Source organism: Nocardia asteroides, assembly GCF_021183625.1.
GTDB lineage: Bacteria > Actinomycetota > Actinomycetes > Mycobacteriales > Mycobacteriaceae > Nocardia > Nocardia asteroides_A.
Window position 1 is genome coordinate 672288 of the sequence record NZ_CP089214.1, and the last position, 453332, is coordinate 1125619.

A 453332-nucleotide genomic window follows, 5' to 3' on the forward strand; every position below is an offset into this window, starting at 1 on the left:
ATCCAGCACCAGCGCAGCCCGCGCGGGCTCACCGCCGCCTACCTGGCCGGGGTGCAAGAGGCCGGGTACCCGGTGGAGCCGGCGAACCGGCCGGACCCGCAGGGCTTCACGCAGACCATGGTGACCCAGCGCGCCGGCCGCCGGTGGAGCACCGCCGACGGCTACCTGCGCCCGGCGCTGCGCAGGCCGAACCTGCGGGTGCGCACCGAGGCGCAGGCCACCCGGGTGCTCTTCGACGGCACCCGCGCGGTCGGCGTCGAGTACCGCCACGGTGGGGCGACGAAGGTGGTGCGGGCGCGGCGCGAGGTGGTGCTCAGCGGCGGGGCGATCAACAGCCCGCAGCTGTTGCTGCTCTCCGGCATCGGCGACGCCGATCAGCTGGCCGCGCACGGTATTCCGGTGGTGCGGCACGCCCCCGAGGTCGGCGCGGGGCTGCAGGACCACCTGGTGGCCGCGCTCGGGTACGGGGTGCGCGGCGATTCGCTCTTCGCCGCGGAGAAGCCGCGCGAGCTCCTCGGCTACCTGCTGCGCCACCGCGGGATGCTCACCTCGAATGTCGGCGAGGCGTACGGCTTCGTGCGCAGCCGCGGTGATCTGGAGCAGCCCGATCTCGAGCTGCTCTTCGCGCCGGCGCCCTTCTTCCACGAGGGGCTGCGCGACGCCGAGGAGCACGGCGTCGTGCTGGCGACGGTGCTGCTGCGCCCGTTCAGCCGCGGCGCCATCACCCTGGCCTCCGCCGACCCGCTGGCCAAGCCGCTCATCGACCCCCGCTACCTGACCGACAGCGACGGCGCCGACCGCGCCGCCATCCTCGCCGGGCTGCGCGCCTGCGCCGAGATCGCGCAGACCCCGGCGATGAAGGCGGTGCTCGGCGACCTCATCTACCCGCCGGAGGCACCGCCGGAGCTGGCCGCCGCCGCGGAGCTCAGCCTCGAGGGGTACTCGCACACGCTGTACCACCCGGTCGGCACCTGCCGGATGGGCACCGACGCGGCCAGCGTCGTCACCCCGCGGCTGGAGGTGCGCGGGGTGCAGGGCCTGCGGGTGGCGGACGCCTCGGTCATGCCGCTGCTGGTACGCGGGCACACGCACGCGCCCGCCGTGTTCATCGGCGAGCAGGCGGCGACGTTCCTGCAGACCTCCTGAACCGGATCGCCGCGCAGCACGTGGAGTAGGTCATGAACGGGCTTCCGCTGCATCCCCTGGTCGTACACGCGGTCGTCGTGCTGGTTCCGCTGGCCGCGCTCGGGGTGGTCGCGATCGCGCTCCGGCCCGCCGCACGGGCGCGGTTCGGGTGGCTGGTGGTCGCGGTCGCGGGGGTGGCCGCGGGGCTCACCCCGATCGCCACCGACAGCGGCGAGGAGCTGGAGCACGCGCTGCCGGCCAACGAGCTGATCGAGCGGCACGCCGTACTCGGCGAATGGCTGCTCTACCTGGTGGTTCCGCTCTTCCTGGTGGCGCTGGCGCTCGTGCTGGTGGATCGGGCGGCGGGCGCCTGGACCCAACCGGTGCTGATCGTGCTCGCGGTGCTCGGCATCGCCCTCGCGGTGGGTGCGACGGCGCACGTGTACCGCGTCGGTGAGTCCGGCGCGCGGGCGGTCTGGGACGGGGTGGGCGCGCTCACGGCACCGCGGTGACCAGGGCCGCGACCGCCGCGGCGAGGTACGGCAGCGGATAGCCGATATCGCGGTAGGCGCGGGCGGCGAGCACGGTCGCGGCGGCGCCGAGGAAGTAGATGACCAGGCCGAGCGCGGCGGCGGCGCCGACCGCCGGGACCGCGAACCCGGCGAGCAGCCCGGCCGCGCCGAGCGCCTTCACCCCGCCGAGCCAGGGCAGGGCGCGGTCCGGGATGCCGTAGCGGCGCATGTTGCCGCGCACCCAGTCGGCGCGGACGAGATCGATCAGGGCGGCGATGGCGGCCAGGGCGGCGGCGAGCAGGGTGGTGACGATACGGGCGGTGGACACGGGTCTCCTTCGGGGCACGGGCGGCGTCGACTACGTGACGACCGACCGCGACGAAAGGTGACCGGTGCGCACTGCGGAGAAGCTGTTCCTGGCCGAGCGACCCCGGCTGCTCGCACTCGGCTGCCGGATGCTCGGGTCGGCCGCCGACGCCGAGGACGTGGTGCAGGAGGCGTGGATCCGGCTGTGCGGGGCGGGCGCGCCGGACAATCCGGCGGCCTGGCTGACCACGGTGACGACCCGGCTCTGCCTGGACCGGCTGCGGGCGAGGGCGCGGCGGCCCGAGCAACTCGGGGCGTTCACCCCCGAGATAGCGGGCGGGATCGATCCGGTCGAGGAGACGGTGCTGGTCGAGGAGGTGGGGCGGGCGCTGCTGGTGCTGCTGGATCGGCTGGGGCCGGAGGAGCGGGTGGCCTTCGTGCTGCACGATCTGTTCGCGGTGCCCTTCGCCGAGATCGCGCCGATGGTGCGGCGGACGCCCGCGACGGCCAAGAGGCTGGCGAGCCGGGCCAGGGCGAAGGTGCGCGGGGCGGAGGCGCCGGAGGGCGCGGCCCGGGATCGGGTGGTGGCGGAGCGGTTCCTCGCGGCGGCGCGGAGCGGGGACATCGGCGCGCTGCTCACCGTGCTGGCACCGGACGTGGTGCGCACCGCCGACCCGGCGGCGCTGCCCGCGGGTGCGCAGCCGGTGGTGCGCGGTGCGGATGCCGTCGCCAGGGAGACGGTGCTGCTGCGCGCCCGCGCCCGCGCCCGCTACGCCGCGGTACTGCTGATCGACGGCGCACCGGGGCTGGTCGTCGCGCCCGGCGGGCGGCTGCGCGCGGCCCTGCGGCTCACCGTGCGCGACGGCCGGATCGCCTGCTACGAGGTGATCGCCGATCCACCCCGGCTGGCGCCCCTGACGCTCGCGCTCCCTGGCGCGACGCCCGCGCGGCGCGGCGGAACAGCCGATCCCGAGCGACTCCCGCCCGCATCGGCACCCGGCCCCTGACCGCACGCGGACGATCGAGCGCGGGCGGCGCCGACCTCCCCGCTTCAGTGCGCCGGGACGCGGGCGAAGCCGAGGGGCGGGGTGGGGTACGGGTTGCTCCGCAGCACCGGGCGGAAATCGGCGAGTGCGGGCAATACATCGGTGTTACGCGCGGCGTAGCACCGGACCAGCGGCAGCCGCCCGGCTACCTCGGCGCGCTCCAGCGGCTCGGGGTCGACGAAGCCGATCACGTCCAGCCCGACGCCGAGCGTGCGAGCGATCCGCAGCAGCGCGCCGGACTTGCGGCCCCACCCCACCTCGACGGCGGAGAAGTACTCGAGCACGCCGTGGCCGCGCAGCGCCGCGATGGTGCGGTCGGGGTGGCCGCGGCCCGCGACGGCGTGCAGCACGCCGCGATCACGGAGCAGCCGCAGGGTGCGCAGCGCGGCGGGGCGCAGCGCGCCGCCGGAGCCGTCGCTGACGGTGCCGTTCCACAGCGTGTGGTCCGGTTCCCAGACCAGGCAGTGCAGAGCCGGTCTCATCGGCCCGCTCCTATCGGTTGTCGACGCGCGTGTCACGCCGATCGCGCCGCACCTTCCGCGGCGCGACACGAACCGGGCAAGCCCCCGTTTTCCGGTGCTGACCGGCCGGGGGCGGCACGACTCTACAATCCGCGGCCGCCGTAGGCGCCGCGTTCCGGCCGGACCGATTCGGACGTGACGCGACTCACGCCCGCTTTCGGCTACGCTTTCCGGACCGGCTGTGATCGGTCACAGTGGTATTTCGGGCGATGACGCCGGGATTCACAGAAGCACGGGATTCGTTCCCCGGACAGCGTGCTGCGATTACTGTGATCAACCTGCACAGCTAGTAAACCCGGGGGCAGAAGGAGTCGCCTATGTCCGTCGACAGTTCGACCAGAGCGGGCCTGACCCTGTCCGGAAAACCGATGTCGTCGTCCCTTCAGGACGTGCGGTCGCTATCCCGGCAGATGGTGGGGCATTTCGTCGCGAACGTCGCGCCCTGCGGGACCCTACCCGGCGACGCCATCTCCGGCGATGTCACCACGATCACTCGGGTCTGCCTCGAATTCGCGGTCAGCATGCTCGACGGCAAGGACATTCCGGAGAAGTTGCAGCGGCTGCAGGACGCCGCGGCGGGCTGGGCGCGCGAGGGCGTGCCCATCGACACCATCCACCACTCCATCCACGAGGGCTTCAAGATGGGGCTCGATCTCGTGGTCTCGCAGGCCAGCATCAAGGACTACGAGAACCTGGTCGACGGCGCCAAGACCGTCGTCGAGATGCTCGACATGATCACCACCACCATCTCCATGGCCTACGTGCGCGAACTGCGCTCGGTGGTGAGCGAGCACCACACCGCGGTGCACACGCTCACCTCCGCGCTGCTGGGCGGGCACAGCACCTCGACCATGGCCCGCGAGTGCGGGATCGCCATCGCGACGTCGTACGCGGTGCTCGCGGTCGCCATCCCGCCGCACCGGGACGAGGCCAACCCCACCCTGGACGGCCTGGTGGTGGCCAGGCGCAAGCTGCGCCGGGTGCAGGCCGAGCTGGCCACCCGCTGCGGGGAGAGCGCGCTCTCGCTGCTGAGCGTGGACGGCGGCACCGTGCTCATCCCGGCGACCCGGTTCGACCGCGAGGGCTTCGACGCCCTGGTCGAGCAGCTGTCCCGGGCGGCGCAGGTCGGCATCACCGCGACCGTGGTCGAGGCGACCCCGGAGCAGATCCCGGACGCCGCCGACCAGGCGCACGAGCTGCTGGACATGGTGCAGCGGCTGCAGGCCGTCGCCGGGCTCTACCGCTTCGACGAGCTGGCGCTGGAGTACCAGCTCACCCGCCCCGGCCCGGGCCGGGAGTACCTCGGCTCGCTGCTCGACCCGCTCGACGAGCACCCGGAGCTGCTGGAGACCCTGCAGCGGCACATCGCCAACAACCTGAACCGGCAGCGCACCGCGCGCGTCCTGCACGTGCACACCAACACGGTGGACTACCGGCTCAAGCGGATCGGCCAGCTCACCGGCTTCGACCCGTCCCAGCCGTCCGGGCTGTGGTATCTGCGCTCGGCCCTGGTCGCGCGCACCTATCGCGCGTCCTGACCCCCGCGTCCGTACGGCCCCCGGCAGCCCGCCGGGGGCCCGTTCGGCGTCACGGGCGGCGGATCATGGTCCAGAAGCGCGGCATGCCGTCGGGCTGGTGGGTGGAGGCGACGTCGAAGCCGTGCCGCTCGTAGAACGGCACGTTCGCCTCGTTCACCGTCTCCAGGTAGGTGGGGTGGGCGGAGTCGGCGAGCACCGGGTCGATCAGCGCGGCGCCGTGCCCGCGGCCCTGCTCGTCCGGGTCGACGCCGAGGATGAACAGGTGCAGGAAGGGCTGCTCGAGCACCGCGCGCTGGGCCCGCTCCAGCTCGGAGGTGAAGGCGCCGAAGCGGCGGAAGGCGCCGATACCGAGCCGGACCGGCGCGCTCAGGAAGCCTGCGCCCGCCAGTTGGCGCAGCCCGAGCCCGCGGCCGGGCAGCAGCCAGATCGCCGCGCCCGCGCCGGGCCGCTCGTCCAGCCTCCCGTACTTCCGGCCCAGCCGGGCCGAGGTGTCGAAGAACCAGGGCAGCACCGCCGCGCGGCGCGCCGGGTCGGGCTGGATGTAGGTGAACATGGGATCGTCGTGGAAGGCGCGGGCCAAGATCCTGCCGGGTCCGGTCATGCCGGGATCGTAGAGCGCGAAGCCGTCCGTGGCATGGGGTACAGCGCTGCGCGCAGCGAGATTCCGATCTTCGATCGGGTCTTCCGATCGGCACCGATCAGTATCGGCGGAACCTGAATTCGGTTGTGCGCCAATCGTTGACCTGGTCCGATGGGCCGTGCTGGAGTCGATCCCATGTCTGCAGAGCACGAAGAGGTCCGGCGTTCCGGGAACAGATTGGGCCGCAGCCGGGCGTGGCCGATCGCGGCGGTGATCGCGGTCGTCGCGGTGGTGGTGGCGGGGGTCCTACTCGCCACCCGGTCGGGCTCGGACGCCGCGGCGGACTCGCCCGCCCGCAGCGGGACGCTGACCTACGCGGTGGCGGGCACCCAGGTCTCGCTCGACCCCGCCGTCGCGGCCACCGCGGTGACCAGCGTGATCAACCGCAACATCTTCGACTCGCTGGTGGTGCAGACCGGCCCGGAGAGCTTCGGCCCGTGGCTGGCCAGCGAGTGGAGCGTCGCCCCCGACGGCCGCACCTACACCTTCACGCTGCGCGCGGGGGTCACCTTCCACGACGGCACCCCGCTGGACGCCGCCGCGGTGCGCGCCACCCTCGACCACGTGGTCGACCCGCAGACCAAGTCCGCCTACGCGGCCTCGCTGATCACGCCGTACCAGGAGACCAGGGTGCTCGACGCCCGACGGCTCGAGGTGGTGCTGAAGCAGCCGTTCACCCCGTTCCTGCAGGCGCTCTCCACCCCGAGCCTCGGCATCCAGAGCCCGCAGGCGCTCGCCGCGCCGGAGTACCGCCCGGTGGGCACCGGCCCGTTCGCCTTCGAGCGGTGGGAGCAGGGCAAGCGCGAGACGCTGGTGCGCAACGAGGGCTACACCTCGCCGCCGACCGGCGCGGAGAACCGGGGCGCTGCCTACCTGGACCGGCTGGTGTTCGAGTTCGTCCCGGAGGACGCCACCCGCTACGGCGCGCTGATCAGCGGCCAGGTGCAGGGCATCGCCGGGGTGCCACCGGTCTCCGCCGGTGACCTGTCGGAGCTGGACGGCTTCGAACTGCACAGCACCGAGACGCCGGGGCTGAACTACAACGTCTACCTCAACCGCTCCCGCGGCGCGCTGCGGGATCCGCTGGTGCGCCGCGCGCTGAGCTCGGCGGTCGACGTCGAGGCGCTGGTGCGCAGCGTCTACTTCGGCCGCTACCCCGTGGCGGACAACGCGCTGAGCCCGACCACGGCCGGCTACGACGGGGGCGCGAACAGCGAACTGGCGAAGCACGATCCGGACGCGGCGCGCAGGCTCCTCGACCAGGCCGGGTGGACCGGGACCGACGCCGACGGATACCGGGTCAAGGACGGCAGGCGGCTCACCCTGGTCTGGCCGTACTGGCCCGAGGGCACCAAGGACCAGCGCGAGGTCATCGCCGAGGGCTTCAAGGCGCAGGCGCGCACGGTCGGCATCGAGATCGCCAGACCGACCGTCGACACCGGCACCTACGTCGACCGCTACCTGATCGGCGGCGAGTACGACCTGGTCGACGTGAGCTTCGCCCGCCCGACCCCGGACGTGCTGCGCTTCGCCTTCTTCTCCGCCAACACCTACGCGAAGGCGGGCGGCAACGTGGCGCTGGTGGACTCGCCCGAGATCGACGCCTGGGTCACCGAGGCGGCGGCCGACCCGGCCAGGGCGGGCACGGCCTACTCGGCGGTGCAGCGCGAGGTGCTGAAGCAGTCCTACATCGTGCCGGTCTACACCCCGGTGAGCCTGACCGGGTTCGCGGATTCGGTCCGCGGGCTGGTCTTCGACGCGCAGACCTACCCGCGCTTCGCCGACGTCTGGCTCGCCTCCTGAGCGGGGTGCCGGAGCCGCTGCGCTGGCTGGCCGGGCGGCTGGCGCTGGCGCTGCTGGTGATGTGGGGCGCGGCCACGGTGACCTTCGCCGGGCTGCTGCTCATCCCCGGCGACCCGGCGCGGGCGGTGGCGGGCGGGGTCGCGGCCACCGCCGCGCCGGAGGTGCTGGCCCGGATCCGCGCCGACTACGGCTTCGACGACCCGGTGCTGCTCCAGTACCTGCGCTTTCTCGGCCGGTTGTGCCGCGGCGACCTGGGCCGCTCGTACCAGCTGAACCAGCCGGTGCTGACGGTGGTGGCCGAGCAGGCGGGCGCCACGCTGGCACTCGCGCTCGGCGGGATGGTGCTCGGGTTGCTGCTCGCGCTCGCGGTCGCGGTCGCCACGGCGGGCAGGCCGCGGCCGCGCGCGGTGGCGCGGGTGGCGGAGTTCGGGGCGCTCTCGATGCCGACGTTCTGGATCGGGTTCCTGCTGCTGGCGCTCTTCTCCTTCCGCTGGCACGTGTTCCCGGTTCTGGGCAACGGCGGCCCGGCCGCGCTGGTGCTGCCCTGGATCACCCTCGCCATCGCCGTCGCCGGGGTGCTCTCCCAGGTGGCGCGGGACGGGATCGAGCAGGCGCTGGCGCAGCCGTTCGCGCTGACGGTGCGGGCGCGCGGCGCCACCGAGACCAGGGTGCGGCTGCACCACGCGCTGCGGCACGCGGCGCTGCCGGTGCTCACCATCTCGGGCTGGATGTTCGGCAACCTGCTCGGCGGGGTGGTGGTCGTCGAGACCGTCTTCGCCCGGCAGGGATTGGGCCAGGTGCTGGTGACGGCGGTGCGCGGCCGCGACTACCCGGTGGTGACCGGGCTGGTGGTGCTCACCGCCGCCGCCTTCTCGCTGATCGGGATCGCGCTGGACCAGCTGTACCGGATCGTCGACCCCCGGGTCGGGGCGGTGGTGCGGTGAGTACCGCGAGCGCGCTCGGCCGCGGCTCGGCGCGGCTGCCCGGTGCGGGGGTGCTGCTCGCCGGGGTGGTGCTGCTGCTGATCCTGCTGGCGGCGATGGCGCCGGGGCTGCTGGCCGGGTCACCGGAGGCCATCGACCCGGCGGTCACGCTGCGGCCGCCGAGCCTCGCGCACCCGTTCGGCACCGACTGGCTCGGCCGCGACGTCTACGCCAGGGTGGTGCACGGCACCGCGGCCACGCTGCTGGTCGGGGTCGGCTCGACGCTGGCGGCGAGCCTGGCCGGCGCGGTGTGGGGGCTGTTGGCGGCGCTGGGCGGCCCGGTGGCGGACCAGGTCGGCATGCGGCTCGCCGACGTCTTCCTCGCGTTCCCCGCGGTGCTGATGGCGCTGCTGGTGGTGGCCGTGCTCGGGCCGGGCACCGGGAATGTCGCGATCGCGGTGACGGTGGCGCTGGCCCCCGGCTTCGCCCGGATCGTGCGGATCCGGACGCACCTGGTGCGGCAGTTCGCGTACGTGCGGGCGGCGCTCGACCTCGGCATCGCGCCGGTCCGGGTGGTGCTGCGGCACGTGGCGCCGAATGTGCTGATCCCGCTCGGGGTGCTGGTGGTGATCAATATCGGCACCGCGATCATCATCGGCGCCTCGCTCAGCTTCCTCGGTCTCGGCGCGGAGTCGTCGGTGCCGGAGTGGGGCGCGCTGCTCGCGCAGTCCCGCAACTATCTCTCCGCGCAGTGGACGCTCGCGGTATTCCCCGGGCTCGCGGTGACGGTGACGGTGCTGGCCGTGAGCGTGCTCGGCCGTGCCCTGCGGGCCCGATCGGAGGGGGAATCGTGACCGAGCCGCTGCTCGAGGTGCGGAATCTGTCGGTGCGGTTCGGGGCGGGCGCGCCCGCGGTGCGCGACGTGGGGTTCGAGCTGGTGGCTGGGCGCTGCCTGGCGCTGGTCGGCGAGTCCGGGTCGGGCAAGAGCGTGGTGGCCCGCACCCTGCTCGGGCTGGCCGGCGACACCGCCGAGGTGCGCGCGGACGACCTGCGCTTCGACGGGATCGACCTGCGCGCGCTGCCGGGCAGGCAGTGGCGCCGGATCCGGGGCAGGCGCATCGGTTTCGTCCTGCAGGACGCGCTGACCTCGCTGGATCCGCTGCGCCGGATCGGGCACGAGGTGGCCGAGCCGCTGCTGATCCACGGGCTGGCGAAACCGGACGAGCTCGACGACGCGGTGCTCGATCTGCTGGCCGCCGCGGGCATCCCGGACCCGGACGACCGGCTGCTGCAGTACCCGCACGAGCTCTCCGGCGGGCTGCGGCAGCGGGTGCTCATCGCCTCCGCCGTCGCTGCCCGCCCGGAGCTGATCATCGCCGACGAGCCGACCACGGCGCTCGACGTCGGGGTGCAGGCGCAGATCCTGCGGCTGCTGGACGAGCGCAGGGCCGCGGGCAGCGCCGTGCTGCTGATCAGCCACGACCTCGCGGTGGTCGCGGGCAACGCCGACGAGGTGGCGGTGCTCTACGCCGGGGTGGTGGTGGAGCGCGGGCGCACCGCGGAGCTCTTCGCCGCGCCCGCGCACCCCTACACCGTCGAGCTGCTCGCCGCCGCGCCCCGGGTGGACGGCCCGGCCGAGCACCCCGCGCTCGCGCCGTGGGCGCCGCCCGCGACCTCGGGCTGCCCGTTCGCCACCCGCTGCCCGCTGGCCGAGGAGCGCTGCCGGACCGCGCTGCCCGCGCTCACCGAACTCGGCGACGGCCACGCCGCGCGCTGCCTGCACCCCGGCGAGCACCGGCCGCGCGCCCGGCTCGCTCCCCCGGCGGAGCCGGCCGCGCCGGACGGCCCGCCGCTGCTGGAGTTCCGGGCGGTGGGGCACGAGTACACGCTGCCCGGCGGCGCCGGGCGGCGCACGGTCGAGGACGTCTCGTTCACCCTCGCGCGCGGCGAAACCCTCGGGGTGGTCGGCGAATCCGGCTCCGGCAAGTCCACGATCGCCCGGCTCGCGCTGGCCCACCTGGCCCCGCGCGCGGGCACCGTGCACTTCGGCGGCGAGCCGTGGAGCGAGCGCACCGAACGCGCCCGCAGGCCGCTGCGGCCGCGAATCCAGCTCATCGACCAGGACCCGCTCAGCGCCTTCGACCCGCGCTGGAACGTCGGCCGGATCGTGGCCGAGGCGCTGCACCGGGAACGCTCCCCCGCGGCCCGGGTGGCGGCGCTGCTGGTGTCGGTGGGGCTGGATCCGGAGCTGGTGCGACGACGTCCGGCGCAGCTCTCCGGCGGGCAGCGGCAGCGGGTGGCGATCGCGCGGGCGCTGGCCGGCGAGCCGGAGCTGATCGTCGCCGACGAGCCGGTCTCCGCGCTCGACGTCACCATCCAGGCGCAGATCCTGGAGCTGTTCGACCGGATCCGGCGGGAGACCGGCACCGCGCTGCTCTTCATCTCGCACGATCTCGCGGTGGTGCGCAGGCTCTGCGGGCGGGTGCTGGTCACCCGGGACGGCCGGGTCGTCGAGGCCGGGCCGACCGAGCAGCTCTTCGCCGATCCGCGGCACCCCTACACCCGCCAGTTGCTGGCCGCCGTCCCGCGGGCGGCCGTTCCCCTCTCGAAAGGATTGTTGTGAGCGAACCATCGACCCCGCGCGTCGTCCTCGTGACCGGCGCGGCCTCCGGTATCGGCCGGGCCACCGCCGAGCTCTTCGCCGAGCGCGGCGAGCACGTCGTCGCCGTCGACGTCTCCGCGCGCGGGCTGGAATCGCTCGGCGACGGCATCGTCACCGTCGCCGGTGACGTCTCCGCCGAGGAGGTCAACCGGACGGCCGTGCAGACCGCGCTGGAGCGGTTCGGCAGGCTGGACACCGTCGTCCTGAACGCGGGCACCGGCGGCACCCCGCCGCTGGAGACCCCCGGCTCGGTGGAGTCGGCCGACCGGATCTTCGGCGTGAACCTGCGCGGCCCCATCCACGGCCTCAAGGCCGCGATCCCGGCGCTGCGCGAGACCCGCGGCTCGGCGATCTTCACCTCCTCGGTGGCCGGGCTGCGCGGCGACCCGGGCAACTGGGCCTACAACGCCTCCAAGGGCGCGCTGATCAACCTGGTGCGCGCCTTCGCCATCGACTACGCCGCGCAGGGCGTGCGGATCAACGCGCTCGCCCCCGGCCTCACCCGCACCGGCATCACCGCCAACGTGCACCGGGATCCGGCGCTGCTCGCCGTCATCGAGCGCCGGATCCCGCTCGGCCGCTTCGCCGAACCGAGCGAACAGGCCGAGGCCATCTGGTTCCTCGCCTCCCCCGCCGCCGGGTACATCACCGGCACCACGCTGGTCGTCGACGGCGGGCTGGACGCCAACCTCGGCATCCTGCCGCTGCCCGGCCAGGGTTTCTGAATTCCGCACCGCACGAGAAGGAGAGACGATTGAGCACCATCGCACAGACCAACAAGGATGTCGCGCGCCGCTTCTACCACGAGGTGATCACCGAGGGGCAGCTGCACCTGCTGGACGAGATCGTCGCCGACGACGGCACCGACAGCGCCGTCCCGGCCGGGAGCGTCAAGGGCCGCGGCGGCTTCGTCGAGCACATCACCTGGCTGCGCGCCAACGTCGAGAACGTCACCGCGACCGTCGTCGACACCGTGGCCGAGGACGACCGCGTCGTCGTCTACTGGACCATCGAGGGCACGCAGCGCGGTGAACTCTTCGGCGTGCCGGACACCGGGCGGCACTTCACCGGGTTCAGCATCAGCACCATCCGGTTCCGGGACGGGCGGATCGTGGAGTACTCGGTGCTGCCGGACCGGGCCGGGATCATCGCCCAGCTCGCGGGCTGAGCACCGACGGCGAGGGGCCTCCCGATTCGATCGGGAGGCCCCTCGCCGTGCGTCAGGACTCCAGCCGCAGCAGCCACTCCCGCACCGCGGCGGCGGTCGTCGGGCCGTGCTCCTCCAGCGCGGTGAAGTGGTCGCCGGGGATGTCGGCGGTGCCGTGCGGGACGGGCCAGTAGGCACGCCAGTCGCGGTCGCCGCCGACGGTGGTGCCCGGCAGCGCGTTCTCCGCGCGCAGCAGGTGGATCGGGGTCGCGATCGGGCCGGGGCGCCAGTCGGCGAAGATGCGGTTGTAGCTGCCCATGGTGGTGAGCCGGTCGTCCTGCACCGCGAGGTCGAAGCGGTCGACCCGCTCCAGCATCCCGCCGATCATCGAGCCGACCCACCACTCCATGCCCGGCTGGGTGGCGGCGTCGATCGGGTAGCTGTCCACCAGCACCAGCCCGCTCGGCGGCAGCCCCTCCGCCTCGAGCGCGGCGGCGACGGCGTGCGCGGCGCAGCCGCCCATCGAGCGGCCGAGCACGACGAAGGGCCGGTCCGGCGGGAGCGCGGCGCGCAGCCCGTCGACGCCGAGCCGGACCAGGGTCGCGATGGAGTCCGGCAGATCGTCGCTGCCGGCGGTGAAGCCGGGCCACGGGACCACGAAGAAGTCGCGCTCGCCGCGGAACTCCTGCGCCACCCGCGAGTACTCGTGCGGGCCGGAGATCGCGCTCAGCGCCGGGAAGGCGACGACGGCGGTCGGGGCGGGGCCGGTGGCGAGCCGGATCGGCGCCAGGGCGTGGCGTTCCCGCTCATCCGCAGGGAAGGTGGTGCGGGCGTGCGAGGCCGCGATCAGCAGCTGCGCGGCCTCGGCGTACTTGCCGCTCTCGTGGATGCGGCGGTGCAGGGCGGCGAGGCCCGTCGCGGCCGGTTTCTCCGGTGCCGTCGGAGCGTCGATCCGGGTGCCGAGGAAGGTGGCGACGGCCTCCGGGGTGGGGTGGTCGAAGGTGAGCGTGGCGGGCAGGCGCAGGCCGGTGGCCCTGGCCAGGCCGTTGCGGAGTTCGACGGCGCTCAGCGAGTCGAGGCCGAGTTCGACGAGGGCGCGGGCGGGTTCGATGGCGGCGGGGTCGGGGTGGGCCAGTGCGGCGCCGGTCTCGGCGCGGACCAGGTCGAGCAGGGCGCGCTGCCTGGCCTCGGGGTCGAGGCCAGCGAGTTCGGTGAGCGCCGAGTTCCGGTTGGGGCGGCGGGTGCCGGTCAGGGTGCGCAGTATCGGTGGGGTGGCGTCGGTTTCGGCGCGCCTGGTGAGCGCGGCGGTGTCGAAGCGGGCGGCGACCACGACCGGGAGGTCGCCGGCGAGGGCGGCGTCGAACAGAGTGGTCGCGAGGTCGGTGGGGAGCGAGCGGAGGCCGCCGCGGGCGATGCGGGCGCGGTCGGCGGGGGTGAGGTGGGCGGTGGTGCCGCTCGGCTGCTCCCACAGGCCCCAGGAGATCGAGGTCGCGGGGAGGCCGGTGGCGCGGCGGGCGGTGGCGATGGCGTCGAGTTCGGCGTTCGCCGCCGTGTAGGCGCTCTGGCCGGGGCCGCCGAGCAGGGCGGAGACCGAGGAGAAGAGGACGAATCGGGTGAGGGTCGGAAGCTCCGCGGTGAGTTCGTGCAGGTGCCTGGCTCCTTCGGCCTTCGGGGCGCGGACGGTGGTCAGCCGCTCCGGGGTGAGGTCGGCGAAGAGGGCGTCGTCGACCACGCCCGCGGCGTGCACCACCGTGGTGAGCGGGTGCGTCCGGGGGATCTCGGCGAGGGCGGCGGTGAGTTCGTCGCGGTTCGCGATGTCGGTGGCGCGCACCTGGACGGTGGCGCCTGCCGCCTCCAGCTCGGCGACGAGTTCGGGGGCGCCCGGGGTGGCGGCGCCGCGGCGGCCGAGCAGCAGCAGGTGCCGTACCCCGTGCGTGGTGACCAGGTGTTTGGTGATTTCGGCGCCGACGCCGCCCAGGGCACCGGTGATCAGTACGGTGCCCGCTGCGTCCCACTCCCCGGGTTCGGCGTCCGGGGCCCAGCGGTGCAGGCGGGGTACCAGGATCTCGCCGGTGCGGAGGGCGGTCTGCGGGTCCTCCGCGGTGGCGAGCGGGGGTAGTGCGGCGAGGGCGGCGAGGGATTCGTCGGTGCCGTCGAGGTCGGTGAGGATCAGGCGGCCGGGCTGTTCGGCCTGGATGGAGCGGACGAGGCCCCAGATCGCGGCCGCGGCGGGGTCGGGCCCGATGGCGGCGGGGTGCGGTGGGTCGGTCGCGGTGGGATCTGCCTGCTGCGTTGCGATCGCGGCATGGGTGGCGACGATCAGGGGCAGCGCTTCGAGGGCGGGGTCGGCGAGCCATTCGCGCAGGACGGGGATGGTCTGGTCGAGTGCGGTCGCGGTGAGGACGGCGGCGGTGGCGGCGGGGTGTTCGGTGGCGGTGGCCGGGCCGGACACCTCCTCGGCGCGGTGGCCGAGGGCGCGGAGCCGGGTGGCCGTCTCGTCGTCGTTCAGCACCAGGAAGGTGCCGGGGGCGGCGGCGGTCAGCGGGGCCGGGACCCAGACCGGCTCGTGGAGGGCGTCGCGCAGCTCCGAACGGGCGGAGCGCAGCTGGGCTGCGGAGACGCGGCGCGCGACCAGGCTGTCGATGGCCAGGACCGGGGTGCCGGTGGGGTCGGTGGCGTGCAGGGCGACGGTGTCCGGCGCGGTCTCGGCGATCCGCACGCGCAGGGCGGCGGCGCCTGCGCTGTGCATGCGAACCCCGTTCCAGGCGAACGGGAGCCGGTTCGTCCCCGCCGGGATGTCGGCGAGCGCGCGCAGGGCGGGCAGGTGCACGGCGGCGTCGAGCAGCGCGGGGTGCACGCCGAAGGCGGCGGCGCGGGCGCGCTCCGGCTCGGGGAGCTCGACCTCGACGAAGAGTTCGCCCGCCCGCTCCCAGGCCCGGCGCAGCCCCTGGAAGGCGGGGCCGTAGGCGAGGCCGGTGCCGAGCAGCTCCGGGTAGATGCCGGTGACGTCGACCTCGGTGGCGTCGGCGGGCGGCCAGGTGCGCAGGTCGGGGAAGGGATCGCCGGGCTCGGCGCCGAGCAGGGCGGTGGCGTGCCGGATCCACTCGCCGCCGGACGGGCGGGAGTGGATCCGCACCTCGGCGCCGGTCACGGTGACCTGGAGGTCGACCGGGTCGTCGCCGAGCACCAGCGGCGCCTCCACCAGGAGCTCGGCCACCCCCTCGGCACCGGTCTCGGTGGCTGCCCGGGCCGCCAGGTCGAGCAGCGCCGTGCCCGGCACGATGACGGTGCCGAGCACCGCGTGGTCGGCCAGCCACGGGTGGCTGCGCAGCGAGACCTGCCCGGTGAGCAGCGCGCCGTCACCGGATGCGAGGGTGACCGCGCCGGTGAGCAGCGGGTGGTCGATACCGGGGACGGTCCCGTGCGCCCGGCCCGCCTCCCGCTCCGCCCAGAAGCGGGTGCGCTGGAAGGCATAGGTGGGCAGCGGGATCCGCGGGGTCTCCGGGACGAGCCCGGTCCAGTCGACCGGGTGCCCCTGGGCGAAGGCGGTCGCGGCGGCGGTGAGCACGGTGCCGATCTCGTCGCGGCCGCGGCGCAGGACCGGCGCGACGACGGTGCCGGCACCGCGCAGCAGCGGGGTGAGGACGGCGTCGGCGCCGAGCTCGAGCACGGTGCCCGCGCCCTGTTCGCGCAGGGTGGCGACGGCGTCGGCGAAGCGGACGGTGCCGCGCAGGTGCCGCACCCAGTAGCCGGGGCCGGCCAGATCGGCGGCGGTGAGCACGGCGCCGGTGGCGTCCGAGACCAGGGTCGCCTCGGTGGGTTCGGTGCAGACCAGCTCGGCCACGACCTTCTCGAAGTCGGCGAGCACCGGCTCCATGAGCGGGGAGTGGAAGGCGTGCGAGACGGTGAGCCGCCTGGTGCGGCGGCCACGCTCGGCCAATCCGGCGGCGATGGCGAGCACCGGGGCCTCGGCGCCGGAGAGCACGACCGCGCGCGGGCCGTTCACCGCGGCCAGCGCGACCTCGGCGCGGTCCGGGTGCTGCTCCATGGCCCGGAGCAGCTCGGCCTCGGTGGCCTCGATCGCGACCATGGCGCCGCCGGGCGGTTGCTCGCCCATGAGCCTGCCGCGGGCGGCGACCAGGCGGGCGGCGTCGGCGAGCGAGAGCGCGCCCGCGACGTGCGCGGCGACGATGCCGCCGATGGAGTGGCCGGCGACGGTGTGGAAGTGGAGGCCCCGGGAGCGCAGGAGCCGGTACAGCGCGGTCTCGACCGCGAAGATCACGGCCTGGGTGTAGACCGTGGAGTCGATCAGCCCCTCGGTGCCCGGTGCGCCGAACGCCACGTCGCGGACCGAGTGCCCGGCCACCGGAGCGAGGTGCCGGTCCAGCAGCGCGACGGCTTCGTCGAACGGGGCGCGGAACTCAGGGAAGCGTTCGTACAGTGCGCTGCCCGCGCCCGCGCGCTGGCTGCCCTGTCCGGCGAAGACCGCCGCAAGGCCGCTGCCCGAGCGCGGGGCCGGGGTGATCACGCCCGGTGCGGGGCGGTCCTCCGCGACGGCGGTGAGGCCGGCGATCAGGGTTTCCCGGTCGGCGGCGAGCACGACGGCCCTGGTGTCGAACTCGACCCGGTGCCGGAGCAGGGTCGATGCCGTGGCATCGAGATCGGCTCCCGCCGAGACGAACTCGGCCAGCCGCGCCGCTTGAGCCGCCAGCCCGGCCCGGCCGACGCCGGACACCACGAACGGCCGTTCGCCGACCGGCGCCACCCCGTCAGAGCCCGGCGCCACCCCGTCGGTGCCCGGCACGACCCCGTGGGAACCCGGCGCGAACTCGCCATCGGGCGCGACGGGATCGAGCCCGATGGCGGGCGGGGCCTGTTCCAGGACGACGTGGGCATTGGTCCCCGACACCCCGAAGGCGGAGATCCCGGCGCGCCGGGGGCGCCCGGTCTCCGGCCAGGAGCGCCCCTCGGTGAGCAGCGCGACATGCCCGCTCGCCCAGTCGACCAGCGGGGACGGTGCCTCCAGGTGCAGCGAGGCAGGCAGCCACCCGCGCTCGAGCGCCTCCACCAGCTTCACCACCCCGGCGACGCCCGCGGCGGCCTGCGCGTGCCCGATATTCGACTTCAGCGACCCCAGGTACAGCGGCTCACCCCCGTCGCGCGATCCGTAGGTGGCGAGCAGCGCCTGCGCCTCGATGGGGTCGCCGAGCACGGTGCCGGTGCCGTGCGCCTCCACCGCGTCCACCTCGCCGACGCCGAGCCCGGCATCGCCGAGCGCCGCCAGGATCACCCGCTGCTGGGCGGGCCCGTTCGGCGCGGTGAGCCCGTTGGAGGCCCCGTCCTGGTTCACCGCGCTCCCCCTGATCACCGCGAGCACCGGGTGCCCCAGCCGCTGCGCATCCGAGAGGCGTTCCAGCAGAACGGCTCCCACACCCTCGGCCCATCCGGTGCCGTCCGCGCCCGCGGCGAAGGCCTTGCACCGGCCGTCGGTGGCGAGCCCGCGCTGCCGGGAGAACTCGGTGAACCCGATCGGCGTCGACATCACCGACGCCCCGCCCGCCACCCCGAGGTCGATCTCGCCCGAGCGCAGCGCCCGCACCGCCAGGTGCACGGCGACCAGCGACGACGAGCACGCCGTGTCCACGGTGACCGCGGGCCCCTCGAACCCGAAGGTGTAGGCGATCCGCCCGGAGACGACGCTGCCCAGGTTGTTGATGGCCAGGTACCCCTCCAGATCGTCGGGGATCGGGTCGAGCCGGGAGCCGTAGTCGTGCCCGGCCAGCCCGGCGTAGACGCCGGTCCGGCTGCCGCCGAACGCGTGCGGGTCGAGCCCGGCGCGTTCGAACGCCTCCCAGGTGGTGCGCAGCAGCAGCCGCTGCTGCGGGTCCATCGCGAGCGCCTCGCGGTGCGAGATGCCGAAGAAGTCCGGGTCGAAGTCGGCGACGCCGTCCAGGAAGCCGCCGTGCCTGGTGTAGGAGGTGCCGGGGCGGTCCGGGTCGGGGTCGTAGAGCGCGGCCAGATCCCAGCCGCGGTCGGCCGGGAACTCGCCGACGGCGTCGCCGCCCGCGGCCACCAGCTCCCACAGCTGCTCCGGGGATTCGATGCCGCCGGGCAGCAGGCAGGCGGTGCCGACGATCGCGATCGGCTCCCGCGTCTTGGCCTGCAGGTCGTCGAGGCGCTGCTGCAGCTTCTGCTCCTTGGCGATGGAGCGCTTGAGGTAATCGCGGAGTTTGGCTTCGGTTGCCATGCGTCAGGTCCTGTCTACCAGGTCGAACAGTTCGTCGTCGGTGGCGGAGTCGAGGTCGGCGGCCGGTCCGGCGGCGCCGTCGAGCCGGTCGGCGATGGCGCGCAGCCGCTCCGCGAGCGCGCCCGCCTCGCCGTTCACCTCGGTCAGCGCGGATTCCAGGGTGCGCAGCGCCGATTCGGCGTCGCGCGGTTCGGGTTCCCGGCCGTCCGGCAGGGCGGAGACCACGAATTCGGCGACCGCCTCCGGGGAGGGGTGGTCGAAGATGAGCGTGGCGGGCAACGCGAGGCCGGTGGCCGCGCGCAGCCGGTTGCGCAGGTCGACCGCGGTGAGCGAGTCGAGGCCGAGATCGCGGAAGGCGCGGGAGACCGCGACCTCGTCGCCGCTCGGGTGTTTGAGGACCGCCGCGGTCTCGTCCCGGACCAGCGAGAGCACGGCGGCGCGCCGGGCCGGGGTGTCCAGCCCGGTGAAGCGGTCGAGCGCGACCGGGGCGGCCGGTTCCGGGGTTACCGCGCGGGGTACGCGCTCGTCGCGGCGGGCGGCGGAGCGGTCGGCGTCGATCCAGTAGCGGGTGCGCTGGAATGCGTAGGTGGGCAGCTCGATCCGGTTGCCCCGCGCAGCATTCCACTCCACCGGGATGCCCCTGGTGTGCGCGGCGGCGAGCGAGGTGGTGAAGCGGGCGAGGCCGCCGTCGTCGCGGCGCAGGGTGCCGACGACGGCGGTGGCGGGAGCACCGGCCGCCTCCAGCGTCTCCTCGACGGTGGTCGCGAGCACCGGGTGCGGCCCGATCTCCACGAAGGCCCGGTAGCCCGCCTCGGCAAGGGCGCGGGTCGCCTGCTCGAAGCGGACCGTGCCGCGCAGGTTGTCGAACCAGTAGCCGCCGGTGAGCGCGGTGCCGTCGATCCAGTCGGCGGTCACCGTGGAGAGCAGCGGGATCGCCGACTCCCGCGGCCGCACCGGGGCGAGCGCGGTGGCCAGCTCGGCGCGCAGCGGCTCCACCGTCGGGGAGTGCGAGGCGTAGTCGACGGCGACCCTGCGGCTGCGCACGCCGTCGGCCGCCAGCCGGGCCAGGATCTCCTCCACGGCCGCGATCTCGCCGGAGAGCACCACCGAGCTCGGTGCGTTGACCACGGCGACCGCGACCCGGTCGGCCCACGGCTCGATCAGCTCGGCGGCCGCGGCGGCGGACAGCTGCACCGCGGCCATCGCGCCGGGACCGGCGGCCGCGGCGATGGCGCGGCTGCGCAGCGCGACCACGCGGGCGCCGTCCGCGATCGAGAGCGCGCCCGCGACGACGGCCGCGGCGATCTCGCCCTGCGAGTGCCCGACGACGGCATCCGGTTCGACGCCGTGCGCGCGCCACAGCGCGGCCAGCGCCACCATGACCGACCACAGCGCGGGCTGCACCACGTCGACCCGCTCGTCGTCGATCTCGGCCGTGCCGAGCAGCACCGGGAGCGGATCCCAGTCCACGTGCGGGGCGAGCGCCTCGGCGCACTCGGTGAGCCGGTCGGCGAAGACCGGGGCGGTACGGTACAGCTCGGCGGCCATGCCGCGCCACTGGCCGCCCTGGCCGGGGAAGACGAAGACGGTGCGCCCGGCCACGTCGGCGCTGCCGCGCGCGGCGTGCTCGGGGAGCGCGCCGCCCGCGGCGAGCGCCTCCAGTCCGGCGCGCAGTGCGGTGTCGTCGCCGACCAGCACCGCCCGCTCGGTCAGCGCGGCCCTGCCCTCGAGCAGGGTGCGCGCCACGTCGGCGGCGTTCACCTCGGGCCGGGAGCGCAGGTAGGTGGCGAGCGCCACCGCCTGGCCGCGCAGCGCTGCCGGGGTGTGCGCGGAGAGCACCCAGGGCAGCGGCCGCTCCTCCGGCAGCGGGCTCACGACACCGCCGCCGGGCGCGGCCGGCACCGAATCGGCGTCGGTCATCGTGCGCGCGGCTCCGCCGGTGGCCGTTCCCTGCCCGCTCCGGGCGGGCAGCTCCGGCGCCTGGGGCGGCTCCTCGATGATGACGTGCGCGTTCGTGCCGCTGACGCCGAAGGAGGAGATGCCCGCGCGGCGCGGGCGGGCACCCGGCTCCCACGGGACGGCGGCGGTGAGCAGCCGGACTCCCCCGTCCGACCAGTCCACGTGCGGCGTCGGCGCGTCGACGTGCAGGGTGCGCGGCAGGGTCCGATTCCGCAGCGCCAGGATCATCTTCGCGATCCCGGCGCCGCCCGCGGCCGCCTGGGTGTGCCCGACGTTGGACTTCAGCGACCCCAGCCACAGCGGCCGCTCCGGGTCCCGCCCGGCGCCGTAGGTGGCGATCACCGCCTGCGCCTCGATCGGGTCGCCGAGCGTGGTGCCGGTGCCGTGCGCCTCGACCGCGTCCACGTCGGCGGCGGTGAGCCCGGCATTGGCCAGCGCCTGCCGGATCACCCGCTGCTGCGCGGGGCCGTTCGGCGCGGTCAGCCCGCTGGAGGCGCCGTCCTGGTTCACCGCGGAGCCGCGGACCAGCGCGAGCACCGGATGCCCGGCGCGCCGCGCGGCGGAGAGCCGCTCGAGTACCAGGATGCTCACCCCCTCGGCCCAGCCGGTGCCGTCCGCGGCCGCCGCGAACGCCTTGCACCGCCCGTCGGGGGCGAGCGCCCGCTGCCGGGAGAACTCGACGAAGGTGGCCGGGCTCGACATCACCGCGACCCCGCCCGCCAGCGCCAGCTCGCTCTCCCCCGAGCGCAGCGACTGCGCGGCCAGGTGCAGCGCGACCAGCGAGGACGAGCAGGCGGTGTCCACGCTGATGGCGGGCCCCTCGAACCCGAACGTGTAGGAGATGCGGCCGCTGGCGATGCTGCCCGCGCTGCCGTTCACCAGGTACCCCTCCAGGTCGGGCGGCGCGTCCTGGAGGTGCGGGGCGTAGTCGTGGTACATGGTGCCCGCGAAGACGCCGGTCCGGCTGCCGCGCAGCGAGGTCGGGTCGATCCCGGCCCGTTCCAGCGCCTCCCAGGCGGTCTCCAGCAGCAGCCGCTGCTGCGGGTCGGTGGCGAGCGCCTCGCGCGGCGACATGCCGAAGGCGGCGGCGTCGAAATCGGCGGCGTCGGTGAGGAATCCGCCGTGCCTGGTGTACGAGGTGCCCGGGGTGGCCGGGTCGTCGTCGAAGAGCGCGGCCAGATCCCAGCCGCGGTCGTCCGGGAATTCGGCGACCGCGTCGCCGCCGGATTCCAGCAGCCGCCAGAGCGCCTCCGGGCTCGCGATCCCGCCGGGCAGCCGCAGCGCGACCCCGACGATGGCGATCGGGTCGTCGTCCCCGCTGCCGCGCTGCGCGGCGACCGCCCGCTCGCCGGTCCCGCCGCCGAGCAGTTGGTCGAGGAAGGCGGCGATGGCGTCCGGGGTGGGGTGGTCGAAGGTGAGCGTGGCCGGGAGTTTCAGCCCGGTGGCGGCGGCCAGGCGGTTGCGCAGCTCGACGGCGGTGAGCGAGTCGATGCCGAGCTCGGCGAGCCCGCGGTCGCCGCGGATGCCAGCGGGGTCCGGGTGGTCGAGCGCGGCGGCGGCCTCCCGGCGCACCAGCTCGAGCAGGGTCGTGCGGCGCTCGGCGGCGGGCAGCGCGGCCAGCCCCGAATCGTGCTGCGCCGCCGCTGCCTTCGCCCGGGTCCGGCGGACGAGGCCACGCAGGACCGGGGTGTCGGCGGTGCCGGTGAGCGCGAGCGGGGCCGGGATCAGCAGGGCCCGGTCCCGGTGGAAGACGGCGGCGTCGAAGAGCGCGAGCCCCTCCTCGGTGGCCAGCGCCCGGACGCCCTGGCGGGCCAGCCGGGCCCGGTCGGCGTCGGTGAGGTGCGCGGTGACGCCGGTCGTCTCGGCCCACAGCCCCCAGGCGAGCGAGGTGGCGGGCAGGCCGTCGGCGCGGCGCCGCGCGGCCAGCGCGTCCAGGCCGGTGTTGGCGGCGGCGTAGGCGGCCTGGCCCGCGGTGCCGAGGATGCCCGCGACGGAGGAGTAGAGGACGAAGGCGGCCAGGTCGTGGTCGCGGGTGAGCTCGTCGAGGTGCCCGGCGGCGGTGAGCTTGGGGGCGAGGACGGCGGCCAGCCGCTCCGGGGTCACCGCGTCGAGCACGCCGTCGTCGACGATGCCCGCGGTGTGCACGACCGCGGTGAGCGGGTGCTCCGGCGCGACGGCCGCGAGCAGCCTTGTGACGGCGTCCCGGTCGGTGACGTCGGCCGAGACCACCAGCACGGTCGCGCCGGCGGCGCGCAGCTCGGCCGCGAGTTCGGTGGCGCCGGGTGCTGCCGTTCCGCGGCGTCCGGCCAGCAGGAGGTGCCCGACGCCGTGCTCGGCGACCAGGTGCCTGGCGAGTGCCGCGCCGAGTCCGCCGGTACCGCCGGTGATCAACACGGTGCCGTCCGGGTTCCAGGCCCTGCCGTCGGCGGCAGCGGTGGAGCGGGCCAGGCGGGGCAGGTGGGCGGTGCCCGCGCGCAGCGCGAGTTGCGGCTCGCCGTCGAGCGCGGCGGCGATGGCGTGGTTCAGGACGGCGGCCGACGCGGCGGTGTCGTCGGTGTCGAGCAGGATGACCGCGCCCGGCCGCTCGGTCTGCGCGCTGCGGGCCAGCCCCCAGATCGGGGCGGCTTCCGGGTCCGGCCGGTCGTCGTCGAGCACGGCGACGGCGCCGTGCGTGAGCACGACCAGCGGGTGCTCGGGCTCGGCCTGCTGCAGGGCGGCGAGGGTCTCCGGCAGCGCCGCGTCCCAGATCCGGTGCCCGAGCGGGGTGACCGCGGGCAGCGGATGCTCCACCCAGCCGAGCTCGTACAGATCTGCCACCGCGGGTGCGGAGCCGGTGGCGGCGCGCAGGGTGAGCGCGTCGACGGTGAGCACCGGGCGGCCCGCGGTGTCGGTGGCGCGCAGCGCGGTGAGGCCGTCCGGGGCGGCGGTGAAGGTGACGCGCAGCGCGGTGGCGCCACCGGCGTGCACCCGGACGCCGGTCCAGGCGAACGGGATGCGCGGCGCGGTGAAGTCGCCGGTGAGCAGCGCGACCGGGTGCAGCGCGGCGTCGAAGAGCGCCGGGTGCACGGTGTAGCCGCCCGGCTCGCCGCCGGGCAGCGTGATCTCGGCGAAGATCGTGTCGCCGCGCTGCCACACGGCGGTGAGGCCGCGGAAGAGCGGGCCGTAGTCCAGCCCCGCGGCGCGCAGCCGGGCGTAGACCTCGGCCGGGTCGAGCGCGGAGGCGTCGGCGGGCGGCCAGGATTCCACGGTGGCCGACGATTCCGGCGGGGTGGGCGCGGAAACCCCCGGTGCCGGCGCGGAAGAGGCGGCGATCGACCGGGATTCGGTATTGCCGGTACCGCGCAGGGTGCCGGTGGCGTGCCGGGTCCACGGAACCTCCGGCCGGTCGGCCGGGCGGGAGTGGATCTCGACGGTGAACGCGTCGCCGGTGCGGCGGGCCTGCGCCTGCAGCTCCACCGCCGCCTCCGGCCGCAGTACCAGCGGCGCCTCGATGACGAGTTCGTCCACGGTGTCGGCGCCGACGGTGTCGGCCAGGTGCACCGCCAGCTCCACCAGCGCGGTGCCCGGCACGAACACCGCGCCCGCGACCACGTGCTCGGCCAGCCACGGGTGGCCGCGCAGCGAGAGCTGTCCGGTGGCGACCGCGCCGTCCCCGCCCGCCAGCGCGACGACCGCGCCGAGCAGCGGGTGCCCGCCGGCCACGCGCTGCCCGGATTCCACGGTGGCCCAGAACCGTTCCGCCCGGAAGGCGTAGGTGGGCAGCGGGGTGCGTGGGGCCTCGGGCACCACCGCGGCCCAGTCCACCCGGTGCCCGTGCGCGAAGACCGTCGCGGCCGCCCCCAGCACGGTCGTGACCTCGTCCCTTCCCTTGCGCGCGGTCGGCACCGCGGCGACCTCGTCCCCGAGCGTGGCCGCGACCAGCGGGGTCAGCACCGCACCGGCGCCTACCTCGACGAAGACCCCGGCCCCGGCCGCACGCGCGGTGCGCACGGCGTCGGCGAAGCGGACGGTGCCGCGCAGGTGCCCGGTCCAGTAGGCCGGATCGGCGAGCTCGGCCGCGGTGACCACCGCGCCGGTCGCGTCGGAGACCAGCACCGGCCCGGTCGGCTCGGCGAAGGTCAGCCCGGCGACGACCGCCGCGAACTCGGGCAGAACCGGATCCATCAGCGGCGAGTGGAAGCCGTGCGAGACGGCGAGACGGCGGGTCCGCCTGCCCGCCGCGGTGAATTCCGCGGCCAGCGCGAGCACCGGTTCCTCGGCGCCGGAGAGCACCACCGCGTGCGGGCCGTTCACCGCGGCCACCGCGACCCGCGCCTCACCGGCCAGCCGTTCCCGCACCTCGGCCTCGGTGGCCCGCACGGCCACCATCGCCCCGCCCGCGGGCAGCGCGCCCATGAGCCGGGCCCGCGCCGCGACCAGCCGGGCCGCATCGGGCAGCGTCAGCACCCCGGTGACATGCGCGGCGACGATCCCGCCGATGGAGTGCCCGGCCACCACGCCGATCTCGATCCCCCACGACTCCAGCAGCCGGTACAGCGCGGTCTCCACCGCGAAGATCACCGGCTGGGTGTACTCGGTGGCGTCGATCAGCCCCTCGGTCCCCGGCGCGCCGAAGGCGACAGCGCGAATGGAGTGCGCTGCGGCCAGTTCGGCGTCCAGCGGGGCGACGGCGGCGTCGAAGGCATCGCGGAACACCGGGAACCGCGCGTACAGCTCCGCGCCCGCCCCGGCGCGCTGGCTGCCCTGCCCGCCGAAGACCACCGCCACCGAGCCCGCGGCCGGCTGTGCGGGGCCGGTCACGACGCTCGCGGCCGAGGTCCCGCCGGACACCGCGGCCAGCCCAGCCCGCAGCCCGCCGTGATCGGCGGCAAGCACGACGGCCCGCGCCCGGAACCGCACCCGATCCCGGATGAGCGACGACGCCACCGAACCGAGCGGTGCGGCCTCGTCCAGGTGCGCGGCGAGCCGCGCGGCCTGCCCGCGCAGCGCCTCCGGAGTGGCGGCGGAGAGCACGAACGGGGCGACCCCCGTGAGTGGAACCGGTTCGGCTTCCGCGTTTTCCGGCGCCTGCTCGAGCACGACGTGCGCATTGGTCCCGGAGACCCCGAAGGCCGAGACCCCCGCCCGCCGCGGCCTGCCGGTCTCCGGCCAGTCCCTGATCTCGGTGAGCAGCCCGACCTGCCCGGACTCCCAGTCCACCAGCGGCGACGGCTCGTCCACGTGCAGCGTCGGCGGCAGCACGCCGCGCTCCAGCGCCAGCACCGCCTTGATCACCCCCGCCACCCCGGCGGCGGCCTGGGTGTGGCCGATATTGGACTTCACCGAGCCCAGCCACACCGGCGTCGCCCGGTCCCGGCCGTAGGTGGCGAGCAGCGCCTGCGCCTCGATCGGGTCGCCGAGCGCGGTTCCGGTGCCGTGCGCCTCGATCAGGTCGACGTCGCCGGTGGTCAGCCCGGCGTCGGCGAGCGCCTCCCGGATCACCCGCTGCTGGGCCGGGCCGTTGGGCGCGGTGAGGCCGTTGGAGGCGCCGTCCTGGTTCACCGCCGAGCCGCGCAGCACGGCGAGCACCCGGTGGCCGTGCCGCTGCGCGTCGGAGAGCCGCTCGACCAGCAGCACCCCGACACCCTCGGCCCAGCCGGTGCCGTCGGCGCCCGCCGCGAACGCCTTGCAGCGCCCGTCCACAGCGAGCCCGCGCTGCCGGGAGAACTCCACGAAGATGTCCGGCGCGGCGAGCACGGTCGCGCCGCCCGCCACCGCGAAGTCGATCTCGCCTGCCCGCAGCGCCCGCACCGCGAGGTGCAGCGCCACCAGTGAGGACGAGCAGGCGGTGTCGACGGTGAGCGCGGGCCCCTCGAAGCCGAAGGTGTAGGCGATCCGGCCGGAGAGCACGCTGGCCGCGGTCCCGGTGACCAGGTACCCCTCGACCGCGGCGGGCACCGGGCCCGGTCCGGTGACGTAGCTCTGGCCGTTGGTGCCGGTGTAGACGCCGGTGCGGCTGCCGCGCAGGGTGCGCGGGTCGATCCCGGCCCGCTCGAACGCCTCCCAGGTGGTGTGCAGCAGCAGCCGCTGCTGCGGGTCCATGGCGAGCGCCTCGCGGCGGGAGATGCCGAAGAAGTCCGGGTCGAAGTCGGCGACGCCGTCCAGGAAGCCGCCGCGGGTGGTGTAGGTGGTCCCGGTGTGCGCGGGGTCCGGGTGGTAGAGCGCGGCGGTGTCCCAGCCGCGGTCGGCCGGGAAGTCGCGCAGCGCGTCCCTGCCCTCGGCCAGCAGCTCCCAGAACTGCTCGGGGGTGTCGGCGCCGGGCAGGCGGAGCCCGGTCGCCACGATGGCGATGGGTTCACGGGCGGCGTCGGTGACCTCGCGCAGTTCCTCGCGGGTCTTGTAGAGTTCCGCGCTCACCCGCCGGAGCAGGTGCCGCATCGTGTCGTCGGAGGCGACGTCGTTCACAGCGTGACCTTTCGGGTGTCAGGAGATACCGAGTTCGGAGCCGATGAAATCGATGAGGTCGTCGTCGGAGGCGCTCGCCAGGGCCGCGGCCGGATCGGTGCCTGGCGCGGTGGCCTCGGTGGCCTCGGTGAGCCGGCGCAGCCGGTCCAGCGCGACGGCGCGGTCGGCGTCCGGGATGGCGCTGCCCGCCAGCACGTCGGCGATCCGCTCCAGGTCGGCGAGCACGGTGTCGAGCAGCGGCGGCGGGGCCGGGGCCAGCCGGTGCAGCAGCAGCTCGGTGAGCGCGGCGACGGTGGGGTGGTCGAAGACCAGGGTGGCGGGGAGTTCGAGCCCGGTGCGGGTGCCAAGCCGGTTGCGCAGCTCGACCGAGGTGAGCGAGGTGAAGCCCTGGTCGCGCAGGCCGCGTTCGTCGTCGATGGCGGCGGTGCCGGGGTGGCCGAGTGCGGCGGCGACCTCGGTGCGCACCAGGTTTTCCAGGTGCGCGCGGAGTTCGATCGGGTCGAGTTCGGCGAGGTCAGGGCCTGCGGTCTGCTCGGGTTCGGGGAGGAGCTCGGCGAGCAGCCCCGGTCTGGCGTGCGTGGCGGTCCAGTCGATGTCGGCGACGATCACGCGGGGTTCGCCGTCCGCGACCGCTCGTTCCAGCGCGTCCAGGGCGGTCTCCGGGGTCATCGGGCGCAGGCCGTTGCGGCGCAGCTGTTCCGCCGCGTCGGCGCCCGCGATGCCGTCGCCGTCCCAGTGGCCCCAGGCGATGGCGGTGGCGGGCAGGCCGAGCGCGTGCCGGTGCTCGGCGAGCGCGTCGAGCACCGCATTGCCCGGCGCGTAGTTGCCCTGGCCGGGGCCTGCGACCGTGCCGGTGACGGAGGAGAAGAGGACGAACGAGCGCAGCGGCAGCTCGCGGGTGAGTTCGTGCAGGTGCAGTGCCCCGGCGACCTTCACCCGGTGCACCCGCTCGATCCGCTCGGGATCCAGGCCGGTGACGAGGGCGTCGTCGAGGACCGCGGCGGTGTGCACCACGTCGGTGAGCGGGCGGTCGGGCGGGATGGCCGCGAGGACGGCGGCGAGGGCGGCGCGGTCGCCGATATCGCAGGCGACGACGGTGGCGCCGAGTTCGGCGGCCAGCGCGGCGGCGCCGGGGGCGTCCGGGCCGCGGCGGCTGAGCAGGAGCAGGTCGGTGGCGCCGTTGGCCGCCAGGCGGCGGGCGACGTGGGCGCCGAGTGCGCCGGTGCCGCCGGTGATGAGGACGGTGCCGGTGGGGCGCCACGGTATCGGTGGCCCGGCGGGGGCGGCGGGGACGATGCGGCGGGTGCGGGTGGCGTGGGCGGTGACGGCGAGGTTGGGTTCGTCGGCGGCGAGTGCGGCGACGACTCGGGGGGCGTTCGACGGATCGTCCGGAAGTTCGAGAACCGCCGGGGTCGAGCCGGTTTCGATGGCCAGTACGTCGAGGAACGAGCGGTGCCAGGCGGCGAGCGGGGTGTGCACCGGGTCCGGAATGAGTACCCGCAGGGTGTCCGGGCGCGGGATCGCGCGGGCCAGGGCCGCGCTCTCCGCGAGCGTGCCGTCCGGGGACAGCGGGAGCAGGGAGACGATCCGGTCCGCGGCACCGAGGCCCGGCGCGAGTCGGAGGCCGGGTGCCGAGCCGGTTCCCTCCGCGCCGCTCGGCGCGACTCGATCCAGGGCGGCATCGGGCGCCGGGGCGGTCCTGCCAGCGCGGTCGGCGAACTCCCGCGCTGTCCCCGGCTCGAGCCGCAGGGTGCGCACGGTGACGCCGTGCGCGGAGAGCGCGGTGGTGAGCGCTGCCGCCCACGGATCGGCGGCGCCGTCGGCGGGGGTGACCAGCAGCCAGGTCCCGCGCGGGACGGCGGCGGGGTCGGGGATGTCGCGCCACTCGACCCGGTAGGTCCAGGAGTCGACGGCCCCGGCCCCGGCGCGGCGGGTGCGCCAGGTGTCCAGGGCGGGGAGCAGCGCGGACAGTGGCGCCGCGGCAACGCCGATGGCGGCGGCGAGCGCGGTGCCGTCGCGCTCCCTGACCCGCTCCCAGAACCAGCGGTCGGCGGCGGATTCGGTGCCCGCGGGCTCCTCGATCCAGTAGCGGGTGCGCTGGAAGGCATAGGTGGGCAGCGTGATCCGCGGTGCCGGGGGGACGATGGCGGCCCAGTCCACCGGGTGCCCGGCGGTGAAGACCGTGGCGGCTGCGGTGTGCAAGCCGCGCACCTCGTCCCGGCCCGCGCGCAGCGTCCCGGTGGCGACCGCGGCGTCCAGGGTGTGCAGCACCTGCGGGGTGAGCACCGGTTCGGCGCCGAGCTCGAGGAAGATCCCGGCCCCCGCCGTGTGGGCGGCGCGCACGGCGTCGGCGAAGCGGACGGTGCCGCGCAGGTGCCGCACCCAGTAGCCGGGGTCGGCGAGCTCGGCCGGGTCGATGATCGCGCCGGTGCTGTCGGAGACGATGGTGCGGTCGGCGGCGCGGAAGGTCAGCCCGGCCACCACCTGCTCGAACTCGGCGAGCACCGGGTCCATGAGCGCGGAGTGGAAGGCGTGCGAGACGGTCAGCCGCTTGGTGCGATGGCCCGCTGCTCGGAGCGCGTCCGCGAGGTCGAGGACCGCCTCCTCGGCCCCGGAGACGACGACGGCGCGCGGCCCGTTCACCGCCGCCACCGAGTACTCGCCGCGCGCCACGGCCGCGACCTCCTCCTCGGTCGCCTCCACCGCGACCATGGCGCCGCCGCGCGGCAGCGCACCCATGAGCCGCCCGCGCGCCGTGACCAGCCGCGCGGCGTCCGGCAGCGCGAGCACCCCGGCGACGTGCGCGGCGACGACCCCGCCGATGGAGTGCCCGGCCACGAACTCCGGCTCGATCCCCCAGGATTCGAGCAGCCGGAAGAGCGCGGTCGCCACGGCGAAGACGACCGGCTGGGTGTACTCGGTGTCGTCGATCGGCCCGTCCGCGCCGAAGGCCACCGCACGGATGGGATGGGCAAGGGCGCCCGCCCGATCCAGGGCGTCGGCCGCGGCGTCGAAGGCCGCGCGGAAGGCCGGGAAGTGGTCGTACAGCTCGCGGCCCGCTCCCGCCCGCTGGCTGCCCTGGCCGCTGAACAGGACGGCGAGGCCGCCGGTGACCGGGGTTCCGGTGATGACGCCGGGGGTGGGTTCGCCCGCGGCGAAGGTGGCGAGGGAGCCGGGATCGAGCGCTACCGCCCGGGTGTCGAAGACGGTCCGCTGCCGGACCAGGGCCGAGGCGATCGCGCCCAGATCCGCGGTGCTCGTGGCGAGCTTCGCCGCCTGGCCGCGCAGCCCCGCCTCGGAGCGCGCGGACAGCACGAAGGGCGCGGGGTGGTGGGCGCCGACCGGTCGCGCCGCGGACGCGACGGCACCCGGGGGCGCCTCCTCGATGACGACGTGCGCATTGGTGCCGCTGATCCCGAACGACGAGATCCCGGCCCTTCGGGGGCGAGCCCCGGCCGCCCACGGCTGCCGCTCGGTGAGCAGCCGCACCGCACCGGACTCCCAGTCCACGTGCGGCGACGGCGCGTCGACGTGCAGCGTCGCCGGCAGCACCCCGTTCCGCAGCGCGAGCACCATCTTGGTCACCCCGACCGTCCCCGCCGCGGCCTGGCTGTGCCCGATATTCGACTTCACCGACCCCAGCCACAGCGGCGTCGCCCGATCCCGCCCGTAGGTGGCGAGCAGCGCCTGCGCCTCGATCGGATCACCGAGCGCGGTCCCGGTGCCGTGCGCCTCCACGGCATCCACCTCGGCCGCGTCGAGCCCGGCGTCGGCGAGCGCCGCGCGGATCACCCGCTGCTGCGCCGGGCCGCTCGGCGCGGTGAGCCCGTTCGACGCGCCGTCCTGGTTCACGGCGGTGCCGCGCACGACGGCGAGCACCTCGTGGCCGTTCCGCCTGGCATCCGAGAGCCGCTCCACCAGCAGCAGACTCACCGCCTCGGCCCACCCGGTCCCGTCGGCGCCCGCCGCGAACGCCTTGCACCGGCCGTCCGCCGCCAGCCCGCGCTGCCGGGAGAACTCGGTGAACATGCCGGGGTTCGCCATGACGGTCACCCCGCCCGCGACCGCGAGCTCCGCCTCCCCCGCGCGCAGCGCCCGCACCGCGAGATGCAGCGCGACCAGCGACGACGAGCACGCGGTGTCCACGGTGAGCGCGGGCCCCTCCAGCCCGAAGGTGTAGGCGACGCGCCCGGAGAGCACGCTCGGCGAGACCCCCGTCAGCCCGAACCCCTCCGCCGCGCCCGGCATCCGGTGCAGCCGCGGGCCGTACTCCTGCGGGGTCGCGCCCAGGTAGACGGCGGTCCGCGAGCCCGCGAGCGTCGCCGGGACGATGCCTGCCCGCTCGAACAGCTCCCAGGTGGCCTCCAGCACCAACCGCTGCTGCGGGTCCATGGCGGTGGCCTCGCGGGGGGAGATGCCGAAGAAGGCGGCGTCGAAATCGCCTGCCGCGTCGAGGAAGCCGCCGCGGTGGGCGTAGCTCGAGCCGGGGCGGTCGCCGGCCGGGTCGTACAGGTCGGCGAGGTCCCAGCCGCGGTCGCGGGGGAAGTCGGTGATGGCCTCGCCCTCGGCGGCGAGCAGGTCCCAGAGCTGCTCCGGGGTGTCGAGGCCGCCCGGGTAGCGGCCGCTCACCGCGACGATCGCGAGCGGTTCCGCCGGGTCGGCGGCCGCGGTGGCCGTGGTCTCCCGCCGCTCGCCGGCGAGGTGCGCGGCGAGCGCTGCCGGGGTCGGGTGGTCGTAGACGGCGGTCGGGTCGATCCTGGTGCCGAGCGCGCGGGTGAGCGCGGTGGCGAGTTCGGTGGCGCCGAGGGAGTCGAGGCCGAGTTCGCGGTAGGTGCTGCGGGGGTCGATGCGGGTGGGGTCGGCGTGGCCGAGGACCGCCGCGGTGGTCGCGAGGACCACGGTCGCGGGGTCCGGCCGGGGCGATTCCGCCGGGCGTGGACCCCGGTCGGAGCTCGTCCCGGCTGTCCCGGCTGTCTCGGCCGTCTCGGTTGTCTCGGCCGTCTCGGCTGTCTCGGTTGTCTCGGCTGTCCCGGCCGTTCCGGTTGTCCCGGTTGTCCCGGAGGGATCGGAGGGATCGGAGGCTGCCGCCACCTCGGCGGCATCGCGCCCGCCGGCAACTGCGGGCGCCTCGGAAAGGGGCGTGAGCCCGGCGCCCGGGGTGACGGTGTCCAACCAGTACCGCTCGCGCTGGAAGGCGTACGTCGGCAGCGACACCGGCTCGGCAGCCGGAACGACGGCCGTCCACTCCACCGCGTGCCCGTGCGCGAACACCGTCGCGGCGGCGGTGAGCACCGTCTGCGCCTCGTCCCGCCCACGGCGCAGCGTCCCGACGGCCACCGGCAGCTCGGACAGCTGCGGAGTCAGCACCGGCGCGGCCCCGACCTCGACGAACACCTCCGCGCCGAGCCCGCGCAGGGTGCGCGCGGCATCGGCGAAGCGGACGGTGCCGCGCAGGTGCGCCACCCAGTACGCCGGGTCGGAGACGTCGGTGAGCACCGCGCCGGTCGAGTCCGAGACCAGCACCGGGCCGGTCGGCGCCAGGAAGGTGAGCCCCGCGACCACCTCCGCGAACTCGGCGAGGATCGGCTCCATGGCCGCCGAGTGGAAGGCGTGCGACACCGCGAGCCGCTTGGTCCGGCGCCCGCCGGCCGCGAGCCGCCCGGCCACCTCGGCCACGGCCCCCTCCGCGCCGGAGACGACCACCGCCCGCTCCCCGTTCACCGCCGCGATCGACACACCGTCGATCAGCGCGGCCCCGACCTCGGCCTCCGTCGCCTCGACCGCGACCATGGCGCCGCCGCGCGGCAGCGAACCCATGAGCCGACCGCGCGCAGCCACCAGCCGGGCGGCGGCGTCGAGCGGCAGCGCCCCCGCCACGTGCGCGGCGACGATGCCGCCGATCGAGTGCCCGGCGACCGCGGCGATCTCGATTCCCCAGGATTCGAGCAGCCGGTACAGCGCGGTTTCGACGGCGAAGATCACCGGCTGGGTGTACTCGGTGGCGTCGATCGGGCCGTCCACGCCGAAGGCGACATCGCGGATCGAATGCTGCGCCGCGAGTTCGCGATCCAGCAGCGTGACAGCGGAATCGAAGGCCGCGCGGAACACCGGGAACCGCGCGTACAGCTCCGCGCCCGCTCCGGCGCGCTGGCTCCCCTGCCCGCCGAAGAGCACCGCCACCGAGCCGTCCACCCGCGTGCCGGTCACGATCCCCGGCCCGCCGGTGCCCGCCGCGAGCGCCGTCAGCCCGGAGCTCAGCGTTGCCCGATCAGCGGCCAGGACGACGGCCCGCGCACCGAGCACCGCCCGATCCCGCACCAGCGCCGACGCGACGGCGGTCGGATCGGCGCCATCGACGAACGCGGCCAGCCGCGCCGCCTGCGCGGGCAGCGCCCCGGCCGACGCCGCCGTCACCACGAACGGCAGCACCGCCGCTCGCTCGCCCCCCGACGCCGCCGGCTCGGCTCCACGCGCACTGCCCGGCGCTCCCGCCACGGGCCCGCCGCCCGGCTCCACCGGCCCGTCCGCCGCACCCACTCCGAATGTCCCGGCCGGCTCGACCGAGCCCCCGCGCAGCACCGGCCGCCGCGAACTCCCCTCCGGCGCCGAGGCCACGATCACGTGCACATTCGTCCCGCCCATCCCGAACGAACTCACCCCCGCCACCGCGGGTCCATCGACCTCCGGCCACGGCTCGCGCACCGTCACCACCCGCACCGCGGCCGAATCCAGCCCCGGGTGCGCCGTGACATGCCCGAGCGTCGCCGGAATCTCCCGATTCCGCACCGCCAGAATCACCTTCAACAGACCGACCAGACCGGCGGCACCCTCCAGATGCCCGACATTCGGCTTCACCGACCCCACCGCGACCGGCTCACCGACGCCCCCGAACACCGCGGCGAGCGCGGCCGCCTCCACCGGATCCCCCACCGGCGTCCCGGTCCCGTGCAGCTCGACGTACCGCACCTCCCCCGCCCGCACCCCGCCCCTTGCCTGCGCCCGCCGGATGACAGCGGCCTGCGCCGCCGCCACCGGCACGGTCAGCGCCGCCGCGTCCCCGTCGTGCGCGAGCGCGGTGGAGCGGATCACCGCGTGCACCCGATCCCCGTCGGCCACCGCCCGCTCCAGCGACTTCAGCAGCAGCACCACCCCGCCCTCGCCGCGCACGTACCCGTCCCCGTCCGCGTCGAGAACGGTCGCCCGCCCACTCGGCGACACCCCGCCGAACCGCTCGGCCACCAGCGCCGCGCCCGCGGTCAGATTCAGATTCACCGCCCCGGCGAAGGCCGCCGACGACTCTCCGCTGCCGATACTCGCGCACGCCGCGTGCACCGCCGCCAATCCCGACGACTGCGCGGAATCCACCGAGAGACTGGCCCCCCGCAAGCCGAGAACATGCGAAAGCCGATTGGCGAGCACCCCGCGGCTCAACCCGGTCAGCGTGTACCGCGTGACCGCGGAATCCCCGGCCTCCTGCGTCAACGCGGCATAGTCGCTCGCGATGGCACCGACGAAAACCCCGGTCTCGGTCCCGCGCAGCGCCGTCGCCGGGACGCGTGCGTCTTCGGTTGCCTCCCAGGCGAGTTCGAGCAGCAGCCGCTGCTGCGGATCCATGGCCGCGGCCTCGCGCGGGGCGATGCCGAAGAAGGCGGCGTCGAAGCGGTCGACCTCGTCCAGGAAGCCGCCGGTCAGCCCGGCGATCCGGGGATCGGCGGCGGCTCGGCGCGGCGACGGGTGCCCGATCGAATTCTCCGCATCGCGCAGGAGCCTCCAGAACCGGTCGGGATCCTTCGCGCCCGGCAGCCGGCAGGCCACACCGACAACCGCTATCGGACGAAAATCAACCACCTGAATAATCTCCCTCTGATCCGGGGGAATTGCCGCCGATTCGACCGGCACTTTTCGCAATTGTGCGGCTCCCGGAATATCCCGGCAACCCGACATGAGTTGCCCCACAGCACGGCCGGACACCACCGAAACCACTGCTGGACAGGGCTTTCGGCGCCCATTGATCGGCAGCCCCGATACCAGCGGATAAGAAACTCCGATCAGAGGCTATTTACGATCGCCCCCGGAGAAATTACGCGCAGCAACTCTCTTAACAATACCGGAGTGAAACCGGAGCCCTTGTGATCGCCACGATTCAAAGGGTGCGCTACGCCCGAGATGTGTAGTTCGCTTGTCGCCAAGGGATTCTCGACGAGGGGTGAAGTGACGGCTATGGCGGACCCGCTGGATCTGGTGCATCTGAGAACACTCGTCGCGATCGCCGACACCGGAGGATTCCGGCGAGCGGCGGACGCACTGCACCTGAGCCAGCCGACGGTCAGCCAGCACGTCCGGCTGCTGGAGCGCAGGCTCAAGCGCAGGCTCGTGCAGAAGGAGGGGCGCGGCTCCCGGTTCACCACCGACGGTGAGCGTTTCGTCGGCGAGGCGCGCGCGCTGCTGGCCGCGCACGACCGGCTGCTCGACCGGTTCGTCCCGGCGGATCCGGACCGGATCACCATCGGCTCCACCGAGCACGCGGGCGACGGCCTGCTGCCGGAGCTGCTCGGTGTGCTGCGCGCCGCGTACCCCGGTGTCTACCTGCGCTTCCGCATCGACCGCTCGACCAGCCTCACCGATTCGGTGACCAAGGGCGCGCTGGACCTGGCGGTGGTGCTCGGCGGCAACAGCGAGCCGACCGGCGCCGAGGTGGGCGAGCTGGCGCTGCGCTGGGTGGCGGCGCCGGGCTGGCAGGCCGCGGCGAGCGGCGGGCAGATTCCGCTGGTGGCGTTCGAGGAGCCGTGCGGGCTGCGCAGGCGCGCAGTGCACCGGCTGGCCGAGCAGGGGCACAGCGTGAGCGTGACGGCCGAGTCGGGCACGCTGGACGGGGTGCTCGCCGCCGCGCAGGCCGGGCTCGGCGTCGCGCTGCTCCCCTTCCACGGCGCGGTGCCACACGGGCTGGCCGAGGTGACCGGGTTCCCGGCCATGGGCACCATCGACGTCCGGCTGGTCACCCGCCGCGGCCTCGGCCCCGATATCGAGCTGACCGCGATCGAGACCATCACCGCGCACTACCGCTCGATCACCGGCCGGCGGCTGCGGGGTGCGGCGTGAGCGCACCGGACTGGCGGAACGACGGGGTCCGCGTGATCAAGGCGGACCAGCTCGACACGAACACCCCGCAGACGCCGGGGATGAGCCGGGCCGCGGCCATCGACGCGGCCAGGGCGGGGGCGCAACGGATCTGGGCGGGAACGGTGGTGATCCACCCGGACGCCAAGACCGGCGCGCACCACCACGGCGAGCTGGAGAGCGTGATCTACGTGCTGCGCGGGCGAGCCCGGATGCGCTGGGGCGAGCGGCTGGAGTTCGTGGCCGAGGCCGGTGCAGGCGATTTCATCTTCGTGCCGCCGTTCGTGCCGCACCAGGAGATCAACGCAAGCACCGACGAGCCGCTGGAGTGCGTGCTCGTCCGCAGCGGCGGCGCGGCGGTGGTGGTGAACCTGGACATCGAGCCGGTGGAGAAGCCGGACACGGTGCACTGGGTCGACCCCATCCACCGCCACCCCTGACCGCTACTCCGGCACGCCCATCCCGCGCGCCAGCACCGGCCAGGATGCCTTCAGCGCGTCCTGCCAGTAGCCCCAGGAGTGGGTGCCGGTGGGCTGGAAGTCGTAGGTGGCCGGGATGCCGAGCCCGTCCAGGCGCTGGCGCAGGTTCTGCGTGCAGACGTTCACCGCCGCCTCGATGACGCCGCCGAGCACCAGCTGGTTCAGGTAGCCGCGCGGGCCGGGCTGCATGTGCGCGCCGTTGAAGACGTCGTAATGCCCCGGCACGCCGCTGCCGGTGGAGACGAAGAGCTCGAGCCCGCGCAGCCGGTCGGCGTGCACGTACGGGTCGTTGGCCGCCCAGGCGGGGTCGCCGGCCGGGCCGTACATGTTGTCGGTGTCGCCGCCGCCCCAGGTCTCCACCGCGAGTTTGACGAACTCCTGCCCGAGCGGGTCGCTGATCTGCGCGCACCCGCTGTACGCGGCGACCGCGCCGTAGAGCCCGGGCGCGGCGATCGGCAGCTGCAGCACCGAGGTGCCGGAGGTGGAGAGCCCGGCGAGGGCGTTGGCGCCGGTGGTGGCGAACTCGGCGTCGACGAGCGGCGGCAGCTCCTCGGTCAGGAAGGTCTTCCACCGGTTGAGCCCCAGTTTCGGGTCGGGGGCGCGCCAGTCGGTGTAGTAGCTCCAGCGGCCACCGACCGGCTGCACCACGTAGACGTCCTTGGTGGCGAGGAAGCCGGAGACGACGTCGGTCTGGCGCTGCCAGGTGGCCGAGTCCTGGCCGCCGCCACCGCCGTTGAGCAGGTACAGCACCGGGCGAGGTGTTTCGGGGGCGGCCGGGCGGAGCACGTCGACCATGATGTCCTGGCGCATGGCGGCCGAGTAGACGCGCAGCTGCACCGTGCGGTCGTCCTTGGCCCAGCGGCCGGTGATCGCGGGGGCGTCCGGTGTGGCGCCCGCGGGCACCGGCGGCCCCGCGGTGAGCGCGGCGGCGACAACGGCGACCGCGAGGGCGCGCAGGGCGCGGGCTCCGGTGGTGCGGCGGGGTCGGCTCGGGCCGAACATGGGCGGTTCCGTTTCTCTTCGGGGCTCCCGGTGGCGGCCGAGGCCCACCGGGCCGGGTGGCCCGGTGGGTTCGGTCACCCGCGCGCTGCGGGCGGGGCGGTCGGCGGGGTCGTGCGGTTCCGCCCCGCCCGCGGGTTGCGCGGGTGCAAGCGCATCCGCGGAGCGGATCGGGGAGCCGGTCGGCCCGCCCGCGGATGCACGCCGGGGGTGCGGCTGACGCTACGACCCGGGCCGCCCGGTTCCACTCCGCTCCGGAGCGTTCCTGGACGACTCACGAACACCGCTTCGGCGGTCCGGTGACGGACCACAGGAAGTCTCGTCGCCGAGGTCGCGTGGTGCCGCCCCAAACGGCGCGGCCGCTTTCGGTGACATCTCCAGACAATGCCCGGCGGCGGCCGGTGCCGGGGGTGCCGGATTGATCATGTGGGAATCGGTCCACGAATGGGGGAACGGCGACAGGAGTTCGAATGCGCAACACCGCTACCCGCCGGGTTCCCGCGCCGGAGCACCGGATCGACGGGCACCGCTACCGGGCGACGGCCCAGGTCGAGGTCACCGCGCACGCCGTCCGGCAATTCGCCCGCGCGGTCCGCGATTTCCATCCGGCGCACTCCAGCGCGGCGGCCGCCGCCGAACTCGGGTATCCGGCGCTCATCGCACCGCCCACCTTCAGTTCGATCGTGCTCGGGCGGGTGCAGCGGGAAATCCTCGACATCGTCGGCTCCGGTTCGGAGAGCGCCCGCATTCTGCACGCCGACCAGGTGATCGATATCGGACGGCCGCTCTTCGCCGGTGATCTGCTCGGCTGCGACATCTACTTCGAATCGTTCCGGCAGTTCGCCGACTACGACGTCATGGCGATTCGCAGTGCGCTCACCGCCGCCGACGGGACCGTGGTGCAGACCGGGTCGGCGGCGCTACTCGCGCGCACCGGTGAGCGGGAGTCGGTGCTCGGCGAGGTCGCGCGGCGCATCACGCGGCGCGGTTACGCGGCGGTCGACGGGCCTGCTCCGGAGGCCCCGCTCCCCGCGCGGGCGCCGTGGCCGACCGTGCGCTTCGATGAGCTCGCGGTCGGTACCGAGATTCCGCCCGGCTCGCTGCTGCTCGCGCACGAGGATCTGGCTCGGTTCGCCGCCGCCACCGGCGAGCCGGTTCGGGCCGATGCGGGCGGTACCGCTCCCGGCATGCTGCAGCTCGGGCTGGCGTCCGGGTACGTGAGCAATTGGCTCGGTGACCCGGGTGCCGTCACCCGGATCCATGCCCAGTTCGGCAGTGTCACGCACTATCTGCGCATCCCCGCCGCGGGCGCGGTGGCGGTGACGCTGCGCGCCCGGGTCGACCAGCTGGATCCGCGCGAGCGCCGCGCCACGCTCGCCATCGACCTGCGCTCCGGCGGGCGGCCCCTCTTCGGCTACGCCGCCGCCGAGGTCCGCTTTCCCTGAATCGTTTCGCCGCGCGACGGGATGAGAGCTGAACTGCCCGCGCCGATCTCAGGAAGGGCCGGTCACCGCGAGGGCGGGCTCGAGCGCGGCCCAGGTGCGGGGCAACTGGGCGGCGAAGTCGGGCCAGGTGTGCATGCCGTCGGGGGCGTACTCCACCGTGGCGGGGATGCCGAGCTGGGCCAGCCGGCCGGCGAAGAGCTCGGTGCAGGCGCGCGACCCCGCTTCGAGCGCGGCACCGCCGCCCGCCTCGGCGAGCGCCTCCGGCACCGAGGGCGCCTGGGCGATGGCGACGAGGTCGGCGGGGGTCGGCAGCCCGGGCGAGGCGGAGAGGTAGACGGCGGTGCCACGCAGCGTCTCGGCGCCGAGCACGCTGTCGTGCGCCGCCCACTCCGGTGAGGTCGGCGGGCCCCACAGGTTCTGCACGTCACCGCCGCGGGAGGCGACGGTGATGGTGGTGACGGCGCGGCCGAGCGGGTCGGCGGTGGAGTAGCACCCGCTCATCCCGGCGACCGCCAGGTACATGCCCGGGTGCCGCTGGGCCAGCATGATGGCGGCTTGCGCCCCCATCGAGACCCCGGCGACCGCGCGCCTGCCGTCCGAGCGCAGCAGCGACTCCACGATCGGCGGCAGCTCCTCGGTGAGGAAGGTCTCCCAGCGGTTCAGCCCGAGCGCGGCGTCGGTGCGCTCCCAGTCGCTGTACATGCTGCCGGTGCCACCGCCGGGGACGACGACATCGACCGGCTTGTCGGCGAAGAACTCGGCGGCCCTGCCCTTGGTGAGCCAGGCCGAGGTGTCGTCGCCGTCCACGCCGTCGAGCAGGTAGAGCACCGGGCGCGGCCCGGAGCCGGAGCCGTGCAGCACGTCGACGGAGATGATCCGCCGCATCCCGGCCGAGGCGATGCGCAGCGTCTCCCTGCCGTCGCTCCGCACGATCCGCTCGACCAGCCCGGACCTGGTCATCGCCGGGTCGATCGGCGGCGGGGTGGCCGGGGTCGCCGCGGGGTCGGCGGGGCCGAGCGCGGGCGGGGCGGGCGCGGGCGGCGGCAGCGGGCTGCCGGACGGCGCCGCCACCACCCCGGTGCCGGAGGCGATGGCGAGCGTGAGCGCCGCCGCGGCGGCGACGCCGAGCGGGACGCGGCGGCGGGTCGCGCGGTTCATCCGGCCGCCGCCAGCGGTAACGCGGAGCCGGCGCGGCACCGGGCGGCCTGCTCGCCGAGGTAGGCGTTCAGCGCGGCGCGGGCCCGCTCGCCGTCGGGGCCGAGTTCCCGCTCCGGCACGCGCCACATCCGCAGCGTGGGAAGCAGGACCTCGGTCAGGTGCACAGTGGAGTCGTACCCACCGTAGGCCGCGAAAATCGCCGCTTCCCTGCCGAATCCGGGCAGCGCGGCGTGCGGTGGCCGGAAGCCGGCGACCACCTCGGCCACCGCGCGCATGCCCGCGTCCGGGGCCAGCGCGAGCGCGGCGGCGGTGAGATCGCGGAAGAAGATCAGGTGCAGGTTCTCGTCGGCGGCCACCCGGCGCAGCATTCGCTCGGTGGCGGGCTGGGTGCTGCGCGCGCCGACCCGCCGGTACGCGGTGCGGATGGCGGCGTGCGCGAGCGTCGCGTAGACCAGCGCCGGCAACGGCCCGGCATCCGCCGCCGGCCAGCGCACCCCGGCGTCGGCGCGGGCCAGCCTGGCCGCCTCGAACTCGGCCGGGCCGGCGATGCCGGTGCCGATCAGGTAGTCGCGGAGCACGATCGCGTGCCTGCCCTGCTCGGCCGTCCAGCGCCCGATCCAGGCGCCCCACGCGCCATCCCGGCCGAAGGCCGCGCACAGCGCGCGGTGCCAGGCGGGCAGGTCGTGCTCGAGCAGCGCGAGCGCGGTCAGCATGCGCCCGGTGCCCGCGTCGGATTCCGGAATCGGGGCAACGAGGTGAATTCCGTGGCGGTCGGCGATATTTCGGCCGCGCGGGCGGTGCTCGTCGGGATCCCATTTCCGCGCCTTACGCAGATGATCGCGCAGTGCGCGTCCGGCCACCGGTTCGAGATCACGCGCGATTGCCCGGTCGGTCGGCATTGCAGAACTCCTCACCGGCCCGGAAACGCCGGGCCCACCTGCCACGATAGGCAACGGCGCTCAGGCGGAGCGACCGATCCGCGCGGCGTTGGGCGGAGTGACGACTCCCCTGCGCGCCTGCTGGGGCGCATCACAAGCGCGGCCGTCGGCGATGTCCGGAATGGAGTACAGCCCGGGGCCGCGGCCGGACTCGCGGATATCGTCGAGCATGTCGTGCGCGCGCGCGGCCAATTCCGGAATGCGCCCGGTGGCGCCCGCGGTGACGGCGGCGGTGAGCGGCACCTCGGCGGCCTCGCTGAGCACCGCGAGCGTCTCGGTGCGCATGGTCGCCGCGGTCAGCGCGGCATCGGCGTCCAGCGGGACGAGCACGGTGCCGCCGTGGGTGCCGAGCAGCGCGAGCGCCCTGGAGCCGAAGGGGTTGGCGAGCGCCGCCTGCACCCGGCGCAGCTTGCGCCGCGCCACCGAGGCGGCGCCGAAGCCGCGCTCCTCGTCCGGATGCGGGGGAATAGCCAGTGCGACCACCTGGTAGGAATCGGCCACCCGGATCCCGCTCTGCCGCGCCATCCGGTGCACCCCGTGCCCGCCGAGGAGCGCGGCGACCATGGTCTGCGCGGCGGTCTGATGCTCGCGAGCGACCGCCCGGTGCTCGTCGGCGTAGGCCGCGGAGGCGAGCACGGTGACCCGCTCCAGCGCGCGCAGCAGCAGCTCGGCGCCCTCGACCACCGGCAGCGCCTCGGGCCCCGACTCCTCGGCCAGCAGCGCCAGCCCGGCCCGCACGCCGTCGTGGCAGGCCTCCAGCACCGCCTCGAGCGGGACGCCCTCGCGTGCCCAGCGCGCCGCCGACCCGCCCGGATCGGTCGCGGCGGCGGTGCTGCGCGGGCGCAGCGACCGCGCCGTCTCGGCGAGCAGGGTGCGGGCGGCGTCGGCGACGTCCCCGCCGGGCAGCGTCCGCCCGCGGGTGAGATGTTCGACGAGTTTCGATTCCAGGCTCGCCGCGCTGGTTCCGTGTGTGCCCACCATGACTACCGAAGGCTAGCGATCCGGAGCCGGAATGCACCCGCTCCGACCCCTTGTTGCACCCAAGTCATCAGCCCGCCGCCGAGCCCTTGGGGGGAATCACAAGCAGATCACGATGCCCGCCGGAATATGGGCCGAGGATACGCGGTGCCGTGCGGTAATCCACCGGGGACCAGGGGTCCAGCCGGGTAACGAAAATTCGGAATGGCGCGGCCGCGAAAGGGATCCGGCCGGTCGACATTCGCCGCATTGTTGCCGAAGCGTGACGGAGACGCAGCGCCGGCCGCGCATTCCCGGCGCTGCGCCGCGCCTACGATAAACCCGCAGGAGACCGGAGCGCGGCAGCGGCGGGCATTTGTGGATACCTTCATGACGCGGCGCCGCGGCGCACAGGGGCCGCACACAACGCGCGACGCCGCCCCGGCTGTGAAGTGTCAAGGAATCACCCCGGCCCCTGCCCCGCGGGGCGCTGACCGCTAGCATCGGGCCTTCGCCCGCCGACGGGCACGGGCGACGCCGAGAGTTCGAAGAAGGTAGACGAGTAGACGATGAGCGGTACCCGAGAGAAGCTGGAACAGCTGCAGGCCGTCCTCGAGCTGGCCGGGGAGCCGGCGGGCGAGGCGGGGATCGCCAAACGCAAGGCCAAGGAGATCCCGAGTGCCCGCGAGCGGGTCCGGATGCTGCTCGACCCGGGCACCTTCGTCGAGATCGGCGCGCTCGCGCGTCAGCCCTACACCGACAACGCCATGTACGGCGACGGCGTCGTCACCGGCCGCGGCTACATCGACGGCCGCCCGGTCGTCGTCGTCGCGCACGACCAGACCGTGTTCGGCGGGTCGGTCGGCGAGATGTTCGGCCGCAAGGTGGCGGCCGCGCTCGACTTCGCGCTGCAGAACGGCTGCCCGGTGGTGGCGATCAACGACTCCGGCGGCGCCCGGATCCAGGACGCGGTCACCTCGCTGGCCTGGTACGCCCGGATGAGCAGGCGGCAGGAGGAGCTCTCCGGCTTCGTGCCGCAGGTCTCGATCATGCTCGGCAAGTGCGCGGCGGGCTCGGTGTACGGCCCGGTGAACACCGACATCCTGGTCGCCACCGAGAACTCCTACATGTTCGTCACCGGCCCCGAGGTCATCAAGGCGGTCACCGGCGAGGAGGTGACGATGGAGGAGCTCGGCGGCGCCCGGGTGCAGGCCGACAACGGCACCATCCACCACGTCGCCACCACCGAGCGCCAGGCGTTCGACTGGGCGCGCAAGTACCTCAGCTACATGCCGACCAACTGCCTGGAGGCCCCGCCGCTGGTCAACCCCGGTCTGGAGCCGGAGCTCACCGACTCCGACCGCGAGCTGGACACGATCATCCCGGACTCGGACCGCGCGGGCTACGACATGCACGAGATCATCCTGCGCTGCTTCGACGACGGTGACTTCCACGAGATCGCCGAGGACAGCGCGCGCAACCTGATCGTCGGCTTCGCCCGGGTCGACGGCCGCGCGATCGGCGTCGTCGCGAACCAGCCGATGCAGCTCGGCGGCGCCATCGACGCGGCGGCCTCGGACAAGGCCACGCACTTCATCCGGCTCTGCGACGCCTTCAGCCTGCCGCTGGTCTTCCTGGTCGACAACCCGGGCGTGCTGCCCGGCGTCGAGGAGGAGCGCAACGGCGTCATCAAGCGCGGCGGCCGGTTCTTCCGCGCGGTGATCGAGGCGACGGTCCCGATGGTCACCGTCGTCATCCGCAAGGCCTACGGCGGCGGCTACGCGGTGATGGGGTGCAAGCAGCTCGGCGCCGACATCAGCCTGGCCTGGCCGACCGCGCGGATCGCGGTCATGGGCGCGGAGAGCGCGGTCGGCATCGTCGGCAAGCGGCAGCTCATGAAGGTGCCCGAGGAGCAGCGGGCCGCGGTCCGCGATTTCATGATCGACCAGTACAACACCACCACCGCCACCCCGTGGATCGCCGCCGAGCGCGGCTACATCGACGCGGTGATCGAGCCGTCGTCCACCCGGCTGGAGATCCGGCGCGCGCTGCGGCTGCTGCGCGAGAAGGAGCTCACGAAGCGGCACAACCCGCGCAAGCACTCGCTCTTCCCGGTGTAGGCGGGGTCAGGCGCCCGCGCCGCCCGCCCAGGGCGCGCAGGCCCATTCGCGATCCCAGGCGCGCGAGCGTTTGCGGTCGAGCGCGACGCGCAGCGCGAGGTAGCCGCCGCCGCAGAGCAGCAGCGCGGCGAGCAGCACCCCGGCGGTGAGCAGGACCGCGCGGCCGAGCGGCCTGGCCGCGGGCGGCGGCTCGACCGGCTCGCCCGCGGCGTTCAGCCAGACGGTCACCTCGCCGCCGGGCGTCAGCAGCCCGGTGGCGCGGTGCACCGAGGTCCGCTCGGCGCCGTCGAGCCCGGTGAAGCGCACGGTCGCGCTGGAGACCGGGGCGTAGAGCGGTGCGTGCTCGGCGGTGAGCACGGTGGCCCGCACCGGGTGCAGCTTCGCCTGCTCGGCCGCGGCCGCGCGCACCTCCGCCCGGTACACCGGCCCGGCGACCAGCAGCGCGGCCAGCGGCAGCGAGGCGAGGAAGGCCAGCAGCAGCAGCGCGGCGAGCACCGTCTGCATGCGGTCCTCCGGGCGGCGCATGGGGTTGCGGTCCAGCCCGGCGCGCCTGCAGGTGCGGCGCAGCGGGCCCGTCTGCCGGACGCTCATGTCAGGGACTCCTCGGGAAGACGGCCCGCCGCATCGGCGACGAGCAGCAGGTGCGCGTCGAAGAACTCGCCGACCAGCCGCGGCAGCGCGTCCGGGTCGTCCCCGGTCGCCCAGGTCTGGAAGGCGGCGAGCAGTACTCCGGAGCCGGCCGCGACGGCGGCGGCCGGGCGCCGGTCGACGGCGGGGTCGACGCCGAGCCGCGCGGCCAGGATCTCGACGGCCGCGCGCTGCCCGGACAGCCGGATGCGCTGGTAGCCGGTGAAGAGCCGCGGCTCGCTGTCGAAGCGGCGGAAGACCACCCAGCGTCTGGTCCACAGCGGGACGTCGCCGTCGCCCTGCCCGGCGGCGGCCAGCCAGACGTCGACCGCGCTGCGGTAGGCGAGCAGCGGGGGTTCGGGGAGGGGCCGGTCGCGCAGCGCCGCGTTGAAGACATCGACGTCGCGGTCGATATCGCCGAGCACCGCGTCCTCGATGGAGGCGAAGTGCCTGCTGAAGGTGCGCCGGGTGACCCCGGCCCTGCCCGCGATGTCCTCCACCGCCACCCCGGCCAGCCCCCGCTCGACCAGCAGGTCGAAAGCGGCACGCGAGAGCGCGGTCCGGCTGCGCCGGGTGCGCTGTCTGCGGCCGTCGAGGTCGACATCGTCGTCGCCACTCATGCCCGGAGTGTAGCGCGCTATTGTCCCGCGGAGACATAACTTCGCCGAACCGGCCCGGCAGTGCTATTTCACAACGAAACACGATCCGCTGCGGTATATTTCACGAATTTTGCGGAATCGGCCCGGCTTCCCCTCGGGCAAATTATGCGCCGCTTTCTCCGTCCGAGACGGCGAAACGACGTTCCTGCCCGTGAATTTCACTCTCTCCGCCAGCCTGACCAGGGATGACGGGACGGCACTTGACCAAGTGTGTGTCCACGGTTACAAATAAAATTCCCGCCGACCCGAGCTCTTCGAACCGGCCGACGAGAAGTGCAAGCGCTTGGTTACCGACGTAATAGACGTGGTCGCGGAGTTCCCGGTCGACCGCAAGGCAGTATCGGATCTGCTGCGGATCCCGGATACCTACCCGCGGCTGTTCCCCGGCATCGGCGCGTGCGACCCGCTGGAGACGGTCGAGGGCGACCCGGTGGTCCGCTTCCGGGTCGGCACCCCCGCGACCGAGATCCGCACGCACGTGGTGCGGATGACCTCCGCGCGCGACGGCGACAGCATCGAGCTGCACTGCCCCGCGCAGGGCAGCTTCACCTCCATCCGGCTGGAGGGCGACCAGCACCGGACCCGGGTGACGGTCACCTTCTTCGCGCCCGCGCGCATGCACCCCGGCCTGGCCGAGCTGCCCAACTCCGCGGTGGCCGACTGGGCCGTCCGCGGGTTGAAGCGGGTGGCCGACCTGCTGCTCGGCGCTCCCACCTCGGTGGCGGTCAACGGCGAGGATGCCCCGCTGCGCAGGCGCGCCGACATCGCCAGGCAGGTGGTGGCCGGCGGCGTCCTGCGCACCTACCGCCCGGACTCCGCGCTGCGGCAGTGGCGCAGGCTCGCCGAGTACGGCTTCAACCTGGCGGGCGGGTACGCCTCCGGCGCGGTCCGGGTGCCGAACCGGCCCGCCGTCGTCGACGCCTGGGGCTCGCGGACCTTCGCCGAGATGCACCGGCGCACCGAGCTACTCGCCGCCGCCATGGCCGAGGCCGGGCTCGGCGCCGGTGACGCCGTCGGCATCCTGGCCCGCAACCACGGCGCCATGGTGGAGACCATGGTCGCCGCGGGCAAGCTCGGGGTGGACGCGGTGCTGCTGAACACCGGGCTGCCCGCGCGCCGGATCGAGGAGATCGTGCAGCGCGACCGGCTGGAGGCGCTCTTCGTCGACGCCGAGTACGACCACCTGGTGCAGTACCTGCACACCGACCTGCCCCGGTTCCGCACCGAGAACGTGCCCGGCGACGACCGGAACGTCACCACCGAGGACCTGATCGGCGACGGGCACCGCGAGTACCGCAAGCCGGTGCAGCCGGGCAGGCTCGTCGTGCTCACCTCCGGCACCTCGGGCACCCCGAAGGGCGCGCGCCGCCCGCACCCGAAGGGGTTCGCGACGGTCGCCGCGCTGATGTCCCGGATTCCGCTGCGCAGCGACGAGAACATGCTGATCCCGGCGCCGCTCTTCCACACCTGGGGGCTGGCCGCGCTGCAGCTGAGCACCGCGATCCGGGCTACCGTGGTGCTGCCGGACCGGTTCGACGCGCAGGAGTGCCTGCGGCTGGTGCACGAACACCGGATCACCACGCTGATCGTCGTGCCGATCATGGTGAACCGCATCCTGGACCTGCCCGCCGGCGTGCGCGACCGCTACGACACCTCCAGCCTGCGCATCGTCGCGAGCTGCGGCGCCCCGCTGGCCGGGGCCACCGTGCTCGACTTCATGGACACCTACGGCGACATCCTCTACAACGTCTACGGCTCCACCGAGGTCTCCTGGGCGACCATCGCCGACCCGGACGACCTGCGCACCTCCCCCACCACCGCGGGCCGCCCGCCGCTCGGCACCAGGCTGGGGGTGCTCGGCCCGGACCGCAAGCCGCTGCCGGTCGGCCGGATCGGGCGGGTCTTCGTCGGCAACCACATGCTCTTCGACGGCTACGTGAACTCCGCGCCGCCGGACGAGGCGGACGGCATGCTCGACACCGGCGACCTCGGCTACCTGGACGCCACCGGCAAGTTGTTCATCGCGGGCCGCGACGACGAGATGATCATCTCCGGCGGCGAGAACGTCTTCCCGCGCCCGGTCGAGGAGGCGCTGGCGCATCTGCCGCAGGTGAGCGAGGTGGCGGTGGTCGGCGTCCCGGATCGGGAGTACGGCCAGCGGCTCGCCGCCTTCGTGGTGAAACGGGAGGGCGCGGGGCTGGATTCGGACATGGTGCGCAACTACGTGCGGCACCGGCTGAGCCGCTTCTCGGTGCCGCGCGACGTCACCTTCCTGAGCGCGCTGCCGCGCGGCGAGACCGGCAAGATCCTCAAGCGGATGCTGGTCGGGGCCGGGGGTGACCCGCCCCTCCCTCCCCCGGCCCTGGGGACGGCGATGCCCTGATCGATCAGGGCAGCTGAGCGCGCCCGACCCGGAGGTCGGGAACCGGCAGTGCGGACCCGGGGCACAACACCAGCGAATCGCCGGGGGCGGCCGGGAGCGCGCCCCGGCGGGGCGGCTCCTCGGCGGCGGCGAGGACCGGGAGCCCGTGCCACGGGCGGCCGCACCAGCCGTGCGGGCAGCGCGGAAAACCGGCGCCGGCTAGGGGTTCCGGCGCGAGCCTGCCCAGTGCCTCCAGGAAAGTTCCCGACCTGCCCATGGTCATCACCCCGTCTTCGCCGGTCGCGGCCTTGCACCCGATGGAGTGTCATTCTGCGGGTTCGGCAACCGATCCGCAACCATGTCGGGTCAGTCCCACCAGAGCCGCCAGATCGGCCGGAGCAGCCGCTCGGCCACCCCGTCCAGGGAACCGTAGTCCTGGTGCACCGCGTCCGGGCAGTAGGCGAACGCCTCGCGCGCGCCGCGGTCGTAGCGGCCCGGGTCGTCGGCGTCGCTCAGGTCGATGTCCGCGCGCACGGGGTCGCCGCCGTCGCGGGTGGTGAGCACGGCGGCGCCGTTCAGGGGGCCTGCCACGGCTTCCGGCTCGCCGGGGTGGTCGAGCGTGGAGCGCTCGATGAGGATCGGCCGGAAGCCGGTCTGCTCGAAGCGGTCGCGGAAGGCGCGCCACAGGTCGCAGGCCGGGTAGCCCGACGCCACCTCGGCCACCCACACGCTGCCGCCGTCGAGTTCGGTGCCGGGGACCGGGGTGAAGCCGGCGGCGCCGAGTTCGGTGTCGGCGGTGAGTAGTTCGCGCAGTGCGGCGTCGCGGCCGGGTGGGCCGGCGTCGGCCGGGACAGGGGGGTCGGGGATGAAGCGCGGTGCGGTGGTGTCGATGGTCATGGGGCCTCCGGTCGGCGATGTGCGGCGACCGTAGCGGGCGGGGGTGACAGCCACGGAAATGCCCGCGGGTGCGCGGTGCGGCCCCGGTAGGCTCGATAGCACCGCGCGCGGGCGCGGAGCGGGGAGGGATCACATGCTGTACGTACTGGCGGCGTTCGTTCTGGTGTTCGGGATCGGGCTGGGGAGCGCGGTCCATCCGTTGCTCGGGATCGTGCTGATCGTGCTGGCGGCGCTGCTGGTCGCGCTCGCGGTGGTGCGGTCGCAGCGGGGGCAGGCGCACAGCCGGTCGGCGTCCCGGCGCCGGGCCGGGCGGGACAGCGCCTGGGGTGCCGGCTTCCTCATCGACGGCGGCCATCAGGGGCACGGCGGCCACGGTCCCCACGACGGCGGCGGCTCGAGCTGTGGTGGTGGCTCGAGTTGCGGCGGTGGCTCGAGTTGCGGCGGTGGTGGCGGTGGCTGCGGTGGCGGCGGCGGTGGCTGAGCCGCCGCACACGCGGCCCGCGCGGTAGGTTCCCGGTGAACTCACCGACGAGGAGCCGCGCATGACCGATGCCGATCTGCGGGAGCGGGTCGCCGCCACCGCCCGCCTCCTGGCCGCGGAGGGGCTGCTGATCGGCACCGCGGGCAATGTCTCGGCGCGCTCGGGCGATCGGATCGCGGTCACCGGAACCGGGGTCGTGCTCGCCGAGTGCACCGCCGACGCCGTCACCGAGGTCGCCCCGGACGGCGCGCTCCTGGCCGGTCGGCTGCGCCCGACCTCCGAGCTCGACCTGCACCTCGGCATCTACCGCGACACGCAGGCGGGCGCCGTCGTGCACACGCACGCCCCCGACTCCACCGCCGTCGCCTGCCTGGCCGGGCTGACCGCGCTCCCCGTGCTGCACTACCAGCAGCTGCTGCTCGGCGGCGCGACCCCGATCGCGCCGTTCGCCCCCTTCGGCACCCCGGAGCTGGCCGCGCACGTCCGCGCCGCGCTCGCGGGCAAGCAGGCGGCGCTGCTGGCCAACCACGGCGCGGTCGCGCTCGGCGACACCCTGGAGAAGGCGCTCGACAACGCGCTGCTGCTGGAGTGGGCGGCGGCGCTGTTCGCCAGGACCACCGCGATGGGCAGCCCGCGGGTGCTCACCGCGGCCGAGCAGGCCGCCGTCGTCGAGCAGGCCGTCCGCCTGCGCTACGGCACGATCCAGGAGAACCCGGATGACTGAGCTCAGCATCGCCACCGTCGGCATCCACGTGCTCGACGTGCACGTCGTGGGGATCGAGTCGATTCCGCGAGGGTCGGACGGCGCGCTGGTCGAGTCCATCGGCTTCTCCCCCGCGGGCACCGCGGGCGGCACCGCGGTGGTGCTGTCCCGGCTCGGCGCGCGGGTGCGCACGCACGGCGCGGTCGGCGCCGACCCGCTCGGCCGGACGCTCACCGCGCTGCTCGGCGGCTACGGCGTCGACACCGGCGGGCTGATCACCGCGGCCGCCGCGCAGACCTCCGGCTCGGTCATCCCGGTGCGTCCCAACGGGGACCGCCCGGCCTGGCACTGCGTCGGCGCCAATGCCGCCTTCACCCCCGCCGACCTCGCCCCCGACGCGCTCGACGGCATCGACCACCTGCACCTCGGCGGCCCCGAGTTCCTCGGCGGGGAGGCGGCCGGGCAACTGCTCTCCGAGGCTCGCGAGCGGGGCATCGGCACCTCGGTCGACATCCTCGCCCCCGGCGATCCCGGGCTGCTGCGGTGGATCGCGGGCGCGTTGCCGCACACCGATTTCCTGCTGCCCAACGACGAGCAGGTGCGCGGCTTCACCGGCACCGATGATCTCGAGGCGGGGGCAAGGGCGCTGCTCGAGCACGGGGTCGGGTGTGTCGCGCTGACCCGTGGTGCGGCGGGCGCGCTGGTCGTCACGCCGGAGGCCACGGTCGAGGTGCCCGCGTTCGCCGTCGACGTCGTCGACACCACCGGGTGCGGGGACGCCTTCTCCGCCGGGTTCGTCACCGGCTGGCTGAGGTATCGGGATCTCGGCCGGGCGGCGCGGCTCGGGTGCGCGGTGGCGGCGCAGGTCGCCCAGGGGGTCGGCACCGGAGCCGGGGAGTACGACCTCGCCCGGGTCGAGGAGTTCGCCGTGGCGGCCCCGACGCGGTAGGTCACTTCGGGGCGGTGAGGTCGTACAGGGTGACGTCGCCGAGCTGGATCGGGGTGAAGGTGTCCCGCACCCACTCGGTGATCCGGGTGCCCTCCGAATCCCGGTTCCGCCCGGGGCCGGTGGCGAGGAACCAGTGGATGTCGCCGTCGGCGACGTACGCCTGGAAGGCGGCCAGGGTGGGCGAGGGGTCGCCGCCGGAGAAGCCGCCGATCGGCATGACCGGGACGTCGGCGGCGAGCTGGTAGTCGGCGGCGGTCATCGAGGCGACGGTCGCCGCGGGCCAGCGGAAGTTGCCCGCGTCCGCACGGAGTTTCGCGATCACGAGCGGGTCGGGCGGGGCGCCCATCGGACCGCGACGTCCCGGATCATGCTGCGCAGCCTGGTTCGGAGCCGCTCCGCTCGCCGGACCGCCCGCGTCCGGGCCCGGCGCTCCGCCGGGCGCTCCGGTCCACTCCGGTCCACCGCCGGGCCCACCGGTCCACTCCGGTCCACCGGAGGGCGCTCCGGGCCCGCCGAAGGGCACGCCCGCGCTGCCCGGCATGCCGAGCGGCGCACCATCCGGCCCGCCACCGGACGGCGGGCCCGGGAACCCGCCCCCGGTGTTCGGCCCGGCCAGGACGATGCCGCCCCGGTGCGGACTCGACACCGTCTGCAGCACATACGCGACCGGCCCGGCCAGCCCCCCGACCGCGACGGCTGCCACCGTCGCGACTACGGCAGCCCGCCGCCGGAACCCGCCGAGCACGCCGACAACCCCGAGCACCGTCGCCGCGACGACCACCCATCGCAACCAGGGCACGAACCCCTCGGCCCGCCCGAGCAGCACGAACGCGGTCACCCCGGTCGACAGCACCGCCACCCCCAGCGCGACCCGCACCCACACCACGTCCCGCGAACGCCACCCCAGCACCCCGCCCGCACCGATCGCCCCGGCGAGCGCGGGCGCGAGCGCGACGGTGTAGTACTCGTGGAAGATCCCGTGCATGAAGCTGAACACCACCCCGGTGACCAGCCCCCACACCCCGAACAGCACCAGCGCCGCGCGCCGCGGATCCCCCCGCTCGGCCCGCCCGCACAGCACGATCCCCACGACCACCAGCACCACCGCGGCCGGAACGAACCACGCGATCTGCCCGCCCACGGAGGCGTCGAACAACCGCCCGATCCCCGGCGCCCGCCCGAACGGCCCGCCACCGGGCGGCCTTCCGGGTTCGACCGTGCCGAAGTTCCCCAGCCGATCCAGCCCGTTGTACCCGAGCGCCAGCTCGATGGTCGAATTATGTTGCGAGCCGCCGAAATACGGTCGGCTTCCGGCGGGCCGGAGCACCGCGATCAGCAACCACCACCCGGCACCGAGCACCAGTCCGCCCGCGGCCGCGAAGAGCCGCGCGACCCGCCGCGGAATCCCGCCGCGCGCCGCCATCAGGTAGGTCACCACCAGCGCGGGCAGCACCAGCATCACCTGCAACTGCTTGGCCAGGAACCCCAGCCCGACCAGCACTCCGCAGAGCACCAACCACCGCACCCGGTCGTCCGCCACCGCCCGCAGCAGCGCCCAGCAGGCGGCGAGCATGAGGAACACCAGCAGCGCGTCCGGATTGTTGAACCGGAACATGAGCGCCGCCACCGGCGTCACCGCAAGCACCAGCCCCGCCACGAACCCGGCCGCCGGGCCGAACCGCCCGCGCACGATCACCCACAGCAGCGCCACCGACCCGACCCCGAGCAGCACCTGCGGCAGCAGCATGCTCCAGCCGGAGAAGCCGAAGAGCCGGGCGGAGAGCTCCATCGGCCAGAGCGCGGCCGGTGTCTTGTCGACGGTGATCGAGTTGCCCCAGTCCGAGGAGCCGAAGAGGAACGCGGTCCACGACTTCGTGCCGGACTGCACCGCGGCGGCGTAGAAGCTGTTCGCCCAGCCGTTGGCGCTCAGATTCCACAGGTAGACCAGTGCGGTCCCGGCGAGCAGGGCCGCGAGCGCGAGCCGTTCGCTCCGGCGGGCGGGCGCGGGCACGGTGGATGGCATTCGTGGATTCTGCTGGCGGAGCTTGGCAACGACCTCCCGGTTCCCTGGGAGTTTCCTGGCAATGCCGGTTCAGCGGTCGAGCGCGGCCCCGCTGTCGAGGTACAGCACGCCGTCGGCCGCGTCGACGAGGGGTTGGTCGAGCGGGGCGTAGCCCTGGTCGGGCCTGGTATCGGTGCGGGTCAGGGCGGGCGCGACCGTCGCGGTCAGCCCCCACGCCGGGAACTCCCGCCGCAGGGTTCCCTCGTACGTGCCCGGCTCGGGCGCGCCGAGCCGGAGCGCGTCGCTGCTCCCGAGACTGCCGAGCAGCACCCGGTACCGCGCGCCGAGCAGCGCATCGGCGATAGCGCCCGCCGACCACCAGCCGAGCTCCATCCCGGCCATGCGCATGCTGCTCGGATTGCGTTGCAGGTGCGCGTTGTTCGCGAAGACCAGGGTGGGCCCGCGGTCCGCTTCCAGGTCGCGGATGTCGAGCAGGTTCCGGGCCATGACCTCGTCCCTGGTGGCGAGCAACCCGGAGATCCGAGCGCCCTCCCCGACCCGCCGCGCGGCTTGCCGGTGGTAGCGCAGCAGCCCGATCCCGGCGGTGAGGTGGGTGCGGGCCCGGTGCCAGGCGGCACGGGAGGTCGCCGCGATCAACTCGGGGGCGCGGGCGTGCAGGGTGCCGAGCAGGTCGTCGGCCAGGGCGCGCAGCCGGGCGGCCTCCGCGCTGTCGCCGATCGACCGGGTGGCGTCCAGGATCGCCTCCGGCCGGTCCCAGCGCTCGTCGGGACCGAAATCGGTTCCGGCCAGGTCGATGTCGAGGTATCCGGCGGCGTACTCGAGGTACCGGCGCGGGCTGGGCGCGGTGGTGTTCTCGGTCGGGGCGTCGAAGCCGTGGAAGGAGAGGCGATCCCCGGCGGGGCGGCCCTCGTTGTAGGCACGCATCCGGGCGACCAGCTCCCGGTTCGGTTCCAGTGCCCCGAAGCCGTGCGAGAAGCCGGCGCGCAGGACGTCGGCCGGCGTCCCGGTGCCGTCGCGCACGAAGTCGTCGACCGCGAGCGCGGCCACCCGGTCGGTCTCCAGCGCGATGGAGCGGAACCCCAGCCGCACGAGGGTGGCGAACAGGTCGTTGCGGAGATGTCCGAAGACGGGCTCCTGATGGGTCGGCTCGCCCAGTCCGAGCAGCGTGCACGACGGGGTGAGGAAATCTCGGATGTCCTGACTCATGCCACTGAATCGTATCCTTGAACGAGCGGGTGAAGGTTCGTCTATGAACACCGATGATCTGGGAGGTAAAGTCTCCAATCGGTGACAACACTGCGCCCCTCCAACCTGGCCCGCGAGCACGGCATCTCCACCCAGGCCGTCCGCAACTACGAGCGCGACGGCTTCCTCCCGCCTGCCGAGCGCACCCCCAGCGGCTACCGCATCTACACCCAGCGCCACGCCGCCGCGCTGCGCGCCTACCTCGCCCTCGTCGCCGCCACCGGCCACGAACCCGCGGGCAGGATCATGACGGCACTGCACGCGGGCGACGTGGAGCTGGCACTGGCCGTGCTCGCCGACGGGCACACCCGCTTCCTCCGCGACCGCGACACCCTGGACCAGGTGCGCCGGGCGATCGGCCACCTCACGGCGCAACGCGAACACCAGGGAATCTCCGGCATCCGCAGTATCGGCGAACTCGCCCACCGGCTCCGGCTCAGCCCCGCCACGCTCCGCACCTGGGAGCGTGCGGGCATTCTCGTCCCGGGCCGGGATCGGGCGACCGGGCACCGGATCTTCCGCGCGGCCGATGTCCGCGATGCCGAACTCGCGCACCTGCTGCGCCGCGGCGGCTACCCGCTGCGGCACATCGCCACGGTGGTGGACCAGGTCCGCACGGCGGGCGGCACCGGGGAACTCGCCGCCGCGCTCGACGGCTGGCAGCGGGCACTCACGGCACGCGGACGCGCCCTGCTGCGCGCGGCGGCCAGGCTGGACGCCTACCTCGAAGGGTGAGCGGGCGTGTGCGTCCCGACCGGGCCGGGAGTCGAACCCGAGAGACCAGATAACCGGCCGGCTCCGGCCCGCTCGCAGTCGACTGTAGAGCACGCGGCGCGGCGGTGACCACGCCTTTTCTCGGAAACCTGGGATCGGTAGGGCGCGCAACCCTCCTACCTTCATCTCAACGGCCGAACCGGAAGCCGGACAACCCGAGAACGAAGGAACGAAAACCCATGCGCATCAACCGCCTCGCCGCCACCACCGCCGCCGCGGCCGCCGCCCTCGCCCTGCTCGTCACCGGCTGCAGCGACAACAGCACCGACAACCCGGCCCCCACCAGCAAGGCCGCGCCCGCCGCCCCCTCCGCGGGCAACTCCACCGCCAAGGTCGACGGCACGACCGTCGACGCCCGCTTCGACACCACCTGCGCCAAGCAGGGCGGCACCCTCGCCCTGGCCCTCACCGACCTGAACAACACCACCTACGGCAACTTCAGCGTCTCGGCCACCCTCCAGGGCGAGGACACCGTCCAGGCCGTCGCCATCGCCGGAACCAAGGGCGGCAACAGCGGCACCCCCTACGCCGTCGGCTACGGCGCAGGCGCCCCCGGCGGCTCGGCCAAGGTCACCAAGAACGGCACCACCTACACCGTCACCGGCGAAGGCGTCGGCGGGGTCGACCTCACCAACCCCCTCGCAGGCCCGAAGAACATCCCCTTCGAGATCACCTTCGCCTGCACCACCGTCGTCAACGGCTGAACCGCCGATCCCGGTGTCCCCCTTGGGCACCGGGGTCGTCGCGGTTCCGGGGCCCGCGGCGGGCCACGCTGCTATCCTGGCTGCTCGCCGGTCGGCTGCCCGCCCGGCGGGGAACGCCATCGGCCGCAGCGCGGCGGCACCTTCGATGGTGTGCTCGTGCGATGCTCGAGGGGTCTGGTTGATGTGACGCGCGGCGAACGTTCCATCTTCGCTCGGTCGTGGCGGGAGGCAGTGAGCACCACCGGGGTCGCGCTCCCCGAGGTCGTGTTCGAGGCGCTGACCGGCCACGCCATCCGCGATCTCACCGCCGAGCCGTTCGCGCCCGCCGCAGGCGCCGGGCTGGGCGCGGCGCTCGTCGACGCCGGGCTCACCGATCCGGCCGCGCCGATCGCCTCCGCGCCGGTGCTGCTCGCCATCGCGGGCAGCGTGGGCCGGGCCGAGGTCGCGGCGGGGTATCTGGTGGCGCTGGGTCAGGGGCATCAGGCGCGGCGCACCGAATCGGTACTCCCGGACGAGCGGGCGCGCCGGCTCCGCATCCTCTTCGACAACTCGGCCGCCGCCATCGCCATCGGCGACACCGAGGGCCGCATCCTCGAGGCCAACCGCAGCCTCGCCGACATGATCGGCATCGCCCCCGACGCGCTGGACGGCATCTCGGTCTACGACTTCGCGCACCCCGACGACCACGAACACATCCGCACCCTGCTCTACGAGCAGCTGATCCCGGCCGGAAAGGGCACGGTCTCGCTCAAGCAGCGGCTGGTGCGCGCGGACGGCTCGATCGGCTGGATGAACATCGGCATCACCTTCGCCAAGGGCACCGCCGACGGCGACCCGGACTACCTGGTCGCCGTCGGCGCCGACGTCACAGACCAGTACCGGCACCAGGCCGAGCTGCACCACCAGGCCAGGCACGACCCGCTCACCGGCCTGCCCAACCGCAGGCACCTCATGGAGACTGTCAACCGCTACAGCGCCACCGCCGACGACGGCGCGCTGGCCGGGCTCTGCTTCCTCGACCTCGACCGCTTCAAGCAGATCAACGACCGGTTCGGGCACACCGTCGGCGACAAGGTACTCTCCGCGGTCGCCGCCCGCCTGCACGCCGACACCCGCGAGCACGGCGACCACCTGATCGCCCGGATCGGCGGTGACGAGTTCGTCGCGCTCATCACCCCGCCCACCACCGCCGACCGCGTCGCCGCCATTTCCCGGCGGCTCGCCGCGGTCTTCCGCGAACCGGTGCTCGCCGACGGCCACCGGCTGCCGGTGACCGCGAGCATCGGCACGATCACCACCCGGATCGCCCGCAACGGCGCCGAATCGCTGCTCGCCGCCGCCGATGCCGGGCTCTACTACGCCAAGCGCAATCGTTCGTCCGAACCGGTCCCCGCGCCGGACCCGAACGCCTTCGATGCCGCCGCGGCGTTCGAGCTGGCGCAGGCCGTCACCCGGCCCCTGCGCTGATGACCGATCCCCGGCTGCTCGACCACGCGGCGCTCGAGCAGTCGTCGGTGGTGGCGAACAACGCGATGAATCGCGGACGGGGGCTGTCCGGGGTGAACAGCTACACCCGCGACCTCGGCTTCGACCCGTTCGCCCTGCTCGGCTCGCGGCTGCCCGCCACGGTGAGCTGGATCGACGTGTGCTGCGGTTCGGGTCGAGCGCTACTCGAAGCGGAAGCCCGGTTCGCCGCGGAGTTGCCGGACGCCGACGTCACGCTGCTCGGCATCGACCTGGTCGGCTACTTCCAGAGTTCACCGCGAACCTCTCGGCTGCGACTCCACACCGCCAGCGCGCACGACCGGCACCCCGCACCCCCCGCCGACCTCGTGACCTGCGTACACGGACTGCACTACATCGGCGACAAACTAGCCCTCCTGACCACCATGGCCGGCTGGCTCACCCCCGGCGGAACCCTCGCCGCCCACTTCGACCCCGGCAGTATCCGGCACCGCGACGGCTCCTCGGCGGCACGCCACGTGCTCGCCGAATTCCGCAGCGCCGGAATCGACTACGACAACCGCAAACACCTCGTCACCGCGCGCGGCCCGGCTACACCGCACTTCCCGGCAACCTACCTCGGTGCCGACGACAAAGCGGGCCCCGGCTACACCGGCCAGCCCGCCGTCACCTCGTACTACGACTGGTGATCGCGCGGCCCGATCCGTGCGGGCAGCCGTTGCCGCCTTCCGCTTCGGCATCCTGGCGGACGGCGGGACCGTCCCGGTCGTCGGTGGACGATACTCGGGGCATGAAGCGACTGCTGCTGACCGGTCCCGGGGCGCTCACCTGGGACGAGACCCCGGAACCCGTTCTGACCGAACCGGATCAGGCGTTGGTCCGGCCGATAGCGGTGGCGACCTGCGATATCGATCCGGCGGTCCTGCGCGGCGCCCTCCCGCTGCCCGGCCCGTACCCGTTCGGGCACGAGGGGGTCGCCGAGGTGGTCGCGGTGGGCGACGAGGTGCGCTCGGTCGCCCCCGGCGATCGGGTGGTCGTGCCGTTCCAGATCTCCTGCGGCACGTGCGAACCGTGCACCCGGGGCCGCACCGGCAACTGCGCGAGCCACCCACCGCTCTCCACCTTCGGCCTCGGCACGCTCGGCGGGCTCGGCTGGGGCGGGCTCTGGGCCGACCTCGCGCTGATCCCGCACGCCGACGCCATGCTGGTGCCGCTGCCTGCGGGGATCGACCCCGCCGCCGTGGCCAGTGCCAGCGACAACATCCCGGACGCGTATCGCGCGGTCGGCCCGCAGCTGGCGGATCGACCGGGTGCGGAGGTGCTGGTGGTCGGCGGCGGCGCGGCGCCGTCGATCGGGTTGTACGCGGCCGGGCTCGCGGTCGCGCTCGGCTCGGAGCGGGTCGTCTACACCGACAGGTCGCCGGAGCGGCTCGCGATCGCGGCTGCGCTCGGCGCCGAGGCCGTGGAGGGGGATCCGGGAAAGGAGCTGGGCCGGTTCCCGATCACGGTGGAGGCACGCGGCGGCGGGCAGGCGCTGCGGGCGGCGATCGAGGCGACCGGGTACGACGGCTGGTGCACCAGCGTCAGCGTGCAGTTCGAGGACGTCGCGCTGCCGGTGTTCGGCATGTACAACCGCTGCTGCACCTTCCACACCGGCCGCGCGCACGCCCGCCCGGCCATCCCGCTGGTACTCGACCTGGTCGCCGCGGGCCGCTTCGATCCCGCGCTCGTCACCACCGCCACCGTGCCCTGGGACGGGTCCGCCGAGGCGCTTCTCGACACCCCGCTGAAACTCGTCGCCGTGCGCTGACCGGCTTTCCTCGGCAACACGCGGACCTTCGTCAGCTCGCGAGCCGCTCGAATCGCGCGGTCCGCACCCTGGGTGAGAGCCCCCGCACCTGGAGGAACAGCGCCGCCCGGGCCCGGACCTGCGCGATGCTGTCGATCACCAGGCTCTGTCCGCCACCGGCGACGAGCGCGGCGGTGGTCGCGCGCACCGCGAGCTGATCGAGTTGCGCCCGCCAGTACGGCTCCGGAAGCGGCGTCACCGCCGCCTTCTCGACCGCCGACGCCAGGGCCAGCAGCGACGGCTCGTCCGGATGCGCGACCAGCGCGTCCCGCAGCGCCGCCCGCGCCAATCCGACCGGCCCGGCGGCCGGATACTTCGCCGCCTCCGGCTTCCTGTGCCGCTCGTTCGGGTGCACGGTGCCGTCGGTGGCGTCCCAGGCGTCGATATCGACGACCTCGGTGATGAATTCGTCCGGCAGGAAGTAGCCGTGCAGCCGCAGCGAGACCGTCCGCGATCCCTGCACCGCCGCCAGCCGCAGCGGCTCGGGGGTGATCCCGGGCTGTGTCAGGTCGCCGACGCCGAACACGTAGGTGTGGTTCGCCTCGTCCACCGCCCCGAGCCAGGCGGTGTCCACCAGCCCCCAGCCGGAGAGCCAGCGCACGATCCCGTCGATCCGATACCCGCCCGCCACCTCGGTCGCCGTCGTACTCGACCTGCTCGGCCAGTGCCTGATCTGCGCGAACCCCGCGCCGCCGATCCGCTCCCCCTTCGCCAGCGCGGGCAGCAGCGCGAGCGCCGCCGGCGTCTTCGAGGTGAGGATCTGCCCGATCGGGCCCGCGTGCTGGCTCAGCCCGAGCGCCGTCGACGGGTCGGTCCCGAACAGCAGATCGTCCGCCGCATTCTGCACCGCCGCGGGCAGCCCGGCACCGCCGTGCTCGACCGGCACCGGCCACGAGAAGTACCCGACCTCCCGCAGCGCCTCCAGGTGCGAGCGCGGGATCGCGCTCCCGTCCACCTCGACCGCGCGCGGCGCGATCACCCTCGCGACCACCTCCGCGAAATCCTTGTACGCGGGATGCTCGGTCGGTGCTGTCAACTGCTCGACGCTCATCGTTGCTTTCCTCTCATTCCGGCTGCACGGGCCAGCGACACCGGAACGGCGCCGGGCAACCGCCGCTCGTCGGCCTCGCCCTCCCGCCGGATCGCGAGGATCACCCCCGGCCGTTCGGCCTCGAGTTCCGCACGCACCTGCTCGGCGCTGATCACGACATCACCGGTCCCGACAGCCATGCGATTCCCCTTCCGGGTGACAGCGCGGGCCACCGCCTCGCGTGAAAGCCACGGTAGGCTTTCGCGCTCCGCTGATCACGAGTTGTGTTCGGCGCGAATCGAACCCGGAGGAGTTGGATGCGGGAAGTTCGGATCGACTGTGTAGTAATCGCCGCCCGAGATCCCGCCCGCCTCGCCGAGTTCTGGAGTGCGCTCCTCGGCCGCGCTACCCCGGTCGACCGGGGTCGGGTGATCACCGGTTGGGCCGTGCTCGCCGATCCGGAGGGCACGAGGCAGCGCATCGTCAACCCTCTCCGTCCCGTTCAGGCTCAACACCGCTACCCGCCGCAATCGTCCGCCCAGGGATGGCCGGGGTGCACCCGAGACAGCCAATCGGACAGCCGCGTTCGCCGTGCTTCGTTCAGTGCGGGAAGAGCGCGGAGAAAGTCCGCCTCGTCTTTCGCTCGCCGGTATTTCGCCTTGAACAGGAGCACGACCTCGGGGATCACGTAGGGAATGCCGTCGACGGTCCGCAATATCAGCTCGTCGTAGGGCAGGGTGATCGAGCCGTCGCGGCGGCACACCCAGCGATCGCCGTCCTGCGGCTCGCGGAACACGTCGAGGTGATAGCGCCCGGTCGCCGGGTCGCGCAGCCAGGTCTGATGGTGGTTGTCCGCCGCATCGGGGAAGGTCCAGACCTGCCCGTCGCCGACGACGTCCCATATGTACCCGGGAAACGCACCGACGATCTCGCCGAATCGATCGCGGGGAACGCCGATTTCGAGATCGGAGTGCTCCCGCCCGAGGCCACCGAGGAAAAGGTCGAGCGCCCACCCGGCCGCGACGTACCAGCACGGCGACCTCGGCGGGCGTCCAGGCCCGCCAGAGCCGGTCGCATTCCTCCGCGGACAGCGGGCGTCCGGCCATGGGTGGCCTCCCTACGTCGAATCTGACGAGATGAACTCCGATACAACGTATTCCATCCGAGGCCGAGTGCCCCGTGTCGCGACCAGCGGTAACTCGCACCCACTGCGGAAGAACTGCGACTTGCACCGGGATTGCTGACCGGGGGCGCGCCCGCGCGCCCCCGGGACAGCGCCGGACAGATCACTTTCCACACATAAGGGCGATATGTCCAGTAAGGACGACACTCCGCCCGTTCCACTGGCACCCGGACGAGCGCAATGAGAGCATTCCGATAACCGTGCGCCCGCCGATAGCCAGGAGCAACCATGACCGTCGCCGAACCACCGCGTCCGCAACGCGGCAGCACCGCCGCCGAGCGCGGGCCGGACGTCAGCGCCGCCCAGCAGGCGGTGGTGGACGAGCGCAGCTGGGCCGGCAGGGCCGCGGCGGCGGCGAACCCGAAGTTCCTGCTCTCCCAGGCCGAGGGGTATCCGGTCGGGATCAAGCAGTTCCTGCAGTTCTGCCTGATCCTGGTCTACCCGGCGTGGCTGTTCGTGCTGGTGCTGTTCTGGCCGCTGTGGGCGGTCGGGAAGCTCTTCGAGGGCATCCTCTACGTGCTGTTCTGGCCGGTGCGGGCGATGCACAGGCGGAACAATCCGGAGGAGTACGCCGCGTTCCAGGCCGAGCTGGCGGCGCGCAAGGCGGCCGGTGGGCAGCGATGATGGGGCTGTTCAGCCGCAGGAAGGGCGCGAGCATCACCCTTGCCCCGGACGGCCCGTACCGTGCCACGGACACCATCACCGCGACGGTCACCGTGGACGCGGCGCTGGACAAGGTGTCGGCGGCCTCGGTGCAGCTCGGCTATCGCAACGGCTTCCGGTACCGGTGGGCCGGGCGAGCGGATGCCGCGCTCAACCACGACAACGACTCGCTGCTCCTGATGGGGCAGGTCGGCACCGACTACGGCTCGGAGAAGGACACCGAGGAGTGGGTGCCGGTCCTGGCCGAGCAGCTGCCGGTGGTCGAGGGCATCCTGGCCGCCGGGCAGCATCGGGTGCAACTCCGGCTGCCGTCGTGGTCGCCGGGCTCGTCGAAGGACGTGGTCCGCTGGGAGATCCGGCTCGCGGTCGAGCGCTCGGGCCGGGATCTGGAGACCGCGGTGCCGCTGACCGTGCTGATCGGCCCCCCTGACCCGCTGCCCGCATCGGCCGAGCTGCCGCTGATCCAGAAGACCAGGGCGCTGGCGAGCACCCTCGACTTCGAGATCGTCACCGAACGGGGTGCGTACCGGCGCGGTGACGAGGTGCGCGGGGTGGTCGCGGTGACCGCGCCGGAGACGCCGGACCGCACCGCGTCGATCGCGGGCTGGTTCCAGCGCATTCAGGAATCGCATCCGGTGGAGAAGACTCCGGGCAGTGCTACCGATTCCTACGTGCGGCCGATGACGACCTTCGCCAAGGAAGTCCGCTTCATCGGGGGGCAGCGCCAGGAATTCCCCTTCGCCATGACCCTGCCGAAGGATGTCGACCCGACCACCGAGGCGGTGCATTCCTCGATCGATTGGTTCGTGCAGATCAAAGTCGAGTTCTCCGGAGCCACCGGGGCGATCGAGCGGGCCGAGCGCGGGATCGTGGTCTACACGGGATAGCCGCTCACGGCGCCAGCACGAGCAGCCCGTGCTGCTCGGCGAAGGCGCGGCAGTCGGCGGCGTCCGCCAGCAATGCCGGGTGCCCGGGTGAGACGAGCGCGGCGAAGGCGGCGATCGGGCGGGCACCGGCATCGGCTGCCAGCTCGACGACGAGATCGGCGAGCGCGCCGGTGCCGTGGGCGCGGACCGGGGCGACGTGGCCGGGGCGGGTGAAATCGGCGGGGCCGGTCGCCGGGTCGGCCATGGCGCGGATGGTGCGGGCGCGGTCCGCGGCGGAGATGCCGGTGGTGATGCCGTCGACGGCGTCCAGGGTGACGGTGTGATCGCGGGCGGTGCCCGCCGCGCCGGGCAGGCTCCACATCGACGGCAGATGCAGCCGGGCGCAGTCGGCGTCGCCGAGCGCGACCTCCACGAAACCCGACGTGTGGCGGATCAGGAAGGCAAGGGCAGCGGTGGTGGCGTGCTCGGCGGCGAGCACCAGGTGCCCCTCGCCGGTGTGCGGGTCGAGCAGCACGACGGTGTGGCCGGAGGCGAGCTCGGCGCCGGGGCGAACGGCGGTGATCGCGGTCATGTCGGGGGTCCTGTTCAGGCGGGTCGATGGAAAAGCGCGGGACGTTTGGCGGCGAAGGCGGTGACGGCCTGCCGGAAGTCGGGGCCGCCCGCGAGGGCGAGCTGGCCTTCCCGTTCGCGGGCGAAAGCGGCCTCCAGGTGCGGGAGGGTGGCGGCGTGCACGGCGTGTTTGGTGCGCGCGAAGGCGTCGAGCGAGCTGTCACGCAGGGTGGCGACGACGGCGGCGAACTCGGCGTCGAAGGTGTCGACGGCGAAGGCGGCGGCGATGAGGCCGTGGCGTTCGGCCTCGTGCGCGCCGATCTTCGCGCCGAGCGCGAACAGGCGCATGGCGACGGTGCGGCCCGCCGCCGCGGCGACCAGGGCGGTGGCGCCGCCGTCGGGCATGAGGCCGACCGCGGTGAAGGGGGTGCGCAGGTAGCTGTCGGCGCGGGCGACGGCGATATCGGCGGCCAGTGCGAGGGAGACGCCGACGCCGATGGCCGGGCCGCGGAGTTCGGCGACCACCGGACGCGGGGCCGCGCGGATGGCGGTGACGAGGCCGGTGGCGGCGTCGAGGGTGCGGGCGGTGGCGTCGGTGTCGAAGGGGTCGTCGGCGCCGAGGTCGCCGCCGGAGCAGAAGGTCCGGCCTTCGCCGGCGAGGACGATGACGCGCACCGCCGGGTCCGCAGCGGCCGCTTCGACGGCTTCACGCAGCAGAATCAACGTCTTCGCGTCGACGGCGTTGCGGCGGTCGGGGCGGTCGAGTGCGATGCGGCGGACAGCGTTCTCTTTGGTCACCCGGATGGTCACGGCAGGGCTCCGTTCACGAAGTCGGTCATCTCGGCCAGGGCCCGGCGGGCCTGGGGCAGGCCGGCGAAGAGGGTCCAGGCGTGGCAGGCATCGGGGCGGATCGAGAGCGCGCCCCGGTTGCCCCCGGCGCGGGCGGTGGCGTGCATGCGGACGGCGTCGTCGCGCAGGGCCTCGCGGTCGCCGGCCAGGAACAGGATCGGGGGCAGGTCGTGGAAGGCGCCGAAGAGCGGGGAGACGCGGGGGTCGCGGGGGTCGTGGCCCCGGAGGTAGCTCGCGGCGAGGCCGCGCAGGGCTCGGGCGCTGATGACCGGGTCGGTGGCGGCGTTGGTGGTGAAGCTGTCGCCGGAGGCGGTGAAGTCGGCCAGGGGGGAGACGGCGATGACGGCGCTCGGCACGGCAGCGCCGCGGTCGCGGGCGGCGACGGTGGCGGCGAGGACCAGGCCGCCGCCCGCCGAGTCCCCGCCCGCGATCAGGTTGTCGCCGGAGCTCAGGGCGGTGAGGACGGCGGTGGCGTCGTCGAAGGCGGCCGGGAAGGGGTGCTCCGGGGCCAGCCGGTAGTCCGGGAGGAGTACCTGGGCGTCGAGCGCGGCGGAGAGGGTCGCGGCGGCGGCGCGGTAGCCGTGCGGACTGCCCATGACGTAGCCGCCGCCGTGGAACCAGACCAGGGTCCGGGTGCCGGTGCCGACCCGCAGGCACGGCACGGCGGCGACGGTGTCGCTCGTGACCGGGACATCCGGTGGCACGGGGGTTTCGGACATCATGGCGTCGAGGTTGCGCCGGAGCTGGTCCAGGGGAAGGCGTCCGTCGCCGAAGACCGAGGTCCAGGCGGTTTCGGCTTCCTCGAGGGTGGTCGGCGTCATCGGGGGTCTCCGGTCGGGGCGAAGGCGCCACGGAGGGCGCCGGTGATCTGGTCGGCGACGTCGTCGGCGGTGAAGGCGGCGACGGCGGCCGCGATGGTGGCGGTGTCCGCGTGGCTCGACGCGGGGGCGACAGCGGTGCCGGAAGTGCTGGGGCTACGGTCCGGGTCGTATGCCACCGCGAGCACGTCGGCGATCTCCGCGCGCCGCTCGCGCAGCGCCGCCACCGTCGGCGGCAGCTCGGCGCTCGGCAACCCCACCTCCCGGGCCAGCTGCTCGGTGCGAGCACACACCGCACCGAGCCGGGCACCGTCCCACCCCACTCGCCCGACGAGATTCCCGAGCACCTCCAGCACGGCGCCGAGCTCGAGCCGGGCCGGTCCGTCCGGCACCTCGGGCAGCACCCGGTTCGTCAGAGCCTCGACGACGCTGCCGAGCACCTGCGCGGGATCACTGCTGTATCCGGTCATCTCACTTCCCCCATTCGCCGTCGCGCAGCATCTGCCCGAGCCAGCCGAGGCTGTAGTACACGCTGTTCGCCATGGCGGCGTAGCGAAGGTCGTCGCGCTCCCCGCGGTTGTAGACGCGCACCGCCTGCAGGCAGCCGATGGCCGTCTTGGTCAGCGACTGCACCGCCCACCAGGTGAGCGTCTCCGCCGATGGCCGCCAGCCCGCCGCCGCCTCGTACTCGTCGAGGAACGGCTCGAGCGCGATGAGCTTGCACAGCAGCGGCGAGCGGCCGCGGCTGGTGCGCTGGGCGAACCAGGCGATATCGGCGGCCGGATCGGAGAAGTGCGCGGTCTCCCAGTCCAGTACGGCGGCGAGCCCGTCGTCGCGGACCACGAGGTTGCCGATGCGGAAGTCGTTGTGCACCAGCGCTACCCGGCCGGAGACCCGATCGGCTCGGTGCTCGAGCCAGGCCAGGGCAAGATCCAGAATCGGGGTCCGGATGTCGGCGACCTCGCGGTAGTGCCCCGCCCACTCCGCGCTCTCCCGCGCACCGGTGCGGTCGGCGGCGGGGACCGGGCCGAGGCGCTCGAGCCCGAGCGCTGCCGGGTCGGCGGCGTGCAGCAGCGCCATGGCGCGGGCGATCTGCCTGCCGAGCGGTTCCCTGCGCTCGGCGGGCACGAGCCGGGTCACGGTGCCGGGCAGCGGGATCGCGCCGGTCACCTTCGCCATGACGAAGAAGCCGCGGGCGAGCTCCGGGTCGTGGGTGATCACCGCGGGCACCGGCAGCCCGAGCGAGGCGGCGGCGCCGAGCAGCGCGACCTCGCGTTCGACGTCGTACTCGGCGACGATGCCGCTGAGCGGCCTGCGCTTGACGGCGTAATCGGCCTCGCCGCCGTCCCATTTCACACCGACCAGGTAGGTCTCCCACGAGTTGCCCTCGCCGCGCCGGTCCACCTCGGTGAGGCGGAGGGTGCCCGCGGCGCCGAGCGCGGTGTCGAGGGTGGTGGTCAGGTCGTCCAGGAAGGTGTCCATCAGAAGAGCTCCGCGTCGGGGCCGCCGCCGTCGACGGTGAGGCGCTGGCCGGTGAGGTAGCCGGCGTCGCCGGAGACCAGGAAGGCGACGGTGCCCGCGACGTCCTCGGGGGCGCAGACGCGGCCGAAGGGCGAGGTCGCGGCCAGGTCGGCGAGGTCGGTGCCGCGCGCGGCGGAGACCAGGCGCTTGCCCATCTCGGTGGCGACCAGGCCGGGGGCAACGATGTTGGCGTGGATGCCGCGCGGGCGTTCCTCGCGGGCGAGGGTGCGGACGCAGGTCTCCATGGCGGCTTTCGCCATCGTGTAGGGGGCGGCGCCGGCCGGGGTGGTCGTGGTGGAGTTGCTGGAGATCATGACGATGTCGCCACGGCCGATCGGGCCCGCCGCGGCTTTGCGCATGCCGGGCAGCAACGCCTGGATCAGCCCGATCGGGCCGAAGGCGTGCACGCGCATGAGCGCGGCGAAGTCGGCCTGCGCGGTGTTCTCGACGGTGGCGCCCTTGCTCGCCGAGCCGGCATTGCTGACCAGCAGGTCGACCGGGCCGAGATCGCCGGTGATCCCCGTGACCATCTCGGCGACCGCGTCGTCGTCGCCGATGGCGGCCCGGTAGCTCGCCGCGCGGCCACCGGATTGCCGGATCAACGCGACCACCTCGTCCGCGGCGGCGGAATCGCGGCGGTAGTTCACCGCGACCGCGGCGCCCTCGCGGGCCAGCCGCAGCGCGACCGCTCGCCCCACCCCGCGCGATCCGCCGGTGACCAGCGCGATCCGCCCGGCCAGCGGCGCTCCCGGCCGGGCGGGAATCGGCGCCGCGCCCGTGCCCGGGTCGGCGGACTCGAGCAGCGCATCTCCCTGACCGCGCGCCCTTTCCGGCCCGCTCATCCGCGCACCACCGCGCGCCCGACGAGATCCTTCATCACTTCGTTCGCCCCTCCGTAGATGCGCTGGATGCGGGCATCGCGCCAGATCCGCGCGATCGGGTACTCCTCCATGTAGCCGTAGCCGCCGAAGAGTTGCAGGCAGCGGTCGACCACGTCCCACTGCAGTTCGGTGGCGCGGTACTTCGCGCCCGCCGCGTCCTCGGCGCTCAACTCCCCCGCGTTCAGGGCGAGCACACAGCGGTCGACATAGTGCCGGACCAGCTCGATCTCGGTGTGCAGCTCGGCGATCGTCATGCGCACCGACTGCAACTCCGCGAGCGGGGCGCCGAAGGCGACCCGGGCGCGCACGTGCTCCAGCGCCAGCCCGAGGGCGTGCGCGGCGGAGGCGGCCGCGGAGACCGCGATGGAGAGCCGCTCGCGCGGCAGGTTCCCGATGGCCGAGCCCAGCCCGCGGCCGGGTTCGCCGACGATATTGCCGATCGGCACCCGGCAGCCGGTGAAGGTCAGCTCCGCGGTGTCCTGGGCGCGGCGGCCGATCTTGTGCAGCGGCCTGCCCCGCTCGAAGCCGGGCGTTCCCGCCTCGACGGCGACGAAGGATGTTCCGCGGCCGTTCCGTTCGCCGGTGCGCGCGAGTACCAGGGCGAGGTCGCAGCTCGCCCCGGAGGTGATGAAGGTCTTGGCGCCGTCGAGGACGAGGAAGTCGCCGTCGTGGCGGGCGGTGGTGCGGAGTGCGGCCAGGTCCGAACCGGCGCCGGGTTCGGTGAGCGCCAGCGCGGTGACGCAACCGCCCGCGGTGAAGCGCGGGAGCCAGCGGTCGCGCTGCGCGGGGGTGGTGAGGTCGCGCAGATACGGGACGATGATGTCGTTCTGCATGGAGAAGGTGTCGCCTGCCGTGCCGGAGGCGACGACCTCCTCCGCCATGACCGCGTTGTAGCGGAAGTCGGCGATGCCGAGCCCGCCGTACTCGGCGTCGAATTCGAAGCCGAGGAAGCCGTTCTCGGCGGCCGCGCGGATGAACGCGCGGTCCACCGTGCCCGCTTCCTCCCAGGCATCGGCGTGCGGCACCGCTTCCTTGTCCAAGAAGGCACGGAAGGCACCGCGGAATGCCTCGTGCTCGGCGGTGTAGAGCTCCCTACGCATCGATCGACTCCGGCGGCTCGAAGCGGGAACCGTAGCGCTGCGCCAGTTCTCGCGCCCGCGCGGCGAAGGCCGCCGGTCCACCGGGGTAGCCGGTGACGAACTGGGCGGTGCCGCCGGTCCAGGTCGGATAGCCGATGCCGAGCAGCGAGCCGACATTGGCGTCGGCGGCCGAGCGCAGCACCCCGCTCTCCCGGCACCGCGCGGTCTCCAGCGCCTCGGCGAAGAGGAGCCGGTCGCGTAGTTCACCCAGCTCCGCAGGCTCGGCGGCGACCGGGAAGAGCTCCGCGAGCCCCGGCCACAACCGCTGCCTGCGCCCGTCGGCGTACTCGTAGAACCCGGCGCCGGCGACCCGGCCGCGGCGGTCGAGCGCGGTGAGCGTGGTGAGCACCGCGTCACCGGGATGCTCGGGCAGGAACCCCGTCTCGCGGAACTGGCCGCGAATGGTGAGCGGCAGCGAGAGCGTCACCTCGTCCAGCAGCGCCAGCGTGCCGAGCGGGTACCCGGCCTGCAGCGACGCCTGCTCGATGGAGTGCGGCGAGACGCCCTCGCCGATCATCGCGGCGGCCTCGGTCAGCCGCTGCAGGATGACCCGGCTGGTGAAGAAGCCGCGGCCGTCGCCGACCACGATCGGCGTCTTGCCCAGCTGCCCGGCGATGTCGAAGGCGGCGGCGAGGGTGGCGTCGGAGGTCTTGTCGCCGACCACGATCTCGATCAGCTCCATCCGCTCGACCGGGGAGAAGAAGTGCAGGCCGATGAAGTCCTCCGGGCGCGGCACGCCGTCGGCGAGGCCGGTGATCGGCAGGGTGGAGGTGTTGGAGGCGAGCAGGGCGTCCGGGGCGATCACGTCGAGCACCTCGCCGAAGACGCGGTGCTTGAGCCCGGGGTCCTCGAAGACGGCTTCGATCACCAGGTCGGCGCCTGCCAGGTCGGCCACGTCGGCGGTCGGGGTGATGAGCGCGAGCACGGCATCCGCGCTCTCCCGCGTGCGCTTGCCTGCCGCGACCTCTTTGCCGAGCACCTTGCGCGCATGATCCCTGCCGCGCTCGGCGGCCGCCGCGTCGATGTCCTTCAGCGCGACCTGGATTCCGGCGACGGCGCAGGCCAGCGCGATGCCCGCGCCCATCATGCCCGCGCCGAGCACCGCGGCGAACCGGGCTTCGTGCGGGTCGAAGCCCGGGGGACGGCTCGCGCCGGAGCGCACGGTGCGCCGGTCCAGGAAGGTGCCCTGGATGATGTTGGTGGCGATCCGGCCGGTCGCCAGCTCCACGAAGTAGCGGGTCTCGACGGCGGAGGCGGTGTCGAAGTCGACCTGGGTGCTCTCCACCGCCGCGCTGAGGATGTTCCGCGCGGCGGGCGCGGGAGCGTCGCGGTCGGCCGCGCGCAGCCGGGCAGTGTAGCCGGGAAGGTCCGCTTCGCCGGAGACCGCGACCGCGGCGGCGGCCGCCGGGGTGCGATCCCACGGCTGGGTGGCGTCCGGGTTGGCGCGGATCCAGGCCAACGCTGCGGGGAGCAGCGCGTCCGCGTCGGGCACGAGTTCGTCGAGGAGGCCGAGCTCGACGGCGTCCCGAACCGGGAAGGTCCGGCCGGACAACAGGACTCGATGCAGTGCGGTGTCCAGCCCGAGCAGCCGGACGGTCCGCACGACTCCCCCACCCCCGGGCAGCAGCCCCAGCGTGACCTCCGGCAGCCCGACCCGCAGCGCGGGATCATCCACCGCGATCCGGCGGTGCGCGGCCAGCGCGATCTCCAGCCCGCCGCCGAGCGCACTGCCCGCCAGCGCGGCGACCACCGGCACGCCCAGCCTCTCCAGCCTGCGCAGCAGCGCCTTCACCCGGTCGGCGAACGAGGTGAGCCGCTCGGCATCCGCCGGGCCAGCGGCGTGCAGGTCGTGCAGGTCGCCACCGGCGAAGAAGGTGCGCTTGGCGGAGGTGAGCACGACGCCGGTGAGGCCGTCGGGAAGCCGATTCAGCTCGGCCTCGAGCGCGTCCGCCCACGCGGCGGTCACGGTGTTCGCGCTCCGGCGCGGATCGTCGAAGGTGACGACGGCGACGCCGTTCTCCTCGTGGTGGACGGTCAGTGGTGCGTTCACGGTGGAATCCCCTTCGGTCATGGCGTCACACCCGCTCGACGATGGTGGCGATGCCCATGCCGCCGCCGACGCAGAGCGTCACCAGCCCGCGGCGCAGGTCACGGCGCTCGAGCTCGTCGACCACGGTGCCGACGAGCATGGCGCCGGTGGCGCCGAGCGGGTGCCCGAGCGCGATGGCGCCGCCGTTGACGTTGACCTTCTCGTGCGGCAGGTCCAGGTCGCGCAGGAAACGGAGCGCGACCGCGGAGAATGCCTCGTTGATCTCGAACAGGTCGATGTCGTCCACGGTGAGCCCGGCGGTGGCCAGCGCCTTGCGGGTGGCGGGGGCGGGGCCGGTGAGCATGATGGTCGGGTCCGAGCCGCTCACCGCGCCCGCCACGATCCGGGCGCGCGGGCGCAGCCCGAGATCCGTTCCGACAGCGGCATTTCCGAGCACCACCAGCGCGGCGCCGTCCACGATGCCGGAGGAGTTGCCGCCGGTGTGCACGTGCTCGATCCGCTCGACCCAGTGGTACTTCTGCAGCGCGACGGCGTCGAAGTCCGCCATCCCGGCGAAGGCCGGTTTCAGCGCGGCCAGCGTCTCCACGCTGGTGCCGCGGCGCGGGTGCTCGTCGCGGGCGAGGAGTTCGACGCCGTTGCGATCCCGCACCGGGACGACCGAGCCGGTGAACCAGCCGTTGTCCCAGGCGGCCGCGGCCCGGCGCTGCGATTCCGCGGCGAAGGCGTCGACGTCGGTGCGGGTGAAGTTCTCCAGGGTGGCGATGAGGTCGGCGCCGATGCCCTGCGGGACGAAGCGGGTGGTGAGCGCGGTCTCCGGGTCGTTGGCCCAGGCCCCGCCGTCGGCGGCCATCGGCACCCGGCTCATGCTCTCCACCCCGCCCGCAAGCACCAGCGACTCCCAGCCGGAGGCGATCTTCTGCGCGGCGGTGTTCACCGCCTCCAGCCCGGAGGCGCAGAACCGGTTGAGCTGCATTCCGGCGACGGTGTCCGGGAGCCCGGCCGCGACCGCGGCGATCCGCGCGATATCGGCGCCCTGGTCGCGCAGCGGGCTCACGCAGCCGAGCACCAGGTCGTCGATGCGGGCCGGGTCGAGGCCCGGGTTGCGGTCGCGCAGCGCGGTGAGCAGCCCGGTCACCAGGGTGATCGGCTTGACCCCGTGCAGCGCACCGCCCCGGCCGCGGCCGCGCGGGGTGCGGAAGGCGTCGTAGACGAAGACGTCGTGCGGCACGGCGCTCAGCCCCGGATCGGGCGCAGGAACTCGGCGATGCCCCAGCCGCCGAGCCCGCCCGCGAAGTCGACGGTCATCTGGCCCATCCGCAGCGCGCGGTCGCCGGTGCGCTGGGTGACCGGGACGAAGTGCCGGATACTGCCGTCGAGGACGAGCAGCGGCAGCCCCTCGGCCCGCACCAGCGCGACGTGGCGGCCCGCGTAGGTGGGCTCGCCCGCGTAGTCGGTGTGCACGGTGTAGTCGAGGATCTTGTGGAAGCTGCCGTCCGGGGTGATCACGGCCCCACCGGAGGCCCGCACCCCGGAGGGCTCGAACTCGCCGTAGGCGGTGATGGCGGTGCCGTCGGCCAGCCAGGCGGCGAGCCACTCACCGGTGTAGGAGGCCCATTCGCGCGGGCCCCAGGAGTGGTCACGGAAGGCGGTGGCCTGCTCCAGGGTCCAGGTGCGGCCACCGACCCGGATCGTGCCGCTGACGTGACCGAACTGCTCGTAATGGTCGCTGGCGATGGTGGACGAGCCCGGCGTGCAGTCGCCGTCGTCGTCGGTGGTGACGAAGAGCGGGGTGCCCGCGGTGAAGGTCAGCGCGATCTCGCACTCCTCCGACGGCGCGTTCTTCAGCGCCTGCCTGCCGCGGTCGGCGAGCAGCGCCGGGATCGGGAGGCGGGCCACGGTGTTCCGGTAGCTCAGCTGCACCGTGCGGGTCGGCTCCTTGACCACGATCTCCAGCCCCGCGCTCGCGAAGCCCTCGTTGGTCTCGCTCGGCTCGCGCCCCGCCCGGAAGGCGATGGCGGCGCCGGGCAGGGTGAGCTGCACCGACGCCTCGGAGTAGCCGAGCGTGGGCCGGTTGCCGATCCGGAGCAGCCCGCCGAGCTGGGAGACCGGGTCGAGGAAGTTGACGTAGACGCTCTCGTTGTAGTTCTCGATGCCGGTGAAGTCGTGGGTCTGCTCGGCGTCGGCGCCGTACTGGCAGTTCGTGAAGCTCATGGGCCCTTCTCTGTCTCGGGTGCGGTCTAGAACCGCTGGGCGGGGCTCGGGTCGAGCGGCGGGAAGACGGCGCGGCGGCGCTCCAGGAAGGAGTTGATGCCCTCGCGGGCGTCGGGCGACCCGACCCGGGACGCGTAGGTGCGCGATTCCTCGGCGGCGGCGAGCCCGGGCAGCGGCGTGGACCAGCTCGCGGCGAGCAGCCGCTTGGCCAGCGCCACCGAGGTGGGCGAGGTGTCGCGGGCGAACTGCGCCGCGTACTCGTGCGCGACGGTGAGCACGTCGGCGGCGGGCACGATCCGGGTCAGGTAGCCGGCCGCGTACCCCTCGGCGGCGTCGAAGACCCGCCCGGAGAGGATCCAGTCGGTGGCCCGGCCGATGCCGACCAGCCGGGGCAGGAACCAGGACGACCCGCCCTCCGGCACCACCCCGCGCCGGGTGAAGACGAACCCGAAGCGGGCGGCATCGCTGGCGATCCGGACGTCGGCGGCGGCGATCAGCGAGGCGCCGCCACCTACGGCGTCGCCGTTCACGGCGGCGATCACCGGCTTCTGCATGCTGAACATGCGCTCGGTGATCCGGCCGGCGGGCTCGCGGTAGCCGGTCGGGGTGTGGCCCTCGACGTCGGCGTTCAGCGCCCGGACCAGGGTGTCCGGCCCGTCGAGCTCGGCGCCGACGGAGAAGGCCGGGCCCGCGCCGGTGAGGATCACCGCGCGCACCGCCGGGTCGCGGTCGGCGCGGTCGAGTGCGTGCCGGACGTCGACGAGCATCTGGACCCGCATGGCATTGCGCCGGGCCGGGGCGTCCAGGGTCAGCACCGCGACCCCGTCCGCGACCTCCAGCCGGACCTCCTCGTACTCGCGGTCGGCCGCGACCGTCACAGCCCGCCCCCGCAGACCAGGATCTCGCCGGTGATGTAGCTCGACTCCGGGCTGCACAGCAGGTACACCGCGCCCGCGGCCTCCTTGGCGGAGCCGGCCCGGCCGAGCGCGATCTGCTTGGTCGCGGCCTCCATGACCGCCGGGTTCACCCCGACCCGGATATCCCGGTCGGCGACCTTGATGGTCTTCTCCTCGGTGGTCACCGAGGTGAGCCGGGTGTTGATCACGCCGTAGGCCACGGCGTTCACGGTGACGTTGTAGCGGCCCCACTCCTTGGCGATCGCCTTGGTCAGCCCGACCAGCCCGGCCTTGGCCGAGGAGTAGTTCGCCTGCCCGGCGTTGCCCTGCAACCCCGAGGTCGAGGAGATGTTCACGACCTTGCGGCAGGGCACCGCGAGCCCATCGGCGCGCTCGCGCTTGACCGTCGCGCTGATCACCGGCTGCGCCGCGCGCAGGATCCGGAAGGGCGCGGTCAGGTGCACGTCGATGATGTCGTCCCACTGCTGGTCGGTCATCTTCTGGACGACGTTGTCCCAGGTGTAGCCGGCGTTGTTGACGATGATGTCGAGCCCGCCGAACTGGTCCACCGCGGTGGCGACGAAGCGGTCGGCGAACTCCGGGTCGGTGACGCTGCCGACGCAGGCCACCGCCTGCCCGCCCGCCGCCTCGATCGCGGCCACCGCCTCCTTGGCCGGCTCCGGATCCAGGTCGTTGACAGCCACCTTGGCGCCCTCGGACGCGAGCTTCTCGGCGACCGCGCGGCCGATGCCGCGGCCCGACCCCGAAACCAGCGCGACCCTGCCCTGCAGCCTCTGTGCGTTCACCTGACGTCTCCTTCCTGACCGGTTCGTGACCCCAGTCACGAATGTGAATACTAACTACAGCGCTTGAGGTCGTCAATGTGCATGTCATTGCAGTTGGTTCGACGTAATGTTAATTTCGAATTCGATCCAATGATGGGAGAGCGCATGAGCACCGTGTGCATCAGCGGCGTCGGCATGGTGCCGTTCGCCAAACCGGGCAAGAGCGAGACCTACGAGCGGATGGCGGCGGGCGCCGTCGCGGCCGCGCTGGCCGATGCCGGGGTGAGCTACACCGACGTCCAGCAGGCGTACGCCGGTTACGTGTACGGCGATTCGACGTCCGGGCAGAACGCGCTCTACGACGTCGGGCTGACCGGCATTCCGATCGTGAACGTGAACAACAACTGCTCCACCGGCTCCTCGGCGCTGTGGCTGGCCAGGCAGGCGGTCGCTTCCGGCGCCGCGGACTGCGTGCTGGCGCTCGGCTTCGAGCAGATGCGGCCGGGCGCGCTGGTGAACGCCTTCGACGACCGGCCGAGCCCGACCGCGCGCGGCGAGCAGATCGCGCAGGCCCGTCCGGGCGGGGAGGTGCCCGCGCCCATGGCCGCGAAGCTGTTCGGCGGCGCGGGCGTCACCTACATGGAGCGCTACGACGTCGGCCCCGAGGTGTTCGGGCGGGTGTCGGTGAAGGCGCGCGCGCACGCCGGGCGCAATCCGCTGGCGGTGTTCCGCGACCCGATCGACCTGGAGCAGGTGATGTCCGCCCCGCGGATCTGGGGCCCGCTCACCCGGCTCATGTGCTGCCCGCCCACCAACGGCGCGGCCGCGGCCATCGTGTGCAGCGAGCGCTTCGCGAAGGCGCGCGGGCTGGACGCGAGCATCCGGCTGCGGGCGCAGTCGCTGGTCACCGACGGTGCGGGCACCTTCGAGGGCACCGACATGATGACCGTGGTCGGCTACGACATGACCAAGCGCGCCGCCGCCGAGGTCTACGCCGAGGCCGGGGTCGACCCGCTCGACATCCCGGTGGTGGAGCTGCACGACTGCTTCAGCACCAACGAGCTCATTACCTACGAGGCGCTCGGGCTCACCCCCGAGGGCACGGCGGAGAAGTTCGTGCTCGACGGCGACAACACCTACGGCGGCCGGGTGGTGACCAACCCCTCCGGCGGGCTGCTCTCCAAGGGGCACCCGCTCGGCGCGACCGGGCTGGCGCAGTGCGCCGAGCTGGTCTGGCAGCTGCGCGGCAGCGCCGGTGACCGGCAGGTCGACGGCGCGCGAATCGCGTTGCAGCACAACCTCGGCCTCGGCGGGGCCTGCGTCGTCTCGCTCTACGAGAAGGTGACGGCATGAGCGAGTCAGGCCCGGAGGCGGGAGCGGAGCGTAGCCACGGAGGGCCCTCGCTCGTGCCGGGTCGACACGGCATGAGCCTCGATCAGGGGATTCTCGATGTGGTTCCGGAGCCGCTGGAGCTGACCGTGGAGCGCGGCAGGCTGCGCCAGTTCGCCGACGCCATCGGCGAGACCGACCCCGTCTACCGGGAACGCGACGCCGCCCGCGCGGCCGGGCACCCGGACGTACTTGCCCCGCCCACATTCCTGTTCGGCCTGGAGCTGGAGAACTCCGACGTCTTCGGCGATCTCGCCAGGCACGGCGTCGAGCTCGGCCGGGTGCTGCACGGCGAGCAGACCTTCCGGTACCGCGCCGCCGTGCACGCCGGTGACGTGCTGCGCTTCACCAGCCGCTACATCGCCGCCTATTCGAAGGCGGGCGGCGCGCTGGACTTCCTGGTCCGGCGCACCGAGGTGACCAGGGACGGCGACCCGGTCGCCGAGCTCGAGAGCGTCACCGTCATCCGGAACGGAGGGAACCCCGCATGACCACCGTGCCACCGCTGAAAGTGGAGCCGATCACCCGGACCACGCTGGCGCTCTTCGCCGGCGCCTCCGGCGACCACAACCCCATCCACATCGATATCGACGCCGCCCGTGCGTCCGGCGTGGACGACGTCTTCGCGCACGGCATGCTCTCCATGGCCTACCTGGGCCGCGCGCTCACCGACGCGTTCCCGCAGAGCCGGCTGGTGGAGCTCGCCACCCGCTTCACCGCGATCACCCCGGTGCTCGCCGAGCCGGTGATCACCGCCGAGCCGGACGGGGTGCAGACCGACGCCGACGGGCGGCAGCTCACCCGGCTGGCGCTCACCGCCACGCTCGCCGACGGCACCGTCACCCTGCGCGGGCACGCGCTCATCGCGGGGGACGCGTGACCGGCGACCGCGCCGTCGTGATCGGCGGCGCCTCCGGGATCGGGGCGGCCATCGTGCGCGCGCTCGTCGCGGACGGCGCGCCGGTGACCGTCGCCGACCGCAATATCGCCGACGCGCAGACGCTCGCCACCGAACTCGGGGCCGATGCCGCGGCGGTGGACGTCACCGACGAGGAGTCGGTCGCCGCGCTCTTCGCCACCGTCCCCGGCCCGGTCGATTTCGTCGTGAACACCGCGGGCATCAGCGTCCTCGGGCTGCTCACCGAACTCCCCGCGCACAAGTGGCGCCGCGTGCTCGACGTCTGCCTGACCGGCGCGTTCCTCACCGTCAAGCACGCCGCGCCCCGCCTCGCCGACGGCGGCTCCATCGCCGTGCTCTCCTCGCTGAACGCCCGCCAGCCCGGCATCGGCATGGGCGCCTACTGCTCGGCCAAGGCCGGGCTCGGCATGCTCGTCCAGGTCGCCGCGCTCGAACTCGCCCCGCGCGGCATCCGCGTGAACGCCATCGCCCCCGGCTTGGTGCACACCCCCCTCACCGCCGCCTCGCTCCAGTTCCCCGGCCTCGAGGCCGACTACCTCGCCAACACCCCGCTCGGCCGCACCGGCACCCCGGAGGAGATCGCCGACGCCGCGCTCTACCTGCGCCGCGCCGCGTGGCTCACCGGCGAAACCCTCGACCTCAACGGCGGAGCGCACCTCATGCGCTACCCCGACGTCCACCGCGCGCTCTCGAAGGAACCGACATGAGCTCATTCACCGGGCAGGTCGCCCTGATCACCGGCGCCGCCCGCGGCCAGGGCCGCAACCACGCGCTCCGCCTCGCCGAACAGGGCGCCGACATCATCGCCATCGACATCTGCCAGCCCATCGACACCGTCGTCTACCCCACCGCCGACCCCGGCGACCTCGCCGAGACCGTCCGCCTCGTCGAAGCCACCGGCCGCCGAATCCTCGCCACCGATACCGACATTCGCGATCTCGCCGCGCTCCGACAGGCCGCCGACGCCGGCGTGGCCGAGCTCGGCAGGCTCGACATTGTGATCGTCAACGCAGGCATCTCCAGCATGGCGCCCACGCTGGAGATGTCGGACGAGATGTGGACGACCATGATCGACATCAACCTCACCGGGCAGTGGCGCACGGTCCGCGCCGCGGTGCCGCACATCGTCGCCGGTGGGCGCGGCGGGTCGGTGGTGCTGGTGAGTTCGCTCGCCGCGCAGGCGACCAACGAGAACATGGCGCACTACAGCGCCGCCAAGAGCGGGCTGGTCGGGCTCATGCGGGTGCTCGCCAAGGAGCTGGCGCCGCAGAGCATCCGGGTGAACACCGTGCACCCGACCACGGTCGCCACCGACATGATCCTCAACGACGCTACCTACCGATTGTTCCGCCCGGATCTGGCGGCACCGACCCGGGCCGACTTCGAGGAGGCGGCGCGGACGTTGAACAAGCTGCCGGTGGCGGCCCTGGAGTCGGAAGACATCACCAATGCCGTGCTCTATCTCGTCGGCGAGTCGGGGCGGTACGTCACCGGAACCCAGCACATCGTGGATGCGGGCGGGCGGCTCTGACCGCGCCGCAACCGATCCCGTCCGCGAGATCAGCGCCGCTGCGAAAGTGCGGCCTTCAGAATGCGATATCGAGCTGCGGCGACTCCGAAATTCAGCTCTGGACAACGGTTTCGGCTCGTGCTCTGATCGATGAATGACGGACGCCATTCCACCCGAGCGACACCCCGTCCAGCCCCCGCCACCGCCTGCCCGCCGCTCCAATCGGCGGGCAGTGGTGGCGCTGGTCTGCGGTGGCTTGGCGTTCTTGCTCGCGGGGAACAACGCCGTGACCCCGTTGCCGATCGATCCCTCCCTCAGCTATGCGCTGAGCTTCTACTTCACACCGCTGCCGTTGATCGGCATCGCGATCGCGGCGGGCTACTCCGGAAGTATTCGCGCGCGGAGCGCCGGACGCGGGCAGGTACCCGCTGTCATCGGCCTCTCCCTCGGCCTGGTCGCGCTCGGCTTCGTCGCACTGAGCATGATCACTGTGATCGAAATCTTCGCCTGACGGTCGGCACGGATGTCCTCGTGTACCTGCACGGCGTCGTCGGCGTGGCACACTGCTGGTCGTGCAACAGCCCGGCGGCATGAACAAGGTCGTGATACTCGGGCGCGGCGGGGCGGGCAAATCCACCCTCGCCGCACGTCTCGGCGCTGCCACCGGTCTGCCGGTCGTCGAACTCGACAAACACTTCTGGCCCGCCGACCTCACCCCGATCCCCAAAGACCGATGGGCGGCCGTCCAGCGACAACTCATCGCCGCCGACCGCTGGATACTCGACGGCGATCTCGGCCCCTACGACGTCCTCTCGGTGCGGCTGGCCGCCGCCGACACCGTCGTCGTCCTGGACTTCCCCCTCCTGCGCTGCGCCTGGCGCGCCGTTCGCCGCTCCCGCGAGAACCTCGCGTTCTGGCGCTGGCTGCTCGGCTACCGCAGGCGAAGCCTTCCGGTCGTCCTGGCCGCCATCGCCGATCACGCCGGGACAGCCGAGGTCCACCGGCTACGCAACCCGCGCGAGGTCGACGAATTCCTGTCCCGAGCGGGCACGAAAGACCGCGGGACACCACCGCGCGGATGACCGGCCGCCTGAGCGACCGGCCATCCCTGCAAATCACGCGGGCACGTGATGCGTCCCGAACACCCGCTCGTGGTAGGTCAGCGGCGCGGCGGAGGCGGTGTCGACCGCGTACACCTCCCCCACCACCAACACGTGATCCGCGGCGACGACCGTCTGCGCCACCCGGCAGGCGAACCACCCGGGCGCCCCGTCCAGGCGCGGCACCCGATCCGCCCCCGACCACGCAACCCCGGCGAACTTCTCCGCCCCCTTGCGGGCGAACCTCCCGGCCAGCTCCGACTGCCCGTGCCCGAGGATATTCACCCCGAACTCGCCGCTCACCGTGATCACCGCCAGCAGATCCGACCCGCGGTCCAGGCTGACGAGCAGGGAGGGCGGGCTCGCGGAGAGCGAGGCGAAGGCGCTGACCGTGGTCCCGTGCGGGCGGTCCCCGTCCATCGCCGTCACCACCGCCACGGGCGTGCACACCGCCGCCATCGCGTCCTTGAACGCACCGGCCAGGTCGGCCGACATCAGACGGCGGCCGGCACGCGGACCGGAATCCCGAGCCTGCTCAACTCCGGGATCACCTTCTCGGCGAAGAGCCGCATGCTGGCCTCGGCCTTGCCGTGATCCAGCCCGCCGCAGGAGAAGCCGCAGTTCTGGTCGTAGTCGCCGAACGCCTCGTACCGCTCGGCGATCCGCTGCACCAGCTGCTCGGGGGTGCCGCTGAGCTGCGCTGCCCAGTACCCCTCGGCCGCCGCCTCCTTGCCCGCGGCGACGATGCCGTCGGCCATGGCGGCGTAGTTCTGGTACCCGCTGATGTTGTCGAAGTGCCCCGACTTGTCCAGCCCGTAGTGCGCGGTGGTCAGCGCGAAGTGGGTGTAGATGGCCTGCTTGGAGGTGGCCTCGCACTCGACCGGGTCCTCCGAGCAGTACACCGAGTCCGACAGCACCACGCGCGGCGGCTCGCCGTCGTGGTGCTTGCGGTACTCCTCGCGGTAGGCGGCGAAGTCGGCGGCGTGCACCTCGATCGGGAACTGGGCGAAGGAGGCGATGGCGGTGCCGCGCTGGGCGGCGGTGGCCCGCGACTCCGGCGACATGGCGATGCTCACCACGTCGCGGTTGGCGATGGCCTTGACCGGCCCGGGGCGGATCGGCGCCGCCTTCTGGGTGTAGAACTCGCCGCTGTGCTCCATGGTGCCGGACTTCAGGGCGGCCAGGATCATGTCCAGGCTCTCCTCCATGCGGCCGCGGGCCTCGCCCATGTCGATGCCGAAGGTGTCGTACTCGATCTTCGACAGCCCGCGCCCGACGCCGAGCTGCACCCGGCCCCCGGAGAGGTTGTCCAGCAGCGCGACCTTCTCCGCGACCCGCAGCGGGTCGTTCCACGGCAGGATCGCGCCGCCGGTGGTGAGCGTGATCCGCTCGGTCTTGGCGGCCAGGTAGGAGAGCACCGCGAAGTTGTCGGGGCACATGGAGTACGGGCCGTCGAAGTGGTGCTCGACGCACCAGATCCCCTCGAACCCGAGCGGCTCGGCCAGCTCCGCGAGCGCCATCTCGCGGCGGTAGAACTCGGCATCGCTCAGCTCGGGCGACTTGCCGGTGAAGAACATCTGGTAGGTGACCTTCATGGGGGGTGACTCCTTAAAGAAACGGGATTTCAGGCCTGGATGTGCTTCTTGACGAAGGCGCCCGCCTCGTGGAGCGCCTGCGCGCCCTCGGGGAGGATCGAGGCGAACAGCGTCCAGACGTGGCACATGTCGTCGTAGACGGAGAGCTCGGCGGAGCCGCCTGCGGCGTTCACCTTCTCGGTGAGCCGGCGCGAGTCGTCGAGCAGGACTTCGGCCGAGCCGACCAGCGCCAGGACCGGCGGCAGGTCGTGGTGCTCGGCGAAGAGCGGGGAGGCGAGCGGGGTGCGCTCGTCCGCGCCCTGCAGGTAGGCGGCGCCGAGATCGGTGATCGAGGCGTCGGAGACCGCGATATCGGTCGCCGCGTTGGTTTGGATGCTCGCCCCGCTCCGGGAGAAGTCGAGCAGCGGGGAGATGAGCACCGCGGCCGCGGGCAGCGGGGCGCCGCGCTCGCGCAGCGAGACCAGGGTGGCGACGGCGAGGCCACCGCCCGCGGAGTCGCCGCCGATAGCCACCGCCTCGTACTGCTCGAGGACGGCGGTCGCCACCAGCACCGCGTCGTCCACGGCGGCGGGGTATTTGTGCTCGGGGGCCCGCCGGTAGTCCGGCAGGATCACGGTGACCCCGGCGGCACGGGAGAGCCCGTGCGCCATCTCGGCGAACGCCTTCGCGCTGCCGAGTACATAGCCGCCGCCGTGAAACCAGACCAGCACCCGGTCGGTGGCCGCGCCCGCGGCGGTCACGGTCACGGTCGGCACCCCGGCGATCTCGCCCTCGGCGACCGTCGCGCTCGCCGGCACCGGGAACTGCAGCAGCAGAGCGTCGTAGCTCGCCCGCAGCTCCTCGATCGAGGCATCGGTCGCGTCGGGGAACCCGTCGACATACATCTTCTCCACCCGGGCCAGCGGGTCGGTACGCGCCATCGGACTTCCTCTCGGATCTCTTTCGGTAACGGCACCCCCGCGCTCTGCCGTGTGACGACGGTAACATAGTCACGATTAACATTTGAAGGGCTTTCTCGGAGTTTCTCGCTGACTAGCGCGCTCAAGCGCATCGTTGACATCCGATATAGCCAAAGTTAGCGTTAACTCAATCGTGCGCGGGCGCGCACCTCCCTCCGATTCCGGGACGACCATGCGACGTGACCTCTTCGACGACGACCACGAGGCCTTCCGTGCCTCCTTCCGCGCCTTCCTCGCGGCCGAGTTCGTGCCGCACCTCGCCGAGTGGGCGGCGGCGGGCATCGTGCCGCGCGAGAAATTCGCCCGCGCGGGCGAACTCGGCTTCACCGGTATGCAGAGCCCGGAGAAGTACGGCGGCGGCGGGGCCGACGACTTCCGCTTCAACGTGGTGATCGCCGAGGAGATCGCGGCCGCGCACCTGGGCGGCGCGGGCACCGGGCTCGGCGCGCACAACGACCTGGTGCTCCCCTACCTGGAGACGCTCACCGACGACGAGCAGAAACTCCGCTGGCTGCCCGGCGCCGCCACCGGGCAGCTGATCGCCGCGGTGGCGATGACCGAGCCGGGCACCGGGTCCGACCTCTCCGGGATCGCCACCACCGCGGTGCGCGACACCGGCAACGGGGTGCCGGGCTACCGGGTGAACGGGCGAAAGACGTTCATCTCCAACGGGATCAATGCCGACCTGGTGGTCACCGTCGTCCGCACCGGCGGCGGCAGGCACGACGGCCTCTCGCTGCTGGTCGTCGAGCGCGACATGCCCGGCTTCGAGCGCGGCCGCAATCTGGAGAAGCTCGGCCAGCACGCCCAGGACACCGCCGAACTCGTCTTCGACGACGTCTTCGTGCCCGAGACGAACCGGCTCGGCGCCGAGGGGGCCGGGTTCGAGCTGCTGCAGCGGAACCTGCCGCAGGAGCGGCTCGCGATCGCGGTGCACGCCACCGCCTGCACCCGCGCGGTGCTCGAGCTGACCCTGCGCTACGTGCGCGAACGCACCGCCTTCGGCACTCCGATCGGCAGGTTCCAGGCCACCCGCTTCGCGCTCGCCGAGCTCGCCACCGAACTCGACCTCGCCCAGTGCTTCGTCGACACCTGCGTGCGGGCGCACAACGCGGGCGAACTCACCGCCGTGGACGCGGCCAAGGCCAAGTGGTGGTGCACCGAACTGCAGGGCCGCGCGGCCGACCGCTGCGTCCAGCTGCACGGCGGCTACGGCTACATGGCCGAGGAGCCGGTCGCGCGGGCCTACGCCGATGCCAGGGTCACCCGGATCTACGGCGGGACCACCGAAATCATGAAAGAGATCGTCGGCCGCGGCCTCGGGCTGTGAGCCGGGAGAAGGAGCGCGCCATGCGCATCGGGACAGTACTGGAGTTCGGGCGGCCGATGGCCGAGGTCGCCGAGGAGGTGGCCGCCTGGGAGCGGGCGGGGCTGGCCTCGGTCACCGTCGGCGAGGCCTACACCTTCGACGCGGTCACCCAGCTCGCCTACCTCGCGGCCCGGACCGAGACGATCGAGATCGCCACCGGCGTGCTGCCGCTGGACACCCGCACCCCGACCCTGATCGCCATGACCGCGGCCGGGCTGGACTACGTGGCGGCGGGGCGGGCCCGGCTCGGGCTCGGCTCCTCCGGGCCGCAGGTGGTGGAGGGGTTCCACGGGCTGCCCTTCGACGGGGTGCTCGGCAAGACCAGGGAGACCATCGACATCTGCCGGGCGGTGTGGCGCCGGGAGACGCTGCGGCACCAGGGCAGGCACTACCGCATCCCACTGGACCCCGAGCGCGGCACCGGGCTCGGCAAACCGCTCAAGCTCATCAATCATCCGGCGCGCGCCGGAATTCCGATCTCGGTCGCGGCGCTCGGCCCGCGCATGGTCGAGCTCACCGCCGAACTGGCCGAGGGCTGGGAGCCGATCTTCTTCCATCCCGAGCGCGCCGAGCGGGTCTGGGGTGCGGCGCTGGCCGCGGGCAGGGCGAAGCGCGCGGAGACGCTGCCGCCGCTGGAGATCATCGCCCGCGCGCCGCTCGCGCTCACCGACGGCGATCCGGCACCGCTGCTGAACGCCGCCAAGCCGCAGCTGGCGCTCTACATCGGCGGGATGGGCTCGCGCGAGCAGAACTTCTACAACCGGCTCGTCGCCGCCTACGGCTTCGCGGGCGAAGCCGCCGAGGTGCAGGAGCACTTCCTCGCCGGGCGCACGAGGGAGGCGGTTGCGGCGGTGCCGGACGAACTGGTCCGGGCCACCACCCTCATCGGCGACCCCGCGCACCTGCGCGCACGGTTGCAAGCGCTGCGCGCGGCCGGGGTGTCCCTGGTGAACGTCACCCCGATGGCCACCGACCCCATCGAACGCCTCGACGCCGTCCGCACGGTCGTCGCCATCGGCAAGGAGATCTCGTGAGCAGCCTGCTCGACCCCGTCCCCGCCGTCGACCCCGGCGAGCTGCGCCGCGCGCTCGAATCGGCGAACGTCCCCTGCCTGCTCGGCGTGTTGTTCCAGCTCACCGGGGACCGGCGCTGGCTCGCCGAGCCGTACCGGGTGGCCCGCACCGTCGGCTTCGAGGACCTGGACGACGGCGGGCTGCCCGCCGAGCGCGCCGCCGAGGTGCGGGCGGCCGCGGCCGACGCGGTGACCGCGTGGTCGGCGGGCACGCCTGCCGCGCATCCGGAGCCGGGCCCGGCCGAGCTGGTCGAGCTGATGAGCGCGGTCATGGGCGAGCCGATCCCCGAGACGTACGCGCCGCTCGCGGCCGAGCAGCTGGGGTTCACTCCGTTCGTGCCGGAGGACGTCTCGTCCCGGCTGCCGACCGGGTTCTCGGTGGTGGTGGTCGGCGCCGGGTTCTCCGGGCTGGCCGCCGCGGTGCACCTCAAGCGGGCGGGCATCCCGTTCCGGGTGCTGGAGCGCAACGACCGGCCCGGCGGCACCTGGTTCGAGAACTGCTACCCCGGCGCGCGCGTGGACATCCCGAGCAATCTGTACTCGTACTCGTTCTTCCCGCGGGACTGGAGCGAGAACTTCGCCGGGCGGGACGAGATCGTCGGCTACATCGAGGACCTGATCGACCACTTCGAGCTGGCGCCGCACCTGGAGTGCGGGGTCGCCGTCGAGCACGCCGAGTGGGACGCCGCCGCGAACGAGTGGGTCGTCACCACCGCTGGCGAGACCATTCGCTGCACCGCGCTCATCACCGCCGCCGGGCTGCACAGCACCCCGAACATCCCCGACTTCCCCGGCCTCGCCGACTTCACCGGCGAGGTGGTGCACTCCGCGCGCTGGCCGGAGGGCACCGAGGTCGCGGGCAAGCGGGTCGCGGTGGTCGGGGCGGGGGCCAGCGCCATGCAGCTGGTGTGCGCGGTCGCCGACGAGGCCGAGCGGCTGGTGGTGCTGCAGCGCGAACCGCACTGGATCGCGCCGAACGAGCACTACTTCCTGCCGCAGCCGCAGACGCGGCACCAGCTCTTCCGGCAGGTGCCGTTCTACCGGGCCTGGTTCCGGTTCCGGCTGTACTGGCTCTACACCGAGCGCACCTACGCCGCGCTGCGCGTCGACCCGAGCGCGGCGGCAAAGGGCAAGCAGGTCAGCTCGCTCAACGACGCCTTCCGCGGCTTCTTCACCCGCTACCTGGAGACCCAGCTCGGCGACCGGGCCGATCTCGTCGCCAAGGCCACGCCGGGGCACCCGCCCTTCGGCAAGCGGCTGCTGCTGGACAACGGCTGGTTCGCCACGCTGCGCCGCCCGCACGTCAGCCTGGTCACCGATGGCATCGACCACCTGACCGAGCGGGCTCTGGTCACCCCGTCCGGCGAGACCCACGAGATCGACACCCTCGTGCTCTGCACCGGCTTCCAGCAGCAGCGCTTCCTGCACCCGCTGCGGCTGCGCGGGCGCGACGGGCTCGAGCTGCGCGAATCCTGGGGCGACGACGACGGCCGCGCCTACCTGGGCATCACCGCACCGCATTTCCCGAACCTGTTCTTCCTCTACGGCCCGAACACCAACCCGCCCGGCGGCAGCTACCTGGTGACCGCCGAGGCCCAGGTGCGCTACGTGGTCGAGCTGCTCACCCGCATGGTGCGCGACGACATCGCGGCCGTCGAGGTGCGGCCGGAGGTCTACGAGCGGTACAACGCCGAGCTCGACGCCGCCAACGCCGCCATGGTCTACGCGCAGGACGGCGTGCGGAACTACTACCGCAACAGCTCCGGCCGCGTCGTCACCAACTCCCCCTGGGCCGTCCCCGACTACTTCGCCCGCACCAGCGCCCCCGACCTCACCGATTTCCACCTCACCGAAGGACACCGCCATGGCTAGACTCACCGGCCGCACCGCCATCGTCACCGGCGCCACCCTCGTCGACCCCGGCGGGCTCAATATCGGCGGTGCCACCGCCGCCGCCTTCGCCGCCGAGGGCGCGCGGGTGGTGCTCGCGGATACGAACATCGACGGCGCGCAGGCGCTCGCGAAGCAGCTCGAGGCCGAGCACGGGCCCGGCGTCGCGCTCGCCGTGCAGACCGATCTGCGCTCCGAGGAGCAGATCGCCGCCCTGATCGAGACCACCGTCTCCACCTTCGGCGGGCTGCACCTGCTGATGAACGTCGCCGGCGTCTTCCCCGGCGGCGACGGCGAGGTCGCGACCATGCCGATCGAGGTGTGGGACGACGTCATGGCGGTGAACCTGCGCAGCGCCCTGCTCACCACGAAACACGCCCTCCCGCATCTGCGTTCGGGCGGTGGATCGATCGTCAACACCGCCTCCACGCACGCCTTCGCCGGCGACACCAGCCTCACCGGCTACGGCTGCACCAAGGCCGCGCTGCTCGCGCTCACCGCCTACACCGCCACCCAGTACGGCCCGGAAGGGGTGCGCTGCAACGCCATCTGCCCCGGCACCACCCGCACGCCCCCGGCGCAGAACCTGCCACCCGCCATCACCGACATCTACCGGCGGCACACCCCGTCGCCCGATCTGAACGGCCCGGCCGAGCTGGCGGAGGTGTACCTGTTCCTCGCCTCGGACGCGTCGCGCGGGATCAACGGGGAGACGATCCGGGTGGACGGCGGGCTGCTGGCGCACCAGCCGTTCGTCCCCGACATGCGGACGCTCTTCGCCACCACCGCGGGCACGCAGGACTGACGCCCCACCCGCCCGCCATCGATTGGCGAAGGCCACGCGCCCGACGGATGCGTGGCCTTCGCCGTGTGCGACTACTGCGGCTGCGGCCAGTACCGATCCCGCAGCGTCCGCTTGTACAGCTTCCCGGTCGGCAGCCGCGGCATCTCCTCGATGAAGTCGAAGGAGCGCGGGCACTTGAACCGGGCCAGGTGCTCGCGGCAGAACACCCGGAGCCGCTCGGCCAGCTCCGGCGTCGCCCCGTCCGGGTCGAACGGCTGGATCACCGCCTGCACCGCCTCGCCGAAATCCTCGTCGGGGACGCCGAACACGGCGGCGTCCATGACCTCGGGGTGCGTGACGAGCAGGTTCTCGATCTCCTGCGGATAGATGTTCACCCCGCCGGAGATGATGACGAACGCCTGCCGGTCGGTGAGGAACAGGTACCCGTCCTCGTCCAGGTAGCCGATGTCGCCGATCGTGGACATGGTGCCGCTCGGGTCGCGGGCCCCGGCGGTCTTGCCCGGGTCGTTGAGGTACTCGAACGAGCTGTTGCCGCCCCGGAACCAGATGTCGCCGGGGGTGCCGGGCGGCTGCGGCTCGCCGCTCTCGTCCAGGATGACGATCTCGCCGAAGAAGGCGCGGCCGACGGTGCCGGGGTGCGCCAGCCACTCCTCCGGCGTGCAGCCGCAGGTGCCGTTGGCCTCGGTGCCGCCGTAGTATTCGTAGATCACCGGCCCCCACCAGTCGAACATGTCCTGCTTGACCTGGCGCGGGCACGGCGCGGCGCCGTGCACCGCCACCTCGAGCGTCGAGTGGTCGTACCGGTCGCGGAGTTCGGCGGGCAGCTTCAGCAGCCGGGAGAACATGGTCGGCACCACCATCGTGTGCGTCACCCGGAACTCCTCCAGCAGCGCGAGGAACGCCTCCGGATCGAACCGCTCCATGACGATATGCGTTGCGCCGAGCCGCAATCCGATCGAGATCGTCGACTGCGGGCCCGAGTGGTAGAGCGGCGCCGGGGAGAGGAACACCATCCCCTCGCGCATGTGGAACAGCCGCTTGCCCATCTCCTCGATGCCGAGCTGGGTGTCCGGCGCGACATCGGGCAGCTGCCGCTTGACCGCCTTGGGCCGCCCGGTGGTGCCGGAGGAGTAGAACATCGGCGTCCCGAGCCGCTCGCGCTCGACCGGCGTCACCGGGTAGCCCGCGAGCACCGTCGCGAAGTCGAGGAACGGCGGCTCGGCGCCGTCCACCATGAGCCAGTGCTCGACGTCTGGGCACAACCCGGGGAGCCTGCGCGCCACCTCGGCTTTCGCGGTACTGCTGATCACGACCTTCGCGCCGCAGTCGCGGACGATGTAGGCCGCCTCCTCGGCGGCGAGGAACGAGTTGACCGGCGTGTAGTACAGGCCGGTGCGCTCGGCGGCGGCCATGGTGACGATCAGCTCGAGGTGGTTCTCGGTGAAGATCGCGATCGGGTCGGTGCGGCGCAGGCCGATGGCGCGGAAGTGGTGGGCGAGCCGGTTGGCCCGCTCGTCCAGTTGCCGGTAGGTGAGCGTCTCGCGAGTACCGGCCATGATGATCGCGGGTCGGTCGGGGTGCTCGGAGACGAGTCGGCCGGGGTACATGTCGAGGCTCCTCGCTAGCTGTGATCCAGGTCTCCCGAGTGAATGTAAACTTTGATGCCCGCTTGAGTCAATAGCGTCATTTGCAGCACCGATACCGCTTACTGTTAATATCCACTCCGACACATGAGGGGGCTGGATGACACGGCGCAGTGCACAGATCATGCGGGCGGCCGCGGTGCTGTTCCGCGACGCCGGGTACCGGAACGTGAGCATCGACGAGATCGGCGCCGCCGTCGGGCTCACCGGGCCCGCGGTGTATCGGCACTTCGCGGGTAAGCACGACATCCTGGTGCGCACGCTCATCGGGCAGGTCGAACTCGTCGAGGACATGGCCTGCCGCGCCGCCGACGGCCCCGGCACGCCCGAGCGGCGCATGGCCGGTCTCCTCGCCGACCTCGAGCAGCACTCCGTGCACCGCGACGAGGCGATGCTGTGGCGACGCGAGCGCAGGCACCTGCGCCCGGCCGAGCGCGAGCAGTTCCGTGCAGCGTTCGGGAAGGTGCTCGGCCACACCCGATCCGCGCTCGCGGCCGCCCGGCCCGAGCTCGGCGAAAGCGAGCTGGAGCTACTCTCGGTGGCCCTGCTCTCGCTCTTCGGCAACACCCCCGAGATGCGCCTCGGGCTGGACGACGCCCGGCTGGCCGCGGTGCAGGGCGCGCTCGCCCGCGCGATCGTCGGGTGCGCGCCGCCCGGCGGCACCGGGGTCGCGAAACCCTCTCCGGCCGAACGCACTCCGGCCGGGCGCCGGGAGCGGATCATCGCCGCCGCCGCCGAGCTGTTCGACCGCCGCGGCTTCCACGATGTGCGCGTGGACGACATCGCCCGCGCGGCCGGCATGTCCGGGGCAACGCTCTACCAGCAGTTCCCGAACAAGACGCTGATCCTGCTCGCCATCCTCGAGCGCGGGGCCGAGGGGCTGCTCTACGTGACCGCCGAGGCGCTCGCGCGGGCGGACGACGTCCTCGACACCCTGGTCGGCACCTACGTCGACCAGGCGCTCGGACTGCACGGCCGCACCATGCGCATCCTCGCCACCGATGCCATCTACCTGCCCGAGCAGACCCAGCGGGACCTGCGCGCCGCGCAGCGCGAGTACGTCGCCGAGTGGACCGCCGCGGTCCGCGCCCGCCACCCGGACCACCCGGCGACCGAGGCCCGCGCGGTCGCGCTCGCGGTGATCGGCGTGGTCACCGACCTCTCGCAGACCGGCCGCGTCCGCGCCCACCCGGACATCGACACCGAGCTGCGGGTCCTCGCGCACGCCATGCTGACTCCGGCCGCCGCGGAATGCGAAACTGGAGCGATGACCGAGCCGACCGGACGACGCTGATGGCCCGCCCCGCCGACACCGCCCCGGCGCCGGCGCGCCGCGGTCGCCGCGCCGACCAGATCGCGGCAGCCGCCGGTGAGCTCTTCCGCACGCTCGGCTACCAGAACGTCGGCATCGACCAGATCGGCGCCGCGGTCGGGCTCACCGGGCCCGCGGTCTACCGGCACTTCAAGGGCAAGAACGCCATCCTGGTCGCCGCGCTGATGCGGCAGGTGGCCATGGTCGACGAACTCGCCATCCGCGCCGACACCGCGGGCGGCACCCCGCGCCAGCGCTTCGACCTGCTGCTCGACGGCCTCGGCGACCTCACCGCGCACCACGACGAGGCCACCCTGTGGCGCCGCGAGCAGCGCCACCTGGAACCGGCGCAGCGCGCGGTCTTCGAGGAGAACTTCGTCCAGGTGACCGCGCGGATCGCGGACGGCATCCACGGCGTCCGCCCCGAACTGCCCGCCGCCGACGCGGAGCTGCTCGGCTTCGCCGTCCTCACCATGTACTCCAACACCAGCGGCATCCGCGGCACCCTCACCCCGGAGCGGCTGCGCGAACTGCAGTCCGCCGTCGCCCGCGCCATCGCCGCCTGCGAACTGCCCGCCGCCACCGAGCCGCCGCCGCCCGCCGCCGCACCCCGGCTCCCGGCGGGGCGCCGCGAGCGAATTCTCGCCGCCGCCACCGAGCTCTTCGACGAGCGCGGCTTCTACGACGTCCGCATCGACGACATCGCCGCGGGCGCGGAGATGTCGGTGAGCACGCTCTACCAGTACGCGAACAGCAAAACCGAGGTGCTGCGGGCGATCCTGCACCGCGGCGCCGAAGGGCTGCTCTACGTCACCGCGGAGACGCTGGCCGCGGTCACCGACCCCGCCGAGGTACTCGACGCGCTGATCGCCGGGTACATCCGGCAAACGCTCGGCATGCACGGCCGGATCATGCGCATCCTCGCCGCCGACCTGCTCTACCTGCCCGAGCAGGAGCAGACGGCGCTGCGCGAGACCCAGCGCGAGTACGTCGCCGAGTGGGTGCAGGCGATCCTCGCCCGCAACGAGGGGCTCGCCACCGACGATGCGCGGGCGCTCGCGCTGGCGGCGATCGGGGTGCTCACCGATATCTCGCAACACCCGCGGTTGCGCGCGCGTCCCGGGGTCGCCACCAAGCTGGCGGCCATCGCGCGGGCGGCGGTGCTCACCCGTATCGGGTGATATCCGGGCGATCGCTCGACACGCCACATGCCGCGTAGTTCGCTGGGAGCAACTTCCCCGGAAGGAGCCTCCGTGCCGCGATCCCCCGCCCGCCGGTGAGCAGGCCCGCGCTGCTGCACCGCCCGCTGTTCGCCGGCGGGCTGCCGCTCGACCGGCACCGGGCGGCCGCGCGGGTCAGCGCCTACGTCTACGGCAATGTGCTGATCCTGGCCGCGCTGATCCCGATCCCGGTCAGCCCGAAACACGTGGGCATCCTGATCGTGGTCGGCGCGGCGCTCTCGACCTTCGTCGCGCACGCCTTCGCGGAGAGCATCGGGCAGAGCATCCGGGAGAACCGCTCGCTGACCTCGGTCGACCGCAGGGGCGAGCTGCGCGACTCGCTCCCCATCCTGACTGCGGCTCTGCTGCCCTGCGCGATCCTGGCCTGCGCCTGGCTGGGCTGGCTCGAGCCGCGCACCGCGCAGCTGCTGGCCGAGGGCACCGTGCTGGTCCGGATCGGCGGCACCGCCTTCGTCGTCCGGCGGTTGCAGGGGCGGAAGCCACACCGGTCCACGTTGATCCAGGCGCTGCTCGTCACCGCCGCGGCGACGGCGGTGGTCGTGGTGAAGGTGATTCTCACCCACTAGTCACCCGCGATGGGTGAGGCGCGACGCGCACCGGGGGCGGATACTCGAGGCAGCGTCGAGCAGGAAGGACGGGCGCGATGAATCCGTTGTCGTCGCTCGCCGCGCTGCCCGGCATCGTCACCGCGCGGCAGTACCGCAGGGAGTGGCTGCGCGACGACATCACCGCGGGGCTGGTGTTGACCGCCCTGCTCATCCCCGCGGGCATGGGGTACGCCGAGGCCGCCGGGCTGCCCGCCTACACCGGGCTCTACGCCACCATCGTGCCGCTGCTCGCCTACGCGCTCTGCGGGCCCTCGCGGATCCTCGTCCTCGGGCCGGACTCGTCGCTGGCGCCGCTCATCGCCGCCGCCGTGCTCCCGCTCGCCGTCGCCGACGACCCGGCGACCGCGATCGCGCTGGCGGGCGTGCTCGGGGTGCTGGTCGGGCTGATCCTGGTGCTCGGCGGGTTCCTCCGGCTCGGCTTCGTCACCGAGCTGCTCTCCAAACCGATCCGGCTCGGCTACCTGAACGCCATCGCGCTCATCGTGCTGGTGGGGCAGGTACCGAAGCTGCTCGGCTTCGGCGTCGACGCCGACGGCCTGCTGGACGAGATCGCCGAGATCGGGCGCGCGCTCGGCGCCGGCGCGGTGCAGCCGCTCGCGGCGGCGGTCGGGCTCGGCTCGCTGGCGGTGATCGTCGGCTTCCGCCTGCTCCTGCCCGTGGTGCCGGGGGTGCTGGTCGCCGTCGTCGGCGCGATCGTGCTGTCCGCGGCGGCGGGGCTGACCAGCGACATCGGCATGGTGGGGGCGCTGCCGAGCGGTTTTCCGCTGCCGACCTTCGGCGGCGTCGACTGGGGCGAGGTCGGGCGGCTGGCCGGGCCCGCGGCGGGGATCGCGCTGATCGCGTTCGCCGATACCGGCGTGCTGTCGAGGACCTTCGCCGCGCGGCACGGCACCGAGGTGAACGGCAACACCGAGATGAAGGCGATCGGCGTCGCGAACATCGCGGGCGGGCTCTTCGGCGGCTTCCCGATCTCGGCGAGCGGGTCGCGCACGCCCGTCGCCGAGCAGAGCGGTGCGCACACCCAGCTCGCCGGGGTGGTCGGTGCGGCCGCGGTGCTGCTGTTCGTGCTGGTCGCGCCCGGTGTCACCGCCTACCTGCCGGACGCGACGCTGGCCGCGGTGGTCATCGTGGCGGCCTCCGCGCTGATCGATGTCGGCGGGCTGGTCCGGATGTGGCGGATGAGCCGGGTCGAATTCGCGCTGGCGGGCGCGGCGCTGCTCGGGGTCGCGCTGGCCGGGGTGCTGCAGGGCATTCTGGTCGCGATCGGGCTGTCGTTCCTGGCGGTGGTGGTCCGCGCCTGGCAGCCCTACCGCACCGAGCTGGTGCGCACCCCGGCCCGGCCCGGCTTCCACGACATCGAACGCCACCCCGACGGCCACCGCATTCCCGGGCTGGTGCTGGTGCGGTTCGACGCGCCGCTGTTCTTCGCCAACGGCGAGATCTTCGACTCCTACGTGCGCTCGGTGGCGGCGCGCGCGCCGACCCCGGCCGAGTGGGTGGTCGTGGCCGCCGAGCCGATCACCGGGCTGGACACCACCGCCGTCGACGAGCTCGTCGACCTGGACCGCTTCCTGGAGAGCAGGGGGATCCGGCTGGCCTTCGCCGAGATGAAGGGGCCGATCAAGGACCGGCTCATCCGGTTCGGGGTCGGGGACCGGTTCGGTCCCGGCCACTTCTATCCGACCGTCGAAGCGGCGGTCGAGGCGTTCGACCGGCGGGCGGAGCCGTGAGCGCGCGCCCGTCGTTCGCGCGCGCCGCGCTGCTGTGCGCGCTGGTCGTCGCGGTGCTCCCGATCGCGGTGGCGGGGTTGCGGGGCGCCGTGCTGCTGCTCGCGGTCGGGGCGGGTGGCGTCGTGGTGACCGTGGCGGCGCTGTACTGGGCGCTCACCCGGCGCGGGGTGTTGCGCGCGGCGGCTGCCGGTGTGGCGGTGGCGGCGCCGATCGTCGTTGTGGTCATGTACGTGCGGGCGCACCTGCTGTGGGTGGTGCTGCTCGCCGCCGGGTTCGCGGTGCTGGCGCTGCTCGCCGCCAGGGCGGCGCTGCGCCCGCCGCACTCCCCCGTGCTCGAGCATCTCGCACCGGAGGTCGAGCACCCCTTCCTGATCATGAATCCGCGCTCCGGCGGCGGCAAGGTGGTGGCGTTCGACCTGCCGCGCCGGGCCGCCGAACTCGGCGCCGAGGTGGCGCTGCTGGACGGCCCCGAGCCGATCGACGTCGTCGCGCTCGCGCGGGAGGCCGTCGCGCGCGGCGCGGACCTGCTCGGGGTGGCCGGGGGCGACGGCACCCAGGCGCTGGTCGCCGGGGTGGCGGCCGAGCACGGGCTGCCGTTCCTCGTCATCAGCGCGGGCACCCGCAACCACTTCGCCATGGACCTGGGGCTGGACCGCGCCGACCCGGTCGCCGGGCTGACCGCGCTCACCGACGGGATCGAACTGCACGTCGACCTCGCCCGGATCAACGGTCGCCCCTTCGTCAACAACGCCTCCTTCGGCGTCTACGCCCAGATCGTCGAGGACCCGGCCTACCGCGACGACAAGGCGCGCACCGTGCTGGCGCGGCTCCCCGACCTGCTGACCGGCCCCGACTCGACGCTGCTCATCGCGCACGCGGACGAGACGAGGATCGTCGCCCCGCAGGCGATCCTGGTGAGCAACAACCCCTACGGCTCCAGCGATCTGGCCGGGCTGAGCCACCGCGAGCGGCTCGACCGCGGCGTGCTCGGCGTCGCCGCGGTCGCGGTGGCGAGCACCGGCGCCGCCATCGGGCTGCTGCGCCGCACCCGCACCGACGGGCTGACCCGCCTGGACGCCACAACCGTCACCGTCGACGCCGCCACCCCGCGGATTCCGGTCGGCGTCGACGGGGAATCGCTGCTGCTCGACACCCCCGTGCGCTGCACCATCGAGCCGGGAGCGCTGCGCGTGCGCGTTCCCGCGACGCGGCCGGGCGTGCGCGCCGCCGCACCCACGGTCGACTGGGTGCGGCTGCTACAGCTGGCCGGTCCGGCGGGCTAGCGTTCCGCCCGGGTGGCGTCGAACGCCTCCGCGCAGCGGATCAGCAGCGCCTGGAACAGCTCTCGCTCGTCGTCGGTGAACTCCGCGCCGACGGCGCGCTCCACCCGCACCGCGCGGGCGTCGGCCTCCCGCATGACCTCTTCGCCGCGGGGGGTCAGCCGGGTCTCCAGCACATTGCGGTGCCATTCGTGCGGATTGCGTTCGATGAGCCCGCGCTCGCGCAGGTTGGTCAGGATCGTGGTCATGGTGGGCGGGGTGACGCCGCAGAGCCGGGCCAGCGCGGCGGCGGAGATACCGGGGTTCTCGGTGAGGGAGAGCAGCGCCGAGTACTGCGGCACGGTGACGCCGACCGGCTTGAGCGCGGCGTTCTTGGCGACGGTCAGGGCCTGCTCGGCGCGCTTGATGTAGGACCCGAGGCGCTCCGAAGCGGGCATGGACGTCATGCACGCATGGTATCCGGCCCCCTTCTTGTTCGACCCTTGACGAGTATTAGAGCTCTAATCTACATTAGCTCTCATTGTTCGATGTGACTTCACATAGCGAGGCAGGTTCCGTGCTCTCCACCCTTTTTCGCCGTTCCGCCGTCGCCGCGTGCGCGCTGGCCGCGGTCGCCTGCGGCTCCACCGCCGCACCGGATCCGGTCGAGACCGCCTACGTGCTCCCCGGCGAGCGCGTCTACCCCGAGGGGATCGCCGCCGATCCCCGCACCGGCGACACCTACGTCGGCTCCTACGCCACCGGCGCGATCTACCGGGCCGCGCCGGACGCCGCCGAGGCCGAGGTGTTCCTGCCCGCGGGCGCCGACGGCCGGGCCACCGCCAACGGCCTGAAGGTCGACTCCGCCGGGCGGCTCTGGGTCACCGACTCCACCGCGGGCGTCACCGTCTACGACATCGCGAGCCGCAGGCTGCTCGCCCGCTTCGACGTGCCCGGCCCGCAGCCGCGCTTCGTCAACGATCTCGCCATCACCCCGGACGGCACCGCCTACCTGACCGACTCGGTGCGCGGCGTCGTCTACCGCGTCACCCCGGATCAGCTCGCGGCCGGCGGGGCCGAGCTCACGGTGCGCTTCGACCTCACCGGAAAGCTGGCGCCGCGCGCGCCGGACGCGTTCAACATCAACGGCATCGTCGCCGACCCGGCCGGGAACTACCTGCTCGTCGTGGACATGATCCCGGGCGAGCTGTACCGGATCGGGCTCGGCGACGGCGATATCCGCAGGGTCGAGCTGCACGGCGGCGACGTCACCAACGGCGACGGGCTGGAGCTGCGGGACGACACGCTCTGGGTGGTGCAGAACATGACGAACACGATCAGCCGCTGGTCGGTCGCCGATGACGGGGCGACCGCGACCAAGTCGGGGGAGATCACCGATGCGGCCCTGCGGATTCCGACCACGATGGCGCGGGTCGGCGATCGGACGCTGGTGGTGGCGTCACAGTTCGACCGGGGCGGGCCGATGGGGCCCGGCGAGCCGTCCCGCTTCGAGATCGTCTCCGTGCACGGGATCTGAGCGTCACCCGGCCGGGCGGGTTCGCCCACGGTGCCGGTGTGTCAGCGATTGTCCGCTCCGCACCGGCACAGCGTCGGACGACCGCCGAGCAGCGTGATGCCGGGCAGGAAATCGATGCCGCGCCCGACTATGCGCATCGGCTCACCGGCGCGAAACATCGGAATCTCGCTGAAACTGACCGCGACCTGCTCGGTGACGGTCCGGCAGTTGCGGCAATAGCGCTGAACCTCCTCCCGCTTGAGATTGAATATGTAGTTGACGATGTCGTCGGGCCACTTTCCCAGCAATGGTCTTCCTCTTTCTAGAGAGCGAATTCGGGACGGGTGAAGAGCTGCTTGAATTTCTCACTGAAGAAGATGACGTAGACGAGGACGCCGAGCACCGAGCCCAGCGACAGCTGCACGACGGTGAGGCGCAGCGACGACTCGTAGAAGAAGGCGTACAGCGCGATCGAGTTCAGGCCGACGATGACCATGGTCACGACCCCGAGCAGGGCGGCGCGGCGAATCCGGGACAGCAGCCTGAGTACGAAGAAGGCCACCAGTGCGGTGACCCCGGCCACCAGGAATCCCACCGCGTTCGATTTCGTCACCAGCTGTGCCGAGGCCGACGGGCGCGCCTCGACATAGATCATGAAGAACACGAATCCGGCGACGACGCCCGCCCAGGCGGGGAGCCGCCGCCCCGCTCCGGCGCGGGCAGCTATCCCGAACGCCAGCACGATCATCGCGGCCATCCCCACCGGAATAACACATTGGTGCAGGATCCAATTGACCAGTTCACGCACTTCGGCTCCGCCTTTCCGCGGTAGTCGAGTCGGTGTGATACGTGAAGGTGTATCCACCGAGAATGATGGGCTTGCCCGCCGCGCATCGGCGGGTGATCGGCTTCGCCCCGGGCAGAGCGGTGTACGAAATCATCAGTTCCGCGCCACCGCGGACCGCGGCGACCGAGCCGACGCCCTCGATGCCGTCGTCGTCCAGCGCCATTCGATGGCCGGCGAGCGGAATGCGGGCCGACGGGACCGGCTCACGGCCCGAACTCACCTCCAGTTCGCCGCTCAGCACCGGGCGACGGCGGCGGACGACGAGCACGGCAGCCGCCGCGGCGCCGATCGCGAGCACACCGGCACCGGCCAGCCCGGCCCCTGCGGCAGCACCGTCGAGCGGCGCCGTTCCGGTCCCGCCCGGAGCCACCGGCACCGCCGTGAGCTGCCTCTTCATCGTGGCGACGCGGGCACGGGCGGCGGCGAAGGCATCCTCCAGTTCGGCGGCGTTCACTGGCCGCACCACGGTCCCGGAGGGGAAGATCCGGGTGGCCTGCGCGGCGTCGAAATCACCCGCACCGACCAGCACGGTGTAGAACGCGGTGTTCGCGTCGCCCGCCTCCCCGGCCCGGCGGGCCAGCTCCGCCCAGGCGGGCCCGGACAGGTCCGCGTACTCCGATTCCGGCGGCGGGTCGTGCATGCCGTCGGTGACCAGCACGACCGTCCGGATCGGGGCGCCATCCGGGCGCCGCAGCTCGTCGAGTCCGGCGGCGATCGGCGGCCCGAGGTCGGTGGAGGCAGCGACATTCGCCGTGCCGGGCAGCTGCGCGACGAGCCGGTCGCCGCCGAGTCCCGCGCCGGAATACCGCGAGTGCACCGTGCTGTCGAAGGTGTACAGACTCACCCGGTCCGCGGGATCCAAACCGTCCAGCAACCGGGGAAGCGCAGTGAGCAGCGCCGGGTAGCGGCCGGGCTGGTCCATCGAACCGGAGACGTCGGCGAGCACCACGTAGTCCGCGGCGGGCGCGCCCCGCGGCGGCTCCGCGCCCGGAGCGGCGGCGAAGCGGACCAGTCCGGCGGCGGCGCCGATGGCCAGCGCGATCGTCGCGGTGCCGCGATACCTCATGTTCGTGCCTCCGAGTTCTCCGCGCCGCCCCGGAGCAGCAGGTGGTACCAGTTCCGCTGCCGGGTCGCGTGTTCGCGGAACTCATCGCCCGCGCGCACTCCGCACGCGTCGGTGCACAGAGCCGCCATCAGCTCGAGCGCGACACCGCGGGCCGCGGCCCCGCGGTCCGGGCTCCGGTACAGCTCGCTCAGCAGCTCCTCGGTGTCCGCCGCAGCGGACTCCGCCACCAGGGGCCGCAGCTCGGCGGCGACCTCGGCTCCGGTTCCGGCATTCCGCAGCGCGGCGTCGACGGCCGCGAGCAGCATCGGCAGCGGTGCTCGGTCGCGGACCACACGGTGCAGCCCGTCCAGCGCTCGGTACCAGGCGAACTCGGGAAAACGGATGGCCTCGTCCCACCACGATGGCGGGAGCGCCTCCGCCAGCTGCCTGGCCGCGGCCGGGGCCAGCTCGGAAGCGACGGCGCGAAGCAGTTCCAGGTAGTACGGGCGCACCGCGGCGGACGCACCGGCGCCGAGGAACGCGACCTCGTCGGTGCCGTCCATCAGCCGCTGCGCGAGGACAGGGGCGATCCCCCGGTGTGCCTCCGGGCCCAGGTACTCCAGTTCCCGGCCGAAGGATTCGCCATACCCGGCCGCGGTGAATGTCGCGGCTGCCGCCGAGGGCTCGCCGAGCACAAGCCGCCAGACGTCGACGATCGCGCGGCGCGCCGGATCGAATCGCTCGGGATCGACGGTGAACAGTGCACGCAGCATCGTCGCCGTATGGGTGCCGTGCGGTACCGTCCGCGACCGGGAGCGGACGGCCGGCGCGACGGTGTCGACGAGCCGATCCGGCTCACCTCTGCCTACCAGCAGTTCGACGAATATCGCGCCGATGTCGGTGCCCATCGAGAAGAGTGTCTCGACATCCAGCGCGGTGATCTGCGCGCTGCGGCCTGCGCCGCCGAGCACAGCCGGTCCGAGCCAGCGCGGGCCGGACCGGGTATCGGCATGCTCGGCGAGCTCGACCAACCGCTGATTCGCCGTCGTCCGTTCGCCTTTCGAGGTCGGGACGAACGGCGCGAACGATCCGGTCTGCGGACTCATGGCCAGGGTGTGCAGGGCCTGGAGCAGCACGAGGGGCTGCCCGAGCAGCAGCGTGCCGTGCCCCTCGCCAAGCTTCGGCGCCGTCGCCAGGTAGCGGACGGCGAGGTGCACCAGCGTCGGGAAGGCCGGATCGTCCGAGCGCAGCGGCGGTGGGTGCAGGGCGGCGGCGAGAAGGTCGGTCACTGCCTGCGGCACCCGCGGCCGGGCGAGTACCGCGGTTTCCAGCCAGATTCGAGCCTGGGTGGCGCCCGGCTCGGTCCGGCAGCGGGCTCCGAGCAGGGCACCGAACCGGTCGTCCCACAGGGCGCTCATGGCTTCGGCCGCCGTCGCGGCGACTGCGGCGTCGGCGTCGCAGGCCCGGTCGGCGAGGTACCGTGCCGCCGCCTCCCGGTATCGGGCCGCAGCCGACTCCGGACCGCGGGCGGCGATCTCGGTCAGCGACTCCCGAACACGCGGAACGGTCGCCGTGCCCGCCCGGATCTCGTCGTTCACGACGCGGGGCAACCGCATCCGAGCGGGGACCGCGGTGGTGATGTCGCCGATCACGACCAGCGGCTCGCTGCTGCGGGCCAGGCGCCGCGCGAGGTCGGCGATCGGGTGCTGTTCGGCGAGCAGGCTTCGCACTTCGGCCAGGTAGCGGCCCACGACCGGAAGCGGGGGGTGCACGCGGCGCTCCGGCCAGTGGACCTCGGACTGCCCCGCTCGAGCGGCGGCCGCGAAGGAGAGCTGCGCGAAATGCGTATGTCGATAGTCCGCCCAGGTGGCGGCGACGAGGCAGTTGCGGGCGCGGGCGGGCAGCAGCGCCGCGACGGCGTCGATCACCCGCACTCGAAGATCGAGCCCGAGCTCGGTCGCTCCGGACAGCACGATCACCACCTGCTCACCGGCAGCGATCCGGCCAGCCACCTCGGCGACGAAATCCGTGCCGAGCTGATCGATATCGGCAAGTACCTCCGCCGGGTCCGACGCCGGGTCGGGAATCGCGACCCGATACTCCCGCGCGCCGATCGGCCCGTCGTTCACGCCGGGCCATTCGAGCCGACACACACTGCGGAAGAGTCCGCTATACGTCGGCAGCTCACCTCGGTCGGCGACGTCGCGCCAGGGCAGCCAGACGGCGCGGGTGGGCACGATCGGCGCGTCGGTGCCGTCGGCCTCGTCCGACCAGTTCCGGCTCACCACCCCGGCGACCGGTTCGGCCAGGTGCCCACCTCCGGCGAAGAGCAGCCACGGCAGTTCGTCGGCACGGCCCACATTGTGGCCGCGCGGGGAGCCGATGGCCGCGCCCATGGCGAGCAGGTGCGCGCCCGCCGTCGCGGCCCTTCCTCGAGTGCCGCGGGGCTGATACCCCTGCTGCCGTCCGGGAACCTTGCTGTCGATGGCCCAGTGCGCGACCACCTCACCGCGGCGCCGGGCGGAGCGGGCCCGCAATACCTGGTCCCCGATCACAACCCGCCCGATTCCTCGGCGATGCGCTGGTGCAGGGAGACGATCGGCTCCAGCACATTGACCGGCTTGCCCTTCGCCGTGTACCGCTTCCCCTCGACGGTGCTCGGACTGTTGCGGTCGAATCGGCCGTTCACCACGCGGAAGCCGGCTGCGGTCGTGGCGAAGTACCTGGTGCGGGACGGCAGAAAATCCTGTGCCAGCTGGATGCAGAGCCGCTCCGAGCGGTCGTCCTCGCACAGCTGCCGCAGCAGGTCTGCCGCGAGCTCGGCGGGCACCTCGGGAACCGTGCCGGACTCGACGTCGTAGATCATTCTGGCGTCCATGGCCGCTTCGAACACCCTGGCATCGTCGAGCTTGGTGACACACACCGACAGGTGGTGCGGCAACTGACCGTTGCCGCACAGCCCCTTCCGTTGCTCGACGCGCTCCCTGAGTTCGCCGACGATGTCCAGGTAGTAGTCGAACGCGTTGGAATCGGCCTCCTTGGTGCCGATCGGATCGAAGAGCAGCACGATGCCGCGCGCCGCGACGAGCCGGTTCAGCATCTGCTCGCGCAACTCGGTGTGAATCGTGTTCCGGCCGAACAGCTCACCGGGCAGGTCGTGCACGTCGACCGTGAACACGGCGTCGGGTTCGGCATCGTCGTCGTCCCCGAAGGCCGACATCAAGCGCGAAAGCCAGGTGCCCTCGGCTTCGCGGTGCCGCCTGCCGCGAAACGTCCAGGACAGTGGAACATCGCCGGTGGAGGCGGCGGGGAGATCGCCGTCCAGCCGGTCGCGCATCGCCGTCGTCAGAAAGTCGCGCGAAGGTTTGTCGCGGCCGATGATCTTCCAGCGATAGCCGAACACCGGCTCGTCGGCCGCGAACTCGAGCGCGCGCAGGAAGGTCGACTTGCCCGAACGCGGGGCGCCCCAGAACTCGATCGCGGTGCCGGTCGAGTGTCCGGGGTTGTCGCTGCCGCGCCCCGGGCCGGGCCGCCCGGCGAACGGCGGCCCCCCGAGTCGTCCGCCGCGAACGATCGCTCCCCGGAATTCGACCCGATGAGCGGCGGCGCCTGCCCCGCGGCAGCGGATTCCCGCACGGTGGCGGATGGCCCCGGACCGGCGGACGACCCGGGCTCGACGTGCGGCGACGTACGCGCGCCGAAGCGTCGTGCCCCGTCGGGCCGTAGGCCGGACGGGGGCTCGATGGTCTGTCCGGCCGGCGTCGCCGGACCCGGCGGCCACTCGGCGGCCCGTGCCTGCTCGCTCTCGACGGCTTCCACCACCTGTGCGTCGATCACCTCGTCGACACCGGTGATGTCCGCCCGGTAGTACGGAGATTCTTCACTTCCCATTGAAATTGCCACCGCATTCTTCCAGAACAATCGTTCTCGAGGCCGACAGCGACCCGGCGCTACAGCGGCCGACCGAATTACCCTCGCACCAATTTGTTTCGCTCCCCGTCGAGCGTATTCAGCTATCGAACAGCCACATTCAACCATCGCGCATCGGCCGAGTGGAAACCGCCGCAATTTCCGGCACGGCCGCCCGGCTCGACAGTCAATTCCGACCGAATTGCAAGGAGTCTCGGCAAGAAATTGCCGAACCACGGGGCACGGACGGGTCCCGGTGGCTGTTGCGCCTTCCCCAGCTCAGTAGATAATCCGCATTGAGCCCGCACCACCGATAGACGGCGCCGACGGTGAGCGGCAATTCCGGATCGCATTCGCCCAGTTCCCGGATGATCGGACCGAGATAGCTGGTGGTCACCTTGTTCGCCGTGTTCACGGCGGTCCTGGCCGCGCGCGCCAGTGTCGCCGCATCGGTAGCGAGCCCGGCGGCGACGGCGACCGCCATCCGGCCCGCGGTCTGCCCGTGCCGCCCTCGGAAGTGTTCACACAGCGGAGCCGACAGCGGAGGCGAGAGCTTGGGCGCCGCTACTCCGTTCGCGAGTCCGATGACCGCGCGCAGCAGCGCTCCGTCGCCGCCGGGACCATCGACCGCGCCGACGACCCCCGGATGCAACGACGCCTCCTCGCGGTAGTGGCGGCCCGCTCCCGTGGTGCGCAACAGCACGCGCGCGCCCCGGTCGGCTCGGGTCACCGTGTCGAGCACATCGAATCCATCGAATTGAGCTTTCGCTGCGGAATTCGCACAGCACGAGTGCTCCCCCCAATGCAGATCGGCAACGACGAGGTCGAAGCGAACACCGCGCTCGGCCGCGGCGGCGAGGCTCTCCCTCCCCTTCGCGACCACCAGCTCCGACACCTCCGGCGCTCGCGCCAAGACCGGCTCGTCCACCTGATCTCGCGGGGAAGCGAGCAGTATTCTCATTCCCGTTCGTCCTGTCTCCGACACATCGGACCCGCAGGGATTCGACGAACCCGTCTGCTACCGATCAATTTTCGATCGATGGACCCACGTTGCGCACGCGTTGCGCGTTGGCAATTGCCGCGCAACCGCGCCGTCGGTGCCGTATTCTCGGAGCCGTGACACCGAGGGAGCGGTTCGGCACCGAGCTGCGACACTGGCGCACGAGACGTGGCCTCTCCCAGGAGAAGCTGGGCAGGCTCGTCCATCGTGACAAATCAGTCATCAGCCGCATCGAATCCGGGCAACGTCCGGTCGACGCCGAGTTCGTCGCCGCGTGCGAACAGGAACTCGATGCGGGGGGCGCACTGCTCGAAGTGGCGTCGACCGTAGAGGAATCCGGCCCGGTCGGTCCGATACCGCTCCGAGAACTGGGGCTGCCGCCGCTGTCCGCACTGGTCGGCCGCGACGACCTGGCCGCCGAGATCCGACGGATGCTCCTCACCGCGCCGGATACGCCCGGTACCGGGCGGGTCTGCGTGCTGCACGGCATGGCGGGGGTGGGTAAGACCGCGCTGGCGCTGTCGGTCGCGCACACGGTGCGCGACCGATACCCGGACGGCTGCGTCTACCGCGATCTCGGTGCAGACACCGCCGGGTTGCGCCCGACGAGCCCCGGCGATCTGCTGGAGTGGCTGTTGCGGCACCTGCAGGTCGATCCCGGCTCGATCCCGGCCGAGCTGGACGAACGCGCCGCGTTGTTCCACGGCCGCACCCGGGACCGGCGAATCCTCCTCGTCCTGGACAACGTCAGCGCACTCGACCAGGTGCGCGCGGCGATTCCATCGGCGAGCGGATGTGCGGTGCTGATCATCACCAGGCAGCGCTTCCCGTCTCTGGAGGCGGCCGCGCACATCGAGCTGCCGCTGCTCTCCGAGCAGGCGGCGCACCAGCTGCTCGACCGGCTGGTGCCCGCGGAGGGACACCCGGAGGACCGAGCCGATGTGGTGGCGGAGATTCTCCGCAGTTGCGGCGGACTCCCGCTCGCCGTCCGGGTCGCGGCCGGAATGTACCGGCGCAAGAAGCATCTCGGATTGGCCGGGGTGCTGCACCAGCTCAACGCCGGGCGGCTCGTCGACGGCGAGCGCGACGTGCTCGGGCTGCTGCGCGCCTCGCTGCCCGAGCGGGGCACGCCGGAGCGAAGGCTTTTCGTGCTCACCGCGCTCTTCCCCGGCCAGCACCTCACCCCGCGCACCGGCGCCGCGCTGCACGGCGGCACCGAGCGCGAGACGGGGGAGCTGCTGGATCTCCTCTGGGACCGCCACCTGCTCATGCCGGGGCCCGGCCTGAGCTACCGGATGCACGATCTGCTCCGGCAGCTGGCCACCGACGAACTCGGCGAGCTACCGCAACTCGACCGGGACGCCGCACTGCGCCGGCTGATCGCCCGCTACCTGGCCGACGCCGACAGCGCCGATCGGGTGATCGCCCCTCGCCGGAACCGCTTCCCGCTGCCCGCTGACAGTCCGCGCGGCACCCGATTCCACCACCGCCGGGCGGCGCTGGACTGGCTGCACACCGCTGAGCCCGTTCTGCTCGCGCTGGCCGAGGCCGCGCTCCAGCGCGGGTTCGACGAATACTGCTGGCACCTGGCCCACGTACTGCGCGGCTACTTCTTCCTCGCCTGCAGAATCGACTCGTGGACGGCGCTGCACGCGGTCGCGCTCACCGCCGCACGCCGCGACGGCGACGAATGGTGGGAAGCGACCACCCGCGGCAATCTCGGGCTCGCGTACGCGATGGGCAGGCGCATCGACGACGCCGAGGAGCAGTACCGGACGGCGCTGCGGATCTTCACCGACCACGGCGACCAGGTGTCGGCGGCGCACAACCTGGGCCACCTCGCCTGGATCGCGCACCTGCGCGGTGACTACTCGTCCGCCGTCGAGCAGGCGAGCGCCGCGCTCACGGTCTATCAGCGCGCTCAACTCCCCCGCAATGCCGCCATCATGATGCGCGAGATCGGTACCTCGCTCACTGCGGCGGGGCGCTTCGGCGAAGCCGAGCAACGCCTGGAAGCGGCCATCGTCGCGTTCCGCGCGCTCGACCTGGAGCAGGACCTGGCCATGGCGCTGCACGAGCTGGCGACGCTGGAGCTGACGGCAGGCGAACCGGCCGCGGCCGCGACGCTGTTCGCCGAGGCGAAGGAACTCGCCGCGGACTGCGGCGCACGCGGTGCGCAGGCGCGGGCACTGCGCGGACTGGGCGATGCCGAGGCTCGCACGGGCCGATACCCGGAGGCGGCCGAGCATCTACGCGCCGCGCTGACGCTGATCGAGGAGCTCGCGTTGCCCGGCGCTCAGGAGATCCGACATCGGCTGAAGGCCATGCCCCCGGCGACACCGGTACGGAGCTGAGATGACCGACGTCCCGGGTGGCGCCGCGGCGCCGCGCGTCTTCGTCTCCTACACCCACGACGACGAGCAGCATGTCGAGGCCGTGCGCCGATTCAGTGTCTTCCTGGCCGAGACCTGCGGGCTCGACATGCAGATGGATCGCTGGGATCTCGACCGGCGGCGCGACTGGTCGCTCTGGGCCCGCGCCCAGCTGGCCGCGGCCGACTACGTGCTGATCGTCGCCTCGCCGCTGTGCCGCAGGGTCGGCGACGGCCGAGCGGGCAATCTCGACAACCGTGGCATGCAATCCGAGCTGTCGCTCATCCGCGAACTGCTGCACACCGACCGCGAGACATGGACCGCCAAACTGCTCCCCGTCGTCCTGCCCGGACACACTCCCGACGAACTGCCGCTCTTCCTGCAACCGCAGACCGCGGACCACTACATCATCACAGATCTGACGATCGAGGGGGCAGATGACCTGCTCCGTGTGCTGACCGCGCAGCCGTACGACCGCCGCCCGGACGTCGCCGCCCGGCTCGTCCACCTCCCGCAACGGGCAGCCGCGCCCGCCGCTCCCCGCGAGACCATCACGAAAGGTACGGGTATGCGCGACAACGCCGATCCGCGCAGGAACTCGGAGCGGGACAGCCGGTCCGCCCGCCCGGACCCGTGGATCAAACAGGAGCTTCGGACCGGCACGATCACCGCGGGCAAGTCGGTGCGGATCAACAACAGCGCCACGATCGTCAACTATGCCCGCCGCAAGCCCCTGGTCGTGCTCGCAGCGATAGCCGCCCTCGTGGTCGTCGGCTTCCTGCTCGTCCGGGCGGTCGGCGGCGACAGCGACACCGGTGCCGGGACGAGTACCGGACCGGTTCCCGCGAGCAATGTCGCCGGGAACGGGATCCAGCCGTCCGCTGCCGCCCGCTCCGACGCCGTCACCGTCGATCCCGACGCCGTCGTCGGCACCTGGTCACCGACCGACGGCTCGGATCCCAAGACCTTCACCGGCAACGGCAGCCGCTGCGAGGGCTTCTACTACAACGCGGGCAAGCCGCTGGATATCGGCGGGCCCGCCTACTGCGTCCTCTCGAGTAAGCCGGATGCCCAGAATCGGTACAGTCTGATGGTCACCCAGAGCGTCAACCGCGCTGTGTACAGCGTCGCCTTCTCCGACGAGGACACGGCCACGGTATACGACTCCTCCGGCTCCGCCCTCTACAGCATGAGCCGCTTCTGACTCTCCGCCCCGGAGCGGAGGTGTCCCGCGCGGAGGCTAGGATCGGCCTCGATGGAGGGCCGAAGCATGCGAGTGCACCTGGACACCGATATCGGCGAGGGCTTCGGCGTCTGGGGCAACCACGACGAGTCCGCGCTCATGGCGCAGGTCTCGGCGGCCAATATCGCCTGCGGCTTCCACGCGGGCGACCCCGACATCCTGCGCCGCACCACCGCGCTCGCCGCCGAGCTCGGCGTCTCCATCGGCGCGCAGGTCTCCTACCGGGACCTGGCCGGGTTCGGGCGGCGCTTCATCGACGTCGCCCGCCCGACGCTGGTCAACGAGATCGTCTACCAGATCGGCGCGCTCCTGGCCTTCGCCCGGATCGCGGGCACCGAGGTCACCTACGTGAAGGCGCACGGCGCGCTCTACAACGTGGCCGCCGAGCACGTCGAGCAGGCGGCGGCCATCGTGGAGGCGGTGGAGCTGGTCGATCCCGGGCTGGCGCTGCTGTGCCAGTACGACACCGAGGTGTGGAACCGGGCCCGCGAGCGCGGGATCGCCACCATCGCGGAGGTCTTCGTCGACCGCGGCTACACCGCCGAGGGGCGGCTGGTGTCGCGCGGGCACCCGGCGGCGCTGGTCACCGATGTCGAGGAGGCCGCCCGGCGGGCGCTGACCATGGTGACCGAGCGCCGGGTGCGCGCGGTCGACGGCGAGACGGTGGCCATCGCGCCGGATGACGCCACCGCGCTGGCGCTCTGCGTGCACAGCGACACCCCCGGCGCGCTGGAGATGGCGACGGCCACCGGGGCGATGTTGCGCGCGAACGGTTTCGCCCCGGCCCCGATCGGCTGACACCCCCTCCGGCTCCCTACCCGGTGCGGGGATTCCCGGAACACAGGGGTCAGACGCCGCTCGGCACCGGCCCGAGCAGTTCGATGCCGTGCCGCTCGGCCAGCGCGAGCACCTGCTCCATGCTCGGCGGCGCCTTCTCGGCCATCGCCGCGGCGGCGCGGCTGAACCCCTCCATCGCCGCCCCCGGCGTGTGCACGACGAAAGCCACCGCGTCGGAATCGGTCTCGTTCCGAACGGTGTGCGGAGTGCCACCGGCCAGCGGCACCACCGCCCCCGGCCCCGCCCGATGTCGGCGCACCGCGCCGGACTCGCCGACGTAGAAGGTGAACTCCCCCTCCAGCACGTAGTAGACCTCGCTGGGCTCGTGCCGGTGCATGACCGGCGGGCCACCGCCGGGCGGCATCCGGATCTCCACGGCGAAGAGGTGCCCGCGAGTCTGCGCGCAGGTGGCGAGCACGGTGATCCGGTCGGTGCCGAGCTGCCAGCACTCAGCGGTGCCGCGATCGACAGGTAGCATGTCCATACCGACCAATATAGACAGGGAGCCTGCCGATGTCTACCGCCCGGCCCATCACCGCGGGCCGCCCCCGCCCGTCCAACACCGCGGTCCTGCTGCGCGACGCCTTCACCGCGCTCAACGACCTCGCGCTCGCCCGCCTCGCCGCCACCGGACACGGGGGGGTACGGGCGGCGCACAGCGCCGTCTTCCAGCACCTGGACGACACCGGCACCACCGTGAGTGCCCTGGCCGAGCGGGCCGGAATGACCAAGCAGGCCATGGCCGAGCTGGTCACCCACCTCGAGACCAACGGCTACCTCACCAGGGAGCCGGACCCGAACGACCGCCGCGCCAAACTCGTCGTGCCCACCGCCCGCGGCCGCGAAGTCGTGACGATCGCCCAGTCCACGATCCCGGCGCTCGAGCACTCCCTGGCCGAGCTGCTCGGCGCCGAACGGCACGCACAACTCCGGACCGCCCTGCGCGCCATCATCGACAGCGCGGGCCGCGAGCACCCCGCCGCGAATTCGCCGGAGCCGGGGTGATTGAGCCCGGGCAGCCGGGGTATGCCGCGTTCTGGATGGGGCGCGTATGAGGGCGTGCACCAACAGATTCGGAAAGAACGGAGAGTGCCATGCTCGGTCTCGGAATCCTCGGCTGGATCATCATCGGTGGCCTGGCGGGCTGGATCGCCAGCAAGATCATGAAGACCGATGCCCAGCAGGGCATCCTGCTCAACATCGTCGTCGGCGTGATCGGCGGCCTGCTCGGCGGTTTCCTCCTGAAGGTGCTCGGCGTCGACGTCGAGGGCGGGGGGCTGTGGTTCAGCTTCTTCACCTGCCTCGGCGGCGCGGTCATCCTGCTGTTCCTGGTCAACCTGGTCACCGGCCGCCGCAACGCGGTGCGGTAACGCGCGCTCTCCCGAACGGCCCGGAGCCTCGGCTCCGGGCCGTTTCGCGTGGGCGCTTCAGGAACGCTTGCTCAGCTCCACCTTGCCGGGCAGCGTCATCAGCAGATCCTTCTTCAGCTCGATCTTTCGCCGGGGTGCCCGCACCACGCGGCTCCGCGCGGCCAGGTCGTGCACGGCTCGGCGCCGGCCGGGGAGCGCCGCGAGCACCAGGCTGACGAGCGAGACGAAGACCCCGGCCAGGGCGATTCCGTCGAGGAGCGCCGATTCGGGGTAGGAGCCGGACAGCGACATGAAGACGAAGGGGAGGAAGATGATCAGCATGCGGATGGTCGCCGGTCCCGGCGCCAGCTGCGGCCGCGCCCACTCCCCCGCAGGCACGACCCGCAGCCCCAGCAGCCCCTTGCCCAGCGTCTGGCCGTCCCGACGCATCAGCAGGAACACCTCGAGCCCTACGTAGGCGATGAAGTAGCACACCCAGACACCGAAGGTGAGCACGGCATCCTCGGCGGATTCGCCTGCCGCTGCCGCCACCGGAAGGACCACCAGCCCCACCGGTATCGCCACCACGAAGGTGAGGACCAGGCAGAAGGCGAGATCGAGGATCCTGGCGGCGAGGCGCCGGAAGAACGGGGCGGGTTCGTAGGTCATGGAGCCTTCCGGGTCGGTGCTGTTTCGCGGTACCGGAGCGTCGATCTGCGCGGGGCGCGACCACCTCCACCAGCCGCTCGCACAGCGGGCAGCCATGGAGTATGTCAACCGATCAGCGTCGAACGCGCAAATCCAGCGGTTCGCGATGCCCGATACAGTGCAGCTGATGCGCCCCCCAGGGGCGACCGGAGCAGAGGAGCCGAGAATGCGCACGCGACCGGAGGTGCGACCCTGATGCGCGTAGCCATCGCCGACGACGACGTCCTCCTGCGCGAGGGCCTCGCGAGCCTGCTCGGCACAGCGGGTTTCGAGGTCGTCGGCCGGGCGGGCGACGCCGAGCAACTCCTCCGCGTCGTCGCGGCCGAACGCCCCGACCTCGCCCTGGTCGACATCCGCATGCCCCCGACGCACACCGCCGAGGGCCTAGACGCCGCCCTGCGCATCCGCAGGGAGTTCCCCGAGACCGCGATCCTCGTCCTGTCGGCGCACGTCGACGTGGACCAGGCCCTGGAGCTGCTCGACGGCGGCAAGGGCATCGGCTACCTGCTCAAGAGCCGGGTCACCGATGTGAGCGACTTCGTCGAGACCGTGCACCGGATCGCCAACGGCGCGTCGGTGATCGACCCGGCCCTGGTGCGGGAGCTCGTCGCCGCCCGGCGCAGGGACGACCCGCTCGAGGCGCTCAGCGCACGCGAGCGCGAGGTGCTGACGCTGATGGCCGAGGGGCTGTCGAACTCCGGCATCGGCAGGCGGCTGTGGATCAGCGAGGGCACGGTGGAGAAGCACGTGCGCAGCATCCTGACCAAGCTCGACCTCACCGAGACCCCCGATGATCACCGCCGGGTGCGGGCCGTCATCATCTTCCTCGACGCGACCACCTGAACCGGAAGCGTTCAGCCGACGATCCGGCGGATCAGCTCGGTGGAGAACGCGAACTTCGGCACGAACCCCACCGCCGGGCTCGCCTCGATCAGGTCGGCGAACTCGAGCTCGTCGTGGGTGGACATGAGCACGAGCGCGAGCGGGGCGACCGGCTCGGCGTGCAGCGCCTCGACCACGTCGAACCCGCTCTCCGCGCCCAGGTCGATATCGACGAGCGCGAGGTCCGGGCGCGCCGACCGCACCAGCGCCACCGCGTCGCGCAGACTCGACGCCGTGCCGACCACCGCGATCCCGCCGTCCTCCAGCAGGCTGCGTGCCTTGGCGCAAAACGTGGGATTGTCGTCCACTATCAGGCAGCGCGCGGGGTAGGGGTCATTCACACTGTCGAGGGTGGCAGAGAGCGCAGGCCGGGTCATGCCCGCTAGCCGGAATATCGACCGCGGGTCGCCGTGGGAGCGGGCGGCCGCGGTCGTGCTGCGGCCGACGGCGCCGCCGCTGCGCTGGGGCGTGCTGACGGCGGCGGTGCTGATCGCGGTCGAGTTCGGGATCGTGCACCTGCTCAAGCAGGTCTTTCCGGAGAACGCGTTCGGCGCCGTCTTCCTGTTCGGGGTGCTGGTGGTCTCGGCGGGCTGGGATGTCCGCCTGGCGGTCGCGACCTCGGTGGCCAGCGCGGGCGCCTACACCTGGTTCCACGTCGTGGAGAGCAGCGAGGGCAGCACCTTCGTGCCCGCGGTCGTCGTCTTCCTCGTTCTCGCGCTGCTGACCAATTTACTGGTCGGGCAGGCGCGCTCGCGCGCGCTCGACTCCGATCAGCGCAGGCGGCAGCAGGCCGCGCTGCGCCGGGTGGCCACCCTGGTCGCGGCCCGCGCCGACCCGGGCGCGGTCTTCCCCGCGGTCGCCGCCGAGCTCGCCGACGAACTCGGCGTCGAGCACGTCACGCTGCTGCGCTTCCACCCGGACGGCACCGGCGAGGTGCTCGCCGCGCGCGACGACGCCGCGGTCGGCACGGCCGCCGAGGGGTTGACGGTCGGCGAGCGGCTGCCGCTCGGCGGGACCAATGTCTCCACCCTGGTCGCCGAGACCGGCGCGCCCGCGCTCCTCGACTACGCGGGCGCCACCGGCCCCATCGCCGACCGGCTGGGCGCCCGCGGGATCCGGAGCGGCATCGGCGTCCCGATCACCGTCGAGGATCGGCCGTGGGGCTCGATCGTCGTCGGCGCCACCGAGCGCGCCGCGCCGGAGGGGCTCGCGCTGCGCCTCGCCGACTTCGCCGACCTGGTGGCGACGGCCGTCTACAACGCCGAGTCGAGGGCCGCGCTGACCCGCTCGCGCGCCCGCGTCATCGCCGCCGCCGACCAGGCCAGACGCACCATCGAGCGCGATCTGCACGACGGCGCGCAGCAGCGCATCGTGGTGCTCGGGCTGGATCTGCGCGCGGCGCAGGCCACGATCCCCGACGACCGGCCCGCGCTGCGGGACCGGCTCGACGCCCTGGTGGAGGCGGTGACCCAGCTGCACACCGACCTGCAGGAGCTCTCCCGCGGCATCCACCCCGCGATCCTGTCCCGCGGCGGGCTCGGGCCCGCGTTGAAGACCCTCGCCCGGCGCTCCCGGGTGCCGGTGTCGCTGCGGGTGGAGGTGCCCGGCCGGCTGCCGGAGCCGGTCGAGGTGACCGCCTACTACGTCGTCGCCGAGGCGCTGACCAACACCACCAAGTACGCGCGGGCGTCGGAGGTGCTGATCTCCGCCTACCTCGACGGCGACGACCTGCTGCTCTCGGTGGCCGACGACGGCATCGGCGACGCCCGCGCCGAGCGGGGTTCGGGCCTGGTCGGCCTGCGCGACCGGGTCGAGGCCGTGGAGGGCGAGCTCACCCTGGCGAGCCCGGCGGGTGGGGGCACCACGATCCGGGCCCGGATTCCCCTCACGACACGCACCGGCTGACCCGGATCGCGCCGCTCCCGGCGGGGGCAATACCGGCTAGCCGGAATCTTCGGACACCTGCCAGCACCCGGCCGGAATGGGCGGCAGCAGCGACGACAACGAAGGCCGCACGGACGAGTCTCGAACAGGACAGAGACCCCGCTCAGGAGGACACCATGCCGTACATCACCACCGCCGATGGCACCGAGATCTACTACACCGAGCAGGGCACCGGACAGCCCGTCCTGCTCAGCCACGGCTGGCCGCTCTCCTCCGACGCCTGGCAGCTCGAGCTCAAGCTGCTCGCCGACGCCGGCTACCGGGCCATCGCGCACGACCGCCGCGGCCACGGCCGCTCCAGCAAGACCGGCACCGGCAACGACATGGACACCTACGCCGCCGACCTCGCCGCCCTGGTCGAAGCGCTCGACCTGCGCGACCTGGTGCTGATCGGGCACTCGACCGGCGGTGGCGAGGTCGTGCGGTACGCCGCTCAGCACGGCAACGGCCGGGTCGCGAAGCTCATCACCGCGGGCGCGGTTCCCCCGCTCATGGTGCAGACCCCGGAGAACCCGGAGGGCACCCCGATCGAGGTCTTCGACGGCATCCGCGCGGGCGTGCTGAACGACCGTTCGCAGTTCTACCGGGACCTGGCCGAGTCCTTCTACGGCGCCAACCGCGCGGGCGCGCAGGTCTCGCAGGGCGCGAAGGACGACTTCTGGCGCCAGGGCATGCTGGTCAACCTCTCCGCCGCCTACGACTGCGTCAAGGCGTTCTCCGAGACCGACCAGACCGCCGACCTGCAGGCCATCGACGTGCCGACGCTGATCGCACACGGCGGCGACGACCAGATCGTGCCGATCGCCGCCGCCGCGGAGAAGTCGGTGAAGCTGGTCCGCAACGCCACGCTGAAGGTCTACCCGGGCGCGCCGCACGGCATCTACGGCGAGTACCAGAAGGCGCTCGACGCCGACATCCTCGCCTTCATCGCCGAGTGACGAGGCGCTCCCGGCATCACTCCCTGCGGTGACAGCTGCCCCCGGCGACTTCGCCGGGGGTCGCCGTCGGTTCCCCCTGCTGTTCCAGCCACTTCAGGATCGCGCGATTCGCCTCCTCCGGCTTCTCCTGCGGGATCCAGTGCCCGCAATCCAGCTCGACCACCTCCACATCCGGCACGAACTCCGTCAGGTTCGCGCCGCGCGGAACCACGTCCCGGTCGGCGTAGATCATGAGGGCCGGCTGCCGGACGATCGGGTCGACGTCGGCGAGCAGGTGCCAGTTGCGGTCGGCGTTCCGGTACCAGTTCACGCCGCCGGTGAAGCCGGACGATTCGAAGGCGGCGATGAAGACGGCGAGTTCGTCGTCGCTCATGAGGGGCTCGCCGATGGGGTTCTCCGCCTTCGCGAGATCGAGCGGCGCCATTCCCGGCTGCGGCCCGGGAGGCTGGTTCTTGCGGAACATGTTGCGGAGGAAGCGGGCGGTGTTCGCGTCGAATACGGCGTCGGCCACGCCCGGGTGCCGGTTGAAGTGGACGTAGTAGAAGTCGCTGCCGAGTATGTCCGCGATGTACTCGACCCAGGGCTTCTCCCCGCGCTCGGGGTAGGGCACGCTCAGCGCGATCACCTTGCGCACCCGCTCCGGATGCAGCAGGGCCAGCCCCCATACGACGGTCGCACCCCAGTCCTGACCGGCGAAGACGGCGTTCTCGTACCCGTAGTGATCGAGAAGACCGACGAGATCGCCCGACAGGTGTTCGATGTCGTACGCCGTCACCTCGGCCGGCCGTGACGAATTGCCGTACCCCCGCTGGTTCGGGACGATGACGTGATAGCCCGCTTCGGCGAGAGCCGATATCTGATGCCGCCAGGCGAAGGCGTGCTCCGGCCAGCCGTGACACAGCACGATGGGATTCCCGGCATTCTCCCGCCCCGCCTCGAACACTTCGAGCTGAATGCCGTTGACCGGAACCAGCGTGGGCTCGGGAAATTCGACCATGTCGTACTCCTTCTCTCGGATGCGGCCGCCACCGTAGAACGCATTCCGGACACGTCCGGTCCTGAATACGCGGCACAGTGAGCGAATGCCGACAGATCCCACCGGCCGGGCGCTACACCTGCTCTCGCTCCTGCAGACCCACCGGTTCCGGCGCGCCGCCGAACTCGCCGAACGCCTCGAGATCACCGAGCGAACGGTGCGCCGCGACATCGACCGGCTGCGCGGCCTCGGCTATCCGGTCGACGCCACGACGGGTAGATACGGCGGTTACCGCTTGGCGGCCGGAACCCACATGCCACCCCTGATCCTCGATGACGACGAGGCGGTCACGGTGGCGATCGGGCTGCGCTACGCGGCGGAGGCCGATATCGACGGGATCGAGGAGACGTCGCTGCGCGCCCTGATGAAAATCGAGCAGCTCCTGCCGCATCGGCTCCGACGCCGGGTATCCGCACTGCAGTCGAGCGTCTCCTCGCTGCGGCGGATCACCGACGAGGACCTCGTCGACCCCGGAACGCTCGGAGTACTCGCCGCGGCGTGCCGGGATCGCGAGGAGCTGCGTTTCGGCTACCGACGCCGCGACGGCGATAACAGCCCGCGGCTCGTCCAACCGCACCAGCTCGTCACCGCCGGACGCCGCTGGTACCTCGTGGCCTTGGACCGTGACCGCGACGACTGGCGCACCTTCCGGCTCGACCGGATCGGCGAGCCACGCCCGGTGGGCTCCCGTTTCACCCCGCGCCCGATCCCGGGTGGCGACGCGGTGAGCTTCCTCGCCGGCTCACTCGTCGCGCTACACGGCGAACCACCTCCGGTCTAGAGTCCCGCCTCGGGGAGGGTTCGCGAAGTCGTCCGGATCGTGGTGCCGGCCACCGCGTGCACCACCGCCCTCCTGCTGGCGCCGGCATCGCCGCTGGTGTTCGGGGTGCTGTCGGGTGATCCGGCGGTGGGCGCGGCGGCGCGCTCGGTGGTGTGGGCGCTGCCGGTGCTCGCGCCGATCATGGCGGTGAGCATGATCTACGCCGCGCAGCTGCGGGCCGCGGGCGACACCCGCGGCGTCCTGTACGCCTCGCTGTTCTCGGTCGTGGTGGTGGCGCTGCCCGCGGTGTGGGCGCTGAGCGCGGTGGCGGGACTGGCCGGGGTGTACGCGGGGATCGTCGCGGGGTGGATCGCGCGCACCGGCGCCACCGCGATGCGATGACGCGGGGTGTCAGGACGAGCCCACCACCCCCAACCGCTCGGCGAGCCAGGGCAGCACGCGCTCCAGCACCCCCGACCACACCGTCCAATCGTGCCCGCCAGGCACCTCCAGGAACCGGAGCTGCACGCCGTCGGCACGCAGCGCCGCGCTGATCTTCTTCGCCTCCGGCACGGTGTCGTCGTCGGCGGTGCCGACGGAGACCACCCCGGCGGTGTCCGGGTAGCTCCTGGCACGCAGCAGCGCGAGCGGGTCGGCGCGGGCGAAGGCGGCGGTGTCGCCGTCGAACCCCTCGCTCAGGGTGCGCTCGGGATCACCGAGGCTGGGCTGGGACTCCGCGGACATGCCGACGAAGGTCGGGTACACCTCGGGCCGGGCCAACGCCAGCTGGATCGCGCAGGTCCCGCCGTAGGAGGAGCCGGCGATCGCCCAGCCGCGGGCATCCTCGGCAACGGTGAGGTGGGTGTGGATCCAGGCGGGGACGTCGACCGAGAGGTAGGTGGCGGCGCGGGCGCGGCGGGTGTCGGCGCAGAGCGGGTTCTTCCAGGTCCCGCCGGTGCCGTCGGCGACGACGACAACGGGGGCGAGGCCGCGGTGCCGGGCGGCGAAGCCGTCCATGGTGGCGACGAGGTTGCCCGAGGTGAGCCAGTCGTCCGGGGAGCCGGGCTGGCCGGAGAGCAGCACCAGGACCGGCAGCCGCGGGCGCGGCACCGCGAAGTAGGCGGGCGGCAGGTAGATCTCGGCGGGCCTGGCCTGGAAGCCGGATTCGGTGCCTGGCATGCGGGTGCGGGTGATCCGCCCGGTGACGGGGAGCCCGGGCGGCGGCTGCCAGGTCTGTTCGAGCGGGCCGGGATCGAGCTGCGCGGCCGGCGCGGGGCGCACGTCGCGGAAGGCGATCTCGTTCGGTGCGTGCGGCTCGAACACCGAGCCCAGCGTCGGGTAGGCGGCGAAATCGGCGTTGATCTGGTTCGCGCAGGCGGCGATCACCAGCAGCGCGACCAGGGCGCCGAGAGCGCGCCGCCCGGTCACGGCGAGCAGCGCGGCGAGTACCGCGACCCCGGTCGAGCAGTAGGTGCGCGGCTCGAGCCGGTCCGGGAACAGCAGCCACACGTCGGTGGCCAGCCAGGCCGCGGTCGCGGTGACCGCGGCGGCCGCGACCAGGCAGGTGGTGATCGGCCGCGGCCTGGTGTGCACCAGCAGCCAGACGAGCCCGGTGAGTGCCGACACCGGCAGCAGTGTCGGCACCACACCGTCGAGCAGGGCGATGTCGGGCATCGCCGGGTCAGCGGGGGCGGGGGCGGCTCGTCACCAGCCGAACACTACCGTCAGCTCAGCGCCGGATATCCGTCGTAGCGGGCGGTGAGTGCCTCGAGGTGGTGCCCGGACGGGTCGTCGAAGTAGACGCCGCGCCCGCCGTGGTTGGTGTTGATCTCCCCCGGTCTGCTCATCCGCGGATCGGCCCAGTAGGTGACGCCGCGCTCGTGCAGCTGGGCCATGACGCGGTCGAAGGTCGCGTCGTTCACGTGGAAGGCGTAGTGCTGGCCGGGGAAGTCGAAGGGCGGCTCGGCGAAGTCGAAGACCCGGCCGTCGGTCAGCCTGACCTCGACGAAGAACCCGGACTCCCGCGGCGCGGGCAGCCCGAAGACCTCGGTGAAGAACCGCGCCGACTCGTGCTTGTCCTTCGCGGCGACGATGGTGTGGTCGAAGCGCACCTCGACCCGGGGTTGTGACATGAAAGCTCCTTGCTCCGTCGATGGTTCGATACGCACATCGATGGAGAAGGTGGGCCGCGGGCCCGCCCCGGGGTCAGGGGGCGGCCGGGAACCCGTCTCGCTCACGGCACGAAGCCGACCCGGCAGTCACGGGGTCGACCCTAACAGAGCGTCAGGGGAGCCGGAAGCCCGCGGGCCAGCTGTACTCGAACTCGGGGAGGTCGAAGCCCTGCTCGAAATGGGCTGTGCGCGTGTCGGTCCGGGTACCGCCGTGGCGTTCGTAGAAGGCGATGGCCGGGGTGTTGGCCTGGAGCACCTCGAGGTAGACGCCGCGGTCGGGGTGGGCGGCCGCCGCCCAATCGAAGACGGTGCCGAGCAGCCGCGTCCCGATGCCACCCCGGACGCGGCCGGGCGCGGCGTGCAGGTTGTCGAGCAGTACACGGCCGTCGGGGGCCGGGGTGGCGTAGCCGAAGCCGAGCAGCTCGCCGCCGTCCTCGGCCACGAACAGGCCGGGCGGGACGGCCGCGCCGCAGCGCTCGCTCCAGACCGCGAGCCGGTCCGCGAGCAGGTCGCCGTCGAGGAACTCGCCCGGCATCATCCCGGCGTACGCCGTGCGCCAGCTCGCGGCGTGCAGCCCGGCGATCGATACCACGTCGCCGGAGCGGGCTCCCCTGATCAACACCCGGCAAGTATGCCGTCCCCCGGTGCGGACACACTGGGGGCATGGACCCGCGAATCCCGAGCAAGTGGGAAGAGATCACCGCCGCCGACCCGACCCACTCCCCGCGCTACATCGAACGCTTCCGCAACCTCGCGGCGGCGGGCACGGACATCGTCGGCGAGGCGCGGCTGGTGGACGCCATGCTGCCGCGCGGGTCGCGGGTGCTCGACGCGGGCTGCGGGCCGGGGCGGGTCGGCGGGTATCTGCACAAGGCCGGGCACACGGTGGTCGGGGTGGATGTGGATCCGATGCTGATCGCGGCCGCGCAGTCCGACCATCCCGGCCCGACCTGGCTGGTCGGCGATCTCGCCGAGCTCGACCTGCCCGGCGAGTTCGACATCGTCGTGTGCGCGGGCAACGTGCTCACCTTCGTGGCGCCGCGGACCAGGACCGCGGTCCTCACTCGCTTCGCCGGGCACCTGGCCCCCGGCGGGCGCGCGGTGATCGGGTTCGGCGCGGGCCGCGACTACGCGTTCGACGACTTCCTCGCCGACGCCGCCGCGAGCGGCCTCTCCCCCGAGCTCCTGCTCTCGACCTGGGATCTGCGCCCCTTCGGCCCGGACTCCGACTTCCTGGTCGCCGTGCTGTCCCGCGCGACCCCCTGACCCCTTCCGTGGCGCCCGGCGGCCCTTGCCACCGATTTTACCGATAGGTATACAGTATGTAGTACTGGCACATCGGCGGCCCACCTGCGGAAGGACGCGACATGACGAAGCTGGACTACCTGGCCATCGACGTGGACAACCACTACTACGAACCGCTGGACGCCTTCACCCGGCACCTGCCGAAGGAGTTCAAGACCCGCGGCGTGCAGATGGTGACCAGCGGCAGGCGCACGCTGGCGGTGATGGGCGAGAAGGTCAACCACTTCGTCCCCAACCCGACCTTCGACCCGATCGTCGAGCCCGGCTGCCTCGACCTGCTGTTCCGCGGCGAGATCCCGGCGGGGGTGGACCCGGGTTCGCTGATGAAGCTGGACCGGCTGCCCGACCACCCCGAGTACCAGAACCGCGAGGCCAGGGTCGCCACGCTGGACCGGCAGAAGCTGGAGACGGTCTTCATGCTGCCGACCTTCGCCTGCGGGGTCGAGGAGGCGCTCAAGCACGACATCCCGGCCACCATGGCCTCGCTGCACGCCTTCAACCTGTGGCTGGACGAGGACTGGGGCTTCGACCGCCCCGACCACCGGATCGTCTCCGCGCCGATCATCTCGCTCGCCGACCCCGATGCCGCGGTCGCCGAGGTCGAGTTCGTGCTGGCGCGCGGGGCGAAGATGGTGCTGGTCCGCCCGGCTCCGGTGCCCGGCGTTGTGCGTCCCCGCTCGCTCGGCGATCCGCTGCACGATCCGGTCTGGGCCCGCCTGGCCGAGGCGGGCGTGCCGGTCGGATTCCACCTCTCCGACAGCGGCTACCTCGCGATCAACGCGCTGTGGGGCGGCAACGGGACGTTCCAGGGCTTCGGCAAGCGCGACCCGCTGGAGAATCTGCTGCTCGACGACCGCGCCATCCACGACACCATGGCCTCGATGATCGTGCACCAGGTCTTCACCCGGCACCCGAACCTCAAGGTCGTCAGCATCGAGAACGGCTCGTACTTCGTGTACCGGCTGATCAAGCGGTTGAAGAAGGCCGCGAACACCGCGCCCCACCACTTCACCGAGGACCCGGTGGAGCAGCTGCGCAACAACGTCTGGATCGCGCCCTACTACGAGGACGACGTCAAGCTGCTCGCCGCGACCATCGGCGTGGACAAGGTGCTGTTCGGCTCGGACTGGCCGCACGGCGAGGGGCTCGCCGACCCCACCACCTTCACCGCCGACATCCCGCAGTTCCCGGAGTTCTCCTACGAGGACACCCGGCGGGTCATGCGCGAGAACGCGCTCGAGCTGCTCGGGTCGCGGGTGCCGACGGGTTCGCCGAGCTGATCGACGATCGCGATCGAATCCGATCGCGTTCGGCCCCGGTCGCGGACCGGGGCCGAACGTCATTGCCGGTGCGCGCACACCGGACGTGGGTGTGCGGATCGCCGTCACGCGTCGCGGGCCCTGCGCGCGGTGAGGAAGTCGTCGACGATGCGGGCGCACTGCTCGGGCCCCGCACCGCCGAAGCCGACCAGCTTGGCGAAGACGATGGGCCCGAAGAGCTGGGCAAGGGCGACGTCGGGATCGCACCCCGCCAGGGCACGCCGCCCTTCGGCGCTGCCGAGCAGCTCGTCGAAGGGGCGGCGGTACTGCTCGATGATCCGGTTGCGCAGCGACCCGGCCTCCGCCGAGCCGTCGCCGGAGATGGCGACCCAGGTCAGCGCCGCGAGATGCAGCGGCACGGTCTCGATCACCTCGGCCTGGCGCTGGACCAGGTCGAGCAGCCGGTCGCGCAGGGTGCCGGTGCTCGGCGCGGGGGCGATCACCGGCGCGAGCAGCTGGCCGAGCGCGGCCGCCTGCAGCTCCTTGATGCTGTGGAAGTGCCGGTAGACGGTGGTGCGGGCGACCCGCGAGGAGCGGGTCACGGCCTCCACCGTGACCGCGTGGACCCCACCGGATTCCACCAGCGCGGTGGCGGCGGCCAGCAGCCGCGCCCGGGACCGGGAGCGGCGCGGATCGTCTCCCCCATCGGGTGCCATCGCCACCTCCGCGCCGCTCGAGCCCGCTACTTCGGCTGGAATCGCTGCCCGCCGTCGATCCGGATCACTTCCCCGTTGATGTACGGATTCTCCAGCAGGTGCTGGGCCAGGAAAGCGTACTCGTCCGGTTTGCCGAGCCGCTTCGGGAAGGGAACGGTGGCGGCGAACTTGGCCAGCCCCTCCTCGCCGATGAGCTCCATGATCGGGGTGTGCATGGTGCCGGGGGCGATGCTGTTGAGCCGGACCTTGGCCGCGCTCAGGTCCCTGGCCCCGGTCAGCGTCAGCCCGATCACCGCGCCCTTGGCCGCGGAGTAGGCGGCCTGCCCGATCTGGCCCTCGTACCCGGCGATGGAGCTGGTCATGACGATGGCTCCGCGCTCGCCGCGCTCGTCGGGCTCCTGGGTCGCGATTTTCGCCGCGACCAGCCGGAGCACGTTGAAGGTGCCGGTCAGGTACAGCGAGATGGTGTCGGTGAACCCCTTCAGCGTGTGCGGGGAGCCGTCGCGGTTGACGACCTTCTCCAGCACGCCGAAGCCGCCGTGCGCGATCACCGAGTAGCGCAGCGTGCCCAGCGCACCGGCCGCGGCGATGGCCGCCTGGACGGACTCCTCGTCCAGGACGTCCGTGCGCACGTAGACGGCGCGTTCACCGAGTTCGTCGGCCAGCGGCTTGGCCTTGTCGTCGGCGAGATCGGCGATCACGACCGCGGCACCCGCGCCGTGCAGGCGCCGCACGGTGGCCGCGCCGAGACCCCCGGCGCCGCCGGTGACCAGGGCAACCGTTCCTTCGAAAGACACTGTGTTCCCTCTCGTTCGATCAGACTTCGATGAGGACGGCGCCACCCTGGCCGCCGCCCGCGCACATGGCCGCGACCCCGATGCCGCCGCCGCGGCGGCGCAGTTCGTGGATCAGCGTGGTGATCATCCGGGCGCCGGAGGCGGCGATCGGGTGGCCGAGGCTGCACCCGCTGCCGGAGAAGTTGACCAGCTCCTCGTCCAGCCCGTGCTCGCGGACCGCGGCGATCGGGACCGAGGCGAAGGCCTCGTTGATCTCCCACAGCGCGACGTCCGCGGGCTTCAATCCGGCCCGGTCGAGCAGCTTGCCGATGACCCGCACGGCCCCGAAGCCGGTCTCGGCGGGGGTCACCGCGGCGTTGGCCCAGGCCCGCACCGTGGCCAGCACCGCGAGGTTCTCCGCCTCGGCGTAGTCGCGGGCGGTGAGCGCCACCGCCGCGGCGGCGTCGTTGATGCCGCTGCTGTTGCCCGCGGTGATGGAGAAGCCCTCGATCTCCGGGTGCAGCACCTTCAGCTGGGCGAGCCGCTCCACGGTGGTGTCGCGGCGCGGGTGCTCGTCGACGGTGAAGTCAAGGACACTGCCGTCGGGCTGCTCGACCTTCAACGGCACGATCTCGTCGGTGAACCTGCCCGCGTCGATCGCGGCGATGGCGCGCTGGTGCGAGCGGGCCGCCCAGGCATCCTGCTCTTCGCGGGAGATCCCGGCCAGCCGCGCGGTATTCCAGCCGACGGTGATCGCCATGTCCAGGGTCGGGGCGTCCGGGGTGGCGGGGTGCGAGGGCGGCATCCAGCCGTCCTGGAAATCGGCGGTGCCCGGGATCCGCCACCGGGAGATCGGGTTGGTGGAGAGCGACTGCACGCCGCCCGCGACGATCACCCGCTCCATGCCGACGCCGATGTGCGCGGCGCCGTTGGCGATCGCGGTCAGGCTGCCCGCGCAGTGCCGGTTCACCGCCTGCCCCGGCACCGAGGTCAGCCCGGTCGCCACCGCGGCGTAGCGGGCCAGATCGCCGCCGCCGTAGTGCGATTCGGCGAAGATCACATCGTCGACGGCCTCCGGGTCGAGCCCGGCGCGGCGGATCACCTCGGGCAGGATGGTCGTCGCCAGCGTTTCGCTCGGCACGTTCACCAGCGCCCCCTTGAACGACCGTCCGATGGCGGTCCGCGCCGCTCCGACGATGACGGGCTGATTCATGGTCATCCTTTCGCCTTCCTGTTCATCGCGGCCGGGGGCTGCGGGTGCCGATCGTCTTGGTCTCCAGGTACTGCTGGAAGCCCTCCGGCCCGCACTGCCTGCCGAGCCCGCTCTGCTTGACCCCGCCGAAGGGGGCGTCGGCGCCGTAGAACATGCCGCCGTTGACGCCGATAGCACCGGTGCGCACCCGCCTGGCCACCGCCATCCCGCGCTCGGGTGAGCTCGACAGCACCGCCCCGGCGAGGCCGTAATCGCTGTCGTTGGCCAGCCGGACCGCGTCGTCGTCGCCGTCGTGCGGGATCACCACCAGCACCGGGCCGAAGATCTCGTCCCTGGCGATCGGCAGCGAGTTGTCGGCGCAGGCGAAGACCGCGGGGCGCACGAAGAAGCCGCCGCGCAGGTGCGGCGCGATGGCTTCGGGGATGCCGCCGCCGGTGACCAGCCGGGCGCCGTCGCGGACCCCGCGCTCGCAGGCGTCGAGCACGCGGCGCTGCTGCGCGGCGCTGATCAGCGGCCCGACCAGGGTGTCCGGCAGGGCGGGGTCGGCGGGCTGAACGGCGTCGAAGGCGGCGGCGACCTGGGCGGTGATCTCGTCGACGAGGTGCCGCGGCACCAGCATCCGGCTGGTGGCGGCGCACGCCTGGCCCGCGTGCACGCAGACCCCCACCGCGCTGCGCAGCGCCGCCAGCGGATCGGCGTCGTCCAGCACGATCAGCGCGGACTTGCCGCCGAGCTCGAGGAAGGTGCGCTTCATGGTGTCGGCGGCGGTGCGCACGAGGTGCTTGCCCACCGCCGTCGAGCCGGTGAACGAGATCATGTCCACCCGCGGGTCGGTGGCCAGCAGCCCGGCCACCGCGTTGTCCGCGGTGGTGACCACGTTGAGCACGCCGGGCGGGAAGTCGGTGCGTTCGGCGACCAGCCTGCCGAGCCTGGTCGCGTTCCACGGGGTGTTCGGGTCGGGCTTGAGCACGACGGTGTTGCCCGCCGCGAGCGCGGGGCCGATCTTGTTCAGGACGACCTCGACCGGGAAGTTCGACGGGCAGATCGCGGCGACCACGCCGACCGGCTCCTGCACGACGGTGCGCACATTGCGCTCGCCGAAGAGCCCGCCGCCGGGAAGCACCCGCTCCCAGCCGAATTCGTCGATGAGCCGCAGCGGGTAGCGCAGCGCCTCGGCCAGCGGCCAGTCCACCTGCGCGTTGGTCAGCGTCATGGCCGGGCAGCCCGCCTCGGCGATCAGCTCCTCGCCGAGTTCGGCCCGCTCGCTCTCCAGCGCCGCCTGTAGCTGCTCGAGGCAGCGCTTGCGCAGCGCGCGGTTCACCGGCCAGTCCGTCTCGTCGAACGCGCGGCGCGCGGCGCCGATGGCCCGCTCCATATCCGCGGCGCACGCGGCGGCGGTGCCGCCGAGCACCTGCCCGGTCGCGGGGGCGATGTTGTCGAACTCGGCGCCGTCCGCGGCCGCCCGCAATTCGCCGTCGATGAGCATCCTGCGCTCGGCCCGCGCCGCGGCGCGCGCCGCGACCTCGAGGACCGGGGCGGTCCGTGCTCCGAGAACGTCGCTCACAAACCCTCCAGTTCGGTCCCGAAATCAGTATCGGGTGAGTAACTGTAACTCTTACCGTATAGTACTTCAAGACGGATGCCACGACGTGGGAAGGAGCGGCGATGTCAGGTCTGCTCGATGGAGTGCGGGTGGTGGAGCTGGCCTCGTGGACGTATGTCCCGAGCGCCGGAGCGGCGCTGGCCGACTGGGGTGCGCAGGTGATCAAGATCGAGGACACCAGGGGCGGTGATCCCTGCCGCAACCTCACCATCGGCGGCCTCGACCCAGCCACTGCCCGGGTGCGCGCGAGCGTGATGATGGAGATCGGCAACCACGGCAAGCGCAGCATCGGCGTCGACATCAAGTCGGCCGAGGGCAGGCGGATCTTCGGCGAGCTCGTCGCCCGCGCCGACGTCTTCCTCACCAACTGGCTGCCCGCGCCGCTCGAGCGCGCCGGGCTGACCGTCGAGCAGATTCGCGAGTTCAACCCGCGGGTGATCATCGCGCGGGGCAGCGGGCAGGGCAGCCGCGGGCCGGAGAAGGACCGGGGCGGCTTCGACGCGGCCAGCTACCTGGCGCGGGCCGGGGTGGCGCACGCGCTCACCGTGGCCGATCAGGAGTTCCCGGTGACCCAGACCCCGGCCTTCGGTGACCTGCAGGGCGGCATCACGCTGGCGGGCGGCATCACCGCCGCGCTCTTCCACCGGGAGCGCACCGGCCACGCCCCGATCGTCGACAGTTCGCTGCTGGCCCAGGGCATGTGGGCGGTCGCCCCCGATATCGCGGCCGCCGACTACTTCGGCATCGACCGCATCCCGGTCGGCAATGCGGGCACCGCCCCCAACCCCGCGGTGAACCGCTACCGCACCCGCGACGGCCGCTGGGTCCAGCTGGTGCTGCTGCAGGCGGACCGCTTCTGGCCCGGCTTCTGCGCCCGCATCGGCCGTCCCGAGCTCGGCACCGACGAACGCTTCGTCCCGCTGGCGAAGCTGGTGGCCAACCAGGACGCCGCCACCGCCGAGCTGCGCCGCACCTTCGCCGAGCGCGACCTCGCGGACTGGCGGAAGGCGCTCGCCGACGAGCCCGGTGTGTGGGCAACCATCGCCACCCCCCGCGAGGTCCTCGACGACCCGCAGGCGCAGGCGAACGGCTACTTCCTGAACCTCACCGACGACGCGGGCGAGCAGTTCCGCACGGTGGCCGCGCCGGTGCAGTTCGACGAGACCCCGGCCGCCCCCACCCGCGCCCCCGAGTACGGCCAGCACACCGAGGAGATCCTGCTCGAGCTGGGCATGGACTGGGACCGGATCATCGCCGCCAAGGAATCCGGCGCCGTTCTCTAGGAGGCGTTTCCGTGGCATTCCGCCACCCGTGCTGGTAGCGACCGGACGCGCCGGCTCGCTCGGCTCCGAGCGGGCCGCTCAGCTGCCCTCCAGCGACTGAGCGACCGCCGACCGCGGGAGCCGGGGCTACCCCGACCACACCTCGATCAGCTCGGCGGTGGTGGTGACCGTGCTGAGCAGGGCCAGGGAGTTGGCGAGCACGGCCACGCCGTACTCGGCGGGCACCCCGGCCACCGCGTCGCGGGGCAGCACGACGTCGTAGGCGAGGTTCACCGCGTCCATGACGAGATTCGGGATCGCGACATTGAGCGAGACCCCGGTGACGACGAGGGTGCGCACGCCGAGGTTGCGCAGGGTGGCGTCCAGGTCGGTGCCGCCCATGGGGCCGAGCCCGTGGCGCCGGGTCGACACGAGATCCGATGGCTCCGGCCCGAACTCGGGCAGCAGCGCGGCGCCGGGGCTGCCCGGGGTCACGGCGACACCGCGCCGCCCGAGCGCGAAGAGGGCGGCGTTGTGGTTGGAGCCGCGGCCGTCGGCGCGGCGCTCGACCAGGCAGTGCACCACCGTGACACCGGCGGCCCGGGCGACCGGCAGCAGCGCGGCGATGTTCGGCAGCGCTTCGGCGCGGGCGGCCTCGGCGAGCGCGGGCAGCCCGGCGTCCGGGCCGACGACCGCGCCCTGCAACTCCTGGGTGATCAGGGCGGTGTGCCCCGGGGCGACGAGCGCGGCGGGCAGCGGCCGGCTCATACCGGAACGTCGTAGAACTGCGTCGCCCACTTGCGCAGTGACATATAGGGTTTCGCGTCGGCCGGGGACAGGGCCGGGTGCTCGACGTACTTCTGGTAGCGCCAGATGCTCAGGTCGTCCCACACCGTGATCAGGAACTGCCGCTCCACCTTGGCCTGCACCTCCGGCGGCGGCACGTCGCCCTCGTCGCCGGGCAGTTTGGGCCACCAGATGGAGTAGAAGAGATCGGAGCTCTCGTCGTCGACGGGGGTGGAGGCGAAGATGAGCCGGTGGTTCGCCGACCCCTCGAAGGCGCTGATCGAGCCGCCGAGCCCGAACATCTGCGCGTGGATGCGCATGGCCATGGCGTCCGGGTCGGCGCTGCGGACGTCGGGCCAGCCGGTGCGGAAGTTCCAGGTGTGGCCCTCCGCCGACCAGTCCAGCATCCGCGGCGTCACCGTGGCCCGGTGCACGTAGCGGAAGTGCGCGCTGTCGGGGCCGTTCTCCAGGACGACCTGCGGGTGCACCGGCTCGCGCTCGGCCTTGCGGGAGAACTCCGGGTAGGGCCGGTAGAAGTTGTCCGGGTCGGTGGCGAGGTCGGGGAAGAGCCCGAGGATGTCGGGCATCTCCCAGCCGGGCCGCGCCCCCTCGGGGTGGTGCCACATGAAGACGCAGCCGTTCTGCTCGTTCACCGGGTAGACCCGCAGCCTGAGCCCGCGGTTGACCCGGCTCTCCCCCGGAATGTGCTTGTTGCGCCCGTCCGGGCCCCAGCGCCAGCCGTGGAACGGGCACTCGACGCAGTCGCCGACGACCTTGCCGCCGTGCCCGAGGTGCGCGCCCAGATGCTTGCAGTGCCCGGTGAGCACGTGCAGCTCCCCCGACTCGTCGCGGTAGGCGACCAGCTCCTCGCCGAAGTAGTGCAGCGGGCGGGTCTCGCCGAGCGGGAACTCGGCCGACCAGCCGATCATGAACCACCCGGTGACCTTCCAGGTGAACGGAACCTTCACGATGTTCTCCAGTCGTCGGTCGGCCCGCAGCGGCTGCGGGCGGCGGGCCGCGTCGTTCTCCGGCATCAGCCCGCGGCCACGGGCTTCTTCGGCGGCGCGTAGGCGGGCCTGCCCAGGCCGAGCACGTGCTGGGCGATCATGTTGCGGAACACCTCGAGCGTGCCGCCGTAGATGCCGCAGAGCGGCGCCCACCGGTAGAGGTAGCCGGCCCGGCCCTCGTCGGCGGCGCCGTCGGTGTCGGCGGGCAGCGCGGCCGCCGGGCCGAGCACGTCCATCAGGTCGGGCGAGATGTCGCGCATGGTCTGGGCCAGGGCCACCCGGCCGAACATGTGCGGCGCGCTCAGCGCGGCCTCCAGCTTCGCGATGCCGCGGCCCAGCCGGACCGCCGCAGACGCATCCTCGGCCACCCGGTCCGCGGCGAGCCCGGCGACCCGGTCGACGGTGGTCGCCATGGTCGAGCCCTGGTGGGTCATGATCGAGACGTCCTGCAGGCCGTCGTTGGCGGCGTCGACGACGCCGTGCTCCTCGTTGAGCGGGCCGAGCAGCACCGCCCAGCCGCCGTTCACCTCGCCGAGGCGGTAGCGGTCGGGCACCCGAACGTCGCTGTAGTAGACGATGTTGGTGCGGTCGCCGTCGACGGTGCGCAGCCCCTGGATCTCGATGCCGGGGGTGTCGAGCGGAACCAGGAACATGGTGAGGCTCTTGTGTTTCCGCGCCGCCGGGTCGGTGTTGGTGATCAGGAAGACGTAGCGCGAGTTGTGCGCGCCGGTGGTGAACATCTTGGAGCCGTTGATGATCCAGTGGTCACCGTCGCGCACCGCGCGGGTCTTGCAGGTGGCGACGTCGGAGCCGCCGTCGGGCTCGGTGTAGCCGAGGCAGAGCCGGACGGTGCCGTCGAGCACGCCGGGCAGCACCTCGTCGCGCAGCTCCCGCGAGCCGTGGCGCAGCACCGACGGCACCACGATCTTGGTCGTCCCCCAGGTCACCCACGGCACCTCGGCGCGGCGCTTCTCCAGGTCCCAGAGCCGCTCGCGCAGCCGGTTCAGCTCCGGCCCGCCCGCCAGGTGCAGCTCGGCGGCGAGCCAGCCCGCGGCGGCCATGGCCAGGTGCACGCCCTCGTCGAAGTTGTCGCCGGTCTCCCGGTCGCGGTGGCGCACCTCGTCGGTGACGTGCTCGGCCAGGAAGGCGCGGACCTCGGCCTGGAAGCGGGTGTCCGCCTCGGACAGCTCCACCGGTGAGAAATCCATCTCTGCGTACTCCTATGCGGGAAGGGCGGCGGCTTCGCGCCTGGCCACGGTCTCGGCGAGCTCGCGGGCGTGCAGGGCCGGGTCGCCGCCGGCCAGCGCCCAGCCCCTGGCCCGGACCAGGTAGGCGGCCGCGGCCGCCTCGGCCGAGACCCCGAGCCCGCCCTGCACCTGCACCGCCATGGTCGCCGCGGTGGGTGCCTCGCCGGTGATGTAGACGAAGGCCGCGGCGGGCAGCTCCGGCTGGTGGCCGGGGTCGTGCTCGGCGAACCAGGCCGCACGGCGGGTCAGGTTGCGGCCCGCGTTCACCGCGACCGCGATATTCGCCAGCGGATGCGAGATCGCCTGCAGCGTGCCGATCGGCACCCCGAGCGTGTACCGGGTGTTCGCGAATTCGGCGGCGATGCGCAGGGTTTCATCGAGCAGCCCGACCAGGGCGGCGGCGGTGAGCACCCGCCACTCGTCGAGCGCGTGCCGGTACGCCGCGACCGCCTCCTGGCCGCTGCCGAGCACGGTCGCGGTGGCCGCCGCGGCCGGGTCGACCCAGGCCATCGGCAGCCTGCCGATATTGTCCACCCGGGCAGGGCCGCTGTCGAAGCTCAGCCGGAGCACGTCGGCGCCCTCCAGCACCAGGATCTCCTCGGCCACCGCACCGGCGGGCACCAGCCTGCGCCCCGGGCGCTGCCCCGGGTTCGGGTCCAGCGCCACGATCCGCCTGCCGTCCGTGATGTCGCGCCCCGGCGCCGCGCCGAGCGCGGCCAGCAGCCGCGCGCCGACGACGTGGTCGATCCACGGCACCGGGGCGAGTGCACGGCCCAGCTCCTCGGCGAGCAGGGTCAGCTCGACCAGCCCGGCGCCGTCGCCGCCCGCGGATTCCGGCAGTGCCATGCTGGCGGCGCCGGTGCCGCAGAGCTGCTCCCAGAGGCTCTTGTCGAACCCGGTGCCCTCGGCCGCGCGGACCGTCTCGATCGGGCAGCGGGTGCGGAAGAACTTGGCGTAGACGGCCTGCAGTTCGGTCTGGTCCGCGGAGAGGCTGTAGTCCTGCCTGCGCAGTTCGTAGCGGTTCATCCCTGCTCCTGCTGGTTCACGCCGTCGGCGAAGAAGAAGTCGCGCGCGTTGGCGTAGAGGTAGTTGTCGAGGACGTCGGCGGGCAGGTCGAGCGCGCGTGCCTCGGGCAGCACGCGGCGCATCGGCAGCACCGGCCAGTCCGAGCCGAAGATGACCTTCCGCGTGCCCCTGCTCCGCATGTAGTGGATCAGGCTCTCCGGCAGCCGCTTCGGCGACCACGCCGAGGTCATCAGCCGCAGATTCGCGTACTTGATCAGCAGCCGGATCGCGACGTCCCACCACGGGTCGGCGCCGTGGATCATGCACAGCTTCAGCTCGGGGAAGCGCACGCAGACCATGTCGAGGTGGATCGGGTTCTGCACCTCGCCCGGGATGGGCGGGCCCGGGATGCCGGTGTTCATGCAGAGCGGCAGCCCCAGCTCCGCGCACCTGTAGTAGAGCGGGTAGTAGACCGCGTCGCTGGGCGGGTACCTGCCGTCTCCCCAGAAGCTGGCACCCATGGCGGTGTAGGCGACGGGCAGATCCCGGGTGAGCGCGGTCAGCTCGCGCAGCGAGGCCACCGGGCGCAGCAGGTCGACGCCGTTGACCGCGAGCGCGAACCGCTCCGGCCGCGCCTCGACGAACTTCAGCGCCGTGGCCGAGGGCCTGCGCATGTTGTACATCAGGATCGCCTTCTCGACACCCTGCTCGTCCATCTCCTCGATCAGCTCGTCCAGCTCCGGCTGGGCGAACATCGACTTCGGGCCCTTGAAGTAGTCGTCGCGCACCTTCAGCATCCAATCCGGCTGCTGCTCGACCTCGCCGAAGTGCACGTTGGCGAGGCAGTCGATGGCTCTGGTCACGAATCAGGCTCCGATCTCTCCTACGGCGGGCACCAGGGCCCGCTCGGCCGCCCACCGGTAGTCGGGCTTGCCGTTGCCGAGGCGCCGCACCTCGGGCACGGCGAGGAAGTCCTTCGGGATCTTGTAGCCGGCCAGCCGCTCCCGGCAGGCGGTGCGCAGCGCGAGCACCGGGATCTCGCCGGATTCGGCGCAGACCAGCGCGACGACCTCGTTCCCCCAGCGCGGGCTCGGCCTGCCGACCACCAGGGCGTCCGCGATGCCGGGGCAGCCGCGCAGCACCTCCTCGACCTCCTCGACGAAGACCTTCTCGCCGCCGGTGTTGATCACCAGCGAATCCCGGCCGAGCAGCCGAAGGGTGCCGTCCGCGTCGACGGTCACCCGGTCGCCCGGCACGGCCATGCGCTTGCCGTCGATCTCCGGAAAGGTGCGCGCGGTGGCCTCGGGGTCGTCGAAGTAGCCGAGCGGAACCCGCCCGACCCGCACCGCCCAGCCGATCTCGCGCTCCCCCGGCTCCAGGAAGCGGGCCCGGTCGGCGGAGATGGCGGTGCCGCCCGGCATCGGGGAGAAGGTCTCGACCGGGTTGCCCCTGCTGCTGCGCCCGAAGCCCATGCCGCCGGTCTCCGAGGAGCCGTAGCCCTCCATGATCATGATGTGCGGCAGCAGCTCCAGCAGCGCGCGCTTGTACACCGGGTTGGTGGCGGCGCCGCCGGTGCCGATGCCGAACAGCCCCGACAGGTCGTAGGAGCGCTCGCGCAACGCGGCGACCAGCGGCGCGGCGTAGGCGTCGCCGACCATGGTGAGCAGCGCGGCGTGCTCGCGCTCCGCGGTCTCCAGGGCTGTGCGGGCGTCGAAGCGGTCGCGGTCGTCGTAGAGGACGATGGTCTGCCCGGCCAGCAGCCCGGCGCAGGCGGTGAAGATGCCCGCGGCGTGCGAGAGCGGGGACATGGCGAACCAGGACTGGCCGGTCGCCCGCGCGAAGGCGTGCAGTACGTCGGTGGACTCGTGGTCGGCGCCGTTCATCGAGGAGACGTACAGGTCGGCCTGCCGCCACAGCACCCCCTTCGGCCTGCCGGTGGTCCCGCCCGTGCACAGCATCGCCACGTCGTCGGGGGATGTCTCGATGACCCGGTCCGGGTCGCCCCGGCGCACCGCGTCGTCGAAGCCGATCGCGCCGGGGAGCTCCGGCGCGCCGCTGCCGTCCTCGACCACGATCAGCAGCAGCTCCGACAGCTCAGGAACGGCCTCGGCCAGCACCGGCCCGAAGGCCCGGTGGTACACCACCGCGCTGGGGCGCAGGTAGGCGAGCAGCTCGCCGACCTCGTGCGCGGTGTAGCTGGGGTTGACGTTGACCGGAACGGTGCGCGCCTTGAGGCAGCCGATCATGGCGTCGAGGTAGAGGTCGTTGCGCATGAGCAGCGCGACCCGGTCCTGGCCGCACTCCCAGCGCTCCAGCTCGGCGCGCTCGGTGTGCAGGCCGAGCCCGCGATCGGCGAGGAAGTTCGCGAGCCTGCGGGTGCGCTCGGCGGACTCGGCGAAGGTGCTGCGGCGCTCGCCGCAGACCGTCATCGTTCGCTCCGGCACCGCCGACGCCACGGCGTCGAGCACCGTGCCGATGGTCCATTCGGTCACTGCGTTCCTCCACGAAAATCCCGGCTGATGCCGTTACTGTATACCTATCGGTAAGGGTGTATACAAGATTTGGGACGGCAACTCGGATGAAACCGAGGCGCGGTGAGTGTCCGAAGGCACCGCCCCCGGACACTCAGGGCACGATCGCCGTGCGCAGTACCGGCTCCGCCACCTGCTGGCGGGCGAAGATGCCGCGGCGCAGCGCGGTCAGCAGGGCGGTGCGGGTCTCCTCCGGGCGGATCAGCTCGTCGAAGCCCATGTGCTCGGCGGAGTGGTACGACGCCAGCAACTCCATGTCGCGCAGTTGCGCGGCCACCTCCTCCTCCGCGCCGGAGGCGAGCCCGAGCGCGGCCGCGCTCATCGCGCCCATGGTGGCGCCGGGGTAGGCGTAGGCGGCGGTCTGGTTGTCGAAGCCGATGAGCGACATGACCATCGACCCGAACCCGTACGCCTTGCGCAGCGTGAGGTGCAGCTTGATGGTGCTCGCCGTGGTCTGCGCGACGAACATCTTCGCGCCCGCCCGCAGCACGCCTGCGCGCTCGGATTCGCCACCGGGCAGCATGCCCGGGTTGTCGGCGAGGAACACCAGCGGCAGGTGGAACGAGTCCGCGACCGCAATGAAGTGCGCGGCCTTCCCGGCCGCGGGGGCGTCGATGGAGCCGGCCAGGATCTCGGGCTGGTTGGCGACCACCGCGACCGGGTGCCCGCCCAGGTGGGCCAGCGCGCACACGATCGCCGGGCCGTAGCCGGGCTGCACCTCGAACCAGTCGGGGGTGTCGAAGACGACGTCGAGCACCGCGCGGATGTCGTAGGTGCTCCGGTTGTCCCGGGAGATGATCTCGAGCAGCTCCGGGGTCGCGCGTGGCTCTGTCGAGTCGTCGGAGAGCAGCGCGGGCGGGTATGACCACGCGCTCGACGGGAAGTACGACAGGTAGCGGCGGATCTCGTCCAGCGCGTCCTCGTCGGTCTCGGCGAGGTTGTGCACGAGCCCGCTCGGCACCGCCACCTCCGGGCCGCCGAGATCCTCCTTGCTGATCACCTCCCCGGTCGACTCCCGCACCACCGGCGGGCCTGCGGTGAAGATCGCGCCATGGCGGCTCATGATCGCGAAATCCGAGACCGGGGCGATGAGCGCGCCGTGCCCGGCCGACGGGCCGAGCACGGCGGTGACCATCGGCACCTTGCCGGAGCACTGCGCCTGGGCCAGCAGATCGGTCGGGGTGCGGCCGTAGTGCGCGCCGGTGGGGCGGAAGCCCGCCCCCTCCAGCAGCATCACCAGCGGCACCTTGTTGCGCACCGCCAGCTCGGCCAAGCGGTAGCGCTTGGCGTTGCTGCCCGGCGCGATGGTGCCCGCCACCGTCGTGAAGTCCTCCGCGCCCACCATCACCGGGGTGCCGTTGATCAAGCCGGAACCGGTTACGATGGCGTCGGCCGCGATCTCGCCGCCGACCAGCGCACCGAACTCCTGGAACGTGCCCGGATCGAGCAGGTGCGCGACCCGGGCCCGCGCGTCCAGCTTGCCCTTGGCCCGGTGCTTCGCGACCCGCTCGGGACCGCCCATAGCCGTCGACCGTTCCCGGCGGCCGTCGAGGTCCTCGAGCGTTTCCTTCCAGCTCATGGCGGGGCTCCTCAGCGCAGGGTGTAGCGGATCGGCAGGTGCTTGAGGCCGCCGACGAAGGTGGTGGCGGTCAGCTCCGGCTCGCCGGCCAGCTCCACCGAGGTGAGCCGCGGGATCAGCTCGGCGAAGAAGCGGTTCACCTCGAGCCGGGCCAGCGCGGCGCCGAGGCAGAAGTGCACGCCGAAGCCGAAGGCGACGTGCTTGTTCGGCTCGCGCCCGATATCGAAGCGGAACGGGTCGTCGAAGGCCTCCTCGTCGCGGTTGGCCGAGATGTAGGAGAGCAGCAGCGAATCGCCCTCGGCGATCGGCACCCCGCGCAGCGTGGTGTCCGCGGTCGCGGTGCGCATGAACGCCTTGACCGGGGTGACCCAGCGGATCATCTCCTCGGTGGCCTGCGGCAGCAGCGACATGTCGGCGCGCAGCCTGGCCAGCTGGCCGGGGTTCTCCGCCAGCGCGCGCAGCCCGCCGGAGATGGTGCCGCTGGTGGTGTCGTGGCCCGCCGTCGCGATGATCGCGTAGTAGGAGACGGTGTCGATCTCGGAGAGCGGTTCGCCGTCGACGCGGGCATTGGCGATCGTGGAGGCGAGGTCCTCGGTCGGCGTCGCCCGCCGCGCCCCGGTGATCTCGGTGAAGTAGGCGAACATGTCGAGCAGCGCGCCGATCTTCTCCTCCTGCGAGACCGCCGATCGCTGGTACTCCTCGTCGTCGCTGCCGAGCAGCTCCTGGGTGAGCTTCAGCATCCGGGGGAAGTCCGACTCCGGGACGCCGAGCAGCGACATGATCACGAAGAGCGGGTAGTTGACCGCGACCTCCTGCACGAAATCGCACTCCCCGCCCGCGTCGCGCATCCGGTCCACGTACCGCTTCGCCAGCTCGGTGATGCGCAGCTCCATGGCGCGCATGGCCTTCGGCGCGAACCAGTCGGCGGCGACCGCGCGGACCACGCGGTGCTGCGGATCGTCCATGTGGATCAGGGTGCGGATGCCGACGGCGGCCTGCTGCTCGTCGGACTCCGCCGACATCAGCACCGGCCGCGGCCAGTTGCTGAACAGCGCGCCGTTGCGCTCGACCGCGAGCACGTCGGCGTGCTTGGTGACGGCCCAGAAGGGCTTGTACCCGGGGACGTCGACATACGACACGGGGGTCCTGGCGCGCAGGCCCGACAGCGCGGCGTGCAGCCGCGGCTCGTCGGTGTAGGCGGCGGGCTCCGCGAGTACCTTCGCGGCTTCATCGACGATCTCCGTGCTCATCCGGTCTGTTCCGTCCAGTCGAGGCTCGTTGTCTCGGTAGCAAGGGTGATTTATAGTCGACCTTACTGTCAAGCATTCCGTAAGACCTTCGAGCCGACTGGACGGTGGTATTCCCATGGCACAGCCACAGCGCAGGATCGTGGTGGTCGGAGCGGGGTCCGGCATCGGCGCGGCCACCGCGGCGCACTTCCACGCGGCGGGCGAGCACGTGCTCGCGGTCGACCTGCGCGACAACGACACCCCGGCCACCGAGCACCGCCGCTGCGACCTGCGCGACCCCGCCGCCGTCGAGCGGCTGCTCGCCGCGATCGGCGACGGCTGGGACCTGCTCGCGCACGTCGCGGGCATCCCCGGCACCGCGCCCGCCGCGGAGGTGCTCGCCGTCAACTACCTCGGCCTGCGCCGCACCGTGACCGGCATGCTGCCGCTGCTGCGCACCGGCGGCGCGGTCGTCACCGTCGCCTCGGTGGCCGCGCTCGGCTGGCAGCAGCGCATCCCCGAGCTGGAGGGGCTGCTCGCGGCGACCGACGAGGCCGCGGTGCTGGCGTGGCAGGCGGGGCAGGACCCGGCCTATCCGGTGTACAGCACCGCCAAGCAGGCCGCGGTGCTCTTCGCCACCCGGCTCGCGCCCGCGGCCTGGCAGAAGTACGGGGTCCGGGTGAACACGGTGAGCCCCGGCCCGACCGAGACGCCGATCCTCGGCGACTTCGAGACCTCGATGGGCAAGGAGGTGCTCGACACCGTGAAGGCCACCGTCGGCCGCCATGCCACCGCCGCCGACATCGTCCCGGTGATCGCGTTCCTCGGCTCGTCCGCGGCGGGCTGGGTGAACGGCCAGGACCTGCATGTCGACGGCGGCTTCGTCGCCCCGATGTCGGTCGGCGGCCCGCTCGCGCTGTGACCGACCACTACTGAAAGGCGCACTGTGGACAGCCCCGTGCAGGAGGAACCGGTGACCATCGACCTCCGCGATCCCTACCCCTTCTTCGCCGCCAACCGCCGCGCGAACGGCGTGTACCACGGCGGCGTCATGGACTACACCCGCACGCCGCCGGAGTTCCGGCCACGCGACTCCTGGTCCGCGCTCTCCTGGACCGCGGCCAATGCCGCGCTGCGCGACACCGAGACCTTCAGCTCGAAGCTCTACGACAGCACCATCGGCGTCTTCATGGGCCCGACGATCCTGGCCATGCACGGCTCCAGGCACAAAGCGCACCGCAACCTGGTGACGGCCGCATTCAAACCGCAGTCGCTGCGCACCTGGGAGCCGGAGATCGTGCGCCCGATCTGCACCGCGCTGATCGATGAGTTCGCCGAGCGCGGCAGCGCGGACCTGGTGCGCGAGTTCACCTTCGAGTTCCCGACCCGGGTGATCGCCCGGCTGCTCGGGCTCCCGGAGGAGGAGCTGCCCTTCTTCCGCAAGGCCGCCGTCGACATCATCAGCTACACCGGTGACCACAGGGCCGCCTTCGCGGCGTCGGGTGCGCTGCAGGAGTACTTCCAGGGCCACATCGATCAGCGCCGATCCCAGCCCACCGAGGACATCATCGGCGACCTCGTCGCCGCCGAGATCGACGGCGAGAAGCTCACCGACGAGGCGATCTACTCGTTCCTGCGGCTGCTGCTGCCCGCCGGGCTGGAGACCACCTACCGCTCCTCGGGCAATCTGCTGTACCTGCTGCTCACCCACCCCGAGCAGTTCGAGGCGGTGCGCGCGGACCGCAGGCTGCTCAACCCCGCCATCGAGGAGGGGCTGCGCTACGAGACCCCGCTGACGCTGGTGCAGCGCACCGTCACCAGGGATACCGAGCTGGCGGGTGTGGCGATCCCACGCGGCGCGACGCTGGACATCTGCCTCGGCGCGGCCAACCGGGACGAGCAGCGCTGGGAGCGCGCCGAGGAGTTCGACATCGCCCGGAAGCGGCTGCCGCACCTCAGCTTCACCGCCGGCGCGCACACCTGCCTCGGGCTGCACCTGGCCCGGATGGAGACCAGGGTGGCGCTGGAGGTGCTACTGGACCGGCTGACCGGGATCACCCTGCTCGACGACGGCGACCCGCACATCTTCGGCCAGCCGTTCCGCTCCCCCACCGCGCTGCCGGTGTCGTTCGAGGTGGCCGGGTGAGCGAGCGCGACCCCTTCGACCTGTCCAGGCGTTCGGCACCGGTCACCGGCGCCGCGGGCGGGATCGCCGCGGCGGCCCGCGTCGCAGCGCTCGGCACAGCGGGGATTGCCGTTCCCGCCCAGGAAGGAACGTCATGACCGTCCTCCTCGTCGAGCAGCACGGCGGCGTGCGCACGCTCACGCTGAACCGCCCGGAGCGGCGCAATGCGCTCGATCGCGCGCTCTGGGCGGCGCTGCGGGAGCAGCTCGCCGAGATCGCCGCCGGCGCGGCGCGGGCGGTCGTGCTCACCGGCGCCGGCGGCGCATTCTCCGCCGGAGCCGACCTCTCCGCCACCGCCGACGTCGAGGAGTTCCCCGACCCGGCCGAGGAGATGCGCGGCATCAACGAGGTGGTGCGGCGGCTGCACGAGCTGCCGGTGCCGACGGTGGCCAAGGTGCGCGGCCCGGCCTACGGCGCGGGCTGGAACCTCGCGCTCGCCTGCGATCTCGTGATCGCGGCGCCCGATGCCCGGTTCTGCCAGATCTTCACCCGCCGGGCGCTCTCCCCGGACTGCGGCGGGTCGTGGGTGCTGCCCCGGCTCGTCGGGTTGCAGCAGGCCAAGCGGCTCACCCTGCTCGCCGAGGCGATCGGCGCGGAGGAGGCGCGCCAGCTCGGGCTCGTCACCTGGGTGCGGCCGGAGGCCGAGATCGACGCCCGCACCGCCGAACTCGCCGGGCGGCTCGCCGCCGGAGCGCCGACCGCGCTCGCCCAGACCAAGGCGCTGCTCGCCGCCGGCGCGGACCGGACCCTGGCCGAGGCGCTCGACGCCGAGACCCGCGCGCAGGCGGTGAACCTCGCCGGGACCGACGTCCTCGAGGCGTTCGCCGCCTTCCTGGAGAAACGCGAGCCGATATTCCCCGGCGCGAACGGGAATTCGACCGCCGCCGAGATAATGTGACCTGAGATACATTCGGGGCGGATTCCACTACCGCGGCGCCGTCGGAAATACCACACGGTAAACCCCGTGGTAGCATCTACCGTGCGGATTTCGACAATCCGCTTCCGGCATTTCCCCGGCGGCGCCGGATACCGGAGACCCCCAGCATCGCAGAGGAAGTGAGTTCGACGATGGCGAAGCGCGCAACGCCAGTGAAGCGGCAGCGCCGCGAGCGAGGATCGCTCAATCCCGATGACATCATCCAGGGCGCTTTCGAACTCGCCGAAGAGGTCTCCATCGACGGGCTGAGCATGCCGCTGCTCGGCAAACACCTCGATGTCGGCGTCACCAGCATCTACTGGTACTTCCGCAAGAAGGACGACCTGCTCAACGCCATGACCGACCGGGCGCTGAGCCAGTACGCCTTCGCCGCGCCCTTCGTCGAGGCCGACCACTGGCGCGAGACGCTGCGTAATCACGCACGGACAATGCGGGAAACGTTTCTCGGTAATCCCATTCTCTGCGATCTGATTCTGATCCGCTCCGCGCTGAGCCGCGATGCCGCCCGTCTCGGCGCGCAGGGAATCGAGCGCGCGATCAACACTCTGGTCAAAGCGGGATTCTCCGTCGACGACGCCTTCGACCTCTATTCCGCGATCAATCTGCACGTGCGCGGCTCGGTCGTATTGCAGCGGCTCTACGACAAGAACAAGGAACTCGACGCCGAGGCGTCCGCGTACTACGAGGACATCGCCATCGAGCCGGAGACAACGCCGCTGCTCGCCGAGGCGATGGCGCGGGGGCGGCGCAGTGGCGCGCCCGACGATCGGAACTTCGAGTACGGGCTGGAGTGCATTCTCGACCACGCGAGCCGGGTGATCGCGGGCAGCGCGCCCGCCGCCCCGGCGAAGAAGGCGCCCGCGAAGGCGGCGGCCGAGACCGCGGCGCCGGCCAAGGCTCCGGCGAAGAAGACCGCCGCGAAGCGCTCCGCGACGAAGGCGCCTGCCACGCGCACCCGGCGCACCGCCGCCGCCTCCTGACCTGTTCCGTCCGCACAGCGGAACCCGCGCCCGCTCACCCGGGCGGCCGCGATCGCGGGTCCGGGTCATCGCGCGACAAGCTCCGTGCCCCGGCCCAAACCGGCCGGGGCACGGGTCGCGTTCACGGCTCCGGCACGTGGAAGTGCTCGTCCCGCAACCGGAACGCCTCGCGCGTACCATGCTCCGCCCGCGTCTTGACGAAGTTGAACTCGCCCGCGCCGAACTGCAGATTCGTGCCGAAAGCGTGGAAGAGGTAGCTCGCCACCTCCTCCCCCTGGTACGCCTGGCTCTGCTCCACCAGCCGGAACGCCTCCTTGGCGATCACCACCCCGTCGGCGGGCATCTTCGCCGCCTTCTCCGCCCAGTAGCGCGCCCGCGCCGTCACCTGCCCCGGCTCGCAGGTCTCGGTGAACACGCCGAGGTGCTCGAGCGTGCCCGCCTCCACGATGTCGCCGGTGAGCAGCAGCCGCCGCGCCAGCACCGGGCCGAGCCGGTGGAAGAACATGTGCAGGCTGCCGAGCGCGGGGCCGAGGAAGCGGGTGGCGGGCATGCCGAGCCGCGCGTCCCGCGCGACCACGGCGATATCGGCCATCAGCGCCAGCTCGAAGCCACCACCGAGGGCGAAGCCGCCGACCTCGGCGACGGTGACCTTCGGGAAGCCGAGGAACTCGTGGTAGAAGTCGAAGGACCTGCGATCCACGGTGAGCCTGCGCCGCTGGCTCGGCCTGCTCTTCTTCGGCGCGGCGCCGTTGCCATCCCCGTACCAGCCGTAGGCGTTGTTCATGTCGGCACCGGTGCTGAACACGCCGCCCGCGCCGCGCAGCAGGACAACGGTGATGTCGTCGTCGGCGGCGACCTCGTCGAGGAAGCCCGCCAGGCCGTCGCGCATGGTCGCGTCGTAGGAGTTGCGGCGCTCGGGGTTGTTCAGGGTGATCGTGGCGATCCGGCGGTCCTCGTCCACCTCGTAGCGGACGCGGCCGTCGGCGGCGCTGGAAGCGGTCATCGCGGGATCCCTTCGGTCGTCGGCGCGCCGGGGGCCCGGCGGCGGCCGTATCCGGTGCCGGTGAGGCGTTCCGGCGTCGCCGCGACCGTCGCGACCGTCGCGCGGCACAGCACCTCGTCGCCGCGGCGCAGCTGGGCGTTCGATTCGATGCCCGCCGCGGTGGCCGTGCGCGCGATCGCGAAGTTCAGCTCGGTGAGCAGCGGGGTCGGGCGCCGGTAGGTGATCGTCAGCGACCTGGTCTTGCCGGTCACCCCCGCCGCGCAGCTGTGCTGCTGGACCACGCAGTCGAAGAAGACGCCGAGGAAGCCACCGTGCACCAGCCCCGGCGGGCCCTCGAAGGTCACCGGGAAGCTCACCCGCCCGGTCGCCGATGCCGGGTCGGCGGCATCGAAGACGTACTCGGGGAAGCTCGGGTTGTAGGCGCCGATGTCGAAGGCGTGGTCGAGGTAGATCCGGCGCTCCGGGTCGTCCGCGGCGTCGCCCACCCGTGGCCGCGGGTCGGCCGGCGCGGTGGCGGTGAGCGCGCGCTCCCACTCCGCGAACCGCGGCAGCATCTCCTCGACCACCGGCTGCGGCTGCTCCTGCGCGAGCAGCAGCGCGGTGAGCCGGCGCAGCGCGGCCGCCGCCGCCCCGGTCTGGGCCAGCGGCCGCTCACCGAAATGGATCTCCATGCGGGCTCATTCCTCCTCGGGCACGACCCCACCTTGGCAGACGAGCAACGGTATTGTCTACTGTATCTATCTCAGTAGCGAATGGAGGACGGCGGTGGGCGACGCGGAGACCGGAGTACGGCGGGACGGGGTGGTGCTGCGGCTCACCCTCGACCGGCCGGGGCGGCGCAACTCGCTGACCCCGGAGATGGTCGAGACCCTGGTCACCGCGCTGACCGCGGCCGCATCCGACGACACCCTGCGCGCCATCCACCTGCGCGGCGCGGGCGAGCACTTCTGCGCGGGCGTCGACTTGGTCTCCGGCAACACCGGCGACGCCAAGCCGCGCACCGGCTCGGTGCTGCGCCGTGTACCGCACACCGCGCACCGGGTGATCGAGCTGCTGCACACCGTCCAGCTCCCGGTGGTCGCCACGGTGCGCGGCTGGGCCGCGGGCATGGGCTGCAACCTGGCACTGGCCGCCGATTTCACCGTCGCCGCCCCCGGCGCGACCTTCTGGGAGCCGTTCCTCGACCGCGGCTTCAGCCCCGACTCCGGCGCCACCTGGCTGCTGCCGCGGCTGACCGGGCTCGCCAGGGCCAGGCGGATGCTGCTGCTCGGCGAGCGGGTGGACGGCACCACGGCCGCCGAGTGGGGGCTGATCCACGAGGTCGCCGACGACCCGGACGCCGCCGCCGAGGCACTGCTGGCCCGGCTCGCCGCCGCGCCGACCGTCGCGTTCGGGCTGGCCAAGCAGGCACTGGCGCAGAACCTGCACGCGACCCTGCCGCAGGCCATGAACAACGAGCTGTTCGCGCTCGAACTGGCCTGCCGCACCCGCGATTTCAAGGAGGGCCTCGCCGCCTTCCGCGACCGCAGGGCACCGGAGTTCGAGGGCCGATGACCACCGACGAAGGGAAGCCCATGCCGTACGAGTCCATCGGATACGAGGTCGAGGGGCATACGGCCACCGTCACGCTGAACCGGCCCGACGCGCTGAACGCGCTGAGCCCGCACATGATCACCGAGTTGCGCGCCGCCTACGCCGAGGCCGAGCACGACGACCGCGTCTGGCTGCTGATCGTCACCGGCACCGGCCGGGCCTTCTGCACCGGAGCCGACGTCAAGGCAATCCCCGGCGACGGCAAGGTGCTGAACGAGCGCCCGTACCTGTCCACCTACGAGCAGTGGGAGGCGCCGCAGGAGGGCACTCCCCCGTTCCGCACCATGGCCAAACCGATCCTGACCGCGGTGAACGGGATCTGCTGCGGGGCCGGGCTGGACTGGGTGACCACCTCCGACATCGTGATCGCCTCCGAGCGGGCCACCTTCTTCGACCCGCACGTCAGCATCGGCCTGGTCGCCGGGCGCGAGGTGGTGCGGCTGGCGCGGGTGCTTCCCCGCTCGGTGGCGCTGCGGATGGCGATCATGGGCAAGCACGAGCGGATGAGCGCCGCCCGCGCCTACGAACTCGGGATGATCACCGAGGTGGTCGAGCACGACCGGCTGCTGGAGCGCGCGCACGAGCTCGCCGCCGTGGTCAACCGGAACGCGCCGCTCGCCGTGCGCGGCACCCGGCTCGCGATCCAGAAGGGGCTCGACCTGCCGCTGCACGAGGCGGAGATGCTGGCCGAGTCCTTCCGCGAGCGCGTCACCCGCACCGAGGACGCGCTGGAGGGGCCGAAGGCGTTCGTGGAGAAGCGGACTCCGCAATGGCGGGCGCGGTGAGCGCGGGCACCCCGGCGCACTCCGACGCCGCCGGATACGACACCGTGCTGCTCGAGGTCGATCCGGCGGCGAAGGTCGCCACCATCACCCTCAACCGGCCGGAGCGGCTCAACGCCTTCGACCGGCGCATGTGCGAGGAGATGGCCCGGATCTGGCAGTCACTGCGCACCGACGACCGGGTGCACGCGGTGGTGCTGCGCGCCGCGGGCGAGCGTGCCTTCAGCGCCGGGCTCGACATCAAGTCCAGCTACGGCCAGCCCGGCAGCATCTGGCACCACGAGGATCCGGGCGAACTGCTCAGCCCCAAGTGGCAGAAGATGTGGAAGCCGGTGGTCTGCGCGGTGCAGGGCATCTGCACCGCGGGCGCGTTCTACTTCGTCAACGAATCCGACATCGTGCTCTGCGCCGAGGAGGCCACCTTCTTCGACTCGCACGTCTCGGCCGGACTGGTCTCCGCGCTCGAACCGATCGGGCTGATGCGCCGGGTCGGGCTCGGCGAGACGCTGCGCATGGCGCTGCTCGGCAACGACGAACGGGTCTCCGCCGCGACCGCGCTGCGCATCGGGCTGGTGAGCGAGGTCGTGCCACGGGCCGGACTCCGGGCACGGGCGCACGAGATCGCCGCGACGATCGCCGCCAAACCGCCGTCGGCCACCCAGGGCACCGTCAAGGCGATCTGGGAATCGCTGGACAAGCCGTACCGCGCCGCCCTGGACCAGGGGCTGATCTACACCCGGCTCGGCAATCCGCTCGGCACCGCCGAACTCGCCGCGCGCGGCGGACCCGCCCCCACCGAACCGAGGATTCGCTGATGAGCACCTCCGTCCATCCCCTCATCCGCCGCCTCGCCGCCGTGCTCGCGCTGCGGCCGGACGCCCCCGCGATCGAGTTCGACGGCCACTGGCACACCTGGGGCGAGCTCGCGGGCCCGGCCGCGCGGATCGCCGCGCTCACCCGCGCGCACGCCGTCGACGGCGCGGCGCCGATCGGCATCCTGCTGCGCAACACCCCCGCGCACGTCACCGCCTTCCTCGGCGTGCTCGGCGCGGGCGGCACCGTGGTCTCGATCAATCCGTCCCGCGGCGAGGAGCGCACCCGCGCGGACCTGATCGAACTGGACCTGCCGCTGGTGCTCGGGCTACCGGGGGATCTGGCGGCGGTGGTGCCCGACGGCACCCCGACCGGCTCGCTGGCCGGGCTCTTCACCGGACCGACCCCGGAGTACGGCGTCGATCCGCTCCCCTGCCCGGTGGCGGTGCGCATGCTCACCAGCGGCACCACCGGCCCGCCCAAGCGCATCGACCTGGGCTACGACATGCTGGCGCACAGCGTGATCGGCCCCGGTTTCCGCACCACCCCCGACCCGGCGGAGCCGCGCGCCGGGGTCGCGATCGTGAACGCGCCGCTGGTGCACATCGGCGGGGTCTACCGGGTGCTGCAGTGCGTCGCCGAGGCGCGGCCGTTCGTGCTGCTGCCGCGCTTCGAGCTGGAGTCCTGGGCCCGCGCGGTGCGCACGCACCGCCCGCGCGCGGTGTCGCTGGTGCCCGCCGCGCTGCGCATGGTGCTGCACTCGAAGCTGACTCGTGCGGATTTGGCGAGCGTCGCGGTTGTCACCTCGGGCACCGCGCCGTTGGCCGCCGCGGACGCCGACGCCTTCCACGAGAAGTTCGGCATTCCGGTGCTCACCTCCTACGCCGCCACCGAGTTCGGCGGCGGCGTGGCGGGCTGGACGCTCGCCGACCACCGCGAGTTCTGGGCGACCAAGCGCGGCAGTGTCGGCCGGGCGCAGGGGGGTGCTGCGCTGCGGGTCGTCGCCGACGACGGCAGCCCGCTTCCGCCGGGTGAGCCGGGGCTGCTCGAGGTCGTCCCCGGCCAGCTCGGCCCCGATGCCGACTGGATCCGCACCACCGACCTGGCCCGGCTCGACGACGACGGCTTCCTCTGGATTCTCGGCCGGGCCGACCAGGCCATCATCCGCGGCGGGTTCAAGGTGCTGCCCGACGACGTGCGCGACGCGCTCGAGGCGCACCCGGCGGTGCGCGGCGCCGCCGTCGTCGCCCGGCCCGACCCGCGGCTCGGGGAGACCCCGGTGGCGTTGGTGGAGCTGCGGGCCGGGACGCACACCGACGCCGACGAGATCGCCGCCTTCCTCCGCGACCGGCTCGCCGGGTACGAGCTGCCGACCGAGATCGCGGTGGTGCCGGAGATTCCGCGCACCCCCTCCGGGAAGCCGGATCTGGGTGCGGTGCGACGGCACTTCACCGACGCTGCCGGAGCTCAGCTCCCCACCGCCGTGGCCGGCGTCCTCGCCGCCGGAGGTGAGCATGTCCGGTGACGCGCTCGACACGGACCGGCCGGGAGGTCGTGCCGGGAACGACACCATCGATGCGGTGCTCACTGCCGCTGCGGCCGCCCATCCCGACCGCGAGGCGGTGATCGATCCCGAACACCGGCTCACCTACGGCGAACTCGATACCGCCACCGCCGAACTCGCCGCCGGACTGGTGGCGGCGGGCATCGGTACCGGCACCCGGGTCGGGCTGCTCGCGCCGAACAACACCGGCTGGGTGCGCACCGCGATCGCGCTGACCCGGATCGGCGCGGTCCTGGTCCCGCTCTCCACCCTGCTCACCCCGCCGGAGCTGCTCGCCCAGCTACGCACCGCCGGAGTTCACGTGCTGATCACCGCCGAGGAGTTCCGCGGCCACCGCTACCTCGACGATCTGCGCGCGGCGCTGAACTCCCCGCTCACCGCGCCGATCCTGCACCCCGACGTCCCGGCCCTGCGAACCGTGCTGACCACCGGCGACGCGGCCGCGCTGCGCGGCGACGCCACCGCGGCCGCCGTCGCCCGCGCCCTCGCCGCCGCGGTGACCCCCGCCGACCCGCTGACCATCCTCTTCACCTCCGGCAGCCGCGGCACCCCGAAGGGGGTGATCCACGCCCACGGCAGCGCACTCGGCGCGGTGCGGGCCGGGCTGGCCGACCGATGCATCACCGCCGAAACCCGCCTGTACCTGCCGATGCCGTTCTTCTGGGTGGGCGGTCTCGGCGGCGGCGTTCTGTCCGCCCTCCTGGCGGGCGCCACCCTCGTCACCGAGGAGATCCCGCACCCGGCGACCACCCTGCGCCTGCTGGAACGCGAACGCGTCACCCTGTTCCGGGGCTGGCCGGACCAGGCGCAGGCGCTCGCCCGCGAAGCCGATGCCATCGGCGCCGAGCTGTCCGCGCTGCGCCCGGGCAGCCTCGAGGCACTGCTCCCACCCGCGCTGCGCGCCGAGCCCGGCGCCCGCGCCAACCTGTTCGGAATGACCGAATCCTTCGGCCCCTACTGCGGCTACCCCGCCGACACCGACCTGCCGGAGCGGGCTCGGGGCAGCTGCGGCCGCCCGTTCCCCGGCACCGAGGTCAGCATCGACGCCCCCGCATCGGGGGAGATCGGTGAGATCCTGATCCGCGGCCCGCACATCCTGCGCGGCCTGTGCGGACGCACCCGCGAGCAGCTCTTCACCCCGGACGGCTTCTACCGCACCGGCGACCTCGGCCGCCTCGACGAGGCCGGATTCCTCTTCTACCACGGCCGCACCGACGACATGGTCAAGGTCAGCGGCGCCACCGTCTACCCCGGCGAGGTGGAGCGCGCGCTGCGCTCGCTCCCCGCGGTGGACCGCGCCTACGTCACCGACCTGCCCGGCCCGCGGCTCGCCGCCGCCGTGGTATGCCCCCCGGACACCACGGCCGACGAGCTGCACACCGCGACCCGCGGCGTCCTCAGTGCCTTCAAGGTGCCCGCGATCTGGCTGCTGCTCGACTCCGACGACCTGGTCCCGCGCGGCGGCACCGGCAAGGTCGACCTTCCCGCCCTGCGCGCGCTGCTCGACGCCAGGGGCACCACAGCGAGGAACTCACGATGACGGCGCTCGAAGCGTCGCGGCGGGCTCGGCCGCGGCGGCCAGGCGGCCCGAGGGCGCGGCGCGGGCATCGCCGAGTGCTCGGCCGATGTTTTCGATTGGCAGTACCCGATGTCCGCGGACGGCATAGCATTGCCTCGCTCCACGCTTCAGATCACAGTCCGGCTTGCCATGTGTGCTTGAACCGACCCCTTTCGGGAGGCTGTCATGAACGATGAGCGTGACCAGTTCGCCGAGCTGTCCGAGGTCCGGATGTGCTACCGCGACGAGGGAAATCCGGCGGGTGAACCGCTGCTGCTGATCATGGGCCTGAGCTCGCAGCTGATCCACTGGCCCCAGGAGATCGTCGACCGGCTCGGCGAGCGGTACCGGGTGATCCGGCCCGACAACCGCGACAGCGGGCTGACCGAATGGAAAGGCGATCCGAAGCAGTACTTCCTGCGGGCGATCGCGCGCGACACCGTGGAGCTGCTCGACCACCTCGGTATCGACCGCGCGCACGTCGTGGGCGCGTCGATGGGCGGGATGGTCGCCCAGCTGCTCGCGATCGAGCACGGCTCGCGGGTGCTGTCGCTCTGTTCGATCATGAGCACCCCGCACGTCTCCATCGGCATGGCCGAAGGCGAGGTGCTCGAGGAGCTGACCAAGCCGCTGCCCGAGGACCGCGACGAAGCGATCGCCCAGATCGCCGCGCTGTACGCCTTGATCGGGTCGAAGACGCACGCCGACTCCGAACGCGCCCGCCGGCTCGACATGGCCACCCGCTCCTACGACCGCGCTCAGCACCCCCAGGGCTCGGTCCGTCAGGTCAGCGCGGCCCTCATGGCGCCCAACCGCACCGAGGGGCTGCGGGGGCTGCGGCTGCCCGCCCTGGTCGTCCACGGCGGCGAGGATTCCCTGATCGAGATCGCGGGCGGGGAGGCCACCCACGCCGCCATCGCGGGCTCGACCTACCTGCCCCTGGCCGATATGGGCCACGACCTGCCCCAGCCGCTGCTGGCCCGGATCGCCACCGAGATCCAGGCCAACGCCAGCCGGGCAGCCGCGGTCGTCTGATCGGCCCGAGCACCAACGCTCACCGCAGCCCGACCGAGCACCACCGAGCCGCGATACTCCTTGCGGCCGGTGGTGCTCGGTCGAGGCGAAGCCGCCCCCACGAAGCCGGGCTCGACCTGCTCCCCGGCCCGGAACGCGGCTTGGGAATCGATTCGGTCCGCGGGGTTGCATCCGGTACCCGGGTACAGGCTTACCGTGAATCCATGACCGACGATGACCTGCGCGAACAGATGACGAAGCTGTCCGCGTGCACGCTTCCGACCGCCGAGCGTCCGACCCGGCTGGCCGAGTTCGACACCTTCTTCGCCCGCTCGGTGACCGCCACCGCCCGCCCCGCACCGACCCGGCTGGAGCTGCGGCTGCGCACCGGTGGCGACGCCGAACCGGTCGGGCGGGACCTGGCCGCGCGCGAGTCGGCGTGCTGCTCGTTCTTCACCTTCTCCTTCACCCCCGGCCCGGCCGGAACGCTGGTGATGGGGATCGAGGTCCCGCCCGCGTACCTCGAAGTCCTCGACGCCCTCGCCGGACGCGCGCAGGCCGCCGTGATCGGTGCGGGCCGATGACCGGGTTGCGCAGCGGGGCGCTGGCGGCCGCGGCGGGGGTCAACGTCCAGACCCTGCGCTACTACGAGCGCCGCGGCATCCTGCCCGAACCCGACCGCTCCCTGGGCGGGCACCGGCTCTACCCCCAGCAGTCGGTGACGGTGCTGCGGGTCATCAAGGCCGCCCAGCGCCTCGGATTCACCCTCGACGAGGTCGCCGACCTGCTCGAAGCCACCCAGCTCGGCGCAGGTCGCGCCGATACCGGGCTGCGCGAACGCGCCCGCGCCAAACTGATCGAGGTCGACACCAAGGTGGCCGAGCTCACCGCGGTCCGCGACACCCTCGCCGCCGCCATCACCGCGGGCTGTGCGGACCTGCTGGTGTGCAGCGAGTCCCCACGCTGCCCGATCCCGTTCACCGGGACCGAGACCCACCCCGCCGCGGCCGGTGTCAGCGAAGCCGCGGGAGACAGTTGTGGCTGCTGACAGCACACGCACGCGGCGCTGGTAGGCGCCGATCATCGCCGGGCAGCGATGTGCCTCGGCAGCTGCGCCTGGCCGGGGTCGCGGCTGTCATGTACGCACCCCGGCCGCGCTGCCCCTGGTACGGGGGTCGGGGTGATCGCCGATGCGACACGGGACTCAGGTACGTCGACCACCACCGAACTCCCGCCGAACCACCCAGGAACCGCGCCGGCATTCGACCACGAAACCATCTGCGCAGTCGAACGCACCGGCAGCCCCTCGACGCACTGCGTCGAGGGGCCGGGTGACCACAGCGGTGGACATCGCCTGAGGTCGGCGCGGAGGCTCCGGGTCTCATCTCACCGGCAGCGGGCGGCGCTCAGATGGTGAACGAGATGCCCGGGGCGGCGTTCTGGTTGTTCGCGCCGCTGCTGATGTACAGGGTCCCGGCGTTCGTGTCGTCGTTGATCTCGACCACGATGTCGTGCTGGCCGGCGACCAGGTTGCCGACGGCGAAATGGGTGGTCGCGCTGCCCTTCCCATCCGTGGTGAACGCCACCCCGGACGCCACGGGCGCTTTCCCGTCGAGCTTGTAGAAGGTCCTGAGCTGCTTGTTGGCCTGGTTGGTGGCCTCGAGGTGCACGACCACGTGAACGGTGGGGCCGTTGGCCCAGACGAACGCGTAGCTGTCACCGACCGAGAGCGACTGGCCGCGGGCGTAGCCGACGAACGGCTGAATGTTCTGCCAGAGCGGGGATGCGGGAAGCGGAGCCATCTGTTTTCTCTTTTCTATCCGAAAATCTCGAGCCACACGAAAATTGAACGGCGAAATACCGACGGACCGCGAATTCGCGAACCGTAGGAAAAGGTTGATAGACCCCCGCACCGAACCGTGACCCTGTGGCACCAGTGATCATAACCCCATCTACGTGCGGTTATGTCGCCTCTTGATCTTCCGGGCGAAAATGGGAAATTTCTACATGAAACTCGTTGCGTCCGCAGAGATATTCCGAATACTGACCGGTCGCATTCGTCTCGATTTGTCCATTCAAACATTAGCGCAATTCGAAATAGAACTCTGTCAAGAGCGCCGCGCCGTACCCCAGGACCTGTCTGTGCTTTCCGGGATCGCCGCGGTGCTCAGGCAGCGAGCGCCGCGGCCAGATCATCGGGGACCGGCATCGGTGTCAGCAGTCCGACGCGAGCGCGGCCGGTGTTGCCCTCGGGGTAGCGCCCGGTCAGCGAACCGGGCGCCGCGACGATGATCCGCACGACCTGGCCGAGGGCTTCGCGCCGGTCCCGGCCGCGTAGCGCGAGGGTGAGCATGGCTGCGTGGTTGCGGGTGTGCAGCCAGGCATCGGGCTGGGACAAGATGTGCGCGCGTTCCAGATGCGCCCATCGCACCGCAGTGGCGCCGGTGCGGGCCGCGGCCATCTCCTCGTCGTAGCGGGCCCTGGCCGCGGCAGAAATGTGCGGCATCGCAACCTCTTTCAGGTCGATGGGACGGAACGGGGTTCAGTCGCAGCAGTCACAGTCGTGCCCGCCCGCCGCGGCCTCGCCTGCACGCGGCAGCGGGGTCGCGCAGCAGGCGTCCCCGCGCCAGGCTTCGCGGCCCTCCTTGACCGCGACCGCGGCGATGACCAGCGCGGCGATCGGATCGGCCCACGACCAGCCCAGGGCACTGTTGAGCACCAGTCCGACCAGCAGCACCGCCGAGAGGTAGGTGCACAGCAGGGTCTGCTTGGAGTCGGCCACCGCCGAGGCCGACCCCAGCTCGCGCCCGGCGCGGCGCTGCAGCTGCGAGAGCACCGGCATGATCACCAGACTCACCGCCGCCAGCGCGATCCCGACGGTGGAGTGTTCGGCTTCGGCTGCGCCGGTCAGGGCCCTGATCGCGTCGACGGTGACGTAGAGGGCAAGGGCGAAGAAGGAGAACGCGATCACCCGCAGCGCGACCTTCTCCCGCGCCTCGGGATCGCGCCCGGCGAACTGCCAGGCCACCGCCGCCGCCGAGGACACTTCGATCACCGAGTCCAAACCGAACCCGATCAGCGCGGTCGATGACACCCGGGCACCCTCGCTCAGCGCGATGATCGCCTCGATCACGTTGTAGGTGATCGTGGCCGCCACGAACCAGCGAATCCGCCGAGACAGCAGCGCCTTGCGCGCCGACGACGGGCCCGGGGTCACGGTGCCGGGCAACCCCGCCATGCCCAGCGGCGCGCTCATCAGCAGCACCCCTCTCGCCCGGAGGCCGGGCAGCACGCCGGATCCACCGCCAGCACCAGCCCGAGCAGATCCGCCAGGGCGCGCCCGATCTTCGGATCCGCCAGCTCGTAGCGCGAACGCCTGCCCTCCGGCACCGCGACCACCAGCCCGCACCCGCGCAGGCACGCGAGATGGTTGGACAGAATCTGGCGCGAGACCCCGATCTGCTCGGCCAGCTCCGCCGGATACCCCGGGCCCTCGCGCAGGCTCAGCAGCACCCGGGTCCGGGTCGCGTCCGAGAGCGCATGGCCGAAGCGGGCGAGAGCGTCGATGTGCAGCGCGGTCTCCATGACCGAACGGTACATCAGTTTCTGTATTCAGGGAATAATGGATTGATTGGTGATTTCCGGCCCGGTCGGGCACTGGTCATCAAACTTACCGCTAGGCTTACAGTAAGTGCATACACAACCAGGAGGAAGCAGCGATGACGAGTGCGCCCGGAGACGACGCGGTCACCGAGGAGGAGTTCCGTGAGATCCTCGCCCAGACGCGCAAGTTCGTCCGGGAGGTCGTGCTGCCGAGGGAGCGCGATATCGCCGCGGACGACCGCGTCCCGGACGACATCGTCGAGCGGGCGAAGGCGATGGGGCTGTTCGGCTACGCACTGCCACCCGAGTGGGGCGGGCTCGGGCTGAACCTGGCGCAGGACGTCGAGCTCGCCCTCGAGTTCGGCTACACCACGCTCGCCCTGCGCTCACTGTTCGGCACCAACAACGGGATCGCCGGGCAGGTCCTCGTCGGCTACGGCACCGATCGGCAGAAGCAGCGCTGGCTGGCCGAGATCGCGGCCGGACACGTCGTCGCCTCGTTCGCGCTGACCGAGGAGGGCGCCGGCTCCAACCCCGCCGCGCTGCGCACCGCCGCCGCCCGCGACGGCGACGACTGGGTCATCGACGGGCAGAAGCGGTTCATCACCAACGCCCCGGTCGCCGACCTGTTCGTGGTGTTCGCCCGCACCGGGCCCGAGCGGATCGCGGTCTTCCTGGTGCCCGCGCGCACGCCGGGCGTCGAGGTCGGGCCGAAGGATCGCAAGATGGGCCAGGAGGGGGCGTGGACCGCCGAGGTCCGGTTCACCGGCGTCCGGGTCGGCGGGGACGCGCTGGTCGGCGGCAGCGAAGACGTCGGGTACCGGGCGGCCATGAGCTCACTGGCGCGCGGGCGGGTGCACATCGCCGCGCTCGCCGTCGGCGCTGCCCAGCGGGCCTTGGACGAGTCGGTCGCCTACGCCGCGGGCGTCACCCAGGGTGGCACGGCGATCGGCGAGTTCCAGCTGGTCCAGGCGATGCTCGCGGATATGCAGACCGGGGTGATGGCCGGGCGCGCGCTGGTCCGCGACGCCGCCCGGCTCTGGGTGAGCGAGGAGGATCGCCGGATCGCGCCCTCGGTCGCCAAGCTGTACTGCACCGAGATGGCCGGAAAGGTGGCCGATCTCGCGGTCCAGGTGCACGGCGGGACCGGCTACATGCGCGACGTCGCCGTGGAGCGCATCTACCGCGACGTCCGCCTGCTGCGGCTCTACGAGGGCACCAGCGAAATCCAGCGGCTCATCATCGGCGGCGGGCTGGTGCGCGCCGCTCAGCGCGCCCGATAGCTCGCGAGGGTCTGCGCGACGGCGTCGGTGACCGGCGCGGCGGCGCCGAGTGCGGCCCAGGAGTGCGCGGCGTGTTCGGTGAGCCGGACCGGTTCGATGGCGTCGCACTCGACGGCGAAATTGAACTGGCGGCTGAGCTTCCCGCTGCCGGATCGGTAGTCGAAGCTGTCGACGTAGCGGCCAACTCCAGCGACCTGGAGCCCGGTTTCCTCCTCGACCTCGCGAACAACGGCCTGTTCGAGCGTCTCCCCCGGCTCGACCTTGCCGCTGGGGAGTTCCCAGATGCCGCCCATGAAGTCGTCGCCGGGGCGGCGGAGCAGCAGGACACGGCCGTTGTCGTCGATGACAGCGCCGACAACGAGCTGCTGGACGCCGTCGCGCCGCGCATCGGCAACAAGTACCTCGGTGGGAGTTGGCACGGCGTCATCCTCGCACTCGATGCCCGAGACCATCTCGCCGCGGCGGCAGGCGACTACTCGCCGGCCGCGACCCTGGCCCGTTCGCGCATGGAGGCGATCACTCCGCCATCGGAGAGGATGTCGGTGCCCGTGAGGTAGCCGGCCTTCGCGCTCACGCAGAAGGCGAGGAGCTCGGCCATCTCCTCGGCACGCCCCCAGCGCGGCACCGCGAAGTCGGCGACCATCGCACCGGCACCGGCCTGCTCCTCCAGCCGCCCCATCTCGGTGTCGATCGATCCGGGCGACACCGAGACGATGCGCAGGCCGCGGCCGTTGAAGCGCTCGGCCCGGGCCGCGCTGTACCACCGGACGAAGCTCTTGCCGATGGCGTAGGCGTACCCGGAGCGGGCCTCGTCGGGCACAGCGGCACAGGCCGCCGAGAGGCTGTCGAGGAAGGCGGCCGGGTCGCGCAGCGCCGCCGGGAAGTGCTGCGTCGGAACGGCTTCGGGCGGCAGCATGTGCGAGGCCATGGAGGCGACATTGACGATCGCGGCGCCCTCGCCCGCGACGCGGTAGAAGGTCTCACCGACGGTGAGCGTGCCGAGCGCGTTGACCCGCAGCAGGTATCCGGCATCGCCCATGCTCGGGCTGACGCCCGCGGTGTGCACCACCGACGTCAGGGTTCCCAGTCCGGTCGCGGTGCCGAACAGGCGGTCGACCGCTTCCCGGTCGGTGACATCGCAGACGACCGGCACCGCGGTGATGCCGGATTCCAGCAGGGTACGGGTGGCGGCGTCGAGCCGGTCCGCGCGATTGTCGGCGAGGACGACGGTGTGCTCGCGGCCGAGGATCGCGGCCGTGGCCAGCCCCATGCCGCCCGCGCCGCCGGTGACGATCGAGACCGTGCCCCCATGCCCCTGGACCATCGCGACACCTTCCGTCGTTGGTTTCGAGACATTCTGCCTCGAAACCGGACGCTACACCGCGCGACGGCCGAACGAAAGGCTCACCCTTCCGCGACCGCCTGCTCCCGCGCCCAGCGGTAGTCCGGCTTGCCCGCCGGGCTCCGGGTCAGCGCCGGCCGGAAGACCACCGCCTTGGGCAGCTTGTACCGGGCCAGGCTCTGCCCGGCGTGCGCGATCAACTCGGCGGCGGTGGCGGAGCCATCCCCGGCGAGCGCGACGACGGCGACCACCTCCTGCCCCCACCGCCCGCTCGGCCGCCCCACCACGATCACATCGGCGACCGCGGGGTGCGAGCCGAGCGCGATCTCCACCTCCTCGGCGAACACCTTCTCGCCGCCGGTGTTGATCGTCATCGAGTCGCGGCCGAGCAGTTCGATCCCGCCGCCGGCGCGGTGCCTGGCCCGATCGCCGGGCAGCGAGAAGCGGGTGCCGTCGATGACCGGGAAGGTCGCGGCGGTCTTGGCGGCGTCGCCCTTGTAACCGAGCGGGGCGAAGCCGCGCTGGGCCAGCCAGCCGATCCCGTCGTGCCCGGGCTCGAGCACCGACCCCAGGTCAGCAGCGACAACCCGGGTGTGCGGGCCGGCGCTGAAGGTGCCGGTCGACGGCGCGCCGGCGGCGGAGACCTGCGACATCTGCGCCCCGCCCTCGGACGAGCCGACGCCATCGATGATCACGAGGCCGGGTTTGGCGGCGATCAGCCGCTCCTTAAGCACCGGGCTCAGCACCGCGCCACCGTTGCCGATCGCCACGAGCGAGGAGACGTCGGCGACGCCGGATTCGATCGCCGCGAGCAGCGGCCTCGCCATGGCGTCGCCGACCAGGGTGACCACCGCGACCCGCTCGCGCTCGATGGTGCGCACCACCTCCTCGGCGTCGATGTGCTCGACGGTCGCCGCGAAGACCACGGTCTGCCCGGTGCTCAGCGCGGTCAGGGCGGCCCACTGCGCGGCGCCGTGGATGAGCGGCGGCAGGATCATCAGCTTCAGGCCGGGGTTCGCCGCGACCCGCTCGGCGATGACCTCGTAGGACTCGACCACCGCGCCGGTATTCATGTCCCGCCCGCCGCAGGCGGCGACGAACAGGTCGTGCTGGCGCCAGAGCACGCCCTTCGGCATGCCGGTGGTGCCGCCGGTGTAGAGCACGTACAGGTCGTCGGGGGTCGGCTCGACCGGGAGCGCCGCCGGGTCGGCCGAGGCCAGGGCGGTCTCGTAGTCGATCGCGCCGTCGAGCGGGGCGTTGCCGGAGCCGTCGGCGATCTGGATCAGCACCCGCAGCTGTGGCAGCTCGGGCAGCACCTCGGCCAGCCGGGGCGCGAAGGCGGCGTGGTAGATCAGGGCGGTGGCGCCGGAGTCGGCGAGCAGATGCCGCAGCTCGTCGCGCACATAGCGGAAGTTGACGTTGAACGGCGCCACCCGCGCGCGCAGCGCGCCGACGATCCCCTCGACGAACTCCGGGCCGTTGTAGGCGTAGATGCCGACCAGGTCCTGACCGACCTCGTGCCCGGCGAGCTCGCCGCGCTCGCGGTGGCAGCCGAGCCCCTGCGCGTGCAGGAAGGCGGCGAGCCGCCGGGAGCGCTCGGCGATCTGCGCGTAGGTGTAGCGGCGGTCGCCGTGTATCACCAGTTCGCGGTCGGGGATCTGCGCGGCCACCACGTCGGCGGTGTGCACGAGGGTGAACTCGGTCGTCACGGAACGGGACACTGCGGCCTCCTCGAGGTCGGGGGCGCTCACCGGGCGAGCCGGCGGCGGGTGCGGAAGGCGGCCGCGCGCAGCGCCAGGCCGACACCGTTGCGCAGGAACGGGGTGAACGGCGGCGCCGCCAGCGCGGTCACCGGGAACGGCAGCGCGGAGCCGACGACGGTGCGGTGCTGGCTGAAGGTGTCGAAGCCCGCCTTCCCGTGGTAGGCGCCCATGCCGCTGTGGCCGACGCCGCCGAACGGGGCGTCGCTGGGGAACATGTGCACGGCGAAGTCGTTGCGCGCGACCCCGCCGCTGCGGGTGTTCCGGACGAAGGTGCGGAAGTCGGCGTCGTCGGGGCCGAACCAGTAGGCGACCAGCGGCGCGTGCCCGGCGCCGACGTGGTCGGTCACCTCGGTGAGCGTGCCGTAGGGCCGCAGCGCGAGCACCGGCCCGAACACCTCCTCCCGCGCCACCCGCATGTCGCCGGTGCCACCGGTGATCAGGGTCGGCGCGATCTTGCGGGTGACCGGGTCGGCAGCGGGCTCGTGCGGCGGGGCGAGCGATTCGACCTCGGCGCCGTGCGCGCGGGCGTCCTCGATCAGGCCGAGCACCCGGTCGTAGTTGGCGCTGTCCACGCTGGCGGTGTAGTCCGGGTCGTCCTGGATCGCCGGGTAGAGCGTGCGCAGCTCGGTGCGGAGCGCGCCGGTGAACTCGGCGAAGTGCTCCTCCGGCACGAAGACGTAGTCGGGGCAGACGCAGACCTGCCCGCCGTTGACCATCCTGGCCCGCGCGATCCGCCGTGCCGCCCGGCCGATATCGGCGGCGCGGCCGACCACGACCGGGTTCTTGCCGCCGAGTTCCAGGGTGACCGGAACCAGGTTGCGTGCCGCGGCCAGCGCCACGAGCTGCCCGACCCGCGGCGAGCCGGTGAAGAACAGGTGGTCGAAGGGGAGCTCGGTGAAGGCCGCCGCGATGTCGGGCCCGCCGGTGACGACGGCCAGCTCGGCCGGGTCGAAGTACTCCCCGGCCAGCCGGGCGGTGAGCTCCGCGGTGTGCGCGGTGACCTCCGACATCTTGATCATGACCCGATTGCCCGCCGCGAACGCCGCCGCGGCGGGCAGCACGACCAGGTTGAGCGGGAAGTTCCACGGCCCGACGATCCCGACGACGCCGAGCGGGGTCGGCTGCACCTCGGCGCGGATCCCCATGAGCCGCGCGGCCGGGCTCGGGTTGCGCGGGCGCATCCAGGACCGCACGTGCGAGCGGGTGTGCTCGAGCACCGACAGCATGCCGACGAGCTCGGTGAAGCGGATGCCGGTCGGCGAGCGGGTGCCGTAGTCGGCGACCAGGGCATCGACGTAGGCGTCGGCGTTGTCGAGCACCAGGGCGGTCAGCCGGTCGATCCGCTCGCGCCGGGCCGCCGCCGACGGCGGCCCGTCGCGCAGGAACGCCGCCCGCTGGGTCGCCAGCAGCTCGCTCGGATCGGTGCGGCGCGCTTCGGTCTGCGGAAGGGTCATCGTCGGGCCTTTCGCGGCGGGGGTCAGGCGAGTTCGAGCGGGCCGGTGCGGATCACCTCGGCGAGCCGGCCGAGGTCGACCCCGAGGTCACCGGCGGCCGAGAGGCACGCGGCCACGTCCTTGCGCAGGAACGGTGCGGCAATGGTGGCGAAGGCGGGCAGCCCGCCGGTGGTGCGGACCGCCTTGGCGGCGTAGCTGTCGCCGCTGCACCGGGCCAGCGCGGCAAGTAGCTGTTCGCCGGAGGTGCCGAGCTGCTCCCCCACCGCCACCGCCGCGGCCACGAGCTGGGCGTTCGCGGCGAAGAGCGCGTTGTTCACCAGCTTCACGCTGAGCGCGGTGCCGAGCGCACCGGTGGTGATCACCGGGTCGCCGTAGGCGGTGAGCACCGGGAGCGCGCGGGCGACCGTCTCCTCCGGCCCGCCGAGCAGCACCGTCAGCCGCCCGGCGGCGATGTCGTCGGCGGTGCCGCTGACCGGGCCGTCGAGCAGCACGCCCGCGCCGGGGTGCGCGGCGGCGAGCCCGGTCACCGTCGCGACGGTGCCGGTGCTGTGCGAGACCACCGGAACGCCGGGGCCCGCGGCGGCGAGCACGCCGTCCGCCCCGCCGAGCACCTCGATCAGCTGGTCGTCGGAGAACAGGCAGGTGATCACGGTGTCGGCGCCGGCCGCGACCTCGGCCGGCGTCGCCGCGAGCTCCGCGCCCCACCCGCGCAGCCGCTCGCGGACCTCGTCGCGGCGCGCGAAGACCCGCACCCGGTGCCCGGCGTCGAGCAACCGGCGCACCATGACCCCGCCCATCCGGCCGGCACCGACGAATCCGACGTTCAGCGACATCCGCGCACTCCTCGAGCCGTGCCCGCGCGACCCGGCGGGCCGAAAATCATCCGGTAAGACAGACCGTAACACCGCGTCACACGGAGCGGGCCAGTTCCAGAGCATTTACCGTTGTGCTTACTATATATAGAACGGCACGTGGCTCGCCCGCGACGGGACTCGCCACCTGCCCACATGATCACCCCGTTCCTGCCACTGTGGATGGCCGATCCCGGCGAGCATCGCCGTCGATCCAGAGCCGCACCCAGTACCGAAAGGACTTCCATGTCGCTTCTCGCAGGCCGGGTCGCCGTCGTCACCGGCGGCGCCCAGGGCATCGGCTTCGCCATCGCCGAGACGTTCGTGCGCAACGGGGCCGCCGTCGTCGTCGGCGACCTGGAGCCCGGTGACGCCGCCGAGCGGCTCGGCGCGGACGCCGCCCGCGCCGTGCGCTGCGACGTCACCTCCGCCGACGATGTGGCCGCGCTGCTGGACGTCGCCGTCACCGAGTTCGGCGCGCTCGACGTCATGGTCAACAACGCGGGGATCACCCGCGACGCCACCATGCGCACCATGACCGAGGAGCAGTTCGACCAGGTCATCAACGTGCACCTCAAGGGAACCTGGCACGGCACCCGGCTCGCGGCGGCGATCATGCGCGAGCGCGGCAGCGGCAGCATCGTCAACCTCTCCTCGCTCTCGGGCAAGGTCGGGCTGGCCGGGCAGACCAACTACTCCGCCGCCAAGGCGGGCATCGTCGGGCTGACCAAGGCGGCCGCCAAGGAGGTGGCCCGGTTCGGGGTCCGGGTGAACGCGATCCAGCCCGGGCTCATCCGCACGCCGATGACCACGGCCATGCCGGCGAAGGTCTGGGACCAGAAGATGGCCGAGATCCCGCTCGGCCGGGCGGGCGAGCCGGCCGAGGTGGCCGGGGTCGCGCTGTTCCTCGCCTCGGAACTCTCGTCGTACATGACCGGGACCGCGCTGGAAGTGACCGGCGGGCGGTTCATGTGAGCTGGGAACCGCACACCGTCGTCACCGAGGAGTACCTGGACCCGGGGCCGGTGGCGGCGCTCACCGCGCTGCTCGGCTCCGGCGCGCGGGCCGTCGCGGCGGGCGATCCGCTGCCCCCGCTGTGGCACTGGGCGGCGCTGCCGCGCTGGTCCGCGGCGGCCGAGACCGGGCCCGACGGGCACCCGCGCCGCGGTACCTTCCTGCCGCCGGTGGAGCTGCCGCGGCGGATGTTCGCCGGCGGCGAGGTGCGGTTGCGCGGGGTGCTCACCGTCGGCGCGGCTGTCCGCCGCGAGGCGCGGGTGCTCTCGGTGACGCCGAAGCGGGGGCGCAGCGGGCGGCTCGTGGCGGTGGTCGTCGAGATCACGCTGCGCGGCGCCGACGGCACCGTGGTGGAGCGGCAGGATCTCCTCTACCGCGAGGCGGCAGGCCCCGTCGCCGCGCCCCCGGCGCCGCCCGCCGTCGAGCCGGTCGGGGCGGCGCTGGCCCGGCTCGGTACCGGGAGCTGGGAGCTGCGCACCGATCCGGTCGTGCTCATGCGGTTCAGCGCCGCCACCGCGAACGCGCACCGCATCCACTACGACCTGCCCTACGTCACCGGCGTCGAGGGGTACCCAGGGCTGGTCGTGCACGGCCCGCTCACCACCCTGGCGCTGGCCGAGACGCTGCGGATCGATGATCCCCGGCCGCCGGTGCTGCTGCGGCACCGCAATCTCGCCCCGATCTTCTGCGGCGCCGCCATCCGGCTCGGCCCCCGCGGCGACGCCGGATCGACGACGGCGACCGCCGCTCCGGAAGCCGAAAGAGTCGCCATCGGCGCCGATTCCACCATCCACGCGGTGCTCACCGCCGCCTTCGCACCCCCGGAGCCCGACCCCCATGCGTGAAGTCGTCATCTGCGAACCCGTCCGCACCCCCGTCGGCCGCTACGGCGGCGCGCTCGCCGCGCACACCGCCGCCGAGCTCGGCGTGGTCGCGCTGCGCGGCCTGCTCGACCGCACCGGCATCGCCCCCGAGCTGATCGAGGACGTCGTCCTCGGCAACTGCAATCCCAGCAGCGAGGCGCCCGCACTCGGCCGGGTGGTCGCCCTCGATGCCGGGCTCCCGGTCACGGTGGGCGGGATGCAGCTGGACCGGCGCTGCGGCTCCGGGCTGCAGTCGGTGATCCAGGCGGTGCTGCAGGTGGGCAGCGGCGCCAACGAGGTCGTCGTCGCCGGCGGCGCGGAGAGCATGAGCAATGTCCCGTTCTACTCCACCGACATCCGGTGGGGCGCCGCGCGCAGCGGCGTCACCATGCACGACGGGCTGGTCCGGGCGCGGGAGACCGCGGGCGGCAGGGGCTATCCAGTGCCGGGCGGCATGCTGGAGACCGCCGAGAACCTGCGCCGCGAGTACGCCATCCCACGCGCGGAGCAGGACGCGCTCGCGCTGCGCTCGCATCGCAATGCGGTGGCCGCCATCGAATCCGGCGCGGCCGCCGAGCAGATCGTCCCGGTCGGGACGGTCGCCACCGACGAGCATCCCCGCGCGGACACCACCCTGGAGGCGCTGGCGAAGCTGAAGCCGGTCCGGTTGCGGATCGACCCGGATTCCACGGTGACGGCGGGCAATTCGAGCGGCCAGAACGACGCCGCCGCCGTCTGCCTCGTCACCACCCGCGCCACGGCCGACCGGCTCGGGCTGACCCCGCTGGTCCGGCTCGCCGCCTGGGCGGTGGCCGGGGTGCGGCCGAGCGTGATGGGGATCGGGCCGGTGCCCGCGACCGACGCCGCGCTCGGGCGGCTCGGGCTCACCCTCGCCGATATCGACCTGATCGAGCTGAACGAGGCCTTCGCCGCCCAGGCGCTGGCGGTGCTGCGCGAATGGAGGTTCGGCGACACCGACCTCGATCGGGTCAACGTGCACGGCTCCGGCATCTCGCTCGGCCACCCGGTCGGCGCCACCGGCACCAGGATGCTGGCCACCCTGGCCCGTGAACTGCACCGCCGCGAGCTGCGGTACGGGCTGGAGACCATGTGCATCGGCGGCGGGCAGGGGCTGGCCGCCGTCTTCGAGAGGGTGAACTGATGTGGGGAAATTCCGACCGCTCGACAGTGCCGTGAACGCGGATCCGGCGCACGGCGCCACCGCCGCGGCCCCGCTGGCGGGGCTCCGAATCGTCGAGATATCCAGCTTCGTGGCCGCGCCGCTGGCCGGGCTGACCCTGGCTCAACTCGGCGCCGAGGTGATCCGGGTGGACCCGCTCGGCGGCGGCCCCGATTACCGGCGCCTGCCGCTCACCGCCGCGGGCGAGAGCCTGTACTGGACCGGGCTGAACAAGGGCAAGCGCTCGGTCACCGTCGACCTGCGCTCGCCGGAGGGCCGGGCGGCGGTACTCGGGCTGATCACCGACGGCAGCGGCATCGTGCTCACCAATGCCGCCCGGCCCTGGCACGGCTACGACGCTCTCCGCGCACTGCGGGACGATCTCGTCCACCTGGAGATCACCGGCCGGGCCGACGGCGGCACCGCCGTCGACTACACCGTCAACGCCGCGACCGGCTTCCCCTTCGTCACCGGCCCGGCGGAGCACGAGGGCCCGGTCAACCACGTCCTGCCCGCCTGGGATGTCGCCTGCGGGCTGTACGCGGCGCTGGCGATCACCGCCGCGGTGCGCCACCGCGACGCCACCGGCGCGGGCAGCCGGATCGTGCTCCCGCTGGAGAACGTGGCACTGGCGATCGCCGGGCACCTCGGCTTCCTCGGCGAAGCGGCGGTGAACCGAACTGAGCGCCCGCGCATCGGGAACGCGCTCTTCGGCCAGTACGGCGCACCCTTCACCGCCGCCGACGACGCCACCTTCATGATCGTCGCGCTCACCCCGCGGCACTTCACCGATCTCGTCGCGCTCACCGGTACCGGCGCGGCGGTGCGGGCACTGGCGGGAGCGCTCGACGCCGACTTCGCCGACGAAGGTGACCGCTACCGGCACCGGGACGTACTGACCGGGCTCTTCACCCCCTGGTTCCGCGAGCGCACCGGCCCCGAGATCGAGGCGGCGCTGACCGGAACCTCCCTGCTGTGGGACCGCTACCGCACCTTCCTGGAACTGGTCGACAGCCCCCGCGTCACCGGTAACCCGCTCTTCACCACCGTGCACCAGCCGGGAATCGGCGATCTGCCCGCCCCCGGCTCGCCGATGACGGTGGACGGCGCGCACTCCCCCGCCCGGCCGGCGCCCACGCTCGGCGCCGACACCGAAGCCCTGCTGCAGGAACGGAACCCCTCGTGAAACTCGCGCAGACCCACGGCCTGACCGACGTCCAGACCGATATCCTCGCCACCGTCCGCAGCTTCGTGGACAGGGAGATCATTCCGGTCGCGCAGCACCTGGAGCACACCGACACCTACCCGCGGGCCATCGTGGACCGGATGGCCGAGATGGGGCTGTTCGGGCTGATGATCGACGAGGAGTACGGCGGGCTCGGCGAATCGCTGCTCACCTACGCCCTGTGCGTGGAGGAGCTGGCGCGGGGCTGGATGAGCGTCTCCGGCGTGATCAACACCCACTTCATCGTCGCCTACCTGCTGCGGCAACACGGCACGGCGGAGCAGAAGGCCCGGTTCCTGCCGCGGATGGCGACCGGGGAGGTGCGCGGGGCGTTCTCCATGTCCGAGCCCGAGCTGGGCTCGGATGTCGCGGCTATCCGCACCAGGGCCGTGCGCGGCGCCGACGGCGGCTACACCATCGACGGCCGCAAGATGTGGCTCACCAACGGCTCGACCGCGACCCTGGTCGCGGTGCTCGTCCGCACCGACGAGGGCGCCGAGCGCCCGCACGACAACCTCACCGCGTTCCTCATCGAGAAGCCCGCCGGGCTCGGCGAGATCGCGCCCGGGCTCACCGTTCCCGGGCGCATCCCCAAGATGGGGTACAAGGGCATCGACACCACCGAGCTGCTGCTCGACGCCTACCGCACCCCCGCCGACACCGTGCTCGGCGAAGCACCGGGCAGCGGGTTCAAGCAGATGATGGACGGCATCGAAGTGGGCCGGGTCAATGTGGCCGCCAGGGCGTGCGGCATCGCCATCCGCGCCTTCGAGCTCGGTGCCCGCTACGCCCAGCAGCGCTCGGCCTTCGGCAAGCCGATCGTGCAGCACCAGGCGATCGAGTTCGCGCTCGCCGAGATGGCGACCAAGGTCGAGGCCGCGCACCTGATGATGGTGAACGCGGCCCGGCTCAAGGACTCCGGGGAGCGCAGCGACGTCGCCGCCGGGATGGCGAAGTACCTGGCCAGCGAGTTCTGCAACGAGGTGACCCAGGCCGGGTTCCGCATCCACGGCGGCTACGGCTACTCCACCGAGTACGAGATCGAGCGGCTCATGCGCGAGGCGCCGTTCCTGCTCATCGGCGAGGGGACCAGCGAGATCCAGAAGCGGATCATCGCCCGCGGTGTCCTCGCCGACTACCGGCTCTGAACCGCGGGCCGCCGGGCAGCAGGCTCCCGGCGGCACACGATCGCCGGCCGGAACTCGGCTGCGGCGGCGCCGCGGTCACCTGCCCGAGGTCAGCTGCCGGCTGCGACGGGGGCCGTCCGGTCCTCGGCGGTAGCCGTGCGTGCCGCCCCGGTGCCACCGCCGGTTCCCCCCGGCCGCCGTCCGCGGACGGCCAGGTAGACCGCGAAGAGGACGAGCAGCCCGCCGACGACCGCGATGCCGATCGGCACGTAGACGAAGACCAGCCGCAGCGAGTCCCGGCCGTCCTGCGCGGTCCGCGCCAGCGACGCCACCGTCTCCGGGGTGAATCGCAGCTCGCCCGCGTACACCACGACCTTGTTCGGATCGCCGGGCGCGGAGCCGAAGTACGAGGTCGGCTGCACGACGGTGTCGATGACGGACCCGGTCACGGGCTCCACCCACATGTCCTGCACCAGCGTGTAGTACAGGTTCCCGACGACCAGCTCGTCACCGGGCAGCCCCCACTTGGAAGCGGGCAGCGGGAGCCGGGCGGGCTGGCTGTTCGCGGGCGAGCCCGCCATGTCGTAATCGGTGACCTCGAAGCGGAAGTGCAGCAGCTGCTGCCCCTCGATCTCGCGGTCGGCATCCAGATATTTCGCCGTCACCGGGGTCAGGGTCGCGGTGTCGAAGTACGAGTAGTCGCCGCGCGCGGTGTCGGCGGGAAAGGTCCAGTACGTCCCGGTGCGCACGGGGGTCGGCTTGGCCGACGCGGCCGCGGGTGCCCGCATGGTGGATTCCGGCGTGGCGACCGCGATCCTGGTGCCGGGGTCGACGGTCACGACATCGATCGCGGTGTGGAACTCGGTGCCCGCGCCGGTGACGCCCCTCGCCTCGGTGCGCACCACCAGATCACCGCTGTCGGTGCTCGATTCGGCCTTCGTCGTGGTGTCGATCCGGATCTCGGTCCCGTCGTCCACCTTCAGCGGGCCGGGCACCATCACGCTCGACCGGTCGAGCAGGCTCGCGGTGCCGACCAGCACGGTCTCCTGCGTGAAATCGGCGGGCACCCGGACCGCGGAGTCCCGGAGCCGACCGGGCGCGAACGCGGCCGCGGCCACCAATAGGACACCGAGGACGGCGAGGGCGGAAACGAGAATCTTGCGTGTCACAGAACGACACTCCCTATTTCGACAAAGACGAGTGGCTCGACCGTAGTCACAATCGTTACGACACCGTTAGCAAACGAAGCACATTCCGCCACGGGGATTTTCGAATTCGGGATCACGGCAGGTAGACCCGGCGGCCGTCGACCGGCTCCCACGGGATCCGGCCGCGCTTCCCGCGGAGAGCACTTACCGTTGAGCTGAGCACAGCTTGTTCCGCGCCAACCCGGCCCGAGGCCTCCGAAGTAACGGTAAGTTGTACCGTTGCCATTACAGTGCAGTCTTGGAGGACGACCATGACCCCAGCAATCCCGCGCGGCCCGGACGACCTGACGCCGAGCTGGCTCGGTGCGGTGCTCGGCGGCGCCACCCCGGTCGCCGTCGACCGCGTGGTCGTCACGCCCGTCGGCACCGGCCAGACCGGCGCCACCTACCGGCTCACCGTCGACTACCCCGCCCCGGCCGGGCACCCGCGCACCCTGGTGGCGAAGCTGCCCGCGCAGGACGACGCGGTGCGCGCCGGGGTCACGCTCGGCTACCTCGCCGAGGTCGAGTTCTACGCCGGCGTCGCGCACCGCACCAGCGTGCCGGTGCCGCGCTGTCACCACAGCGCGATCAACCGGGACGGCTCCGAGTACGTGCTGCTGCTCGACGACCTCGACCCCGCGCAGCAGGGCGACCAGGTCTCCGGCTGCGACGAGGAGACCGCGCGCCGCGCGGTGACCGCGCTGGCCGGGCTGCACGGCCCGAGCTGGTGCGATCCGGCCTGGCTCGCCCTTCCGGTCGGCGCCATGCCCAAGCCGGGCGACGTGGCGGCGGCGGGCGGGCTCGGACAGGTCGTCGACATGGTCGCCCCCGCCATCCTTGAGCGCTTCGGCCCCTTCCTGGACGACGCCGATCGGGAGACGCTGCGGCGCGCGCTCGAGCTCATGGGGCCGTGGCTGTGCACCGACACCGGCCGCTACGCGCTCATGCACGGCGACTACCGCCTCGACAACCTGCTCTTCGACGCCGACCGGCTCTTCGTCGTCGACTGGCAGACGCTCGGCGTCGGGCTGCCCGCCCGCGACCTGGCCTACTTCATCGGCACCTGCCTCGACCCCGAGCTGCGCGCGGCAACCGAGCAGCGCCTGGTCGCGGCCTACCACGCGGAGCTGCTCCGGCACGGCGTGCGCGACTACGACCTGGAGACCTGCCTGGCCGACTACCGCCTGGGCATGCTGCAGGGGCCGCTGATCATCGCGCTCGGCGCCGCCTTCGCCGCGAGCACCGAGCGCGGCGACGACCTGTTCCGGGTGATGCTGCGCCGCAGCTGCCGTGCCATCCGCGAGCTCGGCACCCTCGACCTCGTGCGCGCCGCCGGCGCGACCGCCTAGGCGACCGGCCGTGGATCTTGGACTGCGCGACGCGACCGCGGTCGTCGTCGGCGGTAGCCGCGGGATGGGGCTCGCCACCGCGCGCTGCCTGGCCGAGGAGGGCGCCCGCGTCGCGGTGGTCGGGCGCACCGCCGCCGACGTGGCCGCCGCCGCGCGCGACCTGACCGAGCGCGGCAGCCCGGACGCGGTCGGGCTCGCCGCCGACGCCGCCGATCCCGCCGCCGTGCGGCGGGTCTTCGCCGAGCTCGGCGAGCGCTGGGACGACAGCCTCAACGCCCTGGTGAACACCGCGGGCCCGAACGTGCAGGGCAGCTTCGAGACGCTGAGCGCGGACAGCTGGCGCGAAGCCGTCGACTACGGCGCCATGCCGATGGTGCACTGCGTGCAGGCCGCGCTGCCGCTGCTGCGCCGCGCCGAATGGGCGCGCATCGTCAACTTCTCGGCGCACTCCACCCAGCGTCAGAGCGTGAACCTGGTGGCCTACACCGCCGCCAAGGCCATGGTCACCAGCGTCTCCAAGAACCTCTCGCTGCTGCTCGCGCCCGAGGAGATCCTCGTCAACGTGGTCTCCCCCGGCACCTTCGTCACCCCGGCGCTGCTCGACTGGGCCCGCTCGGCCGGCGTGCACACCGACGACCCGTACGAACTCATGCGGGCGATCGGCGCGCACTTCGGCCACCCCGCGCAGATGCCGCGCGCCGGACGGCCGGAGGAGATCGCTCCGGTCGTCACCTTCCTCGCCTCGCGGCGCAATTCCTACACCACCGGCGCCGACATCAACGTCGACGGCGGCTCCGATTTCACCTGACGGGGCCGCTTCGCTGCGAGGATGCCGTCCTCCGATCAGTTGTGAAGATGGAAGAACAACCGACTATTCCCGGCGTTCGTCAGGTCGTGACGATCGTGGCGCCCGCGGTGCCCGGTGCGCCGTAGAGCAGGGCGAAGCCCGCCTTGGGCGCACCGGCGACCTGCCGCTCCCCCGCGGTCCCGCGCAGCTGCAGTACCAGCTCGTGCAGCTGCCGCAGCCCGGAGGCGCCGATCGGCTCGCCGTTGGCGATCAGCCCGCCGTCGGTGTTCACCGGCAGCGAGCCGGTGATCTCCGTCGCGCCCTCGGCGATCAGCTTCTCCTGGTCGCCGTCCGCGCACAGCCCGGCCTCGGCCATGTGGATGACCTCCGCGCCCGCGTCGGTGTCCTGCAACTGGGCGATGTCGATGTCGGCCGGGGAGATCCCGGCGGACTCGAAGGCCGCGCGCGCGGCGTGCACCGAGGGGGCGGCCTCCTCCCGCACCGGCGCGTAGGTCGTGTTCACCTCGTAGGCGCCGTAGCTGCGGGTGCGGATCTCGACCGCGCGCACGTACACCGGTTTGGCGGTGTAGCGGTGGGCGATGTCGGCCCGGCACATGATCACCGCGGCGGCGCCCTCGTCCGGGGCGCAGAACATGTAGTGCGTGAGGGGGTAGTTGAGCATCGGCGCGGCCAGGATGTCGTCCTCGGCGACCGGCTTGCGGCGGAACGCGTTCGGGTTCAGCGCGCCGTTGCGGTAGTTCTTCGCCGCGACCCTGGCCAGGGTGCGCTGCGAGATGCCGTGGTCGTGCAGGTAGCGGTTGGCCTTCATGCCGAAGAACTGGGTGGTCAGGTACTGGCCGTTCTCCCCGTACCACTTCGGCATCCCGACCAGGGTCGGGTCGACGGTGAAGGCGCCGCGCGGGTGCTTGTCCATGCCGATCGCGATGCCGATGTCGTACTTGCCGAGCCGGATCCCGTCGGCCACCGCCTCGGTGGCTGCGGCCGCGGTGGCGCAGGCGTTGAAGACGTTGGTGAACGGGATTCCGGTGAGCCCCATCAGGCTCACGATCGCGTCCGGGTTGGCGACCTCCCAGCTGCCGCCGACGGCGAACTGGATGTCCCTCCACACCAGCCCGGCGTCGGCCAGCGCGGCCCGGATCGCCTCCGCCCCCATCTGCATGGCGGTCTTGCCCTCGAAGCGGCCGAACGGATGCAGGCCGACACCGATGATCGCGACATCGTTGCTCATCTGAACTCCCGATCTACAGCGGCTGGAAGGCGAAGGTGAGCACATCGGCGCCCGCGGCGTCGGTACCGAGCGGCACCGCCGTCAGCGCGACCCGCATGCCGAACTCCAGTTTCTCCGGGTCGTTCTCGGTGAGCCTGCCCTCGATCCGGATGGCATCGCCGAGCTGCACCAGCCCGACCCCGAACGGGGTGAAGGTCCGCGCCGTCTCGTCGCCCAGGTAGGGCGCGCCGGGCAGAAATCCCTGGGTGGTCCAGGCGATCAGCGTGCCCTCCCGCGGGAAGGCGACGCTCTCGATCGCGGGCTCGCTGCACCGCGGGCACAGCTCCTGGATCGGGAACACCGTGGCACCGCAGGCACCGCAGGCGCCGCCGACGAGCCGGAAATCCGGCTCCGGCCAGGTGGAGATCTCCGGTGCGATCATCCGCTGCATCGTTCTCCTCGAATCTACCGATGGGTGTGCGACTCCCGAAGCCGGCAGCTGGAATGGTAGCTTACGGTAATATCAACCGTAAACGTTTCGACCTACCCGTTGCGAGGTGATATCGATGAGTTCGAGGATTCCGGGCGGACTCGAGGATCTGCTGCACCGCCCGATCGTCGGCATCCTCGCGACGGTGACCCCCGACGGGTCGCCCGACCAGTCCCCCATGCGCTTCCAGTGGGACGGCGCGCACCTGCGGATGAGCCACACCATCCCGCGCAAGAAGTTCACGAGTCTGCAGGCCAACCCGAACTATTCGTTCGTGCTCACCGATCCGGACGCACCCGCCCGCTGCCTGGAGGCGAGGGGCTGGCTGGTGACCGTGCAGGGCGACGAGGACGGCGCGTTCTACGCCGAGCTCGGCCGGCGCTACGGGGACCCCGACGGCGGTCCCCCCGACGACGTGGACGACCGCGTCGTCCTGATCCTCGACGCGACCCGATTCGTCGCCAAATAGCCGCCAAGGAGAACCCCGCTATGACCCAGGCCGCCGACATCCCGATCTTCGACGCCGACTCGCACATGTACGAGACGGCCGACGCGCTCACCAGGTTCCTGCCCGAGCAGTACCGCCGGGCGGTGCAGTACGTGCAGATCGGGCGGCACACCCGGCTCGCCATCAACGGCCGGATCACCGACTTCATCCCGAACCCGACCTTCGACCGGGTCGCCGCGCCCGGCGCGCACGAGAAGTTCTTCGCCGGGGAGAACACCGAGGGGCTGACCCTGCGCGAGATGCAGGGATCGGCCATCGAAGCGCCCGCCGCCACCCGCAACCCCGCGGACCGGATCGCCGAGCTGGACCGGCAGGGCGTGCGCGAGACGCTGAACTACCCCACCCTCGCCAGCCTGGTCGAGCACTCCGCCGCCGACGACCCCCGGCTCACCCTCGCCATCATTCACGCGCTCAACCGGTGGATGCTCGAGCACTGGGGCTACGCGTACCGGGACCGGATCTTCAGCACCCCGATCATCAACTGCGCCGAGGTCGACGGCGCCCGGCGCGAGCTGGAGTACATCCTGGACAACGGCGCCAGGGTCGCGCTGATCAAACCCGCGCCGGTCAAGGGCATCAACGGCTGGCGCTCCCCCGCGCTGCCCGAGTTCGACCCGTTCTGGCGCGACGTCGAGGCCGCCGGGCTGCCGATCGTGCTGCACGCCAGCCAGCCCCCGCTGGACGAGTACGTGAACAGGTGGGAGCCGCCGGCCACCGAGAACTTCATGGCCATGAGCTCGTTCCGCTGGCTGGCGCTCGGGCACCGCGAGATCTCGGACATGATCGGCAGCCTGATCTGCCACGGCACGCTCACCCGGTTCCCGAAGCTGCGCATCGCCAGCGTGGAGAACGGCAGCTCCTGGATCCATCCGCTCTTCCACGATCTGGAGGATCTGACCAGGAAGATGCCGCAGAACTTCCCCGAGGACCCGCTGGCGGTCTTCCGGCGCAATATCTGGGTGAGCCCGTTCTGGGAGGGCTCGGTCGCCGACGTGGTCGAGACCGTCGGCTGGGACCGGGTCATGTTCGGCTCGGACTACCCGCACCCGGAGGGGCTGCCCGAGCCCAAGGCGTACCGCAAGTACGCCGAGGGCATGGACGAGCGGCGTACCTGGGACTTCCTCGGCGACAACGCCCGCCGGTTCCTGGGGCTGCCGATCGAGAACCCCGACCCCGCCGCCCGCAAACCCCCCGTCGCCGCCACCGTGTAGAGGAGTACCACCCGTGGACAAGAACGACATGATCCTGGTCAGCGTCGACGACCACATCATCGAACCGCCCGACATGTTCGACGGCAGGCTGCCCGCCAGGTACGCCGAGGACGCGCCCCGGCTGGTGCGCATGGACAACGGCGCCGACATGTGGAAGTTCCGCGACCGGGTGATCCCGAACGTCGCGCTGAACGCCGTCGCCGGCCGCCCCAAGGAGGAGTACGGGCTCGAACCCGAGGGCCTCGACGAGATCCGCCCCGGCTGCTACAACGTCGACGAGCGGGTCAAGGACATGAACGCCGGCGGCGTGCTGGCGCAGATGAACTTCCCGTCCTTCCCCGGCTTCGCCGCCCGGCTCTTCGCCACCGAGGACTCGGACTTCTCGCTGGCCCTGGTGCAGGCCTACAACGACTGGCACATCGAGGAGTGGTGCGGCGCCTACCCCGGCCGCTTCATCCCGATGGCGCTGCCGGTGATCTGGGACGCCGAGCTCTGCGCGGCCGAGGTGCGCCGGGTGTCGAAGAAGGGCGTGCACTCGCTCACCTTCACCGAGAACCCCGCCGCGCTCGGCTACCCGAGCTTCCACAACGAGTACTGGAACCCGCTGTGGAAGGCGCTCGTCGACACCGACACCGTGCTCAACGTGCACATCGGCTCCTCCGGCAAGCTCTCGATCCCCGCCGCCGACTCCCCGCCCGACGTCATGATCACGCTGCAGCCGATGAACATCGTCTCCGCCGCCGCCGACCTGCTGTGGTCGCGCCCGGTGAAGGAGTACCGGGATCTCAAGATCGGGCTCTCCGAGGGAGGCACCGGCTGGATCCCCTACTTCCTGGAGCGCGTCGACCGCACCTACGAGATGCACTCCACCTGGACCATGCAGGACTTCGGCGGCAAGCTGCCCAGCGAGGTCTTCCGCGACCACTTCCTGACCTGCTTCATCAGCGACCCGATCGGGGTGCGGCTGCGCAACGAGATCGGCATCGACAACATCGCCTGGGAGATGGACTACCCGCACAGCGACTCCATGTGGCCCGGCGCCCCCGAGCAGCTGAGCGCGGTCTTCGAGGCGGAGAACGTGACCGACGACGAGATCGCCAAGATGACCCACCGCAACGCCCTGAGGTGGTACTCCTTCGACCCGTTCGCGCACGTGCCGCGGGAGAAGGCCACCGTCGGCGCGCTGCGCGCCGCCTCGGCAGGCCACGACGTCAGCATCAGGGCGCTGAGCCGCCACCAGACCACGGCCGCGGAGAAGCTCGCCGCCTTCCGCTCGCAGATCGACGCGGCCACCGCGCACCAGGCCGCCGAATAGCCCACGCGGGCGAGCCCGGAGATCCGACGGGATGTCCGGGCTGTTCGGGGTCATAAGGGAGCGAGCACCGACTCGAAGGTCGTGTCCCTCAACGGTTCACCAGCTCCACGGCCTGTGCCCTGGCCCGGCCCCGCGGCAACTCTTCCAGGCGCAGCTGCCGCTCGTAGGGGAAGAACTCCACCTGCTGGGTGTGGCGCGGCCGGTCGAGCACGTGCCCGAGGTAGCGCCGCTCGTCCTCGGCGACGACCCGCTCCATCTCCGCCTCCGGTGGCGGCAGGTACTCCCCCGCGGCGTAGGCGGCGATCAGCCTGGCCTGGCACTCCACGAACGGGAACAGCGTCGGCACCGACTGGGCCAGCCCCGCGAAGGCCAGATCCGGGGTGCCCGGCCGCAGGATCCGCTTGTAGAGCGGGATGCGGTTGCCCGGCGCGCTGAGGAAGTCCGGGTCGAAGAAGGGGAAGGTGATGTTGTACCCGGTGGCGTAGATGATGACGTCGAACTCGGCGCTGCTGCCGTCGGTGAAGCGCACCAGCGTGCCGTCCAGCTCGCTGATGTCCGGCTTCGGCAGCACGTCGCCGGAGCCGAGCCGCAGCGGCAGCTCCACCGACTGGGTGCCGTGCGCGTCCAGGAACCGGTGCCGCGGGCGCGGCAGCCCCCAGCGTTCGGGGTTGCCGGAGATGAACTCGGCGAAGGCGTTCACCGCCGCGCGGTAGACCGGGCGCGGGACGAAGGGCAGGGCCGCGCCGTACTTGTCGACCGGCCGCCCGGCCATGTACTTCGGCACGATCCAGGAGCCGGAGCGGGTGGAGAGGTACACGGTGTTGCCCAGCGCCCGGGAGGAGAGCTCCACGGTGATGTCGGCGGCGCTGTTACCGAGCCCGACCACCAGGATGCGCCTGTTCCGCAGGTCGAGCGGGTGCGCGGGATCGATGTAGGCGTGCGAGTGGATCACCTCCCCGTCGAAGCGGCCGGGGAAGTCGGGGAAGCGCGGGTCCCAGTGGTGCCCGTTGGCGACCACGAGGAACTCGGCCTCGCGCTGCTCGCCGGTGCCGAGGTGCAGCGTCCAGCCGCCCTCCGGGTGGTGTTCGGCGCGGACCACCGCGGTGCCGAACTCGATGGTGTCGAGCAGGTCGAAGGAGGCGGCGTAGTCGTCCAGGTACCGCTTGATCAGGCTGTGGTGCGGGAAGTCCGGGTAGGTCTGCGGCATCGGGAAGTCGCGAAAGGACAGCTGGTACTTCGAGGTGTCGATGTGCAGCGACCGGTACGCGCTGGAGTGGCCGTTCGGGTTGCCGAAGGCCCAGTTGCCGCCGATGCGGTCGGACGCCTCGAAGCAGGTGTAGGGAACGCCGTAGTCGGCGAGCATCTTCCCCGCGGTCAGCCCGGCGATGCCCGCGCCGATGATCGCCGTCGAAGACGGCCGGAACGCTCCCATTTCGACACACCTTCTGTTGGCATTTCGGTATGTAGAATAGTATGGCAAACGGTCAGCTGTCGGCAGGGGGAACCGGAGGTTCTGCGGGCATCGATCGAAGAGCCGCTCACGGGAAGTGCTGGGCCGCAGGCACCGGGAGGTCCGCGTAGGTGACGATGCCGGGCCGCGCGGCGACGACGTGCGGAATCGCGTGCACGATGGGCATGGCGGTGATCCGCATGCCGATCCCGTGCAGGTCCGCGGCGGTGAGCGTGTCCAGCGGCTGGTCGGGCAGCAGCCCGAGCGTCAGCGTGACCTTCGGGTTGCCGTCGACCTCGATCCGGTACCCGTGCTCGGCGGGCATCGGCGGCTCCACCTCGTGGTCCATCACCCAGCGCTGATGCAGGTCGATCAGCTCCCGGCCCGCGCTGATGCCGACGAACCGCACGTCGAGCCCGGCGACGGTCCCGGCCGCGATGGGCCGCCCCGGCAGGTCGAGATCGCGCTTCGCGGCAGCGAATTCGACGCGGCACTCGACGGCGTCGAGTGCGATGCCGAGGCAGTCCGCCAGGACGTACACGCCGTCCTCGAAGACCGCGACCGCGGCGCGCACATCGTCGGCGTGGCCGGGATCGTGCAGCGGCCGCCCCCAGCCGAGCGCGTCCATGTTCGAGTCGGCGGCGAAGTGGCTGACGTCGACGGACTCCACCGTCCTGATGTGCCGCACCTCGCTGCAGATTCCGGTGGCGACCGCGCCGAGCAGCTGGGTGTAGCCCGGGTTCATGCCGCTGCCGAACAGGCTCGCCCCGCCCGCGCGGGCGGCGGCGTCCAGCCGCTCGCGCAGTCCGGGAACGCTGTGGCCGGTCAGGAACTCCGCGGTGGTCACCACATTGATCCCCGCGCGCAGCAGCCGCTCGACCACCTCGGCGTCCAAGTGCAGCGGCGTGTAGACGACGCAGTCCGGCCGCAGCGCGAGCAGCGCCGGGATGTCGGCGGAGGCCTCGACCCCGCAGGGCTCGGGGAGGCCGCAGAGCAGCGCGGCATCGCGGCCCGCCTTCTCCGGCGACCAGGCGTAGCAGCCGACGAGTTCGAGCAGGGGGTGCCGCAGCACGGCGGGGACGGCGGCGCGGGCGACATTGCCCGTCGTCCACTGGACGACCCGCAGCGGGGCGGGCGCGATGGTGTCCGGCATGGGATGGTCACCTTTCGGAGCAGGTCGGCAGGCAGTCGACCTGCGCATGCGCGCGCCACTGGCGGGCTCACTCCATCTGGACACTACTATAGACAGCTGTCCAATCAGCGGCTTTCCGCGCGGTGCTCACCAGACGAGGCCCTTGACGACCGCGACCGGCGGAATGTCCTCGACCGAGACCAGCCCGGCGGGAGCGGCGCAGACCCAGTCGATCGCATTGACCACCCGGGCGGCGGTCGAGATACAGCCCGCGTCGGTCGCGTCGAACAGCGGGTGCGAGACGTGGGTGTTGATCTCGACCCGCGGATCGCCGTCGACCACCACCCGGTGCACGCCGGTGTGGCCGTCCGGCGGGTAGTCCCAGTCCGGCGCGGCGGCCGGGGTGAGGCGGTTGATGTGCTCGAGGCTGATCACCGGCTTCCCGTTCAGCACACCCTCGGTGGCGAACCGCACGGCGGCCATCTGCCCGGGCAGCACCGTCATCATGGTGCAGTCGATGCGCTCGGGCGTGAACCACCGCTCGGTGCGCTGCCTGGTCTCGTCCAGCGTGATGCCGAGCGCCGCGGCCAGGCTGCGCACCTGCCCGCCCCACATGGACTCGACCACGCCCGGCAGGTACAGCGGCGGCAGCTCCTCGTCCTCGGCGACGCCGAATCCCATGGCGGCGCCGGTGAACTCGGCGTCGTCGTAGTTGCCGTAGTCGAAGATCTCCTGCACCGCGACCGCCTCGACCCTGGCGGCGAGGCTGAGCGCGGTGTGCACCAGGGTGTCGCCGGAGTAGCCCGGGTCGATGCCGTTGATGTACAGCGAGGAGCCGCCGGCGGCGCACGCCTTCTCCAGCGGCTCGCGCACCCAGTCCTCGGCGTGCCGGGGGGCGGCCATCCACACCAGCGACGAGCCGACCACGTTGATCCCGGCGGCGAGGATGGCGGAGAGCTGGTCGATCGCCTCCACCGGCCTGGTCTCGGCGAGCGCGGTGTAGACCACGCAGTCCGGCCGCAGGGCCAGCAGCGCCTCGACATCGTCGGTGGCGATGATGCCGGTGGGTTCGCTCCAGTCGCAGAGCTCGGCGGCGTCCCGGCCGATCTTGGCCGGGCTCGCGGCGTGCACCCCGGCCAGCTCGAGGTCGGGGCGGCCGATGATGGCCCGCAGCGAGTGCCGCCCGACATTACCCGTGGAGAACTGGACTACTGTGCGCATTTCTTCCTGCCTCGATCTCGAAAATCGGCCCGGACCCGTCGGGGTTCGGGCATTGCCCACTTCCCTCCCTCGCCTGCCGTCAGCGGCCGGGCATGGTGAAGATCGCGCCGGTGTCGATGGGCTCGACGTCGACCAGGGTGCCGTCCTCCTCGGCCCGGCCGACGAGCCCGGCGCTGGAGCAGATGTTCGGGACCACGGGGACCGGCTTGCTGCCGCACTGGAAGGTGTCCCCGCCGGAGAGCGAGAGCGGTGCGGGCTCGGGCATCGCGCTCAGCCGGGCGATCACCGACTGCCTGCTGAGCTCGCCCTGCGCGCCGTTCAGCGCGGAGTGCAGCCCGAGCAGCGCGCGGAACGCCGACGCCGCCTTGCGCGGATCCTTCGCGCCCGAGCCGTCGACCACCGCGTCGAAGATCTTCGTGTCCGGCTGCGCCGGGTCGAAGACGGTATTGGCGATGACCCGGACGTCGGAGTACCCACCCGGGATCTGCGCGGCGGCATCGGCGTCGCCGACGCACTGGGTGACCGTCATGACCGGCTGCGTGGTGTTCAGCGTCCGCATGGCCTTGAGCGCCGCGGTGCAGAACGAGACGTCGCCGAGCAGGTGGAACATGTCCGGCTGCTTCGCCAGCGCCGCCTGGACCTGCGGGGTCATGTCCGCGGTGCCGAGCGGCACCGGCACCACGTCGAGCTGGGCGCCGGCATTGCCGAAGGCGAACGGCCCGAGCTGGCGCAGCGGCTCGACGGCGGTCGGCGAATCGACGGTCAGGATGGCGACCTTCCTGTACTGCTGCTGCTTCGCGTAGGCGGCGGGCACGCCCGCCAGCGAGTTCAGCGCGTTGATCAGCACATAGGTGTTCGGCAGCAGCAGCGACTGCTGCCCACCGGCCGCGGTGACGTAGGGCATCCCGGACGGTGAGGTGATCGAGGTGATGGTGTCGGCGCTGTTCAGCTCACCGCTGACCACGGCGACCGCGTCGGACTGGACGAACTTGTTGGCGCAGTTGCGCGCCAGGCTCACCTGGAGTTCGTCCTCGCAGGTGATCAGCTCGATCGGGCGGCCATCGATCCCGCCGAGGTAGTCGTTGATGTAGGCGGCCGTCGCGGTGGCGACCTCGAGCTCCTCGGTGTAGACCGGCGCCTTCGGGCCGGTGGTGACGAATCCGATGCGCACCGGGGCACCGGTGGCCTTGTTCGGCTGCCCGAGCACGGACTTGTCCGCCGGGGTCGCCGCCGAATCGGCACCGCCGGAACAGCCGGAGGCGAACAACGCGGCCGCGAGGGCGAGGCACGGCAGCGCCGCCCACCGGGTGCGGGTGAAGGGGGACATGACGATCTCCTGAGATAGGCGGATCACTCCGCGGTTGTGCTGCTTTCGCCGCCCAGGTAGGCGGCCTCCAGGCGCTCCGGCGCCCGCGCGAGCTCCGCGGCCGGGCCGCGCAGCGTCACGTCGCCGTGGACGAGGACAACGGCGTCGTCGGCGACCGCGAGGGCCAGCCGCACGTGTTGCTCGACCAGGACAACCGCGGCATCGGCGTCGTCCGCGACCCGCCGGACGGCGGGCAGCAGCTCCTCCACCACGACCGGTGCCAGCCCCATGCTCATCTCGTCGATGAGCAGCACCGCGGGGTTCTGGATCAGCGCCCGGCCGACCGCGAGCATCTGCTGCTCGCCGCCGGAGAGCGCGCCCGCGGCGACCCTGCGGCGCTGCCGCAGCGCGGGCAGCAGGTCGAGGATGTCATCGAGCGGGCGGCGGCTCCGGCCGCGGGCGAGTTCGAGGTGCTCGGCGACGGTCAGGCCGGTGAACAGCGCCCTGCTGTCCGGCACGAGCACGACACCGGCCCGGTTCGCCCTGGCCGGAGCGGCTTTCGGCAGGCGGGTGCCCGCGACGGTGATCTCCCCGCCGAGCGCGGGAAGCAGCCCGGCCATGGTCAGCATGAGCGTGGTCTTCCCGGAGCCGTTCGGTCCGAGCAGCGCGGTGACCGTGCCGGAGCGGACCTCGAGGTCGAGGCCGCGCACGATCGCCAGCTTGCCGTATCCGGCGGTCACGCCGGCCAGTCGCAGGCTCATCCGACGACCTCCTCGGTGAACCGGGTGCCGAGGTAGGCCTCGGCCACCTTCCGGTCGGCGCGGATCCGCTCGGGGCTGCCCGCCGCCAGGGTGCGGCCGAAGTTCAGCACCTGGATGTGGTCGCAGACGCCGAGCACCAGGCTCATGTCGTGCTCGACCAGCAGGATCGTCACCCCGCCCGCCCGGATCGCCCGCAATCGCTCACCCAGCCACCGGCTCTCGGTGCTGTCCAGCCCGCCCGCCGGTTCGTCCAGGAGCAGCAGCTCCGGTCGGCCCGCGAGTGCGCGCGCGATCGACACCAGCTGGCGTTGCCCCTGGGACAGTTCGCCCGCGGGGGTGTCGCAGAGCTCGCCGAGCCCGAGCAGGGTGAATACTTCGTCGAGTTCGGCCGCAGTACCGCCTTTTTCGCTGTGACCGGAGAGCCCGACCAGGACGTTCTCCCGGACGCTCAGGTCCTCGTACAGTTCGATGGCCTGGAAGGTCCGGCCGAGCCCGGCGTGCACGCGGCGGTGCACGGGTCTGCCGCCGAGCGGCACCCCGCCGAGCGTCACCGTTCCCGCCGCGCGCACCGACCCGGTGATCGCGTCGATCAGCGTCGTCTTCCCCGCGCCGTTGGGGCCGATCAGCCCGACGATGGCGCCGCGCCGCACGGTGAAGCTCACGTCGTCCACCGCGACCACCCCGCCGTAGCGGACGGTCACACCGTCCAGCGTCAGCAGCGGATCACCCGGTTCGACGGGTTCGGTATCGAGTGGCGGTGGCGCGGTCGGAGCGGCAGGCGCGGGACGCTTGCCACTTCGGGCCAATGCCCGCTGCACGGGGGCGGCGATGCCGTCGGGGTTCGCCAGCACCGTGATCAGCAGCGCGAACCCGACGATCACCTGGTACCAGGCGCCCGCCGACTCGCCGAGCTTGCCGAGTAGCAGGAACGCCACTCCCCCCGCGCCGAGCACGCCGCTCAGCAGCCCGCCGGAGATCGAGGTCGTGCCCGCCAGGTAGACGATGGCGAACAGGGTCAGCGCGGCGGGCGCGGTGAAGGATTGGAAGGAGACGTTGGTCTGCTGGTAGGCCAGCAGGCTGCCGCCGAGCCCGGCGATGAAGGCGCCGATCGCGAAGGCGAGCAGCTTGGTGCGGACCACGTCGACGCCGGAGGCCGCGGCCGAGCGCTCGTTGGCGCGCACCGCCAGCATCCGGGTGCCGAGCCTGCCGCGCCGCAGCACGGCGACACCGACGCCGACCGCCGCGAGCACCGCCAGGCACAGCAGCCCGAACTCCAGCCGCGGGTAGGTCTCGCCCCGGCCGATGCCGAGGCTGTGGCCGAAGATCACCGGATCCGGGATGTCGATTCCGCTCGACCCGACGAAGTCGAGATTGCGGAACCACAGCGCCTCCAGGGCATAGGCCAGCGCCAGCGTGACGACCGCGAGGGTGAGGCCGCGGATCCGGAGCGCGGGCAGCCCGGCGAGCACGCCGAGCACCGTCGCCACCAGCGCGGCCAGCAGCGGCGCGAACGGGAACGGCACGCCGAGCCCGTCGGTGATCGGGCCGAGGACGAAGGCCGCGGCCCCCGCCAGCGAGAGCTGGGCCAGCGACACCTGACCGGCGTACCCGGTGACCACCACCTGGGACAGGCCGATGACGCCGAGGATCAGGGTGGTGGTGATCGCGACCCGCAGGTCGTTCCCGGACAGCACCAGCCCGGCCGCGGCGACCGCGACACCGGCCACCGTGCACAGCAGCACTTTTCGCGGGTAGGGCGCGGTGCCCAGCTCGGCGACGACGACCGCGCCGCGCGCGGGCAGCGGCCGAGCCCTGATCACGAGCACCACCAGGATCACCACCAGCGGCACCAGCTCCACCAGCCCGCTGGAGGGCAGCCACTCGTACACCCGGACGAGGTAGGTCGCCTCGGATTGCAGCATGCCGATCACCAGCCCGGCGACCGCGGCCGCGACCACCGACGCGAACCGGCCGATGATCGCCGCGGCCAGCGCGGGGACGATGAACAGCACGTACCCGGTCGGGCTGAGCGGCACGATCGGCGCGATCAGGATGCCCGCCGCGCCAGCGACCGCCGCGCTGATCATCCAGTTGGCGGCCGCGATCCGGTCCGGCGACAGGCCGCTGACGTAGGCGCCCTCCTCGCTCTCGGCGGTGGCGCGGGTGGCGAGGCCGAAGCGGGTGAACCGGTAGAGCGCCGCGAGCGCCACCGCCAGCACGAGGATGCTGACCCCGAACAACACCCGGTCCTGCGGAATCCTGACGGCGCCGACGGTCCAGATATCGACGGGGAAGATCGCCCGCACCCCGACGGAGTTCGAGCCGACCTGCTTGCTCGCGATGGCCAGCAGCAGGATCATCAGCGCGAGCGAGGCGACGGCCCGCGCGATCGGCGGAGCCTTGCGCAGCGGACGGAAGATCAGCACGTAGACCAGCAGCCCGAAGAGCGCCGAGAGCGTCACCGCGATCAGCGCCGAGAGCGCGAAGCCGGGGTCGCCGCCGATCTCGACCGACTTCGGCAGCCCGGGCACCAGCAGCACGAACTCGCCCCTGCGCAGGAAGGCGTAGATGTACGCGCAGTTCAGCGCCATGGCACCGGTCGCGAAGTTGAGCACGCCCGAGCTGCGGTAGGTCAGGACCAGGGCGATGGCGAGGGCGCCGAAGACGCCGCCGCTGCCGATGCCGAGCAGCAGGAACTGGAGGTGCTGGCTCATGCCCGCGGCCTTGCGGATTCCCGATTCGGGAGGTGTCGGCGCATCGCGTACCCAACTTTCCGGTCGGCACATTCGCCGACCGGATGGTCGGTATCGTTACCTGCCGTGTGACGTGGGTAACAGTACGGTAGGAGTTACCGTAAGCACAATAGTGAAATGTTCGGCAGCGCGACCCGCCCGGCGAACCCTTCAGAAATCGCAGACATGCCGAAAGGCGAGCGGTCACGACCGAATCGCGACCCACCCGCCCCGGCGCGACACCGGGTCAGCCGCGCAGCGCCGCGAGCGCCTGATCGGCGTGGATGTTCATGTTCAGCTCGCTGTGCACTGCGGCGAGCACCCGCCGGTCAGACCCGATGACGAAGGTCACCCGCTTGGCGGGCAGCCCCGGCACCCGCCGCTTCAGCCCGTACAACTTGGCGACCTCGCCGCCGACATCGGCCAGCAGCGAATACCCGAGCCGATGCGCCTCGTCGAACCGCTTCTGGGTGGCGACATCGTCGTTGCTGATGCCGAGCACCGTCGCCCCGCGCTCGGCGAACTCGGCGACGATGTCCCGGAAGTGGCACGCCTCCCTGGTGCACCCGGGGCTCAGCGCGGCCGGGTAGAAGAAGAGGGTGGCGGAGCCGGTGCCGAGCACCGTGCTGAGCCGGACCGGCTCCCCCTTCTGGTCCAGCAGCTCGAAATCCGGTGCCGGATCGCCTACCTGCAGCATTGTGTACTCCTCGACAGTTCGGGCGCGAGCGTCGAGCACCGGGCGGATGCCATACTCTGGTCTGCTCGCGAACACGCAGGTCGCCTCACCCGGCGGCCGAATTAATGCACCGACATGGTGCATCAAATAGGTGAGGTTTGGCAATGGGTTCAGCGGCACCGCCGCGAGGCCGCCGCCGCGACCCGTCGATCGACGGTCGCGTCATCGAGGCCGCCGTCGCGGAGCTGGCCGAGCGCGGCATCGCCGGGCTCTCGATCAACAGCGTCGCCGCCCGCGCCGGCGTCGACAAGCGCGGCATCTACACCCGCTGGCCCGACCGCGAACTCTTGATCACCGACGCCCTCGGCAGCCTCGCCGCCGGCCTCACCCCACCGGCGACCGGGGCACTACGCACCGACCTGCTGGCGATCATCCCGGCCGTGACCGCCGTCTTCACCAGCCCGCGGATCGAGATCCTGCAGCGCTGCGTCCAGGAGGCGCAGCAGTACCCGGCCATCTACACCGCGTTCCGGCGCGACTCCATCGACCGCTGCATGGCGGTGGTCGAGGACATCTTCTGGTCTGCCGCACAGCGGGGCGAGCTGAACGGCGATCCCGCGCTCGCCGGCGAGGCGTTCATGGGGATACTGCTGACCCGGACCAGCTTCCTCGGCGCCGCGGCGATCACCGAGCCCGGCAAGCAGAACGCCATCGTCGACTTCATCCTGCGGGCTGTCGGATTCGGCGAATCCCCGCGGCACTGACCTGCGCCTGCCGCGGGCGCCGTACGCAGCCGGTCCGGTACTCGGGACGACGGTGATAATGATCGAAATAGACTCTCGCACTGTCTATTCCTCCGGGTAATTGGGGGCAAGCGCACATCCCGATCGGAGCCGATCGCCGAGTAGACTTTCGGCAGCGGGGGGTGACTGCGGTGACGATTTCCGGAGACGGGCGTGCGGGGCTGCGTGCTGAAATCGCCTCGTTCTACCGCGGTTTCGGCCAACCGGACGCACTGCTGACGGCGTTCCGGTCAGCGGCGCTGCTGGTGCCGATCACCGGCGACGACCGGCTGCTGACCACCCGGTTCGGCGGGGTGGAGTGGGTGTGCGGGTTCACCGGCGAACACGACTACGCCCGCTACGTGCTCGCCCGTGGCCTCGACGCCGACACCGACTACCGATATCGCACAATATTCGGTGCGCATCTCGCGGATTGGGCCGGTCGGCGCACCGCTACCCCGACGGGCGTGCTCGTCGATATCGCGGGGGCGGCGCCGATGGCGTTCCCGCCACAGATCGCGAACAGTGAGGACGATCGGTGACGGTGAACGTCGACCCGGTGGCACTGCAGCAGACCGCGCAGGGCATCACCGGCATGATCGGGGTCCTGACCGACCTCGGCATCAAGGAGACAGCGGCATCGGGGCGCGGGTTCGCGCTGCTCACGCTCTCCCCGCTGGAAGCGGGCCACCCTCGCGTGCAGGGGAGTTTCGAGACCTACTGCGAGCGCTGGTCCTGGGGAGTCCGGTCGATGGTGCAGTCGGGCAACGAGATCGCCGAGGCCCTGAACATCGCCGCAGGCCGCTACCACATGATGGACTCCCAGGCCTCGGAGGTACTGGCGACACTGTGGACCCACACCATGGGCAACCCGCACCTGTCCAGGGACGAGATCGCGCAGCGCTCCTGGTCGGAAACCCTGGCCGACAACCCGATCAACAACATCGTGCACCCCGACTACAGCCGGGAATCCTTCGCACAGGCTGAGCTGACCATCGAGCAGAACTGGCAGGTGGTCGAGGAGGTCGGCCCGCAGGCGCTCGCCAATGTGTCCGTTCTGACGAACCCGCTGCTGGCCGACGACATCGCACAGGCCACCGGCGAGACCCCGGGCTGGGACACCGACGGCGCCGAGCGGGCCGCGCAGCTCCTCGCCCCGCCGGAGTGAGCGCGCGTGGGCTGGAATCCGCTCGACCCGCTCGAGGATCTCGCCGACGCGGCCGGTGATGCCGTCGACGACATCGCCGCCGTCGTCGAACCCGCCTGGGAGTCCGGCGTCGAGACGCTCGGCGAGCTCGCCGACGACGGCCTCGATCTCCTCGCCGATGGCGCCGAGCTGGTCGGGCTCGACGGCGCCGCCGAGGCGCTCGACGACTTCGGCGACCAGATCTCCTCCGCGCTCGGCGGTGAGATCGAGGAACGGCAGCTGGGCGAGACCCAGGACCCGAAGGAGCTGGTCCGCGGCGAACCGGAGGCCATCGGCGAGGCCGCGGGCACGCTCACCGACATGGCCGCCGCCGTCGAGCTCACCGGCCAGGGGTTGCGCGCGATCGACGCCGGAGAGTGGACCGGGGAAGGCCGCGAAGGCTTCGACGCGGCCTACGATCCGCAACCCCAGCTGTGGTTCGACGCCGCCGACGCCTTCACCGATGCCGCGTCCACCCTCGTCGAATGGGGGTACGCGGTGGAGACCGCGCAGCGCGGTGCCGCCGACGCCATCGCCGAATGGAACGCCGCGATCGCCGAGGAGAACCGGCAGAAGACCTGGTGGAACTCGCTACCCGCGGAAACACAGGCCGAGACACCGCTGGTCGACACCTGGTCCGGCCGCTACCGCGCCGCGCTCGACATGCTCGAGCGGGCGCGCACCCATCGCAATACCGCCGCCGAACAAGCCGGGACCGCCATCGAGACCGCGACCGAGACGGCGCCGACCGAGCCGCCGTTCACCTCCCGCATGGGCGCGAATATCGAGGACGGCATCGACATCGCGAACTACGCGGGGCTCAGCTTCTCCGACGGGCTGCTGACCGGGCTGAGCGGGATCGTGCAGTTCGTGCGCCAGGTCAACCCGACCGATCCCTACAACCTCACCCACCCCGCCGACTACCTGGCGAACCTCTCCACGCTGGCCACCGGGGTGGTGGTGCTGGCCGCCGATCCCGCGGCCGCCGTCGACGCGGTGGTGAACCAGGCGCGGACCAGCCCCTTCGAGTTCACCGGAATGCTCACCAGCGAGGTGCTCCTCACCGTGGCGACCGGCGGCGCGGGGGCGGCCCGGACACCGCTCTCCCTGGTCAACCGGGTACGGCACGCGCTGCCCGGCCGCGGGTTGCCGGATGTGGACCTGCCGAACCCGGCGCCCCGGCCGGGCACCGGGCTCCCCGACGGGCCGCCGGCCCGCGCCGGTCTCGGTGACCGGCCGGGGGCACCCGAGGGCCGAGCACCGGCGGCGGACACCCGCGCACCCACACCGGAGACCGGCGACTCCGCTCCGGGGGCCGGGGCCGCCGATTCCGCTCCGCCGCAATTGGATCGGCCCGGGGTGCCGGACTCGACGCGCCCGGAACCCTCGATCGACGCGGGTCCGGCCGACGGGCCCGCGCCCCGACCCGATCCCGAACCGCAGGACCAGCCGGACGGCATCGGTGCGGGGGCCGCCGACAGCGCGCCGCCGGTGGACCGCACACTCGGCACCACCGCGGACGCTCCCGACGCCCGGCCGGAGCCTCCTGCGCCGGATCCGGTGCCCGACCGGCCCGGCACCGGCGACACCGATGGGCCCCGTACCGACGGACCCGGCGACGACCCGCCCGACCCGCGACCCGACACCTACACCCCGCCGGACCGGCCCGACACCCGTACCGATGACGGCGACAGACCGGACGTCGACGCGCCCGTGGCGCGTCCGGATTCCGGGGCGTCCGACGCCCGGCCCGAAACGGATCTTCCCCGAGACCGGCCAAACGTCGATCCTTCTCACGACCGCGCCGACGTCGATCCTTCCCAAGACCGCGCCGACGTCGATCCCTCACAAGACCGGCCCGACACCGATCCCTCACAAGACCGGCCCGACACCGATCCCTCACAAGACCGGCCCGACACCGATCCCTCCCGAGACCGGCCCGACAGCGATCCCTCTCACGACCGCCCCGACGTCGATCCTTCCCAAGACCGAGCCGACACCGACCCTTTCCGAGACCGGCCCGACAGCGATCCCGCCCAAGACCGAGCCGACGCCGGCACCTCCGACCCCTCCCCGGCGGGACATCCCGACGCCGAGCCTCCCCGTGATCGCGGCGACAACGAAACCCCATCCCCACGTGCCGATTCCGATCCCGTCACACCGCGCTCCGACCCCGATGCTACGGGCCCGCGCACGGAATCCGACCCGCCGGACAGCTCCCGATCCGACTCCCCCGACCACGCCCCCACCGCGATCCACTCCCCCACCACGCACCCGCACGGTCACGGCGCGCCGACGCCGACCCCGCCGCGACCGGACACCCCCGCACCCCGGAATCCGCCCGATTCCCCCAACACCCCGCGTCGCCCCGACCCGATCGGCCCCCGCCCGGACCCGGACCGGCCGTCGCCCCGCGCGGGCCTCGACCCGGCCGCGCCACGGCGCCCCGCCATCGCCGCGGACACCGGCCGCCCTGCCGTCGACGCACGTCCGGCAGCACCGGACTCGCCAACCGCCCACACCCCGGAAGCGGAACAGGCACGAGACGGTAACCCCGATCGCGGCGACAGCGCCCCCGATCCCCGCGGCGACCCGGTGGACCAGCGCGCGGATTCCGACGCCGGTATCGGCGACGAAGCCCGCTCCGGTGACCCGGCCAACGACCGCGACCCCGCGCAGACCACCGAGTGCGGCGACCCGGTCGATGTCGCGACCGGCGAATTCCTCCTCCCGACCGTCGATCTCGACCTCCCCGGCGTACTCCCGCTGGTCCTGAACCGCAGGCACCGCTCGAACTACCGCTGGGGCCGCTGGTTCGGCCACTCCTGGTCGACCACGCTCGACATCCGGCTGATAGTCGACGACAGCGGCATCGTCTTCGCCGGCGAGGACGGCATCCTGCTCGCCTACCCGCACCCACAACCGGGCACCCCGGTGCGCCCGCTGTCCGGCGGCTCACGCTGGACCTGCGCCCGCACCGAGACCGGCTCCTACCGGGTCCACGACCCGGAACGTGGCATCACCTGGCACTTCGCCCCCGAGCCGACACTGCGCGGCCTGGACGACCGGCGCGGCAACTACGCGGTCTCCGCGCTCACCGACCGGCACCGCAACCGCATCCGCTTCCACTACGCCGCCGACGGCGCACCCACCGAGATCATCCACTCCGGCGGCTACCGCGTACGCGTCCGCACCGACCCGCAGCTGGGCCGGGTCACCGCGCTCGCACTGTCCGGTGACGATGCCGCCGACGACCTCGTCGTCCGCGAATTCGTCTACGAAGCAGACGAACTCGTCGCGGTCACCGACGCACTGGGCGCCACGTCGCGATACACCTACGACGCCGACGGCCGCATGCTGTCGTGGACCGACTCCAGGGGCACCTCGATGTCGAACACCTACGACGACCGCGGCCGGGTCGTGGCCCAGCACGGCACCCACGGCATCCTCTCCGCGACCTTCACCTACCGCGACCACCCCGGCGACACCGGCCGCAGTACCCGGCACACCGATTCCCTCGGCGCCGAGACCACATACGGCTTCGACAGCGACCTGCGGCTGCGCGACGTACGCACCCCGACCGGTGCGCACACCCGCATCGACTACAACAGCGAGCGCAAACCGCTCACCGTCACCGGTCCCGACGGCGCCGTCACCCGCTACCTCTACACCCCCGACGGCGACCTGGCCCGAATCGTGCGGCCCGACGGTACCCGCCTCGAGCTCGACTACGCCGCCCCCGGCCTGCCCGCCCGCATCACCGGCCCCGACGGCACGGCAACCCTGCAGGAGTGGCACGGCGACGGCACGCTGGCCGCTCTCACCGACCCGGCCGGGGCCCGCACAGAATTCACCTATCACCCCTGCGGCGCGCAGGCAGCGATCACCATGGCCGACGGATCGAGCACCCGGATCGAGACCGACGCGGCCGGGCTACCGGTCACCGTCGTCGACCAGCTCGCGGGCGTCACGCGCATTCGCCGCGATCGATGCGGCCGCCCGGCCGAGATCACCGACCCGCTCGGCCGGGTCACCCGCTACAGCTGGTCGCCCGAGGGGACCCTGCTGTCCAGGATCGACCCCGACGGGCACGGCGAGACCTGGGAGCACGACGACGAGGGCGCACCCATCCGGCACGTGAACCGGGCGGGCGGAGTCACCACCTTCGCGAACGGCAGCTGGGACCTGCGCACCGCACGCACCGACCCGGACGGCGCCGTGACCCGCTACCGCTACGACTCCGAGGGGCGCCTCACCGCCGTCGTGAGCCCGCTGGGCCAGGTCTGGCGCTACGCCTACGATCCGGCCGGACAGCTCGCCGCCGAGACCGACTACAGCGGAGCGCAGAGCCGCTACACCCGCACGGATGCGGGCCTGATCGCCACCGTCACCCCCGCGACCGGCGACACCCGCACGCACACCTACGACGCCATCGGCTACCTCACGAGCATCACGGCGTCCTCCGGAGCCTGGCGCCGCTTCACCTACGACGGTGCGGGCCGCATGCTCTCCGCCGTCTCCGGCCACGGCGACGACACCGGCCACACCCTCGCGTTCACCCACACCGCGACCGGCGAGATCGAGACCGAAACCCGCGACGGCGAGCACACCCTCCGGCACGAATACGACCCGCTGGGCAGACGCACCCGCCGCACCGACCACGCAGGCACGCAGACCCGGTGGGGCTACGACCGCGCAGGCAGGCCCGCCACGCTCGGAGCAGGCAACCACACCCTCCGCTTCGACCACGACGCCGCCGGACAGCTCACCGCCTGGACCGTCGGCGACATCGCCGTCACCCGTGACCTCGACCCGGTCGGGAGGCTCACCGCCCAGACGGTCACCGCACACCCGCCGAACCTGCTCGACCTCGGCGAGACCCGCCGCGCGCCTGCCGAACTGCGCAGCGACACCTACACCTGGCGTCCGGACAACTACCCCCGCACCCGGACCGCCGCCCGGCAGGGCACCAGCCTGCACCACGACTTCGCCCTCGACCCGATGGGCCGCGTCACCACCGTCAGCGACGGCACCACCGCTGCCGAGCGGTACACCTACGACGCATTGTCCAACATCACCGCTGCTCGTACCGTCCACCGGCCGAACATCCGGATGCGACGCAGGCGGTACCGAGGCACCCGCCTGGTGCGCGCGGGCCGCACCCGCTACCACTACGACGCTGCGGGCCGGTTGACCCGCAAGATCACCGCACGCCGCTCCCGCAAACCCGACGTCTGGTTCTACCGCTACGACGGTTTCGACCAGCTCACCGATGTCTGGACCCCGAGCAGGCAGTGGTGGCACTACACCTACGACGCCCTCGGGCGCCGCACCACCAAGCAGCACCTCGCCACCGACGGCACCGTTCTGGAGCGCATCGACTACCACTGGGACGGCGACCAGCTCGTCGCCCTGTCCAGCGCCGGGAGCGTCACGCGCTGGCACTACCTGCCCGGCACCCACACACCGCTCGCCCAGACCACCGACCGCGACGATCTCGACCGGCGATTCCACGCCGTCATCGGCGATCTCGTCGGCACCCCCGTCGAGCTGATCGACCCCGCCGCCGCCCGCTCCGTCGCCACGGCCGATACCGAACTCTGGGGTCGCACCCGCTGGATCGGCGCGGCCGACACCCCGCTGCGCTTCCCCGGCCAGATACACGACCCGGAGACCGGGTTGCACTACAACCACCACCGCTACTACGACCCCGAGATCGGCCGCTACCTCAGCAGCGACCCCCTCGGTCTCGATCCGGCCCCGAATCCGGACGCCTACCCGCACAATCCGCTGGCCTGGATCGATCCCACCGGTCTCGCCCGCAGGGAGTGCAATACCAACGGCCGGAACCTCTCGGATCCCAACCCGATTCCCCGGCCGATCAGGGAGGCCTACGAGAACGTCCGCGCGGGGAACGGGGTCCCGCGGATCGACCCGCAGACCGGTCGGCAGACCGTGTACCAGGGCCGCGAACTGCCACCCGGGCAGCGCAGCCAGTGGGCCGGCTCGCTCGAGTGGGATGTGCCCGGCACCAACCACCGCATCCTCCAGCGGCCGGACGGCTGGCTAGGGTACGTCTACCAACACGACTACAGGGCCCCGTTCCTGTTCCCGGGGCCGTGGTATCCGGAAGGCGGCACGATCCCGAACCGGCTCGGTGGATGATCGGAGAATCCGTGGCACGGTACGACATCGTCCTGGACGGAAACAGCACCGCGGCGTGTGACGTCGAGCAGTTGACCGGGCTGTTCGACAGCGATCCCGAAGCAGCGATGACGCTGCGGGCGAGCGGGGTTCGCCCCGGCCCGGCCGACGAGTGGAAGACGCTGACCCGCCTGGGTTCGCGCGAGCCCGCCGATAATGTCGACATCCGGATCTTGGATATCCACGGTGCCCCGATCGGCGCCTACCTCCTTTCGAACACGCGAACCACCGAGTTGGCGCGCACGGGTGACCGCTGGTCCCTGACCCTCTCGGGAGGTATGTGGGCGCCACCGAAACCCGGTGCGGCGCAGCTCTGGGAACTGTGGCGACGGGGCGGCCCGGCGAAGACCAACGCGTGGGCTCCGCTGTCGGCGGCGGATCGGGAAGCTTGGCTGGAGGTCGTCCGGATCGCGTCGGACGGGGTGCACCGAGCGTCCGCGAGCGGGCCCTTCGAACTGGACGGCCGCTTCATCACCGACAGGAACGGATTCTTCTGCGCGATCGGCGAAGCCGTCAACGGCCCCGGCGGATACTTCGGATCGGATCTGGACGGTCTGGCGGACTGCCTGCGCGGCGGATTCGGCGCGGCGCCGCCGTTCGCCCTCACCTGGCTCGGTTTCGACCTTTCCGAGCGCCACCTGTCCTTCGAGTTTCTCGAAGCGGTGCTCGCTGTGCTGGATGGCGGCGGCGTCTCGGTCCAACCGAGTTACGGCGGCTGACAGGGGGCGCGGCGCCCGCGTCAGGACTCGGGATTTCGCTGCACGACCGGGGCGGGGTGCCGGTGCGCCCACGGCCGCGCCTGCTCGAGCTGCGCGGCCAGCTGCAGCAGATCACCGTCGGCCCCCGGCCGCCCGACGAACTGGACACCGAGCGGCAACCCCGCCTCGGTCCAGTGCAGCGGAACAGTGATCGCGGGCCGCCCGGTGAGGTTCGCGAGCTGGGTGTAGGGCACCCAGCCGAGGTTCTCGTCGATGAGCGAGGCGAGAATCCCGCTCATCGCCAGGACCTTCCCACCGTGCAGCCGGTGCAGCAGCCGGGCGGCGGTCCGCAGTGGTTTCGGGGTGACCATCTTCCCGACGGTCAGCGGCGGCTCCGCGAGGGTCGGGGTGAGGAAGTAGTCGTAGCGTTCGTGGAACTCGGCCAGGTCCGCGGTGTAGTCGTTGATGTGGTCGATCGCCGCCATCAGCGCGCCGACACCACGGGCGCGCCCGAGTTCGCCGACGGCGAGCGTGTCGGCTTCGAAATCGCTGTCCCGCGCGCCGGTCCGCTCCTTGATCGCGACGATCTCGCGGTGGAGGCTGGCGAACCAGATCGTCAGGAAATCCTCCGCCAGCCGCTTGTCGTTGTACGGCGGCCGGACCTCCTCGACCTCGTGGCCGAGCTCGGTGAGCAGCCGCGCCGCGCTCTCGACCGCCGCGATCGCCTCCGGGTGTGGCTTCGCGGTGATCGCGGAGGCGGTGGAGTAGCCGATCCGCAGCGTGCCCGGCGGCCGGGTGATGTGCTCGGCGAACGGGCGCTCGGGCAGCGCGGCCCGGTACGCGGCGCGCGGGTTCGCGCCGATGATGGCGTCGTAGAGCGCCGCGCTGTCGCGCACGGTCCGCGAGACGACGCCCTGGGTGACCATGCCGAACATGACCTCGCCGACCCGCGGCCCGTACGGGCTCAGGCCGCGGCTGGCCTTCAGCCCGACCAGCCCGTTGCACGCCGCCGGGATCCGGATCGACCCGCCACCGTCGTTCGCGCCAGCGGCGGGCACGATCCCGGCCGCGACCGCCGCACCGGAGCCGCCCGACGACCCGCCCGGGGTGTGCGCGGTGTTCCACGGATTGCGCGCCGGACCCCAGTACTCCGATTCCGTGACGCCCTTGCTGCCGAACTCCGGGGTGTTCGTCTGACCGAAGATGACCAGCCCCGCATCGAGCAGGCGCCGCACCAGCAGGCTGTGCTCGGCCGCGACCTCACCGGCCAGCGAACGCGACCCCTCCGTACTGGGGAAACCCTGGTACTCCTGCTGCAGATCCTTGATCAGGAACGGCACCCCGGCGAACGGACCGGCGAGCGCGGCGTCCCCGGCCCGCTCGTCGGCGACCCCGTCCAGCCTCCGCACGATGGCATTGAGCGCGGGATTCACGGCGTCGGCCCGCTGCCGCGCCAGTGCGAGCAGCTCGGCGGGCGTCACCTCCTGGCGCGCCACCAGCTCGGCCAAGCCGGTCGCGTCGTGCTTCATGTACTCGTCGAGTTCCACCCGACGGATACTAGGACGCCGGGCACGCCTACTGGGCGGCTTCGTACTGTGGTGGCATGCGGAGCGCGAAGGAAGTCGGCAACGAACGACCGCTCGACGATCCCGCGCCGCTCTCCTCGGCGCGGACGCCGGGCTGACGGGATGGTATCGCGGTATGCGTTCACGGCACCGGTGTGGGAGCACGACGGCGCCGGGTCGTGGCATTTCCTGAGCCTGCCGGAGGAGGTGGCCGATGAGATCGAGGAGCGGTACGGGCATCGGACCACGGGGTTCGGGGCGGTGAAGGTGCGGGTGCGGATCGGCGGGACCGCGTGGTCGACGTCGCTGTTCCCGGATTCCAAGCGCTCCACCTACGTGCTGCCGGTGAAGAAGGCGGTGCGGGCGGCGGAGGGGCTGGTCGCGGGGTCTGCGGCGGAGGTCGAGCTGGAAGTCGTTCTCTAGCAGTCCTTCTTCCAGGTCGCGATGCCGTCCAGCAGGAGGTTCAGGGCGGTGTCGGATCAGGGTTCCGGCCCCGGCACGTTAGGCTGACCTAAGTAGACGTGCGAGGAGGGGTGATGGATTCCATCAAGGCAGGCATCGCGGCGCTGGGGCGCGCCAACGAGCCGCTGTCGCTGCGGCTCACCGTCGCCGAGGTGCGCCCGCTCTCGCCTGGGTTCACCCGGGTCGTGCTCGAGGGGGCCGCGCTCGCGCAGTACCGCGCGCCGCGCCCGGCGGACGCGTTCAAGCTCGAGCTGTCCGCCGACGACACCGGGCGGCCGCTCCTGCGCGCCTTCACCGTGCGCCGATTCGACGCGGACACCCGGCGCCTGACGCTGGACATCGCCCGCCACGAGCGCGGGGTGGCCGTGAACTGGCTCGCCACCGTGAGCGCGGGAGACGCGGTGACGCTCGCCGGAATGCGGCCGGAATGGGTTGTCGCGGAGGGGTTTCGCGACCACATCCTGGTCGGCGACGACACCGCCGTCCCGGCGATCGCGGCGATCGTCGACAGCCTCGGGCCCGAGCATCGGATCCGGGTGTACGCGGCGCTCACCGATCCGGCCGACCGCGCCCTGCTCCCTGAGCACCCGAACCTGGAGCTGGAACTCCTCGACTCCGTCACCGACCTCGAAAACCATCCACCCGAAGCACTTTCCGAACACCGCACCCAGGTGTGGGTGGCCGCCGAGGCCGCCGCCGTCCGGCGTGTCCGCGCGCACCTGCTCGGCTCGTGCGGCGTCGCCCGCGCCGATCTGCTCGCGCGCGCCTACTGGAAGCGCGGCAAGACCAATACCGACACCGACGCGGCCAGCCTGCTCGGCTATCGGGAGGCGATGCGGGCAGGCGGCGACATCCACGATCCGGCGCTCGCCGAGCGCATCGATCTGGGGCTCTGAGTAGCCGAAAGGGCCCCGGCGCACTGTCGCGCCGGGGCCCGGAAGAGTTGACGAGGGAATCGAATTCACTGCCCGGCGGAGAGCACCGGGCCCCGCGGCATGGCGGGAATGTGAGGTCGAGATACGTGTTCCAGTAAGCCACCTCCCAGGTCGACGGGTATGTAGCGGTCCCCCGGCGGTCCGGCCGACTGCACCGGATTCGCGTCTCCGCCGAGGGGGACCGAGGGTCTCGCATCCGGGCAGCTCACCTGCCCGGCCACTAATCCTTCTCTCTTCGACGGGAGAGACAGTAGCCGGTCCGCAGCACAATGTCTACCCTCCGGACTACAGATTTTTACCTCGGACACTTCGGCACATAACCGGCGCCGAGCTGGGTAACGACCACACGTAGTGGAGCTGAAGGGAGGCAGGGCAGGTGTCGGCGGAGGATTCGAAGAGCGGCGGGCTGGGTGACACCACCGCGGCCGAGCAGATCGTGGCCGCGTTCGCGCGGATGGCGGGAATGTTCCTGACCCACCGGACGGTGGACGAGGCACTGGCGACCATCACCGAGCTCGCGGTGCAGACGGTGCCCGGCACCGCGGGCGCGGGGATCACGCTCTTCGACAGCGCGGGCGAGCGCGGAACCACGGCGGCGACCAGCGACCTGGTCGAGCGCGCCGACGCGCTGCAGTACGAGCTGGGCGACGGCCCGTGCCTCACCGCGTCGGCGGAGCGGATCGTGGTCCGCGTCGACGACGTCGGCACCGATCCGCGCTGGCCGCGCTGGGGTCCGCGCGCCGCCGCGCTCGGGCTGGTCTCGACGCTGAGCGCTCCCCTCGTCGCCGGTGAGCGCGGGCTCGGCGCGATGAAGGTCTACGGCACCGACGCCTACGGCCCCCGCGAGGAGCACGTGCTCACCCTGTTCGCCGCGCAGGCATCGTTGCTGGTGGCGCAGGTGGTCGGCGCCGCAGAGGCGGAGACGGTCAGCGGCCGGATCACCGACAAGCTGCGCGGCCGCGAGCTGATCGCGCGGGCCACCGGCTTCCTCATGGGCCGGGACGGAGTCGGCGAGCAGGCGGCGTTCCTGACCCTCGCGCACACCGCCCGCGAGCAGCGCATCTCGATGCGCCGGGTCGCCGAGCAGCTCACCGCCGCACGGGACGACGAGCAGTGGTGACCGGCTCCCGCGAATTCTCCGGCCGGGATCGCGCCGGGGAGCAGCAGCGCAGCTTCGCCGCGGTCTTCGAGGGCGCCGGGCTCGACGTCGAGGAGCTGTGGACCGAGTACTTCGGCATCGGAGGCAACGCCGGGTTCCTCGAGGTCGACGCCTACGTGCACGGCATGACGACGCTCGCCGCCAGGGACCGCGACATGCTCGCGCACGTCGTCAACGAATACCTCGACCAGCGCACCGAGACCAGGCGCGCCACCTTCAGCCGCCCCTTCCGCAATCCGCGCCCGACCACCCCGGCGCTCTCCGCGCTGGTCGAGCTGGTCGACGGCGTCCACCTCGCCGCACCGGACCGGCTCCCGGTGATCGCGCGCGCCGCGGGCACCGCGCTCGGCGTCGAACTCACCGTGCACCTCGTCGACTACGAACAGCGCGCGCTGCACCCCGCCACCGGCACCGGCACGCCCCCGCTCGACCTCGACACCACCACCGCGGGCCGGGCCTTCCGCGAACTGGAGACCCAGACCTCCTCGACCGACCGCGCACAAACCCTGTGGATACCGCTGCTCGACGGCATCGAACGGCTCGGCGTGCTCGAGATCGGCGTCCCCGAACCCGAAGACCTGCGCGACCCCGGCCTGCGCGCGCACTGCCGCTGGGTGGCCCGGCTGCTCGGCCACCTCGTCACCATCACCACCAACTACGGCGACGGACTCGACCGCACCCGCCTCACCCGGAACCGCACCCCCGACGCCGAACTCCTCTGGTCGCTGCTGCCCCCGCGTACCGCCGGGGTCGGCGACGTCGTGGTCAGCGCCGCCGTCGAGCCGCGCTACGACCTGCGCGGCGACGTCTTCGACTACGCCTTCTCCGAAAGCACCGCGCAGCTGCTGATCCTCGACGCCTCCGGCGACCGCGCCGAGCTGATCGCCGCGACCGCGCTGTCCGCCTACCGCAGCGCCAGGCACGCCGGAGCCGGGCTGCCCGGGCAGGCCCGCTCGATCGAGGAGACGCTCGTCGCCCGCTTCGGGGCAGGCCCGCTGGCCACCGCCGTACTCGCCGAGCTGGACCTGGACAGCGGGCGGCTGCGCTATCTCAACGCCGGTCACGCCGAGCCGCTGGTCATGCGCGGCGGCACTATCGCCGACCCGCTCGGCGGCGGGCGGGGTCTACCGCTCGGCCTCGGCGCGGCGACCGAGCCCGTCGCCGAGGAGAAGGTGCACCCCGAGGACTGGCTGGTCCTCTACACCGACGGCATCACCGGTGGTCCCAGCGGTGACGAGTTCGGCCTGCGGCGGCTGGCGGAGGTGCTGCGCCGGGAGGCCGGGACGGGCCATCCGCCGCCGGAGACGGTGCGGCAGGTGATCACCGCGGTGCGGGAGCATCACCCGACGCCGCTGCGCGAGGACGCCACCGTCATGCTGGTGCGCAAGCTGGGTCCGAAGATCGCGCCGCGACGTCCGGAGGACGAAAGGCGAGAATCGTTCGACCGGTGAGAGAGTCGGCCGTACTGATCCGACCGAGCCCCCGGGAACTACCGTGTCCACCATGACCTCCGCCCTGTGGCGCGCGATGATCGAGCCGGGCCTCGCCTCGCTGCCGGAGCACGTAGCGGTACTCCTCACGAGCCTCGACGCTCCGCCTCGGCTCGGTGCACACCTGCGGGCAGTGCACGACGTCGCCAGGCAGTTGGCCGATTGGATGACCGACCATCACCCCGCGGTGCGCTTCGATCGCGAAGCGGTGCTCTTCGGAGCGGCAACTCACGACATCGGGAAGGTGCTGCACCCCGAGGAACTGTCCGGACCGGGCACCGACCACGAACGCGCCGGATTCGAACTGCTGCTCGCTCGAGGCTTCGAGGCGAAGTCGGCCCGCTTCGCATGGACGCACGGAGCGTGGAGCGGAGACGACATCGGCATGGAAGACCTCCTCGTCGGCCTGGCCGACAAAGTGTGGAAAGCCAAGCGCGTCCCCGACGTCGAGCAGTTGATCGTGCAGCGTCTCGCAGCCGCCGACGGTTCACCGCCCTGGCAGGTGTTCCTGGCGCTCGATGACGCACTCGACCGGACCGCCGCGGAAGCCGACTCCCGGCTCGCATTCCAAGCGAGCTATCCGATCGAGGCCCGGCCTTCGTAGGGCGAAGAACCCGGCATTGGCATCTGCGCCGGCATCGGAATAATGGCGCGTATGGAATTCACGCACAGTGGCTGGCTCGCCATCTTCACAGGAACCGACACCCTCATGGGCCGTTCCCGCGAGGTCGACGCGTGGGATTCGATAACGGGCACCGCCATGATCGTCGACGCCGAACAGGGCGCGCGGCGGCCGGTCACCGACTACCCTGACTTCTCCCACCTCGAACGGGCAAATCGCGTCGTCGGCGTCGTGCCGGGAGCCGGATGGCGCGCCTGCGCTCGCGGACACATGGCGAACGATCCCGACTCACCGGCAGAGCCGGTTCTGGCGTGGCTGGTGTCGTCCCGCGGCGTACTCACCCCCGTCACCATGGACGCCGACGGAGAGATCGGCCTCGATGACACGATGAGTCGCTACTTCCCACCGGGAAGCGAGCTCGATTGATCAAGTCGACCCGCACTGCGACTGTCTACCATCGCCGACATGACGGATCTTTCGCACTACTCGACACAGAGCAGAGTGACCGATCCGGGGGCTCGATCCGCGTTGCTGGCCGGGCTGACCGGCGACTTCGCGCAGCTGCGACGGACGGTATCGGGTCTGGTCATCCACTACCGCGCCGACAGCCCACTGGCGAAAGGCGTTCCGGCTCAGCGCATGCGCGAGATCGATACCCGCTACATCGAGACCATGCTGAGCAGGCTGGCCGAGCTGGCCGGCGGCTCACTCGACGAACCACGGCGGCCGGCCCAGCGCCTGGTCGGCTGCTGCCGTGACTTCACGGTGCTCTACGTCGCCGCGTTGCGCGCACGCGGCATCCCGGCCCGCGCGCGGGTCGGCTTCGCCACCTACTTCGTCGCCGACTACGCCGTGGATCACGAAGTCGCCGAGGTCTGGGACGCCGATCGGGCGCGCTGGCGCCTCGTCGACCCCGAACTCGACGACGGGCACACCGGCCCGGACGGCACCCGCATCGACCCGCTCGATCTCATACCCGACCAATTCGTACCCGCCGGCGCTGCATGGCAACTGTGCCGCACCGGCAACGCCGACCCGGCACGCTTCGTCGTCGACCCGGGCCTCGACATCCCCGAGACGCACGGCATGCCGCAGATCGCGCACAATCTCGTGCACGACCTCGCCGCACTGAACTGCGCCGAGATGTTGCTCTGGGACGAGTGGGGCTGGGGTGAGAACAGGTCGCTCACCGACTCGGAGCAGGAGCTCCTCGACCGCGTCGCGGCGGTCACGACGGGCGGCGACAGCTTGCAGGCCCGTCGGCTCTACGAGGACGAGCCGTTGCTGCGCGTGCCCGACACCGTCACCAGCGTCGATCCCCTCGGGGGTCCACCGCGCACCGTGACGTGGCGCTGAACCGCGCCCCGGCGACAGATTCGGCGATGCGCGCTGCATCCGGCTCGATGCTCGTACGGTACGGCCCGGGTCAGCCTTCGATCGGCTGCGCCTGATCACGAACGACAGCGGCGGAGGCGAAGAGGTTCAACCCCAGCGTCCGCGACAGGTGCGCGATGGCACGCTGCCCGCGCACACTGTTGCCCGCCGGATCCAGCTTCGGCGAGAACGTCCCGATGGCGCCCTTGCCGGGCGAGATCGCGACGATCCCGCCGGACACCCCCGATTTGGCGGGTAACCCGATCTCGTAGAGCCATTCCCCTGACCGTTCGTACATCCCGCAGGTCGCCAGCACCGACAGCGTGTCCCGGCAGACATGGGCCTGCACGACCCGCTCGCCGGTCACCGGATTCACGCCACCGCCGGCCAGCGTGGAGCCCATGATCGCGAGATCGCGTGCGTGCACGCGCAGCGAGCACTGCCTGGTGTAGACATCCACCACCTCGAGCGGGTCGGCCGTGATCCGCCCGTAGCTCTCCAGCAGGCCCGCGATCGCCCGGTTGCGCTGGTTGGTCAGCGTCTCCGAGTGGTAGACCTCGTCGTCCAGCTGCAGCGGCCGACCCGCGAAGCGGGACAGCCCCGTGCGGATGTACTCCCACCGCGCGGCCGGTGTGCCACCGGGAACCAGCGCGGTCGTCGCCATCGCCCCCGCGTTGACCATGGGGTTCATCGGATGCCCGTCGTTGAGTTCGATGGCCATGACCGAATTGAACGGCAGCCCGGTGTTGTCGACACCGACCCGATCGCGGACGATGCCGTGCCCGAGCGCGTCACAGACCAGCGCGTAGACGAACGCCTTCGAAATCGACTGGATGGAGAACTCGTGCGCGGCGGCGCCGACGGTGTGCGCGCCGCCGCCGAGATCGGCGACCGCGATGCCGAAGAGATCGGGATCGGCGGCGGCGAGCGCGGGAATGTAGTCGGCGACGACACCGGCGGTCCGCGGAACGTAGCGCTGATAGGCGGTGGCGAGCAGCTCACCGACCCGCTCCCGGTCGGGCAGCGCTCCGGTGGATACCGCCTGATCGACACCATCGACCTCGAGTTCCACAGGGCCTCCCTCGTGCGCGCCGTCCAACCCTAGCGGAGCGGAACGTACGCGAAACGAAGGCGGGTTCAACTGGTCAACGCATCACGGCTCCGATCGCCCTGTCAGCCTGGAACCGCGCCGGCATCAGCAGCGACGTCGAGTGAGCCAAGCGGATGACCAGAACTCGTCGTTGTCCCACCCCTGCTCGCCCTGCCGTGCCGGCAGTTGCCAGCACGGCAGTGGACTCAGTGCGAGTCAACGTTTTTCGCCTCGCTGATATACACGGCGGTCAGCAGCGCGAATACGTAGGCCTGCAACCCGATGACCAGCAATTCGAATGCAGTGAAGGCGACGCCAGCGAGTAGGGAGAACGGTGAGAACACTTTCATCCAGGCGGTGGCGTCGAACAGGAAGTACCAGGTGGCGCTGAAGAAGAGCACCAGCATGATGTGGCCGGCGAGCATGTTGGCCATGAGCCGGACGGTGAGCGTGAACGGCCGCAGGATGAATGTCGAGACGAATTCGATCGGGATCAGCAGGCCGTGCGCCCACGGCGGCACGTCCGAGACGACGACGCTGCCGCGCATGTACCGCCAGAATCCGAACTTGCGGATACCGACGTAGTTGAAGGTGACGTAGGCGATCACCGCGAGCACCAGCGGCATGCCGATGCGCGCGTTGGACGAGATGTTCAGTCCGGGAACGATGCCGGAGAAGTTCAGGAACAGCACGGTGAAGAAGATGGTCGCGATCAGTGGGAAGTACTTGCGGCCCGCCTCCTTGCCGAGTACCTCGTCGGCGATCTGCTCCTTGACGAACACCAGCGCGGCTTCCGCGATGTTCTGCAGCTTTCCCGGCACGATGCGCGGATTACGGAAAGCGGCCAGCATGAACACCACCAGCAGCGCCGTCATCAGCAGCCGGATGAGCATCAGCCGGTCGAGTTCGAACGGAGTGCCCTCGAACAGCACGGCGGGCGGAAAGAAGTCGGTCAGCGACGGCGCGTGGAACTCCGCGGCAAGGTCGATGGTGTTCAGCGTTCTCTCCCCCTGATCGAACGAACTTTGATTATATGTTCATACCATAAAAAGTGGCTCGACGTGAAGGCGGAGTCGGTCGTGATGCGTGCCGCCGACTCACGCGGGCGGGATGGCCAGCTGAGCGCTGCGCGGTTGCGACGGTTCGAGCTCGGGTTGGTGCCGGTTCTCGACACCAGGCGAGTGCGGCGATATCGACGGAGATAGTTGCTCGTGAGGTCCGCCGAGCGGCAGGCGACCGAGGCCGCGATCGGGAGTCACTCGGCGTGGCCGCCCTTGGCAACGAGGCCGACGTGGAGGCCGCGACCACCGTCGCCGACGCCGCGGCCGTGCGCGGCGATCGACCCGAGGCGACCCACGAGCAGCGGGCGGTGATGTCGCGCCGTTTCGCCGACACGCTCGCCACCCGGGGCGAGTGGACCAGCGAACTGGTCAGCCGGGAGATCGGTAGGCCGATCGCGCTATCGTGCGCGTTCAACGGCCAGACACCCGCGTACCCGCTGTGCCAGTACGCCGATCTCGCCCCGGCCACCGAGTTCGAGGAGATCCGGCCCAGCGCGCTGAGATCGACCATCTCGCGCCGCGAACCCGTCGGGGTTACCGGGGTGGTCACCCGTGGAACTATCCGCAGGCCGAAGCGCTCAGCTCGATCGCGCGCCCGCGCTCGCGGCCGGCTGCACAACGGTGCTCGAGCACTCCCCCGACGCCGCGCTGGACTCCTACATCATCGCCGAAGCCGCCGAACAGACCGGGCTGCCGCCCAGACCATCGACGACCTGCTCGACCCCGCCGTCATCGTCGGCCCCGCTCGCCAGCGAACCCCAGCTCGCCACCGTCGGCTCCTACACCGACGCCGCCCGGCAGCAGAAGGCTCGGCTCGTACACGGCGGCAAGCAACCCGAGGGGCTGACCTGCGGCTGATTCATCGAACCCACGATCTTCGCCGACGTCGCCGACACCGATCGCATCGCCCGCGAGGAGATCTTCGGCACGGTCGTCGCCGTTATCCCCTACACCGACGAGGGCGAGACCCTCGCGCTCGCCGACGACAGCGACTTCGGCCTGGCCGGTTCGGTATGGACCGCCGACGAGAGCTGCGGCTTCGCCATCGCCGCCGCCTCCACACCGACACCGTCGGGACCAACTCCTACCTCAACGACATGGAGCTGGGTCGGGCGCGGGATGTGAACGATGCGGCGTTCACCGATCATCGGCGGCGGATCAGCGCGCTCATCGAGCACTGATCGGCTCCACAGGGTCGCAGCGCTCCCCTTGCCGGAGTTCCGGTGGGCCGGTTCACGGCTCCGAAAAGCTGCGCATCTCCCGATGTACTCATATGCACAGGTAGTGAACTTAGAGAGTCTTATATAGACAGGATGCCGCAACCAGGCCACAGTGAAGCGTGACATCTGAGCGATACGACCTGATCGTCGTCGGCGCGGGCATCATCGGCCTCGCACACGCCTTCCACGCCCGTGAGCGCGGCCTGTCGGTGGCGGTGATCGAACAGAACGATCGCGTACTCGGTGCCTCGATCCGCAACTTCGGGCACGCCTGCGTCACGGCCCAGTCCGGCTCGGCGCTCGACTACGCGCGATCGGGGCGCGAGCACTGGATCCGGCTGGCGGACGAGGCCGGGTTCGGCCTCCGCGCCTCCGGTACCTGGTGCGTGGCCAGGTCGGACGACGAGCTTGCGGTGATGGCGGAGTTCGCGCGGGCCCGCGGCGCGGAACAGGTGCGATTGCTGGATCGGGAGGCATTCCTGGAGCAGGTGCCGGTGGCCGCTGCGGTCGGCGGCATGCACCTGCCCGACGATCTGCAGGTGGACCCGCGCGCGGCCGCCCCGGCGATCGCGGCCTGGCTGGAACACCGGCGTGGAGTCGACTTCCACTGGCGTACAGCGGTTCTGGGTATCGAGCCGGGCAGGGTACGCACCTCTCGGAGCACGCTCGCCACGGAGCAGGTCGTGGTCGCGGTGAACCACGATGTCGACCGGCTCTTCCCCGGGCTCGGCGGGGACCTGCTGCGCTGCCGCCTGCACATGCTCCGCGCGACGGTCCGCCTCCCCCGGCCGCTGCCGGGCCCGCTGTTCACCGGCTGGTCGCTGCTGCGGTACGCGGGCTTCACCGGCACCGAAGCGCTCCGCGCCCGGCTGGAGAGCGAGTACCCCGCCGAGGTGGCGGCCGACCTGCACCTCATGGTCACCCCGCAGGCCGACGGCACGCTGATCGTGGGCGATACCCATATCCGGGAGGTGTCGGAGTCGCCGTTCCAGTCCGAGCACGGGTTCGAGATGCTGCTCGGCCATGCCCGGGAGTTGTTCGGCAGCGATGACATCGACGTTGTCGAGCGGTGGCAGGGCGTCTACAGTTCAGCGCCGGGTCGCGAGTTCCTGATCGCCGAGCCGGCACCGGGGGTGCACGTGGTCACGGTGACCACCGGGATCGGAATGACCACCGGGTTGGGGCTCGCGGCCTCCGTGCTCGATCGAATCGCCCCGGTCAGCCCGAACTCGTGAGTGTGAAGGTCACCAGGTCGGGCCGGTACCGATCGTCGGCGTACTCGAAAGCGACACCGTGTTCGTCGCGGGAGGTGCGACGCTCGCGCAGCAGCGGGGTGCCGGGCGCGACGGCGAGGTGCATGGCGTCGAGCGGATCGGCGGCGACGGCGTCGAGCTGGTGCTCCATGGTGGCGAACCGCACCCCGGCACCGGTGAGGTAGTCGGTGATGGACCCGGAGTCGGTGTCGAATCCGACGACGAGGGCACCGACCGGTTCGGTGAAGGTGCTGCGCTCGAGCATGGCGGGCACACCGTCGAGCAACCGCACCCGCAGCACCTCGACCACGAACTCCGCCTCGCTCACCCCCAGCGCCGCCGCCGCGGCACCCGCGGTCCGGCGGCGGGCGACCTCGACGGTGCGGTTGCCCGCGGCCCGGCCGATGCTCTGCACCCACCGGGTGAAGGGGGTGAAGGTGGCGATGCCGCGGGCCGGGGTGCGGCAGCGGACGGTCGCGGGGCGGCCCTGCGAGATCGTCACCAGCCCTTCGGCGCGCAGTGCCGCCATTGCCTGGCGCACCGGGCCGCGGGAGACGCCGAATTCGGCGCACATCTCGCTCTCGCTGGGCAGCGAGGCGCCGACAGGGTAGACGCCGTCGCGGATGCGCAGGCGCAACTGCGCGGCGACCTGCTCGTGCCGGGTGCCCGGTGACCGCACGGTCACCTCCATTCCTCGCCTGGACGGCTCGAAACTACCCGGTCACGGTGCGATCGAGGCGCGCAGGATCCCGGGTGGGGTGGGCACGAGCACCGCCTCCACCTCCGCCAGCGCGACCGGGGGCGCCACCACGGACGCCCACGGGTAGCGGTCGCGCGTGATGTTCAGGAACGCGACGGCTTCGTACAGGTGGCGGGGTTCGTAGTTGTGCACGCCGGTGACGGTGAGCCAACCCCGCACCACCGCCTCGGGGTCGACCTGGACTGCGGCTCCCGGCGTCACCGAGCCGACCAGAACCAGGGTGCCGCCCAGGTCGATGCGGGCCAGGGCATGACCGACGGCCGCGGCGGCACCGGAGAACTCCAGGGCGACGTCGACCGGAGCGCCGTCGTCGGGAAGACCGCCGAACGCGGCGGCGAGCGCAAGCCGCTCGGGGTCCGGGTCGGCCACCCGAACGTCGGCGCCGCGAGAAACGCACGCCGCGGTCGCGGTGAGACCGAGCATGCCCGCCCCGGTCACCAGCACGCGGCGACCCGCAACCGCACCCGCGGCCTCCAGAGCGGCCATGACGGTAGCGGTCGCGCACCCGGCGGGTGCGGCGACGGCATCGGGCACCTGCTCGGGCACCTCGGCCAGCGTGACCCCGGCGGGCAGCAGTACGTGCTCGGCATAGGTCCCCGAGAGCGGCCACTCCCCCGCGAACGGCTCGTGCCCCACCTTCCGTACCCGCTCGCACTTGGCGGTGAACCCGACTCGGCAGCGCGCACAATCACCGCACGACGCGGTCACCGACCACACCACCCGCGTTCCCGCCGGAAGTGCGCCGCGCACAACCCGCCCCACCGCCTCGTGCCCGAGCACCGACGGACACGGCGCCACCCGCTTGCCGGTAACGGTATGCAGATCGCTCCCGCACACCGTCGCCAGCGTCACCCGAACCAGCGTCTCACCGGGACCGGGCACGGGAAGCGGCACCTCCCGCACCGCCGTCCCGGCGCCGGTCCACACCGCGGCCCTGGTCACACCACCAGCGAGCGAATCCATCCGGACAGCCTTTCGATCAGGTAGACGATGACGAACACCACGAGCACGATCGCCCCGGCCACCTCGAAGTTCAGCGTCCGGATCGACTCGAACAGCAGGTACCCGATGCCGCCCGCACCGACGATGCCGAGCACGGTCGAGGTGCGGATATTGACGTCGAGCAGGTACAGCCAGGAGCCGACGATCGCGGGGACGGCTTGCGGAATCACCGCCGCGCCGACCGTTTTCCACCAGCCGCCGCCGACCGAGGCGACCGCCTCCAGCGGTCCGGGGTCGATCTCCTCAACGGCGTCGGCGACGAGTTTGCCGAGGAAACCGAGCGATCCAACGGCCAGCGCGCAGGTGCCCGCGATCGGACCGAGCCCGAGCGCGGCCACGAACACCACCGCCACGATGAGCTCGGGCACCGCGCGCACCAGCAGAATCCAGCCGCGCGCGACCCAGTAGAGCACCGGATGCGGCGAGACATTGCTCGCCGCGACGATGCCGACCGGGATGGAGAGCACCCCGCCGATGCCGGTGGCGAGCACGCCGATGGCGACGGTCTGCACGGTCGCGTCGACCAGGTCGGCGCCGAGCGCACCGAAATCCGGTGGCACCATGCGCCCGAACACCTCGAGCGCGGGCCCGACCCAGGTGAACAGCGAAAGCGGGCCGATCTCTAGCACCACCAGTGCGGCGAGGGTCGCCCCTCCGACCAGCCCGCCGAGCGCGAGCCTGGCGATTCGATCACGCCGAGGGGCGGAATGTCCTGGCGCCAGCAGGACTCGGCGGATGACGATGGCGAGCAGCTCCATGGCGGCGATGATCACCAGGATCACCGCGACGATCCCCATGGCTCGCGGGTAGGCCAGCCCGCGCAGCGCGTCCTGCAGCGCGAAGCCGATCCCGCCCGCGCCGACGAAGCCGAGCACCACCGACGTGCGCAGGTTGATGTCGACCCGGTAGACGAAGACTCCGATCCAGGCCGGAACCACCTGCGGCAGCACCCCGTTGACCAGTTCGCGCAGCGGCCCGGAGCCGGTGGCGCGCACGGCTTCGCGCGGGCCGGGGTCGGTCTGCTCGATGGCGTCGGCGAAGAGCTTGCCGAGCATGCCGATCGAGTGCAGCGCCAGCGCCAGCACGCCGGGCAGCACCCCGATGCCGAGCCCGCGCACCAGCAGCGCCGCGATGAGCAGGTCCGGCATGGCGCGGCAGAAGGTGATGACGGCGCGGGCCACCGCGTAGACCGCCGGGTGCGGCGTGGTGTTGCGGGCGGCCAGGAAGGCGAGCGGTACCGAGGCCACAGTGGCCAGCACAGTGCCGAGCACCGCCATGAGCAGGGTCTCCAGCGCGAGCGTCGAGATCCGCGCGGGGTCGTCCAGGCGGGGCGGGAGCATCCGATCCAGCAGCCGGGCGATGTCGTCCAGGCCGTCGAGGAGGGTGGCCGGGGCGAACTCGAGGTACGCCGCCGCGGCGAGTACCGCGGCGGCGGCCAGCAGCGAGAACAGCCGCAGGAGCCATGGGCGGGGGGTGCGGGCACGGTCGTCGCGCGCGGCGGGCCGCCGCTGCGGCGGGTCGAGCACCACACTCATCGCGGCCGCGCCGGGGCGGTCGCGGCGGCTTCGTCGGGGTCGACACGGCGGTAGATCTCCATGACCTCGTCCCGGGAGAGCTCGACCGCAGCCCGGTCCAGCACTTTCTCGCCGTTGCGCAGCCCGATCAGCCGGTGCGCCCAGCCGAGCGCGAGATCCACCTGGTGCAGCGTGCAGATCACGGTCAGCTGCTCCTCGATGCAGATCCGGAACAGCAGATCCATCACCACCCCGGCGTTCTCCGGGTCGAGCGAGGCCACCGGTTCGTCGGCCAGCACCACCCGCGGCCGCTGCATGAGCGTGCGGGCGATAGCGACCCGCTGCTGCTGACCGCCGGAGAGGGTGTCGGCGCGCCGCTCGGCCAGCCCGGCCAGCCCCACCCGCTCCAGGTGCGCCAGCGCCTCGCGCCGCATGGCCGCCGGGTAGGTGAGCGCGCCGTAGCGCGGCAGCCGCAGCCGGCCGAGCCCCCCGATCAGCACGTTCTCCAGGCAGCTGAGCCGGCCGACCAGGTTGAAGTGCTGGAACACGAAGCCGACATCGCGGCGCAGTGCCCGCAGCCGAGCGCCGCGCGCCCGATCCACCCGGACTCCGTCGACCTCGACCCGGCCCGCGCTGACCGGCTGCAGCCCGTTCAGGCAACGCAGCAGCGTCGACTTGCCGGAACCCGAAAGCCCGAGCAGCACGACCAATTCGCTGCGGTGCACGGTGAAGGAGACCTCGTGCAGCGCGGTGACGGCGCCGAAGCGCTTGCTCACCCCGTCCACGGTGACGACGACGTCGTCACCGGCGACGGCGGGCGGGAACGCCGGGGAGGTGGTCATCGGGTCAGCCCTTGCACTTGTCCGAGCCGGTGACCTCGCACACCTTGCGCACGCCGTCGTAGTCGGCGTCGGTGGTGGCCACCACACCCCAGGCGCGCTCGTCGGTGAAGCGGCAGGCGTCGCCGGCGCAGATGCCCGCGGCCTGCAGCCGATCCAGGTTCAGCTGCTCGGTGAAGATGGCGCGCAGCTTGTCAACGGTCTCGGCGCCGAGCGCGTTGCTCGCGGCGAAGAGCGATCCGGCGATCATCTCCGACTTCCAGATCGTCGCCAGCTGGCCCGGCTTCAGGTCGCCCTTGTCGACCATGGTCTTGTCCACCATGGTGTCGAAGGCGAAGCCCGCATCGCAGTCACCGGCCGCGATCGCGAGCGCGGAGGAGTCGTGGCCGCCCGCGAAGATCGGGGTCAGCCCCGCGGAAAGATCTCGCTCGGCACCGGAGGCGATGACCTTCGCCTCGATCAGCCCCGCGGTCGGGTAGAGGAAGCCGGAGGTGGAGCTGGGGTCGACGAAGCAGACCTTCTTGCCGCGGAAGTCGGCCAGGCTCTTGATGTCCGGGTTGCCCGCGCGAGTGAGGCCGTAGGACTGGTAGCCGGGCTTGCCGCCCGCGTTCTTGACGACCGCGCCGAGCGGGGAGATATCGGCACCGGCGATCCCGGCCACCACGTAGGCGAACGGGCCGAAGAAGGCGAGATCGACATTGCCCGCGATCAGCCCCTCGACCACGCCCGCGTAGTCGGAGGCCTGCACGAACTCGACCTTCGAGCCGGTCTCCCGCTCCAGCAGCGCGATCACCGGTTGGTAGCTGGCCTTCAGGTCGCTGGAGTTCTCGGCCGGGATGGCGGCCAGGGTGATGGTCTCCGGGAAGCCCCTGTCGTTACGGGCTTCCGAGTCGGAGCCGGAACAGCCGGAGAGTGCGAGCGTGAGCCCGGCGAGCGCGGCCACGACGGCGCGGGCCGGGCGGCGATGGCGGAAGAACATGATGGAGCGGTCCTCTCGGGATGGAGCGGATCAGGCGGAACGGAGGAGATCCGGCAGTTCGGCGATGGTGTCGAGCACGTGGGTGGCGCCGGCCGCGCGCAGCGTGGCGGCATCATGGGCGCCGGTGCGCACGCCCGCGACGATCCGTGCGCCCGCCCGGCGACCGCAGCGCATGTCGCCCGCGGTGTCGCCCGCGACGGCGACCGCGGCCACGTCGTCCACGCGCAACCGCAGCAGCGCGGTGAGCACGAGGTCCGGGTAGGGGCGGCCGCGCCCGGCCTCGGCGGGGGCGAGGGTGAGGTCGGCGAGTGCCTCCCAACCCAGCGCGGTCAAGATGCGGTCCTGGGTGGCGCGGCTGAATCCGGTCGTCAGGGCGACGAGTACGCCGCTCCCGCGCAGCGCCGAGATCGCCTCGGCCGCGCCGGGAATCGGGGCCAGACCGCCCTCGTCGACGAAACCGGCGTATGCCGTCTCGAAGGCGGTGTTGGCGGCGGCGGCGCGCTCCTCGGTGCCGAGGAGCGCGCGGAAGACCTCGATCTTGGACTGGCCCATGGTGTCCAGCACGTACTGGCGGGCATGGTCGCGCTCGCTCCCCGCAGTGGGGAGCCCGGCGGCGGTCGCCGCGGCCTCGAAGGCGCGCAGGACGAGCCCGTCGTCGGCAATGGTGGTGCCCGCCATGTCGAGCACGGCGAGCGCGATGTCGGTGGATTGCTCTGGCACGAGCACTACGGTGGCTTTTGGTATAGACCAATCAGCACACGACGGGCGAACGACATGTGAACAATTGGTATATACCAAAAATGGTAGGCTGTTTCCGTGATGTCGCAGGCTGAACCCAGGGTCCTCAAGCATCAGGTCGTACGCGCCCACGTGGACGAACTCCTCGACCGCCTCGACGAGGGCGCGCAGCTGCCCTCCGAGCGCGAGCTCGCGCTGCGCTTCGAGGTTTCCCGCGAAACCGTGCGCCAGGCCATGCGGGAACTGCTGGTGGCGGGCCGAATTCAGCGCCGCGGCCGAGGCACCGTGGTCGCCAGGCCCAAGCTGGTGCAGCCGCTGGCGCTCGGCTCCTATACCGAGGCGGCCCGCGCCGAGGGCCGCGAGGCCCGCCGCGACCTGGTGGCCTGGACCCGGCTGACCGCCGACGACTTCCTCGCCGAAGCACTGGCCATCGCGGCGGGTGACCCGGTGGTCGAGCTCGAACGCGTACTCATCGTCGACGGCGTCCCGGTCGGCCTGGAGACCACAAGGTTGCCCGCCTATCGCTACCCCGGCCTGGTCGAGACCTTCGACACCGAGGCCTCGCTCTACGCCGAGATCCGTTCCCGCGGGATCCCCTTCGCCGAAGCGGTGGACAGCATCGAGACCACGCTCCCCGACGCCCGCGAGGCGGCGCTGCTCTCAGTCGACGCGCGGACCCCGATGTTCCTGCTCAACCGCATCTCCTACGACCCCGACCGGGTGCCGATCGAGCACCGCCGCTCGCTCTACCGGGGCGATCGGATGACCTTCACCTCGATCCAGCGCCGCTCGGGCGAGTTTTGAAAGTAGACGAGGTCTCCGGTAGAAGGTTCAGCGGCCAAGCAGAACCTGATGTACCGGAGACCTCGTGACCCGCGTATCGGTCGCGGGGCGAGCTGTGGGAGCGGGCGCCGGGGCGGCGGATGCGGGAGCAGGTGGCGATGTTCACTATCGCGACCATCGCCACCGTTTCGCTCGCCACGGTGGGCGGTGCGCTGGGCGGGGCTGGAGGACGACGACACGGTCCGCGAAGCCGCCTACGCCCGGCACGGCGACACCGGCGCCGGGTAGCCCCCGCACGCCCGAGGGCTCAGAGGTCGTAGTCGAACCAGATGCGGTGGGTGCCGTCCGCATCGACGGCCATCCCCCCGCTTCCGGTGATCCCGGCGAGCTCACCGGTTCCGCTGGTCGGGACGATCACGAAGAACTCGGCGCTCCGATCGGCGCCTGAGGTCGTGGCGGAGTGCGCGAAGCAGAAGGTGCCTGCGACCCCGTCGAGCGTGCCGTCGAACGACTCCATCGCGACGTAGGTGCCCACGCCGGTCTCCTGGTCGAACGCCGCGGTGAACAGCGTCGCGGCCCGCCCGGATACCGCACCGCCGAAGTGTTTCTCCATGCGGGCGATCCCGACCGGAACGCCGGTGGCGATACCCGGCTCGGGCATTACCTCGGTCGGGGTGAAGGAGGTGACTTCGAAGGTTCCCCAGGTTCGCATCGCGCGATCGTAGCGACCCCGTACGACAAACCCCCGGCAACGAAGCAGCGCCTCCAACGCGCCGCGCGTGCCGCCGAAGCGGCCGCAGGGAGTCGCCGATGATCTACGACGTTCGGATCGGAGGGCACCGCGCGGCTCGTGCGCGTCCGATCACGAGGGGGTGGTCGCCGTGCCGGACAGGTAGGCACCGAGCCGGGGCCGGTCGGCCGCGGGTGCGGGGTCGGTGCGGGTGTGGTCGTGGGCGCGCATGTAGGTGACCATCTGCTGGACTCGCTGGGCCTGGGCGAGTTCGATGTCCTCGTCCAGGACGTAGACCGAGCCGCCGGCCAGGGTGACCGCAGCGCCGAGCAGCCACGCCACCCACGCCGCGCCGTCACCGGCGAATCCGCCCACCCACGGCGCCGAGAACAGCATGAAACCCGCCACCGACAGCGCCCAGTGGTCCTTGGTCGGATCCCGCGCGACCAGCGACCACAACGCGAAGATCACGATCAGCGACCCGATCCCGAGCAGCAACGCCGCTCCGGCCGCCGTGGTCACCGCCCACGCCGGAGCCACCATGGTGAACACGCCCGCGGCCATGCCCGCGAGGGCGAGCGCCCTGGTCGGAGTCAGCTTCGATTTCGTCATCGTCATCACTCACCTCTCCTGAACGAAACGATACGTGTAGCGTATCGCCTTGTTCGGGCATAAGCTAGCCGGTGTGAGTGGATCGACAGGCCGGACCCGCGACAGTGCCCGCGACGCGCGAATCAGTACTGCCGCGCTGGAGCTGCTGCGTGAGCGCGGCCCGCGCGCGGTCACGGTGGAAGCCGTCGCCGCGGCGGCGGGGGTCGCCAAAACCACGATCTACCGCCGCTACCGCGACCGCGAGGAGATGCTGATCTCCGCACTCGGCGCGGTCGCGCGACCGGCCCCGCCCGCCGACCCGGCCACGCCGGTCGCGGTGCTGGGCTGGATCGTCGAGCAGTGTGTGCACGCCGTCGCGGGCGGGATCGGGCTCGGCGGGGTCGCCGCGCTGCTCACCGGCCAGGACCCGGCCTTCACCACAGCCATCCGCGCGGTGCTCGTCGACCACCGCGCCGCCCTCGCCGAGGTACTCGGCTCACCCGCTACGGCCGAATGGATCCGGCCGGAGCTCGACGCCGAGACAGTGCTCGACCTCGTCGTCGGCGCCTACCTGTCCGAACACGCCCGCAGCGGCGGCGTCGGCCCCGACTGGCAGACTCGCGTCCTGACCACTCTCTGGCCCGCACTCAGCACCGCCACCCCACCCGCCGAGCTGACACCCCCCGGCACCGGAGGCAGCCTGCCATCGAGCACCGGCTGAACACGGTCCGACCCCGATCGTCCAGCGTTCGGAGAACGGACCTCGGTACCAACACCGATTGACGAACGCTCACCACAAGTTCCCGCGCTCGCCGGCGAGCAGGATCGAGCGCAGCACCATCACATGCGGTGACCGTAGCCGCCGCTCACCGAGGGGAGGCCGTGTCCCGGGGCTTCGGCGCCGGTCGTGGTGGGGTCGGGGAACGGGATCGGGCAGCACGGGGAATCGCTGCACTCCAGCAGGTCCTCGCAACCCGCGGCGATCGCGGCGACCAGGGTGTCGCGGACCGCGGTGAGCTCGGCCAGCTTCGTGTCGACCTCGATCAGTTTCGCCCGGGCGCGTTCGCGTAGCCCGGCGTCGGCGCGGCGGGATCCGAGCTGGGTGGCTTCGAGCAGGTCGGCGACCTCGTCGAGGGTGAACCCGAGGCGTTGGGCGGCCTTGATCACCCGCAGTACCGAGACCGCCTGCTCGGAGTAGACGCGGTGCCCGCCCAGGGTGCGGGCGGGCTCGGCGAGCAGCCCGCGGCGTTCGTAGTAGCGCAGGGTCTGGGCGTTGACCCCGGCCGCGGCCGCCAGCTGCCCGCTGCGCATCCCGCTCACCCGCCCAAGCCTGCGGTCTGGGCGCGCCCGGCCAGGGCGTCGAGGACATCGAGGTGCGCGGCGGGGACCTCGATCCCCATCACCAGCACCCCGGCCGGGTCCGGGGTGAAGGAGAAGGTGAAGAACGAGCAGCATTGCGATTCGCGGGCGGCCAGATCCCGCCCGACCGGCTCGGCATCCCCGCCACCGGCCAGCCGCAACTCCAGCCGCGTCGGGACCGGACGCACGGTCGCGGTCACCGAGCGGGCGAAGAACGTATCGAACTCCGCCAGCCGGGTCGGGCGCTCCACGGTCGGCAGGGTGCACGCGGACAGGTTCATCATCGGTTCGGACAGGTCGCTGTCGGTCATGTATCGACGGTAAGCCTGTACCCCGGTACCGGATGCAACCCCGGAAGCGAAGAATTCCGCCCCGGACGGCCGAGCCGCGCGGTGACGCTGCGGCTCGGCGCCGGTGAGGCCCGTGCGGGAGACCCGGCCGTGGCCCGGTAGCCGAGGTTGGTGAGCACCTCGGTGATCGGCATGAGCTCGGGGATGTTCGGCTTCGCGCCCTCGACCGGTCGTGCGCGGCGATGCGCTCGCGCATGCCGGTGCCGGTCGCCGAGTGGGTCGCCGCGCAGGACCCGGTGGCGGGCGTGGTCCGGACGGACATCGTGCCGCCCGCGGGAGGCTACGCATATCGGCCCCGGGGCTGGAAGGGACACCCCGGGGCGGCAAGGAACCGCCCCGGGGCCGGTTCAGCGCAGCGCCTTCGCCGCCGCGACGAGGTTGCGCAGCGAGGCGGTCACCTCGTCGATGCTCCTGGTCTTGAGCCCGCAGTCCGGGTTGACCCACAACCTCTCGGCCGGAACGGCTTTCAGCGCCAGCTCCAACGACTTCCGCACCTCCTCCACACCGGGAACGCGCGGCGAGTGGATGTCGTAGACACCCGGGCCGACGCCGAGGTCGAAGCCGATCGCGTTGAGGTCGTCGAGCACCTCCATGTGCGAGCGCGCCGCCTCGATCGAGGTGACGTCGGCGTCCAGGCCGTGGATCGCCCCGATGACCTCGCCGAACTCCGAGTAGCAGAGGTGGGTGTGGATCTGGGTGGCGTCGGCGACGCCTGCGGTGGCGAGCCGGAACGCCTCGACCGCCCAGTCCAGGTAGGCGGCCTGGTCGGCCCGGCGCAGCGGCAGCAGTTCGCGCAGCGCGGGCTCGTCCACCTGGATCACGCCGATGCCGGCCGCCTCCAGGTCCACCGTCTCGTCCCGGATGGCCAGCGCGATCTGCCGCGCGGTGTCGGCGAGCGGCTGGTCGTCGCGGACGAACGACCAGGCCAGGATGGTAACCGGTCCGGTCAGCATGCCCTTGACCGGCTTGGCCGTCAGCGACTGCGCGTAGGTGATCCACTCGACGGTCATGACCGCGGGCCGCGCCACGTCGCCGTAGACGATCGGCGGGCGCACGCAGCGGGTGCCGTAGGACTGCACCCAGCCGCCGGCCGTCGCGGCGAAGCCGTCGAGCTGCTCGGCGAAGTACTGCACCATGTCGTTGCGCTCCGGCTCGCCGTGCACGAGCACGTCCAGCCCGATCTCCTCCTGTACCGCGATGACCTCGGCGATCTCGGCGCGCATGCGGGTGTCGTACTCGGCCCGGTCGATCTCGCCGCGGCGGAATTCGGCGCGGGCCAGCCGGATCCGGCCGGTCTGCGGGTAGGAGCCGATCGTGGTGGTCGGCAGCAGCGGCAGGTTCAGCCGCTCCTGCTGCAGGACGCGGCGCTCGTCGGCGGGGGCGCGTCGGGTCGCGGCCGCGTCCAGGTCGTCGAGGCGCTCACGCACCGACTCCACGCGCAGGCGCGGGTCGGCCCTGCGGTCGGCGACCGCGGTGCGCGCGATCTCGAGCTGGTCGGCGACCGCGCTCTCGCCCTCGGTGAGCGCGGTGGCGAGCACCCGGATCTCGGCGATCTTCTCGTCGCCGAAGGCGAGCCAGCTTCGCAGCCGCTGGTCCAGGTCGGTCTCCGGCGCCAGGCTGTAGGGGACGTGCAGCAGCGAGCACGAGCTGGAGACGGCAACGGCCACCCCGGCGTCGCGCAGCTCGGTCAGCCGCGGCAGCACGTGGTCGGGGTCGGCCCGCCAGATGTTGTGGCCGTCGACCACGCCGGCGACGATCAGCTTGCCGGTGATCGACCGGGCCGCGGCGACATCCGCGTCCCCGCCCGCGACCAGGTCGAGGGCGATGCCATCGATCCCGGTCTCCGCCAGCGCGGGCAGCGCCGCGCCGAGGCGGCCGAAGTAGGCGGCCACCAGGATCGCCGGACGCGCCGCAACCTCCGACAACCGCTGATAGGTGCTGCGCACCGCTGCCAGCTCGGAATCGGTGAGATCGGTGACCAGCGACGGCTCGTCCAGCTGAACCCATTCCGCCCCGGCCTCGGCGAGCAGCCCGAGCAGCCGCTCGTAGAGCGGGATCAGGTCGGGCAGCCGGTCGAGCAGGTCGCTTCCGTCCACCGACTTGGCCAGCTTCAGGAAGGTGATCGGCCCGACGACCACCGGCCGGGCGGGCACGCCGAGCGCCAGCGCCTCCGTCAACTCGGCCAGCGGCTTCTCCGGGTGCAGCGAAAACACCGTGTCCGCAGCGAGCTCGGGCACCAGGTAGTGGTAGTTCGTGTCGAACCACTTGGTCATCTCGAGCGGGGCGACCTCGGCGGTGCCGCGGGCGGCGGCGAAGTACCGGTCCAGTTCGTCGGTGATCCCGGAGACCCGCGGCGGCAGCGCGCCGAGCAGGACGGCGGTATCGAGCACCTGGTCGTAGTAGGAGAAGGTGCCCACCGGCACCGAATCGAGCCCGGCGTCAAGGGCCGCCGTCAGCTGCGCGGTGCGCAGCTCCTCGGCGACGGCGTGCAGGGCATCGGCGTTCGCGCGGCCAGCCCAGTAGGACTCCGTGGCGCGCTTGAGTTCCCGGTTGGGGCCGACGCGCGGAAACCCGAGCACGGTCGCGGTAAAGGTGGTGTTCGACATCGATGAGCTCCATCAGCAGCAGCCAAGACCGCCGCCCATTCGGAGCGCACGCGGATGGAGCCCGTGAAGCATCGTTCCCGTGCCCGGGTCCACTCGGCGTAGCGCCCGATCCACGAGGCGACGACCACCGGGGACGGCGTCCCCGGTACAACGGGCAGGTCTTCGGACTCGTGGGCATCGACCCGAGATCGGGTCGGCCCCGGGGGCCCGGGGCTGGTCCTACCGACCGTCGCTTCCCAGGCGGGTGCCCAGTGCGGGTGACGGCTGTCGTTCCCACTCACCGCTGCGGGACAGCCCCGGATTTCCACCGGGTTCCCTCTCACCCGGAAATCGCTTCCCGGACTTCGACGCAGGCGGGCGGGTCAGGGGCTCCTTCGACTCCGCCGCCAGCGAACCAGCTGCACCGACGAATATAGCGGATACCGGAGGCCGGGTGCCCGACACTCGCGGTCCACAGATCAGCGAACATCCGTGTTCGCAACAGTTATGGTCGTTCCATGAGAATTCGAACGCTCCTCGCCGCGCCCGTCCTCGCCGCCGCCCTCGCCGCGCCGGGAATGCAGGCCGCCGCCGCGCAACCGAGCGACACCGTGTATTTCAGCTACGGCGGCTCCAACTGCGCGATCCGCGCCACCGGGGACGTCGGCTGCGATATCCCGGGCGGTACGAACCTCTTCGGCTTCACCGTCCACGACCTCGCCATCGACCTTCCCTTCCTGCCCGCACACCCGACCTTCGGGCTCTTCGGCCCGCACGGGCGCGCGGGCAGCGCGCCCATCGACGGCACCCTGAGCAACGGCGGCGCCAGCTGCACCGGCGGCGGCAGGGGCGCGCTGTTCTGCACCGCCAAGGGCCACAGCTTCAGCTTCGGCTGGTCCGGAACTCAGATCAGCTGAGCCCGCTCTCTGGGAAGCGGGTGTCGGACCGGGTAGCGTCGGGTAGGACCACCGCACGAACGCGACCCGGTCCGGAAGGTCAGGCGATGAGTGCAACCGGCGGTACCCCCGTTGCCCTGCGACAGGAATTCCCCGCCGCGGCCGAAGAGCTGGCCGGGGTCCGCAGGCGGCTGCGGGAGTGGCTGGCCGGCGTCCTCACCGACCCCCGCCATGCCTACGACCTGCTGCTGGCCGCGATCGAGGCGTGCACCAACGCCGTCGAGCACGGCCACAACAGCGACCGGCGCCCGATCCTGCTCGAGGCGCGCGTGCAGCAGGACATGGTCCGGGTCACCGTCACCGACCACGGGCACTGGAAGCAGCCAAGCGCGGGCGGCTCCACGAATCGGGGGCGCGGGCTCGCGCTGATCGGCGCCCTCGTCCCCGAGTCCCGCATCACCGTCGGCGACACCGGCACCATCGTCGAACTCGCGGCCCCCCTCATCACCGCCTGACACCTGCCATCATCGATCGCGGAGCGGCGGCTCCGCGCGACAGCACTGGACTACGGAGGTGCGATGACCGGCGGCAAGGCCACGGGCAGCCAGGTCGAGCTGATCGGCCCGGTGGGCGGCGCCTTCTGTTTCGCCCTCGCGGCCTGCCTCGTCCTCACCGGGCCCACCCTCGCCCTGACGGGCGAATCGCTCTGGGGCGCGGTGTGCCCCGCCCTCGTCACCCTTCCGATCGGCATCGCCCTCGCGGTCGAGACCTACCGGTGGCGGCGCAATGCCCGGCGCTTCCGGACCGCCGCGATCCGGGCCGAGGCGGAGATCATCGCCGTGCGGATCCGCCCGGGCGGGGAGAATCCCGACGTGGCCGAGCTTCGGGTCCGCATCAGCGGCCCCGGCTTCGAGCCCTTCGTGGCGGAGTGCGAAGTCCCGACCGGCGTGCCGCACCCGCGGGCAGGCGACCGCCGCCGAGTGCTGGTCGACCCCGCCGACCGCCGCTTCGCCATCGGCGCCGACCACCTGCACGACGAAGGGTGACCCCGGCGCGTCCCGAGTAATGCGGGGCGGCCATACCTCCTCATCGCCGGATATGGCTTCTGTTGCCTTTTCGGTAACTATGATGACAGACGTGCGCAAGCCTCCTTTCCCGCATTTCATTGACGGATGTCGATGACATATGTCAGTCTGAGTGCGCTGTAGGCAGCGGAAGAAGCTGCCGCCCATCACCTTCCACTCGAAAGCCCCACCCTCCGTTGACGCAGGTCAGCGCTGCTGGTGGGATCGAGGTCATGACCGATGCATCAGGCAGACCCCAGGGGCGCGAAGCCCAGCGGCTGCGCACGCGGGACCGCGTGCTCGACGCCGCGATCACCGAGTTCGCGCGCACCGGCTCGGCGGAGGCCGATATCGCGGCCATCGCCGAGGCCGCCGGCGTCGCGCGCGGCACCTTCTACTTCCACTTCCCCACCAAGGAGCACGTCCTGCTGGAGCTGGAGCGCCGCGAGGAGACCCTGCTCGCCCAGAGACTCACCCGCTTCCTGCGCGGCGAGCACGACCTGCGCGCCGCGCTCGCCGAGACCGTCCGGCTGGTGCTCGCCCTGGAGCGCAGGCTCGGCAACACCCTGTTCCGCGAGCTGCTCGCGGTGCACTTCTCCCCCAACCGCGGCGACGGCGACCCCAGGGACTTCCCGATGATCGCCACCGTCGCCACCGAGATCGAGAACGCCCGCGACCGCGGCGAGACCAGGGACGGCATCGACCCGTACCACGCCGCGCTGTTCTTCCTGCTCGGGCTGTACGCGCTGCTCGCGACCACCCCGGACAACCGGGCCATGCGGGCCGCGATGCTCGACAGCTACCTCACCACCGCGCTGCACAGCATGGAGCGCTGATGACCCTTCTCGAACGGAGCGAACCTCATGTGGCTGGACCTCGTGCGCATCCTCGCGGCCTGGGTGCTCGTCTGCGGCATCATCGGCTTCTGGTACTGGGTCATGAAGAACATCGGCACTTTCTGATCGGCCGCCCGCCCGACGGAGCCGTCCCGTGAACCCCCGCGCGCTGGAGCGCGGCTGCGCGCTGACCGCGGTCGCCTTCTCCGCGCGCCGCCGCGCGAATGCCCGCCTGCTCACCGGCGCGCACCGCGGCTTCGGGCTGAACGCGGCGGGCACCATCGTCCAGGTGCCCTACCCGCCCGCCCCCGGTTGGACCCGCACCACCCTGACCTGCGGCGTCGCCCTGCAGTGCGCGCCGTCCAAGGACGCACTCGCCCGCTACGCCCTGCACGAGCTCTCCCCCCGCGAACGCGGCGCGCTCTCCCTGATCGAGGGCGGTGTCGCGGCGGGCTGGATCGCCGACCGGCTCCCCGGCCTGATCCCGGAGCTGCGGCTGCGCCTGCCCGACCTCCCCTTCGAACCCGACCTCGACGTCCCCGCCATGCTGGAGCGCGCCGACCGCCTCGCCCGCTCCCGCACCCCCCTCCCCGCCCATCCCCTGCTCGGCACCCTCCCGCTGAGCGCCCCCGGCCGCAGCGCCCTCGCCGCGGCGGTGCACCGCACCTACGGCCGCATGCCGTGGACCAGCAGGCGCAGCGACGCGAAGCGCGTGCTCTCGGTCCCGGTCGGCGGCGACGGCGGCGCCCGCACCAGCACCCTGCCGCCCCCGAGCCACCCGGACAACGAGGACCTCGACATCCGCGCCGACCGGCGCGCAGGCATCCCGTACCCGGAGTGGAACATGTGGACCGAGAGCTTCCTCCCGGACCACGTCGCGGTCCTCGAACACACCGACCCCGCGCGCGGCGGACCGGCCCGACCGGTCGATGCCGACCTGCGGCGCTGGTTCGAGCAGCGCACCCACCGCGCCCTGCGCGGCGGGCTCCCCGACGGCGCCGACCTGGACGTGGACCGCTATGTCGCGCACCGCCTGGACGCGCTCGGCGGCCCGGTGCCGGAGCCGCGGGTCTTCCGCGACCTGCTGCCCACGACCCGCGATGTCACCACTGCGGTGCTGCTCGACGGCAGCTCCTCGCTCGGCAGCAACGGCGGCCGCGCCTTCCGGCTCGAACTCGCCTGCGCCGACGCGCTCTCCCGCGCCATGGCGCTGGCAGGCGAGCGGCACGGCCTCTTCGTCTTCACCGGCAACACCAGGCACCGGGTGGAGGTGCGCTGTCTCAGGGACTTCGACGACCGGCGCTCCGTCGACCCGGGCGGGCTCGGGCTGCTGGCAGGCGGCTACACCCGGCTCGGCGCGCCGCTGCGGCACCTGACGCACCGGCTCGCCGAACGCCACGCCGAGCGCAGGCTGCTGCTGGTGATCGGCGACGGCCTGATGTCCGACGAGGGCTACGAGGGCCGCTACGCCTGGGCCGATGTGGCGCACGCGGTCACCGAGGCGGACGAGGCCGGGATCACCGTCTACTACATCGGCGTCGGCCCGGTCCGCGTCGATCCGCTGCCCGAGGTGTTCGGGCCGCGCCGGTCCTGCCGGATCCACCGGGTCGAGCAGCTCCCCCCGGTGCTCGGTGCCGTGCACCGGGCCCTGGTCGCCGCCTGACCCCAGCACAGCGAGGAGCACTCCGGTGCGAGATCTCTACCACGCCACCGGCGACGAGGTGCGGCTGTTCGAACAGGCGCACCGGCAACGACTTCCGGTCATGCTGACCGGCCCGACGGGCTGCGGCAAGACCCGCCTGGTCGAGCACATGGGCGCGCTGCTCGGCCGCCCGGTGCTCACCATCAGTTGCCACGACGACCTGACCAGCGCCGACCTGGTCGGCCGGTTCCTGGTCGCCGGCGGCGACGTGGTCTGGCAGGACGGCCCGCTCACCCGCGCCGTGCGCACGGGTGCCATCTGCTACCTGGACGAGGTGGTCGAGGCCCGCCACGACTCGCTGGCCGTGCTGCACTCGCTCACCGACCACCGCCGCACCCTCTACCTGGACCGCTCCGGCGAAGAGCTCACCGCGCCACCGGAATTCCAGCTGGTCTGCTCCTACAACCCCGCCTACCGCAGCTCGCTCAAGGAACTCAAGCCCTCGTTCCGGCAGCGCTTCGTCACGCTCGGGCTGGACTACCTGCCGCCCGAGCACGAGATCGCCGTGATCGCCACCGAATCCGGCGTCGATACGGCCGTCGCCGGGCGGCTGGTCGGCTGCGCGGGCATGATCCGCCAGGCCGACGAGGCCTTCCACTTCGAGCCGCCCTCCACCCGGGTGCTGGTCACCGCCGCCCGCATGATCGCCGCGGGCGCCGACGAGCTCGCCGCCGTGCAGGCCGCGGTGCTCGCGCCGCTCTCCGGTGACGGCGCGCTCTCCGACGGCCTGCGCGAGATCGCCGCCGCCGCCCTGCTTCCCCATCCCGCTACCGAGAGGACGGCACCGTGAACGACCAGGACCGCAGACGAAAGCGCGCGCTCATCGTCTTCCAGCTCACCATCTACGGCTTTCTGCTCGCCATGTTCCTCGTCCAGCTCAGCATGTGCGCGACCAGGGACTGGTAGCCGTGAACCTTCCCACCTTCCGCCGCGCCGCCACCCCGGCGGGCTCGGCCTACGACGAGCACCACGAGCAGAGCAGGCAGGCCCAGCGCCGCGCCGACGTCTGGCTCACCGCGGGCACCGCGCTCATGGGCACCTTCATCTTCGGCTTCGCCGGGCTGCCGATCTTCCTGCGCGGGGTCTGGCTGCAGCGGAAAGCCCAGCGCGACGGGCTCTCGGTGCGGCCCATCATCGTCACCCTGATCGGCTACCTCGTCATCCTGGACGCCTTCCTCAACAGCATCGGCTGGGTGCTCGACATGCTCGCCAGCCACACCCTGGTGACCCGGGTCTTCTTCACCGCGTGGGGCAACTTCGTCGACAACGGCTACTTCTGGCACTACAACGAGCTCTTCATCGGCGGCGCGGGCGCACCCGGCGAGAAGGGCTGGGAGGTCGCGCTCATCCTGGTCGTCTTCCCGATGCGGGTCGCCGCCGCCATCGCCTTCCTGCAGATGAAGCGCTGGGGACACCAGTGGCTCATCGTCACCTGCTGGTTCGGGGTCGTGATCTGGGTCGGCTACGTCGTGAACATGACGGTCTACGCCGATATCCGTTTCGACGGCACCGTGCTCCCGGTCATCGGCTGGTGGCTCTACGACATCTTCTACATCACGCCGTTCCTCGCGATCCCGTACCTGCACACGGTGAACCGCGAGATCTTCTCCGACTGAGCCTGGAGCATCGCATGACGAGCACCGAACTTCCCCCCGGAACCACCCCCGCCTTCGCCGGCATGCACAAGTGGCTGCGCCGCGGCATCTTCGTCTGCCTCTTCGCCCTGGTCATCGAGGGCGCCTTCACCGTGCCCGCGCTGGCCGTGTGGTACGGCTGGCCGACGCTCTCGCTCACCGAGATCTGCAGCGAGCTCATGAAGGTCCGCTACAGCGACGACACCCTGGAGTGCGAGCACCCCGCGCCCTTCAACGCCCCGCCACTGGGCGGGCAGGCCGAGGGCGCGGGCCAGCAGACCGCCCGCGACGAGTGGGGCGTGCAGCCCAGACCCGACTACGGGCGGATCGGCTTCCGCGAGCTGATCCGCATCCACGAGGACCGGATCGCGCGGGAGGAGGCAGCCGGACGCTGATCGCCCGGCGGCCTCAGTACTGCTGCTGGGGCCGCCGGATGATCGCGCTCGCGCCGACACCGCCGAGCAGCGAGATGATGCAGAGCCCGGCGATCAGGTTGATCGCGGCCGTCGCGATCTTCGCGTCCACCCCGGCGACCAGGGTGAACGGCACCAGCGTCGCGAGTGCGGTGAGCAGCCCGGTGATCCAGTAGAAGAACTGCATCGGGCTCGGCATGAGCGCGAGCAGCAGGTTCAGCAGACCGGCGGCGGCGATCGCGGCGGCGGCGCCTGCCACGGCGTAGGAGGTGGTCGACACCGTCCCGTAGGCGCCCGCGCCCTCCGGCGAGAGCACGGCGATCTTCAGGATGCCGCGGATCAGCATGATCAGCACCACGATCACCAGCGCGACCACCGCGGCCGTGCCGACGGCACCCGCCCACAGTCTCCCGAGGTTGATCTTCGGCTCGCGCCGCTGCTGTTGCTGCCGGGGCCGCTCGGCTTCGCGGTAGTCGTCCGCCTGGTACTCGTACCCGGGCTGCCCGGCATACCCCTGCTGCTGCTGGGGGTATGCCTGGGTGCGCGGGTACTCGCGGCCCTGCGGGTCCTGGCGACCGTAGTTGTACGACGGATCCGTCATAGGCAGAAAGTACCCGCTCCCGGCGGAACGACCCACCCGAATCGAGGGCATGTCCACCGGGGTGGCATATCCGGTCCGCCCGCGCCCGGTGCTCGGGGCGGGAATGACATCGGCTCAGCCACCGTGCAGTACGTCGAGCAGTTCCTGTTCGAGAGCGACGAACTCGGGCGCCGCCAGCATCGACAGGTCCCGCGGGCGCGGGAGGTCGACGCGGACCTCGCGGCGCACGGTGGCCGGGCGCGGCGAGAGCACGACGACGCGGTCCGAGAGGTAGACCGCCTCGCGGATGTCGTGGGTGATCATCAGCACCGTCCACCGGTATCGCTGCCAGACCCCCTGCAGCCAGGACTGCATCTCGGTGCGGGTCAGCGAATCGAGGGCGCCGAAGGGTTCGTCCAGCAGCAGCAGGTCGCGTTCCTGGACCACCGTGCGCAGCAGCGCCGCCCGCTGCCGCATTCCGCCGGAGAGCTGGGCGGGGCGGGCGTCCTCGAAGCCGGAGAGCCCGAAGACGGGGAACAGCTCGCGGGCCCGGCGCCTGGCCTCCGTCCGCGGCACGCCGCGGACCAGCAGCCCGAGGGTGGTGTTGTCGAGCACGGTGCGCCACGGGAAGAGCAGGTCCTTCTGCGGCATGTAGGCGCAGTGCGAACCGGCGGGTTCGCCGTCGTGGCTGCCGAAGTGCACACTGCCGGAGTCCGGGGTGTCCAGCCCGGCGAGCATGGCGAAGACGGTGCTCTTGCCGCAGCCGCTCGGGCCGATGACGGAGACGAACTCGCCGTGCCGCGCGGTGAACGACACCCCGGCCAGCACGTTCCGGGGCGGCCGGCCGCCGGGTAGCGGGAAGGACTTGGTGAGCGCGTCGACGACGAGCGCGCCGCGCAAGTCAGCCATGTCGCTCCTGTCCGCCGCGCGCCCACGGGGCGACGACCCGTTCGATCGCGAAGGTCAGCAGGTAGAGCGTGATGCTGAGCACGGCGGTGACCAGCACCGCGGCCAGCACCAGGTCGGTGCGGAAGGAGTTCTTCTGCAGGCTCATGTAGATGCCGAGCCCCTCCTTCGCGCCGACGTACTCCGCGAAGACCGCGCCGACGACCGCGTAGGTGACCCCGATCCGCAGCGCCGTGAAGAACCGGGGCAGCGCCGACGGCAGCCGGACATAGCGGAACACCTGACCGCGGGCGGCCCCCATGCTGCGCAGCAGCGCACCCGCGTCCCGATCGGCCGCCGCGAAGCCCTCGATCAACCCGATCGCCATCGGGAAGAAGGTGACCAGCGCGACCACGAGCACCTTCGGCAGCAGCCCGAAACCGAACCAGATCACCATCAGCGGCGCGATCGCGATGATCGGCAGGGTCTGCGAGGCGACGAACAGCGGGACGAACGCCCGGCGCAGCCACGGCGAGAAATCCACCAGCACGGCCAGTGCCCAGGCCAGGGTCAGCGAGACCGCGAAACCGACCAGGGTCACCTGGAGCGTGGCCGCCGCGTGGGTCGCTATCTCGCCGCGATGCGCCCAGCCCTGCTGCCCGACCCGCAGCGGGGACGGGAGCAACTGCGGGCGGATCCCGCTGACCTCGACGTAGCCCTGCCAGAGCGCCACCAGCACCGCGACCGTGACGACCGCGGGCAGCAACCGCCGGACTACCACCCCGCGCGGGCTGTCCGACGGCTTCGCGGCGCCCGAGATGTCAAGCGGGGGTGAGGTAGTCATTGGTGAAGTACCGCGACCAGTCCGGCTCCGCGGTCAGCGGCGCGCCGTCGGGGCCCGCCAGCAGCCCCTTCCGGTACAGGAAACCGGAGTTCGCGGCCCACTGGTCGAGTGCCTGCGCGCCGACCCGGCCGTCGGCGCCCTTCATGAACCGGCTCGCGAGCATCCGCTGGCTCTCGAAGACCAGGCTCTCGTCGTTGAAGGCACCGGGGTTGGCGGCGATGAGGTCGCGGGCGGCGGCGTCCGGGTCGTCGGCGGCGGCCTGGTACCCGCGCTGCAGGGCCTGCACGAACTTCGCCGCGCGCTCCGGGTTCGCCGTCAGCCAGTCCTGGTTGCCGTCGATCAGGATGGCGTAGGAGTCGGGGAAGCCGAAATCGGTGTACCGGAGGTACTTCATCGGGGTGCCGTGGTGTTCGGCCTCGATCCCCTCCCAGGCCAGGTAGGAGACGGTGAAGTCGGCCTGTCCGGAGTAGACCGCCTCGTAGGCCGAGGTGCCGAGGGTGACCGCGGTGAAGTCGCCGGTGCCGCCGTCGTTGCGGATCACCTGCTGCAGGACCTCCACCTCGCCGGGTTCGCCGAAACCGGCGTAGGTCTTGCCGTCGAGGTCACGCGGGGTGGTGATGTCGGCGCGATCGGCCCGCACCCCGATCCCCGTCGCCCAGTGCCGCAGCGGCGCGAGGACCGAGACGGTGTGCGCGCCGGATGCCCGCGCGAAGGTCGACTGCCCCTGGGTGCTGATCCCGAACTCGGCGTTTCCGGCGTCGACGACGGTGCCGACGGCGGTGTTGTTGTACGGCAGCACCTCGACGTCGAGCCCGGCGTCGGCGAAGTAGCCGCGCTGCAGCGCGACGTACAGCCCGGTGTGGTTGGTGTTCGGCGTCCAGTCGAGGGCGAAGCGGATGGTCTGCCCCTGGTCGGCGCTCGCGCAGGCGGTGAGCGCCGAGAGCGCGGCCACCGCGGCGACGGCGCAGGCGAGGGCGCGGCGCAGGCGGCCGCTCATCCGGCGGGCCAGGGCTGCGGGTGCAGGGCGGTGTCCCAGAACATCAGTTCGTAGCGGGTGGCGATGACGAAGGCCGTCTCCATCGCCGACAGGTCTTTCGCGCCCGCGGTCGCGGCGGCCGCGTCGACCAGTGACCTGGCCGTGGCGGCGGACTCCTGGAACTCCGCCGCGCCGTAGGTGGAGACCCACTGCGCGTAGGGGTGCTCGGGGTCGGCCGCGAGCACCTCGGACGCCGTCGCGGCCAGGTCGCGGCCCACCTCGGCGTAGATCCAGAAGCACGGCAGCGCCGCCGCCGCGCCGACCGCGTAGGACTCGGTGGTGGCGGTCGCGATCAGAAAGGAGACGTAGGCCAGGCAGGCCGTCGAGTGCTCCGGCTCGCCGGTCCGCTCCGGGATGCGCCCACCGGTGAGCAGATCCTGGTGCAGCGCGGTCTCGACCGCTACCGCGGACCCGGCGGACTGCGCCCAGAACCGCGCGGTCTCCGGGTCCGGCGATTTCGCCGCGAGCAGGGACAGCGTCTTCGAGTAGCCGGCCAGATACAGCGAATCCTGCTCCACGTAGGTGCGGAAGACCTCGAGCGGCAGCGTGCCGTCGCCGAGGCGGCGCAGGAATTCGAGCTCATCGATGGCGCCGCGCAGTCCTTTCGTCCGATCCCACAGGTGGTCGGTGAAACGTGCGGTCTCGGATGGTTGCGCGCGCAAATCAGGACATCCCTTCGTCAGCATTACCTGAACAGGTTCTCGGGTCTCATCTCAGCCCCGCTCGCGCGGAGCACCCCGTGTCGTACGGTTTCCGACCTTAGCAGCGAAAGATCCCCCGGTGGGAGGCCCCTTCGCCACCAGCGGTTTCGTCGGCGACCGGCTCACTCCGCCGGCGGCAGGTCACCGTCCCGCTTCTCGATCCGGCGCGGCCGGGCGATGCGCGGCGCGTTCGGGCGCCTGCGCTGGCGGGCGCCGAACTCGACGATCTGCGCGTCCCGCTCGCCTTCGCCCGGCTCCGGGGCGGGCGGCGCGGGCGGCCAGGCGCCGGTCTCGGCCTGAAGCTCCGAGCGGGTGACCGGGCGGGTGGGCGGCGGGTCGCCCGCGCGGCTGTTCTCCGGGCGCCACGGCTTGGGGTGCTGGCCGCCGGGTTCGTCGGGCACGCGCCTCGGGCGGCGCGGAAGCCGGACGACGTTCGAGGAGCCGTCGTCGTCGCGGGCCGGTTTGATGCCGTCGAGCTTGCGGCGCAGCTGGTCGCGCATGCTGCGTCTGCCGCCGCTGCCCGGCGCTTCGTCGTCCGACATGCCGCTAGAGATCGAGCTGAGGGCTGATCATGTCACTCACGCCCGTATTGTCCCTCGAGATGGCCGCCGACGTGCCCTCCCGGATCAGTGCGGATCGGTTACGGTGCCGCCATGACCCGCTCCCCGGTCACCCCCGACGACCTCACCCGCGCCGTGCGACTGGCGATCGCCACCCTGCGCGCCGCGCCCGGCGGCTGGGACCGGAGGGCGGGAACGCTGGAGTGGACCTGCTGGGAGACGGTCGAGCACCTCGCCGACGACCTCGTCTGCTACGCCGCCCAGCTCGGCCCCGAGGAGCCGTCGCGCACCGCCGAGGTCCCCTCCACATGACGAGCAGGCGGCCGGGCGGGCCGGTGAACATGATCCACGCCGACCGCGCCGCCGGGCCGGAGGGGCTGCTGCGGGTGCTGGCGGCTTGCGGTGCGCTGCTCGCGGCCATGGTCCGGGTGACGCCACCGGACGTGCGCGCCCACCACGTCTACGGCGTCTCGGATGCCGAGGGCTTCGCCGCGATGGGCCTCGTGGAGACCCTCGTGCACACCCACGACCTGGCTCGGGGCCTCGACCTGCCGTGGACGCCGCCCGCCGAGCTGTGCGCGCGGGCACTGCACCGCCTGTTCCCGGACGTCACCGTCGCCGACCCCTGGCCGACCCTGCTCTGGGCCACCGGCCGCGCCGAACTCCCCGACCGCGCGCGCCGCACCGACTGGCGCTGGTACGGATCACCCCCGGAGTCTTGATGGTCGACCGGCTCGAGGACGTCGGTAGCGCTACCCGCCGGGCTGACGGGCGGCGCCGCCTGCCTCGCGGGCGCCGCGCACGGCGAGCTTGTCGGCGCGCTCGTTCTCCGGGTGCCCGGCGTGGCCCTTCACCCACTCCCAGGCCACCTCGTGACCCGAGCACGCGTCGGAGAGCCGCTGCCACAGGTCGGCGTTCTTGACCGGCTCCCGCTTCTGGGTGAGCCAGCCGTTCGCCTTCCACTTCGGGATCCAGGACAGGATGCCGTTGCGGACGTACGTGCTGTCGGTGTAGACGCGGACGGTCGAGCGCCTGGTCAGCGCCTCCAGGGCGCGGATCGGGGCCATGAGCTCCATCCGGTTGTTCGTGGTGGGGCCGGGATCGCTGCCATAGAGCTCGCGCTCGTGCGCGCCGTAGCGCAGGACCGCGCCCCAGCCGCCGGGGCCCGGGTTCGGGGCGCAGGCGCCGTCGGTATAGATCTCGACTTCCACGCGGTGAGACTACTGGCTCACCTGATGAGCCCGGCCTGCTCACGCGGCAGTCGGCCGAGCACTGGTTCGAGCGCCCCGGTGAACCGATGAGTTTCACCGACGGGCACCGTCTCCCTTCTGAGATATCGACGACAGGAGTACAGCCATGCCCGCCCCCGCGAACAGAGCGGTCCTCTGGGCCATGATCCACGCCGAGCGCCGCGCGCTCGCCGACGACCTGGCCGAGCTGAGCGCGGAGCAGTGGGCGGCGCGCTCGCTGTGCTCGGAGTGGACGGTCGAGGAGGTGGTCGCGCACCTCACCGCCGCCGCGAGCACCGGGCGGATGCGCTGGATCCGCAGCATGGCGGGCGCCCGCTTCGACCCCGCCGTGCACAACGCCCGGCTCCTCGCCCGACACCGGGGCGCCGACCCCGCCGCCACCCTGGCACGATTCCGCGCGGTAACGGACAGCACCACGGCGGCCAGCGGCCACACCCCGGCCTGGCTCGGCGAGATCGTGGTGCACGCCCAGGACATCCGGCAACCACTCGGCCTGCCCGCCCGGCCCGGGCTGGAGGCCTGCACCGAGGTGGCACGCTTCTTCGCGTCCCGCAATTTCGCGGTGAACAGCAAGGACGCGGTGGCGGGGCTGCGGCTCGAGGCCACCGATGGGCCGTTCACCGCGGGGGAAGGCGCACTCCTGACCGGGCCCACGCTCGCCCTCGTCATGGTGATGGCGGGCCGCACCGCCTACCGCGCGGAACTCACCGGCCCCGGGGTGGCGGAACTGCGCGAACGCCGGTAATCGGCGTGCCGGAAAGCCCTCCTCGCTGCAACACTGGCGAGGTGATCACCTTCCAAAGGTGATGCACGAAGGGGGATTACCGTGCACGACGACGCCATCGCCGACAACCGGGCGAACTGGGACGACCGAGCCGACGTCCACGCCCGATCCGAGCTCTACGACGTGGCGGGGTTCCTCGCCGACCCGGCCCGCATCTCGTCGGTCGTCCGCAACGACCTGTCGGTCCTCCGAGAGCACCTGCCGCCCTCCGGCATTCGCGGCCGCTCCCTGCTACACCTGCAGTGCCACATCGGAATCGACACGATCTCCTGGTCCCGCGCGGGCGCCGTCGACGTGCACGGCCTCGACTTCTCGCCCAACTCGCTGCGCCACGCCGCCCGCATCGCCGCCGCAGACGGCCGGGCGATCACCTGGGTGCGGGGCGATGCCCGCTTCGCCTCCGACCGAATTCAGCGGCGCTTCGACACCGTCGTCACGAGCACCGGGACCATCGTCTGGCTGCCCGAGCTGACCAGCTGGGCGGAATCCGTTCGCGCCCTGCTGAACCCGGGCGGGGTGTTCCTGATCCGCGACGACCATCCGATCCTCGGCGCACTGGACTTCCAGCCGTGGCGGATCAGCGGGGACTACCTCCCCGGCGGCGGCACGCGGACCTACGCGGACTCGGGCACCTACACCGAGGACTCGGAGGGCACGATCGCGCACGCCAGGAAACACGAGTGGCGGCACAGCCTCGCCGAGGTGATCGGCGCACTGCTCGCGGCCGGGCTGCGCATCGACGCGGTCGCCGAACTGCCGTACATGGACTGGCGCCCGTTCCCCGAACTCGTCGCCTGCGCGCAGGGCTGGGCCCTGCCGCCCGGCGCGCCGCGCATCCCCCTCAACTTCGCCGTCGTCGCCCGACAGGCCGCGTGACGGCACGCGCCCGGATGCCGTGATCGCACCGATCGCAGCCGTTCAGCCCCTGTTCGGCCGGGTATCCGACCGAGGAAATGAAGCTTGACACTCGTGTAAGGCCGGGCTAGCTTCAGGTGGCCCAGATCACAATCAAGATCGGGTCGCCGGACTCGCCGAACGCGCGATGCGGCGTCGAATCGGTGGCTCGACGGGATGGCCCGGCATTCTTTCGCCGTGCCCGACCGGCTTGGAAGGGCGCGCTAAATGGGTAGCAAGACCGGTCGAATCGCCGCCGCGGCACTGGCTGTGGCGTGTGTGTTCTCCGTCGTCTCGTGTAGCGACGACAGCAGTTCCGACGCGGGGGGCACCTCCATCGCGCCGGGTAACGAGGCGAGTGGGGCGCCGATCAAGATCGGCCTGTTCAATCCGTCGAAGGGCCCGGCCACCCAGCCGGGCGTGACGACCGGCAAGAACGCCGCGGTCGAGTACATCAACAAGCAGATCGGCGGCATCAACGGCCGGCCGATCGAGGTGATCGACTGCGGTGTCGACAACACCTCGCCGGAGTCGACGATCTCCTGCGCGAACCAGTTCGTGCAGGCCGGTGTGGTCGCCACGATCGACGGCTACAACGCCGAATCCCTGGCCGCCACGCCGATTCTCACCTCGGCCGGCATCCCGCTGATCGGTCAGATCCCGTTCAACACCGCGACCGCCGCCTCCACCGAGAACCGCCTGTACTTCGGGCCGCACCCGGCAGGCTTCCTGGTCGGCTTCCTGCAGTCGCTGAAGCAGGCGGGCAAGAACTCGCTGACCCTGGTGAACGCCGATCTGCCGCAGGCACATCAGGTGTTCGACCAGCTGCTCGCGCCGCTGGCCAAGCAGCTCGCCATGGACGTCAAGAGCGCCTACTACCCGCCCGCGTCGCCGAACTTCACCGCGCTGGCCTCCACCATCGCCGACGGCAGCCCCGCCGCGGGCGGGCTGATGACCGCCCCGAACGACAACACCTGCAACAAGCTCGCGCAGGCGCTGAAGTCGGTGAACTACAGCGGAACCGTCTTCCTCGCGGCGTGCACGGAGTACGTCGACCTGCTCGGCGCACAGGCCGTCGGTTCGCAGTCGTACTCGCCGGTCTGGCTGCCGCCCGCCATCGACTCCGCCCCCGAACCCGCGAAGACCAACCTGCGGACCGCGGAGAAGTTCATCGACAACGCCGGTGGCACCGCGGGCTTCTACGCCTACGGCACCTTCGCCACCCTGGTCGACTTCGCGCAGGCGCTCACCGCCAAGGCGCCGGCCGAGTTCACCGGCCCGGCCGTCCTGGCCGCGCTCCGCGGCCTCACCGACTACCAGAGCTTCCTCGGCCCGAAGCTGAACTGCACCAAGCCGAGCACCCCGACCTGCACCAGCGAGATGCTGCTGTTCGAGGTGACCGCCGACAAGAAGCAGGCCCCGGTGGGCGGCGGCTACATCACACCGAACCCCCAGGTCATGGCGTTGATCCCGGGCGCCGCGTAGCGACTTCGGGTGACTGTGGGGGCGGGCCGTTCGGCAACGAGCGGCCCGCCCTGCACGACTCGGTCAAGCTCAGAGAAGATCGGCATCACATGGCCCAGTTCCTGCAGTTCGTCTTTCTCGGCCTGTCGACCGGCGCGGTGTACGCGGTCCTGGCATCGTCGCTGGTCGCGGTGCATGCCGCGACGGGGATCATCAATTTCGCGCAGGGCGCCTTCGCGCTGTGGGCGGTCTACGTCGTGGCCGCGCTGCGCACCGACGGAACCTTCGTGCTGCCCGTCGGCAGCATCTCGCTCGGCAGCGAGGACGCCCCGCCGGCCATGCTGCCGGCCGTCGTCCTGGGCGTCGGCTCGGCCGCCGTCTGGGCGCTGCTCGCGCACCTGGCCGTGTTCCGGCCGCTGCGGCAGGCGCCGGTGCTGGCCCAGGTGGTGGCCTCGGTCGGGCTGATGCTGTTCATCCAGGCCCTGGTCGGGCTGCGGTTCGACACCGAGAACCTGTTCGCCCAGCCGATCCTGCCCGACGACACGGTGAAAGTCGCCGGGGCGACGGTGAATGTCTCCGACCTGATCCTCGCCGGTGTCGCGATCGCCGTCGCGGCCCTGCTCTACGCTTACTTCAGCCGCACGACCGCCGGTATCGCGACCCGCGCGGGCTCCGAGGACGAACTCGCTGCCCGCCTCACCGGCTACTCCCCCGATCGGCTCGCCGCCATCGTCTGGGTGCTGACCGGCGCCGCCTGCGGCCTGATCGGCGTGCTGGCCGCCTACACGATCGGCCTGAACGAGACGAGCTACACCTTCTACGTGATCCCCGCGCTGGCCGCGGCGCTGGTCGGCCGGCTGGCCTCGTTCGGCGTCGCCTGCGCGGCCGGGCTGCTGCTCGGCTCCTTCCAGGCGGTCATCCTGTGGGCCGATTCCAAGGACGTCTTCCCGAACTGGGCACAGGCCGGGCTCGGGGACGCGGTGCCGTTCGTCGTCGTGATCGTCGCGCTGTTCCTGCTCGGTGGCCGCATCCCGGCCCGCGGTTCGCTCGGCGCGGTGCGGATGCCCGCCGTGCAGATCCCGCGCATCCGGGTGGTGCCGACGGTGCTGGTCGTGGCGCTCGCGGTCGCCGCGATCGTCTGCACCACGGGGACCTGGCGTTTCGGCGTGGTCACCTCGATCATCCTGTCGCTGATCGCGCTGTCGCTGGTGCTGCTCACCGGCTACCTCGGTCAGATCTCGCTTGCCAGTATGGCTTTCGCGGGGGCGGCCGGATTCGCGCTGTCCAAGCTGGCCGACAGCTGGAGCCTGCCCTTCCCGCTCGGCATGATCGCGGCGGCCCTGGTCGCCACCGCGCTCGGTGTCCTGGTCGGCGTACCGGCCCTCCGCATCCGCGGCGCGCAGCTGGCGGTGGTGACGCTGGCCGCGGCCCTGGCAATCCAGAGCTTCGTGTTCAACAATCCGTCGCTCACCCCGGCGCAGGGCAACCTCATCGCCGACCCGCAGCTCTTCGGCATCGACCTCGGTGTCCGCGCGGGCACCGACCTGGTGACCCTGCGGTTCGCGCTGATGGTCCTGGTCGTGGTGACGATCTGCACGCTGCTGGTCATGCGGATCATGGGCGGCGCCACCGGGCGCGCCCTGCTCGCCGTGCGCTCCAACGAGCGCGCGGCCGCCTCGGTCGGCATCGACGTGGCGTCGACGAAACTCCTCGGCTTCGCCGTCTCGGCCTTCCTCGCCGGAATCGGCGGCTGCCTCATCGGGTACAGCCGCGGCCAGCTCTCGGCGGCCTCGTTCACCGTCATGATCGGGCTGACCGTGCTGGCGATGACCTACGTCGGCGGCATCACCTCGGTCTCCGGCGCGTTCATCGCGGGCACGGCGGGGCCGCTCGGGGTCGGCTACGTCTTCCTCAACCAGACCCTCGAGCTGGGCGAGTACTACGAACTCATCGCCGCGGGCGTGCTGCTGCTGATGGCGGTGCTCAACCCGGTCGGCGTGGCCGGTGCGATCGCCGAGGCGCGACAGCACCTGCGAACGGCGACAGCCCGCCGATCCGCACCCGCGCCGGTCGCCGACGCGAACGAGAAGGCAGCGGCCCATGCCTGACACCACGACCCTGTTGCGCACCGGGCAGCTCTCGGTGCGCTACGGCGGCGTCGTCGCCAACTCCGGCATCGACATCACCGTCGGCTCCGGCGAGATCGTCGGCCTCATCGGGCCCAACGGCGCGGGCAAGACCACCTTCGTCGACGCGGTCACCGGGTTCACCGAGGCCACCGGCGCGGTCACCCTCGAGGGCACCCGGCTGGACCGGCTCGGCCCGCACCGCCGCCGCCGCGCCGGACTGGCCCGCACCTGGCAGGCGGGCGAACTGTTCGGCGACCTCACCGTGGAGCAGAACCTCGCCGTCGCCCTGCAGCGGACCGGCGTGCGGTCGCTGTTCACCGATATCCTCGGCCGCTCCGCGCCGCCGCGCGACACCATCGGGGCAGCACTGGAGCTGGTCGGGGTGCCCGGTGTCGGCGACCGCCGCCCCGGCGAGCTGACCCTCGGCCAGCAGAAACTGGTCGGCGTCGCCCGTGCCCTCGTCGGCGGCTCCCGGGTGGTGCTGCTCGACGAACCCGCGGCGGGCCTCGACACCCACGAGAGCGTCGAGTTCGGGCAGCACCTGCGCCGGGTGGCCGCCTCCGGAATCGGCGTCCTGCTGATCGACCACGACATGCAACTCGTGCTAGACATCTGCGCGCGGCTGTACGTGCTCGACTTCGGCGTCGTCATCGCCGGGGGCGAACCCGCCGTGATCCGGGAGGACCCGAAGGTGATCGCCGCCTACCTGGGCACCACGAGCCACAGCGACGACCCCCCTGCGACCACCGCCCGACCGGCAGGAGCGAGCGAATGACCAGCCCCGCACTGGATCTTGCGGCGATCACCGTCGGCTACGGCGGCGTGCCCGCGGTCCGCGACCTGGACCTGCGGGCGCGGCCCGGCGAGATCCTCGCACTGCTCGGCCCGAACGGCGCGGGCAAGACCACCACGCTGCTGGCCGCCGTCGGCGCGCTGCCACTGATCTCGGGAACCATCACGGCGCTGGGCGCACCGCTGGATCGGCGGGTCGAGCGCAATGCCCGCCGCGGCGTGATCCTCGTCCCGGACAGCCGCGGCGTGTTCCACCGGCTCTCCGTCGAGGACAATCTGCGGCTGGCGCGGCGTAGGAACAGCCCGGCCATCGACGACGTGCTGGACTACTTCCCCAAGCTGCGCACGCTGCGCTCGCGCGGCTGCGGCACCCTCTCCGGCGGGGAACAGCAGATGCTGGCCCTGGCCAAGGCGCTGCTCTGCGCGCCGAAGGTGCTACTGATCGATGAACTCAGCCTCGGGCTCGCCCCCATCGCGGTCGAGGAGCTGCTGCCGCGGCTGCGCGAGATCGCCGACGACCAGCACATGGCCGTCGTCCTGGTGGAGCAGCACATCGAGCTGGCGCTCTCGATCGCCGATTCGGCGCTGGTGCTGCACCACGGCCGGGCCGCGCTCACCGGCCCGGCCGCCGAACTGCGCGGGCGCCGCGACAGGGTCGAGGCGGCGTACTTCGGTACCCTCGACACCGCGGGTGGCCCGATCGGGAGCTGACATCGACTGTCGCACCGGGTGGCGCGGCCCGCCCGGTACGACAGCCGACGAGGGAGGGGAGCGTGACCGAGACCGGTCAGCGGGCACGGCGCAGCACCCGCAACCGCCCCACCGACACCCAGCTGCTCGACGCCGCCTGCGCGGTGATGGCCGAGGTCGGGGTCGACCGCGCCACCATGGACACCATTGCCCAGCGCGCCGACACCTCGCGGGTGACCCTCTACGCCCACTTCGGCTCCAGGGACGCCCTCGTCGACGCCGTGCTCGAACGCGAACTCGAGAAGCTCACCACCTGGATGTTCGAGATCTACGACCACGGCGAGACGATGCAGTACGGCCCGCGCGCCGCGTACTCGATCGAATCGCTCTTCGACTACGCGCGCCGCCACCCCAGTGGGTTCCGCGTCCTGCTCGACAATCGCTACGCCGACACCCACCCGGTGCGGCGGCTCTCCGCCACGCTCGAACCGCGGATCGCGGAACGGTTGCGCGCCAACTACGCCGAGCGCGGCACCCCCATCGACGGGGGCGCCGAGACCCTCGCCGCCCTGCTGCTCGGCATCAGCCTCGACGTCGCCTACCGCGCGGTCATCGTCGACGGCTCGGACATCGCTGTGGCCTGCGAGCTCGCCGTCACCGCCTCGCTGGCGGTGTTGCGCGCGGTCGAGCCCGCTCAGCTGCGCGCCCTGGACGCCGACCGGCCCCGCGCGCGCTGATGCGCGCGCGTGTCGGGTATCGGTCAGCCGCAGCCGCACCCCATGGCCACCGGCCGTCACCGCGAGGCGATCCCCGGAGGGCGCCGAACGCGACGCGGCCGAACGGCCGAACGGTGACCCGCGAGCCGCCGACACACTGAAAATCATATTCAGTAACATTCCGGCCGTGACGACCAGCCAGCAGCAGCGGACCGGCAAGCCGGGCACCGGCACCTCGACCGACGATCCGGCGGCAGCCGAGGCGGTCTACCTCGACGCGACCAGGCAGCTGCTGGAGCCGCTCGGGGTGCGCGACGGCGATGTCGTTGTCGATGTCGGCCCCGGTGCGGGCTCGGCGACGGTCGCGCTGGCGCAGGCGGTGGGCGCGCGCGGGCGCGTCTACGCGGTCGATCTCGACCACTCCATGCTCGAGGCGACGCGGGCGGCCGCGAAACAGGCCGGCTTGGCCGACCGGATCCGCCCGATCTGCCACGACATCGAGGACGGGGCGCCGCCGCTCCCCGAGCCCGCCGACGCGGTCTGGTCGTCGTGGTGCGTGCACCACGCCCGCGACTGGGACGCCGCCGCTCGCGCGCTGCTCGGCGTGCTGCGCCCGGGCGGGGTGCTGTGCCTGGCCGAGGGCGGGCTGCCGACCCGCTGCCTGCCCTGGGATATCGGCATCGGGCGCCCCGGGTTGGAGGTCCGGCTGGACGAGGCGCACGACCGGCACTTCACCCAGTGGTTCTTCGGCAGGCCGGGCGCGCGGCGGCCCGCGCGCGGCTGGGCCGAGATCCTCACCGGCGCCGGGCTTTCCGAAGTCACCGCGTTCACCGCGTTGGTCGACATCCCGGCCCCGCTGAGCGCCGAGGTCCGCGCAGTGGTGCTGGCCGAGCTGGCGGCCCGGGTGCGCCGGGCCGGGCCGTTCCTCACCGCCGACGACGCCGCCGCCTGGGCCGAGCTGCTCGACCCAGCCGCACCGGCCTGGCTCGGCCACCGCGCCGACCTCACCCTGCTCACCGCGCGCACCGGGTTTCGCGGCCGCAAGCCGGAGCGCTGATCAGCTCGGCATCTCCGCGCAGCGCCGGACCACGGCGAGCACCCGGTCGATCTCGTCCGGGGTGTTGTAGACGTGCACGCTCACCCGCACCGCGTGGTCGCGGGAGTCCCGCCCGGCCTGGCAGTGGCTGTCGGCGCGGACCATGATCCCCTCGTCGGCGAGCACGAAACCGAGGTCGTCGGAGCGGACCCGAGCGTGCCGGAAGGTCACGATGCCCTCCCGGCGCTGCACGGGCGAGCCCGCGGCGAGGCTGTCCTGGCAGCCGAGCACCTCGACGTCGGGGAACCGGCGCAGCCCGTCGGTGAGCCGGGCGGTGAGCGCCGTCGTCCAGGCGAGGAGTTCGGGCAGCCCGGCGGCGTCGAGCCAGTCCAGCGCCGCCGCGAGGCTCACGATCCCGGCGGTGTTCGGGGTGCCGCGCCAGCCGCCGAGCTCGAACCGCGGGCCGAGCCGGTTGCGCGCCCAGACCGCGCCGACCCCGGGCAGCGCGAGCATCTTGTGCCCGGAGAACACCAGGAAATCGGCGTCGAGCTCGGCCACCGACACCGGCCGGTGCCCGACAGCCTGCGCGGCGTCGACGCAGATCGGCACGTCGGGCCCGACCGCGGCCCGCACCCGGTGCAGGTTCATGTCCGCGCCGAACACGTGGTGCACGTGGGTGGCCGCGACGAACCGGGTGCGCGGGCCGACGAGCGCGGGCAGCGCGCGGTGGTCGTAGTCGCCGGAGGCCGGGTCGACCGGCAGCGCCAGCACCCGGATCCGGATTCCGCCGCGCTCCAGCCGGTCCCGCAGGTCGAGCCAGGGCCGCAGGTTCGCCTCGTGGTCGCCGAAGGGGACGATGAGCTCGTCGCCGTCGCGCAGCTGCCCGGCGAGCCAGTCGCCCGCCACCGCGCGCAGCCCGCCGCTGGTGCCGTCGACGAACTCGACGGTCGACTCGGTTCCGTTGTCGCCCAGCGCCGTCCGGACCCGGTCCCGGGCGGCCTCGATCCGGGCGGTGGTCGCTGTCCCCCACGGGTAGGCGCCGCGCGCGGCATTGGCATTGCCGGTGGTCAGGTACTCGGTGACGGCGTCGAGCACCGCGGTGGGCTTCTGGGTGGTCGCGGCGTTGTCCAGGTAGGCGAGATCGGGGTTTCCGGCGATGATCGGGAACTGCGCGCGCAGGCCGCGCTGCCACTCCGCCAGCCGGGTCAGGGTCGGGTCGGGCACGGCGATCAGTCCCTGACCAGCGGTGCGCCCGCGTCCCGCCAGGCGACGACGCCGCCGCGCAGGCTGCGCGCGTCGCGGTGCCCCATCCGGGCGAGCAGGGCGGCGTAGCGCGCGGATTGCTCGCCGATGGGGCAGACCAGGAGCACCGGCCGGGTCGCGCCGAACGGCAACCCGCCGCGGGTGAGCTCGCCGAAGAGCTCGTCGACGATATTGATCGAGTCCGGGATGTGCCGCGCGGTGTAGGCGAAGGAGCCGCGCAGGTCGACCACGAGCGGGTGCTCCGCGGCGATCCACTCCCGGGCGGCGGCGACGTCGGGCTGGGGCACGGCGGCGAGCTCGGCGGCGGTGACGGAGCCGACCGAGTCGGCGCGCTCCGGCTGGTTGAACAGGTCGGGGCGGCGTTTGCGGATGTAGCTCAGGTAGCTCTCGACCCGGTCGCACACGATGAAGACGGCGGTGCGGCGCTCGGTGAGCGTGGCGTCCAGCGCGGTCAGGTGCCGCAGCGCGCCTGCGTAGGCGGCGCCGGAGGTGGGGCCGCCGAGGATGCCGCAGCGGCGGTTCAGCACGAGCATGCCCTCGATCGCCTCCTCGGCGGTGACCGCGTCGATGCTGTCGTAGTTCGCGGGGTCGAAGAGCCCGACCTCGTTGACCTCGTCGATAGTGCGGATGCCCGGGATGAAATCGCTCTTGGCCGCGACCAACCCGAGCACGGAGACCGCCGGGTTGCGCTCCCACAGCACCCCGGCCACCCCGGTCGACGAGCCCGCGGTGCCGACGCAGGCGATGAAGACGTCGGGGCCGTTGCCGTCCAGATCCTCGATGATCTCCGGCGCGGTGCCGACGCGGTGCGCGTCCCGGTTGCGCGGGTTGAAGTACTGGTCGGTGTGCAGGTAGCCGGTGCCGTCCGCGGCGAGCGAGCGGTACATGCGGGTCAGCGGGTCCTCGGTGTCGGTGGGGTCGAGGCACTCGGTGCGGCCGGGCAGCTCCTCGATCTGCGCGCCGAGCAGCAGCAGCAACTCCTTGACCTCGGGCACCCGCATCCGATTGGTCACGCTCCTGAACGGGAGCCCGTGCATGGCCGCGATCACCGCCAGCGCCTTGGCGGTATTGCCGCTGGAGAGCTCGACCACCGCGTCGCCGCGCTCGACCGCGCCGGGCAGCTCGTCGCGGACCATGTTCCAGGCGGGCCGGTCCTTCACCGAGCCGAACGGGTTGAGCATCTCCAGCTTGGCGTAGAGGTCGATGGCGGTCAGCCCGTGCACCTCCGGCGCGATCCGCACCAGCGGCGTATCGCCGACGACATCGAGAATGCTCTCGAACCTCACGATCGGTCACCTTTCCCCGGCCAGTACTGCTCGTCGAGACACCAGCCCCAGCCACCCGCCGCGGGGTAGACCGCCACCGTGCGGGCCTCGGCCTGCATCAGCGCGGGGCCCGCGGCGAAATCCATGAAGTAGCCCGCCGTGTTCACGAAGGCGAGCAGATCGCCCGGCGCGGGCAGCTGCGGCAGCAGCACCGCGCGGCGGGTCAGGAAGTCGTCCTCCAGGCAGAGGTTGCCGCCGAGGTACACCGCGGCCGGTGCGCCCGGCTCGCGGCACACCGGCAGCAGCAGCGGATCCATCAGCACGGCATGGTCTTCGATGCTGATGTCGCGCGAGTTGGCGGCGAGCCGGACCAGCACGTCGCCGGAGTGCAGGGTGCGGACCTCGGCGACGCGGGCGAGGGTCAGGCCGCACTGGTCGGTGAGCGCGCGCCCGGGTTCGATGTGCAGGTCGTAGAGGTTCTCCAGCAGCAGCGTCGCCAGCGGCCTGCCCAGCGCGGCGGATTCGTGGGCGAGCAGCTCCGCCAGGTAGTCGGCGCCCGCCGGCCGGCGGTGCGCCGGGTAGAGGCCGAGTGCGCCGCGCAGCGTTCCGCCCTCAGCCCGCAGCCCGTAACCGTGGTTCTGCCAGGTCAGGGGCGGGCGCTGACCGAGAACCGCGCGGCCGAGCTCGGTGGTGTAGCGATCCCAGTCCTGGCGCGCGGCCAGGTAGTTCACGCCGAAGCCGCCGCCGATATCGATGGCGGTCGGGGCGAAGCCGCGGGCGAGGGCGGCGCTCATCGCCACCAGGCAGCCCTCCAGCGCGAGCGCCTTCTCCTCGATGCCGGTGGTGTCGAGGTGGAAGGCGGTGCCGAGCAGCCGCAGCTCCCTCCGGTGGTTCTCGAGGAGGTCGAGCACGACGGGCAGCTCGCCGGCGTGCACCCCGAAGCGGCTCGGCCTGCTCAGGATCGGCACGCCGGGAGAATCGAAACCGCCGAACCGGATCATCACCTGCACCGGGTCGAGGCCGAATCGGGCGACGATCCCGGCCAGCGCGGACAGCTCCGGCGCGGAGTCCGCGCTCACCACCGCGCCGACCCGGGCCGCGAGCCACAGGAACTCGGTGTCCTTGGGGCCGGTCGCCATGATCCGGTCGCCGGTGAACCCGGCCGCGAGCGCGTGCCGCAGCTCCCCCAGCGAGGCGACGTCGATGCCGCAGCCGGTCGCCGCGAGCTCCCGGACCAGCGCGCTCGACCGGTTCGCCTTGTGCGCGAAGTAGATCGTGCCGCTCAGCCGATGTCGCTCGTAGACCGCGCCGAACGCCGCGGCGTTCTCGGCCAGCCGCTGCGGGAGGACCAGGTTCAGCGGCGAGCCGAGCGCCTGGACCAGCTCGCCGAGCCGCCCCGGGTCGGCGAGCACCTCGGTCAGCAAACCGTCCACCCGTGGTCTCAGGACCAGATCCGCGTCCACGGCACCCCCTTCGAGCTCCACCGTCACACCGCGGTTCAGGTGCAAATGATTGTCGTTCGTAACAACGATGTCTCGATCGGCACCCTCTCCGCAAGTGCAAGAGGCAAACATCCAGCTCAGAGCCGGGTCAGATGCGTCCTCCGGCAACAGGTTCCAGGCTACGGCCGTTCGCGGTGACGCCGACCCGGGCAGCCGCGGCGCGAGCGGGGCTATGCTCGGCACCTCATGATCTCGCTGCTCGGCATCAACCATCTGACGCTCGCCACCACCGAACTCGACCGCCTCGTCGGCTTCTACACCGGGCTACTCGGCGCGCGCGAGGCTTTCGCGCGGGCGGCGACGGCCTCCGCTCCGCGCATCGCCGTCCTCGACGTCGGCGCGGCCGATCATCTGATGATCGTCGAGACCGCCGCCGCCGAGCCGGGCGGCCTCGATCCGCTCGGGAACGCGGGGTGGGGTTTACGGGTGGGGTCCTACGAGCAGTTGTGCGCGGTGCGTGCCCGCATCCTGGAGGCCGGGCAGCCGGTGGGGACGATCGAGACGCTGCCGACGCAGTGGACGATGACCGCCTACGACCCGGACGGGCGGGCCGTGGATATCCGCGCCCACCGGTGAGCACTCAGCCGAGCGTGCCGTCCGCGATCAGCGCGCGCAGCCCGCGGCGGTCGAGTTTGCCGCTGGGGAGGGTGGGGACCCGCTCGCCGGTGGTGCGGATCCAGCGGGTCGGGACCTTGTAGGCGGAGAGTTCGCGCCGGGTGTGCGCGGCGACGGCGTCGACATCGACGGTGTCGGGGACGACGACCGCGCAGACCTGCTCGCCCCGGTCGGGGTCCTCCACGCCGAGCACGAGGCACTGCTGGACGCCGTCGAACCCCTCGACAACGGCCTCGACCTCGCGCGGCGAGACATTGGCCCCGGCCACCTTGATGAGTTCGCTGGTGCGGCCGACGTAGAACAGCCGCGGGTCGCCGGCGAGCCGGTAGACGCGGTCGCCGGTGTGGTACCAGCCGTCCGGGTCGAAGACGTCGTGCCGCTCGCGCCTGTTGTAGCCGGACATGACGCCGATCCCGCGGATGTGCAGTTCGCCGGTGGTCCCGTCGGGAACGGGGCACCCCTCGTCGTCCACGATGCGGATGTCGGTGTGCAGGAAGCTGCCCGCGGTCTCGGAGAGGCTGCGGTGCACCGGGAACTCGTCGGGCACGTTGTACAGGGCGACGTCGAGCGGGCCGTCGAGCAGCAGGGGCGCGGCGCTCAGGTCGCGCTCGGCGAAGGTCGGGTGCTCGCGGAGGCGCCGGGTGAAGGCGGGCCAGCCGACGATGCCCTCGCCGCGCTCGCGCTCGATGAGGTCGAGCGCGGCGCCGGGCTCCGGGCGCGGCATGACCAGCAGGGTGACCCGCTCGTGCAGCGCGCCGGTCGCGGCGAGGACGCCGCCGATCCAGAAGAACGGCATCGAGGAGAAGACGCGGGGCGCGGCCGAGCCGCCGCAGAGCGCGCTGATCGCCGCGGGCCAGCCCGCCGTCTGGCGGACCAGGGTGCCGTGCGTGTGCAGGACGCCCTTCGGGTCGGCGGTGGAGCCGGAGGTGTGGATCATGATGGCGAGATCGGCGGCGGTGACCTCGTTCTCGACGGCGGCGAGGAGCTCCGGGGGCAGCGCCGCGTTCTCGTCGAGAGCCGTGGTGTCCGCCCAGAGCCTAGGGGCGCCGCCGGGCAGCGCGATAGCGGCAGCCGAGGACTCGGTGGCGGCGCCGGGCAGCGCGATGCGGCGCAGGTACGGTGCGGTGGGCAGGGACAGCAGGGTGGTGGTGGCCGAGGCGAGCCCGGGCAGGGCGGCCTCGAGGCGTTCGGCGGTGGGGGTGCCGAGGATGTCCGGCGGGGCGACGAGGACGCCGATGTCGGCGAGCCGGATCACCTTGCCGAGCTCGGCCGGCGGGTAGAGCGTGCTCAGCGGGACCGCGAGGGCGCCGATCCGGGAGACGGCCAGCCACCAGACGATCCAGTCGACGTCGTTCGGGAACAGCAGCCCGACCCTGGTGCCCTTGCCGACGCCGTCGCGCAGCAGCCGCCGCGCGGCGAGCGCGGAGCGGCGCTCGGCCTCGGCGTAGGTCAGCCGGGCGGTGGGTGAGGCGAGGTAGGTGTGCTCGCCGTGCTCCGCGGCGGCGCGGGCGAGCAGCCGACCGATCGAGAGGTCGGTTTCCGAAAGCGACATATCAGGTTCTCCGTTCGACACGGCCAGTCTGGCACGCGGCGCCCGGGCCGGGTCAGTCCTTGAAGTAGACGAGCTGGTGGCTGGTGGCCAGCACGACCCCGTCCGGGCTCCAGACCGTCGCGCTCTGGTCGAAGAACCCGGCGCCGAAGTGCTGGGCGCGGGCGGTGCCGAGCACCGGGCGATCGGCTACGGCAGCGAGCACCCCGGCATCGGCGTGGAAGTACACGGTCAGCGAGACGGTCCCCGCGGGCACGAGCCGGCCGGTGCGGACCATCGCGCGCGGAATGAACACGTCGCAGAGCGCGGTCAGAGCCGGGCGGTCCAGCGGGCGGGGCGGGGTGTCGCGCACCCAGACGGTGGTGACCGAGTCCGGCCGCGGCCCCGCCTCGGCGGCGAGCAGACCCGCGCCCTCGACGAAGTGCTGCTCGTATTTGCCCATCCAGACCGGGAACTCGGGCGGCAGGAACGGCGCCGCCTCCGCGAACGGCGGAACCTGCGGGGGCGCGATCTCGGAGTCGGTCCAGGTGGGGCGGCGGAGCGCGGTCACCGCCGTCGCGGTGGTGGTGACGGCGTCGTCCTGGACGAGCTCGAGGGTCCAGTGCTGGGTGCTGCGGTTGGTCCGCGCCGGGTGGGTGCGCACGGTGAACGGGCCGTCGGCGATCGGGCCGGCGAAGTTGACGGTGAGGGAGACCGGCTCGCCCAGGCGGCGCGGATCGTCGAGCACCGCGCGCAGCAGCGTCGCCGCGGTGATGCCGCCGAACGGGCCGACCATGTTGCTGTACTCGGGCGCGGTGTGGCCGCGGAACTCGCCCTCGGCCACCGGGTCGAGTGCGGTGGCGGCGTCGAACGGGTGGCGCGGTTCCACGGGGACTCCTCGGGGTGCGGTTGGCGTTCGCTCACCGTAGCCGTCCGATTGCCGACGGTGGACAGCACGTTCGTGGAAGCGGGCGGCCGGTGCCGTCGCCGACGATGGGGCCATGCGAAGGACGAGGGAACGGTTGGCCGCGGTGTTGTTCGTCGCGGCCGGGGTGGTGACCGCCGCGCCCGCGGTGGGCGCCGGGTCGGCCGAATGGATCGGCGCGGCTTATGGTTTGCAGCCGCTGGACGATGATCTCGCGCTGCTGCTGCGGCATCGCGCGGTGTTGTTCGGGGTGCTGGGGGCGGGGCTGATCGTGGCGGCGGTGCGGCCGCGGTGGCGTCCGGCGGCGGTGCCCGCCGGCGCGGTCGCGCCGGCCTGCTTTCCGCTGCCGGCCGTGGCGGGCGGGCCGGTGAACGCCGCGCTGACGCGGGTCGCGGCGGTGGATGTGGCGGCGGTCCTCGCGCTCGGCGCGGGGGTGGCGCCGGCTCCGCGCACGGGCCCGATCAACTCCTCGGCACGCTAGGGCTCGCCCGCCCGGCGGGCGGCGACGAACAGCTCGACACAGACCTCGACGAGGTCGGCGGGGTCGTCCCGGCACCCGTCCAGCAACCAGTCGACCAGCAGGTGGTTGACCCCGCCGACCAGCGCCGTCGCGGTCAGCCGCCGCCCGCGCGCACCGTCGCCGCCCCAGGTGGCGAGGACGGTGTCGACGAAATCGCGGAGCACCAGGTGCCGCCGCCGCTCCATCTCCGGGGAGACCCCGACCACCTCGATGAGCACCACCTTCGCGCGGCGCGGATCCCCGGTCAGGTACCGGATGAAGGCGGCCAGCCCGGCCGCCGAGCGGGCGTCGAGATCGGGGCTCGCCTGTTCCAGCGCGGCGACCGTCGCCGCGCGCATCCCCTCGGCCAGGGTGTCGTAGAGCGCGGCGAGGCACGCCTCCCGGCCGGCGAACGACTCGTAGAAGTAGCGCTCGGTGATGCCTGCCCCGCGGCAGATCTGCTTGATCGACGCGGCGGCGTAGCCGGTGCTGCCGAACTGTTCGAGGGCGGAGTCGAGGATGGCCGCGCGGCGCCTGCGCACGCGCTCCTCCGGCGCGACGCCGGAGTACCTGCGGCGGGACGGCTTCGGGGTGGTCGGTCCCGAGCGGGTCATGGGGCCTTTCCTCCCTGCCGATGAAGTGCAATACTAGCCGGGCAAATTCTGACAATCGTGATTGTCCAAGTTGATCGCCGCTCTCGAATGGAGCCGGGGGGGAAGCAGCACGCCATGACGGAGACAGCGCTGGCCGGGCGGATCGTCGCGGTCACCGGCGGCGCCGGTGGCATCGGGCGGGAGATCGCGGGCCGGCTCGCCGCGGCCGGTGCGCGGGTGGCGATCGGTGACGGCGACGCCCCCGCCGCCGCGGCGGCCGCGCGAGCGCTGCCGGGACAGGTGCGCGGCTTCGCCCTCGCGGTGACCGACAGCGGGTCGTTCCGGCGGTTCCTCGGCGCGGTCGGGGAGCTGTGGGGCCCACTCGACGTGCTGGTCACCGACGCCGGGCTCGCGGCATCCGGGAACCGGCCGGACGGCGCGCGGACGATCGCGGTGAACCTGCCCGGGGTGATCGTCGGGGTGCGGCTCGTAGCGCCGGGCATGCGCGCCAGGGGCAGCGGCCACATCGTCGCCGTCGCGGCCGCCACCCGCGCGGGCGAATCCCTCTGCGCCACGACCGGACACGGCCTCCTCGGTTACCTGCGCGGCGTGCGCGAGCAGCTACGCGGCAGCGGCGTCGAGGTGTCGGCGCTCATGCCCGGCGGCGGCTCCCCGCTCGGGGGCACCGTCGACGCCGGTGACGTCGCCGCCGCCGTAGTGGACATCGTGACCGCGCGCTTCCGGACCGGCTCCCCCGCCGGTCCCGAGCTGCTCGCGCGGGCACTGCGCGAGCCCCCCGGCACTCCCCCGATCGACGTGCCCCGTCGACCATTTTTCCGACCGACAGGATCACCATGACCGGCACCGGCCGCCCCGCACGTCGTTCCGTCGCGGCCGGGCTGACGATCTGGGCCTCGCGGATCTTCGTCCGGCCGACGCTGTGGCTGCTCCCGCTGAGCTCCCTGATCGGCGTGCTCGGCTACCGCGGCACGCAGGTCGTCGCATGCCGGATGTGGTTCGCCCGCATGCTCCCGCACACCGTGGTCGACACCGCGTGGCCCGGTGGCAGGATCGTCGGTGAGTGGGTCGGCGGGGAAGCGGAGCCCGGCAGCCGCACGATCTACTACATCCACGGCAGCGGCTACATCAGCTGCAGCCCGGCGACGCACCGCGGCCTGGTCTCCGAACTGGCGCGCAGGCTGAACAGACCGGTCTTCGCGGTGCGCTACCGGCGCGCGCCGCGGTACCGCTTCCCGGCCGCCCACGACGACGTACTCCACGGATACCTGTGGCTGCTCGCGCGCGGGCACCGGGGCGGCGACATCGTCGTGGCAGGCGACTCGGCCGGTGGCCACCTGGCCCTCGGGCTGTGCGGGCAGCTCCGCGCGCTCGGGCTGGGACAGCCGGCCGCCGTGATCGGCTTCTCCAGCCTCGTCGACCCGACCTGGCAGCTGGCCGAGGCCAACGGCAGCCAGGTGTGGGACCAGTTCATCTCGGCGCGGACCGGGCGCCGCATCACCCACACCTACCTGGCCGGAGCCGATCTCGACGATCCGCGCCTCGACGTGCTCGGCACGGTCGGCGCCGACCTCCCGCCGATGCTGCTGCAGGCCGGTGCGAGCGAGGCCCTCGGCTCGGACTCCGCGCACTACGCCGCGGCGCTGAACGCCGCGGGCGGGCGCTGCGAGCTCGAGCTGTGGCCGGGGATGTTCCACGTGTTCCAGATGGGCTACCCGCGGCTGCCGGAGGCGCGACGCGCCCTGGACAGTGTCGAGCGGTTCGTCGCGCGGGTGGACAGCTCTTCCCAACCCCGCGATCACGCCGGGTGACTGGCTCTCCCACGCCGGCGGCATCCCGGTCCGCTCACGTCGGCGCAACGGCTCGAGCGTTCCTGATCGAACCGCGCTGTTCGGCCGCGTTCAATTGCTGGCCGGTCACCGACCGGATCTCTTTTTCCCCAGGTTGACGAGCCGGAATCCCTATGTAAATCTGTTGTTGCTCTTGATATTTCATTCGAGGCATCGAAGCCCGGGTGACGTTGCCGGAACCGACTCCATCTGTACCGCTCGATGTAGTTTTCCCGCGAGAAATCTCACCGATTTCTCCGCGCGACCACTACCGCTTATTGCCCTCGCGGATGCACGTGCATCTACAAGGCCATGAGCAATCGCCGCGACTTTCGCCAACCAGAGGCATGGAGGCCCTAGTGAGCATTCCCGAACTGTCCTCGCCGGAATCGGACATCGCGGACAATGTCGTCGAACAGCCGAACTCGGCCGGTGCAGCGCTCTACCTCATCTGCTCGCTGGACCGGGCCGAGGATATGAGACCGGAGAATCTGTCCCGGCTTCGCCGCGCGAGCGCGGCGCTGATCCGCGGCGATCTCCCCGCGACCCGGGATCTCGCCGATGCCGTGCTCGCGGACCCGCGGCTCTCCGAGGCGGCTCGCGACCAGGTGGCCGCGCTGCGACTGAGCGTAGGCGCCGTGCTCGACGAGCCGCTCGCGTACCGCACCGCCGTGTCGCTCGTGCAGCGGGCCGCCGGTGCGCACACCGCCGCCCGATCGGTCGCGCTGTGCACGGTGGCCGCTCGCAAATGGCGGTCGGGAGATCTGAACGGCGGATTGTGGTATAGCCAGCTGGCAGCGAATCTGGCCGAATCCACGACCCAGGTGTGGCGTTCCTACACCCGGCTTCTGCTCGCCCGGAAACTGGCCGATATCCGGGTCACCGACCGCGCCACGGATCTGCTGGCCGACATTCAATCCACATACGAAAGCTACGGAATGCACGCTTTCACATCGATACCGATGACCCTGCGGGCGACATTGGAGCTACAGCGAAACAATACGGATCGAGCATTGCGGATGGCGACCGCGGCCGTCGGCGTACCGCAACACCGGACGACGACCGTCGCGGTACCGCGCGCATTGTCGATATCGGCCGCCGCATATCTGCGATTCGGTGACATCGAGATGGCATCGACCTGTCTGGATATTCTGCGCGGCCAGCCCGAACCGTACCTGCTCGCCGATTCGCTGGCGCGCGCGGCGCTCATCGAGATCGTCCTGATCCGGCTGCGCGCCGGCGCGGCGGCGGCCGTCTCCCTGGCCAGGTCGCACTGGGCTGTGCTGACCACCGATGTCACCTGCTTCATCGAGGATCCCACCGTCCCGGCCTGGTTGGTGTCCACCATGATGCGGGGCGGCGGGACCGATCTGGCCGCCCGCATCGTGACGCTCACCGAGCGATTGGCCGCCGCCAACCCCGGCATCGCCGCGCTGGACCACGCGGCCAGACATGCCGGAGGAATGTTCACCGAGGACGCGACGCTGCTTCGGTCGCTCACCGACGTGACCACCGATCCCTACCTGCGGCAGCGGCTCGACGCCGATATCGCGGCGCTGGAGAGCCGGCCGATCGGCTGGCCGGCACCGAGCCGCGCGGTGCGCACCGCCCGGCCGGGCCCCGCCGCCGGGCAGCCACCCCGGCAAGCGCCCGCCGATGAACAGCCCGTTCATCGGCCGGACGGGCTCGCCGAACTCACCGATCGCGAACAGGACATCGCCGGGCTGGTGGGGCAGGGGATGACGAACCGCCAAGCGGCGCTCCGGATCGGCGTATCGGAGCACACCGTCAATTTTCACCTGCGCAAGATCTTCCGGAAGCTCGATCTCTCCTCGCGCGCCGAACTCGCCCGGTTCATCGCGGAGGCCCACCGGCAGTAGGGCCCGCCGACCGGACCGGGGTGCCACCGCCCCGGTCGGCCGGGGCGTGGGTCCGCCCCTCGGCGGACCGCGTCGACGCCGCCGGAATGGTCAGCAGCGCGAGCCCGGCGGCAACCAGCAACCACACCGGGGACCCAGCTCCCCCGGACAGCGCAGCCAGCAGGTACGGGGCGGTGAATCCGAGGTAGATCAGGGCGTAGAAGACGGCGATCAGGCCGGCCAGCTCATCCGGAGCCGCCAGTCGTTCGACCGCGAGCAGCCCCGCGACGAGCAGGAAGCCGTACGCGGAGCCCAGTGTCACCGCGGTGGGCACGACCAGGAGGAGCTGCAGCCCCGAGCCGGGCATCCCGGCGATGAGCGCGGCGGATCCGAATCCGAGCACGGTCAGCAGCAGCCCGAGTACCGGCAATCGATAGCCCCCGGCGCCGAGACGCCGCGCGAAGGGCTGCACCACCACTCCGGTGAGCAGCGTCAACCCGGCGACGGCACCGCTGAACACCACCCCCCACCCCGGCACCCGACCGGACACGAGCTTCGCCACCGTCACGAAGCTCACGGTCGCCGCCCCGAAAACCCATGGCGCCCAGGGAGCTACGCCGATCAGGAAGGCCCGGGTCCGCACCGGCGCAGGCAGCGGGTTCCACCGTCGGGTACCGGGAACCGCGGCTGGCGCGCCTTCCGGGCAACCGCGGACGAGGACCAGCGCCACCGCCATCAGCACCAGGTGCGGACCGTAGGCGAGCACCATCGGCAGCGGCGCCCACTGCGCGATGGCGCCCGAGACCAGCGGCCCGGCCCCGAAACCGCCGGACAGCGCGATCGCCGCCCGGCGCGCGCCCGCCCCGGCCGGGGCGGCGGCCGACAGTTCCTTCACCCACGCGCCCCCCGCGACGAAGGCCGCACCGGAGGCGACGCCCGCCAGCAGCCGTCCCAGCGCGAGCAGCCCGATCTGCCCGGGATCGACCATCAGGACGATGGTGGCGACGATCGAGACGGCCAGGGTCCAGAGCAGCACCGGCCGCCGCCCCGGCCCGCCTGCCAGCCAGCCGGTCAGGAACAGGGCGGGGATCAGGCCCGCCGCGTAGATCCCGAACAGCGCCGCGAAGGTCGCGTCGGATATTCCGGTCTCGTTCTCGTAGACCAGGGCCAGCGGCGTGAACTGATTCGCTCCCCAGCCCACACAGAACATGGCGAACGCCGGGCGAAACCAGTCGGGAACAGGGGGAACCATTCTCATCTCCGATCGTCGAGCCTAGGTGGGGACCTGCCGTGCCGCTTCGCTGTCGAGCCGCCGCAGCCATTCCCGGAAGCTGTGTTCGAATGCCTCCGGGCGATCGATGTGGGGGTTGTGGCCGGAGCCGTCCAGTATCACGCTCTCCATCCGGGTGTAGATCTGCAGCAGGTTCTGCTGATCGGCCCACCCCACCACCATGTCCTGGCGTCCGGTCACCAGCAGGGCGGGTACGGGCACGGTTCCGCGCTCCGGCGGAACCGCGGCGGCCGGAACGAACGCCGCACGCAGGCGTTCGCCGAATTCCCGGTCGTAGGACTTGAGCCCGGGCAGCACACACCGCTCGAACCGCAGCCAGTTCGCCCAGCTGTGATCAACCGCGTTGGCGACGAAGAGTGCCCGGTCGATGGGGTCGAGCCGGTCGCGCAGCTCTTTGTTCCGGCGCGGCGCGATCCGTGGTGGCAGCCGCGCCACCGGCGGGTCGGCGACAACGGGGCTGATGAACGCGGCACCGAGGAGCCGGTCGCCGAACAGCCCCGCGAGGCGGCGCGCGATCTGCGCGCCGAAGGAATTCCCGACCACCGCGAACGGGGATTCGATATTGCGCGAGACGAATTCCACCACGTGCTCGATGATCGCGTCGGCGGTCGGTTCGATTCCGTTGGCCGGGCTGGCGCCGAACCCGGGCAGATCGAGATATATCCGCTGCCACGTGCCGCTGCCCGCCAGGATCTCCTCGCACGGGGTGAAGGTGCGATGGTCCACCGCGTAGCCGTGCAGGAAGAGCATGGCGGCACCGGCGCCCTCGATCCGAACGTGCATACCCATCGTGTCCACTTCGAATTCTCCTGTCCGTGACACCCGACGGCGTCATGCCTTCCGATCGAGCACGGCGTGTTCGCGGGTGGCCCGGCTCGGCGGGGTGGATTCCGGCCCGCCACCGCGGCCGAACACCGAGAGCAGCGGCGCCGTCATCGCCGTTGTCACCACCGCGGCGATGACCATCATCGAATACATGTGCTGGTCGATGAGTCCGAGCGAGACACCGGCCACCAGGATGACCAGCTCGGTGAGGCCCCGTGCGTTCATCAGGCTTGCCAGCATCCCGGCTTCCCTCGCGCTCATCCGGCAGAACCGGGCTCCGAGGTAGGTCGGCACGAATTTCCCCGTGATGGCGACCGCGACGATCGCCAGGAGATCGACGAGGTTCGCCCCGCCCATCGCATCGAATTCGAGCCTCCAGGCCGCCGTCACGAAGAAGATGGGCATGAAGAGCCTGATCAGTACGGCGGTGCGCTCGAGCAGCAGCGCACGGTGCTCCCCGGGAAAGATCAGGCCGACGGCGAACGCACCGAAAATGAGGTGCAACCCCATCCACTCGGTAGCCGCGCTGCTGAGCAGCGCCGCCAGGATGCCGATCCACACCACCGTGTTCGACCGATCGGCCGCCGTCCCGACGCGCCGAAGCACCGCGCGCACCAGCCAGAGCGCCGCGCACAGCGGGATCAGCAGCGCCAGGCGCCACTGCCCCGAATCGGCGCCGACCGCCCCGGCCAGCACGCAGAGCACCGACCACGCGAGCACATCGTTCGTCGCGGCGGACGCCAGCGCGACCTGCCCGACCCTGGTGCCCGCCATGCCGCGGTCGTCGAGAATCCGGGCCAGCACCGGGAACGCGGTCACCGCGAGCGCGGCGCCGACGAAGAGCGCGAAGCTCAGCGGCCGATCCGCACCGTGCCCGCGCAGCAGCGTCACCGCGAGCACGACGCCGAGCAGGAAGGGCGTCACATAGGCGACCGCGGAGACGACGGTCACCAGCCTCCGATTGCCGGCGAACTCGCGCCGATCCAGCTCCATCCCCACCTGGAGCATGAAGACCGCGATCCCGATGCTGGCGAACGCCTCCAGGGGCCGGTGGACCTCCACCGGGAACACCGCCGCCGAGATCCCGGTACCGAGGACCGCGGGCCCGAGTGCGATACCGGCCACGATTTCGCCGATGACCGCCGGCTGACCGCACAGCCGCGCTACCCGCCCGAATATCCAGGCGACGACGGCTATCAGGACCAGATCGGCCAGCAGCACGACAATTGGCTCATTCGCCACGACCCGACTCCGATCGGTCGTCGGCCGGTGCGGCGAGCGGCCGCACCGGCCACCGGTTCATACTTCGTACTCGACGCCGACACCGTCGAACCGCAGCCGGTCCTGGATGGCGACCCGCTGCCCGTTCCTGTCGTACCCGGTCAGCAGCCCGGCCTCGATCAGCCGGATGACGATCTGCGAGCTGACGTCCTGTTTCCCGCTGTCCCCGAGCCGGCGAACCAGCTCCCGGTAGCCGAAGTTCTCCTTGGACAGGTCGGCGAAGATCTGCCGGTGTGCCTCGTCCACGGCGTACTTGACCATGTCCTGGCCGGTCTCGTTGGCCAGCACCCGCTTCGGCTCGAGCCGGAAGTCGATGGGGTCCACCTTGTAGTGGTCGGCGAGCAGGACCTGGTCGCCGTTCCACTCGAACCGAGCGATCCGGTGCAGCTGTTTGGTCAGCTCGCTGATCCAGCGCACCCGCGCGCTGTTCAGCTCGCTGTCGGAGAACTCGTCGCTGAGCTCCATCCGCTGATGGCGGCCGATCGCGATCATCGTCGACGCCCGGTCCCTGAAGTCGCTGATCGCCCAGTCGGTGCTGTCCTGATCCTTCTGCACCAGCTTCTCGAACCACTCCCGCCGATCCAGGCGCTCGTCGGCGGACTCGGCGATCCGGCGCCGCCGCCAGAACTCCGACTCGGGCTCGGTGAACGAGGCGAAGGTGTAGAAGGAGGCGAGGAATTCGTGGTACTGCTCGTAGGTGTCCTGGTAGGTGCGGTTGTACCACCGATGCACCACGTCGAGCTCGTCCTCGTGCCGGACGATCCGGTCGATCGCCGCCGCGGCCGACACCGCCGACTGCGTGGCGAGGTGCACGCCCTGGGAGAAGAGGGGGTCGGTGAAGCAGGCGGAATCACCGCACAGGAAGAAGCGGCCCGCGGAGAACAGTTCCGAGTCGTAGGACCAGTCGTGCACGATCCGGACCTCCTCGATGGGTGCGGCGTCCCCGAGAATCTCCATGGCGCGGCCACACCGGGCGAGCGTCTGCCGGTAGAACTGTTCGCCGCCGGCCTTGCGCATCTCCCCGACCTTCGATCGGTCGACGACGAGCCCGACGCTGTAGATATCGCCCTTCAGGGGGATCATCCAGACCCAGCCGTCCTCGAAGGTGATCGAGTAGGTGGTGCCCTTCAGGTCGCCGGCGAACGGGTCCTTCCGCTCGAAGTACGACCAGATGGCGAAGTTCTTGTAGAACTCGTCGAACCGGCGCACGTCGAGCTGGCGGGCGAGCGGGCCGCCGGAGCCGCCCGCGTCGATCACGAAGTCACCGGAGACCGTCTCGGACTCCGCACCGGCCCGCACCGTCACGGATACCCGGCCGGGATCGGCGATGTCGACCGACTCGACCAGCGTGCTCTCCCGGACCGCGACGCCGCGGTTGCGGCATTCGTCCATCAGGAGCTTGTCGAACTCTTCGCGCTTGACCTGGATCGCGTGGTCGAAAACCCACGGCGCGGTCTTGGGTGTGGCGAAGGAGAACGTCCACGGCGCCTGGTCCTGCCCCCAGAGAAAAGTCGCGGACGGCTTCTTGACGAAGTCCGCGCCGTCCAGCAGCTCCTGCAGCCCCAGCCGATTCAGGATCGAAAGCGTCCCCGGGAGGAAGGATTCACCGACCCGGTACCGGGGGAACTCGGACTTCTCGAATATTTCGACATCGTGCCCGAGCCCGTTGAGGGCCAGCGCCGCGACACATCCCGCGGGACCCGCGCCGATGACGAGAACCTTCGCTCGCTTCATTTCATCTCCTTCAACGACTTCACCGATTTGATCCGGGGCGGCGAGAAGTAGGAATAATCGCTTTCGAGATCCTCGAAAACTGCCAGCCCTGCCTGAAAAATGCAGCTGTCACCGACGGTCACCCCGGGGGCGACGGTGCAACTGATTCCGAAAAAATTGCGATCACCGATCGTGACGCTGTTCCCACAGTTGAAATCGGGCGCGAGAAAGTTGTTCGACCCCACCCGCGAATGATGCCCGATCGTGCAGTGGTAGTTGATGACGTTGAAACTCCCGACGACCGCCCCGGCGCCGAGATAGCACCACGGACCGATGATGTTGCCCGTCCCGCGGATGGCGGCTCGATCGACGATCGAACGGGGGTGCACGATATCGGCGGCACGAAGACCGTGCCCGTGGACGTACTCCTCGATGAGCATCCACCGGTGCCCCACATCGGCTACCGCGATCACGATCTGCGCCCCCGCTGGGGGAACGTACCCCGCCGCCTCGACCCGCGCCGTGGGCGGTAGGGAAACATTCTCGTCATCGTCACCGGCACGGACGTAGGCGACCACATTGAATTCCGGACGATTCTCGTTCACATCGTCGACGTACCGGGTGACTTCTTCCGCGAACTTCCCGGCGCCGATCAGTACCAGATCTATCAGCTGATGTTCCTCTTCTTCTTGAAGCGCTCGGATATCGCGACCTCCGAGACGATGTTCACCTTGGAAGGCACCTTGAACGCGTCGACCTTGCCGTCCAGGAACTCGATCACGTGTCTGCGCAATTCCGCTCTGGACACCTCCGTACTCGGCTTGACATCGACACACACCGCTTGGCCGGTGATGCTGTTCGCCCGTCCGTAGACAACGCAGTCCTCGATCAGCGGGCTCGCCAGCAACAGCGACTCCAGTTCGAGCGGCAGCACCTTCTCGCCGCCGACATTGATCACCTCCTTCGCCCGGCCGATGATCCGCAGGTAGCCGTCACCCGCCTCCTCCACGAGATCCCCGGTTCGGAACCAGTTGTCCTCGGTGAGCGAACTGTCCGGGTTGTTGAGGTACCCGAGAAACTGCGTCCGGCTCTTCAGCTGCAATTCCCCGTCGACTATCCGGTACTGCACGTCAGGGCCGGTGATCCGGAAGAAGGTACTGTTCGACGACTCGCTCGCCGTTCCGGAGATGCCGGTCTCGCTGGTGCCGAACGTCTGCAGTAATTTCACCCGGGGAAACGCGTCGTTCAAACGGGTGAGCAGCTCGTCCGGCATCGGTTCGGTGCCGTAGGTGATCAGCCGCAGCGAACCGAGGTCGTACCGTCGATGGAAATCGCCGATCAGGATGAGATTGAGAAACGTGGGGCTGGTCGGCAGCACTCGTACGCCGTATTCCTGGATCAGCGCACAGATCGCGTCGGGTGTCCGTTCGGCGGGCACGACGGCGGGGCTGCCGCCGAGCACGGCCCCCAGCACCGTGTTGATACCGCCGATGTGGTCGAACAGCAGGAAGACCAGGATGCTCGGCACCTTCGTACCCAGGCGCGCACGGGCGCCGAGGTGCTCGTCGACGAGGCGGTCGAGATCGTGCAGGATCGCCTTGGGCTTACCGGTGCTGCCACTGCTGAGCAGGATCAGCCCCGCGGCTCCCGCCTCGATCAGCGCCTCGTACATGGCAGGCCGCCGGCCGCGCCGCTCCGCGGAGAACCGCTCGATCTCGATGTCCCCGGCGACCCGGAGCCGATGGTCGGGGCGGCAGTGCTCGGCGATGGTGGCCATCGCGGCCGCTGTCGGATGCACGATGGGCACCACGACGTTCTTGTTCGCGGAGAGCGCGAGCAGCGCCGCGATCGAGGTGAACGAGAAATCCGCGTTCAGGACCACGACGTCGTGCCGCGCGACGCCATGCGCGTCCAGCGCGGCGCCGATCTTCTCGATCTCCTCCAGCAGATCGAGATAGGAGTATCGGCGACCGCGTTCGACGACCGCGGTGCGCTCGCCGAGCAGCCGGAGCCTCTCGGTCAGTCGGCTCTCCATCAGTTCACTCCGCCCAGAAATAGTGTCTCGCCGGTGACGAACGACGACTGCGGCGTGATCAGGAATTCGACCGGGCCGTAGATGTCGTCCACACTGCACATCCGGTTGATGGCCTGCCGGCGGATCAGCTCGTCTATTTTTTCCTTCGGAACGGTGCGGGTCAGGACCGTGCGGACAGGGGGGAGCCCGAGCCCGTTCACCCTGATCCCGTACTCCGCGAGTTCCTTGCTCATCACCCGGGTCAACTGCTGGATCGCACTCTTACTCGCGGAATAGACCAGCTGACCGTCGAGTGCCCACGGCACCGCCGCCGTGGAGATGTTCACGATGGACGGGGCGGGCTCGGTGCTGCGCTGGAGCAGTTTCGTCGCTTCCCGGCAACAATTCAGCACAGCGAAGAAGTTGACGTCGAATATGTTTCTCGCAACAATCTCCGGCGTCATCATGAAGTGATTCATGTTCGAGATCCCGGCATTGTTGATGAGCCCGTCCAGGCTTCCGTACTCGCGCCGCATCGCCGAGAACATCCGCCGGACCTGAGCCGCCTCCGTCAAATCCACCTCGTAGTGGCGGTAGTTCTCGTGCTCGATCGCCGACGGCTTCCTGCTGCATCCGGCGACCTGATGGCCGCGCGCGAGCAGATGGTTCGCGACCGCCCGCCCGACGCCGGTCCTGGTTCCGGTGATGAAGATGAACATCGGTATTCGCCCACGCCTACACGGATTCCGGAAGCGCGGACTGCTCCCGTATTTCTTCCTCCATGAAACCGACCAGAGCGGCCACGCTGGAGAACGGGCTGACGCGCCGGGAGACAGCCTTCTCCGACGTCAGCGATATCTCCGTGGAGAGCTCGTCCTCCACATATTCCTCCAGCAATGTCAGGAAGCTGACCAGATGCATCGAGTCGAACAGCCCGGTCTCGCCGTACAGGCCGATATCCATGATCGAATCGAGCGGAATCTTCTCGCTGCGCGCTTCGTTTATTTCTTCGAACGTCTTTCGGACTAGTTCGACGAGCCGGTCCTTCATGATTTTCCTCCCGACCTCTCATCTTGTTGCCCGATAATTCAACCGGACTGCCGAGAACGATATACGCCCACCGCGACGACCGAGAAGCCACACATTCCGGTAGCTACTCGTTCGGGTAGCGCGGACGGCAGCGGATAATATTCATGAAGACGAGGTCGACCACGCTGCTTCCATCGTGTTTCAGCAGCTCCGCGCGAGTACTCACGAGCCCCCGGTCGGGTTTACTGCGCGATCGCCGGGATTCGCTCACCGTGGCGCGCAGCCGTACCGAGTCACCCGGGCGCAGCGGATTGGCCCAGCGCAGTTCGTCTATTCCGGGAGAGGCGAGGCTCGCCACCCGCGACAGGTAGTGGTCCGCGTAGATTCGCATCAATATGCTGCCGGAATGCCACCCGCTCGCGATCAGGCCGCCGAAGGGGCCTGCGGCGGCGGATCCGGCATCGACATGAAACGGCTGCGGATCGAACTCCGCCGCGAAATCGAGGATTTCCCTTTCGGTAACCGTCCGATAGCCGTACTCGAAGGTGGCGCCTGGAACATAGTCCTCGAACCACCGGTCGGTAATCGGTGTGGAGAAGTCGGTATCGAGCAGGGAACGGACAGCGGACTCGGTGTCGGTCATGATCGACATGGTCCCACCGAGATACTTCAGCCCCCGGTGAACAATTCACCGCATATCCTTGCGAGGGTGTATGCCGACTATGATCTGGCGACGACCGGGCGGGTGATCTCGGACCCGGCGCGGGCCGCGATGCTGCTGCGGATGATGGACGGACAGGCGCACACCGCGTCCGATCTGGCCCGGTGTGCCGGGGTGTCGGCGTCCGCCGCGAGCGCCCACCTGCGCCGGCTCGTGGATTCCCGGCTGGTGACGGTCACGGTGGCCGGGCGGCGGCGGCTGCACACCCTGTCCTCGGCCGAGGTGGCGAGCGCGATCGAAGCGCTGGCACTGGTGTCGCCGCTGCTGCCGGTGGAGAGCCTGCGCCAGGCCGGAACCGGCAGCCGCCTGCAGATCGCGCGGGCCTGCTACAGCCACCTGGGCGGGCGACTGGCCGTCGCGATCACGACGGAACTCGTCGGCGCGGGGGTGGTGCGGGCGGTCGCGTGCGGAGAGCAGAGCGCGATCGGCTCGCTCGAGCATCCGCTGCTGCGCGCGCTGCACATCACCGCGCTGCCGCGCGGCTCGGCCCCGGCGGCCCGCGGCTGCCAGGACTGGACCGAGCGCACTCCGCACCTCGCCGGTCGGCTCGGCTCCGCGCTGATGGTGGCCATGCTGGAGCACGGCTGGCTCAGCCGCCGCCCCCGCGACCGCGCCCTGACCATCACCGAGCGCGGCACCGATCAGCTCGGCGGCATCGGCGTCTGGCCCGGCCGGACCGCCGCCTCCTGATGCCGGCCCGGGCTACGTCCCGGTCCACTCCGGTGCCCGCTTCTCGGCGAACGCCTTCGCGCCCTCGGCCGCGTCCTTGGTGCCGAAGACCGGGCCGATGAGCTCCATCTGCTTCTGCCACCGATCGGCCGCGGTCCATTCGGCGGACTCGACCATGACCCGCTTGGTCACCGCCACGGCGATCGGGCCGTTCGCGGTGATCCGCTCGGCCAGCGCGAGCGCGCCGGCCAGCGCCCCGCCGGGCTCGGTGAGCGCGTTGACGAAGCCGAAGCCCGCACCCTCCTCGGCGGTGAACGAGTCGCCGGTGAGCGCGAGTTCGAGCGCCTTCTGGTACGGGATGCGGTGCTGCAGCCGCAGCAACCCGCCGCTGCCGGCGACGAGCCCGCGCTTGACCTCGGGAATCCCGAAGGTCGCCGTCCGGGAGGCGACGATCAGGTCGGTGGCGAGGACCAGCTCGGTGCCGCCGGCCAGCGCGAACCCCTCGACCGCGGCGATGAGTGGCTTGACCGGCGGTTTCTCGGTGAAGCCGAGGCCGCGGCCGGGGATGTAGGGGAACTCCCCCGCCGCGAACGCCTTCAGGTCCATGCCCGCGCTGAAATTGCCGCCGCTGCCGGTGAGGACGGCGACCGAGAGCTCGGGGCTGTCGTCCAGCTCGTCCATCGCCTCGGCCAGCCCCTTGGCCACCGCGAGGTTGATGGCATTGCGCGCGCCGGGGCGGTTGATGGTGATCAGCAGCGCGCGGCCACGCCGCTCGGTCAGCAGTTCGTCGGACACGTCTACCTCCACTGGCTTCGGATACCGTCGGACTGCGTCACCCGGCTCATATTGTTGACCTTACAGTATTCATTCCAGTCGAAGCGCGGCCTTGGGGCACTGCGCCACCGCCTCCTCGATCGCGGCGCGATCGTCGGCGGGTACCTCGGCCGCGCGGAGGTGCAGGACATCGTCGTCGTCGAGGTCGAAGACCCCGGGGGCCAGCCCGACGCAGATGCCGTTGGCCTCGCACTGATCGGGATCGAGCACGATCTTCATCGGGTTCCTTCCGCCGGGATGGCGTTCTGCAGGCCACCGACCTCGGTGATCTGCCAGCCGGAGTTCCGGTCCATGGTGAGCGAGTAGGTGACGGTGGTGGCCGCGCCGTCCGGGTTCTGCACGCTGGTGGAGTTCACGGTCAGGTAGGCGTTGACCTTGTAGATGCCGCCGGATTCGGAGATGACGTCCGCCGAGAGCGGGGTGGCGGTCGAGTTCCACTGCAGCGGGAGCAGGATCTGCTTCAGCTGCGGTGCGGTGGCGTCGAACTTGGCCGAGAGCGCGGGAGCCGTGCCGGTCTTCAACCGGGTGAACCACGCGTCGACGTCGCGGTAGTCGATGGTGGAGGCGCCGAGCGCGTAGTCGGCGGCGACCTGCTCGGCGTGCTGTTCGTCGGCGGCGCGGGCCTCGCTGTCGGCGATGGTGCCGCGCGCCCCCGCGTAGAGGATCGCCAGCGTCACCGTCGCCACCAGCAGGGCGGTCAGCGCGAGCGCGGTGAGCGCGGTGGAGAGCCGGATCGACACCGTGCGCGCGGGCGCGGGTGCCTTCTCCTCGGTTTCCGTGCTCATGGGGTCCGTCCTTTCCGGGGCTATCGGAGGCCGATGCGGAAGTGCAGGGTGCCGTCGGGGTCGACGCCGTTGAGCGCCTGGTCGAGCAGGGCGCCGATATCGAGCGCGGGGGCGCCGCGCACCGCGTCGGCGACGACCGGTTGCAGCATGGGGCCGAGCGGGGCCAGGCTCGGGCCGATCCGGGCGAGCAGCGCCTCGACCTCGACCAGGAACGGGAGCACGCCGTCGCCGGTGAAGTACTCGGCGGGCGGGCGCGCCTGCACCAGCTCGGAGCCGTTCTCCACGATGGCGCTCAGCGTCACGCCGAACTCGCCGAAGAGCGGCCCGGCCGCGGCGAGCGACGGCCCCATCCAGTCGATGTCGCCGCCGAGCGCCTGCAGGTCGGCGAAGAGCTGCCGCAGCTGCGCGGAGCGGCCGAGCAGCGTCGCCGCCAGCAGCGTCGTCGAGCGCTGCAGGGTCTGCACGGCGGCGTCGGTGCCGTCGAGCGCCTGGTCGAAGGTGCCGACGAGACTCGCCATGGTCTCCGGCCGGATCTGGTTCAGCAGCTCGACCATGCGGGTGGAGAGCGCGGTGATGGTGGTCGGCAGCTGCACCCGGTCGGCCGGAACCTGCTGCCCGTCGGCGAGATACGGCCCGGTGTCGGAGTCGGGGGCGAAGCCGACGTAGGGCTCGCCGAGCGCGGAGAGCTGTTCGATGCGCACCTCGCCCGCCACCGGGATGCGGTAGCGGTCGTCGATGGCGAGCCGGACCAGCACCCCGGACGGCTCCGTGCGCACCTCCTCGGTGCGCCCGACCTGGATGCCGTGCAGCAGCACCGGCGCGCCGGGGCCGAGCCCGCCGGAGTTCTCCAGGTGCAGGGTGACCCGGATGTGGTCGCGCCGCGGGTCCAGGTGCAGCACGCCGATACCCATGTAGGCGACGCCGAAGACCAGCACCGCGGCGATGGCGCCGAGCGAGGTGATGCCGCGGACGTTCACCGGACCGCTCCGATCATGCGCAGGGTGTCGACGATGCGGCCGGTCTGCTCCTCCGGGGACATTCCGGAGGAGCCGACCGTCACCTTGGTCAGGTCCAGCTTCGGGCCGTGTTCGGTGTACGGGATCACCTTGGTCTGGAGAAGGTCGGTGAGCTTCTTCAGGTTCGAGGGCGCGGTGGTGTCGAGCGGGGCGGCGCCGAAGAGCACCGGAACCACCGCGCGCACCGTGTCCTCCAGCGCGGCGAGCAGCGGGCCCAGCCAGGCGGTGCTCGGGCCGACCGGGCCGAGCGAGGTGAGCACGAAGATCACCCCGATCTGGGCGTTCATGGCGTCGGTGGTCTGCTGCACGCCGTAGGGGGTGAGCAGCTCGGAGATGACGGGGGCGTTGTCCAGCACGCCCTGCTGGACAACGGCCTCGAGTCCGTGCAGCACGCCGTCGAGCGCCTCCGCGTTCACCGCGAGGTCGGTGAGGTCGGCGCCGACGGTCTCGGCGAGCCGGGCGGTGTCGCGCGGGTCGGCGGGGAGCACCCCGTTCATGGTGCGCACCAGGCCCTGGAGGTCGGTGACGGCGCCGCTGCCGATGAAGACCGAGAGCGCGGCCAGGATGTCCTCGATCAGCGGGGGCTGGGTGGTGTCGGCGAGCGGGATGGTGCCGCCGGGTTCCAGCCTGCCCGCGGCGGGCGCGGCGGGTTCGGTGAGCGCGATGTGCACGTCGCCGAGCGGGGTCTCCTGGCGCAGCTCCGCCCTGGTGCCGAGCGGCAACCGCACGGCGTCGCGGACCTCGATGTCGGCGATCACGAAACCCGGCCGCGCGCTTCCGGTTCCGGCGTCGACCACGGTGACGCCGGTGAGTTCGCCGACCCGAACGCCGTCGGCGATCACCTTGGCGCCGGTCGGCAGGTTGAGCACATTGCCGAACTCGATGCGCAGCGGGTAGGTGGGGCCGTCCACACCGGCGCCGGGCACCGGCAGCTCGGCGGGGCGGAAGGAGCAGCCGGCCAGTACCAGCACGGTGCCCACCGCGAGCAGCAGCCGCTTCATCGGGCGCTCACCGCCCCGAGCAGCAGCGCCGGGATCGGCACCCGGATCGCCCCCGAGGCCGCGACCGGGCAGGGCTGCCCGAGCGCGAGCAGCCCCGCGCAGATCTGCGCGGTCTCCGCCGCCGGGAGGGCGAGCGCCGTTGGCGCGTAGCCGATCTCGGTGCGGCCGGTGACCGGGTCGGCCGCACTCGCGAAGCCGGTGGCGATGGCCGGCGTCCGCTCGAGCAGCCCGGCCAGTGAGCCGACCCCGGCGGCGAGCAGCGCGGGCAGGTCCGGGATCTGGTTCAGACTGCGCACGGCGGGGGTGACGAAGAGCCGGACGACGTCGTTGAGCTGCGGCAGCACCGAGGCCAGGTCGTCGACGAGCTGGATGATGGGCGGGAAGGCGATGGTCACGATGTCGGTGAAGGTCGGCGGCAGCTCGGTGACCACGTTCTCGACCGTGGCCCAGCCGTTGCGGGCCCGGTGCACCAGGGCGGTGAGCGCGTCGATGAGCGCTCCGATGTGGTCGATGGCGGCCTGCGGGGAGTTCAGTGCGCGGGCCAGCTCGCCGAGCAGGGTGTTGAGCTCGGCGCCGGTGCCCGCGGTGGCGGCGTCGAGGCCGTCCAGCCCGGCGCCGAGCGCGCCGCGCTGCGCGGGGTCGTCGACACCGTTGAGCTGGTCGGCGAGGCCGGCGAGCGCGTCGAAGGTGCGCGAAAGGCTCTGCGGGGTGAGCGCCCTGCTGATGCAGGCGGCCGGGTTACGGCCGGGCCCATCGGGTTCGGGGCCGACGAGCTCGAGCTTGCGGTCGGCGAGCACGGTGTCGTTGACGGTGACCGCGCCGACGTCCGCCGGCAGTTTGCGGTCCGCGCGCACGGTGAAGCGCACCCGGGCGGCGTTGCCGAGCGGTTCGATCCCGGTGACCTCGCCGACCCGGACGCCGTAGACGGTGACGGCGCTGCCCTCGTAGAGCCCGATGCTGTCCGGCATGTCGGCGCAGTAGCCGCGGGTCTCCGGGGCCGGGCGCAGCAGCGCGAACCCGGCGACGGCGACCAGAACCAGGGTGAGCAGCACCGCGACCGACATGAAGCCGCGGGAGCCGAGGACGCGGGTCAGCATCCCGCTCCCCGCACCGGCACGCAGACGCCCGAGTGGTCGAGCGCGACCCCGCCGCCGGGCGGCAGCAGCGGGCGCAGCCGGTCGCTCAGCGCGTGCAGCGCGTCGAGCAGCTCGCCCATCCGGCCGCCGAGCTGGTCAAGCTTCGGCATCGCCTCGGTGAGCGAGCGGGCCTGCGCGGCCCAGGTCTCGTCCCACATCCGCCCCAGCGGGGACAGGCCGTGCAGGACCGCGGTGAGGTCGTTCAGCGCCTGCGCGATCTCGGTCTTGTAGGTGGTGACGATGGATTCCAGCGTGCCCAGGTTGTTCACCAGCTGCACCAGCACATCGGAGCTCCCGTTCAGGGCGGTCAGGTATTCGTCGGCGACGGTGAGGGCACGGGAGATGTCGGCGTTCTGCTGATCCATGATCCCGACCAGGTCGCCGACGGCGCGGACGGCGGAGCGCACCGCCTCCGGGCTGCCGTCGATCGACCCGGCCAGCGTCGCCAGGTTCTGTCGCAGCAGCCCGCCGTCGACCGCACGGACCGGGGCGATGGCGGCCTCGAAGACCGCGGTCAGGTTGTAGGGCAGCAGGACTCGCTCGCGCGGGATCACCCGGTCGCCGAGCGGCTCGCTGCCCGCCGGCTCCAGCGCGAGGTAGTAGCCGCCGACCACGGTGAGCATCCGGACCCCGAGCGCGGTGCCGTCGCCGACGAAGACCTCGTCGTCCACGGTGAAGGTCATCCGCACCCGGTCCGGCAGCAGGGTCAGCGAGCGCACCTCGCCGACCGGGATGCCTGCCAGCCGCACGTCGTCGCCCTCCCGGATCGAGCCGGCCTGCGCGATGTCGGCGCTGTAGGTGCGGGTGGCGTCGGTGCCGCGGACGTAGACCACGCCGACCCCGGTGACCAGCAGCGCCGAGAGACAGAGCCCGGTGATGCCCCAGCGCAGGTCGGTGCCGTGTTCGTCGGGTTTCCGCTGCGGATCGCGGCCGCGTTTCAGGAACGGCACAGCAGCACCCCCTGCCCGGCGATCAGCACCTGCAGCGGTGCGGGCGCGGTGGCCGCGCCCTGTGAGCAGGACTCCGGGCCCGCGGCGGGCACGGCGGCGGCCATGGCCTGGATCAGCCCCGGCAGCCGGTCGAAGACCTCGGTGGCGGTCGCCGGGTCCGGGAAGGCCCGGCGCAGTGCGGCATCCAGGTCGCGGCCGGGTTCGCCGGTGATGCCGAGGACCGTGAGGATGTCGCGGATGGGCTGGATGACCGGCGGGATCGCCAGCGAGAAGTCGACCAGCCCCGGCAGTTTCTGGCCGATGGCGGTGAAGAGGTTGGTCAGGTTGGTGAGCAGCTGGACGGCGTTGCCGGAGCGGCCGCCGAGCGTATCGGCCATCCGGGAGAGGTTGCCGACCAGGATGGAGAGCACCGCCTGGCGGTCGGTGGCGTAGCGGCTGAGCCGGTCGATGGCGTCCAGCGCGGGGCCGAGGCCGGAGCCGTTGCCCTGCAGCACCGCGAGCAGGCTCTCGGTGAACCGGTTCAGCTCGCCGGGCGAGAGCTGGGCCAGCACCGGCTGCAATCCGTTGAACAGCGTGGTGATGTCGAAGGCGGGCACGGTCTGCGCGGTGGTGAACTCGGTGCCCGGGTCCCGTTCGGCGGTGGGGCGCTCCGGCTGCACGATCTCCAGGTACCGGAAGCCGGTCAGGTTCTGGTAGCGGATGGCGACGGTGGAGCCGGTGAAGACCGGGTGCGCGCGCTGCACGGTGAACCCGGCCCTGGCCAGCGTGCCGTCCAGCTCCAGCCGCTCGACCTTGCCGACCTGCACGCCGTAGATCCGCACGTCGTCGCCGACGCGCAGGCCGTTGGCGTCGGTGAAGAGCGCGGTGAAGGTGGCCGTCTCGCCCTCGACCGGCCGCTCCACCAGCTGGAACACCCCCACCAGGGCGAGCACCATCACCGCGACGGCGGCGGCGACGCGCAGCAGCAGCGCCCGCGTGCTCATCAGCGGCCCGCCACGAGCGCCGCCAGCGGCCCGGCCAGCCCGGGGACCACGGCCAGCTCGACCTCGACGGTCAGCACCGGCCCGTCCGGGCCCGCCCGGAAGGCGCGGGCCAGCCGGTCGAGCAGTTCGGTGAGCCGGGCGCCGGTGGCGTCCGGGTCGCCGACGGTCCGCGGGATCTGGTTCAGCACGGTGGTGGCGATCGGGAGCAGCCCCTCGAAGTGCGGGCGGGCGGTGGTGAAGGTCTGGGTGACCACCGGGAGCAGCTGGTGGTCGATGCCGCCGAACATCTCCTCGAACCGCGCGAGGTTCTCCGGGGTGCGGAAGTACTCGTTGCTGTAGGCGGCGTTCAGCACGTCGAGCCCGCCGGTGAGCATCGGCGGCAGCCCGGCCAGCGCGGAGCCGTACCGCGCGAGCAGGAGCGACGGCGGGAGCTCGCGGGTCTCCACGTAGGCGCGGACGGTGGCGCCGATGGCCTGCAGCAGCGGGGTGAAGGCGCCGACGTCGCGGGAGAGCGTGCCGATGAGCCGCGCCAGCTCCGGGGTGAGGACCGAGTCGGTCAGCATGCCGGTCGATTTCAGCAGCGCGGCGAGGGTGGCGTCGCGCACCCGGCTCGACTCCGGCCCGGTCAGGTCGACGGTGGCGCCGTCGGTGAGCGCGGAGCCGCCCGGGTTCGACCGCAGTTGCAGTGCGGTGATCCCGAAGAGGTTGTCCGGGGCGTACTCCAGGCTCACCGCATCGGTGAGGCCGAAGAGCCGGGAGCCGGAGAGCGCCAGCTCGACGGTCTTGCGGCCGGGTCCGGCGGTGTCGATGGCCAGCACCGAGCCGATCCGCACGCCGTCCAGCCGGACGTCGGTGCCCGGCTCGACGCCCGCGCCGACCGCGCCGGTCACCAGCCCCACCCGGATCTCGTCGGCGGCCCGGCTCTCCGGGACCAGCCGCCAGCCGAGCAGCAGCACGACGGCGAGCGCGACGGTGCCGAGCCCGATGGCGCGGGCGCGGCGGGGTCCGACCTCGGTGCCGGACAACGTATAAGCAGGCATCACATCATCCGGTGAACGAGATCGGGGACTGGAAGCCCCAGAGCAGAATGGTGGCGACCATGTCCAGGGCGATGATTGAGACCAGGCTCGCCCGGATGGCCCGGCCGGAGCCGATGCCGACGCCCTCCGGCCCGCCGGTGGCGAAGTAGCCCTGGTAGCTGTGGATCAGCACGACGGCGACGGCGAAGATCATCACCTTGATCGTCGCGGCGACCACGTCCCAGCTCAGCACGAACTGGTCGAAGTAGTGGTCGTAGGTGCCCGACGGGGTGCCGTGCACGACGGTGACGACGAGCTCGCAGGAGAGGTAGCTCAGGATCAGCGCGACGACGAAGGCCGGTGCCACCGCGACGATCCCGGCGATCACCCGGGTGGTCACCACGAACGGCACCGAGCGGATGCCGAGCGATTCCAGCGCGTCGATCTCCTCGGAGATCCGCATGGAGCCGATCTCGGCGGTCATCCGGCAGCCCGCCTGCGCGGCGAACCCCACCCCGGCGGCGATCGGCGCCAGCTCGCGGGTGATGCCGAACGCGGAGATGAGGCCGGAGAGCTGGCCCAGCGAGAGCAGGTTCAGCGCGCTGTAGGCCTCGATACCGATGGAGGCGCCCATCGAGGCGCCGAGCAGCAGCATGAGCGGGACGACGCCGCCGCCGATGATGACCGAGCCGCGCCCCCAGGTCATGTCGGTGATCACCGCGACGGTCTGGCGCCGGTAGTGCACCAGCGTGTACGGCACCGAGGCGAGCACCTGCCAGGCGAAGCCGAGCGCGAAGCCGAGTTCGTCGATCGGCCGCAGCGGGCGCACCCCGTGCGCCATCCGGCTCAGCCGCCTCAGCCCGGGCGGGGCGTACGGGGCGGCCGTCATCACGCCATCCTGACCGGCATGAACATGGTGACCACCTGGGTGATCACCATGTTGAGCACCGCCACCGCCGCCACCGACATCACCACCGCCGCGTTCACCCCGTCGGCCACCCCGCGCGGCCCGCCCTTGGCCTCCAGCCCGCGCTGACACGCGATGACGACCACCAGGAAACCGAAGATCATGGACTTCACCAGCGAGACCCAGATGTCGGCGGTCGTGGTGAAGGAGCCGAAGGACTCCCAGTAGCTGCCCGGGGTGACGTCGAGCGCGGCGACCGCGACCACGAAACCGGCGGCGATGCCGACCACGATGATCAGGATGTTCAGCAGCGGCGCCACCACCAGCATGGCCGCGATCCGCGGAACCACCAGGCGCTGCACCGGATCGACGCCCATCACGCGCAGCGCGTCGACCTCCTCGCGGACGGTGCGCGCGCCGAGGTCGGCGGCGATGGCCGCGGCGCCTGCGCCGCCGAGCAGCATGGCCGCCGCCATCGGCGCGCCCTGCTTGATCACCCCGAGCCCGCCCGCCGCGCCGATCATGGTGTCGGCGCCGAGCTGGGAGACGATATTGCCGACCTGCGCGGAGAGGATCACCCCGAACGGGATGGCCATGAGCACGGCGGGCACCGCGGTGACGCTGATCAGGAACCAGGCCTGGGCCAGGCTCTCGCGCACCTGGAAGCGCAGCCGGGCGGCGTCGGCGGTGCCGATCCGCACCGCCGAGGTGCCGATCCGCAGCCCCCGCCCGAGCGTGGCCAGGCTGGACAGCACGGTTCCGGAGAAGTTGCGGCGCAGCACCGTCGCATTGGACGCCATCGACCCTCCGTCGTACCGGGACACTGATCCGAACTATAGACCAGACACTTGTCCAGAAGTTACTACGGAGAGGTGATGGAGCGCAATCGAAAGGTCGGTTTACGGTGTCGGAAAGAATATTTCAGGCGGCCGGAGCGCAGAGCTCGACGGTGGTCCCGGAGTCGAGGATGGTGAGGCGGGTGTACGTGGTCAGCTCACGCATGAGCGCCAGGCCGCGACCGCGTAGCTGGGTCGCCTTCGATGCACGAATCCGCGCGCGCGGGATCCAGCGCCCGCTGTCGGTGACGGTGACCCGGACCTCGCCCCGGCGCAGCTCCGCGACCAGTCGGACCGGGCCGCGGTCGCCGCGGTGGCCGTGCTCGACGGAGTTGGTGCACGCCTCCCCCACGGCGAGAAGCAGGTCGTAGGCGCGGTCCTGGTCGGCCACCGCGCCTGCCAGCCAGCCGCGCAGCCTGCTGCGCACCGCGGGCAACTCCTCGGCGGCAGCCGGGAACTCGATCCGCAGCGCGGCCTGGTCTCCCTCGGTTCCGATCATGCTTCCTCCTCGTCGTTCCAGGGCGTACCCGCCCGGGCCGGGATCACACCTGCCCGCCGCTGCCGCCGGTGTGACGCCGCTACCAGCGCCGATAGAGCAGCCGGGTACTGGGTAACCCTGCGACAAATCGGTGCAGGGACCACGGCGGAAGGGCTTGGACGGCATGGGGCAGCAGTGGTCCGGATTCGAGATCGCGACCGAAGCGCGCGACACCGCCGTGGTGGTCACGGCCGCGGGCGAGGTGGACATGGTGACGGCGGTACGGCTCAGGGAGGCGCTGGACGCGGCGCAGCGCACATCGGGAATCCCGACGGTGCTCGACCTCTCGCGCATCGACTTCTTCGACTCCTCCGGGCTGGAGGTGCTGGTCGACCTGCACCACCGCGCCCGGCTGCGGGTCGTCGCCTCGGCGGCGGTGCGCCGCCCGCTCGGCGTCACCGGGCTGGACCGGGTGCTCGACGTCTACGACGATCTGGCGGCCGCGCTCGCCGGTTAGCCGGATCACGCGGTGGCTGTGTAACATACACACGAATCATGTGTACGTTACACATCGGCGCTGCGAGGAGTGGGCATGCAAGTCGGTTCCGGTGCGCCGGCGAAGAATCCCGTGGTGATCCTGGTGGCGCTCGGCTTCTCCAGCCTGAGCGTCTCGCTGATGCAGTCGCTGGTCATCCCGATCCAGAGCGAGCTGCCGCGGCTGCTCGGCACCAGCGCGAGCAACGCCTCCTGGGTGGTCACCGCGACGCTGCTCGGCGGCGCGGTCGCGATGCCGGTGGCGGGGCGGCTCGCCGACATCGTCGGCAAGAAGCCGGTGCTCGCCGTCAGCGCGCTGATCCTGCTGGCCGGTTCGCTGATCTGCGCGCTCTCCGGCTCGCTGCTCCCGGTGCTGGCCGGGCGGGTGCTGCAGGGGCTGGCGATGGGGTACATCCCGGTGGCGATCAGCTTCGTGCGCGAAGCCGTCCCGAAGCACCTGGTCAACACCGCGACCGCCGCGATCAGCGCGACGCTCGGCGTCGGCGGCGCGCTCGGCCTGCCGCTGGCGGCCTGGATCGCCCAGGACAACGACTGGCACTGGCTGTTCTGGGTGGCGACCGCGCTGGCCGTCGCGGTCGCGCTGCTCACCGTGCTCGTCCTGCCGCACGTGCACGACGCGCACGAGGCGAAGCTCGACGTGATCGGCGCGATCGGGCTCGCGATCGGGCTGGTCAGCATCCTGGTCGGCGTTACAAAGGGCAACGACTGGGGCTGGACGGCGGGCAGCACGCTCGGGCTGATCGGCGGTGGCATCGTGGTCCTGCTGGCGTGGGGGCTGTTCGAGCTGCGGCACGACGCGCCGCTGGTCGACCTGCGCACCACCGCGCGGCGCCCGGTGCTGCTCACCAATATCGCCGCCGCGCTGATCGGGTTCGGGCTGATGGCGCAGGCCATCGTGGTGCCGCAGCTGCTGCAGATGCCCGCCGCCACCGGGTACGGGCTCGGGCAGAGCCTGCTCGCGGCCGGGCTCTGGATGGCGCCCTCCGGGCTGATGATGCTGCTCTTCGCGCCGGTCTCCAGCTTCCTGATCACCCGCTTCGGCGGGCGCACCGCGCTGAGCCTCGGCGCCGCGGTGCTCGCGCTCGGCTACCTGAGCGGCGCGGTGCTGATGGACGCGCCGTGGCAGCTCCTGCTCGCCACCTGCATCGCCTCGGCGGGCGTCGGCATCGGGTACGCGGCCATGCCGACCCTGGTGCTGGAGAACGTGCCCGCGAACGAGGCCGCCGCGGGGGTCGCGTTCAACGCGCTCATGCGCTCGATCGGCACCACCGTCGCGGGCGCGGTCATGGCGGTCGTGCTGACCAGCCGGACCACCGCGCTCGCCCCCGGCGCGCCGGAGATCCCCACCGTCGACGCCTTCCGGCTGTGCTTCGTGGTCGGGGCGGTCGCGGCGGCCGTCGGCGCGGCGGTCGTCCTGTTCATTCCCCGGCGCAAGCCCGTCGAACCCGAGGTGACCGCGGCGACCACCGAGGAGACCGTTCCGGTGCGCTAGCCACCGCAGGGCCGCGCCCCCGCGGCTGTTCCAGCCCCGCACCGAGTTTTCGGCAGGCCGAGGACAGCACTGGCCACACCGGCCCTACCGCGACGCTCTCTGCGCCATCTTCGACTGCGCGACCGAAGTTTCGCAGGCGGGGCCATCGACGCACTGCTGCGAGCGATCCGCACCGTCTAGGCGTCGGCCGGGTATCGGTCGATTCGGCGCCAGACCGAGGGCGAGCAGCCGAAGGCGGCGCGGAAGCGGTGGCTGAAGTGGGTGGGGTGGGCGAAGCCGTGTCTGCGGGCGACCGCGGCGATGCTGAGGTGCGGCTGGGTGCGCAGGGTGATGCGGGCGCGTTCCAGCCTGCGGGCGGTGATGTAGCCGGCCAGCGGGCCGTTGGCGGCGGGCCAGATCTTGTAGAGCTGGCGCGCGGAGATGCTGTGCGCGGCGGCGATCCGCTCCGCCCCGAGGCCGGGTTCGTCCAGGTGGTCGGCGATGTAGCGCTCGATCGCCGCGATCGGGGTGCGGCCCGGGAGCTCGCCCTGTGCGACGTCGGCGGCGCTGATCAGCAGGGATCGGACCAGGGCGATGGTGGTGGCGCCGAGTGCGGGGAGCAACCCCGGTGCACCTGCCGCGACCGCGCCGAGCTGCTCGATGTGGTTGCGCACCAGCGGGTAGAGCGCGAGGCCGGGGTGCAGGTGGTCGAGGCCGCGGTGCACCGTCTCGATAGAGAGGGTGAGCCGGGCGTGGCCGATGTGCACGGCGACGGCCGAGCCGCTGCCGTGGCCGCGGAAGTCGAACGGTGCGGACTGGTCGAGCGCGATCAGGGTCGCCTGCTCGGGGTCGGCGGAGACCGCGGTGCCGCGGCTGGTCAGCGCCCACTCCCCCGGGGCGAGCACCGCGATCGAGATGATCCGGGACGAGGGGTCGCTGGGGTGCTCGCGCGGCGAGCCGGCGGCCAGCCCGGCGTAGCGAAGCCGGGTCAGCCAGGCACCGTCGCCGAGTCCGTGGTGCTCGGCGGTGGTGTCGCCGCGGCCACGGTGGGTGGCGGAGACGGTGACGTGCGCGGCCAGCCCGGGGCAGCCGCGGACGGGCTCGGCAGTCGCGCTCGCGGCGGGAACTCGGATACCGAGGTGCGGAGCACGCGCTCGCGGGCTCGGCCGAGCGAGCGCGGCGGGGCTGCCTGCGATCACGGCCATGGCGTCTCTCCGGGTGCGGCGGGGTTTCGAATACCGTACGCCCGGTTGTCCGAACCCGCCCGGCGGCGGCACGGTGAGTACAGCGCCGGGCGGGCAGCTGCTCTCAGGGCGGTGGTTCCGCGGCGGCGAGGCCACGCCACGCCCCCGGTGTCATCCCGTACAGCTCCCGGAAGCGGCGGCCGAAGTGCGACGGGTTCGCGAACCCCCAGCGCCGCGCGATCACCGCGACCGGCAGCAGGCGCAGCTCGGGCCGGGCCAGCTCTGCCCGCGCGCCATCCAGGCGGTTCGTCGTGATCCACTGCTCCAGGCCGAACTCGGCGGCGGCGCAGAGCCGGAACAGGGTGCGTACCGAGATGTCGTGGGCGCGGGCGATGGTCGCGGGGCTCAGCTCCGGATCGGCGAGGCGCCTGCGCACGTACCCGCGGATCCGCGGCAGCAGGGCGTCGTGCATGGCGGCGCGGCCGTACTCGGCGCCGTAGGCCGAGGCGAGCAGCGCGCGGGCCAGGTCGATGGCCGCGTCGCTGAGCGCGTCGGCGGCGCCGGTGCCGCTCACCAGGTCGCCCGCGGCGACCAGATCCCTGATGTGCGCGCTCATCAGCGCGTAGAGCGGGCTCGCCGGTAGCCGGGCGGCCGCCGCGACCACCACCTCCCGCGGCAGCCCGACCTCGTCGATGGGCAGGTAGAGCGCGTGCGAACTGCCGCGTTCGGCCCAGTGGAACTCGTACGGCTCGTTCATGTCGACCACCATGAGTTCACCCGGCGCCACCGTGTGCTGGATGCCGAACTGCTCGTGGCGGCCGATATCGCGGTCCTGGCGCGCGATGGTGAGCACCTCGGCCGGGCCGTCGCGCACCTGCCTGCCGCTCCGGCTCAGGTACATCCCGGTGAGGTGCGCCTGAAAGATGCTGGTGCGGCCGAAATCCCACGCCTCCAGCAGGGAGTCGTCCGCCGCGGCGTCGGTGAGCCGGACCGTTGTCGGCCAGATCTGATCCAGGAACGCCGAGTGCGTGGCGTCCGCGCGGTCGCCGCGGGGTAGCTCGGCGGCGTGGAAGACGACGGCCATGCGCGCCTACCGGCCGTTCTCAATGTTCATGCCGAATCTCCCACCACTGCCGCACACCGATGCCGTAGCTATCGAGGAAAGCACGATTCAGCGCGTCGTACCCGGTGAAGCCGGCGCCGAGCGCGCTCGCCTCGTCCGGCGGGGCCGCGGCCGAACGGATCGTCTCGCGCGCGGCGCGCAGCCGTTCGGCCGCGATCCAGCGCTCGAGATCGACGCCGTTGCCCACGGCCCAGCCGCGCAGTTCGGCCACCGGGAGGCCGTGCGCGGCGGCGATCCGCTCGGCCGACAGCGCCGGGTCGCCCAGGTGTGCGCGGAGGTAGCCACGCAGGCCGGGCAACGTGACCCGGGCGCCAGGGCCCGGTGCCGGGGACACCGGCTTCCCCGGCTCCGGGTCAGCGATCCGCGGGCGTGCGGGCGTGTTCCAGCGCCCAGTCCAGGGCGTAGTCGGCGACCGCCTCCCAGCCGGGCTCGGCGCAGGTCCAGTGCGAGCGGCCGGGGAACTCGTGGTAATCGGTCAGCGCCGCGGACTTGCGGTACTTGCGGTGATTACCCCTGTTCACCGAGGGCGGCATGATGTGGTCCGCGCCGCCGGCGACGAAGAGCAGCGGGGCGCGGTCGTCGCGCCGATAGTCGACCCAGGTCTCCTGGTGGCCGGGGGTGAAGTTGGCGAACAGGCCGTACTTGAAAACCCAGGACCCCGGTGCCGCGATGGCGTAGCGGTCGTAGACCGCGCGCGACTCCTCTTCGGTAAGGGTGTTGGTGAAGGCGTAGCGGAACTCGTCGGCGGTGAAGCCCGCGGCCGCGTGCCGATTGGACCAGCGCTTGAGGATCGGCAGCAGCGAGCGGGCCTGCGAGATCGGGTTGACCCGCACGCCCTCGGTCGGCGCGGAATCCACCACCACCGCCGCCGCGCCGAGCCCGCGCGCGACGAGCAGCTGGGTCAGGGTGCCACCGAAGGAGTGGCCCATGATGATCGGCGGCTGCGGCAGCGCCTCGATGATCCCGGCCAGGTGGTCGACGGTCTCCGGGACGGTGAGCCGGGCGATCACCTCGGGCTGCTGCCGCAGCGCCTCGACCTCGATCTCGAAGCCGGGGTAGGCCGGGGCGAGCACACGGAACCCCTTGGCCTCGTAGTAGGTGATCCAGTTCTCCCAGCTGCGTGGGGTGACCCACAGTCCGTGGACCAGGACGACGGTATCGGGTGCCATGACGGTTCTCCTCTTTCGGGGCGGTGCCGAAGGTAGGGCGGCGCGGGGGCCGCGGGCTGTGCCTGGGCGCACGGTTCTGTACTCACGGAGCCGCTGCGCTGTCGGAACAGCGGTGTGCACGGACAGCCAGCTCCGCGGCCGGGCGGGGTCCTAGGTTGGGCGCAATCGAACCGCACGAAAGGGACGAACCCATGTCCGATCCGAGCAGCACCCGCCTGCGGCGCCTCGCCGCCACCATCGCCGTCTCCGCGGCCGTCCTCGGGCTCGCCGCCGGCCCCGCGGCCGCCCAGCCGGGTGCGAAGCCGACCGTCGTCCTCGTGCACGGCGCGTTCGCCGACTCCTCCGGCTGGCGCGACGTCGCCGCGCAGCTCACCGCGCAGGGCTATCCGGTGCGCACCTTCGACAACCCGCTGCGCGGACCCGCGAACGACGCCGCGGCGCTGGAGCGCGCGCTGGCCGGGATCGCCGGGCCGATCGTGCTGGTCGGGCACTCCTACGGCGGCGCGGTGATCACCAATACGCACGATCCGGACGTGGTCGCGAACGTCTACATCGCCGCCTTCGCCCCGGCGCGGGGCGAGTTCGTGCAGGGGCTGCTGAACCCGATCACCTACCCGGGCAGCAGGCTGCTCCCGCCCGCGCTGCAGCTCGGCGTCGTTGCCGACGCCACCGGCCCCGGCGGCAGCAACCTGGACGGCTACATCGGCGAGCCGTACTTCCACGAGATCTTCGCCCAGGACGTCGACGCCGCCACCGCGGCGGACATGTTCGACCACCAGAAATCGGCCGCGCTCACCGCCAACCTCGAGCCATCCGGAGCCCCCTCCTGGAGCACCGTCCCCAGCTGGTACCTGGTGTCGCAGCAGGATCGGGTGATCCCGCCCGCACTGCAGCGCTTCATGGCGTCGCGGGCCGCGCCCGGCACCACCACCGAGGTGGACGCCGCGCACGCATCGCTGGTCTCCCGGCCCGCCGAGGTGACCGGGGTCGTCGTCGCGGCCGCGAGCGCCACGCAGCGCTGACCTCGGCCGGCTGCACCCCGCGCGCGGCGCTGAGCGCTACCGCCCGGCGAGCCCGCGCCGCGGGGTGGTGGAGAGGTAGCTGCCGACCCGCTGGACGGTCAGGTTCATCTCGTAGGCGACGGTGCCGAGGTTCGCGGCGTCGGTGGTCTGCAGTGCGAGGCAGGCGTTCGGGCCCGCGGCGGTCACGAAGAGCACCGCGCGATCCAGTTCGATCATGGCCTGGCGCACGCCGCCGCCCTCGAAGCGGGCGCCCGCGCTGCGCGCGAGACCGTAGAGCGTGGAGGACATGGCGGCGAAGTGCTCGGCGTCCTCCTGGGTGAGCTGGTTCGAGCGGCCGAGCAGCAGGCCGTCGGTGGAGAGCACCACCACGTGCCTGACCCCGGCCAGCCGCTCGACCAGGTCGTCCAGGATCCAGTTCAGGTCACCGGGATCGGATGCGGTCATCTCAGCTCTCCTTGCCGTCGGCCTGGTCGGTGCTCGCGCGCCGCCCCTGCCGCGTCCCGTTCTCGATGGTCGTGATCATATCCCTGGCCTGCTCGGCAGTGAGCCGTGGCCGCTCCGCGGTCACCGGCGGCAGCGCCGCGGCGCCCTGCAGGTGCGGGTTGAGGTTGGCCTGCCGGTTGCGCTTGGGCAGCTCGGGGCGGCCCTCCTCGGAGAGCCGCAGCGGCTGCGAGATCGGCTGCTCCGGCGCCGCGCCCGGGTACGGCCGGGCGGGCCGGCCGGAGACCGGGCGGAAGGTCTGGGTCTCGGCCAGCGGGTCGGAGACCAGCACCGCTGCCCGCCGGGACGGCCGCGCGACCGGCGATTCCAGCGCGGGGGGCTGCGGCGCGCGGCCCACCGGCGCGCTGTCGGAGCCCGCCTCGCCCGGCAGCACGCTGGCGAGCAGCGTCGCCGGGATGAGCACGATGGCCCTGATCCCGCCGTAGTCGGACTCGGCGAGCTTGACCGAGATCTCGTGCCGCGCCGCAAGCCTGGCCACGACGAAGAGCCCGAGCCGGGAGTCGCCGGAGAGCGCGGCGACGCCGAAGTCCGGTGGTGCGACGAGCATCTGGTTGGCGCGCACGATGTCGCCGGTGGTCATGCCCATGCCCTGGTCCTCGATCTCGACCACGACGCCGCGCCCGACCACGGCGCCGGTCACCTCCACCCGCGACTGCGGCGGGGAGAAGCTGGTCGCGTTGTCCACCAGCTCGGCGAGCAGGTGCACGAGGTCGGCCACCATGCCGCCGTGCACGTGCACCTGCGGCATCCTGGCCACCCGGACCCGGGAGTAGTCCAGCGTCTCACCGACCGCCGAGCGCACCAGGTCGATCATCGAGACCGGGTTGCGCCACTGCCGCCCGACCTGCCCGCCGCCCAGGATGATCAGGTTCTCGGCGTTGCGGCGCTCGCGGGTCGCCAGGTGGTCGAGGCGGAAGAGCGTCTCCAGCAGCGCCGGATCCTCCTGCTTGCGCTCGGCCTCGTCCAGGATCTCCAGCTGCCGGTGCACGACGATTTGGCTGCGGTGCGCGATATTGAGGAAGACCGATTTCACGCCGTCCCTGGTGCGCGCCTCGGCCACCGCGGCGTTCACGGCGGTGCCCGCCGCGTGCCCGAAGGCATCGGCCACCTGGCCGATCTCGTCGGAGCCGAACTCCAGCTTCGGGGTGGCGGTGGCGGGGTCGACCGGCTCGCTGTTCTCCAGCTTGCGCATCATCTCCGGCAGCGTGACGTCGGCCAGCGTGAGCGTCTCCGACCGGAGCCGCTTGAGCCGCCGGATGATCCGGTTGGCGAGCAGCACCGAGATGCCGATGGCGAGCAGGCTGATCGCGCCGACGCCGACGCCTGCCAGCATGGCGTTGCGCGAGTCGTCGGCGGCCTTGTCCGCGGCGAGTTTCTGGGTCCGCGTGCTCTGCGCGACCCACATGTTCATGAGCTGCAGGTTGACGTCGGCGGCAGCGGCCCGCCATTCGGCGGCCGGGATCGGCAGCGGCGGCAGCGTCGCCTCGCGGCCACCGGCCGCGCCCGGCTGCGCGGCGGCCGCGGCCCTGGTCACCGCGCGCCAGCCGATGACATTCTCGACGACGTCGAGCTTGCGCCAGGATTCGCTGTTGATCAGCGCGGTGGCCGCGGCCTTCTGCTCCGGGTCGACATCGCGGCTGAGGTTGCCGATCTCGATGCGGTAGTAGCCGACCTGGCGGGCGAACTCCTCCACCGGGACGGTCAGCGCGCCCTGCCCGGACTCCAGCGCGATGGCGAGCGCGAAGCTGCGCGCCATCGACTCCGCGGACTTGAGGATCTGCATGGCTTCGGTGAGCTCGACGCCGATCTCGGCGTCCGGGGCGAGCTGCTGGGAGAGCTGCGAGCCGACCACGACGCTGTCCAGCACCTGGTTGAAGAAGTTGTAGGCGTCGGCGGGCGGCAGCTGCCCGGCGTCGGTCGCGGCGCGCACGCCGGAGAGGTACTGCAGCATGGTGTCGATGCCGCCGACATCCTCGGTGAGCGAGGTGTCGACCGCGCCGAGCTCGCCCTTGGCGGCGTTCAGGGCATCCACCGCGGCCTGGAAGTCGGTCCGTGCCTTGGCGAGCCCGCCTGCCGCCGCCTCGTCGCCGGACAGCCGCGCCATCGTGCCGAGCCGCTCCGCCTGCATCGACTCGACCAGCAGGCGGCTGGAGTCGATCACGCTGCCGGTCTCCACCGCCCACGCGTGCGTCCGGTCGCTCTCGGACACCAGGTAGGCCGTGGTCCCGACCCCCACCGCGAGCAGGGACAGACTCGGGACGAGGGCGATGGCCAACACCCTGGTTCGGACACCGAGTCGCACAGTGAACATCGCCACAAGCTACTGAGTTCGGGCCGCCCAGTCTGCTTCTGTCTCGCTGAGCGGGACTGGCATCGACTCCGCTCGGCTGGAATCGTCGAGTGAGAATACCACTCTCCTTTTTCGAGAGCAAGATATTGACCGGCACTTCGAGGCGGTGCTAAGCATGTGCACAGCGCTCGAGGGCATCGGGGCTCGGCACGGAAAGGACTCGCCATGACACTGCAGTCGGTACTGGACGAAATTCGTGAGCGCCCCGGCACGGGCGATGTCATTCCGGTGATCGATCCGTCGACCGAGGAGCAGATCACCGAGTTCACCGACGGCGGTGCCGAGGCGGTGAACGAGGCGGTGGCACGGGCCAAGGCCGCGTTCGAGTCCGGGGTGTGGCACGAGCAGCCCGCCCGCGAGCGCGCCAAGGTGCTGTGGAAGATCGCCGACCTGATGGACGAGCACGCCGACGAGTTCGCCGAGCTGGACTCGCTGAACACCGGTATGCCGCTGGCCCAGGCCAAGATGATCCTGCCGACGAGCGCCGAGTTCTTCCGCTACTACGCCGGCTGGTGCACCAAGGTGAACGGCAACGCCTACGAGGTGCAGATGACCGGCGGCGTCTCCGGCGCCTACGCGAACATGCACGCGTACACGCTCAAGGAGCCGCACAGCGTGGTCGGGCTGATCTTCCCGTGGAACGGGCCGATCTTCAACGCCTGTGCGAAGATCGCGCCCGCGCTCGCCGCCGGGTGCAGCAGCGTGGTCAAACCGGCCGAGGAGACGCCGCTCTCGGCGCTGCTGCTGGACCGGCTGATCCGCGAGGCAGGCGTGCCGGACGGGGTGGTGAACCTGGTGACCGGCTACGGCCACACCGCGGGCGCCGCGCTCTCCACGCACCCGGATGTCGAGAAGATCGCTTTCACCGGCTCCACCGAGGTCGGCAAGAAGATCATCGAGGCATCGACGGGCAACCTGAAGAAGGTCATGCTCGAGCTCGGCGGCAAGTCGCCGGTGCTGATCTTCGACGACGCCGACCTGGACACGGCGATCTTCATGGCCGCGGTCGGCATCTTCGTGCACTCCGGCCAGGGCTGCGTCTGCGGCTCCCGGATCTTCGTGCAGCGCGGGGTCTACGACCGGGTGGTCGAGGGCCTGGCGACCGTCGCGAACAACTTCAAGCTCGGCAGCCCCAAGGAGGAGAACTGCATGAGCGGCCCGCTGATCAGCGCCAAGCAGCTGAAGCGGGTCATGGGCTACATCGACGAGGGCAAGTCGGACGGCGTCGAGGTGGTGGCAGGCGGGTACCGGCTCGACCGCCCCGGCTACTTCGTGCACCCGACCGTGCTCGCCGGCGTCGACCCGGCCACCAGCAGGCTCTACCAGGAGGAGATCTTCGGCCCGGTCGTCACCGTGCTGCCCTTCGACACCGAGGAGGAGGGCGCGGCGCTGGCCAACGACACCAGCTACGGCCTGGCCGCCACCGCCTGGACCACGAACCTCAGCCGGGCACACCGGATCGCCAAGAAGCTGCAGGCGGGCACGGTGACGCTGAACAGCCAGCTGAACTTCGACCACAACGTGCCCTTCGGCGGGTACAAGCAGTCCGGCTGGGGCCACGAGTTCGGCCGCGAGGGCATCGAGGGCTACCTGAAGACGAAGTCGGTCTGGGCTCAGCTCTGAGTTCCGCCGGGGTGATCGGGGGCGACCGTTCCACGCAGGCCGCCGATCACCCGCATGGCGTGGTAGATCGCCAGCGCGGCCAGCGCGCCGAGCGCGATGCCGCCGAAATCGAGATCGCCGATCCGCCAGCTGAAGTCGGCGATCCCGACGACCAGCGGGATGGCGGCGGTGAACTGGTTGATCGGCTTGCCGAAGTCGACCCGGTTGCTCACCCAGATGTGCACGCCGAGGATGCCGACCAGGCCGTACAGCGCGGTCGTCACGCCGCCGAGCACCCCGGCCGGGATCGCGGCGATCACCGCGCCCACCTTGGGTGAGAGGCTGAGCACGACGGCGGCCGCGCCCGCGACCCAGTAGGCGGCGGTCGAGTAGACCTTGGTCGCCGCCATCACGCCGATGTTCTCGGCGTAGGTGGTGGTCGCGGAGCCACCGCCGCTGCCCGCCAGCACGGTGGCGATGCCGTCGGCGGCGAGCGCGCGGCCCAGGCGTTCGTCGTAGTCGATGCCGGTCATGGTGGTGATCGACTTGACGTGGCCGATGTTCTCCACCACCAGCACCAGCACGACCGGCAGGAACATCGGCAGCACCGCGAGCTGGAAGCTCGGGGCGTGGAACTCCGGCAGCCCCACCCAGGCGGCGTCCGCGACGGCTGCGGTGTCGACCTCGCCGCGGGCCAGCGCGAACAGGTAGCCGAGTACCACGCTGACCACGATCGCCAGCCTGCCGAGCAGCCCGCGGAACAGGACGAGGCAGAGGATCAGCAGGACCAGCACCACCGTCGCGGTGAGCGCGTCCTGCTCGTAATCAGCCTTGGCGGTCGGCGCCAGATTCAGCCCGATCAGCGCCACGATGGTTCCGGTGACCACCGGCGGCATCAGCGCCTCGATCCAGCCGGTCCCGGCGACCTGCACCACGACCCCGACCACGATGAGCAGCGCGCCCACCACCACGATCCCGCCGAGCGCGGCCCCCATCCCGCCCGACGCGGTCGCCGCGAGCACCGGCGCGATGATCGCGAAGCTGGAGCCCAGGTAGCTGGGCAGCCGGTTGCGGGTGATCAGCAGGAACAGCAGCGTGCCGATCCCGGAGAACAGCAGCGTGGTGGAGGGCGGGAAGCCGGTGAGCACCGGCACCAGGAAGGTGGCGCCGAACATCGCCACCACGTGCTGCAGCCCGATCCCGACGGTGCGCGGCCAGCTCAGCCGCTCTCCGGGGGCGATGACGCCGCCGGTGTCCACCTGGGTCCACCGGAACATCGGGCCGGGGCGCGGTTCGGGCGTCGTCATGGGAGCAGTCTGCGGCATCCCCCTGGGTTGCGCCGAGTTAGCCGCGCTCCCGGGCGGCTCAGGCGCCGCGGCCGGTGCGCTGCTGCAACTCGTCGATGAGCTGCGAGGCCTGCGCCTTCGTCAGCTCGTCCGGGACCTCCTCCCCGGCCTCCTGGGCGAGGGTGTGCACATACGATTCCTGCGGTCCGGTCATCGGCTCGTCCCCGGTGGTCCACTCCTCGGGATCCTTCTCCGGCGTCGGCTGCACCATGACTGCTCCTCCCACTCGACAGAACGTGTGTTCGATTCCTGCGTTACCCGGATCGTTGCCGATCAATCACGCCGGACTACAGAGCGGTGAGCGCGAGCCCGGCGGAGGCGGCGGCCAGGGTGATCGCGAGGCCGCCGAGGGCGTAGCCGACGGCGGCGCGGTAGCGGCGGTCCTGGATGAGCCGGACGGTCTCGACGCTCGCCGTGCTGAAGGTGGTGTAGCCGCCGCAGAAGCCGACGCCGAGCACGAGCTGGAGTTGCGGGGCGGCGTGGTGGCGCAGCACCAGCCCCGTGAGGATGCCGAGCAGGAGTGAGCCGGTGGCGTTGATGACGAGGGTCGCCACCGGGAAATTCGGCGTCCAGCGGTGTTTGATCGTGGAGTCGATGGTGAAACGGGCCACCGCTCCGGCGCTGCCTGCCAGGGCGATCCAGAGCGTGGTCACGGCGCGGCACCGGGGCGGTGCAGCAGCGCGCCGAGCGCGATCCCCGCGGTGGTGGCGAGCCCGCCGGCGAGCACGGTGCCGAGGCCGTACGTCAGGGCGGTCGACGGGTGGCCGTCGCGGAGCAGCAGGTCGGTGTCGACGGCGAGCGTGCTGTAGGTGGTGAAGGCGCCGAGAAAGCCGGTGCCGAGGGTGAGCCGCACCCGCTGCCGCCACCCGGTGTCGGGCCCGAGCCGCACCAGCGCCTCCAGCAGCAGCCCGAGCAGGAACGCCCCGGTGACATTGATCGCGAAGGTGGCGCCGGGCCAGCCGCCCGCCCGGTGCGGGAACCAGACCCCGAGCCGGTAGCGCAGCGCGGCGCCGGCCAGGCCGCCCGCACCGACCAGCAGCAGCGAGCGGAGCGGGACGATCGGCGGCGACATGCGGGCCGGACTCCTTCCACCCGGTGGGAAAGCAGTGCGGCGAGCCTAGCCGACGGCGACCGCGAAGATCATCCGCGCGCCGCCTCCCCCTAGGCAGATGCAAGAATCTTCAGTAACTTAATACGCATCGAGCGGGGCCGGACCTGCTCTCGAATAGGACCGATCGGCAGCCACGGACATGACCGCACTTCGAATCGCCGGTAACGACACGCTCGCGCGCAGCTGCGCCGAGTGTGCCCAGGCGCTGCTCGAGAGCCACGACGGGCCCGGCGCCGTCGCCCGGCTGGAGCAGCTGGCGGTGCACGGCGCCCGCGACGAGCTGCCGCTCGACACCATCCAGCACGCGATCCACGACGCGATCGGCACCGCCATCGATCTCGCGGCGGCGCGCGGCGAGCCGGACCTGGCGGGCAGGCTGCGCCGGGTGGTCGAGGTGCTCGACCTGATGATCACCACCGTCGCCACCTGCTACCTGCGCGAACTGCGGATCCTGGTCGACGAGCGGCGGCACGCCGTGCGCGCCATGACCTCGGCGCTGCTCGCGGGCAACCTGGACGCGGGCCCCGCCGCCGCGTGCGGCATCCGGATCGCCCCGCGCTACCTGGTGCTCGCACTCGCCGCCGACCTCGCCGACTCCGACGAGCCGGCCCGGCGGCTGCGCCGGGTCAGGGCGGTGCTGGCCGGGCGCTGCGGCGAGGACGTGTTCGCGCTGCTGGACGACACCGGCGGCATCGTGCTGCTCCCCGCGGACCGGCAGGGCTCCGGCGAGCTGCGCGCCCTCGTGGACGAGCTGACCGACGCCGCCGAGGTCACCCTGCTCGCCACGGTCGAATCGGCCGCGGTGCCGCGCATCCCGGCCGCCGCGCAGCGGGTGCGGCGGCTGCTCGGCACGCTGACCGCGCTGCACTACCCGAGCGGGCTCTACCTCTTCGAGGACATGGCGCTGGAGTACCAGCTGACGCTCCCCGGCCCGGCCCGCGACCGGCTCGCCGCCGTGCTCCACCCGCTCGAGGGGCAGCCGGACCTGCTGACCACCCTGCGCACACACATGCGCAACGAGCTGCGCCGCCGCCGCACCGCCCGCGAGCTGCGCATCCACCCGAACACCCTGGACATGCGGATCAAGCGGATCACCCGGCTCACCGGCTACGACCTGACCACCGTGGACGGCGCCTGGACGCTGCGCTCGGCGCTCATCGCGCACGCGCACCACGCCGTCGCGGGGTAGCCGTCGACGTGGGCTTTCCCCCGTAGATGGGCGGAAGGCGGCGCGGACGGGGTAGCGTCAGGTCGATCGGCGAAGCCGCTCCCGGTCCCCGGGGCGGCGCCCGCCGTTTCCGGCTTCGGGTGACGGCACCCGGGTTCCCGCCGGGACGAAACGAGGAGCAGCATTGCCCGCGCCCCGCACCACCGAGTCCGACCACGACACAGTCATGACCTTCGCGCACGTGCGCGCCGCCGAGAAGGTGGCCGACGAGCAGCGGGCCGCGCTGGCCGCCAAGACGGTGGCCGATCACTCCCGTGATGCCGCCGAGTGCAGCGCCATGCTGGACATGCTCGGGCTGGACGTGGCCGACCTGCGCTGACCCGCGCGGTCACTCCGGCAGCACGGCGCCGGTTGCCATGAAGACGGTGCGGCGCCCGACCTCGACGGTGTGGTCGGCGAAGCGCTCGTAGTAGCGGCCGAGCAGCGCCAGATCCACCGCGGTCGGCGCCCCGTCGTAGAACTCCGGGCCGAGCACGGCGTTGAGCAGGTCGCGGTGCAGCCCGTCCATGACGTCGTCCTCGGCATCCAGCCCGGCCGCGCCCTCGGCGTCGCCGGTGGCGAGCACCCTGGCCGCGCTGCCGGCCATGTGCACCGCGGCCGCGCCCATCTCGGCGACGGTGCCGCGCAGCGAGTCCGGCACCACCGGCTCCGGGTGCCGGCGGCGCACCAGTTCGGCGAGGTGCGCGCAGAGCCCGCCCATCCTGGCGAGGTTGCCGGAGAGTTGCAACGCGGTCACCACCCGGCGCAGCTCGGAGGCGACCGGCGCCTGCAGCGCGAGCAGCATGACCGCGGACTCCTCGCACTCCTCGCCCATCGCGGCCACCCGCGCGCACAGGTCGATCGCCCGCTCCGCCTGCTCGATATCGGCGTTCAGCAGGGCGTCGGTGGCCATCGCGATGGCGTTCCGGTCCCCCAGGCACATCTGCTCGAGCATCACGGCGAGCTGTTCGAGGTCCTGGTGGAAGCGGGTTCGCATCACCCCATACAACCACCCGGACAGCCGTCGTGGGCCGCCCGCAGGTGAAGGGGCGGCCGAATGGGTGTTCCGGGCCTGCCCAGCATCCGAGGAGAATGATATTCTCCTCGGATGCGAGGAAGGATCGAGACCGCGGCGCTGGCCCGCGCCGATCAGGAGTGCGCGCAGGCCGAGGCGAGCCTCGACGACTGCCTGGCCGCGGTGGCCGCCGCCATGCCGCGCGCCGACCGGGTCACCCGGTTCATGCAGCTCACCGAGCGGTTCGCCAGCACACCGGAGACCGAATCGCTGGCCGTCTTCGCCGCCGCCGCGCTGACCCGGCTCGGCGACGCGCCCGCGCCGCAGGAAGCCGCCGACGACGAGCGCTCCCGCTCGGCCGCGACCCTGCTCGCGGAGACCGAGCGCAACCTCGCCGATCTCTGTGCGGCCACCGCCGCCACCGCGCTCGACCGCACCCTGCTCTACGTCAACCTGGTCCGGACGTTCGTGCGCGACACCGAGATCGGCCCGCACGCCGCGCTGCCCACGCTCACCGCCGCGGCGGTGCTCCGGCTCTCGGCCTGACGAATCAGCCGATCGGCAACCGCTCGCCGCTGCTGAGCGCGGCGACCACCGCCACGAGTTCGTCGACGCCGCCCGCTGCTTCGATCTCGCCCGCCAGCCGCGCCGCGGCCTGCCGGTAGCGCGGGGCGCCGAGCACCGCCCGCACCGCGCGGCGCAGCGCGGCGGGCGCGGGACGCCCGGTACGCAGGTCGATGCCGGTTCCCGACCAGGCGACCCGGGCGGCGACCTCCGGCTTGTCCTCGGTCGCGCCCGCCACCACGAGCGGCACTCCGTGCGCGAGGGCGTACTGCACGCCGCCGTAACCCCCGTTGGTGACGAAGACGGCGAGCCGGGGGAAGAGCAGGTCGTACGGAAGGAACTGCGCGGCGCGGACATTGCCGGGCAGCGCGCCGAGCTCGGCGACCGGCCGCCCGCCGGTGGTGACGACCACCAGCGCATCCTCATCCGCCAGCGCGTCGATGGTCGGCCGGATCAGCTCGGTGGGATCGGTGTTGGCGATGGTGCCCTGGGTGACCAGCACGACCGGGCGGCCGGTGTCGAGCTCGTCCCACCACGGCGGCAGCTCGCCGCCCCCGGTGGCCGGGATGATCGGGCCGGCGAAGCGGATCGGCACCCCGGCGTCCGGGCGCGGGTACTCGAAGCCGGGGACCGAGAGCTGCACCACCGCGTCGAGCGTGCGCTGCAGGTCGAAGAGGAAGGCGCCGGCCGGGCGGCCGTGCAGCTCGCGGAACATCGCGTCCAGCTCCCGCTGCACCGGCGCGAACATCACCCGCCGCACCAGGGCGTGCAGTACGGCGTTGCGGGGCCGGTTCAACGGTCCGCGCAGCGGCGCCATGGCCAGCCCGAAGGGCGCCACCGCGCTGGAGGAGAGGGTCAGCGGCACCACTCCGGCCGAGACGACCGGCGGCCGGAGCTCCCGGTCGTGCCCGGCCAGCAGCGCCGCGCCCATGAAGGTCGGGTCGGCGATCACCACGTCCGGCGGGGCGGAGCTCGCCACGGTGCGGGCGTGCAGGGCGTCGTACTGGGCGCGGGCCGGCTTCAGGAAGGTCTCCGTGATGTCCCTGCGCAGCCCGGCGATCCCGCCGGGGCCGGGTTCCCGCTCGCTGAGCAGCCGGTCGTCGTAGTCGGCCGCGGCGGGCAGCGGGAGGAACTCGGCGCCGGTCGCGGTGACCGCGTCGGCGAAGCGCCCTCCGGTCAGGAAGCTCACCCGGTCGCCGCGCCCGGCGAGGTCGGCGGTGATCGCGAGCAGCGGCGTCACGTGGCCGTGGATGGGGACGCTGGCGAGCAGGTAGTGCGGCATGGGCTTCCTCCGGCTTGGGTGGCTGTCGGAGGAATATGGCCTGCGCACCCCGTAGGCGTTTCACCACGGAGAGCGGAAATTCCGGCCCGCGGTGGTGACCCGCTCAGGCCGGGCGCAGCGCCACGTCGCGGAGCAGCACCCGGCCGCCGTCGCCGAGCACCCGGAGCGTGACCTCGGCGCCCGGTGCGGTGAAGCCGAGCGCGTGCGTGCCCGCGGCGAACGGGCGGGATTCCAGGATCTCGCCGTCGCCGTGCACGGAGACCGTCGCCGCGGCGGCTGGCTCCTCGGTGGTGATCTCGAAGCTCAGGGTGTAGGCGCTGCCCGGCCGGACCGCGACGGTGCGGGCGACCCGGCCGCCGGGGCCGAGCCGGAGCACGTGGCCGTCGTCGTCGACCGTGCCCTGTTCACCGGGCATGCCCTCGCTCTCCCAGCCCTCGATGGTGCTCATGCGCCGCGCAACCGCACTTCCTCGGTCAGGGCGGCGGCGGCGTCGCGCAGCGCGGTGGGGTCCGGGTCGGCGCCGAGCCGGGCGCGCAGGTCGGCGCGGTCGACCACGAGGAGGCCGTCCATGGAGTCGTCGGTCCAGCCGGTCACCTGGGTGACCTGTCCGCCGGTCAGCACGAGCGCGGCGGTTTCGTCGGCGGTCAGCAGGGCGCGGAGCTGGTCCGGGGTCACCTCGTCGGCAGTCATGTGCGCCGGATGCCCGGGCCGGTGCCGGGGAAACCCGGCTCGTAGGGTGGGCGGATGATCGTCGTCGATGCCGCGAACGTGGTCGGCGCCAGGGCCGACGGCTGGTGGCGGGACCGGGCGGGGGCCGCGCGCAGGCTGCTCGCCGAACTGGCCGCCGCCGCGCTGCCGGACGAGGTGGTCGTGGTACTCGAGGGCGCCGCGAAGGCCGCGCTCGACGGCACCGAGTACGCCGGGGTGCGGGTGGTCGCCGCGCCCGGCTCCGGCGACGACACCATCGTGGAGGTGGCCGCGGCGGGCACCGATGTCACCGTGGTGACGGCGGATCGGGAACTGCGGCGCCGGGTCGAGGCGCTGGGGGCACGGACGGAGGGGCCGCGGGCGCTGCTCGACCGGCTCGGCTGACCGGGAGCAGCAGCAGCGGCGTCCCGAGCAGCAGCACCCCGGCGACCCCGAGCGCGGTGCGGGCATCGGTCACCGCCGCGACCAGCCCGGCGAGCGCGATCAGCGCCGCCGTCCCGCCCTTCGTGCCGACCGACCAGGCCGCGAGCGAGCGGGTGACCACCGCGGCGGGGAGCGCGTTCAGCCGCACGGTGGCCACGATCGGGTTGAACACCGCACAGCTCAGCACCAGCCCGCACTGCACCGCCATCACCAGCACCAGCCCACCGGTTCCCGGCCCGACGAACACCAGCCCGATCGGCCAGCACACCCGCGCCACCCCGGCGCCGAGCAGCACCCGGCGCTGCCCGAACCGCGCGGCGAGCGGCCGGGCCAGCCGGGCCCCGAGCAGCCCGCCCGCGCAGGGAAGGGCGAAGGCGAGGCCGTACTGCCACGGGGAGAAGCCGAGCGGGCCGAGCATGAGCACCGCCAACAGCGGCGCCGTCGCCATGATCAGCCCGTTCACCAGCACGACATTGCCGAGCAGCGGCCGCAGCAGCGGGTCGGTGAGCAGCTGCCGCCAGCCCGCGAGCAGCTCGGCCGCGCGCAGCCGCGCTCCCCCGGCCCGCACCGGCGGTTGCTCCGCCGTGCCCGTGCCGCGCAGCGCGGCGGCCGAGAGCAGGAAGCTCACCGCATTCGCGAGCACCGTCACCGCCGGACCGAAGAGCCCGATGGCGACGCCGCCGAGCGGCGGCCCGAACAGGGCGGCGGTCCAGGTGGTCGCCTCGAAGCGGCCGTTGGCCCGGAGCAGCAGCTCCGGGCGGACCAGGCCCTTCAGGTAGGCCCCGCTCGCCGCGGTGAAGGTGAGGTCGGCGGTGCCGACCACGATCGCCACGACCAGCAGCTGCGCGAAGCCGAGCACCCCGAGCGCGGAGCCGACCGGGACGCTGAGCAGCACCGCCCCGCGCAGCAGGTCCATCGCCACCAGCACCGGCCGCTTGCGCCGGAACTCCACCCACGGGCCGAGCGGGAGCGCGAGCAGCGCACCGGCCGCTGGGCCCGCGGCGGCCAGCAGCGACACCGCGCCCGGCCCGGCGTCCAGCGCACGGACCGCGAGCACCGCGAAGGCGTCGAAGGCCAGCCAGGTGCCGCAGGCGCTGATCGTGTACGCCACCCACAGCCACTCGAATTCGCGTCCCATGAACGGAGATCGAAGCCCGGGCGGCAGGGGAAGTCGAACAACCGCCACGCCCGGCGGGGACAACCGACCGGCGTGCCCGCTACTGCCCGGCGAGCGCGTCCCGGAAGAGCGGCCAGGAGTTGTGCAGGTCCTGCTCCCAGTAGGCCCAGGAGTGGGTTCCGGCGGGGCGGAAGTCGAAGGTCGCGGGGATCTCCAGCTCCGTCAGGCGATCCCGGAGCTGGTGCGTGCACTCGTCGGTGATCGCCTCGAGCACGCCGCCGACGGTGATCCGGTCGAGCAGCTCGCCCGGGGTGTCGCGGGCCGGGTCGACGGTGTCCAGCGGGCCGGGCAGGCCGGTGCCGGTGGTGATGTGGAGCAGGGTGCCGCGCAGCCGGTCGGCGTGCAGGTAGGCGTCGTTGGCCGACCACGCCGGGTCGGTGAAGGGTCCCCACATGTTCACCGGGTCGCCGCCCCAGCGCCCGACCACCGCGGCCACCGCCGCCTGCCCGCGCGGGTCGGAGATCCGGACGCAGCCGCTGTAGGAGCCCACCGCCCGGTACAGCCCCGGCTCCGCCACCGCGAGCTGCAGCGCCGAGGTGGCGGCCATGGAGATCCCGGCGACCGCGTTGGCGCCGGTGCCGTGGAAGGCGGCGTCCACGATCGGCGGCAGCTCGCGGGTGAGGAAGGTGGTCCAGCGCTGCCTGCCGAGCAGCGGGTCGTCGATCCGCCAGTCGGCGTAGTAGCTGCCCGCGCCGCCGTTCGGGATGACGACGGTGACCTGCTCGCCCGCGAGGAAGTCGAGCACGTCGGTCTGCTCGAGCCAGCTGCTGCCGAGGTCGCCGCCGCTGGAGCCGTTCAGCAGGTAGAGCACCGGCGCGGGCGCGGCCGGGTCCTTCGCCGGGAGCACGGTGAGCGCGATGTCCTGGCGCATCGCCGCCGAGTACACGCTGACCTCCAGCGCCCGGCTCGCCGTCCGGTTCGTCGCCACCAGCCGCGATCCGCCCTGGACGATGCCCGGCCCGTCCGGCGTGAGCGCCGGCGCGGGGGCGGCGGACACCGGCGTGGCGAGCACGGCGGCGGCGAGCAGCGGCGCGGCGAACCCGCCGCTACGCAGCAGCGAACGCCGCGCTCTCGGCGCACCGGGAACGGCCACGAGGCACCTCCCGTGCATCACCGAACAGTTGTGAGGGCGAACGCTAAGCCGCGCTCTCCGTTCCCGGCAAGTCGGATCGCACGACTTTGGGACCGACGCCGAAACACCGGGCTGCCCACTGGTAGCCGTCACAACGGCGCCTCACCGGTTCAGCGCCGCGCGGAAGAGCGGCCACGAGTTGTGCAGGTCCTGCTCCCAGTACTTCCAGGAGTGCGTGCCGGTGGGGCGGAAGTCGAAGGTCGCGGGGATATCCAGCTGACGCAGGCGGTCTTGGAGCTGGTGCGTGCAGCGCGCGGTGATGGCCTCCAGCGCACCGCCGAGCGTGATCTGGTCGGCGAGTTTGCCCGGGTTGCCGTCGAGCTCCTCGACGGTGTCGAAGCGGCCGGGGGCGCCGCTGCCCGAGCTGACGTAGAGCGTGGCCCCGCGCAGCTTCTCGGCCTGCAGGTAGGCGTCGTTGGCGGCCCAGGCGGGGTCGGTGAACGGGCCCCACATGTTGACCGGGTTGCCCTGCCAGCGCGCGACGACGGCGGCGACCATGGCCTGGCCGACCGGGTCGGAGGTGCGCACGCAGCCGCTGTAGGAGCCGACGGCCCGGTACCGGCCGGGCGCGGCGACGGCGAGCTGGAAGACCGAGGCGGCGGCCATGGAGATCCCGGCGACGGCGTCGGCGCCGGTGCCGTCGAACTCGGCGTCGACCAGTGCGGGCAGCTCGGCGGTGAGGAAGGTGGCCCAGCGCTGCCTGCCGAGCGCGGGGTCGTCCACCCGCCAGTCGGTGAAGTAGCTGCCCTCGCCGCCGTCGGGGACCACGACCGTCACCTGTTCGCCGGCGAAGAAGCCGGCCAGGTCGGCGTGGTCGGTCCAGCTGCTGCCGTCGATCCCGCCCGCGGAGCCGTTGAGCAGGTAGAGCACCGGGGCGGGGGCGTCGGGGTCGCGGGCGGGGAAGACGGTGAGCCCCATGTCCGCGCGCATGGCGGCGGAGTGCACCGTGACCCGCTGCGCCCTGCCCTCCCCCGGGGTCACGCTCAGCAACCGGGTCGCCGCGTCGGTGCTCGGCGGGCCAGCCTGGACCGGGGCGGCGAGCGCCGCGGCGGCCAGCAGCGGGAGCACCAGGCAGCAGGAGCGCAGCAGGGCACGGCCATGATCGAGCACGGGGACCTCCGGGGCGCACTGGATGCGGATCACCGCGACGCTAGAGCCCGCGCACCGCCGGGAAGGGCCGATTCCCCGGTTCTTGGGATGCGCCGCAAATCGATTTCCGCTGCGCTGGTAGCGATCACAAATTCGGGCGGAGCGATCGATCCCCGCCGGTTCGTGCGGTTCACTCGGGTGCCGAAGGTCTGTGCGTACGAGAGGAGGACGCCCGTGGTCCGTGCCGGATGCGGAGAGCGCGGCGCGCCGAACCCGCGGCCGCCGGAGCGGAGCGCCGCATGACCGACCGCACCGCCGTGCGCACCAGGCTCGCCCGCGCGCTCCCGGTCCCGATCACCGGGTACCGGGCCACCGACCCGCTGCCCGGCTTCGCGACCGGCTGGGTCACGGTGATCACGCTCGGCACGCTCGCCATCCTGCTGCTGCGGGCCGGGCGCTACGACTGGTACGGCGACGAGCTGTATTTCCTCGCCGCCGGGCACCGGCCCGCGGTGAGCTACGTCGACCAGGGGCCGGTGCTGCCGCTGCTCGCCTACGCCATGGACGCCGTCGCGCCCGGCTCGCGCACGATGTTCCGGCTGCCCGCCATCCTCTGCGCCGTCGGCTCGGTGATCCTGACGGCGGTGTGCGCGAGGGAGTTCGGCGGCGACCGCAGGGCGCAGGTGTTCGCCGCGGTCGGCGCGGCCGGGGCCCCGTTCCTGATCTTCCAGTCCGCCTCGCTCTCCACCTTCGCCCTCGACTCGCTGCTGGTGGCGCTGCTGCTCTGGCTCCTCGTGCGCTGGGTGCGCACCGGGGCGGACGGGCTGCTCGTCGGCGTCGCGCTCACCGCGGCGCTCGCCTTCCAGGTGAAGCCGCTGGTGCCCCTGCTGCTCGCGGCGGTCGCGGCGGGCGTGCCGGCCTTCGGGCCGCGCGCGCTGTTCGGCAGGCCGGCGCTGTGGGTGGCGGGCGGGGTCGCCGCACTCACCACCGGGCCTGCCCTGGCCTGGCAGGCCGCGCACGGCTGGCCGCAGCTCGGCATGGGCGCGGTGATCCGGGGCGAGCAACTGGCGGTGGCCGGTGGGATCATTCAGCTACCGGTGCACGTCATCTCGCTCACCGGGCCGCTCGGGACGGCGCTCGGGCTGGCCGGGCTGTGGGCGCTGGTGCGCACGCCGGAGCTGCGCGACTACCGGTTCCTGGCGGCGGCCGCCGCGTTGCTCGCCGCCTTCGTCGGCCTGGCCGGCGGGCGCCCCTACTACCTGGCCGGGCTCTTCCCGGTGCTGTTCGGGGTCGGCGCGGTGGCGGTGGTGCACAGCAGGGCGCTGCTGCGGCTCGGCGCCGCCGCGCTCGGCGCGATCTCGCTGGCGCTCACCCTGGTGCTGCTCTTCGCGCTGCCGGTACCCGCCGTGCGGGAGCCGGCCCGGACCCAGCGGGAGATGTCGGACCGGCTGCGGTTCACCGGCACCACCGGCTGGGCGGAGTTCACCGCCGCCGTCGAGAAGGGGTACGAGCGGGTCCCGGCGGGCACCCCGACCGTCACCGAGAACTACTGGCAGGCAGCGGGGTTGGAGGCGCTCACCGAGCTGCCGTCGATCTACAGCCCGAACCGCGGCTACGCGCCGTTCGGAGCGCCGCCGGAGAGCGCGCGGACCGTCCTCTACGTGCTCGCCGGAGCGCCGGAGCCCGCCTGGCGCACGCTCTTCCCGGACGCCACCGCCATGGCGACGGCGGATCGCCCACTCGGCTTCCCCGGACTCTCCGCCGGCGTCACGATCTGGCGCTGCGACCGTCCGGCAGGCGGCTGGGCCGCGGCCTGGAACACACTGTCCACGAACCACTTCGACGCGGGCTGGTGACGGCCAGGCCGCAGATCCGGGCCGACGCGGGCGCCGTCGATCCGATCGGCAACTGAGTCGCCGTCGACATCTCGGTCAGTGCCGGATCGCAATCAACGAGCAGGGCCAGGGTGCGGGTCACGTCCTCGAGTTCGGCTTGGTCGAACAGAGACTGCTGGTAGGTAATCCGGGAGAGCAGCCGTCGCATCACCGGGTCGTCGAGGCCATCACTGCCGAGGATGTCGGGGTGGTCGACCTCGATCGCCAGACTGCATCGGCCGCGAACCACTCACCGGACCGCGGATGCAGCCGCTCACCCACGCGGCCCTATGGCAACTCGGCACCGGCCGCACGCTGATCGGCTCGCTCGCCGTCATCGGCGGCGCGGTCCCCGGCATGCTGGGCGGGCGCAAATCCGGTCCGTTGTTGTACGAGGTCCACACCGCCTCCTTCGACGGCGGCCCGTACACGCTGCACCAGCTGCGGCATACGCGGCTCACGCACGCCGCTGAGGAGGGTGCCTCATCGCTGAGAAGCGTTCGATATCAGAGCCCGAGTCATTCGAGCGAATCCGCTGCCACCTCCGCCGTGTCGCCGTAGCGCCGGGCGGAGTTCACATCGAACGGCGGCACCGTCCCGGCTGATCGTCGGACATCTTGCCCGCCCGGCAGGAACGCCACGAGGACCAGGCCCAGCAGCGCCGCCCCCGCCGCGATCAGGAACGAGATGCGGAAGCCCTCCAATGTGGGCACCTCTGCGCTTCCCACGTGCTGAGCCGTGCTCGCGAGAACGACACCCACGACGGCGCTGGACAATGCCGTGCCGATGGCCCGCATCAGCGTGTTCAGCCCGTTGGCGGCACCCGATTCCGACTGATCGACAGCGCCGAGGATCAGCGCGGGCATCGCCGAGTAGGCGACGCCTACGCCGCTGCCCGCGAGGATGGCGACGAGCACGATCTGCCACACGGCACCCAGCAGCGCTGTCCCGGCCAGATACGCGACGGCGAGCAGCACGAGCCCGGTCATCAGGGTGACCTTCGGCCCGCGCGCTGCCGAGAGCCGCGCGGCCAGCGGGGCGGCAATCATCATCGCGAGGCCCATCGACGACGCGCAGACGCCGGTGGCGATCATGGACATCCCCAGCCCGTACCCGGTGGATTCGGGCAGTTGCAGCAGCTGCGGCAAGACGAGTGTCACCGCGTAGAACGCGAGGCCGGTGGTGATCGCGGCCAGGTTGGTCAGAAGGACCTGGCGGCGCGAGGCAGTGCGCAGGTTCAGCAGTGGGTCTTTGACGCGCAGTTCGAAGAGGGCCCACAGTAGGAAGATCACCACGGTGGCGGCGAAGAGTCCCAGCGTGGTGGTGCTTCCCCAGCCCCAGTCGGCGCCTTTGGAGACAGGCAGCAGCAGGGCGACGAGTCCGAGGGTGAGCCCGAGCGCGCCGATCGCGTCGAAGCGGCCGGGGGTGCGCTGGGTGCTCTCGGGGACGACGGCGAGGATCGCGGCCATGGCCACCGCGCCGAGGGTGGCGGCGCCGAAGAACAGCCAGTGCCAGTCGAGGTTCTGGGCGATGAGCGCGGCCAGCGGTATCGCCATCGCGCCGCCGACACCGATGGAGCTGCTCATCAGCGCCATGGCCGATCCTTGCCGCTCGCGAGGCAATCCATCTCGAATGATGCCGATGCCGAGCGGGATGACGCCCAACGCGAAGCCCTGAACGGCGCGGCCCACGATCATGAGCACGAGGTCGGAGGTGAACCCGGAGATCAGCGAGCCCAGCACCATCAGCCCGAGGCTGACGAGGACGAGGCGGCGCTTGCCGTAGAGGTCGCCGAGCCGCCCCAGGACCGGAGTGGCGGCCGCGCTGGACAGCAGCGTCGCGGTAATCACCCAGGCGGCGTTGGACGACGTGGTGTCCAGCAGTCGCGGGAGATCGGCGATGACGGGGACGAGCAGGGTCTGCATGACGGCGACGACGATGCCGCTGAATGCCAGGACGGGGACGAGCCCGCGCCCTGCGGGAGTTCTGGCGGCCGCAGGGGCCGATATGGCCGATGCGGACACCGCGACGTCACTCCGGGGTGGTGCGTCGTCACCGAAAGTGCCACGGTCGGTGGTCAGTAAGGCTTTATTCATGCGGGGGTGCTCCGGGGGTGGTGCGAATGGCCGGTCGCTCGGCGCTTTGCCGTTGCCGGCGGCGACGTCGGCCAGTTCGTCGAGCGAGTGTCAGGCATGATCGGGGGTGGGCCCAGGAAAGGCCGCGGGAGATGGCTGACGGCGCGGGACGCCGACGGATTCGCGGTGCCGGGCGGCCGGCGGTGCCGGACGCCGCGGGGTCACGGCCGGGTCTGCTCGGAGACGCGTAGGTCGAGGCCGTACTGCTCAGGGACGCCGAGGTTCTCGCGCAGGGTGGGGCCTTCGTAGTCCTCGTGGAACAGCCCGCGTTCTTGCAGGATCGGGACGACCTGGTCTACGAAGGCGTCGAAGCCGTCGTGGAAGCCGTCGAGGGCGATCGAGAACCCGTCGCAGGCCCCCGCCTCGAACCACTGCTGCATGTGGTCGGCCACGTCGGTGGCGGTGCCGGCGATCACCGGGTGGTAGTCGATCACACCGTGGGCGAGCACGTCGCGCAGACTCCAGCCTTCCCGGACCACTTCCAGGGCACGGGCGGAGCGCGGGTCGTGCGGGCTGGGCACGGCGTCGGCCAGTTGCTGCCCGGTCAGGGGCTCGTCGAGCTGGTCGGGGTCGAGCGGGAGGCCGATCATGGTGCCGAGGTAGCGCACGCGCTGGCCGAGGTCGGTGACCTCGTCGAGGAAGCGGCGCCGCTCCAGGGCTGCCGCGCGGGAGCAGGCGATGGTCGGCATGAACCCGGCGAGCATCTTCACCTCGTCCGGGTCGCGACCGGCGCGCTTGGCGGCGTCCCGCAGGGCCTGGCGCTGGGCCCGGGCGTCCTCGATGGTGTATGGGTTGGCGTAGACGCCGCTGGCGTAACGGCCCGCGATCTCGAGGCCGTATTCGCCGCCGCCTGCCTGGAAGATGACCGGCTGGCCCTGCTCCGACGGGGGGATGGGCAGTGGGCCGCGGGAGGCGACGTGGCGGCCCCGCAGGTTGATCGGTCGGATCTTGTCCATGTCGGCGTAGCGCTTGTTCTCGACGTCGAGCAGCAAGGCGTCCTTTTCCCAGCTGCCCCACAACGCTTGCACGATCTGGATGACCTCGTGGGCGCGCTCGTACTTCTGCGCGCGCGGCGGGATCTTGCTGCCGAAGTTCGCCGCGGCGGCGGGGGTGGAGGTGGTCACCGCGTTCCAGCCGGCCCGGCCGTGACTGATCACGTCCAAGGCCTTGAACTGGCGGGCGAGGTTGTAGGGCTCGGTGAAAGTGGTGGAGGCAGTGGTGACCAGACCGATCCGCTCGGTCTCGCGCGCGAGGACGGTCAGCAGCAGCAGTGGCTCGATCGCCTGGCGCGGGGCGTGGTGGGTCAGGTCCATGTCCAGGACCGGGGTGTCGGCGATGAACAGCAGCTGGACCTTGCCGCGTTCGGCGGTCTGTGCGTAGCGCACGAACTGGTCCATGTCGGTGTAACTGTTCAGGTTCGCGCCCGGCAGCCGCCAGGCCCCGGGCTCTGCCCCGTAACCGCCGCTGAACTGCATTCCCAGAACTATCTGTCGGCTTGTCATTGTCGCTCCTCCAAACGAGGCGAGAAAAACGGAGGCAACCTCCGATCGCCTTCTCCAAAATATGGAGCCATCCTCCGTATTGTCAAGGCGGGATCGGGCGAGCGCGAGGAAGGCGATGGCCGAAGGCGTGGGCGCGGGTGGCAGCAGCGGGCGGACGGGCTACTGACCGTCGAGGACACCGGGAGTGCTGTGCAGGACCACGCTCTCCTGGAGCGGGATGCGTGTCCTGCCGAACGCGTTCACCGGTGCCGCCGGGTCAGCCGTACCGAAGGAGATGCCGAACAGCAGCTCGAGATCCTCGGGAACATCCAAGACCGCGCGGACAGCGCCGGCATAGAGCCCGAGCATGGTCTGCGGAATGCCGGCGAACCCCCTCGACGCCAGCGAGAGCAGGAAGTTCTGCGCGTACATGCCGATATCACCGGCCGTCCGCACCCCGTCGCCCAAAGCGGGCATGAACAGGAGCGCGACGTGGGGAGCCCCGAAGAACTCCAGGTTTTCGCGGACCGCCGCCTTCCTGCCTTCCCGGTCCGAGCGCTCGATTTCCAGGCTTCCGTAGTAGCTCGCGGCAAGAGCCTGCGCCCGCTCGGAGTAGATGCCCTCGCCGTAGTCGGCGGTGAAACCGGGGAGATGCGTCCTTCCTCATCGGCCTGGAGCAGTTCCCGGGCCAGCGCGTCCCGTTCCACACCCGAGACGATGTGCACTGCCCACGGCTGGGTGTTGCTGTTCGAGGGGGCCGTCTGCGCGTCTTCCAGCACGCCAGGCCGGTGAAGGGGGGGATGTTGTGCCGGTCAATGTAGTTCCTTCCCATGGCGCACAGCCGCCATAGCGGCCGGGCACAGCGCGGACGACCCGCCCGGGAGCCGTCATGGAGGGCTGTGCAGGACCCACTTCGTGGGTGCCGACAGCCTTGCGAGTGCTCGCGGGCAGCGCCATGGCAAGACTCCGGCGCAGAGCAGGGGACTGCGCGCTATCGGTGTTCGCTTGTCGGTATTCGTGGTGTGTTGGTGTACTTCGCGGCACCGAAACCACCCTCATGCCCTTTCGCGCCCGAGGGCGGGGCGGTCAGCGGTGGACGGGCGCGACTCGTTTCCACTACGTCCTCCCAGCCCCGGCCGCCGGAAGGATGGTTGTCGCAACGGGGGCGAAGCACTCCGGGAGACTGTCGCGGAGACGCTTGCGCCGACACAGGAGCCTGCCGTCAGTCTCGGATTCCCGCCACCTCGACCTCGATGGCTTCGATCCGGCCCGTGGCATCCATGCCATTGCCGAGGCGCTCGGGGCTGGTATCGGAGATGAGCAGGTAGAGGGTCTTCATCTCCGGTCCGCCGAGTACCGCATCCACCGCGAAAGTGCCGCCGTCGGGATATGTCGCGGTGTCCGGGTCGATCCGGATGACGTCGGTGACCTCGCCGCCATCGAGGACGCGGCGAAATTCACCGATCCACGGGAAGGCCGCCCACACCGCACCCGCACTGTCGATGCCGATGCCATCGATCGCCTCTACATCCGGTGACCCGAATTCAGCGAACACGCGCTGGTCTGTCAGCGCGCCGTCGTCGGTCACGGTGAACGCGGTGAGCCTGGTCCGTGGCGCCCGGAACGATTCCGCGACGACCAGGGTGCGCCCGTCGCCTGAGATAGCGATGCCGTTGGGGAATATGAGATCCTCACCGCCGGTTTCGATTCGGCCATCGGGATGGCGGATGATCAAACCCACACCTATGGGATCGGTTCCGAAAACGTAGCCCTGCGGACCGATATACGCCCGGCCCTCTCGGTCCACGGCCATATCGTTGGGATGGAACGCGACCGGCGCGAGATCGGCGAGTTCTTCCAGTCCGCTACTTCCCACCCGCAGCAGCCGGCCGTCATCGATGGAAACGACCATCGGTGCCCCATCCGGGCCGAAACCGAGACCCGATGGGCGCCCGGGCACATCGGCGACATCCTCGGGCGGTTCGCCGGGGAAAAGGCGACTGATCTTGCACCGGGTCATGTCCGAGAACCACAGCGCCCCACGGTGCCACCGGGCTCCCTCGAGGTAGCCGAGACCTCCCTGCGCCACAAGGCGACGAGCGTCTGCGGGCAGCACTCTTGGTGAATGTCTCATTGAATCTCCTTGAAAATCGCGGTATCGGGCGCTGGCGGCTCCGACCTGAGCGAGGCGGGCGTCCAACGGTTCACGCATTCTGGTCCCGCTGGCGGTAGCCGCTGGCGAGCAGCGTGCGGAGCCGGGCGAGCGACTGGTCGTCGGCGCCGTTGCCCTTGATCCAGGCAATGGAACAGGCCGCGAGGAACAGGTCGTACCCCCGCACCGACGAACGCACCTGCCCCGTGAGCTGCGCGGCTTCCACATACTTGTCGGTCGCGGCGATGAAGATCTCGCAAGGAATCGTGAGCGGGTTATCCGGCTCCTGCGCCTGGGCCGCGGCCATGAGCGGGTCCGGGAGCCCGCTGAAGGTGCTGAAGTAGTCCTCCATCGCCCGCAGCCACTGCTCCAACGCCTCGCCGGCATCGCCCAATTGCTCGATGTCCCCCCGGCGGGCCACCAGCTCCTCGGAGCGTGTCTGTAGCACGGCAGCCAGCAGCGCCTCTCGGGTGGGGAAGTGTCGGTACAGGGTGCCGGGCCCGACGCCCGTCTCCTTGGCGACCGCCTCGAGCGAGGTGCCGACTCCATGTCGCAGGAAGTGACGCTGCGCGGTCTCCAGAAGGGCAGCGCGGTTGCGCTGGACGTCCACTCGGGGCTTTCGCACCCGCTGTTCACTGGCACTCATGCGCCCTCCTGCTTCCGGTAATCCTGCGACCACACAAAACGGATTATGCCTCCGTATCTGTTCGAGCATAAAGCGGAGGTAGCATCCGGTCAAGCGGGCTCGGCCCCTGGTCTGCTGGACTGCTCACGTCGCCTCGAGATCTCGCTGAACACCGTTCCCGTATACGTGCGCACGCTGGTGTTGCGTTTCGAGCGCTCCGGGCGCCGGCCGCAGGTGGTGGCCGCGCACTCGCCGGGCACGCTGCACCACCTCTACGCCGTGAGCGGAAAGCTGCGCTGCGGCCCGGTCACGGACCCGGTGGAGCTGGCCGCGGGGGACTTCGTGCGATTTCCCGGCGATGTGGCGCACCTGTACGCCTGCTCGAGCGAGCGCGCGGTGGCACACATGGTGACCAGGGTTCCGCAGATGCGCCAGTTCGGTCCCGCCGCGCCCGGCTCCGGAGCGCGATCAGGTTCCGGGGACCTGATCGCTGTCGATCGCGGTCACCCAGGCGGGTTCGGCGACGGCGAGCACGAATTCACCGGTGGGCAGGTCGACCTCGACCGTTTGGCGCAGTCCGGCGGCTGCGGCGGCACCAAGCGCGTCCGGGTCGTCGGCGGGCAGGGCGAGTACCACGCGCCGGCACTGCGGGTCGGCTCGCAGCAGCGCCGGGACCAGGGCGGTGAGCGTGGCGGTCAGCTGCGTGCCTGTGGCCGGCGCACGCAGTTCGATGTCGTGCGCGCTTACCGGGTAGGCAGCCGCGAGCGGACCGGACAGGCACCGGGAAAGCCGGATCCGGGCCGGTGGGTGACCCGGCCCGGCCATCTCGAGCGACAGCGCCACGCCGTCGGGCGCCGATCGGGTGATCCGCCACGGTGGTGCCGGCTCGGGCACCGGGACCGGAGGCGCCGTCCTCACGGTCGCAGCAACGCGCGCACCGCGCGCTTGTCGAGCTTTCCGGAGGCGTTGCGCGGCAACGCGTCCACGAACTGGACCCGGCGCGGCAGTTTGTAGCGGGCCAGGCGGCGCGCGGCGTGCTCGCGTACCGCTTCCAGCCCGACCTCGCTGCCCTCGGCGATGCAGAGCACAGCGACTACGGTTTCGCCCCACTGCGGATCGTCGGCCCCGACCACCGCGACATCGATGACACCGGGCAGGTCGGCCAGGGCGTTCTCCACCTCGGCGGGGTAGATGTTCTCCCCACCGCTGATGATCATGTCCTTGAGCCGGTCGACGATGTAGAGGAAGCCGTCGGCGTCGAGGTAGCCGATATCGCCGGAATGAAACCAGCCTTCGGCGTCGAATGCCGCCGCGGTGGCAGCCGGGTTGTTCCAGTAGCCCGGGGTCACATTGGGCCCGCGTACCACGATCTCGCCGGGCTCTCCGGGCGCTACCGCGGTATTGGTGGCCGGATCGACGACGCCGACCTCGGTGTGCGGCATCGCGATGCCGGCGGAGCCGAGCTTGCGCATGGTGTATTCGGCGGGCAGATGGGTGGCGAACGGCGCGGTTTCGGTGAGCCCCCACGCCTGCTGCAGCAGGATGCCGTGGGCGGCGTACTGCTCGATCAGTGAGGGTGGCACCGGCGCGGCGGCCACCACCACGCTGTGCAGGGCCGAGAGATCGGCCTCCCAGATCCCCGGCACCCTTGCCAGCGCGGCGAGCATCGCGGGTACGGCGAAGAACGAATTCACCCGCTGCTCGACGAGGTCGGCGAGGAAGCGTGGCGGGTCGAAGCTGCGGCGCAGCACGGCGGTGCCGCCACGGGTCAGGGTGCGCAGCAGCAGCGCGTTGAGCCCGCCGATGTGGAACAGCGGTGCCACCCCGTAGGTGACGTCGTCGCGGCGGGTGTGCAGCCGGGTGTCGACGTTGACCCCGTTCCACCAGATGTTGCCGTGGGTCAGCGTGACGCCTTTGGGTGCCCCCGTGGTGCCGGAGGTGAACATGAGCACCGCCGGGTCGTCGAAACCGCGTGCCACGACATCGTCGTCCGGCTGCGCCTGCTGGAGCAGGCGGCTCCAGGGCTCCCAGGGCGCGTCCGGCTCCGGTGGCGCCGGGATCTCGGCGTCGTCGTCCACCAGCAGCAGTTCGCGCAGCGCGGTGTGCTCCCGCACGCTGTCCACCACGGCGCGGTGACCTTCCTCGGCGACCAGCGCGACCGCGCCGCTGCCCGCGAGTACTCCCTGCAACTCCGGCCCGGCGAGGCGGAAGTTCACCGGGACGAAGACCGCGCCGAGCCGGACCGTGGCGAACAGGGTGAGCAGGAAGGCCGGACTGTTCAACCCGGCGTAGGCGACCCGGTCCCCGGCGCGGATGCCGCGCCCGGCCAATACTGCGGCGAGCCGGGCGGCGCGATCGTCGAGAGTGGCGTAGTCGAGTTCGATCCCGGGGTAGCCGATCGCGGGGGTCGTGGGCTGGTAGGACGCGATCCGGCGGATCGCCGCGGCGGGGTTGACGTCGACGGGCACGATTGTCGCGGTCGTCATCGGGTGGCCTCCTGGGCCCGGTCCTCGAGAGTGGCGGCCAGATGGTCGCCGCCGGCGGCGGTGCCGAAGCCGCGCACCCCGATGCCGCCGTCGACGGAGAGTGCCTGGCCGGTGATCGGGCCGCTCTGCTCACCCGCGGCCAGCAGCACGTAGGCGCCGGTGAACGCGGCCGGGTCGGTGCTGGAGTCGTGCAGCGGGATCGGCGGTGCGGGTGCGTCGGGAGCCCGCTCGGTGAACGAGGCACCCAGTGAGCGGTCCTGCAGTGCCAGCGATTCCGGGCCGCGCAGGTCTGTGTTCATGCCGCCGCAGGCCACGCCGTTGACCCGGACCCGGGGTGCGAGTTCGTAGGCGAGCTGGCGCATGAGCCCGAGGCAGGCATGTTTGGAGGCGGTGTAGATGGGGCCGCCGCCGTCGACGTAGAAGGAGGCGTTGGACAGCGTCATGACCACGCTGCCGCGGCTGCGGACCAGCTCCCGCCAGGCGGCCTCGACTGCGAGCAGGTAGCCCTTGACGTTGACCGCGAAGATCTCGTCGAAGGTATCGGCGAGCTGGGTGGCCGACAGCCGGGTGAGCGAGCGCTTGTAGTCCCAGATCCCGGCATTGGCGACCAGGGTGTCGAGAGCGCCGAAGCGGTCGACGGTTTCGGCGACGGCGGCGTGCAGTTGCTCGGGGTCGCGGACGTCGGCGGCGACGGCGTGCCAGCGCGCGGGGTCGGCGGAGTCGGCGACGACGGCGCGCAGCTGTTCGAGATCGCGCCCGACGATGGTGACCCGCGCGCCCTCGGCGACGTAGCGTTCGGCGACCGCGCGGCCGATGCCGGTGCCGCCGCCGGTGACGAGCGCGGAGTAGCCCTGCAACCAGCCGGTCATGCGGACGCTCCCAGGAAGTCGGTGACCAGGCGCTCGAATTCGCGGGCCCGCTCCAGCTGCACCCAGTGCCCGCAGTTTCCGAACACGTGCAGTTGCACGTCGCGGATGTTGCGCAGCATGATCTGGGCGCCGTCGAGGGTGATGGTGCGGTCGTCGCGGCCCCACAGCAGCAGGGTGGGGGCGGTGATGCGGTGTAGTTCGCGCCAGAGCGGGTCCATGCCGTGGCGCTGGGCGAAGGCGGCGTTGTAGCAGCGGTAGAACTCGATGTGGCTCGCGTCGAGGGATGCCTCGTAGCGGCTGCGGATCACCTCGGGGCCGAACTGTTTGTGGTCGAAGACCATGGTGCGTACGAAGTTCGCCATCTTGCGTTCGGTGGGGCCGCCGCCGTTGTAGTAGCGGAACATCTCCTTCTGCCCCTCGGTGGGCGTGGGGCCGAACGGCAGCCAGCCCCCGCCCGGTGCCATGAGTACCAGCCTGCGCACCCGTTCGGGCCGGGCCTGGGCCATGGCGATGGCGGCGGCGCCGCCGAGGCTGTTGCCGAGCAGGTGGAACTGCTCCACGCCGAGCGCGTCGAGGGCCTGGTAGAGCGCGTCGACGGTGATCTGGGTGATCGAGCGGGATTTCAGGTCGTCCTCGGAGGGGCGGTAGCTGACGCCGAAGCCGGGCTGGTCGGGCAGCAGCACCCGGAAGTGCTCGGTCAGGGCAGGCAGGTTCTGGTGATAGTTGCTCACCCCGGATGCGCCGGGGCCGCCGCCGTGCAACATGACCAGGGCAGGGCCGCTGCCCGCCTCGGCGATCGCGATCTCGCCGAGCGTGGTGGTCACGGTGTGCTGGACGGTGCTGACGTCGATGTCGCTCACTGGTGTCCTCGGATCAGAAGAACGTCGAGATGTTCTTGGATTGCAGGATGTTCTGGTCGAGCAGGATGGTGCGCCGAGCCACGCGCAGCGCGCCGTCGGTGCGGCGCAGCACGTCGGAGCGCTGCCCGGCGAAGATGTTCTGCTCGCGTTCGAGCCGGTTGCGGTAGACCAGGAAGGCCGAGGTGGCCACCAGGTCACCGGGGCCGAAGCCGGGGTGCTCGCCCGGATCCACCGGCCCCACGCGAACATTGGTGACCAAGTGCCTCGTGCGCGAGGGCGGGTCCTCTGCCCAGGCCATGCCGGAGTCGAAGCGCCGGATGCGCCACGTCAGGCTTTCTTTCGTCTCGTCGTAGTAGGCGGCCTCGCCGCGCGCGGCGATGGAGAGCGCCTGCTGACGGCGTAACCGGTTGGTGCGTACCGGCATCCAGTACTCCAGGTCGTCGGCGAGCAGGTCGAGCCAGTCGGAGAAGCGGTTGTCGTCGAGCAGTGCGGCCTCGGTGTAGTAGAACTGCTCCACCTCGAAGTGGGTGTCGCGATCGGCGCCCGCGGACGCCGGCGGGGCGGTGGGGGTGACCATCATTGCCTCTCTGTCAGCCCCGCAGCAGGGCGCGTAGCTCGGTGCGCGGGTCGGCGAGCCGATCCGGGTCCACGGCGGTGCCGCGCTCGATCAACCGTCGGGCGGCACGCACTGCGGTGGAGTCGTTGACTGCGACGGCCCCCGCGACCCGGCCGTCCACCAGGGCGAATACCGCGAACGCGGAGCTGTCGTAGCTGCCGCGCAGCACAGTGCGCTCCGCGCCGGTCATGCCGCCGATCGCCTCCACGTGCAGCCCGTGCCGGTCGGTCCAGAACCAGGGCGCGGGCTCGGCCGGGGGCACGGTGCCGAGCAGGGTGGCTGCGGCGACCGCGCCGTCGTGACGGGCGGCGTCCCAGTGCTCGGTCCGCGGCAGCAGGACACCGGCGCGCCGCACCCGGGCCGGATCGCCGACCGCGAGCACCGCCGGGTTCGAGGTGCGCCGTGCCGGATCGACCACGATACCGCGCTCGACCTCGATGCCTGCGTGCGCGGCGAGCGCGGTATCGGGCACCATGCCGATGCCGAGCACGACCAGATCGAAGCGCTGCGGTTCCGGTATCTCCACCTCGACCTCGTGGCCGGTCCGGCGGATCGCGCCGACGGCGGCGGTCACCGTGCGGATCCCGCGCGGGGCGTGCCGGTCGTGCAGCCAGCGGGCGACCTCGGTGCCGAGCGCGGCTGCCAGCGGCGGATCGGTCGGATCGGCCAGGACCACCTCGCACCCCAGATCGACGGCGGTGGAGGCGACCTCGGCACCGATCAGCCCGGCGCCCACCACCAGTACCCGTGCGCCGGGGCGCAGCGCCGTGCGCAGGCGTTCGGCGTCGTCGTCGGTGCGCAGTACGTGCACCCGGTCGCCGTCCAGCCCGGGGACGGGAGGCCGGGCTGCTGCGCCGCCGGTGGCGAGCACGACGTGCTCAGCAGGCAGTTCGGTGCCGTCGCCGAGTTCGACCCGGCCGGTGCCCGGGTGCAGCGCGGTGGCGCGGGTGCCGGTGAACAGCCGGATCTTGCTGTCGTCGTACCACTCCGGTGGCCGCAGCGCGATATCGGCGACGGCCTTCGTACCGAGCAGGAACTCCTTGGACAGCGGCGGCCGATCGTAGGGCAGCGCGCCTGCCTCGACCAACGTGAGGTCGCCCTCATAACCGCCGGAGCGCAGCGCGGCCACCGTGCTCACCCCGGCGATGCCGCCGCCGATGACCACGATCACGGCGCCGATCCCGGGAACAGGAAGACCTCGCCGTCGCGGACCTCGACCCGGTGCGGGCAGACGCCCTCGGTGGCGGGCATGGAATCCACCTCGCCGCTCTCGAGGCAGAACTTGCTGGAGTGCAACGGGCACTCCACGTAGCCGTCCTCCACCCAGCCCTCGGCCAGCGAGGCGACCTCGTGGGTGCAGGTGTCGTCGAGGGCGTAGACGCTGCCGTCGTCGTCGCGCAGCAGCGCGATGTTATCGGCGGTGCCGGTGAGGGCCTTGTCGACGGCGATACCCTCGCCGATCGGGATGTCGTCCAGCGCTGCGACCCGGATACCGCTCGCACTCATCGCTTCTCCTGTTCGTGCCAGGCGGGGGTGTTCATCAGGTCGCGCCAGCGGCGGTAGTAGGAGCGGCCCGCGGCGTCGCTGTAGAGCTCGCTGGTGGTGCCGGGGTGGCGGCCGTCGTCGCGCTCGGAGCCGAGGCCCATCTGATAGTTGAGCGGTACCCGGTTGGTGATGAAGCCGTGCGAGATGGCCTGCACCTCACTCCAGTTCTCGCCGTCGTCCTGCTCGAAGATGCCGCTCGGTCCGAAGGTTCGCAGGTTGTAGAGGCGCTGCGCCTCCCGGACTTCCGGCGGCATGGACTTGTCGACCACGGTCCAGGACCACACCTCCATCCGGTCCGGGCCCTTCGGGTGCCAGACCCGGATGGTGCCGATGACCGGCAGGTAGGAGAAGTTCGGGAAAACGGTCGCGTGGCCGTCGGTCAGCGGGCCCTCCACGCGGGCGTCGCCGAGGCGTTGGCGAAGCGCGGCATAGTCGGTCCACTCGTGCACGGTCTGGGCGTTGAACCGGTTGCGCGGGTGCACCGGGAATCCGGCGCCGTGGCCGTTCGAGTCCAGGAACTGTCGACCGGTGCGGTGCACGATCTCGGTGCGCGGCTTCTTGTCCTTGGACAGCACTGTGAGCGCCGAGGCGTGGCTCATGTTGACGTGGTACCAGTCGGTGGCGAACTGCTCGGCGGCCAGCTTCCAGTTGCCCTCCAGCTCCCACTTGTGCACCCCGCCGAGCACCACGGTGCCGTCCGGGTCGCGGTCCAGCATCGCGTCCATGTACCAGGTCATATCGCCGAGATAGTCGATGAGCGGGTCAGGTCGGGGGTTCCAGGTGCCGAAGATCAGGCCGCGGTAGGTCGCGATGTTCGGCACCTCGACCAGCCCCCAGTCGGCAGTATCGAAATCGTCGGGGTAGCCGTCCTGGTTCGGGATGGAGACGAGTTTGCCGTCCAGGTCATAGGCCCAGCCGTGGTAGGTGCAGGTGAAGTTGCGGGTGGCTCCGACATCGGCGCGGCACACCCGGGCCCCGCGGTGGCGGCAGGAGTTCAGGTAGGCCCGGATCCGCTTGTTCCGGTCCAGGGTGACGATCACCGGATCTTCGCCCATGTAGGTGGTGAAGAAGTCGCCCGGCTTGTGGAACTGGTCGGCGTGGGCCAGGAACAGCCAGCTCGGGGCAAATACCCGGCGCAGCTCCTGCTGATACAGCTGAGTGTCGGTGAAGATCGCCCGATCCAGCAGGCCACCCTCGGCATCGACGAGTCCGGAGACGTCGATGTCGCGAGTGAGCGCCGCCGGGCGCCGCAGCGCCCCGCACGGGGCGGCCGTCGCGCTCTCCGACCGCGCGGGTTCGATGGTGGAGGTCATGAGATCCAGGCAACCGCGCCGCGCCGCCGGCCTCCACCGATCGTTCCGCACGGCGGCACGCACGGTGGATCAGCCGGGGTGGAAGGGTGAGCGTGGAGTAATGCTTGCTGCACGAGCCCTGCGCCAGAGCGCCACCGATCCGCTCTCGGGTCTGGAGTTGCACGATGTTCCGGTGCCCGAACCGCCGCCGGGCTGGGCGCTGGTGCGGGTGATGGCCTCCTCGCTGAACATGCACGACGTGTGGACGCTGCGCGGGGTCGGGCATCCGCCCGAGCGGCTGCCGATCACCCTGGGCTGCGACGCGGCCGGCTACGACGCCGACGGCAACCCGGTGATCGTGCACCCGGTGATCGCCGACCCGGACGCCGGCGGCGGCGACGAGACCCTCGACCCCGGCCGCGCGTTGATGTCCGAACAGCACGATGGCACCTTCGCCGAGTACCTGACCGTGCCCGCCCGCAACCTGGTGCCCAAACCCGGCTGGCTCTCCTTCGACGAGGCCGCCTGCCTGCCGGTCGCCTGGACCACCGCCTACCGGATGCTGTTCACCAAGGCCGGAATTCGCCCCGGTGACCGCGTGCTGGTGCAGGGTGCCGGCGGCGGCGTCGCCTCGGCGGCGATCAAGCTCGCCACCGCCGCGGGCGCGATCGTCTACGCCACCAGCCGCAGCGCCGCCAAACGCGACGAGGCGCTGGCCTGGGGCGCCCGCGCGGCCCTTCCCACCGGAGAACGGCTGCCGCACAGGGTCGACGTGGTGATCGAGACAGTCGGCGAGGCCACCTGGCAGCACTCGCTCAGAGCACTTCGTCCCGGCGGCACCATCGTGGTGGCCGGGGCGACCAGCGGCCCGAACCCCAGCGCCGACCTCAACCGCATCTTCTACCTACAGCAGCGGGTACTCGGCTCCACCGGCTGCACCCGTGCCGAGCTGGTCGCCATGCTACGCATGATGGAGGCCACCGGCGTGCGGCCCGCCATCGATCGCGTGCTCCCGCTCACCGACATTCACAAGGGCCTGCAGCTCATGATCGACGGCAACCTGACCGGCAAGCTCGTCGTCCGCCCGCCCGCCCCGACCACGAGGAACGAGTCGTGACTTCCACTGCCGCCGCCGTCGGGCTTTCGCACTCTCCGCTGATCGGTCGCAACGACCCGGAGCCAGCGGTGCTGGCCCGCGTCGACGCCGCCCTCGCCGAGACCCGCGCCTTCATCGCTGACTTCGATCCCGAACTCGTCGTGCTCTACGCCCCCGACCACTACAACGGCTTCTTCTACCGCGAAATGCCGCCGTTCTGCCTGGCCACCGCCGCGCACGCGGTCGGCGACTTCGGCTCCGCCGCAGGCGATCTCTCCGTCGACCACACCGCCGCCCACGCCATCGCCCAAGGCGTCCTCGACCGCGGGGTGGACCTGACCATCTCGGCCCGGATGACCGTGGACCACGGCTTCGCCCAGCCGCTCGAGCAGCTCTTCGGCGGCATCGACCAGGTCCCGGTGGTGCCGGTCTTCGTCAACGGCGTCGCCACCCCGCTCGGCCCCTTGCACCGGATCCGCGCGCTGGGAACAGCCATCGGCCGAGCCGCCGCCGATCTGGACAAACGGGTACTGCACCTGGCCTCCGGCGGGCTCTCCCACGACCCGCCGGTACCCGTGCTCGCCGGCGCCCCGCCTCGGGTCGCCGAAGCGCTGATCGAGGGCCATCCGCCCACCCTCCAGCAACGCGCCCGCGGTGAGGAGCGTGTGGTGCAGGCCGGCCGCGACTACGTAGCCGGCACCAGCGCGATCCTGCCGATCAATCCCGACTGGGACAACGAAGTGCTGGACCTGCTCGCCGCCGGTGACCTGTCGGCCTTCGACGACTGGACCGTGGAGGCGATGAGCCGGCGCGGCGGCGGTTCCGCGCACGAGGTGCGCACCTGGGTCGCGGCCTTCGCCGCGCTCGCCGCGAACGGCGGCTATCAGCTCAAAAGCCGCTTCTACGAGCCGATTCCGGCGTGGATCGCCGGCTACGCCGCGGTAACGGCGGTGTTGGCATGACCAGCATCGACACCGCGGTGGTCGCCCACGCCGCCGACCGGCTCGAACAAGCCGCCCGCACCCGGATCGCGACCGCGCCGGTCCGCCACCTCATCGGGTCCGAGGACATCGAACTCGCCTACTCCGTGCAGGCCGAGCTGATCCGGCGCCGCGAAGCCGCGGGCGCGGTGGTCGTCGGCCGCAAGATCGGCTTGACCTCCCCGGCGGTCCAGCAGCAGCTCGGGGTCGACCAGCCCGACTTCGGGGTGCTGTTCGCCGACATGAACTACTCCGGTCCAGGTGTGATCCCGGCCGGAACCCTGCTGCAGCCGAAGGCCGAGGCCGAAATCGCCTTCGTCCTCGGCAGTGATCTTGCCGACGGCGAATTGGGTGAGGCGCAGATCCGGGCGGCGGTCGACTACGCGGTGGCCGCCCTCGAAATCGTCGACAGCCGCGTGGCCGACTGGGATATCACCATCACCGACACCGTGGCCGACAATGCCTCGAGCGGACTGTTCGTGCTCGCCGACCGACGGCTCACACTCGACGAATTCGAGCCCCGCGAGGTCGGAATGCGGCTCCACGTCGACGACATCGAGGTCGCACACGGCACCGGCACCGCCTGCCTGGGCGATCCACTGCATGCGCTGGGCTGGCTGGCCCGCATCGCACGCCAGTTCGGGAACCCGCTGCGCGCCGGGCAGATCGTGCTCTCCGGAGCCCTCGGTCCGATGGTGTCCATTCTGCCCGGCACCCGGCTGCGCGCCGACATCGGCGCGCTCGGCACCGTCACGGCCGCCTTCGAGGAGCAGCAGTGAGCAAAACCAAGATCGCCATCATCGGGTCGGGCAATATCGGCACCGACCTCATGATCAAGGTGCTGCGTACCTCCACCGAGCTCGAGATGGGCGCCATGGTCGGCATCGGTCCCGAATCCGACGGGGCTGGCCCGCGCCGCCCGATTCGGGGTACCGGCCACCCACGAGAGCGTGAACGGGCTCATCGCGCTGCCCGGCTTCGATGAGATCGACCTGATCTTCGACGCCACCTCTGCCAGCGCGCACCTCGCCGATGCGGCCACCCTGGCCCCCTACAGCAAGACCCTCATCGATCTGCCCCCGCCGCCATCGGCCGTTCGTCGTGCCGCCGGTGAACCTCGACGAGCACCTCGACGCCGGGGGCCATTGACCTCAACATGGTCACCTGCGGTGGCCAGGCGACCATCCCGGTGGTCGCCGCGGTCGCGGCGGTGACCTCGGTGCGCTACGCCGAGATCGTGGCCTCGATCTCCTCGCGCTCGGCCGGGCCCGGCACCCGCGCCGACATCGACGAATTCACCGAGACCACCGCACACGCCATCACCACCGCCGGGGGCGCAGAACGCGGCAAAGCCGTGATCATCCTGTGTTGTCGCAGCGGCTGGTGCCGGACGGGTTGTGGGCGCTGGTCGATGAGCGGGCGGTGTTCACCGCCGTGGTGTTCGTGCTGACCAGCGGGTGCGCGTGACGGATGTTGCCACCCTCGTTCGGGGTCTCGGTTCCCACGGCGCATCGCCGGTTCACCGCGTGGACCGAGGCACGGGCTATCACCGGCTCAACCAGGAGATCGTCCGCTCGATCACCGACCGGTGCCGACCGAGGCGACCGCTGGACTCGACGCCCTTGCGAGCGATCCGGACCCCGATGCCGCGGTCGCGGACCCAGGCCCGGACCTCGGCGTGGTCGTAGGCCTTATCGGCGTGCAGCTTGCCCGGGCGCCGCCGACGCTACGACAGCAAGGCCGCGCACTTCCTGGGCTTCCTCGCCCTCGCCGCGGCGTCGACCGGGTACAAGAAGCTGACGAGGGTCAACCAGTCCACATGAGACACGGTCCTATGAGGGAAGCGCTATATGTGAGCCGCTGAGCACAATTGTCCGATGCGACGGTTTCATTCGCGTTGATGTTGCCGGGTCCTCGCGGGTACCCAGGTTGCGTTCCCAGCGAGGGAACGACCCGCCCGTTATCGTGATCCGTACACGATTTCCGGCGGAAAAACGATGAGCGATCGGATCCATCTCGATTCGCACCACTTTCTCGATTCGATCGGGGTCCAGACGCACGAATCCATCACTGACGTTTCGGGAACGCCCCTTGCTGTCCACCTCGCTGATACGCACGAACAGGTCAGCGAACGGGTTATCCGACAGATGGTGAAGCTCTGCCACAGGGCTGCCGAATACTTTCATATCCGCCGGCAGTGGTGCGCCGGTAAATGTCACCACATCACTGCGCTCGCCTAGTTCGGTGTCGTCGCGGTAGCCTCCGTTCTTCAGTAGCCGCCCGCCGATCGTGGGAGTGGGAAATGCTGGGTCGTAGGTGAACGACGCCGTTGAACCCACCGGTGCCGGCTCATCGCCCAGGACTCCGCCCGGATGAAGATGTAGCGCAAACGGGGTGGTCGCCGGCGGCCAGACGTCGAGATCTACCCATTCGTCGGCTCCGGTCACCATGGCGCGGACCGGCTGGGTGCGCGGTCGTGGGGTTTCGCCGGTGAGGTGGGCGGAGAGCCAGTCGAGTGTCTCGTTCATCAAGGTGCTGGAACCCTTGCCGGCGAATTCGTAGTGATCCCAGGGTCCGACGGTGAGTGCGACCTCCACCCCCCGCTTGTTGAGACGTTCGTACTGATCGAGAGTCTGGTTCAGGAAAAGGTCCTGCCAACCGGTTTGCAGGAGCACGGGCACTTGTACGTGATCGAGACTCTTGTCCAAATTCATGGCTGTCCACTGCTCACTCGCCAGGTCGCGGTTGCTCACCCAATCGCGAAACCACGGTGCTCGATTTCCGCAGAGGCGATCGCCGGCCTCGGCAAGCGGCAGGTGCGGCATTGCCGATTCCCAGCGGCGCCGCTCGGTCAGCAGGCGATACTGGGTCTCGAGGAATCCGGACTCCTGATGCGCAACCGTGTCGCTCCAGGCCAAGAACGCGTTCAGATTGAATGCTCCGCCTTCGTAGGCAGCGCGGCTGAAGTCGTGGGGGCCGACTTGAATGACCGCGCAGGTGAGTTCGGGCGGCGGGTCCATCAGCAGCGCCCACTGGGTGAAGCCGAGGTAGGACGGCCCTGCTGTGGCAAACCGACCGTCGAACCAGGGTTGTTTGCGCAGCCACGTCATGGTGTCTGCGGCGTCGTCGACTTCTCGCACCATGGGGTCGAGCATCGGGCCACCGGATCCGAAGGTACCTCGGCAGCGAGCGAGGACAACCCGGTATCCCTGTCGGGCGTAGGGCGCTGCGAAGAGTGCGACCATGATGGCATTGGAGCCGTAGGGAGATCGGAGCAGGATCGTTCCGCGACTCGGTCCCACGGGCTCGAGGTAGTCGGCGAGAAGTTCGACCCCGTCACGTGTCGGAATCCGCAGATCGCGGGTCACCGTGTAGTCGCAGGATGGTCCTCGAACTGGGCTCCTGCGCGCGATGAGGGCGTCCGCGAACTTCTGACGACGACTCCGCGGCTGTCGGAGCGAAACGGTATCGTTACTGGGCGGCATGGTGTGGAGCTCCCAATTGTCGTTATCGGGCGAAAACGTAGTGTTGCGTGGTGGGCAAATCAGTTCGGGTACCTCATCGCCGCTGCGCGGTCGTTACCGCGAATCCCGCGACCCAGGTTGGGATCGCCTCGTAGAAGCGGTGTTTCATGGTGTAGTCGCAGGTTGCGGCGAGTGCGGCGTAGGCGGCGATCCGAGTCCCGCACCTCGTGTGCCGAGCCGCCGCCTTCGCGGGCCATCCAGTCCACGGTCCAGTTGTCGAATTCGGCGAGTTCGCCGTTCTGCACCAGGTCCAGCAGTTGGTCGTCCCAGGATGACAGGCAACCGCTCCGGTGGATGACCGACGCCGCGCAGTGTCCACGGGTCGTGCATGTTCAGTGCACTCGCCACCACCCGCACCAGCGTCCTGCCCGGACTCGGGCACCGGGACGGGACCTCGGGTACCACCAGACCCGACAGCGGATCGGTGGCGCTCTGGGAAATGGCCTGTGCTGCAGACATGAGATCACACTCGCGCCTCCGGGCAGCGGCGCCCTAGCCCGCGTGCCGCACGGCGGAACAGCGGTCCCGAAACGGGCCGGTATCGACGCCCGCGTGCCGCACGACGGAACAGGCGCTGGAACCACCCGATGCGGACGGCTTCGCTGAAGTCATGACTTCCACCGGCTGTTCCTGGCACACGCCGACCAGTTCCAGAAGCCGGGCGACTTCTTCGGTACCGACATGGGCGAGGACCCGGCCATCGTCACGATAGACAAGCAGCGGCGCGTACGTGCGTAGGCCCACCCATGATAGGTGCAGGTCCAGCGCCATAGTCGGCGCGGCACACCCGGGCTCCGCGGTGCCGGCACGAGTTCTTCGCGGTAACCGCCATGCTCGCCGCCCTGGCCCGGGTACCCGGCTGCTTCGACACCGGGCTTCCGCATCTGCGCACCGTCGTGGTGGCCGGAGCGCCGGTGCCGTCCTCGCTGATCGGGCTCTTCGCCGATCATGGCAACGTGCTGCGGCAGGCATGGGAGCTGACCGAAACCACGCCCTGCGCCACCCACCTGCCCGCCGAAGACGTGGTCCGGAACCTCGACCGTGTACCCGGTACCCGACCGTGACGTTCGGCCGCGCCTCAGTCCGCGCTCGTCGACGGCGATTCGGCGCGGCCGACGAATGGGCGCGTCGGAGCGAACCGGCCCACCCGGGGCACGGTGGTCACCACATGCGCCACAACCCGCTCGGTCAGGGAGACGTGCAGGTGTGGGACATCGCCGGGGAACCGTACGAAATCACCGGCGGCCAGATCGACAGTGTCGCTCACCGGCCCGGTCCGAAGTTTGCCGGTGACCACGTACACATGATGCAGGGTGCCCGCCGCATGCGGGTCGATGATCGACGGCGATCCGCCGGCCCGCTCGAGGCGCAACATCAGTGTGCGTACATCGCCCGACCCGTAGGTCTCGTCCAGCAGCCGCTCCGACCAGTTGGCCCTCGACGTCCACTGCGCCTCCTCGGCGCGTTGGACGTATACCGGCGTCCCCCATTCGGTCAGCAGTCGACGCGCCGGGACGCCCAGCGCCGCCCCGAGCAGGGACAGCGTCTCTACCGTCGGATTGCCCGAGCCCTGCTCGATCTTCGACAGCGTCTGCTTGGACAGCCCCGAGCGGCGGGCCAGGTCCCCGAGCGAAAGGTCCCGTTCCAGCCGATAGCGCCGGACATTGCGGGCAACCACATCGTTCTCGCTCGGATGGCTGTCAACTGCACTGCGCATGCCTCCATTGTGGGTCACGCCCGCGAACGAAGCCGGCAGCGGATTCATGCCGTACGTTCCAGCCGACGACGTGCCAGAGCCTGTGTCGCCGCAGCACACACCTGACGCAGAGTTGTCTCGAGCCGGTGCATGTCCATCTGTCCCTGGGGGCCGGATACAGACAGTCCGGCCATCGCGTGCCCGTGACCGTCGAACACCGGAACGGCAAGGCAGGACAATCCGATTCGGCTCTCCTGATTGTCGATCGCGCGCCCGGCCGCGCGGACTGCCACCAGTTCGGCGCTCAGCCGGACCGGATCGGTGATCGTGTACGGCGTCAGCGCCGTCAGCGGGTGCGCCAGCACATCCGACGCCATATCAGGGGTATAGGCCAGCAGTGCCTTGCCGATGGCCGTACCGTGCGCCGGCAGCCGCCCCCCGATGCGGGACGGCGCCGTGGCGGTACGGTGCCCGTACAGCTTGGCCAGATATACCACGTCGGTGCCGTGCAGAGCGGCCAAATGCACTGTGTGCCGGGTTCTTTCGTACAGGTCGGTCAGAAACGGCAATAGCAGGTCCCGAACGCGCTCGTGCTCCGGCGCATAGACCGCCTGGCCGAGTTGATGCAACCGGGCGCCCAACCGGTATCCGGTACCCGCCCGTTCCACCACCCCGCTGCGCTCCAACATCCCCAGCAGCCGGAAGGCAGTCGACTTGCTCAACTGCGTCCGCCGCGCCAGTTCACTGACGCCCAGACCCGCACTCGCTTCGCCCCCGAACGCCACGAGCAGACTGATCGCCTTCTCCACGGCCGCCCGATCATCACGCACAGGCTCAGCAAAGGATGTCGTCATGCTGGCTCCTACAATTCGAACCCGTCAACTTCAGTGGGCAAACAGAACTTTTACATGACACATAGTCCGGTTCGAACTGGGTGTGCGTCAATGGTGACGGACGTACATTAAAAGTGACGGCCCATCGAGGCGCTCCTGGTCTGCCGTGGCCCAGTCCTGCGGCCTGGCCGCAATGATGCAGCCGTACGGCTATCTGTTGTCCGATCGGCATAGGCCCGACCGGGCCGGTTGCGACCACCGGCCGTCTCACACGGCGCCCCGGTGCTACCCCATGGCGATCCGTCGGCCATCTTCTGTCGACGCAGAGTAACATTCACATCTGTGTCAAGCTGACGGACGGGACAAGGATGCGCATCGGTGAACTGGCGAAGCGGACGGGAGTTCCGCCGCGGATGCTGCGCTATTACGAGGAGCAGGGTCTGATCGCGCCCCGGCGACTGGGCAACGGGTATCGGGAATACGACGAGTACCTTGTCGATCGAGTGATGAAGGTGCGCGGCTTGCTCGACTCCGGCATCCCGACGCGCATCATCGGTGACCTGCTCCCCTGCCTCGGCCGGCCTAAGGACATCGTGGTTTCGGACCCTGACCCCGAACTGCGCGAGACCCTCGTGCGTGAGTGCGAACGGATGACGGAGCGCATCGCGTTCCTCGAGCACAACCGGGACGCGCTCGAGCGCTACATCGAGGCAATGGACCGCAGCTCGCAGCGGAGCGCACGCTCGCGTGCGAGCGGAGCCTCCGAGGTAGGACGCAGGTCACAGCAAGGCGCCGCGAGCCAGACTTGACATTGACATTGATGTGAAGCTTGCACGATGGACGGATGGATCAGCAGACGGTGCCGCCGAGGGCGGCCCCCCGCAGCGCCCGGCTCCCACTGAGCGGGCTTCTCGCCCTCGCCGCCAGCGGCTTCCTCACCGCCACGCTGGAAACAATGCCCGCCGGCATCCTTCCCGCGATGAGTGCGGGCCTCGGCGTCTCCGAGGTCGCGGCAGGGCAGACCGTCACCGTCTACGCACTCGGATCGATTGCGGGAGCCATCCCGATCATCAGCGCGACGGCAGGTTGGCCCCGGCGGCGCCTCTTGGTCATGGCCCTGGTCGGATACCTCGCCACGGTCTTGGTCGTCGCGGTGTCGCCGTCCTTCGCGTTGACGCTCGTCGCGCGGTTCATCACCGGTGTTTTCGCGGGCGTGATGTGGGGGATCCTGGCGGGGTACGCGAGCCGGATGTCACCACCGGAGCATCGAGGGCGCGGGCTCGCGATCGCCCTGTCCGGTCCGCCCGTCGCGATGGCCTTCGGCACGCCGCTGGGGGCGCTGCTGGCGAGCGCGGTGGGTTGGCGGGTGACCTTCCTGGCGATGGCGATTCTCGTTGCAGCCGTGCTGGTCTGGGTGCGCGCGGTGGTCCCGGACTTCCCCGGCCAGGGCAAATCTGAACGAATGTCGATCGCCCGGACGGTCCGGCTGCCCGGCGTGGCCGCGGTGATCACGGCTTCCGTGCTTCTGATCATGGGTCATTACGCCCTCTACACGTATGCGTCGTCCGTCCTTTCCGCCCGGGGAATGGCCGGCAGTGTCAGCGCCTTCCTCCTGACCTTCGGTGTGTGCGCGCTGCTGGGGCTCTGGGGAACGGGCGTCCTCGTCGACCGGCACCTGCGTGGTCTCATGGTCGTCGGCGTGCTGGTCCTGGCCGCGGGCATGCTCGGGCTCGGTCTGCTCGTCCAGTCGCCGGTGGCGCTCTTTCTCAGTGCCGCGGTGTGGGGTCTCGGGTTCGGCGGAGCCGGTACCGCCATCCCGCAGACGGCGCTGACCAATGCCGCCGGCGCCGCGGTCGATACGGCCCAGGCAGTGCTGGTGACAGGGTGGAACCTCGGCATCGCGGCGGGCGGGGTGATCGGCGGATCGGTTGTCGCGGGGATCGGCAGCGGTGCGCTCCCCTTCGTCACGCTCGCGTTCCTGGTGCCGGTGTTCGCCATCGTGGTCGTGGCGCGGCGGCACGGCTTCCCGCGGCCCGGCCTCCGAATCAGCCGCATCGGAACCGCTTCCGACACCTCTCCTTCGACAGAGGCATTCTCATGACCGATCGCACGATGATTCTCGGCCTGCACCTGGGTTCCGGGTATGGCTCTCAGAGCCTGTCGTGGCGCGCCGAGGGGGTCGATCCCGCCAGCTACACGAACCTCGACGCCCAGGTGCGGTGCGCCCAGAAGGCCGAGCGCGGCAAGTTCGCCTTCCTGTTCCTTCCCGATTCGCTCGCCATGACCCGCGGTATCGCCCGCGAGGTTCCGCAGGCCACCTCCTCGAGACGTTCCTCGTCGCAGGCCGTGGCCGAGTACCGATGACCCGCCGACGTCCGCGGCCTGTGGGCCCGGCTCGCGCGTCAGTTCATGGCGACGGAGCCAGTCCGGCCGCGGTGCGCATGGCGGCGCGGCCGCGCTGGGCGGCGGATTCGTCGCCGAGCAGCTGAACTTCCTGGTTGACCGCCATCGAGATGCCGATGAGCACGGTGGCGATCTCCTCGGGCGGTCGATGCGAAGCAGCACTTTCCTGTTGTGCCGCAGTGATTTCGGCGATGAGAAGGGCGCGCCATTCAGTGACGACCGTATGCAGGCGAGCCCGCAACGCTCCGGGCCGCCCATCGAGCTCGGTCGATGCCGCGGTGACGAAACATCCACCGGGAAACGGACAGTCGGCCAGATAGGCGATCCAGGAATCGATCAGTCCAGCCAGGCGCGCCGCGCCGGGAGGCACCTCCGCCAGCGGGGTGAGCACTGTGGTCCGAAAGATCTGGCCTGCCTGTTCGAGCGCGGCGTTCTGCAGGTTTTCGCGGGATCCGAAGGGGCCGACGACCCCCGCCTTGCTCATCGCGAGCCGGTCGGCGAGTGACCCGATGGTGAGACCTTCCAGACCGACGCACGACGCCGCGCCGACCGCGGCCCGCACGATTCCGTCCCGGGTACGGGCCGCTTCGGCGAACGAGTTGCGTGGAGACATCCGTCCATTATAGCGGTTGATCGTTCGCTATTATCAGCGCGGACGATCGAATGCTGACGAGAGAGTGCCCTATGAGTGATCTGTTACGACTCGACGCGACGGCCCTGGCGCTGATCGCTCACGATGTGGCCACTGTTTCCGATGCGGACCTGCACGCGCCGACTCCGTGTGCGGGCTGGACCGTCGCGGACCTCCTGCGGCACATGAACGAACGCCACGAAGCCGTCATCGAGTCCGTCTTCGCGCCCATCGCCGACCACGCCGACAACCCCCGCGACGATTTCGCGCGCACAGCCGCACGGTGGGTGGTCGCCATGGAACAGACCGGCGATGTCGTGAACCTGCCACAGCGCGGCCCGATGGCGACCGACACAGTGCTGTCGGTCCACTTCGTCGACATGCTCGTGCACCGCTGGGACCTGTCCCGCGCGTTGTCCCGCCCCTGCCCGGTGCCGGACCGGCTCACCGCCCTCGCATTGCCGATCGCCCGGTCGATCACCGGGCCCGGCAGTACGCTCAACGGCCCGGATGGCGTCTACCGGCCCCCGGTGCAGCCCGATCGACCGCTATCCGCTGTGGACGCCATCGCGGCCCTGCTCGGCCGGGATCCCCACTGGAAGCGCCCACGGGATTCTCTTTTCGTCGACCCGCTGCATTCGTAGCCCGCATGCCTGGCGCCGATTCCCGCCGCCCGGCCCCCCGATGCGGCATGCTGGAGGCGACACATCGAGCAGGGGGAGGGCAGATGGGCGAGGCGTCGAGCGTGCCGGTGGCCGGAGTGGCGATGACCGCGATCGGGGTGGCGGTGATCAGGGCGAAGGAGAGCGAGCGGCCCGACCGCCTCTACGACGACCCGTTCGCGGCGGCCTTCGTCGCCGCCGCACGCCCCGGTTTCGACGCCGAGCGTTGGCAGCAGTTCCGCACCCTGGCCGAGAGGTTCCAGGAGGGGCGCAGCGTCGCCGTCCGGCTCGCCGACGACCGGGTACGCGAGGCCGTCGACTCGGGCATCCGCCAGCTGGTGCTGCTCGGCGCCGGACTCGACACCCGCGCCTTCCGCCTCGAGCTCCCGCCGGACACCACCGTCTTCGAGATCGACCTGCCCGAAACCTTCGCGTTCAAGGAACCGGTGCTCGGCGACGCCGTCCCGCGCTGCGGCCGCGCGGTGATCGCCGCCGACCTGCGCGAGAACTGGGCAGAGCCGCTGCGTGCACACGGTTTCCGGCCCGACCGTCCGACCGGCTGGATCGACGAGGGAACCCTCGGCTACCTCCCCGCGGATGACACCCGCTCGATCGTCGGCACTCTCACCGAGCTCTCCGCCCCCGGCAGCCGGTTCGCGGTCAACCGCGTCGCCTCCGACACCGCCAGCACCGACCGCTACCGGGAACTGCACGAGCTGGTCGCCGCGGGCGACCCCGATCGGGGCGCGGGCCCCGAGTCCGAGATCGAGTTCCTGCTCCGCGATCTCGGCTGGGACACCGAATTCCAGAGCTGGAACGAGGCCGTCACCGCGCTCGGCCGCACCGCCGCCCTGGCCGGCCCCGAGGTCGGCACGATCGCCGCCGTCCGCAGCGCGAGACCGGGGGCGCGGATCGTCGGATAGGTTGGGAGCGTGGCGGTTCCCTCGTATCTCCAGCCCTTCGTGCTGCCCCTGCCCGAGCATCCGCGGCGCCGGGAGGGCACGATCGACATCTACTCCCCCGGCCCTGGCCCGCACCCGGTGGTCGTGCTGGTGCACGGCGGGCCGGTGCCACCCGATATCCCGGTCGCCCCGCGCGACTGGCCGATGTTCGCCGGGTACGGCGCGCTGCTGGCCGGACAGGGGCTGCTCGCGGTCACCGTCGACCACCGCCTGCACAGCCCGGCCGGCTACGCCGACGCCGCCGCGGATGTCGCCGAGGCCGTGCAGCGGGCCAGGGCGCTGCCGGAGGCCGATCCGGAGCGGGTCGCGCTCTGGTTCTTCTCCGGCGGCGGGCTGCTCGCCGCCGATTGGCTGCGCGAACCGCCGCGATGGCTGCGCTGCCTGGCGCTCACCTACCCGCTGCTCGCCCGGCCCGAAGGCTGGGGCGTCGACCCCCGCTTCTCCCCCGTCGACGCGGTCGCGGACGCCGGTGAACTGCCGGTGCTGCTCACCCGGGCCGGACGCGAGGCGCCGGAATTCGCCGCCGGGGTCGCCGCCTTCACCGAGGCCGCCGAGCGGCACGGGATCGGCGTCGAGGTGATCGACGTGCCGAACGGGCAGCACAGCTTCGACATCCTCGACCACACCGACGAGTCGCGCACCGCGGTCGAGCGTGCGGCGCTATGGGTCGGGGAGAGCCTGCGGCGCTGAACGTCCAGGGGATCGACGGTGCCCGAGCCGAACAGCTGCGCGCTCAAGCGGGCACGACGCGTACCGGCATCTCGACGATGCCGGTGAACTGGTACGACCGGAGCCGAGGAGTCGGGCCGGTGATCTCGATCAGCGCCAGTTTGCGCGCGAGTGTGGCGAACATGATCTCGATCTCCATCACCGCCAGGTGTTTGCCGATGCAGAAGTGCGGGCCGCCCCCGCCGAAACCGAGGTGCGGGTTGGGGTTGCGGCCGATGTCGAACTTCTCGGGCTCGGCGAAGACCGCCTCGTCCCGGTTGGCCGAAACCAGGTGCGCCATGATCTTCTCCCCCGCGGGGATGAGCCGGCCACCCACCTCGGTGTCCGCGGTCGTGGTGCGGCGGAAGACCTTGGTCGGCGAGACCCAGCGCACGATCTCCTCGGCGGCGGTCGGCGCCAGTTCGGGATCGTTCCGCAGCCGGGCCCACTGGTCGGGAAACCGAGCGAAGGCCTCGACGCCACCCGCGATCGAATAGCGGGTGGTCTCGTTGCCCGCGACGGTCATCAGGATGAAGAAGGCCTGGAACTCCTCGTCGGTGAGTTCATTCCCGTGCTCGTCCTTGCTGACCATCCGCGTCACCGTGTCCTCCAGCGGGCAGCGGCGGCGCTCGTTCCCCAGCTCCGAGGCGTATCCGGACATCTCGATGACCGCTCGCCGGGTCTGCTCGGCACCGCCCTGCTCGTGATCGGTCTGACCGGCGATCGCCCGCGACCATTCGAAGATGTGCTGCCGGTCCGCGCGCGGAATCCCCATGAGTTCGGCGATCACGATCAGCGGCAACTCGGCGGCGAGCGTGCGCACGAGGTCGAACTCGCCGACGGCGATCGCCTGATCCACCAGCGCCTCGCATTCGGCGACCACCCGCGGCCGCACCCGCTGGATGGCGCGCGGAGTGAAACCGCGATTCACCAGGGAGCGAACCCGGCTGTGCCGGGGCGGATCCTGATGAATCATCATGCGGCGCTGGACGTCGATGGCGACCTCGTCGAACTCCTGCGGCTGTGAGCCCTTGCGCTCGGAGGAGAACAGCTCCGGATGCCGCGCCACGTGCACGATGTCGGCGTGCCGGGTCAGTGCCCAGTGCCCCTCCGGCACCTCGGGGTCGGGGTGGTGGAAGACCGGCGCCTGCCGCCGCAGGATCGCGAAATCGTCGTAGGGCGGCCCGTCGAGGTAACGCTCCTGATCGAAGACATCGATGGTGTCGAGACTGGTCAACGGGTAACTCCTTCATGATCCGCCGTCGGCGACGCTCGTGCGCCTTCGAGACTCCCTGCGGGAGTACGGCTTCCGTCTTGAAGAAGGTATGTCCGGGGGTTGCCGACCGGCACCCCTAACGGGACGAGTCCCCTCCCCTAACGCGGCGGCAGCGTAGGGGGTGCACCGGAGCGACAACCACAGTTGTCAGTGCGGCGCCCGAAGCGCACCCGCCAAGCGACACCCTGGGATGACAACTCAAGTTGTCATCCCAGGGTGTCGGCGCTGTGCGGCCACCGCTTGCGCGCAGCCTGCCTGCTCATCCCGAGAGCGCGGCCGATATCGCCGTAGGACGCCCCGGCGGCCAGCGCCGCCCTGGCGCGTTCGTCCACCCGCTCGGCCGCCGACCGGCGCTCGGCCTCAGCCTCGACCAGGGCATCCAGCGCCGACTCCGGCTCCGCGGCCGCTCCGGGCGGATCCGCGACGACCAGCGGACGCAGGCAGGGGCCGAGCAGTTCGACGAGCCGCTCCGCCGGTGCGTCGGCCACCCCCGGGATCGGCACCATGTACCGCGCCAGCAGAACCCCCAGGACAAGCGTGCCGATGAGGGCGGAGCGCCGCTCGGCATCCGCACCGACCACGACCCGCGTCCACGGGCTGCTCTCGGGATTCATGATCGCGCAGCGCACCGCGTGGGCGGCCTCGGGATGGGTGAGCATGGAGCGCAGCACCGGCATGGTCCGGTCGTCCTTGCGGTCCACATCGGCGAACGCGTGCCGCAGCAACCGCTCCCCCAGCTCCTCCGGCGGCCCCTCCAGCGCGTCGTCGAGGGTGACCGGGATGCCCGCGACCTGGTCGAACAGTGCACCCTTCGTCCCGAAGTGCTGCATCACCAGCGCCGGGTCGACCTCGGCCTGCTGCGCGATGGCCCGCACCGTCGTCTCCAGGTAGCCGCGCTCGGCGAAGAGCTCACCGGCGGCGTCGAGGATCGCCTGCCTGGTCTGGCTGCGCCGTTCGGCCCGGCTGACCGGAAGGCTGTCGATGTCGTGCACGGTCACAGCACCCTCACTCAACGGTTGTAGACGATAAGCCGCGCGGCCTCTATGCTGAGTCCAGTCTACAAGCGTGGAGCAACAGCGCAGGGCCGCGTCACCGCCCACGCCCTCCGATTCCGTCGAACGGACCGTCTATGACCAGCCGAGATACCCAATCGACCGCGCACGTACCGGATCCCGCCCCCGCTGCGGACAGGCGAGAAACCGATCCGCCGCGCACCGGTGACCGCAGACTCGCAATCGTCCTCGGTGTGATCGTGACCTGTCAGCTCATGGTCGCGGTGGACAGCAACGTGGTCAATATCGCCCTGCCCGAGATCCAGTCGGGGCTCGGCATGTCCGCGCTCGCGCTGGCGTGGGTCTTCAGCGCGTACTCCCTGGCCTACGGCGGACTGCTGCTGCTCGGCGGCCGCGCCGGCGACATCCTCGGCAGACGGCGGATGTTCATCTGGGGCCTGTCCCTCGTCGTCGCCGCCTCCGTGCTCGGCGGCATCGCCCCGAACGAGGCCGTGCTCATTGCCGCGCGCGCCCTGCAGGGTGCGGGCTTCGCCTTCGCCGGCCCCGCCGCGCTGTCGATGATCGCGGCGACCTTCGCCGACGGCCCGGAGCGCACCAGGGCACTCGGGGTGTTCTCCATGGTCACCGGCTTCGGCATCACCCTCGGGCTGGTCCTCGGCGGCGTGCTCACCACGCTGAGCTGGCGGCTGGTGTTCTTCATCAACGTGCCGATCGGGCTGGTGACCATCCTGCTCGCGGCCAGGTACCTCACCGAGACCGAACGCCACCGCGGCCGATTCGACCTGCTCGGCGCGATCGTCTCGACCCTGGGCATGGTCGGCATCGTCTACGGCCTCACCAACGGCGCGAACGGCTGGACCGACCCCGCCACCCTCGCACCGATACTCACCGGCCTCGCCCTGGTGGCGCTGTTCGTCCGCATCGAACGCCGCGCCGCCCAACCGATCATGCCGCTGCGGCTGCTGCACGACCCGGTCCGCGCGGGCGCCTACCTGACCTTCGTCCTGCTCATGGCCTCCATGGCGGGCACCTACATCCTGCTCTCGCTCTACCTCCAGGACGCGCTCGGCTTCGGCCCGCTCCAGGCCGGGCTGGCCTTCCTGCCAATGGCCGCGGTCCAATTCGCCGTGGCGAAGACCGCACCCGCGCTCATCGCGCGGTTCGGGCGCGGACCGATGCTGCTCACCGGTGTGCTCCTGATGATGCTGGAAGCGGTGTGGCTGACCACCACCAGCGAGTCGAGCAATTACGTGACCGGTGTCCTCGGCCCGTTCGTCCTGCTCGGCGCCGGGCTCAGCCTCGCCTTCGTCACCCTGAACCTGACAGTGCTCGGCGGGCTGGAACCCCGGGACATGGGTGCGGCCTCCGGGCTGCTCCAGGCCACCCAGCAGATCGGGCTCTCCCTCGGCGTCGCGGTACTGACCACGCTCTACCAGTCCGCCGGCGACCAGCACCCGAACGGCGCCGCAGGCAGCAGGGAAGTACTGGCACACGGCCTTTCCACGGCGGTGCTCGCGGCCGTCGGTTTCACGGGGGCGGCGTTGCTCATCGGCTTGTTCGTCGCCAGGCGCACGCCGAAGACGGCTGCCGCCCGATGACGCCGTCAGGCGGCGCCGCGCTGTCCGAGCGCCTGTGGGTGCGGGCCACCGACCCCGGCCTCGACCTCGACCTCGCCACGGCGTTCGGTGCGGCGTAGCCGGCTCGGCTCCGTCCCACCGAGAGCCGCACCCGTAGGCCGACCGATGAGTTCGCGCCGCCACGGCCGTCGAAACTCGTGACACCAACGGGAAAGGACAGCACCATGGCGGAGCTTCTCGGCGACTTCATCACCTCCCTCGACGGCTACGCGTCGGGAGCGGGCTGGCCCGGGTTCTGGGGCCTCGAGGGTCCGGAGTACCTCGCCTGGCTCGGCGAACAGCCGGAGGCCACCCACCTGATGGGGGCGAACACCTACCGCCTGATGTCGGGCTTCGCCACCGGCGCGGTCCCCGACGGCCAGGACGAGTTCCGGCCGGACGAGCAGGCGTCCGTCGACGGGCTCACGGCAGCACCCAAGGTGGTCTTCTCCTCCTCGCTCGAACAGCCGTTGACGTGGGCCAACTGCACACTCGTGCGCGACGACGCGGTCGAGGCGGTCCGCGGCATGAAAGCGCGTGGCCCTGGCCTCCTCACCACGATCGGCAGCCTGAGCCTGTGCCGCTCCCTGCTGCGCGCCGGGCTCGTCGACCGATTCCGGGTCGTGATGTTCCCGGTCATCACCGGCGCCACCGGCGCGGAGCGGATCTACGACGGCTATCCCGATATCGCGCTCGAGATGATCGAACACCGCACCTTCGACGGCGGCATCCAGTTGGTCGAGTACCGGCCACGCGTCCTCGACCATCCCCCGCTCGGTGCGCCGACCACGGTGCCGGCACAGCACGAAGCGCCCTCGCCGTCGTAACACTGCACAACAGGTGCCCCCGATGGTGCGGCAGCGCAGCTACATCGGGCACGATTCATGCGCCACAACAACGTGTGGCGACACATCGCCCGGGAGGTTCACAGTGCGGAAGATCGGCGTTGTCGGCGGCGGCACCATGGGTGCCGGAATCGCGGAGGTCTGCCTGCGGGCGGGCAGCGATGTCGTGATCCTCGAGGTCAAGAGCGAGTACGCCGACGCCGCGCGCCGGCGGGTGCGGGACTCCCTCGACCGGGCGGTACGCAAGGGCAAGCTCGCCGAGGCGGACGCCGCGGCGGTGCTCGAGCGGCTGCGGGTGAGCACCGACTACAGCGACCTGGCCGAGCGCGACCTCGTCATCGAGGCCGCGCCCGAGATCGAGGAGCTCAAGCGGCAGATCTTCACCCGGCTCGACGAGGTGACCGGCAAGGACACGATCCTGGCCACCAACACCTCCTCCATCCCGGTGATCAAGATGGCCACCGCCACCCGCAGGCCCGAGCGGGTCGTCGGCGTGCACTTCTTCAACCCCGTCCCGGTGATGCCGCTGGTCGAGATCATCTCGACCCTCGTCACCGACGACGACGCCGCCGGGGCCGTCGCCGACTACGTCACCGGCACCCTCGGCAAGACGGCCGTGCGCGCCGGGGACCGGGCCGGGTTCATCGTCAACGCCCTGCTCATCCCCTACCTGTGCCAGGCAGTGCGGATGCTCGACTCCGGCTACGCCTCGGCCGAGGACATCGACACCGCCATGAAGGGCGGCTGCGGCTACCCCATGGGCCCGCTGACCCTGCTCGACACCATCGGCCTCGACGTCGCGCTCTCGGCCGCGGAGTCGCTGTACGGCGAGTTCGCCGAGCCGCATCAGGCGCCGCCCGCGCTGCTGCGCCGCATGGTCGATGCCGGGCACCTCGGGAAGAAGTCCGGTCGCGGGTTCTACCGGTACTGACCACGACGCGAAGACGGGTCGCGGGCGCGAGCATCCGCGCCCGCGGGGGAACGAGGACGCGCCCGGGAAGCGAAACCGCGCTCGGCGGGTTCCGCCCGGCCACCCGTGCGCCTACGCTGCGAAACGTCACTCCCCGGCGATAGAAAAGACAACATACGCACGGGTAACCGCAGATCGGCGTGAGGTTACGGCACCGTAGGGTGCACACTGGGCGCACTCGGGAGGCGCGTCCCCCTCGCCCACCGTACCGATCTCAGGAGAGGAAGGATTCGTCGAGTGTTCAGCCGCATCGCCATCGTGAACCGGGGCGAGGCCGCCATGCGCCTCATCCACGCCGTCCGGGACCTGGCCGCGGAGACGGCGGTACCCATCGAGACCGTCGCTCTGTATACCGATGTCGACCGGAACGCGACGTTCGTGCGCGAAGCCGATATCGCCTACGACCTCGGTCCGGCCGCTGCCCGCCCCTACCTCGACCTGAAGGTCCTCGAGCAGGCGCTGCGCGCCACCGGGGCGGATGCCGCCTGGGTCGGCTGGGGCTTCGTCGCAGAGGATCCCGCCTTCGCCGAGCTCTGTGAGCAGATCGGCATCACCTTCATCGGCCCGAACGCCGACGCCATGCGCCGGCTCGGCGACAAGATCGGCGCGAAGCTGATCGCCGAGGAGGTCGGCGTCCCGGTGGCGCCGTGGAGCCGCGGCGCGGTCGACTCCGTCGACGCCGCGCTCGCCGCCGCCGAGCAGATCGGCTACCCGCTGATGCTGAAGGCGACCGCCGGCGGCGGCGGCCGCGGCATCCGGGTGATCACCAACGGCGACGAGCTGGTCGACGCCTACGAGCGCACCAGGCAGGAGGCGGCGCGCGCCTTCGGCAGCGGCGTCGTCTTCCTGGAGCGCCTGGTCACCGGCGCGCGGCACGTCGAGGTGCAGGTCATCGCCGACGGCCAGGGCACGGCGTGGGCGCTCGGCGTGCGCGACTGCTCGGTGCAGCGGCGCAACCAGAAGATCATCGAGGAGTCGGCCTCGCCGGTGCTCTCGGCCGAGCAGACCGCCGAGCTCAAGTCCTCGGCCGAGCGGCTCGCCGTGCGGGTCGGGTACCGCGGCGCGGCGACCGTCGAGTTCCTGTACCACCCCGGCGACCGGCTCTTCGCCTTCCTCGAGGTGAACACCCGGCTCCAGGTGGAGCACCCGATCACCGAGCTCACCACCGGCTTCGACCTGGTCCGCGCGCAGCTGCACGTGGCGTCGGGCGGGAAGCTCGAGGGCACCCCGCCCGCCGAGCGCGGCCACGCCATCGAGGCCAGGCTGAACGCCGAGGACCCGGATCGCGACTTCGCGCCCGCGCCCGGCCGGATCGCCCGGCTCGACCTGCCCGCGGGGCCCGGCATCCGGGTGGACACCGGCGTCAGCGAGGGCGACACCATCCCCGCCGACTTCGACTCCATGATCGCCAAGATCATCGCCTACGGCAGCAACCGCGAGCAGGCGCTGGGCCGGCTGCGCCGGGCCATGCAGCAGACCCGCGTGGTCATCGAGGGCGGCGCCACCAACAAGAGCTTCGTGCTCGACCTGCTTGCCCAGCCCGAGGTGATCGATGCCAGCGCCGACACCGGCTGGATCGACCGGGTGCGCACCGAGGGCCGGCTGATCTCGCACCGGCACTCCACCGTCGCCGTCGCCGCCGCCGCCATCGACGCCTACGAGGAGGAGGAGCGGGTCGAGCGCGACCGGCTGCTCTCCACCGCCGCGGGCGGGCGCCCGCAGGTGCAGCACCAGAGCGGCCGCCCGCACGATCTCGAGCTGCGCGGCGTCGCCTACCGGGTGCGGGTCGCGCGGATCGGCGCGCACCGCTTCCGGGTCGGCGTCGAGGCCGGCGACGACCTGCGCACCGCCGACGTGGATCTGGAGCGCTTCGACCACCACACCGGCCAGATCGTGGTCAACGGCACCCGCTACCGGCTCACCACCGGCACGCACGGCCCCGTGCACCTGGTCGACGTGGACGGCGTCACGCACCGGATCAGCCGGGCCGAGGGCGGCATCGTGCGCTCCCCCGCGCCCGCGCTGGTCGTCGCGACCCCGCTGCAGGTCGGCGACGAGGTCGAGGCCGGGGCCCCGGTGCTGGTGCTGGAGTCCATGAAGATGGAGACGGTGCTGCGCGCGCCGTTCCGGGCCAGGCTCAAGGAGTCCGCGGTCACCGTCGGCACCCAGGTCGAGACCGGCGCCCCGCTGCTGCGGCTGGAGCCGCTCGCGGACGAGGGCGACGAGGCCGAGGTCGTCGAGGAGCAGACCGTCGAGCTGGACCTGCCGGAGCAGCCGGTCCCGGCGCAGCCGCACGAGCGGGTCGGGCGCGGGCTGCAGGATCTGCGCAGCCTGCTGCTCGGCTTCGACGTCGACCCGCACGACGACCGCCGGGTGCTCGCCGAGTACCTCGCCGCCCGCCGCGCCGCGGCCGCCGACAACCGGCGCCCGCTGTCGGAGGAGGTCGAGCTCATCGAGGTCTTCGCCGACATCGCCGAGCTCGGGCAGAACCGCTCCCCCGAGGAGGACGGCGGCGGGCACAACCACGTGCACAGCGCCCGCGAACACTTCCACACCTACATGCAGAGCCTGGATGTCGAGCGCGCCGGGCTGCCCGAGCCCTACCGGGTCAAGCTGGCCAAGGCGCTCGGCCACTACGGCGTCACCGAGCTGGACCGCACGCCCGACCTGGAGGCCGCGGTCTTCCGCATCTTCCTGGCCCAGCAGCGCCCGGCCGACACCGTCGAGGTGATCACCGCGCTGCTGCGCGAGTGGCTGGCCGAGCCGACCCCGGAGCGCGCGCTGCGCGAGCCGGTCGGGCTGGCGCTGGAGCGCCTGGTCGGCGCCACCCAGGTGCGCTTCCCCGCCATCGCCGACCTGGCCCGCGGCCTGGTCTACTCCTGGTACGGCCAGCCGCTGCTGCGGCGCAACCGCGCCGAGGTCTACACGAAGGTGCGCAAGCACCTGCGGCACCTGGACGCCGAGCCGGCCGCCGCCGACCGCGCCGACCGGATCGCGGAGATGGTGCGCAGCACCGAGCCCCTGGTCCGGCTGCTGGGTCAGCGCCTGGTCCGCCGCGGCGATCTGGACAACACCGTCATGCTCGAGGTGCTGACCAGGCGCTACTACGGCAACAAGGGGCTCACCGACGTCCGCACCCAGCAGGCGGGCGGCAACACCTTCGTCGTCGCCGAGCGCAAGGGGCTGAGCCTGGTCTCGGCCGCGGTGCGGTTCGACGCGCTGGACGCCACGCTCACCGGGCTCACCGAGCTGGCCGGTGGCGCCGCCTCCATCGAGGCCGACATCTACCTGAGCTGGGAGGGGCAGCCGGAGGATTTCGACGCCACCGCCGCCGTCCTGCAGGACGTGCTCGCGACGCGGGCGCTGCCGCACCAGGTGCACCGGATCACCATCACCGTCGCGGGCAGCGGCGGGGCGGTCATGCACCACCACTTCACGTTCCGCCCGTCGGCCACCGGCATGGCCGAGGAACGGCTCATCCGCGGCCTGCACCCCCACATCGCGCAGCGCATGCAGATGACCAGGCTGCGCAAGTTCGACCTGACCCGTCAGCCCTCCTCCGACGAGGAGGTGTACCTGTTCCGCAGCGTGGCGAAGGAGAACCCGGCCGACGAGCGGCTGGTCGCCTTCACCCAGGTCCGCGACCTGACGGCGCTGCGCGACCACGAGGGCAGGCTGCTCGCGCTGCCCACCGCCGAGAACACCGTGGCCGCCTGCCTGGACTCGATTCGCAGGGCGCGCGCGCTGCGCCGCTCGGCGGCGAAGTTCAACACCAACCGGATCGTCATGTACATCTGGCCGCCGGTCGACCTGACCAGGGCCGAGCTGGACACGCTCGTCGAGCGCATCCAGCCGGCCGGTGCCGGGCTGGAGGAGATCCTGATCATCGCGCGGCACACCGAGCCGAAGACCGGTGAGCTGGTCAAGGTCGCGGTGCGGATCGGCTTCGACCAGACCGGCACCACCGTGCGCATCGGCGAGCGCACCGACGAGGCGGTCGAGCCGCTGGACGAGTACCGGCAGAAGGTGCTGCGCGCCGCGAGCCGCAACACCGTCTACCCGTACGAACTCACCGGCCTGCTGGGCGATTTCGCCGAGTACGACCTGGACGCCGCGCACGCGCTGGTCCCGGTCGACCGGCCGAAGGGCCGCAACAAGGCGGCGATCGTCGCGGGCGTGGTCAGCACGAAGACCGCGCATCATCCGGACGGCGTCACCCGCGTGGTGCTGCTCGGCGACCCGATCAAGTCGCTGGGCGCGCTCTCCGAGCCGGAGTGCCGCCGGGTGATCGCGGCGCTGGACCTGGCCGAGCAGATGCGGGTGCCGCTGGAGTGGTACGCGCTCTCCTCCGGGGCCCGGATCTCGATGGACTCCGGCACCGAGAACATGGACTGGGTGGCGGCCGCGCTCAAGCGGATCGTCGAGTTCACCCAGGACGGCGGCGAGATCAACATCGTGGTCACCGGTATCAACGTCGGCGCGCAGCCGTACTGGAACGCCGAGGCCACCATGCTCATGCACACCAAGGGCGTTCTGGTGATGACGCCGGATTCGGCCATGGTGCTCACCGGCAAGCAGGCGCTGGACTTCTCCGGCGGCGTCTCGGCCGAGGACAACTTCGGCATCGGCGGCTACGACCGGGTCATGGGCCCGAACGGCCAGGCGCAGTACTGGGCGCCGAACCTGACCGCCGCCCGCGACGTGCTGATGGCGCACTACGACCACACCTACATCGCGCCCGGTGAGCAGTCGCCGCGCCGCGTGCCGACCACCGACCCGGTCGGCCGCGACATCTCCGATTTCCCGCACACCGCGGCGGACAGCGATTTCAGCACGGTCGGCGAGATCTTCTCGGTGGCCAAGAACCCGGATCGCAAGAAGCCGTTCGACATCCGCACCGTCATGCGGGCCGTCGCCGACCAGGACCACGAGGTGCTGGAGCGCTGGGCGGGCATGGCCGACGCCGATACCGCGGTGGTGCAGGACGCGCGGCTGGGCGGCATCCCGGTCTGCCTGGTCGGCATCGAGTCGCGCGGGGTGCCGCGGCGCGGCTTCCCGTCCACCGACGGGCCGGACACCTACACCGCGGGCACGCTCTTCCCGCGGTCGGCGAAGAAGACCGCGCGGGCGATCAACGCGGCCAGCGGCAACCGGCCGCTGGTGGTGCTGGCCAACCTGTCCGGCTTCGACGGCTCCCCGGAGTCCATGCGCAAGCTGCAGCTGGAGTACGGCGCCGAGATCGGCCGGGCCATCGTCAACTTCGACGGCCCGATCGTCTTCACCGTGATCTCCCGGTACCACGGCGGCGCCTTCGTGGTGTTCTCCAAGACGCTGAACCCGAACATGACGGTGCTGGCGCTGGAGGGCTCCTTCGCCTCCGTGCTCGGCGGTGCCCCCGCCGCGGCCGTGGTGTTCTCGCACGAGGTGAACAAGCGCACCGCCGCCGACTCCCGGATCCGGGATCGGGAGGACCAGCTCGGCACGCTGGCAGGCACCGAGCGGGCCGCGCTCGCCGCCGAGCTGGACGAGCTCCGCGGGTCGGTGCGGGCCGAGAAGCTGGGCCAGGTCGCGGCCGAGTTCGACGCGGTGCACAGCATCCAGCGCGCCGTCCAGGTCGGCTCGGTCGACGCGATCATCTCCGCCGCCGAGCTGCGGCCGAAGATCATCGAGGCGATCGAGGCCAAGCTCGACGGCTGACCCGTTCGACGCCGAGGGCCGCCCGCTGGATTCAGCGGGCGGCCCTCGGGCATTTCGGCCGGGCGGCTCAGGCCCGGCCGAAGACCAGGGCCGTGTTGTGGCCGCCGAAGCCGAACGAGTTGTTCACCGCGTAGTCGATGCGGCCGCGGCGCGGCGCGCCTGCGACGATGTCGAGCGGAACCGCCGGGTCCTGGTTCTCCAGGTTCAGGGTGGGCGGGATGATCTCGTCGCGCAGGCTGAAGACGGTGAGCACCGACTCCAGTGCGCCGGAGGCGCCGATGGAGTGGCCGAGCGCCGATTTCGGCGCGTACACCGCCGGGTGCGTGCCCACCGCGTTCGCGATCGCCGACGCCTCCGCGGTGTCCCCGATCGGGGTGGCGGTGGCGTGCGCGTTCACGTGCCCGATATCGGAGCCCGCCAGCCCGGCCCGGCCCAGCGCCTTGGTGATGGCGCGCGCCGCGCCCGCGCCCTCCGGGTCCGGCGCCACCAGGTGGAAGCCGTCCGAGGTGACGCCCGCGCCGAGCAGCCGGGCCAGGATCGTCGCGCCGCGGGCCCGCGCGTGCGCCTCGGTCTCCAGTACCAGCAGCGCACCGGCCTCACCGAAGACGAAGCCGTCCCGGTCGGCGTCGAACGGCCGCGAGGCCGCGGCCGGGTCGTCGTTGCGGGTGCTCATGGCCCGCATCATGGAGAACGCCGCGATCGGCACCGGGTCGATGTAGCCCTCGACGCCGCCGGTCACCACGATGTCGGCGTCGCCCATGGCGATCATCTGCCAGGCGTTCGCGATCGCCTCCGACCCGGAGGAGCAGGCCGACACCGGCGTCACCACCCCGGCCCGCGCCCTCAGCTCCAGCCCGACCACCGCGGACGGCCCGTTCGGCATCATCATCTGCACCGCCAGCGGCGAGATCTTGCGATACCCGTGCCGCACCAGCGCATCCCGCGCGGCGACCACCGCGTCGCCGCCGCCCTGCCCGGTGCCGATGGCCACCGCCAGCCGGTCCCGATCCACCTCCGGGCTGCCCGCGGCCGCCCACACCTGCCTGCCGAGCACCGTCGCCAGCTGCTCCACGTAGGCGAGCCTGCGCAGCTCGACCCGGGAGAGCTCGGTGCTCGGCGGCACCTTCAGCGAACCGCCGATCCGTACCGGCAGCTCGTGCTCGGCGACCCACGGCTGGTCCAGCTTCGTGATCCCGGACTCGCCCGCGAGCAGCCTGCGCCAGGTCTCGTCGGCGGTGCCCGCCAGCGAGGTCGTCGCCGCCACCGCGGTGACCACCACATCCGGCCAGCTCCCGTCCGCGGCGAACGGATTGCGTACCGTCACAGTCAACTCCCCTTCTCCCGCCCGACCCCAGCCACCCTACGGACGCCCGCGCGCGGCGCGCAGCCCGCAGGGCTTCGCCTGGCGCGCGGAGTCAGCCGGCTCAGCCAATCAGCGAATTTCCAGCAACGCTCCCGTATAGTTCGGGACGACCTCCAGCACGTCCCCCGGACCGCACGGAGCTCCATGGACACCGACAAGACCGCGACCCGCACCATGTCGCTGCCGACCCTGGCCGCCATGGTGGTCGGCTCCATGGTCGGTGCCGGGGTCTTCTCGCTGCCCCGCAACTTCGGCCAGGCCACCGGCGGCTTCGGCGCGCTCGTCGCGTGGACCATCGCGGGCAGCGGAATGCTCATGCTGGCCTTCGTCTTCCAGCGGCTGGCCATCCGCCGCCCCGACCTGGACGCGGGGATCTACGCCTACGCCAAGGCGGGCTTCGGCGAGTACCCCGGCTTCTTCGCCGCCTTCGGCTTCTGGGCCAGCACCTGCGTCGGCAACGTCACCTACTGGGTGCTGATCAAGTCGACGCTCGGGCAGGTGCTGCCGATCTTCGGCGAGGGCAACACGGTGCCCGCGGTGCTGCTGTCGTCGGTCTTCATCTGGCTGTTCCACACGATGGTGCTGCGCGGGGTCAGGGAGGCCGCCGCGATCAACCGGATCGTCACGATCGCCAAGCTGGTGCCGATCCTCTGCTTCGTGGTGATCGCGCTCTTCTACTTCGACGCGAGCGTCTTCGCCGACAACTTCTGGGGCGGCGAGGCGTACAGCGAGTCGCTGTTCGAGCAGGTGCGCTCGACCATGCTGGTCACCGTCTTCGTCTTCCTCGGCATCGAGGGCGCCAGCGTCTACTCGCGCTACGCGCGCCGCCGGGAGGACGTCGGCCGCGCCACCGTGCTCGGATTCCTCAGTGTGCTCGCCATTTTCGCCTCGGTGACCATGGTCGCCTACGGCATCCTGCCGCGCGCCGACCTGGCCGTCACCCGGCAGCCGTCCATGGCCCCGGTCCTGGAGTCGGTGGTCGGGCCGTGGGGGGCCTGGTTCATCAGCATCGGGCTGATCATCTCGGTGCTCGGCGCCTACCTGGCCTGGACGCTGCTCGCCGCCGAGGTGCTCTTCGTCGCCGCGCAGGACCACGACATGCCGAAGTGGCTGGCGCGCAGCAACGGGCAGGGCGTGCCATCGGCGGCGCTGCTGCTGACCACGCTGATGATCCAGGCGGTACTGGTGGTCACGCTCTTCTCCGAGGACGCCTTCGCCTTCACCCTGCAACTCACCAGCGTGCTCTCCCTGGTGCCGTACCTGCTCGCCGCCGGGTTCGCGCTGCAGCTCGCGCTCGGCGACGGGCGGCCGGGCCGCGGCCTCGCCGTCGCCGCCCTGGCCACCCTGTACACCGCGTTCCTCGTGTTCGCGGCAGGCGCGGACAACCTGCTGCTCGCCTGCCTGGTCTACGCGCCCGGCTCGATCCTGTTCGTGCTGACCCGCCGCGAGCAGGGCAGGCGGCCGTTCGCCGGCACCGAGTGGGTGCTGCTCGCCGTCTCGGTGGCGGGGGCGGTCGCCGGGATCGTGGCACTGGCGACCGGAACCATCACCATCTGACAAGGAGACGCCGTGACGGAATTCGGTGTGCACTCGGAGGTCGGCACCCTGCGCTCGGTGCTGGTCTGCGCGCCCGGCCTGGCGCACGAGCGGCTGACCCCGTCGAACTGCGACGACCTGCTCTTCGACGACGTGCTCTGGGTGCAGAACGCCCAGCGCGACCACTTCGACTTCGCCGCGAAGCTGCGCCAACGCGGCGTCGAGGTGCTGGAGCTGCACAACCTGCTCACCGAGACGCTCGCGCAGGACGGCGCGCGCGCCTGGATCCTGGACCGCGCCATCGTCCCGAACGAGGTCGGGCTCGGCCTGGTCGACGACACCCGCCGCTACCTGGAGACGCTCGACGACCGCGCGCTCGCCGTCCAGCTGATCGGCGGGCTCGCCACCGCGGACCTGCCCGCCGAGTTCCGCTCCGGCTACCTGGCGCTGGCCCGCGAGCAGGCGGGCGTGCGCGAGTACCTGGTGCCGCCGCTGCCGAACACGCTCTACACCCGCGACACCACCTGCTGGATCTACGGCGGCGTCACGCTCAACCCGCTCTACTGGCCGGCCAGGCACGACGAAACGCTGCTGATGAAGCTGCTCTACACCTTCCACCCGCGCTTCACCAGCGCCAGGATCTGGTGGGGCGACCCCGAGCGGGACTGGGGGCTCGCCACCTTCGAGGGCGGCGACGTCATGCCGGTCGGCAACGGGGTGGTGCTGATCGGCATGAGCGAGCGCACCTCACGGCAGGCCATCACCCAGGTCGCGAAGGCGCTCTTCGACGCGGGCGCCGCGCAGCGGGTGATCGTCGCGGGCATGCCGAAGCTGCGCGCCGCCATGCACCTGGACACCGTCCTCACCTTCGCCGACCGCGACCTGGTGACCGTCTTCCCCGACATCGTCTACGCGCTGCGCACCGTCTCGCTGTACCCGTCGGACCGAGCGTCGGGCATCGAGGTGGTCGAGGAGTCCGGCACCTTCCTCGAGGTGGTCGCCGCCGCGCTGAAGCTGCCCGCGCTGCGGGTGGTGGAGACCGGCGGCGGCTACTACGCCAACGAGCGCCAGCAGTGGGACAGCGGCAACAACCTGGTCGCGGTCGAGCCGGGGGTGGTCTTCGCCTACGACCGCAATACGCACACCAACACCGCGCTGCGGCGGCAGGGCATCGAGGTGATCACCATCGTCGGCGCCGAGCTGGGGCGCGGGCGCGGTGGCGGGCACTGCATGACCTGCCCGCTCATCCGGGACGCCGTTGAGTTCTAGGCTGGGCCGATGCGCATCTTCCTCGCCGGCGCCACCGGCGTGCTCGGAGTCCGGTTGCTGCCGTTGCTGATCGAGGCCGGGCACGTCGTCGCCGGGACCACCCGATCCGCCGCGCGCACCGCGCCGATCGCGGCGGCGGGCGCCGAGCCGGTGGTGGTCGACGTCTACGACGCGGCCGCGCTCACCGCCGCCGTCGCCGAGTTCCGCCCGGATCTGGTCATGCACCAGCTCACCGACCTGCCGGACGCCGCCGCCGATATTCCCGCGAGCGCCGCCGCCAACGACCGGATCCGCACCGAGGGCACCGCCAACCTGGTCGCCGCCGCCGGTGCCACCCGGTTCCTGGCGCAGAGCATCGCCTGGACTCCGGCGGGGCGGGCGGCGGTCATCGCCGCGCACGAGCGCGCGGTGCTCGAGATCGGCGGGGTGGTGCTGCGGTACGGCCAGCTCTACGGGCCCGGCACGTACTACGAGGCCGAGCCGCCCGCGCACCCGCGCATCCAGGTGGACGAGGCCGCCGCGCGCACGGTGGCGCTGCTGGAGGCCCCGTCCGGCATCGTCGTGCTCACCGAGGGGTGACGGGTCAGTTCACCTCGTAGGGCTTGCCGAGGGTGGTGACCGAGTCGCCGGTGTCGCTGACCACGGTCACGTACGGCTGCACGGTCGCGGTGCCGATCACGCCGGTGACGGTGCCGATGGAGTTGGTGAGCCGGACGCTGCCCTCGCTGCCGGTGATCCGGCCGCTGACCGCCTCGATCTGCCGGACGCCCGGGCCGAAGCCGGTCTCGATCTCGCCGGTGACGGTCGGGATCAGGTCGACGTCGAGCTTGGGGCCGGGGATACCGTTGTCGGTCTCGATGCCGACCCGCGGCGAGGTGTAGCCGAACTTGATCCGGCCGTCGACGGTGGCCGGGAAGCCGACCAGGTAGCCGATCTTGATGGTGCCCGCGAACTCGTCGGCCTTGTCGCCCTCGACGGTGAACTGCGCGGTGACGTCGTGGAACCACTGCCGGGTGAGCGGGTTGCGGTCCAGCGGCGGCACCGCGCGGATGGTGGTGTCGGCCTGGATCGCGCTGATCGTGCGCTGCTTGCCGTCGATCACCCGGTCGGTGCTGTCCACCCCCGCGAAGGCGGTGCCCGCGCCGAAGGTCAGGGCCATCGCCGCGGCGAGCCCCGCGGTGAGCAGCCCGGCCCGGTGGCCGCGGGTGGAGTGCGAGGTGGTTCGTGTCATGACAGTTCGTGTCCGTTCTTCATCGTGCGCGGTGCGGTGACCGAGGCGGGCGGCAGCGCCGAACCGGCTTGCCGGGAATTCGCGGAATACGATCACCACTGGCAGCGTGCCGAATTCCGGCGCTGTGCGCAGGGCGCCCCGACCCGTCCCGCGCGCGATGCGACGCGCGAGAACACGCGGAGCACCGGGCGATGACCCTTCCACACGTTGGGAAGTCGCGCGCGCCGGGCGATTGCCGCCCGCTTTCGTTCGCCCAGGTCGAGTGGGACGGACTGGCGGAAGCGGTTAATCGTTCACCCGCGTTTCAGACCGTGGCGGCGAAGTCTGCGTTTTCGCGCGCGGCGCGCGGGTGTGAGTGGGGTCACGGTGTGACGGCAGTCTACTTTCGGTCGGTCAGCACCACGTAGCCGATTCCGGCGGCCTCGTGCCGGGCGATTGCGGTGAAGCCGAGGTTCTCCAGGAGTCGTCGGCTGCGCCCGTTCCACTCCTGCACCACCGCGCGCATGGCGGTATCCGGGAATTCGCGGCGGACGGCGGCGAGCACCGTCTCGGCGAACGCGCGGCCGTGCCCCCGCCCCACCCAGCGCGGGTGCAGGCCGACTCCGATGTCGGTCACGCCGGGCACGGCGGCGAGGCCGGGGACACGGGCCTCGGGGCCGGTGCAGTAGAAGCCGAGCAGGGTGCCGTCCGGGGCCGCGACGGCGGTATAGCCGATGGGCGGCTCGGTGATGTCGTAGACGGCCGCCGGGCCGGGGTAGCGCCAGCGGGCGACGGCCTGCCCGTCGGCGGGCGTCATAGAACGGGTGCGCAGCGTCGCGGGCCAGTGCTCGACCCACCGCGGTAGCGGCTCGCGCGCGGCGCGCCACTGCTCCGGGACGCCGCGCAGCCCCGTGTGCGCGGCCACGATCCCGCCGACGATGGCGGCGGTGGTGTCGGCGTCGCCGCCCGCCTCGACGCAGGCGGTGATGGCGGCCGGGTAGTCGTCGAGAAAGGTGGCGGCGGCCCAGAGTGTGAAGGGAACGGTGTCCGCGGCGCTCACCCGCGCGCCGTTGCCGAGTTCGTAGGCGGCCTCGGCCACCGACCTGCCAAGCAATGCCGTAGCGCGCCGGACGCCTTCCGCGGTCGCGCCGTCTATCAGGTACGGCTCGACAGCTTGCAGCAAATCCACTGCGGGGCACGGTTCTCCGCGTGTCGCCGCGGCACGGCTCGCGGCGACCGCCACCGCCATCGCGCCGGCGATTGCCTCGGGATGCCGATGCGTCACCTCGGCCGAGAGCGCCGCCTGCGCCGCCGCCCGATCCGGATCACCCGCGAAGAACGCGCCGAGCGGCGCCACCCGCATGGCGGCCCCGTTCCCCCACGACCCGCGCCCGTCGAACGCCTCCCCCGCCGCCACCGCCCACGGCACGCCGTCCCTGATCCGGTGCAGCACCACCACCGACCCCGGCCCGTACCCGCGGTACGGCTCGCACCGCTGGGCGAACGCCATGGCCAGCGCATCCCGGTCGATCTCCCCACGCTCGCGCAGTTCGGTGACGACCGAGCAGGCCATCTCGGTGTCGTCGGTCCACTCCCACGGCGGGGCCGGTGGCCGTCCGGCGCGCAGCTCGTCGAAGGAGGTCCCCGGCACGAAGAACTGGGCGCCGAGCGCGTCGCCGACGGCGAGGCCGTCCAGGCTGTCCTGCGCGAGTTCGAGGGTCATGGCGCTGCTCATCCTGCCGATCCGGGCCGGAACCGGCAAGCACGGAGATATCTGCGGGGACGGGCTCGAGCGCCACTGGTTCGAGCAGACGGCGAAGCGCTCCACACCGGGGTACTTCTCGCCCAGTAACGTGACCGTGAAGCCGAGACGGCGGTAGAAGCCGACCGCGTCGGCGTCGGTCTCGGCCCGGATCGGCAGCTCCGGGAAGCGGCGCCGGAGTCCGTCGAGCAGGGCGGCGGCGAGGCCGCGGTGCCGGTGCTCCGGCGCGGTCGCCACGTGGAGCAGTTCGAGGTGGCCGGGGTGGATCCGGTACCCGGCGAGCGCGGCGGGCAAGCCGTGCGCGCGGGTCACGACGAGTTCGGCCGTGCCGCAGCGGTACGGGACGAGCGCGCGTTCGAGGCGTGCTTCCGCCCCGCCGGTGGCGAGTGCGATCAGGGCGCGAATACGCGGGTCGGCGGTGGAGGACGCAGGACCCGGCATTTCCCGGGGGCATTCCGGCGGCATCGGACCAGTCTCGCGGAGCAGGACGGCCGCGGCCGGGGTGGAACCGGCCCGCCCCCAAACCATCCGACCTCACCGTAAGGTGGTCGGGGTGGTATCGACCGAGGTCTCCGAGCTGGTGCGCTCGATCATGGAGTCGTATCTGCTCGGTGCCGAGCGCCGCTTCACCAGGGCGGAGGTGGCCGCGCAGGCGGGGGTGACGCCGGAGACGTCGCGCAAGCTCTGGAGCGCACTCGGCTTCCCGGCGGGCTCGGACGACGATGTCGAGTACACCGGGCTGGACGTGGCGGCGGTCCGGCTGTTCCGCGATCTCACGGTGTTCCAGTCGGCCGATCCGCGGGTGGTGGCGGCCTCGGCGCGCACGCTGGGGCAGAGCATGGCCCGGCTCACCGAGTGGCAGGCCGATCTGGTCACCACCGAGATCCTGGCCAGGGCCGCGCGCGCCGAGGGCGCATCGGCCGAATCGCTGCGCGAGGCAACCGAGTTCACCCTGGACGCCTTCGAGGAGCTGCAGCGCTACACCTGGCGCAGGCACCTCGCCGCCGCGGTCACCCGCTCGCTGGACGGCAGTACGGGCGCGGACCACATCCGCACGCTCGCGGTCGGCTTCGCCGACATGGTCGGCTACACCCGGCTCACCCGCCACCTGCACCCGGACGAATTGTCAACGCTGCTCGAGGCTTTCGAGTCGACGGCCGCCGCTGCGGTCACCGACAACGGGGGCTGGGTGATCAAGAACGTCGGCGACGAGGTGATGTTCGCGGCGGAGACGGTGCTGGAGGCGGCGCGGATCGCGGTGGCGCTGCAGGACTCGACCATGATGGTCGGCGGCACCCCGGACCTGCGGGTCGCCATCGCCTACGGGCCGGTGCTGCAGCGCTTCGGCGACATCTACGGCTCGACGGTGAACGCCGCGGCCCGGCTCACCGGCGTCGCCCGCCCGGGCACCACCCTGATCGACGACGCCGCGGCCGCCGAGCTGGTCGGCGAGCCCGAGTTCAGCACGCAGAACCTGCGCAGCGTGCGGGTGCGCGATTTCGACCGGCTGCGCCCGCACGTACTGCAATCGAATCAGCCGTGAACCGGAACCACCCGGTGCACCCGCAGGCACTGCCGCACCCCGAACACCCCGAGCATCACCCGCGCGCCGCGGGGTAGCAGCGCGCGCACCTCGGCGGTCTCGACCAGCTCCGGCCGGTCCACCGCGATCCGCTCGCCGCGCACGCCGACGGTCGCCGAGCCCGCCGCGAACACGTTGCGCATCCAGTCGGCGGTGGTGCCGTAGGGCAGCGCGATCACGAAGGCGTCACCGGCGGGCACCACATCCACCGGGGTGCTGTACTCGCGCCCGGACTTGCGGCCGACGTGCACGATCACCGCGGTGTGCGAGCTCTCGCTGCCCGCGGTGCCGATGACCCTGCGGTTGGTGACCCGCTTGTTGAGCTGCCGCACCGCCTTCACCACCGGCGGAATCTGCCAGCGCAGCCCGGCCCACAGCACCGCGAGCAGCAGCGGCACCACCGCCACCAGCGCGAGTACGACGACGAGCACGACCACCATGGTTCCTCCAGCCTCGGACTTACATCGTAAGTATCGTAGGCTTACACCGTAAGTACCGTCAATCCCGAGGTGTCGATGCCCCCACGCACGCCGCTCACCCGCGAGCACGTCCTGCGCGCCGCCGTCGCCTTCGCCGACGAGCACGGCATCGGTTCGCTGACCATGCGCCGGCTCGGCACCCTGGTCGGGGTGGAGGCCATGTCGCTGTACAACCACGTGCGCGGCAAGAGCGACCTGCTCGACGGCATGGTCGACCTGGTCTTCGCCGAGATCGAGCTGCCCGGCGCCGACGCGGACTGGGGGGACGCCATGCGCGCGCGGGCCCGATCGGCGCGGTCGGCGCTGGCCAGGCACCGCTGGGCGGTCGGGCTGATGGAGTCGAGGGCGGCGCCGGGGCAGGCGACGCTGCGGCACCACGACGCGGTCATCGGCTGCCTGCGCCGCGCCGGTTTCTCGCTGGAGCTGACCGCGCACGCGTATTCGGTCCTGGACAGCTACATCTACGGCTTCGCGCTGCAGGAGGCGGCGCTGCCGTTCGACGGAGGGGACGAGACCGCCGACGTGGCGAATCGGATCATGGCCACCCTGCCGACCGGGGACTATCCGTATTTCGCCGAGCTCGCCGAGCACCACGTGCTGCGCGCGGGGTACGACCACGGCGACGAATTCGAGTACGGCCTCGAGCTCATCCTGGACGGTTTGCGAAGCCGCGCGACGCCCCGAACGAACACGCGCATGAGCTAAAACGCTTGTTGGCGAATGATTTCCCCGGAGTTGCTCCGGTGTCGGTGGCTGCCGCTGCCCGGTCTGTCAGGATGGACGGATGAACGTGGTTGCGAGGAACCGGGTAGCGGTTTCCGGGCGCACCGGCACCCCGGTGGTGGTGCTGGCGCACGGCTTCGGCTGCGACCAGAACATGTGGCGGCTGGTGGCCCCGCTGCTCGAACCCGACTTCGCCGTGGTGCAGTTCGACCACGTCGGCGCGGGCGGCTCCGACCTCTCCGCGTGGAGCGCCGAGCGCTACGGCGAGATGCGCTCCTACGCCGAGGACGTCGTCGAGGTGTGCCGCGAGATCGGCCTCGGCCCGGTGATCTTCGTGGGGCACTCGGTGGCCGCGACCATGGGGGTGCTCGCCGCCGCGGCGGCGCCGGAGCTGTTCGCCGGGCTGGTGCTGCTCGCGCCGAGCCCGTGCTTCCTGGACGACCCGGCCACCGGCTACCGCGGCGGTTTCAGCGCCGCCGACATCGACGAGCTGCTGGAGTCGCTCGACGCCAACTACCTGGGCTGGTCCGGCGCGGCCGCCCCGATGATCATGGGCAACCCGGACCGGCCGGAGCTCGCCGCCGAGCTGGAGAACCAGTTCTGCCGCACCGACCCCACGATCGCGAGCGTCTTCGCCCGGGTCACCTTCCTCTCCGACAACCGCGGCGATCTGGCCGCGGTCCGGGTGCCGACGCTGGTGGCGCAGTGCTCGAACGATGCCATCGCCCCGCGCGAGGTGGGCGAGTTCGTGCACGCCGAGATCGCGGGCAGCACGCTGGTCACGCTGAACGCGACCGGGCACTGCCCGCAGCTCGCCGCGCCGGAGGAGACCGCCGCGGCGATCCGCGCCTTCGTCACCGGGCTGGACGCTCCGGGGGGCGGGCCGTCATGATCGGCGCCGCCGGGGAGTTCGGCGCCCGCCACACGCGGGGTGCCGCGGACGCGGCGGAGTTCTCCGCGCTGCTGGAGGACAGCACCGACGACCTCTATGAGAACGCGCCCTGCGGCTACCTCTCGACGCTGCTGGACGGCCAGATCGCCAAGGTCAACACCACCCTGCTCGACTGGCTCGGCTACCCGCGCGAGGAGCTGGTCGGGCGGCGGTACTTCAACGACCTGCTGACCGTCGGCGGGCGGCTCTACCACGAGACCCACTTCGCGCCGCTGCTCCGGATGCAGGGCGAGGTCAAGGGGATCGCGCTGGAGCTGCGCACCGCCGACGGCGAGCGGCTCCCGGTGCTGCTCAGCTCGGTGGTGAAGTCGGGGGCGGACGGGCAGCCGCAGCTCATCCGCACCACCGTCTTCGACGCCAGGGACCGCCGCGCCTACGAGGCCGAGCTGCTGCGCGCCCGGCGCGAGGCCGAGCGGGAGCGCGAGCGGCTGCAGCGGGTCAACACCATCCTGCAGCGCACCCTGCTGCCACCCGCGCTGGAGGCGGTGCCCGGCCTCGACGTGGCCGCGCACTACCACATCGCCTCGCTCGACGAGGTCGGCGGCGACTTCTACGACCTGTTCCCGCAGGGGCCGGGGCGCTGGGGTTTCTTCCTCGGCGACGTCTGCGGCAAGGGCGCGGGCGCGGCGGCGCTCACCTCCCGGGTGCGGTACACGCTGCGCGGGGCGGCGGTGCACGACCCGGAGCCGGATTCGGTGCTCAGCAGGCTGAACCGGGTCATGCTCGACTCGCACCACCCGGACGACCCGCGCTTCTGCACCGTCCTCTACGGCCAGCTCACGCTCGGCCGGGACGCCGCGCACATCGCCCTGGCCGGCGGCGGGCACCCGGCCGCGCTGCTGCTGCGCGCCGACGGCAGCGCCGAATTCCTGCCCACCGCGGGCGGTCAGCTCATCGGGGTGCTGCCGGAGGCCGACATCACCACCGTCAGCACCATGCTGCGCCCCGGCGACACCCTGCTGCTCTACTCCGACGGGCTGATCGAGGCGCGCACCGGCCCCGCCGACGTCTACGGCGAGGAGGCGCTGCTCGCCTTCGTCCGCGACCTGGCCCCGGTCACCGCCACCGAACTCGTCGCCGCGCTCCGCGGCCTGCTCGCCGAGCTCGGCGGCGGCGTCATCGACGACGCCGCGCTCCTCGCCCTGCACCTGCTCCCGGCCGAGGTAGGTCAGTTCGTGCCGATGGATTGAGCCAGGAAGGGCCAGCTGGTGCGGAGGTCGTCCTCCCAGTAACCCCAGGAGTGGGTGCCGGTGGGGCGGTCGTCGAGGGTGACCGGGATGTTCAGTTCTCGCAGCCGGTCGGTGAGGTTGATCGTGCAGTAGCGGATGGCGGCTTCGATGGGGCCGCCGAAGGCGAGCTGGACGGGGAGCGGGATGCGGCCGTCCCGGACGCGCGGGTCGGCGGCGTTGTCGTGCGGGCCGGGGAGGCCGCTGCCGGTGCTGAGGTAGACGGCGGTGCCGCGCAGCCCCTCGGCGTTGAGCAGCGGGTCGTTGGCGCGCCAGAGCGGGTCGGAGGCGGGGCCCCACATGTTCTCGACGCTCTGCCCGCCGCCCCAGTTCTCCACCGTGATCCGGACGAATTCGTGGCCCACCGGGTCCGAGGTCTGGGCGCAGCCGCTGTAGGAGGCGACGCTGTTCCAGAAGCCGGGCTTGGCGATGGCGAGGTTCAGCACCGAGGTGCCGCTCATGGAGACCCCGGCGAGCGCGCGGTTGCCGTCGGCGTTCAGATACGCCTCGATGACCGGCGGGAGCTCCTCGTTCAGGAAGGTCTGCCACCTGTTGTAGCCGAGGACGGCGTCCGCGCGGATCCAGTCGGTGTAGTAGGAGTTGCTGCCGCCGTAGGGGGTGACCACGTTGACGTCGCGGTCGCGGAGGAAGCCGACGGCGTCGGTCTGCGCGTCCCAGCCGCTGCCGTTCGGGCCACCGCCGGAGCCGTTGAGCAGGTACAGCGTCGGCCGCGGGGTGCTCGCGGCGGCGCGGATGACCTGCACGGTGATCGGCCGGTTCATCGCGGGCGAGAAGACCTGCACGTTCTGCTGCCGGTCGTTCACCTGCTCTGCCCCGACGACGCGCGCGCCGGGGGCGGCGGTGGCGCCGCCCGCGGTGCCCATCAGCCCGGCGGCGCCGAGCGCGCCCGCCAGGGCGAGGCGCATGAGCGCCGTTCGTGCCGATCGCGGTGACATCACGATGAAGGTTCCCTCTCGTTCGCTGCGAATTCGCGAGGGGATTCGGCTGGCCCGGTGGGGCGGCTGGGTCCGGGTTCGACCGGCCGGACGGCTCAGTCCGGGTTCCGGTTCGCCTCGTAGAGCACGCGCAGCGCCCGGAGCAGCGCCGACCGGTCGGCGGCGGCGAGCGGCTCGAGCACCGTTTCCTCGGCCCGCTGGATATCGCCCTGCACGCGATCGCGGGTGGCGCGGCCCGCGTCGGTGAGCGCGACCAGGTTGACCCGGCGGTCGGCGGGGTCGGGTTCGCGGCGGATCAGCCCCTGCCGCTGCAGCTCGTCCAGCACCGGGATGATCCGGGTCTTGTCGGCGCCGATCCGCTTGGCGAGGGCGGACTGGGTGTGGGTCGGTTCGGCGCCGAGGCCGAGCAGCACCGAGTAGCCCCACATGGAGATGCCGTGCCGGTCGAGCACCGGCTGCTCGGCGGCCATCAGGGCGCGGCCGAGCGGGACGATCATGGCGGCGAGGTCGGGGCGGCGGTCGGGCACCGTTCGAAAATAGCGGTTGACAGATCGTAAGCATAAGCACACGATAAGCAGACGCTTATGAGAGGACGATCATGACCACCGATTCCGCGGTACACCCGCTCGCCGCGCTGGACGCGCTGGCCGCCCGCACCGACCTGATCGCGCACCATGCCGCGGCCGTGCGCACGAGCGTCGAACTGGTCGCCGGGGTGCGCCCGGCCGACCTGCGGCTACCGACGCCGTGCGCGGACTGGACCCTGCACGGCCTGCTCACGCACTCCGTCGCCCAGCACCTCGGCTTCGCGGCCGCCGTGCGCGGCGACGGGGATCCAGCCGCCTGGAAGGTCAGGCCGCTCGGCGCCGACCCGGCCGGGGAGTACCTGGCCGCCGCCGAGGCGGTGCTGGCCGCCTTCGCCGAGCCGGGGGTGTCGGCGCGCCGGGTTCCGCTGGTCGAGTTCGGCGGGGAGTTCTCCGGCGCGCAGGCGGTGTGCTTCCACTTCGTCGACTACGTGGTGCACGCCTGGGACATCGCCCGCACGCTGGGGCTGCCGGTGCGCTTCGACGACCGGGTGCTGGCGGCCGCGTACGAGGTCGCGGCGGTCGTGCCGGGCGGAGCGGCCCGCACCGCGCCCGGTTCGGCCTTCGGCCCGGAGGTGCCGTGGTCCGGCGCGGACGGGCTGGATCGGGTGGTGGCGCTGCTCGGCCGGGACCCGAGGTGGCGCGGCCGACCCGGTCTCGGACTCGGTTCGGCAACGACAGCGTGGCCGCCGGCGTGAACCGCGGAGGCCGGGGTATCGAAGGGGCACCTCCATCGAGTTCGCTGGGATCGGGGGTGCGCGCCGAACCCGGCGCGGAGTCGAGGGAGGTCCGAAGTGAGCGCTTCGATCGCGGCGGTGGTCCGGTTCGGCTTCCGGCCGGGCCAGGTGGTGCGGGAGATCGGCCACGGCACGGACGCCGACGAGCCGCTCCGGGCGGAGGTCGAGGCGGTCACCGGCACCGCCCTGACCGGCGGCTCGACCCTGCGGGCACCGGACATCCTGCTGGTCTGGTGGCGCGGCGCCGACGGCGACCTGGAGGATCGGCTGCTCAGCTGCGCCGAGGCCATGGCCCCGCGCACCCGGCTCTGGCTGCTGACCCCGACCGCCGCCCGCCCCGGCCACCTCGACGGGCAGCAGGTGGCGGCGGCCGCGGGGCGGGCCGGACTCGCGGTCGTCGGCCGGGTCGAGGTCTCCGGCGACTGGCAGGCCGTCGGGATGCGGCTGCCCGAGCACTGATCAGCGGCGCACGCGCTCCCGCAGCCAGCTCCAGCCGCCGGTCGACCAGAGCGCGACGGCGATGAGCACCGGCTGGAAGAACAGCCGGACCAACCGTTCGGTGTCGGTGTCGAGCCCGAAGGCGTCGACCCCCTCCCGCCATTGACCGATATTGCCGGGAAAGACCGCGACGAAGAAGAGCGCGGCGACCACCCCGACGATCGGCCGCCAGCGCAGCGGGGCGAAGAGCAGCGCGGCGCCGAGCACGATCTCCACCACGCCGGAGGCGAGCACGACGAAGTCCTCGTTCAGCGGCACCCAGGCGGGGACCTGGGCCTGGAAGTCCTGCCGCGCGAAGCTCAGATGGCTGATCCCGGCGAAGACCAGGCTGATGCCGAGCCAGAGCCGGGCCAGCAGGCGCAGGGCCCGGACGATGGGCGAGGACGGGGTGCGGTCGGCGACCTCGGGAGTGCTCACCCCGTGATCGTGCCGCATGAATTGTGCGCAATCAAGTGACGTGCCATCGAAATGGCGGTTGGCGCCGCGGCACTGCGCGGGTGGACAATTCGCGGGTGGTCTCCGCACGCCCCGATCTGGTCCTGCTGCACGGTGTCGTCATGTCGGGGGCGGTGTGGCGCGAGGTGGTCCCGCTGCTCGAACCGCACCACCGGGTGCACACGCCCACCGCGCTCGGGCATCGCGGCGGCGCGGCGGCGGTGCGCCGCCCGGCGCGCTTCGCCGACGTGGTCGACGATGCCGAGCGGCTGCTGGACGGGCTGGGGCTGGACCGGCCGCACCTGGCGGGCAACTCCATGGGCGGCTGGGTCGCGCTCGAGCTCGCGGCCCGCGGCCGGGCGGCGAGCGTCTGCGCGCTCTCCCCCGCCGGGCTCTGGCGCGCCGACGCCGCGCACTCCGGCGCGGTGCGCAAGCTGCGCAGGGTGGTGTGGCTGGCGCGGGCGACCAGGCCGGTGGCGCCGCCCTTCCTGCGGATCCCCGCGGTGCGCAGGCTGGTGCTGCGCGATGTCGCCGTGCGCGGCGACCGGCTCTCCGCCGCGGACGCGGCGCGCACCGCCGCCGACACCGCCGAGTGCGCCGTCGCCGCCGACCTGCTCGGCAGCGACGAGGCGCTGACCGCCTGCACCCCGCGCTGCCCGGTGACGGTGGCCTGGTCCGAGCACGACGCGATCCTGCCGGTCGAGCGGTTCGGCCCGATCGCGCGGGAGCGGTTGCCGCTGGCCACCTTCCGGGTGCTGCCCGGCGTCGGGCACGTGCCGATGATCGACGACCCGAATCTGGTGGCGGCGACCGTGCTGGACAGCACGCACGCAGGCTGAGCCGGGCTCAGGGCAGCCGCGGCGGCCGCTCGGGCACCAGCGCACCCGCGACGGCGGTGCCGATCGGGATGGCGGAGTTGGCGTTGCCGTCCGACGCCGGGCCGTCGGTGGTGTAGACGACGACGGTGGTCCGGCTGGTGGTGTCGTACAGCGCGACGCCGTCGTAGCCGCCGTAGGAGGGGTTCATGTAGAGCCATTCGCCCAGGTGCACCACGCCGAAGGCGAAGTACCGCTCGGTGGTGAACGGCCCGAGCCCGGCCGTCGACGGCCCCATCATGGCCTCGAACTGCGCGGGTTCGAGCAGCTCGCCGGTGCCGAGCGCGCGCACCCAGCGGCCGATGTCGGCGACCGGGGCGTTCATGTTCCCGGAGTGCAGGAACGCGGTCGGGTTCCAGAAGGTGGAGTCCTCGAAGACGGCGCGCTCGGTGGTGTAGCCGTGCAGGTAGGGGGCGGCGATCTCGGAGGTCAGCACGACCGCGCTGTCCGCCATCCCGAGCGGGCCGGTGATGCGCTGGGCGATCAGCTCGCCGAGGGGTTTGCCGGAGGCGTGCTGGAGTACCTCGCCGAGCAGGACGAGGTCGCTGTGCGCGTAGGACCAGCCGGTCCCCGGCTCGAAGAGCGGCGGGCGCGAGTTCGCGAGGTCGAGTAGTTCCCGTGCGGTGTAGGGGCGGATCGGGTTCGCCGCGAAGCGGCGCAGGAACTCCGGGTCGGTGACGTAGTCGGCGACGCCGCTGGTGCTGTCGGCCAGCATGCGCGGGGTGATGGCGGCGGCGCGCGGGAAGTCGGGGAGCCAGCGCGCGATCGGCTCGTCCAGCGCGAGCACGCCCTCGCGCTCGAGCTGGAAGAGCACGGTGGAGAGCATCGGCTCCATCGGCTGCCCGACCCGGACCCGCTGGTCGGCGGCGGCGGGCACGCCGACCGGGGAGTCGCCCAGCGCGCCGAGCACGATCTGTTCGTCGCCGCGCCACACCCCGAAGACAGCACCGGTGACGCCCGCCGCGGCGACCTTCCCGCGGATCAGATCGGTGATCCGCGCGGCGTCGCCGCCGGCGGCCGGCGGGCCGCTGGTCCCGGCGGCCGAGCCGCCGGAATCGTCGGCAGTACACCCGGCGAGCACGAGGAGCAGGGCGACTACGACGCAGAGCGATCTCATGGCGTGCTCCTCCGAGCCGTCCCGACCGAGGTGGGTCGACTCTACGCGCAGCCATAGCCGATCGGTAGCTGATCGCCCGGCTACAGCGTGATCACGATATTGCCCCTGGCCCGGTGCCCGAGCATGTGCGCGACCGCCGACGTCGCCTCGCCGAGCGGATAGCTCCGCTCGACGATGGCGGTCACCTCGCCGCTGCCGAGCTGCTCGGCCACGGCCGCCAGGTTCTCCCGGTTCGGCACGCAGGTGACGGTGCGGACGCGGGTACCGGTCAGGCGCAGCAGCGTCGCCGCCCGCGCCATCCGCGGCAGCCCGGCCAGCAGCCTGCTGCCCGCGCCCACGCTGTTCGGCACGTAAACGCCGGTGGGCGTGAGCATCCGGGCGCTCGCGGCAGGCGGATGGTTCAGCACGTTGTCCAGGATCGCGTCGTAGCGCTCGGCGCCGCGGGTGTAGTCCTCGACGGTGTGATCGATGACCCGCTCGGCGCCGAGCGAGCGGGCGAACTCGGCGTTGCGGCCGCTGCACACCGCCGTGACCCGCGCGCCGAGCCGGGCCGCGATCTGCACCGCGAAGGTGCCGACCCCGCCGGAGGCGCCGTTGATCAGCAGCCGGGTGCCCGGCCCGGCGGCGATCACGTCGCGGACCGCGGTGAGCGCGGTGATCCCGGACATCACCGCCGCGGCGGCCTCGGCGAACGGCAGCTCCGCCGGTTTCCGCAGCAGCTGATCGGCGGGCGCGACGGTGTACTCGGCGAAGGTGCCCGCCCCGCCGCCCGCCCGGTTCCGCCACCCCGACCCGAACACCGCCTCCCCCGGCGCCAGGTCGGTGACGCCGGGGCCAACCGCCGCGACGGTTCCGCCGATGTCGCTGCCGCGGACGGGAGCCGAGGGGCGGCGCAGCCCGGAGCCGAGCCGCAGCACCGCGGGGGTTCCGGTGACCAGTATCCAGTCCGGGGTGTTGACGCTCGTCGCGTGCAGCCGCACCAGCACCTCGCCCGCCCCCGGCACGGGTCGTTCGATCTCGGTGAGCTCGAGGACGTCGTCCGGGCTGCCGTAGCCGCGCTGCACGACGGCGCGCATGGTCTCTGTCATACCGGAAGTGTTCCGCGCCGGGGGTACTCCGCACATCGGCCCGGCGGCCGGAGATGCCTCCGCCTTTCGGCCGAGTCAGCGCCGCCCGGTCTCGTACGCCCAGATGACGATCTCCACCCGGTTCCTGGCGCCGAGCTTGGCCATCAGGCTGGCGATGTGGGTCTTCACCGTGCTCAGCCCGATGTGCAGCTCGGCGCAGATCTCGGCATTGGTGCGGCCGCGCGCCACCGCGGCGAGGATCTCCTCCTCGCGCGCGGTGAGCGGGCTGAACGGTTGCGCCGGTGCGGATTCCGTGGCGGTGCCGGCGAAGGCGGCGAGCAGCCGGGCGGTGATGTTCGGCGCGATGAGGGCGTCGCCGTTCGCGGCGGCCCGGATCGCCTGCACCAGCAGCTCCGGGCCCGCCTCCTTGAGCAGGAAGCCGCGGGCGCCCGCGCGCAGCGCGGCGTAGACATACTCGTCCAGGTCGAAGGTGGTGATCACGACGACGGCGAGCGGGTCGGCCACCTCCGGCCCGGCCAGCCTGCGGGTGGCCTCGATGCCGTCGGTGCGCGGCATCCGGATGTCGAACAGGCAGACGTCCGGGCGCAGTTCGCGGGCGAGCGCGACGGCGAGGTCGCCGTCGGCCGCGGCGCCGACGACCTCGATGCCGGGCTGGGCGTCCAGGATCATCACCAGCCCGGTGCGCACGATCTCCTGGTCGTCGGCGACCAGCACGCGCAGCGTCACGGGGCGACCTCCCTCGGCAGCACCGCGGTGACCGTCCAGCCGCGGCCGGGCGCCGGGCCGCTCTCGCAGCTGCCGCCGAACAGCGCCGCGCGCTCGCTCATGCCGAGCCGGCCGAGCCCGGGTGGCGCGGCCGGGCGGTGCTCGCCGTCGTCGTGCACCGAGAGCCGGACGGCGCTGTCGTCGGCGCGCACCCGCACCTGTACCCGCGTGGCGGCGCGGGCGTGCCGCAGCGCGTTGGTCACCGACTCCTGGGCCAGCCGGTAGACCGCGGCGCCGAGCGCGGGCGGGAGCTCGGCGACCGGGCCCGCGATCCGGACCTCGATCGCGGGGCCGTCGCCCGCCGGGCGGGCCAGCCGGGACAGGTCGCCGATGCCGGGATTCGGCTCCAGCTCGGCGCGGCCGGCCCGGAGCGCGCGCACGATGGCGCGCATCTCGGTGAGCGTGCGGGCCGCCTCGGCCTCGATCACCCGCAGGGCGTCGGTGGCGGCCTCCGGGCGGGCGGGCGCGGTGGCCAGCCCGGCCTGGGCGCGCACGGCGATCGCGGAGACGTGGTGCGCGACGGTGTCGTGCAGGTCGCGGGCGAGCCGCTCCCGCTCCAGCAGCTTGACCTGGTCCAGTTCGCGGGCCTTCGCCCCGGCCCGGTAGCGGTTCGCCAGCCCGAGCGCGGCGGCGGCGAACAGCACGGTGAACCCGCCCGCCGCGTCGGTGGCGGGGAGCCCGCTGCCGACGGTGCCGATCGCGGCCCCGGTGAGCACGATGGCCGCGCCGAGCACGATGTCGCGCCCCGACCCCCAGCGGAAGAGCGCGTACGGCAGCAGCAACAGCGCGCCGAGCGTGGTCAGGTCGGACTGTTCGCCGCCGAGCAGCACGGTGACGGCGGCCGACAGCACGAAGGCGACGACCACGGCGGGCAGCGGCCGGGTGCGGCGCCAGAGCAGCGTGGGCAGGATCAGCACCGCCACCGCGAGCCAGATCATCCGGTGCGGCACATCGGGCCGCAGCGCCACCTCCAGCGCGGTGAGCACGAGCAGCGCGGCGACCAGGGCGCGGTCGCGCCCGCGCGGCCGGGGCGGGTCCGGCGGGGCGGGCTCGGTCCACACCGACCGCACGAGGTGACGCACGGGTCGATCGTACGAGACAGCGTTCTCCCGCCGCGGCGACGCCGGTGCCGCGGCCCGGCTCAGGAGGTGCTGTACTCGGACCGGCTCGTCGGGAGCGGGAGCACGGCAACGCTGGTGTGCCGCTCGCGCACCTCCCAGTAGTCGGTGTGCTTGCGCAGGATGTGCAGGTAGCTGCCGAAGATCTCCTCCATCTCCTTGCGCATCCCCGGCCCGCGCATGGCGCAGACGTAGTCGAACTCCTCCTTGAGCACGACCAGGTCGTTGTAGATGACCTTGCGGCGCATCCAGTACTTGTCGATGCCCCAGAACATGTTCACGCTCGCGATCAGCGTGAGCGCGGCGCTCAGCACCAGCGCGAGATTGCGCGAGACATCGAGGTACGCGCCGTCGATGTGCAGGCCGAGCAGGACGGTGGTGCACGCGCTGAGCGCGATCGCGCCGACGTTCAGACCCCAGCTGGCCTTGCTCAGTTCGTCCTTCCGCCTGCGATGCTCGGCGACCGCCTCGTTCAGCAGAGCGTCGAGATGCGCCTCGAGATCGTTCGTCACCGCGCCAGCATACAGTTGGACACCGCGTACCCGGCATTCGCCAATTCGTCCTCGGCGCAACCACTCTCGAGCGGATCCGGCGCGCCGGCGGGCAGCCCGGCGCGCCCGCCCCCGACAGAGTGAGAGATTCTGCCATCCACGATGCCACCTCTCGCCTACCGTGGACCAGGGCACAAGGACAGGAGGCCCCGATGGGCATTGCCGTGACCGACGACCACCGTGAGCTGGCCGGGGTGGCCCGCTCGCTGCTCGCCGCGCACAAGGCGCGGGACGCGGCGCGCGCGCTGCTGGAGGCCGAGACCGAGCAGGCGCCGCCGTTCTGGACCGAGATCGCGGGGGCGGGGTGGCTCGGGCTGCACCTCCCCGAGGAGTACGGCGGCTCCGGGTACGGGCTGCCCGAGCTGGTCGTCGTCGTCGAGGAGCTGGGCCGGGCGGCCGCGCCGGGGCTGTTCCTGCCGACCGTCATCGCCTCGGCGGTGATCGCGGCCGCCGGCAGCGACGAGCAGCGGGCCCGGCTGCTGCCCGGGCTGGCCGACGGCTCGGTGACCGCCGCGGTCGGGCTGCGCGGCCGGATCACGGTGTCGGGCAACCACGCCGAGGGCGAGGCCGGGGTGGTGCTCGGCGCGGCCGCGGCCGACCTGCTGCTGCTCACCGCGGGCGACGACGTGCTGCTCGTGGAGCGCGGAGCGGACGGCGTCACCGTCGAGGCGCCGCAGAACCTGGACCCGACCCGCCGCTCCGGGCGGGTCACCCTCGCCGCTGCCGAGATCGCCGCGGTGCTGCCTGGCGCCAGGGACGCGGCGGTGGCGCGGGCCCGTGCCCTGCTGGCCGCCGAGGCCGCGGGCGCGGCGAGCGACTGCGTCGAAACCGCGGTCGCCTACGCGCAGGTCAGGGAGCAATTCGGCCGCACCATCGCGACCTTCCAGGCGGTCAAGCACCACTGCGCGAACATGCTGGTGGCGGCGGAGTCCGCGATCGCGCTGGTCTGGGACGCGGCCCGCGCGGCGGGCGAGGACGAGGAGCAGTTCCGGCTGATCGCCGCCGCGGCCGCCGCCGTCGCCTTCCCCGCCTTCGTGCGCAATGCCGAGCTGAACATCCAGGTGCACGGCGGCATCGGCTTCACCTGGGAGCACGACGCGCACCTGCACCTGCGCCGGGCGCTGACCGTGCGCGCGCTCTTCGGCGGCGACGGCCCCGCCGAGGACGTGCTCGACCGCACCGCCGCCGGCGTGCGCCGCGCGGACAGCCTCGACCTGCCGCCGGAGGCCGAGGAGCTGCGCACGAAGGCGCGCGCGGCGGCCGCCGAGATCGCCGCCGCCGGCGACGAGGCCGCGCAGCTGGAGCGGCTGATCGAGACCGGCTACGTCATGCCGCACTGGCCGGAGCCGTTCGGCCGGGCGGCGGGCGCCGTCGAGCAGCTCGTCGTCGACGAGGAGTTCCGGGCCGCCGGGGTCAAGCGGCCGGACTACTCCATCACCGGCTGGGTGGTGCTCACCCTGATCCAGCACGGAACACCCTCGCAGATCGAGCGTTTCGTGGACGCCGCGCTGCGCCGCGACGAGATCTGGTGCCAGCTCTTCTCCGAGCCTGCCGCCGGCTCCGACGCGGCGGGCATCACCACGAAGGCCGTCCGGGTCGACGGCGGCTGGCGGGTCACCGGGCAGAAGGTCTGGACCAGCGGTGCGCACTACTGCCACCGCGGCCTCGCCACCGTGCGCACCGACCCGGCGGCGTCCAAGCACGCCGGCATCACCACCGTCATCGTCGACATGCACGCCGCGGGCGTGACCGTGCGGCCGCTGCGGATGATCACCGGCGGCGCGGAGTTCAACGAGGTCTTCTTCGACGACGTCTTCGTGCCGGACGAGGACGTGGTCGGCGCGCCGGGCGCGGGCTGGACGGTCGCGCGGGCCACGCTCGGCAACGAGCGGGTGAGCATCGGCGGCGGCTCGGGCGCCGCCATGCTGCCGGTCTCGGCCATCGTGGCCGGGGTGAACGGGCACCCGGAGCCGCCGGCGGGCATCAGGGCGCGGGCCGGGCGCTACATCGCCGACGAGCACGCGCTGCGGCTGCTCAACCTGCGCCGGGCCGCCCGCAGCATCGAGGGCGCCGGGCCCGGCCCGGAGGGCAACATCACCAAACTCGCGCTGGCCGAGCACATGAACGAGTGGGCGGCCATCTCCGGCGCGCTGCTCGGCGAGCAGCTGGCCCTGGTGGACGGCCCGGCGGCGACCGTCGCGCTGGCCACGCTCGGCGCCCGCGGGATGGCCATCGCGGGCGGCACCTCCGAGGTGACCCGCAACCAGATCGCCGAGCGCATCCTCGGCATGCCGCGCGACCCGCTGATCAAGTAGGTCCGTCCGGGCCGAGCGGCCGCTGCCTCCCGGCCCGATCCGCCGGATCGGAGGCTACTTCGCGGTGCGGCCGCCGCCGGGGGCCGGCGCGCGGCGGACGTGCAGGTACAGGTGCAGGACGCCGGCCGGGCCGCCGACGACCCGGACGGCGGTGACCCCGAGGGCGCGGGCGAGCACCGGGGCGGCGCCCGCGTAGTCGGGGACGTGGTGCCCGGGGCGGCGGCGGATCCGCAGCGCGGCGCCGTCGGCGGTGGGCACGACGCCCCAGTCCCCCGCCCGGTCGACCAGGATCGGGCGGGAGAGCCCGGCGGCGGCCCAGGCGCGGCCCGACCCCGCCTCGTCCATCACCACCGCGAGCGCGTCCCGCACCGGCGGTGTGAACTGCCGGGCGAAGCGGCGCCAGCGCCGGACCGGCGCGGCGGCGGCGTAGCGCCAGGCGCCGAGCAACCCCAGCACGGCGAGCACCCCGAGCACGTACGGCGCCGCCGAGCCCGCCGCGCGGAGCAGCGTGAAGAAGGCGAGCCAGAGCGCGCCGACGACGGCGAGCCCGGCCGCGACGGCGGCCCGATGGAACAGCTGGTCGAACACGCGGCCTCCCCGACGGTCGCTTCCCCGGCACATTCTCCGCCCTCCCCGGCGGCCCCGCCACCGGTTCGACGCGGAACCCGCGGCGAGCTACCCGCCGAGGTAGCGGACGCCGGTGAGCTTTTCGGCCTCGCCCCAGAGCCGCGCACCGAGCACGGGATCCAGCGCGGGCCGGCTGATCGGCACCCGCTCCGGCGGCCCGACCAGCGGATTCCGGCCGCCGGGGCCGAAGTAGTCGCCGCCCTGCGCCGCCGGGTCGAGCGCAGCGCGCAGGATGGCGCGAGCGCCGTCGGCCGGGCTCTGGCTGAACCAGTTGGTGAGCCGGGCGAGGCGCTCGTCGAAGGCGGCGCGCAGCAGCCGGTTCTGCTGGTTCAGGATGCCGGTCCGCACCCCGCCCGGGTGCGCGCCGAGCGCCCGGGTGGACGACCCGGCCGCCGTCAGCCTGCGGTCCAGCTCCACCATGAAGGTGGTGACCGCCAGCTTGGAGCGGGCGTACGTGCGCGAGGTGCGGAAACCCTTCTCGCTCTGCAGATCCTCGAAGTCGAGCCGGGCGGAGGGGGTGCGGTCGGTGTGGCTGCCGACGGTGACGATCCGGGCGGCCGGCGCGGCGGCCAGCCGGTCGAGCAGCCGCCCGGTGAGCGCGAACGGGCCGAGGAAGTTGGTGCCGAAATCGATCTCGAACCCGTCCGCGGTCGTGCCGCGCGCGGCCGCCATCACCCCGGCATTGTTGATCAGCAGGTCGATCGCGGGGTAGGGCAGCCGCCCCGCGAAGTCGGTGATGGATGCCAGCGCGGCCAGATCCAGCTGCTCGACCCGCACCTGCGCGTCGGGCGCCGACTCCGCGATCGCCGCCCGCGCCGCCTCCGCCCTGCCGACATCCCGGCAGGCGAGCACCACCGTGGCACCGGCGACGGCGAGCGCCCGCGCGGTCTCCAGCCCGATTCCGCTGTTGGCGCCGGTGACCACCGCGACCCGGCCGCTCTGCTCGCCCGCCTGCGCGGCCGTCCACCCGCGCGCCTTCGACTGCACCACGGTCCGATTGTGGCGGACGGCGGCCGGGCCGAGGCCGGAATCGTCAGGACGGAACGACGGCGCCCGGCTTCATCGGCGGGGTGGGCGGGAAGGTGACCGGGAGCGCGGTGAGCGCGCGGTGGAACGGGCCGGGGCGCCAGACCGGGCCATCCGGCAGGTTCGGCCGCAGCTCGGGCAGCGCGTCGAGCAGCTGATCAATGGAGTCCTGCGCGATCAGATAGGCGATGCTCTGCGCCGGGCAGGCGTGCGGGCCGATCCCCCAGGCCAGGTGCGAGCGGTTGCCGGTGATCTGGTCGGTGCGGCGGACCATCGGGTCGTTGTTGCAGGCGGCCATGCTGATCACCACCGGCTGGTGCGCGGGGAGCCAGACGTCGTCGATGAGCACCGGCTGGCGCGGGTAGGTGATCAGCAGGTTGGCCAGCGGCGGGTCGTTGAAGAGCACCTCGTCGAGGGCGTCCCTGGTGGAGAGGTGGCCGCCGAGCACCCGGCCACCGAACCGGTCGTCGTTCAGGATGAGCAGCAGCGTGTTCACGATCAGGTTCAGCTCGAACTCGATGCCGGTGCCGTACACCTGGGAGACGTGGTGCGAGGCCTCGACGTCGTCCAGCCCGGCCCGGTGCTGCAGCAGCTCCGAGGTGATGTCGCGGCGCGGCTGGCCGCGCTTGAGCGTCACCAGCTGCATGAGCGCCTCGCCGAGGAGCCGGTTGCCCTCCTCGGCGTCGACCCCCTCCAGCAGCGCCGCGGTGCCCGCCGCCACCTTCGCGCCGATCTCCGGCGGGCAGCCGAGCAGGTAGTTCACGATGCCGAAGACCAGCGGGTAGACGTACTGGCTGATCAGCTCGGCCTCGCCGGCCCCGCAGAAGGAGTCGATCAGCGGCAGCGCCAGCGACTCCACCACTTCGTGCAGGGCGTAGAGGTCGACCTGGTCCATGCTCGCGGTGATGGCCCCGCGGTAGCGGGTGAAGTCGGCGCCGGTGCTGCGGCTCGCCATCGGGCGCCACTCCAGCAGCGGCAGGATCGGGCAGTCCGACGGCACGGTCTGCTGCCAGACGCGCGGGTCGGCCGGGAAGTGCTCCGGGTCGTTCAGCACTCGGACGGCGGTGCGGTAGCCGAGGACAAGGGTGGCAGGCACCCCCGGCGCCAGCTCGATCGGCGCCAGGGCCCCGTAGCGGCGGCGCATCTCCTCGTAGTAGTAGTGCGGGCCGGCCGCGAAGTCCGGCGCGTGCAGCGGTACGCGCGGCTCGTCGGAGTCGCCGGGCGCGCCGTGCGCCACCGGGCACGATCGAACCGGAATCCCGGCCTGCGACGTACTCGTCACGTTCTCTCCCTGCTGATCGGCTGCGGTACGGGCGGGCCGCGCACCACAACGCCGTGGCACGGCCGCTCCCCCTCGAATGTCGACCGGCGCGAGCCGGGACCGCACGATGCTATCGAGCCCGGTGTTCGGCCGCGCAACCGGCCGAAAACATACTTCGCAGAACGTAATTCGAGTCGGCGGAGCGCCGCGGAAACAGGGCGCGAGCCGGGTACTCAGACCTCCAGCGCGGCCAGCGATTCGTGGTCGTCGATGGCGGCGGTGATCCGCTCCAGCAGGGTCAGGCAGGTCTGCTCGGACTGCATCTTCGGCTGGTACACCGCGCGCCCGATGGTGAAGGCCCAGGCCGCGTAGGCGAACAGCGCCTGCTGCCGGTACGCCGTCCAGGCCTGGTCGAAGGTGGGCGCCTCGCCGCCGACCGCGCCGAGCTCGTCCAGGTAGGCGGCGAGCAGCTCGCGGTCCCACTCCCGCCGGTCGGCCGGGTCGCAGCCGGAGTTCACGGTGTAGGCGAAGTCGTGCGCCCAGCCGCCGCGCATCACCACCTGCCAGTCCACGTACCCCATCCGGCCCGCGCCGGTGACGTAGGTCTGGCCGATGTGCGGGTCGCCGTGCAGCAGCGTCGGCGGCAGCTCGTCGGTGGCGAGCGCGATCGCCCGCTCGACCCCGGCCCAGAGCCGGTCCGCGTCGCCGCGCAGGGATTCCGGGATCACCGCCTCGGCGCGGCGCAGCCCTACCTCGCAGCGCTTGCGCATGTCGATGGCGGCCAGGTACGCCCGCAGCGCCTGCTTGGTGTCCTTGAGATCCGCGATGTCCGGGTGCCGCCAGAAGGTGCGGTGCAGCTTGGCCAGGTTTCGGACCAGGTCCTCCATCCGGTCCCGGCCGATCCGCGCGGTCGGCTCGATGAACTCGGCGCCGCGGGTCTCGGCGATGTCCTCCATGAGCGCGATCGAGCGCCAGGAGCCGGGGTCGGCGGCACCCCAGTAGCCGATCGGCGCCTCCATCTCGACCTGCGGGCGGAAATCGCGGAAGAACCTGGTCTCGCCGTCGATCATCTGCCCGCCGCCGAGCAGGATGCGCTGGGCGAAGGCGGTGGTGGTCTTGGCGAAGAGCGCCTCGGGCAGCCCCGCCTCCTGCCCGGCGTCGTTGTAGGTGACCCGCAGCGCGGTCCTGGTGGCGGTGCCGACGCTGCCGCCCGCCACCTCGTACCCGGTCACCTCGGCGCCCGGCACCGCGGCGCAGAGCACCGCCGTCAGCCACTCCGGGGTGAGCGTGGCGCCGGAGACCGGGACGTCGTCCACCGCGCGGGCGCGCGGCCTGGTCACCCGCTCCCCCAGGATGTGCGCACCGACTCCGAGGGACCGCCCGAGCAACCAGACCTTGTGGTTCATGTCCAGTACCCTATCGGCCGAAAATATTGCCGCGCAGACTATTCCGTCAATCGCGCGGGCAGGCCCCGGAGATCGGGGGCCCTCCGCGATGGGCCGACCGGCACTGCGAGCCGGGGACCAAAGCCACCGCCGGGTCGGGGCGCACGGCCGTACCGATCGGTCGTCGCGCGGCCGAGACTCGGGGCACGGGCCGAGCCGCGGCCCGCCACAACCCCCTGGAGGCCCCGACCATGACTGTTCGCTCCGACGAGTTCCCGCCCCGGGTCGCGGCGCCGATCGTGGCCGGGGTGGACGGCTCGGCAGGCAGCGACCGCGCGGTGCGCTGGGCGGCGGCCACCGCCGCCGCCCGCGGCCGCACGCTGCGGTTGGTGCACGCCGTCGACCTGGAGCCGGTGCGCGCGCTGACCGGGGCGGCGCCGCTGGTCGGCGGGCTCCGGGTCCGGGCGGGCGAGGTGCTGCTCGCCGCGGCCGAGCTGGCCGCCGCGACCGCACCCGAGGTGCGGGTGCGGACCGAGCTGGCCGAGGGCGCACCGGCGGGCGCGCTGATCGATCGTTCGGCCGGGGCGCACCTGGTCGTGCTCGGCGCGACCGGGACCGGCGGCACCGCGGCGCACCTCGGCTCCACGCTGCTCGCGGTCGGCACGCACGCCGACGGCGCGGTCGTCGTGGTGCGCGACCGCGAGTTCGACCGGCGCCGCGGCCCGGCGGGCCCGGTGGTGCTCGGGGTGGACGGCGGGGCCGCGGGCGCGCCCGCCATCGCCGCCGCCTTCGCCGAGGCGAGCGCGCGCGGCGCCGATCTGGTCGCGCTGCACTCCTGGATCGACCTGCCCTACGGCGAGTTCGCCGGGGCGTCGGACGGCATCGACGACCCCGAGCTGGCGGAGACCGCGAAGCGCATGCTGTGCGAGCAGCTGGCGGGCTGGAGCGAGAAGTACCCGGAGGTCGAGGTGCGCCGCGAGCTCTACCTCTCCGGGCCGCGGCACCACCTGCTGCGCTGGTCGCGGGCGGCCCAGCTGCTCGTGGTCGGCAGCAGGGGACGGGGTGGCTTCGCCGGGCTGCTCTTCGGCTCCACCAGCAACGCGCTGGTGCAGCGGGCGCACTGCCCGGTCCTGGTGGCGCACGGCGGCTGAGCCGGGAGCGGCCGGCGACGCTGCGCTTCCGCCCCCGGCCCGCCCCGCCCGACGGGGTGCTGACGATCACCCGCCGAGCGTCAGGCCGCGGCGGCCTCGACCAGCGCGGTCCCGGTGATCAGGGTGGGCTCGATGGCGATCAGCGCGTCCGTCTGCCGCTGCACCCACGGCCGCAGCCTGCCGCCGTACTCGGCGAGCAGCGACGGCGCGGTGATCGGGTACGCGAGCCCGGTCACCACCACCGACCAGCCGAGCCGGAGCGCCGGGTCGATCTCGTCGGCCTCGTAGGCGACCACCATCGACCGGTCCTCCCGCACCGAGTGCGAGAACCCCGAGCTCAGCGCGGTGCGCACCACGATGACCTGGTTGTCGACCAGGTGGTTCACCGGCCGGATGGCGGGCAGCGCGTTGTGCGTGAAGACGATCCGGCCGTAGGTCACGCTCGCCAGCAGCCGCATGGCCTCGGCGCGGCCCAGGTCGACGGCGTGCCGGACCGGGTCACCGGTGATCGCACTCGGCTCGCGCTCTGCCACCGGCCGCCCGCCTTCCCGCTCGGAATCAACGTCTCCATGCCACCACGCCGAGGCGGCCCGCCGCAGTGCCGAAGGTCATCGCGGCGACGGCCGATCGACTCGTGCTGAAGGGACGTCTACCGGCTGCCCCGGATCGCGGTGATCGAGATGACGACCCCGGCCAGCACCCCGGAGAGCACGAGCCCGGCACCGACCAGCACCGTCCTGTTCACGTCGAGCGCGGGCCGCCAGCGCACGGTGCCGTCCTTGATCACGAAAGCCCCGACCGGCTTGGCGCTCAGCCCGAACCCGGTGCCCTCGCCGTGCTCGCCGTCGGCCTTGGCACCGCCGCCGCTCCCGCCGCCACCGCTCACCGCTGCGGCCGGGATCACCAGCACCCCGTCCCGCTCGATCGGCTCGCCGTAGACCCGGCGCACCGTCATCGAATCCGTCGCCACCGCGAGGATCTCGTTCGCGTCCATGCTGCTCCCTTTCGTAGCGGCCGCGTCAGCGACCGGTACCAGTCTCGGTGCGAGGGCCGATCGGTGCCAGCGACAGCGCCGTCGGCGCAGCCGGGATGCGTTCCAGCACACCGCCGGCGAAGACGTCGTAGAGCGGCAGGGTCTCCAGGTGCACGTAGCCGATGTGGCAGTCGCAGGCGGCGAGCGGGCAGCCGCGCGGGCGCAGCGCCGCGCGGAACGAGCCGTCGTAGAGGTTGCCGAGCTCCGCGGGGACGAAGTGGCAGCGCCGCACGGTGCCGTCGCCGTCCACCGAGATCACCGATTCGCCGGTGCGGCAGGGCCGCCCGGCGGAGGTGTGCGGGTGGCGGCTGTAGCCGAAGAGCGGGTCGAGCTCGGTCCAGGCGGCGGCCTCGGCGTCGGTGAGCGGGTGCCCCTCCGGGGCGTTCACCCACAGGTAGACGTGCTCCGGCAGCTCGGCGCGCAGCCTGCGGCCCGCCTCGAGGTGCTCGGGGAAGCCGACGATGCCGACGCTGTACCGGATGCCGCCCGCCGCCAGCTCGCGGCATTTGCCGAGGAAGCGGTCGTAGGGGGTCTGGCCGGGGTGGTAGGTGCACCAGAGCGCGAGCGTCTCCGGGTCGGCGTCGGCGGTCCAGCCGGTGCGGCAGCTCAGGTTGGTCTGGATGGCGATCCGGCGCACCTGCGGCAACCGGGAGAGCTCGGTCAGCGTGCGCCGGTACCAGGAGCGCACCAGCCCCTCGCCCCACGGGGTGATGAGGATCGAGAGCCGGTCGCCGTGCTGCCCGGCCACCCAGGTGGCGAAGCGCTCCAGGGCTTCCCGGTCGGCGCGCAGCTGCTCGCGGCTGTCCCTGCGCTTGGCGAAGGGGCAGTACGGGCAGTCGTAGTCGCAGGAGGCGAGCGGGCCGCGGTAGAGGATGGTCAGCTGCACGGCGTCACCGCGGCCGGTAGGCGGCCATGGCGGCGCGCACGCCGGGCGAGAAGAGCGGCGGCCCGAGCGCGTCCGACCAGGCCAGCCCCTCCGGGGTGAGCCGGAGCAGCTCCGGGCCCGCGTCGAGGTCGAGCCAGCCGCGCTCGGCGAAGCCGGCCAGCTCGGCCGGGAAGTGCTCGTGCGGGCCCGCGCCGAAGCGGGCGCGGTACCCGGCGACGTCCATGCCATCGGCTTGGAGCAGCGATTGCAGCAGGTGCCTGCGGCGCCGGTCGTCCACGCCGAGCGCGCGGCCGACCTCCGCGCGGGTGAAATCGGTCGTCGCCGCGTACTCGTCGACGATGCCGCGGACCTCGCGGGTCTCCACCGCGTAGTCGAAGGAGTAGTGCAGCCCGGCGGTGTAGGAGCGGGCGCCCGCGCCGAGCCCGACCATGCCGTCGCTCTGGCAGGCGTGGTCGGCCGGGGTGCGCGGGGCGTCGGCGCGCCGGAACATCCGCATGGACACCTGCTCGTAGCCGGCGGCGAGCAGCTGGTCGCGGCCCGCGGCGTAGAGCGCGAGCCGCTGCGCGTCCCACTCCCGCTCGGCCACGAGGGTGCGTTTGCCGAGTCCGGTGAGCGGGCGGACGTAGAGCGGGTACAGGTACAGCTCCTCCGGGCGCCAGGCCAGCGCCGCGTCGAGGGAGGCGCGCCAGGTGGCCGCGGTCTGGCCGTCGATGCCGTAGATCAGGTCGATGTTCAGGATCGGGATGCCGGACTCCCGGATGGCGGCCAGCGCCTTCTCCACCTCGTCCCGGCGCTGCGGCCGCACCGCCGCCCGCGCCTCCGACTCGACGAAGCTCTGCACGCCGATACTCGCCCGGGTGGTGCCGCGCTCGGCCAGCACCGCCAGCCGGTCCGGGGTGGCGGTGCCGGGCGAGGTCTCCACGGAGAGCGGGACGGCGCGCAGGTCGACGCCGATCCGCCGCTCGGCGATATCGCAGAGCCGGGTGAGCTCGGCGGCGCTCAGGAAAGTGGGGGTACCGCCGCCGAAGGCCGCAGTGGCGAACCGCACCTCCCCGTCACCGAGCGCCTCGCGCACCGCGACCGCCTGCCGCTCGACGGCGTCCAGGTAGCGGGTGGTGAGGTCGCCGGGCGCGCCGATCCGGGTGAAGAGATTGCAGAAGCCGCAGCGGAATTCGCAGAACGGGAGGTGGGTATAGAAGGAGAGCGCGTCCTTCGGCTCGTCCGCCCAGAGCTCCCGCAGCGCGGGGCGCGCCGGGGCGAGCGGCCGGTACGCGGTCTTGTGCGGGTAGCCGTAGATGTAGCTCTGGTACGGGCGCGGGGCGAGAGCGGTGGTCATGCGGGTCCCCCGAGGAAGAACTGGGCGTAGGGCACGGTCCACACCGACTCGTGGCCGAGCCGGTGGCCGGTGTAGCCGTCGTCGCCGTAGGCGGTGCCGTGGTCGGAGCAGACGATGGCGAAGCAGCGGCGCCTGGCGCTCGCGGCCGCGAAGAGCCTGCCGATGTGCCGGTCCACGTACTCCAGCGCGGCGGCGTGCGTCGCCCTGCTGTCGCCGTCGGCGCGGGTGGCGCCGGGCAGGTGGAACCAGTTGGGCTGGTGCAGCGCCGACACGTTGACGAAGAGGAAGAGCCTGCGCTGCGGCGGCAGTGCCGCGACGATCTCCTCCGCCGCGGCGACCTGCGCCTCGAAGGAGGCGGGCGCGGCCACCGAGAACTCCGGCGACCAGTGGCTCTCCTGGAAGTAGCCGGGCAGCACCGACCCCATCGGCCCGCGCTTGTCGAAGAACCCGACCCCGCCGAGGCACACCGTGCGGTACCCCTCGGCGGCCAGCCCGGAGACCAGGTCGGGGGTGTCGTACACCCAGGTGCGCGGCGCGGTGGTCTCGCTGCCGTCGAAGCGGGCGGCGAAGAGCCGCGGGTGCGGGCCGGGCTCGGCCGGGGTGGGCAGGAAGCCGGCGAACATGGCCTGGTGCGAGGCGAAGGTGAAATTGCCCGGCGCGTGCCGCTTCTCCCACTCCCCGCCGGGCAGTTGCCCGGCCAGGTTCGGCAGCTTCCCGGCGGCCAGCAGCTCGGCGGCGACGTCGTAGCGCAGCGTGTCCAGGGTGACCAGGAGCAGGTCGTCGTGGCCGATCACGGCGTTCATGTCGGGGTTCACACCGGGCACGGCCGCCTCCGGAGCGCGGCGAGCTGCGCCGCGTAGGTGTCGAGCCCATCCGCGCCGCTGCCGGGCAGCCCGGTGAGCCGGGGCAGCAGGTCGCCGAAGGCATTCACCTCGCCGACCGCCCAGCGGCGCCAGCCGAGCCCGGGCAGCACATCCACCCCGACCCGGGAGAAGCCGGGGAAGCACGCGGCCGCCGCCTCGGCGACCGCGAGCGCACCGGCCCAGTGCTCCCCCGCCGCCGCGACGACCTCGGCCAGCTCGCCGCGCGCACCGCCCAGGTGCAGATTGGTGATGGCGGAGCTGCCGGTCCGCACCACCACGTGCGTGGCCCGCCCGGCGACGACGAGCACCCGCAGGTCGGCGCTGCGGCCGTGCAGCGCGGGCTTGGGCAGCCAGCGCTCGACGTGCAACCCGTCGGGGGCGAGCGCGTCGATCACCGCGGCCACCTCGCGCTCGCTCCGGTACCGGTGCAGCCGCAGCGAGTTGAAGAGCCTGCCGTGCTCGTCGCGCTGGACCGAGGTGAGCGCCTGCACCCGGCCGCCGGCCGCGGTCTCCACCGCGAGCACCCCGGATCCCGACGAGCCGTGCGCGAGCTTGACGAAGGCGCGGCGCATCCCCGGCTCGGCCAGCAGCGCCCGCACATCCGCCCAGCCGCGCACCGGGGCCGCCGCCGGACCCGAGGTTGGCGAGGCTGGCACCGGCACCCCGGCCGCGCGCAGCACCGCGTGGCAGCGGCGCTTGTCGAAGAGCACCGCGAGATCGTCCGTGGCGTCGAGCAGCTCGGCGCCGTCGGCGGCGGCCCGCTCGGCCACCGCGCGCGCCGCGGCGAGGAAGCGGCGGTACCAGCGGGCGGTGCCCTCGACCCGGGTGGAGTCGGTGTGGCCGCGCAGCAGCCGGTCGAGCTCGGGATCCTCGCCGGGCGAGTCGAGCCGCACCAGCTCGCCCGGCTCGAAGGCGGCGGCGCCCGCCAGCACGGAACGCCAGGACAGCAGCCGCGGCGCGGGCAGCCCGGCTTCGGCGGCGGCCGCGAGGAACAGCGTGCTGCGCCGGTTCGCCGGGACGCCGACGACCGCGATCCGCGGGGCAGGCACCGGCGTCACTCCGAGACGGCGGTGTAGCGGTCCTCGCGGCCGCGGTCGGCCGCCTCCCGCCCGGACAGGTCGACCTCGACGCCGTCGGCGGTGAGCTCGGCGAGCAACCGGTCGGCCAGCGGCTCGCCGACGAAGTGGTGGTGCAGGTCGAGCTTGCGCAGGTGGGTCAGCGGCTGGCCGCCGAGCAGCGCCTCCACGCCCTCGTTGCCGAGCGTGCCCATGGAGAGGTCGAGCGTGTGCAGCCGGGCGACCACCGGTGCCCCCGCCAGCGCGGCGGCGACGTCGTCCTGGATGTCGCTGTTGCGCAGCCCGAGATGCTGCAGCTTGGGCAGCCGGGTTCCGGTCAGGAAGGGCTCCAGGTCGTCGACCGTGGCGTCCGCGCCGTACCAGGAGGTGCCGAGCCAGATGTCCAGGTGCTCGAGCTCGGGGAACTCGCTGGCGCCGATCCCGCGCACCACGTCGGCGCCGAGCCCGCCCGCCTCCACGATCAGGGTGCGCAGCGACTGGTGCGCGACCGCCGGGAAGGCCAGGTTCTGCCCGCCGCGGACGCCGAAGGCGAGCAGGTCGGGGAAGGTGTCGAGCAGCGGGGTGATGTCGCCCTGCTCGATCCAGGTGATCTCGGCCTGCTCGAAGGTGATGTCGCCGATGAAGAGCGCGCGCAGGGCCGGGAACCGGTCCCGCGCGGCGGTCAGCGCCTCGACCACGATGTCGACGCCGACGTCGTACGCCTCGCCCCACTGGCCGACGATCAGCGCGGTGACCTCGGTGGTGTCCACCGCGGCGAGGAAGCGGGCGAAGGCGGCGGGCCACTTCTCCGGGTCGTCGTCGTAGGGCTCGACGGCGATCCGCCACGCCACCTCGGCGGCGGCGGGCAGCTCGGTCGTGCTCTTCGCATCGGGGAAGTCGAACACAGGCAGGCCGTGCCACTCTGTGAGGTGTTCGCTGACGGTCATACTCAGGGCTCCCAGCGGCCGGGGTCTCGGTGTCGCAGCAGTTCTATCAAGCCGCCCCGACAGACCGACCGGCCGGGACTACTCGCTGCTGCCCCCGCACCGCCGCCCCGAAGATCCTCGCGGGCGGGTGCCACGACCGGGTGGGCTTGTCGAGGAGCCACTGCTGGACGCAACCCGACAGTCCCGTCGCCGAGCTGGATCTGTCGGTGCCGGTCGGCGTGCTCGCGGTCGAGGGGCAGGGATCATTCCGTACGGATCCAGGCGGGTGTGACCCGTATTTCGCTGAGCCGCCAGCCCGCCGAGGTCCGTACCGCGGTGCAGCTCTGGCGGAGACCGGCGCTCCGGTGGGGTGGCCGGCCGTCACGGTAGTAGTACACCAGTGAGTTCGCTTCGGCCGCGGCCCGGTCACCGTCGATCCTCGCCAGCAGGTCGGTGGTGGTGTGCTGGGTGTGTTCCCCGTCGACCTCGGACCGGCGCAGGTAGTCGACCAGCTCATCGATCCCGCGAACGCGGATTCGAGGGGAGTCGACCTGCACCTCCTCGGCGAACACGGTGCCGGCATCGCCCCATCGCCGCTCGTCGAGCAGGCGGGCCCAGCGGGTGAACAGGTCGGCGATCTCGAGTCGGTCGGCGGTCGACGCGGGGGTGGACATGGCATCGTCTTTCGTCGGCGTTGTGGAGGTGCTGCCCACGCGCGTGGCCGTGTTGTCGGCGCCGCAGGCGGTGGCGGTGAGGACGAGGGTGAGGGCGGCGGCGCAGGTGGCGGCGGCCCGGACTGCGGAGTGCATATTCCTCGATTCCGATCGACCTAGAGCGCGCGGGTGAGCGCTTCGGTCAGCGCCACCGGAGAGACCTCGAGCCGGTCGAAGCGCCAGCCGTCGGCGCTGCGGCGGGCCCGGTAGCGGTGGATCGCGGCCGCGAGTGCCTCGGCCTTGTCGTCGATGAGGTAGACGGCGAGGTCGTGCGCCCGCACGGTCGCGGTGTCGCCGTCGATCTCGATGACGAGGTTGCTCTTGCTGTGCAGAGTGCGCGCGTAGGCATCGTGGCCCTTGCGCGCGAGGGCGGTGAGTGCCTCGATGCCGTGCGCCTGTCCGCGAATGGAGACGACCACGACATCCTCGGTGAAGAGCCGGTCGGTGTCGGCGAACCCCTCGTCGACCCACAGGCTGTGGCGGGCAACCAGTTCGGTCAGTTCGGCGCGGTCGGCGAGGTCACGGATGAGCGCATCGGTGCCGGGCATGGCAGTTCCCCACTATCAGTTTGTGCCATTAACGTTAGTGGCATAAATGAATGTAGGTCGTTAGTGGCACTAACGCAAGTGCGGTACGCTCCGATCATGGAGATCGGCGAGGAACTGCGGTTCGATCACGGTGAGCGAACCCCTGCGCGGCTCAAGCGACAGCTCGCACGCCTCACCTCGATGACGGCCACCCAGATGACCCGCGTCTCGCGTGACGCGCTGCGTGACGCGGGCGCCCGCAAGGACCACTTCGTGGTGCTGGCCGCGCTCGCCGAGTTCGGACCGGCCAGCCAGGCAGCGCTGTCCGACCGAACCAGCGTCTACAAGAGCGACCTGGTGTCCGTCCTCAACGACCTCGAAAACGGCGGGTGGGTTCGCCGCGCGCCCGACCCCGCCGATAAGCGGCGCAACGTCATCACCATCACCGAGCACGGCGAGCACCGCCTCGCCGAGCTCGACCAAGTCCTCGACGGCGTCAACAACCACATCATGACTCCGCTCGACCACGACGAACGCGCACAGCTGTTCACCCTCCTCAACCGCGTCAACACCCATCTCGCCACAGCAGCGGGTGACGCCACTCCGCCCGCCCGGCAAACCCCCTAGGCGACCTGCACCCGGGCACGAACGGTGGTCCCCCCGGTCGGCGCCAGCGGCTTTCCCCGCGCGACCCCGAACGCGTCTATGCCATCGGAATAGCAACAGCGTCATCCCGACCTACCCGCCGGCTCCTGCACGCGACAATTACTGAGCGATTACCGTCGGTGGATACCGTTGGGTCCATGGCTGTGCAGACGGAGCTGAAGTATCCCGCCAAGTCCGAGACGCTTTCGGCTGTGATCGGTGCACACGCGGCCGAGCGACCGGAGGCTGTCGCACTGATCAGCGGGAACCGGGAAATCGATTACCGGACGCTGCATCGGGCTGCCAATCGTGTCGCGCACGCGCTGACGGCGGCCGGGGTCGGCCACGGCGACCATATCGCCTACCTGGGACGCGACGGCGAGCAGTTGTACGAATTGGTGATCGGATCATCGATCGTGGGCGCCATTGTGGTCCCCATCAACTGGCGGCTCACCGCCGCCGAGATAGCGCACATTCTCACCGATTCGAATTGCACGATGCTGTTCGTCGATTCGGCCGCAGAGGAGATCAGCGCCGCAGCCCTGGCTCGGGGGGCGCGAATGCACGACGCCGTCACGGACATCCCGCAGGTCGCCGTCGTCCGGCTGGACGCCACCGCGGACGCGGGCGGCAGTTTCGCCGATTGGCTCGCGAATCATCCGTATACGACGCCCCCGGCACTGGCCGCCCGCAGTGACGCAGTGCTGCAGATGTACACCAGTGGCACTACCGGCGCGTCGAAGGGTGTGATGATTGCGCAGGAGAGTCTGTTCGCGGTATGGGAGATCACGTATTCGTCCGGGTGGGACTGGCTGGTACCGCGGGCGGACGACCGTGCGTTCGTCGCAATTCCAGGATTCCACATCGCGGGCCACGCCTGGGTGATGCAGGGCTTGATCGCGGGGCTCACCATCGCGATCGTCCCGGAATTCACCCCGGGCGCGGCGCTGGCCACGATCCGGAATCATCGGATCACGACGATGACGGCTGTTCCCGTGATGTTGGCTCTCATTCTCACCGAACCCGGCGTGGTAGCGGAGGATTTCGACCGGCTCCGACAGATCTCCTACGGGGGTTCACCGATTCCGGAGAGCATGCTCATGGATTGCATGGAGAAATTCCGATGCGAATTCATCCAGTTCTACGGCATGACCGAGACCGTGACGCCCGTGGCATTCATGCCACCGGCGGAGCACATCCCCGGCGGCCGCAGGCTGCGCGCGGCGGGACGACCCTATCCAGGCTGCGAGATCGTGGTGGTCGACGACAGCGGCAACCGATTGCCGCCGCGGCAGGTGGGCGAAATCCTGGTCCGCCCGCCCGCGCCGATGCTCGGCTACTGGAATCGGCCGGAAGCCACCGCGGCGACGCTGATCCACGGCCGAATCCACAGCGGAGACGCAGGCTGGATCGACGAGCAGGGCTATCTGTTCGTCAGCGACCGCATCAACGACATGATCATCGTGGGCGGGGAGAACGTCTACCCGGCCGAGGTGGAGAACACCATCACCAGCCATCCCGCCGTACGGGAAGCGGCCGTGGTCGGCATTCCGGACGAGCGCTGGGGCGAGGCGGTGCACGCGTTCATCGTGCTGGCACCCGGCCGGACGGTGACCGCGCGTGAACTGTCGTTGTACCTGCGCGACAAGGTCGCCTCGTTCAAGCGACCGCAGCGCTTCGACGTCGTCCCCAGCCTGCCCCGCAACGCCAGCGGCAAGATTCTGCGTCGCGAGCTGCGTCGAGCGTTCTGGCAGGGACGCGAGCGCGCGGTGAACTGAATACGTCTCGATAAGGGTTGCGCCGCATAGGGGTACTGGCGGGCCGATCGCGTTGATAGACCTGACGTCAGTGCGATCGAAGGGAGACGACGGTGGATTTTCGGGTTCTCGGCGTATTGGAGGTCCATGCGAACGGCAGGCGGATCGACCTCGGTGGAGTGACGCGCCGGGCTGTACTGGGTTACCTTCTCCTGCACCACAATCAGGTCGTCTCCGCGAACCGCCTGCGCCAGGCGCTGTGGGCAGGCGAACCACCGTCGACTGCTCGTAAGATCGTGCAGAATTCGATATCGACGTTGCGAAAGACTTTTATCGAGCACGAATTCGACCGCGTCGAGTTGCTGACGCAAACGCCCGGCTATGTGTTGCGGATCGATCCGGAGGCGGTGGATCTGTACCGATTCCGCAAGCTCGTGCGGTTGGGCCGGCGTGAACTCGAGGACGGCCATCCGCAGCTGGCTCACGCCTATCTGCGCCAGGCGCTGGGGATGTGGTCCGGGGCCGCGATGGCCGACCTGCTGGAAGCGGGGCTCGGCTGGAACGAATTGTCGGCCATCGAGGACGAGCGCCTCGGCGCCTACGAGGACTGCTTCGACGCCGAGCTCAGCTGTGGACTTCATCGTGAGCTCACCCCCGAGCTCGAGCTGTTGACGACCTCCGCACCGCAGCGCGAAAGCTTCTGTCGCCAATACATGCTCGCCCTGTATCGGTCCGGCAGGCAGGCCGAGGCGCTGAACTTCTACCAATCCTCACGCGCCGCGCTGGTCGCGGATCTCGGCGTGGAGCCCGGCCACGACCTGCAGCGGCTGCACCACCTGATCCTCACTCAGGATTCCTCGCTGACCAGACGCACCCCGGCGTAGTACTCCGGCGAGCCGACCGACCTCACTCGGTCGGCAGCGCGGCGAGGGCCGACTGGACCATCGCCATCACCACGGTGAAGGCGATGAGCCCGGTCACCGCGAGGATCCCCGACACCGGAAGACTGCAGAATCCGGCGATGAGAACGGCGATACCGGCCAGCGCCACGACGACATCGGCACCGATGAGCGACACCAGCCCCTTCTCGATCCGAAGCACTCCCACCGCCAGCCCGGCCGCGAGCAACCCGCTGAGGACCACCACCACACCGGCTGCGACGAGTACGACAGCCGAGAAATCACCGAACGTGGCGTTCTCCGAGGTGATGGCGATCCCGGCAACCAGAACGGCACCGAGGATTCGGACCACGCCGTCGACGCCGAACAACAGCCGCAGTGCGCTCTGTCCTGTTCCGGGGCGTCGTCGATCAGGGAGCGCACTGTCCTGATGTCGAGTGTTGAGCAGACTGTTCTGATTCGACATGATTTCTCTGCTCCTCGCGATTCCTGGCGACGTCAAGGGTCATGCGGAGGCGCGGAACTCGACCTTGGTCAACTGCTCCGAGATGTCCCAGAGCTCGGCGGCGAGTTGGGCGTCGTTCGCCTCGGCGGAGCGCCCCACCAGGGTGGGGTGACCGCGGTATTCCTTGTATCCATCCGGCCCGACATAGCTTGCGGGTGGAATATCCTGGCTGGCCGCGAACAGCGTCGGCAAGGCCCCGGTGTCCGCCTTCTGGGCGATGATCCGGTTCCCGATCTGCATGACGATGTGCGCGACCGGATTGCCGGAGTGACTTTGCAGGTTGGTCGCCGCCCAGCCGGGGTGCGCACTGACCGCCCGCAGTGATCCGGTCTCGGTGAGCCTGCGTTGCAGTTCCAGCGTGAACAGCAGATTGGCGAGTTTGGACTGCGCGTATGCCCCGGACGGACTGTACTTGCGGGTGTTCCAATTGAGGTCGTCGAGAGCGAGCGTCCCGCGTCGATGCGCCTGCGATGCCACGGTGACCACCCGATCGGTGATATGCGGAAGCAGCAGATTCGTCAGCGCGAAATGCCCGAGGTGGTTCGTGCCGAACTGTAACTCGAAGCCGTCCTCGGTGCGGCCCTGCGGCACCATCATGATGCCCGCGTTGTTCACGAGCACGTCGATGGGGCCGGTCCAGTCCTCGGCGAACTTTCGGATCGACGCGAGGTCGGCGAGGTCGAGTGACCGGACCTCGGTTTCGCCCTTCATGCGATCGGCGACTTTTCGGCCGCGCGTGACGTCACGCACCGCGAGCACCACACGCGCGCCGACACGAGCCAGTTCGCGGGCGGTCACCAGGCCGAGTCCACTGCCGGCGCCGGTGATCACCACCGTTCGCCCCTCGAATCCCGGAAGATCTGCCTGCGTCCATCCGCTGGTCGTCATGGTTCCAATGTAGACAGTGACATCATAGTAGTCAATGGCTACTTCGGCGGTCGAGTTAGGCTTTGGGAATGAACCGTCCACGTGCCTATCACCACGGCGACCTGCGTGCCGAGCTGCTCGAGCGGGCCGAGGCGACGCTGCGCACGAGCGGGGTGGACAGCCTCACGCTGCGACAGCTCGCCAGGGAAACAGGTGTCAGCCACGCTGCCCCGAATCGGCATTTCCGGGACAAGCAGGCGCTGCTCGACGCACTGGCGCTGGTCGGCTTCGAACGGCTGGCCGCGCTGTACGCGGATGCGGCCATCGACGGGACGTTCTCCGAACGCGTGTTCGCGACCGCGCGTATCCATCTCCGGTTCGCTGTCGACAACCCGGCACTGCTCACTTTGATGTTCAGCCGCAAGAACAGTGCCGACGTCGGCACCGAATTGGCCGCGGCGATGCAGCAGACCTTCGCCTCGGCCATCACACTGATGGCCGAGGGGCAGAGCAGCGGCGAGGTGGTACCCGGTGATCCGGTGCGGCTCAGCATGCTGCTCGCGGCCGCCGTCCATGGTCTGGCCGACTTCGTCGTCTCGGGATTCCTCACCGAGGAGGTGGCCGAGGAGTTACTGCGGGAGACCATCACCAACTTCATACTCGGATTTCGACTTCAGTCCTGACGGACCGGACGACGACGCCGTCTCGAACCGGTAGTGGTCGATCGGGAAATGCCGGCTCCGCCACCGCGCTTCGACCAGCGTCGACGGCCGCAGATAAGCCATATCCCCCTGCGAATTCACATAATACGTACGCAGTCCTTTGTTCTGGACGGTGAAATAGTGACTGATCAGTGTGCCGCGCCTGCGCACCTGCTCGTGGTACGCGTCATGGACCGATCGGCGCACTTCGACGACGGTGGCGCCGCGCTCGAGCCCCGCGGAGATGGCCCGGATCGCGTGGGTGGCACTCACTTCGACCAGCGTGTGCCAACCGGACCCGGTCCACGAGTAGGGCCCCGCGATCAGCCAACGATTCGGCAGACGCGGAATGGCCACGCTCTCGTACGCCTGTAATCCCTCTTTCCCGAAGAACTGCGCCAGGTCGAAGCCGTCGCGTCCGACGACGGCGCCGTCGTGATAGCTCTCCGGGTCGGAGAACATCTCGTAGCCGGTGGCGAGCACGATCATGTCGTAGTCGCGCTCCGCGCCGTCGGCGGTACGAATACCGGTCGCGGTCACCCGGTCGATCCGGTCGGTGTGCAGCGCGACATTGCGCCGATTGAATGCCTGGAGAAACGTGTTCGAGGCCGTGGGGCGCTTTCCGATGGGACCGTAGGCGGGGATCAGCTGCTCGGCGATCCGCGGATCGTCCACGACGCGATGCACGTATCGCCGGTAGCGCGCGATGGCATCGGCGTCGGCTCGGGCGAGCAACGACTTCGCCCTCCCGGTCGAGGTCGTGGTCAGGAGCGCCATCAGCAGGTCGATCGCGGCCAACCCGGCCCCGTGCAGGGCGGCGGAGACGCCCGGAATCCGCAGCGCGGTCCGGAACCACGGCGGGAGTCGATGATCGGCCTTGGGTAAACACCAGGCGGGAGTGCGCTGGTACACGTCCAGCTGGGTCACCTCCGGGGCGATACTGGGCACGATCTGCACCGAACTGGCCCCGGTGCCGATGACCGCGACCCGTCTGCCTGCCAGTTCGTAGCCGTGATCCCAGCTCGCCGGTATCTGGATCTTCCCGGTGAAATCGTCCACGCCCTCGAGGTCGGCACCGATCTTGGGACGCAGGAACGCGCCGACCGCACTGAGTACGAAGCGGGCGCTCAGAACCCGGCCATCGGCGGCGTACAGCTCCCAGTAGTGCCCCTCCTCGTTCCAGATCTCACGCACGATGTCGGTCTGGAACAGGATGCGCTCGCGCAGGTTGTAGCGCGCGGCAACCTCGTCGTGATACGCCTTGACCTCGGCGCCGCGGGCGAACAGATGGGTCCAGTCGGCCTTCCGCGCGAACGAGTACTGATAGGCGACCGAGGGAATATCGACCCCGACTCCGGGGTAGGTGTTGTCGCGCCAGCTTCCGCCGAGGTCGCCGGCGCGCTCGACGATGCCGAAATCGGTCAGACCGGCCCGGATGAGCATCGCTGCCGTTCCGATGCCGGCCGGCCCCGCTCCGATGACGAGGATTTCGTACTCGGGCATCTGTGCCATGGTGTGGCTACCACTTTCTTCGGTGCACGATCAAGCTTTGAAATAGACCATCTGGTGACTCGGCGCGGGCAGCGCCCCCGCGGGGGTCCACAGTTCGGCGGACTGATCGAAGAAGTCAGCGAGCCCGAACTGCTCCGGGTCAGGGTGGTGGCGATATCGAAGGGGTGTGGTCGAGCGACAGCGGTGGCCATGGCTACTCCTCGGCGGACAGTGTCAACGACCCGGCAGGTGCCGCACCGCCCGCACCATGGAGCGAATCAGGTTCTGCCACTTCTCATTGCTGAGCAAGGGCGGCGGATCCATACCGAGTCCCGCGCTCGCCACCGTCTGCGCCTCGGTGTACTTCAGCAAGCCGTCCGGGCCGTGCCTGCGGCCGATACCGGATGCGCCCACTCCGCCCATCGGGGCCGCCGTGCTCGCGAACGCGGGTGCGTAGCCTTCGTTCACGTTCACCGAGCCGGTGTGCAGCCGGATCGCGATCCTCTCGCCCTCGGCCCGGCTGCCCGCCCACACGCTGGCGTTGAGGCCGTAGTCGGTGTCGTTGGCTTCGCGCACCGCCTCGTCCACGTCCGCGACCGGATAGATCGACACCAGCGGACCGAAGGTCTCGGCGCGATGGCACTCCATCTCCTCGGTGACATCGGTCAGGACGGTGGGTTCGAAGAACAGCGGGCCGAGCTCCGGACGCGCGGCGCCCCCGGTGAGCACCGTCGCACCCTTGGAGGTGGCGTCGGTGACGTGTTTCAGCATGGTCTCCACCTGCCCGCCGGAGATCAGGCTGCCCATGTCGATGTCGAAGTCGTACCCCGCACGCAGCGTCATCGCCGCGGTCGCGGCGACGAACTTCGCGGAGAACTCGGCGGCCACCGGCTCTTCGACGTAGATGCGCTCGATCGCGACGCAGAGCTGGCCCGAGTTCGAGAAGCACGCCCGCACAGCGGCTTTCGCCGCGCGATCGATATTCGCCGACTTCGCGACGATCATGGCGTTCTTGCCTCCCAGCTCGGCGGAGAGCCCGATCAGCCGCCTGCCGCACTCCGCGGCGAGGGTCCGCCCGGTGGCCGAGGATCCGGTGAACATCAGGAAGTCGCAGTTGTCGAGGATGGCCCGGCCCACGACCCGCCCGGCGCCGGGGACGACGGCAAGCAGCTCCCGGGGCAGGCCCGCGCGATAGAGCAGTTCGGTGACGAACAGCGGGGAGTACGGCGTGAGGCTGTCCGGTTTGACGACGACCGCGTTGCCGGCGATCAGCGCCGGGATGCCGTCCCCGATCGACAGCGCGATCGGGTAGTTCCACGGCGCGATCACCCCGACGACGCCCTTCGGCTTGCGGTGCACGCCGACCTTCATGATCATCGGCAGCACGCCGGGCACCCGCTGGGGAGCCAGCAGCGCGGGCGACTTGTCGGTGTAGTACTGCAACGCCAACAGCAGTGCCATCGCCTCTTCGTAGGCCGCCCAGCGCGCCTTGCCGGTCTCGGCCTGGATGATGTCGAGCAGTTGCTCCCATTCCGCCAACAGCAGGCTCCCGGCCCGCTCGAAGATCGCGGTGCGCTCCCGAACCGGGCGCCGGGCCCACTCCGGCTGCGCGGCACGGGCTTTCCCGAATGCCGCCGCGACGTCGGCGGCATCGCCGACGGGCACGGTGCCGAGTACGCGCCCGGTGAACACCTCGGAGATGGCAGTGCTCGTTTCGGGCTCGGTGACGGCGGCGAGGTGGCTCAGTCGTTGGAGAACATCCGATGATGGCACTGGCATTGCTTCCATCCTTCTCTCGGGGTTTCGCCGGACACCCTCAGGTCCGCGACCGCAGGAACCGATCGACCGAACGCGGGGAGAAAGTGCCGACGACGCGCAGGACATCGGCATACCGCGGGACCAGGCGCACGGGTTTGGTGCGGACCGCGCGGACCAGCCACTGCGCCGCTTGTTCCTGGGTCAGGCACGGCTGGTCGGCGAAGTCGGCGGTCGGCGCCATCATCGGGGTCCGGACCAGGGGAAAGTGGACCGCGGTCACGGTGACGCCGGCCGGAGCCAATTCGGCTTCCAGACAGCGGCCGAACGCGGCCAGCGCGGCTTTGGAGGCGTGATAGGCGGCGAATTTGGGCGCCGTCTCGACCGCGACCGTCCAGGTGCCGACATTGATGACGTGGCCGGAGCCGCGAGCGACCATGTCCGGCAGCAGCCCGAGGGTGAGCCGCAGCGGCCCGAAATAGTTCGAGGCCATGGTTCTTTCGAAGTCGTGCAGACGATCGAAGGAATCCACCAGGGGCCGCCGGATGGACCGGCCCGCATTGTTGATCAGGACGTCGACGCCGCCGTGCCGCTCGTGCACCCAGCGCACCAGCGCGTCGACCTCGCCGCCCTCGGTGAGATCGCAACCGCGGTAGTCGGCCTGCCCGCCCGCCTCGACGATCTCGTCGCGCACGAGTTCGAGCTCCTTCGCGCGGCGGGCCACCAGGATCACCCGCGCGCCCTCGGCCGCCAGCTTCCGGCTCGCCACCCGGCCGATCCCGGACGAAGCACCGGTGATCAGGATCGTCCTGCCCGCGATCGGAGCCGCTCGGCGCCGCGACGACGAACCGGTGACGCGCAGAATATTGGGTGTCGGCCCGAACAGCAGCGCCACCACCTTCGCGCGGTGGCCCGTCGAGTGGTCCACCTCAGGCACCGACGGCATCCGACCGCATCCCGCCGATCTGCTCGTCCGGTACGCGCTGGCGGACGAGCCCCAGACCGATCACCGCGGCGAGGACGGCGACCACCGCCGCCGCCTGCCACACGTGATGGAACGCGTCGAGCGGATTCCGCTGGCCCCGGCTCGACAGGTAGGACACGCATGCCGCCACCCCGATCACCCCGCCGAGCTGGCGCAGCGCGCTGTTGAACGCGGTCGCCGTACCGAATCGCTCCTGGTCGACGTTCTGCACCGAGGCGCTGGCCAGGCTGGGCCAGATCAATCCCACGCCGATACCGCTGATGAGCGCGCCGGGCAGCCAGTCGGCGAGGAAGTCGGGCTCGGGCCCGGCGGATATCGCGTAACACAGCAGCCCGACGCCGACCAGCACTCCCCCGGCCAGGGTGAGGTAGCGCGCGCCGTACCGGTCGTACAGCCGACCGGCCGGGCGCGCGACCAGGACCGCTGCGAGCGGCGGCGGGGTCATCGCCAGCCCGGCCAGCAGCGTGGAGTAGTTCCACACCGAGGTGAGAAACAGGACGTTCGTCAGCAGGAACGCGTAGAAGGGCACCGCGAAGACGAAGGTGCCGAGACTCGATACCGCCACCGCCCGGTCCCGGAAGATCCGGCCGTCGATCAACGGTGTCGCGTGTGTGACGCACCGGCGGGCCACCAGGGCGATGAGCGCGAGGCCGATGGTCAGGCACACCAGGGTTCTTGGGTCCGTCCAGCCCCAATCGTTGCCCTTGACGATCATCAGGGCGATCGCACCGGATCCGACGGCCACGGACACGATGGCGAGGCGATCCGGATTTCCGGCCGCCTTACCCTCCTTGGCCTCCGGAACCCAGCGCCAGGCCGCCAGCAATGTCAGCAGCCCGATCGGGATGTTCACCGCGAACACCATGCGCCAGTCGGCGATCTCGATCAGCAGCCCGCCGAGCGCTGGGCCGATGCCCGAGGCCAGCGCCGCGGTCGCCGCGAAGATCGACACGGCGACCCCGCGCCGCTGTGCGGGAAACGCCGGCAACAGCAGGGCCAGCGACGTCGGCACGATCAGCGCCGCGCCCAGCGCCTGGAACGCGCGGGCGGCCACCAGGAACCACAGACCGGTCGCCACGGCACACAGCAGGGACATGACCACGAACAGCGCCAAGCCGAGCAGGAACACCAATTTCCGGCCGAACCGGTCCGCATACCGGCCCGCGGGCAGCAGGAAGGCCGCGAACACGATGTTGTAGACGTTGATCACCCACGAGAGCGATTCGAGCGAGAACGACGAGAAGTCGGCGTGCATGCTCGGGATCGCGATGTTCACGATCGTCGCGTCGAGAAAGGCGATGAAACCCGCCATCGCCGTGACGGCGGCGATGGCGGCAGGTTTGACGGTGCGGAGCGAAGCGTTGTTCGACATCGATACCAGTCCTCCAGAGCGCCGAATTGCGGAGTGGGCAAGAGCTTCTCAGCAGGGAACGCCGGGTAGTCGGACCACTTGCGCGGCGTAGACCAGCCCGGCCCCGAAGCCGATCAGCAACGCGATGTCACCGGGCTTCGCGGCACCGGTACGGAGCAGCCCCTCCATCGCCAGCGGTACCGAGGCCGCCGAGGTGTTGCCCTGTTCCTCGATGTCGTAGGCGACCGTGCAGCCGACCGGCAGCTTCAGCTGCCTGGCCAGCATTTCGGTGATCCGCCCGTTCGCCTGGTGCGGGATGAACGCGTCGAGATCGTCGACCGTGACCCCGGCCCGCTTCAGCGCCTCCCGGCACACCTGTTCCAGCGCGCCGAGGGTCCAGCGGAACAGCGCGGGTCCGTCCATCTTGAAGATCGGCCGCTGCGCCTGCGCTCCGAGCTCCTTCACCTCGTCCATGAAGGTGCCCATGGCCTTGTTCTGCCCGAGCATGTCCCAGTGGCTGCCGTCCGAACCCCACACCAGCGGACCGATCCCCACGGTTTCCGAGGGGCCGATCACCGCGGCGCCGGCGCCGTCACCGAACAGGAAGGCGTTCGTGCGGTCGGTCCAGTCGACCATGTCGCTCAATCGCTCCGCGCCGATCACCAGCACGTACTCGGCGGTGCCCGCCCGGATCATGTCCGAGGCCATGCCGACCGTCGAGCAGAATCCGGCGCAGGCATTGACCACGTCGAGCGCGGCCACACCGCGCAGCCCCAATTCGGTCGCCAACAGCGGCGCCGTGGCCGGAGTGACCAGCGGGCTGCTCATGGTCGCCAGCAGGACGCAGTCGATCCGCTGCGGGTCGATGCCCGAGGATTCGATCGCCTGCCGTGCCGAACCCAGGCTCATCGCGACGAGCGTCTCCTCCTCGGTGCACAGCCGCCGGCTGCGAATACCCGACCGGGTCCGAATCCATTCGTCGCTGGAATCGAGGGATTCGGCGAGTTCGTCATTGGTCACCACGCGGCTCGGCCGATAGACGCCGAGCCCGAGAATGGCGGAATGCGGCACCGTGGGCACAGCCGGGACAGCGATTTCTACTGACATTTTTTCCCCCTGCGGGAGCTCGGTGGCGAAGAGACCTGCCCGATGAACCACCCTCATCATAGTCAAGGATTGACCTATGTCAATAATGGAGTATAGACTGTGGTCGGTGGTGACCGAACCGCGAGGATGCCCCGCTACAGTCGGGTATCCGGGAGCGGGCAGACCACCGGCTCCACTGGCAAGGGCGGGAGATTCACCGTGGCGTTACGACACGCAGTACTGGCGGCGCTGCTGGACGGCGAACTGTCCGGATACCAACTCGCGAAACTCTTCGACATCAATATCTCGAATTACTGGCACGCACTTCCGCAACAGCTCTACACCGAGCTGGCCAGGCTCGAGACCGAGGGTGTGGTCGCCGGACGCCAGGTGATTCAAGTGGATCGCCCGAACAAGCGCGTCTACAGCCTGACAGATGCGGGCCGAAAGGCAATGGCGGAGTTCATCGGCGGGCCGAGCAAGCCACCCTTCGTCCGTGACGATCTCCTGGTCAAGATGCAAGCCGCCGAGCTGGGCGACCTGGCCCAGCTCATCGAACAACTCGAGGACCGAGCGGCCGAGGCGCGCGCCCGGGTCGAGCAGTACGACAAACGACACAAACGAGCCAGAGGGGATCTCGACGAGGAGACGTTCCTGGCCACCTCACCCAGGGTCGGTGACTACCTGGTCGGGTTGCGCGGCAAGACATTCGAGCAGAGCACACTCGAATGGTGCGACCGGGCCGTCGACATTCTGAAACGCAGGCTCGCGGGTGAGGCCGAGGGAAATGAACACGGCCACAGAGAAAGCGTGCAGCGAGATGACGACCGAAGTCAGCGAGCTTGATGTAGCTCTCGCACCATGCCCCGACGACACCGGGGTTTTCCGGGCAACCCGGTCGGTATGGCTGGGGGATACCGACGACCGGGGCCGGCTGCGGCTGGACGCGGTCGCGCGGTATCTGATGGAGCTGGCCTACGAACATCTCGAGACGGTGGAGGACGGGCATCTGCACCGGGCGTGGATCGTCAAGCGAACCGTGATCGATATGGTCCGCCCCATCCGGTTCGGTGAGCGGATCCGCTTGCGGCGCTGGCCCTCGGCCACGTCGAACCGCTGGTGCAGCATGCGCGTCGAAATCGACAGCGAGAGCGGCGGATCGATCAGCACCGACACCTTCGTGATCAATGTCGATCCGGCGGACGGACACCCTACCCGGATGACGGATCGGTTCCTGGCCCCGATGCTCTCGATGACCACCGAACACCGGCTGCGCTGGCGGCCCGCACTGCGGGAGCGCGCGGCCATCGACAGCCCGGCCATGCCGTTCCCGCTGCGGTTCGCCGACCTCGATCTCAATCGCCACGTCAACTACGCCATTCACTGGCAGGCCGTCGAGGAGGCCCTGGCGCAGCGGCCGGAGCTCCACGACCAGCCCTACCGGGCGATCGTCGAGCACGTCGGCCCGATTCTCGCGGGCGACTCCGTGACGATGCGCCGGGAGAGCACCGACACCGGTCTGTTCCTGCAACTCGAGGTGGACGGCGCGGCCAGGACCCTCGCCAGCGTGCACCGGGTGCTCGACGGACGAGCGGTCCGAGGCTGACCATGGCCGTGCTGCCGGAATTCTCCGTTCCCCCGTCCTTCGAGATCCCACCCGGCGCCGAGGTCACGGCCGTGGTGTTCGACCATGCCGCGCATACCCCCGGACAGGTGGTGTTCCAGCGTCCGATCGGCACCTCGTGGCATGACGTGACGGCCGCCGAATTCGCCGACAGCGTCCTCGCGGTCGCGAAAGGGCTGATCGCCTCCGGGGTCGGCGCGGGCCACCGGGTGGCGATACTGTCCGGGACCCGCTACGAATGGGTGCTGCTGAACTTCGCGGTGTGGGCCGCGGGCGGCTGCGTGGTCGCGATCTACGAGACGTCCTCGGCCGATCAGGCCGGGTGGATTCTGGCGGACTCGGGAACCACGCTGCTGGTGGTCGAGACCGCGAAGCATCGGGCGATCGTCGGCGAGGTCGCGGCGACGCTGCCGCAGCTGTCGGAGATCCTCGAGCTCGACGGCGACGGCATCGGCGAACTCCGCAGGCGCGGAGCGGGCTTGGGCGACGAGGTGGTGCACCAGCGGCGGGCCGGGCTCGGCGCGCCGAGCCCGGCGACACTGATCTACACCTCCGGCACCACCGGGCGCCCCAAGGGGGTCTGTCTGTCGCACGGAAATCTGTACGCGGAGTCGGCGGCCGCCAGGGCGGCGATGGCCGAGATCTACGTCGAGAACGGGCGGACCCTGCTGTTCCTGCCGCTGGCCCACATCTTCGCGCAGGTCGTCATGCTCGGCGCCTTCGATTCGAAGGTCGTCGTGCGGCACACCGCCGACTGGTCGGCGCTGGGTGCGGAGTTCGCCGCGTTCAAGCCGACGGTCGTCTTCGCCGTCCCCCGGGTCTTCGAGAAGATCTACCACGGCGCCCGGCTGAAAGCCCGGGACGAGGGCAGGGGCAGGATCTTCGACCTCGCCATCGCGACAGCCGTCGCCTACAGCGAGGCGCTGGAGAACAGGGGCCCCGGTCCGGGGCTGCGGCTGCGGCACGCGGTGTTCGACCGCCTCGTCTACGGCAAGCTCCGGGGCGCCCTCGGCGGCGAGTGCACCAGCGCGCTGTCCGCTGGCGCACCGCTCGGCCCGCGGCTCGGACATTTCTTCCGCGGGATCGGGCTGCCGATCTACGAGGCATACGGCCTGACCGAGACCACCGCCGGGATCATCATGAACACGCCGCGTCACCAGCGCATCGGCTCGGTGGGCCGCCCGCTGCCCGGCCATGCGGTTCGGGTGGCCGCCGACGGCGAATTGTTCGTGCGCGGCCCGGTCGTCTTCGGCGGCTACTGGAACAACCCCGCCGCCACCGGCGCCGCGCTGATCGACGGGTGGTTCGCCACCGGCGACCTCGGCGCTGTCGACGCGGACGGCTATGTCCGGATCACCGGCCGCAAGAAGGAGATCATCGTCACCGCCGGCGGAAAGAACGTCTCGCCCGCGCTGCTCGAGGACTCGCTCTGCGCTCATCCGCTGGTCGACCGGTGCATGGTGGTCGGGGACGGCATGCCCTTCATCGGGGCGTTGATCACTGTCGACCCGGAGGCGCTGCCCGGCTGGATCGAGCGCAGCGCGGTCCCCCGCGACAGCACTGTCGAGCAACTGATCGAGCATCCGGTGCTGCTGGCCGAACTCGAGGCCGCCGTGGCGGAGACCAACAGCCGGTTCTCGAAAGCCGAGGGCATCAGGAAGATCCGGGTGCTGGCGGCGAACTGGTCCGTCGAGGGCGGCGAGCTGACCCCCAAGATGTCGATCAAGCGCGACATCGTGCGGAAGAAGTACGCCGCCGATGTCGACGCGATCTACACCGCGGAGTGACGCGGCTGCCGGAATGCGAGTGCGGCGGCACACCCCCGGGGGTGTGCCGCCGCACTCGCGGGTCACGCCGGACTCACCGCAGCAGGGCCGCGGCAGCCTCGGTGCCGGAGCGGAAGCAGCTCTCGATGGGGGCGCCGCGCAGGTAATCCCCCGCCAACGCGAGCCCGCCGACCGTGCCGACCCTGGCGCGCACATCGTCGAGGAAGCTGCCGTGGAACGGCACGTAGGCGCAGTACGCCGCCTCCCAGACCTTGCCGACCGATCGGACTCGGCGCACGCCGCGGGCGGGCAGCAGCGCCAGCAGCTGCTCCTCGGCCTGGTCGATCCACTCTTCGAGCTGCTCGGGCGACGGGGTGGGCCGAGCGTGCCGTCCGCTGAAGGTGTAGCGGACGATGTGCAGGTCGTGGATGCCGTAGACGCCCGCATTGCTGCACGGCCCGTCGTCCATCACCACCGCGCGCACGTCCATGCCGAAGACCGGGCGGTCGTACTCGACCAGGACCACCGCGGCGGGAAAGTAGCGGACGTCGAGCAGCAGCCCGGCGAGCGCGGGCAGATCGGCCTTCACGATCTCCGCCGCGGCGTAGGCGGGGGCCGCGATGACGACACCGTCGTAGGGATGTGCGGTGACCGGACCGCCACGTTCGGAGATCTCCAGGCCGGTAACGGAGCCGTCGTGGACGACCAGCCGCTGCACCCGCGTCCCCGTCTTGATCGTGATCTGCTTCGACAGGGCCGCGATCACCGGGTCGATGCTCTCGGTCAACTGGTCGTAGGTGTCCATGATCATGGTGAGGTTGGTGCCGAAGGTACCCAGATACACCTCGTCGGGTTCGGCGCCGTTCATCCGCACCGTCATGGCCCGGAACATGTTGTGCACGATGCGCGAGCCGAAATGTTCGCTCAGGGGTTTGTGATCGGCGGCCGCGGCGATCCTGGTGAACGCCTGGGATCCGAGGAACCGGTTCTCCTCCTTGCTCCGGACCTGGCGGGCGAGGTTGAAGAGTTTCGCGAGGTCGGTCAGGGGAGCCATTCGGCGTAGCCCGGCCAGCCGCTGGAGCGGACCCTGTTTGCTGTCGATGGTCAGCAGTTCGCCGTCGACGACGCGAGAGGTGTTGATGCCGAAGGGCTCCAGCTTCGGGTCGCCCATCTGCGCCAGGAATCCGCGCAGTGCGCTGTACTTCTTGCCGAGGTTCTTGCCGCCCATCATGACCGGCCGGTCCCCGAGTCGCGCGACGCCGAACCGGCCGCCCGCGACGTCGTCCTGCTCGAGCAGGTCGACCTGGTAGCCGGCTTTGTGCAGTTCCCAGGCCGCGGCGATGCCCGAGATTCCCGCGCCCACCACGGCGAATCGCTTGTCCGGCTGCGCTGATCGTGTATTCATCGGAGAACTCCTCGAGGCTGGGCGTCGATGGGATAGGGGGACAACTCGACCAGGCATTCGGCGATGGTCGTGCCGAACTGCGACAGTGCGATGTCGACCTCGGCGTCGCCGTCGTAGCGGGCCAGATACTCGAGGTGGCCCCCCAACTCGGCGAACCCGCTGAACTCCGCGTTCAGCGCGACCACCGCCTGTGGACCCGCGACGCAGAGAGCCGCCTGCCGGAAGCCCTCGAGCATGAGCGGTCCGGGGACGTGATCGTAGGAGTGGTCGAAGAAGGACGGGTGGAGCTGGTCGACGATCAGCGCCATCGTCGCGCTGTCGCCCGGATCGACCGGTGGGTCCCCGATGACGACGTTGCGCGGGTCGCGGCGGCCGACCCGGCCCGGCGGCGCGGGCTCGACCGCTGCGGCCGGCTCCCCTTCCGGCGGCCGGCCCCGCTGCTGATGGGCGCGGAATTCCCGATAGGCCTCCGGCGGGAAGGCGACCCCGCCGCCGCGCACCGACAATGCGATGGCAGCGCCGATGGTCAGCGTGGCGGTGAACGAGCTGTCGGTGAAGTAGCCACTGCCACCGGAGTGCCGGTCGGTGTGGATGCGGACAACGCCCTCGAGCGGGGTACCCGGCTGCTCGTACAGCGCGCTGAGATCCTCGACTTCGGCCTGCATGCGCTGCAGGCTCAGCGGTGATCCGGACGGCACCTGGAGGTAGCGGTGTCCGATCACGGTCATCGCCTGGCGAATCGCCTCGATGGCCGCCAGCGGATCGTGGTAGGGGACGACGCGATCCGACCACAGCGAATGTGCTCGCGGAATCTGGATCGCGGCCAGGAACTCGGTGCCGCCGAGCGCAGCGGTATCGGCGACGAAAACCTCACCGAGACACCGTCGATGGGCCTGGGAGCACGGCACGGTCTGCTCGAAACTCAGACCTGAGCGCCGCTCCGGTGTACTGAGCGTCGTCATTGCGCCTCCTGTTTCCGGGCTGCGATGGTGGCGGCGAGATCGGCGTGCAGCCGTTCGGCCAGTGCCCGTGGCGTCGGATCGGCCAGGAAGACCTCGACCGCGATCGTCGTTCCGGAGACGACGGCGAGCCGGTTGCGCAACTCCAGGATCGACAGGGACGTCAGACCGATCGCGGCGAGCGCGGTGTCGACATCGATCCGCTCCGGCGTCTCGGCGTGCAGGATCTCCTGCAGTTGCCGCTGGACCAGGGTGAGAACGCGGTGCGGACGAGCGGATGGCTCCGTTGCCACCCACTCGTCGCGGAACTGCTCGGCCGCCGCGGCGAACGGTCCCGGCTCCGGGTGCTCGGCCGCTCCGGCCGCAGTCCCGGCCTGCGGATACTGCGGTCCGTGCCAGTAGTGCCGGTGCGCGAAGGCATAGGTGGGCAGATCGATCGGGCGCGCACCGGAGCCGGCGTACACCGCGCCCCAGTCCACCGCGACGCCGCGTACCCATGCTCTGGCCGCCGCGCGCAGCAGGTCTTCGGCCGCGCGCTCGGGCGAGAGGTGCGAGGCGACCGCGACGCAGCGGGCGTCGGTGAGGCACTCGTAGCTCATACCCGCCAGCACATCGCCGGGGCCGACCTCGAGCAGTGTGGTGACGCCGGCGTCCACCGCGAACCGCACACTGTCGGCGAAGCGCACCGTATGCCTGGCCTGCGTGACCCAGTAGTCGGGCGCGGTGAGTTCGCGCGTGGTGGCGAGCTCACCGGTGACGTTGGAGATCAACGGGATCGAGGACGGCTTCAGCTCGACCCCGGTGAGCACCGCACGGAACTCGTCCAGCAGCTCGTCGAGGTGCGGTGAATGGAAGGCCCGGTCGACCCGGAGCTTCTTGGTTCGCCTGCCGCGCTCGCGCCACGCCGTGGCGATCGCCGCGACCGCGTCCACGTCGCCGGAGACGACGGTGGAGTTCGGGCCGTTGCTCGCCGCTACCGACACACGGGATTCGACGCCTGCCAACGACTCCACCGTCTCGGCCAGCGACGCGCGCAGCGATACCATCGCGCCGGGAACGAGGCGTTGCATGAGCCGGCCACGCACCGCGACCACCTCGGCCGCGTCGGGCAGCGAGAACACCCCGCCGAGGTAGGCCGCGGCCAATTCGCCGATCGAGTGCCCGATCAGATAGTTGGCGGTCACCCCCCAGGATTCGAGGACGCGATAGGTGGCGACCTCGATGCTGAAGAGGGCGGGCTGGGTGTATTCGGTGCGATGGATCTCCGCTCCGTCGCCGAAGATCACCGGGAGCAGATCGCCGCCGAGATGGGGGGCGAACGCCGCGTTCAGTTCGTCCATCGTCCGGGTGAAAACGCCTCCCGCCTCGTAGAGCCGGCGTCCCATGCCGGCGCGCTGGCTGCCCTGGCCGGGCAGCAGCATCGCGAGTTTGCCGCTGCCGGTCGCCGAACCGGTGATCACGGCCGGGCCGACGGCGCCGTCGGCCAGGGTCTCCAGACCGGAGCTCAGCGTGGCCACGGAGCCGGACAGCACCACCGCGCGGTGGTCGAAGGCGGTCCTGGTGGTCGCCAGCGACAGCCCGAGGTCGGCGAGATCGATCGCGGGATCGGCCCGGCACACGGCCAGCAGTCGCTCGGCCTGCCCCCGCAGCGCCCGGCCGGACTTGGCGGAGACCACGACGGGGTGGATACCGGCGCGGAACCGCTCCCCCGGCGCCCGCACCGGCTCGGCCGACGGGTCGTACTCCAGCACGACATGGGTATTGGTCCCGCTGAACCCGAACGCGGACACGGCCGAGCGGCGCGGCCGGCCGGTCTGCGGCCACGGCTGCATCTCGCTCGGCAGCCGGACCGTTCCGGCCGACCAGTCCGCGTGGGCCGTCGGCTCGTCGACGGACAACGTGGCAGGCACGGCCGCGTGCCGCATCGCCATGACCATCTTCATCATGCCCGCGATGCCGGCGGCCGCCTGGCTGTGCCCGATGTTCGACTTGATCGATCCGAGCCAGAGCGGCTGCTCGGCAGAGCGTCTTCCGTAGGTGGCCAGCACCGCCTGCGCCTCGATCGGATCACCGAGCACGGTGCCGGTGCCGTGGCCCTCGACGACGTCCACCTCGGCCGCGGTCAATCCGGCGGCGGCGAGCGCGTGCCGGATGACCCGCTGTTGCGCCCGTCCGTTCGGTGCGGTCATGCCGTTGGACGCGCCGTCGGAGTTCATCGCCGAGCCCCGGATCACCGCCAGGACTTCGTGGCCGCGGCCGCGCGCCTCGGACAGCCGTTCCAATACCACCACCCCGGCGCCCTCGGACCACGCCGTCCCGTCGGCCGCCGTCGCGAACGGCTTGCACCGGCCGTCGGGCGCCAGGGCGCGCTGCCGGGAGAAGACCACGAACGGGGTGATGGTGGCCAGCACCGACACCCCGCCCGCCAGCGCGAGCGAGCATTCGCCCGCCCGGAGCGCGGCGACCGCCTGGTGGACCGCGACCAGAGCGGACGAGCAGGCGGTGTCCACCGACACCGCGGGCCCCTCGAGCCCGAACAGGTAGTTGATCCGGCCGCTGGCGATACTCGAGGAGTTGCCGAGCACGAGGTAGTTCTCCGCGCCGATGTTCCCCGGCCCGAGCCAGTCGGGCGAGATGAAGCCGTAGCCGTTGTTGCTCACTCCCATGAAGGTTCCGGTGTCGCTGCCGCGCAGCGACGCCGGATCGATCCGGGCCCGCTCGATCGCCTCCAGGGACACCTCCAGCAGCTGTCGCTGCTCCGGATCCATGGCGCGGGCTTCGCGGGCCGAGATGCCGAAGAACTCCGCGTCGAACTCGCCCGCGCCGTCGAGGAAGCCGCCGAGCGCGACGGTGGGCGCCGACGGGTCGGTGTCCAGCGACTCCGGTGCAGGCCAGCCCCGATCGTCCGGAAACCCCGAGACCACGTTGCGTCCCTGCGCCACCAGCTCCCACAGGTCCTCGGGTGACCGGACGCCACCGGGAAACCGGCAGGCCATCCCGACGATGGCGATCGGCTCGGCGGCCTGCTCGGTCAGCTCACGGACCCGTTGCTTGGCCTCGTAGAGCTCCCTCGCGGTCTTCTTGAGATAGCGGCGCAGTTCCGCGTCGTCTGCCATCGTTTCGCCCTTCCGATCGTGCGTCGGCTACAGCTGGTCGATGAACTCGAACAGCGCACTGTCGTCGGCGCTGTCGAGACTGCCCGCGGCATCGGCCGATTCCCCGCCCGCTGCCGCGCTCGCGGTCAGCTCACGCAGCACCGCGGCGACCCGCGCCGCGATATCGGCGCGATCCTCCGAACCCAGCTCGACCCCGCCGAGGCTGCGCGCCAGCGACTCGACCTCGGCCATGAGCCGCACCACCGGGTTGTCCACCGGAGCGATTTCGGAGCGGATGAAGTCCGCCAGGGCGAGGGGGGTCGGATAGTCGAAGACCACCGTCGTCGACAGCTTGACGCCGACGGCCGACTTGAGCCTGTTCCGGAACTCCATCACGCCGAGTGAGTCGAAACCGATATCGCTGAAGGGCTTCTCGGGATCCACGGCGGACGAGGACTCGTGTCCGAGCACGGTCGCCGCATGGCTGCGGATCACCTCGACGATGAACTGGTTCTGCTCGGCGGCGCTCCTGCCCGTCAGCTGCGCCACGAGCTTGGACGACTCGCCCGCCCTGCTGTCGGCGGATTGCCGCGACGAGCGCAGCAGGCCGCGCATGACCGACGGCAGCCCCTCGGGATCGAGGGTGGAGATCACGGCGGTGTCGATGCGCGCCGCCACCGCGCCCGCGGTGCCTGCGGCCAGCGCCGCGTCGAACAGCGCCATGCCTTCCTCGTCGCCCAGCGGGCTGAAGCCTTCGCGGCGCATCCGGGCGAAGTCGGCCTCGGTCAGGGTGCTCGTCATGCCGCTGCTCTCGCGCCACGCTCCCCACGCGACGGAGGTCGCGGGCAACCCGGCCAGATGCCGGTGCTGGGCGAGTGCGTCCAGGAAGACGTTGGCCGCGGCGTAGTTCGCCTGCCCCGGCCCGCCGGTCACGCCCGCGATCGACGAATACAGCACGAACGCGGACAGATCCAGGTGTTTCGTCGCCGCGTGCAGGTTCCAGGCCGCGTCGACCTTGGGGCGCAGCACGGTCGCGAGCTGGTCGGGTGTCATCGATGCCAGCAGACCGTCGGCCAGCACGCCTGCGGTGTGCACCACGCCGGTCAGCGGATGCTCCGCCGGGATAGCCGAGAGCAGACCGTCCAGCGCGGCCCGGTCGGACACGTCGCAGGCGACGATGTCGACCGCGGCCCCGAGCGTCTCCAGCTCCGCCCGCAGCTCCTGCGCGCCGTCGGCGGCCGGGCCGCGGCGACTGGCCAGCACCAGGTTTCGCACCCCGTGGGTGCGGGCCAGGTGCCGCGCCGCCAACGCGCCGAGCCCCCCGGTGCCGCCGGTCACCAGGACGGTTCCCGCGGTGTTCAACGGTGTCGGCACGGTGAGCACGTTCTTGCCGATGTGCCGCGCCTGACCGAGGAACCGGAACGCCTCGGGCACCTGCCGCATGTCCCAGCCGGTGATCGGCAGCGGTTGCAGGACACCGGAATCGAACAGCTCCACCAGGGTGGTCATGATCTCGTGCAGCCGGTCCGGTCCGGCCTCCATCAGGTGGAAGGCCCGGTACATCACGCCGGCGTGGTCGGCGGCCACCTCGGCCGGATCCCGGCGATCGGTCATGCCCATCTCGATGAACCGGCCGCCACGGGGCAGCAGCCGCAGCGAGGCGTCGACGAATTCCCCGGCCAGGGAGTCGAGCACGACGTCGGCACCGCGGCCGTCGGTGGCGGCCATGAACTTCTGCTCGAAATCGAGCGAGCGCGAGTCACCGATCCGGCTGTCGTCGAAGCCCATGTCCCGCAGCACGTTCCACTTCGGCCTACTGGCGGTGACGAGCAGCTGCAACCGCAGGTGCCGGGCCAGCTGCACGGCCGCCATGCCGACGCCGCCGGTCGCGGCGTGCAACAGCAACGTCTCCCCCGGCTGCACTCCGGCCAGGTCGACCAGGCCGAAGTAGGCGGTCCCGAAGACGACCGGCACCGCCGCCGCCTGCGCGAACGACCAGCCGCGCGGCATGTGGGCGAGGTACCGCTGGTCGGTGACCGAGGCCGAGCCGACCCCGGTGACGAAGCCGAAGACCCGATCGCCGGGGGCGAACTCGGTCACGTCCGGAGCGACTTCGAGCACGACACCGGCACCCTCGCCACCGATCGTGGCGTCGGGGTCCGGGTACATGCCGAGGACGATGAGCACATCGCGGAAGTTGACACCCGTGGCCCGCAGCCCGACCCGCACCTCACCTGATCGCAACGGCGATGCCGCCTCCGGATCCTCGACCAGCGCGAGGTTGTCGCTGGTCAGGGTGCCCTTGCCGAGTGGCGTCAAGCGCCACGTCGGTGCGTCCAGTAACTCGATCGCCCCGACGTTGTCGGCGGAGCCGCGGGTGAGCCTGCCGCCGAACAGCGCGCCCCGGCGCGCCGCCAGCTGCGGCTCGGAGCCGATGGCCAGGGCCTGTTCGACCGGCCCGCGGTAGTCGTCCCAGCTGTCGACGTCGACGATGACGACCCGGTCGCGGTTTTCGTTCTGCGCGGTGCGCAGCAGGCCCCAGGCCGCCGCGGCGACCAGATCGAGCTCTTCACCCGCGTGCACCGCGACGCCGTGCCGGGTGACCACCACGACGGTCCGGTCCTCGGCCAGTAGCTTCTGCAGCCGGGTCAGCAGTCCGGTGACGCACTCGCGCAGGGTCGCCGGCAGGACGTCCTCCGCCGACGGGCCCACCTCGAAACGGAGCACCGCGACCGCCCGTGCCGCCACGGTGAGGTGCTCGACATCCCCGTCGGCCGTCCACGGGTCGCCGAGGGCGACGGACTCCACGGGGACGACCGGCGTCCAGGTGAGTCCGTAGAGGGGGCTGGCCGCGGCGGGGCGAGCGCCACCCAGGGAGGCCGTCGAGATCTCCCGCAGCGTCAGCGCGGCGACCTCGCCGACCAGCGTGCCGTTCCCGTCGGCGAGGGTCAGGGCGAACCGGCCGCTACCCGGCTCGTCGTCCGAAGCCGGTGTCAGCCGGACGCGCAGCGAGCTCGCACCGACGGTGTGCAGCGCCACGCCCTCCCAGGAGAAGGGCACCGTCACCGCGCCGGGGCTGGTGGCGGGCGAGAGTCCGCTCAGTCCGATGGTGTGCAGCGCGGCGTCCAGCAGTGCCGGGTGGATGCCGAACTCGTGCGCCGCGGGCTGTGCCCGATCATGCAGCTCCACCTCGGCGAAGGCTTCCTCGCCACGCCGCCACACCGCGGTCAGGCCGCGGAAGGTCGGCCCGTAGCCGTAACCGAGTTCGGCCAGGTCGTCATAGGCGTCGGCCACGTTCACGGCGGTCGCGCCCGCGGGCGGCCAGTCGGTGAGATCGGTCGCGGGTGCGGGCGAGCCGGAAACGTGCGGGGCGATCACCCCGGTGGCGTGGCAGGACCAGGCCGCGGGTTCGGATTCGGCGGACGGGTCGGCCTGCAACCGGGAGTACACCGAGAACGGGCGAGCACCGCCCTCGTCCGGGGACCCCGCGAGAACCCGCAGCTCGACACCGCCGACGGCGGGCACCGTCAGGGGCGCCTGCAGCACCAGTTCGCCCAGCGTCGGGCAGTCGAGCAGGGAGCCGAGGTGCAGCGCCAGTTCGAGATAGGCGGTGCCGGGAAACAGGACCACACCGCCGATCGCGTGGTCGGCCAGCCACGGGTCGGTGCGCAGCGAGAGCCTGCCCGTGCACACCACGTCCTCGGAGTCCGGCATCCACACCACCGCGCCCAGCAGGGGGTGGTCGGCGCTGTCGATGCCCGACTCGCGCACGTTCGTGCCGCCGAAACCGTCGATCCAGTAGCGTTCGCGCTGGAAGGGGTAGGTGGGAAGGTCGATCCGGCGCGCGCCCGTCCCGAGGAACTGCGTGGTCCAGTCGACGACACCGCCCGCGCAGTACCAGCTCCCCAGCGCGCCGAAGAGCGCGCCCAGCTCGTTCCCGTCCCGCGCCCGCAGGGCGGCGACCGCCGTCAGCGCGTCCGGGTCGGCTTCGGTGCAACTCTCGCGGACCAGTGCCGTCAGTGTCGCCCCCGGGCCCGCCTCCAGGAATGTGGTGACATGCTCCTGCTGGAGCAGCCACTGGGCCCCGGCCATGAATCGCACCGGTTGCCGCACCTGCCGCACCCAGTAGTCCGGCGTGCCGAGCTCATCGCCGTCCACCGGCTTGCCGGTGAGCGTGGACACGATCGGCACCGTGGGCCGGTTGTAGGTCAGTCCGGCGCAGATCGCGCCGAACTCCGCGAGCATCGGCTCCATCCGCGGCGAGTGGAAGGCGTGGCTGACGGTGAGCCGCTTGGTCTTCACCCCTCGTTCGGTCAGGACCGCGACGATCTCGTCGACACCGTCCGCGTCGCCGGAGATCACGATCGAGCGCGGGCCGTTGACCGCCGCGATGCCGACCCGCTCCTCGTACCCTGCGATCAGTTCCCGCACGGTGGTTTCCGCGGCCGCCACCGACACCATCGCGCCACCCGCCGGGAGCGCCTGCATCAACCGGCCCCGCGCGGCCACCAGGGTGCAGGCGTCGGCCGTCGACCAGACTCCGGCCGAGTAGGCGGCAGCCAGCTCGCCGATGGAGTGTCCGATCAGGAAGTCCGCTGTCACACCCCACGAACGGAGCAACCGATACAGCGCGACCTCCACCACGAACAACGCGGCCTGGGTGTAGGCGGTCTGGTCGAGCAGGGCCGCGGTGTCCGTCCCCGGCTCGGCGAAGATCACGCCGCGCAACGGGGTGTCGAGGTGCTTGTCGAACTGCCCGCACAACTCGTCGAAGGTGGTGGCGAAGACGGCATAGGACCGGTACAGCTGGGCCGCCATCCCCACCTTCTGGGCGCCCTGACCGGGGAACAGCAGCGCGGTCCGCACGCCGCGCACGGCGACGCCGCGCACGGCGACGCCGCGCACGGCCGATGGCGTCTCGCTCCCGGTCGCCAGCGCATCCGACGCCGATGCCAGCGCGGCCAGGTCCGGCCCGAACAGCACTGCGCGGCAATCGAGTTCGGCGCGCGCGGTGGCCAGGGTGAAGCCCACGTCGGTCGCGTCGGCCTCGGGGTTGTCCCGCAGATGCCGCACCAGCCGCGCCGCGGCGTCCGAGAGCGCCGCTTCGGTCTTCCCGGAGAGAATCCACGGCGTCCGCGGCGGTGCGGTGCGCTCGGCGGCCGGTTGCTCGTCGAGCGGCGGCTCCTGCACGATCACGTGGGCGTTGGTGCCGCTGATGCCGAACGCCGACACGGCCGCTCGCCGCGGGCGCTCGCCGCGCCGCCACGGGACGGGCTCGGTCAGCAGTCGGACGTTCCCCTCCGACCAGTCCACATGCTCGGTCGGGCCGTCCACGTGCAGCGTGCGCGGCAGCGTCTCGTGCCGCATCGCCTCGACCAGCTTGATCAGGCCCGCCGCCCCGGCGGCGCCCTGGGTGTGGCCCATGTTGGATTTGATCGAACCCAGCCAGAGCGGAGCGTCAGCGGGCCGGTTGCGACCGTAGGTCGACAGCAGGGCCTGGACCTCGATCGGGTCGCCCAGCACGGTGCCGGTGCCGTGGCCCTCGACGGCGTCGATGTCGGACACGGTCAATCCGGCATCGCCCAGCGCGTCCCGGATCACCCGCTGCTGCGCCGGACCGTTGGGTGCGGCGAGTCCGTTGGAGGCGCCGTCCTGATTGACCGCGGATCCGCGTACCAGTGCCAGCACCCGGTGGCCGTTCCGGCGGGCCAGCGACAACGGCTCCAGCACCAGCATGGCGATGCCCTCCGCCCACACCGTGCCGTTGGCGCCGGTCGCGTAGGAGCTGCACCGGCCGGTATCGGAGAGACCGCGTTGCATACTGAACGAGGTGAAGGCATTGGTCTTGGCCATCACCGTCACTCCGCCCGCGAGCGCCATGTCGCACTCGCCGCCACGCAACGCCTGTACCGCCAGGTGCACGGTCACCAGCGACGAGGAGCACGCGGTATCGACGGTCAGCGCGGGGCCGGTCAAGCCGAGCACATAGGACACCCGCCCGGACGCCACGCTGCCGGTGATGCCGGTCATCAGGTAGCCGGCCAGCTCCGGCGGAGTACCGTCCTGGTGATAGTCGTGATGGAACAGCCCGGTGTAGACGCCGGTGCGGCTGCCACGCATGGATGTCGGGTCGATGCCCGCGTGTTCCAGTGCTTCCCAGCAGCCTTCCAGCATCAGACGCTGCTGCGGGTCCATCGCGGTCGCTTCCTTCGGCCCGATTCCGAAGAATGCGGCATCGAATTCCGGAGCGTTGTAGACGAATCCGCCGGTACGGGCGTAGGTCTTGCCGGGTAACCCCGGTTCCGGATCGTAGAGATCCTCGGACCAACCGCGATCGGTCGGGAATTCGGCGATGACGTCGCGCCCGTCGGCGACGATGTCCCACAATTGCTCGGGCGAGGATACTCCGCCCGGAAGCCGGCACGACATTCCGACGATGGCGATCGGTTCGTTGTCGGTGACACCGCCGGGTATCGGTGATCGGGGTTCGGCGGCGCCGCCCTCGCCACTCAGCAGTGTTCGCAGATATTCGGCGAGCCGATTTATCGTCGGGTAGTCGAACGCCACCGCGCCGGTGAGAGCCACACCGGTCTCGGCGGTCAGCACATCGCGCAGCCCGATGGCCATCCGCGAGTCGAATCCCAGGTCCTGGAACGAATCCGACGGATCTATCGACTCCGGTCCGGTTTCGCCGAGGACATCCGCGACGATGCGGCAGACGAAATCGGAGAGCATCCGGCGCTGCTCTGCCACCGGCCGGTCGGCCAGGTCCCGCCATGCGCCGTCGAATTCCTTCACTTCTGGCATTTCGGCTCCTAGTCGGGGATGTCTCCATGCGGGTGAAACCTCCTCCAGCGTATGGAGGTATCGGTATTCGCCCGCCCATCCCTCGGTAATCGCCGCAGAGCACAGCGCTATCGGCACACGGTTCCGGCTATGCCGTCAATCGGTGCGCCGCCTCGACTCCGGATCGATAGCAGGCTTCCAGCGACACTCCGCGCAGATAGTCCCCGGCCAATGCCAGGCCGCCGATGTGGCTCGTTTCCTTTCCCACCCTGGCGAGGAATTCCCCGTGAAATGCCCGCAGGCCGGAGAAGCCCCGATCCCAGCGACGCTCCACGACGGCGAGACGAGTGGGATCGACGGATCCGAAGGTCGCCTGCACCATCTTCTCGGCGGCGTCGAGCGCGGCGGCGGACCCGTCCTCGGGTGGGAGCGGCCGCGCGGCTCGACCGGCGATGACGTAGCGCACGATATTGCGCTCGGGCGCTCGATAGAGCGCCGCGGTGTTGTACGGGCCCTCGTTCATCGCCAGCGTGGACACGCCGGGGGGAAAGACGTCGCGGTCGTACTCCACCGTCGTCACCGATGCGGGAAAGTACCGAACCGTCGCCAGCAGCGCCGCCAGCGCGGGTAACGCGACGGCAACCAGTTCCGCGGTCTCCGCCGCAGGGGTGGCCAGCACCACGGCGTCGTAGGGATGTTCCCGTGCCGGTCCGCCGTCCTCGGCAACGGAGAGTCCGCGCACCCGGCCACGCCGGATCGCCACGCTCTCGACCCGGGCGTTCTTCTTCACCGTGACCAGCTCCGACAGCGCGGTGAGGACCGGCTCGATGCCGCCGACGATCTGTTCGAACGAGTCGAGCGCGGCGCCGAGGGTGGCGCCGAGGGTGCCGAGGTACATCTCGTCGAGTTCGGCGCCGTGCACCCAGGTGACGATGGGGCGCAGCAGCGCATCGGCCAATCCGGAACCGAAATGCTCGCTCAGTGGTCTGTCGTCGCCCGCGGCCCCGAGCTTGGCGAAGAACCTCGACCCCAGGAAGCGGTTCTCCTCGGTCGCGATGCGGTGCACGAGATAGGTCAGCTTGGCCACGTCCTGCGCGGAGCCGAATTCGGCGAGGTACCGCAGCACGCCGCGGCTGTCCTCGGCCGCGACGGTGGCCAGGCGGCCGTCGACGACCTTCGTCATATTCAGCGGCGACGGCTCGAACCGCACATCGGCCAGCGCGGTCACGAACTGCCGGAACTCGGTGTACTGCAGACCGATGTGTCGCGCGCCGGCCAGCATCGGCCGTCCGCGCAGGGAGTCGATGCCGAAACGGCCGCCGAGCGCGTTCTCCCGCTCCAGCAGATCGACCTGCCAGCCCGCCCGGTGCAGTGCGAAAGCAGCTGCCATTCCGGAGATTCCGCCGCCGACGACGGCGACTGTGCGCGCTCCGGCGCCGGTCGAATCAGCCACCGGGACCGATCGGCCCCGTGCCGATTCGACGTTCGACGACCGCCGCCACACCGTCGCTGTGATCGACCAGATAGAAATGTCCACCACCGAAGACTCGCAACTCGAACGACGCCGTCGTGTGGGCGCGCCAGGCGCGTGCCTCGTCCACGGTCGCCCGCGGGTCGTGGTCGCCGACCAGCGCCGTCAGCGCGCAGTCCACGCGCGCGTCCGGCTCGGCCACGTGGGTTTCCACCGCCCGATAGTCGCTCCGGATCGCGGGGAGGAATTCCCTGGCCACCTCGTCGTCGTCGAGCAGCGCGACTCCCGGTCCACCCAGCAGTCGCAGCTCCGTCCTGATCTCCGCGTCCGTTCGTCGATGCACATTCTCGAGTCGCCGGCGCGAGGGAGCGCGGCGGCCCGAGACGAACAGGTGCCGCGGCAGGATGCCCGCGGCGGGCAGCCTCCGCGCCACCTCGAAGGCGACCACAGCGCCGAAGCTGTGGCCGAACAGGACGATCGGCCGATCCGCCAGCTCGACCACCGGGGGAAGCACACCATCGACGATGTCTCCCAGCCTGGTGAGGCACGGCTCACGGCGGCGCTCCTGCCTGCCGGGGCTCTGCATCGCCATGATCTCGATGCCATCGCCGAACGCCCTGGCCAGGGACTGGAACGAACCGGCCGAGCCACCGGCGTGGTGGAAGCAGACGAGCCGCAGCGCCGGGTCCGGATCCGCCTTCAACGTCCGCAGCCACGGGTTGGTGCTCAGCATCGCACCTCCAGCAGAAAGGGCAGTTCGGTGCGGTGGTGCACCTTCAACTTGCGGTAGACCCTGGTGAGGTGCTGCTCGACGGTGCTGATCGTGATCCCGAGACTTTCGGCGATCTCCCGGTTGCGCGATCCGCCGCCCGCCATCTCCGCCACCCGCCGCTCGGCCACGCTCAGCAACCCGACCCCGCCTGCCCCATCGCCTGCCGGGACCGGACCCGCGTCGCCCGGCACGCGAACCGCCGTCGGCTCCGGAACCGCCCCGCCGAGCGTGACACTATCGATGATGCTGCGGCGCAACGGTTCCGCGCCGCACTCGGTCGCCAGCCGCAGCGCCGAGGCCCGGATCGTGTTGGCCGGGCCGAACTCCCCGAGATGTTCATGGGCGCGTGCCAGATCGGCCCGCACCCTGGCCAATTCCAGCCGGTCCGCACCGGCAGCCGCGATGGTGTCCGCGCGCCGCAGCAACCCGGTTCGGGTACTCGCATCGTCGGTGGTGCTCGCCAGTATCCGCAAGGAGGTGGCCGCGCTCGGGTGCCGTGCCGGACGGCTCACCCGGTCGAGATGCATGGCCGCGTAGATCTTGGCCCGCTCCCGATCGCCCGCAGCGAGGTGAGCAAGTGCGATGTCGTTGCGCCAGGGCACGAGCCCCGGCAGGTCGATATCCCACCGCAGCATCAGCGAGCCACAGAGCTGGAAATCCATCATCGCCTCGTCCGTTTCTCCGATGGCGAGCCGAAGATGGCCCCGTGCACGCAGATACGGCAGCACGAGGGTGGAATCGAAGAGCGTCAGGGGGACGTCACGGTCGAGCTGGCTGCGCGCCTCGTCGTACCGCCCCGCTTGGGTGCACGCACCGATATAGGCCGCGATCGGACGTGCGACGGTCGCACCGAGATTCACGGCCGGGATGTGATTCAGCGCGGCGGTGGCGGTCGCACCGGCCCGGATACGGTCTCCCCGGCGCAGCGCCACGTCGGCCCGAATTCCGGCGAAGATCGCCAGCCAGGTCGGCGAGTGTCGTGCCGCGGCCTCTGCCAGCAGGGTTTCGCACCACTCGTCGGCCATGGCGAGCTCGCCCGCGTAGATGAGCGCGTCCAGGGCAACGACCAGCGATTCCGCTGTAGCGGCGCTCAAGCGGTTACCCAGCAACACCTGTCGCGCCAGCGCGATGGTGTCCACCGTGGTGTCGGCGCTCCGCATGGCGACCAGCAGCAGGCTCGCCTCGTGCTCCGGGGTGTCCGCGGCGGAATCGGAGGCGATGCCGCTCCGGCGCGGGCGCAGTTCCGGGTACAGGTAGTCGATCCATCGACGCTGGAAGGCCAGGTCCGCCGCCGTGGCCGGGTCCTCGACGACCCGCTCGAGAGCGGCACAGGCCCCCTCGATGCGTCCGTGCCACAGCTGGTAGCGCACCAGGCACGGAATGTACTGCGGCGGGAGGTGTCCCGCCCGCAGCGCGACGGAGGCCCGGACGAAGTTGCGGGTGGCCGACGACGGATTGACCCGCCACTCGATCGACACCAGCAAGGCCGCCAGCCCGGCCCGCTCGTAGGGGTCGCCGCTGAGCCGGTAGGCCAGCTCCAGACAGACCGCCGCCTGCTTGAGCTGGTCGAGCGCGAGGGCACCGTCGGCGGCCGCGCGGAGCACCGCAGGCGCCCACGAGTGGCGCACATCCCGAGCCGCGACCAAGTGACCCGCCACGACGGTGGCCTCCGCGGCGGAGTGGTACAGCGCGGCCGCCGCCCGGTGGTGCAGCTGCCTGCGCTGCCCGATCGATGAGCGGCGCAGCAGCGCGGCGGCGCTGTCGGACAGCCAATATTCGTCGTGGACCAGGCCGGCTTCGGTGAGCCGCTGCCGCGCGTGCTCGACCGCGATCTCGTCGAGCACGGTCACCTCGGCGAGCAACGCGCTGGTGGCGTGCTCCTTCAGTACGGCGATCCCCAGGGCGACCAGGGCCCACTCGTCGGGGAGGTCGTCGGGCCGATGGGCAGTACGGTCATCGATCGGCATGACGGTGCCCACCACGGCGGGCAGCGGCGACAACTGGAAGTTTCGAGTTTCGATATCGATGTCATGGGCGAAGCCCGCAGCGGCGCGGGCGATGGGTGCAGATGTCATTTCAGGGCTCCCCTCTCGACCTGAATCTGCTGTGCATCGCTCTGCAGACGAGGCAATACATCCGTCGCAATCGAATCCGCCCCGGAGTGCCCCGGCCTCAAATATCCATGGTGTGAGCAGTCTGTCAACTCGAGCCCGGCTGCGGCGATAGCATCGCTCCGTCGTGACAGCACCCTCAGCAGCCTGTGGAGAAATATGGCCGGGCTCGTATATGACCCAGAACACACAGGAAGCCCCGCCCGGTCGGCGCGTCCGTGACGCGCGCCGAATGCACCTGGAAATGAATATCAAAAGCGAATTCGGAGCCGATGCCACCGATTTCGAGGGCACCATCGAATCACCGGAATGTGGTATGGCCCAACACAACCGCGCGTCGGAGCACCGAGGGGCCTCGGCATAGGGGGCTTGCCCTAGGGGTTACCACCCGCGCCCGGCCCGGTCAGGGTGAAACCCACCACCCTTTTCAGGAGCCGATCCATCTGCTTTCAACGCCGGGAACATACATGAACGATTCATTCGCACAGACCTCCACTCTCGAGTTCGGATCGCCATGCGTACCGATGTAGCTACCAGTGAAGAAGTAGCAATCCTGCTGCGGAGGCATTTTCGCGCTCACGACACACAACCGGAAAACTGGTTCGATCTTCCCATCGATACCTTGAGTCCATTTCATCGAAATATTCTGGTAACCGACGGCACGGTAACCAGAGCACTCGAGGCCTACGCGCTCGAACCTATCGAGGCACAGTGCGTCGACCAATATGTCTCGACCGATGGAGCGGACCACGACGCCCATCTGGAGGTGACCTCCTCCGAACCGGTGCTGGTGCGGCGGGTCGAACTGGTCGGCGCCTGGTCCGGAACCCGCTACGTCCGTGCCCGATCACTGATTGCCGTCGATCGACTGCCGCAGGGATTTCCCGGCGCGCTGGCGGTCGAGCCCGCCGGAATCGGCGCGGCGCTGCGGGTTGTCGCTCCCGACTCCCACCGTGAACTGCTGTGCTACGGACGCCCTCCCGAAGCCATCTGCGCCCGTCGCTACCGAGTGGTCGTGCATGGACGCCCGGCGATGATCATCAGCGAGTTCTTCCTCCGCTAGACAGGAGACGTAGTGAGTACCACGACACCGTGCGGCAGCAGTATCGAGATCGGCACAACGCACGAATTCCGCACGAACCATTCATGTTTCGGTCGCGTCCGATTGCCACGTCCAGCGGGAAGAGGGGCGTAGCGCCATGGTGATCGTCATGTCCGCGGCCGCGACCGCCGCCGATGTCGGCAGTGCGGTGGCGCTGATCGAGCGGGCGGGCGGGCAAGCGTTCGTCAGCCGGGGAGCCGGACGGACCCTGGTATGCCTGGTCGGCGACCCCGACGGATTCGGCGCCCTGAACCTGAGTGCCCTACCCGGGGTCGACGCCGTCATCCGCACCTCGGCCCCGCACAAGCTGGTCAGCCGGGAGAACTGCGTCGAGCGCTCCACCGTCCAGGTGGCAAGCGCCTCGATCGGGCCCGGACACGTGACGCTCGTCGCGGGCCCGTGCGCCGTCGAGTCCTATGACCAGACTCTGCGCGCCGCCGAAATGGCCGCGGTCGCGGGGGCAACGATGTTGCGGGGCGGCGCCTACAAGCCGCGCACCTCGCCGTATGCCTTCCAGGGGCTCGGCGAAGCAGGTCTGCGGATCCTCGCCGATGTCCGGGAGGCGACCGGTCTGCCGATCGTGACCGAGGTGGTGGATGCCGCCGATGTGGGCCTGGTGTCCTCGTACGCGGACATGCTCCAGGTCGGAACCCGCAATGCCCAGAACTTCGCGCTCCTGAGGGCCGTCGGCGAAGCAGGCACACCGGTCATGCTCAAGCGCGGCATGAGCGCCACCATCGACGAGTGGCTGATGGCGGCCGAATACATCGCGCGACACGGCAACCTCGACATCGTGCTGTGCGAGCGCGGTATCCGCACCTTCGAAACCGCCACCCGCAACACCCTCGACATCTCGGCCGTGACCATCGTGCAACAGCTTTCCCATCTCCCGGTCATCGTCGACCCATCCCACTCGGGCGGCCGACGCGATCTGGTGCTGCCCCTGACGAGGGCCGCGGTAGCCATCGGCGCCGATGGCGTGATCATCGACGTCCACCCCGACCCCTCGACCGCGCTGTGCGACGGCCCACAGGCCCTCATCGAAGGCGATCTGCTCGAGTTGGCGGACATCCTCACCCGGTGGGGCCGAATCGACACCCGGCGTGCGGATTACGCCGGAGCGAGCGCCTATTGAGTCCTGTCCACCTGGCGGCGACGGGTCCCGCGGCCGACGAAACGACATCTCGCGTTCTACGAGTGCGTATTTCGCCGCGGAGCTCGGCCAGAACCGGAGGTGATCGTGCGCTTCGTCGAAGACAGCCCGCACGCGGTGGGCCGGACGAACGAGCCGCGTCGTCGCACCTCAGCGGCGAGAGCCTCGACACGGGCTTTCCCGCGCTACGACACTCAGCACTCGCTCGGCGCGGGGGTATCGCGGAGCCTGCCGTCGACCCACGCCTCGAGCTCCGGTGCGCCGGTGACGTAGCCGATCAGGTGCTCACCGGGCACCACCCGGAACACGCCGGGAACGCCGCGCCCGCACTGCTGGCGGAACACCCGCTGGGCGTCACCGAGCGGAATCCACGGGTCGTGCGCGCCGTGGTACAGGAACAGCGGCGCCGATGAGGTGCGTCCGGTGAGGTCGAACTGCCGGAAGAGCGCCGCCGCGAACTCGCTGTCGAGCGGGGCGGCGGTGTCGGCGGCGGTGTCGACCGGGAGCCCGACGATGCCGAGCGGGCCGGAGGTCTCGCCGCAGATATCGCGCAGCGGCGAGGTCGCCACCCACTGGGCCGAGTTGTTGATGTGCCGCACGATCTCCGGGTGCTCGCGCGCGAGCGCCAGCGTCACCGTCAGCAGGATCCCCGAGGAGATCCTGCCGTTGAACTGGTGCGCGATGTTCACGTAGTCGGTGACGACGCCGCCCGCCGCGGCTCCCGCCAGCACCCCCGCCAGCTCGGGCGCGTACTCGTCCAGCGTCATGGCCGCGGCGTAGGCGGCGATCGCCCCGCCGGAGTAGCCGACCGCTACGTACCGGCTCTCGGCGAGCTCGCCGGGTGGGAAACCCCGTGCCGCACGGATGGCGTCGAGCATGACGTGCGCCGCGACGTTCGGCTCGGCGTAGGCCATGAAGGGGCCCTCGTGGTCGGGCAGCAGCACCGCGTGGCCCTTGCCGAGCGCGGTCCGGACGGCGGGCAGGAAGGCCGGGAGATCGGCGTTCGGCTTGTCCAGCAGCCCGTGCGACATCTGGTACCCCGGGGTGCAGTGGGTGCCGAGCGAATTGATCGGGAGCGCGTTGACCTCGACCGGCCGGGAGCCGGGCCCGGTCCACGGCGCGAACGGGACGATCAGGGTGGCGGTCCCGAACGACGGCGCACCCGTGCCCGAGGTGGAGCGGAACTTCAGCAGCGTGGACCGGGCGACCGGCATCCCGACCCGCAGCGCGGTCGTCGCCGTGACGTCCCTGGCCTCGATGACCTCTCCGGGCGTGCGTTCCGGCAGGCCGGCGGGCCAGGTGTCGAGAAGCGGGTCACCCGAGGGCGACGGCAGTATCGCCCGCCAGAGCGATTCCTCGTCGGCCGCGATGGGCGGCGCGGGCACGGTGCCTTCGATCCACGCCTGCAGCGGGGAGGGCGGGGCGGCGGGCAGCGGGGGTTCGACCGGATAGGGCGGAGCGGCGGAGGCGGGGGCGCCCACCAGGGCACAACCCACGAGCACGGCGACGACGATCGACACAGAAGTTTTCACAGACTCTCACCCTCGACTCGAAGCGATTTCGGCCGACGGCGGGGTGCTCACGTCCGGGGATTCGAGCTCACTCCCGATGGCGTCGGCACCGCACCGTGATCGCGGCCGGGGATGTGACATGTGCTGCTCGACTCTAACCGATCCGCACTCCGGACCCCGGCTATCGCGACCGCTGTTCGGGCAGCTGTTTCGAGCCGGTGGCCGGGCTCCGACCCGGCCTCGACGCGATCCGGCACCGTAATATCGAGCTCGGCTACCACGGGTGTGGCCGAGCGAGCGGACGGCGGAGGTGGAGCATGACCGATGAGGAGATCGTCGTCTCGTTCGCCCTGACCAGGCTGGACAACGCCAACAGCCACCTCGATCTGGAAGAGGTCGCCACCCTGGTCGTGCGCCGCCTCACCCCCGATCGGATGCTCGACCTCGCGAGCCGCAACCTCGCTACCCGAAACGAGCTACGGGGAAGCCTGTTCGACTCCGCGGTCGAGCACGTGCTCAGGACGGTCCTGACCGCCCGAGGACCTGTCGACTGACAGAGCTCACTCTGTTCGGCCGACGAAAAGCCGTTGACGCTGCTCTGCGACCATTGCTACCTTGCCGAGGCCGTGCAACAGAACGAGGAGGTGGTACCCGTGAACGCAGTATCGACATGGGTGCTCCCCTCCGGGGTCACGGTCGGGCGATAGGTCGCCCGGGAGCGCCGCTCGAGAGCACTCCCGAAAGGCACGACCATGCAGTTCAGCACCGAACAGCGCCTCGACCACGACATCCTCGAACGCGAATTCACCGTCGACGGAATCCCCGGCATTTTGTGGACGCCCGGCTCCGCATCCGGGCCGACGCCACTGATCCTGGCCGGTCCCCCTCCCCTCGGGCTGCGCGCGTCGTATCCGCGCCTGCTGGCCCGCGCCCGGAGCTCCCTCGCGCAGGGCTACGCGGTGGCTACCCTCGAGCTCCCCTGGAGCGGCGAACGGCCCCGCTCGGCCGCCGCCGACCAGGCCCGCACCGACCTGCGGCGGGCCCTGGCGGCCGGTGGGCCGGTCGACGGCGAGATCGTGGACCGGCTCATCCTCCCCCTGGTCGACAAGGCGGTCCCGGAATGGCGGGCCGCCCTGGACGACCTCCTCGCCCTGCCCGAGATCGGCGGTCCGGTCGGCTACTCGGGCGGAGTGATCTCCATCGGCACCCGGCTGGCGGCGGTCGAACCGCGCATCGCGGCCGCCGTCCTGTTCGCCGGAAGTTTCGTGCCCCGTGCCATATTCGACGAAGCCCGGCAGGTCACCGTTCCGCTGCATGTCCTGCTGCAGTGGGACGACGAAGGAAACGACCGCCGGATGGCACTGGAGCTGTTCGACGCCTTCGGCTCCGCGGAGAAGACGTTGCACGCCAATATGGGCGGCCACACCGGCGTGCCCCCGTACGCCGGGGAGGAGGCCGACCGGTTCTTCGCCCGGCACCTGAAGTAGGGCCACCCCCGCAGGTCGGCTGCGGGCGACAGCGCCGTCGGCCGGCAGCCGCTGTCGAGGACAGGTCCCTGCCCTCGACAGCGGTACGCCGAGCCGAGTTCTCAGAGCCCGATTCCGGAGGTGAGATACGCGCTGATCACGATCCGCAGCCGCGTCATGCGTGCGGCGACCGAGCCCTCGAGTTCTCCCACGTCGTCCATCAGCCGCGCACCGGCATGTTTTCCGAGGTCGATCAGCGCATCCAGCTGTTTGTCGGAGAGCATCTGGCGCGCGGTGGAGTAGCCGGGAAAGTGCGGATCCGCGATCGCGAAGCGGCGCAGCGCAGGCGGGACCGTCTCGTCCAGCTGCATTTTGGTGTAGTGGATCCGGACCGGGCATCCGTCGCCGTAGTGGGCGGTCAGCACGGTGGAGAGCCGGCCGGGCAGCCGTCCGGCGGAGGCGCGCAGCGGGGCCAGATCGTCGTCGAGATCGCGCGGCGGCCGGAAGCCGCCGACATCCAGGGTGGCCAGATCGAAAGCCTGCCGCAGGGTGGCGAAGGAACCGGGCGCGTCGCCGCTCGCGTCGACACACACGATCTCGGTGCAGCCCCGATGCAGCAGCTCCACGAGACCGAGATTCTCCCAGTGCCCGCCGTCGGTGACGAAGACGAACCGGTCGGCGCAGTCGTACCAGCCGAGGATCTCCTTCAGGAGGTAGGCGAAGCGGGGCCTGCGAAAGACCGCCTTCCGCTCGGGTTCCGGTGTGCGGGCGACGAGGGCCGGGTTCGGCAGCCACATTCCGAGATCCGCGTTGACCGCCGCCAGGAAGGCATTCGTGCTGCCGAGGCTCGCCCGCCCCATCGCGGAGGAGACGGCCGCTCCGCTGGTGGCCATCCAGGCGCCGACCGTGCAGAAGTGCGCGTAACCGGCGCAACCGGTAGCCAGGTAGTTCACGGTGTCGAGCTCATCGCTACCGCGACGGACGCGAAACGGCGAGATCGTGAAGCTCTCAGCGGGCAGTCCCCCGGCGGAGAGTCCGTTGCGCTGCTGGGCGCAGCAGAGGACGAGCTCGGGCACCCGCTCCTCGTCGACCGGCGCGCCGGGCGCGGACGCACGCGTCTTCCCGCGCAGTTCAGGCCAGGTCACGTGGCGACCATCCTGCATGCTGAGCAGCGCGGCGTGGTCGGCGCTCGGGTCGAAGCTGCGCTGCAGGCGCTTGCGGAAGATGTTGTGCAGCGAAGGGGAGTTGGGATTGGACAGGATGTAGCCGATTCCCAGCCCGGCCAGCCATGCGCCGTAGACCCACCAACTCGACCAGGTGCCGACGGCGACGAGGTAGATCACGATGGCGGCCCAGGCCAGCACTCCGGCCAGAAGCACTACGCCGAGCACTCTGGGCAGCGCCTTGACGAGCCGGGGCAGCGCGAGTGAGGTCAGCAACGGGGTCAGCAACCGTCCGAAGCCGCCGGCCAGGACCGCGAACGCGCCCGCTATCAGAGCGAACCGAGCGGTGATGGCGGATTGTGCGGGAATGTTCGCCGCCGGGTTCGATGCCGGGAGTGTTCCGGCCGCCCAGAAGAGTCCGAGTAGTGCCACGCCGATCGCGACCACGCCCCAGGCGAGGGGACGCAGACCGGCAGTGCGATGCGAGGCCAGGGAGACGACCACCGCGAGCAGACCGACGATGCCGATGTAGAACCCCGGCTGCTGCGTTGCTCCGAGCTCCGATGAGACGTACCCGCTGCCGAGCAGCTTGCCGACCGGCCAGGCCAGCGCGTGCACCAGCGCCGCGATCAGCACCAGGTTGACCAGGGCGCACAGCAGCACCCAGCCCAGTGGCAGCAGCCAGCCGCCCGGCCCGTTGAGCAGGTACCGGCGCCGGGGTACCCCGTAGGACGCGCCCTTCAGGCGGTCGATCACCTGATCGGCGGCAGAATCACTCGGCTCCGAAGGCGGGCGGAACGCACGCTGCAGCGTCCAGGAGGTGGCGGCCCAGGCGCCGCCCGAGACCGCGGAGAGGTAGCGGGCGCGCTTCATCAGGCCGCGCTGTTCCAGCACCGACAGCACACCCAGGCTGAAGGAGGCCGACCGGATTCCGCCCCCGCTCAGGCACACTCCGAGTACGCCGCTGCCGTGCGTGCGGGCGGGAGCGGCAGCGCGGGCAGCACGCCCCGCCGTCGCCGTCTTCGCGGCGGGCCGACCGAACGCCGGCTCTCCGCGACGGGACCACCCGACGGCCGCCGCCATCACGAGGACCACCGCCAGCACGGCGACCAGACTCCACTTGCCCCACGCCACGGATCCAAGTGCCACGGCAGCGCGCTCGGAGGTGTACTCCGGCTTGCCGTCGCCGACCTCGACGAAGGCGAACATCAAGCCGTTCTCGACCAGATCCAGCAGCGCGACGGCAGCGGGCAGCAGCACCACCCCTGCGGTGGCCCGGCGGAGGAGCGGCGCCTCGTAGCGCGGCCAGTACGCGGCGATCACGATCGTGCTCGACCACCAGTACCCGGCTATGAACAGAAGGTCGGCGAGCAGCGAGGGGCCCAAACCGTCGGGCAGGCCGCACTCCGTGGTCAACGCTTCCAGGCTCGCACTGCTGCCTGCCACCTGGATGGCGACATGGCCGCCAAAACACCCCGCTGTCGTCCGGTGCAGCAGGTAGGCAGCCGAGCCGAGGACGGCGAGGGCGGCCGCGGCCGAGCCGCGGACGAGCCACGGTCTGGCTGCCACCCCTCGCAGCCAGCTGGGCAGTGGGTAGGTCGTTTGCTCGCCCATCATCGATCACGCACCTCTACCGGATCGGGCATTCCATCCGCGGGTGACCACGGCTGTATGCCGAGTATGCGAACACTGTCCGATTTGCGCACGAGTAGCTGGCTACTCGTTCCTCCCGTCGGTGCGCCGAGCGCGTCCGGCCGGGCCGGGGCAGTCCGGCCGTAATCTGTCGGTCCCCCTCGCTACGTTCCTTCCCGAGACCGGCGCAGCGGGCGCCGGCGAACGTCGCGGGGAGAAGACATGTTCCGACAGGGAGACGTCCTGATCGTGCCGGTGCCGGCGGAGTCGGTGCCGCGGCACGCGGTCGACGCCGCGGGGGAGCCGCGCGACGCGCGCGGCCGGATGGTGCTGGCGCTCGGCGAGGTCACCGGCCACGCGCACGCCCTCGTCGCGCCGGGGAAACTGGTGCGCACCGGCGCCGAGCGCATGCTGCTGCACCTGCCCGAGGGCGGGCGGCTGAGCCACGAGGAGCACGCCGCCATCGGGCTGCCGCGCGGCTGGTACCGGGTGGTCAGGCAGCGCGAATACACCCCGTCCGCCATCCGCATCGTCGCCGACTGAGCACGGGAGCACCGATGAGCATCGACACCTGGCGCGACGTCGCCGCCACCACCGGCCCCGCCGACCGCCCCGCCGCCGAGGCCGCGGTCCGGCTCGCCTACCACCGCGCCGGGCTGCCCGCCCCCGGCACCGTGATCTGGGCCGGCTCCCCCGCCTCCGCGGTCACCGCCGTCCGCGCGCTGACGAATCCCGGTGCCTCCGTGCGGGATCGGGTGCGCACCCGGCCGTGGGCCGCCGAGCGGGCCCGGCTCGCCGCCGAGCTCGGCCAGGACGGCTGGGCGACCCGCTGGGCCGACACCGGCGCCCGGCTCTGGGATCTCACCCGTGCGCTCACCGGCATCGTCCGCGAGCAGGTGGTCGCCGTGCACACCGGCGCGGCCCCCGATGCCGAGTCCCGTGCCCGCATCGAGAGCGAGACTCGCGCGATCCTGCTCGACGCCGTGCTCGGCCAGCACGACGCGCCCTGGCTCGCGGCCTTCGACGGCGCCCCCGCGCTGGCCGGAGTAGCCGGGGTCGCCCGCACCGCGGGCTGGTGGTGGCCGTACGAGCACGCCGTCGTGCTCAGCGAGCGCCCCACCCGGCTGCTGCGCGACGAGGCGGGCAGGCTGCACTGCGGCGACGGCGCCGCGCTCGCCTACCCCGACGGGTTCGCGCTGCACGCCTGGAGCGGCATGCCGGTCCCCGCCGAGCTGGTCGCCGACCTGAGCACCCTCACCCCCGAGCGCATCCGGGTCGAGGAGAACGCCGAGCTGCGCCGCGTCATGCTCGAGCACTTCGGTTACGACCGCTACCTCGCCGAATCGCACGCCGAGCCGGTGCACCGCGACGAGACCGGCATCCTCTGGCGCATCCCGCTCCCCGGTGACGAGGATGTCGTCATGGTCGAGGTGGTCAACTCCACCGCCGAGCCGGACGGCAGTTTCCGCACCTACTGGCTGCGGGTTCCGCCCGGCACGGCCACCGCCAAGGCCGGGGTGGCGTGGACCTTCGGGCTGGACGCCGACGAGTACGAGCCGCAGCGGCAGACCTGAGCCGGATTCGCATCGTGCCGCTGCGCAGCCGGCTCGGCCGGGCGGAAGACCGCGCGCCTCGGCATGCCGAGCGATGGCCGCCGCCCGCCTGACCAGCTCACACGGTGGCGGCCGCCATGGCCTGGTCCACCACCGCCACCATCTTGGCGCGAAACGCCTCCGGGCCGAACGTCTCCGCGTGCGCGCGCACGGCGGCGGGGGCGTAGGTGGTGATGTCATGGGCGCCGATGACCTCGGCGAAGCCGTCGACCACGGCGTCGTCGTCACCCGGGGGGACGTGGGCGCCGCTGAGGCCGGGGAGCACGGTGTCGAGCGCACCGCCGGAGCCGACGGCGAGGACGGGGGCGCCGCAGGCCATGGCCTCGACCGGGACGATGCCGAAGTCCTCGACGCCGGGCATGAGCAGGGCGCCGCAGCGGCGGTACATGTCGACGAGGACATCGTCGGGGGCGGCGCCGAGGAAGGTGGTCTCGGGGCCGGCGAGCGCCTCCAGCTGGCGGCGGTAGCGGCCGTCGCCGACGACGACGAGGCGGCGGCCGGTGCGCTGGGCGATGCGGATGGCGAGGTCGGGGCGCTTGTAGGGCACCAGGCGGCCGGCGAAGAGCAGGAAGTCCTCGCGCGGGATCGAGGCGTCGGGGGCGAAGCGGTCGAGGCGGACCGGGGGGTGCACGACCGAGGCGGGCAGCCCCCACCAGTCGCGGACGCGGTCGGCGACGGCGCGGGAGTTGGCGACCACGCCGGTGAGCCGGGGGGCGGCGGCGAGTTCGGCGCGCCTGGCGAGCACGCCGAGGGTGGCGAGCGCGGCGCGGCCGAGCGGGCCACCGGCCTCGCGGGCGCGGAAGGCGGGGTCCCAGGCCCAGCGCGCGGGGCTGTGCACGTAGGCGATCGCGGGGGCGTCGGTGGCGAGCGCGGCCTGCACGGCGAAGGCGTGGTGGCTGATCACCACGGCGTCGAACTCGCGCAGCGGGAGGCCGCGCAGGGCGCGCGGCACCAGCGGGAGCAGCGGGGCGTGCGAGCGGCGGCCGGTGGCGGCGTGCAGCCGGTTCAGCCAGGTGGTCTCGATGGTGTCCCAGGGCGGGTGGGCGATGTCGGGCGCCGCGGCGGGGTCGACGAGGGGGGCGAAGACCCGGGCCCGCGGCCAGGCGCGGGCGAACTCGCCGACCACGGCCTCGGAGCCGCCGTACTCGGTGAAGCGTTCGTGCACGATCGCGATCCTGGTCATCGCAGCACCTGCGCGAGCCGGCGCGGAGCGGCGGTGGCGCGCAGCGCGGGGGCGACCGGGCGGCCGTCGAGCAGGCCGTCGACCGTGCCGCGGGCGAGCGCATCGGCGTAGACGGCGGCGGCGCCGCGCACGGCCTCGACGGTGTGGTCGATGTCGGCGTCGGTGTGCGCGGCCGAGGTCACGAAGGACTGGCCGAGCACACCGCGGCGGAGCAGCTCGCCGAGGAACAGCGTGCGGAACTCCTGCGAGGGCTGCCCGGCCGGGTCGAGGGTCTGGAAGACCAGGCAGGAGGGGCGCCCGGCGACCCGCAGGTACTCGCCGATCCCGAGCTCGGCGACCACCGCCTCGAACCCGGCGCGCAACCGCAGCCCGGCGCGCTCCATCCGGCCGATCGGGTCGGTTGTGGCGTAGGCGTGCACGACGGCGCGGAACGCGGCGAGCGCGCCGGTCTCCGGGCCGTGCGTGGTGGAGAGCAGGAAGACCCGCCGCTCGTCGGTGCGCAGCCCGCCGCGCTCCATGTACTCGCGCTTGCCGGCGAGCGCGGCGAGCGGGAAGCCGTTCCCCATCGCCTTGCCCCAGCAGGAGAGGTCCGGCGCGACGCCGTACACCGCCTGCGCACCCCCCGCCGACCAGCGGAAACCGGTGATCATCTCGTCGAAGATCAGCAGCGCGCCGTACCGGTCGCAGAGCGCGCGCACCGCGGCCAGGTAGCCGGGCGGCGGCTCGTGCAGCGCGGTGGCGGCCTCCATGATCACGCAGGCGACCTCGTTCCCGGCCAGCATCGCCTCCAGCGCGGCGGCGTCGCCGTACGGGAAGGAGACGGTGCCGGGTTCGGGGATGCCCGCCGACATGGCGGTGGTGCCGATGAACCAGTCGTCGACGGAGAAGAACGGCTGCGCGCAGGCCGCGACGGTCACCCGGCCGGTGACGGCGCGGGCCAGCCGGACCGCGGCGGTGGTGGCGTCCGAGCCGTTCTTGCCGAACTTCACCATGTCGGCGGCGGGCACCAGCTCCAGGAAGTCCTCGGCGGCGGCGAGCTCCAGCGTGGTGGGGCGGGAGAAGTTGCTGCCGTCGGCGATGGCGGCGGTCACCGCATCGACCACCGGCCGGTAGCCGTGGCCGAGCGTGACGGCGCGCAGCCCCATCCCGTACTCGACGAATTCGTTGCCGTCGGCGTCGGTCACCCGGCAGCCGCTGCCGCGCACCAGCACCGGCGCCATCCCCTCCGGGTACTGGTCGTCGCCCCTGGCGTAGGTGTGCGCGCCGCCGGGCACCAGTTCGTGCAGCCGCGCCTGGGCGGCATTGCTCCGCGAGAAATCCGTCACGGTCGCTCCTTCCCGGCTCAGCAGCCGATCTCGGTGAAAGCCCTGAGGTAGCCCGCGCTCTGGCGCAGGTACATCCAGGCGGTGAAGGCGAGGTCGGTGCGGCTCGGGCTGGCCACCATGGTCAGTTCGCCGCCGAAACACTTGCCCACGATGTACCTGGCCCGCGACACGTGCGGGGTGAAGGTGACGACGATGATGTGCTGCCAGTGCTCGGCCGCCGCCCGCCGCCCGATCTCCTGCGCCTCGCCCTGCGTGGTCCACGGGTCCGGCTCGAAGCACGAGACCCGGAAGATGTGCCCGCCATCGCAGTAGCGCGCCATGACCGGGTCTTTCAGCCCGGTCGATGCCGAGATGACCAGCTCCGGCGCGAGCCCGCGCTCGGCCAGCTCCAGCCCGACGTCGAAGCGCTCGTACGGCGTGCCGCCGAGCACGACGATGGCATCGGCCGGCCGCAGCGGATCCACCTGGGGGTGCACGAAGACCGGCAGCCCTGCCGCCGTCAGCGCGGCGATGACCAGCGACAACCCGGCCAGCCCGAGCGCCACCCGGCGCAGCACCGGCCACCGCGGCCCCGGGGCGGGCGCGGGGTCGACGGGTTCCGGTGGCGCGGTCATCTCAGCGGGCCGGCCGATCCCTGCCCAGCGGGGCTGTGGTCAGCGCGCCGCCGGGCGCGACGACCAGCCGCCAGTAGCCGCCCTCCGGGTCGCGCAGCACCACCCCGGCGTCGGCGCGGTCGGAGACGTAGGCGCCGCTCGGCAGGATCGAGGAGACCGCGGCGCCGTCGGCGGCCCGCGCGCGCAGGATCTCGCTGTCGCCCGCGGCCTGGGCGGTCACCGTCCCGGTGAAGCTGGGGCGGTACGTGCGGCCGCGGCCGATCACCTGCCAGTGCTCGGGGAACGCGCCCGCGTCGATGTCATCGCCCGCGCTGGAGACGAGGTTGATGGCGGTGCCCTCCGGGCAGCGCTCGGGGTCGATCCGCAGCTCGACCGGGCGCCGCCCCGGGTCCGGGTCGAAGGCGATGTTGGCCAGGTAGGGCTGGCGGCAGTGCACCAGGTCGAGCACGACCGAGCGCGCGGCGGCCTTGCAGTTCACCATCCCGAACTGCGACGGCCCGCCCTGCCCGGCCGCTCCGACCTGCACCGCCACCTCGGCGCCCTCGAACCAGACGTTGGTGAGCCACCAGTTGTTGGCCGCGCCGTCGATCAGGATGTGCCGGTCGGTGGTGGTCAGGTCGTTGTCGGAGACGAATTCGCTGTTGCTGATGGAGAGCCCGGCATTGTGGTCGTTGCCGGTGCCGAGCACGCCGATCCAGTTGCTGGTGAACTTCGAGGAGGTCACGTAGTTCTGGATGCACGAGGTCACCAGCCCGACCCCGAAGTTGTTGATGTCGCAGTCGATGAACGAGGTGCCGCCGGTGTTGCTGTCCAGGACGATGCCGCGCTGCCGCAGGTAGCGCGGGTGGTTCTCGCTGATGTGGTTGCCGCGCACCAGCACCTGGTCGAAGCCGCACCGGAAGCAGTTGCTCAGCTTGATGGCGGTGGAGTTCTGGCCGGTCAGGTAGAAGCCGAGGCGGGAGAAGCGGATCCGCTGCTTGTCCTTCAGCGACACCAGCGTGGTGTCCCGGTCGCAGAAGACCGTGGTGAGGTCGGAGCCGTCGCCGTAGACGACGGCGCCGTCCGGCAGGTCCGGCCACGCGGTGACGGTGTAGTCGCCCGCGGGCAGGTAGAGCACCGGTGGCGCGCCCTCGGTCTTCGCCGCGGCCGCGATCGCGGCGGTGTCGTCGGCCTTGCCGTCACCGAGCGCGCCGAACTCGCGGACGTTGCGCACGGTCGGGCTCACCGGCCCGGTCCGGGCGGGCGCCTCCGGCGCCTCGCAGGCGACCAGCGGCACCGCCGCCGCGCCGAGCCCGGCGGCGAGCAGGTGCCGTCGCCGTAGACCACTCACTTCTCCTGCCCGGGTTCCACCGCAGGCGCGGTGCGCTTGGGGCTGCGCCGGGTGAGCCGCTGCCACCAGCTCCGGCCGGTGTTCACGGTGACCAGCCCGGTGATGGTGGCGCCCGCCGCGGTCAGCGTGGCCAGCGCGGCCTCGGCCCGGTCGGTGCGGGCGTCGCCGAGCACGACGACGCCGACGGTGCTCGCGGCCCGGCCTGCCAGCGCGACCGCGTCCGCGGAGTCGCCGGGCGCGGCGGCGTCGATCAGCACGTGGTCGTACTTCTCCCTGGCCGCCCGCAGCACCGCGACGAACCGGGCGGAGGCGAGCAGGTCCGCGGTCTGGCCGTCGGCGGCGCCGAGCGGGAGCACCGCGAAGTTGCCGCCGGGCCACGGGGTGACGGCCTCCTCCACCGAGCCGTCGCCGCGCAGCAGCGCGGCCAGCCCGCCGGTGTGCCAGGCGGCCGCGACCGAGGCGGGGAGCTTCTCCGGCTGCGGCTTGTCCGCGGGCGGGGCCTCCGGGATGTTGCGCAGGTCGAGCTTGGTGGTCTGCTGCGCGGCGTTCTCCTGCGCCTCGCCCGCGCCGACCAGTGCCAGGTCGGGCTGCGGTTGCGGGGCGCCGTTGCGCACCGGCCAGTCGATCTCAGGGGCGGGCAGCAGCGCCGACGACCCGGTGCGGGTGGTGTCGGCGTCGATCAGCAGCACCCGGCTCCCGGTCGCGGCCAGCGCGCCGGCCAGCCCGATGGCGAGCGCGGGCTCGGAGCGCGCGCCGATGCCGGTGAGCAGCACCGTCTTCGTCGCCTCCGGCAGCCGGGAGCGCAGCGCGCGCAGGTCGTCGCGCTCGGAGTCGGTGCCGAGCGCGACCGAGCCGAGCAGCGGCCTGCCGAGCGGGGCCAGGTCGGCGCCGGTGCGCACCCTGCGGTCGAAGAGCTCGAGCAGCAGCGCGACCCCGCCGCCGAGTACGAGCCCGCCGACCGCGCCGAGCACGAGCAGCTTGGTGTTCCCGCCCGCTGCCGCGGCCGGGCGCTCGGCGCGGTCGACCACGGCGACCCTGGCCTGCGGGGCAGCGGTGTCCTCGATCGTCTCCAGCTCGGTGACGAGCGCGCGGAACTGCGAGACGGTCTCGTCGGTGAGCAGCCGGGAGCGCTCGGCCTCGGAGTCGGTCACCGTGATCCGCAGCAGCGCGGTGGCCGGCGGCGAGTCCACCGAGACCATGCCGCGCAGCTCCTCGCGGGTGAGCCCGAGCCCGAGCTGGCCGATCACTCGGTCCAGCACGAAGTCGCTGCCGACCAGCTCCAGGTACGAGCGCACCCGCTGCTGCGCGGCCAGCCCGCCCTGGTAGGAGTCGGCCACCGAGGTGCCGGTCGCCATCGACACGTAGACCGTGCTGGTGGCGCTGTAGGACTTCGGCGCCGACTGCGCCGAGAAGGCCGCCAGCGCGATACCGAGCACGAGCCCGGCCAGCAGGACGGGCCAGCGGCGGCGCGCGATCGCCAGGTAGTCGGAGAGTTCCCTCATTGTTTTCCTTCGCTTCCCACCGGCACGGGGACTGCTGCCGCGACCGGCGCCGTCGTCCGTTCCCGGTGCCGCCGCCATTCGCCCACCGCGAGGCGGACCATCCAGGCCAGTACCACTACTTGCAGATATTTGCCGAGCGTCTCGGCGGTGCCGAGCATGCCGCGCTCGAAGACCACCGGCACCTCGATCAGCCCGATCCCGAACAGCACCGGAACCATATGCCGCGCGTACAGCGCACGCGACCACGCGATCAGCACGATCGCGGTGAAGACCACCCCGATCACCACCCCGGCGTAGCCGCCGAGCACGTACCCCTCCGGGATGCTGCCCTCCGCCAGCGAGACCGAGACCTGGCTCATGTCCACCGACGCGCCGCGCACGTCGGTCGCCCACGCCGTTCCGGCCTGCAGCTTCTCGCCGGGCAGCAGCTGCCCCGGCACCAGGCTGCGGGCCAGCGCGGTGACCACCTGGTCGGGGGTCAGCCAGCTGCCCGGCTTGGTGAAGTAGGCGTCGGTCGCCGCCTCCAGCAGGTCGAAGCGGCGCAGCAGGGAGAGGAACGGCCGTACCGGCTCCGGGTAGGCGGCGTCCACCGAGGCCGCCTGGGCGCGCAGGTACGGCGTCGACTTCAGCGACTGCAGCCAGTCGAAGCCGGCGATGCCCGCCACCGAGACCGCCCCGATGCCGAGCACCTTCTCCCTGGTCCAGCCGGTCAGCGCGAAGCGGACCGCGACGGCGAGCGCCGCGCCGAGCACCGGCGTCTTGGACTGGATGGCCGTCGTCCACCACAGCTCACCGAGGACCAGGAAGCCGAGCAGCAGCATGGTGTCCCGGTTCCGCGCGGGCCTGGCCAGCACGATCAACCCGACCGCGCCGAGCGTGGCCGGCATGGCGAGCAGGCTGAGCACCGGCGAGGCGCTGGCGACCTCGCCCGCCGCCCCCGCCGACCCGCTCGCGACGCTGGCCAGCCGGGCCAGCGTGCCGAGCGCGTAGAGCACGAGCAGCGTGCCCATCATGTTCGGATCACCGGCCAGCGGCACCGGCCGCCGCGGCCGGGGGCCGCGCCGGCGCGACCACAGCGCGTACCCGAGCATCAGCAGCGCGTAGACGACGAGGCCGAAGGCGACCGGGGTGAGCGCCTGCTCGATGCCGCGGTCGTAGCCGAGCGCGACCAGCCGCGGGTCGGCCACGTTGTCGCCGAAGCTCGCCGCGGGCTGCACGACGAGCAGCACCACCGGCCGCGCCACGTAGGACATGGCCCAGTACACCGCCTGCGCGATGAGCAGCACCCGGAGTACGCCGGAGAGCAGCAGCGCGGCGATCACCATCGTGACCAGCGCGGCCACGATGATCGTCAGCGGGGTGTTGCCGATCAGCACTCCGGCACCCTAGTCGAGCGCATTCAGGATCTCCCGCGCGCGGTCGGCATAGCTGTGCCCGCCCTCGACGATCCGCCGGTACCCCGCCTCGGCGATCTTGACGGCCTGGTCCGGGAAGAGCGCGCAGCGCTCCAGGATCTCGTCCAGTTCGTCCCGGCTGGAGAACAGGAACGCCTCGGCGCCGTCGTCGAGCAGCTCGGCGTGCTCGTCGGTGCGCTCGCCGACGAAGAGCCCGCCCGCCGCGGGCACCTCGAAGGTGCGGCAGGTGTGGGTGTCCCGGTTGTCGGAGTTGAGCAGCACCAGGTTGGCCGTCACCGAGGCGACGGTCATCGAGAAGTCCTCGCCGAACACGCCGGGTCTGACCTCGGCGCGGGTGGTGCGCAGCCGCCGCACCCGGCGCCAACCCGGCCCGGCCACCAGCAGCTGCGCGCCGTAGGTGCGGGCCAGCGAGACCATGCCGTCGCGCCGGTCCGGGCGGCAGGCGCCGATGAAGCCGACCAGGTACTGCCGGGTGGTGCGCTTGGCGGCCGGGTGGTGCCAGGCCGGGTCGTAGGCGCTGCGCACGAAGAGCGTCTCCTTGGCGCCGCGGGCCATGAGCTCGCGCAGGTTGTGCCGCTTGGTGGTGACCACCAGGTCCCACTCGGACTCGTGCGCCAGGTAGTCCGGGGTGGTGTTCTGCGGGTTGGCGACGTCGTCCGGGCTGTAGTGCACGTGCAGCGCGGCCGGGATGTCGAGCAGCCTGCGCTGGTCGAGGTGCACCGACTTGAAGCCGATGACCAGGTCGGGGCGGAGCTCGGCGCCTGCCCGCTCCAGCCGCTGGTGCACGCGGTCGATCGTCCACGGCGCGCGCTGCTCGTGCGACTTGGCGTAGAGCCAGGACGGCGAGAGCCGCGGCGGCAGCGTGGCCGCCGTCGAGTCGATCACCATCACCTCGTGCCCGAGGTGCCGGAAACCTTCGGCGAGCGAGCGGGCGTTGCTGCCGAGCCAGTCGTCGCCGACGAAGAGGATCTTCATCGTGTCCTTCTTTCCGCGCCGGCGGGCAGTACCCCGCCCGCGGCGCGTTCACGCACGATCAGCCCGCGCGTGCGGGCCAGATACCAGAGTGCTACGGCGAATTCGGCGGCCACGATGCCGCCGACCAGGGTCCAGACAGAGTGTGTGCGCGCCGCGACCAGCAGCGCGACGCCCGCGATGCAGGTGCCGACCAGCGCGCCGATCAGCACGCCGATGGTGTCCTGCCGCACCGGCAGGATGGCGGTGGTGATGAAGGAGGTGATGGTGGTGGCAGGCAGGATCAGCACCTCGAGCCGCAGCACCGCGACCGCCTCGGTGAACTGGTCGCCGAAGATCAGCGGCACCACGACCGGGGCGAGCAGCCAGAGCAGCGCGCTGGCCGCGCAGGCCAGCGCGGTACAGACGGTGAGGGCGCGCAGCGCGTCCGGCCAGAAGCGCTCGTCGCCGCCGCGCTTGGCCATCCGGGGCAGCAGCGCGAAGCCGATCGCGTCGAGCAGCGACTGCACCGCGCGGACCAGCCGGTCCGAGGCCGAGTACAGCCCGAGCGAGGCGGCGTTGAGCACCGCGCCGAACACCGTGGCCGAGCCCTGCCCGTAGCTGGTCACCAGCAGCCGCCCGGTGACCACCGGCGCCGCCGCGCGCAGCAGCGCGCCGACCCCGCGCGGGCGGCCCGGCGGGCCGAACCCGCGCCAGGTGTCCCACCAGGTCAGCGCCACGCAGAGCACCGAGTTGCCGAGCAGGCAGAGCAGCGCGACCTCGGCGGTCGGGATGCGCGGCAGCACCAGCACGAGCAGCAGCAGGTACGCGATCCGTGCCACCGCCTGGTAGAGCGTGGAGGCCCCGAACCGGCCCTGCCCGATCAGCAGCCAGTCCTCGGACATGGACCAGACGCCGCCGATGAAGAGCCCGAGCGCGATCATCCGCAGGTACTCCGGCGCGCCGATGGCGAGCACGACCGCGAGCGCGAGCGTCACCGCCCCGAGGATGCCGCCGCGGATGACCAGGTAGGTGCCGCGGGTGCGGTTGATCGATGCGGTCTGCTCGGCCGGGCTCCTGGTCTCGCTCGACTCCTGGACGCGGGCGGCCATGTACGAGGTGATGCCGAGGTCGACCAGCAGCGAGCCGATGAAGTAGGAGGACATCCCGATGGCGAGCATCCCGAGCCCCTCGGTGCCGAGCACCCTGGCCATGAGCGGCAGCGTCGCCACCGTCACCAGGTACTGGCCGTACTTGCCGAAGCTGACGTAGGCGATGTCGCGCGCGACCCCGAGCAACTCGCGCGTCCGCGACACCGGCTCGGCGGGCGGCGGCTTGACGATGATCGGGAGCTTCTGCGTCGGCCAGTCGGTGAAGGCCGGCATGACCTCGGTGGGCGGGTCGTACTCCGGCATCCGCAAGCCGTCGAGCGACACCGGGTAGTGCCGGTGCACTATCCGGATCGGGACGGTGTCCTCGGCGTAGCGGTTCACGGCGCGGCCACCGCCCTGCTACCGGTGACGGTCGCCAGCAGCCCGGTGACCGCGGTCGCGGTGGCGTCGATCCCGAAGTCGCGGGAGCGCTCGACCGCCGCGGTGCCGAGCCGGGTGCGCAGCGCGGGGTCGGCGGCGAGGCGGTCCAGCGCGGCGGCGAGCGCGGCCGGATCGCCGGGCGGGACCAGGATGCCGTCCACCTCCGGCCGGACGATCTCGGTCGGGCCGCCGGCGTCGGCGGCGAGCACCGCGCACCCCGCGCGCATCGCCTCGACCACGACCTGGCCGAACGGCTCCGCGGTCACCGAGCAGTGCACGGCGATGTCGGCATCGGCCAGGTACGGCCCCGGATCGGCGACGTGCCCGGTGAACTCGACCGGGATCGGCAGCGCGGCGGCCAACTCCTCGAGCCGGGCCCGGTACTCCTGCTCGTCGAAGAAGGTGCCGCCGACCAGGGTCACCGCGGCTGGCCGGTGCGCGGTCAGCGCGAGGGCGCGCAGCAGCACGTCCTGGCCCTTCCACTCGGTGAGCCTGCCCGCCATCACGATGCGCACGCCCTCGGCGGGGCGCTGCGGCGCGCGCGGCGGCAGCGCGGTCTCCTCGATGCCCGGGTAGGCCACGACGGCGGGCAGGCGCCGGGTGGCGAGGGTGCTCAGGGTGGCGCGGCTGTTGGCCACGACCCCGCGCGCGGCCCACCGGCCGAGCAGCCGAAGCGCGACGGCGAGAACCCGGCCGAAGTAGTCGGCGGAGATCCGGTCGTGCACCTGCCAGACCAGCGGGATTCCGGCCCGCCGCGCCGCTACCGCCCCCATCAGCAGCGCCTTGGTGCTCTGCGCGACCACCACATCGGCCTCCGCGCGGCGCAGTGTGTCGCCGATGGCGCGGCCGAGCCGCACCAGCTCCAGCGCCCCGCCTGCCAGCCGCAGCGGCCCTGAACCGGCGATGGTCAGCGAGCGGCTGTCGAAATCGTTGCGCTGCACGGTGACCGGGATGTCGCGGGCGCGGAGCAGCTCGACCAGTGGGCCGTCGGCGGTGAGCAGCGCCGACGGCCGCACCGCGGTGCCCGCGCGCAGCGCGGTGAGCAGCCGCAGGGTCGCCAGCTCGGCGCCGGAGGGGGCGGCGGTGTGGGTCAGGAAGACGGCGTCGATCATCCGGCGAGCTCCCGGTAGAGCGCGACGTGCCGGTCGGCGGCGGCCGGCCAGGAGAAGGTCTCGGCGTGCGCGCGGCAGCGCTGCGCGTCCGGCAGCTTGCCGTCCAGCGCCGTCACCAGCCTGGCGGCGAGCGCCTCGACGTCGCCCGCGGCCACGATCAGCGAATCGTCCAGCTCGCGCACGGAATCCGGCAGCCCGCCGCAGGCGGTCACCACCGGCGCCCGTCCGGCGGCGAGCGACTCCAGCGCGATCAACCCGAACCCCTCCAGCGCCACCGACGGCACCACGGTGAGCGCCGCCTCGGCGTAGAGCCCGGTCAACTCGGCGTCGCGCACCCGGCCGGCGAACCGCACGCTCGCGCCGAGCGGCTCGGCCTGCGCGCGCAGCGCGGGCTCGGCGGTGCCGGTGCCGACGATCACCAGCTCGGCCTCGGGGTGCGCGGCCAGCACGGCGGGCCAGCCGCGCAGCAGCACGTCGATCCCCATCCGGTGCTCCAGCCTGCGCACGCACAGCACCACCGGCCGGTCGCTCGCCGGGGCCGGACGGAAGTGGGTGAGGTCGACGCCGGGCGGGATCACCGAGATCTTCTCCGGGCGCACCCGGTAGTCGGTGACGAGCAGGTCGCGGAAGTGCCCGGAGAGCACGACGAACCGGTCCGCGCGCAGCGCGCGCACCCGCTCGAGCAGGTACTTGGCGCGGGTGGCCGCGGCGCCCTCGCCCGCCATCCTGCTCTCCGCCGCCCACGGGCCGTGGAAGTGCACGACCAGCGCCTCGCCGCGCCGCGCGGGCGGGCCGTAGAGCGCGAAATGCCGGTCGAGCACGGCTTTTCCGGCCGGCGCGTCGGCGTAGGCGGTGCGGGCGCGGTGCAGCGTGGAGCCGCCGATCGGCCCCAGGGAGCGGGCGCCGGCGGGAGCGGTACCGAAGGCGGCGGCGTCGACGGTGATGTCGGTGCGGGCGGCGAGCGCGGCGTGCAGGTCGGTGAAGTAGCGGTTCAGCCCGCCGGGGGCGGAGCCGAACCACTCCGACCCGGTCATCTGCACCCGCGGTGCGGCGCCGGTCATGCCTGCCCCCCGTGACGGGTGCGGATCAGCTGCCCGGTGCGCACCCGCAGCCGGTGCAGCGCCGCCCTGGCCAGCCGCAGGTCGCCGACGGCGACGTCGAGCGGGGAGAGCAGCCGCGGGCATTCGCGCGCGATGCGATGGTGGAAGCGCAGCATCTCGGTGAGCTTGCTCAGCGACGAGGTGCGGCTGGAGAGGTTGAAGGTCGAGTTCCGCCACGCCGCCGCCACCTCGGTGAGGCCGTAGAAGAGCCCGAACTGCCCGACCCGGGCGAACAGGTCGACGTCCATCGGGAAGACCAGGTCGCCGCGGAGCCCGCCGACCCGGTCGAAGTGCTCGCGCCGGAACATGGCGGCGGCGGTCGGGCCGAAGTCGGCGGGGCCGCGCCGGACGATGGTGCGGGCGAGCTCGCGCGGGCCGTGCACGCCGTCCAGCCCGGGCAGCCCGAGCCCGGTCTCGACCAGCGCGCCGCCCTCGTCGATCACCTGGAAGCGCGAGGAGCTCAGCGCGAACGCCCGGTCCCGCATGATCTCGAGCTGGGTGGCCAGCGAGCCGGGCAGCAGGATGTCGTCGGCGCAGACCACCTTGACCAGCTCGCCGGTGGAGAGCTCGATGACCCGGTTCCAGTTGTCGCCGATGCGCAGCGTGGAGTCGTTGCGCTCGATCCGCACGCGCGGGTCGCCGAAGGACGCGGCGATCTCGCCGGTCTCGTCGGTGCTCGCGTTGTCGAGGACGAGCAGTTCGAATTCGACGTCCTGGCTCAGAATCGAGCGCATCGTCGGTTCCAGGGTCCGTCCCGCCTGGTAGGCGGGAACACAGACCGAAAGGCTGACCATGTCCTCTCCTATAAACGGGATAAAAATGAATTCAGCAACATGTCGGCAATATGGCGGGAAATATCGGTTCAGCCTGATACGGCGCGAATCGAATGGACCGGAGACAGGTCCCGTGGTCTTTCATACCGCCCTCATTACGTGCAGCTCCGAAATTCTCGAATTTTCAATTCGACGGAGCAATGGTCAAGCTATCCTGATTCGACTAGCCGGGGAACCCCGGATTGCCGCCAGTGGGCGACCTCACAGCGCCGCACCGCCCCCTGTGCGCGTCAGCGGATCGGCGGCTCCCCGTTGCTCGTGGCCGGCTCGCCGACGAGCCAGCGCCCGGTCAGCTCGGGGTACCGCTCGGAGACCTCGGCCAGCAGGTCGGGCACGGTGAGCAGCACCCGGTCCGGGCGGGCGGCGACCAGCTCGGCGGGCGCGATGATCGGCACGTCGGTGCCAGGCATCCGCCTGCCCTGCTTGGCGGGCGAGGCGTCGGCCACCCCGGCCACCAGCTCCCGCCGGACCCCCGCCCGGCAGAACAGCGCCACCGCGCGGGACGCGGCGCCGTAGGCGTACACCCGCGCACCGCGGGCCGCCTCCAGTTCCAGTGCGGCGCGCAGCGTCTCGCGCTGGCGGTCGGCCGCGCGCTGCAGCCCGCCGACGAACGCCGGATCCGCCGAGCCCACCTCGCGGGCGAGGACCCGGCGCACCGCGGCGTCCGGCTCGGCCGGGCCGTGCACCGCGGCGATCAGCACCGTGCCGCCGTACAGCCCGAAATCCCAGGCCGTGACGACCGACATCCCGGCCGCGCCGAGCATCGCACGGAGCACCGCCAGGCTGTAGTAGGCGAAATGACCGTGCCGCAACGCATTCCACTGTTCTCCCGCGACGATGGTGTGCACGGGATGGTACTGCACCAGCAACACACCGCCGGGCGCGGTGGCCGCCGCGCGCTCGGCGACGGCGGCGCGCTGGTCACGCTCGTGCATGAGGCCGAAGCAGTCGAGCACCACGTCGGCGGGGGCGGTCGCGGGCGCGAAGCCGCGCGCGGCCAGCAACTCCAGCCAGCTTCCCCCGTGCGGGCTGCCGAACTCGCGCACGGTGCGCCCGCGCAGCAACCCCGCCTCGGCGGCCAGCGCGACCGCCTCGGCGGCCTGCTCGCGCAGCGCCCGCGGCTCGACGCCGCGCGGCTCGGCGGTCTCGGTGTCGTCCGCGGCGAGCTGGGCCAGCCCGCAGGCCGCGCAGAGCGCCATGGCCAGCGGGTGCGCCGCCTCGTCGGCGCGCACCGGCTCGCTCGCGGGCGGGAAGTGGTCGGCGGCGGGCATCCGGCCCAGGTCGAGCACCCGGGTCAGCACGGCGCCCCCGCAGGCCAGGCAGGTGCTCATGGCACGATCACCCGGTGCGTATCGAGCGGACCGAGCTCTCCGGCGTCCTCCTGCTGACCCCGAAGCCCTTCCACGACGAACGGGGCTTCTTCACCCGCACCTTCGACGCCGAGCTCTTCGACGCGGAGGTGGGCGCGGGCGTGAGCGCGACGTTCGCGCAGGACTCGCAGTCCCGCTCGGCGCGCGGCGTCGTCCGGGGGCTGCACGGGCGGCGCGGCCGCGGCGAGGCCAAGCTGGTGCGCTGCGCGCACGGCGCGGTGCACGACATCCTGGTCGACATCCGGCCGGACTCCCCCACCTTCGGCCGCAGCCGTGCCTTCCTCCTCGACGACAGCGACTTCCGGCACCTCTACGTGCCGCCCGGCTTCCTGCACGGCTTCCAGGCGCTCACCGAGACCGCGGACGTCTGCTACCGCATCGACCGCCCGCACGATCCCGCCGACGACCTCGCGGTGGCGCACGACGACCCCGACCTCGCGCTCGCCTGGCCGCAGCCGGTCACCGTGGTCTCCGCCCGGGACCGGGCGGCGGGCAGCTGGCGCGAGCTGCTGGCCGCCGAGCGGCTCACGCATCGGTTCTGACCCGGCGCAGCTCGGCGTCGATCAGCCCGCGCTCGCCGAGCGCGCGCAGCGTCGCCAGCCGGACGAAGGTGGAGCCGAAGGCGTCGGCGGTCAGCCCGCGGTCGCGGTACTCGCGGTAGAGCTGGGCGGCGCCGTCCGGAATGCTCCAGCGCGCCTCGAAGCCGAGGTCGCGCCGGGCCGCCTCGAAGTCGACCCGGTACGAGCGCGGGTCGGCGCCGGACTCGCCGGTGATGACCACCTCGGCGCCGGGAATCACGTCGGCCACCGCGTTCGCGATCTCCGCCACCGTGCGGTTGTTCCGCTCGGTGCCGATGTTGTAGGCGCGGCAGTGGATCGCCTCGACCGGGGCCTGCAGACACACCGCGAAGGCCGCCGCGATGTCCTCGGCGTGCACCAGCGGCCGCCACGGGGTGCCGTCCGAGAGCACCTTGACCACGCCGCTCAGCACCGCGTGGCCGACCAGGTTGTTCAGCACGATGTCGGCGCGCAGCCGGGGCGAGAAGCCGAAGGCGGTGGCGTTGCGCAGGAAGACCGGCGCGAAGCCGTCGTCGGCGATGGCCGCGACGTCGTCCTCGACCCGCACCTTGCTCTCCGCGTACGGGGTGAGCGGGCGCAGCGGCGCCGACTCGTCGACCAGGCCGTCCCCTGCCGAGCCGTAGACCGAGCAGGTGGAGGCGTAGAGGAAGCGGCGCACGCCCGCCTCCTTGGCCAGCCGGGCCAGCCGCACCGAGGCGTGGTGGTTGATGTCGTGCGTGATCTCCGGGACCAGCGCGCCGAGCGGGTCGTTGGAGAGCGCGGCCAGGTGGATCACCGCGTCGAAGCCCGCCAGCTGCGCGGCGGTGACGTCACGCAGGTCGACCGGGATGCCCGGCGGGTCCTGCGGCGCCGCGCCGAGCACGCAGTCGGCGAAATAGCCGGTGTCGAGGCCGGTGACCTCATGCCCCGCGGCCCGCAGCAGCGGCACCATCACGGTGCCGAGGTACCCCTGGTGCCCGGTGACGAGAACCCGCATCGCCCTACCCACTTCCCACATCGAGCACGATCTTGTCCATCAGGAAACCCTCCGCGTACGGCGCGTGGCACTGCACCCCGCGCAGCCGGGCCAGCCCGAGGAACGATTCGTCGTCGAACCAGTCCCGCTGTGCCTGCGAGGGGTAGTGCTTCGCCAGCAGCGCCGCCTTCTCGGCGGCCACCTCCGGCGTCACCGGGTGCAGCACCGTCGGGCGCGGCGTATCCGTCTCCCACTTGAGGATCTCGTAACCGAGCACCAGATGGTTACGGAACTCGGTCGGAACCAGCTCGGCCAGGGTCCGGTGATCCTGGTGCGCGTCGCCGCGGTGCGGCGCGAAGACCAGCTCCGGCTCGGTGCTCCGGCGGAACGCGGCGAGCGCGTCCTTCACCCGATCCCAGTGCGCGGGCACCCGCCCGTCCGGCACGTCGAGCACGGTGAGCGCCAGATCGGCGCCGGGGCAGAACGATTCGAGCGCCGCCCGCTCCTCGGCTTCTCGCGGCGTGCCCGCCCCGGAGAGGACGAGCGCGCGCACCCGCAGCCCGGCGTGCGCGCGCGCCAGCGTCAGCAGCGTCGCACCGGCGCCGATCGCGATGTCGTCGCAGTGCGCGCCGAGCAGCGCGATCTCGGTGAGCCGCGCGGGTACCAGCGCGATCACGACGCGGGACGCTCCCAGACCATCCAGGGCCGGTCGCCGCGGTGGTACCCGGTGTCCAGCTCGGCGCGCTCCTTGAAGGTGTCGGCCGGCTTCCAGAAGCCGAAGTGCTGGTAGCCGAAGAGCCTGCCCTGCGCGGCCAGCGCGCCGCAGGCGTCCTCGACCAGGTCGCCGCCCTCGGGCAGGTGGTCGAAGATCTCCTGGGTGAGCACGAAGTAGCCGCCGTTCTCCCAGATCGGCAGCTTGGCCACCGGGGTGATCTGCTTGACCTCGCCGCTCGGCAGCACGTCCACGCAGTGGAACGACGACTGCGGCGGCACGATCAACATCGAGGCCGCAGCGCCCGAGCGCTCGAAGCGCCCGACGACCTCGTCCAGCGGGGCGTCGGTGAGCACGTCGGAGTAGTTCGCCAGGAACATCTCGTCGCCGCCCAGGTGCGGGCGCGCCCGGCGCAGCCGCTCCCCGATCGCCGACTCCAGCCCGGTGTCCACGAAGGTGATGGTCCAGTCCGCGATGTCGGAGTCGAGCAGCTCGACCTCGCCGCCGCGGATGACGAAGTCGTTCGACATCGTCTCCTGGTAGGTCAGGAAGAAATTCTTGATGTGGTGCGCGCCGTAGCCGAGGCAGAGGATGAACTCGGTGTGGCCGTAGTGCGCGTAGTACCGCATGACGTGCCAGATCAGCGGCCGCGGCCCGACCATCTGCATGGGCTTGGGGACCACGTCGCTGTCGCTGTTGCGCATGCGCATGCCGTAGCCGCCACAGAACAGAACGACCTTCATCGGGTGCCGACCTCCGTGTCAACCGGATCGACCACGCGCACGGTCGGCAGCGGGAAGACCAGCCGGCCGCCCCACTCGCCGATGTGCCGCAACTGCGCGGTCAGCTCCGTCTCGAGATTCCAGGGCAGGACGACGACGACGTCCGGCCGGTCCGCGTCGATCCGCTCCGGCGAGTGGATCGGGATGCGGGTGCCCGGGGTGAACTTCCCGTGCTTGTAGGGGTTGCGATCGACCGTGTAGGCGAGCAGGTCGGGGCGGATGCCGCACCAGTTGAGCAGCGTGTTCCCCTTGCCCGGCGCGCCGTAGCCGACCACCGTCCGGCCCGCGGCCCGCTCCTCGAGCAGGAAGCGGAGCAGGTCGTGGCGGACCTCCTCGGCCCTGGTGCGCAGCACGGTGTACCCCGCGACGGTGTGCAGCCCGGCCTCGGCCTCCAGCGCGAGCAGCTCGGCCACCCGCTCGGTCGGCTCGGCCACCGCCTCCGGGCGGGCCCAGATCCGCAGCGAACCGCCGTGCGTCGGCAGCAGCTCGACATCGGCCACCGCCAGCCCGGCCACCGCGAGCGCCCGCTGCGCCGCCAGCAGCGTGTAGTACTGGAAATGCTCGTGGTAGATGGTGTCGAATTGGCCGAAGCGGACCAGATTCAGCGCGTGGTGCACCTCGATCGAGATCCAGCCGTCGTCGGCGACCAGCCCGCGCAGCGCGTGCGTGAAACCGCGCAGGTCCGGAATGTGGGCGTAGACATTGTTCGCTACCACCAGATCGGCCGGGCCGTGTTCGGCGCTGACCTTTTCGGCCAGTTCTTCGTCCAGGAATGCGGTCAGCGTCGGCACCCCGGCCTCGCGGGCGGCCGCGCCGACATTCACCGACGGCTCGATTCCCAGGCAGGGAACACCGGCGGCGACCACATTGCGCAGTAAATATCCGTCGTTGCTCGCCACCTCGACCACGAGGGAATCGCCGGTCAGCCCGAGCCGGAGCACGGCGTCGGAGACGAAGGTCTTCGCGTGCCGCACCCAGCTGTCCGAGTACGACGAGAAGTACGCGTACTCGGTGAAGGTCTCCTCCGGCGTGATCAGCGCGGGAATCTGCAGCAGCAGGCATTCCTCGCAGACCCGCAGGTGCAGGGGGTACGTGGGCTCGGGCAGATCGAGCTCGGCGGCGGACAGGAACTTCTCACAGGGTGGTGTGGCTCCCAGGTCGACCACACTGGTCAAGCTGGGCGAATCACACAGACGACAACGCACACGGGCTCCACATCGAAACAACAATCCCGCCGGAGCGCCCCGCAGCTCGAGAAGTTACTTCTCTACCGACCGGGAGAAAACTAGCATCACCGTGCGCGCGGCGCGACCCGAAGACTGACCGATTCCGCCCCGAAATCCCCGAACAGCTTGTTTCGAGTTACCGGCCCCGGCGACGGGTGTCCGAGATCACCGCGGCCGGAGCGGATCCCGGCCCGCCTGCGAATTTCCGTACGCGCGTACCGGCTCGCGTCATACCGATCAGTATGCGGTTGTGACCTGGCTCCTACGGGTTGTGCCCGGCGATCATCGGGGGCAATATCTTCGCAACAGCTCGGCCCGGTTTCGATTCGCACTGCCGCGGCGCCGCCGGCGGGCTGGGTCCTCTGAATTCTTCGTTTTCCTACGGTTGCGAAGAATTAGCGCTTCAAGCTTCAAGCAGGTTGTTTCACACATGGTTCTCGAGCTCACCGGCACCGGCGGTGCCGTCGACCTGCGCCACCTCTCCGCCCGTCCCGGCGAGCGGGACCGCTGGCGCATCGGCTACGTCAGACGGCTCGTCGTTACCGACATACTGGCCATCGCCGCGGGAACGCTGCTGGCCCTGCTGGTGGATGTGAACTTCACAGCCGCGCGCCCCGTGGTCTGGGCGCCGGACTTCGGCGGCGCCGCGATCGCGCTCGCGATCGCCGTCCTGGTCGCGTGGTCGATCGCGCTCGGCTGGAAGGACACTCGCTTCCACCGCACCGTCGGCAGCGGGAACGAGGAGTACCGGCGGTTGCTGTCGGTGACGCTGCACCTGTTCGGCGCGCTCGCGATCGGTGCATTCGTACTGCGCGCCGACGCCGCGCACGACTACCTCGCGGTGGCGCTGCCGGTGGGGCTGGCCGGGCTGGTCGGCACCCGCGCCGCCTGGCGCAGGCGCGCCGCCAGGCACCGCGCGCTCGGCCGGTACCGGCACTCGGTGCTCGTGGTCGGCGGGCCGGAATCGGCGCGCGCCATCGCGCACAACTTCGACCGCAAACACATGTACGGCTACCACGTCGTCGGCGTCTGCACCGCGACCGGGCCGAACCCGGAGGAGCCCGGCTCCATCACGGTCGGCGGGCGCGAGATCCCGATCGTCGGCGACGACCGCTCGGTGATCAGGGCCGCAAGGCGCACCGGCGCCGACACCGTCGTCGTGATGGCGACCGACCGGCTCGGCCCGCGCGACATCCGGCACCTGGCCTGGGATCTCGACGCCTTCGGCGCGGAGCTCATCGTCGCGGCCGGGATCATGGACGTCTCCGGCACCAGGATGTCGAGCCAGGTGCTCGCGGGCATGCCGGTGCTGCACATCGAGCGCCCGCAGTACGACCGCGCGCTCTCGCTGCGCAAGGCGATCTTCGACTTCTGCTTCTCGGCGCTGGTGCTGCTCGCGATCTCGCCGATCCTGCTGCTGATCGCCGCCGCGGTGAAGTTCACCAGCCACGGCCCGGTCTTCTACCTCTCCGAGCGGATCGGCATGGACGGCAGGCCGTTCCGGATGATCAAGTTCCGCAGCATGTACGTGCACGCGGACAAACACGTGCACACGCTGATCTCGGAGAACGGCGGGAATCCGCTCTTCTTCAAGATAAAGAACGATCCGCGGGTCACCCCCGTCGGGCGGTTCCTGCGCAAGTACAGCCTGGACGAGCTGCCGCAGTTCTTCAATGTGCTGCGCCGCGAGATGAGCGTGGTCGGGCCGCGGCCGCAGGTGCGCCGCGAGGTGCACTCCTATGACGGCGTCATGCGGCGCAGGCTGCTGGTGCGGCCCGGAGTCACCGGGCTGTGGCAGGTCAGCGGGCGTTCGGATCTCTCCCCCGAGGAGTCGGTGGAGCTGGACATCTCCTACGTGGAGAACTGGTCCATGGTGCTCGATCTCTGGATCATCACCCGCACGCTGCGGGCGGTCGCCGAGGGCGAGGGCGCGTACTGACCCGATCCCGCCGCACCGTCGGGGGGCGGCGGGGTCGTTCGTCGCCGGGGTCGTTCGTCGCCGGGGTCGTTCGTCGCCGGGGTCGTTCGTCGCCGGGGTCGTTCGTCGCCCGGGTCACTGCGAGCCGGAGCTCTCGGCAGCGGCGCTCGCGCGGTGGCCCGAACCGGGTCGGCAGCCACGCGTGAGCGGCGGGCACCCTAGGCTGCGTGGCATGCGTTCGCTCGTCCTCGCTGCCGCCGTCTGCTTACTGGCCGCGCCCGGGGTGGCGCAGGCGGAGCCGTGGGGTCCGGCGCTGCCGCCGCATCCGTTCCTCGGCCCGACCGGCTCGGCGACCATGCACGGCGACGCCGGATCGTCCGACACCACACCGTATCCCGGTCCCGGGACCGAGCCGCCGACGGTGCGCGCCGACCCGCTGGCCGCCGCCTGCCCGACCCTGCTGCAGGGCCGCGACGGGCTGGTGGTCGCGCTCTGCACCGCCATCGCCGGGCAGGCGCCGGCCGTGCACCTGCTCGACCCCGAGCACGGCTCGCTGGCCGCGCTCCCGCTGGTGAAGGGCAGCCTGCTCGGCGGGGTGTACGCGTATCTGGACCAGGACGACCGGCTGGTCGCGGTGGACGGCGAGCGCGCGCTGGTCCGGGTGGCGCACCACCGCGACCCCGACGGCCGGTGGCGGCTGGCGGTCGCCGAGCGCACCGACCTCTCCGGCGCGATTCCGCAGGGCGACAGCGTGACCGGGCTGGTGCCGGACTGGTCCGGGAATGTCTGGTTCGCCACCGGCAAGGGCGTCGTCGGGGTGCACACCCCGGCCGGCCGGACCGGCACCGTCGAGCTCGGTGAGCAGGTCGCGAACAGTATCTCGGCCGCGCCGGACGGGCACGTCGCGGTGGCGACCACGCACGCGCTCTACGAGCTGACCGCCGACGACGGGGTGCCCCGGGTGGCCTGGCGCGCGCCGTACGACCGCGGCTCCGCCCGCAAGCCGGGGCAGCTCAGCCACGGAACCGGCTCCACGCCCACCTATTTCGGCCCCGGGACCGGTGCGGAGTACCTGACGGTCGTCGACAATGCCGACGGCGGCGTGCGGGTGCTGGTCTTCCGCTCCGGCACCGGCGAGCCGGTCTGCGCGCAGCCGGTGCTGACCGCGGGCGGGCCGGGCAGCGAGAACTCGCCGATCGGGGCCGGGCGCTCGGTCTTCGTCGCCGGGACCTACGGCTACCCGTACCCCACGGTGCCCGGTGATGCCGGACCCGCGGTCCCGCCTTCCGCGCCGTTCACCGGCGGGATGACCCGGGTCGACATCGACGAAACCGGGTGTCACACGGTGTGGGAAAGCGGGATCCGCAGCGCGGCGGTGCCGCACCTGTCCACCGCGGACGGCCGGCTCTACACCCTCACCCGGCACGGGCCGGATGCCGCCACCCCGGCCGACGGCTTCTCGGTCACGGTGCTGGACCCGGCCACCGGCGCGATGCTCGCGGACTCCCCCGCGCCGGGGACGGTGCTCAACGACCCCCTGCAGATGTCGCCGCTGATCCTGCCGGACGGGCGCATGCTGCAGGGCACGGTCACCGGGGTGCTGCGGATCGGCTGAGCCGGTTCACCCGATGGTCGCGTGCATCTCCCACACGATCACCTCGGCCGCGCCCGCGGCGCTCAACCGCTGCCCGCCCGCGCCGGTGAACCGCACCGAATCACCCTCGGCCAGCGGCCCGGTGCCCTCCAGCTCGACCGCGCCGCGCGCGACGAAGAGGTGCAGGAACGGCGCGTCCGGCAGGGTGATCGGCGCGTCCCCCGCGCCGAGCCGCGCCACGTGCATGGTCGCGTACCTGTTCGCGATCCGGATGGCGGAGTGGTCGGCGTACTCCCGCATCCCGGAGGCCACCGGCACCAGCCCGCCGGAGAGCAGCGCGTCGTCGATCTCCAGCTGCTCGTAGCCGGGGGTGATCCCGGACTCGTCCGGCAGCACCCACATCTGCACGAAGTGCACCGGCTCATCGTGCTGCTCGGCGAACGACCCCGTCGCGCCGGAGAACCGCCAGGAGTCGTTCTTCTCGGAGTGCAGGATGCCGGTGCCCGCGCTCATCCGCTGCGCCAGCCCCGGGTAGATCACCCCGGAGTGACCGGTGGAGTCCTGGTGCACCAGGGAACCGCGGAGCACCCAGGTGACGATCTCCATGTCCCGGTGCGGGTGCGTGTCGAAGCCCATGCCCGGCGTGACGATGTCGTCGTTGTTCACCATCAGCAGGCCGTGGTGGGTGTTCGCCGGGTCGTAGTGCTGGCCGAAGGAGAAGGAGTGCTTGGAGTCGAGCCAGCCGATCCGGGTCTTCAGCCGGTCGGCTGCGCGGCGGACGTCGATCTGCGGGGTGGTTGGAGCGGACACGGTGCCTCGATTCCGAGTTCGTTGCTTTGTCAACTACTTGCACACTACTCGTTATCGTTGCCTTGTCAACCACTGCGCGTACGCTGGAGGACGTGAACGCGACACGGTGGCTCGACACCGACGAGAACGAGCTCTGGCGGGCCTACCTCGACGCGACCCGCCTGCTCTTCCGCGACCTCGACAGACAACTGACCACCGACGCGGGCATCGCCTTCGCCGACTACGAGATCCTGGTCCTGCTCGCCGAGGCCCCCGACCGGCGGCTGCGCATGAGCGCGCTCGCCGACGCCAGCAGCACCAGCCGCAGCGGCATCACCCGCGCCGTCACCCGGCTCGAGCACTCCGGCCGGGTCCGCCGCGTCGACTGCGAATCCGACCGCCGCGGCGCCTGGGCCGAGCTCACCGAGACCGGTGCCGCCGAACTCGCCGCCGCGAGCCCAGGGCACGTCGCCGCCGTCCGCGCAACGCTCCTCGACCGCATCGACCCCGCCGACATCCCCGCCCTCACCCGCGCCTTCCGCGCCGTGCGGGACCGGGCCCGGTGAGCGGGTCTCAGCTTCGTCGCGATGCCCGGATCATGTCGATGCTCGCACCGGCCGCGATGAACCACAGCACCGGCGACCACGTCCCGGTCAGCAGGAACCATGCCCCGCCCACGATCAGCGCCGCGACCACCAGCCACAGTGCGGCCTCCACGGCAACACTTCGCCTGCCGAGGGTTGCGAGCACGGCAGCCCCTGCCGCGAGCACTACCGCAGCGGTGGCGCTACCGGCGAGAATCACTACCTCACGCTGATCGAAGCCCTGCGCGTCGGGATCGGCGCCGTGCAGCAGAAACACGAATCCGACGGTTCCGGCCAGTATCAGCAGGCCGAATACAACGGCGACGGCGACACGGATGCGCAACACAATTCCGCGTACCCGATCCGGGTCGGAGGCGGGGGCCGTCATGCCGGCTTCACCGACCAATCCGCGTCCCCGTCCAGCACAGTGGCGTCGGCGTAGCCCGCGGCTCCGGTGGACGGCCAGTGCCCGTGCGGGAAGCCCTGCGGATTCTCCAGCTCTACCTGCACCGCCTGCACCTGGCTGAGCGTGGACTGGATGAGAGTGAAGATGCCCGAGATCGCGGCGGTCACCATCGCCGCGAATTTCGCCGCGGTGATCAAACCGGCGATCCCGGCCGGGATCGCCCCGATCCCGGTGCCCGCGGCGAGGCACTCCGCGACGGCCTCGACGATGACCGAAATGACAATGGCGAGCAGCGACGTATAGAACGTCACCCCCGCGATACCGAGGGTCAGTGTCGCCGAGCGGATTGCCGTGGCAATCGAGCCCATCCGGGCGGAGGCCATGCGCTGGGGGGTGATGGCGTCGGCGTAGGACTCAGCGGCCGCGCCCTGCCAGTATCCGCCGACCTTGACCGCGGTGTCCTCGAGGTCGGCGGCCATGGTGTTCATCGACCGGGTCACCCCGACCCAGTCGTACGACGTCTCGATGAACGCGATCGGCGCACCGACCCCCTCGATCGCCTGGACGAACTTTTCCCAGAGCTCGCTGATCGCATCCGCGAACTCATTGCCCAGTCCGATGATGTCGTCCCCGTTGCGCAGGACGAAGCGAACGAGCGGCGTGCCGGCCGCATCCTCGAACGATCCCCTGATCCGAGCAGGGAGATTACCCAGTTCCTCGACCTTGTCGATGAGGTCCTGTGCGACCTGCTGCATTTGAGCGGCGGATGGCGCCATCCCGACTTACCCCGATCGATTCAGTACAGATTACGGAGAGCGTGAGCTTGCGCTCGCTCCTCGTCCTCGTAGACCCCGGCCACCGTATTCAGCGTGCGGGCGATCTCCTTCATGGCCAGTTCGCCTTCCCGCAGCCGGGATTGCATCAGCGCGACAGCCTCGTCGTACTTCTCGACGAAGCCGACGAACAGTCCCGCCTGGAGTGCGGAGTAGGTGTACCCGCCGATCTCCTCGGCCACACCGCCGAGGTCGGTTGCCCGCTCGGCCCAGCCGGTCGCCTGCGTGCGGAGTGCGCCGAGTGCAACGGTGACCTGCTCGGGTGTCGGCGCCATCAGTTTCCCCTCGTGACGTCAGCGGTGCGCAGCAGTTCGATCAACTGTTCGGCGGCGGAGGTGAGCCGCGCCGCCGCGGAAGGGACCGCCTCCGCGCTCGCACGGTAGTTCCGCTGCTCCTCCAGCGCGGCATTGATCTCCGTGGCGAGCCGACTCGCGGCTTGCCGTTCGGCCCAGCTCTGGTCGATGCGGCAGCCGGACAGCCCGTGGTCGGCGAACTCGAAAACGATGGCGGGCCCGAGTGACTCCGGCCGCTCGCGGGGAAGGGCGGAGAGTGGTTGCGCCGCGATCGCCAAGACTTCTTCGACGATGTCCTCGGCCGAAGAGGCAGCCGGTGCGGGCCGCGGGTCGGCGATCGGTGCCGGTGGTTCGACTCCGCGTCGCCGTGCCGCCTCGACCTCCTCGCGCGCTCTCCGCCAGCCGTCGGCATACGCGACGCCGACAGCTTCGAGAATCGCCGCGTCGAGCTGCTGCCCGTTCAGCAGGGACTGCCAGTCCCTGGAGATGACGAAGCGGCGCGGAATATTGTGCTCGTCCAACTCGGTGCGAACCGCGCCAGTCGTATCTTGGCCCGGTCGCTCCATCGCGCGTGCGGTCCGATCGATCCACAGATAGCTCGAAGCCTTGGCCTCAACTCTTCGCCGCACGTCATCGACGTCGGCCGACAGCCTGCCGAAATCCACCGCGCTCCCCCAGCGTCGCTCCCCCGTGCATCCCCGAGATGCCGATCGGGCTCACTATTGTCAGCGCCACCCATTCTGTCAACTCCCGCCGCGCTCAGCGGTCGCACCATGCGAGAGGATGGCACGGTGAGCGAACGCATCCGGATCGATGAGCAGAGCCCGGCTGTCTACAAGACGCAGGTGGGGGTCGCGTTCGCGGCCAAGCAGGCGGCGAAGCGGGCGGGGCTGGATCGGCATCTCGTCGAGCTGGTGAATGTGCGGATCTCGCAGCTCAACGGGTGTGCGCGCTGCTTGGACGTGCATACGAGAGCCGCGCGCGAGGCGGGCGAGACCGAGCAGCGGCTGAACGTGCTGTCGGCCTGGCGCGAGGCGGCGATCTACACGGAGCAGGAGCGGGCGGCGCTCACCCTTGCCGAGACGGTGACGACGCTGCCGCCGCACGACGAGCAGGAGCGCGCCTACGCGGCGGCCCGCGAGCACTTGGACGACGACCAGTTCGCCGCCGTCGCCTGGATCGCCATCGCGATCAACGCGTTCAACCGCATCTCCATCGTGAGCGGGCACGAGGTGCACCCGCGGGAGTGAACTACTCCGGGCCGGCGGGGACGGTGATCGCCAGCGCCACCGGGACGAGCAGGTCGACCAGGTCGGCGACGGGCGGGCGCGGGTCCATGAGCAGCCACTCGTGCGCGACGCCGTTGACCGCGCCGATCAGGGCGCCGGCGGCGAGCATGGGTTCGCCGCGGACGTGCGCGCCGGGGCCGGCGATCGGCCCGACGGCCATCTCGATGAGCAGGCTCCATCCGTGCCGCCGCTGGCGGCGGTGCTGCTCCATGCGCTCGCTGACGCCGACCACCTCGAGGAAGGCGACCTTGGCGCGGTGCGGGTCGGCGTCGATGGAGCCGAGGTAGGCGGTGAAGGCGGCGGTGAGGCCCGCCAGCGGTTCGGTGCCCGCGCCGAGGCGGGAGAGCGCGGTGCCGACGGCGGCGGCGGCCTCGTCCTGGATCCGGTCGTAGGCGGCGACCAGCACGTCCTCGCGGGTCTCGAACTCCTCGTAGAACTGGCGCTTGGAGAGCCCGGCGGCGGTGCAGACGTCGGCGAGCGAGCAGTGCAGGTACCCGCGTTCGGCGAACAGCCGGGTCGCCGCCTCGATGAAGCGCGCGCGCCGCTCCTGCTTGCGCTCGGAGATCGCGCGACCGCCGTACTGCCTGCCGGTGGTTGTCACGACACTCACTGTATCCACCGATCGGAGCCGGATTACCCCGCGGCCGGTGTGAGCGACGCCGTTGCGAACCGGCGGCCGGGGATGGCGGCGAGCAGCCGGCGGGTGTAGTCCTGGGCGGGGTCGTCGAACACCTCGCCGACCGGGCCCCACTCCACGATCCGGCCCCGCGACATGACCGCCACCGAATCGGCGATGGCGCGGACCACGGCGACCCGCTGCTGCTGGCCGCCGGAGAGCTCGCGCGGCCTGCTGCGCGTCCTGCGGGACGGTGAGCTCGAGCCGCCGGTTGTCCTCGACCCGGATGCCGTCGGTGCCCGGCACCCAGCCCGCCTCGCCCAGCAGCTTCCGGCCGCGGGCCGGGTCGAAGGCGAACTCCTGCGGCTCGTCGATCGGCTGCACGCCGCGCGCGATGTCGACCTGGCCGGATTGCAGCGCGCCGGTGCGCATCCCGATCTCCGGCAGCACCCGCCAGACGACCTTCTCCAGGTAGACGGCGCCCTGGTTGCGCGAGCCCTGCCACGCCCAGGCGTAGTCCTCGCGGCGGCGCAGCACCACCTCCTGGTTCGGCACCTGCGATTCGAAGACGAACGGCCCGGCCGAGACCACGTTCTCCGGCTTGCCCGCCTCGGTGCCGTCGAGCTCCAGCGTCTTCGCCGCGACCGGGCCGTTCTGCAGCTGCGAGACGCGCAGCGGAAAGTCCTGGATCAGGAGCCGTGGAACGGCTCGCCTTCCAGTGATTCCGAGCTGCGGCCGTCGACGCCGACCGGGACGTCGCCCTCGAGCGTCACCCGGTAGAGCACCCGGTCGTGGTCGAGGTGCCCGGCGTCGGCGATGGCCAGGTGCGCGGTGGCGCGGTTGTCCCAGAACGCGACGCTGCCCGGCTGCCAGCGGAAACGGACGGTGTACTCGGTGCGGGTGGCCTCCTCCCAGAGCGCCTCGAGCAGGTGCCCGGCGAGCCGCGGCGAGAAGCCGCGGATGCTCTTGGCCTTGCGGGTGAAGCCGGGGCTGACGAACAGCGCCCGCTCGCCGGTCTCCGGGTGCACCCGGACCACCGGGTGGAAGGTGCGCAGCGGCTTGTTCCCGATCACCCGATTGCGGTCGCTGCCCGCGGCGGCCCGGTTCTCGAAGGTGTGCTCCGCGTCCAGGGTGTCCACGAAGTCGCGCAGCTCCTGCGGCAGGTTCTCGTAGGCCGCGACCAGGTTCGTCCAGGCGGTGTCGCCGCCGTAGGGCGGCAGGATGTCGGCACGCAGGATGGAGAAGGCGGGCGGGTTGATCAGCGCGGTGACGTCGGTGTGCCAGCTGCTGTCGTAGGAGGTGCGCTTGCGCCCGTACAGCTTGTCGTAGCGCCGGGAATCGATCGGCAGGATTTCCGGGTAACCCGCCGGCGGATTCTCCTCGTACGGATGCGCCGGGGTGACCCGGCCGAATCGGCGCGCGAAGGCGATCTGTTCCGCGTGCCCGATGGTCTGGTCGCGGAAGAACACCACCTTCCATTGCAGCAATGCCCGCCGGATCTCGGCGATCACCTCGTCGGACAATTCCTGGGAAAGGTCGACGCCGGATATCTCGGCGCCGGTGTAGCCGGACTGGGGCGCAACCGTGATCGACGATTGCACGGAAATCGGTTCGGACGCAGCGATTGTCATCGAGCCCACCACCTCGGTCGGTCGGAGAAAGGATATGCGGGTCAGGCTATTCCGCCCGCCGCCCGCAGCCGCGAGTTCGAATCGGGAAGATTGCCTACACCGACGGTGAAGTCCCGCTTGACATTCACGCCGTATTTCGATCGACATGATCGATTTCGTTGCTTTCGGCAATGAGCTCATTGCACTGTTCCGGGGAGGTGTGCGGAGGAGGAGAAATGGTGTCGAACGCGAAGTGTCGCCGTCGATGACATTCGGGAGGGGCGCGCTGCTCGCCGGCGCCGAGGAACCGGCGGGCCGGGATTCCCGGACCCTGCGCACCGGGCTGACCATGATGCTGCGCGGCTGCCGGGACCGGCCGCTCGCCGCGGCGATCGCCGTCGGCTGCGCGCTGATCAACGCGGTGTGCATGGTGCTCGCGGCCAAGGCGGTGGGCTGGGCCACCGACCACGTGGTGCTGCCGAGCTTCCGCGACGACCACTTCCCGGTGGGCGCGGCGCTGCTGGCCGCGGGGTTCGTGCTCGGGGTGTCGCTGCTGCGGATCGTCACCATCATCGGGCGCGGGGTCGCCACCGGGATCGTGCAGTTCGGCGGTGAGGCCGCCGACCGGAGGGCCGTGGTGGCGCAGTACCTGCGGCTCGGGGTCTCCTGGCACCGGCGGCGGCCGTCGGGGCAGCTGGTCTCCGGCGTGGTCTCGGATGTGGAGACCGCGTGGGATCCCATGCAGCACTTCCCCTTCGCCACCGGCATGGCGGTGATGCTGCTGCTGGTCCTCGCCGACATCGCGCTGGTGGACGGCTGGCTGGCGCTGGTCGCCGCGGTGCTGATCCCGCTGGTGTTCGGCGCCAACCTGCTCTACCAGCGGGTCCTCGCACCGCGGGCGCGCGACGCGCAGCGGCACCGCGCGGAGCTCAGCGGGCTGGCGCACGAGGCGGTGGCCGGGCGGCAGGTGGTGCGCACGCTCGGCATCACCGATCGGGAGATCGCGCGGTTCGCCGCGACCGCCGACGAATCCCGCGCCGCCAACCGGCGCATGGGCGACGCGGGCGCGGTCTTCGACCCGGCCATCGAGCTCATGCCGCCGCTGGCCGCGCTGGTCATCCTCGCGGTCGGGGTGGCGCGGGTGCAGGACGGGCTGCTCGGGGTCGGCGCCCTGGTCGAGGTGGTCTACCTGCTCATCACCACCGCCATCCCGCTGAACGTGATCGCGCGGTTCCTCGGCGTGCTCCCGCTCGGCGTCGCCGGGCACACCAGGGTGCGGCGGGTGCTCACCGCCACCGAGCGTCCGGCGGCCGGGCAGCAGCGGCTGCCGGAGCAGCCCGGCGGCGTCGGGCTGGAGGTGGCGGACGCCTGGTTCGGCTACGGCGAGCGCGCGGCCGCGGTCCGCGAACTGACCCTAGCGGTGCGCCCCGGCGCGGTCGTCGCCGTGGTCGGGGCGACCGGGACGGGCAAGAGCACGCTGCTCGGCCTGCTCGCGCACCTGCTGGAGACCGACCGCGGCGCCGTCGCGCTCGGCGGCGTCGACACCAGGTTGCTCGCGCCGGAGGCGGTGCGCCGCCGGACCGCGCTGGTCACCCAGAACGCCTTCCTCTTCGCCGACACCGTGCGCGCCAACGTCACGCTCGGCGCGGACGGCCCGGTGCGGCACGCGCTGGAGGTGGCCGGCGCGGCCGGGTTCGTCGCGGCGCTGCCGGACGGCGCCGACACCGAGCTCTCCGACACCGCGCAGCTCTCCGGCGGGCAGCGGCAGCGGATCGCGCTGGCCCGCGCCGTCTTCCGGCGGCCGGGGCTGCTCCTGCTCGACGACGCCACCTCCGCGCTGGACCCGCTGGTGGAGCGGGCCGTGATCGAGGCACTGCGCGCCGAGTACGCCGGCGACGAGCGGCGGACGACGGTGGTGCTGGTCGGGCACCGGGCCGCCACCATCGCGCTCGCCGACACCGTCGTGTTCCTGGCGGGCGGGCGGATCGTCGCGCAGGGCACGCACGCCGAGCTGCTCGAATCCGAACCGGGGTACCGGGCGCTGCTCGGCGCCTACGACACCGCGGAGGTGCTGGGATGAGCCGGGCCGAGAGCTCACCGGGCGGCACCGCCGCGCAGCGCTACGGCACCGCGGCCCTGCTGCGCCGGGTGCGCCGCGACACCGTCGTCTCCCGCCGCACGCTCGCCGCGATCCTCGCCGCCGCGGCCGTCGCCGCCTCCGGCCGCATCGTCATCCCGGTGACCATCCAGTACGCCCTCGACCACGCCCTGCTCGCGAACGTCGACGCCGCCACCCGCGACGAGGTGGTCACGCGGGCCGTCGGCGTCGGCGTGATCGCGGTGCTGCTCGCGATGCTGAGCTCGGCCGTCGTGAACTTCCAGCTGGTCGGCACCGTGGAGCGGGCGCTGCGGGACCTCCGGGTGGCCGCCTTCGCCCGCATCCTGCGGCTCTCCCCCGCCGACCCGCGCGCCGACTCGGCGGGCTCGCTGGTGGCCAGGGTGACCAACGATGTCGACGTGGTCACGCTCTACGCCCAGGCGGGCGGGATCACGCTGGTGCAGAACATCTCCCAGATGCTGCTGGCGCTGGTCGTGATGGCGGTCTACTCCTGGCCGCTGGCGCTGCTGGTCCTGGCGATCGGCGCCCTGGTGCCGGTCGGCGGGCGGCTGCTGCAACGCTGGGTGTCGCGCCGCTTCGACGCAGTGCGCAGCGCCGTCGGCGACCTCTATGCGGTGCTGCTCGAGCTGCTGGCCGGGATCGACACGATCCGCGGCTACGGCATCGAGGAGCGGATGCGGGCCCGCGCCGACGCCGGGATCGACGCGGTCTGGGCAACGCAGCGCCGGACGCTGTGGCCGATGGGGTTCAACGTCTCGGTCGGCGAGGTGGCGAGCGGGCTGATCACCGCCTCGGTGCTTGTGGCGGGCACCGCCGCCGGGGTCGGGGTGTTCGGCGCCGAGCTGGGGCTGAGCGCGGGCGACATCGTCGCCTTCCTCTTCCTGGTGACCTTCTTCGTGCGGCCCATGCAGTTCGCGGTCGCCAGCCTGGCCGACGCGCGCAACGCCGAGGCCGGGCTGCGCCGGGTGGTCGAGATCCTGGACCTGCCGGTCGAGGAGGCGCGCGCCGGGGTCGCGCTGCCCGCCGGGCCGCCCGCGGTGCACCTCGGCGACGTCGGCTTCGAGTACGTGGCGGGCAGGCCCGCGCTGCGTGCGGTGAGCGTGCGGCTGGCGCCGGGCGAGCACGTCGCCGTCGTCGGCGAGACCGGCTCCGGCAAGAGCACCTTCGCCAAACTCGTGACCAGGCAGCTGCTGCCGACCAGCGGCGTGCTCACGCTCTGGGGCGCCGACCTCACCGCGATCACCGACGAGGCGCTCACCCGCCGGGTCGCCATCGTCCCGCAGGACGCCTTCCTCTTCGACCGCACCGTCGGCGAGAACATCGCGCTCGGCCGCGCGGGCGCCTCCGCCGACGCGGTGCGCGAGGTGCTGGAGCGGCTCGGCCTCGCCGACTGGGTCGCCGGGCTGCCCGACGGCCTCGACACCCCGGTCGGCCAGCGCGGCGAGGCGCTCTCCGCGGGCGAGCGCCAGCTGGTGGCGCTGGCCAGGACCGCGCTGGTGAACCCGGACCTGCTCGTGCTGGACGAGGCGACCAGCGGCGTCGACGCGGGCACCGACGTCCGGGTGCAGCACGCGCTGGCCCGGCTCACCCGCGGCCGCACCACCCTCACCATCGCGCACCGCATGCACACCGCCGAGACCGCGGACCGGGTGCTGCTCTTCCACGACGGCCGGATCGCCGAGGACGGTACGCACGACGACCTGATCGCGAGCGGCGGCCGCTACGCCCGGTTGCACGACGTCTGGGCCCGTACATCCGTGACCAGCCGGGTTCCCGGCTAGAAGGAGACCATCATGCCCCGCAGACTGCACCTCGACGTCGGCGTGAACAGCACCGGCTACCACGGCAACTCGTGGCTCGCGCCGGACGCCGCCTGGGACCGCTGGGTCTCGTTCGAGCACTACGTGGCGGTGGCCGAGCTCGCGCGCGGCGCCGGCTTCGACGCCGTCTTCCTCTCCGACCACCCCGCGCTGCAGCGCGCCCCCGGCAACCGGCCGCTGCACAGCCTCGACCCGATCGTGCTCTGCACCGCGCTCGCCGCGCGGGTGCCCGACATCGGCTTCGTGATCACCGCCTCCAGCTCCTACAACTCGCCCTACAACCTGGCGCGGCGGCTGGCCAGCCTGGACCACATCTCCGGCGGGCGGGTGATCTGGAACGTGGTCTCCAGCTTCAACCCCGACATCGCCGCCAACTTCGGCGCCGAGCCCCTGCCCGGGCGGGCCGAAAGATACCGGCGGGCCGACGAATTCGTCGAGGTCGTCAAGGAGCTGTGGCGCAGCTGGGACCACGACGCGGGCACCGCCCCCGCCGCGCTCGGCGACCAGCTGTGGACCGGGGAGAACGCCCGCACCATCGACCACCACGGCGAGTTCTTCGACGTGCGCGGGCCGCTGAACGTGCCGCTCGGGCCCCAGGGGTATCCGCTCATCGCCCAGGCCGGGGCCTCCGACGCCGGGATCGACCTGGCCGGGAAGCACGCCGACCTGCTCTACGCCGCGCTGCTCGGCAAGGACGCGGCACGCACCTACCGCGACCGGGTGTGCGCCCGCGCCGTCGCGCACGGCCGCGACCCCGAGGCGATCCGCCTGCTCCCCGGGCTCGTCCCCATCGTCGCGCCGACCCGCGCGGAGGCGCTGCGCAGGCACGAGGAGCTCAACGGGCACTCCTCTGAGGAGTCCTTCCTGCGCGCCTTCGCCGACCGGTACGGAATCCCCTTCGACCCGGACGCCGTCCTCATCCCCGAACTCTTCCTCGCCGACGACGACCAGCAGTCCCCCGTCGGGTTCACCCGGTCGCTGCACGATCTGGTCGCGAGCGAGCGTATTACGCTGCGCGATATCGTCCGCCGGGTCGAGGGCGGGCACCGTCTCGTCCTCGGTACCCCCGCCGAGGTTGCCGAGCAGATTCTGGACTGGTGGCGGGAAGGTGTCGTCGACGGTTACACCGTCCAGCCGCCGACGCTGCCGCACGATCTCGAGGTCTTCGTCCGCGACGTGATCCCGCTGCTCCGCGATGCGGGAGCGCTGGCGGATGGCTATCCGGAGTCGACGGTCCGCGCCCGCTTCGGGCTGCCCGAGGTCGTGGTCCCGGTGACGACCGGCTGAGCACCGGCGTGGCAGCGGACTCGTAGCGCCGAAGGATCCGGGGCACCGGGGAGCCGAGGCTCCCGACCCCCGCCGCCTAGAGCCGCTCCGCCGCGAAAACGGCTGCGGCGGTAACGGCTTCGCCGTAGCGGGTGTGCGCCCCGTACCCGGCATCGGGGGGCAGCGCGGATGCAGGGTTGCAGACCGGGTCCTGCGGTACGCAGTACTGCGCGGTGCGGGCGGCGTAGGGCTCCGGGATGGCGGTGTTGTAGACGTGGATCGGGCTGGCGAACAGCAGCAGCGCGGCGATCCGCGGGGCGAGCGGGGGCGGGACGACGGCGGTGGCCGGGAAGTCGTCGCTGCCCATGCCGAGCGCGTTGGAGACCACCTCGGCGCCCTGCGAGTACCCGGCGAGCACGAACCGCGTGGCCGGGCACTCGGCGGCGCGGACGACCAGGTGCGCGACCAGGTCGACGGCGCCGATCGCGCGGGAGCGCGGGCCGGTCGTGTCGGCGGGGTAGGACACGTTGTAGAGGGTGAAGTGCAGCTCGGGGCGGGCACCGCGGACGGCGGCGTCGAGCGGGCGCCCGACCGTCGGGTCGTCCACGGATGCCCAGGTGGCGGCGACCGGCTGCGAGTAGTCGGTGCCGCGCGCCATGATCAGCTCGGCGTCGCCGCAGCCGGGCGCGGCCGCGGCCGCCGGGGCGGTGAGCGCGATTCCGGCGCCGGTCAGGACGGCTGCCAGCAGGGCGGCGCCGGTCGTCGTCGGGGTCATCGCTCCTCCGAATCGGGTGGTGTCATGGGAGATCTTCACGCAGCGGAACCCGAGTATCGCGGCGAACGCGGGCGGTGCCGTCAGTAGTCGGGGCTGCGGAGCAGCCCGGCGGGATCGGCGCGCTCGGTGACGAGCGGGCGGTAGATCCGCTCCGTCCACTCCTCCTTCGGCACGGGGGCGAGCCCGATCGAGACCGCGCCGTCCCTGACACCGAAGGCGCGGGTGATGGCGGCGGTGATGTCGGCGTCCAGCCGGGCGCGGGCGGCGGCGTCGAGGTCGGCGGGGAAATGGCTGATCTCCACGTGCGGCATGGCCGGACCGGCTTCCTGTCGGGGCCGCCCACGCGGGCGAGCGCTCACGGTGCAGCCTGCCAGATCACCGCCGCGAAACGCACCCCGCTGCGGGGCGGAGCGGGCATACTTCCCGGAGAGTTCGCCGGTGACCCGGCCACGACGCACCGTCCGATCCCGGGCGGGGAAGGGGCCGAGATGACGGCGCTACCCGGACGGTTGCTCGGCGGCCCGGTCGCCCTGCTCGGCGCGGTGCGCGCCCGGCTCGACCCCTCCGCCTTCCACCCGGAGCTGCGGCTGCACGCACGGCTGCTGCCGGGCAGGCCGGTCACCGCGCTGACCCTGCCGCTGATGCGCAGGCTCAGCGACCTCATCCCGGAGGGGCGGGCGGAGGTCGTCGAGATCGGCGAGCACGTGTCGGTGCGGGTGCATCGCCCCACGCTCGCGGCGGCGCCGGGGCCCGCGCTGCTCTGGATCCACGGCGGCGGTTACGTCATCGGCTCCGCGCGCCAGAACGACCGCCTCTGCCGGACCTTCGCGAACGAACTGAACGCGGTGGTCGCGGCGGTGGAGTACCGGCTCGCCCCGGAGCACCCCTACCCCGCCGCGCTCGACGACTGCTACGACGCGCTGCAGTGGCTCGGCGCGCAGCCGGAGATCGACCCGGAGCGGATCGCCGTCGCGGGCGCCAGCGCCGGTGGCGGGCTCGCCGCCGCGCTCGCCTTCGCCGCGCGTGACCGCGGCGGGGTGCGACCGGTGCTCCAGGTGCTCTCCTACCCCATGCTGGACGACCGCTCCACCGGCACCGAGCTGGAGACCGGCACCTTCCGGCTGTGGAACACCGCCGCCAACCGCTTCGGCTGGCGGGCCTACCTACGCGGCGCCGACCCGGTCGCCGCCGTGCCCGCGCGCCGCACCGACCTGGCCGGGCTCGCCCCGGCCTGGATCGGCGTCGGCACCCTCGACCTCTTCCACGCCGAGGATCTCGCCTACGCCGAGCGGCTGCGCGCGGCCGGGGTCGAGGTGCGGGTGCTCGAGGTGCCCGGCGCCTTCCACGGCTTCGACGAGGTGGCCGCCGACACCGGGGTGGCCCGTGATTACCTCGCCGCCCAGGTTGTTTCGCTGCGCGCCGCGCTGACCGCCTGATCGAGCAGCGCCGCGATCTCGGCGCAGGCCCTGACGTCGCCGAACGAGCGGTAGACCACGTGCAGGGTGGCGTTGTGGTCGGCGTCGCGGCGTGCGGCGGTGCCGTCGGCGAGCAGGATCACCCGATAGCCGAGGGTGCCCGCGTCCCGCGCCGACGACTCGCAGCAGACATTGGTGACGGTGCCGGCGATGAGCACGGTGTCGATGCCGCGCGCGGCCAGCCGCTCCGGCAGGTCGCTGCGGCCGGGGAAGAAGGCGCTGTAGGCGGATTTCTCCGCGTAGAGGTCGCCGGGCTCGGCGCCGAGCCCCGGCCAGAGCCGCTCCACCGACGGGCCGGTGCCGCCGGAGCAGGCGTAGCTCGCCGCCGTCTCGGCGCCGAAGAACTCGACGGCGTGCGGGAGCGGGGGTCGCGCGGCGGGGACCACCCAGGCCACGGTCCCGCCCGCGGTACGCAGCCGGGCGGCGAGCTCGGCGACGCGGCCGACGATGCCGCGGCAGTACGGGTTGCCCGCGACGTGGAAGGGCACCATGTCGATCACCACCAGCGCGGTCCGCGCCGGGTCGAGCACCGGGTAGGCGAACCGCCGCCCGCGCCGCTCCTCGTGCCTGCGGTACTCCCGCTCCTCGATGCGCCAGGCGTGTTCGCGAACCTCCCCATCGCTCATACCGGGCAGTGTCGCACCGAAATTCACTGTCCAGAGGGAAGAACACACCACTAACGTCCCCCGCATGACTACGGAGATCGTCCTGATCACCGGCGCCATGGCGGCCGGGAAGTCCACCGTGGCCGAGCTGCTGGCCCGCTCGCTCCCGCGCGCCGCACACGTGCGCGGCGACACCTTCCGCCGCTGGATCGTGAGCGGGCGCGCCGAGCCCGAGCCACCGCTCGGTGCGGAGGCCGAGGCCCAGCTGGCCCTGCGGCAGCAACTCGCCGCCGAGGTCGCGCGCGGCTACGCGAACGCCGGGATCACCCCGGTACTCCAGGACCTCTACCCCGGCCCCGCGCTGGCGCGGATGCGCACCCTGCTCACCGGCCACCCGCTGCGCGTCGTCGTGCTGCTGCCCGACCCGGAGACCCTCGCCGTCCGCGACGCCGCCCGCGCCAAGACCGGCTACCGCGGCTGGTCCCCCGCCGAATTCGACCGTGAGTTCCGCGAGCGCACCCCGCACATCGGCCTCCGCCTCGACACCACCGCGCAGACCCCGGAGCAGACCGTCGCCGCCATCCACGCCCGCTGGGCAGACGCCCTCGTCTGAGGATTCGCCGAGCGGTTGCCCGGAGCCGCCGGGCGGCGTTTGATGAACCGGTGAGCGAAACCTCTCCGATCGACCCCGCGGCGCCGCCGAGCGGCACCGGCTGCCTGGAGTGCGAGCGCGACGGCGGCTGGTGGTTCCACCTGCGCCGCTGCGCCGCCTGCGGCCACATCGGCTGCTGCGACACCTCGCCCAGCCAGCACGCCACCGCGCACGCGGGCGCCACCGGCCACCCGCTGATCACCAGCTTCGAGCCCGGCGAGGACTGGTACTACGACTACCGCGACGAGCAGATGTACGAGGGCCCCTCGCTCGCACCCCCGGAGAGCAAACCGGCCGATCAGCCCGCACCCGGCCCGGCCGACCGGGTCCCGGCGAACTGGCGTCAGCTGCTGCACTGACTCCGCCCGCCGCGACCCCTCGGTAGCCTGTACCCGATCTCCCTCATTCGACCAGCGAAGGGCAACTCCATGCGAGCGACCAGGGTGACGACGACGGCCGCGCTGGCGGCACTGCTGCTGGCGGCGGGGACGCAGGCGGCGGGGGCGCGGCCGGTGGGCCCGTTCGAGGTCGGCGGGGCGATCGAGGTCGAGTTCGACGGGGCGGGCGGGGTGGACGCGCTGGGTGATCCGACCGGGCCGGAGCAGGACGCGGCGCGCGGCGGCAAGTGGCAGGGGTTCGCGCGCAATGCCGCGGTCTACTGGTCCGAGGCCACCGGCGCGCAGGCGGTGACCGGGCCGATCCGGGAGAAGTGGGGCCAGTTCGGCTCGGAGGGCGGTTTCCTCGGCTACCCGGCCACCCGCGAGGCCGCGACCCCGGGCGGTGCCGGGCGGTTCGCGCACTTCCAGGGCGGCTCGGTGTACTGGTCGGTCGGCACCGCGGCGCACCAGGTGAGCGGCTCGATCCGGGACAAGTGGGGCAGTTACGGCTGGGAGGGCGGCGCGCTCGGTTTCCCGGTCACCGACGAGCAGGCGGGCGCCCGCGGCGGCAAGTACAACCTGTTCAACGGCGGCGCGATCTACTGGGCCTCGGCCTCCGGCGCGCACGTGGTGTGGGGCGCGCTGCGCGAGAAGTGGGTGGCGGCAGGCGGCGACGGCGGCCGCTACGGCTACCCGACCAGCGACGAGTACGACTTCGGCGACGGCAAGGCCCAGGACTTCCAGGGCGGCCGGATCACCTGGGAGCCCTGAGCCCACCCGGGTGATCCGCGGTGGATTCCGCGCTTCGCAGCCGATTCCACCGTGCGCGATGCACCGCGCGCGGTACCGTCGGCGGGTGGACCGCCGCTCCGTCGTCGCAGGCGCCGCGCTCGTCGCGCTGGCTGCCCTGCTGGTGACGCTGGGCGCAGCCGTCCGCCCGCTCTTCGTCTCGGACGATGTGCCGGAGCGGGAGATCCTTAACACGACCGAGATCGCCTTCCTGCAGGACATGACGGCGCACCACGAGCAGGCGCTGCTCATGGTCCAGTCCCTCGATCCCGGCGTCTCGCCGGTGATCGCCCGGCTCGCCCGGCAGATCGACGACGTGCAGCGGGTCGAGCTCGGCACCATGCTCGGCTGGCTGCGGCTGGCGAACACCCTGCCGAGCAATCCGCGGCCGATGGCGTGGCTGCACGAGACCGGCACCGGTCACCACGGCGCCCCGGTCGCCGATGCCCAGCCGGTCGACACCTCGATGGGCATGGCGACCCGCGCCGAGCTCGACGCGCTCGCCGCCGCCCGCGGCCGCGACGCCGAGGTCGTTTTCCTGCGGCTCGTGCAGCGCCACCACTACGGCGGCGTCGCCATGGCCCGCGGCGCCGACGCCCTGCTCACCGCGGGGCCGGTCAAGCAGGCGGCGCGGGAGATGGTCACCGAGCAGACCAAGGAGATCGGCATGATCGGGCTGCTGCTCGCGCAGTACGGCTGAGTCGGCTCGCCGCGCGGCAGAGTCAGCTCGCCTCGCGGCAGAGTCAGCTGGCCTCGCGGCAGAGTCAGCTGGCCTCGCGGCAGGGTCAGCTCGCCTCGCGGCAGAAGATGGTCGAGCGCGGGCCGCCGTAGGGCAGGTCGACCTCGGCGGCGATCCGGTACCCGGCCCGCGCGTAGAAGCCGATCCGGGCCGGTTCGGTGGTCTCCAGGTGCGTGGGGAGCCCCTCGGCGTCGGCGCGGGCGATGCCGAAGTCGAGCAGGGCGCGGCCGTGGCCCTGCCCGCGGGCGGCGGGATCGGTGCCGATGGCGAGCAGGTGCCAGTGCGGGCGATGCGGGGCCGCGGTGAAGGTGGCGGTACTGACGTGCTGCAGGTAGAGGTCGCGCTCGCCGTGCAGCCCGCGCAGCGCGGTGCGCAGCCGGGCCTGCTGGAGCCAGGAGAGCCGATACGGCAGCGGGGTCCAGAGCGCGGCGGCGAGCAGCGCGCCGTCCGGGTCGACGAGCACGTGCGCGCCGAGCGCGGGCCTGCACACCCGCTCGATCTCCAGCTCGAAGGAGCCGCGCAGCTCGGCGCCGCGCCACTCGGGGACCGGGTGCAGCCAGCGGGAGAGCGGATCGTCGAACATGGCGGCGGCGAGCAGCTCCGCGACGGCGGCCACCTCGGTGCGGCGGGCGCCGCGGATGGTGGCGGTGCGCACCGCGGTCACGCGCCGTCGCGCGGGGTGAGCAGCACCAGCGGGATCTCGCGGTCGGTGCGGGTCTGGTAGTTCGCGTAGATCGGGTGGCCTGCGGTGACCCGGGGCCAGAGTTCGGCGCGCTCGGCGGGGTCGGCGACCCTGGCGCGCATCGGCGTGCGCGGCCCGCCCTGCACCGAGACCGTGACCTCCGGGTGCGCGAGCAGATTGTGGTACCAGGCGGGGTGTTTGTGCTCGCCCGCCTTGGAGGCGACGACCACATAGCCGCCGTCCTCCACGATCGGCGCGGTGAGCAGCACCGCGTGCTCCTTCCCCGACCGCCTGCCGACGGTGGTGAGCTCGAGCGACGGCATGCCGACGATGCGGTGCCCGAACCTGCCGAAGGTCAGCCTGGTGAGCAGCCGATGCGCGGTATTGGTGGCCCTGAAGGTGAATTCCGGCGGCATGCAAGCACGATAGCGCTCACCGGCCCGGTGGCGCGCTCACCTCCAGCAGCCGCTGCCGCGCGGAGCGTTCGGCGAGTTCCGGGAGCGAGCCCGCCGGAATTCCGGCGAGGTCGCTCAGGCAGCGCCGGACGATCTCATCGATCGCCCCGGCCGCCAGCCGGTCCTCGAACTCCGCGCGGAGCCGCTCGACGGTCTCGTCGACCACCGACTCCGGGCACCCCGCCGTGCCCGCCTGTGTTTTCCGATCGCTCACTGCCCCTTCGATCACCCGTCCAGGGTGCACCCCCGCGCGGCCGGTGTTCAGGGCCGAAGGTCCCCGAACCGAGTTCGTCAGGGCACCACGACGGCCCGGCCGGTGATCTCGCCGCGCTCCAGCCGGTGGTAGGCCTCGACCGCGTCGTCCAGGGCGAAGGTGGTGGTCTCGGCGTGCAGCAGGCCGCGCGCGGCGAGGTCGAGCACCTCGGCGAGTTCGTAGCGGCCGCCCCAGTAGGTGGTCTGCACGGAGAGCTCGTAGGGCACCGAGAAGAACGACACCGGCAGGGTGCCGCCGCCGATCCCGATCACGGTGAGATCGCCGAGCACCCGGCCCGCCGCCGCGCCGAGCGCGAGCGTCGGGTCGGCGCCGACGCAGTCGAAGATCGCGTCGGCGCCGTGTCCGCCGGTGGCGTCGCGGATCGCCTGCGCGGCGTTCTCGTCCGAGCGCAGGGTGCGGTCCGCGCCGGCGCGGGCGGCCAGCTCGAGTGCCTCTTCGCGGAGGTCGACCGCGATCACCCGCGCTGCGGTCGTCGCTTTGAGGATCTGCACGGCGAGGTGCCCGAGCCCGCCCGCGCCGATCACGACGGCGGTGCTGCCCGGCGTCAGCTTGGCCCAGGAGCGGCGGATGGCGTGGTACGGGGTGAGCGCGGCGTCGGTGAGCGGCGCGGCGCGCAGCGGGTCCAGCCCGTCCGGCAGCGGGACCAGGTGCCTGACCGCAGGGACCAGCAGGTACTCGGCCATGCCGCCGTCCATGCCGAGCCCGCCGCCGCCACCGGGCACCGGGGCCGCCGCCGGGTTCTCGCAGTAGGTGTCGAAGCCGCGGGAGCAGTGCGCGCAGACCCCGCAGCCCCACGGCCCGTACACCGCGACCGGCTGCCCGACCTCGAAACCCGCGACGCCGGAGCCGATCTCGTGCACCCAGCCGGCGTTCTCGTGGCCGAGCGTGAACGGCGGGTGCCACGGCACCGGGCCGTCGTCGGAGAAGTCGCGCATGAGGTGCAGGTCGGAGTGGCAGGCCCCGGCCGCACCGACCCGCACCACCGCCTGCCCCGGTCCCGGATGCGGCTGATCCACCTCGACCAGCTCCGGATCGGATCTCCACGCCGTCAACCGCAGTGCTCGCATCTGTGCCTCCTCGGCTCGTCCCCCTTCCGTCCCCGCCCTTCCACTCCGGCGCCGGGCCATGCCTGTCATGCTGGTATCGAAATCGGTGCGACGAGAGGCGACGGCGATGATCCGGGTGTTCCTGGTCGACGATCACGAGATCGTGCGGCGCGGGCTGGCCGACCTGATCGACGCCGAGCCGGACCTGGAGATGGTCGGCGGCGCGGAGAGCGTGGCGCACGCGCTGGCCCGGATTCCGGCGCTGCGCCCGGACGTCGCGGTGCTCGACGTGCGGCTGCCCGACGGCAACGGCATCGAGCTGTGCCGCGAGCTGCTCTCCCAGCTGCCCGGGCTGCGCTGCCTGATCCTCACCTCGTTCACCGACGAGCAGGCCATGCTCGACGCCATCCTGGCCGGGGCCAGCGGCTACGTCGTCAAGGACATCGGCACGCTGGAGCTGGTCGACGCCATTCGCGCGGTCGGCGCGGGCAAGTCGCTGCTGGACAACCGGGCCGCCGCCGCGCTGATGGCGAAGCTGCGCGCGCAGGCCGAGCAGAAGGCGGGGCCGCTCGCCACCCTCACCGAGCAGGAGCGCACGCTGCTCGCGCTGCTCGGCAAGGGGCTCACCAACCGGCAGATCGCGGCCGAGATGTTCCTTGCCGAGAAGACGGTGAAGAACTACGTGTCCCGGCTGCTCGCCAAGCTGGGGGTGGAGCGCCGCACCCAGGCCGCGGTCCTCGCCTCCAAACTCGGCCGTGACGGACGCTGAACCCCGCGCCGGGGCGGGCGGCGACCGGATGGACGGCCACACCCCGGTCGGCCAAGCCCTCTCCCAGCTGCGGCTGAACGAGCTGCTGCTGGAGGTGCAGGAGCGGATCACCCAGATCGTCGGCGTCCGGGACAAGATGGACCGGCTCATGGAGGCCATGCTGGTCGTCACCGCGGGCCTCGACCTGGACAACACGCTGCGCACCATCGTGCACACCGCCATCGAGCTGGTGGACGCGAGCTACGGCGCGCTCGGCGTGCGGGAGACCGGCAAGGACAGCAAGCAGCTCGCCGAGTTCGTCTACGAGGGTATCGACGACCGCGGCCGGATGCTGATCGGCGACCTCCCGCGCGGCCACGGCGTGCTCGGGCTGCTCATCGAGGACCCGAAACCGCTGCGGCTGGCGCAGCTCTCGGCGCACGCCGGGTCGGTCGGGTTCCCGCACAACCACCCGCCGATGAGCACCTTCCTCGGTGTCCCGGTGAAGGTGCGCGACGAGGTGTTCGGCAACCTCTACCTGACCGAGAAGCGCGGCGGCCAGGAGTTCACCGAGGACGACGAGGTGGTGGTGCGGGCGCTGGCCGCCGCGGCCGGTATCGCCATCGCCAACGCCAGGCTCTACGAGGAGTCCCGGATCCGGCAGCAGTGGCTGGAGGCAACCCAGGAGGTCGCCACCGAGCTGCTCGCGGGCGGCGAGCCGGACGAGGTGCTGGAGCTGATCGTGCGCCGCGCGCTCACCCTGACCGGCGCCGCCTGCGCCTTCCTCGCGCTGCCCGAGGACCCGGACATCCCGCACGAGGAGGTGACCGACCTGGTGGTGGTCGCCGCCGCGGGCGCCGAGTCCGCGCCGATCACCGGGCGCATCATCCCGATCGACGAATCCCGCTCCGGCGCCGCCTTCCGGGACCGGCGGCCGGTCTCGGTCGCCGACTACGCACCCGCGCCGCTCTTTCCGCGCGACACCTCGTTCGGCCCCGCGCTGATCCTGCCGCTGCACGCCGGCACCACCGTGATCGGCGTGCTGACCACGCTGCGCCCGCACGGCGCGCCGCCGCTGGACGCCGCCGGGCAGTCGATCATGCAGGCCTTCGCCGGGCAGGCGGCGCTCGCGCTGCGGCTGGCGGCGCAGCAGCGCCGGATGCGCGAGCTGGACGTGCTCTCCGACCGCGACCGGATCGCCCGCGACCTGCACGACCACGTGATCCAGCGGCTCTTCAGCGTCGGGCTCTCGCTGCAGGGAACGGTGCAGCGCTCGCACAACCCGGAGATCCGCACCCGGCTCTCGGACACCGTGAACGACCTGCAGTCGATCGTGCAGGACATCCGGCACTCCATCTTCGACCTGCAGAGCAACACCGCCGCCGACTCCGCCACCTTCCGCAAGCGGCTGCACGGCATCGTCTCCGAGACCACCGCGGACAGCGGGCTGCGCACCACGGTCCGGCTGGCCGGCCCGGTCTCGGTGCTCGGGCCGCCGCTCTCCGACCACGTCGAGGCGGTGTTGCGCGAGGGCGTCAGCAATGCCGTGCGGCACGCGGGCGCCACCGCGATCTCGGTCGTGCTCACCGTCGATGACGACGCCACCATCCTGATCACCGACGACGGCACCGGCCTTCCGGACCGCACCGGCCGCTACAGCGGCCTGGCCAACCTCGCCGCCAGGGCCGAGGCGGCGGGCGGCACCTTCGGGCTGGAGAAGGGCGAGCGCGGGGGCACCGTGCTGCGCTGGTCGGCCCCGCTTCCCTGAGTCCCCGTCACGGCACGGGTTCGAAGCCGGCGAGCAGCTGTTCGAGCGCGGCCTGATCGGGGCCGACGAAGGGATCGGCGCCGGGCGCCGCGGCGATCGTCGCCAGGAACTCGGCCGCGCGGCCGGCGGCGGGCGGCAGGTGGGTGCCGAGGATCAGCGCCGGGTCGAGCGCGCGCAGCTCGGCCAGGGTGCCGAGATACCTGGCGCGGTCGACAGTGTGCACCCAGGGGCTGTCCGCGGTCGCCCACAGCAGCTGGCGTTCGCGCAGTTCGGCGGGGTCGACGCAGCCTGCGTCGGGGCAGGTGGCGAACTCCGCGGTCGGCATCGGGGCGCCGAAGCAGTCGGAGCTGAAGCAGGCACCGGTGCGCTCGTCGTAGCAGCCGGTGGTGGACGGGTTGTCGAACAGCGGCGGCCGGAAGGCGGTGATCCGGCGGTCGCCGACGTCGAGCGACTGCCCCGGGTTGAGGAGGTAGACCCGGTCCATCGGGAGCGGGCCCTCCATCGACATGATCCCCATGCCGAGGAACGTCGTGACCAGGCGGGCACGCGGGGCGGCGGCGAGCAGCTCGCGCAGCGCCCCGGTGTGGTCCCGGTCCGGGTGGGTGATCCAGATCCACTCGACCTCGCCCGGGTCGAGCACCGATCCGAGCGCGTCCAGGAAGCCCGCTCCGGGCAGCCCGGTGTCGATCACCACGGGCTCGGCGGCGTGCAGGACGAAGGCGTTGACCGGGACGAACCCGATGCCGGGAACCTCCTGACAGTCGGCGAGCACGGTGATATCGCGTCCGATGCGGTTGACGTGCATGGTCTCTCACTCCTCGGGGAAGTCGACGCGGATGAGGGAGCGGGCGATCGCCGAGAGCTCATCGGCGGTCGGGGTGTGGCCGCGGCCGACCTTCAGCCCGAGCTCGAACGGGGTCGCGCCGTTGTCCAGCGCCTGCCGCATCGCTCGTCCCCGCTCGACGGGACCGACGTGCAGCAGGACGGCGTGCCCGGTCCGGACCCGCCCCCGCTGGGTGACGACGACCGGGGCGGGCTCGGTGAAATTCAGCCGCCACGGCCGTTCGGTGAAGACCGTCGGCACCCCGTCGACCGAGTGCAGGCAGACCGGCACCCGGAGCCTCCTGCCGCTGCGCCGCCCGGTGAACTCGAGCAGCGCCTGCAGCGGGATCCGGCGGCCGAGCCGCCGGTTCGCGAGCACGCGGCGGACCAGCGGATTGACCACGCGCATCAGCGCGGGGGGCGGCGGGGCCAGCCGGACCCCGGTGGTGGTGACCGTCATCGGGAACTCCTTCGCTCGATATCGACGCTAGGGCGACGAGCCGGGGCCGGGAATACCAGAAACCTGGCATGTCGCGGAGCGGTGGCTGGTCGTACCGTGGGGTGATGAGCACGGAGGTGTTCCGGCGGGCGACGGAGCAGATCACCCGGCTGTGCGGCGAACCGCGCGACCTGGTTTCGCTCTGGCAGGAGGCGTCCGAGATCCTGGCGCGCGCCGTCCCGCACTACTGGACACCGTGCTTCTACACCCTCGACCCCGCCTCCCTCCTGATGACCAGCCACTACCACCGCGGCCTCGCCGAGTTCCCCGGCGACTGGCTGGTCAGCGAGTACTACACCGACGACGTCAACCAGCTCGCGACGGTCGCCCGCTCGGCATCGGGCATCGCCACCCTGCACGAGGCGACCGGCGGCGAACCAGCGCGCAGCCCCCGCTGGCACCGCAATATGACCATGGGCGGCGACCAGGAACTGGTCGCGCGGCTGCGCACCCGCTCCGGTGAGGTCTGGGGCGCGCTCGGGCTCTACCGCGAGCCGCGCACCCCGCTGTTCAGCGCGGACGAGCAGAGCTTCGTGCGCTCGGTGACGCCGCTGCTCGCCGAGGCCGCCCGCGCGGCGCTGCTGCTCGGCCAGGCGCAGCAGCCCGACTCCGCCGACTCGCCGGGGCTGCTCGTCCTCGATCGGCACTGCGCGGTCGAATCGACGACGCCGGGCGTCCCGCGCAGGCTCGCGGAGCTACCGGACGGTGACTGGGCGGCGGGCCGCCTGCCCTCCTCGGTGCTGGCGCTGGCGGGCCGGACCCTGCGCGCGGCCGAGCACCCGGACGGCGGCGACCTGGTCACCGTGGTCCGGGTGCTGTCGCGCACGGGCGCCTGGGTCGTGCTGCACGGCGCCTGCCTGAACTCGACCGGCGACCGGCGCGTCGCCGTCATCATCGAACCCGCAGGCCCCGGCAGGCTGTACCCGCTGCTCATGTCGGCCTACGGCCTGACCGAGCGGGAGAAGGACGTCACCCGGCTGGTCCTGCGGGGCGCCTCCACCTCGCGGATCGCCGCGGAGCTGGTGCTGTCGGCGCACACCGTGCAGCAGCACCTGAAGGGCATCTTCGAGAAGACCGGTGTCCGCAGCAGGCGCGATCTCGTCGGCACCGTCTTCTTCGCGCACTACGAGCCACGGCTGCGCGACAACGAGCGAAGGGCAGCCGACGGACGGCCGCTGCGCGGTGAGCCCTGGCTGCCCTCGTCGTCCTGAAATCCGCGGGTTCACCCGGCGAAATTCGGGCAAATCGATGATTAAGAAAATTACCGAACTCGGTCCCATCCGCTCTGCCGAACGTATCGAAACGTAGGTGAACGCCCCGCACGCGATGCATCATTTGTGCATCGTTGCGATACGATGGCGACCAGCCCGACTGCAGACGAGGAGTCCGAGTGAGTGCCGTGTTCTCCGAGCCACATCGGATACGCCACCTCCTGACCGCACCGGACGGCGAGGAGTGCTCGCCGCCGCGCTGGCGGGCCGGGGTGCGCACCGAGGTGGCCCGCGAACTCGAATCGTTCGTGCAGCGGAATCAGCCGGAGCCGATCAGCGGAATCCCCCTGGACGGCGTCCTGCGGCATTACGCGCTCGGCGGCAAATGCCTGCGGCCGATGTTCCTG

426 protein-coding genes, 5 pseudogenes and 2 riboswitches (2 of these 433 cut by a window edge) are annotated in these 453332 nt (G+C 71.9%); of the genes and pseudogenes, 190 read left to right on the top strand and 241 right to left on the bottom strand.

The genetic code is table 11. From position 1 onward, the window contains the following. Together LTT61_RS03430 and LTT61_RS03435 are read left to right on the top strand one after the other, a co-directional pair. On the top strand, positions 1-1146 hold the 3' portion of the coding sequence (locus LTT61_RS03430) for a GMC family oxidoreductase (RefSeq protein WP_233018460.1). 441 nt of this gene lie to the left of the window's left edge; 1146 of the gene's 1587 nt are visible here — the last part of the coding sequence; the start codon falls outside the window, past its left edge; its stop codon occupies positions 1144-1146. A 32-nt stretch (positions 1147-1178) separates the two neighbouring features. Then, on the top strand, positions 1179-1637 hold the full coding sequence (locus tag LTT61_RS03435) for a DUF2231 domain-containing protein (RefSeq protein WP_233018461.1): 459 nt from the start codon (positions 1179-1181) through the stop codon (positions 1635-1637). Here the strand turns inward: LTT61_RS03435 and LTT61_RS03440 are convergent. Further along, entirely contained in the window at positions 1621-1965 is a 345-nt protein-coding gene (locus tag LTT61_RS03440) for a DoxX family protein (RefSeq protein WP_233018462.1), read from the bottom strand. The genes LTT61_RS03435 and LTT61_RS03440 overlap by 17 nt on opposite strands. Before the next feature lie 64 nt (positions 1966-2029). Here LTT61_RS03440 and LTT61_RS03445 point away from each other — a divergent pair, with 64 nt between their 5' ends. Beyond that, the gene (locus LTT61_RS03445) at positions 2030-2950 is read left to right on the top strand and encodes a sigma-70 family RNA polymerase sigma factor (protein ID WP_233018463.1); all 921 of its coding nucleotides are present in this window, start codon (positions 2030-2032) and stop codon (positions 2948-2950) included. A 44-nt stretch (positions 2951-2994) separates the two neighbouring features. Here LTT61_RS03445 and LTT61_RS03450 read toward each other — a convergent pair whose 3' ends face one another. Continuing rightward, entirely contained in the window at positions 2995-3471 is a 477-nt protein-coding gene (locus LTT61_RS03450; RefSeq protein ID WP_233018464.1) for a hypothetical protein, read from the bottom strand. A 356-nt stretch (positions 3472-3827) separates the two neighbouring features. Between LTT61_RS03450 and LTT61_RS03455 the strand changes: the two genes are divergently transcribed. Beyond that, positions 3828-5048, top strand: coding sequence for a PucR family transcriptional regulator (locus LTT61_RS03455; RefSeq protein WP_233018465.1), 1221 nt, complete (start codon positions 3828-3830; stop codon positions 5046-5048). A gap of 49 nt (positions 5049-5097) precedes the next feature. Here LTT61_RS03455 and LTT61_RS03460 read toward each other — a convergent pair whose 3' ends face one another. Next, positions 5098-5649 carry a GNAT family N-acetyltransferase gene (locus LTT61_RS03460; protein ID WP_233018466.1) on the bottom strand — a complete coding sequence of 184 codons (552 nt, stop codon included), beginning with the start codon at positions 5647-5649 and terminating at the stop codon, positions 5098-5100. Between the two features lie 174 nt (positions 5650-5823). On the opposite strand from LTT61_RS03460, the gene LTT61_RS03465 reads away from it, so the two are divergent. The 6 genes from LTT61_RS03465 to LTT61_RS03490 are packed head-to-tail and all read left to right on the top strand — an operon-like array spanning position 5824 to position 12244. Beyond that, the gene (locus tag LTT61_RS03465; protein ID WP_233018467.1) at positions 5824-7491 is read left to right on the top strand and encodes an ABC transporter substrate-binding protein; all 1668 of its coding nucleotides are present in this window, start codon (positions 5824-5826) and stop codon (positions 7489-7491) included. 5 nt (positions 7492-7496) lie between these two features. After that, entirely contained in the window at positions 7497-8435 is a 939-nt protein-coding gene (locus tag LTT61_RS03470) for an ABC transporter permease (protein ID WP_233018468.1), read from the top strand. Then, positions 8432-9268: an ABC transporter permease gene (locus tag LTT61_RS03475; protein WP_233018469.1), complete on the top strand. Its 837-nt coding sequence runs from the start codon at positions 8432-8434 to the stop codon at positions 9266-9268. Before LTT61_RS03470 ends, LTT61_RS03475 begins: the two co-directional genes overlap by 4 nt. Beyond that, on the top strand, positions 9265-11037 hold the full coding sequence (locus tag LTT61_RS03480) for a dipeptide ABC transporter ATP-binding protein (RefSeq protein WP_233018470.1): 1773 nt from the start codon (positions 9265-9267) through the stop codon (positions 11035-11037). Before LTT61_RS03475 ends, LTT61_RS03480 begins: the two co-directional genes overlap by 4 nt. Beyond that, positions 11034-11801 (top strand): SDR family NAD(P)-dependent oxidoreductase, encoded by a 768-nt coding sequence (locus LTT61_RS03485; protein WP_233018471.1) that lies wholly within the window; start codon positions 11034-11036, stop codon positions 11799-11801. The genes LTT61_RS03480 and LTT61_RS03485 overlap by 4 nt, the downstream gene beginning before the upstream one ends. A 29-nt stretch (positions 11802-11830) precedes the next feature. Then, positions 11831-12244, top strand: a complete 414-nt coding sequence (locus tag LTT61_RS03490) for an ester cyclase (RefSeq protein WP_233018472.1) — start codon at positions 11831-11833, stop codon at positions 12242-12244. Between the two features lie 52 nt (positions 12245-12296). Here the strand turns inward: LTT61_RS03490 and LTT61_RS03495 are convergent, their stop codons facing one another. The 3 genes from LTT61_RS03495 to LTT61_RS03510 are packed head-to-tail and all read right to left on the bottom strand — an operon-like array spanning position 12297 to position 34817. Next, positions 12297-18470, bottom strand: coding sequence for a type I polyketide synthase (locus tag LTT61_RS03495; RefSeq protein ID WP_233018473.1), 6174 nt, complete (start codon positions 18468-18470; stop codon positions 12297-12299). Positions 18471-18473: 3 nt separating this feature from the next. After that, a complete protein-coding gene (locus LTT61_RS03500; RefSeq protein WP_420094850.1) occupies positions 18474-26846 on the bottom strand; it encodes an SDR family NAD(P)-dependent oxidoreductase in 8373 nt (2790 codons plus the stop codon). A 45-nt stretch (positions 26847-26891) separates the two neighbouring features. Next, positions 26892-34817: a type I polyketide synthase gene (locus LTT61_RS03510; RefSeq protein WP_269821843.1), complete on the bottom strand. Its 7926-nt coding sequence runs from the start codon at positions 34815-34817 to the stop codon at positions 26892-26894. A gap of 276 nt (positions 34818-35093) precedes the next feature. Here LTT61_RS03510 and LTT61_RS03515 point away from each other — a divergent pair, with 276 nt between their 5' ends. Both LTT61_RS03515 and LTT61_RS03520 read left to right on the top strand, forming a co-directional pair. Continuing rightward, entirely contained in the window at positions 35094-35972 is an 879-nt protein-coding gene (locus LTT61_RS03515; protein WP_233018475.1) for a LysR family transcriptional regulator, read from the top strand. Then, positions 35969-36430, top strand: coding sequence for a cupin domain-containing protein (locus LTT61_RS03520; protein ID WP_233018476.1), 462 nt, complete (start codon positions 35969-35971; stop codon positions 36428-36430). The genes LTT61_RS03515 and LTT61_RS03520 overlap by 4 nt, the downstream gene beginning before the upstream one ends. Before the next feature lie 3 nt (positions 36431-36433). Here the strand turns inward: LTT61_RS03520 and LTT61_RS03525 are convergent, their stop codons facing one another. Beyond that, on the bottom strand, positions 36434-37471 hold the full coding sequence (locus LTT61_RS03525) for an alpha/beta hydrolase (RefSeq protein WP_233018477.1): 1038 nt from the start codon (positions 37469-37471) through the stop codon (positions 36434-36436). 467 nt (positions 37472-37938) lie between these two features. On the opposite strand from LTT61_RS03525, the gene LTT61_RS03530 reads away from it, so the two are divergent. Then, on the top strand, positions 37939-38913 hold the full coding sequence (locus LTT61_RS03530) for an FAS1-like dehydratase domain-containing protein (protein WP_233018478.1): 975 nt from the start codon (positions 37939-37941) through the stop codon (positions 38911-38913). Positions 38914-38961: 48 nt separating this feature from the next. On the opposite strand, the gene LTT61_RS03535 is transcribed toward LTT61_RS03530, so the two are convergent. From LTT61_RS03535 to LTT61_RS03545, 3 genes are read right to left on the bottom strand one after another with little or no spacing between them, the layout of a single operon-like run. Beyond that, positions 38962-40071, bottom strand: coding sequence for an alpha/beta hydrolase (locus LTT61_RS03535; RefSeq protein ID WP_233018479.1), 1110 nt, complete (start codon positions 40069-40071; stop codon positions 38962-38964). Next, positions 40068-40970, bottom strand: a complete 903-nt coding sequence (locus tag LTT61_RS03540; protein ID WP_233018480.1) for an acyl-ACP desaturase — start codon at positions 40968-40970, stop codon at positions 40068-40070. Before LTT61_RS03540 ends, LTT61_RS03535 begins: the two co-directional genes overlap by 4 nt. 60 nt (positions 40971-41030) lie before the next feature. Continuing rightward, on the bottom strand, positions 41031-41990 hold the full coding sequence (locus LTT61_RS03545) for a transcriptional regulator (protein ID WP_233018481.1): 960 nt from the start codon (positions 41988-41990) through the stop codon (positions 41031-41033). Positions 41991-42535: 545 nt separating this feature from the next. On the opposite strand from LTT61_RS03545, the gene LTT61_RS03550 reads away from it, so the two are divergent. Beyond that, positions 42536-44086, top strand: a complete 1551-nt coding sequence (locus LTT61_RS03550; protein ID WP_233018482.1) for an acyl-CoA carboxylase subunit beta — start codon at positions 42536-42538, stop codon at positions 44084-44086. A 6-nt stretch (positions 44087-44092) separates the two neighbouring features. Here the strand turns inward: LTT61_RS03550 and LTT61_RS03555 are convergent, their stop codons facing one another. Next, a complete protein-coding gene (locus LTT61_RS03555; RefSeq protein ID WP_233018483.1) occupies positions 44093-44677 on the bottom strand; it encodes a hypothetical protein in 585 nt (194 codons plus the stop codon). Next, entirely contained in the window at positions 44674-45333 is a 660-nt protein-coding gene (locus tag LTT61_RS03560; RefSeq protein WP_233018484.1) for a TetR/AcrR family transcriptional regulator, read from the bottom strand. Before LTT61_RS03560 ends, LTT61_RS03555 begins: the two co-directional genes overlap by 4 nt. Before the next feature lie 322 nt (positions 45334-45655). Between LTT61_RS03560 and LTT61_RS03565 the strand changes: the two genes are divergently transcribed. Continuing rightward, on the top strand, positions 45656-47755 hold the full coding sequence (locus LTT61_RS03565; protein ID WP_233018485.1) for an AMP-binding protein: 2100 nt from the start codon (positions 45656-45658) through the stop codon (positions 47753-47755). A 4-nt stretch (positions 47756-47759) separates the two neighbouring features. Here LTT61_RS03565 and LTT61_RS03570 read toward each other — a convergent pair whose 3' ends face one another. Together LTT61_RS03570 and LTT61_RS03575 are read right to left on the bottom strand one after the other, a co-directional pair. After that, positions 47760-48017 (bottom strand): hypothetical protein, encoded by a 258-nt coding sequence (locus LTT61_RS03570; RefSeq protein WP_233018486.1) that lies wholly within the window; start codon positions 48015-48017, stop codon positions 47760-47762. Between the two features lie 83 nt (positions 48018-48100). Further along, on the bottom strand, positions 48101-48631 hold the full coding sequence (locus LTT61_RS03575) for a DUF4253 domain-containing protein (protein WP_233018487.1): 531 nt from the start codon (positions 48629-48631) through the stop codon (positions 48101-48103). A 133-nt stretch (positions 48632-48764) separates the two neighbouring features. On the opposite strand from LTT61_RS03575, the gene LTT61_RS03580 reads away from it, so the two are divergent. The 3 genes from LTT61_RS03580 (at position 48765) to LTT61_RS03590 (ending at position 50764) form a co-directional block, all read left to right on the top strand. Further along, entirely contained in the window at positions 48765-49112 is a 348-nt protein-coding gene (locus tag LTT61_RS03580) for a hypothetical protein (RefSeq protein ID WP_233018488.1), read from the top strand. 61 nt (positions 49113-49173) lie between these two features. Then, positions 49174-49836, top strand: a complete 663-nt coding sequence (locus tag LTT61_RS03585; protein WP_233018489.1) for a class II aldolase/adducin family protein — start codon at positions 49174-49176, stop codon at positions 49834-49836. Next, positions 49829-50764 (top strand): carbohydrate kinase family protein, encoded by a 936-nt coding sequence (locus tag LTT61_RS03590; RefSeq protein WP_233018490.1) that lies wholly within the window; start codon positions 49829-49831, stop codon positions 50762-50764. Before LTT61_RS03585 ends, LTT61_RS03590 begins: the two co-directional genes overlap by 8 nt. Position 50765: 1 nt before the next feature. On the opposite strand, the gene LTT61_RS03595 is transcribed toward LTT61_RS03590, so the two are convergent. Next, positions 50766-52787 carry a glycosyltransferase family 39 protein gene (locus LTT61_RS03595; RefSeq protein WP_233018491.1) on the bottom strand — a complete coding sequence of 674 codons (2022 nt, stop codon included), beginning with the start codon at positions 52785-52787 and terminating at the stop codon, positions 50766-50768. Between the two features lie 69 nt (positions 52788-52856). Beyond that, entirely contained in the window at positions 52857-53993 is a 1137-nt protein-coding gene (locus LTT61_RS03600; RefSeq protein WP_233018492.1) for an erythromycin esterase family protein, read from the bottom strand. An 81-nt stretch (positions 53994-54074) separates the two neighbouring features. Between LTT61_RS03600 and LTT61_RS03605 the strand changes: the two genes are divergently transcribed. The 5 genes from LTT61_RS03605 to LTT61_RS03625 all read left to right on the top strand — a co-directional run bounded on the left by LTT61_RS03605 (position 54075) and on the right by LTT61_RS03625 (position 58784). Further along, a complete protein-coding gene (locus LTT61_RS03605) occupies positions 54075-54767 on the top strand; it encodes a MerR family transcriptional regulator (RefSeq protein ID WP_233018493.1) in 693 nt (230 codons plus the stop codon). A 218-nt stretch (positions 54768-54985) separates the two neighbouring features. After that, complete coding sequence (locus LTT61_RS03610; protein WP_233018494.1) at positions 54986-55510, top strand: lipoprotein LpqH; 525 nt, start codon at positions 54986-54988, stop codon at positions 55508-55510. Between the two features lie 231 nt (positions 55511-55741). After that, positions 55742-56977, top strand: coding sequence for a sensor domain-containing diguanylate cyclase (locus LTT61_RS03615; RefSeq protein ID WP_233018495.1), 1236 nt, complete (start codon positions 55742-55744; stop codon positions 56975-56977). Beyond that, positions 56977-57663: a class I SAM-dependent methyltransferase gene (locus LTT61_RS03620; RefSeq protein WP_233018496.1), complete on the top strand. Its 687-nt coding sequence runs from the start codon at positions 56977-56979 to the stop codon at positions 57661-57663. Before LTT61_RS03615 ends, LTT61_RS03620 begins: the two co-directional genes overlap by 1 nt. A gap of 101 nt (positions 57664-57764) precedes the next feature. Continuing rightward, a complete protein-coding gene (locus LTT61_RS03625) occupies positions 57765-58784 on the top strand; it encodes a zinc-dependent alcohol dehydrogenase (RefSeq protein ID WP_233018497.1) in 1020 nt (339 codons plus the stop codon). Between the two features lie 31 nt (positions 58785-58815). Here the strand turns inward: LTT61_RS03625 and LTT61_RS03630 are convergent, their stop codons facing one another. From LTT61_RS03630 to LTT61_RS03640, 3 genes are all read right to left on the bottom strand, one after another. Further along, the gene (locus tag LTT61_RS03630; protein WP_233018498.1) at positions 58816-59874 is read right to left on the bottom strand and encodes an acyl-CoA dehydrogenase family protein; all 1059 of its coding nucleotides are present in this window, start codon (positions 59872-59874) and stop codon (positions 58816-58818) included. Beyond that, complete coding sequence (locus LTT61_RS03635; protein WP_233018499.1) at positions 59871-60053, bottom strand: hypothetical protein; 183 nt, start codon at positions 60051-60053, stop codon at positions 59871-59873. The genes LTT61_RS03630 and LTT61_RS03635 overlap by 4 nt, the downstream gene beginning before the upstream one ends. 317 nt (positions 60054-60370) lie before the next feature. Beyond that, positions 60371-60649 (bottom strand): hypothetical protein, encoded by a 279-nt coding sequence (locus LTT61_RS03640; protein WP_233018500.1) that lies wholly within the window; start codon positions 60647-60649, stop codon positions 60371-60373. A gap of 615 nt (positions 60650-61264) precedes the next feature. Between LTT61_RS03640 and LTT61_RS03645 the strand changes: the two genes are divergently transcribed. Continuing rightward, the gene (locus LTT61_RS03645) at positions 61265-61660 is read left to right on the top strand and encodes a hypothetical protein (protein WP_233018501.1); all 396 of its coding nucleotides are present in this window, start codon (positions 61265-61267) and stop codon (positions 61658-61660) included. Continuing rightward, positions 61657-62586, top strand: coding sequence for a hypothetical protein (locus LTT61_RS03650; protein ID WP_233018502.1), 930 nt, complete (start codon positions 61657-61659; stop codon positions 62584-62586). Before LTT61_RS03645 ends, LTT61_RS03650 begins: the two co-directional genes overlap by 4 nt. 4 nt (positions 62587-62590) lie before the next feature. Here the strand turns inward: LTT61_RS03650 and LTT61_RS03655 are convergent, their stop codons facing one another. From LTT61_RS03655 to LTT61_RS03710, 12 genes are read right to left on the bottom strand one after another with little or no spacing between them, the layout of a single operon-like run. Further along, positions 62591-63157: a 3,4-dihydroxy-2-butanone-4-phosphate synthase gene (locus LTT61_RS03655; RefSeq protein ID WP_233018503.1), complete on the bottom strand. Its 567-nt coding sequence runs from the start codon at positions 63155-63157 to the stop codon at positions 62591-62593. A gap of 14 nt (positions 63158-63171) precedes the next feature. Next, positions 63172-63945: an enoyl-CoA hydratase-related protein gene (locus tag LTT61_RS03660; protein ID WP_233018504.1), complete on the bottom strand. Its 774-nt coding sequence runs from the start codon at positions 63943-63945 to the stop codon at positions 63172-63174. Continuing rightward, the gene (locus tag LTT61_RS03665; protein ID WP_233018505.1) at positions 63942-64805 is read right to left on the bottom strand and encodes an alpha/beta hydrolase; all 864 of its coding nucleotides are present in this window, start codon (positions 64803-64805) and stop codon (positions 63942-63944) included. Before LTT61_RS03665 ends, LTT61_RS03660 begins: the two co-directional genes overlap by 4 nt. Further along, positions 64802-65272 carry a hypothetical protein gene (locus LTT61_RS03670; protein ID WP_233018506.1) on the bottom strand — a complete coding sequence of 157 codons (471 nt, stop codon included), beginning with the start codon at positions 65270-65272 and terminating at the stop codon, positions 64802-64804. The genes LTT61_RS03665 and LTT61_RS03670 overlap by 4 nt, the downstream gene beginning before the upstream one ends. A 1-nt stretch (position 65273) precedes the next feature. Continuing rightward, positions 65274-66284, bottom strand: coding sequence for a phosphotransferase family protein (locus LTT61_RS03675; RefSeq protein WP_233018507.1), 1011 nt, complete (start codon positions 66282-66284; stop codon positions 65274-65276). Next, entirely contained in the window at positions 66284-67165 is an 882-nt protein-coding gene (locus tag LTT61_RS03680; RefSeq protein ID WP_233018508.1) for an SDR family NAD(P)-dependent oxidoreductase, read from the bottom strand. The genes LTT61_RS03675 and LTT61_RS03680 overlap by 1 nt, the downstream gene beginning before the upstream one ends. Beyond that, positions 67162-68304, bottom strand: coding sequence for an acyl-CoA dehydrogenase family protein (locus LTT61_RS03685; RefSeq protein ID WP_233018509.1), 1143 nt, complete (start codon positions 68302-68304; stop codon positions 67162-67164). The genes LTT61_RS03680 and LTT61_RS03685 overlap by 4 nt, the downstream gene beginning before the upstream one ends. Beyond that, positions 68297-70414, bottom strand: coding sequence for a 3-hydroxyacyl-CoA dehydrogenase NAD-binding domain-containing protein (locus LTT61_RS03690; RefSeq protein ID WP_233018510.1), 2118 nt, complete (start codon positions 70412-70414; stop codon positions 68297-68299). Before LTT61_RS03690 ends, LTT61_RS03685 begins: the two co-directional genes overlap by 8 nt. 4 nt (positions 70415-70418) lie before the next feature. Then, positions 70419-71621, bottom strand: coding sequence for an acetyl-CoA C-acetyltransferase (locus tag LTT61_RS03695; RefSeq protein WP_233018511.1), 1203 nt, complete (start codon positions 71619-71621; stop codon positions 70419-70421). Between the two features lie 5 nt (positions 71622-71626). Next, positions 71627-72604, bottom strand: coding sequence for a DUF7065 domain-containing protein (locus LTT61_RS03700; RefSeq protein ID WP_233018512.1), 978 nt, complete (start codon positions 72602-72604; stop codon positions 71627-71629). A 26-nt stretch (positions 72605-72630) separates the two neighbouring features. Next, complete coding sequence (locus LTT61_RS03705; RefSeq protein WP_233018513.1) at positions 72631-73482, bottom strand: enoyl-CoA hydratase-related protein; 852 nt, start codon at positions 73480-73482, stop codon at positions 72631-72633. Next, on the bottom strand, positions 73479-74306 hold the full coding sequence (locus LTT61_RS03710; protein ID WP_233018514.1) for an SDR family NAD(P)-dependent oxidoreductase: 828 nt from the start codon (positions 74304-74306) through the stop codon (positions 73479-73481). Before LTT61_RS03710 ends, LTT61_RS03705 begins: the two co-directional genes overlap by 4 nt. Positions 74307-74450: 144 nt before the next feature. On the opposite strand from LTT61_RS03710, the gene LTT61_RS03715 reads away from it, so the two are divergent. The 7 genes from LTT61_RS03715 (at position 74451) to LTT61_RS03745 (ending at position 79185) form a co-directional block, all read left to right on the top strand. Beyond that, positions 74451-75638 (top strand): lipid-transfer protein, encoded by a 1188-nt coding sequence (locus tag LTT61_RS03715; RefSeq protein ID WP_233018515.1) that lies wholly within the window; start codon positions 74451-74453, stop codon positions 75636-75638. A 71-nt stretch (positions 75639-75709) separates the two neighbouring features. Further along, positions 75710-76165 (top strand): MaoC family dehydratase N-terminal domain-containing protein, encoded by a 456-nt coding sequence (locus LTT61_RS03720; protein WP_233018516.1) that lies wholly within the window; start codon positions 75710-75712, stop codon positions 76163-76165. Then, positions 76162-76554 (top strand): MaoC/PaaZ C-terminal domain-containing protein, encoded by a 393-nt coding sequence (locus tag LTT61_RS03725; RefSeq protein WP_233018517.1) that lies wholly within the window; start codon positions 76162-76164, stop codon positions 76552-76554. The genes LTT61_RS03720 and LTT61_RS03725 overlap by 4 nt, the downstream gene beginning before the upstream one ends. After that, positions 76551-77300 carry an SDR family NAD(P)-dependent oxidoreductase gene (locus tag LTT61_RS03730; RefSeq protein WP_233018518.1) on the top strand — a complete coding sequence of 250 codons (750 nt, stop codon included), beginning with the start codon at positions 76551-76553 and terminating at the stop codon, positions 77298-77300. Before LTT61_RS03725 ends, LTT61_RS03730 begins: the two co-directional genes overlap by 4 nt. Next, entirely contained in the window at positions 77297-78124 is an 828-nt protein-coding gene (locus LTT61_RS03735; protein WP_233018519.1) for a mycofactocin-coupled SDR family oxidoreductase, read from the top strand. Before LTT61_RS03730 ends, LTT61_RS03735 begins: the two co-directional genes overlap by 4 nt. 133 nt (positions 78125-78257) lie before the next feature. Then, positions 78258-78614: a hypothetical protein gene (locus LTT61_RS03740; RefSeq protein WP_233018520.1), complete on the top strand. Its 357-nt coding sequence runs from the start codon at positions 78258-78260 to the stop codon at positions 78612-78614. Between the two features lie 61 nt (positions 78615-78675). Then, the gene (locus LTT61_RS03745; protein WP_233018521.1) at positions 78676-79185 is read left to right on the top strand and encodes an adenylate kinase; all 510 of its coding nucleotides are present in this window, start codon (positions 78676-78678) and stop codon (positions 79183-79185) included. A gap of 33 nt (positions 79186-79218) precedes the next feature. Here LTT61_RS03745 and LTT61_RS03750 read toward each other — a convergent pair whose 3' ends face one another. Genes LTT61_RS03750 through LTT61_RS03760 form a run of 3 tightly spaced genes read right to left on the bottom strand, consistent with a single transcriptional unit; the run spans position 79219 to position 81718 of the window. Further along, positions 79219-79698, bottom strand: coding sequence for a flavin reductase family protein (locus LTT61_RS03750; RefSeq protein WP_233018522.1), 480 nt, complete (start codon positions 79696-79698; stop codon positions 79219-79221). Then, positions 79698-80798, bottom strand: coding sequence for an LLM class flavin-dependent oxidoreductase (locus LTT61_RS03755; RefSeq protein WP_233018523.1), 1101 nt, complete (start codon positions 80796-80798; stop codon positions 79698-79700). The genes LTT61_RS03750 and LTT61_RS03755 overlap by 1 nt, the downstream gene beginning before the upstream one ends. Positions 80799-80827: 29 nt before the next feature. Beyond that, positions 80828-81718 (bottom strand): alpha/beta hydrolase, encoded by an 891-nt coding sequence (locus tag LTT61_RS03760; protein WP_233018524.1) that lies wholly within the window; start codon positions 81716-81718, stop codon positions 80828-80830. Positions 81719-81929: 211 nt separating this feature from the next. Between LTT61_RS03760 and LTT61_RS03765 the strand changes: the two genes are divergently transcribed. Genes LTT61_RS03765 through LTT61_RS03780 form a run of 4 tightly spaced genes read left to right on the top strand, consistent with a single transcriptional unit; the run spans position 81930 to position 86893 of the window. Then, on the top strand, positions 81930-83087 hold the full coding sequence (locus LTT61_RS03765; RefSeq protein ID WP_233018525.1) for an acyl-CoA dehydrogenase family protein: 1158 nt from the start codon (positions 81930-81932) through the stop codon (positions 83085-83087). 20 nt (positions 83088-83107) lie between these two features. Then, positions 83108-84160: an LLM class F420-dependent oxidoreductase gene (locus LTT61_RS03770; protein WP_233018526.1), complete on the top strand. Its 1053-nt coding sequence runs from the start codon at positions 83108-83110 to the stop codon at positions 84158-84160. Continuing rightward, positions 84157-86070, top strand: coding sequence for a flavin-containing monooxygenase (locus LTT61_RS03775; protein WP_233018527.1), 1914 nt, complete (start codon positions 84157-84159; stop codon positions 86068-86070). The genes LTT61_RS03770 and LTT61_RS03775 overlap by 4 nt, the downstream gene beginning before the upstream one ends. Then, a complete protein-coding gene (locus LTT61_RS03780) occupies positions 86063-86893 on the top strand; it encodes an SDR family NAD(P)-dependent oxidoreductase (protein ID WP_233018528.1) in 831 nt (276 codons plus the stop codon). The genes LTT61_RS03775 and LTT61_RS03780 overlap by 8 nt, the downstream gene beginning before the upstream one ends. A 71-nt stretch (positions 86894-86964) precedes the next feature. On the opposite strand, the gene LTT61_RS03785 is transcribed toward LTT61_RS03780, so the two are convergent. Continuing rightward, entirely contained in the window at positions 86965-88500 is a 1536-nt protein-coding gene (locus tag LTT61_RS03785) for an AMP-binding protein (protein ID WP_233018529.1), read from the bottom strand. 136 nt (positions 88501-88636) lie between these two features. Here LTT61_RS03785 and LTT61_RS03790 point away from each other — a divergent pair, with 136 nt between their 5' ends. From LTT61_RS03790 to LTT61_RS03810, 5 genes are all read left to right on the top strand, one after another. After that, entirely contained in the window at positions 88637-89830 is a 1194-nt protein-coding gene (locus tag LTT61_RS03790) for a TetR/AcrR family transcriptional regulator (RefSeq protein ID WP_233018530.1), read from the top strand. Next, a complete protein-coding gene (locus LTT61_RS03795) occupies positions 89830-91029 on the top strand; it encodes a TetR/AcrR family transcriptional regulator (RefSeq protein ID WP_233018531.1) in 1200 nt (399 codons plus the stop codon). The genes LTT61_RS03790 and LTT61_RS03795 overlap by 1 nt, the downstream gene beginning before the upstream one ends. 95 nt (positions 91030-91124) lie before the next feature. Further along, a complete protein-coding gene (locus LTT61_RS03800; protein ID WP_233018532.1) occupies positions 91125-91655 on the top strand; it encodes a hypothetical protein in 531 nt (176 codons plus the stop codon). Positions 91656-91732: 77 nt separating this feature from the next. Further along, positions 91733-93427 carry a SulP family inorganic anion transporter gene (locus tag LTT61_RS03805; protein ID WP_233018533.1) on the top strand — a complete coding sequence of 565 codons (1695 nt, stop codon included), beginning with the start codon at positions 91733-91735 and terminating at the stop codon, positions 93425-93427. Beyond that, the gene (locus LTT61_RS03810; RefSeq protein ID WP_233018534.1) at positions 93424-94710 is read left to right on the top strand and encodes a diacylglycerol/lipid kinase family protein; all 1287 of its coding nucleotides are present in this window, start codon (positions 93424-93426) and stop codon (positions 94708-94710) included. The genes LTT61_RS03805 and LTT61_RS03810 overlap by 4 nt, the downstream gene beginning before the upstream one ends. Here the strand turns inward: LTT61_RS03810 and LTT61_RS03815 are convergent. After that, positions 94707-95153 (bottom strand): MarR family winged helix-turn-helix transcriptional regulator, encoded by a 447-nt coding sequence (locus tag LTT61_RS03815; protein ID WP_233018535.1) that lies wholly within the window; start codon positions 95151-95153, stop codon positions 94707-94709. The genes LTT61_RS03810 and LTT61_RS03815 overlap by 4 nt on opposite strands. A 110-nt stretch (positions 95154-95263) precedes the next feature. Here LTT61_RS03815 and LTT61_RS03820 point away from each other — a divergent pair, with 110 nt between their 5' ends. Next, positions 95264-96223 (top strand): SMP-30/gluconolactonase/LRE family protein, encoded by a 960-nt coding sequence (locus tag LTT61_RS03820; protein ID WP_233018536.1) that lies wholly within the window; start codon positions 95264-95266, stop codon positions 96221-96223. A gap of 41 nt (positions 96224-96264) precedes the next feature. On the opposite strand, the gene LTT61_RS03825 is transcribed toward LTT61_RS03820, so the two are convergent. From LTT61_RS03825 to LTT61_RS03850, 6 genes are all read right to left on the bottom strand, one after another. Beyond that, complete coding sequence (locus tag LTT61_RS03825; RefSeq protein ID WP_233018537.1) at positions 96265-96510, bottom strand: hypothetical protein; 246 nt, start codon at positions 96508-96510, stop codon at positions 96265-96267. 14 nt (positions 96511-96524) lie between these two features. Beyond that, the gene (locus LTT61_RS03830) at positions 96525-96959 is read right to left on the bottom strand and encodes a hypothetical protein (protein ID WP_233018538.1); all 435 of its coding nucleotides are present in this window, start codon (positions 96957-96959) and stop codon (positions 96525-96527) included. Positions 96960-97002: 43 nt separating this feature from the next. Further along, a complete protein-coding gene (locus LTT61_RS03835) occupies positions 97003-98115 on the bottom strand; it encodes a vWA domain-containing protein (RefSeq protein ID WP_233018539.1) in 1113 nt (370 codons plus the stop codon). After that, positions 98112-100649 (bottom strand): hypothetical protein, encoded by a 2538-nt coding sequence (locus LTT61_RS03840; RefSeq protein ID WP_233018540.1) that lies wholly within the window; start codon positions 100647-100649, stop codon positions 98112-98114. The genes LTT61_RS03835 and LTT61_RS03840 overlap by 4 nt, the downstream gene beginning before the upstream one ends. After that, positions 100646-101875 (bottom strand): hypothetical protein, encoded by a 1230-nt coding sequence (locus tag LTT61_RS03845; protein ID WP_233018541.1) that lies wholly within the window; start codon positions 101873-101875, stop codon positions 100646-100648. Before LTT61_RS03845 ends, LTT61_RS03840 begins: the two co-directional genes overlap by 4 nt. Before the next feature lie 315 nt (positions 101876-102190). Next, complete coding sequence (locus LTT61_RS03850) at positions 102191-102964, bottom strand: response regulator (RefSeq protein ID WP_233018542.1); 774 nt, start codon at positions 102962-102964, stop codon at positions 102191-102193. 155 nt (positions 102965-103119) lie between these two features. On the opposite strand from LTT61_RS03850, the gene LTT61_RS03855 reads away from it, so the two are divergent. The 3 genes from LTT61_RS03855 to LTT61_RS03865 all read left to right on the top strand — a co-directional run bounded on the left by LTT61_RS03855 (position 103120) and on the right by LTT61_RS03865 (position 107416). Next, positions 103120-105357, top strand: a complete 2238-nt coding sequence (locus tag LTT61_RS03855; RefSeq protein WP_233018543.1) for a tetratricopeptide repeat protein — start codon at positions 103120-103122, stop codon at positions 105355-105357. 1 nt (position 105358) lies between these two features. Continuing rightward, the gene (locus LTT61_RS03860) at positions 105359-106579 is read left to right on the top strand and encodes an SEFIR domain-containing protein (RefSeq protein ID WP_233018544.1); all 1221 of its coding nucleotides are present in this window, start codon (positions 105359-105361) and stop codon (positions 106577-106579) included. Between the two features lie 66 nt (positions 106580-106645). After that, the gene (locus LTT61_RS03865) at positions 106646-107416 is read left to right on the top strand and encodes a LamB/YcsF family protein (RefSeq protein ID WP_233018545.1); all 771 of its coding nucleotides are present in this window, start codon (positions 106646-106648) and stop codon (positions 107414-107416) included. A 49-nt stretch (positions 107417-107465) separates the two neighbouring features. Here LTT61_RS03865 and LTT61_RS03870 read toward each other — a convergent pair whose 3' ends face one another. Continuing rightward, positions 107466-107939, bottom strand: a complete 474-nt coding sequence (locus LTT61_RS03870) for a cupin domain-containing protein (RefSeq protein ID WP_233018546.1) — start codon at positions 107937-107939, stop codon at positions 107466-107468. Positions 107940-107968: 29 nt separating this feature from the next. Here LTT61_RS03870 and LTT61_RS03875 point away from each other — a divergent pair, with 29 nt between their 5' ends. Continuing rightward, complete coding sequence (locus tag LTT61_RS03875; protein ID WP_233018547.1) at positions 107969-108460, top strand: MarR family winged helix-turn-helix transcriptional regulator; 492 nt, start codon at positions 107969-107971, stop codon at positions 108458-108460. 89 nt (positions 108461-108549) lie between these two features. Beyond that, a complete protein-coding gene (locus LTT61_RS03880; protein ID WP_233018548.1) occupies positions 108550-108825 on the top strand; it encodes a GlsB/YeaQ/YmgE family stress response membrane protein in 276 nt (91 codons plus the stop codon). A 57-nt stretch (positions 108826-108882) separates the two neighbouring features. Here LTT61_RS03880 and LTT61_RS03885 read toward each other — a convergent pair whose 3' ends face one another. Continuing rightward, positions 108883-109473 carry an RDD family protein gene (locus tag LTT61_RS03885; protein ID WP_233018549.1) on the bottom strand — a complete coding sequence of 197 codons (591 nt, stop codon included), beginning with the start codon at positions 109471-109473 and terminating at the stop codon, positions 108883-108885. A gap of 234 nt (positions 109474-109707) precedes the next feature. On the opposite strand from LTT61_RS03885, the gene LTT61_RS03890 reads away from it, so the two are divergent. Continuing rightward, positions 109708-110355 (top strand): response regulator, encoded by a 648-nt coding sequence (locus tag LTT61_RS03890; protein WP_233018550.1) that lies wholly within the window; start codon positions 109708-109710, stop codon positions 110353-110355. A gap of 11 nt (positions 110356-110366) precedes the next feature. Here the strand turns inward: LTT61_RS03890 and LTT61_RS03895 are convergent, their stop codons facing one another. After that, positions 110367-110735, bottom strand: a complete 369-nt coding sequence (locus tag LTT61_RS03895) for a response regulator (protein WP_233018551.1) — start codon at positions 110733-110735, stop codon at positions 110367-110369. 34 nt (positions 110736-110769) lie between these two features. Here LTT61_RS03895 and LTT61_RS03900 point away from each other — a divergent pair, with 34 nt between their 5' ends. Beyond that, on the top strand, positions 110770-112299 hold the full coding sequence (locus tag LTT61_RS03900; protein WP_233021318.1) for a histidine kinase: 1530 nt from the start codon (positions 110770-110772) through the stop codon (positions 112297-112299). 155 nt (positions 112300-112454) lie between these two features. After that, the gene (locus LTT61_RS03905; RefSeq protein ID WP_233018552.1) at positions 112455-113276 is read left to right on the top strand and encodes an alpha/beta fold hydrolase; all 822 of its coding nucleotides are present in this window, start codon (positions 112455-112457) and stop codon (positions 113274-113276) included. 16 nt (positions 113277-113292) lie between these two features. Here the strand turns inward: LTT61_RS03905 and LTT61_RS03910 are convergent, their stop codons facing one another. Continuing rightward, entirely contained in the window at positions 113293-114273 is a 981-nt protein-coding gene (locus tag LTT61_RS03910; protein ID WP_233018553.1) for an alpha/beta fold hydrolase, read from the bottom strand. An 85-nt stretch (positions 114274-114358) separates the two neighbouring features. Here LTT61_RS03910 and LTT61_RS03915 point away from each other — a divergent pair, with 85 nt between their 5' ends. Both LTT61_RS03915 and LTT61_RS03920 read left to right on the top strand, forming a co-directional pair. After that, positions 114359-115093, top strand: a complete 735-nt coding sequence (locus LTT61_RS03915) for a helix-turn-helix transcriptional regulator (protein WP_233018554.1) — start codon at positions 114359-114361, stop codon at positions 115091-115093. Positions 115094-115135: 42 nt separating this feature from the next. Continuing rightward, a complete protein-coding gene (locus tag LTT61_RS03920; protein ID WP_233018555.1) occupies positions 115136-115474 on the top strand; it encodes an MATE family efflux transporter in 339 nt (112 codons plus the stop codon). A 9-nt stretch (positions 115475-115483) separates the two neighbouring features. Here LTT61_RS03920 and LTT61_RS03925 read toward each other — a convergent pair whose 3' ends face one another. The 3 genes from LTT61_RS03925 to LTT61_RS03935 all read right to left on the bottom strand — a co-directional run bounded on the left by LTT61_RS03925 (position 115484) and on the right by LTT61_RS03935 (position 117865). Next, positions 115484-116746, bottom strand: a complete 1263-nt coding sequence (locus tag LTT61_RS03925) for an alpha/beta hydrolase (protein WP_233018556.1) — start codon at positions 116744-116746, stop codon at positions 115484-115486. Between the two features lie 50 nt (positions 116747-116796). Beyond that, entirely contained in the window at positions 116797-117204 is a 408-nt protein-coding gene (locus tag LTT61_RS03930; protein WP_233018557.1) for a VOC family protein, read from the bottom strand. A gap of 151 nt (positions 117205-117355) precedes the next feature. Beyond that, positions 117356-117865 (bottom strand): GNAT family N-acetyltransferase, encoded by a 510-nt coding sequence (locus tag LTT61_RS03935; RefSeq protein ID WP_233018558.1) that lies wholly within the window; start codon positions 117863-117865, stop codon positions 117356-117358. Positions 117866-117906: 41 nt separating this feature from the next. Between LTT61_RS03935 and LTT61_RS03940 the strand changes: the two genes are divergently transcribed. Continuing rightward, positions 117907-118509, top strand: a complete 603-nt coding sequence (locus tag LTT61_RS03940; RefSeq protein ID WP_233018559.1) for a class I SAM-dependent methyltransferase — start codon at positions 117907-117909, stop codon at positions 118507-118509. A 101-nt stretch (positions 118510-118610) separates the two neighbouring features. Then, entirely contained in the window at positions 118611-119828 is a 1218-nt protein-coding gene (locus tag LTT61_RS03945; protein ID WP_233018560.1) for an amidohydrolase family protein, read from the top strand. 104 nt (positions 119829-119932) lie between these two features. Here LTT61_RS03945 and LTT61_RS03950 read toward each other — a convergent pair whose 3' ends face one another. Genes LTT61_RS03950 through LTT61_RS03965 form a run of 4 tightly spaced genes read right to left on the bottom strand, consistent with a single transcriptional unit; the run spans position 119933 to position 124076 of the window. After that, positions 119933-120523 (bottom strand): TetR/AcrR family transcriptional regulator, encoded by a 591-nt coding sequence (locus LTT61_RS03950; protein ID WP_233018561.1) that lies wholly within the window; start codon positions 120521-120523, stop codon positions 119933-119935. Positions 120524-120549: 26 nt separating this feature from the next. Beyond that, a complete protein-coding gene (locus tag LTT61_RS03955; RefSeq protein WP_233018562.1) occupies positions 120550-121320 on the bottom strand; it encodes an SDR family NAD(P)-dependent oxidoreductase in 771 nt (256 codons plus the stop codon). A 19-nt stretch (positions 121321-121339) separates the two neighbouring features. Further along, positions 121340-122512, bottom strand: coding sequence for a thiolase family protein (locus LTT61_RS03960; RefSeq protein ID WP_233018563.1), 1173 nt, complete (start codon positions 122510-122512; stop codon positions 121340-121342). Between the two features lie 22 nt (positions 122513-122534). Continuing rightward, positions 122535-124076, bottom strand: coding sequence for an aldehyde dehydrogenase family protein (locus tag LTT61_RS03965; RefSeq protein ID WP_233018564.1), 1542 nt, complete (start codon positions 124074-124076; stop codon positions 122535-122537). A gap of 101 nt (positions 124077-124177) precedes the next feature. Here LTT61_RS03965 and LTT61_RS03970 point away from each other — a divergent pair, with 101 nt between their 5' ends. Further along, the gene (locus LTT61_RS03970) at positions 124178-125398 is read left to right on the top strand and encodes a CaiB/BaiF CoA transferase family protein (RefSeq protein WP_233018565.1); all 1221 of its coding nucleotides are present in this window, start codon (positions 124178-124180) and stop codon (positions 125396-125398) included. A gap of 126 nt (positions 125399-125524) precedes the next feature. On the opposite strand, the gene LTT61_RS03975 is transcribed toward LTT61_RS03970, so the two are convergent. The 8 genes from LTT61_RS03975 to LTT61_RS04010 all read right to left on the bottom strand — a co-directional run bounded on the left by LTT61_RS03975 (position 125525) and on the right by LTT61_RS04010 (position 134782). After that, positions 125525-126145 carry a cysteine hydrolase gene (locus LTT61_RS03975; protein WP_233018566.1) on the bottom strand — a complete coding sequence of 207 codons (621 nt, stop codon included), beginning with the start codon at positions 126143-126145 and terminating at the stop codon, positions 125525-125527. Beyond that, on the bottom strand, positions 126142-127131 hold the full coding sequence (locus LTT61_RS03980) for an aromatic ring-hydroxylating dioxygenase subunit alpha (protein ID WP_233021319.1): 990 nt from the start codon (positions 127129-127131) through the stop codon (positions 126142-126144). Before LTT61_RS03980 ends, LTT61_RS03975 begins: the two co-directional genes overlap by 4 nt. Before the next feature lie 65 nt (positions 127132-127196). Beyond that, positions 127197-128378, bottom strand: a complete 1182-nt coding sequence (locus LTT61_RS03985) for an acyl-CoA dehydrogenase family protein (protein WP_233018567.1) — start codon at positions 128376-128378, stop codon at positions 127197-127199. Between the two features lie 12 nt (positions 128379-128390). Next, positions 128391-129443: an acyl-CoA dehydrogenase gene (locus tag LTT61_RS03990; protein ID WP_233018568.1), complete on the bottom strand. Its 1053-nt coding sequence runs from the start codon at positions 129441-129443 to the stop codon at positions 128391-128393. Continuing rightward, on the bottom strand, positions 129440-130285 hold the full coding sequence (locus tag LTT61_RS03995) for an amidohydrolase family protein (protein WP_233018569.1): 846 nt from the start codon (positions 130283-130285) through the stop codon (positions 129440-129442). Before LTT61_RS03995 ends, LTT61_RS03990 begins: the two co-directional genes overlap by 4 nt. Before the next feature lie 3 nt (positions 130286-130288). Then, the gene (locus tag LTT61_RS04000; protein ID WP_233018570.1) at positions 130289-131914 is read right to left on the bottom strand and encodes an AMP-binding protein; all 1626 of its coding nucleotides are present in this window, start codon (positions 131912-131914) and stop codon (positions 130289-130291) included. 133 nt (positions 131915-132047) lie between these two features. Next, entirely contained in the window at positions 132048-133532 is a 1485-nt protein-coding gene (locus LTT61_RS04005) for an acyl-CoA carboxylase subunit beta (protein ID WP_233018571.1), read from the bottom strand. Positions 133533-133543: 11 nt separating this feature from the next. Next, the gene (locus LTT61_RS04010) at positions 133544-134782 is read right to left on the bottom strand and encodes a cytochrome P450 (protein WP_233018572.1); all 1239 of its coding nucleotides are present in this window, start codon (positions 134780-134782) and stop codon (positions 133544-133546) included. A 115-nt stretch (positions 134783-134897) separates the two neighbouring features. Between LTT61_RS04010 and LTT61_RS04015 the strand changes: the two genes are divergently transcribed. The 5 genes from LTT61_RS04015 to LTT61_RS04035 all read left to right on the top strand — a co-directional run bounded on the left by LTT61_RS04015 (position 134898) and on the right by LTT61_RS04035 (position 138863). Beyond that, positions 134898-135683: an SDR family oxidoreductase gene (locus LTT61_RS04015; protein WP_233018573.1), complete on the top strand. Its 786-nt coding sequence runs from the start codon at positions 134898-134900 to the stop codon at positions 135681-135683. A 24-nt stretch (positions 135684-135707) separates the two neighbouring features. Beyond that, entirely contained in the window at positions 135708-136907 is a 1200-nt protein-coding gene (locus LTT61_RS04020) for a cytochrome P450 (RefSeq protein WP_233018574.1), read from the top strand. Further along, the gene (locus tag LTT61_RS04025; RefSeq protein ID WP_233018575.1) at positions 136904-137044 is read left to right on the top strand and encodes a hypothetical protein; all 141 of its coding nucleotides are present in this window, start codon (positions 136904-136906) and stop codon (positions 137042-137044) included. The genes LTT61_RS04020 and LTT61_RS04025 overlap by 4 nt, the downstream gene beginning before the upstream one ends. Further along, complete coding sequence (locus LTT61_RS04030; RefSeq protein WP_233018576.1) at positions 137041-137844, top strand: enoyl-CoA hydratase/isomerase family protein; 804 nt, start codon at positions 137041-137043, stop codon at positions 137842-137844. The genes LTT61_RS04025 and LTT61_RS04030 overlap by 4 nt, the downstream gene beginning before the upstream one ends. A 170-nt stretch (positions 137845-138014) precedes the next feature. Then, positions 138015-138863 (top strand): TetR/AcrR family transcriptional regulator C-terminal domain-containing protein, encoded by an 849-nt coding sequence (locus LTT61_RS04035; protein ID WP_233018577.1) that lies wholly within the window; start codon positions 138015-138017, stop codon positions 138861-138863. Positions 138864-138984: 121 nt separating this feature from the next. Here LTT61_RS04035 and LTT61_RS04040 read toward each other — a convergent pair whose 3' ends face one another. Next, a complete protein-coding gene (locus LTT61_RS04040; protein WP_233018578.1) occupies positions 138985-139866 on the bottom strand; it encodes an enoyl-CoA hydratase/isomerase family protein in 882 nt (293 codons plus the stop codon). After that, a complete protein-coding gene (locus LTT61_RS04045) occupies positions 139863-140537 on the bottom strand; it encodes a hypothetical protein (protein WP_233018579.1) in 675 nt (224 codons plus the stop codon). Before LTT61_RS04045 ends, LTT61_RS04040 begins: the two co-directional genes overlap by 4 nt. A gap of 94 nt (positions 140538-140631) precedes the next feature. On the opposite strand from LTT61_RS04045, the gene LTT61_RS04050 reads away from it, so the two are divergent. The 8 genes from LTT61_RS04050 to LTT61_RS04085 all read left to right on the top strand — a co-directional run bounded on the left by LTT61_RS04050 (position 140632) and on the right by LTT61_RS04085 (position 148238). Beyond that, complete coding sequence (locus tag LTT61_RS04050) at positions 140632-141420, top strand: enoyl-CoA hydratase/isomerase family protein (RefSeq protein WP_233018580.1); 789 nt, start codon at positions 140632-140634, stop codon at positions 141418-141420. A gap of 20 nt (positions 141421-141440) precedes the next feature. Beyond that, positions 141441-142244, top strand: coding sequence for an enoyl-CoA hydratase/isomerase family protein (locus LTT61_RS04055; protein ID WP_233021320.1), 804 nt, complete (start codon positions 141441-141443; stop codon positions 142242-142244). Further along, on the top strand, positions 142229-143056 hold the full coding sequence (locus tag LTT61_RS04060) for an enoyl-CoA hydratase/isomerase family protein (protein ID WP_233018581.1): 828 nt from the start codon (positions 142229-142231) through the stop codon (positions 143054-143056). The genes LTT61_RS04055 and LTT61_RS04060 overlap by 16 nt, the downstream gene beginning before the upstream one ends. Continuing rightward, positions 143056-144579, top strand: a complete 1524-nt coding sequence (locus LTT61_RS04065; RefSeq protein ID WP_233018582.1) for a class I adenylate-forming enzyme family protein — start codon at positions 143056-143058, stop codon at positions 144577-144579. The genes LTT61_RS04060 and LTT61_RS04065 overlap by 1 nt, the downstream gene beginning before the upstream one ends. Beyond that, entirely contained in the window at positions 144569-146158 is a 1590-nt protein-coding gene (locus LTT61_RS04070) for a class I adenylate-forming enzyme family protein (protein ID WP_233018583.1), read from the top strand. The genes LTT61_RS04065 and LTT61_RS04070 overlap by 11 nt, the downstream gene beginning before the upstream one ends. Before the next feature lie 204 nt (positions 146159-146362). Further along, positions 146363-147211, top strand: coding sequence for an alpha/beta fold hydrolase (locus LTT61_RS04075; RefSeq protein ID WP_233018584.1), 849 nt, complete (start codon positions 146363-146365; stop codon positions 147209-147211). 203 nt (positions 147212-147414) lie between these two features. Beyond that, positions 147415-147774 (top strand): hypothetical protein, encoded by a 360-nt coding sequence (locus LTT61_RS04080; RefSeq protein WP_233018585.1) that lies wholly within the window; start codon positions 147415-147417, stop codon positions 147772-147774. Next, positions 147771-148238: a MerR family transcriptional regulator gene (locus LTT61_RS04085; protein ID WP_233018586.1), complete on the top strand. Its 468-nt coding sequence runs from the start codon at positions 147771-147773 to the stop codon at positions 148236-148238. The genes LTT61_RS04080 and LTT61_RS04085 overlap by 4 nt, the downstream gene beginning before the upstream one ends. A gap of 358 nt (positions 148239-148596) precedes the next feature. On the opposite strand, the gene LTT61_RS04090 is transcribed toward LTT61_RS04085, so the two are convergent. The 4 genes from LTT61_RS04090 to LTT61_RS04105 form a co-directional block, all read right to left on the bottom strand. Further along, positions 148597-148992, bottom strand: a complete 396-nt coding sequence (locus LTT61_RS04090; protein WP_233018587.1) for a hypothetical protein — start codon at positions 148990-148992, stop codon at positions 148597-148599. 365 nt (positions 148993-149357) lie between these two features. Continuing rightward, the gene (locus LTT61_RS04095) at positions 149358-149696 is read right to left on the bottom strand and encodes a DUF3703 domain-containing protein (protein WP_233018588.1); all 339 of its coding nucleotides are present in this window, start codon (positions 149694-149696) and stop codon (positions 149358-149360) included. Between the two features lie 36 nt (positions 149697-149732). Next, positions 149733-150446: a cation transporter gene (locus tag LTT61_RS04100; protein ID WP_420094733.1), complete on the bottom strand. Its 714-nt coding sequence runs from the start codon at positions 150444-150446 to the stop codon at positions 149733-149735. Further along, a complete protein-coding gene (locus tag LTT61_RS04105) occupies positions 150446-150775 on the bottom strand; it encodes an ArsR/SmtB family transcription factor (protein WP_233018589.1) in 330 nt (109 codons plus the stop codon). The genes LTT61_RS04100 and LTT61_RS04105 overlap by 1 nt, the downstream gene beginning before the upstream one ends. A 134-nt stretch (positions 150776-150909) precedes the next feature. On the opposite strand from LTT61_RS04105, the gene LTT61_RS04110 reads away from it, so the two are divergent. Continuing rightward, a complete protein-coding gene (locus LTT61_RS04110; protein WP_233018590.1) occupies positions 150910-152076 on the top strand; it encodes an acyl-CoA dehydrogenase family protein in 1167 nt (388 codons plus the stop codon). On the opposite strand, the gene LTT61_RS04115 is transcribed toward LTT61_RS04110, so the two are convergent. From LTT61_RS04115 to LTT61_RS04135, 5 genes are all read right to left on the bottom strand, one after another. Then, positions 152061-152495 carry an NUDIX domain-containing protein gene (locus LTT61_RS04115; protein ID WP_233018591.1) on the bottom strand — a complete coding sequence of 145 codons (435 nt, stop codon included), beginning with the start codon at positions 152493-152495 and terminating at the stop codon, positions 152061-152063. The genes LTT61_RS04110 and LTT61_RS04115 overlap by 16 nt on opposite strands. Positions 152496-152548: 53 nt before the next feature. Next, on the bottom strand, positions 152549-153400 hold the full coding sequence (locus LTT61_RS04120; RefSeq protein WP_233018592.1) for an SDR family oxidoreductase: 852 nt from the start codon (positions 153398-153400) through the stop codon (positions 152549-152551). 80 nt (positions 153401-153480) lie between these two features. Further along, the gene (locus LTT61_RS04125) at positions 153481-155127 is read right to left on the bottom strand and encodes an acyl-CoA synthetase (RefSeq protein WP_233021322.1); all 1647 of its coding nucleotides are present in this window, start codon (positions 155125-155127) and stop codon (positions 153481-153483) included. A 38-nt stretch (positions 155128-155165) separates the two neighbouring features. Beyond that, positions 155166-156635: an aldehyde dehydrogenase family protein gene (locus LTT61_RS04130; protein WP_233018593.1), complete on the bottom strand. Its 1470-nt coding sequence runs from the start codon at positions 156633-156635 to the stop codon at positions 155166-155168. Between the two features lie 23 nt (positions 156636-156658). Beyond that, positions 156659-157468, bottom strand: coding sequence for an NAD(P)-dependent oxidoreductase (locus tag LTT61_RS04135; protein WP_233018594.1), 810 nt, complete (start codon positions 157466-157468; stop codon positions 156659-156661). A gap of 264 nt (positions 157469-157732) precedes the next feature. Here LTT61_RS04135 and fabG point away from each other — a divergent pair, with 264 nt between their 5' ends. Genes fabG through LTT61_RS04160 form a run of 5 tightly spaced genes read left to right on the top strand, consistent with a single transcriptional unit; the run spans position 157733 to position 162916 of the window. Next, positions 157733-158461 carry a 3-oxoacyl-ACP reductase FabG gene (gene fabG, locus LTT61_RS04140; protein ID WP_233018595.1) on the top strand — a complete coding sequence of 243 codons (729 nt, stop codon included), beginning with the start codon at positions 157733-157735 and terminating at the stop codon, positions 158459-158461. Next, a complete protein-coding gene (locus LTT61_RS04145; protein ID WP_233018596.1) occupies positions 158458-159345 on the top strand; it encodes a hypothetical protein in 888 nt (295 codons plus the stop codon). Before fabG ends, LTT61_RS04145 begins: the two co-directional genes overlap by 4 nt. Further along, positions 159338-160525 carry an acetyl-CoA C-acetyltransferase gene (locus LTT61_RS04150; RefSeq protein WP_233018597.1) on the top strand — a complete coding sequence of 396 codons (1188 nt, stop codon included), beginning with the start codon at positions 159338-159340 and terminating at the stop codon, positions 160523-160525. Before LTT61_RS04145 ends, LTT61_RS04150 begins: the two co-directional genes overlap by 8 nt. Before the next feature lie 31 nt (positions 160526-160556). Beyond that, positions 160557-161729: a CoA transferase gene (locus LTT61_RS04155; protein WP_233018598.1), complete on the top strand. Its 1173-nt coding sequence runs from the start codon at positions 160557-160559 to the stop codon at positions 161727-161729. Further along, positions 161726-162916 carry an acyl-CoA dehydrogenase family protein gene (locus tag LTT61_RS04160; RefSeq protein ID WP_233018599.1) on the top strand — a complete coding sequence of 397 codons (1191 nt, stop codon included), beginning with the start codon at positions 161726-161728 and terminating at the stop codon, positions 162914-162916. The genes LTT61_RS04155 and LTT61_RS04160 overlap by 4 nt, the downstream gene beginning before the upstream one ends. 89 nt (positions 162917-163005) lie before the next feature. Here the strand turns inward: LTT61_RS04160 and LTT61_RS04165 are convergent, their stop codons facing one another. Then, the gene (locus LTT61_RS04165; protein ID WP_233018600.1) at positions 163006-164064 is read right to left on the bottom strand and encodes a porin PorA family protein; all 1059 of its coding nucleotides are present in this window, start codon (positions 164062-164064) and stop codon (positions 163006-163008) included. A 290-nt stretch (positions 164065-164354) separates the two neighbouring features. On the opposite strand from LTT61_RS04165, the gene LTT61_RS04170 reads away from it, so the two are divergent. Further along, positions 164355-165434, top strand: a complete 1080-nt coding sequence (locus LTT61_RS04170) for a phosphotransferase family protein (RefSeq protein WP_233018601.1) — start codon at positions 164355-164357, stop codon at positions 165432-165434. A 10-nt stretch (positions 165435-165444) separates the two neighbouring features. Continuing rightward, positions 165445-166242, top strand: a complete 798-nt coding sequence (locus LTT61_RS04175; protein WP_233018602.1) for an SDR family NAD(P)-dependent oxidoreductase — start codon at positions 165445-165447, stop codon at positions 166240-166242. Between the two features lie 79 nt (positions 166243-166321). Here LTT61_RS04175 and LTT61_RS04180 read toward each other — a convergent pair whose 3' ends face one another. Then, complete coding sequence (locus LTT61_RS04180) at positions 166322-167470, bottom strand: thiolase family protein (protein WP_233018603.1); 1149 nt, start codon at positions 167468-167470, stop codon at positions 166322-166324. A 13-nt stretch (positions 167471-167483) separates the two neighbouring features. Continuing rightward, positions 167484-167900: a Zn-ribbon domain-containing OB-fold protein gene (locus LTT61_RS04185; protein WP_233018604.1), complete on the bottom strand. Its 417-nt coding sequence runs from the start codon at positions 167898-167900 to the stop codon at positions 167484-167486. Between the two features lie 115 nt (positions 167901-168015). On the opposite strand from LTT61_RS04185, the gene LTT61_RS04190 reads away from it, so the two are divergent. The 3 genes from LTT61_RS04190 to LTT61_RS04200 are packed head-to-tail and all read left to right on the top strand — an operon-like array spanning position 168016 to position 170973. Further along, positions 168016-168408, top strand: a complete 393-nt coding sequence (locus tag LTT61_RS04190; protein ID WP_233018605.1) for a pyridoxamine 5'-phosphate oxidase family protein — start codon at positions 168016-168018, stop codon at positions 168406-168408. A 20-nt stretch (positions 168409-168428) separates the two neighbouring features. Beyond that, positions 168429-169658, top strand: a complete 1230-nt coding sequence (locus LTT61_RS04195) for an amidohydrolase family protein (protein WP_233018606.1) — start codon at positions 168429-168431, stop codon at positions 169656-169658. Positions 169659-169671: 13 nt separating this feature from the next. After that, entirely contained in the window at positions 169672-170973 is a 1302-nt protein-coding gene (locus LTT61_RS04200) for an amidohydrolase family protein (RefSeq protein ID WP_233018607.1), read from the top strand. A gap of 88 nt (positions 170974-171061) precedes the next feature. On the opposite strand, the gene LTT61_RS04205 is transcribed toward LTT61_RS04200, so the two are convergent. The 7 genes from LTT61_RS04205 to LTT61_RS04235 all read right to left on the bottom strand — a co-directional run bounded on the left by LTT61_RS04205 (position 171062) and on the right by LTT61_RS04235 (position 180272). Continuing rightward, positions 171062-172405, bottom strand: coding sequence for a flavin-containing monooxygenase (locus LTT61_RS04205; protein ID WP_233018608.1), 1344 nt, complete (start codon positions 172403-172405; stop codon positions 171062-171064). Positions 172406-172511: 106 nt separating this feature from the next. Next, positions 172512-173576, bottom strand: coding sequence for a dihydrodipicolinate reductase (locus tag LTT61_RS04210; RefSeq protein WP_233018609.1), 1065 nt, complete (start codon positions 173574-173576; stop codon positions 172512-172514). Positions 173577-173702: 126 nt separating this feature from the next. Continuing rightward, positions 173703-174776 carry a dihydrodipicolinate reductase gene (locus LTT61_RS04215; protein WP_233018610.1) on the bottom strand — a complete coding sequence of 358 codons (1074 nt, stop codon included), beginning with the start codon at positions 174774-174776 and terminating at the stop codon, positions 173703-173705. A gap of 79 nt (positions 174777-174855) precedes the next feature. Next, positions 174856-176103, bottom strand: coding sequence for an ABC transporter substrate-binding protein (locus LTT61_RS04220; protein WP_233018611.1), 1248 nt, complete (start codon positions 176101-176103; stop codon positions 174856-174858). A gap of 23 nt (positions 176104-176126) precedes the next feature. Continuing rightward, complete coding sequence (locus LTT61_RS04225; RefSeq protein WP_233018612.1) at positions 176127-176843, bottom strand: ABC transporter ATP-binding protein; 717 nt, start codon at positions 176841-176843, stop codon at positions 176127-176129. Further along, positions 176840-179557, bottom strand: a complete 2718-nt coding sequence (locus tag LTT61_RS04230; protein ID WP_233018613.1) for an ABC transporter permease subunit — start codon at positions 179555-179557, stop codon at positions 176840-176842. The genes LTT61_RS04225 and LTT61_RS04230 overlap by 4 nt, the downstream gene beginning before the upstream one ends. A 265-nt stretch (positions 179558-179822) precedes the next feature. Beyond that, entirely contained in the window at positions 179823-180272 is a 450-nt protein-coding gene (locus tag LTT61_RS04235) for a peroxiredoxin (protein WP_269821844.1), read from the bottom strand. A gap of 143 nt (positions 180273-180415) precedes the next feature. Here LTT61_RS04235 and LTT61_RS04240 point away from each other — a divergent pair, with 143 nt between their 5' ends. From LTT61_RS04240 to LTT61_RS04260, 5 genes are all read left to right on the top strand, one after another. Continuing rightward, positions 180416-181015 (top strand): TetR/AcrR family transcriptional regulator, encoded by a 600-nt coding sequence (locus LTT61_RS04240; protein ID WP_233018614.1) that lies wholly within the window; start codon positions 180416-180418, stop codon positions 181013-181015. Positions 181016-181176: 161 nt separating this feature from the next. After that, positions 181177-181575, top strand: a complete 399-nt coding sequence (locus LTT61_RS04245; protein WP_233018615.1) for a hypothetical protein — start codon at positions 181177-181179, stop codon at positions 181573-181575. Then, positions 181572-182201 (top strand): hypothetical protein, encoded by a 630-nt coding sequence (locus tag LTT61_RS04250; RefSeq protein WP_233018616.1) that lies wholly within the window; start codon positions 181572-181574, stop codon positions 182199-182201. The genes LTT61_RS04245 and LTT61_RS04250 overlap by 4 nt, the downstream gene beginning before the upstream one ends. A 6-nt stretch (positions 182202-182207) precedes the next feature. Next, on the top strand, positions 182208-188384 hold the full coding sequence (locus LTT61_RS04255) for a putative T7SS-secreted protein (RefSeq protein ID WP_233018617.1): 6177 nt from the start codon (positions 182208-182210) through the stop codon (positions 188382-188384). 494 nt (positions 188385-188878) lie between these two features. After that, positions 188879-189142: a barstar family protein gene (locus LTT61_RS04260; protein ID WP_233021324.1), complete on the top strand. Its 264-nt coding sequence runs from the start codon at positions 188879-188881 to the stop codon at positions 189140-189142. Between the two features lie 20 nt (positions 189143-189162). On the opposite strand, the gene LTT61_RS04265 is transcribed toward LTT61_RS04260, so the two are convergent. Then, complete coding sequence (locus LTT61_RS04265) at positions 189163-190668, bottom strand: amidase (RefSeq protein ID WP_233018618.1); 1506 nt, start codon at positions 190666-190668, stop codon at positions 189163-189165. 141 nt (positions 190669-190809) lie between these two features. On the opposite strand from LTT61_RS04265, the gene LTT61_RS04270 reads away from it, so the two are divergent. The 7 genes from LTT61_RS04270 to LTT61_RS04300 all read left to right on the top strand — a co-directional run bounded on the left by LTT61_RS04270 (position 190810) and on the right by LTT61_RS04300 (position 196710). Then, complete coding sequence (locus LTT61_RS04270) at positions 190810-191109, top strand: DUF1905 domain-containing protein (RefSeq protein WP_233018619.1); 300 nt, start codon at positions 190810-190812, stop codon at positions 191107-191109. A gap of 113 nt (positions 191110-191222) precedes the next feature. Then, the gene (locus tag LTT61_RS04275; protein WP_233018620.1) at positions 191223-192044 is read left to right on the top strand and encodes a siderophore-interacting protein; all 822 of its coding nucleotides are present in this window, start codon (positions 191223-191225) and stop codon (positions 192042-192044) included. 415 nt (positions 192045-192459) lie between these two features. Beyond that, positions 192460-193203 carry a GAF and ANTAR domain-containing protein gene (locus LTT61_RS04280; RefSeq protein WP_233018621.1) on the top strand — a complete coding sequence of 248 codons (744 nt, stop codon included), beginning with the start codon at positions 192460-192462 and terminating at the stop codon, positions 193201-193203. Then, the gene (locus LTT61_RS04285) at positions 193200-194693 is read left to right on the top strand and encodes a PP2C family protein-serine/threonine phosphatase (RefSeq protein ID WP_233018622.1); all 1494 of its coding nucleotides are present in this window, start codon (positions 193200-193202) and stop codon (positions 194691-194693) included. Before LTT61_RS04280 ends, LTT61_RS04285 begins: the two co-directional genes overlap by 4 nt. Positions 194694-194745: 52 nt before the next feature. Continuing rightward, positions 194746-195336 (top strand): HD domain-containing protein, encoded by a 591-nt coding sequence (locus LTT61_RS04290; RefSeq protein WP_233018623.1) that lies wholly within the window; start codon positions 194746-194748, stop codon positions 195334-195336. Positions 195337-195387: 51 nt separating this feature from the next. Then, complete coding sequence (locus tag LTT61_RS04295) at positions 195388-195780, top strand: hypothetical protein (protein WP_233018624.1); 393 nt, start codon at positions 195388-195390, stop codon at positions 195778-195780. Positions 195781-195819: 39 nt separating this feature from the next. Continuing rightward, positions 195820-196710 (top strand): transglutaminase-like domain-containing protein, encoded by an 891-nt coding sequence (locus tag LTT61_RS04300; RefSeq protein ID WP_233018625.1) that lies wholly within the window; start codon positions 195820-195822, stop codon positions 196708-196710. A 70-nt stretch (positions 196711-196780) separates the two neighbouring features. Here the strand turns inward: LTT61_RS04300 and glsA are convergent, their stop codons facing one another. Further along, positions 196781-197800, bottom strand: a complete 1020-nt coding sequence (gene glsA / locus LTT61_RS04305) for a glutaminase A (protein ID WP_233018626.1) — start codon at positions 197798-197800, stop codon at positions 196781-196783. 224 nt (positions 197801-198024) lie between these two features. Further along, positions 198025-198750, bottom strand: a complete 726-nt coding sequence (gene atpB, locus LTT61_RS04310; protein ID WP_233018627.1) for a F0F1 ATP synthase subunit A — start codon at positions 198748-198750, stop codon at positions 198025-198027. A gap of 359 nt (positions 198751-199109) precedes the next feature. Between atpB and LTT61_RS32880 the strand changes: the two are divergent. The 5 genes and pseudogenes from LTT61_RS32880 to LTT61_RS04325 form a co-directional block, all read left to right on the top strand. Then, positions 199110-199370: pseudogene (locus LTT61_RS32880) on the top strand (aldehyde dehydrogenase); the annotation flags it as partial. A 61-nt stretch (positions 199371-199431) separates the two neighbouring features. Beyond that, complete coding sequence (locus LTT61_RS32590; protein WP_269821845.1) at positions 199432-199737, top strand: aldehyde dehydrogenase family protein; 306 nt, start codon at positions 199432-199434, stop codon at positions 199735-199737. A gap of 60 nt (positions 199738-199797) precedes the next feature. Then, positions 199798-199869 (top strand): annotated as a pseudogene (locus tag LTT61_RS32885) (hypothetical protein); the annotation flags it as partial. Positions 199870-199892: 23 nt separating this feature from the next. Continuing rightward, positions 199893-200060, top strand: coding sequence for a hypothetical protein (locus LTT61_RS04320; RefSeq protein ID WP_233018628.1), 168 nt, complete (start codon positions 199893-199895; stop codon positions 200058-200060). Between the two features lie 158 nt (positions 200061-200218). Next, positions 200219-201334 carry a TIGR03364 family FAD-dependent oxidoreductase gene (locus LTT61_RS04325; protein ID WP_233018629.1) on the top strand — a complete coding sequence of 372 codons (1116 nt, stop codon included), beginning with the start codon at positions 200219-200221 and terminating at the stop codon, positions 201332-201334. On the opposite strand, the gene LTT61_RS04330 is transcribed toward LTT61_RS04325, so the two are convergent. Genes LTT61_RS04330 through LTT61_RS04355 form a run of 6 tightly spaced genes read right to left on the bottom strand, consistent with a single transcriptional unit; the run spans position 201318 to position 207166 of the window. Beyond that, positions 201318-202037 carry a GntR family transcriptional regulator gene (locus LTT61_RS04330; RefSeq protein ID WP_233018630.1) on the bottom strand — a complete coding sequence of 240 codons (720 nt, stop codon included), beginning with the start codon at positions 202035-202037 and terminating at the stop codon, positions 201318-201320. The genes LTT61_RS04325 and LTT61_RS04330 overlap by 17 nt on opposite strands. 36 nt (positions 202038-202073) lie before the next feature. After that, positions 202074-203075 (bottom strand): zinc-binding dehydrogenase, encoded by a 1002-nt coding sequence (locus LTT61_RS04335; protein WP_233018631.1) that lies wholly within the window; start codon positions 203073-203075, stop codon positions 202074-202076. After that, the gene (phnE, locus tag LTT61_RS04340) at positions 203051-204649 is read right to left on the bottom strand and encodes a phosphonate ABC transporter, permease protein PhnE (protein WP_233018632.1); all 1599 of its coding nucleotides are present in this window, start codon (positions 204647-204649) and stop codon (positions 203051-203053) included. Before phnE ends, LTT61_RS04335 begins: the two co-directional genes overlap by 25 nt. After that, positions 204646-205470: a phosphonate ABC transporter ATP-binding protein gene (gene phnC / locus LTT61_RS04345; RefSeq protein ID WP_233018633.1), complete on the bottom strand. Its 825-nt coding sequence runs from the start codon at positions 205468-205470 to the stop codon at positions 204646-204648. Before phnC ends, phnE begins: the two co-directional genes overlap by 4 nt. Positions 205471-205474: 4 nt before the next feature. Further along, a complete protein-coding gene (locus LTT61_RS04350; RefSeq protein ID WP_233018634.1) occupies positions 205475-206446 on the bottom strand; it encodes a phosphate/phosphite/phosphonate ABC transporter substrate-binding protein in 972 nt (323 codons plus the stop codon). A 30-nt stretch (positions 206447-206476) separates the two neighbouring features. Then, a complete protein-coding gene (locus LTT61_RS04355; protein ID WP_269821846.1) occupies positions 206477-207166 on the bottom strand; it encodes a phosphonatase-like hydrolase in 690 nt (229 codons plus the stop codon). Positions 207167-207265: 99 nt separating this feature from the next. Between LTT61_RS04355 and LTT61_RS04360 the strand changes: the two genes are divergently transcribed. Continuing rightward, the gene (locus tag LTT61_RS04360) at positions 207266-207988 is read left to right on the top strand and encodes a GntR family transcriptional regulator (RefSeq protein ID WP_269821919.1); all 723 of its coding nucleotides are present in this window, start codon (positions 207266-207268) and stop codon (positions 207986-207988) included. 286 nt (positions 207989-208274) lie between these two features. On the opposite strand, the gene LTT61_RS04365 is transcribed toward LTT61_RS04360, so the two are convergent. Together LTT61_RS04365 and LTT61_RS04370 are read right to left on the bottom strand one after the other, a co-directional pair. After that, the gene (locus tag LTT61_RS04365) at positions 208275-208679 is read right to left on the bottom strand and encodes a DUF3224 domain-containing protein (protein WP_233018636.1); all 405 of its coding nucleotides are present in this window, start codon (positions 208677-208679) and stop codon (positions 208275-208277) included. A 150-nt stretch (positions 208680-208829) separates the two neighbouring features. Beyond that, complete coding sequence (locus LTT61_RS04370; RefSeq protein ID WP_233018637.1) at positions 208830-209309, bottom strand: SPW repeat domain-containing protein; 480 nt, start codon at positions 209307-209309, stop codon at positions 208830-208832. A 73-nt stretch (positions 209310-209382) separates the two neighbouring features. Here LTT61_RS04370 and LTT61_RS04375 point away from each other — a divergent pair, with 73 nt between their 5' ends. Next, positions 209383-210009, top strand: coding sequence for a TetR/AcrR family transcriptional regulator (locus LTT61_RS04375; protein WP_233018638.1), 627 nt, complete (start codon positions 209383-209385; stop codon positions 210007-210009). 119 nt (positions 210010-210128) lie between these two features. Here LTT61_RS04375 and LTT61_RS04380 read toward each other — a convergent pair whose 3' ends face one another. From LTT61_RS04380 to metE, 3 genes are all read right to left on the bottom strand, one after another. Beyond that, a complete protein-coding gene (locus tag LTT61_RS04380) occupies positions 210129-210599 on the bottom strand; it encodes a MerR family transcriptional regulator (RefSeq protein ID WP_233021326.1) in 471 nt (156 codons plus the stop codon). A gap of 5 nt (positions 210600-210604) precedes the next feature. Next, positions 210605-210958: a hypothetical protein gene (locus LTT61_RS04385; protein ID WP_233018639.1), complete on the bottom strand. Its 354-nt coding sequence runs from the start codon at positions 210956-210958 to the stop codon at positions 210605-210607. A gap of 386 nt (positions 210959-211344) precedes the next feature. Then, positions 211345-213603, bottom strand: a complete 2259-nt coding sequence (metE, locus tag LTT61_RS04390; RefSeq protein ID WP_233018640.1) for a 5-methyltetrahydropteroyltriglutamate--homocysteine S-methyltransferase — start codon at positions 213601-213603, stop codon at positions 211345-211347. Positions 213604-213757: 154 nt separating this feature from the next. Further along, positions 213758-213946: riboswitch (cobalamin riboswitch) on the bottom strand. A gap of 154 nt (positions 213947-214100) precedes the next feature. On the opposite strand from metE, the gene LTT61_RS04395 reads away from it, so the two are divergent. The 8 genes from LTT61_RS04395 to LTT61_RS04430 all read left to right on the top strand — a co-directional run bounded on the left by LTT61_RS04395 (position 214101) and on the right by LTT61_RS04430 (position 220109). After that, positions 214101-214499, top strand: coding sequence for a hypothetical protein (locus LTT61_RS04395; RefSeq protein WP_233018641.1), 399 nt, complete (start codon positions 214101-214103; stop codon positions 214497-214499). Positions 214500-214585: 86 nt separating this feature from the next. Then, positions 214586-214993 (top strand): ATP-binding protein, encoded by a 408-nt coding sequence (locus LTT61_RS04400; RefSeq protein WP_233018642.1) that lies wholly within the window; start codon positions 214586-214588, stop codon positions 214991-214993. A gap of 63 nt (positions 214994-215056) precedes the next feature. Beyond that, positions 215057-215524, top strand: coding sequence for a hypothetical protein (locus LTT61_RS04405; RefSeq protein ID WP_233018643.1), 468 nt, complete (start codon positions 215057-215059; stop codon positions 215522-215524). A 251-nt stretch (positions 215525-215775) separates the two neighbouring features. Then, on the top strand, positions 215776-216378 hold the full coding sequence (locus tag LTT61_RS04410; RefSeq protein ID WP_233018644.1) for a TetR/AcrR family transcriptional regulator: 603 nt from the start codon (positions 215776-215778) through the stop codon (positions 216376-216378). Between the two features lie 154 nt (positions 216379-216532). After that, a complete protein-coding gene (locus LTT61_RS04415; RefSeq protein WP_233018645.1) occupies positions 216533-218041 on the top strand; it encodes a nitric oxide reductase activation protein NorD in 1509 nt (502 codons plus the stop codon). A 25-nt stretch (positions 218042-218066) separates the two neighbouring features. Beyond that, positions 218067-218870, top strand: coding sequence for a CbbQ/NirQ/NorQ/GpvN family protein (locus tag LTT61_RS04420; protein WP_233018646.1), 804 nt, complete (start codon positions 218067-218069; stop codon positions 218868-218870). Positions 218871-218988: 118 nt separating this feature from the next. Further along, positions 218989-219696, top strand: coding sequence for a hypothetical protein (locus LTT61_RS04425; protein ID WP_233018647.1), 708 nt, complete (start codon positions 218989-218991; stop codon positions 219694-219696). Between the two features lie 14 nt (positions 219697-219710). Further along, complete coding sequence (locus LTT61_RS04430) at positions 219711-220109, top strand: hypothetical protein (protein ID WP_233018648.1); 399 nt, start codon at positions 219711-219713, stop codon at positions 220107-220109. A gap of 13 nt (positions 220110-220122) precedes the next feature. Here LTT61_RS04430 and LTT61_RS04435 read toward each other — a convergent pair whose 3' ends face one another. The 6 genes from LTT61_RS04435 to LTT61_RS04460 all read right to left on the bottom strand — a co-directional run bounded on the left by LTT61_RS04435 (position 220123) and on the right by LTT61_RS04460 (position 224715). Then, the gene (locus LTT61_RS04435; protein WP_233018649.1) at positions 220123-220728 is read right to left on the bottom strand and encodes a DUF6069 family protein; all 606 of its coding nucleotides are present in this window, start codon (positions 220726-220728) and stop codon (positions 220123-220125) included. A gap of 114 nt (positions 220729-220842) precedes the next feature. After that, positions 220843-221616, bottom strand: coding sequence for an ABC transporter ATP-binding protein (locus LTT61_RS04440; RefSeq protein WP_233018650.1), 774 nt, complete (start codon positions 221614-221616; stop codon positions 220843-220845). Beyond that, complete coding sequence (locus tag LTT61_RS04445; RefSeq protein WP_233018651.1) at positions 221609-222436, bottom strand: ABC transporter permease; 828 nt, start codon at positions 222434-222436, stop codon at positions 221609-221611. Before LTT61_RS04445 ends, LTT61_RS04440 begins: the two co-directional genes overlap by 8 nt. After that, complete coding sequence (locus LTT61_RS04450; protein WP_233018652.1) at positions 222414-223433, bottom strand: ABC transporter substrate-binding protein; 1020 nt, start codon at positions 223431-223433, stop codon at positions 222414-222416. Before LTT61_RS04450 ends, LTT61_RS04445 begins: the two co-directional genes overlap by 23 nt. Then, the gene (locus LTT61_RS04455) at positions 223430-224134 is read right to left on the bottom strand and encodes a TenA family protein (protein WP_233018653.1); all 705 of its coding nucleotides are present in this window, start codon (positions 224132-224134) and stop codon (positions 223430-223432) included. The genes LTT61_RS04450 and LTT61_RS04455 overlap by 4 nt, the downstream gene beginning before the upstream one ends. After that, a riboswitch (TPP riboswitch) is annotated at positions 224127-224222 on the bottom strand. (Overlaps the previous gene by 8 nt.) A gap of 73 nt (positions 224223-224295) precedes the next feature. After that, positions 224296-224715: a hypothetical protein gene (locus LTT61_RS04460; RefSeq protein WP_233018654.1), complete on the bottom strand. Its 420-nt coding sequence runs from the start codon at positions 224713-224715 to the stop codon at positions 224296-224298. A gap of 111 nt (positions 224716-224826) precedes the next feature. On the opposite strand from LTT61_RS04460, the gene LTT61_RS04465 reads away from it, so the two are divergent. Both LTT61_RS04465 and LTT61_RS04470 read left to right on the top strand, forming a co-directional pair. Next, positions 224827-225045 (top strand): hypothetical protein, encoded by a 219-nt coding sequence (locus LTT61_RS04465; protein ID WP_233018655.1) that lies wholly within the window; start codon positions 224827-224829, stop codon positions 225043-225045. Further along, entirely contained in the window at positions 225042-225455 is a 414-nt protein-coding gene (locus LTT61_RS04470; RefSeq protein WP_233018656.1) for a maleylpyruvate isomerase N-terminal domain-containing protein, read from the top strand. The genes LTT61_RS04465 and LTT61_RS04470 overlap by 4 nt, the downstream gene beginning before the upstream one ends. 30 nt (positions 225456-225485) lie before the next feature. On the opposite strand, the gene rnhA is transcribed toward LTT61_RS04470, so the two are convergent. Further along, positions 225486-225944, bottom strand: coding sequence for a ribonuclease HI (gene rnhA, locus LTT61_RS04475; RefSeq protein ID WP_233018657.1), 459 nt, complete (start codon positions 225942-225944; stop codon positions 225486-225488). Between the two features lie 145 nt (positions 225945-226089). Here rnhA and LTT61_RS04480 point away from each other — a divergent pair, with 145 nt between their 5' ends. The 8 genes from LTT61_RS04480 (at position 226090) to LTT61_RS04515 (ending at position 234509) form a co-directional block, all read left to right on the top strand. Beyond that, positions 226090-226728, top strand: coding sequence for a maleylpyruvate isomerase family mycothiol-dependent enzyme (locus tag LTT61_RS04480; protein WP_233018658.1), 639 nt, complete (start codon positions 226090-226092; stop codon positions 226726-226728). 81 nt (positions 226729-226809) lie between these two features. After that, complete coding sequence (locus LTT61_RS04485; protein WP_233018659.1) at positions 226810-227643, top strand: class I SAM-dependent methyltransferase; 834 nt, start codon at positions 226810-226812, stop codon at positions 227641-227643. A 246-nt stretch (positions 227644-227889) separates the two neighbouring features. Next, positions 227890-229146, top strand: coding sequence for an ABC transporter substrate-binding protein (locus tag LTT61_RS04490; protein WP_233018660.1), 1257 nt, complete (start codon positions 227890-227892; stop codon positions 229144-229146). An 89-nt stretch (positions 229147-229235) separates the two neighbouring features. Then, positions 229236-231233 (top strand): ABC transporter permease, encoded by a 1998-nt coding sequence (locus LTT61_RS04495; protein WP_233018661.1) that lies wholly within the window; start codon positions 229236-229238, stop codon positions 231231-231233. Next, on the top strand, positions 231226-232029 hold the full coding sequence (locus tag LTT61_RS04500) for an ABC transporter ATP-binding protein (protein ID WP_233018662.1): 804 nt from the start codon (positions 231226-231228) through the stop codon (positions 232027-232029). The genes LTT61_RS04495 and LTT61_RS04500 overlap by 8 nt, the downstream gene beginning before the upstream one ends. Next, a complete protein-coding gene (locus tag LTT61_RS04505) occupies positions 232026-232757 on the top strand; it encodes an ABC transporter ATP-binding protein (protein ID WP_233018663.1) in 732 nt (243 codons plus the stop codon). The genes LTT61_RS04500 and LTT61_RS04505 overlap by 4 nt, the downstream gene beginning before the upstream one ends. Positions 232758-232819: 62 nt before the next feature. Further along, entirely contained in the window at positions 232820-233473 is a 654-nt protein-coding gene (locus LTT61_RS04510) for a TetR/AcrR family transcriptional regulator (RefSeq protein ID WP_269821847.1), read from the top strand. Between the two features lie 166 nt (positions 233474-233639). Beyond that, positions 233640-234509: a class I SAM-dependent methyltransferase gene (locus LTT61_RS04515; protein WP_233018664.1), complete on the top strand. Its 870-nt coding sequence runs from the start codon at positions 233640-233642 to the stop codon at positions 234507-234509. On the opposite strand, the gene LTT61_RS04520 is transcribed toward LTT61_RS04515, so the two are convergent. The 3 genes from LTT61_RS04520 to LTT61_RS04530 are packed head-to-tail and all read right to left on the bottom strand — an operon-like array spanning position 234510 to position 238479. Next, positions 234510-235712 (bottom strand): aminotransferase class V-fold PLP-dependent enzyme, encoded by a 1203-nt coding sequence (locus LTT61_RS04520; RefSeq protein WP_233018665.1) that lies wholly within the window; start codon positions 235710-235712, stop codon positions 234510-234512. 5 nt (positions 235713-235717) lie between these two features. Then, entirely contained in the window at positions 235718-237037 is a 1320-nt protein-coding gene (locus LTT61_RS04525) for a pyridoxal-phosphate dependent enzyme (protein ID WP_233018666.1), read from the bottom strand. After that, a complete protein-coding gene (locus LTT61_RS04530; RefSeq protein WP_233018667.1) occupies positions 237034-238479 on the bottom strand; it encodes a Y4yA family PLP-dependent enzyme in 1446 nt (481 codons plus the stop codon). The genes LTT61_RS04525 and LTT61_RS04530 overlap by 4 nt, the downstream gene beginning before the upstream one ends. A gap of 225 nt (positions 238480-238704) precedes the next feature. Here LTT61_RS04530 and LTT61_RS04535 point away from each other — a divergent pair, with 225 nt between their 5' ends. Further along, on the top strand, positions 238705-239094 hold the full coding sequence (locus LTT61_RS04535; protein WP_233018668.1) for a VOC family protein: 390 nt from the start codon (positions 238705-238707) through the stop codon (positions 239092-239094). 4 nt (positions 239095-239098) lie between these two features. On the opposite strand, the gene LTT61_RS04540 is transcribed toward LTT61_RS04535, so the two are convergent. Continuing rightward, positions 239099-240685 (bottom strand): class I adenylate-forming enzyme family protein, encoded by a 1587-nt coding sequence (locus LTT61_RS04540; protein WP_233018669.1) that lies wholly within the window; start codon positions 240683-240685, stop codon positions 239099-239101. Between the two features lie 52 nt (positions 240686-240737). After that, positions 240738-241550: an acyl-CoA thioesterase gene (locus LTT61_RS04545; RefSeq protein ID WP_233018670.1), complete on the bottom strand. Its 813-nt coding sequence runs from the start codon at positions 241548-241550 to the stop codon at positions 240738-240740. 112 nt (positions 241551-241662) lie between these two features. Between LTT61_RS04545 and LTT61_RS04550 the strand changes: the two genes are divergently transcribed. Continuing rightward, complete coding sequence (locus LTT61_RS04550) at positions 241663-242067, top strand: hypothetical protein (protein WP_233018671.1); 405 nt, start codon at positions 241663-241665, stop codon at positions 242065-242067. Here LTT61_RS04550 and LTT61_RS04555 read toward each other — a convergent pair. Next, positions 242064-242699, bottom strand: coding sequence for a TetR/AcrR family transcriptional regulator (locus LTT61_RS04555; RefSeq protein WP_233018672.1), 636 nt, complete (start codon positions 242697-242699; stop codon positions 242064-242066). The two genes, LTT61_RS04550 and LTT61_RS04555, sit on opposite strands and share 4 nt — an antisense overlap. A 114-nt stretch (positions 242700-242813) precedes the next feature. On the opposite strand from LTT61_RS04555, the gene LTT61_RS04560 reads away from it, so the two are divergent. From LTT61_RS04560 to LTT61_RS04570, 3 genes are all read left to right on the top strand, one after another. Beyond that, on the top strand, positions 242814-243536 hold the full coding sequence (locus tag LTT61_RS04560; protein WP_233018673.1) for an SDR family NAD(P)-dependent oxidoreductase: 723 nt from the start codon (positions 242814-242816) through the stop codon (positions 243534-243536). After that, on the top strand, positions 243533-244507 hold the full coding sequence (locus LTT61_RS04565) for an alpha/beta hydrolase fold domain-containing protein (RefSeq protein ID WP_233018674.1): 975 nt from the start codon (positions 243533-243535) through the stop codon (positions 244505-244507). The genes LTT61_RS04560 and LTT61_RS04565 overlap by 4 nt, the downstream gene beginning before the upstream one ends. Before the next feature lie 377 nt (positions 244508-244884). After that, positions 244885-246405, top strand: a complete 1521-nt coding sequence (locus tag LTT61_RS04570; RefSeq protein ID WP_233018675.1) for a helix-turn-helix transcriptional regulator — start codon at positions 244885-244887, stop codon at positions 246403-246405. Here LTT61_RS04570 and LTT61_RS04575 read toward each other — a convergent pair. From LTT61_RS04575 to LTT61_RS04615, 9 genes are all read right to left on the bottom strand, one after another. Beyond that, complete coding sequence (locus LTT61_RS04575) at positions 246380-247642, bottom strand: MFS transporter (RefSeq protein WP_233018676.1); 1263 nt, start codon at positions 247640-247642, stop codon at positions 246380-246382. The genes LTT61_RS04570 and LTT61_RS04575 overlap by 26 nt on opposite strands. Positions 247643-247657: 15 nt before the next feature. Next, positions 247658-248464, bottom strand: a complete 807-nt coding sequence (locus LTT61_RS04580) for an alpha/beta fold hydrolase (protein ID WP_233018677.1) — start codon at positions 248462-248464, stop codon at positions 247658-247660. Between the two features lie 42 nt (positions 248465-248506). Beyond that, complete coding sequence (locus LTT61_RS04585; protein WP_233018678.1) at positions 248507-249742, bottom strand: cation:proton antiporter; 1236 nt, start codon at positions 249740-249742, stop codon at positions 248507-248509. Between the two features lie 57 nt (positions 249743-249799). Continuing rightward, positions 249800-251515 carry a chloramphenicol-biosynthetic FADH2-dependent halogenase CmlS gene (gene cmlS, locus LTT61_RS04590; protein ID WP_233018679.1) on the bottom strand — a complete coding sequence of 572 codons (1716 nt, stop codon included), beginning with the start codon at positions 251513-251515 and terminating at the stop codon, positions 249800-249802. Then, positions 251512-252099, bottom strand: a complete 588-nt coding sequence (locus tag LTT61_RS04595) for a DapH/DapD/GlmU-related protein (protein WP_233018680.1) — start codon at positions 252097-252099, stop codon at positions 251512-251514. Before LTT61_RS04595 ends, cmlS begins: the two co-directional genes overlap by 4 nt. A 62-nt stretch (positions 252100-252161) precedes the next feature. After that, positions 252162-253628 carry a class I adenylate-forming enzyme family protein gene (locus LTT61_RS04600; RefSeq protein WP_233018681.1) on the bottom strand — a complete coding sequence of 489 codons (1467 nt, stop codon included), beginning with the start codon at positions 253626-253628 and terminating at the stop codon, positions 252162-252164. Continuing rightward, positions 253529-254227: an SDR family NAD(P)-dependent oxidoreductase gene (locus LTT61_RS04605; RefSeq protein ID WP_233018682.1), complete on the bottom strand. Its 699-nt coding sequence runs from the start codon at positions 254225-254227 to the stop codon at positions 253529-253531. The genes LTT61_RS04600 and LTT61_RS04605 overlap by 100 nt, the downstream gene beginning before the upstream one ends. 16 nt (positions 254228-254243) lie before the next feature. Beyond that, positions 254244-254558 carry a hypothetical protein gene (locus tag LTT61_RS04610; protein WP_233018683.1) on the bottom strand — a complete coding sequence of 105 codons (315 nt, stop codon included), beginning with the start codon at positions 254556-254558 and terminating at the stop codon, positions 254244-254246. Between the two features lie 103 nt (positions 254559-254661). Further along, a complete protein-coding gene (locus LTT61_RS04615; protein WP_233018684.1) occupies positions 254662-255180 on the bottom strand; it encodes a MaoC family dehydratase in 519 nt (172 codons plus the stop codon). A 66-nt stretch (positions 255181-255246) separates the two neighbouring features. Here LTT61_RS04615 and LTT61_RS04620 point away from each other — a divergent pair, with 66 nt between their 5' ends. Then, positions 255247-255948 (top strand): ArsR/SmtB family transcription factor, encoded by a 702-nt coding sequence (locus LTT61_RS04620; RefSeq protein ID WP_233018685.1) that lies wholly within the window; start codon positions 255247-255249, stop codon positions 255946-255948. A 12-nt stretch (positions 255949-255960) separates the two neighbouring features. On the opposite strand, the gene LTT61_RS04625 is transcribed toward LTT61_RS04620, so the two are convergent. The 12 genes from LTT61_RS04625 to LTT61_RS04680 form a co-directional block, all read right to left on the bottom strand. Then, a complete protein-coding gene (locus tag LTT61_RS04625; RefSeq protein WP_233018686.1) occupies positions 255961-256722 on the bottom strand; it encodes a crotonase/enoyl-CoA hydratase family protein in 762 nt (253 codons plus the stop codon). Positions 256723-256791: 69 nt separating this feature from the next. Continuing rightward, entirely contained in the window at positions 256792-256980 is a 189-nt protein-coding gene (locus tag LTT61_RS04630; protein ID WP_233018687.1) for a ferredoxin, read from the bottom strand. Then, complete coding sequence (locus LTT61_RS04635; protein ID WP_233018688.1) at positions 256977-257546, bottom strand: hypothetical protein; 570 nt, start codon at positions 257544-257546, stop codon at positions 256977-256979. Before LTT61_RS04635 ends, LTT61_RS04630 begins: the two co-directional genes overlap by 4 nt. 20 nt (positions 257547-257566) lie before the next feature. Then, positions 257567-258523 (bottom strand): MlaD family protein, encoded by a 957-nt coding sequence (locus LTT61_RS04640; protein ID WP_233018689.1) that lies wholly within the window; start codon positions 258521-258523, stop codon positions 257567-257569. Next, the gene (locus tag LTT61_RS04645) at positions 258520-259563 is read right to left on the bottom strand and encodes an MlaD family protein (protein ID WP_233018690.1); all 1044 of its coding nucleotides are present in this window, start codon (positions 259561-259563) and stop codon (positions 258520-258522) included. The genes LTT61_RS04640 and LTT61_RS04645 overlap by 4 nt, the downstream gene beginning before the upstream one ends. Further along, positions 259560-260660, bottom strand: coding sequence for an MlaD family protein (locus tag LTT61_RS04650; protein ID WP_233018691.1), 1101 nt, complete (start codon positions 260658-260660; stop codon positions 259560-259562). The genes LTT61_RS04645 and LTT61_RS04650 overlap by 4 nt, the downstream gene beginning before the upstream one ends. After that, the gene (locus tag LTT61_RS04655) at positions 260654-261649 is read right to left on the bottom strand and encodes an MlaD family protein (protein ID WP_233018692.1); all 996 of its coding nucleotides are present in this window, start codon (positions 261647-261649) and stop codon (positions 260654-260656) included. The genes LTT61_RS04650 and LTT61_RS04655 overlap by 7 nt, the downstream gene beginning before the upstream one ends. Next, positions 261637-262632, bottom strand: a complete 996-nt coding sequence (locus LTT61_RS04660; RefSeq protein ID WP_233018693.1) for an MlaD family protein — start codon at positions 262630-262632, stop codon at positions 261637-261639. The genes LTT61_RS04655 and LTT61_RS04660 overlap by 13 nt, the downstream gene beginning before the upstream one ends. Then, positions 262632-263672, bottom strand: a complete 1041-nt coding sequence (locus LTT61_RS04665; RefSeq protein ID WP_233018694.1) for a hypothetical protein — start codon at positions 263670-263672, stop codon at positions 262632-262634. Before LTT61_RS04665 ends, LTT61_RS04660 begins: the two co-directional genes overlap by 1 nt. Before the next feature lie 4 nt (positions 263673-263676). Then, on the bottom strand, positions 263677-264540 hold the full coding sequence (locus tag LTT61_RS04670; RefSeq protein ID WP_233018695.1) for an ABC transporter permease: 864 nt from the start codon (positions 264538-264540) through the stop codon (positions 263677-263679). After that, on the bottom strand, positions 264540-265358 hold the full coding sequence (locus LTT61_RS04675; protein ID WP_233018696.1) for an ABC transporter permease: 819 nt from the start codon (positions 265356-265358) through the stop codon (positions 264540-264542). The genes LTT61_RS04670 and LTT61_RS04675 overlap by 1 nt, the downstream gene beginning before the upstream one ends. A 121-nt stretch (positions 265359-265479) precedes the next feature. After that, positions 265480-265893: an ATP-binding protein gene (locus LTT61_RS04680; RefSeq protein WP_233018697.1), complete on the bottom strand. Its 414-nt coding sequence runs from the start codon at positions 265891-265893 to the stop codon at positions 265480-265482. A 130-nt stretch (positions 265894-266023) separates the two neighbouring features. On the opposite strand from LTT61_RS04680, the gene LTT61_RS04685 reads away from it, so the two are divergent. After that, positions 266024-266389 carry an STAS domain-containing protein gene (locus tag LTT61_RS04685; protein ID WP_233018698.1) on the top strand — a complete coding sequence of 122 codons (366 nt, stop codon included), beginning with the start codon at positions 266024-266026 and terminating at the stop codon, positions 266387-266389. Positions 266390-266464: 75 nt separating this feature from the next. Beyond that, positions 266465-267919 (top strand): MFS transporter, encoded by a 1455-nt coding sequence (locus tag LTT61_RS04690; RefSeq protein WP_233018699.1) that lies wholly within the window; start codon positions 266465-266467, stop codon positions 267917-267919. A gap of 176 nt (positions 267920-268095) precedes the next feature. On the opposite strand, the gene LTT61_RS04695 is transcribed toward LTT61_RS04690, so the two are convergent. The 4 genes from LTT61_RS04695 to LTT61_RS04710 all read right to left on the bottom strand — a co-directional run bounded on the left by LTT61_RS04695 (position 268096) and on the right by LTT61_RS04710 (position 271374). After that, positions 268096-269103: an AraC family transcriptional regulator gene (locus tag LTT61_RS04695; RefSeq protein WP_233018700.1), complete on the bottom strand. Its 1008-nt coding sequence runs from the start codon at positions 269101-269103 to the stop codon at positions 268096-268098. A gap of 103 nt (positions 269104-269206) precedes the next feature. Continuing rightward, positions 269207-270166, bottom strand: coding sequence for a helix-turn-helix domain-containing protein (locus tag LTT61_RS04700; protein ID WP_233018701.1), 960 nt, complete (start codon positions 270164-270166; stop codon positions 269207-269209). Between the two features lie 19 nt (positions 270167-270185). Then, positions 270186-270539 (bottom strand): hypothetical protein, encoded by a 354-nt coding sequence (locus LTT61_RS04705; protein WP_233018702.1) that lies wholly within the window; start codon positions 270537-270539, stop codon positions 270186-270188. A gap of 19 nt (positions 270540-270558) precedes the next feature. After that, positions 270559-271374 (bottom strand): alpha/beta hydrolase, encoded by an 816-nt coding sequence (locus LTT61_RS04710; RefSeq protein WP_233018703.1) that lies wholly within the window; start codon positions 271372-271374, stop codon positions 270559-270561. A 191-nt stretch (positions 271375-271565) separates the two neighbouring features. On the opposite strand from LTT61_RS04710, the gene LTT61_RS04715 reads away from it, so the two are divergent. Further along, a complete protein-coding gene (locus LTT61_RS04715) occupies positions 271566-272396 on the top strand; it encodes an alpha/beta fold hydrolase (RefSeq protein WP_233018704.1) in 831 nt (276 codons plus the stop codon). Positions 272397-272432: 36 nt separating this feature from the next. On the opposite strand, the gene LTT61_RS04720 is transcribed toward LTT61_RS04715, so the two are convergent. Both LTT61_RS04720 and LTT61_RS04725 read right to left on the bottom strand, forming a co-directional pair. After that, positions 272433-272840: a roadblock/LC7 domain-containing protein gene (locus LTT61_RS04720; RefSeq protein WP_233018705.1), complete on the bottom strand. Its 408-nt coding sequence runs from the start codon at positions 272838-272840 to the stop codon at positions 272433-272435. Position 272841: 1 nt separating this feature from the next. Continuing rightward, positions 272842-275208: a nitrate- and nitrite sensing domain-containing protein gene (locus LTT61_RS04725; protein WP_233018706.1), complete on the bottom strand. Its 2367-nt coding sequence runs from the start codon at positions 275206-275208 to the stop codon at positions 272842-272844. A gap of 204 nt (positions 275209-275412) precedes the next feature. Between LTT61_RS04725 and LTT61_RS04730 the strand changes: the two genes are divergently transcribed. Continuing rightward, a complete protein-coding gene (locus LTT61_RS04730; RefSeq protein WP_233018707.1) occupies positions 275413-276870 on the top strand; it encodes an aldehyde dehydrogenase family protein in 1458 nt (485 codons plus the stop codon). Here LTT61_RS04730 and LTT61_RS04735 read toward each other — a convergent pair. The 4 genes from LTT61_RS04735 to LTT61_RS04750 all read right to left on the bottom strand — a co-directional run bounded on the left by LTT61_RS04735 (position 276861) and on the right by LTT61_RS04750 (position 279267). Next, complete coding sequence (locus LTT61_RS04735; RefSeq protein ID WP_420094734.1) at positions 276861-278156, bottom strand: uracil-xanthine permease family protein; 1296 nt, start codon at positions 278154-278156, stop codon at positions 276861-276863. The two genes, LTT61_RS04730 and LTT61_RS04735, sit on opposite strands and share 10 nt — an antisense overlap. 58 nt (positions 278157-278214) lie before the next feature. Beyond that, positions 278215-278406 carry a DUF3072 domain-containing protein gene (locus LTT61_RS04740; protein WP_233018708.1) on the bottom strand — a complete coding sequence of 64 codons (192 nt, stop codon included), beginning with the start codon at positions 278404-278406 and terminating at the stop codon, positions 278215-278217. A 76-nt stretch (positions 278407-278482) separates the two neighbouring features. Continuing rightward, positions 278483-278848: a fluoride efflux transporter CrcB gene (crcB, locus tag LTT61_RS04745; protein ID WP_233018709.1), complete on the bottom strand. Its 366-nt coding sequence runs from the start codon at positions 278846-278848 to the stop codon at positions 278483-278485. After that, positions 278845-279267: a fluoride efflux transporter FluC gene (locus tag LTT61_RS04750; protein WP_233018710.1), complete on the bottom strand. Its 423-nt coding sequence runs from the start codon at positions 279265-279267 to the stop codon at positions 278845-278847. Before LTT61_RS04750 ends, crcB begins: the two co-directional genes overlap by 4 nt. A 178-nt stretch (positions 279268-279445) precedes the next feature. On the opposite strand from LTT61_RS04750, the gene LTT61_RS04755 reads away from it, so the two are divergent. Next, the gene (locus tag LTT61_RS04755) at positions 279446-280495 is read left to right on the top strand and encodes a helix-turn-helix domain-containing protein (RefSeq protein ID WP_233018711.1); all 1050 of its coding nucleotides are present in this window, start codon (positions 279446-279448) and stop codon (positions 280493-280495) included. Positions 280496-280658: 163 nt separating this feature from the next. Next, positions 280659-280853: a hypothetical protein gene (locus tag LTT61_RS04760; protein ID WP_233018712.1), complete on the top strand. Its 195-nt coding sequence runs from the start codon at positions 280659-280661 to the stop codon at positions 280851-280853. A gap of 9 nt (positions 280854-280862) precedes the next feature. Here LTT61_RS04760 and LTT61_RS04765 read toward each other — a convergent pair whose 3' ends face one another. Next, entirely contained in the window at positions 280863-281510 is a 648-nt protein-coding gene (locus LTT61_RS04765; RefSeq protein WP_233018713.1) for a phosphate signaling complex PhoU family protein, read from the bottom strand. 111 nt (positions 281511-281621) lie between these two features. Here LTT61_RS04765 and LTT61_RS04770 point away from each other — a divergent pair, with 111 nt between their 5' ends. Further along, positions 281622-282074: a hypothetical protein gene (locus LTT61_RS04770; RefSeq protein WP_233018714.1), complete on the top strand. Its 453-nt coding sequence runs from the start codon at positions 281622-281624 to the stop codon at positions 282072-282074. 4 nt (positions 282075-282078) lie between these two features. Here LTT61_RS04770 and LTT61_RS04775 read toward each other — a convergent pair whose 3' ends face one another. From LTT61_RS04775 to LTT61_RS04785, 3 genes are all read right to left on the bottom strand, one after another. After that, positions 282079-283374, bottom strand: a complete 1296-nt coding sequence (locus tag LTT61_RS04775; RefSeq protein ID WP_233018715.1) for a glycosyltransferase — start codon at positions 283372-283374, stop codon at positions 282079-282081. A gap of 103 nt (positions 283375-283477) precedes the next feature. After that, entirely contained in the window at positions 283478-283822 is a 345-nt protein-coding gene (locus LTT61_RS04780) for a hypothetical protein (RefSeq protein ID WP_233018716.1), read from the bottom strand. Next, positions 283819-284064 (bottom strand): hypothetical protein, encoded by a 246-nt coding sequence (locus LTT61_RS04785; protein WP_233018717.1) that lies wholly within the window; start codon positions 284062-284064, stop codon positions 283819-283821. The genes LTT61_RS04780 and LTT61_RS04785 overlap by 4 nt, the downstream gene beginning before the upstream one ends. Positions 284065-284118: 54 nt before the next feature. Between LTT61_RS04785 and LTT61_RS04790 the strand changes: the two genes are divergently transcribed. Further along, positions 284119-284466 carry a hypothetical protein gene (locus tag LTT61_RS04790; protein WP_233018718.1) on the top strand — a complete coding sequence of 116 codons (348 nt, stop codon included), beginning with the start codon at positions 284119-284121 and terminating at the stop codon, positions 284464-284466. Here LTT61_RS04790 and LTT61_RS04795 read toward each other — a convergent pair. The 3 genes from LTT61_RS04795 to LTT61_RS04805 form a co-directional block, all read right to left on the bottom strand. Beyond that, positions 284369-285643 carry an MFS transporter gene (locus LTT61_RS04795; RefSeq protein WP_233018719.1) on the bottom strand — a complete coding sequence of 425 codons (1275 nt, stop codon included), beginning with the start codon at positions 285641-285643 and terminating at the stop codon, positions 284369-284371. The two genes, LTT61_RS04790 and LTT61_RS04795, sit on opposite strands and share 98 nt — an antisense overlap. A 79-nt stretch (positions 285644-285722) precedes the next feature. Then, complete coding sequence (locus tag LTT61_RS04800; protein ID WP_233018720.1) at positions 285723-286775, bottom strand: alpha/beta hydrolase; 1053 nt, start codon at positions 286773-286775, stop codon at positions 285723-285725. Positions 286776-286916: 141 nt separating this feature from the next. Then, a complete protein-coding gene (locus LTT61_RS04805; protein ID WP_233018721.1) occupies positions 286917-287924 on the bottom strand; it encodes an alpha/beta hydrolase in 1008 nt (335 codons plus the stop codon). A 278-nt stretch (positions 287925-288202) separates the two neighbouring features. Between LTT61_RS04805 and LTT61_RS04810 the strand changes: the two genes are divergently transcribed. Together LTT61_RS04810 and LTT61_RS04815 are read left to right on the top strand one after the other, a co-directional pair. After that, positions 288203-289759, top strand: a complete 1557-nt coding sequence (locus tag LTT61_RS04810) for a glycosyltransferase family 39 protein (RefSeq protein ID WP_233018722.1) — start codon at positions 288203-288205, stop codon at positions 289757-289759. A 282-nt stretch (positions 289760-290041) separates the two neighbouring features. Beyond that, positions 290042-290338 (top strand): hypothetical protein, encoded by a 297-nt coding sequence (locus tag LTT61_RS04815; RefSeq protein ID WP_233018723.1) that lies wholly within the window; start codon positions 290042-290044, stop codon positions 290336-290338. On the opposite strand, the gene LTT61_RS04820 is transcribed toward LTT61_RS04815, so the two are convergent. The 13 genes from LTT61_RS04820 to LTT61_RS04880 all read right to left on the bottom strand — a co-directional run bounded on the left by LTT61_RS04820 (position 290296) and on the right by LTT61_RS04880 (position 303859). After that, positions 290296-291801 carry an MFS transporter gene (locus tag LTT61_RS04820; protein WP_233018724.1) on the bottom strand — a complete coding sequence of 502 codons (1506 nt, stop codon included), beginning with the start codon at positions 291799-291801 and terminating at the stop codon, positions 290296-290298. The two genes, LTT61_RS04815 and LTT61_RS04820, sit on opposite strands and share 43 nt — an antisense overlap. A 272-nt stretch (positions 291802-292073) precedes the next feature. Beyond that, positions 292074-293387 carry an NtaA/DmoA family FMN-dependent monooxygenase gene (locus tag LTT61_RS04825; RefSeq protein WP_233018725.1) on the bottom strand — a complete coding sequence of 438 codons (1314 nt, stop codon included), beginning with the start codon at positions 293385-293387 and terminating at the stop codon, positions 292074-292076. Between the two features lie 186 nt (positions 293388-293573). Further along, positions 293574-293870, bottom strand: a complete 297-nt coding sequence (locus LTT61_RS04830; RefSeq protein ID WP_420094735.1) for a nitroreductase family protein — start codon at positions 293868-293870, stop codon at positions 293574-293576. Between the two features lie 745 nt (positions 293871-294615). After that, positions 294616-295605, bottom strand: a complete 990-nt coding sequence (locus LTT61_RS04835) for an SMP-30/gluconolactonase/LRE family protein (RefSeq protein WP_332909224.1) — start codon at positions 295603-295605, stop codon at positions 294616-294618. Then, positions 295598-296191 carry a TetR/AcrR family transcriptional regulator gene (locus LTT61_RS04840; protein WP_233018727.1) on the bottom strand — a complete coding sequence of 198 codons (594 nt, stop codon included), beginning with the start codon at positions 296189-296191 and terminating at the stop codon, positions 295598-295600. Before LTT61_RS04840 ends, LTT61_RS04835 begins: the two co-directional genes overlap by 8 nt. Positions 296192-296638: 447 nt before the next feature. After that, positions 296639-297013, bottom strand: coding sequence for a hypothetical protein (locus LTT61_RS04845; protein ID WP_233018728.1), 375 nt, complete (start codon positions 297011-297013; stop codon positions 296639-296641). A 71-nt stretch (positions 297014-297084) separates the two neighbouring features. Continuing rightward, positions 297085-298656 carry a long-chain-fatty-acid--CoA ligase gene (locus LTT61_RS04850; RefSeq protein ID WP_233018729.1) on the bottom strand — a complete coding sequence of 524 codons (1572 nt, stop codon included), beginning with the start codon at positions 298654-298656 and terminating at the stop codon, positions 297085-297087. Then, positions 298653-299525: an SDR family NAD(P)-dependent oxidoreductase gene (locus LTT61_RS04855; RefSeq protein WP_233018730.1), complete on the bottom strand. Its 873-nt coding sequence runs from the start codon at positions 299523-299525 to the stop codon at positions 298653-298655. Before LTT61_RS04855 ends, LTT61_RS04850 begins: the two co-directional genes overlap by 4 nt. Beyond that, the gene (locus LTT61_RS04860; protein WP_233020875.1) at positions 299522-300376 is read right to left on the bottom strand and encodes an alpha/beta fold hydrolase; all 855 of its coding nucleotides are present in this window, start codon (positions 300374-300376) and stop codon (positions 299522-299524) included. The genes LTT61_RS04855 and LTT61_RS04860 overlap by 4 nt, the downstream gene beginning before the upstream one ends. Positions 300377-300398: 22 nt before the next feature. Next, the gene (locus tag LTT61_RS04865) at positions 300399-300965 is read right to left on the bottom strand and encodes a 3-phenylpropionate/cinnamic acid dioxygenase subunit beta (protein ID WP_233018731.1); all 567 of its coding nucleotides are present in this window, start codon (positions 300963-300965) and stop codon (positions 300399-300401) included. Positions 300966-300975: 10 nt separating this feature from the next. Further along, positions 300976-302172, bottom strand: a complete 1197-nt coding sequence (locus LTT61_RS04870; protein ID WP_233018732.1) for an NAD(P)/FAD-dependent oxidoreductase — start codon at positions 302170-302172, stop codon at positions 300976-300978. Next, complete coding sequence (locus LTT61_RS04875) at positions 302169-302507, bottom strand: non-heme iron oxygenase ferredoxin subunit (RefSeq protein WP_233018733.1); 339 nt, start codon at positions 302505-302507, stop codon at positions 302169-302171. Before LTT61_RS04875 ends, LTT61_RS04870 begins: the two co-directional genes overlap by 4 nt. Next, the gene (locus LTT61_RS04880; protein ID WP_233018734.1) at positions 302504-303859 is read right to left on the bottom strand and encodes an aromatic ring-hydroxylating dioxygenase subunit alpha; all 1356 of its coding nucleotides are present in this window, start codon (positions 303857-303859) and stop codon (positions 302504-302506) included. The genes LTT61_RS04875 and LTT61_RS04880 overlap by 4 nt, the downstream gene beginning before the upstream one ends. 100 nt (positions 303860-303959) lie before the next feature. Between LTT61_RS04880 and LTT61_RS04885 the strand changes: the two genes are divergently transcribed. From LTT61_RS04885 to LTT61_RS04905, 5 genes and pseudogenes are all read left to right on the top strand, one after another. Next, positions 303960-304955: a zinc-binding dehydrogenase gene (locus LTT61_RS04885; RefSeq protein WP_233018735.1), complete on the top strand. Its 996-nt coding sequence runs from the start codon at positions 303960-303962 to the stop codon at positions 304953-304955. After that, on the top strand, positions 304952-305896 hold the full coding sequence (locus tag LTT61_RS04890) for a 3-carboxyethylcatechol 2,3-dioxygenase (protein WP_233018736.1): 945 nt from the start codon (positions 304952-304954) through the stop codon (positions 305894-305896). Before LTT61_RS04885 ends, LTT61_RS04890 begins: the two co-directional genes overlap by 4 nt. Next, positions 305893-306693 (top strand): 2-keto-4-pentenoate hydratase, encoded by an 801-nt coding sequence (locus LTT61_RS04895; protein WP_233018737.1) that lies wholly within the window; start codon positions 305893-305895, stop codon positions 306691-306693. Before LTT61_RS04890 ends, LTT61_RS04895 begins: the two co-directional genes overlap by 4 nt. A gap of 50 nt (positions 306694-306743) precedes the next feature. After that, positions 306744-307280 (top strand): annotated as a pseudogene (locus tag LTT61_RS04900) (acetaldehyde dehydrogenase); the annotation flags it as partial. A gap of 35 nt (positions 307281-307315) precedes the next feature. Next, a pseudogene (locus LTT61_RS04905) lies at positions 307316-307448 on the top strand (transposase); the annotation flags it as partial. 15 nt (positions 307449-307463) lie between these two features. On the opposite strand, the pseudogene LTT61_RS04910 reads toward LTT61_RS04905, so the two are convergent. From LTT61_RS04910 to LTT61_RS04920, 3 genes and pseudogenes are all read right to left on the bottom strand, one after another. Beyond that, a pseudogene (locus tag LTT61_RS04910) lies at positions 307464-307637 on the bottom strand (IS5/IS1182 family transposase); the annotation flags it as partial. Positions 307638-307746: 109 nt separating this feature from the next. Further along, positions 307747-309282, bottom strand: a complete 1536-nt coding sequence (locus LTT61_RS04915) for a CocE/NonD family hydrolase (protein WP_233018738.1) — start codon at positions 309280-309282, stop codon at positions 307747-307749. Between the two features lie 648 nt (positions 309283-309930). Further along, a complete protein-coding gene (locus LTT61_RS04920) occupies positions 309931-310209 on the bottom strand; it encodes a hypothetical protein (RefSeq protein WP_233018739.1) in 279 nt (92 codons plus the stop codon). A gap of 59 nt (positions 310210-310268) precedes the next feature. On the opposite strand from LTT61_RS04920, the gene LTT61_RS04925 reads away from it, so the two are divergent. Further along, positions 310269-310502: a hypothetical protein gene (locus tag LTT61_RS04925; RefSeq protein WP_233018740.1), complete on the top strand. Its 234-nt coding sequence runs from the start codon at positions 310269-310271 to the stop codon at positions 310500-310502. Between the two features lie 14 nt (positions 310503-310516). Here the strand turns inward: LTT61_RS04925 and LTT61_RS04930 are convergent, their stop codons facing one another. Together LTT61_RS04930 and LTT61_RS04935 are read right to left on the bottom strand one after the other, a co-directional pair. Beyond that, the gene (locus LTT61_RS04930) at positions 310517-311155 is read right to left on the bottom strand and encodes a helix-turn-helix domain-containing protein (protein WP_233020876.1); all 639 of its coding nucleotides are present in this window, start codon (positions 311153-311155) and stop codon (positions 310517-310519) included. A 44-nt stretch (positions 311156-311199) separates the two neighbouring features. Further along, on the bottom strand, positions 311200-311988 hold the full coding sequence (locus LTT61_RS04935; RefSeq protein ID WP_233018741.1) for an IclR family transcriptional regulator: 789 nt from the start codon (positions 311986-311988) through the stop codon (positions 311200-311202). A 347-nt stretch (positions 311989-312335) separates the two neighbouring features. Here LTT61_RS04935 and LTT61_RS04940 point away from each other — a divergent pair, with 347 nt between their 5' ends. The 3 genes from LTT61_RS04940 to LTT61_RS04950 are packed head-to-tail and all read left to right on the top strand — an operon-like array spanning position 312336 to position 314331. Then, the gene (locus LTT61_RS04940) at positions 312336-312776 is read left to right on the top strand and encodes a MerR family transcriptional regulator (RefSeq protein ID WP_233018742.1); all 441 of its coding nucleotides are present in this window, start codon (positions 312336-312338) and stop codon (positions 312774-312776) included. A 35-nt stretch (positions 312777-312811) separates the two neighbouring features. Next, the gene (locus tag LTT61_RS04945) at positions 312812-314068 is read left to right on the top strand and encodes an MFS transporter (protein WP_233018743.1); all 1257 of its coding nucleotides are present in this window, start codon (positions 312812-312814) and stop codon (positions 314066-314068) included. Then, the gene (locus LTT61_RS04950) at positions 314065-314331 is read left to right on the top strand and encodes a hypothetical protein (protein WP_233018744.1); all 267 of its coding nucleotides are present in this window, start codon (positions 314065-314067) and stop codon (positions 314329-314331) included. The genes LTT61_RS04945 and LTT61_RS04950 overlap by 4 nt, the downstream gene beginning before the upstream one ends. A 43-nt stretch (positions 314332-314374) precedes the next feature. Here the strand turns inward: LTT61_RS04950 and LTT61_RS04955 are convergent, their stop codons facing one another. After that, positions 314375-314983 carry a TetR/AcrR family transcriptional regulator gene (locus LTT61_RS04955; protein ID WP_233018745.1) on the bottom strand — a complete coding sequence of 203 codons (609 nt, stop codon included), beginning with the start codon at positions 314981-314983 and terminating at the stop codon, positions 314375-314377. A 71-nt stretch (positions 314984-315054) separates the two neighbouring features. On the opposite strand from LTT61_RS04955, the gene LTT61_RS04960 reads away from it, so the two are divergent. The 3 genes from LTT61_RS04960 (at position 315055) to LTT61_RS04970 (ending at position 317315) form a co-directional block, all read left to right on the top strand. Further along, positions 315055-315645 carry a maleylpyruvate isomerase family mycothiol-dependent enzyme gene (locus tag LTT61_RS04960; RefSeq protein ID WP_233018746.1) on the top strand — a complete coding sequence of 197 codons (591 nt, stop codon included), beginning with the start codon at positions 315055-315057 and terminating at the stop codon, positions 315643-315645. Between the two features lie 83 nt (positions 315646-315728). Then, a complete protein-coding gene (locus tag LTT61_RS04965) occupies positions 315729-316586 on the top strand; it encodes an SAM-dependent methyltransferase (RefSeq protein WP_233018747.1) in 858 nt (285 codons plus the stop codon). Between the two features lie 9 nt (positions 316587-316595). Then, positions 316596-317315, top strand: coding sequence for an alpha/beta hydrolase (locus tag LTT61_RS04970; protein WP_233018748.1), 720 nt, complete (start codon positions 316596-316598; stop codon positions 317313-317315). 43 nt (positions 317316-317358) lie between these two features. Here the strand turns inward: LTT61_RS04970 and LTT61_RS04975 are convergent, their stop codons facing one another. Beyond that, positions 317359-318570: a cytochrome P450 gene (locus LTT61_RS04975; protein ID WP_233018749.1), complete on the bottom strand. Its 1212-nt coding sequence runs from the start codon at positions 318568-318570 to the stop codon at positions 317359-317361. Between the two features lie 245 nt (positions 318571-318815). Then, complete coding sequence (locus LTT61_RS32595) at positions 318816-319607, bottom strand: TetR/AcrR family transcriptional regulator (protein WP_269821849.1); 792 nt, start codon at positions 319605-319607, stop codon at positions 318816-318818. A gap of 248 nt (positions 319608-319855) precedes the next feature. Between LTT61_RS32595 and LTT61_RS04985 the strand changes: the two genes are divergently transcribed. The 4 genes from LTT61_RS04985 to LTT61_RS05000 all read left to right on the top strand — a co-directional run bounded on the left by LTT61_RS04985 (position 319856) and on the right by LTT61_RS05000 (position 328750). Next, entirely contained in the window at positions 319856-321220 is a 1365-nt protein-coding gene (locus LTT61_RS04985; RefSeq protein ID WP_233018750.1) for an MFS transporter, read from the top strand. 203 nt (positions 321221-321423) lie between these two features. Next, on the top strand, positions 321424-322065 hold the full coding sequence (locus LTT61_RS04990; RefSeq protein WP_233018751.1) for a dihydrofolate reductase family protein: 642 nt from the start codon (positions 321424-321426) through the stop codon (positions 322063-322065). 103 nt (positions 322066-322168) lie between these two features. Beyond that, positions 322169-323014: a 3-hydroxybutyryl-CoA dehydrogenase gene (locus LTT61_RS04995; protein WP_233018752.1), complete on the top strand. Its 846-nt coding sequence runs from the start codon at positions 322169-322171 to the stop codon at positions 323012-323014. Positions 323015-323290: 276 nt separating this feature from the next. Continuing rightward, positions 323291-328750: a carboxyl transferase domain-containing protein gene (locus LTT61_RS05000; RefSeq protein ID WP_233018753.1), complete on the top strand. Its 5460-nt coding sequence runs from the start codon at positions 323291-323293 to the stop codon at positions 328748-328750. A 67-nt stretch (positions 328751-328817) separates the two neighbouring features. Here LTT61_RS05000 and LTT61_RS05005 read toward each other — a convergent pair whose 3' ends face one another. After that, complete coding sequence (locus LTT61_RS05005; RefSeq protein WP_233018754.1) at positions 328818-330080, bottom strand: KasA/KasB family beta-ketoacyl-ACP synthase; 1263 nt, start codon at positions 330078-330080, stop codon at positions 328818-328820. 177 nt (positions 330081-330257) lie between these two features. On the opposite strand from LTT61_RS05005, the gene LTT61_RS05010 reads away from it, so the two are divergent. Genes LTT61_RS05010 through LTT61_RS05020 form a run of 3 tightly spaced genes read left to right on the top strand, consistent with a single transcriptional unit; the run spans position 330258 to position 333497 of the window. Then, complete coding sequence (locus LTT61_RS05010) at positions 330258-331670, top strand: basic amino acid/polyamine antiporter (protein WP_233018755.1); 1413 nt, start codon at positions 330258-330260, stop codon at positions 331668-331670. 12 nt (positions 331671-331682) lie between these two features. Next, a complete protein-coding gene (locus LTT61_RS05015; RefSeq protein ID WP_233018756.1) occupies positions 331683-332918 on the top strand; it encodes an arginine deiminase in 1236 nt (411 codons plus the stop codon). Positions 332919-332927: 9 nt separating this feature from the next. Continuing rightward, positions 332928-333497 (top strand): NAD-dependent epimerase/dehydratase family protein, encoded by a 570-nt coding sequence (locus tag LTT61_RS05020; protein ID WP_233018757.1) that lies wholly within the window; start codon positions 332928-332930, stop codon positions 333495-333497. Positions 333498-333501: 4 nt separating this feature from the next. On the opposite strand, the gene LTT61_RS05025 is transcribed toward LTT61_RS05020, so the two are convergent. Then, the gene (locus LTT61_RS05025) at positions 333502-334149 is read right to left on the bottom strand and encodes an MspA family porin (RefSeq protein ID WP_233018758.1); all 648 of its coding nucleotides are present in this window, start codon (positions 334147-334149) and stop codon (positions 333502-333504) included. A gap of 379 nt (positions 334150-334528) precedes the next feature. Further along, positions 334529-336331, bottom strand: a complete 1803-nt coding sequence (locus LTT61_RS05030; RefSeq protein ID WP_233018759.1) for a GNAT family N-acetyltransferase — start codon at positions 336329-336331, stop codon at positions 334529-334531. 151 nt (positions 336332-336482) lie between these two features. On the opposite strand from LTT61_RS05030, the gene LTT61_RS05035 reads away from it, so the two are divergent. Next, positions 336483-337433 carry an adenylate/guanylate cyclase domain-containing protein gene (locus LTT61_RS05035; protein ID WP_233020877.1) on the top strand — a complete coding sequence of 317 codons (951 nt, stop codon included), beginning with the start codon at positions 336483-336485 and terminating at the stop codon, positions 337431-337433. Here LTT61_RS05035 and LTT61_RS05040 read toward each other — a convergent pair. Beyond that, the gene (locus LTT61_RS05040; RefSeq protein WP_233018760.1) at positions 337424-337912 is read right to left on the bottom strand and encodes a nitroreductase family deazaflavin-dependent oxidoreductase; all 489 of its coding nucleotides are present in this window, start codon (positions 337910-337912) and stop codon (positions 337424-337426) included. The two genes, LTT61_RS05035 and LTT61_RS05040, sit on opposite strands and share 10 nt — an antisense overlap. A gap of 75 nt (positions 337913-337987) precedes the next feature. On the opposite strand from LTT61_RS05040, the gene LTT61_RS05045 reads away from it, so the two are divergent. From LTT61_RS05045 to LTT61_RS05055, 3 genes are all read left to right on the top strand, one after another. Then, positions 337988-338656, top strand: coding sequence for a TetR/AcrR family transcriptional regulator C-terminal domain-containing protein (locus LTT61_RS05045; RefSeq protein ID WP_233018761.1), 669 nt, complete (start codon positions 337988-337990; stop codon positions 338654-338656). Positions 338657-338735: 79 nt separating this feature from the next. Next, complete coding sequence (locus LTT61_RS05050; protein WP_233018762.1) at positions 338736-339566, top strand: alpha/beta fold hydrolase; 831 nt, start codon at positions 338736-338738, stop codon at positions 339564-339566. Further along, on the top strand, positions 339563-340816 hold the full coding sequence (locus LTT61_RS05055) for a PP2C family protein-serine/threonine phosphatase (protein ID WP_233018763.1): 1254 nt from the start codon (positions 339563-339565) through the stop codon (positions 340814-340816). The genes LTT61_RS05050 and LTT61_RS05055 overlap by 4 nt, the downstream gene beginning before the upstream one ends. Here the strand turns inward: LTT61_RS05055 and LTT61_RS05060 are convergent. Together LTT61_RS05060 and LTT61_RS05065 are read right to left on the bottom strand one after the other, a co-directional pair. Further along, positions 340795-341778 (bottom strand): alpha/beta hydrolase, encoded by a 984-nt coding sequence (locus LTT61_RS05060; protein ID WP_233018764.1) that lies wholly within the window; start codon positions 341776-341778, stop codon positions 340795-340797. The two genes, LTT61_RS05055 and LTT61_RS05060, sit on opposite strands and share 22 nt — an antisense overlap. Before the next feature lie 125 nt (positions 341779-341903). Continuing rightward, complete coding sequence (locus LTT61_RS05065; RefSeq protein ID WP_420094736.1) at positions 341904-342335, bottom strand: MarR family winged helix-turn-helix transcriptional regulator; 432 nt, start codon at positions 342333-342335, stop codon at positions 341904-341906. A gap of 71 nt (positions 342336-342406) precedes the next feature. Between LTT61_RS05065 and LTT61_RS05070 the strand changes: the two genes are divergently transcribed. Together LTT61_RS05070 and LTT61_RS05075 are read left to right on the top strand one after the other, a co-directional pair. Beyond that, on the top strand, positions 342407-343090 hold the full coding sequence (locus LTT61_RS05070; protein WP_233018765.1) for a TIGR03086 family metal-binding protein: 684 nt from the start codon (positions 342407-342409) through the stop codon (positions 343088-343090). A 96-nt stretch (positions 343091-343186) separates the two neighbouring features. Beyond that, positions 343187-343588: a DUF3052 family protein gene (locus LTT61_RS05075; RefSeq protein ID WP_233018766.1), complete on the top strand. Its 402-nt coding sequence runs from the start codon at positions 343187-343189 to the stop codon at positions 343586-343588. Here LTT61_RS05075 and LTT61_RS05080 read toward each other — a convergent pair whose 3' ends face one another. After that, complete coding sequence (locus LTT61_RS05080) at positions 343589-344062, bottom strand: hypothetical protein (RefSeq protein WP_233018767.1); 474 nt, start codon at positions 344060-344062, stop codon at positions 343589-343591. Between the two features lie 77 nt (positions 344063-344139). Here LTT61_RS05080 and LTT61_RS05085 point away from each other — a divergent pair, with 77 nt between their 5' ends. Next, positions 344140-344901: an alpha/beta fold hydrolase gene (locus LTT61_RS05085; RefSeq protein ID WP_233018768.1), complete on the top strand. Its 762-nt coding sequence runs from the start codon at positions 344140-344142 to the stop codon at positions 344899-344901. A gap of 7 nt (positions 344902-344908) precedes the next feature. On the opposite strand, the gene LTT61_RS05090 is transcribed toward LTT61_RS05085, so the two are convergent. From LTT61_RS05090 to LTT61_RS05110, 5 genes are all read right to left on the bottom strand, one after another. Beyond that, positions 344909-346054, bottom strand: a complete 1146-nt coding sequence (locus LTT61_RS05090; protein WP_233018769.1) for a serine hydrolase domain-containing protein — start codon at positions 346052-346054, stop codon at positions 344909-344911. 80 nt (positions 346055-346134) lie between these two features. Beyond that, positions 346135-347142, bottom strand: a complete 1008-nt coding sequence (locus tag LTT61_RS05095; RefSeq protein ID WP_233018770.1) for an NAD(P)-dependent alcohol dehydrogenase — start codon at positions 347140-347142, stop codon at positions 346135-346137. Between the two features lie 75 nt (positions 347143-347217). After that, positions 347218-347868: a response regulator gene (locus LTT61_RS05100; RefSeq protein WP_233018771.1), complete on the bottom strand. Its 651-nt coding sequence runs from the start codon at positions 347866-347868 to the stop codon at positions 347218-347220. Next, the gene (locus LTT61_RS05105) at positions 347865-348989 is read right to left on the bottom strand and encodes a sensor histidine kinase (RefSeq protein ID WP_233018772.1); all 1125 of its coding nucleotides are present in this window, start codon (positions 348987-348989) and stop codon (positions 347865-347867) included. The genes LTT61_RS05100 and LTT61_RS05105 overlap by 4 nt, the downstream gene beginning before the upstream one ends. 59 nt (positions 348990-349048) lie before the next feature. Next, positions 349049-349537: an SLATT domain-containing protein gene (locus LTT61_RS05110; RefSeq protein ID WP_233018773.1), complete on the bottom strand. Its 489-nt coding sequence runs from the start codon at positions 349535-349537 to the stop codon at positions 349049-349051. A 191-nt stretch (positions 349538-349728) separates the two neighbouring features. Here LTT61_RS05110 and LTT61_RS05115 point away from each other — a divergent pair, with 191 nt between their 5' ends. Then, entirely contained in the window at positions 349729-351891 is a 2163-nt protein-coding gene (locus LTT61_RS05115) for an acyl-CoA dehydrogenase (RefSeq protein ID WP_233018774.1), read from the top strand. A gap of 54 nt (positions 351892-351945) precedes the next feature. Here LTT61_RS05115 and LTT61_RS05120 read toward each other — a convergent pair whose 3' ends face one another. The 4 genes from LTT61_RS05120 to LTT61_RS05135 all read right to left on the bottom strand — a co-directional run bounded on the left by LTT61_RS05120 (position 351946) and on the right by LTT61_RS05135 (position 356211). Further along, positions 351946-352479: a hypothetical protein gene (locus tag LTT61_RS05120; protein ID WP_233018775.1), complete on the bottom strand. Its 534-nt coding sequence runs from the start codon at positions 352477-352479 to the stop codon at positions 351946-351948. Between the two features lie 87 nt (positions 352480-352566). Then, a complete protein-coding gene (locus LTT61_RS05125) occupies positions 352567-353508 on the bottom strand; it encodes an oxidoreductase (protein ID WP_233018776.1) in 942 nt (313 codons plus the stop codon). A 43-nt stretch (positions 353509-353551) separates the two neighbouring features. After that, positions 353552-354826 (bottom strand): cytochrome P450, encoded by a 1275-nt coding sequence (locus tag LTT61_RS05130; RefSeq protein ID WP_233018777.1) that lies wholly within the window; start codon positions 354824-354826, stop codon positions 353552-353554. A gap of 212 nt (positions 354827-355038) precedes the next feature. Further along, positions 355039-356211, bottom strand: a complete 1173-nt coding sequence (locus tag LTT61_RS05135; protein ID WP_233018778.1) for an aminoglycoside phosphotransferase family protein — start codon at positions 356209-356211, stop codon at positions 355039-355041. Positions 356212-356441: 230 nt separating this feature from the next. Between LTT61_RS05135 and LTT61_RS05140 the strand changes: the two genes are divergently transcribed. Then, on the top strand, positions 356442-357341 hold the full coding sequence (locus LTT61_RS05140) for a universal stress protein (protein WP_233018779.1): 900 nt from the start codon (positions 356442-356444) through the stop codon (positions 357339-357341). An 80-nt stretch (positions 357342-357421) separates the two neighbouring features. Here LTT61_RS05140 and LTT61_RS05145 read toward each other — a convergent pair whose 3' ends face one another. The 9 genes from LTT61_RS05145 to LTT61_RS05185 form a co-directional block, all read right to left on the bottom strand. Continuing rightward, the gene (locus tag LTT61_RS05145; RefSeq protein WP_233020879.1) at positions 357422-357799 is read right to left on the bottom strand and encodes a pyridoxamine 5'-phosphate oxidase family protein; all 378 of its coding nucleotides are present in this window, start codon (positions 357797-357799) and stop codon (positions 357422-357424) included. 191 nt (positions 357800-357990) lie between these two features. Then, complete coding sequence (locus tag LTT61_RS05150) at positions 357991-358335, bottom strand: spore germination protein GerW family protein (protein ID WP_233018780.1); 345 nt, start codon at positions 358333-358335, stop codon at positions 357991-357993. Positions 358336-358360: 25 nt separating this feature from the next. Then, entirely contained in the window at positions 358361-359260 is a 900-nt protein-coding gene (locus LTT61_RS05155; protein ID WP_233018781.1) for an STM4011 family radical SAM protein, read from the bottom strand. 4 nt (positions 359261-359264) lie between these two features. Continuing rightward, positions 359265-360596, bottom strand: coding sequence for an STM4012 family radical SAM protein (locus tag LTT61_RS05160; protein WP_233018782.1), 1332 nt, complete (start codon positions 360594-360596; stop codon positions 359265-359267). Further along, a complete protein-coding gene (locus tag LTT61_RS05165) occupies positions 360593-361420 on the bottom strand; it encodes an STM4013/SEN3800 family hydrolase (RefSeq protein ID WP_233018783.1) in 828 nt (275 codons plus the stop codon). Before LTT61_RS05165 ends, LTT61_RS05160 begins: the two co-directional genes overlap by 4 nt. Next, a complete protein-coding gene (locus tag LTT61_RS05170) occupies positions 361408-362517 on the bottom strand; it encodes an STM4014 family protein (RefSeq protein ID WP_233018784.1) in 1110 nt (369 codons plus the stop codon). The genes LTT61_RS05165 and LTT61_RS05170 overlap by 13 nt, the downstream gene beginning before the upstream one ends. Next, positions 362514-363461 carry an STM4015 family protein gene (locus tag LTT61_RS05175; protein WP_233018785.1) on the bottom strand — a complete coding sequence of 316 codons (948 nt, stop codon included), beginning with the start codon at positions 363459-363461 and terminating at the stop codon, positions 362514-362516. Before LTT61_RS05175 ends, LTT61_RS05170 begins: the two co-directional genes overlap by 4 nt. 242 nt (positions 363462-363703) lie before the next feature. Next, positions 363704-364153 carry a nuclear transport factor 2 family protein gene (locus LTT61_RS05180; protein ID WP_233018786.1) on the bottom strand — a complete coding sequence of 150 codons (450 nt, stop codon included), beginning with the start codon at positions 364151-364153 and terminating at the stop codon, positions 363704-363706. A 116-nt stretch (positions 364154-364269) separates the two neighbouring features. Then, positions 364270-364701, bottom strand: a complete 432-nt coding sequence (locus LTT61_RS05185) for a nuclear transport factor 2 family protein (RefSeq protein WP_233018787.1) — start codon at positions 364699-364701, stop codon at positions 364270-364272. A 96-nt stretch (positions 364702-364797) separates the two neighbouring features. Here LTT61_RS05185 and LTT61_RS05190 point away from each other — a divergent pair, with 96 nt between their 5' ends. The 3 genes from LTT61_RS05190 to LTT61_RS05200 all read left to right on the top strand — a co-directional run bounded on the left by LTT61_RS05190 (position 364798) and on the right by LTT61_RS05200 (position 367966). After that, a complete protein-coding gene (locus tag LTT61_RS05190; protein ID WP_233018788.1) occupies positions 364798-365307 on the top strand; it encodes a MarR family winged helix-turn-helix transcriptional regulator in 510 nt (169 codons plus the stop codon). Positions 365308-365483: 176 nt separating this feature from the next. Continuing rightward, positions 365484-367103: a long-chain-fatty-acid--CoA ligase gene (locus tag LTT61_RS05195; RefSeq protein WP_233018789.1), complete on the top strand. Its 1620-nt coding sequence runs from the start codon at positions 365484-365486 to the stop codon at positions 367101-367103. Positions 367104-367195: 92 nt separating this feature from the next. After that, entirely contained in the window at positions 367196-367966 is a 771-nt protein-coding gene (locus LTT61_RS05200; protein ID WP_233018790.1) for an AfsR/SARP family transcriptional regulator, read from the top strand. A gap of 22 nt (positions 367967-367988) precedes the next feature. On the opposite strand, the gene LTT61_RS05205 is transcribed toward LTT61_RS05200, so the two are convergent. Both LTT61_RS05205 and LTT61_RS05210 read right to left on the bottom strand, forming a co-directional pair. Then, complete coding sequence (locus tag LTT61_RS05205) at positions 367989-368447, bottom strand: hypothetical protein (RefSeq protein WP_233018791.1); 459 nt, start codon at positions 368445-368447, stop codon at positions 367989-367991. A 39-nt stretch (positions 368448-368486) separates the two neighbouring features. Then, positions 368487-369374 (bottom strand): oxidoreductase, encoded by an 888-nt coding sequence (locus tag LTT61_RS05210; RefSeq protein WP_233018792.1) that lies wholly within the window; start codon positions 369372-369374, stop codon positions 368487-368489. Positions 369375-369442: 68 nt separating this feature from the next. Between LTT61_RS05210 and LTT61_RS32600 the strand changes: the two genes are divergently transcribed. Continuing rightward, the gene (locus LTT61_RS32600) at positions 369443-370036 is read left to right on the top strand and encodes a TetR/AcrR family transcriptional regulator (RefSeq protein ID WP_269821850.1); all 594 of its coding nucleotides are present in this window, start codon (positions 369443-369445) and stop codon (positions 370034-370036) included. Here the strand turns inward: LTT61_RS32600 and LTT61_RS05225 are convergent. The 5 genes from LTT61_RS05225 to LTT61_RS05245 all read right to left on the bottom strand — a co-directional run bounded on the left by LTT61_RS05225 (position 369983) and on the right by LTT61_RS05245 (position 376794). Further along, positions 369983-371566, bottom strand: a complete 1584-nt coding sequence (locus tag LTT61_RS05225) for a flavin-containing monooxygenase (protein WP_420094737.1) — start codon at positions 371564-371566, stop codon at positions 369983-369985. The two genes, LTT61_RS32600 and LTT61_RS05225, sit on opposite strands and share 54 nt — an antisense overlap. Positions 371567-371779: 213 nt before the next feature. Next, positions 371780-373324: a succinic semialdehyde dehydrogenase gene (locus LTT61_RS05230; RefSeq protein ID WP_233018794.1), complete on the bottom strand. Its 1545-nt coding sequence runs from the start codon at positions 373322-373324 to the stop codon at positions 371780-371782. 37 nt (positions 373325-373361) lie between these two features. Beyond that, positions 373362-374228, bottom strand: a complete 867-nt coding sequence (locus LTT61_RS05235; RefSeq protein ID WP_233018795.1) for an SDR family oxidoreductase — start codon at positions 374226-374228, stop codon at positions 373362-373364. 1 nt (position 374229) lies between these two features. After that, on the bottom strand, positions 374230-375657 hold the full coding sequence (locus LTT61_RS05240; RefSeq protein ID WP_233018796.1) for a DHA2 family efflux MFS transporter permease subunit: 1428 nt from the start codon (positions 375655-375657) through the stop codon (positions 374230-374232). Positions 375658-375705: 48 nt separating this feature from the next. After that, the gene (locus LTT61_RS05245; RefSeq protein ID WP_332909225.1) at positions 375706-376794 is read right to left on the bottom strand and encodes a beta-ketoacyl-ACP synthase III; all 1089 of its coding nucleotides are present in this window, start codon (positions 376792-376794) and stop codon (positions 375706-375708) included. A 147-nt stretch (positions 376795-376941) separates the two neighbouring features. On the opposite strand from LTT61_RS05245, the gene LTT61_RS05250 reads away from it, so the two are divergent. From LTT61_RS05250 to LTT61_RS05260, 3 genes are read left to right on the top strand one after another with little or no spacing between them, the layout of a single operon-like run. Beyond that, positions 376942-377568, top strand: coding sequence for a PadR family transcriptional regulator (locus LTT61_RS05250; protein WP_233018797.1), 627 nt, complete (start codon positions 376942-376944; stop codon positions 377566-377568). Continuing rightward, positions 377543-378328, top strand: coding sequence for an acyl-[acyl-carrier-protein] thioesterase (locus LTT61_RS05255; protein ID WP_233018798.1), 786 nt, complete (start codon positions 377543-377545; stop codon positions 378326-378328). The genes LTT61_RS05250 and LTT61_RS05255 overlap by 26 nt, the downstream gene beginning before the upstream one ends. A gap of 11 nt (positions 378329-378339) precedes the next feature. Further along, entirely contained in the window at positions 378340-380133 is a 1794-nt protein-coding gene (locus tag LTT61_RS05260) for an AMP-dependent synthetase/ligase (protein ID WP_233020882.1), read from the top strand. 73 nt (positions 380134-380206) lie between these two features. Here LTT61_RS05260 and LTT61_RS05265 read toward each other — a convergent pair whose 3' ends face one another. The 7 genes from LTT61_RS05265 to LTT61_RS05295 all read right to left on the bottom strand — a co-directional run bounded on the left by LTT61_RS05265 (position 380207) and on the right by LTT61_RS05295 (position 396675). After that, positions 380207-381517 carry an FAD-dependent oxidoreductase gene (locus tag LTT61_RS05265; protein ID WP_233018799.1) on the bottom strand — a complete coding sequence of 437 codons (1311 nt, stop codon included), beginning with the start codon at positions 381515-381517 and terminating at the stop codon, positions 380207-380209. Continuing rightward, positions 381514-382479: an AfsA-related hotdog domain-containing protein gene (locus LTT61_RS05270; RefSeq protein ID WP_233018800.1), complete on the bottom strand. Its 966-nt coding sequence runs from the start codon at positions 382477-382479 to the stop codon at positions 381514-381516. Before LTT61_RS05270 ends, LTT61_RS05265 begins: the two co-directional genes overlap by 4 nt. After that, complete coding sequence (locus tag LTT61_RS05275; RefSeq protein ID WP_233018801.1) at positions 382476-385592, bottom strand: type I polyketide synthase; 3117 nt, start codon at positions 385590-385592, stop codon at positions 382476-382478. The genes LTT61_RS05270 and LTT61_RS05275 overlap by 4 nt, the downstream gene beginning before the upstream one ends. 27 nt (positions 385593-385619) lie before the next feature. Next, positions 385620-392378, bottom strand: coding sequence for a type I polyketide synthase (locus LTT61_RS05280; RefSeq protein ID WP_233018802.1), 6759 nt, complete (start codon positions 392376-392378; stop codon positions 385620-385622). Positions 392379-392505: 127 nt separating this feature from the next. After that, positions 392506-393897, bottom strand: a complete 1392-nt coding sequence (locus LTT61_RS05285) for an FAD-dependent oxidoreductase (RefSeq protein WP_332909226.1) — start codon at positions 393895-393897, stop codon at positions 392506-392508. Then, complete coding sequence (locus LTT61_RS05290; protein WP_233018804.1) at positions 393803-394561, bottom strand: thioesterase II family protein; 759 nt, start codon at positions 394559-394561, stop codon at positions 393803-393805. Before LTT61_RS05290 ends, LTT61_RS05285 begins: the two co-directional genes overlap by 95 nt. Continuing rightward, positions 394555-396675, bottom strand: coding sequence for a helix-turn-helix transcriptional regulator (locus LTT61_RS05295; protein ID WP_233018805.1), 2121 nt, complete (start codon positions 396673-396675; stop codon positions 394555-394557). The genes LTT61_RS05290 and LTT61_RS05295 overlap by 7 nt, the downstream gene beginning before the upstream one ends. Positions 396676-397225: 550 nt before the next feature. Between LTT61_RS05295 and LTT61_RS05300 the strand changes: the two genes are divergently transcribed. Together LTT61_RS05300 and aroF are read left to right on the top strand one after the other, a co-directional pair. Beyond that, positions 397226-397774 carry a chorismate--pyruvate lyase family protein gene (locus LTT61_RS05300; protein WP_233018806.1) on the top strand — a complete coding sequence of 183 codons (549 nt, stop codon included), beginning with the start codon at positions 397226-397228 and terminating at the stop codon, positions 397772-397774. A 136-nt stretch (positions 397775-397910) separates the two neighbouring features. Beyond that, positions 397911-398948: a 3-deoxy-7-phosphoheptulonate synthase gene (gene aroF, locus LTT61_RS05305; protein ID WP_233018807.1), complete on the top strand. Its 1038-nt coding sequence runs from the start codon at positions 397911-397913 to the stop codon at positions 398946-398948. A 212-nt stretch (positions 398949-399160) separates the two neighbouring features. Here aroF and LTT61_RS05310 read toward each other — a convergent pair whose 3' ends face one another. Continuing rightward, entirely contained in the window at positions 399161-400498 is a 1338-nt protein-coding gene (locus LTT61_RS05310; protein WP_233018808.1) for a lipase family protein, read from the bottom strand. 296 nt (positions 400499-400794) lie between these two features. On the opposite strand from LTT61_RS05310, the gene LTT61_RS05315 reads away from it, so the two are divergent. Together LTT61_RS05315 and LTT61_RS05320 are read left to right on the top strand one after the other, a co-directional pair. Further along, complete coding sequence (locus tag LTT61_RS05315) at positions 400795-401031, top strand: hypothetical protein (RefSeq protein WP_233018809.1); 237 nt, start codon at positions 400795-400797, stop codon at positions 401029-401031. 198 nt (positions 401032-401229) lie between these two features. Continuing rightward, entirely contained in the window at positions 401230-401964 is a 735-nt protein-coding gene (locus tag LTT61_RS05320) for a dienelactone hydrolase family protein (protein ID WP_233018810.1), read from the top strand. A 101-nt stretch (positions 401965-402065) separates the two neighbouring features. On the opposite strand, the gene LTT61_RS05325 is transcribed toward LTT61_RS05320, so the two are convergent. Beyond that, positions 402066-404723, bottom strand: coding sequence for a DUF998 domain-containing protein (locus tag LTT61_RS05325; RefSeq protein ID WP_233018811.1), 2658 nt, complete (start codon positions 404721-404723; stop codon positions 402066-402068). Positions 404724-404960: 237 nt separating this feature from the next. Between LTT61_RS05325 and LTT61_RS05330 the strand changes: the two genes are divergently transcribed. Then, complete coding sequence (locus LTT61_RS05330; protein WP_233018812.1) at positions 404961-405281, top strand: hypothetical protein; 321 nt, start codon at positions 404961-404963, stop codon at positions 405279-405281. A 14-nt stretch (positions 405282-405295) separates the two neighbouring features. Next, positions 405296-406312, top strand: a complete 1017-nt coding sequence (locus LTT61_RS05335) for a DUF6745 domain-containing protein (RefSeq protein WP_233018813.1) — start codon at positions 405296-405298, stop codon at positions 406310-406312. A gap of 97 nt (positions 406313-406409) precedes the next feature. Here LTT61_RS05335 and LTT61_RS05340 read toward each other — a convergent pair whose 3' ends face one another. The 12 genes from LTT61_RS05340 to LTT61_RS05395 form a co-directional block, all read right to left on the bottom strand. Then, complete coding sequence (locus LTT61_RS05340) at positions 406410-407534, bottom strand: glycosyltransferase (protein WP_233018814.1); 1125 nt, start codon at positions 407532-407534, stop codon at positions 406410-406412. Then, positions 407531-408859, bottom strand: coding sequence for a glutamate-1-semialdehyde 2,1-aminomutase (locus LTT61_RS05345; RefSeq protein ID WP_233018815.1), 1329 nt, complete (start codon positions 408857-408859; stop codon positions 407531-407533). The genes LTT61_RS05340 and LTT61_RS05345 overlap by 4 nt, the downstream gene beginning before the upstream one ends. 17 nt (positions 408860-408876) lie before the next feature. Continuing rightward, entirely contained in the window at positions 408877-409473 is a 597-nt protein-coding gene (locus LTT61_RS05350; RefSeq protein WP_233018816.1) for a YdcF family protein, read from the bottom strand. A 1-nt stretch (position 409474) separates the two neighbouring features. Next, complete coding sequence (locus LTT61_RS05355) at positions 409475-410803, bottom strand: glycoside hydrolase family 55 protein (RefSeq protein WP_233018817.1); 1329 nt, start codon at positions 410801-410803, stop codon at positions 409475-409477. Beyond that, complete coding sequence (locus LTT61_RS05360; RefSeq protein ID WP_233018818.1) at positions 410800-412305, bottom strand: protein tyrosine kinase; 1506 nt, start codon at positions 412303-412305, stop codon at positions 410800-410802. Before LTT61_RS05360 ends, LTT61_RS05355 begins: the two co-directional genes overlap by 4 nt. After that, positions 412302-413681: a hypothetical protein gene (locus tag LTT61_RS05365; protein WP_233018819.1), complete on the bottom strand. Its 1380-nt coding sequence runs from the start codon at positions 413679-413681 to the stop codon at positions 412302-412304. The genes LTT61_RS05360 and LTT61_RS05365 overlap by 4 nt, the downstream gene beginning before the upstream one ends. Positions 413682-413690: 9 nt before the next feature. Continuing rightward, on the bottom strand, positions 413691-414695 hold the full coding sequence (locus LTT61_RS05370; protein ID WP_233018820.1) for a CgeB family protein: 1005 nt from the start codon (positions 414693-414695) through the stop codon (positions 413691-413693). Then, entirely contained in the window at positions 414692-416164 is a 1473-nt protein-coding gene (locus tag LTT61_RS05375; protein ID WP_233018821.1) for a lipopolysaccharide biosynthesis protein, read from the bottom strand. The genes LTT61_RS05370 and LTT61_RS05375 overlap by 4 nt, the downstream gene beginning before the upstream one ends. After that, positions 416161-417315, bottom strand: a complete 1155-nt coding sequence (locus LTT61_RS05380) for a glycosyltransferase family 4 protein (RefSeq protein ID WP_233018822.1) — start codon at positions 417313-417315, stop codon at positions 416161-416163. Before LTT61_RS05380 ends, LTT61_RS05375 begins: the two co-directional genes overlap by 4 nt. Further along, entirely contained in the window at positions 417312-418349 is a 1038-nt protein-coding gene (locus tag LTT61_RS05385; RefSeq protein WP_233020883.1) for a glycosyltransferase family 4 protein, read from the bottom strand. Before LTT61_RS05385 ends, LTT61_RS05380 begins: the two co-directional genes overlap by 4 nt. Positions 418350-418372: 23 nt before the next feature. Continuing rightward, positions 418373-419209, bottom strand: a complete 837-nt coding sequence (locus tag LTT61_RS05390; protein WP_233018823.1) for a glycosyltransferase family 2 protein — start codon at positions 419207-419209, stop codon at positions 418373-418375. Positions 419210-419478: 269 nt separating this feature from the next. Next, positions 419479-420579, bottom strand: coding sequence for a class I SAM-dependent methyltransferase (locus LTT61_RS05395; RefSeq protein WP_233018824.1), 1101 nt, complete (start codon positions 420577-420579; stop codon positions 419479-419481). 14 nt (positions 420580-420593) lie between these two features. Here LTT61_RS05395 and rfbC point away from each other — a divergent pair, with 14 nt between their 5' ends. Continuing rightward, a complete protein-coding gene (gene rfbC / locus LTT61_RS05400; protein ID WP_233018825.1) occupies positions 420594-421160 on the top strand; it encodes a dTDP-4-dehydrorhamnose 3,5-epimerase in 567 nt (188 codons plus the stop codon). Here rfbC and LTT61_RS05405 read toward each other — a convergent pair. Genes LTT61_RS05405 through LTT61_RS05420 form a run of 4 tightly spaced genes read right to left on the bottom strand, consistent with a single transcriptional unit; the run spans position 421144 to position 424850 of the window. Then, positions 421144-422172, bottom strand: a complete 1029-nt coding sequence (locus LTT61_RS05405; protein WP_233018826.1) for an NAD-dependent epimerase/dehydratase family protein — start codon at positions 422170-422172, stop codon at positions 421144-421146. The genes rfbC and LTT61_RS05405 overlap by 17 nt on opposite strands. Before the next feature lie 4 nt (positions 422173-422176). Then, entirely contained in the window at positions 422177-422827 is a 651-nt protein-coding gene (locus LTT61_RS05410) for a PIG-L deacetylase family protein (RefSeq protein WP_233018827.1), read from the bottom strand. After that, a complete protein-coding gene (locus tag LTT61_RS05415) occupies positions 422824-423606 on the bottom strand; it encodes a glucose-1-phosphate cytidylyltransferase (RefSeq protein ID WP_233018828.1) in 783 nt (260 codons plus the stop codon). The genes LTT61_RS05410 and LTT61_RS05415 overlap by 4 nt, the downstream gene beginning before the upstream one ends. Further along, positions 423603-424850: a class I SAM-dependent methyltransferase gene (locus tag LTT61_RS05420; protein ID WP_233018829.1), complete on the bottom strand. Its 1248-nt coding sequence runs from the start codon at positions 424848-424850 to the stop codon at positions 423603-423605. The genes LTT61_RS05415 and LTT61_RS05420 overlap by 4 nt, the downstream gene beginning before the upstream one ends. A gap of 451 nt (positions 424851-425301) precedes the next feature. Here LTT61_RS05420 and LTT61_RS05425 point away from each other — a divergent pair, with 451 nt between their 5' ends. Next, positions 425302-426810, top strand: a complete 1509-nt coding sequence (locus tag LTT61_RS05425; protein WP_233018830.1) for a sugar transferase — start codon at positions 425302-425304, stop codon at positions 426808-426810. 211 nt (positions 426811-427021) lie between these two features. Then, on the top strand, positions 427022-428404 hold the full coding sequence (locus tag LTT61_RS05430; protein ID WP_233018831.1) for a hypothetical protein: 1383 nt from the start codon (positions 427022-427024) through the stop codon (positions 428402-428404). A gap of 6 nt (positions 428405-428410) precedes the next feature. On the opposite strand, the gene LTT61_RS05435 is transcribed toward LTT61_RS05430, so the two are convergent. Continuing rightward, entirely contained in the window at positions 428411-429193 is a 783-nt protein-coding gene (locus LTT61_RS05435; protein WP_233018832.1) for a pirin family protein, read from the bottom strand. Between the two features lie 92 nt (positions 429194-429285). Between LTT61_RS05435 and LTT61_RS05440 the strand changes: the two genes are divergently transcribed. Further along, complete coding sequence (locus LTT61_RS05440) at positions 429286-429738, top strand: MarR family winged helix-turn-helix transcriptional regulator (protein ID WP_233018833.1); 453 nt, start codon at positions 429286-429288, stop codon at positions 429736-429738. 7 nt (positions 429739-429745) lie between these two features. On the opposite strand, the gene LTT61_RS05445 is transcribed toward LTT61_RS05440, so the two are convergent. The 4 genes from LTT61_RS05445 to LTT61_RS05460 are packed head-to-tail and all read right to left on the bottom strand — an operon-like array spanning position 429746 to position 431953. Next, entirely contained in the window at positions 429746-430144 is a 399-nt protein-coding gene (locus LTT61_RS05445) for a hypothetical protein (RefSeq protein ID WP_233018834.1), read from the bottom strand. Then, a complete protein-coding gene (locus LTT61_RS05450) occupies positions 430141-430917 on the bottom strand; it encodes a hypothetical protein (RefSeq protein ID WP_233018835.1) in 777 nt (258 codons plus the stop codon). The genes LTT61_RS05445 and LTT61_RS05450 overlap by 4 nt, the downstream gene beginning before the upstream one ends. Positions 430918-430958: 41 nt before the next feature. Then, positions 430959-431270, bottom strand: a complete 312-nt coding sequence (locus LTT61_RS05455) for a type VII secretion target (RefSeq protein WP_233018836.1) — start codon at positions 431268-431270, stop codon at positions 430959-430961. Beyond that, entirely contained in the window at positions 431270-431953 is a 684-nt protein-coding gene (locus LTT61_RS05460) for a hypothetical protein (RefSeq protein ID WP_233018837.1), read from the bottom strand. Before LTT61_RS05460 ends, LTT61_RS05455 begins: the two co-directional genes overlap by 1 nt. Before the next feature lie 108 nt (positions 431954-432061). On the opposite strand from LTT61_RS05460, the gene LTT61_RS05465 reads away from it, so the two are divergent. Next, positions 432062-432538 carry a carboxymuconolactone decarboxylase family protein gene (locus LTT61_RS05465; protein WP_233018838.1) on the top strand — a complete coding sequence of 159 codons (477 nt, stop codon included), beginning with the start codon at positions 432062-432064 and terminating at the stop codon, positions 432536-432538. Position 432539: 1 nt separating this feature from the next. On the opposite strand, the gene LTT61_RS32890 is transcribed toward LTT61_RS05465, so the two are convergent. After that, the gene (locus LTT61_RS32890; protein WP_420094792.1) at positions 432540-433916 is read right to left on the bottom strand and encodes an ABC transporter substrate-binding protein; all 1377 of its coding nucleotides are present in this window, start codon (positions 433914-433916) and stop codon (positions 432540-432542) included. Further along, the gene (locus LTT61_RS05485) at positions 433883-434824 is read right to left on the bottom strand and encodes a TauD/TfdA dioxygenase family protein (RefSeq protein ID WP_233018839.1); all 942 of its coding nucleotides are present in this window, start codon (positions 434822-434824) and stop codon (positions 433883-433885) included. The genes LTT61_RS32890 and LTT61_RS05485 overlap by 34 nt, the downstream gene beginning before the upstream one ends. Positions 434825-435068: 244 nt before the next feature. Here LTT61_RS05485 and LTT61_RS05490 point away from each other — a divergent pair, with 244 nt between their 5' ends. From LTT61_RS05490 to LTT61_RS05500, 3 genes are read left to right on the top strand one after another with little or no spacing between them, the layout of a single operon-like run. Further along, the gene (locus LTT61_RS05490) at positions 435069-436883 is read left to right on the top strand and encodes an ABC transporter ATP-binding protein (protein ID WP_233018840.1); all 1815 of its coding nucleotides are present in this window, start codon (positions 435069-435071) and stop codon (positions 436881-436883) included. Further along, positions 436880-438703 (top strand): ABC transporter ATP-binding protein, encoded by a 1824-nt coding sequence (locus tag LTT61_RS05495; protein ID WP_233018841.1) that lies wholly within the window; start codon positions 436880-436882, stop codon positions 438701-438703. Before LTT61_RS05490 ends, LTT61_RS05495 begins: the two co-directional genes overlap by 4 nt. A gap of 12 nt (positions 438704-438715) precedes the next feature. Next, positions 438716-440029, top strand: coding sequence for an NtaA/DmoA family FMN-dependent monooxygenase (locus tag LTT61_RS05500; protein WP_233018842.1), 1314 nt, complete (start codon positions 438716-438718; stop codon positions 440027-440029). A gap of 76 nt (positions 440030-440105) precedes the next feature. On the opposite strand, the gene LTT61_RS05505 is transcribed toward LTT61_RS05500, so the two are convergent. Next, on the bottom strand, positions 440106-440783 hold the full coding sequence (locus LTT61_RS05505) for a cutinase family protein (protein ID WP_233018843.1): 678 nt from the start codon (positions 440781-440783) through the stop codon (positions 440106-440108). A gap of 80 nt (positions 440784-440863) precedes the next feature. Next, positions 440864-441094 (bottom strand): hypothetical protein, encoded by a 231-nt coding sequence (locus LTT61_RS05510; protein WP_233018844.1) that lies wholly within the window; start codon positions 441092-441094, stop codon positions 440864-440866. A gap of 177 nt (positions 441095-441271) precedes the next feature. On the opposite strand from LTT61_RS05510, the gene LTT61_RS05515 reads away from it, so the two are divergent. Beyond that, entirely contained in the window at positions 441272-442219 is a 948-nt protein-coding gene (locus LTT61_RS05515) for an alpha/beta hydrolase (RefSeq protein ID WP_233018845.1), read from the top strand. On the opposite strand, the gene LTT61_RS05520 is transcribed toward LTT61_RS05515, so the two are convergent. Next, the gene (locus LTT61_RS05520; protein ID WP_233018846.1) at positions 442171-442884 is read right to left on the bottom strand and encodes an isochorismatase family cysteine hydrolase; all 714 of its coding nucleotides are present in this window, start codon (positions 442882-442884) and stop codon (positions 442171-442173) included. The genes LTT61_RS05515 and LTT61_RS05520 overlap by 49 nt on opposite strands. 64 nt (positions 442885-442948) lie before the next feature. Between LTT61_RS05520 and LTT61_RS05525 the strand changes: the two genes are divergently transcribed. From LTT61_RS05525 to LTT61_RS05540, 4 genes are all read left to right on the top strand, one after another. Then, positions 442949-443476: an AAA family ATPase gene (locus LTT61_RS05525; RefSeq protein WP_233018847.1), complete on the top strand. Its 528-nt coding sequence runs from the start codon at positions 442949-442951 to the stop codon at positions 443474-443476. Between the two features lie 50 nt (positions 443477-443526). Then, positions 443527-443874: a UBP-type zinc finger domain-containing protein gene (locus tag LTT61_RS05530; RefSeq protein WP_233018848.1), complete on the top strand. Its 348-nt coding sequence runs from the start codon at positions 443527-443529 to the stop codon at positions 443872-443874. 69 nt (positions 443875-443943) lie between these two features. Continuing rightward, entirely contained in the window at positions 443944-444663 is a 720-nt protein-coding gene (locus LTT61_RS05535; RefSeq protein ID WP_233018849.1) for an LGFP repeat-containing protein, read from the top strand. An 85-nt stretch (positions 444664-444748) separates the two neighbouring features. Continuing rightward, positions 444749-445381 carry a DUF305 domain-containing protein gene (locus LTT61_RS05540; RefSeq protein ID WP_233018850.1) on the top strand — a complete coding sequence of 211 codons (633 nt, stop codon included), beginning with the start codon at positions 444749-444751 and terminating at the stop codon, positions 445379-445381. An 85-nt stretch (positions 445382-445466) separates the two neighbouring features. On the opposite strand, the gene LTT61_RS05545 is transcribed toward LTT61_RS05540, so the two are convergent. The 4 genes from LTT61_RS05545 to LTT61_RS05560 all read right to left on the bottom strand — a co-directional run bounded on the left by LTT61_RS05545 (position 445467) and on the right by LTT61_RS05560 (position 447898). After that, positions 445467-446084 (bottom strand): GNAT family N-acetyltransferase, encoded by a 618-nt coding sequence (locus LTT61_RS05545; RefSeq protein WP_233018851.1) that lies wholly within the window; start codon positions 446082-446084, stop codon positions 445467-445469. Next, the gene (locus LTT61_RS05550) at positions 446081-446518 is read right to left on the bottom strand and encodes a nitroreductase/quinone reductase family protein (protein ID WP_233018852.1); all 438 of its coding nucleotides are present in this window, start codon (positions 446516-446518) and stop codon (positions 446081-446083) included. Before LTT61_RS05550 ends, LTT61_RS05545 begins: the two co-directional genes overlap by 4 nt. Before the next feature lie 16 nt (positions 446519-446534). Continuing rightward, positions 446535-446786: a hypothetical protein gene (locus LTT61_RS05555; RefSeq protein WP_233018853.1), complete on the bottom strand. Its 252-nt coding sequence runs from the start codon at positions 446784-446786 to the stop codon at positions 446535-446537. A gap of 62 nt (positions 446787-446848) precedes the next feature. Next, positions 446849-447898: an NAD(P)-dependent alcohol dehydrogenase gene (locus LTT61_RS05560; RefSeq protein ID WP_233018854.1), complete on the bottom strand. Its 1050-nt coding sequence runs from the start codon at positions 447896-447898 to the stop codon at positions 446849-446851. 106 nt (positions 447899-448004) lie between these two features. On the opposite strand from LTT61_RS05560, the gene LTT61_RS05565 reads away from it, so the two are divergent. Continuing rightward, entirely contained in the window at positions 448005-448646 is a 642-nt protein-coding gene (locus tag LTT61_RS05565) for a response regulator transcription factor (protein WP_233018855.1), read from the top strand. A 28-nt stretch (positions 448647-448674) separates the two neighbouring features. Beyond that, positions 448675-450393, top strand: a complete 1719-nt coding sequence (locus tag LTT61_RS05570) for a GAF domain-containing sensor histidine kinase (RefSeq protein WP_233020885.1) — start codon at positions 448675-448677, stop codon at positions 450391-450393. A 7-nt stretch (positions 450394-450400) separates the two neighbouring features. Here the strand turns inward: LTT61_RS05570 and LTT61_RS05575 are convergent, their stop codons facing one another. Next, entirely contained in the window at positions 450401-451198 is a 798-nt protein-coding gene (locus LTT61_RS05575) for an MBL fold metallo-hydrolase (RefSeq protein WP_233018856.1), read from the bottom strand. A 6-nt stretch (positions 451199-451204) separates the two neighbouring features. After that, a complete protein-coding gene (locus tag LTT61_RS05580) occupies positions 451205-451675 on the bottom strand; it encodes a grhN (protein ID WP_233018857.1) in 471 nt (156 codons plus the stop codon). A gap of 104 nt (positions 451676-451779) precedes the next feature. Between LTT61_RS05580 and LTT61_RS05585 the strand changes: the two genes are divergently transcribed. Beyond that, positions 451780-452925, top strand: coding sequence for a helix-turn-helix transcriptional regulator (locus tag LTT61_RS05585; RefSeq protein ID WP_233018858.1), 1146 nt, complete (start codon positions 451780-451782; stop codon positions 452923-452925). Between the two features lie 179 nt (positions 452926-453104). Further along, positions 453105-453332, top strand: partial view of a polyprenyl synthetase family protein gene (locus tag LTT61_RS05590; RefSeq protein ID WP_233018859.1) — the 5' portion only. The gene runs 888 nt beyond the window's last position; the window shows 228 of its 1116 coding nt (coding positions 1-228); its start codon is at positions 453105-453107; its stop codon lies beyond the right edge, outside the window.

Bases quoted from the DNA above. Each gene is read 5' to 3' on its own strand.
- LTT61_RS03435 (WP_233018461.1), top strand. From the start codon at position 1,179: ATGAACGGGCTTCCGCTGCATCCCCTGGTCGTACACGCGGTCGTCGTG.
- LTT61_RS03450 (WP_233018464.1), bottom strand. From the start codon at position 3,471: ATGAGACCGGCTCTGCACTGCCTGGTCTGGGAACCGGACCACACGCTG.
- LTT61_RS03455 (WP_233018465.1), top strand. From the start codon at position 3,828: ATGTCCGTCGACAGTTCGACCAGAGCGGGCCTGACCCTGTCCGGAAAA.
- LTT61_RS03460 (WP_233018466.1), bottom strand. From the start codon at position 5,649: ATGACCGGACCCGGCAGGATCTTGGCCCGCGCCTTCCACGACGATCCC.
- LTT61_RS03465 (WP_233018467.1), top strand. From the start codon at position 5,824: ATGTCTGCAGAGCACGAAGAGGTCCGGCGTTCCGGGAACAGATTGGGC.
- LTT61_RS03495 (WP_233018473.1), bottom strand. From the start codon at position 18,470: ATGGCAACCGAAGCCAAACTCCGCGATTACCTCAAGCGCTCCATCGCC.
- LTT61_RS03500 (WP_420094850.1), bottom strand. From the start codon at position 26,846: ATGCGGCACCTGCTCCGGCGGGTGAGCGCGGAACTCTACAAGACCCGC.
- LTT61_RS03510 (WP_269821843.1), bottom strand. From the start codon at position 34,817: ATGTCGGGTTGCCGGGATATTCCGGGAGCCGCACAATTGCGAAAAGTG.
- LTT61_RS03515 (WP_233018475.1), top strand. From the start codon at position 35,094: ATGGCGGACCCGCTGGATCTGGTGCATCTGAGAACACTCGTCGCGATC.
- LTT61_RS03525 (WP_233018477.1), bottom strand. From the start codon at position 37,471: ATGTTCGGCCCGAGCCGACCCCGCCGCACCACCGGAGCCCGCGCCCTG.
- LTT61_RS03530 (WP_233018478.1), top strand. From the start codon at position 37,939: ATGCGCAACACCGCTACCCGCCGGGTTCCCGCGCCGGAGCACCGGATC.
- LTT61_RS03535 (WP_233018479.1), bottom strand. From the start codon at position 40,071: ATGAACCGCGCGACCCGCCGCCGCGTCCCGCTCGGCGTCGCCGCCGCG.
- LTT61_RS03540 (WP_233018480.1), bottom strand. From the start codon at position 40,970: ATGCCGACCGACCGGGCAATCGCGCGTGATCTCGAACCGGTGGCCGGA.
- LTT61_RS03545 (WP_233018481.1), bottom strand. From the start codon at position 41,990: ATGGTGGGCACACACGGAACCAGCGCGGCGAGCCTGGAATCGAAACTC.
- LTT61_RS03550 (WP_233018482.1), top strand. From the start codon at position 42,536: ATGAGCGGTACCCGAGAGAAGCTGGAACAGCTGCAGGCCGTCCTCGAG.
- LTT61_RS03555 (WP_233018483.1), bottom strand. From the start codon at position 44,677: ATGAGCGTCCGGCAGACGGGCCCGCTGCGCCGCACCTGCAGGCGCGCC.
- LTT61_RS03560 (WP_233018484.1), bottom strand. From the start codon at position 45,333: ATGAGTGGCGACGACGATGTCGACCTCGACGGCCGCAGACAGCGCACC.
- LTT61_RS03570 (WP_233018486.1), bottom strand. From the start codon at position 48,017: ATGACCATGGGCAGGTCGGGAACTTTCCTGGAGGCACTGGGCAGGCTC.
- LTT61_RS03575 (WP_233018487.1), bottom strand. From the start codon at position 48,631: ATGACCATCGACACCACCGCACCGCGCTTCATCCCCGACCCCCCTGTC.
- LTT61_RS03580 (WP_233018488.1), top strand. From the start codon at position 48,765: ATGCTGTACGTACTGGCGGCGTTCGTTCTGGTGTTCGGGATCGGGCTG.
- LTT61_RS03585 (WP_233018489.1), top strand. From the start codon at position 49,174: ATGACCGATGCCGATCTGCGGGAGCGGGTCGCCGCCACCGCCCGCCTC.
- LTT61_RS03590 (WP_233018490.1), top strand. From the start codon at position 49,829: ATGACTGAGCTCAGCATCGCCACCGTCGGCATCCACGTGCTCGACGTG.
- LTT61_RS03595 (WP_233018491.1), bottom strand. From the start codon at position 52,787: ATGCCATCCACCGTGCCCGCGCCCGCCCGCCGGAGCGAACGGCTCGCG.
- LTT61_RS03600 (WP_233018492.1), bottom strand. From the start codon at position 53,993: ATGAGTCAGGACATCCGAGATTTCCTCACCCCGTCGTGCACGCTGCTC.
- LTT61_RS03610 (WP_233018494.1), top strand. From the start codon at position 54,986: ATGCGCATCAACCGCCTCGCCGCCACCACCGCCGCCGCGGCCGCCGCC.
- LTT61_RS03620 (WP_233018496.1), top strand. From the start codon at position 56,977: ATGACCGATCCCCGGCTGCTCGACCACGCGGCGCTCGAGCAGTCGTCG.
- LTT61_RS03625 (WP_233018497.1), top strand. From the start codon at position 57,765: ATGAAGCGACTGCTGCTGACCGGTCCCGGGGCGCTCACCTGGGACGAG.
- LTT61_RS03630 (WP_233018498.1), bottom strand. From the start codon at position 59,874: ATGAGCGTCGAGCAGTTGACAGCACCGACCGAGCATCCCGCGTACAAG.
- LTT61_RS03635 (WP_233018499.1), bottom strand. From the start codon at position 60,053: ATGGCTGTCGGGACCGGTGATGTCGTGATCAGCGCCGAGCAGGTGCGT.
- LTT61_RS03645 (WP_233018501.1), top strand. From the start codon at position 61,265: ATGACCGTCGCCGAACCACCGCGTCCGCAACGCGGCAGCACCGCCGCC.
- LTT61_RS03650 (WP_233018502.1), top strand. From the start codon at position 61,657: ATGATGGGGCTGTTCAGCCGCAGGAAGGGCGCGAGCATCACCCTTGCC.
- LTT61_RS03655 (WP_233018503.1), bottom strand. From the start codon at position 63,157: ATGACCGCGATCACCGCCGTTCGCCCCGGCGCCGAGCTCGCCTCCGGC.
- LTT61_RS03665 (WP_233018505.1), bottom strand. From the start codon at position 64,805: ATGACGCCGACCACCCTCGAGGAAGCCGAAACCGCCTGGACCTCGGTC.
- LTT61_RS03670 (WP_233018506.1), bottom strand. From the start codon at position 65,272: ATGACCGGATACAGCAGTGATCCCGCGCAGGTGCTCGGCAGCGTCGTC.
- LTT61_RS03675 (WP_233018507.1), bottom strand. From the start codon at position 66,284: ATGGACACCTTCCTGGACGACCTGACCACCACCCTCGACACCGCGCTC.
- LTT61_RS03680 (WP_233018508.1), bottom strand. From the start codon at position 67,165: ATGAGCGGGCCGGAAAGGGCGCGCGGTCAGGGAGATGCGCTGCTCGAG.
- LTT61_RS03685 (WP_233018509.1), bottom strand. From the start codon at position 68,304: ATGCGTAGGGAGCTCTACACCGCCGAGCACGAGGCATTCCGCGGTGCC.
- LTT61_RS03690 (WP_233018510.1), bottom strand. From the start codon at position 70,414: ATGACCGAAGGGGATTCCACCGTGAACGCACCACTGACCGTCCACCAC.
- LTT61_RS03700 (WP_233018512.1), bottom strand. From the start codon at position 72,604: ATGAGCTTCACGAACTGCCAGTACGGCGCCGACGCCGAGCAGACCCAC.
- LTT61_RS03715 (WP_233018515.1), top strand. From the start codon at position 74,451: ATGAGCACCGTGTGCATCAGCGGCGTCGGCATGGTGCCGTTCGCCAAA.
- LTT61_RS03720 (WP_233018516.1), top strand. From the start codon at position 75,710: ATGAGCCTCGATCAGGGGATTCTCGATGTGGTTCCGGAGCCGCTGGAG.
- LTT61_RS03725 (WP_233018517.1), top strand. From the start codon at position 76,162: ATGACCACCGTGCCACCGCTGAAAGTGGAGCCGATCACCCGGACCACG.
- LTT61_RS03735 (WP_233018519.1), top strand. From the start codon at position 77,297: ATGAGCTCATTCACCGGGCAGGTCGCCCTGATCACCGGCGCCGCCCGC.
- LTT61_RS03740 (WP_233018520.1), top strand. From the start codon at position 78,258: ATGACGGACGCCATTCCACCCGAGCGACACCCCGTCCAGCCCCCGCCA.
- LTT61_RS03750 (WP_233018522.1), bottom strand. From the start codon at position 79,698: ATGTCGGCCGACCTGGCCGGTGCGTTCAAGGACGCGATGGCGGCGGTG.
- LTT61_RS03755 (WP_233018523.1), bottom strand. From the start codon at position 80,798: ATGAAGGTCACCTACCAGATGTTCTTCACCGGCAAGTCGCCCGAGCTG.
- LTT61_RS03760 (WP_233018524.1), bottom strand. From the start codon at position 81,718: ATGGCGCGTACCGACCCGCTGGCCCGGGTGGAGAAGATGTATGTCGAC.
- LTT61_RS03765 (WP_233018525.1), top strand. From the start codon at position 81,930: ATGCGACGTGACCTCTTCGACGACGACCACGAGGCCTTCCGTGCCTCC.
- LTT61_RS03770 (WP_233018526.1), top strand. From the start codon at position 83,108: ATGCGCATCGGGACAGTACTGGAGTTCGGGCGGCCGATGGCCGAGGTC.
- LTT61_RS03780 (WP_233018528.1), top strand. From the start codon at position 86,063: ATGGCTAGACTCACCGGCCGCACCGCCATCGTCACCGGCGCCACCCTC.
- LTT61_RS03785 (WP_233018529.1), bottom strand. From the start codon at position 88,500: ATGTACCCCGGCCGACTCGTCTCCGAGCACCCCGACCGACCCGCGATC.
- LTT61_RS03790 (WP_233018530.1), top strand. From the start codon at position 88,637: ATGACACGGCGCAGTGCACAGATCATGCGGGCGGCCGCGGTGCTGTTC.
- LTT61_RS03795 (WP_233018531.1), top strand. From the start codon at position 89,830: ATGGCCCGCCCCGCCGACACCGCCCCGGCGCCGGCGCGCCGCGGTCGC.
- LTT61_RS03805 (WP_233018533.1), top strand. From the start codon at position 91,733: ATGAATCCGTTGTCGTCGCTCGCCGCGCTGCCCGGCATCGTCACCGCG.
- LTT61_RS03815 (WP_233018535.1), bottom strand. From the start codon at position 95,153: ATGACGTCCATGCCCGCTTCGGAGCGCCTCGGGTCCTACATCAAGCGC.
- LTT61_RS03830 (WP_233018538.1), bottom strand. From the start codon at position 96,959: ATGGCCGCGATGATCGTGCTGGCGTTCGGGATAGCTGCCCGCGCCGGA.
- LTT61_RS03835 (WP_233018539.1), bottom strand. From the start codon at position 98,115: ATGAGGTATCGCGGCACCGCGACGATCGCGCTGGCCATCGGCGCCGCC.
- LTT61_RS03850 (WP_233018542.1), bottom strand. From the start codon at position 102,964: ATGAGAATACTGCTCGCTTCCCCGCGAGATCAGGTGGACGAGCCGGTC.
- LTT61_RS03860 (WP_233018544.1), top strand. From the start codon at position 105,359: ATGACCGACGTCCCGGGTGGCGCCGCGGCGCCGCGCGTCTTCGTCTCC.
- LTT61_RS03865 (WP_233018545.1), top strand. From the start codon at position 106,646: ATGCGAGTGCACCTGGACACCGATATCGGCGAGGGCTTCGGCGTCTGG.
- LTT61_RS03870 (WP_233018546.1), bottom strand. From the start codon at position 107,939: ATGGACATGCTACCTGTCGATCGCGGCACCGCTGAGTGCTGGCAGCTC.
- LTT61_RS03875 (WP_233018547.1), top strand. From the start codon at position 107,969: ATGTCTACCGCCCGGCCCATCACCGCGGGCCGCCCCCGCCCGTCCAAC.
- LTT61_RS03880 (WP_233018548.1), top strand. From the start codon at position 108,550: ATGCTCGGTCTCGGAATCCTCGGCTGGATCATCATCGGTGGCCTGGCG.
- LTT61_RS03885 (WP_233018549.1), bottom strand. From the start codon at position 109,473: ATGACCTACGAACCCGCCCCGTTCTTCCGGCGCCTCGCCGCCAGGATC.
- LTT61_RS03890 (WP_233018550.1), top strand. From the start codon at position 109,708: ATGCGCGTAGCCATCGCCGACGACGACGTCCTCCTGCGCGAGGGCCTC.
- LTT61_RS03900 (WP_233021318.1), top strand. From the start codon at position 110,770: ATGCCCGCTAGCCGGAATATCGACCGCGGGTCGCCGTGGGAGCGGGCG.
- LTT61_RS03905 (WP_233018552.1), top strand. From the start codon at position 112,455: ATGCCGTACATCACCACCGCCGATGGCACCGAGATCTACTACACCGAG.
- LTT61_RS03910 (WP_233018553.1), bottom strand. From the start codon at position 114,273: ATGGTCGAATTTCCCGAGCCCACGCTGGTTCCGGTCAACGGCATTCAG.
- LTT61_RS03915 (WP_233018554.1), top strand. From the start codon at position 114,359: ATGCCGACAGATCCCACCGGCCGGGCGCTACACCTGCTCTCGCTCCTG.
- LTT61_RS03925 (WP_233018556.1), bottom strand. From the start codon at position 116,746: ATGCCCGACATCGCCCTGCTCGACGGTGTGGTGCCGACACTGCTGCCG.
- LTT61_RS03930 (WP_233018557.1), bottom strand. From the start codon at position 117,204: ATGTCACAACCCCGGGTCGAGGTGCGCTTCGACCACACCATCGTCGCC.
- LTT61_RS03940 (WP_233018559.1), top strand. From the start codon at position 117,907: ATGGACCCGCGAATCCCGAGCAAGTGGGAAGAGATCACCGCCGCCGAC.
- LTT61_RS03945 (WP_233018560.1), top strand. From the start codon at position 118,611: ATGACGAAGCTGGACTACCTGGCCATCGACGTGGACAACCACTACTAC.
- LTT61_RS03950 (WP_233018561.1), bottom strand. From the start codon at position 120,523: ATGGCACCCGATGGGGGAGACGATCCGCGCCGCTCCCGGTCCCGGGCG.
- LTT61_RS03960 (WP_233018563.1), bottom strand. From the start codon at position 122,512: ATGAATCAGCCCGTCATCGTCGGAGCGGCGCGGACCGCCATCGGACGG.
- LTT61_RS03970 (WP_233018565.1), top strand. From the start codon at position 124,178: ATGTCAGGTCTGCTCGATGGAGTGCGGGTGGTGGAGCTGGCCTCGTGG.
- LTT61_RS03975 (WP_233018566.1), bottom strand. From the start codon at position 126,145: ATGAGCCGGCCGCTGCCCGCCGCGCTCGTCGCCCCGGGGCACACCGCC.
- LTT61_RS03985 (WP_233018567.1), bottom strand. From the start codon at position 128,378: ATGGATTTCTCACCGGTGGAGCTGTCCGAGGCGGACACCCGCTTCCAG.
- LTT61_RS03990 (WP_233018568.1), bottom strand. From the start codon at position 129,443: ATGAACCGCTACGAACTGCGCAGGCAGGACTACAGCCTCTCCGCGGAC.
- LTT61_RS04005 (WP_233018571.1), bottom strand. From the start codon at position 133,532: ATGAGCTGGAAGGAAACGCTCGAGGACCTCGACGGCCGCCGGGAACGG.
- LTT61_RS04010 (WP_233018572.1), bottom strand. From the start codon at position 134,782: ATGAGCACGGAGATCGTCGATGAAGCCGCGAAGGTACTCGCGGAGCCC.
- LTT61_RS04015 (WP_233018573.1), top strand. From the start codon at position 134,898: ATGGCACAGCCACAGCGCAGGATCGTGGTGGTCGGAGCGGGGTCCGGC.
- LTT61_RS04030 (WP_233018576.1), top strand. From the start codon at position 137,041: ATGACCGTCCTCCTCGTCGAGCAGCACGGCGGCGTGCGCACGCTCACG.
- LTT61_RS04035 (WP_233018577.1), top strand. From the start codon at position 138,015: ATGGCGAAGCGCGCAACGCCAGTGAAGCGGCAGCGCCGCGAGCGAGGA.
- LTT61_RS04040 (WP_233018578.1), bottom strand. From the start codon at position 139,866: ATGACCGCTTCCAGCGCCGCCGACGGCCGCGTCCGCTACGAGGTGGAC.
- LTT61_RS04045 (WP_233018579.1), bottom strand. From the start codon at position 140,537: ATGGAGATCCATTTCGGTGAGCGGCCGCTGGCCCAGACCGGGGCGGCG.
- LTT61_RS04055 (WP_233021320.1), top strand. From the start codon at position 141,441: ATGCCGTACGAGTCCATCGGATACGAGGTCGAGGGGCATACGGCCACC.
- LTT61_RS04060 (WP_233018581.1), top strand. From the start codon at position 142,229: ATGGCGGGCGCGGTGAGCGCGGGCACCCCGGCGCACTCCGACGCCGCC.
- LTT61_RS04065 (WP_233018582.1), top strand. From the start codon at position 143,056: ATGAGCACCTCCGTCCATCCCCTCATCCGCCGCCTCGCCGCCGTGCTC.
- LTT61_RS04070 (WP_233018583.1), top strand. From the start codon at position 144,569: ATGTCCGGTGACGCGCTCGACACGGACCGGCCGGGAGGTCGTGCCGGG.
- LTT61_RS04075 (WP_233018584.1), top strand. From the start codon at position 146,363: ATGAACGATGAGCGTGACCAGTTCGCCGAGCTGTCCGAGGTCCGGATG.
- LTT61_RS04080 (WP_233018585.1), top strand. From the start codon at position 147,415: ATGACCGACGATGACCTGCGCGAACAGATGACGAAGCTGTCCGCGTGC.
- LTT61_RS04085 (WP_233018586.1), top strand. From the start codon at position 147,771: ATGACCGGGTTGCGCAGCGGGGCGCTGGCGGCCGCGGCGGGGGTCAAC.
- LTT61_RS04090 (WP_233018587.1), bottom strand. From the start codon at position 148,992: ATGGCTCCGCTTCCCGCATCCCCGCTCTGGCAGAACATTCAGCCGTTC.
- LTT61_RS04095 (WP_233018588.1), bottom strand. From the start codon at position 149,696: ATGCCGCACATTTCTGCCGCGGCCAGGGCCCGCTACGACGAGGAGATG.
- LTT61_RS04100 (WP_420094733.1), bottom strand. From the start codon at position 150,446: ATGAGCGCGCCGCTGGGCATGGCGGGGTTGCCCGGCACCGTGACCCCG.
- LTT61_RS04105 (WP_233018589.1), bottom strand. From the start codon at position 150,775: ATGGAGACCGCGCTGCACATCGACGCTCTCGCCCGCTTCGGCCATGCG.
- LTT61_RS04110 (WP_233018590.1), top strand. From the start codon at position 150,910: ATGACGAGTGCGCCCGGAGACGACGCGGTCACCGAGGAGGAGTTCCGT.
- LTT61_RS04120 (WP_233018592.1), bottom strand. From the start codon at position 153,400: ATGGTCCAGGGGCATGGGGGCACGGTCTCGATCGTCACCGGCGGCGCG.
- LTT61_RS04130 (WP_233018593.1), bottom strand. From the start codon at position 156,635: ATGACCCTTCCGCAGACCGAAGCGCGCCGCACCGATCCGAGCGAGCTG.
- LTT61_RS04135 (WP_233018594.1), bottom strand. From the start codon at position 157,468: ATGTCGCTGAACGTCGGATTCGTCGGTGCCGGCCGGATGGGCGGGGTC.
- fabG (WP_233018595.1), top strand. From the start codon at position 157,733: ATGTCGCTTCTCGCAGGCCGGGTCGCCGTCGTCACCGGCGGCGCCCAG.
- LTT61_RS04150 (WP_233018597.1), top strand. From the start codon at position 159,338: ATGCGTGAAGTCGTCATCTGCGAACCCGTCCGCACCCCCGTCGGCCGC.
- LTT61_RS04170 (WP_233018601.1), top strand. From the start codon at position 164,355: ATGACCCCAGCAATCCCGCGCGGCCCGGACGACCTGACGCCGAGCTGG.
- LTT61_RS04180 (WP_233018603.1), bottom strand. From the start codon at position 167,470: ATGAGCAACGATGTCGCGATCATCGGTGTCGGCCTGCATCCGTTCGGC.
- LTT61_RS04185 (WP_233018604.1), bottom strand. From the start codon at position 167,900: ATGCAGCGGATGATCGCACCGGAGATCTCCACCTGGCCGGAGCCGGAT.
- LTT61_RS04190 (WP_233018605.1), top strand. From the start codon at position 168,016: ATGAGTTCGAGGATTCCGGGCGGACTCGAGGATCTGCTGCACCGCCCG.
- LTT61_RS04195 (WP_233018606.1), top strand. From the start codon at position 168,429: ATGACCCAGGCCGCCGACATCCCGATCTTCGACGCCGACTCGCACATG.
- LTT61_RS04205 (WP_233018608.1), bottom strand. From the start codon at position 172,405: ATGGGAGCGTTCCGGCCGTCTTCGACGGCGATCATCGGCGCGGGCATC.
- LTT61_RS04210 (WP_233018609.1), bottom strand. From the start codon at position 173,576: ATGCCGGACACCATCGCGCCCGCCCCGCTGCGGGTCGTCCAGTGGACG.
- LTT61_RS04215 (WP_233018610.1), bottom strand. From the start codon at position 174,776: ATGCGCACAGTAGTCCAGTTCTCCACGGGTAATGTCGGGCGGCACTCG.
- LTT61_RS04220 (WP_233018611.1), bottom strand. From the start codon at position 176,103: ATGTCCCCCTTCACCCGCACCCGGTGGGCGGCGCTGCCGTGCCTCGCC.
- LTT61_RS04225 (WP_233018612.1), bottom strand. From the start codon at position 176,843: ATGAGCCTGCGACTGGCCGGCGTGACCGCCGGATACGGCAAGCTGGCG.
- LTT61_RS04230 (WP_233018613.1), bottom strand. From the start codon at position 179,557: ATGAGCCAGCACCTCCAGTTCCTGCTGCTCGGCATCGGCAGCGGCGGC.
- LTT61_RS04235 (WP_269821844.1), bottom strand. From the start codon at position 180,272: ATGCTGCAGGTAGGCGATCCGGCACCGGATTTCGAGCTGCTGGACCAG.
- LTT61_RS04240 (WP_233018614.1), top strand. From the start codon at position 180,416: ATGGGTTCAGCGGCACCGCCGCGAGGCCGCCGCCGCGACCCGTCGATC.
- LTT61_RS04270 (WP_233018619.1), top strand. From the start codon at position 190,810: ATGGTATCGCGGTATGCGTTCACGGCACCGGTGTGGGAGCACGACGGC.
- LTT61_RS04275 (WP_233018620.1), top strand. From the start codon at position 191,223: ATGGATTCCATCAAGGCAGGCATCGCGGCGCTGGGGCGCGCCAACGAG.
- LTT61_RS04290 (WP_233018623.1), top strand. From the start codon at position 194,746: ATGACCTCCGCCCTGTGGCGCGCGATGATCGAGCCGGGCCTCGCCTCG.
- LTT61_RS04295 (WP_233018624.1), top strand. From the start codon at position 195,388: ATGGAATTCACGCACAGTGGCTGGCTCGCCATCTTCACAGGAACCGAC.
- LTT61_RS04300 (WP_233018625.1), top strand. From the start codon at position 195,820: ATGACGGATCTTTCGCACTACTCGACACAGAGCAGAGTGACCGATCCG.
- LTT61_RS04320 (WP_233018628.1), top strand. From the start codon at position 199,893: ATGGACCGCCGACGAGAGCTGCGGCTTCGCCATCGCCGCCGCCTCCAC.
- LTT61_RS04335 (WP_233018631.1), bottom strand. From the start codon at position 203,075: ATGGATTCGCTCGCTGGTGGTGTGACCAGGGCCGCGGTGTGGACCGGC.
- phnE (WP_233018632.1), bottom strand. From the start codon at position 204,649: ATGAGTGTGGTGCTCGACCCGCCGCAGCGGCGGCCCGCCGCGCGCGAC.
- phnC (WP_233018633.1), bottom strand. From the start codon at position 205,470: ATGACCACCTCCCCGGCGTTCCCGCCCGCCGTCGCCGGTGACGACGTC.
- LTT61_RS04350 (WP_233018634.1), bottom strand. From the start codon at position 206,446: ATGTTCTTCCGCCATCGCCGCCCGGCCCGCGCCGTCGTGGCCGCGCTC.
- LTT61_RS04360 (WP_269821919.1), top strand. From the start codon at position 207,266: ATGTCGCAGGCTGAACCCAGGGTCCTCAAGCATCAGGTCGTACGCGCC.
- LTT61_RS04365 (WP_233018636.1), bottom strand. From the start codon at position 208,679: ATGCGAACCTGGGGAACCTTCGAAGTCACCTCCTTCACCCCGACCGAG.
- LTT61_RS04370 (WP_233018637.1), bottom strand. From the start codon at position 209,309: ATGACGAAATCGAAGCTGACTCCGACCAGGGCGCTCGCCCTCGCGGGC.
- LTT61_RS04380 (WP_233021326.1), bottom strand. From the start codon at position 210,599: ATGCGCAGCGGGCAGCTGGCGGCCGCGGCCGGGGTCAACGCCCAGACC.
- LTT61_RS04385 (WP_233018639.1), bottom strand. From the start codon at position 210,958: ATGACCGACAGCGACCTGTCCGAACCGATGATGAACCTGTCCGCGTGC.
- metE (WP_233018640.1), bottom strand. From the start codon at position 213,603: ATGTCGAACACCACCTTTACCGCGACCGTGCTCGGGTTTCCGCGCGTC.
- LTT61_RS04395 (WP_233018641.1), top strand. From the start codon at position 214,101: ATGAGAATTCGAACGCTCCTCGCCGCGCCCGTCCTCGCCGCCGCCCTC.
- LTT61_RS04400 (WP_233018642.1), top strand. From the start codon at position 214,586: ATGAGTGCAACCGGCGGTACCCCCGTTGCCCTGCGACAGGAATTCCCC.
- LTT61_RS04405 (WP_233018643.1), top strand. From the start codon at position 215,057: ATGACCGGCGGCAAGGCCACGGGCAGCCAGGTCGAGCTGATCGGCCCG.
- LTT61_RS04410 (WP_233018644.1), top strand. From the start codon at position 215,776: ATGACCGATGCATCAGGCAGACCCCAGGGGCGCGAAGCCCAGCGGCTG.
- LTT61_RS04430 (WP_233018648.1), top strand. From the start codon at position 219,711: ATGACGAGCACCGAACTTCCCCCCGGAACCACCCCCGCCTTCGCCGGC.
- LTT61_RS04435 (WP_233018649.1), bottom strand. From the start codon at position 220,728: ATGACGGATCCGTCGTACAACTACGGTCGCCAGGACCCGCAGGGCCGC.
- LTT61_RS04440 (WP_233018650.1), bottom strand. From the start codon at position 221,616: ATGGCTGACTTGCGCGGCGCGCTCGTCGTCGACGCGCTCACCAAGTCC.
- LTT61_RS04445 (WP_233018651.1), bottom strand. From the start codon at position 222,436: ATGACTACCTCACCCCCGCTTGACATCTCGGGCGCCGCGAAGCCGTCG.
- LTT61_RS04450 (WP_233018652.1), bottom strand. From the start codon at position 223,433: ATGAGCGGCCGCCTGCGCCGCGCCCTCGCCTGCGCCGTCGCCGCGGTG.
- LTT61_RS04460 (WP_233018654.1), bottom strand. From the start codon at position 224,715: ATGTCGGACGACGAAGCGCCGGGCAGCGGCGGCAGACGCAGCATGCGC.
- LTT61_RS04465 (WP_233018655.1), top strand. From the start codon at position 224,827: ATGACCCGCTCCCCGGTCACCCCCGACGACCTCACCCGCGCCGTGCGA.
- LTT61_RS04470 (WP_233018656.1), top strand. From the start codon at position 225,042: ATGACGAGCAGGCGGCCGGGCGGGCCGGTGAACATGATCCACGCCGAC.
- LTT61_RS04480 (WP_233018658.1), top strand. From the start codon at position 226,090: ATGCCCGCCCCCGCGAACAGAGCGGTCCTCTGGGCCATGATCCACGCC.
- LTT61_RS04490 (WP_233018660.1), top strand. From the start codon at position 227,890: ATGGGTAGCAAGACCGGTCGAATCGCCGCCGCGGCACTGGCTGTGGCG.
- LTT61_RS04495 (WP_233018661.1), top strand. From the start codon at position 229,236: ATGGCCCAGTTCCTGCAGTTCGTCTTTCTCGGCCTGTCGACCGGCGCG.
- LTT61_RS04500 (WP_233018662.1), top strand. From the start codon at position 231,226: ATGCCTGACACCACGACCCTGTTGCGCACCGGGCAGCTCTCGGTGCGC.
- LTT61_RS04505 (WP_233018663.1), top strand. From the start codon at position 232,026: ATGACCAGCCCCGCACTGGATCTTGCGGCGATCACCGTCGGCTACGGC.
- LTT61_RS04535 (WP_233018668.1), top strand. From the start codon at position 238,705: ATGATCTCGCTGCTCGGCATCAACCATCTGACGCTCGCCACCACCGAA.
- LTT61_RS04540 (WP_233018669.1), bottom strand. From the start codon at position 240,685: ATGTCGCTTTCGGAAACCGACCTCTCGATCGGTCGGCTGCTCGCCCGC.
- LTT61_RS04550 (WP_233018671.1), top strand. From the start codon at position 241,663: ATGCGAAGGACGAGGGAACGGTTGGCCGCGGTGTTGTTCGTCGCGGCC.
- LTT61_RS04555 (WP_233018672.1), bottom strand. From the start codon at position 242,699: ATGACCCGCTCGGGACCGACCACCCCGAAGCCGTCCCGCCGCAGGTAC.
- LTT61_RS04560 (WP_233018673.1), top strand. From the start codon at position 242,814: ATGACGGAGACAGCGCTGGCCGGGCGGATCGTCGCGGTCACCGGCGGC.
- LTT61_RS04565 (WP_233018674.1), top strand. From the start codon at position 243,533: ATGACCGGCACCGGCCGCCCCGCACGTCGTTCCGTCGCGGCCGGGCTG.
- LTT61_RS04575 (WP_233018676.1), bottom strand. From the start codon at position 247,642: ATGAGAATGGTTCCCCCTGTTCCCGACTGGTTTCGCCCGGCGTTCGCC.
- LTT61_RS04580 (WP_233018677.1), bottom strand. From the start codon at position 248,464: ATGGGTATGCACGTTCGGATCGAGGGCGCCGGTGCCGCCATGCTCTTC.
- cmlS (WP_233018679.1), bottom strand. From the start codon at position 251,515: ATGAAGCGAGCGAAGGTTCTCGTCATCGGCGCGGGTCCCGCGGGATGT.
- LTT61_RS04605 (WP_233018682.1), bottom strand. From the start codon at position 254,227: ATGTTCATCTTCATCACCGGAACCAGGACCGGCGTCGGGCGGGCGGTC.
- LTT61_RS04610 (WP_233018683.1), bottom strand. From the start codon at position 254,558: ATGAAGGACCGGCTCGTCGAACTAGTCCGAAAGACGTTCGAAGAAATA.
- LTT61_RS04615 (WP_233018684.1), bottom strand. From the start codon at position 255,180: ATGACCGACACCGAGTCCGCTGTCCGTTCCCTGCTCGATACCGACTTC.
- LTT61_RS04630 (WP_233018687.1), bottom strand. From the start codon at position 256,980: ATGAAGATCGTGCTCGATCCCGATCAGTGCGAGGCCAACGGCATCTGC.
- LTT61_RS04635 (WP_233018688.1), bottom strand. From the start codon at position 257,546: ATGAGCACGGAAACCGAGGAGAAGGCACCCGCGCCCGCGCGCACGGTG.
- LTT61_RS04645 (WP_233018690.1), bottom strand. From the start codon at position 259,563: ATGAAGCGGCTGCTGCTCGCGGTGGGCACCGTGCTGGTACTGGCCGGC.
- LTT61_RS04650 (WP_233018691.1), bottom strand. From the start codon at position 260,660: ATGCTGACCCGCGTCCTCGGCTCCCGCGGCTTCATGTCGGTCGCGGTG.
- LTT61_RS04660 (WP_233018693.1), bottom strand. From the start codon at position 262,632: ATGAGCACGCGGGCGCTGCTGCTGCGCGTCGCCGCCGCCGTCGCGGTG.
- LTT61_RS04665 (WP_233018694.1), bottom strand. From the start codon at position 263,672: ATGCCTGCTTATACGTTGTCCGGCACCGAGGTCGGACCCCGCCGCGCC.
- LTT61_RS04670 (WP_233018695.1), bottom strand. From the start codon at position 264,540: ATGACGGCCGCCCCGTACGCCCCGCCCGGGCTGAGGCGGCTGAGCCGG.
- LTT61_RS04675 (WP_233018696.1), bottom strand. From the start codon at position 265,358: ATGGCGTCCAATGCGACGGTGCTGCGCCGCAACTTCTCCGGAACCGTG.
- LTT61_RS04680 (WP_233018697.1), bottom strand. From the start codon at position 265,893: ATGATCGGAACCGAGGGAGACCAGGCCGCGCTGCGGATCGAGTTCCCG.
- LTT61_RS04690 (WP_233018699.1), top strand. From the start codon at position 266,465: ATGCAAGTCGGTTCCGGTGCGCCGGCGAAGAATCCCGTGGTGATCCTG.
- LTT61_RS04695 (WP_233018700.1), bottom strand. From the start codon at position 269,103: ATGGCCGTGATCGCAGGCAGCCCCGCCGCGCTCGCTCGGCCGAGCCCG.
- LTT61_RS04700 (WP_233018701.1), bottom strand. From the start codon at position 270,166: ATGGCCGTCGTCTTCCACGCCGCCGAGCTACCCCGCGGCGACCGCGCG.
- LTT61_RS04710 (WP_233018703.1), bottom strand. From the start codon at position 271,374: ATGGCACCCGATACCGTCGTCCTGGTCCACGGACTGTGGGTCACCCCA.
- LTT61_RS04715 (WP_233018704.1), top strand. From the start codon at position 271,566: ATGTCCGATCCGAGCAGCACCCGCCTGCGGCGCCTCGCCGCCACCATC.
- LTT61_RS04720 (WP_233018705.1), bottom strand. From the start codon at position 272,840: ATGACCGCATCCGATCCCGGTGACCTGAACTGGATCCTGGACGACCTG.
- LTT61_RS04725 (WP_233018706.1), bottom strand. From the start codon at position 275,208: ATGTTCACTGTGCGACTCGGTGTCCGAACCAGGGTGTTGGCCATCGCC.
- LTT61_RS04730 (WP_233018707.1), top strand. From the start codon at position 275,413: ATGACACTGCAGTCGGTACTGGACGAAATTCGTGAGCGCCCCGGCACG.
- LTT61_RS04735 (WP_420094734.1), bottom strand. From the start codon at position 278,156: ATGACGACGCCCGAACCGCGCCCCGGCCCGATGTTCCGGTGGACCCAG.
- LTT61_RS04740 (WP_233018708.1), bottom strand. From the start codon at position 278,406: ATGGTGCAGCCGACGCCGGAGAAGGATCCCGAGGAGTGGACCACCGGG.
- LTT61_RS04750 (WP_233018710.1), bottom strand. From the start codon at position 279,267: ATGTCGCCGCCGATCGTCCCGCTCCGCTCGCTGCTGCTGGTCGGTGCG.
- LTT61_RS04755 (WP_233018711.1), top strand. From the start codon at position 279,446: ATGACCGCACTTCGAATCGCCGGTAACGACACGCTCGCGCGCAGCTGC.
- LTT61_RS04765 (WP_233018713.1), bottom strand. From the start codon at position 281,510: ATGCGAACCCGCTTCCACCAGGACCTCGAACAGCTCGCCGTGATGCTC.
- LTT61_RS04770 (WP_233018714.1), top strand. From the start codon at position 281,622: ATGCGAGGAAGGATCGAGACCGCGGCGCTGGCCCGCGCCGATCAGGAG.
- LTT61_RS04775 (WP_233018715.1), bottom strand. From the start codon at position 283,374: ATGCCGCACTACCTGCTCGCCAGCGTCCCCATCCACGGCCACGTGACG.
- LTT61_RS04780 (WP_233018716.1), bottom strand. From the start codon at position 283,822: ATGAGCACCATCGAGGGCTGGGAGAGCGAGGGCATGCCCGGTGAACAG.
- LTT61_RS04785 (WP_233018717.1), bottom strand. From the start codon at position 284,064: ATGACTGCCGACGAGGTGACCCCGGACCAGCTCCGCGCCCTGCTGACC.
- LTT61_RS04790 (WP_233018718.1), top strand. From the start codon at position 284,119: ATGATCGTCGTCGATGCCGCGAACGTGGTCGGCGCCAGGGCCGACGGC.
- LTT61_RS04795 (WP_233018719.1), bottom strand. From the start codon at position 285,643: ATGGGACGCGAATTCGAGTGGCTGTGGGTGGCGTACACGATCAGCGCC.
- LTT61_RS04810 (WP_233018722.1), top strand. From the start codon at position 288,203: ATGACCGACCGCACCGCCGTGCGCACCAGGCTCGCCCGCGCGCTCCCG.
- LTT61_RS04815 (WP_233018723.1), top strand. From the start codon at position 290,042: ATGCAGCCGCTCACCCACGCGGCCCTATGGCAACTCGGCACCGGCCGC.
- LTT61_RS04825 (WP_233018725.1), bottom strand. From the start codon at position 293,387: ATGCAGTTCAGCGGCGGTTACGGGGCAGAGCCCGGGGCCTGGCGGCTG.
- LTT61_RS04830 (WP_420094735.1), bottom strand. From the start codon at position 293,870: ATGCCCGCTTTGGGCGACGGGGTGCGGACGGCCGGTGATATCGGCATG.
- LTT61_RS04835 (WP_332909224.1), bottom strand. From the start codon at position 295,605: ATGCGTGAACCGTTGGACGCCCGCCTCGCTCAGGTCGGAGCCGCCAGC.
- LTT61_RS04840 (WP_233018727.1), bottom strand. From the start codon at position 296,191: ATGAGTGCCAGTGAACAGCGGGTGCGAAAGCCCCGAGTGGACGTCCAG.
- LTT61_RS04850 (WP_233018729.1), bottom strand. From the start codon at position 298,656: ATGACGACCGCGACAATCGTGCCCGTCGACGTCAACCCCGCCGCGGCG.
- LTT61_RS04855 (WP_233018730.1), bottom strand. From the start codon at position 299,525: ATGACCGGCTGGTTGCAGGGCTACTCCGCGCTCGTCACCGGCGGCGGC.
- LTT61_RS04865 (WP_233018731.1), bottom strand. From the start codon at position 300,965: ATGATGGTCACCCCCACCGCCCCGCCGGCGTCCGCGGGCGCCGATCGC.
- LTT61_RS04875 (WP_233018733.1), bottom strand. From the start codon at position 302,507: ATGAGTGCGAGCGGTATCCGGGTCGCAGCGCTGGACGACATCCCGATC.
- LTT61_RS04880 (WP_233018734.1), bottom strand. From the start codon at position 303,859: ATGACCTCCACCATCGAACCCGCGCGGTCGGAGAGCGCGACGGCCGCC.
- LTT61_RS04885 (WP_233018735.1), top strand. From the start codon at position 303,960: ATGCTTGCTGCACGAGCCCTGCGCCAGAGCGCCACCGATCCGCTCTCG.
- LTT61_RS04895 (WP_233018737.1), top strand. From the start codon at position 305,893: ATGACCAGCATCGACACCGCGGTGGTCGCCCACGCCGCCGACCGGCTC.
- LTT61_RS04920 (WP_233018739.1), bottom strand. From the start codon at position 310,209: ATGGCGCTGGACCTGCACCTATCATGGGTGGGCCTACGCACGTACGCG.
- LTT61_RS04925 (WP_233018740.1), top strand. From the start codon at position 310,269: ATGCTCGCCGCCCTGGCCCGGGTACCCGGCTGCTTCGACACCGGGCTT.
- LTT61_RS04930 (WP_233020876.1), bottom strand. From the start codon at position 311,155: ATGCGCAGTGCAGTTGACAGCCATCCGAGCGAGAACGATGTGGTTGCC.
- LTT61_RS04935 (WP_233018741.1), bottom strand. From the start codon at position 311,988: ATGACGACATCCTTTGCTGAGCCTGTGCGTGATGATCGGGCGGCCGTG.
- LTT61_RS04940 (WP_233018742.1), top strand. From the start codon at position 312,336: ATGCGCATCGGTGAACTGGCGAAGCGGACGGGAGTTCCGCCGCGGATG.
- LTT61_RS04945 (WP_233018743.1), top strand. From the start codon at position 312,812: ATGGATCAGCAGACGGTGCCGCCGAGGGCGGCCCCCCGCAGCGCCCGG.
- LTT61_RS04950 (WP_233018744.1), top strand. From the start codon at position 314,065: ATGACCGATCGCACGATGATTCTCGGCCTGCACCTGGGTTCCGGGTAT.
- LTT61_RS04955 (WP_233018745.1), bottom strand. From the start codon at position 314,983: ATGTCTCCACGCAACTCGTTCGCCGAAGCGGCCCGTACCCGGGACGGA.
- LTT61_RS04960 (WP_233018746.1), top strand. From the start codon at position 315,055: ATGAGTGATCTGTTACGACTCGACGCGACGGCCCTGGCGCTGATCGCT.
- LTT61_RS04965 (WP_233018747.1), top strand. From the start codon at position 315,729: ATGGGCGAGGCGTCGAGCGTGCCGGTGGCCGGAGTGGCGATGACCGCG.
- LTT61_RS04990 (WP_233018751.1), top strand. From the start codon at position 321,424: ATGGCGGAGCTTCTCGGCGACTTCATCACCTCCCTCGACGGCTACGCG.
- LTT61_RS05010 (WP_233018755.1), top strand. From the start codon at position 330,258: ATGGACACCGACAAGACCGCGACCCGCACCATGTCGCTGCCGACCCTG.
- LTT61_RS05020 (WP_233018757.1), top strand. From the start codon at position 332,928: ATGCGCATCTTCCTCGCCGGCGCCACCGGCGTGCTCGGAGTCCGGTTG.
- LTT61_RS05025 (WP_233018758.1), bottom strand. From the start codon at position 334,149: ATGACACGAACCACCTCGCACTCCACCCGCGGCCACCGGGCCGGGCTG.
- LTT61_RS05030 (WP_233018759.1), bottom strand. From the start codon at position 336,331: ATGCCGGGTCCTGCGTCCTCCACCGCCGACCCGCGTATTCGCGCCCTG.
- LTT61_RS05035 (WP_233020877.1), top strand. From the start codon at position 336,483: ATGGAGTCGTATCTGCTCGGTGCCGAGCGCCGCTTCACCAGGGCGGAG.
- LTT61_RS05040 (WP_233018760.1), bottom strand. From the start codon at position 337,912: ATGGTGGTCGTGCTCGTCGTCGTACTCGCGCTGGTGGCGGTGGTGCCG.
- LTT61_RS05045 (WP_233018761.1), top strand. From the start codon at position 337,988: ATGCCCCCACGCACGCCGCTCACCCGCGAGCACGTCCTGCGCGCCGCC.
- LTT61_RS05050 (WP_233018762.1), top strand. From the start codon at position 338,736: ATGAACGTGGTTGCGAGGAACCGGGTAGCGGTTTCCGGGCGCACCGGC.
- LTT61_RS05055 (WP_233018763.1), top strand. From the start codon at position 339,563: ATGATCGGCGCCGCCGGGGAGTTCGGCGCCCGCCACACGCGGGGTGCC.
- LTT61_RS05060 (WP_233018764.1), bottom strand. From the start codon at position 341,778: ATGCGCCTCGCCCTGGCGGGCGCGCTCGGCGCCGCCGGGCTGATGGGC.
- LTT61_RS05070 (WP_233018765.1), top strand. From the start codon at position 342,407: ATGACCACCGATTCCGCGGTACACCCGCTCGCCGCGCTGGACGCGCTG.
- LTT61_RS05080 (WP_233018767.1), bottom strand. From the start codon at position 344,062: ATGCGGCACGATCACGGGGTGAGCACTCCCGAGGTCGCCGACCGCACC.
- LTT61_RS05090 (WP_233018769.1), bottom strand. From the start codon at position 346,054: ATGAGATCGCTCTGCGTCGTAGTCGCCCTGCTCCTCGTGCTCGCCGGG.
- LTT61_RS05095 (WP_233018770.1), bottom strand. From the start codon at position 347,142: ATGACAGAGACCATGCGCGCCGTCGTGCAGCGCGGCTACGGCAGCCCG.
- LTT61_RS05115 (WP_233018774.1), top strand. From the start codon at position 349,729: ATGGGCATTGCCGTGACCGACGACCACCGTGAGCTGGCCGGGGTGGCC.
- LTT61_RS05135 (WP_233018778.1), bottom strand. From the start codon at position 356,211: ATGAACCACAAGGTCTGGTTGCTCGGGCGGTCCCTCGGAGTCGGTGCG.
- LTT61_RS05140 (WP_233018779.1), top strand. From the start codon at position 356,442: ATGACTGTTCGCTCCGACGAGTTCCCGCCCCGGGTCGCGGCGCCGATC.
- LTT61_RS05145 (WP_233020879.1), bottom strand. From the start codon at position 357,799: ATGCGGCTGCTGGCGAGCGTGACCTACGGCCGGATCGTCTTCACGCAC.
- LTT61_RS05150 (WP_233018780.1), bottom strand. From the start codon at position 358,335: ATGGACGCGAACGAGATCCTCGCGGTGGCGACGGATTCGATGACGGTG.
- LTT61_RS05160 (WP_233018782.1), bottom strand. From the start codon at position 360,596: ATGACCACCGCTCTCGCCCCGCGCCCGTACCAGAGCTACATCTACGGC.
- LTT61_RS05175 (WP_233018785.1), bottom strand. From the start codon at position 363,461: ATGACCGTCAGCGAACACCTCACAGAGTGGCACGGCCTGCCTGTGTTC.
- LTT61_RS05185 (WP_233018787.1), bottom strand. From the start codon at position 364,701: ATGCCCGGCACCGATGCGCTCATCCGTGACCTCGCCGACCGCGCCGAA.
- LTT61_RS05190 (WP_233018788.1), top strand. From the start codon at position 364,798: ATGGAGATCGGCGAGGAACTGCGGTTCGATCACGGTGAGCGAACCCCT.
- LTT61_RS05195 (WP_233018789.1), top strand. From the start codon at position 365,484: ATGGCTGTGCAGACGGAGCTGAAGTATCCCGCCAAGTCCGAGACGCTT.
- LTT61_RS05205 (WP_233018791.1), bottom strand. From the start codon at position 368,447: ATGTCGAATCAGAACAGTCTGCTCAACACTCGACATCAGGACAGTGCG.
- LTT61_RS05210 (WP_233018792.1), bottom strand. From the start codon at position 369,374: ATGACGACCAGCGGATGGACGCAGGCAGATCTTCCGGGATTCGAGGGG.
- LTT61_RS32600 (WP_269821850.1), top strand. From the start codon at position 369,443: ATGAACCGTCCACGTGCCTATCACCACGGCGACCTGCGTGCCGAGCTG.
- LTT61_RS05225 (WP_420094737.1), bottom strand. From the start codon at position 371,566: ATGGCACAGATGCCCGAGTACGAAATCCTCGTCATCGGAGCGGGGCCG.
- LTT61_RS05230 (WP_233018794.1), bottom strand. From the start codon at position 373,324: ATGCCAGTGCCATCATCGGATGTTCTCCAACGACTGAGCCACCTCGCC.
- LTT61_RS05240 (WP_233018796.1), bottom strand. From the start codon at position 375,657: ATGTCGAACAACGCTTCGCTCCGCACCGTCAAACCTGCCGCCATCGCC.
- LTT61_RS05255 (WP_233018798.1), top strand. From the start codon at position 377,543: ATGACGACCGAAGTCAGCGAGCTTGATGTAGCTCTCGCACCATGCCCC.
- LTT61_RS05265 (WP_233018799.1), bottom strand. From the start codon at position 381,517: ATGAATACACGATCAGCGCAGCCGGACAAGCGATTCGCCGTGGTGGGC.
- LTT61_RS05270 (WP_233018800.1), bottom strand. From the start codon at position 382,479: ATGACGACGCTCAGTACACCGGAGCGGCGCTCAGGTCTGAGTTTCGAG.
- LTT61_RS05275 (WP_233018801.1), bottom strand. From the start codon at position 385,592: ATGGCAGACGACGCGGAACTGCGCCGCTATCTCAAGAAGACCGCGAGG.
- LTT61_RS05280 (WP_233018802.1), bottom strand. From the start codon at position 392,378: ATGCCAGAAGTGAAGGAATTCGACGGCGCATGGCGGGACCTGGCCGAC.
- LTT61_RS05290 (WP_233018804.1), bottom strand. From the start codon at position 394,561: ATGCTGAGCACCAACCCGTGGCTGCGGACGTTGAAGGCGGATCCGGAC.
- LTT61_RS05295 (WP_233018805.1), bottom strand. From the start codon at position 396,675: ATGACATCTGCACCCATCGCCCGCGCCGCTGCGGGCTTCGCCCATGAC.
- LTT61_RS05300 (WP_233018806.1), top strand. From the start codon at position 397,226: ATGCGTACCGATGTAGCTACCAGTGAAGAAGTAGCAATCCTGCTGCGG.
- aroF (WP_233018807.1), top strand. From the start codon at position 397,911: ATGGTGATCGTCATGTCCGCGGCCGCGACCGCCGCCGATGTCGGCAGT.
- LTT61_RS05315 (WP_233018809.1), top strand. From the start codon at position 400,795: ATGACCGATGAGGAGATCGTCGTCTCGTTCGCCCTGACCAGGCTGGAC.
- LTT61_RS05320 (WP_233018810.1), top strand. From the start codon at position 401,230: ATGCAGTTCAGCACCGAACAGCGCCTCGACCACGACATCCTCGAACGC.
- LTT61_RS05325 (WP_233018811.1), bottom strand. From the start codon at position 404,723: ATGATGGGCGAGCAAACGACCTACCCACTGCCCAGCTGGCTGCGAGGG.
- LTT61_RS05330 (WP_233018812.1), top strand. From the start codon at position 404,961: ATGTTCCGACAGGGAGACGTCCTGATCGTGCCGGTGCCGGCGGAGTCG.
- LTT61_RS05335 (WP_233018813.1), top strand. From the start codon at position 405,296: ATGAGCATCGACACCTGGCGCGACGTCGCCGCCACCACCGGCCCCGCC.
- LTT61_RS05340 (WP_233018814.1), bottom strand. From the start codon at position 407,534: ATGACCAGGATCGCGATCGTGCACGAACGCTTCACCGAGTACGGCGGC.
- LTT61_RS05350 (WP_233018816.1), bottom strand. From the start codon at position 409,473: ATGACCGCGCCACCGGAACCCGTCGACCCCGCGCCCGCCCCGGGGCCG.
- LTT61_RS05360 (WP_233018818.1), bottom strand. From the start codon at position 412,305: ATGAGGGAACTCTCCGACTACCTGGCGATCGCGCGCCGCCGCTGGCCC.
- LTT61_RS05370 (WP_233018820.1), bottom strand. From the start codon at position 414,695: ATGAAGATCCTCTTCGTCGGCGACGACTGGCTCGGCAGCAACGCCCGC.
- LTT61_RS05380 (WP_233018822.1), bottom strand. From the start codon at position 417,315: ATGATCGACGCCGTCTTCCTGACCCACACCGCCGCCCCCTCCGGCGCC.
- LTT61_RS05385 (WP_233020883.1), bottom strand. From the start codon at position 418,349: ATGACCGGGTCGGAGTGGTTCGGCTCCGCCCCCGGCGGGCTGAACCGC.
- LTT61_RS05390 (WP_233018823.1), bottom strand. From the start codon at position 419,209: ATGGTCAGCCTTTCGGTCTGTGTTCCCGCCTACCAGGCGGGACGGACC.
- LTT61_RS05395 (WP_233018824.1), bottom strand. From the start codon at position 420,579: ATGAGCACCTGCCTGGCCTGCGGGGGCGCCGTGCTGACCCGGGTGCTC.
- LTT61_RS05405 (WP_233018826.1), bottom strand. From the start codon at position 422,172: ATGCGGGTTCTCGTCACCGGGCACCAGGGGTACCTCGGCACCGTGATG.
- LTT61_RS05415 (WP_233018828.1), bottom strand. From the start codon at position 423,606: ATGAAGGTCGTTCTGTTCTGTGGCGGCTACGGCATGCGCATGCGCAAC.
- LTT61_RS05425 (WP_233018830.1), top strand. From the start codon at position 425,302: ATGGTTCTCGAGCTCACCGGCACCGGCGGTGCCGTCGACCTGCGCCAC.
- LTT61_RS05430 (WP_233018831.1), top strand. From the start codon at position 427,022: ATGCGTTCGCTCGTCCTCGCTGCCGCCGTCTGCTTACTGGCCGCGCCC.
- LTT61_RS05445 (WP_233018834.1), bottom strand. From the start codon at position 430,144: ATGACGGCCCCCGCCTCCGACCCGGATCGGGTACGCGGAATTGTGTTG.
- LTT61_RS05450 (WP_233018835.1), bottom strand. From the start codon at position 430,917: ATGCAGCAGGTCGCACAGGACCTCATCGACAAGGTCGAGGAACTGGGT.
- LTT61_RS05455 (WP_233018836.1), bottom strand. From the start codon at position 431,270: ATGGCGCCGACACCCGAGCAGGTCACCGTTGCACTCGGCGCACTCCGC.
- LTT61_RS05465 (WP_233018838.1), top strand. From the start codon at position 432,062: ATGCGAGAGGATGGCACGGTGAGCGAACGCATCCGGATCGATGAGCAG.
- LTT61_RS05485 (WP_233018839.1), bottom strand. From the start codon at position 434,824: ATGACAATCGCTGCGTCCGAACCGATTTCCGTGCAATCGTCGATCACG.
- LTT61_RS05490 (WP_233018840.1), top strand. From the start codon at position 435,069: ATGACATTCGGGAGGGGCGCGCTGCTCGCCGGCGCCGAGGAACCGGCG.
- LTT61_RS05495 (WP_233018841.1), top strand. From the start codon at position 436,880: ATGAGCCGGGCCGAGAGCTCACCGGGCGGCACCGCCGCGCAGCGCTAC.
- LTT61_RS05500 (WP_233018842.1), top strand. From the start codon at position 438,716: ATGCCCCGCAGACTGCACCTCGACGTCGGCGTGAACAGCACCGGCTAC.
- LTT61_RS05505 (WP_233018843.1), bottom strand. From the start codon at position 440,783: ATGACCCCGACGACGACCGGCGCCGCCCTGCTGGCAGCCGTCCTGACC.
- LTT61_RS05510 (WP_233018844.1), bottom strand. From the start codon at position 441,094: ATGCCGCACGTGGAGATCAGCCATTTCCCCGCCGACCTCGACGCCGCC.
- LTT61_RS05515 (WP_233018845.1), top strand. From the start codon at position 441,272: ATGACGGCGCTACCCGGACGGTTGCTCGGCGGCCCGGTCGCCCTGCTC.
- LTT61_RS05520 (WP_233018846.1), bottom strand. From the start codon at position 442,884: ATGAGCGATGGGGAGGTTCGCGAACACGCCTGGCGCATCGAGGAGCGG.
- LTT61_RS05525 (WP_233018847.1), top strand. From the start codon at position 442,949: ATGACTACGGAGATCGTCCTGATCACCGGCGCCATGGCGGCCGGGAAG.
- LTT61_RS05535 (WP_233018849.1), top strand. From the start codon at position 443,944: ATGCGAGCGACCAGGGTGACGACGACGGCCGCGCTGGCGGCACTGCTG.
- LTT61_RS05550 (WP_233018852.1), bottom strand. From the start codon at position 446,518: ATGCCGCCGGAATTCACCTTCAGGGCCACCAATACCGCGCATCGGCTG.
- LTT61_RS05560 (WP_233018854.1), bottom strand. From the start codon at position 447,898: ATGCGAGCACTGCGGTTGACGGCGTGGAGATCCGATCCGGAGCTGGTC.
- LTT61_RS05565 (WP_233018855.1), top strand. From the start codon at position 448,005: ATGATCCGGGTGTTCCTGGTCGACGATCACGAGATCGTGCGGCGCGGG.
- LTT61_RS05570 (WP_233020885.1), top strand. From the start codon at position 448,675: ATGGACGGCCACACCCCGGTCGGCCAAGCCCTCTCCCAGCTGCGGCTG.
- LTT61_RS05575 (WP_233018856.1), bottom strand. From the start codon at position 451,198: ATGCACGTCAACCGCATCGGACGCGATATCACCGTGCTCGCCGACTGT.
- LTT61_RS05580 (WP_233018857.1), bottom strand. From the start codon at position 451,675: ATGACGGTCACCACCACCGGGGTCCGGCTGGCCCCGCCGCCCCCCGCG.
- LTT61_RS05585 (WP_233018858.1), top strand. From the start codon at position 451,780: ATGAGCACGGAGGTGTTCCGGCGGGCGACGGAGCAGATCACCCGGCTG.